The sequence below is a fragment of the Cohnella abietis genome (genome assembly GCF_004295585.1).
Taxonomy (GTDB): Bacteria; Bacillota; Bacilli; order Paenibacillales; family Paenibacillaceae; genus Cohnella; species Cohnella abietis.
Map to the genome: position 1 here is coordinate 3,389,731 of NZ_AP019400.1, position 461,373 is coordinate 3,851,103.

A 461,373-nucleotide genomic window follows, 5' to 3' on the forward strand; every position below is an offset into this window, starting at 1 on the left:
TGACACTGATAATAATTATCATCTAGTATGAAGCTATAGAGAGATCATAACAGGGTGGTGCCTTGGCATGCTTGCTAATGAATATGCTTCACGGACTGATGACCAGCTGCTGAGCCGCAAATGGTTCAAGCTAATGAAAATAGAAAGTGTCCTTTATAGCGGTAATTACTGGTCATTCAAAAGAGAAATTGTGGAGAGAAATCTATTCATTATAGCGACTGGAGAGCGGGACCGTGTTGTTATTGATGGACATCCCGTTATGACTTATCCAGGAATGGTATTGGCTTGCAAGCCAGGGCAACAGGTGGAGATAGGGGTATCATCGGAAGACGGACATATGCTTTATCTTCTTTATTATGAGATGGGTAGTCTGAACGACGATCGGGGAAATGAACAAATTCACAAAGACGGGCTGGATCTGTGGGAAGCAGAATGCCAGCTTCCTTCTGCTGTGAAGATATGTGAGACTATTCTTCGTTACTGGCAAAGTGCGAATCCTGCTGAAGGAATGCACGCTCAAGCAGCTTTTCATGAACTGCTGGCCTTATTAATCGAGGGGCAGGTTACGTTGGAAGCTCTAGCTAGAGTGAAAGCGGAAATCGACCATTATTATAGTGAAGATATATCCATTGACCGTTTGGCCGCATTATCGGGTACAAGCCGGTATCATTTAATGAGAATGTTCAAGGAACGTTATGATAAGAGCATTGTGGAGTACATTAGGGAAGTGCGGCTTCATCATGCAAAACAGCTCATGCTTGAACCAGAGCGTTCGATAGGTCAAATTGCCAGTCAGGTAGGTTTTCAGAGCGAGCATTACTTCCGGACTGTGTTCAAGAAGCAGGTTGGTATCGCCCCTGCGATTTATCTCCGAAATCGAAAACGCAGAATAGCTGCTTACAGCTGGCCGATTCTCGGACAGCTATTGCCCCTGCAAACGATCCCTTATACTGCGCCACTCGATCACTATTGGACAGATGAATATAGCCGGAAATATAGTAGCGATGTTGTAGTTCCACTTGGTCATAATTATGAATTTAACCGCAATGCACTTCTTATGGCTAAGCCAGCCTGTATCATTGGGCTGAACAGCACGATCTCACCAGAGGAAGAAGCCAAGCTTAACCAAATTGCGCCTGTCCTGTTGCTGCCCTGGATGGAAAATGATTGGCGGACCCATCTTCGTCTGGTGGGTGACTTTCTGAATTTGGGGAATGAAGCGGAACAATGGCAGGAGCAATATGACCGGAAAGCGGCAATGATCAGAGAAAGTGTCAGGAGCATTGTTAATGAGGATAAGATACTTGTTCTGAAAATAGCTGGTGGTAGCTTGTTTATTTGGGGACGTGAAGCGATGACCGTTCTATATGATGATTTGCAACTGACACCAGCCTCTCACGTTACGGGAATCAAATGGTATGAATCTATCGACTTAGAGCGATTGAGTGGCTGTGATGCTGATAGAATTGTCGTTAACATTGATGGGGATGCTGAATCGCAGGAGCTATGGCATTCGCTGCAGAGATCGGAGCACTGGAAAGATCTGAAAGCTACACGTAAGGGTACAATACATATTCAGTCTGGGCATCCATCATGGGTGTACCCATGGACGGAGAATACGGCTCTTAATCATGAGCGATTTCTAGATGCTGCGCAACGTATGTTTTTGTGCGCTCAGCGCTAACAATTCCGCACGATTGTGAATATACGCAAGTAAAAGCGTGCGGTATAATCCAATATGAATGATAATGATAATGATTATCAATATCGAATTTGGAGGGAATATGAACATGCATCAAGAAGTATCTATCGTTGAAGGTCCGAGAAAGGCACGTCGCAAACAAGGTTTATTATCAACTACATTATTGTTAACCTTGGTATTTACTCTTATATTGACCGCTTGTGGATCAAATTCCAGCAATAGCAATGCAAGCGAGCAGCCTTCCTCAGCTCAAGCGACTCAAGAGAATAATGCACCAGAGACATCCACACCAGATGTACAAGAAGAACAGACAAGGCAAGTTAAGCATGAGTACGGAGAGTCGACTATACCTGCGCACCCTAAGCGCATTGTATCCATTGGATTGGAAGATATTTTGTTGTCACTTGATGTACCGCTCGTACAAGCTTTCAGCTCGGACGGTTATTATTTGGACAAGCAGCTTAAGGAAAAGGGGATTGCCACCAATAACTCCTTTGACATCAATGTTGAGGCGATTATGTCAGCAGATCCTGATCTAATCATTATCAATAAATATGTGACTGATGAGCAAGGCTACGAGAAGCTAAGCAAGGTTGCGCCTACTATTGGCTACATTCGTGACGACTGGCAGCAGTCGCTAAAAGATATTGGTGTTGCTCTAGGTAAAGAGGAGCAAGCAGGCGCTGTACTTAAGACTTATCAGGACAAATTAAGCCAGGCCAAAGCAAGCATCGTGCAAGCTGTTGGTGAAAATAAGACTGTAGCTTTTATTCGCCCGACAACGAAAAATGTAGAATTGGATTTTCCAGAGTGGTCTTGGACGTCCGTCCTTTATAACGATCTTGGACTAAAACCGGATGCTAAGGTATTGGAGTTTCAGAAAAATACCGAGGACACTTGGGGCGGCACAATGCTTTCTACAGAGGCGCTTCCGCAATTAACGGCTGATTACTTATTTTTAGATTATGGTGCTTCCCTTTCCAATGAAGATGACTTTAAGCAGCAAGTCGCTCAATCAGAGGAAGTGGAAAAGCTGAATGTTTGGAAAGCTATTCCTGCTGTGAAGAATGGGCAAGCTCATAAAGTATCAGCCCGACATTGGGCGTTATCCGGCCCAATCGCCGACAGCCTGAAGGTTGACGATGTGTTGCAGGCACTTCAAATCAAATAGTAAGCAAAAAGGGCGCCCGATTATGGGCGTCCTTCTTGCTTAGTTGAATTGTTAGAAGGAACTGCCCAGTAAGACGTTTGATGGGAGAATATAGGGAGAGTTGACAGATACCCGATAAGTTCCAAAAGGCTGACTTGTTGCGAGTGGATATACAGCGGTAACTGTTTGGTTCCCGCCGACGAACACGGTTTGAGTAGAGACATTGACTTCTCCGGTGCCTGTTAACCGGAAGAGGGATATATATATGCTAGTGCTATATTCACGTGGGTTCGTAAATGTGGCTTTCATTTTGATGTCTCCATACAGGCTTGAGAACGTCCAACTGTCGTTGACAGCTGGTGTGCTTATTACTACCGTCGTTTCGGCGGTTTGTCCAGTACTGTTTCTAGCGACAATTTTTATCCATAGCGCTGTGCTAGGAAGATTAGTCACAGTGTAGTTATTATAAATTGTAGTAGTGACATAGTTTCCGTCCTTATAGATGTCGTAGCTGACCGCATTTGAAGAGGTCCAACTTAAGCTTGTGGAATTGTATTTACTGTTGTAAGTGATGACAGGAGCGGTCGGACAACCTGTGGTCTTAACCGAGATTGTTTCTCCCGAAAACGATCCATTGCCAATAACCTCGAAAACATAAGTTGTACACTTACTGAGACCGCTCACGTAATAGCTTGTTCCAGCAACGTTCGCTTGATAGGAGTCGTCTTTATAAATGTTTGCACTCGTTTCTCCTGATCCAAGCGTCCAGTTCAACATTAAGGAGTTATTGGTGATGCTTGTCGCAGTGATGTTTGTAGCAGCTTGTGCGGAGAAGGCCGGAATCAAAAGTAATACAATCGTTAAACACATAAAGATTTTGAGAACACGGTTTTTCACAATTAACACTTCCTCTCTCAATTTGGAAATACATTACCGCTTCGTGCACATTTTCGACTAAATCTGCGAACGATGCCTGCAAGCCATATTTTGTTTGTGTTTCCCTCCCTTTTTGTTAATGTTTCAAGCGACCAAATAATACCATTTAATGTAAAGGCAAACAATGAATATGAGAGAATGAGATAAGATTAGGACACAAAAGGATAAAAAATAACTGCTTTTAATTCGCTGCGTTTAGAATTTATGTTGATCAATTCCCTCATTATTTTGTCGAAAAGACAATTCAATTTTCTTAGTGCAAGGGCGGCGTTCAAATAAATTGAACTTATTACATACATTTCGTATGATTGTACTTGGAAATATACCAATACTGCTGATAGGTGATGATATTTGTATGAAGCTAGATTCTAATTTTATTTATCTTAAGGATATGTATAGTGACAGCTATTACCCAACGTTCCTAGTCGACAAAGTGAAAAATCAGATTGTTCAGGTTGTTACTTTCTTAGAAAGCGGAACTCACACCAATGATGCAATTCAAGCAAAGCTTGATGAAATGACGATAGCCATTAATGAATTGCAAGAAGAATTTGATCAAAACGACAGCGAAATAGAAACCGTAGCAAGGGAGTCAATAGCTAGTACAGTCGAAGAAATATTGAAATTTTTTGATGTTGACATTGATACTGAAACAGCAATCCAAGAAAGAGATTGGTAGGATGGTTTTGAGGATTCGGAGTAAAATGACCTACTTTCACAGCCCTTTAAGATAGCCATAGAAAGTATGGTTATTGCTCGAACAAACGTGCCTCGGCGCGCAATAGCCATATAATGTATGGTTATTGGTTCAACAAACGTGACTAGGGGCGCATTAGCCATATAATGTATGGTTATTGGCCCAACAAACGTGGCTCGGCGCGCAATAGCCATATAATGTATAGTTATTGCCGGGATTTCTCGCAAGTTTCTTAAGCGAATTAATGACGAAGTGTGTATCGGGGTAACAGGGAGGGATAGTTTGTTGAAGAGAATAAGCGGCTTTCTTATCATCATCTTGATTTTGGGGTTACAAATGGGTTGTGCGGCTGATGAGAAGAGGAATGCGATTCAGTCCGCGACAGTAGCAGTAGATGCAGATGTTAATGCAAACAGGCTGAATATCCCTTTTAAACAATATTTATACTCAAAGTATTCGCCGAATTTCTCTTGGGAGAAGGACGATTCAGATGGCTTACCCAAAGAAGTTACTGACAAATATGAGAATGATAAAACCTTGGCGCCCGGTGGATTCTATATAAAAGAAACTCCTACAGAGTTTTTCATAGCTGTTAGCATCGGAGGAGTGAAGTCTTCAACAGATGGATTTGAGGTTAAATCATTATCATTACCAAGCACATATCAACAAGAAAAAGACCCGATTCTAAAAATTGAGGTAAACCGAGTAAAGAACGAAAGAACTTCAAGCGAAGCTATTCAAGGTGACATATTTGTAAGATCTCTTATTGGGATATCCAAAAATGATTTGCCGACAGGCGTCCATATTAACTCCATCATTATGGGACTAGAAAATTAATGTAGCATATATAAGTATGCGATTTAGTAGGGAGCCACGTGTGAGAGTAACATCTCCATGTGGCTTTTTACTATTTTCCAACATCAACCAATGCGGAAATCTATCTATTTTTAATAAAATACACGTATAGCCCCCGATTAAAATTGTGCTATTAAGGCTAATTATTTGCTCTATAATTGAATTCTTTATCCCTTTATGATGATGAAAGGAAAGACGCACTATTACAGAATAGACCAGGGAGGTCACATGATGATTCAGACAAAGAAATGGTTGGTCTTAGGTGTTTCCATGACGTTGGTTGCAGGTCTTCTCGCGGGTTGCGGTGGCAAATCGACGCCGAACGCCAGTGAAGGCACCGAAACTGCGAGTAACGCTAATCAGCCTCACAAGGGTAAAAAATTAACAGTTTACTTAGGTAATCTACCTCTTGGGAACACACTCAAAACAATGATTCCTGAATTCGAGAAGGAAACAGGGATGAAGGTTGAATTCCAGAGCTTCGCGGAAGATCAGCTTTCACAGAAGCTTTCCATTCAATTGACTACCCAAGCAAGTGTTCCTGATGTATTCATGCTTCGTCCACCTCAAGAAGCGAAGCTATTCGCGAAGAACGGTTGGGTGTACCCGCTTGACGAGTTAGCTCGCCAGGATGCTGATTATGACTTTGGAGATTTCTCTGAATCTGCAACTCAAGCGAATGTAGTTGATGACAAGCTGATCGGGATCCCAGTTCTGCTCGATCAAACAGTCGTTTACTACCGGAAAGACTTGCTGGAGAAAGCTGGAATTGCTGTTCCAAAAACATTGGACGAGCTTGAGGAAGCGATCAAGACGCTTCACGATCCGAAAAAAGAGGTTTATGGGTTCGTAGCTCGTGGTCAACGAAGTGCTTTGGTAACAATGGTAGCGCCATTCCTGTTCTCTGAGGGTGCAGATTTTATGCAAGGTGACAAGGCAACCGTTAATACTCCAGAAGCGATTAAAGGCTTCGGCAGATATGCGAATTGGTTAAAAAATTACGGTCCACCAGGGGTACTCAACATGGCATTCCCGCAAGCATGGGGAATATTCGCACAAGGCAAAGCAGCATTTTTCATCGAGTTTAGCTCAAGCTATACGAACGGAACGGACAAGGAAAAATCAGTCGTTGCTGACGATATCGGGTATGCAGTGTTTCCTACAGGGGCAGCGGGCTCTAAGCCTGTAAGCGCTTCGACTTGGGCACTCAGCATCAATGCCAATGCAGCTGATAAAGACGCAGCTTGGCAATTCATTAAATGGGCGACTAGCAAAAAGATGGTAGGGACATTGCAGAAGGAAGGTAATCCAGGCGTTAGGGATTCAGTATGGAACGATCCTGAATCAACAAGTGCGTTCCCTGCAGAGCTTGTAGAAGTTACATTGGAGAATTCTAAGATCGGTATCGGCCATGACCGTCCGCAAGTCATCAGTGTTGGCGAAGCACGGGAAATCATTGGAGATATCGTCGTTAAGGCGATGCTAGGCGAAGATATTCAAGCAGCAGCTGACAAGGCAAACAAAGACTTCCAAGCACTGATCGACAAGGAAAAATTGAAATAAGCGAACAATCTAGAGGGTTTGAAGAGCCAGAAGAGACTTCCTCTTCTTCTGGCTCTACCCGATTACAGGCAGCATGGGAAAGAGAGGTTTCGCATGGCATTGAAATGGTTAGACAAAAGATTGAAGTGGGTATTTACACTTCCAGCAGTGCTTTTCGTTGCCCTGATGATGGTGTTCCCACTTGGTTACACGATTAGGCTAAGCTTTTTTGAATGGAGCATGTCTGCTATTAATCCTCCTAAATGGGTGGGTCTCGACAACTACAAGGAACTATTATCTGGTGAGCGGTTTTGGCATGACTTTGGTATTACGTTTTATTTCACATTTGCAGCAGTTATTGTACAGATGGTGCTTGGTGTTTTGATAGCGGTTTTGTTGAATAGAAAAGGAAAAGGCAAAAATGTTGCAAAGACGATTTTCCTCATGCCGATGGTTGCAACGCCAATCGCGATGGGCATGGTATGGTTGTTAATCTTTGAACCGAGTATCGGAGTTCTGAACACTATTCTTAAGACGTTCGGATTAAATCCGTTGGAATGGCTCGGCTCTGTCAATCAGGTTATTCCGTCTCTGATTATTATTGACACCTGGCAATGGACGCCGATGATCTGTCTACTACTCCTTGCAGGTTTAACAACCTTGCCTCAGGATCCGTATGAATCAGCAGATGTAGACGGGGCGTCAGCCTGGCAGAAATTCATATACATTACGCTGCCGTTGCTTCGACCGACTATTTTAGTAGCTCTCATGCTGAGAATGATTGACGCACTCAAAACCTTTGATATTATTTTCGCAACAACACAAGGCGGTCCGGGCTCCTCTTCGGAGACATTGAATATTTACGGATATATTCTCGCCTTCCAGAACTTTAAGCTAGGACTGGCTTCCTCGTTGCTTGTCTTGTTCTTCCTACTCGTATTGGGTATGACACTTGGGGTCATCTGGTTACGTAAGCGACTGGAGGTGGCATCGTGAAGCGGCGTGGAATGATAAGTGGATATCTATTCACCATATTGACTGTTTTCGTACTCGTAGTCTTTGCTTTTCCTTTAGTCTGGATGCTTCTAGCTTCCTTTAAAACACAAATTCAAATGCAGTCGACGAGTAACTTTTTCTTCTTCGAGCCAACGATGAAAAATTACGTGCAAGTATTTCAAGAGAACAACTTCATGAAGTATATTTACAACAGCGCAGTTGTTGCACTAGGTGCTACAGCAGGAGGATTGCTTCTAGGACTTCCCGCAGCTTATAGCATCGCACGTTACCGTATGCATGGATTGGCGTTAACCATTCTAATTGCACGGATCGTACCAGGTATTACATTCTTGCTTCCATGGTTCATTCTCTTCAATAATATGAACCTGATTGACTCGTACACCGCCTTGATTTTATCCCATATGTTAGTTAGCTTGCCATTCATCATCTGGGTCATGATCCCGTTCTTCGAGAGCCTTCCCAATGAGATTGAAGAAGCAGCACTCATCGATGGAAGCAGTAAAGCCGGCGTATTTGTAAGAATTGTACTTCCGATATCCGGTCCAGGAATAATTACTTCGTCACTCATGTCTATCATTTTTTCATGGAACAACTTTCTGTTTTCACTCGTGCTTGCAGGAGAGAAGACCAAAACACTTCCGATCGCACTCTTTAACTTCATTTCATATTCCGAAGTGAATTGGGGCGGCCTAATGGCAGCAGCTACTGTCATTACGCTACCTATCATTATTATTGCGCTGTTCTCACAGCGTTACGTCATTAGCGGACTCTCAGCGGGTGCCGTTAAAGGTTAATATTTGTTAATAGGGTTGTCCTCTTTAGAGGGCGCCCTTTTGCGCTACTTGGGAGGAGGAGCAACGGTTGAAGAAAAGCATTTTCCGAAAAATTGTAGTGTTGATTGTGCTGCTGCTCATACCGATTTTAGGCTTGTATGGATATTCCTATCTGACGAGTGTTAATGTTGTCAAAAAAAGTGTGGAAGAGCTCAACTGGAACCGGTTGAACTTCTTTATGAGTCAGCTGGAAGCCTACACGGACCAATTGTCCAAGTCTGCTGTGCTTGTAGGGCGTGACCCAAGTGTTTCTGAGTATATACATGATAGGGATACTGCGACACGATTTGAAGCCTTTAAGAAAAAGGCGAACATTGAGAAAAATTTAGGGCTGCAGATCGCAGTGAGCGGCTGGATATCCCAACAAACACTCTATTTTCCCGAATATGATGAAGTTATTTCAACCGATTATTCGATTCCGTACAATGATATCGATTTGTTGAACGACCAGAAGGCCAAGGTGTGGACTTATCGCGATCATTCGAACGAATCGTACTTCTCAAAATATTATCCCAGCGACACTCCAGGCACTAACTTTCTCATTGAAACAAGGTTGATGATTCTTAACCTCGCCAATATGCTGAATCAGTTCAGCTCTGTTGGACATGGCGATGCCTTTTTCTATAACCGTAATCAAAATCCTATTTTGCATGAGTCAGCTAATATTGTGAACGTGAACGCGCTTCTAGAGTATTTGCGGGGATATAAGCTTAAGGATAGCGGAAGTGAAATTGCTAATGTGGATGGAAGAAAGTATGTCATTAATTATATGGCATCGGACAGCTTGGCAGGCTGGTATTTGGTCGATTATTTCCCTTTGCAGGAAATCGTAAATCCGATTACAGAAAGCCGTAACTTGTTCTATACATCTATTGTTCTACTGCTTGCAATGAGCATGCTAGCTGCATTCCTGCTCTATCGCAACGTACAAATACCGATCAGGCAGCTTGTGAATGGTGTGAAGAAAATCGGTAAAGGCCAATATTCCACAAGGCTGTCTGGGCGTACGGACAATGATTTTCATTACTTGTTCTCGAGCTTTAACCAGATGGCTGAAGATATTCAACAATTAATTGAAACAGGTTACGAGAATAAAATTAGGCTGCGAGAAGCGACACTTAAGCAGCTACAGTCACAGATTAACCCGCATTTCCTCTATAATTGCTTGTTCTATATTAAGAATATGGCTTCTATGGAAAATAAGGAGGCGGTTGTGGCTATGTCGCTTAACCTTGGGGAATATTTTCGCCACTCAACAAGAGTAGCCAATTCGATGACCACGGTCAAAGATGAGCTTAGCATGATTTCTAATTATCTCGTGATCCAAAACTTACGAATCGAGCGTTTTCATTATGAAATTAATATACCAGATGAGATGCTGTCTCTTGAAATTCCTCGTTTAATCGTGCAGCCGGTTGTCGAGAATGGTTTGATTCATGGGATTGAGAAATTTGCTGGGTTTGGCATCTTGTCGATAGAAGGTACATGCATAGGGGATGAATGCCGAATTATTGTGGAGGAAAATGGTCCTGGAATGACTCTCGAAGCGATGGAGAAGCTGCAGCAACAAGTAGGATTAGCAATGGATGACGATATCGGCTGTGGATTATGGAACGTCAATCAACGACTGATCCATCTGTTTAATAGTGATTCTGGCTTGAAATTTAGTCGCTCTGAATTAGGCGGCCTGCGTGTCGAGATTGTATGGAACCGGGGAAACCCGAGGGAAGAGCAAGGGGAGATACACAATGTTTAATGTATTACTCGTAGATGATGAAGCGAACGTGCTGGAAAGTATGGAGAATCTAGTACCATGGGCTGACCATGGTGTCGGTAAGGTTTTTAAGGCGGCTTCGGGTGCAGAAGCGTTAGCGGTTATGGAAGGAAATATTATCGATATTGTCATCTCGGATATTAATATGCCTGAAATGAGCGGACTTGAGTTAGTTAAGCAAATTAAAGACAGGTGGAAAAGGGCACGCTGCATTCTCCTCACTGGTCATGCTGATTTCGAGTATGCGCGGCAGGCTATATCTCATAATATTGCTGGTTATCTGTTAAAGCCGATTAGCGACGATGAAATAGTGGCCTCTCTGCAAATGGTAACGGAGCAGATCAGATTAGAGGTAAACGAAGAAAATACGTACCAACGTGCGGTGCAGGCATTGCGGGAAAACTTGCCGAGGTTAAGAGGGGAGTTGCTCTTTGGGCTGCTGCAAGGCTCTCGAATGTCACCTGAGAAGCTAGTCCGCAGGATGGAGCTATTAGAGCTTGAGATTAAAGAGAAGGATAGCTTCGCACTTATGCTTATTCGTCTTGAGGAGGAATTAACGGATTACGATTATCAGAGCATGTCGCTACTGGAATACGCGATAGGCAACATGGCTGAAGAAATTTTCGGAGATCGTTTTCAATTATGGACAACGAAGGACCTGCACGATTATATGGTGTTCGTTGTGACTGTGAAGGACGGTAAGAAGCTGGATTCCGATGATTCCTTGCTACAGCGGCTTGCTGCCCAGCTTCAGCAGAGCGTCAAGCATTATCTCAAAAGCAAAATATCTGTGTTGAACAGCCGTTGGGGACATTTTCCGTCGGAGTTGGCTCCCCAGTATCAGAAAGCAGTTTGTGCTTTTCGTAGTCAGATTGGTAGTGAGCGTGAGATGTTCACGAGTATGACGGGCGATGATGCCAGTCAGTCGGAGGTAGGCTCACTTCTTAGATTGTATGAGCTTCCCCTGCTTCACCATCTACTCGAAGCCGGGAATTGGCAAGCGGTAGAGAAGAAGCTCGACTCTGTGTTGGAGGAGCTCGATGAGAAGTGGGTTCGTTCGAAGGAGTATATTGTGACGACGTTCTTCAGCTTGTATTCTTCCTTCGGTCAATTCGCTCACAAGAGCAGAATAGAGCTATCTGAGATTATCGGGAGTGACCTTGTAGGAACGGATGATCTCCTGCCTGCAAGGTCTGTTCAGGCGCTACGAAGGTGGGCTCATCAGACACTGGGTAAGATTAGAGAACATTCTGAACTCGTAACTGCTTCGTCCCGCGATACAACGATTAAGCGCATTCAGGATTTCGTCCAGCAGAACTTAAATGGGGACGTGTCCTTGCAGAAAATTGCTGATGATCTAGGCACGCATCCCGTACACGTTTCCAGGGTGTACAAGCTCGAAAAGGGTGAAAACCTCAGCGAATACATTACTCGTCTTAAGATGGAGAAAGCCGCTCACTTACTGATGGCAAGCACCGATAAGATCTACGAGATATCGCTTGAGCTTGGCTATCTGAACCCGAACTATTTTATTAAGGTGTTTAAGAAATATTACGGACTGACTCCACAGGATTACCGACAGCGCCGATAGAAGAGCGATTAAAAATGAGCTATCTAGGCTAATTATTTGCTCTATTTTCTCATTAAATATGAGCTTACGATAGGAGGGTGGTACTGACAGGGAAGGAAAGGGGGGGGATACAGATGACCACCAGGACGAAGGCTGTTCTGAGCTTGGATATAGGATCTTCTTCATGCAAGGCCGCTCTGATTGATGCTCAAGGAAGGTTTTTGGCTGAAAGTAGTGCGGCTTATCGGATTCACAACGTGAAGGAAGGTTGGTTTAATCAAAATCCTGATGAAATTTGGGAGGGGGCAAGTAAGGCGATTCGTGGTTTATTCGTGGGACAAGCAGGTTCCGACAATAAAGGCCAGATAGCTGTTGCTGCTCTATGCCTCAGCTCGCAAATCGGTTCCTATATGCTGGTCGATCGTGATAATAAGCCATTGACGGATTTTCTTTCATGGATGGACACTCGTGCTGTTGTCGAGTCGGAAGAGATGAAGAAAGCTTTTACCGAAGCTGAGCTTCGCTCCCAATTAGGGATGGATATTCCGGTTGGACCCAATTGGGTCATTCCGAAGCTTCGCTGGTTTAATCGGCATCATCCGGATTTGTTGGAACGGGCGAGCTTGGTTGTGCAGCCTAAAGAATGGGTGATCTGGAATCTGACGGGAAGCTGGATGTCAGACCAAACCAGCGCAAAGGGCTGCGTACACCAGCAAAGCTTAAAGCCAGCCAGCAAACTGCTAGAGTGGGCAGGTGCGGGACCGGATATCGTTCCACCGATTGGTTTACCCCACGATATTGCCGGAACACTGATTCCAGCCGTTGCAGACCGACTTGGTCTTCCGAGCGGTATACCGGTTGTGCTTGGATGGAATGACATGAGTGCGGCTTTGCTTGGGTTAGCGGGGTTACCTGATCGTCTTACCGGCTTTGACATTACCGGTACGTCGGAGCATGTGGGTCTGATAGAGCCTGGTTTGTTCTCTCCAGTTCCGAAATATGTGGAGGGAATGAACTGGGTGCCGCTTGGAGAGACACATCGGGTAATCTATGGTGTTACTTCAACAGGGGGACAGGCATTAAAGTGGTTTGTCGAGCAGATTGATCAATATGGAAAGAACGATATAAACAGCTCTGTAGACTACGATACCATTTTGCGTCAGGCAGGGAGCATTAGTGCTGGTTCGGAGGGGCTGTTGTTTCTGCCTTATCTGAGCGGGGAGAGATCGCCTTGGTGGAACCCAGCGGCCAGAGGCGTGTTTTTTGGGCTGAATCCTTCTCATGATCGGTCGCACATGGCGCGGGCTGTCATGGAAGGGGTTGGCTATGCCTTGTGTACGATGATAGATCGTCTGCCCGTGAAACCGGCCAACATGTTAGTCGCTGGTGGATCAAGCCGTAATCGGCTATGGAATCAAATAAAGGCGAATCAGATCGGGGTACCGTTTAGTCGTCTAGAGACAACAGAAGCAGGATGTCTTGGAGCAGCGATTTTAGCTGCATATGCGCTTGGTTGGTATAGCTCTTTACGTGAGACGGGAAACCAGATGATTCGCATAGCGGAAACCTACGAGCCTGACCGCTCAGTTAGCAGCATATATGAGGAAGGATACGGACGATTCGTAGATTTGTACCATGCACTCGTGCCCGTATTCAGCAGGGAATCATCGAATAGAGACATAGGGGGGAGCTCGCAATGAAAGCAATTATATTCGGTGGTGGTAAAATAGCGCGTGGATTTATCGCCCATCTATTGTATTTAAGCAAGGCTGAAATCGTATTTGTCGATGTGAATGAGCAATTGGTTAGCATGTTGAACAATCGAGATCATTATCGTGTGCACATTATGGGAGCCGATCATAAGAGTGCTGATATTAAAGGCTTCTCGGGGTTGTCTCTTTCTGATGCAGAAGGCATCGCCAAGGTGTGGGAAGAGGCAGATGTTGCATTCACATCAGTCGGCGGGAAAAATCTATCTGCTCTTGCCAAGTCAATGGCGGCAGCGTTCGCGCTTCGTTGCCAAAAGCCGTTTACTAAGCCGTTTCAGATTATTACCTGTGAGAATTGGAAACGTCCTGCCGCGGAGCTGAAGCTTGAGGTTCGCAAGCACTTAACCGACGATCAAATCCAATTGTTCGATCAATGGGTTGGAATAGCTGAGGCTGCTGTCATGCGTTCAGCGGTCGAGCCACCACAAGCGCTTATCGATGCAGACCCATTGTGTGTATGCGTTCAAGATCATTGGGAGCTTCCCGTGGACCTGGATGCGGTGGTCGGAGAACCGCCTGAAATTGAACATGTCCGCTATATTAGCCAATTTGGTGGTTTTCTCGAACGGAAAATTTTCACGAACAATACCGGGAACGCAACGATTTCCTATCTTGGCAATCTCAAAAAACACTTGCTTGTATCTGACGCGGCGAACGATGCAGACATTGAGCAGCTTCTTGATGTTGTGTATGGAGAGACTGGAAAGGCATTAAGCGCAGAATACGGAATTCCGCTGCCGGAACAGATCGAATTCGCCCACAAGGCAAAGAAGAAGTATCAGGATGCGAATATCGTTGATTATGTCGAGAGACACGCCCGTGATCCCATTCGTAAGCTAGGACCGGAGGATAGACTTGTCGGGGCTGCTCGTCTAGCCGAACGGCATGGCATTGAACCGATGGGTATTGCTACAGCTATAGCTGCCGCTCTTTATTACGATCAACCATCCGATCCATTTGCCGTGGTTCTTAAGGAACGACGCGAATCCGAAGGTGTTGTTAATGTGATGACCGATATTTGCGGCATAGCTGAGGATGAGCCTCTTGGCAAGCTCGTTCAGAGCAGAATCGTATGGCTGCAAATGAAAGGATGGATTTCAATATGAGTATGAGTGCTACGAATGATAAAAAAGCCGTTATTATCGGGGCGGGTCAAACTGGTAGGGGATTTACAGCACGTATGGTGGCCTCATCGGATTATCGGATTTCGTTTATCGATACGTCTGAGGAATTAGTAAGCCAATTGAACGAGGATGGGGCTTATACGATTCATTATTACAACAAGGGGCTACCCCCGGTAAGAATCGCGAACGTTTCAGCCTACTTGGCGGGAACGGAAGAAGCTGTGGAAGAAGTGGCAACATCTAGACTGACTTTCACTGCCATCGGAGAGTCTAATTTACCAACATTAGTTGAGCTACTCGTTAAGGCCAGCTTGCTTCGCAAAGGGCTTGGGATCCATGGGCCGCTCAATGTTATCACGTGCGAGAACGGGACTGCTCCCGGCAACGTGCTCAGGAAGGCGCTGAAGGCTGCCAATTCTTCGGTGGAGAGCGATATCATTATTGCTGAATCAGCTATTTTTTGCACGACAGTAAATCTGTCAGAAACAAGACTGGATATTCTTTCGGAAAATTACCCGGAGCTGCCATATGACGGAGAAGTGCTTACAGGTGACCTGGGCATTCCATGTCTAGTGCCGACTGAACGCTTTCCGCTTCTATTACAGCGCAAAATATTTACGTATAACTGTATTAGCGCTTGCGTTACTTATCTGGGTGCATTCAAAGCATATGATATCTACGCCGAAGCGGCTAATGACCCAGATGTGAGCTATTTGCTTGATCGACTGGCAGAGCCGTTAAACCAAGCTCTTAGCGTTAAGCTGGGATTTGATCTAGAAGATCAGCACCAGTTCTCGAAGAGAGCAGTTGCCAAATTCAGCGATTACACCATTGTTGATTACGTAGATAAGAATGCAAGAGACGTTGCCCGTAAGCTGGGACCGACCGATCGTTTAATTGCGCCAGCACAGATGATATTGGAGACAGGTGGAGATCCATCCGTACTTGCGCTCGTCATCGCAGCTGCTCTTCATTATGCTAAACGAGAGAGAGAAGCTTCGACGACTGCTTCTACGTCTACAGAAGAATTCGATTTTGCTGCTGTTCTGATGAAATGGAGTGGACTTTCCTCTGAACATCCGCTTATGCCGAGGGTCACACATTATTATGACGAGCTAGAACAGATCGGACGAGGATCAGGAAAAGACTGGACGAAACTAATAGGGGGTATCTAAAATGGAATTTTATCTGGATACAGCGAATATAGAAGAAATTAAAGAAGCTGGAAATCTGGGCTTTCTGGACGGAGTTACAACTAATCCTAGTATATTGGCTAAAGAAGGAGAAAATCCTGAAAGCCGTATTAAGGAAATTGCTAACTATGTACCAGGTAAAATATGGTGTCAGGTTACGGCCGAAACAGCGGATGAGATGTACGAACAAGCTCGTACGATGAATAGTTGGGTGAAGCATGCAGTAATCAAGCTGCCGATGACTCCGAATGGACTTTCTGCGGCGGCAAGGCTTGTTCAGCAAGGCATCGAGGTGAATATGACACTTGTATATTCTTTGCCTCAAGTGCTTCTGGCTGCTAAAGCAGGTGTAACGTATATCAGTCCGTATGTGGGCAGAATCGATGATTTAGGCTGGGACGGGCAACGTTTCATTCAGGAAGCGCTAGACACGCTTCAAAAGCTCGGTTCAACAACTAAAGTCATTGCCGCGAGCATTCGCAGCCCGCAGGTCGTTGTTGATTTAGCGGTCAGCGGCGTTCATGCAGTGACGATGCAATACGGCGTACTTCAAGCGATGTTCCGCTCACCGATGACTGATATCGGACTAGCCAGCTTTCAAGCAGATTGGAACGGCCTTCAAGCGAAATTAAATGGGTAATTACGGTGCTGAGTAAGAGCGTGAAAATAGGCCGCCTCCGGTTTTATGGAGGGGGCCTATTTTAATGGAATGAAGCGGTTTACTTGCGGTGTTTATTCACACTCTAGTGTTGTAATGCCGACCATACCATTTACTTTGAGTGACGTAGTAAGGGAGAGCGGATTTTTGCCTATTTTGTCCCAGTCCATGTAGGTGTAATAATTGTAAGACCGCGTTCAATCAGGCGAAAGTGATAGTGAGAAAAATACATATGAGGGAGTCAAGCGAATCCAGCAGGAAGAAAAGGGTTCTGAGCAGAAAAAGTATAAGAATATCTACTTAGGCGACCATGTTATTCCAATAAAGAATTGAAGAAAAGTGGTGGGTCAAATCCTACATCTATTTAATGTTTACAACATTCCTGTGGAGTGGTTAACAATCTATGTTGGTAGGAAATTAGGTTATTTACAAACAAAGGAAATAAATGAATATTCAATTCAATCCATATTGGACAATCCTAATCTTAACGACAGAATACTGGATCTTTCGTGGGAGACAGACGAATTGGTTTTAGAAGAAATGTTAAGTGAGGTGGTTGGGGGCTGTAATGAAACATCTGAAGAATGGCAATTGGAGTTGAAAAAATTTAGATATATTCAACTCAAAGAACTAGAAAAAAATGCAATCAGTAAAGAGTTGTTAATTCGAAAAATAGCAGAAATTTATGCGGATTTCGGATATCCACAAGAAATGGAAAAGTTCATTTATTATATGCCAGCTACAGATGGCTTTAATCCACAAGCTCATTCGAGCGAGGAAAACTTAGATAGATTGTTAGAGTTTTTTAAAGAGTTTCTTTTAGAAGAGGCTTCTGAGATAACAATTTAATATCATCACTAGACGACAAGCTGACCACATGTGAGAGTAACAACTCCATTTGGTTTTTTGCTGTTCCTAGTGGCTATTCAATCATTCAGATTGATTGATCAAATACTTCCAGTAAGTCGAAACTTAACAAAACCACTTAAAGTTGCAACAAGATTAAGAGAAGAAATAATTGATATAATGCAGTATTAGTCTTGCGTACAATTTCTAATTCAATTATTGCAGGAAGACAAGAGGACTGAGCAGAAGAAGTACATGTAAAGCTACTCACAATGTCAAAGTTGTAAATCTAGGAATGAGTGTGGAAACAGGCAAAAATATTACTTTTATTGTATTAATTTTAACTGTTATATCTTATGCATTTGGTTCTTTCACAGACGAATTAAATCTTATTACATTAGCTAGGATTTTTTTATCGTCAACTTTTATATATATAGCTTTGGATTTTGCGTATCATTTCTTTATTCGTCCTAAGCCTTAAGTTTTTTGGTTTAGAGGCAACAACAAGAACTTATATACAATAAAAAAGCTCGTATGCTTATGATGAAAGCCATTCTAAAAACTTAAGTCGATTTCCAAAGGAATCATTTAAATAGAAGCGCCTTACTCCTTCATCAGCCCTTGCTTTATCATCAATTACTTGAATATTATTGTGATGAATATATGTGACCGGCATTAACGTTACTAGAGGACGAGATAATGTCTGTGTAGTCAATACTACAGTTCCATTAGATATTTCAGGAAGAATTATGGGAATTGGGAATGTTCCGGCAAGGAATTAGGAGGTATTCATTTTGGAGTATTTGAGATGTAAATGGATTCATGATCTTGTGAATGAACCAACGATAATAATATTAGAGATTGATGAAAACCGATTCGAGACCCGAAAAATCGAAATTTTTAGGGACGGAAAATTTGGAATCGCAGCGCCTAATCTGGAGTATATGAATACCCGCTTAGGTGAAGTTCCTTTGCCTGAGATGGAGGAGATTGCGAGGGACGAGCAATTCAAAGTGCAAATTATTTCAAGTCAGGAGTTTAATGAAATATGGAGGGATAAAATACAATTATTTATTAGATTTCTTAAAGATTGAATCGGTAACTACTAGAGTTGTTTCGATTTATAAGGTCTATAGAATTGGGACCATAGAAAGTTTCAGATTAGCGGGAAAATCTTAAAACTTGTTATTGGAGCAGAGGTGCTGAGTTTTATTGAAACATTGCGTAGAGATAGTGCAAAGAAAAAGTGATTTATAAATTAGGCTCTGTTATTTTTTATTGTTGGTTTTCGACCAAATGGAAACCGCCACTAAAAATGGCGGTTAATGTCCCGTTATGTCACTTTGTAACCAGTAAACCCTCCATAACAAATTTAACACGTTCATCTTCAAAAGCGTCATCCGCGACATGGAAAAGTAATATATTAGCTACCTGATATTTGCTATGTGAAACTACATCTGCTGTCGCTGTATTATCTTCGAAATCCTTTAATCCCTTTTTAGCCTCTTTGCTGGAGGTAAAGATATATATGCTAATGGACTGTTTATCATCAAACAGATATCGTTCAGGTGAGACATGATTATAAGTTCTTGAAAACACAGATTCTGGATTAGTTTTTGTTTGCTTTGATAACTGAATCCCATGGCTTTCAAATGAATCTTTAATTTGAGCAGACGTAACAATTATTTCATCATCTGTACATCCTGTAATTATAAAACACATCAAAAAAACTACCATCATCATTTTTCTCACTTACATTTACCCCCTATAACGTTATTAGGTTATGAAAAACCATTTCATTTTTTACTGTTAGTTCATGAAGTAAATGATGTTCGGCGAAGAGTGATGTTTGTCTCATTTACAGTAAACTGGCAAGAGGCGACCAGCATGCTCTTCTTAATCGACGTTGTATTCTCATATTCCTTGCTATCCAAATAACGGAACCAAGCCAGTTAATGTTGCAAATACTTGGTTGCTACACCATTAAAACGGTCAATCCAGCGTTTTAAACGACTATGATAGTTGTTTACATTTTGAATATGGTAAACGCCTTTAACACGCTGTTTGCCATCCGATTTGAAGCGGTAGTGGATTAATCCTTTCGAATTAGCGTAGGAACTAAATGCCCTCCACGAATCAGTACAAAGTACGTTTGACTCAGACAAATGACAGCCGATAGCCTCATCCAATTTAGCTGTCCGAATAAGTCCTCGTCCAAGAACGCCAGAGAAAGTCATCTTCTGACGGTCACGAGCAACCAATACACATATTTGTTCGTTACTGATCCCACGATATTTAGCTTTGCCGCCACGTTTGCGGGACTTGCGTTCAGAGATATTCTTTTTGCCCTTTTCAGAGAACAAGAAATAGGTCTCATCCATTTCGACGATGCCTTGTAAAGTATTAATTGGTATTTGTTTCAGAGCAGAAAGAATCTTATGCCGCCAGTAAAACAGGGTTACATGAGTTACCTCATCATTTAACAGCTCGGCACATTTTCTCAATGAAAAACCTTCAATCATACATTCTATGAATCGAACCCATAGGTGAGGTCTTCTTGTGCGTTGAAGAGGAGTATTGGTGAGGTCGTTAAACGTTTGACGACAGGATTTACAGCGGTAACGTTGCCGCTTAACCTCACCTGCACGAGTTTTGATTACGTATTTTCCAAACCGCACAACCGAGTGGTCATTGCAATGTGGACAAACAAGTCCATCTTAATGCTTTAGTTCCTGGATTTCATCAATTGCTCGATTTGGAGTCGTCAAGTTTTTTGTTCGGACTGTAAAAAGTATATTAGTTAACGCTTACCGTTATCGTCTAAAGCATCAGCGAGCTTCTTCAGTTCCTTTAAATCCATAGGTAAATCATCTCCGAACCATGATATTACGCTTATTATAGAACGATTGTTCCTATATATCAAATATCAACAATAAGATTTAACAGAGCCATAAATTAAGAAAACCACATGCGAGTGTAACAACTCTGAAGTGACCCCAAATGTTGGTATACAGACTATTGTGCGTCATCCACTCAACCAGCCCCACTACTCGCATTAACTATAAAAAATATGTCTATAGCCACCCAGCCAGCCCCAATGCTCGCATTAACTATAAAAACTATGTCTACAGCCACCCAGCTAGCTCCAATACTCTCATTAACTATAAAAACTATGTCTATAGCTACCCAGTCACCTGCATTACTCGTATTAACCATAAAAACTATGTCTACAGCTACTCAACAGATGAGAGGGGCGGGAAATAATCGTCTGTACCGATTAACTCTGTAGAATACCCATTCAAGTTATGTTAATTAGTCGACAGGGTCGCACAACTCCATACCACACTGATGTTAGTAGCACTTTTTGGAGGGAGCTGTACGAAAATATCGAGTAACAGGGTTGTGAAGAGGCACGTTTTGGGGGAGATGTACGGATATATCGAGCAACTGGTTTGTGGAAGGGCACGATTTGAGGGAGCTGTACGAAAAAATCGAGTAACTGGTTTGTGGAAGAGCGAGATTGGAGGGAGATGTACGAAAATATCGAGTAACGTTGCTGCTGCGAGATACAATTAGAGAGGGATGAGCGAAATAAACACAGAGTCTAAAATATAATTCGACACAATTCAGCAGTTTGCGACAATATTTTCATTATTATTGTTGAGAATGAAAGATTAATATGTTAAGCTCCATATACCAACTAATTAAGTCGGTATAGTATGAATTACAATATAATTTAATAACAAGCATGCCGATCATACCAATGAAGGCTCCCTGCGCACAAAGCAACGCGCATACAGGGGGTCTTTTTCGTCTTTTTAAGGGCATGCAAATCCTTCAGGCTGGGTATTAACAGAATTGGCAGGTGAAAGAAATCGAAAAGAAATTATCGGGGGAAGAGATACCTGTTTCTACCCACGCTCCACCACAATCTGTAATTGTGATGCGTGAGGTTGGCAAGAGCTTCGGCGTCGGTCCGGCTGCAGTGGAAAAGGTGGATATGAACATCCGAGAAGGTGAACTGGTATCGTTCGTTGGTCCTTCCGGCTGCGGGAAATCTACCTTGTTCAGGCTCATTGCTGGACTAAGCCAGCAGAGTGAGGGAGCCATTGAAATTATTGGCGAAGATCCGGGTCTGGCTAGAAAGCGCAATGCGATTTCATATGTTTTTCAAGACGCGACGCTGCTGCCTTGGAGCAATGTTTGGGACAATATCACATTGCCGCTCAAACTGAGGCACGTTTCAAAGCAGGTCCAGAAAGTGGAGGCTGAAAGAGTTCTAGAGCTTGTAGGTCTTCAGGATTACGCAAAGGCGCTTCCACGACAGCTGTCGGGTGGCATGAAGATGCGAGTTTCTATCGCGAGGGCGCTTATCTCGCATCCTAAGCTGCTACTGATGGATGAGCCCTTCGGGGCACTTGATGAAATTACGAGGCAATCCCTTCAGAACGAACTGCTAGAAATCTGGCGTAAAAGTCCGGGGATGACCATTCTATTCGTAACGCACAACGTATTCGAAGCTGTTTTCCTGTCGACGAGGATCGCAGTTATGACACCAAGACCGGGTCGAATCTCCCGCTGGGTGGACGTTCCTGTTGATTATCCTCGTGACGAACGCTTTCGTACAACCTCTGATTTCGGCCGATACATTGATAGCGTTAGTAGCGCGTTGCATCATGGGAATCAGGCGAAGGGGGGATTGGGATGACCCGAGTAAAGGCCATCACCTCCCGTTTGAAATCGGGCTTTCTGCCACCAGCCATCACCTTTGTCGTTTTTTTCGGAATATGGCAAATAGGTGTACAGCTAGCGGATATACCGCCATATCTACTGCCTAAGCCTACCGATATACTGAGAGCCGCAACAGACAATTATAGCTTGCTTCTTTCTGCTCTTTGGACGACGGCTGTGGAATCATTGCTTGGTTTTGCTCTAAGTATTGTTATTGGTGTACTAGGCGCGATTCTACTCGCTACCTCTAAGACGATTGAAAAGGGTGTGTACCCTTATGCGATTATTTTACAGACGATACCGATCGTTGCGATTGCTCCAATCATCGTAATCTGGATCGGTGCTGGTACGAATGCAGTTATAGCGATTACGTTTCTAATTGGATTTTTTCCAATGCTGTCCAACACACTGATCGGACTTAATTCAGTTGATCGGAATTTGACGAATCTGTTCCATTTGTATTCCGCCAATCGGTGGCAGACAATGTGGCAGCTGCGCATTCCCGCAGCACTTCCCTATGTCGTCGCCGGGCTTCGAATATCTTGTACACTCTCCGTTATCGGAGCGATCGTTGGAGAATATATAGCCGGAATTGGCGGAGGTAAAGGAGGATTGGGGTTTTCGATTACGAACGCTGCGCTGCGCCTGCAAATTCCTTATTTGTTCGCTTGCGGTCTTGCGGCTTCGTTGCTGGGTATCGTTGTTTTCTTAGGAGTAAACGCCTTATCAAGAAGACTGCTCAGCTCATGGCATGAATCAGAATTATCAACAGAACATTAATAGATAAAATGGAGGAACCACCTATGACAAAAAAAACACTTATCCCATTGCTAGCCATTATACTCATTATTTCCGTTGTTTTGTCCGCTTGCGGTAAGAACAATGCTTCCAATACACCGGCTGTATCTTCGCCTTCCGCTTCTTCTCCGGAGCCATCGGAATCTGCAGCTCCATCGACAAGCGCGGAACCTCCGAAGGAAGAGGTTGAAATTAAGCAAATTCTTGATTGGTTTCCACAGACGACTCATGGCGGTCTCTACGCTGCTTCTGATAAAGGCTTCTATAAGGAAGCTGGTCTTAATGTAACAATAGAGCCAGGTGGACCACAGGTGTCAGCAACTCAGATTGTCGCTTCTGGTAAAGCTCAGTTCGGTATTACAGGCGGTGACGTTCTGCTACAAGCCCGCGAAGAGGGTATACCAATCGTTGCAGTGGCCGCGCTTCTTCAAGATAGCCCCGCTGCGCTTTTCTTCCATAAGGGAGAAAACATTAAGAGCTTCGAGGACCTCAATGGACGTAAGGTAACGGCGCTGCTCTTCGCAGCATACTGGCAATATATTAAGAGTGCCTACAAGCTCGACAAAGTTCAGGAACTGAACTATACCGGTCAATTTGCCAATTTTATCGCAGATAAGAAATCGGTAGTTCAAGGTTATATAACAAGTGACGTGGCCTCGTTCAAAGCGCAAGGCGTAGATGTTGATTATCTGGAAGTGACTAGCTCCGGTTATCGTCCTTACATGAGCGTTATTTTTACAACTGAGAAATATGCCAAGGAGCATCCGGATATTGTTAAGGCGTACGTTGAAGCGACGGTTAAGGGTTGGAATTATTACAAGGACAACGCGCCTGAGATTAATCCGACAATTGTCGCAAACAACACGAGCCAGACGGTTGAAGGTCTGAACGCAGAGGCTGAACTTATGAAAAAGTATGTATACGAGGGCGATGCAGCTCAGCATAGCGTAGGCTACATGTCGGCGGAGCGCTGGAACGATACGGCTAGCAAGCTGTATAAAGTAGGAGTATTGAAAAAAGAAGCAGATGTATCCAAAGTATTCACTTCAGAGTTCCTGCCAAAGCCCTAATTGATGTGAGTGTACGATAGGTAAATCACCGAGAGGAGTTTCACAATGAAGAAGAGACTTAGACTAAACGCGATTGAAATGTTCAACCCAACAGACACACCTGGCTTCTGGGCACATCCTGAGGATGATAGCCACCGCTACAAGGATGCTGATTATTGGGTTGAGTTGGCGCAATTGCTGGAGAAGGGTCGCTTCGACTCCGTTCTGCTTGCCGATGTGCTTGGTCAATACGATGTATATCGTCAAAGTGTGGCACCTAGTCTGGAGCATGCGATTCAAGCTCCAATTAATGATCCGACCTATCTTATTCCAGTGATGTCACAGGCAACGAAGCATCTCGGATTCACAGTGACGGTCTCGACGACCTACGAGCATCCTTATGCGTTAGCTAGACGAATGTCCACCTTGGATCATCTGTCGAAGGGAAGAGTTGGTTGGAATATCGTTACCTCGTTCTTGACAACGGCGGCCCGGAACTTCGGGCTTGAAGAACAGATGAGTAGTGCGGAAAGATATGAGCGCTGCGAGGAATATATGGAAGTCGTCTATAAGCTGTGGGAAAGTAGCTGGGAAGAAGATGCTGTGTTGCGAAATAAGGAGACTAGAGTTTACACAGACCCGACCAAGGTGCATGAAATAAAGCACAAAGGTAAGTATTTTAGTGTTCCAGGCATCCACCTCTGTGAACCTTCCGCGCAGCGGACTCCGGTACTGTTCCAAGCGGGAACTTCAAATGCTGGTAAGACGTTTGCATCTAGGCATGGGGAATGTGTATTCCTGAATAATCCTACGATTGAAGGCACGCGAGAAGCTGTGGAGGATATTCGAGCCAGAGCCCAAGCTGCCGGTCGAGACCCTAACAGCATTTTATTTCTGCCGAAAATTACAGTTGTCGTAGGCAGTACCGAGGAGGAGGCCCAGCGCAAATACGAAGAAGGTCTGCTGTATTCTAGCTCGGAAGGCTTGCTGACAATGCTGGCGGGCTGGTCTGGCATCGATTTCTCCCAATATGGTCCGGAAAAGCTGCTCGAATTCATTAAAGCGGGAGACAGCCGATCGATCGTGGAGTTTCTGCAAAATAATCCGAATCGCGAATGGACGCCGGAGGATCTGGCGGCATTATATCGCTACGGGGCAACTACGTTGTTCGTGGGATCACCGGAGCAAATTGCGGACAAGCTTGAGCATTTCGCCGATGAAACCGGAGTGGATGGGTTCAGTATTTCTTACGTTACGCGTCCGGGAAGCATTCGTGATTTCGTAGAGCTGGTTGTTCCGGAATTGCAGCGGCGCGGCCGCGTACAGACGGAATACGAGGAAGGTACCTTCCGCCGAAAACTGTTCGGAGGAACAGATCGGCTGCCCGATGATCATCCCGGCCATTCTTACTCAGCTGCACAGGCCCAATCTGTATGAAGAAGAGAATTCGATTTAATTATGTGGAGAAGCACAGTCCCATTCTAGATAATCCGGGTCTTTGGAAGTATCCGGGGAGCGAGGCGCACCGCTACAGCTCACTTAGTTATTGGACAGAGCTTGCGGTTAAACTGGAGAAAGCGTGCTTCGATGGACTATTTTTGGGTGATGCGCTTGGCGTATACGATACGTACGGCGGCAGCAAGGATGCAGCCGTACGGGAAGGACTAAGCCTGCCCATTCATGATCCAACCTATCTTATCCCAGCAATAGCAGCGGCCACTAAGCATCTTGGACTTGCTGTAACATGCTCTCTTACCTACGACCATCCTTACGCAATGGCCAGGAGAATGTCCACTCTTGATCATCTGACCGAGGGGAGACTGGGCTGGAATATCGTAACTTCCAATTTGGAAAGTGCTGCCCGTAATTTCGGCTTGGATACGCAGATCGAGCACGATACTCGCTACGATCGCGGGGACGAGTTCATGGAAGTTTGTTATAAGCTTTGGGAGCTGAGCTGGGAGGATGGGGCGGTAGTTCAAGACGCTGACTCAGGCATATTTGCAGATCCAAGCAAGGTTAAGGACATCGGTCATGAAGGACCATTCTTCCGTGTACCAGGTATTCATCTATGCGATCCCTCCCCGCAGAGGACGCCCGTACTTTTCCAAGCGGGCTCTTCCAAAAGAGGCAGGGAATTCGCAGCAAGACATGCGGAATGCAATTTCTTGAATGCCATTACGCCGGAGGAAACAAGGCATTTGATCAGCGATATCAGATCACGTGCCGAGAAGTATGGGAGGAAAGCGGAGGATATTCTTTTCTTTCCGAGAGTCGTTCCGGTTGTCGGTGCTACCGAAGAGGAGGCGCGCGATAAGCTCGACCGATATTTCAGCTTTCTTAGTACGGAGGGAACGCTTGCGCTACTGTCCACCTGGACTGGAACTGACCTGTTCGGCTATACGGCCGACAGGCTTCACGCTTTCGTGGAAAGAAAGTCCGGCGGCAATGCTTATATTTCTGATTATTTGCAGAGAGCGCACCCCGGCAAGCAATGGACGATTGCTGAGCTTGCCCGCTTGTATGCGTTCGGTGGCATGGGCAACGTCATTGTCGGCTCACCAGAGCAAGTTGCTGACCGGCTAGAGTCGTTCATCGACGAAACGGGTGCGGATGGGTTCAACATCGGCTATATTAGCCGCTCGGAAAGCTTGACCGATTTCATCACCTTGGTGCTGCCTATTCTTCAGCAGAGAGGGCGCGCTCAGACCGAATATAGCGAAGGGACCTACCGGGAGCAATTGTTTGATCGTGGGCCTTATTTGCCGGCAAGTCATTCGGGGAAAAAAGTGAAGCTTTAAGCGACTAACAGATTTCCGGTGGGAACTTATCGAGAGTAGCTATTTGGAGTAGGTCCGGGCTTTTATCACAAGATCAACCAGGAGTTAACGTCTAAGGCGATAGGAGGAGCAGCATGAGCGTATACGCAGTTATCGTAAAGTTTACTGATCATTCAGAGGCATCAACATATTTACAAGAGCATATTGCGTACTTGGCCGAATTGCGTGAGAAAGGAATCGTACTTGCTAATGGCCGATTGCTGGAAGGCTGGGGCGGTATTAACCTGTTTCGAGGTAGCTTGGATGAGGTACGTGTACTGGTCGAGCGTGATCCATTCGTACTGCACGGAATTTTTACCTACGAATTATTCGAATGGGATGTCAGGTGGTCGCCAGCTGTTGAAATTCACTAGAGAAGGACAAAATGATGCCTAAAAGAATAAAGTTGAATGCCGTTGAAGTCGCGTGTCCTATGCAGGACAACCCTGGGTTATGGGCTTATCCAGATAACGAAGCTCATCGATACAAGGAGCTAAGCTATTGGACGGAATTGGCTGCGTTGCTGGAGCGTGGGCGCTTCGATGCTGTATTCATTGGAGATATGCTCGGGGTATTCGATGTGTACGAGGGCAAACGCGATATCGCAGTTCGTGATGCGATCTTCTTCCCAAACTTCGATCCGAGCCTGCTAATTCCTGTTATGGCTAACGTAACGAAGCATCTGAACTTTGCCATTACGTATTCAATTACCTATGAGCACCCCTACACTTTAGCGAGGAAAATGACTTCGCTTGACCATCTGACGAATGGTAGAGTCGGATGGAATATCGTTGCTTCCTACTTGGACAGCGCGGCTCGAAATTTTGGGCTGGATGAGCAGCTTGGACATGATGAGCGCTATGACAGGGGAGATGAATTCCTTGAGGTGTGCTACAAGCTATGGGAAGCTAGCTGGGAGGATGATGCGGTTGTTCGGGACAAGGAGCGGTTGATCTATACCGATCCAGACAAGGTCCATGATATCCGGCATGAAGGCAAGTATTTCAGAGTGCCGGGCATCCATCTAAGCGAGCCTTCTCCACAGCGGACTCCTGTTATTTTCCAAGCGGGAACCTCGGAGCGTGGCCGGGCATTCGCCGGAAAACATGCAGAGTGCGTTTTCTTGAACCCACTGTCTCCTGAAGAAACTAAGCAGGTAGTTGATGATACTAGGAGACGCGCAGCGGCGGAGGGAAGAGACCCTGCGGGCATATTATTTTTCCCGAAGCTTACTCCCATCGTCGCAGAGACGGAGGAGGAGGCCTATGCCAAATACCGCAGCTACTTGGCATACACGAGGCCGGAAGGAACACTAGCATTGTTGTCGGCTTGGACAGGAATCGATTTCTCCACATACGATCAGGAAGAACTATTGAAATTTATCGAGAAAAGCAAGGAAGGGCGCACCTATCTAATCGATCAATTCGAGAAGGACAATAATTGGACGACGCAGAAGCTGGCGGAGTTTTTCGCATTCGGCGGGCTGGGTGCATTGACGATTGGAACACCAGCGCAGATTGCGGACAAAATGGAATATTACATCGATGTTGTCGGTGTTGACGGCTTTAATATTGCTTATATTACGAAGCCTGATAGCTTGAAGGATTTCATTGATCTGGTCGTTCCCGAACTGCAGCGGCGTAACCGAGTGCAGCTGGAATACGGGGAGGGCACGTTCCGCGAGACCTTGTTTGGACAGCAGGCTCAGCTGCCTCCGGATCATCCGGGAGCAGGATATCGTATACGAGGAGGACAACCCATTGGCTAAGCGAATCCATATTTCGATCAATATAACCGATCTGCCGAAGGCGCTGGAGTTCTATCGTGCGTTCCTGGGCGCGGAGCCGACTAAAGTGACACAAGACTTCGCTAAGTTCGAGCTCGATGTTCCCAACCTGAACCTGGCGTTAAATGTTATTCCATTCGAAACCGGGAAAGGCGTATTAAATCATCTGGGTTTTCAGGTGAATGATGCGAGCGAGGTTCAGGATTTCGGAGAGCGGCTGGAGAGAGCAGGCATCACCCCCGTCTGGGGCAATAGCGTAGCGAAGCAGCACAAAGTATGGGCTTATGACCCAGATAGTAACGAGTGGGAAGTATTTTTTGAATAAATATGTGTGAGACAAAAGGAACCCCTTTTCTGATTGCTATTCTCAGAGGGGGGGTTCTTTATGTTGGCAAGTGATTAGTTAGTCGGCGTGGTAGCGCAACTTAGTGGTGAAATAATGTGAAAGGTGATAATTAGTCGGGGAGGCAGCGCAACTCCGCGATATACCAATACTAAAGGCATTAATTAGTCGACAAACCAGTGCAATTCCGTTCCGTACTGATGCTAGGGGCACAATTGGAGTGAGATGCTCGAAAATATCGAGTAACGGGTCTACAGAGAGGCACGATCGGAGAGAGATGTTCGAAAATATCGAGTAACGGGTCTATGGGGAGGTACGATTGGGGGGAGCTGTACGAAATTTTCGAGTAACGGGTCTACAGAGAAGCACCATTGGAGCGAGCTGTACGAAATTTTCTAGTAACAGGTCTATGGCGGGGCATGATTAGAGGGAGCTGTACGAAATTTTTGAGTAACGAGTCTCTGTAGGGGGATGTTTTGATCGAGATGTTCGAAATATCGAGTAACGGGTCTATGGAGGGGCACGAATGGAGTGAGATGCTCGAAAATATCGAGTAACGGGTCTACAGAGAGTCACGATTGGAGCGAGATGTACGAAATAATCGAACACTAGAGCTACGCGACCAATAAGAAGCCCCCACCCAAAAGTGGGGGCATCCAGTAACTCACACTATTTTCAAATATGCCATTACCTCGTCTACAATCTGGCTCCTGCCTTGGGGGGTCCAGCTCATAATGAGCCAATTGTTAATGAAATGGGCTTGGTCGTTACGGACGGCGGCGATGTTGCTCCAATGGGGTTGTTCTTGCATTCGTTGCAAGGTTTGCATGACATCCGCAGTATCAGAGTAGAGTCGGATCCACAATTGATCTGCTTCTACATCGGGAAGGTGAGTGGGGTAAAGCTCCATTCTCATCTTATGCTTTGGTACATGCTTACCTGGGAGCAATCCCAGCTCCGTGTATAGCAGCTTGTTCAACGGATGATTATTTACGCCTTGCAGGTAAAAATGATCACCCATAATCTGCATGACCACTACCCGTGGCGGAGCATCCATAGCTTTTATCCGCTGTTTTACCTGTGCTATCCTCTCGTCCAAATCCTCAATAACCTTTTGCGCTTCCTTTTCTCTCCCTACCAATTCAGCTATTTTTCGATGGGGCACGACCCAGTCTAGATCATAGTTTAAGAAAGCCGTAGAGGCAATTCGTTTAAATGGTTCTGAAAAGCTGGCATGAGAATAATCTCCGATAATAAGGTCGGGCTGGGCTGCTTTTAGCTCTTCAAGCTGGCTCATAAGCCGGCGGTTGTAGTCTTCCTGCTCAATTCCGGGATGATGGTAACAGTCGATAACGACAACGGGCTCGATACCCAGTGACTCCAAATTCAAATGAATACCGAAACGTGAAGCGACTGCAATTCGTGAATGATCCCTTTTCATGTAGATAGTTGGCGGCAATCCGGTCATTTTTTTGAACACACGGCTAAAATAATACTCACTCACATATCCCAATCGATAGGCTACTTGCTTACAAGTTATGCCGGTGGATAGAAGTAGCTTTGCCTGTTCCATGCGAATGTGGGTTAAGTAGTCCATTGGCGCAACACCTTTGGCTTTCTTAAAGCTGCGGCAATAAGAGCTTGGCGTTAACTTAGCGATTGCGGCTAAGGAGTCTCGATCCATTTTTTTGCTGAGATTAGCTTGCATGTAATGAATACTTTCCTCAATGCCATTCCATTTGGGTGTGCTGTCTGAGTGAATTTCCGTAGGTATTGCCCTCTGATTATGGATATCTAGGAGTAGCTTCTGAAGTATGAGATTAGAATGAGTTCGATTATTGGGTAAGAGATTCGTTTCATAGAGATTTTTTATTTCAGGGTGAATAGACGTATTGTCTTGCAATTCGATATATCCAGCTAGAAGTAGCCCAGAGTTGGCGGCGGATTGCTCCCCTATCCATTGGTTACCTTGTTTAGATAACGAGATCATTTGAAAGCCGATTATATAGTACTGAATGTGGTGTCCGAACAGCATTCCCTGTAGTGCGGTGCCTTCTGGTAAAAAATAAAGCTGAAGAGACTCGACGGAATATATCGTTTCATCCATCTCAATAGTTCCTTTGCCTGAAGCGACGAATAAGAAATGGCTGACTGCTTCATTCAATCCCATTTTGTTCAAATCTGCACTTTCACGATGCTGGTAGTAGTGGATAGTCGAGAAGAGGTAGAGCTGCTCATTCTGTATATGAAGTGTCACTCTCGGAATATCTCCTTTGTACAAAAGGTATTCAAGCTCATGAATCGTTGCACTATTATATCTCACATTTCGCATGATTTTCCAATGAAAAAATGGGAATTGCGATATAACAGAATGATACAAGAAGACAAACGGTAGGTTAGGTATGGCACAAAAGGACAAATAAACAGGCATACCCGGATATTGTGGAAAATGCTAGATTATCTTAAGCTTACACACATGATAACAATTATCATTATCAACATAACAGAAAGAGGAGCGGTAATCATCATGAACGTTCAGAAAATGCGGCTTAGTTTCATTCTAAGCTTAGTAGTTGCAGTAACTTTAGTTCTATCAGGCTGTGCTGAGAAATCAGCAAATAAAGAAGAGACAGGTAAAGATGGGGAGTACTCGGTCGAGCATGCGATGGGGAAAACAGTCATTCCAGCAACACCGAAGCGTATTGTTGTATTGACCAACGAAGGCACGGAAGCGGTATTATCTCTTGGCATTACGCCAGTTGGAATCGTTAGAGCGTGGGGTCTTGACCCGACCTATCAGCATCTGACAGAGCAATTAAAGGATGTTCAGCTTCTAGGCGACGAGAACCAACCAAACTTGGAGCTGATTGCTTCGTTAAAGCCGGATCTTATATTGGGTAACAAATTCCGTCAGGAAAAAATATATGACCAACTGTCAGACATCGCTCCAACGGTATTCTCAGAACGCTTGAGCGGAGACTGGAAATTGAACTACAAGGTTTATGCGGATGCATTGAACTTGAAAGATAAGGGCGCAAGCAATCTTGCCGCATTTGACAAAAAGACTGCGGATCTGAAAGCCGAGCTTGGCGATAAAGCGAGCTCCAAAGTGTCCATTGTCCGGTTTAACCCAGGTGGCATCGTTCGTATCTACTACAATGATACGTTCTCCGGAACTATTCTGAAGCAGGTTGGCCTGCTGCGTCCTGCTACTCAGGATAAGGCTGAGTTCTCAGAAGATGTAGGCAAGGAGCGTATTCCGGATATGGAAGGTGACGTGTTGTTCTTCTTTACCTACGATGATGATAAGGGCGGAGCAGCGAAGGCAGAAGAGGAATGGCAGAAAGAAGAACTTTGGAAAAATCTTGATGTAGTTAAGAAGGGGAATGTCCATAAAGTATATGATGGCATATGGAATTCTTCCGGAGGCATTATATCGGCCAATCTAGTATTGGATGATTTGAAAAAGTATTTGATCGGTTAAGCTGTACCATTAGAGCAGCCTTATATCACCCAAGCAGTCCGAGTATATTCGGACTGCTTGAAGCATGTTTTGGAAGTGAAGTGGAACAATTCGGTAGGGTAACCACTATGAAATAGGAGCTAAGTCAGGCATGCTACATAACACTACATGGAAATGGATAGGACTCCTTATAGCTACGGTGCTTGCGATCCTATTGTTTGGGGCGAGTGTCGTTTTTGGCTATGCAGATACTTCCTGGCATACGGTTAAGGAAGCTTTTACCGCTTTTAATGGGTCTAATGAACATATTATTATTCGGGATTTGCGTATTCCGCGAGCATGTATCGCTCTATTGGTTGGCGCCGCGCTTGCTGCCTCCGGTGCGCTCATGCAGGCGATAACTCGCAATCCGATGGCCTCTCCGGGCATACTTGGCGTGAATGCAGGCGGCGGATTTTTCGTTGTCGCGGGCATCTCATTATTTTCGGCTGGGTCAGTGATGTCTATGGTTTGGCTTGCATTCGCGGGGGCTGCTTTTGCCGCAGTGTCAATCTACGTTGTTGCGCAGGTAGGAAAGGGCGGTATTACACCGCTGAAATTGACGCTGGCTGGAGCTACGCTTGCGGCGTTGTTTACTTCGTTCACGACAGCTCTATTAATAGGGGATGAGCGAACTCTTGACGTTGTTTTATTTTGGCTGGCAGGCTCGGTACAGGGTAAAAGCTTGGAACAGCTTACGACGGTGTTGCCATTTTTACTCGTGGGATATGTAATGGTTTTATTGATGGGAAGGTCGCTTAATCTATATGCAATGGGGGAACAACTGGCAAAAGGATTGGGGCAACGCGTACAGGGACTCAAAGTGATGTCATTACTAGCAGTCATTGTACTTGCAGGAAGCTCGGTTGCAGTTGCAGGCCCGATCGGCTTTGTAGGGCTTGTCATCCCGCATATCGTAAGAGCTCTCGTTGGCCCCGATCATCGCTGGGTCATTCCATATTGCCTAGTATTAGGGGGGAGCTTGCTCCTTGCAGCGGATCTCGGAGCTAGATTCATAGCCTTTCCGAAAGAAGTGCCGGTTGGAGTGATGACTGCGCTTGTGGGGGCGCCGTTCTTTATCTATCTGGCAAGAAGGGGGATGGGCCCAAAATGAAAGAGACAATAAAGCTTAAAGCCCGTTCATTCCTTCAAGGGGGACAAGGAAAAGGGACTAAAATTACGCTGTTGCTCGTTCTTCTGACGATATGCGGCATTATTAGCATTGGTATCGGTACATTATCCATTTCTCCGCTTCATGTCGTGGAGCTGCTATTTACGGGAGATCGCGATTCGGCAGAAGGGCTCGTTGTCTGGAGCTTTCGTTTGCCTCGCTTTGTCCTTGCGATTATTGCTGGCGCGGCGCTTGCTGTTTCGGGAACTGTATTGCAAGGCGTTGTCCGCAATCCGCTAGCTTCTCCAGATATCGTTGGTGTGACGAGCGGGGCATCCATGGTTGCGGTTTGCTATCTCGCTTTTCTGAATGAGAAGCTTGGTATGGGTTTTATGCCGCTATTTGCTTTTGCAGGGGCTGCTTTGGTTTCATTGTTTATTTACATCTTGTCTTGGAAAAAGGGGATATCGCCATTTCGCATGATTCTAGTAGGGCTTGCCGTTACGTCGCTATTAGAAGCGGGCAAAACGTTGTTTCTCATCTTTAGTCCCATTTTTCTGACGAGTCAGGCACAGATTTGGATAACAGGCTCAATCTATGGGGCCAAATGGGGGAATGTACTTGCTCTATTGCCATGGTTCTGCGTATTGTTTGCTCTTCTACTACTAATGTCGAGAAAGCTGGATATTCAAATACTAGGCGAAGAAACGACGATATCGCTTGGGGGTAGGCTGCAGCTGCAACGAATTGCGCTAATTGGCATTGCCTCAGCATTAGCGGGGTCTGCAATCGCTTTTGTGGGAGGGATTGGCTTCATTGGATTGATGGCCCCTCATATTGCTCGCAGGTTGGTTGGAGGTACACATTTTGTCTTGTTGATCGCATCGGCAATAGTGGGAGCACTGCTGTTAGGAGGGGCGGATTTAATGGGACGTCTCTTGTTCTCGCCCAAGGATGTGGCAGCAGGAGTGTTCACAGCCGTCCTTGGCGCTCCATTTTTTCTATATTTACTTATGACATCAAGAAAGAACGAAGTGTAGGAAGATTGAATTGGAATATTAGTGTATTTAATATAAAATATTGTTAACTGCTAAAGTCTCCTCATTGTGGGAGATTTTTTCTATGGATTTAAGAGATTCAATGACCGTACAGAAGAAAAGAGGGTGACCATCTTGTTTCATCCATGGAGTCTCGTGATACCGCTAATGATACTGTTGCCTAATCTTATTTTCTTCAAATATCCTCCGCAGAATATGCCTAGTGGCAACAATAACAGCTTGATCTTAACTGCTGCAGAGGGCATTGGTAGAATTGGCGTGCTCATAGTTCCTGTATTTTATACCATGCATATTCACGAAACATACGAGATTATCTCATTAATCGTAATGGTGCTATCTCTATTAATGTACTATTTGTTATGGGTAAGATACTTCAGGAATAATAGGGAGTTCAACTGGCTATACTCTCCCATTATGGGCGTTCCAGTGCCGCTAGCTATTTTTCCAATCCTATATTTTCTGTTCTCCTCAGTGGTCATTCACTCCCTCTATCAATTTATCTTCAGCCTAATTTTTGCGGTGGGGCACATTCCGAACAGTATTAGTGATTATGCGCGGAGTAAGCGGAGTGGGTGAGGGGTTAACTTACGATTAGGATTAAAATGGATATAATTTTTAAGAAAGTGTTTTGATATGAACTTGCAAATAAAATTATATTTCTCGATATAGCGCTATTGAAGCGTAGAGTCAGAATATTTGATCGTTTCGATAAGCAACGTTGAACTACCTATTCTGTGAACTGCACCCCGATTGTTAAACACCATCTAACAATCGGAGGTGCAGTTTTTATAGGACTAAATTTAATGCAGATGAAAGATTACAGGCAATTCCAGCGAAGCTCATCTTCATTATCGGGTTTCTGACCGTGCGGGGCTATTAGAGTCTCTTTCGATCAGAAAAGACGGCATGCATTCTTTTCAAGGAGATACTATAACGACCGAATAGTCCACATGGCAAAATAAAGCATAGGTGTACTAACGCTTAGCAAGTCTTTATAGGAAAAAGCTATAGATATTGCCAAGAGCAATACAAGCTTATTTCAAGTAAGAATACCGAAAATTGTTATCTCAAAACATATCTTCAAGTGCCTATCATTATTGGAGTGTTCGATGAGAGTCGTATATTTAGTATAGAAATCGTACGAAGAAGGTGAAGTTATACTGTGGTCTGAGTTAAGAGATCTTCCCGGATTAATTCGTGTTGGTGAAAGAATTATGAAGACAGAAGATAGAAATCGCAGTTATCAAGCCGATTTATGATGCCAAAGCTGCGTGGAAAGAACTTTTTGGTCAAAATGAACGGTTGAAGATCATACTTCAAAAAAACATCAATTTTGAAATTGCGGTTGAAACCTTCAATAGTAGACTTCCCTTTCATGAGTTTCGGTTTGTTGATGGATTATTGTTTAAGTCAATAAATATATCTCGTTGTGGAAATACAATTATTATCAGGGGCGTAGTAATTGATAAAGGTGCAGCAAGGTCTTAGTTTATTATCAATTTAGACAGGCTTCGATTATTTCGTTCTGATTGAGTGTATTGGATAATTGAAGCTTAAATGCTGAATCATACCTTCTTGTAAGGAGCTGTAGCGCGATAATTACAAGCGCTACAACTCCTTTTACATTTGAAGGGAAGTATTGAGTGTTGTTTAATTATTGTTTAGAATTTAAGTCTTTTTTTTTGTTTAGTGTCAAAATGTAAAAAGAAATAATGTTAGAAAGCGGAGTGGTTAGATTGTGTCAGGAATTAAATTCATATTTTTTCTCCGCTACCTCATTTCTCATCCAGTAGCGTTTCTTGACATATAAAAAATAATAATATTTATGTTAAATATATAATGAATGACTGTTGAGTTAATGAAACGTTAGTAGTTCAAATATACTATATTATGAGATTTTTTTGTAATTTAATAGAGGATATAGTCTTATAATGTAGAATTCCTATCTTGGAACAATTTGGACACTGTGAGTCGATCTACCAATAATAATATCGGTTGATGGAGGAAGATTTATGAAATCAAATGCGCCTGGTCAGCTACTAGGGTTTTCTATACAGTTTCCACGTGCACTCTATCATCTACTTAGGAGTGCCCCTAAGGATGTTGTTTGTGTTGAAGTATTTGGGGATGTAGCAACTTTGAAATCGGATGGTGAAATACTTGCGGAAGAAGACAAATCGTCAATAGTAGGAAATCCATTAACCGATAGATCAACAGATTTATGGAAAACATTTTCGAATTGGATAACAGCAATAAATAGTGGGCTTATAGATGTAGAGAGAACTAAATTTCTTTTATATTCAAATAAGTCTGGAAGAGAAGGTATTGTTAATAAATTTAGTTCCGCACAAAATCAATCTGACATTCAGAGCGCCATTGAATACACAAAAAAAATACTAAGTGATTTAAAGCCAGAACAAGAAATATGGAACTATTATGATTTCGTAATAAATAAAAATGGAATTCTGTTAACTAAAATAATACATAGTTTTGAACTGCAAATTGGGAATGGCGCCGGCTATGATGATGTGAGAATTGAGATTCAGCGTAAGCATGTACCTGAAGGGCAAATTGAATTTATTATGGATAGCCTTAATGGTTGGTTACAAAAAGTATTAAATGAAAATATAGCAGCTCGTAGAAGCGCAATTATTAGTTGGGAATTATTTGATAGACAGTTTAAGCTACTATTTGATAGGTCTCGTAGTAGAGAGCTTATTGATTTTACAATGCACTATTCAAAAGAGCATGATAAAGTTCAAAAGCAAGTTAAAACCCGCCCTCTATACTTAAAACAACTTGAAGCGATAGAGCTTACTGAAGAGGAGATACTTGATGCAGTTTCTGATTATTTAAGAGCAGATGTGAATCTCGAGAAATGGATTGAAAATGAAACAATTAATGAAGAAATTGCTTCTGATTTTGAAGAAAGATTAACGAAATATTGGGGAAATCAAAGAAAAAGAATCAAAATTACAGATAAGCAATTAGATGAAACTGAGCAGGGAAAATTACTTTTGATTGAGTGCAATTCAAGACAGGAAACAATTAGAGATATGACTCCACCTGCCTCAACAATTCCTGGTACATATCATGCGTTAGCTGACGAGCTATTACTGGGGTGGCACCCCAATTGGGAAAGATTATATCTCAAAAATAAGGGGGGTTAAAATGGGCAGATTAGTTGAAGAAGTGAAGTTGTGGAATACCCCAATTATTGGATCATATCACATCTGGAAATTTACTCAAGGTTATTGCGATGGTCATCCACATGGGGACGCTCCTATTGGGCTCCTACATTTTGTTGCCATGGCTATATTAACAAGTAAAGATTTATTGAAGCCTATCAGCAATCAAAGAGACGATTTGCAGTCATATGTTCGGAGTTTTGAAAATACAAAGGACTCAGATATTTTGCTTTCTATTCAACAACGAATAAGAGATAAAAGTCAATATACACTTGCTGCAATTGATACTGCTATTTCAAAAGGTTTAGTAATGTGGGATATGGAGAGTGGGAAATTGTATCCCTGCAAATTAATAAAACGAACTGGTCGAGGGAGAGCATTAAAAAATACTATAAAGCGTGAAGGTGAAAAAGCAGAGATACTTGGTAAATGGTTTTCTAAACACGATCTCCTTTCTATTGAATCATATCTCAAGGTGGTATTCTAATGAAATTTCAAATATTAAAATTAATTATTTGGCCCAATTCTTATGAATTTGCACCCCAAATTGTATCGTTTGAGTTGGGGAAAGTGAACGTTATTACAGGAGCATCACGTACTGGGAAATCTGCTATTATTCCTATTATTGATTATTGCCTTGCGTCAAGTGATTGTTTTATTCCAATCGATACAATACGAGATTATGTATCTTGGTATGGTGTTATTATTCAAACAGAAACAGAACAAATATTGATCTCAAGAAAAGTGCCAGCTGGAAACAAAGTGTCAAATGAATTTTATCTTTCTCGTGGTTCAGTTATTAGTATTCCTCCAATAATTGAAGAGCCAAATGAGAAAGTAGATGGTATAAAAAATATTTTGAATGTTATCGCATCAGTACCATATTTTAGTTTGAATGGTGACGAGGATGAGAAAGAAAGTTATAAAGCTCGATTAGGTTTTCGAGATTTAATGGCTTTAGTTTTTCAAAATCAGGATATTGTAGCCAATCAGAATATCTTATTTTATAAGACACATGCACATGAACATAGGGAGAGGCTTCGGAATTGGTTTCCGTTTATATTGGGTGCTGAAGATATCGTAGTATTAACAGCAAGACAACGACTTCAATACGTTGAAAAAAGACTTCAGCAGTTAAAAAAAGAATTTGATAAAGTTAAGAATATATCTGCTTCATGGATGGCTAATATGCTTGGTCATTTGAAAATAGCAAATGAATATGGAATTCTAACAGAAGAAGTCTCAGATGAGACAGATCCAGATGACTTGTTAGCTGCAGCGAAGCAAATATTTGAATATATGCCTGAATCTTCAAAGACTAAACTCGATAATATAGAATCAGCAAACAAAGAAATTGTTGAACTTGAAATTGAAGAGGAACGAATAAGTACTCAAATAGGGTTAATCAAAAAAAGGCTAAATGATGTGAATCGTTTGAAATCAGGATTGATTGACTATGGAAGTTCTCAGCGTAAAAGGGCAGATAGACTCCATATCTCACAATGGTTGGAAAGTATAGCATCAGATTCACTTGCTTGCCCAGCATGTGGAAGTGCTGAACATCCAAATTCAAATTCAGAGTTATCGAAAGTTATTACTGCATTTAAGAAGTATGAGGAACAATCGAGAAGTGTTGCGGAAATTCCTACTTCATTTTCAAGAGAAGAAGAAAGGATCAAAATCGATTTACAGAAACTCTTAGATGAAAAAGAAAAATTACAAAGAAGGTTTGATTTACTAATAGCTCGAGATAAAAATGCACAGAAAGAATTTCAACACAAAAAAAATATGTATTTATTTCTTGGTCATCTAAAAGCATCAATTGAAACATTCGAAAGACTTGTTGATGGGGGAGATCTTCAGGAGGAAATATTCACCCTTGAAACAGAATATTTTGAATTACTAAAAAAGGTAGATCAGGGGAAAGTCCGACAAAGAATTGATAATGCGACCGCAATTATTTCCCAAGGGATTTTAGAGCACTTAAAAACTCTAGATGTTGAAGATAAATATCGTAAAATAGCTCCGAAATTTAGCGTTAAGGATCTAAATATCTCCGTTCTGAGTAATGACGATCATTGGCATTTTCTTGCTGAAGTTGGAAGTGCTTCAAATTGGGTCTCGTTTCATATAGCTTTAATGTGTTCTTTGCAAGAATATTTTTTAGAGCTTGAACCATCTTGTGTTCCAAGCTTCGTAATATTCGATCAGCCCAGTCAAGTCTATTTTCCAAAACTCAAGAAATTTGATCCTAATCTTGAATATGATGCAGAATACGATGATGAAGATGTCAGCGCAGTAAAAAGTATGTTCAAAACCATCGCTAAATCAGTAGTGGCCAAGAAGGGAGCTTGGCAGTGCATCATTCTTGATCATGCAGATAGTGATATATATGGTGACATCGATGGGGTCCATGAAGTGGTTGAATGGAGAAATGGAAAAAAATTAATACCAGAAGAATGGTACATATAAGTTTTAATACTCTCATCGAAAGGCATTGGACAATTGCAATAAAAGAATTACACAAAAAACTTTACATGCTTCAGTAAATACGAGAACTATATTTGACAATCACTATTTACAGCTTATAAAAATAACAAAATAATCTTAAAATCTTGCCTTAATAATAAAAAGATATGAAACTCGATGACAACGCATTACGCTATAAATTAATCGTCGAGAATTGCCTAATCTTTTCGACCTTACTCACATAACCCATTGAACTGGTGCGTGGGAGTAAGGAAGCGTTGATAAAACAAGACGAAAAAACATACTTTTTCTTAGCTATTAAATATAGCACTAGGTATAGCACAGTAGGGAGCAATGAGAATTACATAAACAATTTAACAAATGCTATTACTCTACCACACATTACGATAGAATGGTGAAATTAATCTTTTGTTACAATATAGGGTATTCATACAAGTGAGGCAAACTTTATGTACAATACACTAGAAAACATAAAAAATCTATTAGAAACAAATATGTTCAGTGGAGTCATTGGAACTATTCTTATTACTTTTTTCTCTCCTATTATTATTTCAGTTATTAAACTATCTAAAATTAATCTTCCAAATGAAGAATTACTTTTTTGGAGTAATGCTTCAAAATTCTTTAGAGGGATCTTAATGCTTTTGATGTTGATGTTTATTACCATGACGTTGGTAGTTACATTAGTATTCCTACAACCTGAAAATCAATCTCAGTGGATTATTATTTACTTGGGAGTAATAATGTTTTCTCCTTACTCTTATATCCCCTTGTATTGTATGATTATTTTCGTAATTTTATTTTCATATTTAGTTATATTTTTGAAGAAATTCACTTTGTTTTTATTTAAGTTTATCAAACCATCAATTTTGTCATGGATTGTTCGTACTCATAGAATCGTTCTTTTAATTTATTTAATGTTTTTAACTTTATACTATTTTCTCATCTCGTACGTGTATTTATATAATTTGAGGGTTCCTAGTGTGGATACAACATTTGGAAAAACCTCTTATGAATTTATACCTGAACTATCTTTGGTATTCGTAATCATTGCTGTTCCAGTCATTTCAATTGGATCATTTATCCAGCGTAAAAACATCTATTTAAATATTAAAATGAGAGATGGGATTGAACATTTCAGGAAACATTTAGTGAATCCTAATCTGGGTGGCTACATGCTACTAAGCGATACTAAGAATACAGATGATGAAAACAAAATGATGGTCCCTAGAAATGATATAGTTAATATTTCATATATTTATGTTAATACTTTATTTGAGCAGGAACAGATTACTTTTGAAGAGTTTAATGAGCAATCCACAACATCTTCTAAATTAGTGTTAGAAAGTCATTTCAATGATGATGAAAAAGCCTTAATAAGATCATTAGCTAGGAAAAGTAGAACTGATTATTATAGGGAGTAGTATCCTGTAAAACTTTTTGCTTTTTGTTCCAATAGATTAAATCTTTATGCTTAAATATTACTGAACTGATCTGGATTTATAAAAATGAAATCCCTTCAGGAAAAAGACAAATGTTGCAATATCAATCATTTCTTTATTTAATTACCACGCAAGATGGCTTTCATTGTTTGCTTAAACGATTGGAATTGTGCGTTGAACTGCATAACGAAATGGGAAGGCATAAAGTAAAGAGTTTGCTGTCTTATAGCCAGTATGTAAGAATGAACGATATCTGCGACAATATATTTCTGAGATTTTTTTAATCTTTTGAATGAATTCTAATATTAAGTTAGGCGGAGATAGAGTGCCGAATTATTTAGAGTATCAGAAGTCAATAGCTTCTGAATTTAAGGCATATGAAAAGAGGGTTAGGCACCTCATAGATGATGCTCATTGGGTAGAAGAAGGAAGATATAAAGAAATTATACTTATGAATTATTTGAAGCGTATTTTACCTAAGCACATTTCGGTTGGAACCGGATTTATTCGGAATCAAGATACCATAACTCACCAGATTGATATTATTATTTATGATAATACTTACCCCCTATTATTTTCCGAAGGTGACTTTATTATTGCGGTTCCTGAGAATGTAATTGGGATTATTGAAGTTAAGTCTAATATTGTACCCAGTGATTTATGTGACATTATAAAAAAATCGAATCATAATGCCTCTATTATTTGTGGAAATTCAAACAAGATGTTGTTTAATGGAGTTTTTTCTTACAACAGTATTGAAGAATCTGCCCAATACATTCTAAAATTAAAGACAATTGAATATAAGCAGATATTAGAAAAGCAATTCACTAATCAGATTATCTCTAATAAATTATCTTCATGTGTGAACCATATTGTCTTAGGAACGAAGTATTTCATAAAATTATGGGCAAGTGGAGTAACCCATGAAAAAAAGCATGATGAATGGAAAGGAGCACCTCCGCACTATAGTTTTTATAATATGCAGGAAGGATTAGCTTTTTCTTATTTTCTTTCAAATTTGCAGGAAGTGATAATTAGAAAGTTAACAGGAAAATATGTTGAAGAATTGTCAGGAGCATTAAGTGCTTACTTTTATCCCATTCCAGAGGGGAAAGAGGCGCGTCTAGTTGAACGGATAGAGTTGAGGTGAGAATCTATCGCTTCTCTTTATGAATTTAAAATTGACTTGTATTTGTATACTTCATGAATCTATTCATCCCAATATATCCCAATATATTAAGGTAATATTGTTTTGTTAATTGCAAAAGTGAAACAGGAAAACAACCCTGACTTCTCTTTTTTTCCATAGGTTACAGCTATGGTTATTAACCCACGCATCCCCACTGCTGACGGGATGTTAGAGCGACTCAACTATCAATAAACAACCCTTCCCTATCTAACTGCAATCGACTAGATGTCATTTGTATGATTAATTCCTCCAATGCGGATAAGGTTGCGATTATACACACGACAGTTGTCCAAATGGTGTGGTGGGTGAAGGGAAGCCATAGGGGAGTTATGAATAAGAAGATACCGGTGAGTTTGTTACCGTATGTATGAATGCTTGCGTAGGTTTGGAATTTGTACAGGGCGACTACAATTGATGCTACACGAATGAGTCCGATCATGATGATCCATATGATGATTCCAAGGGTAAGTCTAGAAACGGATACAATGTATATAATGAGATGCCTACCAGTATCATGTCGGCAGCGGAATCCAGCTTTGCTCCAAGGCTGCTTGTCGTACCGGTCTTTCTGGCAATTGGCCCGTCTATGAGGTCGGTGAATCCGCAAAGGATATAGATTGTAAGAAAAGCCGAGCTAAGCGGCGTGAGGAATAACAGCATGAGTGCCAGAACGATTCTGCTAAGCGTTATACAGTTGGGTACAACCTTCAACTCAATCCCACCTTTGTTTACCTTAGTTTATTGTACCAGAGGTTGGGCACATGCTAGCCTACTTTGATGGAATGGTACGTAAATAAATCACAACAGACGCTGCTGCCAATAGTAAAACCTCAAAGGAAAATCCCTTGAGGTTTTTTGACGTTCTTTTCCGGCTAGCCGCTGCATTCTATTGGTTTATTACATTCCCATTTCACTCTAAAGCTCAATATTCCTAATTATTTTCGCCGGATTGCCGCCCACTACAGTATTGGCTGGAACGTTCTTGGTTACGACTGCGCCAGATGCGATTACGACGTTGTCCCCTATAGTTACACCTGGATTAATGACAGCTCGCCCACCAATCCACACGTTATTTCCTATTGTTACTGGCTTGCCATACTCTGGCCCGGCAATCCGCTCGAGAGGTTGAATGGGGTGAGTGGCCGTGTAAATATGCACACCAGGGGCAATGAAACAATTATCTCCTATATGAACTTCACAGACATCCAGAATAGTACAGTCGAAGTTAGCGTAGAAATTTTCTCCGACATGAATGTTATAACCGTAGTCACACCGAATGTTGGGCTCGATAAATAAATTTTCTCCTGTTGAACCAAATAGAGATTTTAAGAGACTTGTGCGATGCTCAATTTCATTTTCAGAAGTTTGATTATAGATTCGTGCTGTTCTTCTTGCAAATTCTCTTTCTTTGGTTAACTGTGGGTCAGAAGACAAATACAATTCCCCATCGAGCATTTTCTCTTTTTCGGTTTTGGCAGTCATAATAAACTTCCCTTCTTATTGGTAATCTAACTATCATCCCGACACGAGGTCGAGTACACTATGCTTGACAGTTGATGTCCTTTTTTATTATATTCCTATTATCAAAACAGTTCTTAAAAGTGTTTTAATAAGTGGGTTGTTACTATGATATACGAGGATGGGCCAGAGAGCAATATGAAGTAAATGGATATGGAGAGGAAGTATTAGAATGAGATTACCTATAAATGAAGAGATTACGTATGCATACCCGGGTATGGTGGCAGTCGTTACATCGCGATACAATGGGAAGCAAAACATTATGGCGTCTGGGTGGCACACATACATTGGATCATCACCGGGCATATATGGGATATCCCTTCGCAAGGAGACGTATTCCTATGAGCTGATAGAACAGAGCGGGGCATTTGGGGTGCATTTTATGCCTGCAAGATGCTCGGAAATGATTCAAGCCGTGGGAACATTTAGTGGACGAGACGTGGACAAGTTCGATAAGTTCAACATCAGTTATGATGATGGGCTCAAAGCAGATATTCCAGTGCTGACGGATGCCTATTTTTCCTATGAATGCAGAACAATGAACATTACAACGTACGGAGATCATGAATGGATCGCTGGTGAAATCGTGCAACGCTATAAGGACAATGATTTTTTCTTGGAAAATGGTTTGCCTGACTTCGCTAAATTAGAAATCCCACTATATTTGGGACGCTCTACCTATAGGACGTTAAATCAGTCTACCGAGGAAAAAATCCACCTTTTACATCTTAATAAATAGGCGCTGACTCATTTCGACATTAGCTATAGAAGAGGTGTATAGAATTAGTCAGATAACGAACAACTCCATTCGAGTTAAAAAAATTAACCAAGAGCTTATTAAGCAAGCCTTAAAGGATATGAAGCAGGGAACGAAATCTATGATAGCAGGCGCAACAGGGTTAAGCGTGGCTACCTGCGGAAATATTCTTAATGAATTCCTCACAACAGGTGAAGTTATTGAGACTGAATTGGAGCAGCCGAATGGAGGGAGACCAGCAAGACGTTTTGTCTACAATTCTAACTTTGCCTATATCGCTTGCATCTATGCTAGCTCTGAAGGCGGTCAACATTCTTTAACGTATACGGTTGCGAATTTACTAGGTGAAGTGGTGGATGATGGATTCCTTGCCGTTGAACTGGCAAACCTTACTGCGATTGAGCATCTAATCGAAATGCTGATTGCCAAGTACCCAGAGATTAATGCCGTTGGTATTGGAATTCCAGGACTTGTCCATCAAGGTGTTATTAACGTTTGTGATATTGATGAGTTAATTAATGTTCCGCTAGAAGCACGGTTGAAAGAGAAATATGAGCTTGAGGTTACAGTAGATAATGATATGAATTTGAGTGTTTATGGTTTCTATAAAAAGCAGAATTATGAAGAAGATAAAACGATTGCCGTGGTTACCTTCCCAAGGAATAACTTTCCTGGGTCGGGTATGATGATTGACGGGCACATTCATAAGGGAGCTACTCAATTTGCCGGGGAAGTTTCCTTCTTGCCCTTCGGTATTTCACGAAAGGAGCAAATTACTCAGCTACATCAGCAAGATACATTTGTGGCATTAGCAGCTAAGACGATTATGTCACTGATTGCTGTTATTAACCCTGAGACAATTGCTCTGACTGGAGAATTGGTGAAAGAAGAGCATATTGAGGGTATATGCAAGCTTTGCGTGGGCGTGATACCTGAAGAGCATATGCCACAAATTATCGTTTTAGATGATCCGCATCATTACTATATGAACGGATTAATTGCTGTCACCCTTGAAAGCTTGAGCTATAACCTGCAGCTTGTTGAGAAGAGGCGTTAAGACATTGGATACTCATTACCCCATAGGAAAAACCTCGTTTTTCTCGTACAGCTTCCGCACTTGCTCTGCCATATACTCTGGGGTATGTGGCATTTTATTGCGAATCCACCATTCCAAAATACCAACGAAAGCCGAGGCCATGAATTGGGCATTCAGTTCATTGTCTATTTCCGGTTGAAGGTCTTGCCTATCGAGCTTCTCTTTAAGGTTTACTGACACGAAGTGCTGTAGACGTTCCCGGAATACGGATGTTCTTTGATTGTTAAGCATGGCCGAGAAGAACAGATAGTTTGTTCCGAAATAATCGAATACCGGCTTCAGATCGCTGACCAGCGGTGTTATTTCCTGATTTAATTCATTTCTGCTGCAAAAAGTGATCAATCTCCTCAAATGCTCCTCAATGCATTTATCCAGCAGGTCGTATTTGTCGATGTAGTGCAGATAGATGGTCCCACGGTTAACGTTGGCTCGATCTGCGATGTCGTTGATCGTAATTTGCTCAAGCTCTTTTTCGGAAAAAAGCTCCAGAAACGCCTTGTTAATGGCTTCCTTTGTTCTAATAATTCTCCGATCAATCTTCGTTTCGATCTCCATTATTCGATTGCCCCCTCCAGTTATTGAACAATTCCATCACATCTGTTGTATATGAAACAAAAGCGCATGTATTAACGATTGAATAGAAATAGCTTCTCTATATAATATTAATCAACGGCCGTTAGATAATCAACACAAATTCAATAACGTACAATTGTTCAATAAACTTAAAGGGGCGATAATAAAATGGAAAACACTAAAAACAAGGTAGTCATCATAACGGGAGCATCTAGCGGAATAGGGGAAGCGACAGCCAAGCTATTGGCAGAAAAGGGAGCAAAGGTTGTTTTAGCAGCTAGAAGAGAAGAGAGACTGCAAGCGATCGTGAAAGAAATTGAACAAGAAGGCGGGCAAGCCGCTTATATCAAAGCCGACGTAGTCTCAGCCGAGGATATGCAGAAGCTAGCACAGTTTGCTTTGAAGCAGTATGGTCGCATTGATGTACTGGTGAACAACGCAGGAGTCATGCCGGTTTCGCGGCTGAATGAACAGAGGGTTGCGGAATGGGATCAGATGATTGATGTGAACATTAAAGGCGTGCTGAACGGCATCGCCGCGGTCCTGCCAACCATGAGAGAGCAGCAATCGGGACATATTATCAACATTTCCTCAGTTGCAGGTTATGAAGTTAATCCGACTTCGGCTGTTTATAGTGGGACCAAGTTTGCCGTAAGAGCGATTTCGGAAGGGCTTCGCAAGGAAGAATCCCCGTCTTCCCATATTCGATCCACCCTTATTGCGCCGGGAATGACGGAGTCTGAGCTGCTCAACACCGTGACTAGCCCCGAGGTTAAGGCAATGGCGAGTCATATTAGCGGTTTGGCTATTTCACCATACAGTATTGCCAGAGCCATCGCTTACGCCATCAATGAACCAGACGATACGGGGGTCAATGAGATTGTGATTAGACCTACTGCACAGCCATAATAATAGATGAACACGCGCTGTACACTTGTTGGACACATCTTAATTATATACTCTGAGTATAACTTACTTGGAGGTAACAACTATGACAAACACTAGCATGAAAAAAACCGCAATGATATTAAGTTTAACAGTAGCACTAGCTTCATTTTCCGGTCAAGCTTGGGCTGAGAAAGGTACAAATACTGCAACGCCTGCTTCCGTGGTGAAGTCAGATAGCAATAATCCTTATTATGTTGCTGGCATAGATAATCCAGTTGAATTTACGACTTATTTTGCTGAATTACAAAAAGCTGTTAAGGATAATAAACCAGAAGAAGTAGCGGATCTGATTTCCTATCCAATGAATTTAAACAAAGATAACAAACAATTTGTTATTACTAACAAGCAGGAATTTATTAAGAAATACGATCGTATCTTTACTTCTCATGTACGTGAAAAGCTGTTAGATCAGAAAGCTGAAAAGGTGTTTGTGAACTGGAAAGGAATTATGGTAGGAGAAGGAGATTTGTGGATCGGCAAAGTGAATGACAAACTTGGGGTAATTGCGGTTAATATCATTAATAATCCGTATGATGCCGCAGGTATTAGTAGTGCAGTGGAATTTGAGCACTTCTTAAGTAAACTCCAGAAAGAGGTTAGCAAAGGCAATAAATCTGAAGTGGCCAACAGCATAACGTACCCATTGAAAGTGAACAACAAGGGAAAAAGCTTAGAAATTAAATCTAAGAAAGATTTCATTGCAAAATACGATAAAATCATGACTGCAAATGTTAAGAAGAAGCTACTAGCTCAAAAAGCAGATAAAGTATTCGTCAATTGGAAAGGTGTAATGATTGGTGACGGAGTGCTATGGATAGGACAGACTAAAGAACACATCGGAGTATTTGCGTTAAATCAGTAATTGATGTTGCCAATAGTACAAATATTAATTGGTTTCAAATATAGCCTTCATTTACCTCGAAAAGCCTTAATACAAGGCATTTCGAGGTTTTTTATATTTTACAAGGTAATAATCGGTGGAGTTAGATGCTTATATCTTGATAAATAGTTAGAAAACAACCATAATATAAACAGACCGCGGTTTGTTTATGGAGGGAATATGAGTAAAACGAACAAGAACTTTGCGAATAGAAGACGAGAAATTGCAGCCATTGCAGAACAATTATTTCTGGAAAAAGGGTATGAGAATACGAATATAACGGACATTCTTGAGGCTACCGGGCTTTCTAAAGGCGGGTTTTATCATTATTTTGGGACGAAGGAAGAGATAATCTTAGAATGCATTCAGAATATTGCTGAGGAATTGTCGACGATAGCTGAGAAGATTCTAGGAGAGCAGCAGCTGGATGCTATAGATAAATGCTTAACTTTTATGAAAATCAGAGATGATAGGCTTCAGGACAAGCAGGAAATCGTTGGCATCATGTGGATGGTAAGCAAGCATGACTTATATCAGAGTAAAATGATTGAACTTCTCATTGAGGCCTTTGCCAAGCCTTACGCCCAATTAATTGAGCAAGGCAACAGGGAAGGTTTGTTCGCGGCGGAGTGTCCACTAGAAACTGCAACCCTAATCATGAGGCTAATTATTACCTCAGCGTTGAAGGGGCCGAACAACAATAGTGATAAGGAGAAAAACGAGGAAAAGGCACTGAACCACTTAATCATTCGCACATTAGGCATTACACAGCTGGATCGTGTAAGGCAAGGAGGACTTCATGTATAACGTAACTTGCTTAATCGTACTTTTATTATCCTGCGTGAATTTGTTCGGGTACTTAAAGAGGACGAAGAGAAAGCTGATGGTAAGTCTAAACGCACTACTCCTACTCTCATCAGTCCTATTGATAATTATCTATGGAATTCGCCTGACGCTAGCCCCTTTATACGCCTTAATCATACTAACCTTATTTCTGTTTGTAATGTCGCTAAGAAATACACAATTAAAGCGTAGAAAAAATAAGCTTTTGGTCATTTTTACAATTGGATTGACCGTAGTGTTGTCATTGGGTACAGGAGCATCCCTTTATGTTTTTCCACAGTTTTCGCTGGTCAATCCATCCGGGTCACATGGAATAGGCGAGCTTTCACTAACTCTGGAAGATACATCACGGGAAGAGGCATATACGATTGCTGCAGGTGATAGTCGTAAAATCATGCTTCAAATCTGGTACCCTACCGTCAAGGATACTTCCAGCAAGAAGGAGCATTATCCTTATGAGGTAGGAGATGCCCTTAATTCTGTGCTGCATTTACCTCAATCGCTCTTTTCTTATTTTAAGGGCATCCCAACCCATATTGTGCATGCAGCACCGCTAGAGCCGACAAACAGTAAATATCCATTGATTCTTTTTTCACCTGGGAATGGCTCTACAAGGTTTCAGAATCTGAGCTTGGTGGAGGAATTGGTTAGTAATGGGTACGTTGTCGTAGGCATGGATCACCCCTATACATCTAGTGACATGACCTATCCGGACGGAACAGTTGCAGTCAGGTCTGAAGGGAAGTTAGAGTCAGTATCGGAGGACGACCTCTATGAGATGGAAATCGATATCCGAGCGAAGGATATGGAGTTTGTTATTGGCCAATTAAGAAGCAAGGCAGACTCCGTGGCGAATATTCAAAACATTTTGCAGGAGATAGATGTAAACAACATCGGTGTAGTTGGGCATTCTTATGGCGGAGCTACGATATCTCAGGTTATGGCGGACGATCAGAATATTAAGGCTGGAATTAGCTATGACGGGGGATTATGGGGGAGTCCGGTTACGAAGGGTATCCGTCAGCCTTTCCTATATATGAGTGCATCGAAGACATTGGATTACTTGAAATCGTCTGATGATAATAATAAAAAGTTTGTAAAAAGTGTTCTGCAAAATCTCGATAAAACGGAGCAGGCTTCGGGAAAAGATTTTTATTTTGCACGGTTTGAGGGCTATAATCATTATAGCTTTACGGATGTCCCGTTCATTGTTCCAGTCTTTTCTAATGGTCATGACACAACTCAAATGACTAACGAAGTAAGTCTTGCATTTTTTGATCAGTTCCTGAAAGGGGAAAAACGGGATTTTAGAAAATTGCTGATACCTGATAATAAGGCAAGCCTAATAAGTGTCAATGATGTTTGGAAATGAAAATACTCTTAAACCTACGAAATTTGTCTGCACATTATACTAAAAAAGTTGACCTCGTCATAAGCGGAGTCAACTTTTTTTCTTCGCTTTTTGCAACCGCGAACTCAATCTGCACCGCTCAACTTTCATCTTAACAGGACAACGATCGATTAAACTTATCCACGACGTGCTGAATGACGGGCTCAATTAATGAATCATCCACGATCTCGAGCTTCTCTGCTTTGAATAGTTGTATCTTTTTGAGGTTGTAGTAATCGTACAGAACCTGCTCGATTGATATTTGATTTTGCAGTAAATACTTCACGTTGATGATTTCTCGAAGTAGCAGATCATCTTGGAGCAGGATCAGCCGCTCATTAATGGGATTAAAGATGCCTTTTTCTTTTCCTTCACGATAGAAAATAAGAGCCTGCTGCTCCCGTCTACTAAGAACGGCTCTCAGTTGATCATACAGCTCCGGGTATATCGCTTGAAGATCCTTGAGGAAAATGTCTGTGATTCTATCGACAAGGGCTACAGTCTGTTCGAATAGCTTTTGGAACCAAATCCCGAATGAACGCTCATCATCCTCCTGGTTGCGGTCCGCGAGCTTTTCAATATAATCAACGAAAATTTGCACGACACCCGCTATAACTTCCTCTTTAGACGAAAAATATTTATACATGGTGGCTCTGCTTACATTCATATGCTTGGCGATGTCGTCCATTCGCAAATGCTGGAATCCATCCTTCATGACGGCATTTATTAGTTTTTTGAGCAATTTAACTTTTGGTTCTACTTGTATACTCATTTTGCTGGAATCAACTCCAATCTCCCGAACCTAGTTCCTTTATTATACAGCATTAAAAGAGAGGAATACACAATAAACAAAATAGACAAAATAAATACTTTTTGTTTACTTTGATTAAAATGAGTGATATTCTAACTCAGCGACGACGATCAATGTTCATTCGCTAGTTCAGTCATAAGAAAGGATGGTTGTTATCCAAAAGTCTAATAATAAACTCATTCTAGCTATCATCATCACTTGCCAGCTTATGGTTGTGCTAGATGCTTCCATAATGATCACGGCGCTTCCCGAGATTGGACGCGGTCTACACCTTGCGACAACGAGCTTAACCTGGGTGCAAAATGCTTATGTTCTGGCGTTCGGAGGTTTTTTGCTGCTTGGTGCGAGGGCGGGGGATCTCGTGGGCCGTAGGCGAGTTTTTATCATTGGAACAGCGATTTTTACAGTAGCCTCTCTGTTGGCTGGGTTTGCGCAATCCGCTGAAATGCTATTCGCTACTCGCGCTCTGCAAGGGATCGGGGCGGCTTTGGCCACACCTTCTGCACTGGCGCTGTTATCTGTCAGCTTCGTGGAGACCAAGGAACGGGTAAAAGCCATTGCTATGTACAGTGCTGTCAACGGGGCTGGCGGAAGTATTGGTCTAGTTGTAGGTGGCATGTTAACAGATTGGATATCATGGCGTGTGGGGATGTTCATTAATGTCCCGATCGGCATTCTGCTGCTCGTGATGGCACCGAGGTTTTTGCCGGAGACGAATAAAAGCACCGGTCGTTTTGATATTATGGGAGCCATCACTTCTGTAGTTGGACTGACGGCTCTGGTATATGGCTTTGTCCGAGCGGCAGATGATGGATGGGGAAATTCTGTAACCATAATCTCGTTGCTTACAGGGGTTGTGTTACTGGCAGCCTTTGCCTTCATTGAATCACGAGTCGAACAGCCGATTACACCGCTTCGTCTATTCTCAAGTCGTGAGCGTTCGGGCGCCTATTTGGGCAGACTTTTGTTTGTAGGCGGCTTGTTCTCGATGTTTTTCTTCCTGTCACAGTTTCTACAGCATGTTCTTGGCTTTACGGCGTTGGAGACGGGACTTGCTTTTCTACCCATGACTATGGTTCAGTTCGGGATGATGTATGCCATGCCATGGCTGGTAGCCCGTTATGGAAATGCTAAAGTACTCGTTAGTGGAATTTTTGTAGTTATCATCGGTATGAGCTTTATTAGTCAGATTTCAACGGACCTGAAGTTCTTCCCAGGTATTCTGATACCGATGGTCATACTGGGGATAGGTGCAGGCACAGTGTTTATTCCATTTACAACCTTTGGTTTGTCTGGTGTTGATCCACGAGATGCAGGTGCAGCGTCGGGTCTAGTCAATGTGTCGCATCAAACGGGCGGATCACTTGGTTTGGCTGTCCTAACTGCAGTGTTCGGATCGTTTATCCCAACAGGGACGACGCCAACAGATTCGCAATTTACAACTGCTGTCTCCACATCCATCATTGGCTCCATTGTGTTTATTACCGTATCCTTTATCGTCGTACTTCTACTGCTCGTTCGGCCAGGTAGCAACAAAGCCGCCAAAGATGAGGGTAGGGATGTGAAAGGAAGCACGAAAGTGCCCGTTACATCTAGTAATGTTGTGGATTGAAAGTATGGCGCAGCAACTGACATTAAGGGTATTGTGAGATAGTGGATATCTAGAGCCGGAGCGAGAATGTGTCATTCTCACCGGCTTTTTTTTATTGTATTAAGTTTCCTACCATGCTTACGAAGAAAACAATAAGCATATACATCTTGACTACATAATACACCACTATCATAATTCAATTGATTACTTGTAAGGAAGAGGTGAGACAATGCCAGATAGTTTAGCAAAAATAAAGCATAGAGATGATTCGATACAAAGCTACATTGATTCTCCTCAGAAGCAGCGTCAGCTCTATCAGAAGACCTTATTTATCGTCGTTATGTCACAGATTTTCGGTGGGGCTGGATTGGCGGCAGGCATTACCGTTGGAGCGCTCCTTGCGCAAGAGATGCTGGGAACGGACAGCTATGCGGGGGTCCCTACTGCGCTTTTCACGCTTGGATCTGCAGCAGCAGCACTTCTTGTAGGGCGACTTTCTCAACGCTTCGGCCGACGAGCTGGACTGTCAGCAGGCTTCCTGGCTGGTGGAATTGGCGCAATCGGGGTTGTTTTTGCGGCAATTGCAGACAATCTTCCACTGCTGTTTGTTTCGCTATTGATCTATGGCGCAGGAACTGCGACCAATTTACAGGCACGATATGCTGGGACTGACTTGGCTCAGTCAACACAACGGGCAAGAGCTATCAGTATTGCTATGGTATCTACTACCTTTGGTGCAGTAGCGGGACCCAATCTTGTTGGAGTAATGGGACGATTCGCTACATCTATAGATGTCCCTGTGTTGGCGGGTCCGTTCATTCTAGCGGCAGCAGCCTACATCCTTGCTGGTCTGGTGCTATTGATCTTCCTCCGTCCGGACCCATTCGTCGTGGCCAAAGCCATTGCTGAAGCACAGAAAGCAGAGGGCGTTACGTCAGATACGAACATCAAAATTCAGGCAGCTGATAACCGGGGTATTATTGTCGGAGCGACGGTTATGATCTTAACCCAAATCGTTATGGTTGCGATCATGACGATGACGCCAGTCCATATGAAGCATCACGGACACGGTATGAGTGATGTTGGACTGGTCATTGGAATTCATGTTGCGGCTATGTTTCTTCCATCGCTAGTGACAGGATTTCTAGTTGATAGATTTGGACGCACGGTTATGTCCTATGCTTCAGGTGTAACTTTGCTTGCAGCAGGTATTCTTGCCGCATTGGTACCGGCCGATTCGATGTTCTTACTCATTATCGCTCTTGCGCTGCTCGGGCTGGGCTGGAATTTTGGTTTGATTAGTGGGACCGCACAGATTATTGATGCAACACCTCCCGCCATTCGTGCCAAAACACAAGGAACAATGGATGTCCTAGTTGCTCTAGCGGGGGCATCAGGCGGAGCACTGTCCGGTATGGTAGTAGCAAATTCAAGCTTTACTATTCTCTCTATTGGGGGCAGCATTCTTTCCCTTTTGCTTATTCCGGTTGTAATCTGGTCACGTAAAGCTCAGAAATAATTTCTGGTCAATCAGAACTGACATGGACGACGGAGCTTCCTTCATATACTTACAATGCTGATCTTACTCATAGTGCAGAGTGTGGTCATGTAAATGGAGGAGGCGGAGGGATAAGGCATCGATAACGAACAGAATTTTCTCTATTCTTTGAACGCGCTTGAAGCGGAGTTACACCGTGCAATGGCAGCAGTCAACAGCGTTCCGGAAGGCTTCGAGCTCCTTAGTGCGAGGTTGGATTGTCTCTGTGAGTTTATTGTTTGTGAGGATAACGAGCAATGTTGGAAGCTTTGTGGACACAGCGATAACATTAAGCAAGCGGCGAATCGGTTAAGGGAAATATCAGCCAAAGCGTTATGTGAGGTTGAAAAAATAAGATCGTATCGTGCGTATAACGAAAAAGGGAGCATGAATCTATACAGCTCGCTTCTATCTGCCGCAGTTAAGGAAGAATGGACGTATGGGCAGATTGACCAGACATCTAAAGTTATTTTTATTGGAGCAGGTGCAACTCCTTTATCCGCTTTTACAATTGCCAAGGAAACTTCTGCACACGTAATATGCATTGATATTGACGATGAAGCCATTCATCATGGCAGGAAGTTAACGCATTTTCTAGACCTGCAAAGGATCGTACATTACTCGGACAGCGACTTGAAGAGCTGCGGGTTTCTAGAGACTGCCACACATGTATTTATTGCTTCTCTTGTGCCCGAGAAGCTTGAGATTCTAGAGGAGCTTAAATCCGCAACCCGTCCCGAATGCAAAATAATCGTTCGTTATGGGAACGGATTGAAGTCGCTATTTAATTATCCCCTGCATGCTGATTTGTTGATAAATTGGCACGTAGATTCGTTAAACCTCCGTACAAGAATTTACGACACTCTCATTCTTAGTAATCCCAAATCAACTGTTAACGCAGCAATGGTTAGAGAAATGAGTGCCATTACTCGCTGATGTCTTACATATCGAGGTCATGATAGTATCCTAAATTTGGATTTTGTTGTAGAATGATGGAGAATTCTATTAAATCCTAGAGATTAGGGTATAGACGGGTGAATAATGAAAAAGCTTATTGTTTTGAGTATCGCATTAGTTGTATTAATAGGAACTTCATCTTCTGCTTACGCGCATTCAGGAAGAACGGATAAGAATGGTGGACATAACTGCTCCGCCAAATCGAAACAAAAGGGTCTGTGCACGGGTTATCATTATCACAATAGGAAATAAAAAATAAGAAGACTTCCGGTCTGATTTGATTCGGGAGTTTTTTTGTACAAATCTAAGTAAATGGAAATATTTAATCAGACAAAAAAGCCCATCTTCTGACATTTTAAGTATAATTTTAATGGTTTTTTAGATTCAGCCCTTCTATGATATCAGAAGGAAGTGCTTAATTTTACCAGTCATTTAATTACAGGGGGTTAATCATGAGATCGGTTAGAACAAAGCTGCTTGGTTCATTTCTTATTGTGTTGGTATTTGTAGTGTTGCTAGGTTATAGCGGCTTGACTCAAATTAAGAAAATGGACGATTTCACTAAGGAGGTCACAAGTGACTGGATGTTCGGCATTGAAACAATTAACCAGGTGAATCTGAACATCGAACAGTTCCTAAGTAATTACTATCAGACTTCTATGACGAAAGATCCCAAACAACTAAAGACATTGGGGGAAGCAAGCACAGCGCTAGTTGCTTCAATTGATCAAGGGATTGTGAAATACAGCGAGTCGGCTTCAAGCGATGAGGATAAGGCAATCTATGCAACGCTTAAGGAAGCTTGGGGTCGATTCCAAGCGGGGGTAGCCGTTACTAATTCTGGAAAAGCGAGTAAGGAAGAATTAACCAAGGCTATGGAGGATATCGGCACATCCTTTACAGATTTAAGGAAAGCGGTAGATTCATTAATTACATATAATCACGACGGCGCAATAAATAGCCAAGCTGAAAGTGATAAAGTCTATTTGGATACGTTGTCCACTTTATTTTATGTTGGAGTAACTATTTTCGTAGTTGTCGGTTTATTGGCATGGCTGTTAATCGTTAATTTAACTAGACCATTGAGAGCGACTACCGCTATTATGAATCGGATATCAGCGGGCGATCTGAGGGTTGAGCCATTGTTAGTAAACCGGAAAGATGAGTTTGGTGTGATGATGGAAGCTGTTAATAAAACATTAGCCAATCTCCAGCTGTCGGTTAAGCAAATGCAAGAGGCGTCAAGCTCAGTCGCTTCATCATCAGCTCAGCTATACGCTAGCTCTGAACAGAATTCAGAAGCCGCAAGACATGTATCTGAATCAATTGGGCAAGTAGCTGTTGGATCAGAGGATCAAGCGAATACGGCTGCGGAATGTGGACGGGTCATTGACGAAATGGCTGAGGGAGTTCAGCGTATAGCGGAGACAACTGGGGACGTGGCTGAATTGTCACAGCAAGCAGCTGTTCGCGCAACTAATGGTTCAGAAAAAATCGTCGAAGTATCAGAAAGCATGCAAAAAATGCACGAGTCTGTCGAGCAAGCCAGTGAAACGATACAAAGACTGGAAGAGCAGTCGACTAAAATTAGCGAAATATCTGCTCTAATCGGTGATATCGCTTATCGTACGAATTTACTCGCATTGAATGCGGCAATTGAAGCTGCTCGCGCCGGTGAGCACGGCAAAGGCTTTGCAGTAGTAGCCGGCGAGGTACGTAAATTGGCATCCCAGAGTGATGAGTCGTCCCAAGGAATTATTGAATTAATTGCGACCATTCAGAAGGACACAATATCCGCTGCAACTACGATGAAGCAGAGCCTTGCAGATGTCCAAGAAGGCGTCATAGCTGTTGAGCATGCCGAACAGGCATTTAAGGAAATTGTTCTTTCGACGGGCGAAGTTTCGCTTAGAATTCAAGAAGCAGCCGCAGCATCTGAGCAGTTGGCAGCAAGCTCCGAGGAAGTTGCTGCATCCATTTCTAACATGGGCCATATCGCAAGACAGACAGCTGGTATGTCACAGCAAGTGGCAGCCTCAACGGAAGAGCAGCTAGCGTCAAGTGAAGAAATGACTAGATCGTCTCAGGTTTTGTCGGGAATATCCAAGGATTTGCAGTCGATCGTTCAGAAGTTTACTATTTAAGGGAAGATAGAAGTGTTAGTCCAAATTGAAAGGTGTGTGGGAGAATGAAATTTAGTCAATTAGGAAGATCAGGTCTGAAGGTTAGTAAGCTTAGCTTAGGGACTATGAATTTCGGTGTAGACACGGAGGAGAAAGAAGCATTCCGTATTATGGATGCTGCACTCGATGCAGGAATTAACTTCTTTGATACTGCTAACATATATGGCTGGGGTCAAAATTCCGGCAAAACGGAAGAGATTATTGGACGTTGGTTCGCGCAGGGCGGTGGACGACGTGAGAAGGTCGTAATAGCGACTAAGTTCTATGGAGAAATGCACGATGAAAACGATGGTCCGAATAACCCAGGTGGCTTATCGGCCTATAAGCTTCGTAGACATCTGGAAGGCTCCTTGAAGCGACTGCAAACCGATCACATTGAGCTTTACCAGATGCATCATGTCGATCGTAATGTGTCATGGGATGAGCTGTGGGAAGCATTTAGTGTTGTTCTTCATCAAGGAAAGATCGGATATGTCGGCTCCAGTAACTTTGCTGGACGCGATTTAGTTAAAGCTCAATACGAGGCAAAGTCGCACCGCATGCTTGGTCTTGTCAGTGAGCAGCACAAATACAGCTTGCTTTGCCGTCTTCCTGAGCTAGAGGTGTTACCAGCAGCGGAGGAGCTTGGCATTGGCGTTATCGCCTGGAGTCCACTTGATGGTGGTCTCTTAAGCGGTAATGCTTTGAAGCCTATCGAAGGCTCGAAGAGAGCTAATAATCCGGAGCGGGTGGAGAAATATCGCACTCAATTGGTTGCCTTTGAAGCGTTGTGTAAAGAGCTCGGTGAGAGTGAAGCGAATGTTGCGCTAGCTTGGACGCTGGTTCAGCCTTCTATGACGGCTCCGATCATTGGACCAAGAACGCTGGATCAATTAACTTCAGCGCTGCGTGTCGTAGATATCGTATTAGACGAATCTACCCTTAAGCGTCTGGACGAGATTTTCCCCGGCCCTGGTGGCTCCGCTCCTAAAGCGTATGCTTGGTAAGGAGATAGGCGGAGAGAGCGGCTAATTCTCAGCAGCGGCGCGGTTTGGTAAGGAGATAGGCGTTTCGGTGTGCTGCAAGCCGTTCTGAGCGGACTAATTGGTGGAAAACCGAGGTTCTGTGTGCTGCAAGCCGCTGAGGGCGTACTAAATGGTGGAAAACTGTGGTTCGGTGTGCTGCAAGCCGCTCTGAGCGGACTAAATGGTGGGAAACCGAGGTTCTGTGTGCTGCAAGCCGCTATGGACGGACTAAATGGTGGAAAATCGGGTGTCGATGTGCTGTAAGCCGCTATGGACGGACTAATTGGTGGAATACCGAGGTTCCGTGTGCTGTAAGCCGCTGTGGACGGACTAAATGGTGGAAAACCGAGGTTCGGTGTGCTGCAAGCCGCTCTGAGCGGACTAATTGCTGGGAAACCGAGGTTCGGTGTGCTGCAAGCCGCTCTGAGCGGACTAAATGGTGGAAACCCGAGGCTCGGAGTGCTGCAAGCCGTTCTGAGCGGACTAAATGGTGAAAAACCGAGGTTCCGTGTGCATTAAGCCGTTGTGAGCGGACTAAATGGTGGGAAACCGAGGTTCGGTGTGCTTTAAGCCGTTGTGGGCGGACTAAATGGTGAAAAACCGAGGTACAGTGTGCTTTAAGCCGTTGTGGGCGGACTAAATGGTGAAAAACCGAGGTACAGTGTGCTTTAAGCCGCTGAGGGCGTACTAAATGGTGGAAAACTGTGGTTCGGTGTGCTGCAAGCCGTTCTGAGCGGACTAAATGGTGGAAAACCGAGTGTCGATGTGCTGCAAGCCGCTCTGAGCGGACTAATTGGTAGAAAACCGAGTTTCTGTGAGCTGTAAGCCGTTACCAGCGGACTAATTGGTGGAAATACGAGGTTCCGTGTGCTGCAAGCCGCTGACAGCGGACTAAATGGTGGGAAACCGGGTTTCCGACTTATTCCCAGCAGCAGCGATGGCGTCGCAGGTGGGCGAGGGTAATCTAAAAAGGCGTTGAAACAGGTATAAGCTACCTGGTTCAACGCCTTTTTGTTTACAGCCCCATGTTACTCTGTTTCTTCCGAAATATCCGCCCAGATCTCATCTTCGACATCTAGCTGGATTTGGGAAGGGTAGACACGTTGATCGTATTCCGTCAACATGTAACGCATAATCGCTTCTTTTAGATTAGCTTCAATCAAGATGCGACTTCTTTCTTGAATCGTGACCTCAGCGCTAAAGCCTTGATCCTCATCATAGAGAAGCTCTACTTCAACTGAAGTAACGGGTACTTCGTAACGTTCAGCCATATTGACACAAACTGCATTTACGATCTCATCCATAGTTATCCGCATAGTCAATTACCAGCGGCGATTATTGTCGTTTGGATTTTGTGGTTGTGTTTGACGACGACGCTTGAATGCATTGAAAACAGCCATAATGACAGCAATCAGAGCGACTATAGCAAGCACATTGATGAGCATACCCATCATGTTACCGAAGAAGCCAGATCCAAACATTCCACCAAACATTAAACCAGCTAAGCCCCCGATCATCATGCCCTTCATGAAGCTACCTCCACCAAAGAAACCTGGTTTTGAAGCAGCGCCTGTTGCAGATGATTTATTTGTTGTTGAGCTTTTGCTAACACCATCTTGTGCTTTAGGTGGTGTTTTGTTGAAGGATTTTTTTCCTGAGCTAAAAGAACGCGGTCTTGCATCTGCGCCATCAGCCGGAACAGTTACAGCAATTGTGAAAACGAACAGACTTAGAACGAGTAGTACTTTTTTCAACATGAAATTGCCTCCTGCTAGTTTAAAATTTATATTTGACTATGTAATACGTACGAAAGCGAAGAGGGTTTCAAAAAATATATGGATGCTCGTTAATAAATATTGAGGTATGCTAAAGAGAATAATTTGGTTGATAAAGAAAGAGGAGCTCCCCCATGATAGCGTTCAATTATCCTAACGAGTATATCCATTATTTGGCTGAATATAACGGTTCGCGTGATTACTTCGAATGCCATGAAATTATGGAGGAATATTGGAAGGAAAACCCGGATTCTGAGTTGAAGACATGCTGGCTTGTGCTTATTCGAATACCGGTGTGCTTGTATCATGCAAGAAGAGGCAATTGGGCAGGGGCAATAAAGCTTATGGGAAAAGCTGTGGTAGAAGCTGAGCCTGATCTATTCGATAAGCTAGGGCTAGACGGTAAGCAGCTAGTAAAAAATCTAAACCAAGTGCTACTTGATTGGAAAAAATCAAATGTAACCTATGAAGACATAGAGTTGACGATTACCGATCCTGAGCTGCTAGAAGCGGCTAAGCGGCGCTGCCAGCAGTTGGGATATACTTGGAGAATAAACGGACTTGAAGCAGGAGATAGCATCATTCATCGGCATTTGACGAGGGATCGGAGCGATGTTGTTCTAGCTAGGGCAGAATCAGCCAAGCGCAAAGCGCTTAGCCGTGAGATTCCAAGTAAACATAACCATCCGTAACGACTTCCAATTCACCGCTATCCGGATGAATAATCAAACCATGCACAGGTGTGCCCGGAGGAAGGAGGGGGTGATTGCGGACAATGTCCACGCTGTTCTCAACACTCTCTCTGACACTGTCAAAGCCCGTTAACCAACGGTTAAGGTTAATGCCCGAATGGCGCAGCGTATGAATAACATGCTGCTGGACACCTCTGGCCTCCATGTGCGCAACTACATTATTAGGATCAATACCGGTCATGCCGCATTCATGATGACCAACGATGTATACTTCATTGGCGTTTAGCTCATATAAGGCAACCAATATGCTCCGCATAATATTGCCGAACGGTGAGGTCAGAATGGCCCCGGCGTTCTTAATAATTTTGGCATCGCCGTTCTTAAGGTTCATAGCCTTAGGTAGAAGCTCGGTTAAGCGGGCATCCATGCAAGTAACGATTACCATACGCTTGTCCGGAAATTTAGTAGTCGTTAAATACTTCTCATATTCTTTGTTTTGTACAAATTCCTTGTTGTAAGCTATGATTTCATCCATTTTATGCAAAGCTAATTCCTCCAACTCAATCTATTTCACGCTTTCAGCGGTACGTCTGTCCTCTAATTTTAATCGATTACTATAAATTTGACCATCGCTAGCCAATGTAAATGCACGTTTGTCCGGTTGATACGTGATACGCATGTAGTCATCGAAGAACACCTCATGCTGCTGCTCATACCATACCTCGAAATGGTTGCTTTCCGCATTCAGCTCTCCGTTCTGTGGGGAATGAATGGCCCATAGCGTCGGCACTCCATTAACAGAGCACCCACAGCCTTCGGAGTCGGATACAAGCTTCCATACTTTAGTGTCTGCACCAAACCGGTTTTGTATTTCTTGAATGGCTTCATCGCTCCACTTAATGTTCATCAACTACCGTCTCCTATCTCGTTGTTTCGCTCTTTATTTTATGTAAGTAAGTTGATTATAAATTTTGCTGGGGGTATGATCAAGGGGACAATATTCAGCTTGGAAAGGTCGTGTCTATATGAGTAGCTTAGATCAGGGTTCATCGTCACCTCTGAAGCGTTTCCAAGAGTTGACGGGTCAAATTAAGCAATACGAAGAAATATTGGGTCTCGTCTATTGGGATATGAGAACGGGCGCACCGCGCAAAGGAATTGCCCAGCGCTCAGAAGCAGTAGGGGCATTGTCCTCGGAAACGTTCAGGCTATCGACTTCTAGCGAGATGGGCGAGCTGTTAGAGAAGCTGAATGAACCGGAGCAGCTTAAGCAGCTCGGTGAAATCGATCGTCGCTTAGTTGAGGAAACAACGAAGGAATACGAGCGCAATCGTAAAGTGCCTCCTGAATTGTATCGGGAATACGTCGTCTTGACCTCTCAAGCAGAATCCGCTTGGGAAGAAGCGAAGGAAAAGAATGATTTTCCGGGGTTTGTCCCTTATTTGGAGAAAATCGTTGCGATCAACCGTCAATTTATTGAGCTGTGGGGAGTGAAGACAACCCCTTACGATACATTGCTTGACATGTACGAGCCTGGTTTGACAACAGTGGAGCTAGATCGCTTATTCGGTGAGCTCAGAGCACGTCTTGTGCCACTAGCCGAGCAGATTGCGAATTCCCAACATAAGCCGGATACCTCCTTCTTGGAAGGTACCTTTGATAAAGAGGCGCAGAAGAAATTCAGCAAATTTATACTTAACGAAATGGGCTACGACTTTGAGGCGGGTAGACTGGATGAGAGTGTGCATCCATTCGCAACGGGATTAAGCCCAGGAGATGTAAGAATTACGACACGGTACCTACCTGACGATATTACGAGCGCTTTATTCGGTACCATTCACGAGGGCGGTCATGCGCTATACGAGCAGAACATTAATCCGGAGCTTGCCGGTACTCTGCTATGCACGGGAACCTCGATGGGTATTCATGAGTCGCAATCCCGTCTATGGGAAAATATGATTGGGCGCAGCTTAGGCTTCTGGCAACGGTATTACCCGGATTTGCAGGCTCATTTTCCAGGGCAGCTGGATGGTGTTACTGTGGAAGCCTTCTATCGGGGAATCAATGTCGTTGAGCCCTCATTAATTCGGATCGAAGCGGATGAATTGACTTACAATCTGCACATTATGATTCGTTATGAAATCGAGAAGATGCTGTTTAATGAAAACTTAGACCCACGGGATCTCCCAGAAGTATGGAATAAAAAATATGCAGAAGCTCTCGGTGTTACCCCGGCGACGGATGCAGAAGGCGTGCTTCAGGACGTTCACTGGTCAGGCGGCGCTTTCGGATATTTCCCATCGTATTCGTTAGGGAATATGTACGGTGCGCAGATGATAGACATAGCGCATAAGGAGCTGCCGAACTTGGATCAGCAAGTGGCTGCTGGAGAATTGCTACCGCTCAAGCAATGGCTGACAGAGCAGGTGTACCAATACGGTAAGCTGCAACAGCCTGCGGAAATCATTGAACGAATTAGCGGCAAACCGCTTCAGTCATCTTATTTGTGTGACTATCTGGAAAACAAATACAAAGATATATATCGATTGGAATAGTTGAGGAGGCGAAGGAGGGGAAACTCTTTTTCGTCTCTTTGCTATGCACATGCTGCCGGAGGGATTAAGGATGGGATTTCGTGTCATTAAGACAGCAATAGCTACACTAGCAGCGATCTATACCGCATATCTCCTTGGAGTGGAAAATCCATTGTCGGCAGGTATACTCGCGATAATGGGAGTGGATACGACCCGCTGGAAGGGAATTAGATCTGTATCTGCGCGTATTATGGCTTCTTTGTTAGGGCTACTGCTGGCATCATTTCTGTTCGAGTTCATTGGCTATTACATCTGGGTGCTTGCCGTGTACATTCTGATTTCTTACCCTTTGCAGGCTCGAACGGGATTGAAGGACGGAATTATTACCGGATCTGTTATCGTGTTTCATTTGTTCGCTAGGGGAGAAGTAACGTTTCACGGAATTCTAACGGAGCTTGAGCTTCTAGTTATCGGCTTGGGCTGGGCTACTGCGGTTAATTTGATCTACACACCTAAGGAAAATACAACACTCATTGCTCTGCGTAATAAGACCGAGCAGGGTTTCTCTGATATTTTTCATAATCTCGCCAAGCATTTGCGCAGTCCTGATTTCGTGTGGGACGGAAAGGAGATTTTGCGCACAGAGTCTGTCATAGACGAAGGGATTATGGTAGCACAGCGAGCACGCGAAAATCGACTCATTCCTCAAGATGAGCCGTGGCAGCTTTATTTTCAAATGCGCAGTCAACAGCATGAATCCATTAAATTAATGGTGGAATCGATTGCCTTCATCTCTAATCATGTGCCTCAAGCGGAGCTGATTGCTGTATTGTTCGACCGTTTAATGGAGGATGTGAAATCCGAATTTTATGAAGGCAATACCGAACAAATGCTGACAGAGCTAGAAAAAAGCTTCCGTGAGATGCCTTTGCCAGTATCAAGAGATGAGTTCGAAACCCGATCCTCGTTGCTCCATGTTTCCCGCGAATTACGTCGTTTCCTGGGTATTGCAAGCCGTGAGAAAAAACGGAAGTCAACTTCTGCTCAAGCGATCATACAATGAAAAGGTAAGTCTATTCAGACAACCGCCCGCATCTAAGCTGCTGGGTAACGGTTGCGGGATGCAACAATACATTTTTGTCACTCTAGACGAATGTCCTGCATAGACTTTAAGTGACTTGATCGTATGGAGGAGGTCTACCGAAATGGCTATTGCGGATAAACGGCTGCAACGAAGGGAAATCATCACGAAAGCGGTTTGCGGCAAAGGCCGTAAGTTCTCGACGATTACCCACACCGTAACGCCGCCGCACCACCCGACCAGTATTCTTGGAGCGTGGATCATCAATCATCAGTATGAAGCGGTGAAATCAGGGGACGGAATCGAAGTAATCGGGTCTTACGATATTAACATCTGGTATTCGTACAACAAAAACTCTCAAACCGATGTCGCGAAGGAAACGGTCTCTTATGTTGAGGTCGTTCCCCTATCGTACGTAGACCCGAAGCATCGCTCTACTACAGAAGAGGTTTCTGCGGATGCAACGCATGAACCTAATTGTGTGGAAGCGACGATTAGTTCCAATGGTTCTTCCGTGCTCATCCGCGTCGAACGGGAATTCGCCGTGGAGATGGTTGCTGAAACAAAGGTGTTTGTCGTAGTGGATCCGAATGGATTCGACGACGAGGGGAAAGACGTCGACTTCGGCCTTGGTGATGAAGAAGATTTTGAAGATCTCGATTCCGATTTACTGGAAGACGAATTGTAATCGGTCGGTCTTAAGCCGGTACTTAAGTCTATGCAGAGACGGAACAAAAGTCGAGGGCGAATGCCCTATCGGTGCAGCAGGATAAGCCTGATTGTAGCAATGGCAAACATAGGGAAGGGTCATTCGGCTTCGGCGTTCATGCGCCGCCTGCGGGACGGCCCTTCCCGTGTTGTGTGGAGGGAAGCTACATGACAGATCAAGTGGGAACGATGTGGACGTACGATGGGGATGGCGCGCGCAATACTTTGGCCGAGAGCTTATCTTTACCGATCATCAGTGATTTGTCGCTGGCACAGCCTAACGATTGTGTCATGCTGCTTGGGAAGCTGAGCAGAAGGGCAGTTGAATATGTGAATGCTATTAAGGGCTCAAAGCACGCGACACCTTTATTGTTGAATAGAGAAGCTACGAAGGTGCTTGCCTTGACCGCTACGGAGACGGAGAGAAGGCTTCGAAGAGAGGGATTACCTGCCAGAATAGGATCGTTAGATGATGGTGGAACCCCTATAACAGCTACGGTATGGGGATTCGATGCGATTGAGATAAGGCGTCTATATCCCGTAAAGCAGAAATTTAATGGCATAAAATATAAAGCGGGATCATTAGAAGATTCTACCTTTACGCAAGAGCATCCGCTCTGGAAGCCTGTAGAAAGAATGTCCGCCCGCGCATTGTTCTTGTTAGGTCTGGACTTTGGTCACGTAGAGCTCCTGTTAAACGACAGAGGGTCCGTTACGATTACTGGGATCTCACCAGTGATGAGTATCACGACTAAGCAAGGTGAACAGCGGCTTGAAAATTTAATTAGCACATTTGCAACTCACTGGTCTCATGAAATGGCAGATGGCGCACAAGCTACTTTGGGGGCAGATCCCGAGTTTATTCTGATGTCACCTGAAGGGCGTATTATTCCAGCATCCCGTTACTTCACTCCAGAAGGGGCAGCAGGATGCGACTCCGTAAGAATCAGAGGAGAGAAGCACTGGCCATTGGTCGAGCTGAGACCGAGACCGTCCATAAATCCCGCCCATGTTATGTCCGACATACGGAAGCTGTTATATGTAGTAGCTGAACGCACAGCAGGTGATAAGCTCTCGTGGAGGGCTGGAGCACTGCCTGTTCCTGGCTTACCGCTAGGCGGTCATGTGCACCTTAGTGGTGTTGCTCTAACGGGAGAGCGGCTGCGTGCGCTAGATAATACTGTCGCTCTCGTGATGCGTCTCCTAGAGCCGCCTATGGCCGCACGGAGACGTCCGCGGTATGGCTCGCTTGGAGACGTCCGTCGTCAGCCTCACGGAGGCTTTGAGTATCGGACTCCCCCCAGCTGGCTCGTATCTCCGCGTCTTGCCCTCGGTGCATTCGCGTTAACTAAGGTTGCGGCTGAGCACGCGAGGGAGCTAGCTGTAGACCGCCCATTCGATGAGGATAGCTATCGAGATGCATTCTACGAAGGCAATCGGGAGCTACTACTAATGGCAATGCATAGAATGGTTCAGACCGTAACAAAGACAGAGGGCTATAGAGTCTATCGCGAGCCTATCGATTTCCTGTTTAACTCAATTGCACGAGCACGAAGCTGGGATGAATCAACGGACATCCGTTCGAAGTGGCGCATTCCGATTAAGTAGATTGTAGCTTGTACGTCTGATTCCATTCCTATATATTTCTCTACTTCTCGCTACGATCATACACTGCGCCATAACGCTCACGAATTAAATCTGCAGTTAATTGTCCAGATAACGTGACCATAGGAACACCACCACCAGGGTGAGTAGATCCACCGACGAAATACAAATTATCGATGATCTCGCTTTGGCTAGGAATTTTGAATCCTCCATTAAGCTTCCGATCCGTTACGACACCGTAAATGGAGCCGCCATTTGAACCATAGAGACGTTCTAGGTCGTCAGGAATAAAGCTATATTCGAATTCAATATGTTTTCTTAAATCCTGAAGTCCCATTCTCTCCAGCTTGTCCAGCACCAGCTCGCGATAGCTTGCTTTGATCGGCTCAAAGCTCTCACCAGGACGGAGCGGGGGAACATGGGTTAAAACAAATAAGTTTTCCTTACCCTCAGGAGCTTGTGTAGGATCTGATTTAGAGGAGACGCCGATATAGACGGTTGGATCGTCTGTCGGAATTTTATCGACGAATATGTCATGAAACTCCTTCTCCGCGTTGCGAGAGAACAGGAAGTTATGATGCTGCAGCTGCTCATATCTTCGATTTACCCCAAGCAATAGCACGAGGCCAGAAACGGTGGGAGCGTATTTCTCCAGCTTGCGAGAAGTATCGGTGGCCTGTGGGAGATGATTCAGGATAGTGTTATAGGTTGGGATCGCCTCTAGATTAGACACAACGAGATCCGTTTCCAGCCTCGTGCCGTCTGACAGCCATACTGCCGTTGCATGGTTTCCCGGAGCTTCAATGCGAACAACCTCTGCGTTCGTTCGAACCTCTACCCCCAGCTCATCCAGTAGCTTGAGCATACCTCGGGCAATATTGTACATCCCACCCTCAACGTAATAAATTCCTAGTCCAAGCTGGACATGTATAAGCTGAGAGAGCGTCGCAGGAGCCGCGTAAGGAGAAGAGCCAATATACATGATGAAAAAATCAAATAGCTGCTGAAGATGCTTGTCTTTAAGGAAACGTTTGGTGCTCTGATGCATGCTCCGTAGAGGGTCCATAGACAGCAATTCCTTGAAGGAGTGAAGACCTCTGAGGTCACTTAGACCCGTTAGGCTTTTGCTATAAAAGCTTTTGAGACTAAGCTCATACTGATGCTGACAATATTGCAAATAGGTCATAAACCCTTCCGCGTCCTCTGGAGAAATCTTGGAAATCTGTTCGAGAAGCGTCGGAAGATCAGCTGCCACATCCATCGTCACTCCGTCCTCGAAGAAGGTACGCCATTGCGGCTCAACACGGATTAACGTCATGTAGTCTTCAAGCTTACGATTTGCACTGGCGAACAATTGCTTAAGAACCCAAGGCATCGTCAGGATGGAAGGTCCTGTATCGAAAGAATATCCCGCTCCGGAACGAATATTGAGCTTGCCGCCAGCTCTTTCATTTTTCTCCAAAACGACAACCTTATGACCATCGGCTGCTAGACGAATGGCAGAGGACAAGCCACCAAGACCGCCTCCAATAACTACCGTAGTTCCTTTCATAATAAGCACCCTCTCCAAATTAACCTATTATTTTGATCCTTCTCATCGACATTCTGAATATAGAGCTGCATGGCTTTGAATAGTATTTGTATGGAGTGAAATACTGATTTTATAGAATTTATTTCCAACATCATTATTGTTGTCCTAAGTTCATCCTTTTCAAACTGTGGAGGAGGGTAAAAATGCAAATGAGACAAGCATTGCCGCTACCCGAGATAGCAGGCATGAATAAGGCACGGGATGCATGGCCCTCTTGGAAAGCTCTCACAGTAAAAGAAAGACTACGTATACTCGCTAAGCTACGAGTCTTGATCATTCGAGATATGGATAAGTGGATCGACGTCTTGCAGACAGAAGCATATAAAACACCAATGGACACGCTGACGACTGAGCTGATGACGGTAGCTGAAGCCATTTCCTATTATGAGAAGCGGGCAGAAGCTCTCTTGAGAACAAAACGGATGCCAACCCCATGGAGATTTTTTGGCTCGAGATCCTATGTTGTCCGAGAGTCTAGGGGAGTTGTCGCTGTTATCGCGCCGTGGAATTTTCCTTTGCAGCTCTCACTTATTCCCGTCATTACGGCTCTAATATCGGGAAATGTCGTGCTGCTGAAGCCATCGGAGAAGCTTCCACTTACCAATCAATTGGTTACCAGTGTTATTCGGGAGGCAGGTTTCCCAGATGGGGTTTGCCAAGTGATAGAGGGGGGTCAAGCAACAGTAGAGAGGCTAATTGATTGCAGGCCAGATCATATTTTCTTTACTGGAGGTGTCGAAGCAGGACGCAATATCCTCAAGCATGCCGCCAAGCATCTGATTCCCTGTGAGCTGGAGCTTAGTGGCAAAGATCCAATGATAGTATGCGCGGACGCACTGATCGAAAGAGCTGCTCGCGCTGCTGTATGGGGAGCTTTCATGCATAACGGCCAAGTATGCGTCAGCGTAGAGAGGGTATATGTTCATGAGCGCGTGTATACCGAATTCGTTAACAGGGTAATTGTGTTGACCAAGGGACTAACACAGAGCTTAACGGAATGGTCTGATTTGAACGGGATGACAACTGAAACGGGCTGGCAACATTGTCAAAGCTTAGTGGACAATGCCCGATCTCAGGGTGCGGATATTGTTGCTGGGGGATTAGCGGAAGGTGCGATCCCGCCCTTGTTTCCACCGACAGTGTTAACGGGTGTAACACCAAACATGCGCCTTATGAAGGAAGAAATATTCGGTCCGTTGTTACCCATTATTAAGGTGAAGGACGAGCAAGAAGCGGTGAGACTCGCCAACGAATCTTCCTATGGTTTAAATGCATATATATTTGCAGAGGACATTGTGAGAGCAAGGAAGCTTGCAAGTCAACTACATACGGGTAACTGCTTTATTAACGATGTCGTTCAGAATATTAGCAACATGCACCTGCCATTCGGCGGGGTAAAGGAAAGCGGTTATGGAAAAATCCGCGGAGTGGAAGGGCTTTACGCCTTTACACATGCAAAGTCGATCATGGTCAACCGTGGCAAGCGCAAAAAACAAATGAACTGGTTCCCCTACGATCCCAAAGCTTTCAAATGGCTTAAGCAAGCGGTTAGGCTACTTTATGGAAGAAGAAGCAGGTGGCTGCGATGATACTGACTTGGTTAATCGTATTAGTTGGCTGGTTATGCGGCTGGCAGCTGCTCCTGGCAAATAAGACACTTAGGTTTACTAGTAAGCAACAGATTCACCAGCCATTCGCAAGACCTTCACTATCTATCATCGTTCCTGCAAGGAATGAAGCCTCTAATATTGGAAATTTAATGCGTTCATTACGGGGGCAGCTTGGACCGAACGATGAAATAATCGTCGTGAATGATGGCTCAGTGGATGACACGGGGATAATTGCTGAGGCGTGGGGAGCGCGAGTGGTCGCTACTAAAAGAATCCCTATAGGCTGGCAAGGAAAGAGCTGGGCATGCTGGAATGGGGTACAGGCCTCGTCAGGCGAAATGCTTTTATTCATAGATGCAGACGCTCAAATGGCTCCTAATGGCATTAATAGCATCGTTTTCGAATATTTAAGTGTACAGGGGTGCGGGAAAGGCATACTCACTATGCAGCCTTACCACCTGATGAAAAATGCCTACGAGAAGCTCTCCCTCTATTTTAACTTAATTGTGCTAGGAGCTATTGCAAGTGCTGGAAGGAAATCGGGCGGATTCGGACCCGTCGCCCTATGCCTGCGGGAGGAATATGACGATGTCGGAGGACATGCTGGAGTAAGTGGTTTCATTCTAGAACACTATGAGCTAGCACGGCGTTACGCTTCTATGGGCTACCCCGTTCGTAATCGGTATGGCGAGGGTGTCGTGACGTTCCGCATGTATCCTAGTGGATTTCTTAGCCTTGTGAGGGGATGGAGCAAAGGCTTTGCAACAGGAGCTGGTACCTCGTCAGTCCGAACGCTTTTAATCATCATTCCTTGGATAGCTGGTTCTCTCACAGCATTTACAAGCCTGATCAACCATCTCGTTAATGGTAGTTGGATAGGTAATCTTGCAGGAACTGCTATCTATATGTCTTATGCCATTCAGCTCTATTTGCTCCAGCAAAGAGCGGGCAACTTTGGATACCGAACTGTGGTTCTGTATCCTCTAGCGCTAATGACATTTCTGTGGGCGTTTATCCAGTCGTTGATTTCAACGTTCTTCGTACGAAGGGTGGAATGGAAGGGACGCACTCTAGCGCTGAAGGAGAAGGGGAAACGGGCATGAATCTGTGGACAACAGTGTGGACGATTACAGCTAATGTGCTGGGCGTTCTGATTATACATTTAGGGATAGCTTATGCGTGCTATAGAATGCCAGACTATTGGTTTGTCAAACGGCACCCGAGCTCTTATCAACAACTGACTGCCAAAGACAGCCTTCGAGAAGAAAGGTTTTACGATAGAGTGTTGAAGATTCGCAAATGGAAGGACCGGCTACCTGAAGGCAGCAAGCTATTCCGCCAAGCATTCGATAAAAGCAAGCTCCAACACAAAACAGCTGTCCATTACCGTCAATTTATATTAGAGACGAGACGCGCGGAATGGACGCATAGCTTATCTATCCTGCCAGCACCGTTGTTTCTAATATGGAATAACGCCATTGGGAGTGGATTAATGATTGCCTACTCTCTGATCGCCAACATTCCGTTCATTCTCATTCAACGTTATAATCGCTTCCGTCTGAACCGCATCCTATCTCATCTTGAGGGGAAAGAGCGAGCTTGATCGACTATAGGTACACAACAGAGCGGTAGCTTACTTAATAGCGCTACAAGATTTACCTGAAGGGAGAGAGAGCGATGAAGAAACGCAAAGTAGCCATTGTAGGCGCCGGACCTGGTGGACTTGCTGCAGCCATGCTATTGTCCGCACAAGACTATACCGTTGAGGTGTTCGAGAAGCAGGCTTCCCTCGGAGGAAGGACATCCCGGGTGGAGCTTGGAGACTACCGCTTCGATAGAGGACCGACCTTCTTCCTGATGCCTTCCTTGCTGGAGGAGTTGTTCAACTCCGTTGGCCGATCCCTTCATGATTACGTTCAATTGATCGAGCTTGATCCTCTATACCGGCTGCAATTTGGCGAAACGCAATTCTCTCCCTCACGAGATAGTAAGCGCACTAAGGAGCAGATTGACCGTTTGTTTCCTGGCGACGGTGATGGTTATTTACGGTTCATGGAAGAAGAGGGGAAGAAATTCGAGAAAGTGTCCCCGCTGCTCCGTCGATCATTCAGCAGCCCAAAGGATTACTTGAAGAAAGATCTATTATCCGCTTTGCCTAGATTGAACGCTGTGGGTAGCGTATATGATCGGCTTTCGCGATATTTTAAGGACGAACGATTGAAGTACGCCTTTTCCTTTCAAGCCAAATATTTAGGGATGTCACCTTGGGATTGCCCCGGTACATTTACGATTCTATCCTACTTAGAGCACAAATACGGCTTATACCATCCCATAGGCGGAGTGAATCGGATTTGTAAGGCGATGGGCAGTGTGATCAGTGAATTTGGCGGTGAAATCCGGTTGTCAGCTGGCGTTAAGAAGGTAATAACAAGCAACGGTCGAGCCATCGGATTAATGCTGGATGATGGGGAGAAGGTCGAAGCGGATCATGTCATTCTGAATGCTGATTTCGCTACAGCCATGAACGAGCTATTCGAGCCGGGAATCCTTCGGAAATATCGTCCCGAAAAGCTTGCACGCAAGAAATATTCCTGTTCGACTTACATGCTATATATGGGCATCAATCGCAAAATCGAGCTGCCTCACCATACAGTGCTGTTCGCTAACGATTACCGCCGCAATGTACAGCAAATGATGTCAGGGGAGCGCGTTTCAGAGGACCCTTCCATTTACATACACAACCCTGGGGTTACTGATTCGACACTTGCTCCAGAAGGCAAGACAGCATTATATGCCTTGATGCCAGTTGCTAACCTCACGGGCAAGACCGATTGGGTTAACGAGGAAAGCAGAATACGCGAAACGATGCTGAAGCGAATGGAGCAGCTTCCAGAGCTAAAGGGAATTAGCGGTCAAATCGAAGTAGAAGCGTCATTAACTCCGCTAGGCTGGCGTGACAATCATGGCGTATATCGAGGAGCAACGTTTAACCTTGCTCATTCTTTGGATCAAATGATGATGCTTCGACCGCATAACCGCTTCGAAGAGGTAGACAATTGCTGGCTCGTTGGTGGAGGAACCCACCCTGGAAGCGGGCTGCCGACAATTTTTGAATCTGCGAGAATCAGTACAAGCTTGCTAATCGAGCAGGATGCTCGGCAGAAGCTCTATGCCGCTTCTATTCCATCTAGCGTTCCTAGTGGAAAGGGGGCTTTCCGATGGAAGTAGCCATTGTCGGTGGAGGTATAGGGGGGATGACTGTTGCTCTCTTGCTGTCCAAGCAGGGTCATTCCGTGACCCTCTACGAGAAGAACAGACAGCTAGGTGGGAGACTCGCCTATCAGCAGATTGGGGTTAGCCGAATTGATCAGGGTCCAACGATTGTCTTACTGCCAGAGATGATCCTTAGCATTCTAGAGGAAGCAGGCGTGGAGCGGTCGCGCATCCCACTCATTCCATGTGATCCGATGCATCGTATTCATTATACAGATGGAACGGTGTTTCACAAATGGAGAGATACAGCGAGGCAAGCTCAAGAGGTGGAAGAGAAATTTCCTCATGAGGGCGATGGATTTAAGCGTTTCATGAGGGAGATGGAAACGGTTTTTGGCAAAGGCAAGGAAGCCTTTCTCGAGCGTCCTTTCTTGCGTAAGCGGGATTTCTGGAATTATCGGAATGTCGCTTTGCTAAACAAGCTTCAAGTATTTCGCAGTGTGAGGGAGGTTGCCGCTAAATACTTCCGTGATGAGAAGCTGAAGGATGCTTACTCCCTGCAAACGTTATACATAGGTGGTGCACCATACCGTTCACCGGGATTATACTCATTACTTCCTTTTGCTGAGCATGCTTACGGTGTTTGGTACTTCAAGGGTGGATACGCGGGTCTTTCCCTATTACTTGAGGATGAGCTTCGCTCGAGGGGGGTAAATATTCAAACCGACACAGAAATAGATGAGCTAATTGTTGAAAAAGGTCGCTGTCATGGTGTCGTGACGAGTAGCGGGCAGGCCCGATTCGATTCGGTTATCTATAATGGTGAATTTCCAGGATTATCAGGGTTGATGCGAGGTAAGGCACGTCCCAGGTTCAAATCGTTCGTTCCTTCCTCAGGCTGCGTACTCGTCTATCTTAGTGTCGCTAAGAGGTGGGAGAACTCAGCTGTTCATCAGTTTTTCCTGCCGGAATCGCTGACGGATCAGCTACGGCATATTTTCGATGAGGGTAAGCTGCCGGACGAGCCTTCTTATTATGTGTTTAATCCCATTGTGATTGATGCTGATGCTGCCCCTTCTGACGAGAGCGTCCTATGTGTGCTTATTCCTGTTCCTTCAATCGGTAAGGTGAACTGGAGCGAGGAGACGCCCGCTTTAGTGGACTATGTACTGGATAATATGCAGCAGCGTGCCTTCCCCGGCTTACGAGAAGCAATGATTCAGATGGTCGTGCGAACACCGGAGGATGCATCTGCTGATGGACTTTACCAGGGAGGCAGCTTTGGTATAGCCCCAATTCTCACGCAATCCGCCGCTTTTCGACCGCAAATCGTGCCATACCCAATACAAGGCTTATACGCGGTAGGCGCCTCTGTCCATCCGGGTGGAGGAATTCCAATCGTCATGCAAGGTGCCAAAATGCTAGCCCAGCATTTATCGAAGGAGTGGGAACATGGAACTGTCAGTCTGCCTCGCTAAATGCGAGAAAATGATCCGCACAGGATCATCTAGCTTTTACCATGCGTTCCGCCTGCTACCTTCCCCGAGGAAAGAAGCGGTCTTCGTTATCTATGCATTCTGTAGACTCATCGATAACTCGGTAGATGAACCAGAGAAATCCCCGTTCACACTGGAGGAGCTAGAAAGCCAGTTTTTACGCTTGGAGACGTCCAATGGGCATTTCATTTGGCCATCGCTCCGATGGTTATTCGCTAATTTTGCTGTTGATCCGGGTTCATTTATCCGTCAGATGATCGGCCAGAGAAGAGATTTAAAGCTGACGCATTACGACACGGTGGCACAGCTAGAGGAATATTGCTACCTCGTTGCAGGCACAGTTGGAGAGATGCTGCTTCCCGTGCTTCATGACCACCCAACAGAGCATGTTATTGAAGCAGGTATTTATTTAGGCAAGGCTATGCAAATCGTTAATATAGTCAGGGACGTGGGAGAGGATCAGCTCCGGGGGAGACGATATTTACCCCGCGAGCTTATGGATCAGCAGGGCTACTCGGCTCAGAAATTTGCAGAGGGACGGGTTGATGACACCTTCATTGGGTTAATTGACAATCTTAGCTCATTGGCTCGATTATGGTTCGATTACGGTTTGCAACGCTTGGATGCCTATCCCGCTTCGAGTGCCTTTTCAGTGGAATTGGCAGCAGGATATTACCGGGCCATATTAGATGAGATTGTAGCTAATCGATATGATGTGTTTTCTAAACGTGCAGTCGTTGGTACTGCCGCTAAGTTAGAGATATTCAATAACCTCAAGCGGAAATATATGCCGAGCATAAAAGAGCTAGCCCGATGAGCATTCGGATGTCCCGTAGTATAAGGCTAGTGTTTTTAGGGTGGTATACGGTCGGACTGGCGCTCATGCTTTCGGTAGGAGTACCCGATAGTCTTGGATTTGCTAACGGAATTTTCTTGCTTCTCTACGCTATTTACGCTGTTGAGCTATATGGTAGAGCGGCTATGGATGAACGAAAGCTATGGGCGCGCGTCATTGCAGTGGGGGTCATTACCTTTTTTGTAGAGTGGATTGGGGTAAGGACTTCGTGGCCTTTTGGAGACTACAGTTATACTCCTTTACTCGGTTGGGCTCTTGATGGAGTGCCGATTGCTATTGCTTGCGCTTGGGTAGGAGTTCTATTAAATGGAATTCTACTGTCGGACGGGCACTCAAGGTGGAAAAGGGCTCTGCATACGGGATTGTGGACGGTTTTGATAGATCTTGTTCTCGATCCCGTAGCCTTTGTCAGAGAAATGTGGATATGGACAGATCACGAGGGTGTGGTAGCTTATTTAGGTGTTCCGATTAACAACTTCATCAGTTGGTTTCTCTTGTCTGCGTTGCTGTCTCTGGTGTTCCCTCTCGTTAAGCATCCTCGGTTAGTGAGAAGAGAAGCGGCAAGGCTAATGCAACTCATCCTTCTGATGTTCGGGGTGTTGGGGATTAAGGATGGCTTGATTATACCATTAGCCATTGCTCTTATCGGAGCTGCAGTAGCGGAAGGAGTGGCAAGAATTGATACAAGCACAAAGAAGCTTACGATTTGAGAAAATATTCGCCCTATATAATGATCGTTACTTGCTCAGGAGAAACTTCCACTCCTTCGGTGTTAGAGGGAATATAGATCCCGTAGCAGAAGGGCGTCCGGTCATCTACTTGATGAATCATAGCTCTTGGTGGGATGGTCTTGTCGTGTTTCACGCTGTCATGAGATTATCGAGTCGAAAGCATTACCTGATGATGGACGAGCTTCAGATGAAGCGCTATCCCTTCTTTCGGAAAATCGGTGCGTTCTCTGTCGACAAAACGGGAGCAAGAAGTGTGATGGAATCCCTTCGTTATGCGGAAGATTTACTGAAGGATGGGAAGCCAGTATGGTTATTTCCTCAAGGTGATATCTATCCCCTTGAACGAAGGCCGCTGAAGTTTTCCGGAGGAGCAGCCTACTTATTAGAGAGGCATCCAGAAGCTGTTATTCAGCCTGTAACAGCTTATTATAGCTTGACGATGCACCAGAAGCCGGATGTTTCTTTGTTTTTTGGTTGTCCTCAGCAAGGGGAGTGCGATGACATTTCCCGTAAGGAGGCAACGTCGGCGTTAGAGCGTATGCTTGAGATGCAGCTAGAGGAGCATAGAAAGCAAGTTATTGCGGGCAATGGCAGAGCCAGTGAGACAGATTTCCGCTCCCTACTGAGGGGCAATCAATCCGTTAGTGATACCTTCTATGGATTCAAGCGGGGGGTGGCCAAATGGAGCTCGTTCTTTGGGCGGTAACCATTACGCTTGCGTTACAGCTGCTTTTTGTTTTGTGGAATTTGCGTCAAATGCCTAAGCTGGGCTTGCGAAGAGGCGACCTCCTGACAAAGGAAACCTCACAGGAAAGTAAACAGGACAATAGCGGTGACAGACCGTTATTATCTGTTCTCATTCCCGCACGTAACGAAGAAGAACAAATCGGACAGTGTGTGTCCTCTGTACTTGCAGATTGCTCGATGCTTTTAGAGGTACTCGTACTCGATGATCAATCAGAGGATGGCACTTATGAAGCCGCTTCCGTCTCCTGTTCGGGAGATAATCGTCTGAGAGTAATCAAGGGAACAGAGAAGCCGAACGGCTGGATGGGAAAGAGCTTCGCCTGCCATCAACTGTCTAAGGAAGCCAATGGTGAATGGTGGCTTTTTCTTGATGCGGATGCCAGATTATCGGATGGCACGCTTTCCAATGCAATGGACATGGCGCTTCAGCAACAGAAGGGTCTTATTACTGGTTTTCCAAGGCAAGTAACGGGATCTTGGATGGAGAAGCTAATAGTCCCGTTAATGAATTTTACAATTGCCTGTCACTTGCCGGTTAAGCTAGTTCGCGATTCTACTGATCCTAAGTTCGTGGCTGCGCATGGTGCGTTTCTGCTTATTCACTCGGACAGCTATAGACAGATCGGCGGGCACGCTGCATTCAAGGAACATCTCGTAGATGATATGCAAATGGCTAAAGCAGTTAAACGAGCGGGATTGCCCGTCACACTTGCGGACATAACAGATTACGTATCGGTACGAATGTATAACGACGCCTCGGAAGTATGGAACGGGTATAAGAAGAATGTTTTCGCTGGAATGGGACGTAATCTGCCCTTGTTAATTGTCCTCTTGTTGTTCTACAGCCTACTCTACATCGTTCCTCCGATAATGCTCATAATGGGAAGTCTTGCCTGTGGGTTGGAAGGCTTACAATCGGCTATCTCATTAGGAATAGTACCTGCTTTTGTTGCTTGGATGCTGGGTGTGGCTATTAAGTATAGGGTAGATAGACAAGGGAAGCAGCCAGCCAAGTTCGCATGGTATTTGCCCGCTGCCATTGTGCTCTTGATTTGTATTGCAATTGCCTCCTGGAGGGCAGCCGCTAACGGACAGGGTTATGTATGGAAGGGGAGGCGCTATTCATGAAAAGAGTTGTCGTCATCGGGGGAGGGCTAGGGGGGCTATCTGCTGCTATTCGATTGGCAACTGCTGGATTTTCCGTTACAGTGCTTGAACAGCAGCCAACGCTTGGCGGCAAGCTACAAAGAATTCAGCTCGGCCATTATACCTTCGATAGAGGACCCAGTACGATTACGATGCCAGAGGCTTTCCGCAGAGTGTTCACCAGTGCAGGGAGGAAGATGGAAGACTACATTCAGCTCTACAAGCTTAACGAGGGAACACGAAACATTTTTTCAGACGGTACCACAGTCGATCTCTCCTCAGATTTGGAGGCCGTGGAAAGCCAAATTAGTGCGTATAGCTTAGAGGATGCTGCTCAATATAAATCGTTTATGAAGGAATCCGAGATTTTGTACCGCTTGGCTGAATGTAATTTTATGACCCAGATACTAGGGTGGAAAGAAAAGCTACAACCTCGTATGGCACTTGCTTTTGCAAGAGTTCGCCCTTTTATGACGATGGATAAATTACTACGTCGTTACTTTCACCATCCGAATACGATAGCCATGTTTGGTAGATATGCCACTTATGTGGGATCCTCGCCCTGGAGCGCGCCCGCGATCTTTGGTATGCTTCCACATATGGAAAATGCCCTAGGCATATATGGAGTTAAGGGTGGCACTTATGCTATAGTGGAAGGCTTCAGTCGCTTGGCTAGAGAGCTAGGCGTGACGATTAAGACGGGAGTTCGCGTCACTCGAATCCTTTCGCGAAATGGCAGGGCGGTAGGTGTGAGCACTGATCAAGGGTATTATGATGCGGATTATATTGTAGCAAACGGTGATGTGCTTAGTGTTTGTGAAGAGCTGCTCGACGACAAGGATCGTGGAGCCATGTCTAGAAAGAAGGTTACGGAATACGAGCCTTCGTTATCAGGATTCGTTCAATTAGTAGGCGTGAAGCAGGAGTACCCACAATTGCTGCATCATAATGTATTTTATCCGAACACCTATTCGGAGGAGTTTCAGGATTTGTTTATACATCGGGTTCCACCCTCTGATCCAGCCATTTATGTATGCCATTCCGGGCATTCAGAGAGAGGGATGGCTCCAGAAGGGGCAAGTAACCTATTCATACTGGTAAACGCGCCATACCTGTCGGATTTAGTTAACTGGGACAATCCGTTCACGAAACAATATGGGGAACGAATATTAGACAAGCTAGCAAGTCTCGGTATTGAAGGATTAAGAGACGCTGAGGTAAGGATGAGCTATACACCGCTTCAGCTTAAGCAGGACACGTCGGCCTATCGCGGAGCGATATACGGAATTTCGTCGAACTCACCCCGACAAACGTTTGCTAGACCGTCCAATAGAGGGCCGATTTCGGGGCTCTGGTTCGTAGGCGGTACAACTCACCCTGGTGGCGGCACGCCGATGGTCGCTATGTCTGGTCAATTGGTAGCGGAGTCGTTGATCAAACATTCAGGAGTATAAAGAAGGAGGTTATCATCATATACGATTCCAAATACTCCTCGGAGTACCCTACAACTATTGAACGTAGGAAAAAGGAGCACATCGAGATTTGCCTACAAGAGGATGTGACAAGCAAAGGTGGAGGAACGGGTTTCCAGCACTATCGCTTTCGTCATCGGGCTTTGCCTGAAATAGATTACGCTGCGATCGATACATCAACTAATTTTGTTGGGCGCGCGATCAAGGTGCCGCTAATGATCAGCTCAATGACAGGCGGTACAGAGGAAGCGGCTCGCATTAATATAAAGCTGGCGGAGGCCGCGGAGAAAAGAGGGTGGGCGATGGGGTTAGGCTCCTTGCGAGCTGCAATTGAACAGCCAGCAACGGCAGCGTCCTATCAAGTGCGCACCTATGCACCGAACGTACCCTTGATAGCCAATATAGGGGCTGTTCAGCTTAACTATGGTTTTGGGATCGAACAGTGCCGTAGAGCAGTGGAGCTTTCCGATGCGGACGCTCTTGTTCTCCACTTGAACGGACTACAAGAGGTGTTCCAGGAGGGCGGGAACAGCAATTTCGGCGGACTATTGCGAAAGATTGAGCAACTATGCAAGGTAGCTGAATTTCCCGTAGGTGTTAAAGAGGTCGGCTGGGGAATCGATGGCGTGACGGCAAGGGCGCTAAAAGAAGCAGGGGTATCTTTTATAGATGTTGCAGGTTCAGGGGGGACTTCTTGGAGTCAAGTTGAGAAGTTTCGTTCTACTAATAATCTGAGTAAAGCTGCCGCTGAGGCATTCGCAGATTGGGGAACGCCGACCGCCCAATGTGTTGTAGAGGTTAGCGAAGCAGCAACTGATACCTATCTCATTGCAAGCGGCGGTTTGGTAAGTGGTGTAGACGCAGCGAAGGCGATAGCGCTCGGTGCGAATATGGCTTCTTTCGGCCGCGCATTACTTGCGCCCGCTGTGCATTCTGAAGCTGAGCTGAACCAATTGCTGGAGCGATTGGAGCTTGAACTGAGAATAGCGATGTTCGGCATTGGTGCTGCTAATTTACAGGAATTACATAGAACAAATCGAATTGTGCAACTGAGGGCAGAATAACGTCGGTATGATGTTGTGATACTCTCAATCTTTTTCCTCAAACTGTCCTGTCCTAATCCATTTTTGCTATAATAAGATATCGAACTAGTAATCATTAATGGCATACGATAGCAGGAGGAAGACCATGGCTGGATATACCCCCATGATGGAGCAATATTTGTCGGTAAAAGCAACGGCCACAGATGCTCTATTATTTTTTCGCTTAGGCGATTTCTATGAAATGTTTTTTGAGGATGCGATAACCGCGTCTCGTGAGCTGGAGATTACTTTGACAGGGCGCGGAGCCGGGCAAGAGGAACGGATACCAATGTGCGGTGTTCCTCATCATGCCGCTGAAGGTTATATTGCTAGATTGATAGATAAGGGCTATAAGGTTGCAGTTTGTGAGCAGGTGGAAGATCCAGCTAGCACGAAAGGTGTCGTAAAGCGTGAAATTGTGCGTATCGTCACTCCGGGTACGGTTATGGATTCCAAAATGCTCGGAGATGCTTCGAACAATTTTATCGTTGGAGCCTCGCAATTAAATGGTCGCTTTAGCATAGCAGCTTGCGATTTGACGACTGGTGAGCTCTACGTCACTTCATTCGCAGACTCAATTGAAGCTATTAAAAGCACTTTAAATGTTTATCGCCCATCCGAAGCGGTTGGTGATGAATCAGCTATTGCTGCTTTAACGGCTGACACGAATTTAACAACACGGAGCTTGCTAACGACTGTTCGTGAAACGGCTGATCTAGAGAAGCTGACAGAGCAATTTCCTGATGAGCAATGGAGCTCCTACGAGCCTGTTCGACAGCAGGCAGTCGCTCATCTGATCTCTTACCTAGATGAGACACAGAAGCGTTCGCTTGCCCATCTTCGATCTGTTAAAGCCTATGATTCGGAATCTTATATGTCCTTAGATGCCTTTACCAGAAGAAATCTTGAGCTAACAGAAACCGTTCGGGACCGTTCCCGCAAGGGTTCTTTATTATCGCTATTAGACCGTACACGTACGGCTATGGGAGCGCGATTGCTTAAGCGCTGGATTGATCAGCCGTTGCTGAACCGGGAAGAAGCAGAGCGCAGATTGGATGCGGTAGAGGCGCTTAATCAGGATTGGATTAAACGCAAGGAGCTTCGCGACGAGCTAGGGGAAGTATATGATCTGGAACGGCTCGCGGGTAGAATTGCTTATGGCACAGCTAATGGTCGTGATCTGAATGCGCTCAAAAATTCCTTGAAACGAATCCCGTCCATTCAAATGCTATGTGAAAGCCTCGAAGCAGAGCCGCTTACTCAGCTTGCTAGCAGGATGGATGCTTGCCAGGATATTGCTGACGCCATTGAACGTGCGATTTCGGATGAGCCGCCTGTCACTCTCAAGGATGGCGGACTGATTCGCCCAGGCTACGATAAGAAGCTCGATGAGCTGCGTGAGGCGAGTCAGAACGGTAAGCAATGGATTGCTGAGCTTGAGCGTCAGGAGCGGGAAGCTACAGGCATTAAGTCGTTGAAAATAGGCTTTAACAAAGTGTTCGGCTATTATCTGGAAGTCACCCGTGCGAATCTCGTCAACCTCCCAGAAGGACGATATGAACGTAAGCAAACACTGGCGAATGCCGAACGATATGTTACACCTGAGCTGAAAGAGAAAGAAGCGCTCATTCTAGAGGCGGAAGACCGCATGTTCGATTTGGAATACGAGCGGTTTATTGCTCTGCGCGATGAAATAGCTGGTCAGATGGCAAGGCTGCAGCGTTTAGCGGAAAGCGTAGCGGCACTAGATGTACTTCAGGCATTCGCTGAAGCGAGTGCGGAACGAAGATATTCTCGTCCAAGCTGGACAGATGGGGAAGGCTATGATCTAACGATCGAGGAAGGTCGCCATCCTGTCGTTGAATCGGTTAACGAGAATGGTGTGTTTATAGCTAATGAGACCTCGCTAACCTCAGCTGATGGTTCCATCCTACTCATTACCGGACCTAACATGGCGGGGAAAAGTACTTATATGAGGCAGGTAGCAATGATCTGTCTGATGGCTCAGATTGGCTGCTTTGTCCCTGCTCGCCGCGCTGTTCTACCGTTTGTCGATCGTATTTTCACTCGTATCGGGGCAGCGGATGACTTGGTCGGAGGCCAAAGCACGTTCATGGTCGAGATGAAGGATATTCAGGTCATGACGGAGCAAGCGACGAAAAGAAGCTTAATTATTATTGATGAATTAGGCCGTGGAACCTCAACAGATGAGGGGATGGCTATAGCGCAATCGGTTATTGAATATGTACATAATCATATCGGCTGTAAAGCGCTTGTCTCGACTCATTTTCACGAATTGGCTCATTTAGAAAGCTCTTTGTCTGGCTTGAAAAATGGCTGTATGGCGGTCAAGGAAAGTGCGGACGGAGTTACCTTCCTTCGCAAGCTAGTGCCGGGAGCCGCAGATTCAAGCTATGGGATATATTGTGCGCAGTTAGCCGGATTGCCAGAAACGATCGTATCACGCGCCTACACGCTGCTTAATGATAATGGGTCCATTAATACTCCGAATATTGTGACTTCACGGGAAGTGGCAACAGCGGTAGAAGCTATCTCTACTCCACCAGTCGCTGCTGCAGCTCCTGCGATCGGCGTTGTTCAATTGTCCATGTTTGCCGACTCTTCGGCACCAGCTAAGTCGCAGAAACCTTCGGCTAACGATAAGCTGCTTGATAAGCTTAGGAAGCTTGACGTCATGAGAATGACTCCTATGCAGGCATTAGAGTGGTTAAACGATGCGAGGAACCAATTAACTGAAAGTGGTGAGCAATAATGAAGCTATTCAGAAGATCGCGAATTTCGCTTGCCCTTTTCCTTTCCTTAGCCATATTCCTTTGTGGAGTTCCTTCCGCTCTTGGAGCGACCGCCAGTCAGCTTCAGGAGGTTCGTGGGCTTCTTGAGAAATATCACATTAGTAAGCCTTCTGAGGAAGACCTCAATTATACGGAAATCAATGCGATGATAGAGTCTCTTCATGATCCCTATACCCAGTATTTCGATGATGCGCAATGGGCGGCATTTAACTCTGCATTAGAGCAAACCTTCGTAGGTGTAGGTATTGTTCTGGCTGAAGATAAGGGTATCGTCTATGTAGAGGATGTCATTGCTGGAGGCCCTGCTGAGGCTTCCGGTGTTCAGGCGGGTGACCTGATTGTAGGCGCAGGTGGTAAGTTATTTAAGAGCACAACGATAGCAGACGTTCAGAAGGAGCTTCGTGGGATAGAAGGCTCTGTCGTAACAATAAGCGTGAATCGGAACGGTAAAGTGTTGAAAATAAAAATAACGCGCAAGCCGATACATCTCCCGGTTGTGACGACACGAATGCTTGACAGCGGTATTGGCTACCTAGCTTTATCAGGCTTTACTTCTGATGCAGGCAGTGAGGTTAAGAGCCAGCTGGCTAAGCTAGAGGAGAAGGGGCTTACTTCATTGGTGCTAGACCTTCGTAACAATGGCGGAGGATATGTGAATGCGGCTCAAGAAATTGCAGGGTTGTTTGTTGAGGAAGGTGTTCTTGCCCATATGCGGGATCGTGATGGGACAGATGAGCCGCTAGAGGTTGAGGGATCGACTAAGCCTTATCCTGTTATTATTCTGGTGAACGGTAATTCGGCTAGCGCTTCTGAGCTGCTGTCTGGAGCCTTGCAGGACTATGGGGTCGCTAAGCTTGTAGGGACTACGACTTATGGTAAAGGTGTCGTACAATCGATTATTCCTGTTAAGAGCGGTGGCAAGCTTAAGGTGACGATTCAAGAATATTTCACGCCTAATGATCGGAAGGTTGATAAAGTTGGGTTATATCCAGATTTGTTCGTAAATGGGGTAGCTGAGCAATTAATTGGCGCTTACCGGTTAGCGGGCGGTGAGAAGATGTCGCTAGTATCGAATAAAGCTAGTCTATCTATTAATGGAGTGAAGATGTCGCAGTCGAAAGCGGTATGGAAGGATAAGAACGTCTGGTACGTCAATATGAAGCTGGCTGCTTCCTTGCTGGAATCCAATTTAAGCTACGATGCGAAGAATCGTTCGATTACGCTCGCGAATGACTCCCAAGCCCAAACTCTTAAGAGCAATGACTCTCATCTGAAAATTATTGATGGAAAGTCGAGTATCGACATTGCTTTACTGAAAAAATGGTACCCAAGCTTGTCCTACTCCGTTGCTGGTGATTCCTTAACTCTAACGGTTAATTAAACAAATTATTATTGGACGTGTATGTCCTAAAGGAGTGAGTCGGTATGGGCATTATCCGTCCCCTCGATGATCATTTGGCGAATCAGATCGCGGCTGGAGAGGTGGTCGAGCGACCGGCTTCTGTGTTAAAGGAATTGATTGAAAATGCGGTCGATGCAGGCGCCTCTCGTATCGATGTATCTGCAGAGGAAGGCGGTCTGAATCTGCTACGTGTGGCGGATGATGGGACAGGCATCCAGCCGGATGATTTACTGCTCGCATTCCAGCGTCACGCGACGAGTAAGATTGCTACAGGCAAGGACCTGTTCCAGATTGCCACTTTAGGCTTTCGTGGCGAAGCATTGCCAAGTATTGCAGCCGTTGCAAAGGTGAAATGTGTTAGTGCAACGGATGATAGCGGCTTGGCTCAGATGATTGAGATTGAAGGCGGCACACTCATCTCCAACAGGGAGACGAATGCACCGAAGGGCACGGAGATGGTCGTTAAGGATATATTCTTTAATACGCCTGCCCGGCTTAAATATATGAAGACGATACAGACTGAATTGGGTCATCTATCCGATGTTATTTATCGCCAAGCGCTTGCCAGACCTGATATTGCTTTTACATTTTCCCATAATGGAAATCTGCTGCTGCGCACACCGGGAAATGGTGATCTCCGTCAGGTAGTCGCAGCGATCTACGGCACATCGTCAGCGAAGGCTATGATTGAGGTAAAGGAAGAGAATCCGGATTACTCGATCTATGGCTTAACCGCGCTTCCTATCGAAACAAGAGCAAATCGCAACGCTGTGACGGTGTTGATCAATGGGCGGTTCGTTCGCAGTCAAGCTGTCGTTCAACCGCTAATGCAGGCGTATCATACGCTCTTACCTTTGCACCGTTACCCATTAGCCGTTATTAATCTGAAAATGCACCCAACACTAGTCGATGTCAACGTGCATCCTGCTAAGCTAGAGGTACGATTCAGCAAGGAGAGCGAGCTGCGCGCTTTTGTCGAGACCGCGATCAAGAATACGGTCAGCAGCGAGGCTTACATTCCTTCCGGGGCTTCGGTTAGAGAGGCTAAGCCGAATGCTTGGGTTCAAGATCAAATACGTTTTCAAGTTCCTCGTAATGAGGCGGTGCAGGAAGAGATTGCGGCCGCCGTTCAATCAGATGAGCCAGCTATTGCTGAGGCAAAGCCGGCTTATGAATTTACGGAAGGGTACCAAGCGAAGCCAGCTATAACAAATGATTGGCCTGCAAAGCAGGAGGAGCGGTCCCGCCCTTCTAATGAGAAGTCATCTTCATATTCGTGGTCGGAGAAGCCTACATCAGACAAGATTCCTGATGATGTTTGGAAAATGGCCTTCGCATCGCCGGAAGTGAAGCCTCAGGTGCCACATTTTCCGGAATTAAGCTGGATTGGTCAACTGCATGGAACTTATATTGTAGCCCAGAACAGCAATGGCTTATATTTAATTGATCAGCACGCAGCGCATGAACGGGTGCATTATGAATATTATTATGACAAATTCGGCCGCCAAGAAGAGGCTAGCCAGGAGCTGCTGCTCCCTGTGACCCTTGAGTTCGCGCCTGATGAAAGCACCGTAATGAGAGGGCGGCTAGCTGCCTTTCAAAGCGCTGGTGTATATATGGAGGACTTCGGTGGCAATACCTTTATCATCCGGGCTGTTCCGCACTGGTTTCCGAGTGGAGACGAGGCGGCGGTCGTTCGTGAGATGGCAGAGTGGGTTATACAGGAGCGCAGTCTAGATCTGCATGTGCTGCGGGAGAAAGCAGCCATTATGTGCTCATGCAAGGCGTCCATTAAAGCTAATCAAGCACTGACTAGAGAAGCGGGAGATAAGCTCTTAGAAAGGCTTGGTGCATGTCGCCAGCCCTACACCTGCCCGCACGGTCGCCCAATCGTAGTCAGCTTCAGTACCTATGAGCTTGAGAAAATGTTTAAGCGGGTGACGTCTTGATCGTAACCACATCTGAGCGTCCGCAAGAGTCTACCGTGGAACGGGCGATTCGTTTGGCAGGCGAGCTGCAGGTGACGTATGTTCCGCGCTCAAACAAAACAATTCGGGCTCTATATACAAAATGGGCTACAGATGAGATCGTTGTCGTCAGCCCAACGGAAGTTAGACTCTTGCAGGAGGGGCAGCATCCATTTTATTATCACCCGAGTATGGCGCTTGTCAGACTTAAACGGCTAAGAGACGGCGGTAACGACACTTTGTTGGCCGTTTCAGGAGCTACCGCAGGTGATAAGGTGCTGGATTGCACGGCTGGCTTATGCTCCGATGCGCTTGTTTTTAGCTACGCAGTTGGGAAGCAAGGTACAGTCGTTGCCTTAGAGGCATCGGATGTTCTTCATATAATTGTCCGTGAGGGGCTGCAAACCTACGAAACGGGATTGCCTGATATCGATGAAGCGATGCGCGCTATACAGGTTGATCAAGGACGATATGAGGATATCCTGAGCAAAATGGACGATAAAAGTGTAGATATCATTTATTTCGATCCAATGTTTGAGAAGCCAGTTACGATGTCGAGCTCGCTTATTCCACTTCGGTCACAAGCGTTCAAGGAGCCGTTAACAGAGGAAGCGGTGAAGGACGCCATTCGCATCGCACGTAAGAAAGTTGTTCTTAAAGATCATCGCGACAGCAGACAATTCGAGCGGCTTGGCTTCAGGCTTGTGCGAGCGTCTGCCTCGTCAGTAGCATACGGGGTGATAGATATTGAATAGTGAAACAGACGATCGTCCTCTGTTGCTCGTCTTGGTAGGTCCAACTGCGGTAGGTAAAACTGCTCTTAGTCTTCAATTAGCTAAAGCCTTAAATGCAGAAATCATTAGTGGGGACTCCATGCAGGTATATCGGAGGATGGACATCGGTACTGCTAAGCTCATGCCTGAAGATCGTGAAGGTATTCCACACCATCTCATTGATATATGTGAGCCGGACCATCCTTTTTCCGTGTCGGAGTTTCAAAGCTTATGCACACAAAAAATTCAAGACATTCATAGCCGTGGACGGTTGCCCTTCATTGTAGGGGGAACAGGGTTATATGTGGAGTCTGTATGCTATGGGTTTCAATTCCAAAATATTGGCGTTAATGAAGCTTACAGAGAACAGATGCGAGCCTTTGCACTCACGAATGGTCCCGAGGCGCTGCATGAACGCTTAGCCGTTATTGATCCGCTTACGGCAGCTAAGCTACATTACAACGATGAAGGCAGAGTCATACGTGCGTTAGAAGTTTTTCATATGACGGGCAAACCGTTGTCCGAGCAGCAGGACCAATCCCGTGGAGATGATAAAAAATCTCCTTATCGTTTATGTATCATCGGATTGACTATGGATAGGGCCGAGCTGTATCATCGAATAGAGCAACGAATCGATGATATGATGGCTGCCGGGTTAGTAGAAGAAGTAAGTGTTTTGCTGAAGGAAGGCATTCCTCGCGAAGCGGTTTCTATGAGAGGTCTTGGCTATAAGGAGATCGTCGCTTATCTAGCTGGAGAGATGGATTATGACGCTGCGGTTGAAATTTTGAAGCGCGATACAAGGCATTTTGCGAAGCGGCAACTTTCATGGTTTCGTCATATGAAAGCATTAGAATGGGTTCATATCGAGAAAGAAGAAAAAATGAGCGAACTTTTTCAAGAGATCTGTGCTATAATAGCAGGAAAGTTTCTGATTGACATTGAATATATTTATTCATAAATATGATGTGGCGATGGGGGTTTACGGCCAATGAACAAGTCCATTAACATCCAGGATACATTTCTTAATCAACTTCGCAAAGACAGCATTCCGGTAACTGTTTATTTGACCAATGGGTTTCAAATTCGCGGTATCGTTCGCGCCTTTGACAACTTCACCATCGTAATTGACAGCGAAGGACGTCAACAAATGGTATACAAACATGCAATTAGCACGTTTATGCCACAGCGTAATGTATCTCTCATGCAACAGGATAGCGGATCTGATAACTGATCCAGAGTTTCCAAGCTACCGGTATTGTGAAACTTTTGCTTAGTAAAAAGCGTCTAACAGAATAGGCCGGCACCTGAGCAACCCTTTACCGGGTTGTTCTTTCTTTATGGAGAGTTGAGCTATAATAGGGTTAAGAAATAATACTTGGGTAAATTAGAGAGTAGAGAGAGTAATGGATAGAAGGGGAGAACAAGATGAACCAGCCTGAAGGTCAGGGAACTATCTCACGAGGCAAGAGCAGCAAGGCTAAAGGGAAAGGAAAGAGCAAGGGACCTCGTAAGGGAAGAAAAAAAGCCGTACTTATTTGGATATTTTTCGTAGTATTATTTGCAATTGTATGTGCGGTAGTAGGTTATTTGCTAGTTATCCTTAACGGTGAACGAATTCTTAGTGCTAATGTAAATAAATTAAACTTAGACAAAGCTTCAGTCATCGTAGATCAGAACGACAAGGAAATAGCCAAGCTGTATGTTTCTGAAGGGAATCGTGAATTTGTTTCCTTTGACAAAATTCCGAAAAAGCTACAGGATGCTTTCGTAGCGACTGAGGACAAACGGTTTTTCGAGCACAATGGTATTGATTTGTTGGGAATTGGTAGAGCTCTCGTGAAGGACGTCATTGCACGGAGCGCCAAGGAGGGTGCGAGCACCATCACCCAGCAGCTCTCTAAAAATCTGTTCCTGAATGCAGATAAGACGATTTTCCGTAAAGGAACAGAAGCATCTATTGCGCTGGCTCTTGAACGGAAGTGGAGCAAGCAACAGATTCTTGAGCTGTATTTGAACCGGATCTATTTTGGTAAAGGACAATATGGCGTAAAGACGGCTGCTAAATATTATTTTAATGTATCTGATTTGGACAAATTGGAATTGTGGCAGATCGCTACATTAGCCGGTATTCCTAAGTCACCAGGTACGTACAATCCGATAAGCAATCCAGAGAGGTCGATGGATCGCAGAGCTGTCGTGCTTAAGCTTATGTACGATCAAGGGCTTATTAGCTTAGAGGAAAAGGAAGCAGCGGCTAAGGTCGTTTATGATATCAAAAAAGCGTCAGGCCAAACAGGTAAATACCTCACTTATGTAGATTATGTGCTAGATGAGGCAATCGAGAAAACCGGACTTAGTGAGGAAGAGCTGCGGAGTGCGGGCTATCGCATTACGACAACGATTAATACGAAGGCTCAAACAGCAATGGAGAATGAATTCGCCAATGCCGAGAGGTTTGAGACAAGTAAGGATGAGAGACTCGTTCAAGGCTCTATGGTCATTATGGACCAGTATGACGGATCTTTAATCGCTATGGTCGGCGGTCGTGATTACCAGATACAAGGGTTAAATCGCGTTACGCAGCAACGTCAGCCTGGCTCATCATTCAAGCCAATCGTAGACTACGGTGCAGCTATTGATACAGGGGATTATTATCCGTGGTCGACGGTACAGGATGTTAAGAAATGTTATGGGAATTATTGTCCTTCGAATTCCAATGGGAACTATTTAGGAACGATACCCATGAAGCAAGCGATTAAAGAATCGCGTAATGCATCTGCAGTATGGCTGCTGAATGAGATTGGAATTAGCAAAGGACTCTCATTCGCGGAGAAGCTAGGAATTAAGCTGGAAAAAGAAGATCGAAACCTTTCGACTGCACTGGGAGGTCTGTATCGTGGCGTAACTCCCGTGCAGATGGTAAGAGCATACGGTGCGTTCGCCAATGGCGGAACTCTTCAAGACCCGCACAGTATCTTAAAGATCGAAGACAGCAGAGGCAAGAAGGTATACGAATACGACGAGTCCAGTGCTACGAGGGTTATGAGTGAGAATACGGCGTATTACGTTACTCAGCTTCTACAGGGCGTCGTACAGAAGGGCGGAACTGGCGTACGTGCTAATTTCGGTGGACGCCCAATCGCAGGGAAGACAGGAACTACGCAGGCTGGTATCCCTAACTTTAAGACAACTGGAAACCGTGATGTTTGGTTCGTTGGCTATACGCCGGAGTGGACGGCTGCAGTATGGTATGGCTATGACAAAACAGACAAGGATCACTATTTGAAGAAAAGCAGTGGTCAGGCTGCAGCCATGTTCTCTGCGGTAATGTCCAAAGCTATGGAAGGCGTGAAACACAAGAGCTTCCCTATTCCTTCGGGCTTGAAGGATGATGAGAAGCTTGCGGGAATTAACGGCTTAATAGCCGCGTATTCCCCAGAGCAGGTGTCCGTCGAGCTTACCTGGTCCCCTGTAGCTAATGAGGGGATGACATACAAAATCTATCGCAAGGTAAACGGTGAAGCAGATTTCAGAAAGATTGCAGAAACCGCTGATCCGTCGTACGACGATTACGCGATATTGCCGGATCAGGTGATAACCTATTACGTAACAGCGTACCAAGCATCCAAGAAAATGGAGAGTGCACCGTCAGAGAAGGTGACTATTACAGTTACGACAGGTCTCGAGGCCACGCCTCCACCTGGAGAAGAAGGTGGGGAGGTTGATCCCCCAGAGGAGTCTGAATCGCCACCAGAGTCACCGCCGATAGAGATTGTAGTTCCTGGGGGAAGTCCAACCCCGAGTCCAACACCGAGCCCTACACCAACCAACAATCCAAGTGAAACGCCAATCGGTGATACACCTGCCAGTCCTCCTGCGGGTTAACGAATTTGATGCTTGATGAGCGTCCCATAAAAGCAGCTGATCTGAAAGACGATCAGCTGCTTTTATTACGTTTGCTGGGGACGCGCTCAACTGGTTCGGAAAGGCAACTTGTGGTAAGCTCTTTATATATTGAGCTGTCTAATCGGCAGCACGGGCATTATCACTAAGGTTGGATAAACGGAAAGGAAAGTAGGCATGAAACGTAAATTTTCCGATCGCGCTAATTGGCGCCGTATATTAAAGAAAAGCTATGCATGTATTCCGATGGATGATGCCCATTTCAGGGGCTTCGTTACTTTGTATCGAATTCACGAGCTACGTGACCCCTTGTGGAAGGAATACAATGGCCGGAGAATGTGTTTAGCTGATAAAGGTTACTTATGGATGCAGCATTTTCCACGGGGAGAGCATTTTGTCGTTACTACGATGTTCGATAACAAAGGTCAAGTCGTGCAGTGGTATATCGATATATGCAAGGTCCAAGGATTAACGGATCAACAGGTTCCGTGGTTTGATGATCTATTTCTCGATATCGTTGTTCTGCCGACGGGTGAAAAGCTGCTGCTGGATGAGGATGAGCTGGAAGAGGCTTTGGATGAAGGGCAAATTACGGCGAAGGATTCTGCGATGGCACAGAAGACGGCGGGAAGACTTATGGAGCTCATTAACCAGAATAAATTTCCGTATTTTGATCTCAGCTTGACTCATAGACGAGTGCTGCTTGATAAGCTGGGATGGGAGAAAGGAACTATTTGATGTACGGGTTTAATAAAGGGAGGGTATCTGCCTCCCCTTCCTTCGCTGTGAGGCCGAGGCGTCCTAGGTGGCTCAGAGCATTATTGTGGTTAGTATTGGTGGGACTGGTTGCGTTCATGACTTGGTGCGGATCACTTTATTACCTGATAACGAGCTACCATGGAACGTCTGAGAACGAGAGTGCTATGAAAGCTGACGTGGGCATTGTTCTAGGTGCCACACTATGGAACAACGCACCAAGTCCTGGCTTACGTGAGAGGTTAGATCAAAGCTTAAAGCTGTACCATGCTGGTGCTTTTAAGCATTTTATCGTAACAGGTGGCTTGGATGACAATGGTGCAACCTTGACTGAAGCAGAAGGAATGCGCAATTATTTGCTCGAGAAAGGCGTTCCTGAACAGGCAATTGAAATGGATACCCTCTCAAGAAGTACATATGAGAATCTGCTTTTCTCACAAGAAATTATGGAGCAGCAGGATTGGAAAACAGCGGTTATTGTTACTCATAGCTATCACGGGTCACGGGCGGAGAACATTGCTAAGAAGCTTGGCTACGATCCTGTTCAGGTTAGCGTGACGGACTCCAAGGTGCTTAAGATGTCCTATCATGTGACACGAGAAATATTAGCTTATACAAAATGGTTAGGTATGAAGCTGTTCCTATGACTAGGGATCGGACGAACGGAATACATTGGTATTGCGGCAAATTCGTCGACACAAGCCATATGGGGTGAAACGTCATGAACGCTAAAGCGAGCACATCGGACGTTAGGGAAGCTTCGGCCGCTCAACAAAGGCCCTCCCGGCAAATTAACGTCATCTTGCGTAATTCGGAGCATGACTCTGTGGCGGGCTCAGCGACTGGAACAGTGGATTCTAATGGGAGCAACAGATTGTTGCCCCAAACCGGGCCATGGGTAGAATGGCAAAAGGAGCTTGACCGGATGGTCGGGCTGGATAATATTAAAGAGCTGGTTTACGAAATATATGCGTTGCTGCAAATTATGCAATACCGCAGTGAAGCGAGTTTGCAGGCTCAAGCCCACGTTTACCATATGATCTTTAAGGGAAATCCGGGCACTGGAAAAACGACGGTAGCTAGGCTGCTTGCAAAGCTATTTCAAAGTATGGGATTACTGGCTAAAGGACATCTTGTCGAGGTTGAACGGGCAGATCTTGTAGGGGAGTATATTGGGCATACAGCGCAGAAGACACGAGAGCTTGTCAAAAAGTCACTCGGCGGTGTGTTGTTTATAGACGAAGCTTATAGCTTGGCGCGTGGCGGGGAGAAGGATTTTGGAAAAGAAGCTATCGATACTTTGGTCAAGGCGATGGAGGACTACAAAAATCAATTTGTGCTCATATTAGCTGGATATACGTTAGAGATCGATGCTTTTATTATGACCAATCCCGGACTTCCTTCGCGATTTCCTATTCAGATGGAGTTTCCCGATTATACGGTTGATCAGCTCGTCCAAATTGCAGAAGGAATGACTAAGGAACGGGATTATACGCTGCTTCCCCAAACCTTGTTCAAGCTCCGTCAGCTTCTTATACAGGAGAAGACAGAATCCATCTACGATTTTAGCAATGCCAGATATGTACGAAACGTATTGGAGCGGGCAATTCGCTATCAGGCCGTTCGTTTGCTTTCCCAGTATCCATCGGTTTCTCCTGGTAGACAGGAGCTCATGGCGCTACGACCGGAAGACGTTCGCAGTCTTTAAGTTTACATAGAGAGAGGGTCATGTTGATGAGACAAAGCACGTATGAAACAGGCACAGCAGATCGCGAGAAAGCGATATTGGTTAGTCTTGTAACGGATAAGGTCAAAAGATCAGGCGCCGATCCTGAGCATTCGCTGGATGAGTTGGCATCGTTAGCGGAAACGGCAGGTGTTGAGGTTGTTGATTCTATTATGCAAAATCTAGAGGTTCCTGATAAGAAATATTTTGTAGGTAAAGGAAAAGCGCAGGAAATTCATGCATTAGCCGAGGAAACAGGAGCAACGACTGCGATATTCGATCAGGAGCTGTCTGGCGCACAAGTCCGCAATCTAGAAGAAACATTGGATATGAAAATCATCGACAGAACGCAGCTGATCCTAGATATATTCGCAGGTCGCGCCAAAACCCGAGAAGGTATTTTGCAGGTCGAGCTGGCGCAGCTTTCTTATTTGCTACCAAGGCTATCTGGACAAGGGAAAAATCTGTCTAGACTAGGCGGCGGTATTGGAACAAGAGGTCCAGGGGAAACGAAGCTGGAGACAGATCGTCGTCACATTCGGGATAGAATTACGGAGCTTAAGCGTCAACTGGATACTGTAACTGCTACTCGCAACCTTCACCGCGAGCGCCGGCGTAAAGCCGGCGTAGTGCAGGTAGCGCTTGTCGGCTACACGAATGCGGGGAAGTCTACTTTACTTAGGCAGCTAACGGAAGCGGATGTGTTGGCAGAAGATAAGCTCTTTGCTACATTGGATCCAACCTCACGCAATCTGATCCTGCCGAGCGGCAAAGAGATTATACTTACGGACACGGTTGGTTTCATCCAGAACCTTCCTCATGATTTGGTTGCTGCATTTCGCGCCACGTTGGAGGAGGCGGGGGAAGCGGATCTGCTGCTGCATGTCGTAGACACCTCATCTCCGATGAGAGAACGGCAAAAAAAGGTCGTTGAAGAGGTACTGCAGGAGCTTGGCGCGGGCGGGACGCCCATACTTGTCGTTTATAATAAAATTGATGTAAGCTCTGAGGAAGCCTTGTCTATGCTTTCCGGAGGGCAGGATACTATTCGTGTGAGCTCCTTTAATGACCAGGATATGCTGCATTTAAGGGAAGCAATCGAGGACAGAATATTGGGCGATGTCGCTCTATTCCGAATTCCGGCGTCTCGTGGAGATTTGGCAGCGCTCGTATACAGGGTCGGAGAAGTCATTGAGCAGGATACGGAGGAGGATTTACTTCTTCTAACAGTGAGAGTAAATCCGACCGATATGGAGAAATCAGGGCGCGCACTAGAGCCCTATCGTGTAGTAGAGCAAGAGGCTTAGTTTATAAGGCGAAAGGAAGTCCATCATGCAGGGCAACATACAGTTAGAGTTTGAAGAGCAATGGGAGCAATGGGCGGACGAAGCGGAGCAGCTGGTTTCACCGCAGTTTAGAATTATGGATAAAATAGTCGAGAAGAACCAATGGAAGGTTATCCAAGCCTTTCAGAAGCATAAGGTGAGTGATTATCATTTTGCCGCTTCTACGGGCTATGGTTACAATGATCGTGGACGTGAAGTGTTGGATTTGGTTTATGCAGATGTGTTCGGTGCTGAAGCCGCAATCGTCAGGCCTCATTTGGTTTCGGGTACACATACGATCTCCGCGGCGCTATTCGGGGTGTTGCGTCCAGGTGACGAGCTGTTGTTCGTAACGGGACGCCCATACGATACTCTCCATAAGGTCATTGGCAAACCAGGGGATGGCTTGGGCTCGTTAGCCGATTGGGGCGTTACGACCAAGATTGTTCCCTTGTTAGCGGATGGAAGTGTCGACTGGGAAGGTGTGTCAGCGGCAGTAACAGAACGAACAAAGGTGTTTGCCATTCAGCGCTCTAGGGGCTATGACTGGAGACCTTCCTTCACTGTTGAGCAAATCGGGGCGATGGTTCCTCGGTTAAAGGCTTTGCGTGAGGATGGAATCATATTCGTAGATAATTGCTACGGTGAGTTCACTGAGGTTCTGGAGCCTACGCAAGTAGGAGTCGATCTCATTGCGGGCTCATTGATAAAAAATCCCGGTGGAGGAATAGCCACTAGTGGTGGTTATATTGCAGGAAAAGAGCGGCTAGTGGAGCTGGCGGCTTATAGAATGACTGCCCCAGGTATTGGTGGTGAGGTCGGTGCCATGTTAGGTACAACCCGTTCCATATACCAAGGATTATTTCTTGCCCCATTATTAGTAGGACAAGCGGTTAAGGGAAGTATATTCGCATCGGCGGTATTCGCAAACCGAGGATTTGAAACACATCCGCGCTGGGATGATCAAAGAACGGATTTGATCCAAGCGATTCGTTTTCCATCAGCCGATCCGCTGATCCATTTCGTTCAATCCGTACAGAAGGCTGCAGCCGTTGACTCACATGTCGTACCTGAGCCTTGGGATATGCCCGGTTATGAGCATCCTGTAATTATGGCGGCGGGGACCTTCATTCAAGGTGGCAGTTTAGAGCTGTCGGCCGATGCGCCAGTGCGTGAGCCTTATATTGCTTACATGCAGGGGGGGCTAACTTACGCTCATGTGAAGTTTGCCGTCAAGCAAGCGCTACAGGAGTTCAAAACGCGTGGGTATCTATAGGCTATGTTGTCTGAAACCTCACACATAAACCTTACATGTCTTGACATGTTTTTGTAGCAAGGTTACAATGAAAGTGATTTCAATCACAACACAGTTAGCTGGAAGGTTGGTATGACATGGGCGACGAGATTCGCAGGAATATGGCGTTGTTTCCGATTGGCATCGTAATGAAGCTGACCGACCTGACCGCCCGCCAGATTCGTTATTATGAACAGCATGAACTCATTCAACCAGCGCGTACAGACGGTAATCAACGCTTGTTTTCATTTAATGATGTTGAACGTTTAATGGAAATTAAAGCTTTGATTGAGAAGGGCGTCAATATTGCCGGGATCAAGCAAGTGATGAATCCGGTAGGGCAAGATGAGAACGACGGAACAATTATTAACGAAATGTCTGAGGTTAAGAGACGTGAGATGACCGACACTCAGCTTCATCGGATGCTTAAACAGGAGCTTATGACGGGTAAACGTCCAGGACAGGTTTCTTTGATTCAAGGTGAGCTTTCTCGGTTCTTCAAGCACAAATAAGATCATAACGAAGCATTCTAGGAGGCTGTCATGACCTACACTCGTGAAGATATTACGCGCATTGCTAAAGAACAGAACGTTAGGTTCATCCGACTGCAATTTACGGATTTGCTTGGTTCGATTAAAAACGTAGAAATCCCGTTCAGCCAATTGCAAAAAGCGCTGGATAACAAAATGATGTTTGATGGATCATCAATTGAGGGTTATGTTCGGATTGAAGAGTCCGATATGTATTTATATCCAGATCTTAGCACTTGGGTCATCTTTCCATGGGTGACTGAAAATAAGGTTGCTCGCCTCATTTGTGATATTTATATGCCGGATGGGACGCCTTTCGCTGGCGATCCACGTGGAATCTTGAAGCGTACTCTTCAAGAGGCTGAAGATATGGGATATTCAACGATGAATGTTGGTCCTGAACCGGAGTTTTTCTTGTTTCAAACCGATGACAAGGGCAATCCGACTATGGAGCTTAACGATCAAGGTGGATATTTCGATCTTGCCCCTACGGATTTAGGTGAGAACTGTCGCCGTGATATCGTGCTTATGCTCGAAGAGATGGGCTTTGAGATCGAAGCCTCTCACCATGAGGTTGCACCGGGACAGCATGAGATAGACTTCAAATACGCTCCGGCAATTAAAGCGGCCGATCAAATTCAGACATTTAAGCTCGTCGTGAAGACGATTGCTCGTCAGCATGGGCTGCATGCAACATTTATGCCTAAGCCTTTGTTCGGGATGAATGGCTCTGGTATGCATTGCCATCAATCATTGTTCCGTGGAAACGAAAATGCATTCTACGATGCTAATGATAAGCTTGGCTTGAGCAATGAAGCTCGCCATTATATGGCTGGAGTACTTAAGCATGCTCGTGGTATTGCTGCAATTACTAATCCTACGGTCAATTCGTACAAACGTCTTGTTCCTGGATATGAAGCGCCTTGTTATGTAGCTTGGTCCGCGAGTAACCGTAGCCCGATGATTCGGATTCCGGCATCCCGTGGCTTGAGTACTCGTATCGAGGTTCGTAATCCAGATCCTGCAGCTAATCCATACTTGGCGCTTGCTGTTATGCTGAAAGCAGGCTTGGATGGTATTGCGAATAAGCTACCAATTCCAGCTCCAGTAGATCGCAATATCTACGTAATGAGCGAGGAAGAGCGTCTAGAAGCTGGAATTCCTAGCTTGCCGATTAACATTAAGGAAGCTCTAACGGAGTTGCTTCGTGATGACATCATCTGCGACGTGCTTGGCGATCATGCACTAAGCCATTTCTACGAGCTTAAGGAAATCGAGTGGGATATGTATCGAACACAAGTCCATCAATGGGAACGTGATCAGTACCTTACGATGTACTAAAAGCTAATAGGGGCTGTTCAAAGGTGAAAACTTTTGAGCAGCCTTGTATATTTTAAATCGATTGTAGTTTTTGCGGGGATGTATCTCCCTACGGGTGCTGTTGAAATCGTGAAATCTGAATGGGTAAACTCTTAAATAGGAGATTTCACGATTTCAAAGGCAAGCGCTTCGCTCCTACAGGAGATACATCCCCTCTTTTTCTCATCGATTAAGGGTAGTGACAATACAAAGAATAATCTATCGTATCCTATCGCCCTCCCACCGAATTTCACAACTTCCGCTAATTCCGCTGCAATCCGCAACCCACTTCAATTCGCATACCGATTACGACCTCGCTTACCTCGCTTACGGCATTTCCAATCCCGCTACAATCCGCATACCGAATAAGATCTCGCTTACGGGATCTCGCAACCCAATACAATTCGTATGCCGATTTCAATCTCGCTTATATCACCTCGCAGTCAACTACAATCCGCTTACCGATTATCATCTCGCCTACGGCATCTCGCAACCAACTACAATCCGGATACCGATTACGACCTATCCTGAGGCATAGCACATGCAAGAGGGATGTGTTTCCTAGCTAACGAATCGTATCGTGCTTATTAGCAATAAATTGCCTACTTATTTTTTCTTACGAACTCCAGTGGCGCTATTGAGTGAAATATAGGAGGAATGGTGCTACTTTACTTGATATAGGATGTGTGGAGTTCGCTAAAATATAAAACCATTAGATTTTGATCAAATAAGAGTTACTGAGTTCGTAAGCCATAAGTCACGCAAGCCAAGCATATGAAAGGCAATCCATTTCTGAATAATCTCCGACATAAACGTTGAAAGCCGTGAAAGGACGGTGTTCAGCTTTATGCTTGTGAAAATACAATGAAGACATTATTAAGGGGGTTAATTGTTTGACAAGGGGTAAGGATAGTAGCTTAAACGGGCAGCTAAATTGCAACATAATTTGATGTGAATTCGTTTTATTTGGTAAAGAACCTATAAAACAAGAGATGAGAAAGAAAAATAGAAATGGTTGTTATGACACATACACTCGTCCAAATAAATTGGATTAATGAAAATAAGGGAGCGATTCATCAATGAGAAAGAGGTTACTGTGTATAATTTTATTATTAGTAGTAACGATATTATCTGGGTGCAGAGCCACCGAAAACCAGGAACTTACCGAAAATGCTGAAATCGCAAAATTATATATTGAAAAGGAAGGTTACATAGTTTTGTCGTATGAAAGTAATGTTTCAACATACGTTCTAACAAAAGATATGGTCAAAACTTTACCTTATTCAATGTACTGGACTCTCCCTGGAAACGACCCTAAACCGGCATATGGCAAAACTGTATCCGTGGAAAAGTTTATCGTAAAAAATCACCCATTGGATAACTACAAAAGTGGTAACGCTAAGTCCAAAGGTAAGACTGAAGTTTATGTACATTTAGCGAATGGTGAAGTCGTTGCTGGAACATCTTTTCCAGTTATGAATGAACAACTATCAGGGGGTTACTGGAATATTAATGGAAAGACAAACTAAATGAAAAAATGACTTTCTAATTAAGCAGAAAAACGAATCCAAGGATTTAGTCCACATACATAAAAAGCGTACGCTTTGCATATGAAGAAGGTTACCTCACAACGAACCCCTAGAGAGGATCGATGTAGACATGAAGAAACCAATTTCGAGATCCAAGCTACGACTTATGTTCGGGAAAACTTATTATACTTGGCGAAGATATGCTAGATGGTTGGTTGATGGTATTCCATTCGCGCGAACGTTCTCACAAGACCCACTTGCACATATTGTATTTCATCATGAAACACCAACGCTTCGGAAGCTAAAGGACGTGGATATGTGGCTCCAATATAACAAAGAAATCAATCTGGCGCTTGCGATTAAGCGTCTAAATGGGCTCCTCCTTGCGCCGGGTGAAACGATGTCATACTGGAAGCTTATCGGCAAAACAACAGCGCGTAAAGGTTATGTCCCGGGCATGTTGTTGTTTTATGGCGGCTTCAAGCCAGGGATAGGCGGAGGTCTTTGCCAGCTTTCGAACCTGATTTATTGGATGACGTTGCACACACCGCTAGCAGTCATGGAACGTCATCGGCATAGTTACGATGCATTTCCGGATACAAACCGAACACAACCTTTTGGTAGTGGGGCGACTTGTGCTTATAATTATTTGGATCTTATGATTTCGAATCCAACTACTACGCTTTATCAGCTTCGTCTTGAGTTGAAAGATCATGTTCTGCGAGGGGAGTGGCGTGCAGTTGAGAAATCATTATATACCTACGAAATCTATGAGAAGAAGCATCGCATCGAGCAGCAGTATTGGGGAGGTTACGTTAGGCGCAACGTACTTCATCGAAGCGTCTTCAACCAGGCGGGCGAGTTGATTGATGATGAATTTATTACCGAGAATAATGCACTCATGATGTATTCACCCTTATTATCTGAAACGGCAAAGGATGGCTAACCTTATATTACGAACGAGAAATGAGCTCATTAAAAATGCAGACGTTCGTTTTTAGGAGTGTTTGAGGTAGCATCGTTAATTAGAAGTTAGGAAGAACGACGAACAGGAACACAATTAGGACAACAATACTGCTAATCCTACTCATGAGTAAGTAGGCATCACTGGGTTCAGAATCTCCTTTAACCATCCAGCCATATCTTAAGTACCAGCCGAATGCAGGAAAGAAAATATTAAGTAGCGCCATGGCTATGAACAGGAAAGCGAAGATAATCATAATAATCAGCTCCTTGTTTAGTTATACGAGGAATGTAGGGAATAGTTTCCAATTAAAAACAGGCAACCCATCCAGACGAATGTCTGAGGGGGTTGCCTGTTTAGTTATAATGGCTTGTTTACAGGAAAGAACGAATGAGGCCGATGACTTTGCCAAGAATGCTGACATTAGGAAGCCGAATAGGTTCCATGCTTGCGTTCTCAGGCTGGAGACGAATATGGTCTCTTTCCTTATAGAAGGTCTTAACAGTTGCTTCGTTATCGTCCGTCATAGCTACTACGATATCGCCGTTGGTTGCAGTAGGCTGCTGACGAACGATTACATAGTCACCATTATGGATACCAGCATCAATCATACTGTCTCCCATAACGGATAGCATGAATACCGGCTGATCGCCTACCATGCTAATGGGAAGGGGGTAATATTCTTCGATGTTTTCCGTAGCTGTAATAGGCAAGCCCGCTGTTACTTTACCCAGTAAGGGGATAGGTCTAACAGAGGACGAGAATCTATAGTCAGAATCATCGTCATCCCCAAGAATCTCGATTGCACGAGGCTTGGTAGGATCCCGGCGGATTAAACCCTTCTTCTCTAGACGGTCTAAATGACCGTGTACGGTTGAGCTGGATGCTAAGCCTACGGCTTCTCCAATTTCACGGACGGAAGGGGGATACCCCTTGTCACGAACTTCGTTCTTGATGAATTCTAGTATAGAATTCTGGCGACTGGACATCTTGGACACGCCAAGCCCTCCCTATGTATCAGTTTTCATTATGACAAATTATAGCACAGAACTCGAGTTCGCACAAACATTCGTTCTACAGAACAAATGTTCCTAAAATAGTTGACTAGCACATATGTTCGTGTTACGATGTTACCAGAACAAATGTTTGGGGTGAACTTAATGGTGCATTTATGGGTAACGTCCAGCTCAGCTCCACTTTCTTCAATACATAATAATGATGCTTCTTTTAAGTCTGGACGGTTTTCTTCGCATAAGGGGACTCTCGTTATGCGTAATTGGAAATGGGCAAGAAGCTTGTTCTTTTTGTTCGCTTTTGTCGTGCTTTTCAGCGGCTTTGCACGTGTACATACTTCTGCCTCTTCTAGTGCAATCGTGCCTGCTACTCAGGAGGAGCTAGTGATTGTCATAGACAGCGGCGATACGCTCTGGGGGTTAGCTAATACCTATAAGAAGAATACATTGGATACCCGGGAAGCGATCCATCAGATATTAAAGCGTAATCGATTAGCCACTTCTGATTTAACGATAGGACAGACAGTCATTATTCCAGCTACAATTGTTTCCTAAACCCCTACAGGGTACGATTATTCCCGACCGGCTATTTCCGGTCTTTTTTTGTTGTCCACCTTTCTTGACAACCTATCTGCGGAAATGGCAAAGTATAGAGATGGCAAGAAAAAGCGGCTACAGTACCCACTGGGTGCTCATGGTGCTTTGAGTAGATGAGTTAGAAAAGAATAATGCATTTTTACTTGCTGTATCGTTAAAGAAAGGGAGTGTAAATGTCATGGAAAAATTGATTAACAGAATTAATGAATTATCCCGTAAAAATAAAACCGAGGGCTTGAACGAGAGTGAGTTAGCTGAACGCGAACAGCTCCGTCGTCAATATATTGATATCTTCAAGCAGAACTTCCGCCAGGAATTGGACCGCATTGAGGTCGTGGAAGACGAGCCAACAATTAAACACTGAGGCCGCTGGGAGAAGGTACAATGAATAATTAACACATGAAGCATCATGATGATAACGTGCTTCTACATCTATGTAGCGAGATACGTTAAAAACAAGGAGGAAGTTTATGTCCCGCTCATGGGAACGAATGGTCGAGAAAAATTCAAAGCAAATTAACAAACGCCGTAAAAAGGATGGCAAGAAAGGAATCAGTCCTAACGCGCCGCAAATAGACCGTTTTAGAGGTCGTAATTATATCGTTCCGATATTATTGCTCATGCTTATTCTGCTTTATATCACTATGGCTCAGCCATGGTCTAGTAACTTTATGCAGGATCAGACGCTATTCTGGGTGACGATAGGCTGTTATATCGTATTGGCCATTTTCTACTATTTACGTCGTCCTTATTTGTCGGTTAGTCGTGATACGCTGGAAACTCGGAAGTTTACCGGCTACAAAACATTGCGACCAACGGAAATACGCAAAATTACGGTTCAACCGGGTTATATTATCGTTGAATCCGTTAAGGGAGCTAACTGGGTATTTTCACGTTTAATGAATCGCTATCCGTTGGGTCTTATGAGTGAAAGATTAAAAGCATATTCAGAGCTGCACCATGTTGAGTGGGAAGTAAAAGCCAAGTGAGGAGAAGGCATAATGTCAGTCAAGGCTGTACTATTTGATTTAGATGATACGTTATTATGGGATGACCGTAGCGTAAGCGAGGCTTTCAAGGACACTTGTCGTTTCGCTGCAGAGGCAACTGGAGTTAATGAAGAGGAGCTTGAGGCTTCTGTTCGTCGCGAAGCAAGAGCGATCTATGAAACATACGAAACCTTCGGCTTTACTCAGATGATTGGTATTAACCCATTTGAGGCTTTGTGGGGAAAATTCGAACGTGGCGAGCACCCGATGTTTCGCAAGCTCCAGCAGCTGGCTCCTGAGTATCGGGTACATGCATGGACCCAAGGGCTTGCCGCACTAGGTGTTAATAATCCCGGCCTAGGACAACAGCTCGCTGACATATTCCCGGCTAAACGTCGTAGCTTGAAGTATGTCTATGAAGAAACGTTTGCCGTATTGGACGAGCTTAAAGAATCTTACAAGCTACTGCTTCTTACGAACGGTTCTCCAGATTTGCAACAAGAGAAGCTTGACGGAATGCCGGATCTCATTCCTTATTTCGATTCTATTGTCATATCTGGTAGCTTCGGTGAGGGCAAGCCTTCTACTAAGCTGTTCGCTCATGCGTTGGAACAAATTGGTGTTACGGCCGACGAGTGTATTATGGTAGGGGACAAGCTCACGACAGACATTCTTGGCGCTAATCGTGCAGGAATAATCTCAGTATGGATTAACCGTCACAATGCTGTTCGCAACGACGATATTATTCCTTCTTACGAGATAACTAGTCTTTCCGAGCTTTCCGACCTCGTTCATAAATTAAATAGCTAAATGATAACTGACATAACAAAAATACAGCCAATATCCATTAGGATGCGGGCTGTATTTTTCTATAAAACGCTCATTAGTATGGCGAATACGGATAGGTGCCTTCGATAATCCCTTTTTCCCAATACGAATTATTGCCTTTGTTATAGCCCTATTTCATTAACCTGTAGACTATGCATCTTTTCGTCTGTTTAGGATTCTGTTAGTATAGAGTTTAATGATTTGACAGACAGGGGAAGAGAACTGACTATGACTTTAACGCATACTAAACCGTCTCTGCAAGAGGCACTAAAGAATAGAATATTAATCCTTGATGGTGCGATGGGCACGATGATTCAACAGGCTGATCTAACTGCGGATGATTTCGGCAGCGATGACATGGACGGCTGTAATGAAATTCTCGTACTGACACGTCCAGATGTCATTCAAAATATACACGAAGCTTATTTAGAAGCAGGCGCGGATATTATTGAAACGAATACCTTCGGAGCAACAGCTGTAGTGCTTTTAGAGTACGACATTCCTGAGAAGGCTAGAGAAATCAATCTGGCTGCTGCTAAGCTGGCCAGAGATGCTTGTGATAAATACTCTACACCTGATAGACCACGATTCGTAGCAGGCGCCTTAGGACCGACTACGAAGACGCTATCTGTTACCGGTGGAGTTACTTTCGATCAACTGATTAAAGATTATGAGGAGCAGGTACTTGCACTCATGGAAGGCGATGTCGACTGCATCCTCATTGAGACATGCCAAGATACGTTAAACGTAAAAGCAGCCAGCATCGGTACACGCCAAGCATTTACGACTATGGGCTACGAGCTTCCTATTATGATCAGCGGTACGATTGAGCCAATGGGTACTACGCTAGCTGGTCAAAGCATCGAATCCTTCTACATTTCATTAGAGCATCTTAAACCAGTATCTATGGGTCTTAACTGCGCAACTGGACCTGAATTCATGCGTGACCATATTCGGACACTGTCTGGATTAGCGAATACTGCAGTTAGCTGTTATCCGAATGCCGGTCTTCCAGATGAGAACGGACATTATCATGAGTCTCCAGAATCGCTTGCAAAGAAGCTTAAGGGCTTTGCAGAGCAAGGATGGCTGAACATCGCTGGAGGATGCTGTGGTACGACACCAGCCCATATTGCGGCGATGGCGGATGCGATGAAAGATATTGCCCCGAGGAAAATGGAGGGTGATCATCCAGCAGCGGTATCCGGTATTGATACGGTTTATATTGAAGAGGATAATCGCCCCATTATGATTGGGGAAAGAACAAATATATCCGGTTCCCGTAAATTCAAGCGTCTTATTCAAGAAGGTAAATTTGATGAAGCCTCCGAAATTGCCCGTTTACAAGTAAAGGGTGGAGCGCACGTCGTTGATATTAATCTTCAGGATACAGATATTGATGAGGAATATGCCGTCAACCAATTTCTACCTATGGTCACGAAAAAAATCAAAGTGCCGATTATGCTCGATTCCACCTACGACCATATTATTGAGCTAGGTCTTAAATATTCTCAGGGTAAAGCGATAATTAACTCCATTAACCTTGAGGATGGAGAAGTGAAGTTCGAGAAAATTCTTCCCCTTATTCATCGATATGGCGCAGCGGTCGTATGTATTCTAATCGATGAGCGCGGACAGGCAGTTACACGAGAAGCTAAGATGGAAGTTGCTACTCGATCCTATGAGCTACTCGTTAATAAGTACGGGATGAATCCTGAGGACATCATTTTTGACCCGAATATGTTCCCTGTTGGTTCTGGTGACCCGCAATATATCGGTTCGGCTGTTGAGACGATTGAAGGCATTCGGATGATTAAGGAAAAATATCCAAAAGCCAAAACGATACTCGGACTTAGTAATATCTCATTCGGCTTGCCAGATGCAGGTCGGGAAGTTCTGAACTCGGTTTATCTGTATCACAGCACGAAGGCTGGTCTAGATTACGCCATTGTGAACACAGAGAAGCTTGAGCGGTACGCTTCTATTCCAGAGGAAGAGCGCCGTCTGGCAGAAGAGTTAATTTACAATACGAACGATGAAACTCTGGCAGCGTTCGTTGCTGCATTCCGGAACAAGAAGGCCCAGAAGAAGGAGAAGATCTCTAATCTCACTCTTGAAGAGCGTCTAGCTGGTTACGTTGTTGAAGGCACGAAGGAAGGCCTAAGCATCGATCTGGACGCAGCGATGGGCAAGTATGCACCGCTTGAAATTATTAACGGTCCACTCATGGCTGGGATGGAAGAGGTCGGCCGTTTGTTCAATAACAATGAGCTGATCGTCGCAGAGGTGCTGCAAAGCGCAGAGGTTATGAAAGCTTCTGTTGCTCAGCTTGAGCCTCACATGGAGAAAAATGAGTCTGCCGTTAAAGGCAAAATCCTTCTAGCTACTGTTAAGGGCGACGTTCATGATATCGGTAAAAATCTGGTGGAGATCATTCTATCGAATAACGGCTACAAAATAATAAATCTAGGCATTAAAGTACCACCAGATCAAATCATCGAAGCTGCTCGTAAAGAAAGTCCTGACGCCATTGGGCTATCTGGCTTGCTCGTTAAATCGGCACAGCAGATGGTTATTACAGCACAAGATTTACGTACAGCGGGCATAGATGCACCGATTCTCGTTGGTGGGGCTGCACTGACACGTAAATTTACGAAAAACAGAATTGCACCTGAGTACGATGGTATCGTGTTGTATGCGAAGGATGCTATGGATGGATTGGATATCGCGAACAAGCTGAGCGATCCAGGTCATCGTGCACGTATTATTGAAGAGCATTGGGCAGCGCAAGCTGCACTGGCGGAGGAAGCGGCTAAACCGAAGCCAGAGCTCCCTGAGCTAACCCGGGCGCGTAAATCAAACATCTCTCAAGATGCGCAATTGTTCACACCACCGGATTACAATCGCCATGTATTGCGGGATTACCCGATGACGCATGTGCTTCCTTACGTCAATCTACAGATGCTGCTTGGACACCATCTTGGTCTTAAAGGCAATGTTGAGGAGCTTATCGCTTCCGGAGACGAGAGGACAATCAATCTTAAAGCAACGGTTGATGATATTATGAGGCAGTCACAGTCTGAAGGCTGGTTGAACCCACAAGCGATGTACAGGTTTTTCCCTGCTCAGTCTGATGGCAATGACATCCTTATCTATGATCCGGATAATCTCTCTCAAGTGTTGAAGCGATTCTCCTTCCCGCGTCAGCAAGTGGAGCCGTTCCTCTGCCTCGCGGATTTCCTTAAGTCTGTTGAGAGCGGCGTAATGGACAGTGTAGGCTTCCTTGTAGTTACTGCTGGTCAAGGTGCTCGAGAGCAGGGCGAGAAGTGGAAGGAAAGTGGAGATTATCTTCGTTCCCATGCTTTGTTAGCGACCGCGTTAGAAGTAGCTGAAGGGCTAGCCGAACGTGTGCATCAAATTATGAGAGATAGCTGGGGCTTCCCAGATCCTGCGGACATGACCATGAAGAGACGGTTTGGCGCACGTTATCAGGGAATACGGGTGTCATTCGGCTACCCTGCATGTCCCGATCTAGAGGATCAAGGACCGTTGTTCGAGCTCATGAAGCCAGAGGATATCGGCATTCATTTGACGGAAGGCTTCATGATGGAGCCAGAGGCATCGGTATCCGCAATGGTGTTCGCTCATCCAGAGGCGCAATACTTTAACGTGGAGAAGGTTTAAAATAGAAAAATTCCCGAATGAACAGACCGTAAAGGTTTGTCCACTCGGGAATTTTTAATTATTCGTTGGAATTTGACTCGGACTCATCTGCTATCTCGTTCTCAAAGCTAGAAATAGCATTGCGCCGACCTTCATTTTTCTTCGCGAGTGTTTGAGCTTCTTGAGGATTAAGCTCTTCGGAATGCTCGTCCAGATAGTGCTCAGATTCCTCAAGATTTTCTATTGTATTTTGTTTAGCATCTTGTAGCTTTGCCGCGTTATCTGAGCGGTCATCCGGGTTTGCCATTTAAGATCTCTCCTTATGTTAAGCTAACGGGTTTTTCCCATCGAATAGTATGTATATTTCAGTGGGCTACTATTCGGAGTGGATCAGGAAATATATTTTCCGTTTTGTTTACTTTCCCGGGAAAGCGCAGGAGGCGACACGAAATGTCGCAATGGGAGTCATCCGTACGAATAGAGGGGCTTCTTCACCGGACAATACCATCAAAATGTCGAACAACTGATTGAAGCTCCCGTTGCCGTGCGAACATGTATTCTGTACAATGTAAGTATTATGAATTTAGGAGAATGGCCATGAATCCGTGGACGGAAAAAACGGAGTCGGTGGAGGAGTGGCTCGGGCTGCTGCGAAGCCGACCTGAGCTGATGGAAAATGTGACGTACTGGCATACGACGCCGGCTCGTCCTGCACGTACAATTGAGCTTCCAGAGAATATACACCCTAAGCTGGCCCATGCACTTAGCCAGAAGGGGATTACCCAACTATATACGCACCAAGCGTCATCTTTTACCGCCGTTGCTGGTGGTAATCATGTAGTAACTGTCACTCCTACGGCATCGGGTAAGACACTTTGCTATAACCTGCCTGTAATTCAGCGGTTATTAGAGGACGATAGCGCCAGGGCGCTCTATTTGTTCCCTACGAAGGCGCTAGCTCAGGATCAGGTAGCTGAGCTGCAGGAGCTTGCCAACTTGATGGAAGTCGATATTAAGACGCACACGTATGATGGGGACACGCCGCCAACGGTAAGGCAGGCTATTCGTAATGCAGGTCATATCGTGGTCACGAACCCGGACATGCTGCATTCGGCGATATTGCCGCATCATACAAAATGGGTTAAGCTGTTTGAAAATATCAAGTATATTATTATTGATGAATTACACGCCTATCGCGGAGTATTCGGAAGCCATGTTGCCAACGTCATTCGTAGGCTGAAGAGGATATGTCGGTTCTACGGTAGTGAGCCGCAGTTTCTATGTGCATCTGCGACAATTCGCAATCCGCAGGAGCATGCGGAACGGCTAATAGGCGAAAACGTTACGCTCGTTGACGACAATGGAGCCCCTTCAGGGGAGAAGCATATGGTTTTCTACAATCCACCTGTTGTTAATAAGCAGCTTGGTATCCGTCGCAGCAGTGTGCTTGAATCCCAGAAGCTTGCTGCTATGCTGCTGAAGAGTGGCATTCAGACGATCGTATTCGCAAGAAGTCGAGTAAGAGTGGAAATACTGCTAACCTATCTGCAAGAAAATATTAAGAATGAGCTTGGAACGAAATCCATCCGCGGATATCGGGGAGGTTATTTACCTAAGCTCCGCCGGGAAATTGAACGAGGCTTGCGCAGTGGTGAAATTCGCGGCGTAGTGAGTACGAACGCTCTTGAATTGGGAATAGATATCGGGCAGCTGCAAGCTTGTGTGTTAAATGGTTATCCAGGAACGATTGCTAGTACTTGGCAGCAATCAGGACGAGCAGGCCGTAGGCAGGGCAGCTCCGTTACCTTCCTTGTAGCTAGCAGTAACCCACTTGATCAGTATTTGATTCAGAATCCAGATTACTTCTTAGGGCGTCCTCCTGAGGAGGCACGAATTCATCCAGATAATTTGCTTATTCTGCTCGATCATTTGAAATGCGCCGCCTATGAGCTTCCTTTCGAAGAGGGAGATACGTTCGGCGGGGAGAAGCTGACCGATCTGCTTGAGTTTCTAGCAGAGGAGAAGGTGCTGCATAGAGTGGGGAGCAGGTGGTACTGGATGGAGCAGGCGTTCCCCGCTCATGGCATTTCCTTGAGATCGGCTGCACAGGAAAACTTCATCATCATCGATCAAACAGCTGGTCATCGCGTTATTGGTGAGGTGGATCGGTTCGGTGCGCCTACGTTAATTCACGAAGAAGCGATATATCTTCATGAAGGGGTACAATATCAAGTAGAGAAGCTGGATTATCCGGAGAAAAAAGCATACGTGCGTGAAGTTAATGTTGATTATTTCACAGATGCGAGCTTGGCGGTTGAGCTTAAGGTACTCCACGTTGATCTGGAATCGAATATCGGACCGCTACAGCGACAATACGGAGAAGTTACGGTTATGGCTAAACCAACTATTTTCAAGAAGATCCGCTTGAGAACCCATGAGAACATAGGCTCCGGTCCCATCCACCTGCCCGAAGAAATTTTACACACTAGTGGTTACTGGTTCTCTTTCTCCGAAGAGGAGTCAGGCAAGAGAAGTGCTAACGATATGCAGATGGCATTGCTTGGATTAGCGAATGTCCTTATACATCTAGCGCCGCTCCACCTAATGTGCGATCCTATGGACATTCGAGTAGTTCCTCAGGTTAAGGCTTTGCACACGAAGAGACCGACGATCTACTTCTATGATCGTTATCCCGGTGGAATAGGACTTAGCCAGCGCTTGTACGAGAAGCATGAGGAGCTGTTGGAGGAAGCGCAACGACTTATCCATGGCTGTGGCTGCTTGAGCGGCTGTCCGGCTTGTGTAGGGCCGATTGAAGAGGTCGGATTGCTTGGTAAGGATTTAGCACTGTCACTACTACAGGGGCTGAGGGCAAGCGAATGAGCGGGCTTAGAGAGAGGTTAGGGCGGCTTCGTACGGAGTCAAAGGAAGCTTCCAAGGAGCAAGCTTCACCAGAATCGGCTGTTCAGGCTGAAGAGGACGGCTTAGCGGATGGATTTCGTCAGATCGGAGTTGAGCTGCAGAGCAACGAACAGGGTCAGTTTCTTCTACGTCGGGTTGTGTACCCTTTGCCGTATTATCATGGGCGCCATGAATTATCCGATCTCATATCTAATGCTCCATATTTGCATGCTGTAGCTGTAAAACAAAATAATGAACAAAGCGAGCCCATTGAAGTCCACAAGCTGCTATTCTTGGATACGGAAACGACGGGTCTCGGTGTGGGAACGGGTAATGTTCCGTTTATGATCGGCTTCGGCTATTATACCGAGCAAGCTTTCGTAGTTGAGCAGACGCTGATTCGCCATCCAGGTGAGGAGAAGGCGATGCTAACGTATTTGCTCGGTCATATGAAGGATAAGAGTCACTTGGTTACCTACAACGGCAGAACCTTTGACTGGCCGGTGCTTGTCAATCGATTCATTCTTAACGGATGGCGAAGAAGCGGACCTGAGCCGGGCCATCTCGATTTTCTTCATCCTTCGCGGGCGCTTTGGCGTAATACGCTTCCCTCGTGTAAGCTCAGCATGGTAGAGGAAGCTCGGCTAGGCATTCACAGAGGTCACGATGTGCCCGGCTCGCTTGCTCCCGCTCTTTATTTTCAATATCTAAGTGATGGAAACCCTACTCACTTGCATGGGGTATATACTCATAATGAGCAGGATGTCCTTACATTAGCTTCCCTAGCCGTTCATTTCGGGTTATTGTTAAGCGGGACGACTAGTGTCGATGAACAATCGGAGCTACCTGAAGGTGAGGAGCTATTTCGAACGGCATGCTGGTTAGAGAAGCATGGGGCGACGACTCCTGCTGAGCATTTGTTTGCTCTTCTGGGCAAGATGGATGAGCTGGGCGATAGCACTGGCTGGAGCTTAGCGTTAGCAGCGAGATACAAGAAGGCTGGTCAGTATGAGCAGGCATTGCCACTGTGGAGAAGAGCAGCTGAGAAAGCGGAAGACTCCTTACTCCCTAAGCTGGATGCGCATGTTGAGCTAGCTATGTATTACGAGCATCGAAATAAACAATTGTTAACGGCCTTAACCTTTGCGGAAAAGGCTTTAGAATTAGGTCACCGTCGAGCTCGCTTAATAAGTGATGCAGCGAAGCGTAAAGAAGAGAAGGAAGCTTTATTGCACCGGGTCGCAAGGCTGAGAGACAAAGTATCGCGCGAAAGGGTGTAAGTCAGCTTGAATTTCATACTTAATCGGCTCAAGGAGCATCCAGTACCACAAGCGTTATTGTTTGATCTTGATGGTACGTTATATCGTGGTAATGAAAGAATACCGGGAGCAGATCAATTAATATCCGGTCTTCTACATAGAGAAATACCTATCCTGTATGTTACGAATAATTCTACACGTGCTCCTATTGAGGTGGCTGAGCATTTAAGGTTGATGGGTATTCCAGCAGAAGAAGATGCAATCGTCACCTCTGCGATGGCAGCAGCCTATTATGTAACGAAGCTATATCCCGGTGCCGATACTTATGTTATAGGAGAGCATGGGTTGCGAGAGGCTCTTACACATGCAGGCCTTTATCTCATTGATGAGAAGCAGACTGATCGGAATGCTACCATCGTGGTTCAGGGGCTCGATCGTCAATTGCATTATAGTCAGCTGACGGCAGCGGTTAAGCATCTGTTGAATGGCGCTGTCTTCATCCAAACTAATCCCGACCGTCTTCTTCCGACAGATGGAGGATTTCTCCCGGGAGCGGGAAGTCTTGGCGCAGTCTTACAAGCGGCGACAGGTGTAGATCCTGTCGTCATTGGAAAGCCTTCTAACATTCTCATGGATTACTCTCTGGAGCTATCCGGAACGTCATCGGAGCAAACGTGGGTAATTGGAGATAATCCCTATACCGATTTGGCAGCGGCCAAGAATGTAGGCTGTCCTTCAATACTTGTCTTGACAGGGCTCTGCACGAAGGAAAACTGGCAGGAGCATTGTGCTGCTGCAGGCGTATCGCCGGATGCTGTATGCGAAGGACCGGAGCAATTAGAGTCTTTACTTAACGATTTATTGATCTAGATCACAATAGTCAAGTATGAGCAGAAGGGAAGAAAGCAAATGCCGGAATTACCGGAAATGGAGCATTATCGTTCGCAGTTATCCCCACTACTATGTGGTCAGAGGATAAGTGGTGTAGCTGTAAATCGTCCTGCAACGATTAATGAGGATGTTGAAGTGTTCAAGGATGCCTTAATTGGTCGTATTATTCTATTCGTTGAGCGGAGAGGGAAGCATCTATTGTTCCATCTTGATGATGGTCATCGTCTACACCTTCATCTTATGCTTGGCGGATGGCTTGCATATGGTGAGCAGGGTCCTAAGAAGGATAGTCATTTTCAAGTTATATTAACTTTCGCAGATGGTAATTCGCTGTACTTTGGCGGCTTGCGTCTTGGATATCTTCACCGTATTACGGCTAAGGTCGCTATCGAGCAGATGAAGGAGCTTGGTCCAGATCCATTCGATTCGCGTCTAACGTTAGAGGCGTTCAGGAAACGAGTAGCAGGGAAAAAAGGTAAATTAAAAACAACACTTGCCGACCAACGCTTTCTTGCCGGAATCGGAAACTGCTACAGCGACGAAATTTGCTTCGATGCGCAAATACATCCTGCTGCCGCAGTAAGCAGCTTAGATGATACATCTGTAGAGCGTATTTACCATTCCATACGTAAAGTGCTTACAGAGGCAACTCAAGCAGGCGGTTACATGGAGCATCCGCTAACTCCGGACGATACAGTAACTGGTGGATTTAATGAGCAATGCAAGGTCTATGACCGTAAAGGCGAGCCATGCTTCGTTTGCGGCACAGAAATCAAGTTTGAAACGTTAACAGGACGTAAAATGTTCTATTGCCCAACTTGTCAGAAGGAAGACTAGATAGATGACAAGGGTCGGCAGCCATGTGAGCACCAGATTCGGATTTCGCAAAGCCGCAGAGCATGCGGTAGCTATAGGTGGCAACGCCTTTCAGTATTTTCCGAAAAACCCCCGCACGCTAGAGCCTAAGAGCTTCAACAAAGATGATGCAGAGAAATGCGCCGTATGGTGCAGAGCCAACGATGTTCTTTCCATCGCGCATGGTCCTTATGTTGTTAACCCTGCTTCAGAAGGGGAGCCAGCTCAGAGGATGGCGTTATGCACGCTTAATGATTTGGCTATTGCTGAAGCCTGTGGCTCCCTTGGAGTTGTTGTCCATTTTGGTAATTATAAGGGTAAAGACCTGTTACAGGGCTATCGAAATATAATACAATGGATAAATAGTGTTACTTCGCTCTGGAACGGGAATGCGCTTATTCTTCTTGAGAATCAGGCGGGGGATCACGGTAATATGGGAATGACACCTGAGGAGCTTATGCAAATCCGGTCCATGCTGCTAGCACCCAAGAAGGTTGGATTTTGTTTGGATACTTGTCATTTGTTCGCAAGCGGGCAGTGGCAGACGGGTAAGTGGCAGGAGTTCGTGGAACGTACTAGACAGCTTGGCTTCTGGGAGCATGTAAAAGCCATTCACTTAAACGATGCTCGTTATCCATCTGGCTCGCGTAAGGATCGCCATGCGGCGATTGCCGAAGGCTGGATTGGCAAGGAAGGCTTCCAAGAGCTATTGTTAACCCCGGAGCTTAGCCAAATTCCTATGATATTGGAAACGCCAGCTGGCGAAGACGGGACTCATCGGGACCAGATCAAGCTGGTTCGTACTCTCGGCAAGGAGGATTAATTATGATAAATGTTTATTTAGATGACATTAGGTCATGTCCGCAGGGATTTGTTGTGGCTCGATCAGCAGAGGCTTGCTCGTTATTGCTGGCAGAAATGGATGTCAATCTACTTTCACTCGATTTCGAGTTAGGCTTGGGTGAGCCTAATGGAATGGCAGTCGTTCGTTCGATGATTGTGAGTGGAAAGTACCCGAAGCAAATATTCGTTCATTCCTCTAGCCACATGGGGAGAGCGCAGATGGTCCATGAATTAAGAGCGGCTAATCCGGTAGGTGTCATCATTCATGATGGACCTATGCCTGCGAGTGTATTAGAGGAAGCCGCTGCTGGGAAAAGCCATAATGCGTGAGTGGAAGCCTACTAATTGGAAAAAAGAGTGGACATTTACTTCTGCTCCATTTGCATTATTCATCCACACACCGTTATGCGGCACCTGCCAGGCTGCGCGTCGTATGTTAAGTGTTGCAACAGAAATCGTTCCAGAGATAAGTATGATGTCAGCGAACATTAATATAATGCCCGATCTGGCACAGCAATTTCAGATTGAAAGCGTGCCTTGTCTTTTAATAAAAAGCAAGGATGGTACATCAAGTAAACAATATCGTTTCCCTTCCGTTACGGAATTGGTGGAGCGTCTAAGGATTGAGAGGGATAGGTAATGATACATTTACAAGGCTTAACATTTCGTCGTGGAGAGCGTGAAATACTCCGTGGTGTTGATCTCAAGATAAATCCGGGAGAGCATTGGACATTACTAGGACGCAATGGCTGTGGAAAGTCCACTATATTGGAAATGATAACGGGTTATTTATTCCCGACATCAGGCACGATCGACGTGTTAGGAAACCGGTACGGTCAAGTGGACGTAAGGGAAATGCGTAAGAGAATCGGGTATATTAGTCCTTCCTTAATCGAAAAAATGACGCTGCGCGACCCTGTATGGGAAATCGTTGCTAGCGGAGCATTTGCTTATTTGCGCTTTTATGAGGAAGTTGAAGACGAGGTACGCGAACGAGCTTACATAGAGCTTGAACGGGTTGGCTTGCGCTCATTGGCTGAGCAGCCCTTCAGCACATTATCACAAGGGGAACGCAAGAAAGTATTGCTAGCCCGGACTATGATGGCATCTCCAGAGCTTATTATTCTAGACGAGCCTTGTGCCGGACTTGATTTATACGAACGTGAGAAGTTTCTTTATGCCCTTAATGAGCTATCTACAAGGAAATTATCTATTCTATACGTAACTCATCACATTGAAGAGATTGTTCCTTTCTTTACGCATGTGGCTCTCATGGCACAAGGTAAGCTCGTTGCTTCCGGTCTTAAGAGAGACGTTCTAACAACTGATAAGCTAGATGAAGCTTATGATTTACCGCTAGATATCAAGTGGAGAGACGACCGCCCGTGGATTGAAGTCGGCAAGGTGAATTTGTAATGATAACTTATGTCAGTACTGCGAATCCAGGATTTGCACCTTATGCGATGGAAGAGCTGAGAAGGCGTATAAAGGGTACGAAGGTATCCGGTTTAGCGCCAGGGGAAACCTTCTCTTTCACGACTGGGGACAATGATCCGGAGCAGGTTCTTAAAGACCTTCGCAGGAATGAACCCATTTTTCTCCGTCACATCTTTCCGATAGAGGCAGAGAAGGATGTTATGAACAGCCCTGATAAGACGGCTGAAGTTTTGAAGGAGTACGCTGCTTCCTTAGGCGAACGAGTGAAAGGGCGTAAAGTAGCTATTCAAGTTCGTAAGGAGCAGAGCAGTCCTTTTCCTTATTCGTCGGCAGAGGGACGGGATATTATTATCCCTGTCATTGAAGAGCTCGGCGGGGAATCCGTCGCGCGTGATGCGGATTGGATCGTATCTATTTATGCCTCGAAAAAAATGATTTATATGGGCTGCTCATTGCCGAGTGACAATTTATCTGACTGGCCAGGAGGAGCAGTCCGCTTCCGGAAGGACGAGGGAGTAATATCCCGTGCAGCGTTTAAGCTGCTTGAGGCCGAGCGGGCGTTTAATTTGCCGTTGGATCAATTCTCTTATGCGCTAGATTTAGGGGCAGCTCCTGGTGGATGGACCTCCGTGCTACTGGAGAGAGGTCTGAAGGTAACGGCAGTGGATCCAGCAGAGATGGATCCCTCGCTAGAATTGCATCCGAGGTTGAGACATATGCGTCGTAATGCCGCTGACATCTCTTTTGCACCAGGATCATTCGATCTGCTTGTGTGCGATATGAGCTGGGATCCGCATCATACTTGTCGCATCGTTTCAGAGCTGGCTCCCGTGTTATCTGCTGGAGGCTCTGGCATTATTACGCTTAAGCTGATGCATCGTAAACCATTCCAGAGTATTCAGGATTTAATGGAGGATTACGGACAGGTTTTTGATATTCGCAAAGTGAAGCAGTTGTTTCATAATCGCGAAGAAGTTACAATGTGGGTGAAACGTAAATAATAATGATAAGACCGTGACGGGAAAGCATCCCGCATCCGGGTGAAGCCTAGCAGTTTAGGCTCTGCTCCGTGATGCGGTTTTTTTGTTTAAAAATCTAAGTGAGGTAGGGGATAAACGTGGAAGTTGATCGTCAGGCTGGCCTGGAGCTGACTCTAAATCAGCTATACGGAGAACGTTACAAAATTATAGCGCAAATCGGTCGGGGAGGAATGGGGCGTGTCTATTTAGCAGAAGACATTCGGCTGGGCGGCAAGGTGCGGGCATTAAAGCTGACGCGCCCATTGCCGGAGGAGCGGCGCTCCTTCCTGCCAGAGGCACAGCTATTAAGCGAGCTGGACCATCCGCATCTTCCAGCGATCGTTGACTATTATCCGCCTAATGAGAATGGAGTAGCTTGTATTGTTATGGATTACATAGCTGGGGATACATTAGCGGAAAGATTGGAGCGCTATGGCTATAGGCTGCCGTTCTCCCTTGTATTCAGAGTATTAATAGACCTGTGTGAGGTGTTGATTTATTTGCATTCACATACTCCGTCTATTGTATTTAGGGACTTAAAGCCCTCTAATGTATTGCTGGATAAGCATAATAAGGCTATTCTCGTCGACTTTGGCATTGCCCGAAGATATCGGGAAGAGAGTCAAAGCGACACGTTACAGCTAGGCACACCTGGCTTTGCGGCACCTGAACAGATACGGGGAGAGCAGTCGGACAATCGAACCGATCTGTATGGTTTAGGTGCGCTTGCTTATCATCTTTTATCAGGCGGACAATTCGCAATCAGGCATCGTGGCAAATTAAAGCAAGCGCTGCAGGGTGATGTTCCTTCCGAATTTAATGTGCTGCTGGAAAGATTGCTTGCTATTGATCCAGCAGATCGGCCACAAACAGCGGGAGAGCTGCGACAGGCATTGAAACGAATCGAGTTAGACTCTGACGGGCGTTTAAGCTCTTACGAATCAGGAGAGCACTCAGACGACATGATACTAATAACTAACGATAGGGAGAGGGAGAAGGGGGTTACTGTCATTGCAGTAGCATCTGCTTATCCCGGTGCTGGCGCTACCTTCGCTTCAGTAGCCTTATCCTCTTCATTGGCTCGACTAGGAATCGTTCATGCTTTAGTCGAATGTCCTGGAGGAGAGCCTGAGCTATTCGCCTTACTGAATGGATCCAGAAATATGCCCAAAGGGGCCGTGTATGCAGAGGCTAACGGTTTGCAAGCTGCCTTCCCAGCTTGGCGGAAGGGGAAGGCTGTCTATTATCCAGCTAAGCCAGAAGGGTATCGAACGACTCTACCCGACGGAGCTTTCTCGAATTGGCTAAGGAGGCTCGGAGCTCCGATTGTCCTATTGGATGTCTCAAGCTCCTGGGAGCAAGCTGATCTGAGGGAGTGGGTTGTACGATCCGTAGATCATATTGCCATGGTAGCAGATTGTTATCCTGTTAAATGGTCTTCGAGGAGACAGCTGGCTTGTATGGAGCTGCAGAAGCTGGCTAAGGAGCGTTTCGTCAAATGTGTGTGGATTGCCAATAGGGATCAAGCTTTCCTGGAACGTAAGCAGTGGCTGTCCCTATTTCCTCTTAAACCGGAGGTTTATTTACCCGACCTTGCAAGCGCAGAAATGATTAATACACTCTGGCGTGGAGAAGGTATGCCAACGGATGCTCAGACGAGTAGAAGTGTAGATTTGGCCTTTCAGAAGTGGATTACTTCGTTTTACGATAGAGGCTAGAAAAGGGTAAATTTCTTACAGCCTACGACTTATTTTTCATGGCTTTGACAGCCGTGTTACAATAGAGAGGGAACAATAATGATTTAATCATTTTTTTATATGTAGCCCTCCTAGCAGTTGGTTATGGCAGGCTACTGCCTAGGTCGGTTCTTAAATACGTGAGGTGAGCGATATGAACACAGAGAATATATTGATTATAGAAGATGAAGATGCAATCGCAAGAATATTGCAGCTTGAATTACAGCATGAAGGTTATGGCGTAGGAAGAGCCGCAGATGGTCGCAAGGGGCTGGAGATGGCCACTTCAGGAGAGTGGGATCTTATTCTGCTTGATGTTATGCTACCTGAATTGAACGGAATTGAAGTGCTCAGACGTCTTCGACAGAACGATGCACTAGTTCCAGTTATTTTGCTGACGGCAAGGGACACGGTGCCAGATAAGGTTAGCGGCTTCGAACACGGAGCTAATGATTACATTACGAAGCCTTTCGCCATGGAAGAATTGCTGGCTAGGGTTAGGAATCTGCTACGAATATTTAAAGCATCCCGTGAAGGTGAAAGCGAGGACGTCATTCGAATTGGTGACTTGTCTATCGAGCTCTTAACGCGGAAAGTATACCGTAAGGACCATTCCATTGATCTGACTCCTAGAGAGTTTGAGCTGTTGCTCTATCTCGCACGTCATAAGAACGGCGAAAAGACCCGAGATGAAATATTGTCTGATGTATGGGGTTATGAATATATTGGCGACACGAATGTTGTTGACGTCTATATCCGTTACTTGCGCCAGAAGATGGACAAGGGGTACCGCCATAAGCTTCTGCACACAGTACGTGGAGTCGGTTATATGCTGAAGGAGCCAGATGCATGACCCTGAGATCTAGATTTACTTTATTTACCGTTTTTTGGCTCATATTTATTTTGATCCTCTACAACATTTTCGTCTATTTCTTTGTCATTCGCGTAACTACACGTGGTGAGCTTCAACTCCTATCCAATAAGACGGATATGGTCATCGAAAATTTGCGAAAGCAAGGGATGAGGGGATTAGAGGATCCAAAGCTCTTAAGGGATTTATACAACTACAACGAAATGATGAGAATAGTGACAAGTGATGTTCGCATCGTCAACCAGATTGGATCAGATGAGGAGCTTCTTGCTATTCCACCACAAATACAAAATTTCTTCCTATCCGAGACAAGGCAAATTAATGGTCAACGGGTATTGTATTTATCTGTGCCTTTTTTTGAGCAGGGGAATCTAATTGGAACAGTGGAAGCCACTCGTCGGTTGACTGTGTTGGATAGCTATTTGCAAATATTAGTCGGAGCCTTAAGTGTAACGAGCATCGGGGCTATTGTGTTCGCGATTTTCGGAACGTATTGGTTTACCTCTCGTCTTACAGGACCGATTGGTCAGATGGTACAGACGATGAGGGAAATCGATCGTAGCGGTAAGCTTTACAGGGTGAAGCTCAACGGCCGAGAGGAATCGGTCGAGCTTCAGCAGATGGTCAGGGCATTTAATCAGATGATTGATCGGCTAGATCGCACAATTGAGCATCAGAAGCATTTCGTCGCTGATGCTTCACATGAACTAAAGACGCCACTAACGGTTATTTCTAGCTATGCGGATATGCTGAAGCGTTGGGGAAGAGACAATCCTGAAATTCGTGATGAAGCCATCGAAGCAATTTCTAAAGAAACCGAGCGATTGCAAAACCTGATACGCTCTATGCTTACGCTAGCGGAAGCGGAGCAAGACGAATGGTTGGATGTTTCCCGATTCGATGTTGCAAGCGTCGTTAGGGAGCTATCTGAGGTGCTTGGGAAAACCTTCAGACGACAAATTCGGGTACATTTTGACGGTCACGCAGTTCAAATGAAAGGCGACAAGGAAAAGATTCGTCAATTGCTGCTTATACTAATTGATAATGCGATTAAATACAGCAAGGAGCCGATTGATGTTCGTATTCGGCTTTCCAAGGGTGGCGTTAAGCTGGAAGTAACCGATTATGGCATTGGGGTTCCTGAAAGTGAAATCCCCTATATGTTCGAGCGCTTTTATCGGGTCGATGAAGCTCGTCACCGTTCAACAGGGGGAAGTGGTCTTGGGCTTTCCATTGCTAAGAAAATCGTTGATATTCATGAAGGAAACGTAGAGGTATTTAGCAAGCCGGGGATTGGTACGACGATATCGATTCAATTGCCTCGCAAGCTTTAATACAATATAAAAAACGGCAATTCGGAATTTCCCGAATTTGCCGTTTTTTTGTTGCAACTTTGAATGTGTTCAGAGCGTTTATAGTAATAAGAAAAGGCTACAGAACGCGACGAGCTGTAACATAATTAGATTTCCAATAAGATGTGTTAATGGATGAGTAAGTGACACCAGGAGAGCCGTAGGTATGCAGCATTTTGTTGTCACCTACATAAACTCCAACATGACCGATTTTGTTACCGGTACGAGCGACTTTAAAGAAGACGAGATCACCCTTTTTTAGATTAGCCTTTGCTACTTTGGTTCCTTTGGTTGCTTGCGTGCTCGATACACGCGGCAATTTCACGCCATATTTGCCAAATATATATTGCGTAAAGCTGGAGCAGTCAAATGCAGAGGTGGAGCCAGAAGGAGCACCGAATCTGTATTTCACACCTATGTATTTTTTGCCTAGTGAAATGATATTATCTGCTTTGCTAGTGCTAGTTGCGGCAGAAGCCTGCTTGGTATGACCCATAGTTATTCCCGTAAATCCAATAACAGCGCATAGGCTGACTCCGACTACTTTTCGTACAAGTGTGTTTTTGAAGCTCATGTTGTTTTACCCTCCATCTTACTTCTTTCTTTTGCCATGCCACATAGTATATCAAACTTAAACATTCCTAATGTTTACCAAGGAGAGTGAGAGGACTGGTAGATTACGTTTTTTTGCGCTTTCTTAGAAAAACATGAGAAATCTCTCATGATCTACCTGTTTCCTTTTCCTAAGCCTTTATTCGCCATAAACAGACTTGCCCCATGCCCTTTACTTCCTATAATATAGGAAGTGAGTCTGGGGTATTTAGTCATGCTTGCAGCTGAGAGCATTTGTTTATTACTGGAGGTGAAATTGTGCATAAGCAGTTAAAAGTGTCGGACGGACATCGAATGCTGCCTCTGACAATAAGAAACTATGATAGGAGGGATTTCGCGAAATTAATTGCTTTGCAGGGGCTGTGCTTTCCTCCGCCATTTCCTTCTGAGCTCTGGTGGAACGAAGCGCAATTAGCTGAGCATACAGCAAGATTTCCCGATGGGGCGCTCTGCGCCGAGGTTGAGGGAGTAATCGTTGGTTCTATGACAGCTCTAAGAACCTCTGTCCAGGATGGAGAAAATCATACTTGGGCATCAGTCACCGATAACGGATATATACGCAATCATGAGCCTCATGGAGAGACTTTATATGTAGTAGATATTTGCATAGCACCAGAGTACCGTAAGCTTGGGATTGGTAAATGGCTAATGCAATCCATGTATGAGACTGTAGTTCATTTGAACTGCTCGAGATTACTTGGAGGAGGTCGTATGCCTGGCTATTATGAATTTGCTGGGACATTAACCCCACACGAATATGTACATCTTGTTTCAATTGGACAAAAATATGACCCTGTCCTCACTTTTCTGTTAAAATGTGGTAGGTTACCAATTGGTATAGCGACCAATTATATAGTGGATGAGCAATCCAATCATTATGCGGCATTAATGGAGTGGCGAAACCCTTTCATGAAGGAGAGAATGGAATGGAATACATCCGTGTAAAATCAATTGAGGATCCTTATTTTGCAGCTATGCATAAACTAATGAGCAGTATCTTTCCGCCAGAGGAAGTGCTGGAGTTTGGCTTGTGGAAGGAGCCAATCGAGGATCCTGACATTCACGTATATGTGGCCATACATAATGGGAATGTCGTAGGTGCAACCGAGTATCGCTATTACCCGAAGCTACGCGTTGCTATGACTGATTTCACAATTATTGGATCTATGGGACTCGGGATCGGTCGATTCCTCTATGTTCAGCGTAAGCTAGATTTGCAGAGGCTTCAGAAGGAAAGTGGTACGGAGTCGATAGGAATGTTTGCCGAAATATATAGGCCTCATGCAGTCTCATCTTTCAAATTCGGCAATGTACTTCCTATGCATCCGGCTGTAAGAAGAGAGGTGCTTTCGCATCTTGGCTATCAGAAGCTCGATTTCACTTATGTGCATCCTTCATGGGATAACGAAGGAAAAGCGGTAACAGAGCTCGATTTAGGTTTTTTCCCTACGGATGAAAATTTGCCTTCGCTTCCTTCTGGTTTAGTTGCACAATTCCTGCGGGAATATTATGCTGCACTTCCTAACAAGCCTAAGGAATGGCAGGAAATGATTGACCATATAGAGAGACAATCCGAAATTTTATTGTTGCCATTGTAAATGACGTAAAGTCATAATAGATAAGATTGTTTATATAGCAGGCAATCGGTACCCGACGCAATCCTTGTCGAGGTACTGTTTGCGTGGGGAACAAGTATGCAGTGTTCGGCGTTGTTAGGCTATCTAGAAATATTCTGCTAAGTAAGGAGTTTAACAATGCGTATCACTTTCCTTGGTAATGGTGACTCGATGGGGACGCCTAGAGTCTACTGCAATTGCTCAGTATGTGAAGAAGCCCGTACTTCAGGGGGCAACATACGTTTACGGTCATCCTTATGGTTAGAGGAAGAGGGGCAACCTCCCCTATTGTTAGACTGTGGTCCAGATTGGCGGGCTCAGATGGAGCTGTTAGGCATCCGCCAGTGCCAATTAGGGTTGATGACACATGCACATTTTGATCATATTGGTGGTTTAACTGAATGGGCAGACGCTTGCAGATGGCGATTAGAAACCGCGGACATTCATGCTCCTCGGGACGTTCTAAATGATATACGTGCTAGGTTTCCTTGGATTGAGCGACAGCTGACGATGATTCCAAATGATGACGGCATGAGCTATGGAAGCTGGCGGATAACCCCATGGAAGGTTAATCACGGTAAAAACGGCTTTTCCTACGCTTATCTATTTGAGAATGAGGTTACCGGTGTGAAGTGGGCTTATTGCTCAGACTCCATTAGTTTAACGGATGGCCAAAAAGCACCTTTAGCCGGATTAGCGCTAATGGTGCTTGGCACGAGCTATGTTGAGGAGCAGTATCCGATGGATACGCGATCTGTATATGATATGAAAGAGGGGCTGCAGCTTGCGGACGAGGTTAAACCAAACTCCGTCATCTTCACCCATCTGTCACACGATGTTGATGTCAATACAGATTACAGCCTGCCAGCTCATGTGAAGCTTGCGTCCACAGGGATGCAAGTCCATATTTAGTCACTGCTACGAATGACCAGCAGCAAGCCTGTTGAGATTGTAATTGTTCCGGTAGGCTCTTCAAGAACGTTACTTATGCCAAGGGACCAGCCGAGCTTCAATGTAGCGTTATGTAAAGGATAGCGAAAACCTTCTAACGTAATTCCAGTCACTTCGGGAGAGAGTGGTAACAATGAAGTGTAAGGATAACGAGGATTTGCTTCTAACCGATGGTATTCCGTGCAAAGACTGATCTCGTTATTGGCATCTATTATTGTAAGATTAGCCTTGTGCTCAAGGGCATGTCTAAGTAAATGAACATTGCCTAGGCTATGGTCGAAGCGTGTCCCAAGAGCTCCCACTAGAATAATGTCTTTAAAGCCTCTCTTTACGGCTTCTCGAAGCGCAAGCTCTGTATCAGTCCAATCTTTATGTATGGGATCACAGCTTAATAGCTCTTCGGCGACATTGGATATACGCTGCATTTGATCTGGAGTAACAGAATCAAAGTCACCGAGCGCGAGCTGAGGTACATAACCATTTTCGATAATAAATTCAGCCCCTCTATCTGCACCGATGAGGTAATCATCCGGAGAAAGCTGATCTAATGCCCATTCTCCCAAAGTTCCACCTGAGAAAATAATCGCGCGTTTGTAATGCTGGTTAGACATAGGTGAAACCTCCTAGTTGATCTAATTATCGATTATACCGGGAAAAAGACCGTTGCGGAACTATTAGGCTTGCCGATACAATGAGTAAAGACTTATGAAATACGACAAATTATGCAGTTGTACAGGGTTTGAACCATTGCCGTGAAGGAGAGCTTAAGTTGGAGTGGGAATTTCATGTCTTTAGTATTATCGGTACGATTGCTTTTGCGGTCAGTGGAGCAATAGTAGCCATGGAAGAGGAATACGATATTTTGGGCGTATTCGTATTGGGGCTTGTTACCGCTTTTGGAGGCGGGGTTATTCGTAATTTGCTTATTGGAGTTCCCGTTACAACATTATGGAGCCAAGGTTTATTTCTCAAAACAGCTGTAATTGCCATTCTTATCGTATTCCTATTGCCGATCAAGTGGATTCATCATTGGAAAAGGAGCGAGGCGTTCTTCGATGCCATTGGACTTGCTGCCTTCGCTATTCAAGGGGCATCCTATGCCATTAAAGCTCAGCTTCCTTTAAGCGCAGTCATGGTTGCGGCCATGCTGACGGGAATCGGAGGCGGGATGATCAGAGACATTATGGCTGGACGAAAGCCGCTTGTGCTCCGAGATGAAATCTATGCGATGTGGGCTATCGGTGCAGGTCTCGCTATAGGGATTGGGAATCTTCAGAAGCCGTGGGAGCTCTTCTCACTATTCTTGTTGGTCGTATTGTTTAGAATGTTATCCGTATATTATAAATGGAAGCTTCCCCGTCGCACGCTACGAGCTGCGGCTGAGCGGAATAATGCAGGAGGTCAGTCATGAGTTATTCTGTTCTATTCGTTTGTTTAGGTAATATTTGCCGTTCGCCGATGGCTGAGGCGGTATTCCGTAATTTAATTAAACAAGAAGGCTTAGATAAAGTCATCACGGTAGACTCAGCGGGCACAGGAGACTGGCATATCGGTCATCCGCCGCATGAGGGCACTCGGGATTTGCTTAATCGATACGGAATTTCATATGAGGGTATGAAGGCAAGACAGTTTCTGAAGGATGATGGCAGCAGCTTCGATCTTATCGTTGCCATGGACACGAAAAATGAGCGGGATATTCGGGAGAAGCTTGGCGTTTCTTCTCATGCGGAAGTCATTAAGTTCTTATCGTTATTACCAGAGAAGGGAATTGAGGATGTTCCCGATCCATACTACACCGGTAATTTCGATGAGGTGTACGAGCTGGTTTTGAACGGTAGCATCAAATTGCTGGAGCGGATAAAGAAGGAGCTCGGGGATGTCAGATAGTCTAGAAGATATTGATGGTAAGCGTCTGTCTGCTTCGCTACCCTTGTCCTTTAAGCAACTAAGATTGGTAAGCCAAGCGGAATTATCCAGCCGATTGGAAGCCATTAAAGTGCTGTCCGAGAATACTACGGAGCTGTATCGCTTAGTAAAGGATACGGCAACCGGTGACCATTATTTGCATTACGCGGTATTCCATATTCATGTTGCTGGTGGCGGAGTTGAAGAGGAGTATCATCATTTACTTCCAATGGAGCACGATGATGTGATCGCTGTGGCACTTGGAGCACCATTATTTGAATATCCGCATCATTGGAAACATGCCTACCTGCGCAATGGTCCTCATGGCGGGTTTGTCTGGTACGATCCGTCTGGTGTTACGAGTGATGAGGCCGAATACGCTGAAGCAGAAGCTTATATTCGTGAGCAGTTGCTTGCCTTTCACAGGCAGACCAATCAGGGGGAGGAGGATGTGAAACGGCTTCTAGAAGCTATCGACAAGCATCTTCCTCCACCAACTGAGCAGCACTGAAGCTTTAACTGATAAGTTACTCAAAAAGCGGCGTTGGTCCTAGGAATGCGGCTAGCGCTTCGGGTAGCTCATTTTGCCAAAATCCCCATTTGTGCTCTCCGTCTTTTTCCACGTAGAAAGATTTAGCCCCTTTGCTATCCAACAGCTGTTTGCAATTCCGATTCAACTCCACGAAGTCGAAGGTGCCGCGGTCCGTCGCAAATTCGTTCTCCTGAAGACCAACTAACATCCATACCTTAAGATACTCTAGAGAAGAAACTTGCTCAATCTGGGCAGTATAGACGTCATAGAACGCACCAGAAAGGGACACGACACGGCTGAATAAAGTCGGATAGGCAACAGCAAGAGATACCGAAACGGCGCCCCCCAATGAATCTCCAATCAATAGTCTCTGATCAGGGACATCACGAACAGGATAATGGGATTCCGTCCAAGGAATAAGTTCTTCTGCAAAAAAACGGGTATATAGAGAATAGCGGTCGCCATCAGGTGTGTATTCCGAAGTGCGGAGCTTCTTATCGACATCTACTCCGACAATAATGAAAGAATCCCAGCCTTGCTCCAGAATGAGCTTCTGGGAGTGAGTGGCAATTCGACCGAAGTTGAAAAAATCTTCACCATCCTGACAGTAAATGACAGGATAACTGATCCATTGCTGAAATCCAGGGGGGAGATACACTCGAATGGATCGGCTTCCTTCAGGGAGAAACTGACTTGGCACTTCATGCTTATGTATCGTTCTTTTGAATATTGGATTGTCACTCATTGGACAAACCTCCTTGGTAGGTATGGGAAATAGCAAGCAGGGGCAAACCAAACAAAGGGTAAAATGAAAAAGTGTATTAATCTGTTACATGATTAAATAAATCCTGTTATACAAACATGAAAAGGACAAAAGCTATATAAACAAAGGTTTTTTTGAGTTTTTCTTTGACCAAATCACTTAAACAGGGATATAATAATTCTATAACAGAAAGCCCTCTTCCACAATTAAAGATGAGGTGAACCTTAATGAGCAAAGTATCCACGGAAGCTCCGGTAGTTAAATCCGGTGCACAATCACACGAAGTAAGGTCAGAAGATGTCACTCCTTTGCAAGTATTGTCTCCGGAAGGCGTTGTCGTCAATCCGGAACGTATGCCGAAGCTGTCTGATGATCAATTGAAAGAAATTATGTATCGCATGGTCTTCACACGTACATGGGATGATCGGGCTATTAATCTCGGTCGTCAAGGACGTCTTGGCTTCTATGCTCCAGTATCTGGACAAGAAGCGACAATGGTTGGAAGCGAGTATGCATTGGTGAAGGAAGATTTCATTTGCCCAGGCTATCGCGATATGCCACAGCTTGTCTGGCATGGACTACCACTTTATCAGGCATTTCTCTATTCCCGCGGTCACCAGCATGGCGGAAGAATTCCAGACGACGTTAATGTTCTGATGCCTCAGATTATTATCGGAGCGCAAATTCTTCATGCTACAGGAATTGCTATGGGCTTTAAGCTTAAGAATGAGAAGCGCGTTGCGATTACTTATACTGGGGATGGCGGTTCTTCCGAAGGCGATTTCTACGAGGGCATGAACTTCGCCGGTGCTTTTAATCTACCTGTTATTTATTTCGTTCAAAACAATGGCTATGCGATTACGACACCATTTGCTAAGCAAACGGCTGCCCAATCCATTGCTCATAAAGCACTAGCTGCGGGTATCCGTGGTCAGCAAATCGATGGTATGGATGTACTTGCTGTTATTTCTGCAGTGCAAGAAGCTGCTGAAATCGGTCGTAATGGCGGTGGAGCAACACTGATCGAAGCGTTGACTTACCGTTTCCGTCCACATTCCATGGCGGATGATACAACGAAATACCGTACAAAAGAAGAAGAGCAAGAATGGAGCTTGAGGGATCCGCTTGTTCGCTTCGGTAAGTTTCTTGAAAGTAAAGGATTATGGTCTGAAGAAGATACAGCACGTGTAAAAGAAGAAGCGAAAAGTGCGGTAAACGAGCATATCAAGAAAGCGGAGCAAACGGAGAAAATGACGGTTGCCGGATTGATCGACTCTATGTTCGAGACAACTCCAGCGCATCTTGAAGAGCAAAAAGCCGATTTCCAATAAATTTTTTGCGGGGAGAGTTTAACAGCATGGCTCAAATGAATATGAAAGAAGCGATTCGCGACGCAATGCGCGTTGAGCTGAAACGCGATCCTAACGTCATTCTATTCGGCGAGGACGTCGGTAAAGTAGGCGGCGTATTCCGTGCAACGGAAGGCTTGCAGGCAGAGTTCGGCGAGACTCGCGTATTCGATACACCTTTGGCTGAATCTGCCATTGGTGGACTAGCTGTCGGACTGGGTATTCAAGGCTTCCGTCCGATTGCCGAAATTCAGTTCGTAGGCTTCATCTATGAAGCATTGGATCAAATGTTTGTTCAAGCGGCTCGTATGCGTTATCGCTCTGGCGGACGCTACCACGCTCCTATTGTTTTCCGTACTCCTTTCGGCGGCGGCGTTAAAGCAGCTGAATTGCATACAGATTCCTTGGAAGGCTTGGCTATCCAAACTCCAGGTATCAAAGTTGTCATTCCATCCAATCCTTATGATGCTAAAGGCTTGATGATCTCGGCTATTCGAGATAATGATCCTGTATTTTTCATGGAGCATTTGAATTTGTACCACGCATTCCGCGATGAAGTTCCGGAGGGCGATTATACAGTTCCAATCGGCAAAGCTAAAGTCGTTCGTGAAGGTAAGGACGTTACCATTATTACTTACGGCTTGATGGTTCACACTTCAGTAAAAGCAGCGGAAGAGCTCGAGAAAAACGGGATTTCTGCTGAAGTTATTGACTTGCGTACGCTGTTGCCGCTGGATATCGATACGATTGTTGCTTCGATCCAGAAAACAAACCGGGCGATTGTTGTTCAAGAAGCGCAGAAGACGTCAGGTGCTGCTGCTGAAGTTATTGCCCAAATTAATGAAAAAGCTATCTTGCACTTGGAAGCTCCCGTGCTTCGCGTTGCAGGTCCAGATACGGTTTATCCGTTTGCATTGGTGGAGGACTCCTGGCTTCCTTCCGTTGCGCGTATCGTGAAATCCGTAAATCAGGTGCTTCAGTTCTAATTAAGGAGGGATCCAGGTGACGAGATTCGAATACCGGTTTCCGGAGCTTGGCGAAGGACTGCATGAAGGCGAAATTGTCAAAATGCATATTGCGCCAGGTCAGACGGTAACAGATGAAGATATAATTATGGAAGTTCAGAACGATAAGGCAATTGTCGAGGTTCCTTGTCCGGTTAATGGTAAAGTCGTTGAAGTGCGGGCCAAAGACGGACAGGTTATGCATATTGGTGAAATCGTAGCAATTATCGAAGCTGAAGGCGAAGTTCCAGAACAAGCGCCTTCTGAGGAAAGCCATGCTCCAGTAGCTAGCGGTAATAGTGCAACAGGCGGCGCGGAAACGCAAGGTCAACCAGCACAACAAACAGCTGCTAGTGCGCCTGCAGAGGCGGCTCCGGCAGCAGTAGAAGCAGCCAAGCCTGCTTCTAACGCATTAGTGCTTGCAACGCCTAGCATTCGCAAGCTTGCTCGTGAGAAGGGCATAACGATCTCCGAAGTGTCCGGTACCGGCAAGAATGGTCGTATTACTCGTGAAGACATCCTTGGATTTACTTCCGGCGGTGCTCCAAAAGCAGCAGAAGCTGCAGTTGAGGCAGCTCCAGCAGCATCAGCTCCAAGCGCGGCTGCGCCGAAAGCTGTCGTTAGTGGACCAGGCGTCGAAGAGAGAGTTCCATTTAAAGGAATTCGTAAAGCGATTGCTAATGCCATGGTTAAATCCGTTTACACGGCACCTCACGTAACCTTGATGGACGAAGTAGACGTTACAGGTCTTGTTGCACTTCGCACAAGAGCTAAGCCTGTAGCGGAGAAAAAAGGCGTTAAGCTTACCTACTTGCCATTTATCGTTAAAGCTCTTGTTGCTGCTTGTCGTGAATTCCCAGCTCTTAATGCGACGATCGATGAAGCGGCTAATGAGATTGTTTACAAGAAATACTACAATATTGGTATTGCCACCGATACAGATAACGGCTTGATCGTTCCGGTCATCTTTGACGCGGATCGGAAGAACGTATGGTCTGTTGCCAACGAAATTCGTGATCTAGCTACTCGTGGTCGTGATGGCAAGCTTACTGGTGCTGAGCTCAAAGGTAGCACGATATCGATTACAAACATCGGCTCTGCTGGTGGTATGTTCTTCACGCCTGTTATTAACTTCCCTGAGGTAGCTATCTTGGGTACGGGCCGCATAGCTGAGAAAGCTGTTGTTAAAAACGGCGAAATCGTTATCGCTCCGGTTATGGCGTTGTCTCTAAGCTTTGATCACCGCATCATTGACGGCGCTACGGCGCAAAATTTCTTAAACTACATCAAACAGCTGCTTAGCGATCCTGAGCTGCTAGTTATGGAGGTGTAATCCATGGTCGTAGGGGACGCTTCTCTAGACATAGATTTGCTTATCGTCGGTGCCGGACCTGGTGGTTACGTAGCTGCAATCCGTGCAGCTCAATTGGGTCAGAAGGTTATTATTGCGGATAAAGCCAAATTTGGCGGCGTTTGTTTGAACGTTGGATGTATTCCATCGAAAGCACTAATCAACGCTGCTCATCACTATGAGTCGATGCAGCATGCTTCTGATTACGGTCTTTCGGCGGAAAATGTAGGCGTTGATTTCGGTAAAGTACAGGAGTACAAATCGTCGGTCGTTAATAAAATGACAGGCGGCGTGGAAATGCTGCTGAAAGCAAATAAGGTTCAAATGTTCAATGGTGAAGTTATGTTCATCAATGAAAATGAAGCTCGTTTGTTCAATGATCAAGAAGCACCACGTTACCGTTTCAAGAACTGTATTATCGCTACCGGATCCCGTCCGATTGAGCTTAAGCCTTTCCCATTCGGCGGACGTATTCTGTCCTCAACCGAAGCATTGTCTCTGCCTGAGCTTCCTAAGAGCCTGATTGTTATCGGTGGCGGGTACATTGGTATTGAGCTTGGTCAAATGTACGCGAAGTTCGGAGTACAAGTAACTGTGCTTGAAGGCGCAGAAACGATTCTTCCAGGCTTCGATAAGGACATGAGCCAGCTTGTAGTTAAGAAGCTTAAGAAATCAAATGTAGAAATCGTCAATGGCGCACTTGCTAAGGGCGCAGAGCAAACCGACAAAGAAGTTACTGTAACGTATGAAGTTGGAGGCGAGCAAAAGTCCGTTTCCGCAGATTACTTGCTCGTTACAGTAGGTCGTCGTCCGAACACGGATGGTGAGCTAGGACTTGATCTTATCGGCGTTAATGTAGGCGAGCGCGGCTTGATCGAAGTTGATGATCAATGTCGTACGAACATTAAGCACATTTATGCTATTGGTGACATTGTTCCAGGCGCGGCTCTTGCTCATAAAGCTTCCTATGAAGCGAAGGTAGCAGCAGAAGCGATTGCTGGATTGCCATCCAAAGTGGATTACAAGTGTATTCCTGCGGTTGCGTTCTCTGATCCAGAATGCGCTAGCGTTGGTTACACGGAAAAAGAAGCGAAGGAAAAGGGTCACAATGCGAAGTCCAGCAAGTTCCCATTCGGCGGTAATGGTCGTGCGGTAACGTTGAACGGCGCAGACGGCTTCCTGAAGCTCATTCATGATGCGGACAATGGTCTTGTACTCGGTGCCCAAATCGCCGGCGTAGAAGCGTCTAACATGATTGCAGAAATCGGCTTAGCTATCGAGATGGGTGCTACAATCGAGGACATTGCGTTGACTATTCACGCACATCCAACATTAGCTGAAATCACGATGGATGCGGCTGAGCTTGCTATGGGTCATCCTATTCATACAATAGCTCCTAAAAAATAAGCTTAGAATTACAATGGATAAACCTTTATGAGGGAATCACGGCTTTCGTGAATACACCTTCATAAAGGTTTATTTAATTGTTAGAACCCATTTGTGGTGAAGGGAGTGCTGAGTACAATATGACGGAAGATGCAAGACCGGTTAGTCGTTCCCGTTCTATTATGACAGAGCTTGTTTTTCCGACGGACACGAATCACCATGGTACAATGTTCGGTGGTACGCTAATGAAATATATTGATAAAATTTCTGCTATAGCAGCCATGCGCCATTCTAATAAGCCTGTTGTGACCGCTTCTACGGACAGTCTAGACTTCCTGTCGCCGATTCGCATGGGAGAAGCCGTTGAGCTTGAAGCGTTCGTTACATCGACGCACCGGAGCTCAATGGAGGTATATGTCGTTGTTAGAGCAGAGAATCTGTTCACGGGTGAAAGAAGAGTGACCTGTACGGCTTTTTCAACCTTCGTAGCAGTTGATGAGAACGGCAAACCGGTTCCAGTGCCAGCAGCGATACCGGAAAATGAAGCGGAACAGAAATTGTTCGACAGTGCTCCGGAACGTTATGATTTACGTAAGAAGCGACGTTCCCAGCGCTATTCATCGACAGAATGACAAATGGGATGATACAATATACAACAAAAAAACTTTCGTCGAGGTGTGTACTCGTTGCGTAATTATTTAGATTTATTACAGGACGTATTGGATAACGGAGCAGTGAAGGAAGACCGAACAGGGACGGGCACGTTATCTGTATTCGGCAGACAGCTGCGATTCGATTTGGCTCAAGGCTTCCCCTTAGTTACAACTAAACGTATACATTTGAAATCAGTTGTCCATGAGCTTCTGTGGTTCCTTAGAGGGGACACGAATATTCAATATTTGAAAGAGCATGGGGTTAAGATATGGGACGAGTGGGCTGACGAAAATGGGGATTTAGGTCCCGTATACGGCTCACAGTGGAGAGCATGGGAGACACCTGACGGTCATACAATCGATCAGATCCAGCAGGTAGTGGACGGAATTAAGCGGAATCCCGATTCTCGCAGACATCTCGTTAGCGCTTGGAATGTCTCAGTCATTGACCAAATGAAGCTGCCGCCTTGTCATTTTGTTTTTCAATTCTATGTCGCTAATGGCAAATTGTCGTGTATGCTTACGATGCGGTCTATAGACACTTTCTTAGGGCTTCCGTTTAATATTGCTTCTTATGCTTTATTAACCCATATGATTGCACAGCAATGCGATCTAGAGGTCGGAGAGTTTGTATGGTCCGGAGGGGACACTCACATTTACAGCAATCATCTGGAGCAGGTGAAGCTGCAATTGACGAGAGAGCCGCTGCCTTTGCCTAAGCTAAATATTGTTCGTAAGCCAGATTCCATATTTGATTATAAGTTCGAGGATTTCGAATTCGAAGGCTACGAGCACCATCCAGCGATTAAAGCGCCGGTTGCCGTGTAAATTACAAGCTGGAAGAGGTTTTCAAAGATGACCATCACTCTTATTGCTGCAGTTGCTTCGAACGGGGTCATAGGAAATAACAATAACCTACCTTGGCGATTGCCTGCGGATATGAAATATTTTAAGAATAACACAATCGGAAAGCCAGTCCTTATGGGCAGGAAAACATTCGAATCCTTGTCTAGCCCGCTGAAGGACCGGATAAACGTCATTCTGTCCAGGACAATGGAGGAAGCGCCGGAGGGCTGTGAGCTAGTCCGATCGATCCCTGAGGCTCTTGAGAGGTACGGAGACGGCGAGCTTATGGTTATAGGTGGCGCTGAAATCTACGAGCAAATGCTTAATGTCGCTAATAAACTGTTACTGACGGAGATTGGGCAAGCGTATGAGGGAGATGCTTATTTCCCTTCCTTCGATTCTGAGATCTGGTCGCTTTCATCACGAATAATGGGTGAACAGGACGAGAAAAACCAAATTCCTTATTCATTTTGTGTATATGAGCGGGCATTGTTGGAATAGTACAAATAATTTAGCTGAAAATCCATTCTGACTGTAGGCTTCTTTTGATAGGATGATCTATTATCAACCACCATTTATTGCAACATCATTGCTGCAATTTAGGTATCAGCGGAAAGTAGTGAATGGGTAAGAGATTTAACGACGCATTCATGAAATACCGACACATGGAGGAAAAGAAGATGTCGACACCTACGGGATTTATGGAATATAAACGTGAGCTGCCAAGCGACCGTGATCCGTTGGAGCGCATCAAGGACTGGAATGAATTCCACCGGATGTTCTCCGAAGAGCAGTTGCGTACACAAGGCTCGCGTTGTATGGATTGCGGTACTCCCTATTGTCATACTGGTATTGAGCTCGGAGGAAGTGTTTCCGGATGCCCAATTAACAATTTAATTCCAGAGTGGAACAGCCTGATTTATCGTGGTCTCTGGAAAGAAGCCTATGAACGGCTTAATAAAACGAATAACTTCCCTGAGTTTACTGGTCGTGTATGCCCAGCGCCGTGTGAAGGCTCCTGTACAGTTGGTCTTATCGGGGATGCAGTAACGATTAAGACGATTGAGCAAGCGATTATCGATAGAGCTTTTGAAGAGGGCTGGGTCATTCCTGAGCCTCCGAAAACTCGCACAGGTAAGAAGGTAGCGGTTGTCGGCTCTGGTCCTGCAGGACTTGCAGCGGCAGCACAGCTGAACAAAGCGGGCCATACGGTTACTGTATACGAAAGAGCGGATCGTGCTGGCGGTCTTCTGACATATGGCATTCCTTCGATGAAGCTTGAGAAGGATATTGTACAGCGTCGAGTGGATTTGCTGGCAGCCGAAGGCGTTCAATTCGTGGTTAACACTGAAATCGGTAAAGATATTTCTTCTGAGCAGCTGCTTGAGCAATTTGATTCCGTCGTTCTATGCGGAGGAGCTACGAAAGCACGCCCGATTGGAAATGTTGAAGGTCACGAGCTTAAAGGCATCTATCAAGCGATGGATTACCTGAACAGCACGATCAAGAGCTATCTGGATAATGGATTGCAAGAAGGTACTTATATCTCTGGCAAAGATAAGCATGTTATCGTAATTGGTGGTGGAGATACGGGAACGGATTGCGTGGCTACAGCGTTACGTCATGGTTGTGCTAGCGTAACTCAATTCGGTACCCATTCCAAAGCACCTCTTGAGCGCGATCAATTAAACAATCCTTGGCCGGAATATCCTAATGTTTATACGTTGGATTACGCGCATGAGGAAGCTAAAGCATTATACGGTGAGGATCCTCGGGCATTTTCTGTATTGACGAAAAAATTCGTTGGTGATGAGAACGGAAATGTGAAGGAGCTTCACACGGTTCAAATCCGTCGCTATGTAGACGAAGAGGGTCGTAAAATCTATGAGGAAATACCGGGCACAGAGAAAATCTGGCCTGCGGATCTCATCCTTGTAGCTGTAGGCTTTGAAGGTCCTGAGCGTACGATTATCGATCAGCTGGGACTTGATACGGATCGCCGTACCAATGTTAAAGCTCCATACGGAAAATATACAACTAACGTGAACAAGGTGTTCGCTGCGGGCGATATGAGACGTGGGCAAAGCTTAATTGTTTGGGCGATTAATGAAGGTCGCGAGGCGGCTCGTGAGGTTGACAGATTCCTAATGGGAAGTACGATGTTGCCATAAGGGACTCAATTTGGTTAAATATGAAGAGGTTGTTCCGAGCGACTGGGAACAGCCTCTTTTTGAACGATCAGAAAGGGGACTGACGTATGATTCGTTATGGAGATGAAGCGTGGGCGGAGCTGAAATTCACAAAATTCGCTTATAAAATAGAAAAACGGGACAATCAGTGGGTAGATGTATATCTTACGGTCGAAACCGCAGAAGCGACTCCGCTCCCGCTAGATATCATTGATTTCAAAATTATGGTGATCTGCACACACGAGGGACATCCGATCCAATTAGTCACTTTAGATGAAGACTGTGATTGCGAGTATCAGCTTACGGAGTGGGAGAAGGACCAGATTAATGCATTTATCAGGTCTGCAGAGATCAACGAAGCGATTAAGACTAAGGCATCGTTAGTCGAATAACAGGGAAGATGGTCGGTATTGTTCGATTGCCGCCTTTAAATGGTGCATTGGACAGGCTTCCCCCAAATCTTTCCTTTATGATAGACTTATAAGGATTAAGTTGGGCTGATGAGGAGGCTAAGAGATGAATAGCGCAGCATTGCTCTCTCCGACGGATATTAACGTTATCCGACGTTACGTACATACGAAGTATGCACCACTTCCAGGAGACCGTCGAGCCGCTATTGTCGCTGACGCCATTCGCCGAACCTTACAGCAACGATTGCCTAACATTCCAAGTGATTTGAAAAATCAGGTGACGGATGAGCTTATTTCCCGTTATTTGGTCGGAGAGCAGAGAGAGGTTAAGCCGGAAGATGTTCTGGATCTATGCGCAGAATTGGAATATGACGAGGCTGACCGCGGTGAAAGGCTTGTAGAGCCGATTCTTAGCTGGGTAAATGACCGGTCGCCTCGCAGGTGGTCATCCGAACAAATAGCCTCTCGTTTAGAGAGGAGACAGCCTCATCATTTAGCTTTAGTGCAAGAGCTTCCTGCGAATGAGGGACAGGCTGCAAAAGCATGGAGAAATCGAGTATGGCTTCAGATTCCCGTTCGAATGTGGCTTATCATGGCTGTTGCCATAATAAGTGGTATTGGAGCAACATATTTACTAGTAGGCAAATCGTCGACTCCTAATGCGATTATTGCTCCTGAGCCAGTGCTGCCTAAATATGAGGAGCCATTGATCATTCCTCCGGATATAGGGATGCCTAATGCATTGAAATATGCCGATTTCGACGTTGCTGCTGTGAAGGCTTACCTGTTAAGTAGGGATTCATTATTAGCGGAAGAGCCTTATTTTGAAGCAATCGTGGATAGTGCCCGCAAGTTTGATGTTCATCCTTTGCTGTTGTTTGCGATTACCGGACAAGAGCAGGGCTTCGTTCCGAAGATGAATAAAAATGCGAAGCTAATCGCCAACAATCCCTTTAATGTCGGGCACAGCTGGCTAGAGTACAATACTACGATTCATAAATCAGCTAATATTGCTGCTAAATTTATATCGGAATTAGGTGTAAAGCGTCCGGAAGGTCATGAGCCGTTCGCTTGGTTTAATAAAACGTATGCTGAGGATCCTCTATGGTCTGACGGGGTAAGGAAAATATTTGCCAAGCTGAGTAGCTTGCCTCCGACTACTCCGTGAGGTTGATAGAGCCGTTGCGTACGGACGACTGCACCTAGAGGTTAATAGAGCCATCGCGTACAGGCACACTTCTCGCGGGGTGCCTGTATGAGGTGTGATGCGCAAGGCACTGCACGAGGTACTGCGTAGGGAGCTGCACGAGGAGCCGTGCAAGGTTGCCGAAAGTAACTTGTAACACTAATACTTCAAGAAAAGCCGAGCCATTCTGCATATACAGCAGTTGGCTCGGCTTTTTGAGTTAGCTTAATGGGGAAGGTTTTTTAATATGATGGCTTCACTCAAAAATTCCATTCAAATACTCTTGAATAGCAGGTGGCACTTGAGGTAATTCTGTTAGCGTCAGGAGCGCTCCACTAGGCTTTGCATCAATCGGTATGACATTGTACGTCCATTCGGCCTCCTGCTTCAAATAAACGGCGTTAATGCCGCATTGCAGTGCAGGGAGGACATCCGTCCTGACGGAATTGCCAATCATCCAAGTGTTTCCTCTATCAAACCCGCCCTCAGAGAGAATTTGCTCTAAGGCATCGGTGTTTTTGTGTTGCTTGACATATATTCGATCTTGGAAGTAGCGTTCAAGCTTCATGTTCTGGATTTTCTTGTGTTGAATGAGAATGTCTCCACCTGTGTAGAGGTGAAGCTCATGTCCTCCGCTGGCTAAGGAATCCAAGGTTTCTTCCATCATTGGATAAGGCTCTACCTCAAGCTCATAAACGCTATTTCCGAGCTTCCACAGCTTGTCTTCCTCTATGGGGGAGCCGGCCCGTCCGGTTAGGTTTTGAAAATGCCGATACGTATCAATGAAGGACTGCGGAAAGTGCTCACTCTTGAAGCCGGAAACTTGAACGCGAGCTATATCGACTTCTGTTTGTTTACTTGAGATAGTGGCACGTGTTATACCGGCTGGAGAATACCAGGTAGTCATTTCATCTGCAAATTGCTCCAATATAAACTGAAAATATTTATTGCAATATATGAGTGTATCATCAAGATCGAACATAATTTTTTGTTTCATATATCTGATTTGCTCCTTACTCTGCTTTAAGTCCGAGCTTAACTAGGCAATCCTAAGATCGGTAATAACCAATATAACAAAGCGCTCTAACTCGTTTCTTTTTCATTATGGCGTGAGAATTAGGGTTTGTAAATGAGAGGAATAAGGAAAACTACAAAGACACCTAATAATTAGATGATAGGATAGGAGGTGATATTAAAATGAAAAACAGAACCGACAAGATTGTTGACGGTGCAGGCCACTCTAAGGCCAAAGAGAGAGAGCAGGATAATCAGATCAGTAGAATGAAGAAATATCCACCGAGCTTAAACGGGATCAATAAAAATTTACCCTGATTAAACCACTCTCTCGCTTGACCAGTAGGGAGATAACGTAAACCTTTTGCTGCTTCAAGCGTATTTTGTTATTTTCTCGGAGAGGTCGCGTTTAATAAGTCTAATGCGTTGACGAACATAGAAGTCGTAGCTGCCCCCGCTTAACTCGCGGGGGTTCATTGTGTTCCCTGTGTCATTATCAATGATGACGAGCTTCCCGTCGGTGAAAAATTTGAAGGTTAAGTCTCGAGACGGTCTGGATCCTCTGGGAGGTTCCAAGTAACGGAGATGTTCACAGTTCACCATCCATCATCCCACCTATTGAGAGATATATAGAACATTTGTTCTTATTTTTATTTTACCAAACATTTGTTCGTATGGCAAGCTATTCCGTAATACCGTACACTATATACATATTGGATTGAAGGGGAAGGGCTTCTATGATCGTAATTTCTGGGTTAACCCGCAAGATTCCCGAAGGGAAAACGATATTAGATCACGTAAATACACGACTAGAGCCCGGCACTTTCATTGCTGTTGTAGGCTCGAGCGGAAGTGGAAAGTCTGCTTTATTGAAGGCATTAGCTTTAAAGGAAGTATGGTCTTCTGGTGAGTATAGAGTTGATGGCAAGGATTTAATGGAAGCTGGATTTTTCGCCAAAATGCGATACCGCAGGCAAATTGCCTACCTCGAGCAGAAACCGTTGTTATTTGAAAAAAAATCTGCGCTTAAAAATGTTCTCATTGGAGCAGCAGAACAGACCCCTATATGGCGCAGGCTAACGGGCATGGTTCGCAGTGATGATCATATGGGTGCAATGGACATGCTTGAGCATGTAGGCTTGATGGAGAGGGCTCAGCAGCCTGTTGAGAAGATGAGTGGGGGCGAACGCCAGAGGATCGCAATCGCTCGTTCATTAGTGCATGGTGCACGGTTGGTGCTTGCCGATGAGCCTGTATCCGGACTTGACCCTCATTCTGCTGAAGAAATGATGAGAACACTCAAGAAGCTATGTCATGAGAAAGAAACAACGATTGTTGCTGCTTTGCATCGTGTGGAGCTTGCAGAGAAATTTGCAGATGAAATATGGGGCATGCAGGATGGTCGGCTTATTGTCAATATTAAAGGAAGAAGACTAACTGCTGCCGAGAAGCTGAGATTAACTTAGCTTTTGGGTAGGGTTAAGGCTTCTGGGACTTGAGTAAAGCCGCCTTAGGCTTTCTTATGGCGCTAACCGAGCTTCCTGGTGAAGATTCAAAGATGTTAAATGAATTTTGTATTGGGGCGTTCAAGGTAGCCATTGTTATTCCATGGCTACCTTGAACGCTATTTCTGTTTCCGAACTTTGTTTCTGTTGCAGCTACTGTTACTGCTGCTAGTGTTCTGTTATTGTGATGCTACTGTGTCGGTTGGTCGGTTGTTCCTTCTGAAGGAGCTTCATTCGCCAACTCGTTCAGCGAAGTGATTTTACCATGAGGCTGCTGGTTCTGCTTTCGACTTTTCCATGTGCTTTCCCTGCGGCGCTTAGACGGGGGCATAACATCCCACCTTTCGATTTTATATGGTTTTACTTGAATTATCGTGGCGTTAGATTAGCGTCCTTATTCACGTATTTCAATATATGAAGCACACGAGCTTGGAGAACGGGCTGATAAACGGCAAACTCCAATTTCTATCACTGTCTGACGATGTTGGCAGGTTGAGGCGCTCTTTGATTTCCGACAATTAGTCCGATGACAGCGGTCTACAGCGAACCGATCCTCGATTTTTCACCAAATAGTCCGTTCACAGCGGTCTACAGCGTACCGCCCCTCGGTTTTCAACCAATTAGTCCGTTGACAGCGGTCTACAGCGCCCCGCCCCTCGGTTTTCAACCAATTAGTCCGTTGATAGCGGTCTACAGTGCACCGATCCTCGGATTTCCACCAATTAGTCCGTTCACAGCGGTCTACAGCGCCCCGCCCCTCGGTTTTCAACCAATTAGTCCGTTGACAGCGGTCTACAGCGAACCGATCCTCGGATTTCCACCAATTAGTCCGTTCACAGCGGTCTACAGCGAACCGATCCTCGATTTTCCACCAAATAGTCCGTTCACAGCGGTCTACAGCGCCCCGCCCCTCGGTTTTCAACCAATAGTCCGTTGACAGCGGTCTACAGCGAACCGCCCCTCGGTTTTCAACCAATTAGTCCGTTTACAGCGGTCTACAGCGAACCGATACTCGATTTTCCACCAATTAGTCCGTTGACAGCGGTCTACAGGGCACCGATCCTCGGATTTCCACCAATTAGTCCTTTGACAGCGGTCTACAGCTTACTGATCCTCGGATTTCCACCAATTAGTCCGTTGACAGCGGTCTACAGCGAACCGATCCTCGGATTTCAACCAATTAGTCCGTTTACAGCGGTCTACAGCGAACCGATCCTCGATTTTCCAGCAAATAGTCCGTTCACAGCGGTCTACAGCGCACCGATCCTCGGATTTCAACCAATTAGTCCGTTTACAGCGGTCTACAGCGAACCGATCCTCGATTTTCCAGCAAATAGTCCGTTGACAGCGGTCTACAGCGAACCGCCCCTCGGTTTTCAACCAATTAGTCCGTTGACAGCGGTCTACAGTGCACCGATCCTCGGATTTCCACCAATTAGTCCGTTCACAGCGGTCTACAGGAGCACCGCTCCTCGTTTTTTCACCAAAAAGTCTGCTGACAGCGGCTTAAAAGAAAGGACGGATTTGTAAGAGAAGAATGAAAATTTTCGAGTACGCGGCTATGAAAGGACGAATTTGCGACAGATGTTCGAAATTTGAGTGACGCTAATGTGGCATAAATTACCTTTTTATTGCAATGAGAACATATGTTTGCTATCATGAAAAAAGGCACTTTAACCACTTGGAGGCCGATGATGATTACTAGAGAACCGTCTTACTATGGAGATGAAACTTGCTCGTCCTATGTTATTGCGGGGGATTTTATTTTTTTGGCGCATCACAGTGAAGGGCATGAGAAAGATGATATTGAACACCAGTTGGTAGCTAGTTTTAATAACCTAAGGGATTCCCTCTATTCTGCTGGAGCCTCGTTGGAGCATCTCGTTCAGATTAATTTGTACCTAAACGACATCAAATATTTTGGAGCGGCAAGGGACATCTTTAATCATTTTTTCCAGAAAGACGGTTTTCCAGCAAGAATGACTACGACCACTGAATTCGTTAATCCAACCTGTTTGTGCATGCTAGACGGAATCGCATATAAGAAATAAGTCTGATTAGATTTACTATAAATTCGTTGAGTCTGGTGCAATGGTTTGTATGAGCAATCATACAATAGGAAGAGGGGGGCGATAACAGGTGAACAGGGCACAGCTTCTGGGATAGGGTAAAAGAAGAGCAATTGCTGGGCTTTTTGCATTTTTTGCCGATTTTTCATATCAACGGAAGGATTCCTATAAATTATCGCGAAATAATTAATGTTTATATATTGCCAATTTTCTGATTTATCCTCCACTTGAGTGCGAAAGGGGATTACAGAACGACATGGTCATGCTGCCTAAGGTCAATGAGTTGGGTTTTTTCGAAATTCGTCTGGAGTCCATCGGAGGGCTAGGTGCCAATCTGGCCGGTAAAATGTTGGCGGAAGCAGGTGTCATGGGAGTAGGGTTAAATGGAGTCAGTTTTAGCTCCTATGGCTCTGAGAAGAAAGGATCGGCTGTTAAAGCGCATATTCGATTTTGCGACATTAATACGCGAATTCGAGATACTTCTCCGGTCGAAAGACCACATGTCATCGGTATTTTCCATGAAAATCTGTCTAAGACGATCAACGTAATTTCGGGTATGTACGAGGACAGCATCGTACTAGTCAACTCCAAGAAATCACCCCAGCAGTTGAAAGATCAGCTTAAGTTGAAAGGCGGCATCATTGCAGTTGTGGATGCTACTGGCATCTCAATGGATGAAAACAATCGGGTAAATATGGCAATGCTTGGCGGGTTGTTTAGGTTATGTGAGTTTCTAGATGCGGAGTTCATGAAGAGTGTAATACGCAAGTCACTTGAGAAAAAGTACCCAGCAGCCGTTCAGCCGGCATTAAATACATTTCAGCGTGGCTATGACGAGGTGCAGTTCCAAGCCTTTCAGTTAGATGAAGGTGACGTCATGCCGGATTTTTTACGAATGGATACGCCAGTGCTTGGTTATGAGACACAGCCATTAGGCGGAATCATTACGAACCCAGGTAATAGTATTCTGAAAGATTTAAGTATTTCGAGGGCAGGGATGATGCCACATTTCGCAGATGACAAATGCATACACTGCGCAGCGTGTGACAATGTGTGTCCTGATTTTTGTTTTGTTTGGGAAGAGCAGGCTGATAAGAAAGGCCGTCCTCAGATGTTTCTACAGGGTATTGATTATCAATATTGCAAAGGCTGTCTGAAATGTGTCCAAGCTTGTCCCACAGATGCGCTCTCAAGCGAGCTTGAGCAGGAGCATTACGCTGAGGAGCATCGTGTACCGCATAAATTTTCTTTAGCTATTTCATAGATAAAACGTCAAGACGTTATTCAGCGAGAAACCGATAGGAAAGGTGGATTCTAACATGTCGATTGATATTCGCAAGGAAATGGGCCTGCCAGGCACCGTGGAGCAACGAATCGTCTATGAATCAGGCAACGAGATGGCTGCTTATGCCGCACACCAGATTAACTATCATGTGATGGGGTATTTTCCTATCTCTCCTTCTACGGAAGTAGCACAGTTTCTCGATCTTATGAAAGCGAACGGGCAGCACGATATTGTTTTAATCCCTGCAGATGGAGAGCATGGCTCTGCGGGTGTTTGTTATGGGGCTTCAACTGCTGGAGGACGCGTGTTTAATGCCACTTCTGCAAACGGTTACTTGTACATGTTGGAACAGATGCCTGTCCAATCAGGAACACGTTTTCCAATGGTCATGAATCTTGTATGTCGGTCCGTATCGGGCCCACTTGATATTCATGGGGATCATTCGGATTTGTACTTTGCCTTAAATACAGGATGGCCTATTGTGCTTTGCCGCGATCCTCAAGCAGTTTATGATATGAACATTATTGCACTGAAGCTGGCAGAAGATCCGGAAGTTCGCTTACCCGTTTTAGTTGCCTCAGACGGCTATTTTACTAGTCATCAGAAAAGGCGAGTCAACACTTTTGCACATCGTGAGGACGTGCAGAAGTTCGTCGGCGAGCATCCTCCTGAAGGATTTAAGCATGTGTTGGATCGCAACAATCCTATTACCGTCGGACCTTATATGAACGAGCCTGATTATATTAATAACTGCTACCAGCAAAGTCAGGCTATGTATCGTGCGGAAGGCGTTTTTGACCGAATTCAAAAGGAATATGCTGAGCTGACGGGTAGAGAATATCCGATTCTTGAGCTCTACAAAATGGAAGACGCTGAGGTAGCTGTATTTTTGCTCAATTCTTCTGCGGAAATTATTAAGGATGTAGTGGATCAGCTTCGTGCCAAGGGAGTTAAGGCGGGATCGATTTCACCGAATATCATTCGTCCGTTCCCTGCGAAGGCGATTACGGAAGCGCTTAGGAATGTGAAGGCAGTGACCGTAGGAGACCGTTCCGACTCGTACGGCGGTCATGGCGGCAATATGGTCATAGAAGTGCGTGCAGCTCTTCAGCAGTTCGGAAACTCTACCACGAAGGTCATCAGCCGGATTTATGGTCTCGGTGGAAAAGATTTTTATGCTGAAGATGGTTTAGCTATGTTTGAATTTGCAATTGATGCGATGGAGAAGGGCTTCGTACAGAAGCCTTATGATTATCATGGCATTACGGCAGGGGATCCCTCCAAAGCACCTCAAAGAGTGCTAGAGCCGATGAAATATGAGGATTTGAAAACAGGCCTCATAACAGTTACCCAGGATGAAGCAACAGGCAAAATCAATGTTCGAGTACCTCCACTTCGTTCGCTAACGAAGAAGCCTAAACGAATTGCACCTGGGCATGGCGCTTGTCCGGGTTGTGGAATATTCTCGGGTCTGGAGCTATTTTTCAAAGGAATTGAAGGAGATATCGTGGCCTTATTCCACACTGGCTGTGCAATGGTCGTCACGACAGGATATCCTTACTCTGCCCACAAGGCAACCTACATTCATAACCTGTTCCAAAATGGTGCAGCGACGATGTCAGGGGTTGTGGAGATGTTTCATGAGCGCAAGCGCCGGGGTGAGTTGGATCAATATGGTTTGAAGGACGATTTCACATTCGTCATGATTACGGGTGACGGTGGGATGGATATTGGGATGGGGCCAGCTATTGGGGCTGCTCTGCGTAATCATCGTATGATCATTCTTGAGTATGACAACGAAGGGTATATGAATACGGGAGCGCAGCTTTCTTATTCCACGCCTATGGGTCATCGGACTTCGACGTCAAACGTGGGCAAGCATCAGGGTGGTAAAGTATTTCATCATAAAGATACGGCACAAATTATGGCGGCGACGAATATACCCTACGTATTCACAGGTAGCGAGGCAAGCCCGGTCGATCTTGTGAAGAAAGGTGCTAAAGCCCAGTGGTATGCGCAAAATGTGGGAATGGTGTACGGTAAAATTCTAATTACCTGTCCGCTGAATTGGCTGTCCGAAGATAAGGATGGAGCCGATATCATCGATCAGGCTGTGAATACGTGCTTCTTTCCGCTATATGAAGTAGAGAAAGGAATCACAACGATTACCTATAACCCCGAGGAGAAAGGGAAGAGGGTGCCAGTTGGCGATTGGCTGAAAATGATGGGAAAGACGAAGCATCTTTCCAAGCCGGAATATGCGGAAACGCTTAGGGAGTTTGAGAACGAGATTGAGCGCCGTTGGAATATGCTTAAAGCTAAGCACGAAAATCCCTATTTATAGGAATGGGGGCGTTGTAACAATGCCTTACGTAATGACACATTCTCCCTCAGGGACTTTGCTCGCTTGCATTCAACGGAATAGCTACAAGCTTGCGTACTATGGTCTCCTAATTTGGGAGCATCCTCCGTCGCTTGTGCAGATGTCCGAGGCTTTGGCTGAGGCAGCTATTGAGCAGGGTGATCCTGCGGGCAGTCTAGAAAGCTGGTCTTCGAGAGAGCTTTCCGAGCATGAAATAAAGATGGCTAATGTGAAGCTGCGCAATGATCCTTCGCGAGTCGTAGCGTTTCGCGATGGCGTGCTGTCTGTTGAGTCATCTGTACAATCGGAATGATATTATTCCCCCCCTGGAATGTTACGCTCCAGGGGGTTTGTCATTTGTGAGGAAACTATTGGCGTGGCGGCGAATTGTCGCAATAGCGAAAGCAGGGCTGGCTGGATTCACTATAAGTTCCGCCGGAGCGCAAAAGGTACCAATAGAGAACGCACGGTTCACTGACGTCCCCGCCGGAGCGTAAAACGTGCCAATAGAGTACGCACGGTTCACTAACGTCCCCTCTAGAACGGAAAACGTGCCAATAGAGAATGCACAGTTCACTAACGTCCCTGCCGGAGCACAAAAGGTATCAATAGAGAACGTACGGTTCACTAACGTCCCCTCCGGAGCGCAAAAGGTACCAATAGAGAACGCAGGGTTCACTAACGTCCCCGCCGGAGCGCAAAAGGTACCAATAGAGAACGCACGGTTCACTAACGTCCCCGCCGGATCGCAAAATGAGCTGATAGAGAACGCAGGGTTCACTAACGTCCCCGCCGGAGCGCAAAAGGTACCAATAGAGAACGCACGGTTCACTAACGTCCCCGCCGGATCGCAAAATGAGCTGATAGAGAACGCAGGGTTCACTAACGTCCCCGCCGGATCGCAAAATGAGCTGATAGAGAACGCAGGGTTCACTAACGTCCCCGCCGGAGCGCAAAATGAGCTGATAGAGAACGCACGGTTCACTAACGTCCCCGCCGGAGCGCAAAAAGTACCGATAGAGAACGCAGGATTCACTAACGGTCCCGCTGGAGCGCAAAAAGTACCGATAGAGAACGCAGGGTTCACTAACGGCTGCGCCGGCGGGCAAAACGAGCTGATAGAGAACGCAGGATTCACTATGGGCACGGTGCGGTAGGTTACCTTAGGTACGCGTTAGTGCGGCGCGGGGTTTGCGCGCTGGAGGAATTGGTAGTGGATCGGGCGTATTGAGGGTTTGAAGTATTTGAAGTATTTGAAGTATTTGAAGTATTTGAAGTATTTGAAGGGTATGGAGGGTATGGAGGGTATGGAGGGTATGGAGGGTATGGAGGGTATGGAGGGTATGGAGGGTATGGAGGGTATGGAGGGTATGGAGGGTATGGAGGGTATGGAGGGTATGGAGGGTATGGAGGGTATGGAGGGTATGGAGGGTATGGAGGGTATGGAGGGTATAGAGGGTATGGAGGGTATGGAGAGTATGGAGGGTATAGAGAGTATAGAGGGTATAGAGAGTATAGAGGGTATAGAGGGTATAGAGGGTATAGAGGGTATAGAGGGTATAGAGGGTATAGAGGGTATAGAGGGTATAGAGGGTATAGAGGGTATAGAGGGTATAGAGGGTATAGAGGGTATAGAGGGTATAGAGGGTATAGAGAGTATAGAGAGTATAGAGAGTATAGAGGGTATTGAGGTATGGAAGGTAAAAGGAGAGTAATGGAGAGTATAGAGAGTATAGAGGGGTATCTAGGGTAGCGTGCGTTCGCTGTTGACCGCCCCGCCGCCCCAACCTACACAGAATCAGTGTAAACGAGCTCTTTAAATAGCTGATAAGGAAGAAAAGATTGTTTGTACAGTGAACTTGCGAAGGTAACAATCAATTGTTGCTCGGGAACAATGAAAATATATTGGCCACCGAAGCCCATGGCGAAGTAGGTTGTGGGAATAACCGGTTTCCCTGACTGATTACTTAGTATCCACCAATGGTAACCGTAGGAGCCGACGTCATCATAGGTGTGGAATCGTGGGGCGACGCTTTTATCAATCCAATCCTCTGGAACGATTGGTACGTCAGCTATGCGACCTTTGCTCAGCATCAGTTGACCGAGCTTCATCAGATCAGCGGCTTTAAGTGATAAGCTAAACCCACCAATGGTAATTCCATTAGCGTCGGCGTGCCACAGATATTCCTGTATCCCCAGCGGCTTAAACAAGAACTGTTCCGCGTATTGAGCTGTTGTCATCCCAGTAACCTTTTGTAAGATGGCGCTAAGCAGTTGAGAGCACCCTGAATTGTAGATCATACGTGTACCGGGCTCGTCCTTCATAGGGCGCGAAAGCACAAAGCTTACCCAATCCGGACTGTCAATCATAGGCCTCGGCATGCCGTCCCATTCTCCCCATTCCGGCCAATCCCAGCCTGTCGTCATCGTCAATAGATGCTCAATAGTGAGATTAGATCCTGCAGCACCAACATCCAGCTGGGGAAAGAAATCAGATAGAGGAGTATGGACTCCCTCAAGCTGCTTGCGATCAATCGCAATTCCGATCAGAAGTGAGAGTATGCTTTTCGTTATGGAGTTAATCTTGTGGAGCTTGTGTGCGGAGTCGGGCTTCCGTTCATGCCTAAAGAGAGACTGATTGCCGATGGAAACCTCGCAATAGTCGATTTTGGTGCTAGTTACCTGCTGGGCGAAATGATCCATGTTAGCAATTAATCTATGGTGAATTGAATTCATATGCTGGGTATGCTCCAAGTCGTATAAGGATGAAATTAAGTATCAGGGAAAAGAGAAGCTTCCTTGCGACCATTCACAGTCAGCAGCTCCGTAACCTTCTGCATTCGCAAGCATTCATGGGGCTTGAGATCACGTTGAAAATAACCGTACATGTACGCTGCTTCTGTAAAAACAAGGCTTGGATAACAGACGACCTGTTGATGAGAGTAAGGATTATCGATTAAAATTTGCCACTCTCCGTCTCTTAGTGATGGCGATATTGCACTTAATGCTTCATTTTTGGCCACGAAAATAATGTTGAACTGTTCCCAAATGGTGTTCCAGGAAGGGCTGAATTGCTCAGGAGTGGGAAAGAGGGCCGACGCTCGGTCAAGCTTTAAGCGGTAAAGCTGCTTATCCTCATCAGAATAGCTTTTTAATCCGCCACGAAAATCTTCAATAAAGGTGTAAAAAGCAAAATAACCTGCCGTTTCCATAGCCAATCTAAATGTTTGCTCTGATTCCTGCTGAGTGAGTTGCATATAATAGTGGAAGGTCAACTCAGACATACCTGACAGCTCCTCAATAGAGATATTATGGAAACAATCTTTGAATATTATACCGTATGGTGTGGCATTGCGCCTGGCTTTTTATGATATAATGGAAAACAATGCGCATGTCGGTGGATCGCTTTATGGGAGGGAAACACAAAAGATGAGTCGGCGTTTTGTCATTGAGGCTGTAATGATTGCCATCTACGGGCAACTGCTTCTGCCGAAACGTCCTGTAGAATACAGGATACCGTATACTTCGGTAATGGAGCTCTATGATATGAAGGATAGTCCTGATCCAGTTATGCCGGAATCAGAAGATGATGCCTATGTTAAAGGGAAAATCGGAGAAATGATTAGTTACTTCGAGGATCCGTTTAATAAGAAGAAAATAGAGCGTGCTCTTATGGCACCTTGGCGTGAAAGCCCGCCACTCCCTATTAACGATAGGGTTACATTCGTAATCGTTAACGCTTCTGAAAATATGCAGTATGGGGAATTGTTTGATCCCATTGAAACAGAAGTCATTCTGATGTCGCTTCGTTTGGAATGTCCGATATTAACCGATCAGATTGAATTTCAGGACAAAGCGGTACAGAATGCCATTCCAGTGCAATTGTTTGATATCGACGACTTTGAATTCGCTGTTGAAGAGGATACCGAATCGACGGGAGAACAGACTGAATAAAGAAGCTGCCGAGAATCTCGGCAGCTTTTGCGTCAATCGGAGGGGATGTTTTTGGTAAAATCATTTGCCCGGTGGATGGCAAAAAGACTGCATAAGCAGCAAAAGATAGAGCAAGCTCTTCGTTGGTATGATAAATGGGGAATCAATCAAATGACCCTAGACGAACAGGTCGAATATGCTGCGCTACTTTACGAAAATGGTAAATCTGAACAGGCAGTAGATGTGCTATCTGCTACTCTTAAGAGAGAAGCACACCCACATGCGTATGAACGACGTGCTCATATTTACAATGAGATGGGACTAGACGAGCAAGCAATCGCTGATTTGAACGAAGCTATAAAGCTGGATTCGAAGCCTTATATTTATTGGTATACAAGGGCGATTTCTCATCACGATCGAGGTGAGTATGACGAGGCAGTTCGAGATTTCAAGGAAGCTTTGAATAGAAGAGAAAATTCTAAAGCATCGACTCATTATGAGCTAGGTAACGTATATGTGAAGCTTGGCAGCTATGCTGAGGCAGAAGCAAGCTATCGACAAGCCATTTCTGAACCATCTAAAGCTATTCCACATTACTACTATCGGCTAGCCCATGTCTTAGAAAAGCTGGATAGAGTGGAAGAGGCCCAAGCTGCATTGGCGGAAGGAATTGCTCTACAGGATAAATGGCACCAGCTTAAAAATCAGGGTGCGGAGCAGCTTAAGGAAAGAACGAATTATTCTCATGCAGCCGTAGCAAGCTTTATTAAGGGCGTGCAAGAGGAGTTTGGCTTCCGGTTATTTGAATCTAGACTATTAGAAGCTAGGGGCGAGCTTAACGCGGCCTTAGCTTCCATAGATATAGCGATTGAGAATTACCCAAGCGCAGCTGAGCTGCAGCTTCGCAAAGGTGGTCTGCTCAGACAGCTCGACCGCTTTGAGGAAGCTGTGGATGTTCTTACACAATTAAAAGACAACAATCCACTCTGGCTTCCAGCCTACATGGAGCTAAGTGCGACATTCCGATCGAAGGGGATGTACTCGGAAGTCATCCAGGTGCTTGAGGCCGCTAAAGAACATTTTCCAGGGCACACTGTTGTTCGTTATTGGTTAGCAGACGCTTACAGGGAAGCGGGCAAAACGGGTGAAGCGCAGACAGAGAGCGATGCATTGACGGCTATGGAGCCAGATGATCCGTTAAATTGGAAGCAAAGGGCAGAATTCGCTATCGATGACGATCGTTATGACGATGCGGATGAAGCGTATACGAAAGCGTTGCAGCTTGAAGAAACAGCTGATTATTACATGCGTAGAAGCTTCTCCCGTTACATGTCCGACCGCTACGAGGAAGCGATGATGGATATTCAGTCAGCCGTAAAGCTGGATGAGAGCATCATGAAGGAAAGCAAGACGGCGTACGCTCTAGGAGAGCTGTATGTGGGTATGGGAAATTGGGAGCTTGCAGATATCGAATATTCACGAGCTTTGGGAATGGAACCGGATAATTCACAGCTTTATGATCGACGGGCGCGTTGCCGGTTTGCGGCCGATCGCTTGGTAGATGCGTTAGAGGATTGTAACAAAGGCTTGCAGCTTAACCCTAGTAATACACGTCTTACTTGGCTGAGGGGACTTATCCACTATAGGCTGGATGATCATGAGGCGGCTCTTACCGACTCACTCGCATATTCTTTGCTATTACCAGATGATTCTCAAGGGCATTTCAATCTGGGGCTCATCTACAATCAATTAGATCGACACGATGATGCTATTGCTTCTTTTACTAAAGTAATTAGTTTGAGTCCTTTTGAAGCGCAGGCTTATTTGGAAAGAGCATCCTTGTGGTATCACCACTCCTTCGATCGCGTGCGTGCATCAGATGATCTTGCGCAATGGCTGTTATATGCAGGCGGGGAAAAGACCGAGGGGGATCGATTCGCTCTGTTAAACGATGTCCGTGGCTTTGATGATGAGATGCGTGAGCGGGCTAAGGAGCAATTCTTGCTTGTTTATGGAAGCAGCCGTTACTTGTCCTAGCGAGTTTCGTGCATGGCGGATTTATCGAAAACAACGACTTTTCAACTATAAATCAAACATAAAGGTGGAAGCTCAAATGAGATATAGAACATTAGGTAAAACAGATTTGCGTGTCTCTGTTGTTGGTATCGGAACCTGGCAGTTCGGCGGGGAATGGGGCAGAACCTATGAGCAGGAAGAGGTCAATGCTATTCTAGGTCGGGGAAAAGAGTTAGGTATTAACCTCATTGATACTGCGGAATGCTACGGCGATCACTTGTCGGAGTCTCTAATAGGTGAATCCATCCGTGGGAGTCGTGAGGATTGGATCGTGGCTACTAAGTTCGGTCATCATTTTCACCGTAATTTCGAACGCACGGATGTATATGAAGCTAAGGATGTTGTTAGTCAGCTAGAGCTTAGCTTGAAGGCTCTAAAGACAGATTATATTGATTTATATCAGTTCCATTCGGGTCCGGATGTCGCCTTTGATAAAGATGAATTGTGGAATATTCTTAATAAGCAAGTAGAGGCTGGGAAAATCCGTCATTTGGGTATATCCATTGGCTCTAACTTGAACATCCACCAAACCTCGCAGGCTTCGAAGGTAAATGCAGGTGCTATTCAAGTCGTGTACAATCGATTGGATCGCAATCCGGAAAAGGAAGTTTTTCCTTCCTGCATAGAACAGAACTTGGGCGTATTGGCACGTGTTCCTCTTGCAAGCGGATTGCTTAGCGGTAAGTATAAGCCAGGAGCAAAGTTTGCTGCTGATGACGTGAGATCAAGAAGAGATGCAGCTGTACTGGATAAACATATGCAAGAGGTGGAAGCCATTAAACGCGATGAAGTTCCTGAAGGAACGGATATGGCAGCTTGGGCGCTCGCTTGGTGCATAAATAATCCTGCTGTGACATCCGTTATTCCAGGCTGTAAGGACCCTGCGCAGGTTGAAGCGAATGCGGCAGCGATTGAGCTTGTAGAAGCCGGTCATCCGCAGGACGTCTAGGTTTTCGATAGGGATATTTCTGGCAAGCTTCTAAGTGAGGAGATTTTCCGCATGAATGAAAAGGTAGTGCCTGTATACGTAATAACTGGATTTCTCGGAAGCGGGAAATCAACGCTATTAAACCGAATTTTAACCGATGCAAAGGCTAAGGGGTTAAAGCCCGCTATAGTTATGAACGAAGTCGGTGACGTAAACGTGGAAGGCCAGCTGATTGAAAAAGATATACCGATGTCCGAAGTACTCGGAGGCTGTATTTGCTGTACGAGCCGGGGCGATCTTGGACTGGAGCTCGTACAGCTGGCGCAGGAGCACGAGCCTGATGTCATCTGGATTGAGTCAACAGGCATAGCACAGCCCTTAGAAATTATGGAGGGTGTCACGGAAGCGTCACTGTATGCCAAGCTTGAGCTTAGGAATGTCATTACTGTTGTAGATGCTCGCCATTTACTGGACAGGCTTCGCATAGGTACGGGCAAGACGTTAAAGTTGATGAAGGAGCAGATCCGCGTAGCGAGCTTCATCATCCTTAATAAAACGGATTTGGTCCAAGAGCAAGATCTCCTTGAGCTACAAGAAGCGATTAAGGATTTGAATGCCTACGCAAGATTAGCCTTAACAACGAATGCCGAGCTTGACCCTGATCTTCTCTATGCTGATATCGAGCACAATAGGAGTTTTGAGCAAGAAGCTAGTGAGCATAAGGATGATGAGCATTGCACGCATGAGAATTGTAGCCATGAGCACGAGCACGAACATCACGACCACAACCATGAGCACGAGCACAGCTATCATAATCACAGCCACGCCCACAAGCATGGCACTCTTCACGATCATGTGAATGTTGTGACCTATTATTTCAAAGGTAAAGTGGACAGTGTAGTGTTCGAAGCTTTTCTGAAGCAGCTGCCCCAAGAAATCTATCGCGCTAAAGGCATCGTAGCTTTTCAAGATACGGCAAGCTTATTTTTATTTCAGTACGCTTACCGGGAAATTGATTTTTTGAGAATTACACCTCAGAAATCAGTAAATAATGTGGCTGTTTTCATTGGTGAAGGCTTTTCCCAAGCTGATTTATTAAATCAGCTCGAGCAATTGGATATAACTAACTAGTATCAATTAAACGATAAAGCACCTAGCGAATGACCAATACAACGGTATTTGCGCAGGTGCTTTTCGTTTTTACTTAGAGCTGCTGGAGGTATTTAATTTCATTTTTCTAGACAGATTGAACATTCCCGATTGAACGATGGCAACCTTCACGTTAACATCACCTATTTGCAGCTGACTTGGCGGAATGCTGCCTGATGCAGTCATATCATTCCAACGGTTGTATTTTTTGCGATATAGAGTGTGTTCAAGTGCTAATAAATCGGTTTGCTTTTGTATCCCGAATTGGAAGGTTTCGCGGATTTCCTCGCTTATTTTTTCGCACGCCATTTTCTCAAGCTGCTGTTCCGTTTTTGGAACTAATAATTCATTTAACGCTGCGACAACTTTAACTTTAATGTTGAAGATAGGTTGACCATTATTGAAGCTGATTTGGATTTTGGGGTGGGGTGCTGTGAATTTAAGTGAGGCAATATTAACACCGTTCTCTCTTAGAACAACTCTGGAAGCCTGTGATTTGCGCTCGAGCCATCTGAGACCAAGCAGCTTTTCATGAGAAGTCCATCCTTTAAGCTCATTGTTATACATGGCAAACACGCCGTCTACCTCTAATTTGGGGTCGGCTTTTTTATTTTCAGCCCATGTATCGTCAGAAATGCTTATAGAGGGGAGAAGCACAGTGTTTCCAGGATCTCTGAAGCCTCTAACAAATTGTGAGAATCGCAAAGGGACGACGATTGGACGCTGTTTATAATTGGTTTCCGGTGAATAGAGAATGGAGTTAAGGGGAGAGAGGGAGAAAAAGGGCGTTGTCGTGTAGATTTTCTGCAAATCCTTCTTAGTGCCGTAAACCCAAGGGGTATAACGAATTTCTGGATTGCGCATTAATGCATCGAATACAGCAAGCAAATCCCCTTTCTTAAGCAGGTTTTCAGTGAACACCATGGAGGAGAGATGGCCCCAGAACACGGTCTGCTGCGTTGTTTGGTAGAGCTCAACAACGGCTTCCGAAATAGATACGCCCTCAGCATGTCCTACCCAAATGTTAGTCGAGGTGCTTGATTTGCTGTTTCCTTCTGATTTGGCCACATTTGAAAAGTCCAACTGTTGAACATACACATGGTATTTATTGTCCCTAAAGTCTATGCCGATTCCTGTGAAATAATTGACATCCTGCAATGATTTAATATCCCAGCAGCCGGACAGCACTAAAGACAATCCTAACAAAACTAAAACAAATAAATAGCGTTTCATTAAGAATTCTCCCTTTGCTTAGTCGAGTCTTGCGGATCGTACATGGCGGGTCTTTTCTTCTGCCATTTCCATGGCGCGGTCAACAGGGATAACAATAATTCCTTATACCGAATTGGGGACAATGGAGATAAATAAGGAACGCCAAAAGACGTCAGTGATGACAGATAAATGACGATGATGAACATGGACAAGAAGAAACCCAGCATGCCGAATAGACAGCTGAATCCAAGAACGAAGAAACGAATAACCGTAACGGAGCCGCTCAATGATTGATTGACAAGCGTAAACGTTGACACAGCAGTAACAGCTGAAACAACTAGCGTCGTCGGGCCCGTTATCCCTGCGGATATTGCCGCTTCTCCCACGATCAACCCCCCAACAACTGCAACCGTTTGCCCTACAGCTTTGGGGAGACGCATTCCAGCCTCACGAAATAGCTCAAACAATCCGACCATAAGGAATAGATCTAAAGGTCCTGACAAAGGCAGACCGAGCCTGGAAACAACGACAGTCGCAAGTAACGGAAAAGGAATTTGATCCAAATTGTAGGCCGATATCGCTACCCAGAACCCTGGAAAGAAAATGGCCACGATTAATCCCAGAATTCTAAGGATTCGCTCGAGAATGACATAATAGAAAGGCTGATGGAGGTCTTCTGGGGATTTAATTAACGTCATTAAGTTAGTAGGTCCAACAAGAACCATAGGCGATCCATCAACAATAACCGCGAAACGTCCTCGAAGTAAGCTCTCGGCAATATAATCAGGGCGCCCCATGTAATCCAACAATGGAAATAGGGCGTAGGAGGAATCAGAAAGCCCTTCCTCTAGCTGCTGGCTTGATAATACGCCATCAACTTCAATTTTTTGAATTCGTTGCTTTACTTCTGCTAGGAGATCCTTATTCGTTATATCTGATATGTAGAGGAGCCCAACATTTGTTCTGCTTCTGGCTCCCAATTGATAGTATTCGATGCCCATAGTCGTTGTCTTTAATCGTTTACGAACGAGAGCGATGTTCATTTCTATCGACTCAGTGAAACCGTCGCGAGGTCCCTTAATAGAGATCTCTGTATTGGATTCACTTGGAGAACGCTGTGGAGGACTTGCCATTTGAATGACATACAAGCTGCGCGTTGACTCGAAATAGAGCACTAAATTGCCCGACATCACTTGCTGAATAAGATTTTGAACGGCCTGAGGCTCTTCAATCTGGTAGAAGTTCTGGTTTTCAAGTGCCGTACCAGGAAGGACTTGATCGCTCGAAGGAGGGAAATTCGTCAGAAGCTTTCTCAATTGCATGTAGAGAAAATCGTTTAATAGCTTGGCGTCAATCATCCCGTCGCAATAGATAAGCAGGGGATTTAGTAAATTAGGTTCATTTACTGAGAAATAGGGGCGAATATTAACGTCGGAAGAGTGTTTAAACAATTCATACAGGGCGGACTGACTCAAATCAGCAAGCTTCATTGTGGATATATCAGTATGCTTCGACTTCTCGGAGGAGTTGGTCTGATCTGCATAAAATGTTGTGCGGAACAATTTATCCAAGTTCATGCTTACGTTTACCTCGTTTCATCACGATCATGAGAAGGAGCAGGAAAGGAAAGAAGTAAAAGAAGGTACAGGCAAAAGGAAAGAAGTAGTACTGTAGAAAATGAAAAAACATGTTATCACTTATCCCTTTTTGCGAAGTCACAATGATGAGAACGCTGCAGGTAAGGAACATCCATATTCCCTTGCTTCGACTACGAGTCATTTTCAGAAGGTCAAAAAGTAAGAAAAGAGAAAGAGATATTCGGGTCAAAGATCCTGCCAGCCATTGATAAATAGACAAAAAATCCAAATGAGAAATGAATTTACCAAGGAGCACCATTCGCCACTGCTCAAACGCGGGATATCTCTGGTCAGCAGCTTCAAAAGGGCCAAAAATAGCAATCGAGGCCATTATTGGACCGAAAATCAATCCGGTAACCGCCAGAGTTAAAAACAAAATCGAAGACAATCGGAATTTCTTACTTAAGTGCTGTTGCATGGCGAGCAGGAGAACAAACTCCACAAATCCACCTAATGCATAGACGGTTCCGTGGAATATTGGCTTATACCCATTTGTGAAAATAGGGGTTAAATAGGAATAGTCCTTAAATTGAAAATTTACGCTCATAACGAAAAATCCGAACAAAATAACAGCGGGAAGCAGTAAACCAGCTGCAATTGTTATCGTTCTAAGACCAGCCATTGCGGCGAAAAAGCTAGTTAAGACGAATAGACTGACTGTGATGGGATAGGGAGTTTTGGGTAAATAGCTTACTTTAGTCCAAGAGGATGTATCTCGAACAGTTACGAATAAAATGAATATTAAAAACACGATAATCGGCACGATGACTAGCCAAGCAATTAGAGGATTATAGTGAGCTTTAAACCAATCGTATAAGGACTTTTGATTCGTAAGTCTCATAACAAAAAACACGATGATCGTCCAAATAATTAACGGAGGGATAGCCATAAAGGCACTAATCCAAGAATCTCTGTGTGCAGCATTGAGGATTAATGGAACGATAATAACATGGTTGGTTATTCCAATAGCTAGAGTAAACAGCATCATCGTTTGAACAACATTTATTTTATGTGTAAGCATCAGTGCATCACCCTCCATTCCTCAATTACTGCCCTTATTATGCTTAGTCGAAAGCGCGATTATGCAAGAATTGGGAGCTGGGTATCCATTGAACTACCTATACAAGTCCGGTAAGCTGAGAGAGTGTCAATTGTAAGCCTCTGTTTAATAGAGCAGGGAGAATATGAGGTGTGAAAATAATGATGATGAAATGTAAAAGAGTTACGACGCATGATGAGTTAATGCAGGCTGCTAAAGTTCGAGAAGAAGTATTTGTTAAAGAGCAAGGGGTGCCAAGTGAGCTGGAAATAGATGAATATGATATCTCACCAGATGCCTGCTATCATTTTATTGTTGTAGAAGAGGGACAGGCTATCGCAGCTGGAAGATTTAAGAGATTTGAGGAAGAAGCGGCTAAGATGCAACGGATAGCTGTCTTAAAGCCTTACCGCGGGATGGGTGTGGGAAAGCTCTTGCTTCAGAAAATGGAAGAAGAGGCTAAAGCGGATGGATTCAAGGCTTCCGTGCTAGATGCACAATGCTCGGCTGAGGTTTTTTATAGTAAATTGGGATATTTGGTAGAATCTGAGGAGCCTTTTTTGGATGCAGATATATGGCATGTGCGCATGCGTAAAAGCTTATAAAGTTGGAAAATTGACACTTTAGGCCTCTTTTTTGACTTAAAGTCTATAAATATAGCAACTTTTGAGGCCAATTTTCGTTATTACATGTGATTAAATAAATAGATATAGTTCACAACTAGATTAGAAGGAGACAGCTATGAAAAAAAGCTTTACGCAATTGTTTATCGCCGTACTGTTATTTTGTTCAATTCCACTTTCAGTAAACGCAGCAGATATTACAGGAGGAATGGAAAAACTCATTCTCACGCAAGGCTCTAAGCAGATGATACATAATGGTAAAAGCATAACCGCTTCGCAACCGCTTACTATTACGAAAGGAGTTACTTATGTTGCAGCTAGATCATTCATGACAGAAATTTATGGCACAGTTGTCTATGAAGCCAAATCTAAGGAATATGTTCTTACTGTAGGTGAAACAGAGCTAAGAATGACAGTTGGTAAAACAACATATTTGTTAAATAAAAATTCTATTATTTATGGATCAAGCGCACCGTATTTGCTCAATGGGACATTAATGGTACCTCTTCGTACAGTGGCTACTAACTTTGAAATAGACCTGTTAGATCTTCCGAAGGAAAAGAAAGTGGAGCTCACTTGGGGGGCAAAGCCGGTAGCTAAGTTTACCGTGTCGAATGCGAATCCTTACGCTGAGCAAACCCAGGTTACTTATAAGGATTTGTCCTATCATCCTGGTGGACTCGGTATTGTAGATGAACGTTGGGAGAACAATTTTGACGTCTTTGATGCAAAGGGAGTTTATACAGTATCTCATTGGGTACAGGATGAAAACGGGACTTGGAGTGATCCGTACACAGTTAAAGTAACAGTTAAAGCACCTAACCAGCCTCCAGTTGCCATGTTTTCGACAGATAAGGCCTCTTATAAAATGGGGGAGCTTATTCAATACACAGATCTAAGCACAGATGATGAGAACCGCATAACTAGCCGTGTATGGGATAACAATAAAAGTGGATTTTTTGTACCCGGACCACAAACAATTACATTGACCGTTACTGACGCGCATGGCGAAGTTGACGAATATAGCTATACAGTTAATATTGAAGATGAGACTCTGTATACACAGGAGCAGTTTAACTTGGTCTACACTCCGCTTGGAGGAAAGTTTGGAATGAGTGGCTCAGGTGTATTAGATTATCGGACATTAAATTATACGATTATTGATGGTCAGACAACTCTATTCAGATCTAATAGTCCTGAAACGATAGAGAATGAAGGAATCTATTACGAGGATACAGTATCAGGGGATGTAAGATTCCTCATCCATAATTACAATACTATGAAAAAGAATGTGAAAATTTCTATCGTAGTAACTAATGAGAATACTGAAGCTGCGAATGTACGCTTAGGGCCTGCGGGCTTAGGCGGACCTCATATCTACGTATCTACAGCAGGACGTGCAGGAGTTGCGAATTTTCTGGAAGCTTTATTGAACCCGAAATACTCCAATGTGGCTATACCAGCCGGCGAGAGTCGCATTATATTCAAGGAATATAGTGATAAAATCCTTAAGCCAGGGGACGTATACTCAATGGTCGGTGATATTCGGATGAATATGCCGCTTAAGGTACAAGTCGTTGTGACAGATGCTACTCGTGATATTATTGGCACTGTTCCTAAGCTTTCCATATTACCGGTTAAGGGACATATGAGAGGGACGTTTGATAATGCTAATCGGAGTATAATCATTAACCAGACTGTTGGTAATGAGCCGGGCAGACTCATTCTTGCTGATAATACTGTTGATACCCGCCTCTCAGGGATAGATAAGACAACGGATACTGAAGTGCTGAACTCGGGTAACTATGGTGTGCTTTACACAATTAGACTCAATTTTGTTAAGCCTCATACTGCGATTGCCATCAACCCACGTGGTGGGCACTATGCCGGAGCATTCACAGTAAATGGTAAGGTCGTATATGCACCTCAATCAGGTATTCTAGCAAATCCGAATGAGGCCGGTATGCTTTATCGTACAGGAGATACAGAGGAATCAGTCACTATCGTATTCACCCCTGCGGGAGGCAGCAACCTTCCGATTAACCTTCTGTTTTTACCAATGCCAGTTCCAGCATCATCCGAACCAGTAGTGGATCCGCAGTCCGGATCGGAAACAGGATCCGGTGCTGAGACGGGAGCAGGTGCTCAGTCTGGGTCAGGGACTGAAACTGGGACATCTGCGGAGTAAGGGTTAGTGAGTAGCAGTAGAGAAGCCGTTTTGGAGCATATTTATATGCCCAAGACGGCTTCTCGTACGTAATGGAAACAAAAAATGATGCGATAGAGCACGGTGGATCCACTATGGGCCTCGCTAACCAGAAAAAAGCTGCAATAGAGAACGCAGCGTCCACTAACGCTCCCGCTAACCCGAAAAAGCTGCAATAGAGAACGCAGCGTCCACTAACGCTCCCACTAACCAGAAAAAAGCTGCAATAGAGAACACAGCGTCCACTAACGCTCCCGCTAACGGTAGCGTCCACTAACGCCCCCGCTAACCCGAAAAAAGCAGCAATAGAGAACGCAGCGTCCACTAACGCTCCCACTAACCCGAAAAATGCCTCAATAGAGAACGCAGCGTCCACTAACGCTCCCGCTAACCCGAAAAATGCCTCAATAGAGAACACAGCGTCCACTAACGCTCCCGCTAACCAGAAAAAAGCTGCAATAGAGAACGCAGCGTCCACTAACGCTCCGGCTAACTCGAAAAATGCCTCAATAGAGAACGCAGCGTCCACTAACGCTCCCTCTGACCCGAAAAAAGCTGCAATAGAGAACGCAGTGTCCACTAACGCCCCGCTAACCCGAAAAAAGCTGCAATAGAGAACGCATGATCCACTAACGACCCCGCTAACCCGAAAAAAGCTGCAATAGAGAACGCAGCGTCCACTAACGCTCCCACTAACCCGAAAAAAGCTGCAATAGAGAACGCAGCGTCCACAAACGCTCCCACTAACCAGAAAAAAGTTGCAATAGAGAACGCAGCGTCCACTAACGCTCCCGCTAACCCGAAAAATGCCTCAATAGAGAACGCAGCGTCCACTAACGCCACCGCCAACCCGAAAAAAGCTGTAATAGAGAACGCAGCGTCCACTAACGCTCCCGCTAACCCGAAAAATGCCTCAATAGAGAACGCAGCGTCCACTAACGCTCCCGCTAACCCGAAAAAAGCTGCAATAGAGAACGCAGCGTCCACTAAAGCCACCGCCAACCAGAAAAAAGCTGCAATAGAGAACGCAGCGTCCACTAACGCTCCCGCTAACCCTAAAAATGCCTCAATAGAGAACGCAGCGTCCACTAACGCTCCCACTAACCCGAAAAAAGCTGCAATAGAGAACGCAGTGTCCACTAACGCCACCGCCAACCAGAAAAAAGCTGCAATAGAGAACGCAGGATCCACTAACTACCCCGCCAACCAGAAAAAAGCTGAAGTAGTGAACCCACGATTCACTATGGGCCTCGCTAACCAGCAAAATGCTGCAATAATCACCCAAGAGAGTTACTGAAGAGAATTACTGAAGAGAATTACTGAAGAGAATTACTGAAGAGAGTCACTGAAGAGAGTCACTGAAGAGAGTTACCGAAGAAAGTTACCCAAGAGAAGTTACCCAAGAGAAGTTACCCAAAAGAAGCGGCAAAGTGTTTGATTTGTACGGAGGTGGCAAAGCGAAATTTAGCAAATTTTGTGGACGTTTTTTCGTGCGGATGATTACAATATCGCTATTCTAGAATAAAACATTTGACGTTGATAATCATTATCAATTAAACTGTATATAGTCAGGAGAAGGAGTTGAATTTACAACATGCAAACATCGACAAACTCAGGAGGGCTAGTGTTTCACTTTTCCTCCGTTAAGAAGCTGTCTTCTGATGAACTTGTCGCGGCTCCTCTTGGACAAGGAATCGTACATAAGAAACAATTAACAGACGAGTGGATAGAAGTAAATGAAGGTCTTCCCGAGCAAACTCACATTAATCGACTACAAGCCTATGAGGATCAATTATATGCATGCTCTAATAAAGGACTTTTTGTACGTGAGGAAGAGAATTGGGAGCAGACCCAGCTATGCGTTGGCTGTTATCAATATAAGCAATTCGGTGAGGTAGCTCTTGCAGGAACATCGTGTGGATTGTGGTACACCGAGGATAGTGAGTGGCACCTCATGATGCGCTCTGACATTATTGTTTACGATTTTTTGTATTTACCTCAATACGTCGTGCTTGGAACAAACGAAGGTCTATCTATTCTGGATCGGATGACTTCATCTTGGATGAATTTCAATTATGGCTCTGCCGTAACAAGTCTAGCTGTGTATCACAGTCGCATAGTCGGTGCTACAGAGCATGGTGATTTGTTAGTAGGCAATCAGCGAGGCGGCTTTGAACGCTATGCAATGGGAAAAACATTTGTGTTCTCGGTCGTTACTCGTGGTCAAGAGGTGTTCGCTTGTACCGACCGAGGCTTATATCGTATTAGTCACATCCGCAATCAGATCGCATTAAAGGCATTAAAGATCGGCTGTCAGGTGACGGACGTGGATTTAGATGACCAATATCTTTATATTGCTACCCTATTTGAGGGAGTACAGCGTTTAGACAGATTATAATGGTAAACTAACGCAAAACAAGCTGCCTTTCCCAAGGTGGCTTTTTGCTTTTAAAGACCCTCCATGAAGCTCAACTAGCGCTAGAGTAATCGACAGCCCGAGTCCAGAGCCCCCGTATTTGCGCGCTCGCGAGCCTTCAATACGGTAAAAACGGTCGAAAAGATGAGGAAGATGCTCGTCTGCAATGCCAGAACCGTTATCTTCTATAGTAAGCTCAGCATTCTGATCAAGCCTGTATACGGAGATGGTTATCATGCCCTCATGAGGATCTGTATGCTGTACGGCATTCTGAAATATGTTTAAGAGCACCTGTTTTATTTTGTCACGGTCAAGCTGCAATGGACCGATTGCATCAAGATGTAATTTTACTGTGCGTTCACCAGCAAGAATTTGCAGCTGCGGCTCCATCTCCCGAACTAACATTGCCAAATCCACAGAGGAAAGCTGCGCTTCTGGAGCACGGTCGAGCTTGGCTAACTGGAGCAAATCATAAACTAGCTTGTTGATTCTTTCCGACTCTCCGTACATGCTTCTAAGTGCCTTGTCCAGCTGAGTGGAATCCGAGGCTGCGCCGCGAAGCAGCACTTCAAGGAAGCCATGAATAGATGTGAGTGGTGTCCGTAGCTCGTGTGATGCATCGGAAACAAATCGGCGCATTTGTTCCTTGGCTTCTTGTTCGGCATGAAATGAGGCTTCCAGCCGTTGGAGCATACGATTGAAGGATTGAGACAATCGATCTATTTCCATCGGCTTTTCATTTTCGGGTAACCGTTTGTTTAATTGCTCTGAATCAATTCGTTCGACAGTAAGAACCATCTGTGATAACGGCGTTAAAGTTCGGCGAATAGCTGAAAGAAACGTAAGGACGCCTCCGACTAGCGCAACAAATGCAATAGCTAGGAACAGCATTAGCTGACGATTAAGCTCGGCCTTTAGCGGTTTGGTGCTAGTGCTCACTTGAACGACACCACGCGCTCCCTGAAAAGCTCTTACTGCCTGAAGAACAACAAGCTGTTCTCCCTCATTATTATTGTTGACGATTTGGTAGACGGGCTTACTTCCTCGAGACTGTTTTTGCGCTCTATGATAGACCTGCTGATCCAGGATGGGAACAGACTCCGCAGAGGAATCGCTCATCGTAGATAACACATTAAACTTGCCATCTCCATTAATTAAAGCTACAGATGAGGCTGGGAAGAAAATGAAACCCCCGGCTGGTCTTCTCCGATCGAGAAAATTGAATCGCTCCCACATGTCACCTGGCACGGACTGAATTTGTTTCTGAATGGTTGCTGCTTTGTTCTGGTAAAGAAACCTTTCCATGAATATGTACTGAAACAAGCCGATAACGATCAGTAAGCCGGCAAGAATGAGCAGTATTCGTGATAATAGCTGATAGCGAAGCGAACGGGGGAAAAGGAGGTTACGAAGGCCTGCAAGTATCTTTTGTTTGTGAATCATATTAAGTCCACCCGATAACCCGCTCCTCGAATCGTTCGAATAACTCGGTGCTCACGATCCTGAAGCTTGTCACGTAGCGATCGGATATATACCTCTACAATATTTTCGTCCCCGCCGAAGTTATAACCCCACACTTGATCTAATATGACACTTTTACTAAGAACCCGCCCATGATTAAAAACCAAATGCTTGAGTAGCTCGGATTCTGTTGGCGACAGCTCCACTATTCGGCCGTGATAACGAAGCTCTTTCCTGAGCGAATCGATGCTGAATGGACCAATGCACACCTCACTGAGAAGATGGGGGAACTGATTACGCATTCTGGCTTGGATTCGGGCGAGAAGCTCACCGAAGCTGAATGGCTTGGACATATAATCATCTGCCCCAAGGGAAAGTCCTTTAACACGGTTCTCGATTTCCTCTCTCGCGGTTAGCATAATGACGGATACAGGTCTCTTACTCTTCAAGGCTTGGCATACCTCATACCCATCCATGCCTGGCATCATTACATCTAGAATAACGACATGCGGTACGAATTGTTCAGCAAGGGCAATCGCTTCGGAACCATCCTGCGCAGTCATAACTTGAAAGCCTTCATTAAGTAAACCGAGTTCTAGAAACTGAACAATATTCGGTTCATCATCGACAACCATTACTTTTATTCCTTTATTCGGCTTGTTTGGCATCTGTGCCATACAATTCCCTCCAACTGCTTACTTAAGCTAACTAGTATATCTTATTATGAGTGATCAAGCTTAAGCTTGGCTGAGAGAAAACTGAAAGAAAGCTGAAGGAGGTGCTCAGAAAACATTCAGCGGGCACTCATATTGAGCTAAGGTTCACCCAACATAATGAGTCACAAGATCATAAAGGGTGAAGGTGAACATTCCAAATGAAAAAAAGAAGCGCATGGATAGCAGCTACATTGATTGTTGTAATTGCAGCAGGTACATGGGGTGGTTTTCAGGTTTACGGGAAAAAGGATACGCCAGTAAGCGCAAGCTTGAATTCGACTCCAGTCCGTAAAGGAAACTTAGAGGTAAAGATAAGTGGTACTGGGAGTATTCAGCCTTCGTCCAGACAAACGATAAAAGCCAGCAACGTTGGGACTGCGCTTAAAGTGAATTACAAGCAAGGGGACACTGTCAAGAAAGGCGACGTACTCATTACATATGTACAGGAAGACATTACAAACCAAGTTAAAAGCAAGGAGCTTGATGTGAAAAAGAAAAAGCTGGACCTTGCTGATTTGCAGAAAAAGTATAAGGAGGAGTCTGATAGTACTTTGCGGGAAGCATTGTCGCTTAATGTTCAGAAGCAGCAGCTAGACATAGAGATGTCCCAACAAGATATTGCTTCCCTTAAATCTAATAAGAAGCTGGATCCCATAGTGGCACCAATTGATGGAGTACTGGCTACTTTTAGTGTACAAGCAGGTGATTCTATCAATCCTAACAGTGATCTCGGTGAGATCGTTAACTTTGCTCAGTTATATATGGTCGTCGGCGTAGACGAGCTGGATATTTCGAAAGTTAAGCTGGACCAGGAAGCGCAAATTTTAGTTGAGGCTTTACCTGCGAATCCATTCACAGGCAAAGTAGTATCCATTGCGGATGAAGGGACTACGAGCAATGGAGTGGCTTCATACAACGTTACAATTGTATTAACGGATGCTAGCAAGTTAAAGGTAGGTATGTCGGCTGAAGCAAGCATTTTGACAGAAAAGAAAACGGATGCTCTATATGTACCTGTTGAAGCTGTACAATCGTTCCAAGGAAAATACTTTGTCATGATTCCTGGTACAGGAACGAGCACAGAAGGTACAGGAACAGAAACGGGCGCAGAAGGATCAGGAGCAGAAGGTCCAGGATTTGGTTCAGGGGCAGGAAGAACTCCAGGAGCAGGGAGCAATGTTGATGCCGAGGATAGAGCCGCTATGCGTGAGAAATTCATGGAAAACTCTAACAGATCCCGTTCTCAAGGTACTGGTACTCGAACAGGTGCTGGAGCTGGCACTAGAACTAGCGCTGGAGCTGGAACAATTGCACAGACAGGCACAGGGAGTGGTACTGCTATAGCGGCTACCAAAAGAGTTGCTGTTGAAGTTGGCATTAACAATGAGGATTATATCGAGATTTTATCAGGTCTTAAAGAAGGCGATTTAGTTGTGCTGCCAACTTTAATTAGTACAAGCACGAACGCGAATAGATCTACAGGCATCATGGGATTGGGCTCAGGAGGTATTCCAGGTGCTGGAGGGATGCAGGGTGGTGGCGGTGGCTTCAACGGCGGCGGAAGACAATTTAGCGGCGGTGCGGCAGGCGGTGCTCGCTAATGATAACGGCAAGCTCACAATCATTAATCCGAATTAATCAATTAAGCAAGCTATATCGCATGGGCGGAGAACTGTTAAAGGCTTTGGATGAAGTATCTTTAACGATTTATAGAGGAGATTTTATTGCCATTACCGGGCCATCGGGGTCGGGGAAATCCACCCTCATGAATGTCATTGGCTGCCTAGATGCACCAACTACAGGTGAATACTGGCTTGATGGGGAAGAAGTCAGTCAGTTAAAGGAAAATAAGCTCGCCGAAATCCGCAATCAGAAAATCGGCTTTATTTTTCAAGGCTTCAATTTGCTATCTCGCCTGACTGCAATAGAGAATGTTGAGCTTCCACTAATCTATCGAGGAGTTCCGGCCAAGCTTCGGAGAGAGCAAGCTATTGCAGCGTTAACAAAAGTAGGACTAGAGGAAAGAATTCATCATCGTCCAGTTGAATTGTCGGGTGGCCAGCAGCAACGTGTCGCTATTGCTAGAGCTTTGGCGGGGAATCCTCCCATTCTGCTCGCAGACGAACCAACAGGAGCGCTGGATACGAAGACCGGGAAAGAAGTGATGGAGTTCATTAAGGAATTGAATTCCTTGGGACATACAATCGTTCTTATTACACATGATCCCGTCGTGTCTCGTCAGGCTAAACGTGTTATTAAAATTATGGACGGTAAATTGAACGAGGAGGGGGGAGGACAGAGTGAACTTTATACAAGCGTTTAAGATGGCCATCAAAAGCATTCTGTCCAACAAGCTCCGTTCAGTTCTAACCATGCTTGGCATTATTATTGGAGTAACAGCGGTCATCGCGTTAGTTGCTCTTGGACAGGGCGCTACCAAGTCGGTAAAGGAGCAGGTTGAAAGCTTAGGAACCAATTTGCTGACAGTCAATATCCTTGGCCGAGGTACGTCGAACACTTTAGAGGGTAAGGAAGCTGTTGCGATGGCAGATAATATTAATGGCATTAAATATATTGCTCCCGCAAGTACGCAAAGCACAACAATCAAGTATGGGAAGAAAACGGTAGACTTTAGCGTGGTGGGTACGAATGCGGACTATGCGCTATTAAAGGATTACAAGCTGTCATCAGGTCGTTTTCTGTCCCAAATAGATTTGGACGTCTACCAGAAAATAGCTGTTATTGGTTCAACCACGGCTACCAATCTATTCGGCTTTAATAGTCCACTTGGAGAATATATTCTGATTCAAGGTACAAGATATAAGGTAGTTGGTGTACTAGCCGAGAAAGGCAGCACGACGAACGGCTCTAACGATGAAGTGGTTATCATTCCTCTGACATCAGCAGAAAGACTTTTTAAGACGAAAGGTGTTCGCACGATATATGTACAGGTGGATACGACTGATCAGATCAGCTCTGTTGTTACCGGCTTAGAAAAAGAGCTCAGCAATCACTTCCGAGGCAATACGGACAGCTACCGAGTATTTAATCAGAGTGATGCTCTATCAACTTTAACCTCTGTTTCGGATACACTGACGCTTGCACTAGCTGGCATTGCTGGTATTTCATTGTTAGTCGGTGGCATTGGAATTATGAACATTATGCTCGTATCGGTTACGGAAAGAACCCGTGAGATCGGCATACGGAAAGCGATCGGAGCAAAGAAGAGAGATATACTTATTCAATTCTTGATCGAATCGATGGTGCTTAGCGGATTGGGAGGCCTTCTCGGTATAGGAATTGGGGTTGGCGCTGCCAAGGGGTTATCCTCATCCTTAAATATGGACATTGTTTTCTCATTGAATATTATTATGATCGCATTCTTCTTCTCTGTAGCTATTGGCGTTCTATTCGGAATGTTCCCGGCGAACAAAGCGGCCAAGCTCAAGCCAATTGATGCCCTTCGCTTCGAATAGAAAATCTAATAGAATGCTTCTATAGCTTGAAGGTTTAATTAAAGAGAGAACCCTGAACCGTGTCGTTTCGGTTTGGGGTTCTCTTTATGTTATAATCTTCGAATAATCTTATAGAAACTCATAGGGAGCCTACTACGCATGAAAATGAATTCACGTACAAGCATTATGATTACTTTCTTCCTAGCCGTGTATACTGGTATTAACTATTACTTGGGCTGGCATATTACGGAATGGTTTGATGGTATAGGGTTCACTTATAGCCCGTGGGCTTTCTGGGTGCCATTCGGAATTATCGCTTTTGGTTATATCGCAGGGCGCGTTCCTCTTCCGCAGGTTCTCAAACCTATTGGTAGACTATTGAAGGTCGTTGGCTCTTATTATATTTTCATCATGGAAGCTGGTTTTCTCCTCTTTCTTATCGGAGATTTGATTCGTTTCATTGTAGCTATATTCGGAGCGAATGTTGGAGACTACGCTTTGTATGCAAATAGCGCTATTCTTGCCATTATCGTCATTCTTCTTGTCGTAGGATCACGGAATGCTTGGAGTCCTGTTATTCGTAAATATGATTTAGAGATTAACAAAGTGGCTGCTGTAGACGGGAAAAAGCAGTGGACGGTAGCTGTCGCATCGGATATCCATCTAGGTAACGTTGTTGGTCGCAAGCATCTAAAACGGTTAATAGACCGTGTTAACGCAATGGACGCGGATTTAGTATTATTGCCGGGAGACGTCATTGACGACTCGATTGAACCTTTCCTACGCAACAAGATGGGGAACCTTCTTAGTCAGCTTAAAGCTAAGGAAGGTGTCTATGCGATACTAGGAAACCATGAATATTATGGTGGTCACGTCGAGCAATATATTGAAGAAATGAACAAAATCGGAATTCGGGTGCTGAGAGACGAAACGGTGGATATTGCGGGTCAGCTCCATCTGGCAGGACGTAAGGATAAGACGGCTGAATCCCTTGATCCATCTAAACGATTGAGCGCAGATGAGCTATTGAGGTCACTGGATAAGAGTAAACCTATTATTCTAATGGATCATCAGCCGACGAAATTCGCCCAAGCTGCCGAGGCTGGTGCGGATATTATGCTTAGCGGTCACACGCACAGAGGACAGTTCTTCCCTAACCACTTGGTTACCAAAAGACTATTCGAGCTTGACTGGGGATATATGCGTAAAGGTGCCATGCACGTAATTGTTTCCTCGGGCTTTGGTAGCTGGGGCCCGGCTATTAGGATCGGCAGCCGTTCTGAGATTATCCAGATTAAAGTAAAGCTTAATTCCTAAGTGAAACAGCTCATCTGAAAATGTTATTCGAAAAAGCCATGTTATTGCTCCTTTATAGGTGCTATAATGTGGCTTTTTTATTTGTTGAACGATGGATTATATGCGGGTATTGGAGGTTTTGTGGTCAAAATTCGAATATAAATCCTCATATTTGTCGTATAAAAGAATTATGACACATATTTATTGTATCATAAATAAATATATGTTATACATTAATTAAGGATTTCAGCTTATTGGAGGGTTATATATGGAGAGAGAGCTATCATTAGAAATCGTACGTGTTACAGAGCTAGCGGCCTTAGCCTCAGCACCATGGATGGGACGAGGGGATAAAATAAATGCAGACGGAGCAGCTACATCAGCGATGAGGGCGATGTTCGATTCCGTCTCTATAAGAGGTACAGTTGTTATCGGCGAAGGGGAAATGGATGAAGCTCCGATGCTCTATATTGGTGAGCAGGTAGGAAGCATGAACGGCCAAGAGGTCGATGTTGCTGTTGATCCGCTTGAGGGAACGGAGATTGTAGCTAAGGGCTTGAACAATGCGATGTCCGTTATAGCTATCGCAAATAAAGGGAATCTACTGCACGCACCTGATATGTATATGGAGAAGCTGGCTGTAGGACCTGAGCTTGTTGGCAAGCTGCGACTGACTGATCCGATGGAGGTCACTTTAGCGAAAGCGGCCGATGCGTTAAATAAGAATGTATCCGAGCTTACCGTTATGATCTTGGATCGAGTAAGACATGAAGCCATTATTAAGACCTTGCGCAAAGTAGGAGTTAGAATAAAGTTCTTGTCTGACGGTGATGTTGCCGGAGCTATGGCGCCAGCTTTCCCGGAGGCAGGCATCGATCTATATGTTGGCTCTGGAGGAGCGCCTGAAGGTGTGCTGGCCGCAGCTGCGTTAAAATGCCTAGGTGGAGAAATTCAAGGTAGGCTGATGCCATCAGATGCGAAGGAATACGCTCGTTGCTTAGATATGGGGATAGAAGATCCTTATAAGGTTCTTTTAATGGAAGATATGGTTGGTACTGAGGATGTTATCTTCGCTGCAACTGGCGTTACACCGGGAGAGTTTCTAGGTGGAGTACGCTATTTGCCGGATGATCGTGCGGAAACTCATTCTATCGTCATGCGGGCCAAAACAAAAACAATTCGGTTTATAAGAGCCTTGCATTACTTGCCTAATAAATCATTCTTAAATAATTAGGAATAAGCTACGATCCCTTCAAACGGATCGTTATTTTTTTTGTTTATGTTTGAATTTAAGGTATTCAAACATAAACGGGTGTGATAATATAAAAACAAACAGGTACAAACACAAATAAACAAATATGCGGAGGTATTACCATGGTACAAAGCTTGTGGGAATCATCAAAGGCATCAGAGCAACAAAGCGGTTTAGATCAACTCGTATATCGTTCCAATATTATTGGTACGGATCGTCGCGTTTGTAACTTTGGAGGCGGCAATACTTCTACTAAGACGATCGTTAAAGATTTCCGTGGTCGTGATACAGAAGTTATGTACGTTAAGGGAAGCGGCTCTGACCTTGCTTCGATGAAGCCTGGCAACTTTACTGGCCTTCGCATGGATGACATTCGTCCTTTATTCGAAAAATCGGAAATGCCCGATGAAGAAATGGTTGCTTACTTAGTGAATTGTATGATTGACTCCAAGCACCCACGTGCTTCCATTGAAACTTTGCTTCATGCATTTTTACCTTTCAAACATGTAGACCACACTCATCCGGACTCTATCATTAGCTTGTGTTGTGCACATAACGGTAAGGAGCTTGCTCAAGAAATTTTCGGAGATCGGTTTGTGTGGGTTCCATATATTCGTCCTGGCTTTACTTTGTCCAAGATGATTGCAGAAGGTGTATTAAACAATCCTAAGGCTGAGCTAGTGCTTATGGAAAAGCACGGACTTGTAACATGGGGAGATACTTCCGAGGCTTGTTACGCTCAAACGATCAAAATCATTACAGAAGCAGAAAGCTTCATAGAAGCGCGGATTAACGAAGCTAAGGTATTCGGCGGCGTGAAGCACCCAACGCTAGAAGCTGATGTTCGTAAGAGCATTGCTTCACAAGTTATGCCTACGATCCGTGGAGCAGTAAGCGATGCGAAGAAAATGATTCTGTCGTTCGACGATGCAGCAGATGTGCTTCAATTCGTTGGCGGTCAAGACTCCGCAACGCTTTCCCAAGTTGGCGCAGCTTGCCCAGATCACCTCGTGCACACGAAGGTTGTTCCATTGTTCATTGATTGGACGCCGAATGCTGATGATGTGGAAGGCTTGAAAGCTAAGCTTAAAGAAGGCGTAGCTGCTTACAAAGAAATGTACAAAGCTTACTTCGAGCGCAACAAAAACGAAGGCGATGTTATGTTCGAAGCAGCTCCGCGCGTTATCCTAATCCCAGGCGTTGGTATGATCAACACAGGCAAGAGCTGGGCTATGTCTCAAGTAAGCGGAGCGTTGTATCACCGTGCTATCGCTGTTATGAGAGGCGCAACTGCGCTTGGCAACTTCGTATCCTTAGTAGAGAACGAATCCTATAACGTTGAATACTGGCCGCTTGAGCTTTACAAGCTGTCCTTGGCTCCTGCAGAAGCTGAATTTTCCCGTAAGGTTGCATTCATTACAGGCGGAGCTGGCGGTATCGGTTCTGAAACAGCACGTAAGCTAGTATCCGAAGGCGCACATGTTGTACTGGCAGACTTGAATTTAGAAGGCGCTCAGAAGGTAGCCGCGGAAATTAATGCTCAGTACGGTGAAAATCGTGCGATTGCTGTTAAAATGGATGTTACGAACGAAGAGGCTGTACAAGCTGCGTACGCTGAAACAGCTGTTATTTACGGCGGAGTAGATATTATCGTTAACAATGCGGGTCTGGCAACTTCGAGTCCTTTTGCCGAAACAACGCTTAAAGAGTGGAATTTGAACATGAACGTATTAGGAACAGGATATTTCCTAGTTGCACGTGAAGCGTTCAAGCTGATGCAAGAGCAAGCAATTGGCGGAAACATGGTATTCATCGGCTCCAAGAACTCTGTCTATGCAGGTAAGTCTGCATCAGCATATAGCTCTGTAAAAGCATTGGAAGCTCATCTTGCACGTTGTATCGCTGCAGAAGGCGGAGAATTCGGCATTCGCGTTAACACGATTCTTCCAGATGCCATTCTACAAGGCTCTGCGATTTGGAATGGTAGCTGGCGTACGGAACGTGCGGCTGCTTACGGCATTGAGCCGGATCAATTGGAAGAGCACTATCGCAAGCGTACAACTCTACTTGTTAACATCTACCCAAGAGACATTGCCGAAGGAATTGCGTTCTTCGCTTCTTCCAAATCGGATAAAACGACTGGCTGTATGTTAACAATCGATGGTGGAGTTCCTGCTGCGTTTACTAGATAATTCGGAGGCTATTATAGATGCATAAGCAACGTGGAGAAAAGCTATGGTATATTCCAGACGGTTATATTCCAGAGCTTAGCTCTGGCAATCTAACAAGTCATGAATCTATCTGCGTAGTAAATACGGCATCTGAGGATGCGCTTCTCAAAATTACGATTTTCTTCGAGGATCGCGAACCGATGGAAGACATTATGGTCGTAGTTTCTGCAAGACGTACGAAGCATATTAGAACAAGCTCATTGCATATAGAAGGGGTGCCGATTCCAGTCGGCGTTCCTTATGCAATAGAGGTATTAAGCGATATTCCGATTATTGTACAATATAGTAGATTAGATTCGACACAGGCTGAGAATGCACTTATGTCTGTTATGGCTTACCCTATTAAATCAGAGCGGTAGAGGAGAATCCACAATGCAACAGAAAGTCATCAGTAATTATGAAGCAGCCAAGGAGCTTTATGCTCAGCATGGTATAGATGTAGAAGAAGTGCTTAGCCGTTTAGAAAAAATCAAAATTTCCATGCACTGCTGGCAAGGTGATGACGTTCGGGGGTTCTTGAACAAGGACCAGGATTTAACGGGAGGGATCTCTGTAACAGGGAACTACCCAGGAGCTGCGACAACACCTGAGCAATTACGCGCGGATCTGGAGAAAGCGTTCTCTTTGATCCCGGGTAAGCACAAAGTAAACCTGCATGCGATTTATGCCGATACGGATGAGAAGGTTGAACTGGATCAAATCGAGCCGAAGCACTTTCAGAAATGGGTAGATTGGTCCAAGGAGCAAGGCTTAGGTCTTGATTTCAACCCGACATGCTTCTCTCATGAGAAGTCCAAGGATGGATTTACGCTCAGTCACTCTGATCCAGAAATCCGTCAATTCTGGATTGATCACTGCAAGGCATCTAGAAAAATCGGAGCTTATTTCGGTGAACAGCTAGGTCAGACCTGCGTGACGAACGTATGGGTTCCCGATGGCTACAAGGATGTTCCAGTGGACCGTTTGGCGCCAAGACAACGCTTGAAGGATGCTTTGGACGAGGTGTTCGCAGAGGAACTGAATCCTGCGCACAACTTAGACGCTATTGAAAGTAAACTGTTTGGACTTGGTTCAGAAGCTTATGTCGTAGGCTCTCATGAATTCTATATGGGCTATGGCATTCAGAATAATAAGCTCATCTGTCTGGATGCGGGTCATTTCCATCCGACAGAAGTTATTTCTAATAAATTGTCTTCGTTATCGCTGTTTACGGACGGGATTTTATTGCATGTTAGCCGTCCAATGAGATGGGATAGCGATCATGTTGTTACGATGGATGATGAGTTGATTGAAATCGGCAGAGAGCTTGTTCGTGGAGATTTGCTCGACAAGACTCATATCGGCCTTGATTTCTTCGATGCAAGCATCAATCGTGTAGCAGCTTGGGTTATCGGCACTCGCAATACAATCAAAGCATTGCTTCGTGGTATGCTTGATCCGATTGAAGCGTTGAAGAAAGCTGAATTGGAAGGCGACTACACGACTCGCCTTGCCTTGACGGAAGAATTTAAGTCCTATCCATTCGGCGCAATATGGGATTTCTATTGTGCGAAATTGGGTGTTCCCGTTCGGGAAGAGTGGCTGGCAGATGTAAAAACCTACGAAAACGAAGTGCTATTGAAGCGCTGAGTATAACTTAAAATAAGGGTGATGCAGATTGTCCAGCATTCTCGCATTTGATCTAGGGGCGAGCAGTGGAAGAGCACTGCTCGGCCGTCTCGTCGATGGTAAGATTGAGGTGGAAGAGCTCCACCGATTCTCGAATGATCCTGTACAGGTAGGAAACCGCCTTTACTGGGACATCTTGAGACTGTATCATGAAATAAAACAAGGCTTACTTAAGGCGAAGCATCAAGGCATTAACCTGCAAAGTATGGCGATTGACTCCTGGGCTGTAGATTTCGGCTTTATTGGTAAGGATGGGGAATTGGTTGGTAACCCTTACCATTACCGCGATCAGCACACGGAAGGCGCGATGGAGAGCTTGTTCGCTCAAGTGCCGCCATCGGTTATTTTTGCACGGACGGGTATACAGTTTCTTCCCTTTAATACGATTTATCAGCTATATGCACTTAAACAAGCGAAATCCCCCTTACTAAAGGATGGAAATCGGCTTCTTATGATCCCTGATCTACTGCGTTATTTTCTGACAGGTGAAATTCATAATGAGTTTTCTAACGCAACTACAACACAATTATATAATCCGATTGAAGGTAAGTGGGATAGCGAGCTGCTTCGCTTACTTGAGCTTCCACAATCTTGGTTCGGAGAAGTGCTGAAGCCAGGCTCAAAGGCTGGCATGCTTCAATCCTCTGTATGCGAGGAGCTTAGTATTCCTTCTATACCTGTCTATGCGGTTGCGGAGCATGATACGGGATCTGCTGTTGCCGCGGTACCAGCCACGGAGAAATCCTTTGCTTATTTAAGCTGTGGTACTTGGTCTCTTATGGGAACTGAAGTGAACAAGCCTGTCATTAATGATTTAGCACAGAAACTGAATTTCACGAATGAGGGCGGAGTTGCTGGCACCTATCGTCTCTTAAAGAACATTATGGGTTTATGGATTTTACAGGAATGCCGCAGAGAGTGGGAAAGAGCAGGGAAATCGTACTCATTCCCCGAATTAGTACAGATGGCTGCGGATGCCAAATCATTCAGCTCCTTCATTGATCCTGATGATTCTTCGTTCCTGGCTCCTGGCGATATGCCGTCTCGAATTGCTAGCTATTGCAAGCAGACGGGGCAACAGGCACCAGAATCTCATGGAGAAATTGTCCGTTGTATTCTGGAAAGCTTGGCGCTTAAATATCGGTATGTACTAGAGCTCACGGAGCGTATTTCAGGTCAAAGCTTCAGTGGACTGCACATGGTCGGTGGCGGTATTCAGAATACATTGTTATGCCAATGGACAGCGAATGCAATTGGGAAACCAGTATGGGCAGGTCCTTCGGAAGGTAGCGCGATTGGGAATTTGGTCGTACAATGGATTGCCCAAGGCGATTTTGCAGATATATGGGAAGCTCGTAAAGCGATTAAAGATTCCTTCCCGATTACAGTCTATGATACAGAAGAGAGTGAAGCGTGGGACGATGCGTATGGTCGTTTCTGTGTGCTAACGGGTCTCACGGAATAAATTTGTTTTGCGAAAAGAGGATAGAGATGCTAGTTGCGGAGCGCTATGAGAAAATCGTAAGCCTGGTCAACGAGAGAGGAAGTATTCGGGTTTCCGAGCTGAGTGAGCTGTGCCAGGTTACTGAGGAGACGATTCGGAGAGATTTGGATCGTCTGGAGCGAGCTGGCCGCTTGCGCCGTTCACATGGCGGCGCGGTGAGTGTTAAGGATTTGCCGCAGCATCCGGAAATTCCGTACGCCGTTCGGGAAATTATGAACGCGGACGAGAAAAAGCGGATAGCGTTGGAAGCGATCAATCTAATACAGCCGAAGGATCGAATTCTTCTGGATGCCAGCTCTACAGCTTGGTATATGGCATCGGATGTACCTGATCTTCCTCTTACTGTGCTTACTAATTCGATCAAGGTTGCAACGGAGCTTAGCATCAAGGAGAGGATAGAGGTCATCTCAACAGGTGGCATACTTGCTCAGAAGTCTCTATCCTTCGTTGGACCTTTGGCTGAACGGTCCTTGGATGCGTACCATGTAGATAAGGTTTTCTTGTCATGCAAAGGCGTCCATCTGGAACGGGGAATAAGCGAGTCCAACGAACTGCAGGCGCGGATTAAGGAACGAATGATTGGGATGGCTGATCAGGTAATATTACTGGCGGATTCCAGTAAATTCGGCGTTCAAGCCTTTACGCATGTAGCGGATTTGTCAGAGGTCGATATTATAATAACAGACAGCCGCATGGCGAAAGATACGATTGCTCAGCTAGAGGATCGTGGAATTAACGTCATAACTGTTTAATGTGATTAACTATATTTTCCTCCGTAATTTCGGCAGAGTATCACCTCCGATTTCACGTTACTGAGTGAACTACACATATCAGTTTTAATAGAGGTATGTGTAGTTTGCTCAGGAGATGGATTTAAGGGATGTATTGGAATAAATTCATATGAAAATGCAGAAATTTTTCAAAGTAAAACCATCGATTTCTCGTTCCTGAGTGAACTACACATATCAGCTTTTGCAGAGGTATGTGTAGTTCGCTCAGGAGATGGATCGAAGGGATGTATCGGATTTAATTTTAAAGTGAAAAAATACCCATTTTTCGTCCAACTTGTCTGATAACCTGATATTATATAGAAAGAAGCAGAAGAGGGGTGCCGCATGAAGGTTTCTTTATTCATTACATGCTTAAGCGATGCCATCTACCCGAGAGTGGGAGAAGCAATGGTGCGTTTATTGGCGAGATACGGTGTTACTGTTGAGTTTCCAACTGTACAAACCTGCTGCGGGCAGCCGGCTTTTAATAGTGGCTACTGGAAGGAAGCGCGGACTACGGCGAAAACTATTATTGAAGCGTTCGAGGATTGCGATTTCGTCATTTCTCCGTCGGGCTCATGCACAGGGATGATTCATCATTATCCAAAGCTGTTTGAAGACGACAAGATCATGTATGAGAAAGCCTTGAAGCTGCAAAGCAAATCCTATGAATTTACACAATTCCTCGTACAGGTGCTGGGCGTAACAGATGTCGGGGCTTCTTTTCCGCATAAAGTAACGTATCATCCCTCATGTCATGGAAGTCGTCTACTAGGCGTAAAGGATGAACCAATGGCGCTTATGAGCCATGTGAAAGGGCTTGAGTTCGTTCCGCTACCATTTGCAGAGGACTGCTGTGGATTTGGAGGAACTTTTGCTGTGAAGATGTCGGATATATCCGCGGCGATGGTGTCCGAGAAGTCCGACCATATTAAGGAAACGGAAGCAGAAGTGCTTGTTGGCTTGGATATGGCATGTCTCATGAACATCGCAGGCAATTTGCGTTACCGCAACGAACCGGTTCGGGTTATGCACCTGGCAGAGCTTCTATATGAAGGAGTGAAGTAAGATGAGCGGACACGGGCATTCGGACGGGGCAACGGTTAAGGAACGGGCGGATATCGCGTTAAACAACGATTTCCTGCGGAAGGCCGTTAAGTTTACAACGGAGAGACTAAAGGGCGGTAAGATAAAAGCAACTGAAGAGCATGGAAACTGGGAAGAGTGGCGGGAAAGAGGCAAACAGATTCGTCTCCACACCATCGCTCATTTGGACTACTATTTGAACCAATTTACAGAAAATGCTCGTGCGAACGGGGTTCATGTTCATTTTGCGGATACGGCGGAGGAAGCAGTTCATATATCTCTTTCTATTGCTGAGCGTAAGCAAGCGAAATCAGTTGTGAAATCGAAGTCCATGGTTACGGAGGAGCTCCATCTCAACCATGCGCTGGAATCAATCGGTGTTGAGCCTATTGAGACTGATTTAGGAGAGTACATTATTCAACTAGCTGGAGAGACGCCATCTCATATTATTATTCCAGCCATTCATAAAAATCGGTATCAGATTGCTGATTTGTTGTCTGAGGATGCGGGAGAGAAGCTTGAGCCAGATACGCAAGTGCTTGCAGGTTATGTACGCAGGAAATTAAGAACCAAATTTCTAGAAGCGGATATTGGGATGACTGGCTGTAATTTTGCCATTGCTGAGACTGGCTCTATGGTGTTGTTCGAGAATGAAGGAAATGCTCGGATGGTATCAACTGTGCCCAAAACGCAAATCACCTTAATGGGCATGGAGAGGATCATCCCTTCCTGGGCGGATCTTGAAGTGATGGCAACGCTGCTGCCTCGATCGGCAACTGGTCAGAAGCTGACGGTGTACATGTCCGGCATTACGGGTCCCCGTCGTTCTGTGGATGCAGATGGACCGGATGAAATGCATATTATTATCGTGGATAACGGCCGTTCGCTGCAGCTTGGCGATCCAGAGTTCCAAGAATTGCTCAATTGCATACGCTGCGGAGCTTGCTTGAATGCTTGTCCGGTCTATCGTCATATTGGCGGTCATGCTTATGGTGGAACATATAGTGGTCCAATCGGAGCTGTACTTACACCATCCTTGCAGAAAAATGTTTCCGAATGGGATGATATAGCGAATGCTTCAAGCCTTTGTGGCGCTTGTTATGAGGCTTGCCCGGTAAAGATTCCTCTTCATGAGATGCTCATCTATTTGCGCAGGCGCAAGGTAGAGCAAGGGCATGGTGATAAAATAGAAGCAGCTGGAATGAAGGGCTTTGCCACGGTAATGGCGAAATCGGGTCGATTTAAGACTGTTTTGAAGCTTGGGAAGCTCGGTCAGAAGCTGGTCGCTAGGAATGGTGAGATTCGAGTAAAAATCGGGCCGCTTAAAGGGTGGAATAGTGTTCGTGTAACTCCAAGCTTGCCTAAAAAATCGTTCCGTGATCAATGGAGTACGATGGATGCTGAAATCAGAAATGGTCTAAAGGAAATGGATCCAGCGATGAAGAGCAGAATGGAAGCGATCGTGAAGGATAGAGCGAATGGAGGGGGGCACGGACATGGCTAATACGCATCAGGAATGGCTCAAGGAGATGGAAGCGGAATCCCGGGCTAAGCAGAAGACTTTTATTAATGGTATTTCCTCGAAGCTCAAGCGGCCTATGGTTACAGAGCCCCCTCGTCATCCTTATCGTGGCGCGCCTGATTTCTGGAATGCTTATGAATGGGGCGAGGCAGAACGGATCGAACGCTTCACCTCGAATTTCCGGAGTGCAGGCGGACATGTGGAGAGACTTGCGAATATGGAGGATGTTCAGCGTTTTATAGCGGACAAAGCTGTTGAGCTGAATGCTAAGTATGTGATTCGGCAAAATCAGCCAGAGCTGGACGCGTTGAACTTAGAAGGTGCACTTCCCGATGCGCAAATCTCGGTATGGAACAGTGATTCAGAGCAGTATTGGAAGGCTCGTGCGGCTGAGGCGGATTTTGGCGTCGTTATAGCGGATTACGCTGCTGCCTATACTGGATCTATTACGGTTCTGTCGTCTAAGGATAAGGGGCGCTCAGTCAGTCTATTGCCTACGGTTCTCATAGCGATTATCCCTCTCGAGCGGTTGAAAACCCGTTTAGGTGAAATCATGGTTCACTTTGACGAAGCTGGTCGCGAGAATCTGCCTGCTGGGATCCATTTTATATCTGGACCAAGTCGTTCGGCGGATATAGAGAATGATTTGACGATTGGTGTACATGGACCAGGTGTCGTATATGCATTGATTGTCGGTTGAAACGGAGGCTTGGAGAAGCAATGGAAATGACCAAGTTAACGAAGCGGAATCATTATGAGGAAATTAAGGATCAGCTCCACCGGATGATCGTGGACGGCAAGCTGAAGGTCGGTGATAAGCTCCCCTCGACTAAGGAGATGTCTGAAAGCTTTGGTGTCGGTCGTTCTACGACTAGGGAAGCTCTAAGCGCACTGAAGGCGATGGGACTTATTGAAATCCGCCAAGGCGGAGGCTGCCGGGTTATTCGTAATACGGCTTCAGAGATCACATTGCCTGAGCTGGATTCTCTGCGGATGAACAGAGAGACGCTATTGGAGCTGCTTGAAGCTAGACAGGCGTTAGAGGTGTCTAATGCAACGGTAGCGGCGAGGAAGAGGACGGATGACGATTTATCCGAATTCAAAGCGTTAATCGAGGCGATGGAGCGATCAGTCGGACACGATATGGAAGGGGAGAGAACAGATCTCCTCTTCCATCTTACATTGGCCAAGGCGACACACAATTCGATTATGGTCCGATTGTTCGAATCGATTGCGAATCAACTCGAAACTGCAATTAAAGAAATACGCAGGGTAGAGCTCTATTCCAATCAGCAGGTTGCACAGCGCCTATATCTAGAGCACTCTGCAATCTATGAAGCAGTGCGCAATCAGGACCCGGAGTTAGCCGGCCAAACCATGAAGCAGCATCTGGAGCATGTAGAGGATATCTTGATGAAATATATTTAGTCATTTGCAATGAAGAGCGGCTCGTTTAACTGAGCCGTTTTTTTGGCGTTATCAGCGTGCCATACCCGCTACATTTAACTAGCTAACCTTGTAACTTTTTGGGGTTTTTTACGTCTATAGCATTGTGATTGGAAAGTGATGTTATTGGATGGGGAACTGACAAGGAGGCAGGGGTGATTTATGAGAAAGCTAGTATTGCTGCTACTTCTCACTATTGTGATGGCAGGATGCGAACAGGAGAAGGATATAATCGAACCTAACATAGAAAATTCCTCAATAGTGGTCAACGAAGTAGAAGCAGGAGTAAAACTGGGCTTACCCAAGCAGGATGACACTCGGAAAGTACGTTGGATATACTTGACTCCGCCGATTTCGTCTACAGAGGTAAATGTTATGTATGCAGATAGGAATCCAGATAAAGTCAGTCAGATTCTGAGTTGGATTGAATTTGCGGAGCCTGTTGACGGAAAAGGAATAATATCCCCGCTGAATGATCGAAGTAAAGTATTGGGAATCGCTTATGAGGATGGCGTGTCTCAAGAAATACGTCCTGCATGGCAATGTCCGAGCACTCATCAAGAGGACAAGGACGGAAATATTATATACACACCGTGCCAGACTGTTCAGGACACAGTATGGATTGCAGAAGGGGATTCGGAAGGCCGAATAGCTAGATCAAAGCTTCTGTTCGACTTCATAGACACGGGATACAAGGAATGGATGCCCGACGTTACACCTTATGACTTGCCAGACACTATTCGATTGAATAAGCGTTTTCAAATCAAAGGTCATGGATCAATGATGGAGAAGGTGTACATTACGTTATCCAAAGAGAACAATGTGGTATGGAAAAGCGATGAGTCAGCAGTCGATCATGGGGAATTTGAAATAACAGGCGTTGTTGATTCAAAGAATTATTCCTCTGGAGAGTATATGCTTAAAATTGTTGGTGTCCCTTTCCCCGAATTTCCCAATACACAAGGAAGTATTTTAACTTTTATTAATGTCACTAAATAACCCAGATAAACAAATCGTAAAAGGGCTGGTTTAAGTCACTTTGACTTATAACTAGCCCTTGGTTCATTTATTCAGCTATGAATTCAACCGTTTAATCCCTATAATAGAATCATTATGGTTATTTAAGAAAGGACTATTCCGATGAACTTTGCTAGCAAGCTGATGCAGAAAGTAAAAGATCGTTTCGTTCAACATAAACTCAAGCATTACATGGACAAGCTTAGCGAAATTAGTCGGGTTAATCTACAATCTTGGGACAACGAGCGGTTACAATCCGAATCGATAAAGCTGAAGAAAAGTATTCAAGATGGAGCATCGTTGGATGAGAAGCTGGTGGAGGCTTATGCATTAGCTGGAGAAGCAGCGAGTCGAGTACTCGGGATGCGCCCTTTCGATGTGCAATATATGGCCGGTGCAGCTATGCACGAAGGAAATTTAGTTGAGATGCAGACAGGCGAAGGAAAGACCCTCGCTGCAGTTATGCCTGCGTATTTGAATGCCCTACAAGGCAATGGGGTTCATATTCTAACCTTTAACGATTACTTGGCCGGTAGAGATGCGGAGTGGATGGGACCTGTCTATCGCTTTCTAGGGCTTTCTGTAGGCTTCGTGAAGGAAGGCATGACTATCCAAGAGAGAAAACAGGCTTACGCTGCGGATATAACCTATGTGACGGCTAAAGAAGCTGGCTTCGACTACTTACGTGATTCCATCACCATGAGTGAGTCCGACATTGTTCATCGCCCGTTTAACTATGCAATTGTCGATGAAGCAGACTCACTATTAATTGATGAAGCTCGTGTTCCTCTTGTTATTGCCGGTGAAGTGGCTTCGACTGGAGAAGATGGAAGCCGCATGGCTAATCTAGCGAGAGAGCTTAAGCTAGGCGAAGATTATGACTTCGATGAGAACAAAAGAAATGTGTTTCTAACAGACAGAGGCTCAGAGAAAGCCGAGCAGATTTTGCGTAGCGGCAATCTATATGAAGCGCATAACAGTCATTTGTTAACGTCATTAAATTGTGCATTGCATGCGGAGTCCCTATTGAAAAGGGATGTCGATTACATGATACGTGACGGTAAGCTCGAGCTCATTGACTTATATACGGGGCGTGTAGCAGAAAACCGCCATTGGCCGGATGGGCTCCAAGCTGCTGTTGAAGCGAAGGAAGGCATGCAGACGAAGTCCTCAGGTAAAATATTAGGAACGATAACGTTACAGCATTTGTTGAGCCTTTATCCGAAAATTAGCGGCATGACAGCAACGGCTCAGGATTCTTCCGAGGAATTTGAAGAAACCTATAGCTTGCAAGTCGTCGAGATACCGCCCAATCGGCCTAGAGTCAGAATTGATCATGACAGCCGTATTTTCACACACAAGGAAGCAAAGCTGAAAGCATTGGTTAAGGAAATCGCCGAAGTACACGCCACGAAACGTCCAATTCTTATCGGTACAAGCAGTGTGGAAGAGTCGGATTTACTTGCTGTTGAGTTAAAGAAGGCGGGTGTTCCGTGTCACGTACTCAATGCCAAGAACGATGAGAAGGAAGCCGAGGTTATCGCCAAGGCCGGAGAATTAGGGGCTGTTACCGTTTCTACAAACATGGCAGGTCGAGGCGTAGATATTCGACTTGGTGGCGGAAACCCAGAGCAGGCTGATGCAGTTGCAAAGCTTGGCGGCTTGTATGTTATTGGAACCCATATGAACGAGAGCGCGAGAATCGACAATCAGCTAAGAGGTCGTGCTGGACGTCAGGGTGATCCTGGTTCATCTCGGTTCTATGTTTGCTTAGAGGATGAGCTTATTAATCGGTTCGGTATTGAGAAGGCTATACCGGCGGCATATCGCACGAAAAAACAGGAAGAGCAGCTAGAAGCATCTATTTTCCACAAAAAGATGGAGCATATCCAACGTGTGGTTATGGGGCAAAACTTCGAGATGCGCAAGGATCTAAACAAGTATTCGGACATGGTAGAGGAACAGCGCCGTATACAGCAGGAGAAGCGGGAAGTTTTGCTGACAAACAGAGATTCATTAAGCAGCACAGAGAGGTACGTAAGGCTCTATCACATGGATCGTAGCTGGTCGGATCATCTCGCTTACGTGTCTTATATTCGAGAAGGCATCCATTTAGAAAGCCTAGCAAACCGTAACCCTGTGGACGAATTCCATAATCGGATCATACATGCGTTCGAGCAATTACCTGATAAAATAGAAGCAGAAACGGCAAAAACATTAAAAAAAATAAGCTCCACTACGCCAAAGGACCAGATCGATTGGGAGAAGGAAGGACTTAAAATCCCTTCTAGAACGTGGACGTATCTTATCCAAGATCAGTTTATGGAGAAGAAAACGAGTATTTTTGGCTTATAAGAAAGAGGTTGTTGGCATGAACGTTAGAAAAATGAGATTGTACGACACGGAAAATATACACTCCGGGGAAGACCGTGATGAATTCGAGAAAGACTATGCGCGGTTAATTCAATCGCCAGCCTTCCGGAGACTACAAGGGAAATCGCAGGTGTTCGGCGCAGGCTCTGGGGACTACTATCGTACGAGATTGACACATTCGTTGGAAGTATCACAAATTGCACGAGAAGTAGCTAGGCGCCTGGGTAAACAATATTCTTTTCTATCTCAGAAGGAGCACCCGGGGTTAATGATCGACCCTGAGGTTGTCGAATGCGCTTCGCTTGCCCATGATTTAGGTCATCCTCCATTTGGGCATAAGGGTGAAGAAGTTCTTAACCGACTGCTTCAGGTGCAGCACGGACTGAAGTATGAAGGTAATGCCCAAAATTTCCGTATCCTTATGTTTCTGGAGAAGCGTGCGGGTAGCGATAGCGGACTGGATCTGACCGCTTCAGTTCTGCTTGCGATAAACAAATATCCTTTTTGTATTGATGAGCCTGGCAAAAGCAAAGGCGTCTACCGCAAGGAATGGGAAGGCATAGACTTCCTGCGTCAAACATGGGGAATGCCAGGAAATTCAGCTACTTTAGAAGCACAGTTAATGGATTTGTGTGATGATATCGCCTACTCCACGCATGATCTTGAGGATGGCATACGTGCTGGTAAAATTCAGATGGACCGCGGGTTTTTTGAGGATGATCGGTTAGTTGCTCATGTGCTGCAAGAAATTACAGAGGATCCTAACTACTCCGAGCTAGATTGGGTCGGTGTTGATAAAGCTGTAATGGTTCAGCAGGTGCTTATTCACTATTTGGAGCAATGGGAAATGATTTACGCGGAATGCGATCGTGAGCCTTCACGTACTAGACGTGAAATGAAGGCAAGGTGGGTTCGTAAGTTCGCCAATGGTGCAGGTATTATTGACGATCCAGAAACCGGCTGGAAGAAGGTTACTTTTGTTGCCGATGGTCAGCAGAATCTGGAGCTGCTAAGAACGATGGAAATTCTGAAGAAGCTCGCTTGGGTTACTTTAATTAAGGATTTCCGCGTACAGCGCCTACACAAACGAAGCGAAGTTATGATTGAACGTTTGTGGGGTAGCTTCGTGAATTATGAGGCTGGCCGACTCATTATCCCTCCGGATTGGCTGGAAAGCTATGAGCAGCAGAAGGATAAGTGGTCGTGGGAGAGGCTGGCTGCCGATTATATTTCAGGTATGACGGATGCCTATGCTGAGAAGGTGTACGCTGAATTCTTTGCAAGTCGATCTGGATCGATCTATGAAAGAGACTAGAAAATATTTCAGATGCATGGAGGGGAGCTTTCTACAATGATAATTGATCTAACTAACAAGACAGCACTGATTACGGGAGCAACAGGACAGCTTGGCCGCGTAATGGCTAGAACACTTGCAAAGTGCGGGGCCAACATCGCCATTCATTACAATAGCAATCAAACACAAGCACTTGAGCTGGAGGCTGAAATTCAAGCTTACGGTAGTCGCACTATCATTGTGAAGGCTGATATTACGTCCTATGATTCGATAATAGCGATGAAGAATAAAATAAATGAGGAGCTTGGCGCTGTTGATATTGTTGTTGCTAATGCGGTTATTCAATATCAATGGACAAGTATTCTAGAGCAAGCTCCAGAGGATTATGAAAGCCAGTTCGATTCTTGTGTCATGCAAAATGTTTATTTAGCTAAAGCCTTCGCGCCAGCTATGATTGACCAGAAGTGGGGGAGATTCATCGGCATTAATACAGAGTGTGTTATGCAGAACTTCCCTACACAATCTGCATACGTAGCGGGTAAGAGAGGTATGGACGGGGTTTATCGGGTATTGGCCAAGGAAATCGGTGAGCATCAAATTACCGTTAATCAAGTCGCCCCGGGATGGACGATCAGTGAGCGTGACCGCACGGAGCATACGGAGGAAAACGCTTCCTATGAGAAGAGCGTTCCACTCAAGAGGAGAGGTACAGACCAAGAGATCGCCAATGCTGTTGCGTTCCTCGCATCAGAATTAGCAAGCTTTATTACAGGAGCATATATCCCGGTCAGCGGTGGTAATGTTATGCCATCCATTTAATGAGAACAATCCACGAGAACAAACTATGATTCCTGGGTTGCCTCAGGAGTCTTTTTTTTACATAATAATACTTTACATAATTAAATATTTGAGGAGTACAACATGACTTTAAAAAGAGTTTTTATCTTACTATCCTTATTGGCTTTAGTCGGTACATTGTTACTTAGTAATCTATATCTCAAGCTACATCCTTCACGTGCGCCAGCTTTAAGTCATGCTTTATTCGGCTATAACGCTGATAATCCCCTCTATTCCTTTAGAGGATTAAAACCGGAAGCAAATAATCCAACTGGGATTTATTATAAGGATCGTGTACTCGTGCTAATGTATCATGACGTCAGTCCGAAGCCGGAGGATGCAGGAACACTTTCGGTTGATCACTTGGATAAACAACTCCAATTAATGAAAGATAACAATTTCAATATCATTACGATGAGTCAGTACAGGGACTTTATTTTACAAGCCTCCCCAGTTCCAGAGAACGCTGTGCTGCTTACTTTTGACGATGGATATGAATCTCTTTATACGCATGCGTATCCGGTGCTGCAGAAGCACAATGCACCCGCTTCCGCGTTCCTAATCGTGAATTTAATAGACAATGAGAAATACAAAGGAGCACCACGGGTTACCTGGGAGCAGGTAGATCTGATGCACAAAAATGGTATTGAATTTTTTAACCATACCTTTGACTCGCATAAATATTTCGCAACTGGCCCATCGGATTCTAAGAAAATGTCCTACTTAGCTCGTCGGATATTTCTGAAGGATAAGGATCGAAGGGAAACAGAGGAAGAGTATAAGCAACGTGTGGGTAACGATCTAGGTCAGGCAAATGATATTTTGGCCGAGAAGCTCGGTGCCCCGAATCATGTGCTTGCCTTTCCGTATGGGGCGTTCTCTGATGAGCTACTGGAAGTGAGCGGCAAGCTGGGCATTGATGTTACATTAACCGTGAGAAGTGGACTGAATAAAACCGGTCAAACGAATGGCTTCCGATTGGATGCTGGCGGGATGGCGAACGATCCGGATTTGCAGCTTTCCCTCATGAAGCAAGCTAAGAAGCTAATCGGTAACAATAAGATGGAAGAGGTTGATCATACTCGCCAATACATGTTCGCGACCTTTTATGCGCTGCTAGTTATTGGAGCTCTTTGGTTGTGGACGGGAGTAAAGTTAATTGTGAAGAGAAGAAATAAAGCAGGTAGAGGTAGCATGTAACACCTAAATTTCAAGTGTGAATTTAAAGGGAGCCCATGGAGGCTCCCTTTTCGTATCTTTAATTGAGCCTATGGCCTGGACGTATGGCAAAGGCTGTAATAAGGGTCGCCACAAGTCCAGTAGCTGCTACGACGAGGAATAGCGTAGACATTGAGCCACGCATAAGCAGAGCGCTAATAGGCGGTCCTACAGCTACGCCGATAAAACGCATACTGCTATACAGGGAGGTAACGGTACCGCGTTGTTTTTTGTCGATGCCTTCTGTAATAAGCGCGTCCATACTTGGCAAGGCTGCACCAATACCGGCCGATGCAACGGACAGCAGCAGGACAATCCACAACGTTTGCTCCCACTTCATTAGTCCTAAAGTAAGCAGAACAGCTGTCGATAGAGCTAAGCCAATGAAGCTAGTCCATTTCATAATTTGCTTATTCTGACCGATCCACTTGCCGCTTAGAAACGAGACGATACAGAGGCAAGCTAAGGGGATGGCCAAGACTAAGCCTTTAACTATAGGTTTAACACCCCGAATTTCTAATGTTTCTGATAAATAAAAGAGGCTTCCGAATATGATGAACATACTGATGCCACCAATGGCGAAAATACCGTAAAGCCATTTACCTTTCATTCGTAACAACGCTACAATGGCTTTCATAAACTTTTTTAGACTTGTCTGCGGAGCTTGCTCTTTATCTTTAGCAGGCGATTTCACTAAGAAAAGCACTAATACAAATGAAATCAGACTAAATATCGGTATCGCGAAAAAGGGAATGTACCACGCCCAAATAGCAAGCGCTGAGCCTAAAATCGGACTGACAACCTTCCCAAACGTATTCGCAGTTTCCACAAGTCCAAGACCGCTGCTGACATCTTTATCTTTTTTGAACAAATCACCGACCAAAGGCAATACGACAGGGAAGCATCCCGCTGACCCAAGTCCTTGGATTAATCGTGCAATTAATATGTACATATAAGCTTTATCTAACAACAGGGCTGCCAATCCCGCTCCAACTCCTGCAAGAGAGACAAGAATGAGACCCGGTAAAATAACCGCTTTTCGGCTAAATTTATCGGATAGATACCCAGCAATTGGGATGAAAAGGATAGCGACTGCTGCATATGCGGTAATGATTAGACTCGCTTGAAAGGATGTAATCCCGAGTGCTTTCTGCATGGCTGGCAGTACCGGAATGAGCATAGAGTTGGCTAATGTCATTGTTAAGGGGATAGATGAGATTGAGATTAAGTCCCACTTTTTATGGGCTTCCATGAGGTCCTCCCTAAGCTGCATAGTCATAACGAGTCTAATTTGTTTGGAGAGGACCATCTCCGGTTGTCCGGTGTGACGGTCAAATCTAAGTTGTAGTATGGTCTGCTAAGGTTGAAATTAAACAATGTAGAGCAGAGACTTACTAAGGTGTAATAACGGTATATAACTGACCTTTATTGGCGAAGGATGCTTTGCCAGTTTCCTCTGATACAACGAGGACAATCGCATCGCTCTGTTCAGATAGACCTACTGCTGCTCTATGTCGTGTTCCTGTAATTCGATCGTTGCCTTGCGTTAGGGTTAGAGGGAGGATATTTTTCGCAGAAACAATCTGATTGGCCCTAATAAGTACCGCTCCATCATGAAGTGGGCTCCCAGGATAGAAGATGGACTCGAGCAGCGAATGAGTAACGGGAGCGCCAATTGGAATTCCAGGTTGGACGAGCTTATCAATGGAATCGGTTCGCTCCACTGCTATTAATGCTCCATGTCTGCGGTCTGACAGACTTTGAATGGTTAGAGATAAATCCATATAACGTTCAATAAAGGGAGCAAGATAACAGTTGAGGTAAAACGTTGCAGCGCTCGATTCAATCTTCAGGAAGCTCTTTTTTATTTTCTCAAAATCGCCAAGCAAGCAACTATTTTCATCACCAATTGTATGCATAAGGTGGCTAAGATCGGAAACGAGCTGTTCAATATCTTCTTTGATTATTTTTTTCATCGGTGAGAAATCACAATTGTGGGTAGTTGTCATCATCGCGGGTCACTCTCCTTACTCCATACTCCACATTAGCATGTTGAAAGGGGGGCAAATGTATGCAAAACAATCCATCTACAATGAATAAAAGGAATTGTGCGGATTTTGGAGAATAAAGGTAGGAAAGAACAGTAAGGGGGATGATTTTTATATGAATGAGCATATAGAGCCTGAACTGAATTGTTACTATCATCCATCCATTAATGCTCATCAAAAATGCGTGCAATGTAATAAGATTTTGTGCGAGCGATGTGTTCATGATGATCATCGAGATTATTGCTGGAGCTGCGGCTTAGCTTATATGAATGGGGATTTGCCAAAGAAACGGAAAGTCTTCAAGATTCCCGCTAGATTGAGCTTTATTAAGAAGAAAAGCTTCTTGCTCTCATGTGCAGCTTTGATATTCATCCTGTGTGCATTCATTTTTATAAGATTATGGCCTGACATTCAATTAAAGCAAGAGATGACGGAAGTACAATTTAATGATATCCACCTCTTCATGAATCGTCAGGAGGTCGGCAAATTATATGGGCTTGGCTCTGACAAAACAGAAGGCTGCTTCGGCTGTGAACTGAATTTTATTTTTCCCAAGCTGAAACTGTCTGGACGCTATTCAGAAACTCTTGGCGGTAATTCTTCGGTTGGTATGATTAATACGAATCCACAAGTAAAAATGCTAACAACAGCCGATTCCTCGAACAACGTATTTGGAATTAGGGTTGGTGATACCTTGGAAAAAGCAGATCGTCTTCTTGAGGACAAGGGGTTCACCAAAGAAGGCCCCAATTACCACTACGTTAAGGGACTTTATTATATTGATCTTTGGTATGATGACGGTAAGAGTACGATTAGTAGCCTCACAATTGGTTATCGAGTAAAAGGTGATGAGAGGATAGTATACTGATGGGGAAGTGGAGTTTTTCAATTGTCCTTTTTGTTATTCTCTCTGGCGACATTTAAGGGGTGGTTTGAATGAAAATTTATCGTTATAAAGCAGAAATTCTCAAGCATGACAGTATGGATGCTGCATATGTTACGTTTCCCTATAGCGTGGAAGAGGAGTTCAGTACGAAGGGACAGGTAAAGGTTAAAGCGATTTTTGATAATACTGTGGAATATAGAGGCTCATTAGCAAATATGGGCATTGGTTATCATTGTTTAGGGATTACGAAGAAGATCAGGGAATTAATAGGGAAACAGCCGGGAGACGAAATTTCAGTAGAAATTCAAGCGGATAATGAACCAAGAATTGTTGATATTCCGAGCGATCTAGAGATACAATTGCAAAGTCATGAACTAACAGAGGTATTCTCGAGATTATCATATACGAAACGTAAAGAGTATGTGGAAGCCGTTACGAGCGCGAAGAAACCAGAAACGAGAAATAATCGGATAACAAAAGTAATTAATGATCTAAAATGAATGAACTCTTAGGAGCTCTTGAGGCTCAAGGAAGCGGGTTTAATGGTGTTCGAGCATAGCTATAGAATTTGTTTTCCGCAGGAGAGAGTGTACATTTCTCGTAATCATCAATGGGCTTTTGCAGCATGGGCTATGGGAAAACAGTCAGGAATGCTGGGGCCTCAAACGACACTATTACACGTAGATGCACACTTGGACGATACATGGGATGGGGTTGTCGTTGACGGCTTACACGAGATGAAGAGGGACGCCGATTTCTTGGAGGTTGCAGGCAGGCTTGAGATAGACAATTTTATATGGGCTGGATTTGCTGCTAGGCTAATTGATCATATTGTGTATGTTTGCCCTAAGGATGTAGATGACTCAGATCCATTTGATCTGTCGGATTGGCATCTAGAGGGGGAGCAATTGAAGCCTATTAAAGAGCTTCTAGCCGATCGAGAATACACAGGTACAAGATTTGATAATGTAGGGCAATTCAACGATAATATTCATAGTGACAGGTCGCTTGAGCAGCTCCTTGTTTTACCGAACACGGTCATTCTGGATCTAGATTTGGATGTGTTTACGGTAAGTCAGGGCAACCCTAGGACACTAAAGCCTGAGGAACAGATTAGAGCTGAGCTGACATTCTTAAAAAACTTGTATCCTTACGAAATGATCACCGTTGCTCTATCTCCTGGCTTCTGTGGTGGAGAAGACAACTGTGAGCGGGTATACCGATTATTTCTTGACGTGTTCGATCTGAAGCTTGAAGATGGCGAGACGTGGTAGATTTTTAGTAGGGAACTACATTATTCGTTAAGCAATTATAGTGGAGGCAGACATCATGCAACAATCCTATCAAATCGTTCATTCCGTTAGAGAAGATTTAGAAGCTATCGTGGGCATATATAATTCGACTGTCAGTTTGAGAAACGTCACAGCAGATATAGTACCAGTAACGACTGAGAGTCGATTAACGTGGTTTAACGAGCATTCCGAGGACCACAGGCCTTTATGGGTTATGAAGGACGGAGAAGAGATCATTGCTTGGTTAAGCTTCTCGGATTTTAATAAAAGAGCTGCCTATAATATTACCGCTGAGATTAGTATTTATATTTCGGATAAGTATCGTTCAAAGGGGATTGGCAGCATTTTCTTAAGGAAGGCAATTGAAGAATGTCCGCGCTTGAATATCCGTAACATCGTTGCTCTCGTTTTTGGTCATAACGAGCCAAGCCTAGCGCTTTTGAGAAAATTTGATTTTGTTCAGTGGGGCTTCCTGCCGGGAGTTACCATTATGGACGGGATAGAACGAGATGTCGTCTACATGGGGCGAAAAGTGTAACGTCAGGGTGAATTAGCCATACATATTATGGTTAATGCCCCGATATACGCAACCGAGGGTGAATTAGCCATACATATTATGGTTAATGTCTCGATAAACGCCGCTCAGAGTGGATTAGCCATACATATTATGGTTAATGACCCTACGAGAACGGCGAAGAGGGCAATAAGCATAAAATCTATAGTTAGTAAAAAAAGCCTTCAAGCCACGGTTCATCAAGTGGAGTTGAAGGCTTTTTTGGAATTTAAGGCTTGCTGCTAAACATAATGTTACTTAAAACACTTTCGTAGTCCAGGACTCGCAGTTCCATACCTCAGTTGCAACCTCGCGGTAGAATTCTGGTTCATGGCTGATGAGTAGAATGCTGCCTTTATAAGCTTGCAAGGCACGCTTCAGCTCGTCTTTAGCATCGACGTCTAGATGGTTGGTCGGCTCATCGAGAACGAGTAAGTTTGTTTCTTTATTAATAAGATTGCATAAGCGGACCTTAGCTTTCTCGCCGCCGCTTAGAACGGAAATTTTACTTTCAATGTGCTTCGTCGTTAAGCCGCATTTGGCAAGCGCTGCACGGACTTCGAATTGGGACATCGAAGGGAAGTTTTTCCACACAGCCTCAATGCACGTTTCATCCACGCCGCCTTTGATTTCCTGCTCGAAGTAGCCGATGAACATATTTTCTCCCTGCTTTACTGAGCCAGAAAGAGCAGGGACCTCACCGAGAAGGCTTCGTAATAGCGTTGTTTTACCAATACCGTTAGCTCCGACAATCGCAATCTTCTGTCCACGTTCCATGAGAAGGTCGATGCTGCGGCATAATGGCTCTTCATAACCAATGACAAGCTCTTTCGCTTCGAAAATAAGTCGACTAGAAGTACGAGCTTCCTTAAACTTAAACTCCGGCTTAGGCTTTTCTTTAGCGAGCTCAATAATATCCATGTTGTCGAGCTTCTTTTGTCTGGACATGGCCATATTACGAGTGGAAACACGTGCCTTGTTGCGGGCAACGAAGTCTTTAAGATCATCGATTTCCTGCTGCTGGCGTTTGAACGCTGACTCTAGCTGCTGCTTCTTAGCCTCATGCTGCATCATAAAGTTATCATAGTCACCAACATAACGATTCAATTCTTGGTTACCCATATGATAGATAAGGTTGATAACACTGTTTAAGAAAGGAATATCATGGGATACGAGTATAAACGCGTTCTCATATTCCTGCAAATACCTTTTCAGCCACTCGATATGCTGCTCGTCCAAGTAGTTGGTCGGCTCATCGAGCAAAAGGATTTCGGGCTTCTCAAGCAAAAGCTTCGCCAACAGCACCTTAGTACGTTGACCACCGCTGAGATCATGCACATCACGGTCTAGGCCAATATCTCCAAGCCCAAGTCCGCGTGCAATTTCCTCGACTTTAGCATCAATAAGATAGAAGTCGTTCGTCGTCAGAATATCCTGAATGGTGCCGACTTCCTCAAGCAATTGCTCCAATTCTTCAGGAGTGGCTGTTCCCATCTTATCGTACATTTCATTCATCTCAGTTTCGAGATCCATGAGATAGCGGAATGCACCACGAAGCGCATCGCGGATAGACATCCCTTTCTGAAGAACAGAGTGCTGGTCCAAATATCCAATGCGGACCTTCTTTGCCCATTCAACTTTGCCAGCATCCGGCTCCAAGCTACCGGTAATAATATTCATGAACGTGGATTTTCCCTCGCCATTGGCGCCAATTAAGCCTACATGCTCGCCTTTGAGCAAACGGAAGGAAACATCATTGAAAATGGCACGGTCACCGAAGCCGTGAGTTAAATTTTTAACCGTAAGAATACTCATTATTAGACACCTTTTTCTTTATTCATCGGATTATAAACACTAATCTCCATTATAATCCGTCAGGGGCACAAAACTCAACGGAAATGAATGAGTATAGCAACCCCAATGAATATGACCTACTTAAGGGTATGGTATCCCCGTTCTCCATAAGGCTGCAGCTTATCAAACCAGCTATCTAACATTTTCTTGAGCTCATCCTTCGGAACGACGAACGGATTATCGCTTTTCTTGAGCACTTCCAGCACCTCGAAGACAAAGGCTTGCTCTCCAAGCTCATTCCAATCCTTTTGTAGCTCCCTGTTGTTATCTGTCCCTAATTTAAGAGTAATTACTCTACCATTGATCGATTTCAGGTTGAAGGTGGAATTGAGAAATATTTTGCCGTTCACGGTATTCCTGATTTGGTATACACCAGCTTCAATAGGGATTTCCTTATATTGTTGAACTAATTTGGCACGGTCTGCTTTTTGAACCATTGTGATCGACTCCTATTCTTTAAGCCAATATTGGCTGCCATCTGACTTACGGTCAAGAAAGCCATACTCGATTAAATACCGTCTTAACGTAACATGGTCATCGAATACAGCAATGAGAATTTGATTAACTTCTTTCTCTGTATATACAGTATCCCTAACAAACCGCTTAGCAATTTCTCTTAGAACAATGAGCTTGTATTTTTCCTTCATCGAGAAGGTAGTAAGTGCACCCTCAGTTCCCTCTGGAAAATACTTCTTCAAAACCTTCTCAACTTCGTCCTGTGTGACATTGTAACGATCATCGATCATTTTTGCTGTTGTATGCACATTAACAATGGTCGGTGCATGTTGGTCCTTTTCCTTCAGTAGCTCCATTAACACTAGAAACACCTTGGACTGGCGTTCCTTCTCCTTTAGGACGAAGCGGTGGTTACGAATGGTAGAGGAGCTGCCAATACCCATTTCCTGCTGAATTTCATTGTCGCTCTTTCCCTGATGGAACAATTGGAGCAGGCTATTTTGATGCTCGGTAAGGCCAGTTAGCTTCTTGTCTAGACCTATCAAATAATCAAAGACAGAATGATGAGAGCCCTCAATATGCTTGCGCATGAACTTCTCCGCATCGTAATAAACGCTACCGACGGGGTAAATGACGCCCATTTCTGTCCTTTTACCACATAAGAGGCATACGAAATACTCAGGTTCTCGAATATATCCTTGCTTGAGCTCCTCTAATGATGAATTCCAGAAGGCTTCCGATACGTCCACTCCATAAACACATCCTTAAATCGTTAGCTATTTTATAGACAATATACAATAACGTTTGTTTATCGTCAAACTGGAAAACCAAAAGCCTAGACCCTGAATTGTTAAGAATGTATAATTGTGGAAGAAGTGTTTTTAAAGGTTTGGTTAAAGAGGGGAAAGGTGGAATATGTTTAATAGAAATATCGGAAGGTTTCATTTTGCTGTTCTATTAATGCTATTAATTGTTTTCGCGAAGCATCATTTGCACTATTCCATTGCGGATACTTTAATGCGAGCCGTAGGCTTGTCCCCATGGTCGAACGCGAAGTATAATACGGGTGTCTACATCCCTAATGTTGTTGGACTTATCGTTATTGGCTTTGTCATCATTCTGACCAGCAACTATTATCGACCATTGAATCCGAAGATTCTAAGAACGTTGATCTTATCTAGCATCGCGTTTGCTATGATTTTCCCGTTTGTAACCGAGCAAACCCTTTTCTTGGTTAAGCACAATTCAAGTGGCATTCATTCGTTCGATTATGATAGGGAAAAGAGCAGGTGCAGCTACTCTTCTAAAGACAACTCGGTTATAGCTAAATGTGACATTGCTTATTTTAATTACGGTAAGGAAAACAACATAACGATAAAGCCATTTTTTAAAAGGCGTAATGATGGTGAGAATTTGATTTCTAGTATGGAATTTGAGGCTAGAAATATTTCTATTTCTCCTCACACCTCAGGTGGAGTTGGAGCTGACTTCATAAGCTTGAAATCTATTCCCGAGGATTATTCGAGTATGTCTGGCTCACCTCAAGAGGTCGGAGTCGAAATTACGATTAACGGAGTTACCAAAATTTATTGATTACTAGTCACTTAACCTAATAGGATGACTTCTAGGAGGAAATTCATTGAGTAAATATTGGAGCGAATTAACCGCATCACTTGTACCGTATGTTCCTGGAGAACAGCCCAAGGATAAGCAATACATAAAGCTGAATACGAACGAGAATCCGTATCCACCATCGCCTAAGGTTATAGCGGCTATACAGGACGCCACAAATGATGACCTGCGGCTGTATCCTGATCCAACATGCGACAAGCTAAGAGAAACTCTTGCTCATTATTATGGATTGTCCAAGGAGCATATTTTTGTAGGAAACGGCTCGGATGAAATCCTTGCGTTTGCTTTTCCTGCCTTTTTCTCGGCTAGCAAGCCTATTCTGTTCCCAGACGTTACCTATACGTTCTACCCGGTCTACGCCAAGCTTTACGGCTTGAATTATGAAATGATCCCGACGGATGATCAGTTTAATATTGAAGCTGGGCATTATTGTAAGCCTAATGGGGGCATTATCATTCCAAACCCCAATGCGCCAACAGCGAAGTTCATCGTTCTAGATTCTCTGGTTCAAATTCTTAATCACAATCAGGATCAAGTGGTCATTGTTGATGAGGCTTATATCGATTTTGGCGGACAATCAGCCGTTTCGTTAATTTCGGAATATCCTAATTTATTAGTTGTTCAGACGTTATCGAAATCGCGATCACTTGCCGGACTGCGCGTAGGAATGGCCATGGGGCATCCCGATCTGATCGATGGATTAAACCGAATCAAAAATTCATTCAACTCCTATACGTTAGATCGATTGGCGATAGCAGGTGCTATAGCAGCTATAGAGGATCAGTCGTATTTCGAAATGACGAATCGTAAGATTATCGAAACAAGAGATCGTACGACAGAGTCATTAAAACAACTTGGTTATCAGGTGATTGAATCTAAGGCCAATTTTCTCTTTGTCTCACATCCACAGCAATCAGCTGAGGTCATCTTTAATGAACTTAAGCTTAGAGGAATATTGGTGCGTTACTTCAATAAACCTAGAATAGATCAATACTTGCGAATCAGCATTGGCACAGATGAGGAAATGGATACATTAGTAGCTGTATTGCGTGAATTACAAAATTGATAAGATTCCACTAAAGGGGATGGCCGTATGTCTAATCCACCTTCAGAGCATTCGCCGAAATGGCCCACAGAAAAAGTTGAGCTTATCCATGCAAACCCACGTTGGTTAGAAATGGGGGAGAGGCTTGTCGCCCAATTGGAAGCGCTCTTGTTTCCCCTAGGCGTTACGAGTATGGAGCATGTGGGAAGTACTTCTATTCCCGGTATTCCGGCAAAGCCCATTATAGACTTAATGGCTCAAATTCCGACATACGATAACTTAGCTGAGCTGGTGAATGTTTTAACTCCTGAAGGGTGGAGCTACGTGCCTCCCGAATTAGATGGACGGCCATATCGCAGATTTTTCGTAAAAAAAGACAATGACCGAAGATTAGCTCAGCTTCAACTATTTTTACAAGGAGATCCCCGCTTCGAAGAGCAATTGGCATTCAGAGATGCATTGCTTGAACGCTCGGATTGGGCAATGGCATATGGAGAGCTTAAGGTCGTGTTAGCTGAGAGGTATCCACGCAATCGAGAGGGCTATACACAAGCCATGTCGGAGTTCATGGAAGCTATACTAAAGCAATGGAAGGGCAAGGGGACCAGAAATTTGTCAGTTGTTGATGAGAGATACCCGATTGGTCGATTTACTTATGAAGGAAAGATATCAGCTGATCAAAGAATGCAATGGATTGCTGATATTTCGCTGCTGCCGACACAGCTTTCAACGGCGTTGGAGGGACTATCGGAGGAGCAGCTAGATACGCCTTATCGCACATATGGCTGGACTGTTCGTCAGGTTGCTCATCATATTGCCGACAGCCATCTCAATAGCTTTACGAGGTTTAAGCTAGCTCTAACGGAAAAGCAGCCGACGATTAAGCCTTATTATGAAGAACAGTGGGCTTTGCTCCCGGATAGTAAGCAAGCGCCAGTTGTGTTATCAATAGCACTAGTTACTGCTTTACATGCACGTTGGGATTATTTGCTTCAAGCAATGAGGGAAGAGGATTTTGCTAGAACGTTCCGTCATCCAGAGTCATTGAAGGTACTTCGCTTAGATGAAGCGCTAGGCATCTATTCTTGGCATGGCCGCCATCACGTTGCCCATATTACATCGCTGCGTGGACGGATGGGCTGGTAAACATAAAATAAGGGCTATCCGTTAGGTCTATCTCACTTAGACCGAATGGGTAGTCCCTTTGTTTATAACAATTTTTGTCTGCTATCTTATAAATTTGTAACCGACACCCCATACTGTTTTAATAAACTGAGGTTCCTTCGGATTTTTCTCCAGCTTGCGTCTTAGGTTAGTGACGTGAACATCAATGGCTCGATCGTTAATAAAGGAGTCAATACCACGAACAGCATTGATTAATTCCTCTCTGCTGAAGACACGGTTAGGATGCTGGTAGAATAGTCTCATGATCTCATATTCGGAGAAGGTTGTCTCTATATGCTCTCCGTCTAGAACGATTGTTCTGCGCTCTAAATCTAGTGTTAGTCCTTGTTGTACTTCCGTAGCAATAGTAGAATCTTCGTTCTTATATACTACTGCCAACGGTTTAGCGCTTGACGTTCGTCGCAATACAGCGTCCATACGCACCTTAAGCTCCTGCATACTGAATGGCTTAACTAGAAAATCATCGGCTCCTGAGCTGATGGCCTGAATACGAACAGTAACAGATGGCTTCATGGAGATGACGATAATAGGAATCGCTGTAAGCTGTCTAAACTCCGCGCATAGCTCGGTTCCGCTAGCATCGGGAAGCATAAGGTCAAGCAATAGAATGTCAGGCTGATAAGAGTCGAGCGCGAACTTACCTTCACGAGCCGATTCTACCCGCTGAACATCAAACTGCTCTTCCGTGAGATAGAGAGTGAGCATTTCTCCGATGATAGGATCATCTTCAATAACAAGTACTCTTGTCAATTCAGTCACACCCTTTAAGAGTTTGTTAAGAATGCTCATACTTTGCTAACATTTGGTTAATAATTCTATTATATATTGTCGAATGGCGTTAGTCTAACCCCTTTTTTGACAGATCAGTAAGAATAGAATTTTTGATGCTTGTCTGAATGGTTACAATAACCTGATTGAGCGACTTATATAGTTTTGCTATGATCTCTGGCACATCTCCATTCTCTAGCAGTATTCTTTCGGCTAATGCAGCGTTTTCTTGTACTTCGGTTGCTCCTAAATGCCCGGCTGCTCCACTTAAGGAATGAACAAATCTTATAGCATTACTTTTATCTGACTCTACTAATAGACGATCTAATATAATTTCCGCATTGGAATATTGCTGGCAGAAGCTATCTAGTAGCTGCATGTATAGCTTGCTCTTGCCATCTAAGCGATGTAAGGCGAGCGATACATTTAGTCCAGGGGTTTCTGGCCAATTCAATGCATAGACCACTGCTGGAGTGAAGGAAGGAGCTAGTTTGTCTGGAAGCCATCCGGCAAGCACTGCAAATAAAACGTCCGGTTGAATAGGCTTAGTAATTATATCATTCATCCCTGCAGCTATACATTTAATATGCTGTTCCTCGGTAACATCAGCAGTTAATGCAATAATAGGGAGCCGCTCAGGAGAGAATGTTTTACGGATTTGAATGCTTGTTTCGATTCCATCCATCATCGGCATGTGCAAATCCATAAGAATTAAATCCACAGTCGTTTGCTCTAGTAGCCGTAGTGCCTCTTGTCCAGAGTCCATAATAACGACCTCAAATCCTTGCTGCTCTAATAGCTGCTTAGCGACGAGTCTATTAATGATTTGATCATCTACAACAAGTATCCGTGACGATAGAGCAGTAGGTTCTTTATCTATTGCCTGAGTAGTAGAGATTCTGTTACTTATAGAGCTAGGAGTCTGCTGGTTCGTCATTTGATTGGCTATGACACTAATAATTTGCTGAACCTGTAGGGAAGAGGCAGGCTTTACAAGCACTCCCGCTGGTTTATGCTCATCATCTAAGTACTGTAAAGCATCACGACCAAGTAGAGTAGTAGAGGAGATGGCTTTAACTCCAAACCTATCTAATTGGCTCTTCCAGCTTATCCACGTTTCCTCTCCATGCATGTCTCCCGCTTCCATATCGATAATAACGAGATCTAACCGCTCCTTATCAAGTAAATTTTTCACTTGGTCCCAGTTGGAGAAGGTAAATACTTTATAGCCGAAGGTGGACAGCAGCTTATACCAATGCTCGGCAACCTGAGTCTGATCCTCAAGCACTGCAATTGTAAAATGATAGCTAGGCTCGTCAATTATAGTCTGTTGGGTCGTTTTTTCAGGTGCTAACGGAAGAGTAAGCCTGAACCTAAAGGTGCTGCCGACCTGATAGGTGCTCTCCACAGAGATATGGCCACCCATCCGTTCGATTAACGTATGAGAGATAACTAGACCAAGACCGGTACCCCCGTATTTTCGGCTTGTTTTCTCATCTGCCTGAACGAATGGAGCAAACAATTGCTTACGCTGCTGCTCAGTCAACCCAATTCCAGTGTCTTTCACCTCGAATTCTAGAAGGGCTTGTTTATTAAACTGCTCTATCAATGAGATTCTAAGTTCTATTAAGCCGAAATTTGTAAATTTAATCGCATTGCTACACAAATTAAGCAGAACCTGCTCCAATCGAGTAGGATCGCCAATTAGGTTAGGAATACGTGAATCAGCATGAATAATAAAGTCGACAGGCTTCGGACCCAGGAGCACAGAGAAGATGCCACTAAGCCGTTGTAAAGATTCCTCTAAGCAAAAAGGAACCTGCTCAAGAAATAACTTATCGGCCTCCAGCTTAGAGAAGTCCAGAATGTCATTAAGGATACGAAGTAAATTTTGTGACGACTCCGATACCTGGCGTAAGTAATCCTCCTGGATTTCCGACAATTCGGACCGCTGCAGAAGATAGGTTAAGCCAATGATTCCGTTTAATGGCGTACGAATCTCATGACTCATCCGAGCAAGGAAAGAGCTCTTCGCTTCATTGGCCTCATCGGCTGCATCCTTCGCTTGGACAAGCTGTCTCTGTGTTTCTTTCTGCTCGGAAATGTCTCTTATTATAGAAGAGAAGAATGTATCTCTACCCTCATCTGTGTGGTGGGCAACCACGGTAATAGATGCGATCTGAACTTGTCCGTTGACGCCAATGATTTCAGTCTCACTTTGCCAGAAGCCGTGCTTTTGCGCCTCAGTGAGCCCATCAGCAAACTTAACAGTAGTAGGAATTGGCATATATTGGCTAAGCTGATTGTTGTATTCATCGAGTGATTCAATACCTAGTAAAGAATGCCCCGCTTGATTGAGATAGAAAATATGACCACGCATATCAAAGGAAGCGATCATATCATGCGCGCTCTCCAGAATTTCTAGAAGTCTAATATTCGTCTCTGTCGCTTGCTTGATATCACTTATATCTCTAGCAATAAGCACATAACCCTTCGTTCTTCCATCTGGATGGCGAATAATACTAGGGTTCACAGTGACAAGCAAACGTGTGTTCTCACGATTAATCCAAGTCCATTCCCAATCGGGCAGGAAGCCCTTGTGTGAGAGTACGAACAGAACAGCTTCATCCGGCGTGACGATTCGACCCAGCTTGTCGGAATAATACTGAGCTCGCTCTTGAAGCTGGTTCTGGTCATGCCAGAGCAAGAGAGATTTTCTTCCGAGCACTTCATTCTCAGTATAACCGAGCATTTCCTCCGCACGTTTGTTATAAGAAGTAATAACGAAGCGGGAGTCCGTTACGATCATTGCATATTGGTTGTGGTGAATGAACGCTTGAAAGGGCTCAAACAATTCCTGTAAATTGTTGATCATGCCATTAATTGAGCTTGCCAGTATCCCCATTTCATCCTTACTTTGGATGTCTAAGGGGGGCGTATAGAAGTTTCCAGCAGCAACATTTTTGGTAACCTGAACGACTTGCTTAAGGCGATTGAGAATGGACTTCTGAGTTAGAAGGTATAGAAATAGGCCTAGAATAACTTCAGTTGACGCAATTAGCCCCATATTAATCCAGAGAGAATGGCGCAGTGGGGCCTCGAATTCCTTTTTTGCCACCGAAAAAACCGCATACCAGTCCTTTCCTGGTATTTTCACATAAAACATCTTTAGCATCCGCCCGAATACCATTGCTTCACCGTAGCCCTCGTCGCTGCTTTTTAACTGTTCAGAAAATTGAAGAAGACCTGGCTCTTCTCTTATGTAATTACGCTTTAAAATTAATGATATATTCTTGTGGTATAAGAGGTTAGTGTCACTATCGATTAGAACTACATCACTATCCTTGTACTCTGTTGATCTAAGCTCTAACTGTGCATTAAATAACAATGTTGAATCTAGAGCGAGTCCAATAACGCTTTCTATCCTATTAGAGCTGTTGTAATAGGGAATCATAAGCCAGATAGTAGGTTCACCTGCTGAATCCAGCATAGGATTAGAATAAGCAGGAATTCCTTTAAGCGCGTTCTGGTAAGCAGGGATATGACCCACTTGAAGCTCTGTTCCATCTGACATGGACATAGACCCAAGGGGGCTTGCTATTCCGATATTTCTCGCTGTCAGATTGGTCAAAGGGACTTGGCGTTTCAAAAATTGGAGCTGCTGTTCCGTTGTTGTCATTGTTGTGGGCATCGATCGGCTAATTAATTCGACTTCCTTCATTTTAAGAGATAGCATCGTGTTGAGATTGGCAATAGTGCTCTTGAGGTTGGACATGCTGTGATTCTCGAGCTGTTGGTTCATCTGCTTGTTGGAGGTTTCGTAATTAATTAGGTTCATGGATATAAAAGATATGGTATTAATCAGCACTAGCACAATAACGATCTTAAAGCGAAGAGATCGGAACATGCAGATCAAAACCCCCGAATATGTTTAGATTATTTATTTCTATTAGCGAAATTCATAGAAAACAAATACATGATATGGAAATAAACTAATACTTTGTCTCTATCATAACGAATATGAGCAGTAATCGACAGACCTAACTTTAGAGGCAGGAGAGGGGATTTTCGGAAAAAAATGTTAGAGCAAAGGACGGAGTGGCAAGTTAAGAGTATAACGGATTCCAAATCTAATCACATAATTGAAGCTTTCGGGGATAGATATGGGTTAACGAGTATGGAGACAGAAGTATTACGGTTGCTCGTACTGTTCGGGTTCGAGGATGAGGAGATTATTACGATAATCCAATGCTCGCCTGACACTCTGGACAATCTTTTGTCGGTTTTGATGCTGAAATCAAGAACACATTCTACCCGAGAGCTACAGGCGCTATTCTTACGTTACGTCATGCAGCAAGAGCTTTCAGCCTAAGCGGCGAAAGCTAAGCCTGTAGCTATAACTATGATTAACATTTGGTTAACATCATTAATTATTGGCACCTGAAATAGGAAGCAGCACTGTAAACACAGCACCAGTTCCAGCACCGGCTTTGTTCCTGGCCGTTACTTCACCACCGTGCATCTCAATGATTTTCTTAACAATTGATAATCCAAGACCACTGCCGCTGTTAAGACGCTCACGGGATTGGTCTTCTTTATAAAATCGTTCAAATAAATGAAGTAACGCTTTGTCTGACACACCGATCCCGCTGTCGGCAATTTCTATTCGAATATGACGCTCCTGCTTGGCGATATGCAAGCTTATGATTCCATTGTCTGGTGTAAACTTAATGCTGTTGTGGAGCAGGTTGACCCATACCTGATTCATCAAGTCTTCATCTGCTAGAACAGAGATTTCAGGCAGATCTACGTCCATTTCGATATTCTTTTCTTGCCATAAGGGCTCGCAAGCGAGAATAATATGGCGAAGCTGACGATCAAGTCGAAAAGGCTTTAATTCAAAGGGGTGATGCTTCGTTTCCAAGGAAGTCAGCTTAAGCAAATTATCGCTCATTCTTGATAGCCTCTTGCTTTCCGTCTCAATGATTTCAAGATAATGCTTACGGGTATGGAGAGGAAGGTCTTCATTCTGCAATGCCCGAGCAAATCCCGTTATAGAGGTTAACGGAGATTGAATTTCATGGGAAACGTTAGAAATGAATTCTTGGCGCATTTTCTCCATCTGACTTAATTCAGATGCCATTTCGTTAAAGCTCAAAACTAAGGGTCCGAATTGCCCCAAAAAGGGTGTATTTGTTTCAAGATTAACATCGAAATTTCCTTTGGCAAGCTGCTTCATAGCATTAATCATTTGCAAGAACCAATCCATCTGGCGACGTACAGGTGCGATGAAAACACGAATTAAATTAATTAAAATAAAGATGAAGGTTAAAGCCAATATTACCGTTAAATATTGCCGTATAATAGTGTGTCCATATTCTGGAAACCATGTCCGGCTAATTAATCCCATAACATAGTAAGCAGATGCCCAGCCTATAGCGATCAAAGCATGAATGGAAAAAATACCAAGGAAAATCCACTTTGTAGATGGTCGAAGCTGCCTGCCGAGCTCTCTCATATGGGTTCTGTGAGCTTTGTTTTCCCGCCATCTATCCCTCAGGTTAAATTTTTTCTTATGTCCATTTTGCTTGATCTTCTCTCGACGTTCCTGCCTGCTACTCATGTCGACACCTCCAGTCGATAGCCAAGCCCGCGAATGGTTGTAATCCGAAAGCCGTATTGACCATCTGGAAACCGTTCGCGAAGCCGCTTAATATGCACATCGACTGTTCGCTCATCACCTTCATAATCAAATCCCCAGATTTGCTCGATTAATTGCTCTCGTGAGAACGTTTTACCTGGATAGCTCGCTAGCTTGAACAATAGCTCGAATTCTTTAAGTGGAAGAGTAAGCGATTGGTCACCGGTCTGAATCGTGAAGATTTTCCTATTCAGCTGGATGCTGCCTACCGTCACATTCTGGGATATCGAAATTCGGTAACGCTTAAGAAGAGCCTTTACTCTCGCTATTAACTCCATGGGCTCGAATGGCTTTACCATGTAGTCGTCTGTGCCAAGCTGAAAGCCTTTAACCTTCTGCATCGTTTCACCCTTAGCGGTGAGCATAAGCAGTGGCATCTCATAGTGCTCACGCAGCTGCCGACACAGCTCCCAGCCATCCATCTGAGGCATCATAATGTCTAGAATGACCATATCTACTGTTATTGTTTCTAATAAAGACAGAGCGTGAGCCCCATTATTTGCTTCAACGACATCGAATCCTTCTTGCAAGAGAAATACCTTTACTAATTCCCGGATAAACGGGTCGTCATCTACAATTAATATTTTAGTCATGAACAGTAACTCCTCTCATATTAAGAATTAAGCTTCTTGATTCTGATAACGAAGCTGTTGTTGTGCAAATTCTCGATATAACTCATGGGAGGCGACCAATTGCTCGTGAGTACCAATACCCGTAATACTTCCTTTATCTAAGAAAACAATCTGATCGGCATCCACGACTGTGGAGAGGCGATGAGCGATAACCAATGTTGTGCGACCCTTCATGAGATTGTTAAGTGCCTCTTGTACGACTCTTTCAGACGTACTATCCAGTGCGGAGGTAGCCTCATCTAACATTAGAATTCGCGGATTGCGAAGTAAAGCACGAGCGATAGCAATCCGTTGCCGCTGCCCGCCAGATAGCTTCATTCCACGTTCACCAACCTCTGTGTTATAACCGTCGGCAAGCTCACTGATGAAACCATCTGCATAAGCCATTTTCGCCACACTGACGAGCTGCTCATCGCTAATATCCTGATCAAGTCCATAAGTCATGTTCTCACGAATCGTACCCGACATAAGAGGGCTTTCCTGTGAGACGTAACCAATCTGGCTCCTCCAGGAGCTTAGGGAGTAGCTAGAAATCTCCTCATTGTTGAAGGTAATGCTGCCCTCTTGCGGCTCATAGTAGCGTTCAATCAGGGAGAACAAGGTCGTCTTACCGCTGCCACTAGGACCTACAAGCGCGGTGACTTTACCGGATGGAACAGTGAAATCGATTGCTTTGAGAATTTCCTCACCGTTATCGTATCGGAAAGTAACGTCATGTAGTTGAACAGCAGAATCGATAGCAGGCACTGTTATTCCTTGCTCTTGAATTTCTTCCGGCTTGCCTAGAATGTCAACCATCCGTTCCGTTGCTCCGATTGCTTTCTGCAGCTGAGTGAAGAAGGAGGTGAGCTGACCGAGAGGCATAATAATCTGGATTAAATAAAGGATAAATGCGACCAATTCACCAGCTGTAATCGAACCATCGGATACACGCAAGCCTCCGTATCCAATAATGACGACCATCAATATCATAATGACAGCACTCATTAAGGGTCCTATGAATGCTTGAATTTTACCTTCACGTACGCCAAGCTTGAATAGCTTCATAATTCCTTTCTTGCCTCGTTCATATTCGATCGGTTCGGCATTAGAGGATTTCACGAGACGGACCTCAGATAGCACTTGAGTGAGCAGGGAGGTGAAGCTTGCTGTTTCGTTCTGCATAGTACGTGAAATTTGATGCATCTTTTTGCCGAGTGGCAATAGGATAACGAGCGTAAGAGGTACCGCTACGAGCAAAACTAAAGTCATCTGCCAATCCAGCGTAAGCAAAATGATAATAGATCCAATGATAGAGATAATACCGGTAACGAAGCCTGACATATGCTCAGAGACGACTTGCTTAACGACGTTGGTGTCGTTGGTAACACGGCTGATCAATCCTCCAGTTTCCTCTTGGTCATAATGGGAGACGGGAAGGAAGAGGAGCTTTCGCCATAACAGCTTACGCAAGCCACTCAAGATCTGTTGACCAAATTTATTCAACATATAAATAGATAAGCCACCTGCAATTGTCTGCGCAATGAACGCACAGACCAGAAGGACGATCTGATAGGTCTCAAGGGAGTCAAGGGTAAAGCCATCAACTAAATTTTTGGTGAACAAGGGTACGAATAGACCAACGACTGTTGTTATAAGACTAAGTCCAAGTGCGATAGAAAGCATAGCGAACGATGGTTTTGCTTTTCTTATGAGAGTCACGAACGTCCGCCAGTTATTGTTGATAGGAGTAGGCGATGACGAATCTGATCCATTAGAACGACGCTGATTGGTTGTGCTCATAGGAAGTCCTCATTTCTTCTGTTGGTCAATGGTTTAGGTTATATCATTCATTATGAACAAACGTACAAGCTAAATCCATATTCCCTTATTGTGGTTTAGACTATTATGCCTTAGGTTTATGAACTGGATATGAACGTCAATCTGGAATAGGCTATAGGCAGATCTCCATGTTACAATAGTTGGACAGAATGTTGAATTGCGGAGGTCATCACACATGCAGGATCAATGGATTAATGAGCGTCTAACTAGCCAAATTTCATTTCTTAGAGAGGTGGATAAGCTAAAGAATGTGTTACGTAAAACCTTCATTATGGATAAGAGTCGATTAGAGAATACGGCTGAGCATAGCTGGCATATATCGCTTATGGCAGTTGTTCTTCAAGAGCATGCCAACGATCCTTCCTTAAATATAAATCAGGTCATCAGAATGCTGCTGCTTCATGATCTTGTAGAGATAGACGCAGGAGATACATTTGCCTATGATACGGAAGGCTATTTGGACAAAGAGGAGCGGGAGAACGCAGCTGCTAGAAGACTTTTTGGTCTGTTGCCTGAAGATCAACGCGGGGAGTGGATGACGCTGTGGCGGGAATTCGAGGATGGTATAACCTACGAAGCTAAGTACGCTGCTGCGTTAGACAGACTTCAACCCGTTATACATAACTATTACACAGGCGGTGTAAGCTGGATAAAGCATGGGATCGTCAAATCTCAGGTGCTGAAAAGGCTTACCCCCGTTCAAGAAGTGTCAGAGACGTTATGGAGGTTTACGTTAGAAATTGTGCAACGATCGATTGATCAAGGCATGCTTCAGGACGATCCGATTGCCAAGGAGGTTAATTAACCTATGCCACGCTTGTACGGAACAAGCATTATGCTTAGGGAATATCAAAGTGATGATCTTCCTTGGATACGCCAATGGGTGAATGATCCGAGTATTGTTTATTTTCTGTCTGATATTTTCTTATATCCCCATACTTCAGAATCAACAGAAGCCTACTTGGATGCAGTAATGGAGGGTAGTGCGGATAGCCGTGGATTTGTCATAGCGGATATAAAAGATGAAGCATACATTGGACAAGTGAATCTGGACGCCATTGATTGGAAAAATCGAGTTGGACGCATTGGTATAGTCATTGGATCTTCGGAATACTTTGGTCGCGGTTATGGAACAGAGGCGATGAGGATGTTAATATCCTTTGCATTCCTTGAATTGAATTTAAACCGACTAGAGCTTGAGGTTTACGATTATAATGAACGGGCGATCAGAAGCTATCTGTCCTGCGGTTTCATACAGGAGGGCAGGCTTAGGGAGCGACAGTATAAGAACGGTCGTTATATAGATGTCATACAGATGGGCTTACTGCGTTCGGATTGGGATAAACAGGGGAATATTGCGAAACAGTAGAAGGTAAAGCAATTTAAGATTCACAAATTAACTACATAGTCATTTAACGAGGAAAGCGTGCTCATATAGGGAGTGCGCTTTTCTTTTTTTATGTTTAAATTGCAAATTTTCCAAATAAATTCATCGTTATTATTCAGATGTTTTCTTTAGTTTATGGGATATTCTGCGTTCGTACCCCAAGATATAATACTTCGTATGAAAGATGGAATGAATGAGTTAAGAGCACAAATAAGCAAAATCCTATTCATCTAAGGAGACAATTTATGAAAATCACGAGACATCCTAACAATCCAATCGTTGTTCCAGGCCTTTTCGAATGGCGTAAGGTGACTGTATTTAACCCGGCTGTCATTATCGACAATGACAAGTTCTATATGATCGAAAGAACTGCAGGATCGCTAACGCCTTGCAAAAACTTCCTTGGTCTCTTGGAAAGCGATGATGGTGTTAACTTCACCCACGTGAAGGATGAGCCTATCGTTACACCTGACATGTTGGGTTTTCCGTACGGTAGCGTACAGGATCCGCGTATTGTTAAGATAGACGACACTTTCTATTTGAACTATGCACTCCGCCCATGTGCGATGAATTATTATCCGACGGGCGCTGGCATTCCAGAACGTTCAATTCCTACGTATCCAGATGGTTGGGGCGAGAAGGAAGAGCACTGGTTAACCCGATCCGGCATTATGACATCTAAGGATTTGATCAACTGGGAGTATCTCTGTGACACGACTCCACTTGAGATTAACGACCGTGATAATATTCTGTTTCCTGAGAAGATCAACGGAAAGTTTGCCCTTCTTCGTCGCCCTGAGGAATATGTCGGTGAAGCGTATGGTACAGAAAAAGCAGCCATGTGGATTAGCTATTCTGACGACCTGATTAACTGGGACGAGCCTAAACTGCTTGCCAAAGCAGAGAACATGAGCTGGGAATCTAAAAAAATCGGTGGCTCAACACCTCCTGTTCGGACAGATAAGGGCTGGTTAGTGCTTTATCATGGCGTTGATAGTGAAACGGTATATCGTGTAGGCGCATTGCTACTGGATCTAGATAATCCTGAGAAGATTATTGCAAGAACGAATAATTTCATTATGGAACCTGAAACCTATTATGAGAAATTCGGTTTTCAAATTCCTAACGTTATATTCCCAACAGGCAATGTCGTTAAAGATGGATTGTTATACATCTACTATGGTGTTACAGATACGGCTATCGCATTAGCCACTGTTCCGTTGGATGATTTGGTCGAGTATATATTGAACGAGCCACAGTAATCTTGGTGCATTGAATAGCGTTATTGGAACACTATTCAATATTACAAGTGATGTAAGCGATTAATTATCTCATAACAATGTGTGATGGATTCGCATTCATATGTTGTCATCTGATATAGAGCAATACACTAGAGAAAAGAGGGCGAAAAATGAAAACACCAAGAAATATGAAGAAGGCCGTGCTTATTGGTTCGATTGCATTGTTAACGCTTGTTACTGCTGCTTGTGGTAATGGAAACAACAGTAGCGATGGAAAGGAAGAAGGGGGCAAAGTAACCTTAAACATTATGCACCCGTGGACTTCCCCGAATGTAGACAATGAAGTGTATAGAGCACGTATCGCCGCATTCGAGAAGCTTCATCCCGAAATTACAATTAAACAGGATGGGGTTGCATCTGCTCAGTACAAAACAAAGCTTCGTACGCTTGCAACAGCTAACAACCTGTCTGATATAAATGTAGTATGGCCGGGTGCTGATCTTAAGCCACTCGTTGATGGCAACTTACTGCTGCCAATCGATTCCGAAATGGCTAATTGGAGCTCCATCTTGCCAGAGGATGCTCTTGCTGGTTTTAACCAAGATGGCAAGCAATACGCTATTCCAACAAAGCAAACGTTCGTAGATATTATTTATTACAACAAAGAAATGCTAGCTAAGGTTGGCTACGATGTATTCCCAGACACTTACGATAAATTCATTGATGCTGTAACTAAGCTTAAAGCATCCGGTGTTACTCCAATTGCTCTAGGTAATAAAGAGCAATGGCCATTGCAATCTTCATACTTGTCCGCATTCCAAGAACGCTTCGTAGGCAGTGATTTCCTTAAGAAGGTTATGAACAAGGAAGCGAAGTTCACGGATCCACAATATGTTAAAGCGATTGGTGCAATAGAGGAATTATCCAATCTTAAAGCATTCAACACAGATGCCAACAACATGGATTCCGTTCAAGCTCAGGATTACTTTATCCAAGGCAAAGCGGCTATGCATATTTCGTCCTCTACAGTTGATTCGAGAATCCGGATTACAAATGCAGAAGGCGATAAGTACGGAATTGCACTATTCCCTAGTGTAACTGGTGGATTAGGTGATGCGAAGAAAAGCTCCGGCGTTGTACAATTTGGAATTGCCCTTTCAAGCGAATTGAAAGGCAAGAAAAAAGATGCTGCTCTTGAGTTCATGAAGTTCTTCGTTAATGAGGATCTGTACAAGGAATTGATCAGCAAAGGTGTTGTCGTTCCTGCTAAAGTAGACATCCCTGCTGACGCTAGTGAATATCTGAAAGAAATGATGGCTCTTACAGGTAATGGTACATCACCAGTATTCGATAGTGTAATCCCGACTCAAGTAACGTCAGTTATGCAGAATGGACTTCAAGCGATTACAGTAGGCAGAATGACTGCTGAGCAATTGGCTAAAGACGTACAAGCTGCTCTAGACAACATGAAATAATTAAGCTGGATGATTAAACTGCTTGTTTGTAAGAAGCCGATAGGACAGGAGAAAACCCGTACGCGGGTTTTCTTCATTCAACGGGCTTTAGAGATCAGGCTTGGAAAAGGAGGAACCTCTTTGCACACGCTCAAAGGAACGAAATATGCGATATTTTTCGGTCTACTGCCTGCATTGATTATTTATTTGGGAATCGCTGTTGTTCCCATTGGAATGTCCGCTTATTATTCATTCTTTAACTGGGATGGTATCCGTCCGCTCAGCTATGTAGGATTGGAGAATTTCACTGAAATATTCAAGGACAGCATCTTCTGGCTATCGGTTAAGAACAATGCTTACATCTTACTCTCAGGCTTGCTTGGTCAGATCCCAGTTGGACTATTGCTGGCTCTGATCCTCAATCGGAAAATGAAGGGTGCCGGATTTTTCCGGACCATTGGCTTTCTACCCGTCGTTATCTCATCTGTCATGGTTTCGTTAATATGGAGCACCGTGTATAACACGGAATACGGGTTGTTAAATAGCATACTCGGTGCCGTTGGACTAGATAGCTGGCAGCAAAACTGGTTGGGCGATACTGCCTGGTCCATGCTATCGATTAGCGTAGCTTATATTTGGCAAAACTGCGGATTCTTTATGGTCATCTTTCTAGCCGCGCTGCAAAATATTCCGAATGAGGTCAACGAGGCTGCCGAGCTTGATGGAGCCAGTGGTTTAAGGAAAGTCATGCGGATTACAATTCCGATGATCCGAGGCACCATTCTTGTAGCGGTCGTATTTAGCATTAGTAACTCGTTCCGTGTATTTGATTTGATTCAAATCATGACTGGCGGAGGACCTGCACACGCAACAGAGGTTATGACTGTGTACATGTATTCGAATGCTTTCGTAAACATGCGCTTTGGTTATGGTAGTGCTGTGTCCGTCTTAATACTTCTATTCAGTCTCATTGTAGTTAGTGTGGTTAATCGTCTAGGCAAAGAGAAGGAAGCTTAAAGAAAGGGGGACTCCTGATGGAAAAGAAATCGGGTTTGTTCCGAACAGCTGTGTATGTGTTTCTAGGCTTGTTCGCTATTATTAATATATTTCCGATCTTTTGGATGATTGTCAATTCATTCAAGACAGAACAAGAATATTCCGGTAACCCATTCTCGTTTCCTAAGTCTTTGCAGTTCTCGAATTACTCTAAAGCTTGGGAAGTCGCGAATATGAATACCTATTTTGTAAATAGTATTATTATTACATTCGCTTCGTTAATCGTAACTGTATTACTTGGAGCTTTAGCTGCTTATTTCCTGTCGCGTTTTCAATTTAAGCTACGGGGCTTTACTTACGGCTTGTTCCTGTTAGGGATGCTTGTACCGATCCATGCGACGCTTATTCCGATTTTCATGATTATGAAGCAGCTTCATTTGCTGGATACTCATTTATCGCTTATCCTGCCCTATACGGCATTCCATTTGTCACTGACTATTTTTATATTGGAAGGATTTATGCGTGGATTCCCTAAGGACTTAGAGGAATCGGGAGTCATGGACGGAGCGGGAGTATTCCGAATTTTCTGGTCCATCATTCTCCCTATAACAAGACCAGCTCTTGCAACTGTTATTATTCTTAACTTCATATATAATTGGAATGAATTTCTGTTCGCGCTCGTACTCATCAGTTCATCTGCCCTCAAGACGTTACCGCTCGGACTCGCAAATTTCGTTGGTATTGAAACAGCCAGCCTTACCCTACAGATGGCGGCACTCACGATTGCACTTGTTCCGATTCTCATCTTCTACCTGCTACTTCAGAAGCAACTCGTAAATGGGATGACTGCTGGTTCGGTTAAGGGATAATTAGCTGATGCCCGTATTGGCCCGACATTAAGGAGATGGGCCATGCGGGTATCTAGATGGAAGCTCAAAAATTTTGGATTAAAGAAAAAAGCACTCGTTATTTTCCTCTTATTCGTTATTTTGCCGACCTTCGGAGTAGGTGTCCTTGTCCAATATCGATTCAATGAAATATTAATGGATCAATTCATCTCGAATACAAAGCGAAATCTGGATACCGTAACTAGTCGGTTGGAAGAACAGATGAAGATGGTAGAAGATATCGCTAATTATATGATACTGAACCCGGATATGCAGGCATTTCTGCGTCCGAATTCCCCTCTAGATTTTGATCAAGCCGAAAAACATAAACGAAATATCGAGGATTTCCTAACCTTCCAGCTCATGAACAAAAACTATATCAAGTCGATTTCCATTAACGGCTTCAATGGTAACAATATCGAAATGGGAGAGCCTATATTAGGTGAGGAACTAAATTGGCAAACTAAGGCTAAGAATCGTAAAGGTAGAATTATTTGGAGTGCAGGTTACCCTTCTTACAGTAGCTGGAGCGGGAACATCAACCTGATCTCACTATTCCGGGTACTCAATTCCTACAATGATATCACAACCCCATTAGGCAATCTTACGATTCGCCTAGGAGAATCTAATATTACAAGCCTGCTGGAAAGCGGGATAGACAAGGAATCCGGTTATTTATATGTCATCGGAGCAGATGGTGAGAAAATATTGCAGTCGAATTCATCTCTGAAGCTAAACTATAAACCCGATGCTACAATGCTTCAATCATTGGAGGCTGCAGGGCAGAAGACGATGAGCCATGTTATTAACAATGAGAAAATGCTCACCTTCTACCGGTCCATGGAAAATACGAATTGGAAAATCATTGCGATGATTCCTGAGAAGGTAGTGAACGAGCAATTCCGCAGTGTGAAGCTTATAATGGGCTTTATTCTCACAGCAATTCTGCTGCTCTGCTTGGTGGCTCTTCTAGGGTTCCAATATACGATTATTCGACCGATACTGCGGCTTAAAATTGAAGCTAACCGTGTTAAGCTTGGCGACTTCAGCGCCCGTGTACCGATAGAATCGAATGATGAAATCTCCGAGCTTAACCGGAAGTTTAATGAGATGGTTATGACCATTCAGGAGCTAATCGAACATAAATTTAAGCTTGAGCTACGGGAACGAGAATCTGAGCTTAAGCTGCTGCAAAATCAGATGGACCCTCATTTTCTGTACAATACGCTGGATATGATTCGTTGGACAGCAAGGCTTGAGAAAGCTAAGCAGTCTAGTCAGCTTATCGAAATGTTTTCTAAGTTTTTCCGTCTAGGCTTAAGCAATGGGACGTACCAGACTACGATCCTTCAGGAATTGGAGTTTGTTCAAGCCTATTTATTCTTGCAGCAGAGACGGTTAGGGAAAGACAAGCTACGCTATACTTTATATACAGAAGCAACCCTCTCAGAAGAAGTCATTCTGAAAGCAATTATTCAACCACTTGTTGAAAATTTTCTGAAGCATGGCTTCGATAGGAAGAAGCCGTTTAATAGCATTACGGTGAGATGTTATCAGGTATCGGACATGATCTGGATTGACGTAATAGACAATGGAAAAGGGCTAAGCACAGCCAAAATTCAATCTCTTCTCGCTATGCGGCAAAGCTCAAGCACTGAATCCGGTGAAGCTCGAGGGGGAGCCTTAAGCAATATTCATGAGCGCTTGTCGATCTTCTTCGGTGAGGAGTACGGCTTGGAAATGTTGGATACTGCAGGAGCGGGAGGATGGATTCGATTGAGGATTCCTTACTCTAATTTCGATAGAGGTGATGATCGTGACTAGAGTGTTTCCGAATTCAGATCGATTGATTAAGCTTCTTATCGTTGATGATGAACCAGTTATTTGTGAGGGACTTCGTTATACGATTGATTGGGAAGAGCTTGGTGTTGAGGTAGCCGGTGTTGCCTATGACGGGGAAGAGGCTTTAAGGTTTATTGAAAATGAAGAGGTTAACATTGTGCTAACCGATATACGCATGGACGGTATGGATGGGCTGAAGCTAACCGAGCATCTGAATATAAGCTTTCCACAAATCAGAGTCATCATTATTAGCGGCTATGAAGATTTTTCCTATGCTAGGCAAGCTATCCGCATGAATGTTAATGACTACTTGCTTAAGCCCGTTGAGATTGATGAATTGATAAAGGCTATTGGCAAAGTTATTGTTGGGATTAAGAAGGAGGAGGCTTCTTCTGATTCTGTCTCAGCGAATGAGGATGAACAATGGCTATCGAATCGAATACGTAATTCGCCTTCATACATTAAAGAAACAGTGCCTGCTCATTTACCCATTTCTCGTTATCGTATGATTGCAACGCAATTGGAGCATTTTTCAGAGTGGCGGTCTACTGTAGCCCCAGAGCAGTACGCGCTTATTCAACAGCAATGGATTAAGAGCATTAACGATTATTTAGAAGCTTATTCTATTCGTAGCATTTCTGTCTTTGATCATGAGAATTTACTGTACACGCTAACTATTACGAACATTGAGCTTGGACATGAAGAGTGGAACGACGCTTTAGAAGGACTCTTGGAGTCGTGGAGGGGCGAAGCTCCCCTGTATTGTGGAGTTTCACGCGTATATGACAGTCTGGCGGACACTTCTATTCATTGTGCAGAAGTGACGGAGCTGCTCCAATACCATGTGCTTGAAGGCAATGTGATTTTGCAAGCGGAAACATTAGAGCAGATGGTGGCGAATAGGACATTGCCAGACATTGACGGAGCGAAGAGTGTTCAGCTATTCGTGCCGGCCATGTTTAAGCAGGATCTAGACGAGGTTAAGACCCTTGTGGCCGATCTATTTCAAACCTTTCGTGAGCATGGCTTTCTATTGGAGGAAGTCGTGAAGCAATATGACGATATCTCTGTCCTTCTCCGCCAACGCTTGCGTCAGAGTGGATTGTCATTGCTTGAGCATAGCCGCAAAGAGCCTATCGATTTAATGGCTAACAATAGCTACGATAGCTTGCAGAGGATTGTAGAGGAAGAGATGGGATATCTACTGCTGCTTATTGATAAGAATGGTATCGATAAATCCTATTGGATCATTGAGAAAGTTAAGAAATACATGGCAGAGCACTATCGTACTGATTTGAAGGCTTTCGAGGTTGCGGCGTGGCTTAAGATTACTCCAAGCTATTTTAGCTTGATTTTCAAACAAGGAACGGGAAAGACCTTCTCAGAATACATGAACGAGCTGCGAATTGACCATGCCAAGCATTTACTAGCTTCAACACACGATAAGGTGTTCGAAATATCCGATCAGGTGGGCTATAAGGAATACAAGTACTTTGTAACCGTGTTCAAAACATATACGGGGATGACACCCAAAGAGTACCGTGTTCTGAATGCGAGCCGTTAAGACCAGTATCTCGTGAATTCCGTAACTTCTCGTAATTCATACTTTAGCCTGTGTTAGTCTAGTAGATCAAATGCTATAATTATCCTATTCTAGTAGAACAGTATAGGAGATTTAGTATGAATAGACTAAGAAAATCAACTGTTGCTACCGTAATAGGATTGACGATATTGGGAGGCACTTCGATAGGATCATTCTCGTCTGCCGCGGCTGTCAAGCCAGAAATCAATATTATACTTGACGATATACCGTTAACACTGGGCACGAAACCTCTTTTGTATAATAATGTGAATTTAGTGCCTTTTCGTGCATTAGCGAACAATTTAGGTATTTCTGTTACTTGGGAAGCCAAAACAAAAACGATTTATGCCGAGAGTCAGGTTGATGGGGCAACGAGAAAAGTAGTTCTGCAAGTGGGGAAGAAGACGGCTACCGTTGATGGCAAGACTGTTGCATTGTTGGCAGCGCCAATGATTGTGGACAATCAAACGCTTATTCCGCTCGGCTTCTTCGGCACACAATTTGGTGCTCAAGTCAGCTGGAACAAAGCTACGAATAGCATCATAATTGTCTCTCCTAAGAAGAAAATGCATCTTCGTGCTTTCTACGCACTTAAATCGTTCGCAAACCGTGATAGAATCGAAGCTATGGATTCCGTTGCATTCGGGTGGACACGTCTTACTGAAGATGGAGAGCTTACGTTGAAGGGCAAAGATTTCTATTGGCCTGAAGCAGCGGGTGAGATTACACCGGAATCATTGGTAACTGACGCTGCCTCCAAGGGAGCTAAGCCTTATTTGATGGTATTCTCCGGAGATGACAAGGGCGAGCTGACTAAGATGCTTAGTGACGAAACGTTGAGGAGCAATGCTATCGACAATATTGTTAGATTGACTAGAGATAATAGCTTTGGCGGTGTTTTGCTAGATTTCGAGGGACTTGGGTGGAAGCTTGATCCTAAGGCTCAGCAAAAGCTGCTTAATGATTTCGTTAGGGCGCTCGATAAGGAGCTGAACGATCTTAATGTAGAGCTATCGCTTGCTGTACCTCCACCGAACAGTGATTATAAGGGCTATGATTACAAGACGTTGGCCTCGATTGCGGATGATCTTGTTGTGATGGCACATGACTACAATCCTAAAGGGACTCTCGATCCTAAACCAGAGCCCAATGCTAAGGTCGAAGAAGCAATTCAATTGCTTCTAAAAGCCGGAGTGGCTAAGGATAAAATTATTCTAGGTATCAGCTTATGGAGTGAGACGACATCGACTGTTGACGATAAGCTTGGACTAGCCAAGAGATACGGATTAAAAGGCGCATCCTTCTGGCGGTTGAGCTTCTATGGACCGGAATTCGCTAATGCTATCGACAAAGTCGTTGAGAGAGTTGGAGAGAGCCAGTAGGAATCGAAGGCATAACATGAATAGGTAGCCTATAAGATAAGTTGTATATTTGCACGATTGTGCATGATACAGCTTATCTTTTTCTTTGTTGCAGAAGGGGAAAATAGGAAATTTGTCGAAGGTTGTAGGGGTGAAAAGCGTAACATATGCGTAAGTGTTTTTAATTAATGTTATTAAATATTTTAAAGGGGACTGGGGATATGGGATTCATTGTATGGCTAATATTGACTTCACTATCGTTATTTATTTTTTACAGCTTGATCAAGTCGGCTATCAACAATTCAAAGCAGACGGAAACATTAAACAATATCAAGGATATTTTGATAGACATCAGAGAAAATCAGAAAAATAGGGTAGTTGTCGAAGAGAGTGCAATTGAGATGGGCGTAGGAAATGAAGAAGAAGCTATAACTGTGGAAGAGTGTCCAGGATGTCAACAAACTGTCGCATCGAATGCAACCAATTGCCCCACTTGTGGGTTGAGGCTGCGGGATTAGGTTCCTGAGTGAACTACACATACTTACACTCTTGTACGAAATATCCGCTTATCTCAAACTATAAGCTCCTACACCGAGCATACAAGCTTATGTCAAACAATTATACTCCGAAACCAAGCGCAGATGCTCGTGTCGCGCCAAGTAGAATGATTTACATTCTTATTGGCTTAATTTTCATTTTGAAAAAGGAAAGAACGATGTTTATGATCGCTGTTGAGGTGTTTTTGGAGCCGCGGTAGTCAGTTTTCCAGCAAGTAGGATGTTTCTGATCGTTATTGTCTCACTAGCAAAGCTGCATATTCATATTAGCGATGTTTTGCATCGTTGTAGTAATCGATTTATTATTATATAATGTCATAATGAAAGTATAAAAATCAGTAACAGGGTGATAACAATGACTGAACCATTAGAAACAGCAGCTAATTATTCTTCAAAAAACTATCGCACTCCTGATGGGGCTCCAGCGGATATTGTAATATTCACGATTACGTCAACAGAGAGGCACACCGCACAGAAATCTTTACCCATACGGGAGCTGCAAGTACTGCTTATCCAGCGCAAATCCTGGCCATTTGAGGGTCAATGGGCGTTGCCAGGTGGGTTCTCAATGGAAACAGAAACATTGCTGGACAGTGCGAAAAGGGAGCTACAGGAAGAGACGGGTGTTAATGATGTCCATATCGAGTATTTTAATGCTTACAGCACACCACAGCGCGACCCTCGCGGCTGGATTATCTCCCATGCCTTTTTCGCGCTTGTGCATGAATCGCTTCTAGCTCAAAGGAGTGCCGCTGATGATGCTGCTGACGTCCGATTATTTTCAGTTAATGAGGCCCTGAGCATGGAGCTCGCTTTTGATCATCAAGCCATTCTTAGCGATGCCCTAAGACAGATTCAACAGAAGATGCTGACAACGTCAATTGCCAAGGAGTTTCTCCCGGAGCATTTTACGATTAGTGAGCTGTATCAGGTTATCCAAACAGTCGTTCCTGAGTTCGAGGAGAGGAATTTCATCCGGAAGATTACTTCGACACAAAGCCGTAAAGGCCTGATTGAGGAGGTAAGAGATCGGAAGGGTGAGCTTCTTATGTCCAATCGATACTCCCAGCGAGCAGCTCAGCTTTACCAATTTACTGATTATGTGCCACAGCTATCAATTTACAGCTAGGGTTTTGTGGGTTGGTGCATTAATATTATGATTTATTTGGAAACATATGTATGATAGAATATCTTCTAACGTGGCCCTAATAAGGAGATTTAATAAATGAGATTCGGTGTGCTGATCCTTTTGGCTTTGATTTTATCGTCATGTGGGAAGAGTGATTTAACGCCATTAAATAGTGTTAATTCGAGTAATAACATTTCAAAACAGCCGATCGAAACAAATACAACAGAAGAAAAAGAACCTATTGTTCAAGGTGAAAATAAACTAGAAATAAACCAAGTAAGCTATACCAAAAATAATGTTAATATTTTTTACCCTGAAATTGTTCAATTTGATGACTCACAAAGGAAAAAGGAATTAAATGATTTATTGAAAAATGAAGCATTGCAAGCAGTAGACTACTTTGGTGGGCGTGAAAAAGGGGCAGAAATAAATATAAATTATGTGGCTAAGTGGACAGGGAGTCAGCTCTTAAGCATTCAATACGTAGGATTAGGCTACGCAAAGGGTGCAGCTTATCCGAATAATATTTTATTTACAACTAATCTTGATGTAGAGAATGGCCGGAAAATTAAACTGAAAGATATGTTCACTATAGATGATAGATTCGTCAATTTGTTGAAAGCAGGAAAATACATTCCGTATGATCCCACTTTGGACGTTGAATCACAAGCTAAGGATGAAATAAGTAAAATTTCAAATACCGATTGGATTGCGTATCTGACTAATGCTGATGAAGTAAGTGACGATAATGAACTGAAAATATTTTCTTATTTTACAAACGATTCACTTGGCATAAGTATTTCTGTTCCACATGTACTTGGTGATCATGTAGAGTTCGAAATTAACTATCAAGATCTTAAAGACAATATTGTTAAGGCAAACGGTGTGTGGAATGTTTTACTACCCAATACCGCAAATTGAAAAAGACTAACTAATTTAGACCACATTCGAGTGCCATCTCTGTGTGGTTTTCTTTTTTATATTAGAGTGCAGCAATTCTAAGTAAGAGGGGGTAGGATATGAGGATTGAAAAAGCGAAGAAAGAGCTTACTGCAATTTAGAAAATGGTATTGAACAATATGATGCTGCTAAAGAAATCGAATCAACATTACAGGACTACGAAACACGACTTCCGACCAATTAGTCTGCTCACATCGACTTGCAGTGCGCCGCAACCCGATTACCAACCATTTAGTCCGCTGACAGCGTCTTGCAGCACGCTGACCCCCGCTTTTCGACCAATTAGTCCGCTGACAGCGTCTTGCAGCATACTGATCCCCGCTTTTCGACCAATTAGACCGCTGTCAGCGGCTTGCAGCCCACCGACTGCCGCTTTTCGACCAATTAGACCGCTGTCAGCGGCTTGCAGCATACTGATCCCCGCATTTTGACCATTTAGTCCGCTCACATCGGCTTGCAGCAAACCGAAACCCGTTTTTCGACCAATTAGTCCGCTCACAGTGGCTTACAGCAAGCCGACCCCCGCTTTTCGTCCAATTAGTCCGCTCACAGCGGCTTGCAGCAAACCGAAGCCCGCTTTCCGACCAATTAGACCGCTGTCAGCGGCTTGCAGCGCGCCGAAGCCCGCTTTCCGACCAATTAGACCGCTGTCAGCGGCTTGCAGCGGGCCGAAGCCCGCTTTCCGACCAATTAGTCCGCTGACAGCGGCTTGAAGCATACTGATCCCCGCTTTTCGACCAATTAGTCCGCTCACAGCGGCTTGCAGCACCGAAACCCACGTTTTCCGACCAATTAGTCCGCTCGCAGCGGCTTGCAGCAAACCGAAACCCGTTTTTCGACCAATTAGTCCGCTCACAGCGGCTTGCAGCACCGAAACCCCCGTGTTTCAACCAATTAGTCCGCTCACAGCGGGTTGCAGCAAGCCGACCGCCGCATTTCGACCAATTAGTCCGCCCACAGCGGCTTACAGCAAGCCGACCACCGCATTTCAACCAATTAGTCCGCTCACAGCGGCTTGCAGCGCGCCGACCCATGGTGTCCATGGTTACGGCTGTTTCTTTTGTTAGTATGTACTCTAAAATCTACTACAAATCACGAGAGCGCTTCTTATTCGCTGCATTTTCCTTTGGACCATTGAGGTTTTCCAGTAGCTCTACAATACGTCCAAGAGTGATGAAGAAGAGGCCTATTAATATTCCTGATGCCCATACTACGCAGGCAGTTTTAAACTTAATTCCTGAAATTGATTTGTCGAATAAACCTAGATAGCTATGGGGACCATTAATGATATCAATACCCAATATTATGCCGCCAACCATGACTAAAAAGCCTACAATAGTGAGCAATCCTACCATATTTCATCCTCAATTCACACGTTGTTTTTACACCATTTTACAATAGGATCATTGAAATGACGATATGCTTACTTGAATTAGTTATCTTGAGAAGAAGTATTTACATATCTATAAATATAGATATAATGTAGCTATGGATAAATTATTGATTATTAAAGCCTTGTCGAATGAGACGCGATTTAAGATTCTTGAGTGGCTGAAGGAGCCAGAAGCTCATTTTGGACCGCAATCCCATCTTGCCAAAGAGTGTGATTTCGAGAATGGCATTTGTGTAGGATCTATTGCTGAAAAGGCGGGGTTGGCACAGTCAGTTATTTCCGGTTACTTGGTCAAGATGCAGAAGTCGGGTTTGCTTCAGTCTAAGAGGGTGGGGCAATGGACGTATTATCGGCGCGATGAGGAAAATATTAGACGGTTTAAAGAGAGTGTTCAGGCGGAGCTTTAGTTGAGATATCCGTTTGAGCAGCTCTTACTGAATATATATATCTATAATTATATATATTAAGATATACAAACGAAATATTGGAGGTTTTACAATGGATCATTCGAATTCAGCAACACATACTCATTCTGTTCAATCCTTATTCCAACCTATAGCTCTAGGAAAGCTGCAGTTGCCAAACCGTATCGTAATGGCGCCTATGACACGTGGCTTCTCGCCAGGGGGCGTGCCTGGTGAGGATGTTGCTGGTTATTATCGTCGTCGTGCAGAGAATGGTGTCGGACTAATCGTGACGGAAGGGACGTTAGTTAATCATCCGGCCGCAACAGATAACCCGAATATTCCTAACTTTCACGGCGAGCAAGCTTTAGCAGGATGGGCGAATGTGGTAAAGGCTGTACACGAGGCGGGGGGACGAATCGTTCCACAGCTATGGCATGTTGGAATGACTCGTAAAAACGGTTCTCAGCCTCATCCGGAAGTACTTTCGGTTGGACCCTCTGGTCTTAGTTTAACCGGTGAACAAGTAAATGAGCCTATGACTCAAGCAGATATTGATTCAATTGTTCAAGCTTTTGCTGATGCAGCCGCCGATGCGAAGAGATTAGGCTTTGACGGAATCGAGCTGCATGGTGCACACGGGTATCTGATTGATCAATTCCTATGGGAGAAGACTAACCAACGCACAGATAGCTATGGTGGGAGTTTAATCGCCCGTACTCGGTTTGCTGTTGAGATCGTTGAAGCATGCAGACGTGCTGTTGGGCCAGAATTTCCGATTATTTTTCGGATATCTCAATGGAAATCGGGTGAATATAATGCGAAGCTAGCTACAACACCCGAGCAGCTATCACAATTGTTAGCTCCATTAGTTGAAGCCGGCGTAGACATTTTCCATTGCTCTACTCGTCGTTTCTGGGAGCCTGAGTTTGAAGGCTCAAGCCTTAACTTTGCAGGTTGGGTTAAAAAGTTGACGGGTAAGCCGACAATTACAGTAGGTTCGGTTGGTCTCGACGATGAGTTTATTAATTCTTTTAAAGGACAGAGCGCAGGAGTATCTAAAATCGATGATCTGCTTGTTCGGTTGGAGGATGAAGAGTTTGATCTCGTTGCGGTAGGTCGTGCCTTGCTTGTCGATCCTGCTTGGTCAGCTAAAATTCACGATGGCCGCACGGAAGAGCTACTTCCCTTTACGGCGGATGCATTAACGAAACTAACCTAATTAACATGTGAAAAAGCATATACGCCAAGCCTAAATCACTTTCACTTAGGAAAATAACTCAAAAAAGCATCCTAGTCGGATTACAAACCGACCAGGATGCTTTTTCATACTATGGGTTAAACATCTCCAATTACGACGTTTGAACCTCGCGAGGAGCGGAGCGAAGATAGGCGAATGCACAGCCGATCGATATGAGAACAATAACTGTCATTCCCCAATAGATATTACTGTATGCGTGCGTCTGCGTTAGATCCTTCTGCCACACGAGTGCGCTGGCCGTCGCGGCAACCCCGAAAGCCCCGCTGAAATATTGCAGCAGCTGGAACAGCCCAAGCCCCGATCCGATTTGCGAAGGCTTTAGAATACGCGACATTTCGTTCGATATGCTGCTGTTTATGACAGTAAAACCAACACTGAGAAGCATAAAGATGAACATGATTGCGATGTAGGATGTCCCTTCAAATAAGGCAAACAGGACCACAGATATTAGGATTAGCAATGGCGCGTAACGAATAATGGAGCTGTTCCCTTGGGAATCGATGATTCGTCCGACTTGGCGAGACACGAACATAGCTAAGAGCGACCCTGGAAAAATAACAAGTCCAGCACCAATAGCTGTTAGCCCGAACTGTTTTACTAAAATTTGTGGTAAGAGAAACAGTGTGGAGAAGCTGCATATATAAGCGGCAATGCCTACTGCCCCTAATGTTAAATAAGAACGATTGCGGAATAGAGAAGGAAGGACAAAAGGCTCCTTAGCCGATCGAATTCGGATGACGAAAAGAATAAGTGCAATCAAACCAGCTATAAGGGCAATTGTAGATTGATTCGTTAAGAAAAGCAGTAATCCGGTTGTTCCGACCCCAACAAGTAAAGCACCTAAAGCATCGAATGTTCCTTTAATAGGCTTTTCCTTCGGTATGAGGCGGACGAACAAAGGCACCAATAGCAAGGTTACTGCTGTGACAACGAATAAATAGTGCCAGCCCAAATATTCCACGATAGCACCGCCAACGACTGGACCAAGTCCGAGACCTAACGATACAGCCGACATAATAGCTGCCATAGCTTTACCTCTTCGTTCTAAGGGAACATAGCGAGATATTAGAACAAGGGACAGAGCAGGTAGTGCGCCTGCTCCTGAAGCCTGGAGAATACGTACGACGAGCAGCATGAGAAAGCTGTTGGCGAAGAAGCCGATAATAGCAGCAATGCTTAAAGACAAAATTCCGATAATGAGCAAGCGACGTAGTGGCACAAAATCCGACAAGCGGCTATAAGTAATAGAAGATATGGCGAATATAATGGAATAACCTGTTACTATCCAAGATGTTGCCGATGGTGTTAGCTCGAAAGCCTTGGATACATCCGGAAGCGCCAAATTAAACATCATCGTATTCATAATGACAAGCACAATGGAAAAACCAAGCAGCAGTGTGACGATTCCTTCACGCATCGCTGGTTGCTTATCATCGAGCTGATTTTCTTTTTGTGGAACTGACATATTTTATCCCTCCATGCATGATGTTAAAGTTTGATTGTTATCGAACAATAGAAATATAACACGTGATATGTTAAAATTCAATCATAAGCTTTAAAATAAAAATGTACTGTCTTTCTAAATGCTAATCGTTCAGTTAAAGGAGGCTTCACCGTGAAAATTCTCCATCACCCAGACCGAGCTGACATTCAATTGTCTTCCGTGTTATATGCCTTAAGTGATCCCGTGCGCCTTTACATTATTTCTGATATCCACAAGCAAGGAGAAAGAACGTGCGGAGACATCGCAGTCCCCGTCGTCAAATCCACGCTTTCACATCATGCTCGGACTTTACGCGAAGCAGGTGTTATTAATGTCCGTGTACAAGGTACCCAGAGACTTCTTTCTTTACGTACAGAAGATTTGAACATAAGATTTCCTGGGTTGCTGTCTTCCATTCTAGAAGCTTACGAATCATCCGAGGATAAGCTGGCCATTTCTCTTCAGGAATAGCATGCGACCTAATATTGCTTTAAACGACAAACAAAGACTACAGAAATAAAAGGAAATTCGAATTCGACATGGAATTATAGTTAGTGGTTAGTAGTCATGTCGAGGAGTAGATGAGCATATGAAAAGAATATTAATGATTAGTGATATACATGGATGTATAGAACCGTTTAATCAATTGTTAGAGGCTATTCAGTTCGATTCCAGCTCAGATCAGCTCATATTGCTTGGGGATTATATCGATAGGGGACCGAAAAGCAAGGATGTTGTCGCTAAGGTTATGGAGCTTGTTCAGCAGCATCATGCCATTGCGCTGAGGGGTAATCATGATCAAAGGTTAGTGGATCTAATCCGAACGAACGACTCAAGCGTGCAATCCCGATTTATGGAGCATGGGGGCATTCAGACCCTTCAAAGCTATTGTGATTTTATAGATAAAACAATGAACTTGGACAAGCTTCAGGAAGCTAGACAATATATTTCAACCCATTACAAGCATCATATTGATTTTCTGAATGGCCTACCGTATTACCACGAGGATGAGGCGCATATCTATGTTCACGCGGGAATAAATCCTCATTATGTGAACTGGAAAGAGCAGCCTAAGCATGATTTTATGTATATTAAAAATGAATTTACGCGCTCAAAGACAGGCTTGAGCAAGAAGGTTATTTTCGGTCATACGAGAGCCATTGAGATCCATGGAAAGCCGGATATCTGGTTTAATGAGGATAAGATTGGAATTGACGGAGGCTGTGCTTACGGGATGCAGCTGAATTGCTTAATTTACAACGAGGGAACCTATTCCAACCAAGAGATACGAAATCATACATCTGCAGTTTAATCTTAATATTGATCATTCCGGTGGGGCCCTTAGGGGTCCCATTTTAGCTTTTTTTCTAATGATAAATGGCTGGGTTGAGAATAATAGCTACGATTACAAAAGACTTAGAGAGGACGAGTAATTGATGCTTTCAGCTCTGTTAATTGGAATGTTGCTCATGGTGACAGGTAGCATTAATGTTGTACCCTCAGCGCAGCCCATTGATATCGTATTTGCCGGAGATACGATGATGGACGGCTCAGTCAAACGTGCCATTGCGCGCAACGGCCCTGATTTTCCTTTTCGTTATGTAAAGAAAGAGGTAACGAGGGCTGATTTGGCTGTGGCCAACCTGGAGACAAGTATAACCCAAGCTAAGCGCAAAGATAGTGTTCAACTCTTTAATTTCAAGTCCAATCCTTCCTCACTTCAAGGAATAAAGCACGCTGGTTTCGATCTCGTGTCAATGGCTAATAATCACGTTCTGGACTATATGCAGGTGGGGTTAATGGATACCTTCAAATCCTTGAACGACAATCACATTCAATATATGGGGGCAGGAAAGAACGAAAGGGAGGCCTATTCGGCGAGAACCTTCCTGATACAAGGGCAGAAGGTCAAGATTGCTGCATTTTCTCGATTTTTGCCTTCAGGTAACTGGTTCGCAAGGGGAGATCATGCCGGAGTTGCTGATGCCTATGATCCAGATAGAATGTATAAGGCCATAACTAGAGAGCGAGAAGGAGCGGATTACTTAATTGTCTATATCCACTGGGGCGTCGAGAAAAATAATCACCCCGAGGCATGGCAAAGAGAAATGGCTCGAAAAATGCTTGATTCAGGAGCCGATGCAATTGTAGGAAGTCATCCGCATGTGCTTCAGGGCTTTGAGATTTACAAGGGGAAGCCGATTGCGTATTCGATAGGTAATTTCTTGTTTCCGGATTATATCCGTAACCGGAAGGCTGACACAGGGCTGCTTCACTTAAAGCTATTCGAAGGCCAAATCGAGATGTCTTTTACCCCCTACACTATTCGTAACAACCAAGTTATTCCCAGGGGCGTGGATTATAAGAGAGCCCAGCTCAAATACTTAGAAAAACTGTCCTATGGGGTGAAAATAAAAGGGGATAAAATAATGAGGTGAGTAAGGAGGGGCTATTCAAGCCCCTCCAATTCATTTAAGGTTTCTATTCCCGGGGTTGAATCATATACTCAGGTCGAACAATTTCATCGAATTGAGCGTCGGTTAGTAAGCCGCTTTGTAAAGCTGCTTCTTTCAGTGTAATCCCTTGCTGGTGAGCGGCTTTAGCGATCGCTGCAGCGTTCTCGTATCCGATGTGAGGATTTAACGCCGTCACAAGCATAAGAGAACGGTTAAGATGGCCCTCAATTACGGTAATATTCGCTTCAATACCAACAGCGCAATTGTCGTTCCAGGAATGAATGGCATCGGACAGCAATGTTGCAGATTGCAGAAAATTGTATATAATAACCGGCTTGAATACATTCAGCTCGAAGTTTCCTTGGCTGGCTGCGATTCCGATTGTTACATCATTGCCCATTATTTGTGCCACAACCATCGTTAAGGCTTCAGATTGAGTAGGGTTAACTTTCCCTGGCATGATGGAGCTTCCCGGCTCATTAGCAGGGATGGTGATTTCGCCGATTCCGCTTCTTGGCCCACTAGCCAGCCATCGTACATCATTCGCTATTTTCATCAGGTCGGCAGCTAATGCCTTGAACGCACCATGAACATAGACAAGCTCATCATGGCTCGTTAGCGCATGAAATTTGTTTGCTGCTGATTCGAATGTTTTACCGCTGAGCTGGCTTATTTTCTCTGCTACCTTAGAGCCGAATAGAGGGTGTGCATTGATTCCTGTCCCGACTGCGGTTCCCCCAATTGCTAATTCCCGCAAGCTAATGGCGCTATTCCGGATCATTTCCTCAGTTTTGCTCAGCATCCTCACCCAACCGCTCATTTCCTGTCCAAGAGTGAGAGGAGTAGCGTCCTGAAGGTGCGTTCGTCCAATCTTAATAATATTTTCGAATTGCTTGCTCTTGAGCTCTAAAGTTCCCTTTAGCTTGAGAATAGCAGGGAGAACATGATTATTTACAGCCAAGAGAGCAGCAATGTGCATCGCCGTCGGAAAAGTGTCATTAGAGCTCTGAGACTGATTGACGTCGTCGTTAGGATGGATCCTTTGCGCGCTTCCTTGATCTGCAAGGAGCTGGTTGGCACGATTGGCTATGACCTCGTTCACATTCATATTCGATTGTGTACCGCTGCCTGTCTGCCATACAGCAAGAGGGAAGTGGCTATCCCATTGCCCAGCGATAATTTCATCAGCGGCGGCAACAATAGCTGCTGCCTTCTCGTCGTTCAGCTTACCAAGCTCCTTATTCACCAATGCTGCGCTTTTTTTCAGCAGAGCGAACACGTGGATGAGCTCCAAAGGCATTTTTTCCGTACCAATGCGAAAATTAACTAAGCTACGCTCTGTCTGAGCGCCCCACAGCTTATCTGCAGGAACTTTAACCTCGCCAAGTGAATCCTTCTCGATTCTGTACTCCATTGGAACACCTCGAATTCTCGTAGTAGTTAATAACTGCTGCAATAATTATTCCCATTATTAATCATATTACAACACGAATACAAATGACGAATTCATTTTGCATTGTAATGACAAGTCTGATTTTTACGGCATGTTGCCGAGCTTCGGGCAGAATAGTTGAATCACTGCAACCTTTCTTGTGGGTCTTAACGTCTCATATCTAAATGGAAAATGAAGGGTGTGGATTTCGATTAAGAAAATTATTGTTTTATTTGCAGTTTTTTGTCTTGTGTTCCTGATTGGTTGCAGTAAAGAAACAACTGAGCAGAAAAATGTTAATCCTATTGAATACATTGAGTCGTTTGATTGGCATATTGAAGAAAAAATTAGCAAAGAAAGGCTAGAGACAAAAAGCTTGGATCCAAGTATCGCAGGTGTTGTTGATTTGAAGCCGTATGTGGATAAAGAAATTTATATTACAACCTACTTGCTGAAAGAAAAACAAAAAACAGGAATGAAAATTTACGCTTCCGTCTATCAAGTTAATGAAGATATTATTGGTGGATACGGACATTTAGAGCTTTGGGTGCCTGGAGTTTTTTCTTTGAAGGATAAAAAAAGGTTAATCAACGAAGGAACAATAAATAAATAGCGTGTTCTGTTATTTACATAATTTATATTATGTAAAATCCATGTTGGAAAAATCTAAATCGGTAAAATCGCAATCATAAAAACGAAAGAGGTGCAATAGCAGCCGCCTAGTTTCGAATAAAGGAAAACCGATCAGTTCTAAAGAATATGTATAGATCACAACCTAAGAGAGGAGCATATTTATGATTAATGAAGAAACCCAAGGAATCATCGAAAATTATGTTGAGGCCTACAATTCATTTGATGTCGAGAGAATGGTAACACTTTTACATAAGGATATGTTGTTTAGAAATATTTCCAATGGCGAAATTAACGCAGAGACCAGCGGAATACAAGAGTTTAAAGAACTGGCAGAAAAGTCGTCAAAGATTTTCTCTAGTCGTCGTCAGACAATTACCAATTACAGTGCTTTTAATGATAGAGTAGAAATACACATTGATTATGAAGCCATACTGGCTGTTGATTTGCCTAACGGATTAAAGATTGGTGATAAGCTTCAATTAACAGGCAAGTCAGTATTTGGAATGAAAGAAGGAAAGATATCATTAATTGAAGATTATAGTTAATGATGATACATCTTTTGATTAACGGGACTCGATAGTGGAGGAGCTTGCAGAGATGCAACTCCTCTTTTTTCATTATAGTAACGGACAGCGGAGGTTAGTTTGGCAACGCGTGGTTAACATCACCTCTTGAGGAAAATGAATGTATTTTTTTTAACCAGAAATAATACTCTAGAGGTGATGATATGCGAATGTTTTTAGTTTTGTTCTGTTTGTTATTCTCCGTAGAAACAAATTCGGCTACTGATTCTACTGCATTTTACAATCGCCATGAAATTGACGGATATGAATTGAAGTTGTTTCGTTTACATAAAGATGAAGTTAAATCGGCTGAGGCTAAGTGGGGAGTTTTTTCTCATAAGGACCTCACACCAGACGAAATTCAAAACCTCATTGAGATTCTAAGCAAGGTTAGTAATAAGGATATAAAATCCCACCTTGGACAGCCTGCTCCAAAAGGGGGATCCCCTCGTATGATAATTTTGTTGAAATCAGGCGAACTAGAATCTTTAAACCTAGATGGTGATTATATTCTATATGGCGATATAATGGCTTATCAGCCAGAGTTCCGTCAGTTTATGCATCAGCTTAGAAAACGCGTATGTAAGGAAGAGGTACAGGGATGAGACAAAAGATAATAATGATTATCTTAGTTATTATTTCACTGGTGCTTATGCCGCAAGTGTCAAGTGCAAAAATAAAAAAACCAGCTTTGGACTCCAGGGAATTACAGCTTCAAGACATGCTGACGCTGTTTTTACTTCCATATATGAACGATAAACTTTCAGAAGTTTACGCTTACGAGTTAAATGCCGCCCCAGAATTATATCCTTATTTCGTGGATGTAACAAAGACAGATCGATTAAATGGATTTCGAGGTTATACGTTATCAATTACCCTTCATGCACACCCTACTGTGGGTCCTCACATTCCTGTTGGCGAAGACCTTTTTACATTTGAAGTTTCCCCATTAGTGAATGTTAAGCTCGTGACTTATGAACATTTAAAAGGTCCAAAAAAATCGGACTTTCCTCCTAATTACCAAGACTTGCTTAAGAAAAATACAGTATTGCATTAACGGGGAACGATAGCTGAGGGGCTTGCTAGTCGGCAGCTCTTTTTTCGTTTGTTTATGTAACGGGAGGATAGTTAGATAGCCGCTTGGGTATAATAACCAAAAAATGATGGAGGCTAATTCCCTTGTCGTGGAAAGGTACAGTAAACAAAATTATATTGATTTGTGCAATAGGGGTAACCAATTTTACAGTAATGGATTGTGCTGAAGCTTACAACGAAGAGTCACCAACTAAGTATAATGCAGATGTTCAAAGTAAGTGCTTGGAAGAGATCCTTATTTTCGAACTTCGTCCTAAGATCGTGAGCGTACTTAGTAAGAAGGTATAATAATAACTTTGCCATCGCCAGCACTCATATATTGCCGATCAGAAGATCGGATTCGTATCCCCAACAAGAGTTCATACTTGAAGGAAGAGTTACAACACAAGATCATACTTCGTCGGACATAGTTTCAAATTACTTTCAAAGTTAATGCAGGCAGATACACAGTGAGTGATTTTCATGTTATCCGTAAAGAAAAAGAATAAGAGCCAAAGTAGTCAAAATTGTATCTAATAGTTTTAACAACTTGAAAGAGCTTTACTACACACGAACTGTAGTAAGGCTCTTATTATTTTAATTCAAAAGAAAACAACTTTATTTTCTCTATACAAATACAGGAAATATCAGTTCATAGACTCTGCCGAAATCGTATCACACCCGTTGAATAACGCAAACTTTTGGAAACAACTGTTCAAGGCTGTTCGCAATTGCGTTGTTTGCTTCACACCGTTCTCGAACCAGATGTTTTTAACAACGAGTGTTCCAGTTTTTCGCTCCACGATTATCTCGGCTCGTCCAATGAAGCTCTCTCCATATAATAGAGGCAGCACATAATAGCCGAATTTTCGTTTGATTGCAGGCGTGTAAATCTCCCAGGTGTAATCGAAGCCAAACAATTCGTTGATAAGTTTTCTGTCCCATATGAAATTATCTAGAGGGGCAATAAGCTCGCAACGCAATTTCGGCTCCTGATTTTGCAGAACGGCTTCAATAAGCAGTAAATCCTCCGCGAGGCAGTACAGCATATCCTTCATTTGTTCCACGGCAACAGCAACAATGCGAGCTTCGTGTAATAGCTGGCGAAAAACCTCGTTGCGCTGTGCTGCTTTCAACCCCCATATATTCAGCCATGCATCTGACGCACGATTCCATAAGAGACCAACAGAGCCGATTCGACGCAGTACCCGCCACTTATGATGCTCAAGCTCATCCTCCAGCGGCTCTGATGCATTCAGCAGATTTGGCTGTATGTACTTCTTGGCTATATCGTAATATTTACGCGTTCCTTTTTTATGATGGATAATCAACTCACCCGTCGAATACATCTGTTCCAGCACCGATCGAGATGAATTGTTTCCACCGCTCCAGTGGATGGCCGATTGCCAAGAGAAATCTCCATCTAATTTTAAGTCATCCGAATTTAGTGCACCGTGACTTTGGATATGAGCTCGTACTTGCGCTGTCAATGCTTCCATTTCGGGATAGCGTTCGGCATGTTGTCTGGCGGCTTGCCTGTATCGCTCAAAATACGGCCAGTCCTCGACAGAGATAATGGCCAGGTTCTTGTCGGGATAATCGACAAGGCTTCTATCCTCATACAGCAACTCGGCGAGCATTCCCTTGGTAAATCCCTTGATTCGCGATTGTAGCACCAATTCGGCGTTTTTTCCGCAAACATCGATGGGATCGTATTGAATACAACCGACCTGTCGCACAAAATCCAATACTCCCTGCTTTCCGGTAAATTGATATTCGCCCAACAGCCCGTGCTTCAATAACAGAAATTGCCGTGCCTGGCGGTTTGTTAATTGAATCATGTTTGCACCTACCTCTAGTTTAGTACAGTGGAGGATGGAGGGGAAAATAAAAACGAAGGCGTGAAGGGGAATTTGTTCACTTACTCGCTGAGGGTGTTTCTTGTACTTTTTATTGGCAGGCTGAGTCCAATGCAATACCGAACTCAACCCAACCAATCAGCCGCATATTAAAAACTCTAACTTTAAGGAGTCACTACCAACATGTCTCTTTTATCATACAAAATATTTGCTCAAAAGAAAAGAAAAAACAAACATATGTTCTTGTTGAAAAATGCGTACAAAAAAACATCTGTATCCGCTAAACTAGAGAATACCATCAAACCTATTCCGGCCATGAAAGCAGAAAATCTGTGGAAGTATACTCAAAGCTAGCAATTACCGATGCTCAAAATGAATATAACGAGGTTATTAGTAAATCCCCAATTTAATTCATACGTTTGCGGGTGATGTCAGCTACGCTGGTATTACCCCGAATAGGGGATATTGTTATATTCATCTTGTTAACATAATTTATGTTATGTATCTTTATTGGTTAAAAAATTTAAAATCGGTAAAATCGCAATCACAAAAACGAAAGAACCACAACAGCATAATTGCGGTTCTTTCGTTTGAAAAGGGAGAAGTTAATTGATTAAGTCAGATCGATAATAACTTTAATAGCTTCTTTCGCTTGTGTTGCGACCTTAAAAGCTTCATCGATTTGATCAAGCTTAAATACATGGGTTACGATTTCATCGATGTTTGTTTTTTGTTCTGTTAGATGCGAGATCACTTGCGTAATATTTTCATGCGTGTAACCGCAAGAGCCTTCCATTCTAAATTCGTTCATCATGATCATCGCTGGGTGAATAGCTACTTCTTGTTTGTATGTGGCAATAATAGAGAGTCTGGACTTCGGTTTGGCCATTGCGATCACACCTTTTAACAGAGCAGGAGCGCCAGCGGCATCGACGTATAAGTCTACATCGGGAACTTGCATACCTAATAGGTTTGTCTGCGAGCCAAATCTGTTGATTAAACCTTGTGCTAAGTCTTCGTTCTTGGAATTAAGTGTCAATGCTCCGAGTGAAGCTGCTTTCTCCAGGCGCCAGTCGTCTATGTCGACTATACAAACTTGCTTGATGCCTTCGGCAATTAAACTAGCAGCCGCAGACATTCCGATGGTCCCACCACCTAGCACGACCACTTTTTCACCTACTTGAGGCTGCAAATGAAAGGCACCATGTGTACCTACACTTAGAGGTTCAACTAACACCGCTGCTTCAGCAGGGATGCTGGGAGCGATTTCATAGATGTTGTAATTTAGTTTAGCATCTTCAACCAACACATATTCAGAGAAGCCCGATGCTGCATTCGCCTTAGCTAAACCTGATCGTTTGGCTGTACAAGGGTTAACGAACACGCGCATCCAGAGTGTTATTTCGGGAGAGACGTCGGGGCCAATTTCTACGACTTCCCCAACCATTTCATGCCCGATTTCATCACCGCTTGCTACGTTAAAGAGTTCACCGCCGAAGTTATAAATACCAATATCCGTTCCGCAAATACCTGCTCGGAGATTTTTAACCAGCACATCAGCTCTTCCAACGACCGGTAGGGGTCTTTCTTCTACACGAATATCTTCTTTTCCATAATAAATTGTAGATTTCATTCTTAATCTCCTTCTTTCTCGGTGGATTTTAAACAACATGGTGTCTATAATAATTGTAGAATTGTGCAGTCAACATTTCAAACATCAATGTTCGTTGAAATGTCTACTACTAGATCATTGAGCCGATAATGTCTATAAAGATGAGGGTGAAAATAAAAAAAGATGGATCCTCGAGTAATACGAACAAGGAAAATGCTTATCGACGCGCTAATCGAGCTAGTGATCGAGAAGGGGTACGAGCCTGTTACTGTGCGTGATATCGTGGTGAGGGCGCACATAAACCGGTCGACCTTTTATTTACATTTTCAAGATAAAAAAGATATCTTAGACGAGATGACGAATGAGGTACTAACCGATTTGAAGCAATCGATGGCCAATCCGCCTGCGTTTAATTTAACCGATGCGATGAAAGATTTTCGAGTCTTGAACAAGCCTATCGAATCTGCGGTGAAGCTTTTTTCACACGTCCAGAATTATTCAGCCTTATATGCCAAAATGCTTCCGGAAGTCCATTTCCGTGATCAAGTTCTTCGTACAATAAAAAATCAACTCCCCAGCACGCCTACTGAGGAGATCGTTATCGATTTTGTAACCAATGGAATCGTTGGTATTATGCTGTATTGGCTAAACAATGGAATGAAGGAAAGCGTGGAGGAGATCAGTTTGGAGCAAACAAAGCTGGCTTTAGCTATTGAATCCTTCAAATAAAAAAACGCAAAAGAGGTTAACCCGTAACAACCGGGTAACCTCTTTTTGCGTTCCAATCAATTCAATTAATATCATTAAATACCCTCAAAACCCTAAAATCATTCAGGAATTAGCTATCTTCTTTCCTGCGGTCAATCGCTTCTGCCATTGTTTTGTCGGTGAGATGAGCATAAATTTGTGTTGTTTCTGGTGAGGCATGTCCCAGCTGCTCCTGGGTTTTGTATAGATCATTACTGAGATAGTAGTCCGTGGCAAACGAATGTCGCAGCTTATGTACAGAAAGATAAGGCTTGCCGAATCGCTTGGCGTATTTCATGACCATTTCTTGTATCGCACGCTTGGTCATTCTCGAGCCTTCTTTTTTACCATTTGCGATGGCTAAGAATAAGGCTTTCTCTTTCTTCGGGGCTTTATAGTGAGTATCCCGCTGTGCTAAGTACTGCTCTAGATCAGGAACGGCATCCTGTCGGAAATAAACGGGAGTCTTGAAAGTATCATCATTCTTACCCTTGCGAAACACATAAAGAAGCCGCTTTTTGAAATCTGTATCGTCGATGTTGAGATTAACAAGCTCAGATACCCGTAAGCCTGAGTTAAGAATCAAGCTAACAATGCAGCTATCGCGAATTTTGTTCAACTCATGTGAATAAATCGCTTGCTTGTTAGCTGCTACATCGTGGGCATAATCTTGTTTAATGTAGTTAATAAACTCGATAATTTCCTGCTCCTGAAGCAGCTTTCCTTCCAGCTTGGCTGCGGTATCCTTAGGCTTCTGCGTTCGTTTGACAGATACCTTGGCCATTACATTCCGCTTTAGAAGAGGGTAGAAGTTCTCATCCTCAGCAATCTGGCTCAAATAATGGAACAACGAACGCAGAGAAGAAAGCTTGCGTGATATCGTCGTACGAGTATTGGCATTGTCCCGCTTCGTGGCCAGAAACATGCGAAAATTATCAACACTATCCATATGTAGCCGCTCTAAATCCTCTAGAGGGACATTACTCATTGTATCCGCAGTCGTGAGGCCCTCAGCCATTAACCACGATAAGAAAGCCTCATAATCTCTTATGTATTCCAATAAAGAGGAGGGAGAGAGATCAGGCAGCTTGTAGTTCATGAATTTCTCGATATACCAGGGCATTCTTGGAATGCGCTTGTCCAGCTCTTCTCGATCTTTCCTCTTCTGCAGGTTCATGGGAAACCCCTCAATAATCATATAGTCTATCTTCCAAGTATACCAAATTTCAGTTAATGAATCTCGTAGAGAGGGGAGAGGGTGCTAGGAACAAAGTTCAGGTATAATATTTCGTTTGGGCTGGACATTTTGTTACAATGAAGCTAGGAATTTATCTATAGACATTCATGAGTCTGACCGAGTCCTTTTAAACTGATTTAATGTATACACCCAAAACAATTCTACATAAATATAATTATGTAAACAAACAACAGGAGACACAAAATGATTAATATCGTTAACAACGGAAAGCTCGAAGAAGTAGAAGCTGAAGCACTCCATTTCCTCGAACTATTTTACAAAGAAACTGGACGATCCCCTGAGGCACTTAATGAGCGGATTTCTGAAGTCCTCACCGCTTTAAGGGAAACCGGGCAATACGAACAAACTTTAGAAGAGCTGACCTACGGAGCGAAAGTCGCTTGGCGAAATAACAGTCGGTGTATCGGAAGATTGTTCTGGGATTCGCTTGAAGTGTTCGATGAGAGGCAGGCTGACTCTGAAGAGGCTATAGTGGCCGCGCTACTACGTCATATTGCCCATGCATCCAATAATGGGCGTATTCGCCCGTTGATTACTGTGTTTGCACCTGAAACCAGTGAGATGAGCATACGAGTTTGGAACCATCAGCTTATTCGCTACGCCGGTTATGAGACTACAGATGGCATCATCGGAGATCCTTCCTCTATCGATTTTACTGCACAGTGTATGCGTCTGGGTTGGAAGGGTCGCGGAACAAGATTCGATGTGCTCCCTCTAGTTGTTCAGATAAATGGCCGGGAGCCTAAGCTATTTACAATTCCATCAGAATTAATTAATGAGATTAACATTACTCATGGAAGCATTGAAGGCTTTGGTGATTTAGGTTTAAAATGGTACTCGGTACCGATATTATCAGATATGATATTGGATATAGGCGGAATTCGCTACACGGCTGCACCGTTTAATGGCTGGTACATGGGAACGGAAATCGGCTCGCGAAACTTAGCAGATACTGATCGCTATAATGCTCTGCCAGCTATCGCAGATCTTCTAGGCTTGGACCGAACGACGAATACGTCCTTATGGAAGGACCGGGCCTTGCTTGAACTAAACACGGCCGTCATTCACTCCTTCAAGCTTGCTGGAGTAAGCATTGTTGATCATCATACTGCGGCAGACCAGTTTATGCGTTTCATGAAGCGTGAGCAGGATAACGACAGAACAGTTAATGCACGTTGGTCATGGTTAATACCACCGATGTCTCCTGCAGCTACTCCCATATGGAATCACAGCACCTTCGAGGAACAGACGGTTAGACCCGATTTTGTCGCCCAGCCGCGTCCTTATTAAGGATTAAACAGGAGGTTATGGTATGGCCATCGTTCAAGTGACAATTGTTCCCCTTGGAACAGGTACTCCTAGTGTAAGTAAATATGTAGCTGAAGTTCATCAGGTTCTTATGCAATCTGCGGAGAACATTAAATATCAGCTTACACCGATGAGCACGATCATTGAAGGAGAATTGCATGATTTGCTTGAAGTCATTAAGAGAATGCATGAGGTTCCCTTCGAGAATGGGGCTCTGAGAGTGTCCACTTCAATTACCATTGATGATCGACGCGATAAGCAAGGCACTATGGAGCAAAAGCTCCAATCGGTAGAAGAGAAGTTGAAATAAGCGCTATAAGCCGGGAAGGAGTAACATATTGCAGCGCATTATGATTTGTGAGGATGATCCAAAGCTATCGGCAATACTCAAGACAAACATTGAAAAGTCCGGCTATGATACAGGTGTGGTGCTTGATTTTGACCGTGTGCTGGAGTTTTTCCAGTCCTATGATCCTCATCTCGTACTAATGGATGTTAATCTGCCTAAATTCGACGGGTTTTACTGGTGTAGACAAATACGTGCGGTGTCCAAGTGTCAGATTCTATTCATATCCGCACGTTCTGGTGAAATGGATCAAGTGATGGCACTGGAATATGGCGCAGATGATTATATAACTAAACCCTTTCATCTCGAAGTCGTGATGGCCAAGATTCGGAGCCAGATCAGACGCGGATACGGTGAATACGCTCAGCCTACGGATGAACGGATTGTGAAGCTTGCTGGATTGGTCGTATATCCGGAAAGGCTAGAGCTTGAATTGAATGGCAGCCGCACGTTGCTAACGAAGAAAGAAGCCGTTTTATTGGAAACACTTATTCAGCAATTTCCTAGAGTCGTCAGTCGTGAGACTTTACTTGATAAGCTATGGGATGATCAAGCATTCGTTGACGAGAACACCTTGAACGTGAATATAACCCGATTGCGTAAGAAGCTACAAGAAATAGGCATAGAAAATGCAGTCGAAACCGCGCGAGGTGCGGGGTACAAACTTCAGATCGTCTGGGACAGTAGGGACTTATAGATGAAGCTTTTTATACGCGAGCATATTCCACTCATCATTTTACATATCGTTCAGATGTTCCTTGTCCTCCTTATTTATTGGCTAGACGGCTATCAGAATATGCTTACGGCTCTTTATTCTGTATTTATTGGTCTTGTATTGCTCACTGGATATTTGATCTACCGATATATAAGTCACAAATCACTATATAGTAAGCTAACCGCCCCTCTAGAAACATTGGATGATTCCATTCAGGGTGGCGGTTCTACTCCGTTGTCATCTGCATTCGACGAGCTCCTTCAAGCCCAATACGGACATTATAGGCAGCTGCTAACGATAAGAGAAAAGACCCGCAATGACCATCTCGCCTTCATGAATCAGTGGGTTCACCAGATGAAGACACCCTTATCTGTCATCCGTCTCATGATGGAGGAGGCTGATGACGAGCGTTCCGCGAGCATTCTTGAGGAAACAGCTCGAATGGAGAAGGGACTAGAAACCGTACTATACGCAGCTCGCTTAGAAACGTTCGAGCGTGATTTTCAGGTCGAGTCTGTCTCGCTTAGAGGCATTGTTGAAAATGTTATTCATGAAAATAAACGCCTCTTTATAGGGAATAAAGTGTATCCAGAGCTGCTGGTAGAGTCAGGATTAACCATCGAGAGCGATGCCAAGTGGCTTTCCTTTATGATTGGACAAGTCGTCACCAACGCAATTAAGTACTCTGCGGATTCCAATCAGAAGATCATCTTTACTTCCTATGTAAGGGGGAAAGAAGCGATTCTGGAAATCCGTGATCATGGTATCGGAATTCCTCTAGCAGATCGGAAACGTGTGTTTCAACCGTTCTATACGGGAGATAATGGTCGCCAATACAGGGAATCGACCGGTATGGGGCTGTATTTTGCTCAAGAAATTAGTAACCGTCTCGGTCATCGAATTGAGCTGGATTCGGAAGTCGGCGTAGGCACCTCTGTAAAAATCATATTTGCATCCTACCTTACAAAGACGTAAGGAAGTTGAAAGATTATTCGATGGGACGGCTTCATCTCTTCCCGTAAACTCAATTACAGAAGCAGAGTTGACTGCACAATATAGAGGAGCGAGTAGAGATGGAGATACTAAGCGTTAACCAATTAAACAAAGTCTATGGTGGGAAGGTCCCTTCCCGGGCGTTAACTGATATTAGCTTATCGATAGAGCAGGGTGAATTCGTTGGCATCATGGGCCCGTCCGGAAGTGGTAAAACGACGTTGCTCAATTTGGTTGCAGCGATTGATACGCCAACGACGGGTGAGATCCTTATTAACGGGAAAAATCCGCACAAGCTAAAGAGGAAAGAGCTTGCTCTGTTTCGTAGGAAGGAGCTTGGCTTTGTTTTCCAAGATTTCAACCTACTTAACACACTGACGGTGGAAGAAAACATCGTGCTCCCGCTAACCCTAGAGGGCGTAAAGGTCAAGGTAATGGAGGAAAAAGTAGCTGCAATTGCCGGAAAGCTTGGAATTACGAGCATACTTAAGAAGCGAACCTTCGAAATCTCCGGGGGCCAGGCGCAGCGTACAGCCATCGCGAGGGCGATGATCCATTCACCGAAGTTTCTGTTTGCGGATGAGCCTACAGGAAACCTGGATTCTAAGTCTGCCAGAGACGTTATGGAAACCTTAAGTGCCATCAACAGTGGTGACGGTACGGCTATGATGCTCGTAACGCATGACGCGGTAGCAGCGAGCTATTGTCACCGTGTAATCTTCATTAAGGATGGCCAATTATATAATGAAATTCATCGTGGGGACAGTCGGCAAGCCTTTTTCCAGAAAATCATAGACGTGCTTTCGTTGTTGGGAGGGAATGCGCATGACCTTTCGTCAATTCGCGTTTAACAACGTATTGCGCAATAAACGTACGTATGCCGCCTATTTTCTTAGTAGCGCATTTTCGGTTATGGTTTTCTTCGTCTATGCTGTGTTTGCGTTCCACCCTGATATTGCAAATGGATCGCTCAACATCAACATCTCAACCGGATTACATTTTGCAGAAGGTTTGATTTACGTTTTTTCCTTTTTCTTTGTTCTGTTTTCTATGAGCGCGTTTCTTAAAACTCGAAAGAAAGAATTCGGCTTAATGGTTATGCTTGGAATGACCAATACTCAGCTGAGAACAATGGTATTTTTTGAAAATGTTCTGATTGGTTTTTTCGCAACCTTATCTGGAATTGGTATGGGATTGATTTTATCGAAAATCATGCTGCTTGTAGCGGAGAACTCCCTGCAGCTGGATGAAGCACTCCCTTTTTACTTGCCTATTAAGGCTATGAGTCTGACTTTAGTTGCTTTTGTTGTCTTGTTTGTGCTGATTTCGTTATTCACCGTTATCATTCTCCGAGCCAATAAACTCATGGACCTTATTAAGGGCAGTACCAAACCGAAAACAGAGCCGAAATCATCGGCTATCTTATCCTGGCTTGCTGTCCTACTTTTGGCTGGAGGCTATACGGTTGCTTTGATGGTAAAGGGAATGCTAGTCATTTATGCGATGATTCCGGTTACTTTGGTTGTCATTGTCGGCACCTATTTCTTATTCACTCAGATGAGCGTATACCTCATTCACAAAAGTAAAAACAATCGCTCCTTCTTCTGGCGCGGCACAAATATGCTCTTTCTGTCTGATCTGGCCTATAGAATGAAGGATAACGCCCGGACGTTCTTCATGGTGGCTATCCTCTCAACCGTGGCTTTCTCGGCAATCGGCTCTCTGGTTGGCTTTAGAACAATGGCGATTGAGATGATGATGAAGGAAAATCCTTTTGCATTCGAATATGTTACTACTGAAAATCGGGCGGATAAGGCTAAGGAGGATGTTGCTTTAATAGAAAGCTCTCTGCAAGCTGCCAAAATTGATTATCAACGACTCCAAGCATCGATGTCAGAGCAGATATCCGATTCGAAAGAAAAAGTAACTGTAGTTAAAGCTTCAGAGTTTAATGCTATTGCGAAGTCAGCAGGCGAAGAGGCTGTAAATGTAACTGGAGATCAAGCAATAGTCATTTATTACACAAACTCACTTATGAATAAAAAAGCTGCTGATCATAAAGATGAGGTAAAGCTTGCGTCTGGCAATAAGATAATCAAACCAATAGGCAGCATGCCATCTGTAACACTGCCTATGTTTATCGAATATTTTGTCATTTCGGACGCCCTATTTAATCAGCTTGACCATAAAAAAGTAGAAACCTTCTACGCCTTCGATGTCGATAAATACAAAAAAACACTAAAGGTTGGAGAAAGCCTTTCGAAGAAGGTAGGAGGGGGCGGCAATCGGTTCGTATCGCTAGCCTACGATGTGCATCAGATGATTCAAGGATTCGGTGTTGTATTGTTTATTGGATTGTTCATAGGCGCTGTATTCTTCGTTGCAGCCGGTAGCTTCCTCTACTTCAGATTGTACGCAGATATGCCCGATGATAAGCTAAAGTTTGCTTCAATTATCAAATTAGGACTAACAGAGGGAGAACTGTCCAAGATTTTGACGAGGCAGCTAATGATTCTGTTCTTCGTCCCTATCGCTGTAGCCACAATACATGGAGCTGTTGCTTTAACCGCAATGCAAAGTATGTTCCAGTATAGCTTGATGAAGGAATCATTCCTTGTACTAGGGGCTTTCGTGTTGATTCAAATTATTTATTTCCTATTAATAAGATCACGTTACATTAAGCAGGTGTTGGCTTAGAGTAAGTTAACAGGAGCTTATCTTACTTGACGATGCGATTTTATAAAAGTTATTATGGATAGATAAAATCTTATTAAAAGGTGGGGGGATTTAGTATGAAGTACTCGAAGGCGACGAACTATGCCCTTCACACTATGCTATTTCTTGTGGCAGCCACTCCCAATAAACCTATTGGTGTGCAGCAGCTGGCGGAGAAGCAAAATGTTTCACCTACCTATCTATCCAAAATATTAACTAAGCTAGTCAAGGCAGGAATGATTGAGTCTGCATCAGGCGCTAATGGCGGTTATCGGTTAAAACGCAATTGGGAAGAAATTTCGTTCCTTGATATTATCCATGCTATTGAAGGAACTGCCTCCTTATTCGATTGTGCCTTGGATCATGGACCGGAATGTATGATTCAGCAGGTGGTATTAGCGGCAGAACAGAAGATGGAAGAGCATTTGAGAAACCAGACTATGTCTGAGCTAGCCAAAACAATTAAGAACTAGTGTGGGAAAATGAAGGGAGAAGCGAATTCTATGAATCAAGAGGTAACTGCACTTATCGAAAGCCTCAATTCACCTTGGAAGATCGAGACATATAATCAGCTTCGTCAGATGGTTTATCAATCATTACCAGATGTAGAAGAGCGCATGCAATACCGTAAGCCGCATTATCTGATTAACGGCCACTACGCTGCTGTAATCTCACCTTCAAAGGATGCAATCACCTTCACAATCTTTAACACAACAAATGTTGAATTACCGATAGATCAATTCGAAGGACCAGTAGAAAGAAAGTCGATCAAAATTCGTGATGGGCATGCGACTGACTATAATTGGTTGGCCAAGTTTCTCGTTCAAGCAGCCAGCTCTCTCTAAAGGTCAACATAAACCAGTATAACGTTATGCATAAAGAACCAGACTAACACTTAATTATCGTGTTGGCTGGTTCTCTTTTTTATTCCTATTCGGCTACCTAATTAAGTTGAAGAAGAAGATTTGTTACGTGCTTTGGAGCTAAGATGATCAATTTGCTCATCTAAGACCGTGCTCGCTTTGCCTAAAAATTGCGTAATAAGTGCAAGCTCTTCATCTGTATAGGAGGAGGCCAGCTGTACCATTGCGTTGTGAAGAGGCATATAGGTATTGCTCACCTCGTCCTTATTTTCATATAGAGGAACAATAATTACTTTTCGGCGATCATTAGGATCATTTTGCCTACGTACATAACCCATCTTTTCCAGCCGGTCGATTAGTGCTGTAACGCTGCCCGTTGTAAGTCCAGTTAGCTTTGAAAGCTCACCAGCGGTAATGGGACCTTTTTCGCGCAAAATATCAACCGATATAAAATCATTATTGTGCAGCCCAAGCGAGGAAGCTACATTTTGCTGGTATAATACCGTTCGGTTTCCTAGTCCACGCATGTGTAGAGTGAAATCTTCCTGTAAATCCGTCGTATGAGCTTTCTGATGGCTTGACAAAAGACAAACCTCCTTTTAATATATAAATGTCTTGATTATCAAGATATTAGACATTCAAGAAACTTGATAAACGTATGAATGTTTAATTCATTTTATCTAAATCAGTACACTTTTGCAAAGAGGATACTGACTGCGGGACTCTAATCAGTGTGTGGAGGGAACAAGAAAGATGGCGAAGGGTAATAAGAGGGGTATTATTATTGGAGGTCTGCTGTTAGCCATACTTATGGCATCGATGGATAACACCATCTTAGCAACAGCAATGGGTACTATTGTCGGGGAGCTAGGCGGATTTGAAAAATTGATGTGGGTGACCTCGGCATATTTGGTATTAGAGATGGCTGGCATGCCGATTTTCGGTAAGCTATCGGATATGTATGGTCGAAAACGTTTCTTTATTTTCGGAATAATTGTATTCATGGTCGGTTCTGCCTTATGTGGTACAGCTAGCTCAATCGAACAGCTGATCATTTATCGTGCCATTCAAGGTATTGGCGGCGGTGCTCTAATGCCGATTGCATTCACGATCATGTTTGATATCGTGCCTGCTGACCAACGAGGCAAGGTGGGTGGGTTATTCGGTGCCGTATTTGGTCTTTCCAGTATATTCGGACCTCTTCTTGGGGGATATATAACGGATTATATCAACTGGTCGTGGGTTTTCTACATTAACTTACCTCTTGGCTTTATTGCTTTCATAATGATCGCTTTCTTTTACAAGGAGTCTGTCGAGCATTCCAAGCAAAAAATCGACTACCTTGGCGCATTTACGCTAGTAGCATCAATCGTATGTCTTATGCTTGCACTGGAGCTTGGCGGTAAGCAATATGCGTGGGATTCTAGTATGATCATAGGCTTGTTCGTCGCTTTTGCGGTGCTTATTGTTGGTTTTGTCTTTGTCGAGCGTCGTGCACAGGAACCCATTATCACCTTTGGGATGTTTAAGAATCGTCTCTATTCAACAAGCAATATTATGGGCATGTTTAGTGCTGCAGCATTTATTACAGCCTCTGTCTACATTCCGATCTTCATTCAAGGTGTACTTGGGGGCTCAGCAACAAATTCAGCACTTGTATTGCTCCCTATGATGCTGGGATCCGTCGTTACTGCTGCAGGGGGAGGAGCCTTCCTTACTAAGTTACGGTATCGCTCAATTATGATTCCGACATTAGCACTCTTTGTCGTCGGCATAGCTTTGTTAACGACATTAACGACCGACTCCTCGCGCTTTATAGTTACGGTATTCATGATACTGGTCGGCCTTGGAATCGGCGCATCATTTTCCGTATTAAGCAACGCAGCTATTCATGGCTTCACTGCTAGGCAACGTGGCTCTGCCAGCTCAACGCTGAACTTCATGCGTTCAATGGGGATGACGCTAGGTATAACCGTATTCGGAATTATTCAAAGCCATGTGTTTATGAATAAACTAGCAACTATATTTGGCAATGGAGCTCAAATACCGGAAGGTGTGGATCTAAGCGATCCACGTAAAATATTAATTCCAGAAACTCGGAGTCAAATTCCTACGCAGGTGCTTGATAAGATTACAGAAGCACTCTCGTCGTCAATTGTTCAAACCTTTGCTTGGGCGATTATTCCATCGGCCATTGCTCTCCTTACAGCATTCGCAATGAGCAAAGAAAAGCTTGATCCTGCTGCCGAGCTAGAGGAATATTCAGCTTCACATTAAGTTAGAGGGACCGTTTCTCTTGAGGGAGAAGCGGTCTTTTTGTATTGGCAGGGCTTTAGTGAGATTCAAATAAGACGTATTGGCAATAATACAATAGGAATCGATTTTTTGATAAAATAGAGGGGGCATGTGGCAGTCAATTCGAAGATTGCATGCTTCATCATTGCCAAAATCATGATTTGAGAAGGGGCTTGATTACGATGTCAAAAGTAACACCATTCTTAATGTTCGAAGGTACCGCGGAAGAAGCCATGAATGAGTACACATCTTTAATTGAAGATTCTAAAATAATCAGCATTACGCGTTATGGAGCAAATGAACCAGGTAACGAAGGGAGTGTTAAGCAAGCTACCTTTTCCTTAAATGGGCAGGAGCTTATGTGTATTGATAGCAATGTTAAGCATGCATTTACGTTTACACCATCGTTTTCCTTATTTATCACATGTGATTCAGAAGAGAAAATTAATCATTATTATGAGCATCTAGTTGCAGGTGGGAGCGTTCTAATGCCTTTAGGTGACTATCCCTTCAGTAAAAAGTTTGGTTGGATTGTCGATAAATTTGGCGTTTCATGGCAGCTTAATCTTCCGAATTAAAGTAAGGGATTTGTTTTGTTCCCAGTCGCAGCTATCGGTTGTTTACTAACATAAAAATTGCTAATATAAGATAGCAGCGTTATGCAGGACATTGCATGGCTTGCGGACCCATTAGCTGTTATTCAAAAACTAGGGAGTGTAAACCATGATCAATAAAATCGGTCAAATTATGCTGTACATAAATGATCAAGACCAAGCAGTACGGTTTTGGACGGAGAAAGTCGGCTTTATTGTCGTCTCCGAAGAGAATAACGGACAAGGGATGCGATGGATTGAAATTGCCCCAGCACAAGGAGCACAAACAACCTTCGTTATTCACAACAAGCAATTCATTGCACAAATGCAGCCTGAGCTTAACCTAAACACACCATCAATTCTCTTTTACAGTGACGATCTTGATGGACTTTATCAGGCTTTCAAAGAGAAGGGCATTACAGTTGGGGATCTAGTGGAGATGCCTACGGGCCGGGTATTCAACTTTGCCGATGATGAGAACAACTACTTTGCCGTTGTGGAAAAAAAGTAAACAAGCTTCATTGGAGCGCAGCGTCATCACTTCACGTGGTGGCGTTTTTGCGTTGTTGGAGTAAATAGATGGACGTTATCAGATTATAGCCGTTTCCTCCTTGAACCTATTAGAATATATATTTAAAGAATGACAATAAATATATGAGGATGATAGAGATGGCTAACGGTTGTAATCAAAACCCTAGCGGCCAATGTTCAACGGCAGAGGGGATAAACACAACGGCGAGTGGAATTGCTGCCCATGCGGAAGGGAGCAGCACTACGTCTAGTGGAAATGCATCTCATTCCGAAGGTTTTCAAACGCTTGCCATTGCAGATACCGCACACGCGGAAGGAAATTCAACAATTGCTAGCGGAAGCGCTGCTCATACGGAAGGATTTCAGACGCAGGCAACTGCAGATACCGCACATGCAGAAGGTTATTCTACTATCGCTAGCGGAGTCGGAGCGCATACGGAAGGTCACTTCTCCGCTGCTTCTGGTGTGGCAGCTCATGCGGAAGGTAGTATGACAAATGCAATGGGATCTTATTCACATGCCGAAGGGATTAGCACGATCGCAAGCGGTAACGTTGGTTCCCATGCTGAAGGCCAGGTCACTACTGCCAGCGGAACAGCATCCCATTCCGAGGGTTTTCAGACAACGGCAAGCGGACCATCTGCGCATGCAGAAGGGGCAAACACAATAGCCGGCGGACCGTTCTCCCATGCCGAGGGAGTTAGTACAATGGCAAGCGGTCCTTACGCTCATTCCGAGGGTGCCAATACTATTGCTAGTGGACAAGCTTCCCATGCGGAAGGCCTTTTTACTCAATCCACTAATTTCGGCTCCCACTCTGAAGGATCGAGCACTTCAGCTCTTGGATTTGCAGCCCATGCGGAGGGTACAGAAACGATAGCAAGTGGTGGATTTTCACATGCAGAAGGGCAGGATACAGACACCCATTTTTTCCAGGCGTCTCATATTATGGGGCGTTTCGGGGACGCAGATGAATCCAATTCCTGGTTTATTGGTAATGGTACTTCAACTATCGCAAGAGGCTTGGGGGCAAAATGGAGCGGTTCGACCTTTGATATGTTTGTCGATGGTGCATACTTGAGCCCAGCTGCCGACTATGCCGAGCTGTTCGAAATAGAAAGCGGAATTCCTATCGACGTAGGCTATTTCGTGACTGTATCGGATGAAGATAGGATTAGAAAAGCTACATCTTACGATACGTTTATTGTGGGAGTTACGAGTGCTACTCCAAGTATTATCGGGAACAGCGCGGGATTACGTTGGCAAGGAAAGTATTTGACCGATGAATGGGGACGTAAACAGTATCAAGAAGTCGTATTTCCAGCTCAAATATCCAAGGATGGAAATATACTGACGGCCGAAAGAAAAGAACTGCAGCCCAAGCTGAATCCTTCATGGGATCCTAATGAGGAATATGTATCTCGATTGAAACGGCCAGAATGGGTCGCTGTCGGATTAATCGGTCAAATTCGGGTCCGAGATGACGCTACATGCACAGTTCATGGATATTGCCGGCCAAATGATGCCGGAGTTGCAACACAAGCCGACCATGGATATTTTGTATTGAAACGTACCGGCCCGAATCAAATATTGATTTTGCTAAATTAACTTCCGGTACTGAAGTGAGATCATTGAGGATTTTTACAAGAGAGCAATAATGAAGTTCTGAAATCAACGGAATACAGGGAAGTAAGTAATACATTAAAGATAAATATTCAAGATAAGTAATCAGTTAATATTGTGAGCAGCCGACTGATGAAGACTGATGAAGTCGGTTCTCGGTTCTTTATTATATAACTATTTCACAAAACCCGTATTTTATACATATGTCTATATTTAAACTTAGAGCCATGTGGATCCCCTAAATCAGCTGGTATATACAGTGACAACTTATAATCCTCTGTTTTATCCGTACAAAAAAACTTTACATTTTGATCATTTGCCCTTTTTCCCGCCAACCTTCAAATACCAATCCCTCAGGCAACTTACCTAAGACTGGCGACAATTTAGGTTCAAACGCATCTTTAACTTGCAGACATTGGTAGTGTTAAAATCCATAAAAGAGTAAAAATCAACTACTTCTGGGTTTAAGATGTTCATACTACGTTTGATTATTGATATGTCTGATGAACCTTCAGTTAAAAGTATGATTCGTTCATTCCTTATATACGAATCGGCCAATTCCACCAATGTTTCTTCACAAATTCTATCGTTCTCAGAACACCAACCACCATCCACTAAAGAAGAAAAATCAATAACACAGTTTTCATCATCGCCATATAACTCCAAAATTGCTCGAAATACATATCGCATGTCAGAACTTATAAAACCAAAGATCGATTCCCCTTCATAATCCGCATTCATCATAAAATACTGCATTGGATAATCAGTTATCACAATATTATCTTTGTAATACAAGTAGTGACTGTAAGGCGAATTGATTATACATTCCAAAGATTTCAACCAATTGTCGAACGTGTAATTATTGATTTCTATTTCAACGAATCCTTCTCCGCTTAAATAACTACAATATTGAACAGATTCATTGTATGAGATAAACTCCTTCTTTGCTTTATCTATTGTAAAACCCAAAATATCTAAACGTAATTTAATATTTTTTACAGTAGTGCAATATTCACATATCAACCTCTCCTCATTATCTTCATCTTGCACGCTCTCTATTTTTTTATCATTTTCACGATATAGTGTAAGCCATATAGGGCTTACATGATTCTTGCTTAAAGAGAAATGAAATCCATTTATACCAATCGATGCGTAGCTACCCACAGAATAATTCTCCCTTTATTGAGTCTTCGTTCTGTCGTTTAACGTCTCCTGTATTCCCTAATCCGAGGAACTTATGCACCCGAATTGGTCTGCTGTTTAACCATATTTTTCATTTTATCTAGCTCCCAGATTCCATGATTTTCGACTTCTCTAAAAATCACTGTATCAAATTCATTCCAAGTTGGATTATTGCTATTTTGGTATCGCAAGATGAACGCTTGTGAAATTGATTCGTCTTCGTTTAAATGCCCTCTTAGCCACAATTCAACTGACAGATAATATCTTTTTTTAAAGACATCTTGATACGATAATTTTGTAAGGAAAGTTGTAAATTCTAAATCATCGATACTATTTTCAAATTTAAACCTGATTACAAACGGGACTGTTATGTCTTCGGGTAAATTAATAATATTCGGACTCACACTAAAAGCGTTACCTCTTTTATTAACAAATGATTCAACTTTTAAGTTAATGGTCGGCCCTTTACCAATATTTTTAAGACCGAAGAATGAAATCCCCCTATATTTTACATGTTCATCTAAGGGATATTCGAAGTCATAAACAAATAATCTATCGTTAGTATCAGTTGAGTTCAAATTAGTCGGTATTATTAATGGCCTATTTGCAGCTCTCCTGGTTTTGATATTCTCTATCCATAAGAAAACTGTCAGTATAGCAACTAATAGCGCTGCCACCTGACCAATAGCATAAAAGATATTTATATACTCATTTATAAAATCAATCATATTTTACCCTCCTACTCGAGAAGTATTAGCTCCTCAATGCCATTTTTTAATTTGAGTTCTTAATTACATAATTCTATTAATATGTATAACTTTCCTGTCTTTCTCTCTGTGAACGACAAAATTAGTCACGCTTATGTACGTGACTAATTCATGATGTAGATATAAGTTGACAGTCTATATAAGAAACCTTGGTATAACGGCAAAAACCTTCATTTAGGACAATATATTTTACATTGTATTTTATACATATGTCGTTCATGCTCCTTTTATAGAAATTAGAAAAGGCCGCCAACCGGCAGCCTCAAGCTTTTTTGATTTGGGTTCTGAATTGTTCGTTGAGTCATTAGCTACAACAGGTTTCTTAAAGTAAACCCCTCTGGATCATTAACCCCTCAGCTTAACTTCAAATTCTGGGCACCTATTCCAACTTTCTTTAATAGATGAATGAGCTGTTCTTTTTCTTCATTCGTTATAAATGATAAGTTTTGCGAAATGGTTATGATGTGTTTGGAATAAATTTCCGTAAATAGGTCTCTTCCTTCCTTAGTCAAAACAATATTGGAAGCCCTTCTGTCATCTGGGTTAAGTTGTCTTGCGAGTAGCCTTTTTTTTTCTAACTTATCGATAACATAGGTTATACTGCCGCTAGGAATAGAGAACTTTTCACTGATTTTTTGTACAGGATGCGGACCTTTACTGTAAAGCAATTCAAGAATCATAAAATTCTCGTGATTGATATTGTAACTCTCTATATCTTTTCTTATATTTTCAAATAGAGACCTGGAAGAATTCATCCATATACGAAACAACCTCAAATCCAATTGACTTTGATCATGCATTACCTGACCTCCTTTATTAAACATAGTAATGACATGAATAGTGGTTGTCTAGTAAAGTATATGATTTATCCAAGTAAAAAGTCAAAGTTGTTTACGATTATTACCACTGCTATGACCAATAAAATAAATGGCATGAGTTGTTTATTAGATGGTTCTTTCATTTTGACATGTGTAAAAATGGCTCCCAACATCGTAACTGCGATTAATAAAGCTCCCCAGGCTGCCAAAGTTTTATTCCAGATTCCTGCAATTACCAGAACGGCCGAAACCAATTCTAATAATCCTGTAAATACTCTAAACCATGAAGGATATCCATAATGCTTAAATTCTTCAACTAATTTCTTAGATCCAAACTTTGCTAATCCGAACAGCAAGAAGCCTAACCCTAGTATGACTTGAAAAATAATTGATAATACATCCATTAATAACGCCTCCTTTTATTCTAATAATAGTTATTCTATATATAGCCTAACACTAGGATATAATAGATGTCAATTATTAACTTCCTTCTATAACCCTTATGCAATAAAGGCTATACTTACCTTTGCTCAATTCGAAACAAATTGTCCCGTGGGCAATAAGCGAAAACACTTTGTATCGCTAGAAAGCGGAATACAAGCAAGGTGGTGTACGGGCGTTTCCAGAGAGTACTAAATTAACGTAATGTTGTGTTTTATTATTGGTATGAAAAAAAGACTGCCAAGACTCCTCTCTTGACAGCTTGAACCAGTTAGAACTTTCTAATCTTTTTTAACCATATAACAGCTTACTTGGAATTAATAATAGAGTTTTTGTTGTTACCAAAAAACATCTGTTCCCATAATCCTTCGTGTACATATACCGTCTTTACTCCATCTTTGTCATGAGTCAAGCGAACTTCACCAAGGATTCGGGTGTACGTTGGATTGGCACCTAATAATTTTGCAATCGTGGCTTTAAGACGCGCGACTTTACCCAGAAGACTAACAGAGACAATATCTCTTTTTCTAATAAACTCAACCGTATAAGTTTCCTTATTGGAAACCGGTTGTTTGTAAATTAAATGATTATCCATAAATTTTTTGGTTGTTGGATGTTCAAATGTGTCTTCCCTCGTAATCTTAGTATGCGACTGATCATCGGTTAAGATTTCACCATCTTTTGCAATCATGAACACAGGCAGACGTTTGTAGTTATAATTTTTCTCTGCAATAATGTCACATGCAATGATATCGTAGCCCTCAACTTTCGCACGTCCCCAATACCAGTGATTCATCAGCTTATTCATGCCAATATTTCCCCAGTTATGGTCATGATAGCCCGTTCCTTTAAGCTTAGTTGTTTGATTCCCAATGGTTAAATTAGCTTCTATAGCAGAAGCAGGCTGAGCGACGAACCAGGCAAAGAAATGCTCATCCTGATTACCGTAGAACCAATGTCCTGTATCTGGACGCCACATCGGTATTTTTGAAGTCATGGTAGCATGATATTTAATATCCCCTTCTTCAAAATGCAGAATATATATTCCATCAATATATTTTAGATAGGATTTGCCTATGCTAACGTCACATATGTCTTTTTGGGCGTTGATCACAGTTCCTCTGGATTCTTGAAAAGACTTTAAAGTCTTTGTACCGTCGGGATGCGTGATATCAATATCTACGGTCGGTTGTGCGGGACCAGGAACGTCAAAGTAATTTTTAGTATAAAAAATTGTAACGATCGTCGTTCCGTCTTCAAATTCAGCATCGGTGTACCACCATTCATAAGTACCTTCACGACCTGTAGTTCTCAATCCATCTTCTCTAGGCTGCGCCTGGTCTAGCACAATATTTAATTTTTTGTAATCGGAATCCGAATTCGCTAGTCTGGCATTTTTAATGGTTTTCCCCATCTGACTAACCTCCATATATTTATATTTACGTCACTTACATCCGTTATAAAATTGACATCTGTAATTGTTATGGATATAGTATATTTACAAAGAGTGACACGTGTCAATGTTATCAGACAAGTATGACAAATTGGAGGAAATGTCTTGTATACTGGAACAAATCCATCAGCAATACGATCACAAAAATGGATTAGAGATTCATTGCTGCAATTGTTAAAGGAAAAGCCATATAAAAAAATATCGATAAAAGAGATTACTGAACGAGGGGATCTTGCCAGGCAAACATTTTATCAATTATTTAATTCCAAAGAAGAAATTTTAGAATATCACCTCGATCATTTATTTCATGAATATCTTATTAAAATTCAAGATTTAGAGGTCGCAACTACAGCCGAGTTAGCCAGATTATATTTTGTTTTTTTTCATAATAACGAAAATTTCATTCATCAACTTATTAAAAATGACTTAGTCAACATCTTGAATCAAAAGTTTTATTCTTATTTAAGTGAAATTCATATTGTACTTAAGCATACCCAAGTCCATTCTGAGTATGCGACAGCTTTCATTTCCTCTGGTTTAGTAGGTATACTCATATTCTGGTTTAAACAAAATAAAACAATGTCCATTGAACAACTGGCATTGTTGGTAAGTGACATTCTTAATGCAAATGATTTTATGGAGAAGAGCAACTCCTAAGTAATTTTGTTTGGATAAAGGCAGAACTTAATAGAAAACAGCAGGATCCTTGTCTACGCTAAGAATCCTGCTGTTTTTAATGATAGCGACCGTCGCTTACTTTCTGATCTAATTGTTTATTTATACTGATATGTCGCTCATATAATTTAGATTTTCGTAATTCTAATCCTCATAAACGGTAAAAAACACATCGTTAAGAATCGTTTTCGCCCTCTTTAAGTTTCGTGAATCCAACTTGCCGAGCATCTCCATGATTTCATTCATCTCCTCGTTTACCACTAAAGAACGAAGAGGTATGTTCGTTTCTATATCTTCGCAGAGCGACTCTTTCTGGCTGGGCACACTTGATTCATCAATTGTGCTCGGATAAACCCATGATGAATGAACAATTTCTCCGAGAGAACTTACAATAAGCCTCAAATCGTCTTCTTTATACTGCTGCAAGAAACCATTCACATTGCTATCAATTTGATTATGTAGAGCTGCATGCAAATGATAAATCTCTCTGCCCAATGAGGTAGTACGAAACAGAATTTCTTTTTTGTTATCTGGCAGATGTTCAATCAGAATGATTTGTCGAGCAATCAGTTTTCTCGTAATTTTGGAGACACTACCTTTGGGAATGCCGAATTGCTTTGAAATAGTATTGCCGTTTACAGGCTCAAGCTTGCCAATTGCATCCAGCACATGAAGACTCAAAACGGTCATTTCTTTCATCAACTCTGCAATAACAGGATTAGGACTATTTTGGATCATCCATTGTTTCTCTTCATCGTCTTCCGTTTGGAATCTACGCTGTATTTCATTCGCTGTTTCCAAAAATTTTTTAATCAAATAATCTTTATTCAGCTTTTCCTTTGAATGACAAATGATTAATTCCCCTCCGATTGTTATTTGATATCAGTATATCAAAGGAAAAGCTGCAACTAAAGTTTCCTTGAAACATTATTGACAAATGAAGAATATTCAATCATTATTATTTCGAGGAAACTTATAATTTCCTTGAAACAATAATAGTGGCGGTTATTATAAAAGTAATCATTATCTTTATGACCATTGGAGGTCAATTTATATGACAAAACAACACGACATTGATGTTCTCATCGTCGGAGCTGGCCCATCCGGTTCTACGTTAGCGGCAGATCTACTAAGGCGTGGCCTTAGAGTTCGGTTGATCGACAAGGCAACACACGCCTTCAAGGGGTCACGCGCCAAGGGCGTCCAGCCACGCACACAGGAGGTCTTTGAAGATCTCGGCGTCCTAGAAGAGGCTCACGCGGAAGGCGGCCCATACCCACTCGCGGGTTTCCATCTCGGACCGATCACTATACCTTGGCGGATGCAGAAGCAGAACAGAGTTACACCCGCCGTACCATATCCGAATATTCTTCTACTAGCTCAGCACCGCACCGACGCCATCTTGCACCGCTTGCTTGGTCGCCTCGGCTTGCATATCGAGTTCAACACCGCTTTAGTGGGTTTCGAACAGGATGCCTACGGGGTAACGGCTACACTCTCTTCGGGGGAAACGGTAACCAGCAGATATCTGGTTGGAGCCGACGGCGGCTCAAGCACAGTCCGCAAAGCCGCTGGTATTCGGTTCGTTGGAGAAACTGATAACTCTGATCGTACGCTTATCATCGACGGCACGATTGACGGACTATCTCGTAACCGGTGGCATATGTGGCCACGCACACACGGCAAGTCGATTGGAGCATGCCCACTGCCCAACTCCAACCAGTTCCAAGTCATGATTCGTCTGAATGTAGACGAATCATCAGACCTTGACGAAGCCGCGATGGCTGCCCAGTTCAAGATGCTCACTAGTTACAACCTCCATGACATTACCTGGACGTCGGTGTTCCGGCCTAATGTCCGGCTCGTCGAGAACTACCGTCTGGGTCGTGTCTTTCTAATCGGCGATGCTGCACACGTTCATACGCCCGCTGGCGCGCAGGGCCTCAACACCGGTGTGCAGGATGCTTACAACCTCGGTTGGAAAATCGGTCAGGTCATTGCTGGCGCACCCGACAGCCTCCTTGACAGCTACCAGGCCGAACGGCAGCCAATCGCTGCACGCGTCCTTGGCAAGTCTAGCGAGCTGTACTCTGGTCTCGACAAGCAACGTCTTTCCAGCCTTAAGCGTGGAGACGAGGAGCGACAACTCGGAATCTCTTACCATGCTGGCCCACTTGCCCACATCGATACCCAGGCCACTAAGACCCTAAAGGTAGGAGACCGAGCGCCAGACGCAGCCTGCACTGGACCCGATGGGGTGCAACGTCTGTTCGACGTGCTCCAAGGGCCACATTTTACCCTGTTAGCCTTCGGTGCCAACTCTTCCTTGGCTCTCTCCGAATTGATCTGGCCGGCTAGTGGGGCCGAATTGCGCCGCTATTCTGTGGAGACGAGCCATCAAGTGGAACACAATTGCCTTAATGACACAACTGGCAAGCTAAGAAGCAACTACGGCATTTTTTGCGACACGTTGGTATTGATTCGACCAGACGGCTACATCGGATGTATTATTACGACCGATTGGTTAACATCCTTCGATAAAATGAAGAGAATGATTACTCCATCTTAATTCCAGCTCGACACACTTCGTCTGATGGTCGAAATAAAGATTCAAAGATTCTAATAGAACAAGTCTCTCTGTCACTATTAGGGATCTTTTCAAGTATGAACTACGTTGCGACGCAATACCGAATATTCTTTTTTGCTATCGTAAATGGTACATCTGATTAGTTTAGATTGAGGGAATGTTTCAGCACGTGATCTCTTTTTCTGACATGTTGTATTGATAGTTAAGAAAGGATTAGATTCCAATATTTGGAATTTATACTACCGTAAGGCTCGATCTAAAAATTAGTTGTTGATATTTAACCAGACAGTTTGTGATGGTTGAATTCGAATAAATACCTACTGTATTTGCGTAAAGTAGCTCCGGCACAGTATCGCGTGGCGCATTAACAAAAGCCCGAACTAGCATACCCGGGCTTTTCATGTTGGAGGCGAAGCGCTGCTGTGCATTCCACAATTCGGCAGGTATTGTGTATGGAATTGTATGAGATAGCCATCTAGGGAAACTGCTCCGAATCTCTGACTCTTACATGATAAGTCTTTATTTTGAGTAACTTAATATAAGTACAACTCCAAAGTTCCTTTGGCCCACATAGGGATCTCTTCTCTGCAAAAGATAATATGTTTACATTTGATCTCCGCCACATTCTCAGGTACACTGATGTTGTCGATAAAGGTGACTTCATCTGTAATCTCCAAGGCTGGCTTCAAATTACTTAAAGATTGACCATATCCCCACCGGATATCTTCTTCCGCAATCCAGTGCCCCCCTGCCCCACTCTTGACGCTACCCGATCAATATGCAACTGCACATCTTGCAAACCAATATAACACATGAATACTTTATAGTCTTGTTCCTTAGCTGCCTTCATATCTTTGGACTTTTTCTGAAAAGTTAACTAATGTACATTACGATTTATAAACAACCACCACCTAACTTTAACATTGGTGAAATAGCAAGCTAGCTGCGCATGGGAATAAGATTTTTTAGAATCTATATACTTCACCAAGAAAATGGTTGGTACATTATCTATGTTGTTAGTTATTCCACAGCTTGTCTCAGCAGCAGGTAATTCCGAAAAAAAATTAACTAAGTTTAATTTATCTTCGATTCAAGAAATTAACCAATATATTTCCACCAATAAAAATGTCAACGTTATGCTTTATGATAAAAATGGAAAAATTCTAAATGAGTTTCATAGCGATTCAAATATTATAAGTTATCATTACGATGCAAATGGCGAAATGGTTGACTCAACTGATTCTTTTAATGGAAAAGAAGTTTATAAAAAGGATCCTCTGACACATCAACTTAAAATTGAAAAATATAAAAATAATAAATTGGTTAGTGACTCAAGCCTTTCAGATAGTAACGGCAATGCATCAAATATTGCAACCACCAATCAAGTCTCCCCTTTATCTACTACAGTATATGAGGACTACATTGTTAATAACTTTTCAATGAATGAACTAATATCCGATAGTGACTTTACGAATTCAACGACAATGAGCCAGGCAAATATACAAACTTTATTTGAATCTTCTACTTTCAACTCTATTTTGAAGAACGATGTCACAATATACACTATGGACAATTCAGGAATACCTGTTTACACAGGAAGGACAATAAAGCCTTCAGCCGCAATTAGTGCTGCCGCTACAGCAAATGGAATTAACCCCAAGGTGATACTTGTCACGTTACAGAAAGAATCATCTTTAGTGAAAGACCTTTCCGGCAATCCTGCTCCCTCTTATTCCGATAAACGCTTTGTTTTTGCCATGGGTTATGGAAAAACAGACGTCGGAATTGATTACTCCAAATCTGGATTTGATGTTCAGATAGCAGGAGGAACTCAAACTCTAAAAAACCGTTATAATCAATCCCCTTCTACAGGTTACCCTAGACTTCTACCGGATACCACTGTAACACCTATTAACTATGGTGAGCCCGCGAAATCCTATGGAGGTGTAACCTATAAGAATTATGTATGGGTTAAAAATCGTGCAACATATTCTCTGTACGTTTACACCCCTCACACTATTGACTTTCATTTGCCAAGTTTAGGTGGAGGTAACTATTTGTTTGTCTCTACTGCCAATGGTTGGTGGGGAAGTACCAATAGGTGGAATTAATAAAAAGATTGTGAATCTAATTTTCTAACTCACTTTTGAATTTTAATCAATTAAGAAAAAGCTCTTCCTCCTAAAAGATGAAGAGCTTTTTTTACACGATAGGAATAAAATATAAGTAATGATTCCAGTACGAATCTCATATTAAAAGAGTGGTTTCCTATGCAAAAATTGTTTAATATCTTATTCATTTTTTTCTATCTTCTGGCTCACAGCGTGTTCATCATCAAAAGACTCCCCTAGCTTGGAAAGGTGGACAAAGCCCGTTGGGGAGTTGACGTCCATGCAGACGGCCCAATATGTAATCGGGACGACCAGAGTGCAACCTGAGCTTACGAATGTTTATAATGAACAAGCAGACTTGACTGTGTGGCAGAAATGGCTTGAGGGAGCGGCAAAACCGCAAGCGTTCCCGGAAGATAAAAACATAAACATAATACAAGTCATTGCTTTTTATTATGAGGTCAAGGGACAGACAATGAGAACCGACAGCTACATGCTAGTTACATTTAAGGATGGCACTCTCTACATGAAGCAAATTCGGCCACCGAATAAAATTCAAGATGTGGATCCTTATAACGAATCTGAGAACGATTTAATTATTCGTCGTGCAGGCATGGATGGTTGGTGTCAAATGGGAGATATACACAAACGATTGTTATGAATGTCAAAGTTAACTAGTAATAGCCCATAGTCACTTTGCAAGTCGTAACCCTTTTTTGTTTAATTCTAACCAAAGAGTTTTTTCCTTCTTAGCGATCCCTTGTGCATCTACTGGAATTTTATTGCTATTATAGTAATCCTTTAGCAATCGATTTTAAACAAGTTGATCTAATCATTTTTCCACTTCCTCTTGACCTGATTTGTTTTAAGCAGGAGCTACTGTTGAAGTTGGGGAACTGCTGATTTCCTTTATTCGACATTTATTCTCATTTTTCGTTTGTACTCGTGTTAATATTTTCAGTACTTATTTGAAGTATGGATGGAACGACATGAAAATTCGTAGAAAAACATTTGTAAAAAGTTTAGCCATTGTTTTAATTGTTTTTTTACTTGGATTTATATTGGTAAATGGTTACTTGAATTATTTTAAATCAGGAATATTTCTTAAGGAAGGATTATCAAGTCAGGACATAAAACTTACCCTCACTGAAGGTGAGCTTCACTTTTATCTTTTTGAAAAGACAATCAACAACAAGCCTGTTATTGGGATAATGGTTTTGGAGCAAAGGAATGGATTCGGATGGAGGAAGTTTAGAGAAATATCCATTTCGAAGATAGAGGGGGACATATCCTTCGTGCATATATTATATCCTACTATAAAAAACGGAAATGCAATTGGAAAAAGCATGTGGGGGGGAGTTTTTCCGGATGCAGTTTCCCGAAATGTACATTTTAAAATTGATGACGACGTGATTATTCCGCATCTTCTATTGTTTAATAAGTCTGGTCCTTCCTATTTTTTTACAGAGTCTGACAATGTAACAAGTAGTAATCTTACAATAAAAAATGAATAAGTCTAGGCGTTGAATAATTCGTAATTTACGAGAAGCCGAGAATTGATTTTCTTTTACTACTTTTACTAACTCCGAATAGATGATCGCTGCAAGTAATCCAATAGCTCACATGTGGTGTCGATGAACTTATCAGATACATATTACTTTTCAACGATATAGGTTCTTACAACATCATCACCATCAAATACATGAACTCTGCCACATTCCACACAATGCCAAACATCATGCTTCGGGGGAGGAATATTTAACGGGTCGATGACATTTAAGTTGATGATTTCATCCCATTCCCTGTCGGAATAAACATGTAACTGTACGTCATTGGGGGCTTCTGAATTGGATAGTGTCACTCCACACTTGCAAAGAAATTTAGCCAATGAAGACAACTCCTCTTTACTTCATCAAAATTTCTACTTTGCCAGGCAGTACCTTGTCTTTTTATGTTCCGGCAGCTCTATTCATAACTTTTGAAAAAGGTTCTGCCCTAAATGATTTGAAGAACGGCTTAGGTAGTCCCATAGTCCAATATCCTAAACCCGACTCCCATGAAGAATGAACGCCATTATTGCTCATAAAGAGTGATTGAAAGACCTAATTCCCCCATAAGTCCTTCATTATATTCAACAATAATATTTCTATTTGGAAAAATTTCTTTTGCTCTTCTCGTCCAGTTATATACCAAGATGTCCCCAAACTGTTTCAAAATTTTTTCATTGTCCATAGACTCGCAGGCTTTTTCCAAGAAAAAGTCGCCAAAACTCCAACTATTTACCCATTGTTCAATGTGTTTTTTATTAGCGTTAAATTGCGATTCCAATCCCAATAACTTATCAATTGCTTTTTCCCCTTGAGCCTCGTAGAGATCGGCAATAAATATATAACCATTAACTTCAATAATATTCGGACATAGAACATATGCAACTGAAATAAAATCTTCAATGTAATTACTATTAGCTGAATGGTTAAATAGTGTAACTCCTCTTTGTTCTTTAAACTCATGAAATATCTGTTCGTTTACGATGCTTTGGTATAAATTTATACCATTCATATTATCACCATCCAAATGTATTTTATATAAATTGTGGAACCGCGCCATCTAACTTATATGGCTGGTAGAGCTCTTTTTCAACTGGATTGACGTTGATATTAAACACCTTAACTCTATCACTACTTAAATCATATATTAATTTCCTTTGTCCATCATACACAAAGACATGTTCGCCATTTGCAGTAGTATAGTAGCTATTTGGTGCTCCTGTTACAGGCAGATCACTCCCCGATGAATTTACCTTTACTACTCCATTGTTTTCTAACCCCTTAAATTGAGTAGCGGTTAATTCAGAAGTTTTGGTAGCCCCCCTAATAAATGCATTACCCGCACCATTTGAACTAAAACTATAGTTATTCTGAGCAGATTGAATATTTGCAGCTGCATTTCTCAGTAAATTATAATCTGCGCCAACCATAAAGGCGCCACCTACCATTGCAGGTACACTTGCAATGCATCCCGCTCCGCGGTGAGACAGACTAGTGCTCCTCCACCGCCAATATACGTTCCACCAGCCATCATTGCTCCCGAAACTGCAGAAACTCCTGCGTGGCCAGAGATGTTTCCTCTGTAATAGTCATTGTTGGAACCGCCAAATATTGTTACACCGGCAACATCTAGCGAGGCTGAATCTAATACCCCGGCCGCAAAGTGTGATAATAGCCGATCACCACGAATGTAATTGGCGCCAAGTTGGTTGGATGCGTTGAATGACCCGATGACTTCCCCGTTGTTGTTGTAGACGTAACGGACAACGGCAGATGTTGTCTTCTTGCTTCTGAGGCCATCGACCTGGTAGGCAAAGGTCGTCGTTGCTCCCCCGCGCGTTACACCGGATTGGCGATCCCACTTGTCGAACGTGTTGTCTCCGTCTGCGAATATAGGGGCCGTGTTGCTAGTCGTCGTCATCGACTGCCGATTGCCGCGGACAACGTACGTGTAATCGATAACCGTACCGTTCGGTCGACTCGTTTTCTTCAGTCGATTCAGCTTGTCGTATTGGTAGCCGGTTCTTCCCGTCGCATCGGTAACTGCAGTGATATTGCCGTTGCTGTCATATTCGTAGTCGAACTGCGATAGCACTAGGCTGTTCTTGTAGTTGTAGACGTGCTCCAGCCGATTGACGCTATCGTAAGCATATTCATTTCATGCATATTTATAAAATATAAAGATATTATGGTTTTAAACCATTGTGTATCTTGATCCTTAAGTAGTTGATGCTTCGTGGAGCCTAGTTCGAGCTAATCCTGCTTACAGATTTTGCTAACAGTATGAACGTGTTAGAATCCTCTCTAAACTTGACACTGCCGCTTGGATTTTCGCATATACTTCTGCATTGCTCTTAATGATAAATCGATTGAGCTTGACCACTGGTAAACTAACATTTACATCTGGAATGCTGCCATCTGCTTTCCTACCTTAAAAGGTATTTAATAACATGATTTTAATATTACTGTTACTTACGAACCACCCTTGGTCTACAACTCTCTGCCCTTCAGTTTAATCCATCACATCGGGAATGGGACAATGTTCTTGACTTCCGACAGATGTCTAAAGACATAAATGTTCCAATACTACTCCCCACCCCAAAACAAAATAAACGAGCCACACAGAATAATTGTGTGGCTCGTTTTTGAGAAGAACCGCAGTCTTTATTCTAACTTGAGCAAGATATTGATCTGCAGCTCTTTTGTCTTGTTCATGGCATGCAGCATTGCTAAACGTAAAGGTAAATGTGAAAATTCTTCTGAAGATTTTTTTGCTATTGCCTTTCGATTAATCTCCAAATTCAATGATTCACCAATATCATCCTCAGTCAAAAAAAGCTCAACCAATTTATGCTTGAGCAGATCAATCCCGACTCGCATCGAAAATCTTTTGCGCCAAATACGCCGGTCTTGTGCGCGTATCCGTAAAGTGGTCCCCATCGCCAACGATTAGGCGGAATAAACCGAGTCTTATTGACATATGGGGATTCCAACCGTAGCCCTCCCCTTGAGGCAAAACATTATCTTGGTAGAAATACACATAACTTTTAGGGATTTGTAACGTATAGAAAGCTTTAAGATCCAGATTCTCGAAAAGTGGTTTAGCCGGTTCCGGAGCTACACTTGTATAAAAGAGTTTAGCATCATCGGTGGTGGCTATATTTACGAACAATGCCCGAAATGTATCAAAAGGAAGCATGATTGTATCATCATTTGACATCTTTCTGAGCTCTTCAAAACTTTGTCTCGTTTGGGGCGGTAATTCGTCAGCAAGCGATTCGCCATCTTTTAATACAAACGCATCCCAGAAAACCAAGCGCTTGATACGATCGGGTACCTGTTCTGCAACTTTTTGAATGACTGTTCCACCAAAGCTGTGCCCAACGAGAATAATGTCGAGCAGGTTCAGCTGTTTTATATAATCAACGACTGATTTCGTAATCATTGCATGCGTGACTTTTTTATTTGAATCAGTTCCATGACCTGCGTATTCTGGGGTGTAGACTATGTTCCCTTGACTACGCAGTACTGCAGCTACACCGTCCCAAAAGTGAGCATCTGCCCAGGAACCATGCACAAGTACGAAGGTTAGCCGCTGAGGTGCCATTAGGCGATAGCTTCCTCCATAATCTTGAGGATAATTCCACCAAACCCATCCCGGTTCGGAATAAGGGTTATAATACTGTCCCTGTGGTACGAACGGATAATTAGGATTTGGGATTTGATAATTCCCAGAAGAATAAGGATGCACGAACAACTTCCTCTCTTAGACGACATGATATAACTTATGCCTAACGCGTTTTAAAGATTCACCTTCCAAAGTGCAAGCTATTCTCCCGAGAAAACAGTTGACGTTCAAATAGCCGATCTTCGCCTCCGAAAATAGTTGGCGAACAGCTTCCGCTCCCGGATGAACGGGCCCGCTACTCTATTTCCTCCAGCATCTACTGTCTCACCTAATGCTAGCTCTGTGTCATTGCACCGGACAAGCCATCTTAAAACTTGCAGACCAATTTTATTGGCACTTCTTTAATTGCTCATCCGGAATATGACGAATAAGCCGTGAAATAAACTCTTCCACGGTTAGTTGTTCTTCTTTATCCCTATCATCCGTTTTATCGTGGTACCGAAATACGACTTGTTCCCAAGATCCAAACGTATGTAAACCGGCAATGACTCCTTGTATCACTTTATGTTTCTTCTCAAAATGCTCCTTCTGCATCTCTCGGTTCTTCAGGAAAACCTCACGCAGTCCTTCTTCGATTGTGAAGATCATAGGGCGGTGATTAACTTGGAACACATTTTATACTTTATATGTTAAAACAAACGCCGCGACGGTTTTGCCTGCGAAAGCAGACATACCGCGACGGCGTTTTCTTTTGATCAGTTCTCTTGTTTCGAGGCAACCGCATCCTGGGCGTTGAGCTGGGCGATCAGTTTGTCGCCTTCGACGTCCAGGTTCGGCAGGATACGGTCCAGCCATTTGGGCAGTGCCCACGCCTTGTCTCCGAAGAGTGCCATGACGGCGGGGACAAGCGCCATCCGCACCAGGAACGCATCGATCAGGATGCCGATGGCCAGTGCAAAGCCGATTTGTTTGATCATAATGTCGTGAGTGAAAATAAACCCTGCAAAAACGGACACCATGATGATGGCGGCAGCCACGACAACACGGCTGGATTGGTCGTAGCCGTGAATCACACTATTCACGCCCCGGTGTCCATGGACGTGCGCCTCGCGCATGGACGAAACGAGGAACACCTGGTAGTCCATAGCCAGACCGTACAGGATCCCGGTTGCCAGGATTGGCATGAAGCTCATGATGGGTCCGCCGGTGTCGAACCCGAACAGATTGCTCAACCAGCCCCATTGAAATACGGCAGTGGAAATGCCATACGTCGCCAGAATGCTGAGCAGGAATCCTACCGTCGCTTTAATCGGCACAAGAATCGAGCGGAAAACGAGCAGCAGAATGATGAGTGATAGGATGACAATGATAACGATATAGATCGGGAACACTTCCGCTAGCTTGGATGACATATCGATGTTGATCGCCGTGAACCCCGTCACTCCAAGTGTTACATCGTAGGTTTTGGCAATTGTCGAATCGGCAGCGCGCAAATCCTGCACGAGATCCCGGGTCGCCGTGTCTGTCGGGCCTGTCTTCGGAATGAGGCTCAGAATGGCTATGTTTCCTTCCTGGTTCAACCCGAGCGGTGAGACGACTGACACATCCTGCACCTTCTGAATATCCTGAACGAGACCACCCAACATTTCCGGCGAAATGGTACCCGTAGGATTCTTCGGTTCCGCGACAATCAGCAACGGCCCGTTGAAGCCTTCCCCAAAGCCCTTGGATATCGCGTCATAGCTTTGGCGTTGAGGCGTATCCAGATTCGCGGTCGATCCGTTAGGCATGCCCATTCGCATTTCGGTGGCCGGAATCGCCGCGAAACCGAGAATGACAATCACGCCCAGGATAACCAGCCAGCGGTATTTGACGACGCCTTTGACATAGCGGTCAGCGACTCCGTGCTTGTCAGCCGACTTGGAACGGATTTTCTCGCGCGCTTTGCTGGAGCAGATGCGTTCCCCCATCAGACCAAGCAGCGCTGGCAGCAGCGTGAGCGCGATGAGCACATTGAGGAACACGGTCACCGAAGCAACGAGTGCCATCAAGCTCAGGAACGAAATTTCGATAATGAGTAAGCCGCATAGAGCGATGATAACCGTCAACCCGGCGAAAAATACCGCGCTTCCGGCGGTGCCGACCGCTCGGGCAGCCGCTTCGCGAGCCGACAGTCCCTGATCCAGAATAAGGCGGCGCTGGCGGTTGACAATAAAGAGCGCATAGTCGATACCAACGGCCAGACCGATCATCAGCGCCAGTACCGGCGTAATTGAGCTCATGGTGACGAAGCTTGAGATTGCGAATGCGCCTCCGACCCCGATCGCCACGCCGAACAACGCGACGACCAGCGGCAGACCGGCCGCAACGATGGAGCCCAACGTAACGACGAGTACAATGGCAGCTATGACTAAGCCGTAGATTTCGTTGGTGCCGACCGGGATGTCGACGACATTTAGAGAATCGCTCGGCAGCACGGCAATGCCGGGATCTTTCTCGACGTCCTTAACCGCTTCGACTACGGAATCCGTGACACCCTTCGGCAAGGAAGTTTGCATGACGGTAAACTGGAATTGAAACAGGGCGACGCTACCGTCGGTGGCGATCAGTACGCCCGGCACCGGCACGTTGTCGATCATCAGCGGCATGTAAGGCGGCATTTCGGCGGGCGCCGATTCCGGTGAGGCTTGCTCGGCTTTCCCGCTTTGAGCGCCTTCAGTTTGTGTCGCCGCTTGTGCGGCCTGGTCGCCATCCGCGGAAACTCCGCCTTGGGCGGCAGCGGCTACCAGCTCGGCGGGATTAATCACATATTCCAGCGCATAGACTTTGTTGATCGCTTCGGTGATTTTCGCCAGACGCTCTGGCGTATCGAGGCGCTCACCTTGCGCAGCGGCGAATACGACGCTCGCTTGGCCGCCAGCCGCTTGCGGCAGCTCCTGCACCAGCTTGTCGAGAACCTTTTGAGATTCGGTGCCCTCCAGCTTCATCTCCGAGCTGATGTTAAGCCCGTTGACGCCAATCATCGCTACGACGATGCCCAGGATCACAATCCAGCTTGAAATGATGGCCCAGGGCTTGTCGTAGGCAGCTTTACCTATTTTGTACAGAAACGTTGACATGGCAGTATGGCACTCCTTTTTTAATCTAATATCAGAAGCCGTTACGCAAATAGTCGAAGATTGTATCCAAATATTCGCCGAAGGTAACTACTTCCGGTGTTTCCTTGGGAGAATCGCCGGGCAGCAGGATCTGGAGACTTCCGTCGATGACGGGGAGGATCGCTCCGTATACTGCGCCAATGAGCAAGTGGCTGTATCCTACCGAAAAACGTCCTTGAAAATGAAAGCTGATCGTCTCGCGGGCCGCCGTTTGCAGCCGACGGAAGGTGCTGAGAATATACGGATCCAACGTGGGATATCGTATGGATAACGACATCAGGTCGCGCATTCTCCGGAACAGATCCGCGGTGAACTGCGCCTTCAGCCAGTGGTGTAGCACATCCAGCGGTGTGGCGCCCTCGGGTAATTCCGTAATCATTTCTTCCGCGCCGGCCATATCGTCGGAAGGGAAGGCAGCCATCGCGACGGCTTCCTCCTTGCACGTAAAGTGATTGGCAAACGTCCTGCGGGAATAACCGGCGCGCTGGGCGATTTCGTCCACGACAAAGCCGTCCAGTCCGCGTTCGAGCGCTAGCTGAAATGCCGCCTCTGACAGGGCGTGGGCTGTCGCCTCCTTTTTGATATAGCGCAGACTGTGCTTCTCCACGGATTTTTACACCTCGCTCTCATTCGTCTGATTGGGATGACAATAACTTAACATATGGTTGCCCAAAGTGCAATTATACTCAAAGTGCATTAATGCCTAAAGTGCAGATTTGTGGAGAAATTGTGACGCAGTTTTGTCCGAAGCGCGGCTTTCCTGTGTAGGTGATTAGATTAAATCGGCGTACGTAGGAGAAACCGATAATATCCTCGATCGGTGCATCCAGACGCGGATAACTTTGTTTTGTTGGTAATGAGATGGTGATTATTCCCCGAACATCCCCTCTCTCCATCTCATTCGTGACGTTTATGCCCTTGTTCCGATATGTACTAGAATTCAGAAACCAATAAGTCAGAGTGAAGATACTGAATCATTTCGAGGGAGCGTAACGATAATTATTCATTTTAGATCGTGTACTTGAACCGTAATACTATCAAAAAATTTATTACCGAAATAAGCATCTAATCTCCAAAAACCAGGTGAAGGTAATGACATTTGTAAAGGAGTGTGTCCGTCAGCTCCATTATTAGGTCCACCTAATTCTAAGGCTTCAATTACAGTGGTTTTTTCTTCTGATTCTTTGCTAATACCCATTAGTTTTAATGAACCTTTAGTTCTTCAGGTTTCCCCCAAAAGTGCCACATATATTTTTGTTTTTTATTCGGGTAAAAACGGTCTACTTCACCATCATCATAATTACAATTTTAGGATAAATCAGCCCAACTAATCCCTTTTCAAGTATTTTCTTAAAATTACCATTTACGGATTCTTACAGTATGCTTTTTATTTTTAAACTAACCCGCCCAGCTCAACGAGGCTACCGATCCATGTCGGCAGCCTCGTTCTGGTTGTTTATTGAGCTATTGTTCCCCTTCAGCTTAATAGCTTGAACAATTTATTGTAAATTAACTCTGATAATGCTCTTTATTATGTTGATATCCATAACTCCCGCAGAATACGGTTCCAATTCTTCAATCTCGATGAAGTCTTGTCCATCAGGGCTCCAATCAAGGATGTATCCAAATATACTGCTCCAGACGTCGTTATAATTCTTACCTTTTTTCTGAAGAAAACTTCAATTTTATTTCTCTCCAAGCTTAACGTCACCTCTTTTAAAAGGATACAGGCAAGTAAACTATTGCACTAAACTGCCTTTTCCCGATGATTATTGTGGTATAGTTCCTCGTTAGCATAGCTCTTGAACATTCTATATTTCACTTTCCTCCAACATGAAATACACCAATTACGGTTTCACCATCAACGTCATACAGCGGAATATCACGACCACCTGGTGATCTACTGTTCTGTATCGCAATGGCTTCCTCGGGTGATTTTGGTTGCTCACCGTCTATGTCTTTTTTCAGCACATATCCTTGTGTGCCATCCAAACCTATAGCATTGATTAATTCAGGTTCCGTTTCTGGAGACGTAGCATTTGCGACAGAACCGTATGTCTGTCCGTTTTTATTTTTAGGATAGTCCATATTCTTAGCGCCAATATGAAAAGAACCAATTATGGTTTTCCCATCAGCATCATACAATTGGACATCACGACCAAGTTCACCGAGATAATCTTTTTTCAGCACATATCCTGCAAGACCATTAACACTTCCTACATGGATTAAGTCAGGTAGCATTTCAACGGGAGTGGCTTCTTCAGCAGAACCGTATGTCTGCCCAATTTCATTTTCGGGATAGTTAGGAGGATTTGTGGGGCTCTGATTAATTGCGCTTTTAGCAAAAGTGCTTTGGAACGCCACTGCACCTGCCACTACACAAACGAAAAAAATCATACCAATCAATATTCTAGTGTTTATAGAATTCATCCTCACATTTGTTCACTCCCTAAAAGTTTCTCACTCTTCACTCTATAGCCGTTATCCTTTTCACTTCTTATACGACACCAAATAATGGAAAGTTGCGCTAAACTGCCAGTTAGCTCAACGAGGCTACCGATCCATGTCGGTAGCCTCGTTCTGGTTGTTTATTGAGCTATAGTTCCCCTTTAGTTGAATAAAACGAGAGTACCACAAGAATGATCAATTAAAATAACTTAGGGTGATTTAACCATTCGTCCCAATCTACGCTACCTTGAACTCTTAGTAAACGATAAAAGAAGCGATATGGGACTCTATACAACTCCAAATCAGGTAGAGATAAATGTTTATGATAAGCATTTTTAAATATATCCGCGGAATGCTTATTCATTAAATATTCCAGACCAATGAAATCTAATTCCCTTGGACCTAATACATACACTTCTGTGTCAACGAGACCTGTGATTACTTCACTATTAGTAATAAATTGTGAAGGGTCCATATCGACTAGAACAAATGACGAGTGAGTTGGAGTAGGTAAAGCCTTAAGCATATCTATCATTTTAGGGAGTAACTTTTGTGCTTGTATGTCATTTTTGTAATAAATTCTAGCCAACTCACTTATGGTAGCAATTAACTCATCATGGAAATTCTTTATAGGTGTTCTGAACCTACCTGAAGCTGTTCCTACATAATCGGATTTATATTTATGTATACTTGCTATTCCCTCGCCTAAACTTTCAATTAATGATTGTGGCTGATCGTCAAAAGAACGACAAACTCCCCCTTCTAGTTTTTCTACAACAACAAATTGTCTTTCGTTCATGCTTCCTTTTCTTATTACTTTAGGAATAGGAATAGTGCTGAACTTTCTCAAGGTGTTATTAATATACTCCATCTCATGGACATTTCTTGGGTCAACCCCGAACAACTTATTACATCCATACCAAAAGTCATTATTAGGTCTCTCTAACATTCTTGTTGTTCGGACAACAACCTCTTCATTCTCTGTTTTTACAAGCCACACATCACTTGCATGATCATCGTATCCAGGGCTTAATTCTGATTGTTGAGTTATTGGGTCCTTAAATAAAAACTGTAAGTTCTCCAAAATAAACTACACCTCAAATGAGATTCTGGTTTTCAAAAATCTTCGTAAATTCTATTCACTCATTGTAGTATTCAAGGAATAACTAAACTATCCTCCCTGTTAGCGCAACGAGACTGCCGATCCTTGCCGACAGCCTCGTTCTAGTTGCTTATTGAGCTATAGTGTCCCGTTAGTTGAATGCTTATTTCGAATTTGGAATTGAATATCTTGATTTGAAACATTAATAAACTTTACCAACAATGCGATTTTGTTTTCAGCATTGATACGTTCCCAGTAAAAGTCTGCTATTTCATTATTTGAATCGAATAGTGGTACTTCGAAAGGATCACCTTCAAATGGCTTTAGTACACCATTCTGCTCAGAGTTATACGTGTGAATGCAGTGACCAATGCCACTCTTAAACTTGCTGTATTGATAACTATTACGTAAGCAAACTGAAGGGTCGTTTTCATGTGTTTTTAAAATCGACAAACTGTACTGTTTAAGGTCTGTGTTAATCACGGCTGAAATTCTCGGTGTAAAGTGTGGAGCGTCAGGTTCAAACTCTCGAAGCATTAACGATTGTTCGAAGGTCCGGTTATGCTGCAACCCATCATAGATAGTATCAGTTTGATCACCATTCGAGACAATGTGCACGTTCTCCCAATGTCGAATAGGATAATAAATAATTAGTGATGGATCTTCCATTTGTGCGGGATCAAGTGCTTTGTTCTTTACGCTCCATCCATCCAGTTCAAAGACGCGGTTGCGGCTGTTCGTGCTTCTCCCCATAATCCAATACACCTGTACATAATGCGACCCGGAAGGAGTCATTCCTACGATAAGCGTTCTTCCGGGATATGGATTTTCAAACAAATCTTGTTGAACTGTTTTCACTGCTCTTGCTCCTCTCGAGTAAACATAAAGAGGTAAGGGGAAATTCCCCTTACCTCTGCCCAGGCGTACGGCTCCAACTTATATGCTTCCTCATGGATCCCCATGCTTCGCCAGTCACATATAAGTTCTAAATTACTTCCTATAATAGCAATTACTGCTAGTAAAATCAATTATGACCATGGCTTAAACAACACCAAAGGCTACAATGCTCTACTGCCCGATAGCTGAACAGTTACTGTAATTACAAAGCTAGTACGTATCGGTTCAATTTACTTAAATCTAGTTACCTTAACAGTATTCATGCCAACAAAACGATAACAAGCAATTCGAAGAGCACTAAAGTAAGAATCGCCGCCTCACTAGGACCAAAGAAGGCACGTTGTCCTGATGGTTGTGAAACCCTTATACAAACGTGTCTACTATCGACATGTACAATTACACCTTCGTAGGTATTACCGTCTAGGGTCTGAACATGTACTCGTTGATTTAAATGCGTGCTGGATATTTGATATACACGATCCCGAATTGACCTTAAAGTAGTAACTACGTTAGGGTCCGCGTGGTACAGAACTCGTTCTTGAGTTGCTGGATATTGATAACTCATCACATAACCTCCGCAGATCTGAAATATCACTCTTTTTCACACTATGCAGTTGCCTAGATTTAGGTTCGTTCTTCGCTTTTTACTTTTACACTGACAAATATCCGCTAATATAAATTTTCCCCATAAAACCCGGCTTGAGCCTTCGGCAGCCTGATGACATGATGCTATATATCCGTTACATCAACTTAAGTATCCCCCCCTCATGATCTGCCATGAAGGGGCTCTTTTAATTCTGTACCAATTCTTTCCTCGATAAAAAAAGCCTGCAGAGCGTAATGAAATGCACCCCTTAGAATTGAGAGCCTCTATCATATAGCCATATACGTTAAAGCGATCGGCGATTCGAAAAGCCTTTGGAAAACATTCGCTGATCCATGTGTGATAAGTCCATCACAACTGTACAAGGTGTCAGCACAGGAATCCGGATGGTGCTCGGCATATGCACGTAAATCCACAAGCTTTCGTCCGGGTAATAGATCGAGCATCATCTCCCCTTTCAGGTCATATCACACTGCGAACACTGCATTCGAACAGCTGGAATCAAAAGATAGACTTTCTTTTAGAAATCCGGAAGATACCTAACGGAATGTGAGTTATTGCTTCCTTTCGAATGACAGATTCAATGCAAGGAATTAAACTGGACAACACTTAAAAAGTACGTGTATTCAAACAAGGAAGCAACAAAAAGCAACTAATTACTCTCAGTTGCTTTTTGTTGCTTTGAGCTATAGGATTGTACCTTTGGTCTACTCTGTAATGCCACCGAACGGCACAATTAGCTTTTTGTACACACAAATATTTGAAGTGATTATTGGCAAGTACCGTTAATAATTTATTTCGATTTGTTCAGTTCTTCATCTATAAAATTTTTTATAGCTCTTTCTTTTGAGAATTTATCGTTATTATATTGTTTAGAGCCATTCTTTGGAACAGATAGGCTTTTCCAGCTACTCTTATTTAACATTTTTGCAGCATAAACAATCTGTCCGACGTGATATGGATAATGTGCTAACTGTCTATTAATGGCCTCAATAATTGTATGTCCTTCATTGCGAATATACACAATTTGTAATAATTGATCAGTTGTAATGGAATCTATTGCATTCAGTAGACATGTCCAGCCTTCGTCCCATTTCTTTAAAAGCTCATCTTTCGTTTCAATATCATTCTCAAATTCCGAATCTCTATCTCTCCAAGACTTTTCTCCGTCACTGATTAAAAAATCTGTCCACCTTGAAAGCATATTTCCCCACAAGTGTTTTACTATAGTTGCGATGCTATTAGAATCGTCATTAAAAGTCTCAAATAACTGTTCTGAATCGACTTGATTAATAGCTGCTTCTCCTAATGTTTTGTAGTAAAGAAATTGTTTTTTTGCACTTTCCAAATACATTTGTTCAGTATTCATGTCTAACCCCCTAATTTTCCAATCACAATCCACTAAATTTTCTTGATCTTATACGATTACTTCTTTATGATCTAGCATAATCTATTTAGCCATTTCTATTAATCCCCTTCTTTTCCAAAATGACATCAATTTTAGATACTTTAATATTCCTAAGTTAATATCCCTTTTATTCATCACTGTATTAAACTCATTTAATACTTGTTTCCCATATTTACACCAAGTCCCTATTGCGCTTGCAAAAAGATTTCGAGGACAGTCCTATGATTTGCTCGTCAGCTACACGACCCTTACGGCAGGTATATGAAATTGAAGCGAAGGCCAGCTTTGAGTACAATTACCCTGTTATTATTCCTATACCTAAAAATTATGAGGAGGATGCAACGATGATTATTGTTACGAACAGATCTAATATAAGGGAACGGCAACGGCGATAAGCTTATCGAGCGTTTCGACAGAATTGGCTAAGTAGAGGGCATGGAAGGTTTTTTAGGCTTAGAGGTTTTGCTCAAGCAAAATACAGCGGAATATGATGAGGTTTCGGTCGTTACTAACTGGAATTCAATGGATGATATCCAAGCGTGGACTAGAAGCTAAGCGTTCCGCGAGTTCCATTCCCATCGCAAGACGCCGGATTATTTCATTTCCAACAAGATCTTGTTCCAAGAGGTCACAATCAAACGCAATCCGCTTCCTCCTGTGCAGGCAGAAGTGATCGCAGAAGCAAAGGATCAATAGTTTCTCCAATGCAAAAACAAGCAGAAGACGGTTGCCCCCATCGTCTGCCTGTTTTGTTACCTCACGCACAGTATCCATTAAAGCCTATTCAGCTTATATTGCAGTCCGCCCAATATGAATACGGTCATATCCTCAATCATATCTTCCATTGGCGGTTGCGTGTTTTCAAACAAGGTAGACCAGTATTTCGTATGCCTATGGAACAATAATGTACCTACGATCGACATTAAAGCCGTATCCAAGGAATGGAACTGGAATATCCCCTGCTCTCTCCCTTGCTCGAGCCAACTCCGCAGTCGCAGCCAGATCGGCATGACATGCTGGCGAATTTTCTGAATGCGTTCAGTATCCATAATGATTTCCTGCTGAATGATCCCAATTAGCTGGTAATCGTTGTAACGAAATTTGGTCACTTCGCTCACTATGAGCCTAACTCCCCCAGCAGGATCCAAAGTCGGATCTATTTTGGACAACTGATCGTTAGGAAAGAAATGATCGAATAATGCTCCAAACATATTTTCTTTCCCGCCAAAATGGTAGGAGACAAGGGCGATGTTAACGCCAGCTTCCTCGCATATCTGCCTAACGGTTGTTTTTTCGAATCCGTACTGGGCGAACAGCTTCTTGGCTGCTAACAAGATTCTTATTTTTATATCCGTGTCTCCTAATGTCATAACGATCCCCCATAGAAGCATATTTCTTATATTTTCATTCATACTAGCATAAACTGCAAGAAACTTGGCTAAATTATCGTCTTTGACCTGCTACGGCAACACTAGGCTGCTGCTGATGCAGTGCCGGCTGTATCTTTCTTAACTGCTACAGCCAATATGCTGATTGCAATGGCAATGACTGCGATAATGACAAGCTTATAGGCATCAGAATTAGCAGCCGGACCTCCGAATAAAATATTCATCGTACCTTCTACCGCATAGGTTGCAGGAAGGGCATCGCCAAGATTGATAAAGAAGTTTGACAGCAGCTCGCGCGGAACGATTGCACCCGAAGTAACCAGCTGCGCAGATAACAAAATAATATTAAACAGCATGCCTGCCATTCCGAACAGGTATAAGAAGAGCTGGGATACAAATATGAAAGTGAGCATGAACAGCAATTGGAATAACCAGATATGAAGGAATCCGCCGGCCATTTGACCGCCAAAAGACGCAAGCAGCGTTGAGCCGACAAGCGAGACGACTACCGCGGCAATTCCATTGAGTACGCTTCTTGCACCGAAACGGCGCCATCTGCTAACCGTACCACTTATAGCCAAGTACGACTGTTCAAAGTTCATCCCCATAATCATCGCACCAACGTATGATGCAAGCACCATCATCATTGGAACCATCTGATTGTTCATGCCTTTAACCACGTTCGTGGAATGGATATCTGACGTCACTCGCTGTGACAAGCTTTGCGCTGCAGCGGCAGCCTGATCGGCAGGAAGGTTCATATTGCCAAGCACGGTTTGGATGCCACCTGCAATTGCCTGCCCGTTCACTTGCGCCGTAATTTGCGCTGCTGCGCCGCTCATGATGCTTTTGATAAGTGCCGGATTGGACTCATTAATAAGATATTGAATAGAAGCGGTCCCGTCTGCAGCTGTTGCTTTCTGAGTAAAATCGGCTGGTACCACGACGACCATTTGAATGTCGCGCCCATCAAGCTGCTGCTTAGCCTCAGCAACGCTGTCAATTTTCCGCATATCGAAAGGTAAGTTTTGTAGCAAGCCAGCCGTAATTTGTTGCCCCATTTGCTGATCCTCGTTGACAACGGCAATTTTCAATTGGTCTATACGATCTGTAACCCCGTTGTAGCCTGTCATCCAAATGACCGAGAAAATAACCTGGAACATTATTGCCGTAATTAAACCAACCCAAGTCGTTGGGCGTTTCATAAAAGCTTGTATTGCGTTTTTCATTTCTAATAACTCCTTTTCTCTAATTAAACAACCGTTTGAAACAATTGTTTAAATAATAGACAGGAATGTATCTTTTGTCAACAAAAAAGGCTCAATATATGAATTAGTGGTTGAACTTTTTAGCACGGCAGGCGGAGTCGATTGCATTCAATTAAAATACCAGCTTTGTAGCATTCTCGATTACGTTTGAAATAGTGTCGGCGCTGGTAAGCCTTGATGCGATTATGTCGTCCTTTGCCTGTCGGATGACAATCGGTTGTTACTCTCGCATGTGGTTCAATTGTTATTAGAGCGTTTTCATGAATTTTTCTACTGGAACGATTTCACCATGGTCATCATCGACATAAATATTTCTTAAATTACCTTTCAACAAAACTTTTCTCAATAATTCTTTTGAAGTAAACGTCAATAATATAAAATTAGGACTGCCGTAAGGTATTTTCTTTAGCTCATTTATATCAAAGTGGGTAGATAATTGTTCACTAAAATCAAAATATAAATGGCCGTCCGGGTACTCAACAACATATCTAGCATTACTTACTGTGTAATTAGCAATACTTCCATGGTGGGGAATATTTTTAATTAAGTCTAATGTGAAACTACTATTTCCAATTAGAACGACTGATTGCATTTAGCAGCACCATCCCTACTATTGTTTTCCGCCAATAAACTTAATCAGTTCATCAAAACTTTGAAGAAATAGAGATTATTGGAAATTTATGTATTTTGAACCGGAAAGAATCTTATAGCGGTTTGTTAGAACAAAAACAAGGAATTTATGTAGCATTAGATGAACTATCTAATAATCTTTTAGGATTTGCAGCTATTAAACCGGATCTCGATATTCCAAAATGCTTGATCTTGGATTCACTTCACGTTTCACCGAATTCGATGCCTTTTATTGCTCCGACGGACAGCATCGTCTTCGCTGCTGTTATTCTTAATCAACTAAGTAGACCATAAAAGCTTTGGCTTTAGCTCCTACAACAACTTCCTCTACTTCCTCCTGCCAAAACGGTAGAATTATATCTGTGAAGTCTGCTACAATTTCTTGCTTTAGTTTAGGAGCATTTTTAAGAAATTCAGAAAAATCGTAAATGATTAGTGCATAACCATCCTTACCCAACCAATCTAAATCCCTTATCCAGTCAAGGTATCTATCCATGCTGTCTATGCAAGCTGTTGGGAATATAAATTTCGATTGTATCTCCGTGACATACTCTTCCCATGTTTGAATATACGCCCCACTAATTTCAGCAATATGGTATTTATTATTCAACAAATCTGATTTTATTGAATAAATATTGGCGATATTGGTTTCTAAAACCTTGTTTTCAATAATTTTATCCATATCTTCACACCCCTTATCTAACTCCAACCTTGGTAACTTTCCATCCTTATTTTGATATCTGCTTCTCGATGCGGTACCTCGTGTTTGACCAGACACACTGTCTTTCCATCTATTCTTATTCTTCCGGCCAAGTCGCAACTCAGCTTACATTCACGATAAAGTCTCTCTTGTCTTGGAAGTCGTGGCTTGTATCGCCATCCGTTAGTTTTTTAAGTCATTTTTACTTTTAATAAATCGCATCCAGTAATGTTAGAGGACTCAATTCTGCTTTTTATTGACTCAGAAACAAATGTCGGATTCCTTTCATTAGTTAATTTATAAAGATGTTTTCCGACAAGTTCACTGTTTTTCAAAGCAAACTTTTTTACTGAAAGTATCTTCTTTTCATCTAAAGAAAAATATGCATGGTCTGAAATGCTTAAATCAAGTGCATCAACGTGTTCAAGGACATTACAAACAAAATACCCACAGAGATTAGTTCGGCACTGGGTGGGGTCTTATTAAGATGTCGTTCAATACAAAAAACCATGGAGTGGTTACACTCGCATGTGATCAAGAAAAAACTCCAACTAAGCCTTGAGAACTAAATAATAACCTTCCTCTTCATTGAAGTCCTTTGTTCTCTTAAATTGACTGACTCTCATCGTCGAGAATCTCCCGTCCTTGCCTTTAACTAAAATTATGTTATAATAAAAGATACCGAACGGTATCTTAATTTGTGCAAAAAGCCGGTACAGAATGAATTAGCGTCGGGCCATCCACCCAGGGGACGTAGGAATTAGTTCATGGTAGAGCTGACTTCTTTTGATTTCATGACAGGCACTGACTGTTCGGAATAAATCAAACTTGTAGGGGGATTTTACAATGACTATAAAAGTTGGCATTAACGGTTTTGGACGGATCGGAAGACTCGCTTTTCGTCGAATTCAAGAGGTTAAGGGAGTTGAGGTTGTGGCAATTAACGACCTTACCAATGCGAAAATGTTAGCACATCTGCTCAAATACGATACTACGCAAGGCACTTTTCGTGGGGACATCGAAGTTCATAACGGAAGCTTCACTGTTAACGACAAAGAAGTTAAGGTGCTGGCTAAGCGTAATCCTGAAGAAATCCCTTGGGAAGAGCTTGGCGTTGAAATCGTACTCGAGTGTACGGGCTTCTTCACCACTAAAGAAAAGGCCGAGCTTCACTTGAAAGGCGGAGCGAAGAAAGTCGTCATTTCCGCCCCTGCTACAGGCGACATGAAAACAATCGTATACAACGTGAATCATGACACCCTGGACGGAACAGAAACCGTTATTTCCGGCGCATCCTGTACAACAAACTGTCTGGCTCCCATGGCTAAAGCTCTGCACGACAAGTTTGGCATTCAATCCGGATTAATGACGACCATTCACGCCTTTACAGGCAACCAGAATACACTTGACGCTCCGGATCCTAAAGGAGACTTTCGAGCAGCACGCGCCGCTTCTGAGAACATTGTTCCCTATTCCACTGGTGCTGCAAAAGCCATTGGCCTCGTTCTTCCCGAACTGAAGGGTAAGCTGGATGGTGCATCTCAACGTGTCCCTGTTGCAACAGGTTCCGTAACGGAGCTCGTAACCGTATTGAACTCCAAAGTAACGATTGAGGAAGTTAACGCTGCTATGAAAGAAGCGTCTGATCCAGAAACTTACGGATACACGGAAGACGAGATCGTATCTTCCGATGTTAAGGGTATGACATTCGGATCCCTTTTTGATGCCACCCAAACAAAAGTGCTAACAGTTGGAGACCAGCAGCTGGTGAAAACCGTAGCTTGGTACGATAACGAAATGTCTTACACAGCCCAATTGGTTCGCACTTTGGAGCACTTCGCTAAAATAGCTAGGTAAATAACTTCCCAGAGCTATTTTATCCATATTGCTATCAAGAATGGTCGGAGAAATAGTCGACAAGCGCGGAAAAAGCAGCATGCTGAATGCGACTCCTATGCTCATACTAATGGCTCCTGTATTGTTAGCAGAAGTGGGGACTGGCCGTTATAGCGGTTTTGGTTTTTCTATACGCGTTACGACTAGCCCCCAATTCCGCTTTGCTCCATCTCGAGCAAACACCATTTCCTTTGTTGATCCGGTTCGACTTGCTTGTACATCTGACTAACGAATCTTTAAGCAAAATTGCTGCAAATAGATCGAGAAGTTTGCTGTATTCATTTGCATGTGCTTGTTATCTCTATCCACCTTGCTGAGCAAAATGCTTCCTTCCAACAAGGAAAATGCAAATGAAGCAAGCGCATCCGAATCCAGATCTTCCTTAAACTCCCCAGCATTAATCCCGTCACGTATAATACTTTTCATCAAATCCAAGACAGTATGCAGTCCCTGACTTGCCCGGTCACGAAGCTCCGAATGAGTATCGTCACTTTCTACAGCTGTATTCTGCATGGGACATCCGCCAATAAATGGTGGATTGTTGACAACATCTTCATAAACACGAAAAAATGCAACTAACCGTCCTGACGCGGACTGCTCTTGATCGATCGCCTCAGAAAATTTTCTAGAGACCAAACTGGCAGCGTAATTGTAAGCTTCAAGAGCAATCTCGTCTTTACTAGTAAAATGTCGATAAATGCCCCCTTTCTTAATTCCGGTGTCGGCAATTATATCGTTTAACGAAGTACCGGCATATCCTCTTTGATTAAAGATTGCTGCCGATTTCATAATGATGTGTTCGCGTGTACGATCTCCTTTTTTCATGAGCACCTCCGAATGAACTTTATTCTAATCTAACATTTTATCAAGTTTTAAGATTGAAACCTTGTCAACCACTTCATGTCACATTAAAGATACTGATTGGTATCTTTATTATATAACAAACCCTTAATCATTACTAACATTTCTAAAATTCACTAACCCCTTCGATTATTCAAGAATCTTGAAAAACTACTTCAGATGCTCTTTATTCGGATAGGCAATTTGATACCAGTATTCAGGGAACCATGGCTTATATGTATTATTGGTTGAATAATGGGTTCATTCGGCACTGGGTAAGGGTTGCAATTAAGAAAAAAGAAAACCACATGGAGTTGTTACACTCGCATTTGGCCGTATGGTAAGTTAATCGCGATTACGTATTTTTATATATATTTTATAGTAACATATGTTTAAAACTACCATGATCATAAATAAAATAAATGAAAAGCCATAGTAAAAAACTGAAAAAATGAACATTCCGATATTAACCCAAAAAAGAACAACTATTATATCATTTGCTTTTCCATCAAGAAGTTTGTATCTAATTCCTCCAATAATATTCATTGCTAACGCAAAAATTAGTAGTTGCATTGTCGTTTTGATATCCAATCTCACCCCCCTATTGTATTGAAAGCAATTCTTTCTTTCTTTCTTTCTTTTTTCAATCTATCTAGTTCTGCAGGGTCAAAATAATTTCTATTTTTCACCTTATTACTGTTGAAATCTTAGTAACCTTCCCTTCCTCAAGAAGTTCCCTAATTCGTTCAGTAGCAAATAAGTATCGTGCAAATAATTGACCTTTTGTCTCTCCAGTCATGTAATCTCCTAATCCAGGTCAGATAAAGTAAAACTCAATAATTTTGTCAATTCCATCATTATATTTAAATGTATCCCAGAAATCTTTAATTGTCATTCCTACACTTATTAATCCTAACAGCCTACCTAAACTTTTAACTGCCTTAAAATTCGGATCCGAAGTTTCTATTTTTTGGGCATCACGAGTTGTTAAATCCAGAGCAAACTGAGTAAAATATTTTGCTGCATCATTTTGAATATTTCGGTTTGGCAAAGCCGCTTGATTAATGAGTTAGAGCCACGTTGTTAATAAAATAGAGCCATGATGTTAATGTGTAGATCCACTTTAGATATAGGTTGTAAAAAATTATTGCGAGTGGTCACTAGACTAACGGAAGGTACAGCTTGATCGAAGCATGACATTGTGAAGCTTTGCGAAGATGTATCCCCGAGTACGATGACGCATAACACCAGCCATTCATAAGTCAGACAAACAAGTTTTTCAACAAAGTACCATGTGCTACATATATTAATCCATGACAATTGACTATATAAATTGAAACGGAGGATGATTAATGAGTAACTCACTTATGCCCCAATATGCTTATTCTGGCGAACCTTATGGGAGGTTACCGACGGTTACGGACGACCGACAGATGATGCCTCATCCCATACTTCTGGAGGCTAGACAAACTGCTCCAAATCAAATATTGCTTATGTACGATCAGCAGACTGATTTAGCATCAGCAACAAATATATCCAATTACTGGATTAGAAGCAATGTGGGGCCCGTTGGAATTGCCAGCGTTGGGATGGGCGAAGCAATTTCGCCAGCTAACCTAATACGTCCTGAATTGGGAATGATTTCGCCTGTCGACAATTCGAAAACGAGATTTGTCATGACTTTTAGAGTAAATGCAATGACGGGTGTCTTATACGTAGTGCTTCCTTGTTTTGTTAACTTGGAGGGAAGATCGGGTTACGGGGGTGCAAACTGGGGGCCCTTCAGCAGAAATGTGTTTATCGGAATGTAAATAAGATATTGAACTATCGTTGACTCCATCACCTTTTGTTGAGTAAATGGAGAACGAGTTAAATTGGTTGACTAAGAGCCATCATAAACATGATGGCTTTCGTCAGTGACACGGTGGCTCTATTATATTAACTCTATCATATCCCTTTATTATAAGAATAATACCGGCTACAGCTAACCATCGATCCGCCGCGCCTAGTTTCTCTCCAGTTATACTTGCTGCGAAGTGAGGACATGGGATAAAACCTTGCTGTACAAAGTCGCTACTTTTTTATGGTTGTAACAGCATCTTCCATGATTTCATAATTAATAGCCCCGCGGAACTTTTCACGAACGATGCCTTGAGCATCGACCAGGTATGTAGTGGGATATGCTATAATCTGATAGTCCTGCATTACATCTCCAACTTGGTCCAATATCACGGGGAACGTAAGCTTCTCACCCTCTACATATGCCTTAATTTTATCCTTAGATTTCTCCGTATAGGTCATGTTCACCCCCAAGATGACAACATTCTCCGCCTTATAGTCATCATAAAACTTTTGCATATGCGGCATTTCAATTCGGCATGGCGGACACCATGTCGCCCAGAAGTTAATCATGACCGTCTTTCCCCGGAAGTCCGAGAGTCGTACGGGATTTCCTTGCAAGTCATGAAGGGAGATCTCGGGAGCAAGCTTTCCTTTATCAATCCCCACCTCTACCCCGGCATCGCTGGCTTCCGTCTGTAAAATCCCCCCTTTCTTGGATGGCGATTCGCTAAAATAATCGTATCCCCCATAAGCGACCAAACCGAGTAAAACGAGAATGACAATTATGTTCCTCTTCAATTTGTACATCTCCCTAACTTAATTTTCTTTTGCGCTGCTTATTAAGTACTGATCTTTCACTAGAGCCCTGATCTTAAAAATTGATATCCCAGAAGCTGTAACGGGAAAGGAAAGCGCTCATTTTTTGCAGCTGTCCTGTAAATAACAATAAACCCATTGCTATAAGCAGCCACCCGTTGATTTTGGAGAGCAGCGGCATCCACCGGTTCATTTTCTTCATCACTTTCATCGAATACGACAGCAGCCAGGAAATCAATAGAAAAGGTACACCAAGCCCGAGTGAATAGACACCCAGCATCCCGATTCCGCTCCACAGCGTCTCCGAAGAGCCTGCCAGCAGCAAGATGGAGGATAATGCCAGACCCACACACGGACTCCATCCTGCACCGAAGGCTACCCCCGTCAATAAGGAACGAATTGCTCCACGACTCCGCTCCCCTTTCGTCTCCCATGCCTTCCCGTTCATCAACAGACGGATATTAAATAAACCAGCCATCTGAAGACCGAATACGATAATCAACAAGCCGCTAATGCGCTGCAACAGTTCTCGCTCCTGGGCGAAGAATCGCCCAACAAAACTGGCAGAGGCCCCCATAGCAATAAAGATCAGGCTGAAGCCAACAATAAAGAACAAGGATTGATAGACCAGCTTCCCTCGATGTACCACAAGCTTGCCGTCTTGAAAAGAGGAGCCTGTCAGATGGGAGACGTAAGCAGGAATAAGCGGAAATACACACGGGGAGAGAAATGACAGCATACCCGCTATGAAGGCAACCAATATTGTAATATTATCCATGAGTTTGTCCCTTCTCCTTCGTGTCGTCCAGCCATAACCATCCCGTAATCAGTAAGGCGGCTATGACGAACAATAGTTGTGGTTTGCTGAATGATAGCAGCCATAATTGCCGGTCCGTTACCCCGAACCCTAAGACGGTCTGACCGATGAGAAACCAGACGCTATAGCCAAGTTCTCTCTTAAAGCCAAGGCGTAGGAATATGAACAACAGGATAAACGTTAAGGCCAGTGCTGCGCTGAGAGCGTGAAACCATACCGGCTTCTCTCCCACCACAAGGTACAACATATGGTAAGCAAACCAGCATCCCAGAACAAACCATATCCCCGACCCGATCCATATGTTCACGGACAATCTTCGTTTCCAAGAGCGATAAGCAATGTAAAGAACTGTGATGAGTCCAGCCGTCCATAATCCGCGCCTACCTCCGTCAAAATAAAGCAAAGACAACGGCTGATTAATAAATTCAACCGGATGATAGAGAATAAAGCTCCCCTTCCATACAGCCAGCCACAGCAAGAAGGCCGTTGAAGCATAGCCCATGACAGTATCGTTTTCCTTCAAATTTTTAAACCGCAGCTTCAGTACCAGCCAGCCTACTGCTCCATAAATCAAGAACAAAACCAGCCGCCCATTCAACACTAATGATCCGATTTCAATACTATGCACCATCCACCCTCCCTTCACGTAAAGTAGAATAACAACCTATTTTAAAGAAATGATAAAGCAGCTAAACGCAATATCAGTAATACTGACCCTTTCTTTTTCTCAAAAAAAGGCTGCAAGCAGCATATGCCGCTTGCAGCCTTTTAAATTGTTTTAATCCGGAGCAACTTGTCTGCTGCGGGGAATCGTAATCCAGAAGGAATGAATGTTATTGCAGGAGTCCACCCCTATGCTCCCTCCAAGTTTCTTCGCAATTTCTTTAACGATAGCCAGACCCAGTCCGCTTCCCTTGATCTGATGAGCACGGTGTCGGGTCGGATCTGTCTGGAAGAAACGTTCAAAAACTTGCTCCTGTACCTCAGGCAGTGGCTCACCAATATTACTGACCGTGATCCGGTAATTACTAGCCTCTGCCTTGCCCGATATCCAGATCGATCTGCCTGTGTTGTAGCTGATTGCATTCTGCAGCAAGTTGGTTAAGACCTGCTTTATTCCATCCTCGTCACTCACGATCATCTCCGGCTCCACCGCAATATCCAGCTCAATCTGTTTCTCGTGCAGCTCCAATTGGAAAAATTGTGCGCTTCGCCCGATCAACTCCTCAATCTGAAAGCGGCTTTCCACCATAGATGCCGCCTGGCGGTCCTCCCAGACGGACAGTTGATGTAATTGTTCAACGAGTCTCGTAATATGCTGCGACTCTTCAAGCAAGGATAAATACAGTTCCTTGTCTCCGGCAATCACCCCATTGCTGAGCGCTTCTAAATAACCGTTCAAATTGCTTAGTGGTGTTCGTAAGTCATGAGAAACATTGCCGAGCATGCGTTTACGGTTATCTTCCGTTTGCTTCAGCTTCAACGTCATCGCGTTAAAATGCTGGGCAAGTTCACCGATTTCATCCTTCGACGAAACATCAACCGGCTCCGGATAAGTTCCGTCCATTAGCTGGCGGGTAGATTGCTTCAGCTTTTTCAAGGGGGCTAATATATGCTTAATAAATACGAAGTGGATCACCGCGGCTACCACAATAGCAAGTAGACTTGCACGAATCAAATAGAACTGCATCGTCCGGTTAAAGAAGAGATTCTTCTCATCACCGACCAATTGATAGTTTGCGACCAGCAGGCATGCAAAATCTTTCACCGAGACGCCCACCAACCAGATCACGATCAGCATCACTAGTGCGTTAACCACGATCAGCTTCCAAGTCACATGCTGCTTCCATAACAAGAACGGTCTAATAAGCGACAAAGCGGTACCCCCTCCCACGTATCGTTTCAAAGAAGCATCCCGTTTCGTAAGAAGTCTCAATCTTCTCCCTAAGCTTGCCCATATGCACATCTATGGTGCGGTCAATAACGTTCTTCTCCAAGTTTGGATACAACTCTTCCAAAATCTGATCTCGCGACAAAATTTGATTAGGATTTCGCATCAGGAAATAGAGCAACTTGAACTCATGCTGTGTCAGCTTTATGAGCTCGCCGTTATATTTGACTTCACCCCGGGAATGCTTAAGGGTTAGACCTTTATAACTGATTTTATTGCACCGGTTCGCGGTCCGCCGAAGCACAGTTTTGACACGGGTCACCACTTCCTGCGGGCTGAAGGGCTTGGTAATGTAATCATCGGCTCCCATTTCAAGTCCTTCAATTCGCTCCCGTTCCGCCACCTTAGCTGTCAGCATAATGAGCGGAATATCACTTTTGAGGTCCATGCGGATCCATCTGCACAGCTCCTCTCCGCTGAATCTGGGCATCATTAAATCCGTAATGACAAAGCAGGGATCATATTTTTGAAAGATGTCCCTGGCATCTTCACCGTTATCGGCTTCAAGAACCTCGTATCCCTCTTTCTCCAAATACAATTTCATAAGCTTTCTTATTTTAAAATCGTCCTCGACGATCAAAATGTGGCAGTCTACCATTGTTTCCCCTCCCTTAATGGAATTTCGATTATATCACGGTAATTTAAAGAAACGTTAAAGACATAAAAACCCAGCAAAGTCTTGGTTATACAAGACATTTGCCGGGTCTCCCATTAAAAGGCCAACATTACATCGATTATTCATTCAATTTTTAAAGCAAGCCATTATGCAATGAACATGCAATCACATATTCGAGATTCTAATAGTTTACCACCATTATATCTTCCGGCTTTGAGTTCTGTTAGAGGACTCGCCTCCCTGTATTCCGTTTTGTTCTTCATCATACTGTAGATGATTTCACGGCCGTTAAATGATGGATTCGTTCGGCACTGGGTAGCCCCACAAAAACAAGAACCTTGAAAGGCATATAGCCCAACAAGGTTTTTTCATTATTTCAATTTTTTATACTCTTGTGCAACACCTAATAGTTTATCACCGAGTACTGAACGAATATCCCAAGAGTCTACTATTTGTCTAGTATAAGTCGGCAAATAGTTATTTGGAGATAATACACTCTTCATTTTAATTAATTCATTTGATATAGACTCAAGTTGTAATACCGAAGGTATCTCATCTCTACCTATAGTTCCTGAATTTCTAGTCTCTATTTCTTGAGTTACATCTGCAAGAACGGTGTCTATTAACCCAATCACATTTTTTTGCTGTTTACCTATGGATTGATTAATTTTGTCCTGTCCATTATCCACCATTGATTTGCTCCTCCTACATATCGTGTTCCAAATTGATATTGTGTCGCAGCCCCTCCGGCTATCATTGGAATTCTGCAATTAACTTACGTATTTGGATATCCATACATCCTGTCTTCCAAACGAACTTTAGCATAAATACAATCGTCTCTAAGCTCACCAAAAGGATTTATGAAGTTCTTTTTTAATATAGCTTCGAGATGGAATCCACATCGTTCAGCAACCATACGGCTTGCAGTATTTTTCGTATCACAGAGTATCTCGATGCGATTAGCATCAAAGTAATTGAATGCATATTCAGTCAATCCATTTACTGCTTCGGTCATATAGCCGTGTCCAGATGCAGAATTCCTTATCCAGTAACCGATTTCGAATTTACGCACATTCCAATCTATTCTGACTAGACCACAGGTTCCAATAAATACTCCAGAGGCTTTTTCCAGCATGTAAAATATGAAACCTTCACGAAGTAAGAAATTCGCACGATTTTTACGAACGTTTGCTTCAGTTTCTTCGATTTCTGGAATGTGGTCAGCCCAATTCAACCACTCATTTAATGTCTTAAATGACTCCCTGATTGCCTCGTTAATTATAACTCCATCACCAAATAAAGGAGCACGTAATAAGAGACGCTCCGTTTCAAACTGCTCTGGGATGTCTAGGAGAATAGGTTTCAAAATATTACCTCCTCGTATCTAAAAATTTAAATCATGGCGCCCTCTTCAAAAAACAAGTGCTGCCCATACTGCTTGATGAAGGTCACGCTTTACCTACTCTTAATTGTAACCTCCACAGCTTTACCTTACTATCTTTCGATACCACGATTTTCTCTACTCAACTCACGTCTTAACCTTGACCTCATCCTCTCTTTTTTCAGCTTCGTAGTCTGGGCGGCCGGTTGTAGATCGTCGCATTCGCCGGAACTCTGTTTAGATTCCATTTAGATCCGTCTGGTAAAATCGGTAATTGTCTGCAAATTGAAAGATTAAGAGGAGGAAATTGAACTTGTATAAACGCCTGTTAAGTCTGTTGCTATTGTCTTGTATACTCGTAACCTCAATTACTCCTGCGATTAACGCTGCTTCACCGACTTCTGTCGAAGCTGCGGCAACAAACCAAACGACTGCGCAGTCTGAGCCTCAAAGCTCGTTTGAAGACGTGACACCCTCGGCCTGGTTCTACGATGCGGTCATGTTTGTCAAGCAGAATGGTCTATTCAGCGGCACAAGCAAAGAACGTTTTTCGCCTGACGCAACCATGAGTCGTGCCATGTTTGTTACTGTACTTGGGCGAATTGCAAAAGTGGATGTGAGTCAATACAAAACTTCCGCATTTACAGATGTGCAGACGGGCGCTTGGTATGCGCCTTATGTGCAATGGGCAACCGAAAGCGGCATTGCAAGCGGGACCGGCAGCAATCGCTTCTCGCCGGACGCCGCTATTTCGAGAGAACAGATGGCAATGCTGATATTCAAATATTTTGAAAGCAATAGTATCCCTTATCAGACAACCAGCCTGACAACCAAGCCTAAAGACGTATCCGATATTTCTCCATGGGCGGTTGATGCTGCGGGTAAGCTTTGGCAGGTCGGCTTGTTTGGCGGGGATGCAAACGGCAATTTCCAACCGCATGCAAAGGCGACTCGCGCTGAAGCGGCCGTGATTTTTATGCGTACGGACAAAGTCGCGAGGTCCAGCGACGGCACAACCTATACGGTTACTTTTAACCCAAACGGCGGCTCGCCGATCGACAGCCTGAGTCTGAAGCGAGGCGAATCGCTTAATCAGCTTCCGCTCGCCTTCAAGCAAGGCTCCATTTTCAATGGCTGGTATAAGGATCGTGCTTTTACGCAACCGGTCATGAATGGTGATTCCGTTAAGAGCGACATGACCTTGTATGCCCATTATATTGCATCGTCCGATGATGCAGTGATCTTCACTCCGAATGCATACGCAATGGACCAGGCGTCGAACTTTCGGATCGCCGTGAAAGATTCTACAGGAAAAATGACGGCGGCAGCCGTTCAAGCCGGCATGACCTTCAAATCTCCGTCCAATCCTGATTTTACAGGAATTGTGGTAACCGGCTCGAAGGGCAGCTTTACTGTAGCTGCAAAAAGCGGTGCATTCGAAGAGGGCAGCACCTATCAAATCACTTTGAAGGATACAAGTCTTGCTTTTACTGGCAAAGACGCAACGACCAGAAATTATATTTTTAGTATTGCCAAAAAAGAGGTCATGCGGCTGCCTCTAAATCCTTACATGATTTATTTGAAGTTTTCCGATATCTCTCAGATGAGCCTGAATGGCGCAGCCGTTGCTTCCCCTTCAATCGCTGTAATGAGCGCGAACGTTGGAGGCGGATCAGGTCCGAACCCGGCCCCTGCTGTGAGCGGAACCTTTCGCTATGACGGAAATACTCGTTTAAAGGTGGGCGATACCGTCTCCGTATATGAAGGGACTCGTCCCGATCTGCGCACTTTGAGTACTTCCGATGATGGCGATATCGCCTATGTAGCGATCACATCGATTAACGGGAATATCTATTCCTACACCAGCGCGGACCCGATGAACGTCCTGCTTAAACCGCACGTGCTGCCGGTCGACCCTGCGTCGGACACCGACGGGGACAGGACGAACCGCTCCATCACGGTCGCTCCATCTTCGATGGATTATTCCGACGCCAAATTTGCGCCTATGGGTCTTAACGCCGCTACCGTTGCCAGAGTCGGGGACTTCCTCGCGCTCGTTAATATGCGTACGGGAGCCTCATCAGGCTACGGAAAAGTGACGTCCGTCTCCAACTTGGGCAATAATTATGTAATTGCATATACCGATGCCACACAAGATGACATCACTCACGCCCTGGATTTCTATAAGCAGGAAGCGATTAACGGAGCCGATCTGTTGTCGGAATCTGATATCGCCTCTTTGGAGGATCAAATCAAACAGCAAGCGCTAGCAAGCGGATTTGCCGATCAAGCTGCAAACTATTTATCAACTGCCGCTTTGCAAACCGACAGCTTCAAAGAGTTGATCGCAGCCAACGCCTCAACGGCCATGCAGAAAGACAAAAAATCGGAAGTCCACATCCTCTCCGCGAAGCCGGGAGAAGAGAATGCGGAAGTCACCCTACACAACTTGAAGGTTTCTGCAGACATAGGCACGAAGTTATCCCATTTTGAGAAAAAGTCCGGTTTGCGTCTGAATCTCGCAGTTTCAAGCGATATTCAAGTTTCGACAGGCGCGGACAATGATATCCTTATCCATATGAGCTCTGCATTTACGGAAGAAATCTCCTTGAGCGTGGGTGTAAACGGCAATACGGTTTGGGGATATATCGATCTGGGACTTTTCGATCTCCCGTATCCCAAGGACTATCAAGCCAGCGCCAACCTGGACGCCTTAACGTTTACGAGCATTGACGCGTCTGCACAGATCGGCACCGTGGCAGCGAATACTCCACGAGATCGCTGGACGAATATCTGGGATACTGCCAAAAATAAAGTAGACATCAAGGCGCAGCTGAAAGCAGTTCTGGAGCAGACTCCTTCCTCTCCGGCCAAGGTAAACGCCAATACGTTGGTGGAAAGCTATCAAGCTATGCTGGAGAACGAGACGGATTGGGTTGATCTCGTAGAAAAAGAAATCTTCGAATACGACCAACGCCTGTTATTGGGTCTTCTTCATATCAACTTTAAAGGGAATTTTGTCATCAGCATGAATCCGAATATTGCATTAGGGATCGGCTTCAGCTATGAATCCGCGAAGAGGTATACCGCCAGCTTTAAACTCAGCGAAGGCTCGCCTTCTTTTGGCACTGTGGATTTGCCGGGCGACGGCACTTATAACTTCTATTTCTATGTGATGGGAACTCTAGGGCTGAAGGCCGGAATTCGTCTCGAGCTGGCGGCTGGTTTGTTTCATATCGATTTGAACAGTATCGGAATCACGGCAGAGGGCGGCGCCTATCTCCAGCTCTACGGGTATTTCTATTACGAAAAGTCATCCTCGGCGCCGACAAAAACGTTAGGCGCGCTGTTACTGGAGATCGGCATGTATGCGGAGGCAGAATGGGGGGCGCAAATCTTCGGCGGGTCATACTCGTATTCCGACCGCTTTTTTAGTGAGTACTGGCCGCTCTATAGAGCCGGTACGCCGAATGGCCATTTCATCGGCTTCGCCTATGAGCAAAAAGATGCACCTTCCTTTTTCGCCATGGAGGCGACAGTTTTCCCATCCATCTTGGACGCCTTGAAACTGAACGATTTGAATCTGGTAACGGGCGAAATCATTACAGGTAAAGATCTTCTACAGAATTACACCCTCAATTTTGATAACAATAAGTTTACTTACGATCCGAAGACCTTCCGTGTAACCGTATCGCCGACAGCCGCGGATGAAATTCTCACCAGCACGATGACCGTAACGTGGAAGGGATCAACGACGGGTTTAAATTCCCTTCCCTTCTCGCGCAATATTAATTTGACCTGGTACAAGCGCGGATACAGCGCTATTACCTTGATTCCTAATGTTCCAATATCAGACGAAATTCAGTTGTACAATTTCGGGCGGGTTGTACTGCAGGTCAACGCATCAACCACAAAAGAAAAAAGATTAACAAACGTGCCCAAAGTAACTGGATTTACATTCAAGGGTTGGTCTTTGGATCCTGAAGGAACGAAACCTTATATCATTCCCGCCCTCATGCCAGCAGGGAATATAACGTTATATGCGCAATGGACACCGCACAAAAATATACCCTACTTGGTCGATTACATTACGGTTGATCCCAATACAGGGAACCGCACCACCAAGAAAAAAAATACCTTTTCCGGAACGGCAGGCGCTTCCGTTTCACCGGTACCGATCCCAATCGAAGGCTATGATACACCGCCAACACGAACCATTACAATATTTGGAACCGGGTTATCGAAACTGAGCTACGAATACCTGCCTACCACGCGCAAGATGACTTTCTATGCCGATCCGGGTGGAACCTCGATCGTGTATTCGGCCAGAAGCTTCTCGAAGTTGCCCGACAGTGCATTGCCGATTTTCACCAAACCCGGCTATACCTTTGCGGGCTGGTCACAGGCCATTCCAAGCACAATGCCGTCAAGCGACACCACTTACACAGCGACCTGGAAGGTACGTACCGATACGCCTTACCTTGTTTCGAACAGGCTGCAAGGTGTCGGAAGCACTTCGCTTTACGTTGAAGCTGACACGGGAAGTTATCAAGGGACAACCGGCGCGTCTGCGGCGCCAGCGATCCAGCCTTATCCCGGCTTTACCTATGACCATAGCACAGCCTATGACAGCAGCGGTAAAGCATTGGCATCGAGTACGATTGCAGCCGATGGAAGCCTCACGATCGTGCGTTATTACACGCGCAACAGCTACAATTTGAAGTTTGATGCAAACGGAGGCACTGGCGGTTCTACGGATCGAGTTCAGTTCGGTGCTGCCATACAGGCGCCAACCGTAACGAGGTCAGGCTGTACTTTAACAGGTTGGTCGCCAGCGCTAGCAATCACAATGCCGGCCCAAGACGTTTCCTATTCCGCACAATGGAATTGCCCGTCACCGCCATCAACGCCTGTACCAGTGCTTAGCGACGCCAAGTCGGTTCTGTCCAATGCGAACGGGAAAGTAACCGGGATTAGCCTTTCGGCTCCGAGCACCCTGACCGTAGGTCAATTGTTGAGCGGGTTAACGGTATCCCCGAACGCTACCGCCCAAGTATTGGATCAAGCCTTGGCGCCAGTAACCGATCAGACGTCCGATATCACTACAAGTATGATCGTACGCGTTACCGCTCAAAATTTGTCTACCGCGGATTATCATATTCTGTACAACGACGTTACAGTGACATCGACATCGCCCAGCTATCACATTGAGCTGGTCGCAAGGACGATTACCGTGCCTCTGTATACTTATGGCATGACTCTGGCTATAACTGCACCGCCAAATGGAAGCTATAAGGTCTATGACCAGAACAACACAGAAATTTCACACGGATATTCTATGAAAAGCGGAGACACGCTAATCGTAACCGCACAGGACGGCACTCAGAAGACGTATACCTTTGTCGTACAGTAAGTTCATAGCCTATCATGGCACGTAACAATAAAATCGCCCGCAGCTGCTCACAGCATGCGGGCGATTTTATTTTCGATTTTGTTTTCCGAACACTATTGGTTCAGAGCATTTTTTTTCATTTCATAGTACCTGGCTTTTTTCTCATCGCCGCGTTCCCTATAAAACAGGATCAAAGTATTTAACGCATTGTCGAAGCTTACCTCGTAGGATTGCTGTATACTTAACGTCCATGAATAAAGCTTATTTTCAAATAACATCCCTCTGTACAGCTCCACCATTTGCTCTAGGATTTCCATTTTACTCTTATCTTCATTATAACTATTACTGAAATGATTGAACTCCAACAAATCCACTTTAATGTCTTGGATGTTGAGCCAAATGTTCCCGAGTCTGCTCTTGATCAAATGTTGGATTCCAAAAGCTTCGAATCGCTTCTTTAAGTTATATTGCGTCGTATATAAGTTTGCATAACCTCTATCCATCTCCAAATCGGGCCACAAGTCATGAATGATTCGTTCTCTGGACACGTACATGCCGTTCATACATAACAAATAGGCAAGAAGCTCTTCCGTTTTTTTGGTTCGCCAATTGTCGTCTATCAATTTCCCGTCGATCAATACGGAAAAATCGCCAAAGCACTTCATCTCAATTTTGTGTCCCACGCTGCTTTTGCTTCTAATCTTCTTTATTTTTTCCAATGTGACATAAAGCTGTTCGTACTTCACCGGCTTAACGAGAAAATCCAACGCTTTTGTTTCAAGAGTGTCCGATACATAGGCATGGTGAGCACTAGTGAAAACAAAATCCATTTCCGGTCTTTTTTTAAACATCCTTCCCAACAAGCTTATGCCATCGATCTCCGGCATTTCGATATCCAGAAAAGCAAGGTCGGGCTGTATGCTGCTCACTTCTTCCAAGGCTGTTGCAGGATCCTCATACATCGCAACGACTTCGACATCCGCAATTTTCTCCAACTTGTTTTTCAAATTTCGCAGCGCATAATATTCGTCGTCTACAATAATAACTTTCATGGTTGCTCCTTAATGGGTACGTCAAAACGAACCGTAGTCCCTTTACCCTTCTCGCTGTCGATTTGAAGCTGCGTTCCATACTCGGCCTTAAGCCGCGCGTTTATACTGGCAAGCCCAATGCCTTTGTTGGGCGAGTATTCAAGCAGATTATATTTGTCCGCGCTTTCAATGCCGACGCCGTCGTCTTCTACCGCTATCAAGTAGCCTTGTTCAAGCTCTTTAACCCTGATCGTGACTGTTCCTGCAATTTTCCTTTTACGTATACCGTGTTTAATCGCATTTTCTACCAAGGGTTGAATAACAAAGCGCGGCACCTTCAACTGAATGCCTGGATCAATTTCATAGTTTACATATATTTTGCCAGGGAACCGGGCTTGCTCAATGCGAACATAAAACTTGACTGCATCCAGCTCCTCATGGATAGAAATATATCTTTCCGAATTGCTGTAATCGAATATATTTCTGAGATAATGGGATAAATCGTTAACCAAGCTTCCCGCTTTTTCTTTATTTTCAGCAATAACCCCTTCTATCACATTCAAGGTATTGTGAACAAAATGCGGATCCATTTGTGCCCTTATGAAAGCAAGCTCAAACTGCCTGGATTGAATTTCGGAATTTTCAAATAGAATTTGATTACGTTGCTTCTCTTCATTTAAATGATTAATGATTTCTGCGAGAGACAGGGCAAAGGCGATAGCGGACACACAAGAAAGAAAAAATAAGTAATAAATCATAATGTAGCTTTGAGGCAGCACTCCGAAAACCATCAAATAATACAGGATTACCGACATAAAACATAAGAGCCATGCCGTTATGAGTTGAGGAGAACGAATCATTTTGTTGCTTATCCCTTTAACCATAATCATAAAGTATAATACGTACACCATAGATGATGCGCCTGCACCAAATGCTCCTACCTTATTATTGATGAAAAAAAACACCAATAAAGTGATGGGGAAGTAAACGATGAGCAGCTTAAAACAAAAATCGATCTTTGGGAATCTTGTTTGGGTCTGAAAAATCGCTCTCATAAAAATGACGATGGCAAGCGACATGAGAATGCCGATGCCCGCGGAGTAATCCGCAATCCAATATGCGTACTTGAAGCCGGTGATGTTTAAGAGTCCCGTCGTTGCTGCGTTCCATAACAAGGTGGCGAAAACAAAAAAGCAGAATTTAATAAAAGTTTTGTTTTTTATGGCTATGCCCATGACCAAATGATAAAAAAACAATGCCGCCAAAACGCCGAGTAAGATGCCCCCTGCCCAGACATTAATCATGCTTGTCTTTCTGAAGTGATCATCATTTACGACTTGAACAATAAAGTTTTGTCCGTATATCGACTTGCTTGTCATGTATATGTACTGGTTATTATCAAAATGAGACGGGATTTTGAATGCGGGGTAGACATAGCCGATCTCATCGGAATCGCTCTTATACGCGAACCCGAAGTGCTTTATTTCGTAATCATTACTTGTCGGGAGGTAAATCGTTGCATCTTCAAAAAGAGGGTTATTTATTGTAAGGTAATTAATTTCATCCGCGTTATACTGGTTTAGTTTTATTTTGAACCATAATCGGTCCGGGGAATAGCCAACCTTGGAATAGTTTCCAGGCAAAGCTACGAATTGATCGCTGACTTTAACATCGGACAAGGTCATGTTTCCTGAATTGTCTTGTAGAATCTCCATACTGATATCATCTTTGGATTTGTTCGCATCCTGAAAGTAAATGACGAATACGAATGCGGTACAAAGCAATATGGCTAAACAAATGGTCATTATTTTCATTGAAAATTTAGTAGATTCCGATCTCATATACATACTCCCTAGTAAACTCGGACGGTGTCGACTCTTGAAGCAATTCTACCATTGTTCCTTCCATCCTTCTAGTCCATTTCCTCCATTGGTTAATTCGAATCGAAATCAATATCGACATATATAATTATTAAAGTGACCATACCTGCTACAATGAAGATGAATGGTAAAAATTGTATTGGAGGGATCATTCTGAGATCGTCTAAAAAGATTTTGGTTATGTGCTCTACGGTTATAATTGTCGTGGCTATCATAATATTGTATCGCTTCCTTACTCACGAGAAACTTTCTGATTACATTGTAGTGAATGATGGTGTTGTGGTCACTAAGCAATTTAGCGTCAAGTCCCAAACTGCACAACAAAACACGTCAGCAAAAGGATCAATTTTTGTATGGGGCGATAAGGCAATGGCCAAGCGCATGCGAATTGTTACGTCGTTTGAAATTGATCCTAAAGATTTCGGCGGAATGACTATTTACATCCCGAAGAAATGGTATATCGCCAATATTCTAAGTAGTTACCCTGAGAATCAAAAAACATCACTACAACCATATGCTTCCGATCGTGATATGAGCAGCCTAGGTGATGATTGGAGAAATCAGGTTGAAGTCGGTGTAACATATGTGGGAAACCCAGCAGGCGGAGGAACTGGAACGGTAATAATTGATCTAGTTCCCGATCGCAAAGCAATATTACCTTCGGAATCTTTCATCATTGGGGTTGCCGTTGGTTCCAGTACAAAAGGCGGTGTAAGGTCGATAGGCGTCGATTCAATCAAAATCCCTATCTCTTTGGATTCAGGGAGCAAGAATTAAAAGGAGAAATTCTAGTATTACCCACTGGAGTGGCTTTTCACCTCCTATTTTTTTAATTGATCAGTTTCTAACTTACTTGTTGTTTTTGTAAATCCATAGGAAAGTATTAAAAAACCTATTAAGAAAAAGAACCAGAAAAAAAAATTATCAAAAAAGCCATCATAGTTAAAGGTTCTTGGCACTGACGCCCCATGCGAAGCAAATCCAGCAGCATGTATTGCACCGGATAGTTTTTCAATAATTCTTTCGGTGGTATAAATCAATCCACTTGTAATCATGAAAATAGTCCCTAAGATCTTATAGATGTTTTTCCCCATAAAAGGCCCACCTTTGTTTTTGATCAATTCTCAACTGGTTTAAGAAATTCGTAATAACATGACAAAGGTTATTCGCCATGGAATTGAACTATCCTGCTCATTCTCTAAAACCAATTTTGCTTCAGGAAGATCTTTGTTGGCCCACATGCGTTTATTGCAATGTCTACTTTCTTGACAGCGCTCCATATATTAGTTCAGATAAAAACATGGACGCGATTCATACGCGTCCACATTCAAGTCTCTACTCAATCATCTTTGCACTCAGCTTTGCATACAATACAAAGGTTTTATGAAGGCTTAAAGTTGGGTGGTCTCTAAATTATTTCTCAGTTATTTACCCAGTTTAAAGAAGTATATTAGTAACTTTCTCATATGATGAACTAATTTAATTGAGCTTATGAAGTGTGCCGTTCTTATGTTCCTTGAGCAGATTTGAGAAAAGCTCGCTAGAGTAATCAATCCTACGCTCAGGGAATTCTCCTGAAAGTACAATCTTCAACATATGAAGCAAACGTTTACCCGTTAGTTCAGTAGGCCCGAGAGACCATTGTCTAATACTGGGGCATAAATATATCAAGCCACAGTAACGAAATGCAGCCCTCAATCTTTCATAAAAATCATCATAACTAAGTGATATATCGTTTGCAATTAATTTGTTGTAATAAACTTTGGCATGCTCAAGGTTAAAATAACTGGCCAGGTCAATATAAAAAGGCGCATAATAGCACCACCCGAAATCAATAAAATATGGTTTTCCATTATAATAATGTATGTGGGAACCATCTACCGACTGCAAATCTCCATGCGTAAGAGTCAGGCTTTCCTTCTCATCGTACAAAGCCTCCATATCACGTGCAAAAGCGTTGGCTTTGTCCCGCAGTGATGGCAGATATGCACCAAACTCCCTGCAAAATTCGGGATTCTGATCCATAAGCGTTTCAAAATGGTCCACAGAAACTTGCGTCACCAAATAATCTTTCCAATAATGACCGTCAGCATGGGGGAGCCAGAGCATCTCCTGACCTCTACACATATTACGTGAATGGATTCTAGCTAATGCCTCCGCAACCCTTGGAGACCAATCTACGCAAGACGGAGGAGATTTAACACTTCCCAAATCTTCTATCGCCATCCATCTAGGCTCATCTGTTTCTATATCGAGTGAAAAAGAGGCGGGCGTGTTTCGATGACCCTGATCAGTTAACGTTTTCATCGCCATACGTTCTTTTAGAGCGGCTTCTTTAAATATCACGCTCTCCTTTTGACCATTTTCGTAAGTAACCTCTATACGACGTACTTCAGCACCCGACCACCCACGTTCAGCATCTGTCATATACCCCTTCTCTAAATGACTTACCTTTCCGCGTTGAAGTAGTTCGGCTAAACCTTGAGCAATTATGATCATATTATGTTCCAAATTAATCTACCTACCAATCTATTTATTTTTGGTTATTTTTTAAAGCAAAGAAAGGGCAGAAAATGAACATATTGTTCATCTTCTGCCCCATAAGGAATTAACTAACGGATAACATGATGTCCCAATTCAAACAATTGCCAAAACAAATGAATCTTTGACAATTGGGGAAAAATGTAAAAAATCCGCGCATGAGAGCACGGTTCCGCAGTCAACTAGAAGTAGTCGATGTCCCATGTTCTTAACTATTGCAGGGTTATTCCATTTATTTCATAAAGAAATAAACCACTTAAATAAGCGGATCCTGAAATTCAAATGGAATAAACCTAATGCAATTAACTAGCTAAGAACAACTGCAGACACTTGATACATCCCCCTAATATTGAAACTAGCTACAGTTTAGATTGAAACTAGGAAATAGTCAATAATGTTATGCATCAGATCCAGAAGCCATTATAGACCCAGGCAGAATGCTTCCGTAAACCGTTTCTTGCTCATAATGTAATCCCCTCCGTTGCCTACTCCAGTATACAAAGAGGTACCCATAGACTGGACCCTTTTTTCTAAGTGTCCAGTCTATGGGTACCAGTGTAGATACATGCCCTAGGTAACCCTTTTTTCGATTTATTTAGTGCGTGGAATTATGGGAGACATGCTGCCCCTTCAACTGATGCTCGCCGCGTGCACGGCTCTATTGCTCCTCATTCGGCCTGCGGCCCATGAAAGGCCACCAGTTGGCTGGCCCGAACGTACGGACCATAACTGGAATAAATAGTGGCAGCATGAGCAAAGCATACATAAACAGTCCACAAAGTACGATAGTCGCAATTTGTAGGAGCGACATTACGCCAGAAGGTAGCATCGCGGCAAACGTACCTCCTAGAATGACCGCTGCAGACATAATGACTGTCCCCATGTTTTTCATTGCTTCAAGAATAGCTTCCTGCGGCGAGAGATGGCGGTACTCCTTGAACCGATCCATCAGGAAGATACTATAATCGATGCCGAGCGCTACCAGCATGACGAAGCCGAAGAACGGAACCGCCCAACTGATGCCCGATTGGCCTAACAACCGAACAAATATGACCTCTGCAATCGCCATCGAAGTATAATAGGTAACCAGCAGTGAAGCTATCATATACAATGGCATGACGATTGAACGGAATAAAATGATCAAAATAATCGATATTCCGATCAACATCAAGATAACCGTACGCGAATAATCTGCTTTCGATATGTTGCTCAAATCGTTGTTCATGCTCGTTATGCCACCAATGGCCACCTGTGACTCGCTATATGCGGAGCCTTGAATTGCACGATTCACAGCCGATTCAAGACCGTCGATTTGCGCCATTGTTTCTTGGGAATACGGGTTGCTATCAAATACGACATCGAATTTAGCCGTTTGACGATCCTCCGACATATACACATTAAGCGCCGTTTGGAATTCCTCATTTGCAATGGCTTCTTCCGGGATGTACCAGCCTGTCATTTGTTTATTCGGCGATCCGGCAAGACCATTTAGGTAACCCCCTGCCAAAGCGAGTCCATCTGTTACCTGAGTCAAGCCAGCTACGCTCTGATCAAGGCCGCTTGTAAGCTCGCCAAGCTGATCGTTAAGTGAAGCAAATCCCCCCCGCAGTTCTTTCTGGCCATCTGTCAGCTCGTTAAATCCTTGTGTTAGGCTTGGTAGCTGAGAGACGATTTGTCCTTGGCCTGTAGCGGCCTGTGCAATCCCTTTTTGCAGCTCGGACAGTGCAGCTGCCAGCTTACCAAGGCCAGCAACCAGTGACGACTGGCCTTCTGCTGCATGTAAGAAGCCTGCATTGGCCTTCGTCATGCCTGAAGAAATTCCGACAAGCTGCGCGTTCAGCTGTTTCAATTGACCGCTAATACCTGAAGCTCCCGCTTGCAGTTGAGCCAGTGTGCTTAGTGCTTGCTTGTAGTTTTCATCATTTTGCAGCTCTGGGTAGCTCTCTTGAAGACCAGTTAGTCCTTGCTTGACGCCTGACAAACCATCCGCAAGCTTCGCTTGCTCCGATGCAATGGCTGTATAAGCACGTGCCAATTGTCCAAGACCTCCGCCCAGCTTTGCATAGCTGGCCTGCAGCTGCTTGCTTGCGCCTGCCAACTGCTCGGCACTGGTCTGCGCTTGCTTCATTCCCTCGCTAAGCTCGCCAGCACCAACCGAGCCGTCCTTCAAGCCTTGCTGGATGCGTTTCAAACCATCACCAAGCTGCACAATACCATCTTTCAGTTTATTTGCACCAACCACGAGCTGCCCGGCACCATCTACGGCCTCATTCAATTTTGGCGCATTTTCATTCAGAGCGCTGCTTGCTTCTGATAGCCCATTCCGAATTTTTTCTATGCCTTCGCCACTTTTGCCAAGACCATCCTCCAAAATCACCACTTGATCGGAGACAAGAAACTGCTCCATAACCTCGCCTGTAGGACGAGTAGCGCTGCGCACTGCTTTTACGCCTTGCGTATTTGCCAACTCTCGGCTTACTTGCTCCAATGTAGCAAGCCCCTCAGGCGTATCCAGCGGCTTGTTGGTTTTGACAATTACGGTTGTCGGAAGTGAATCCCCAGGGCCGAAGCTGTCTGATATGATGTTAAAAGCTTTAACCGAATCGTATTTATCGCCAATCTCATCTAACGAGTTAAAAGAGATCGTACCTTTGTAAGCTGTTAAGAACGGAACAATAATGACGGCTAATATAATGAGCGCCCATAATGGACGTTTCAAGGAAAACTTGCCGACCGTTCCCCATAGCTTGCTTGGCTTATGTTCCAAAGAACCTTTTGCCGGCCAAAACAGCTTTGTTCCGAGCACTGCCATAAAGAACGGTACAATCGTAAACAAAGCGATGAGCAAAATAGCTACGCCGACCGCAACGGCAACAGCCGAGCGATAAAGCATAAAGGTAGAGAAGCCAATAGCCGAAAAACCGACCAATACAGCTAATCCAGAGAACAATACGGTTCTTCCTGCTGTACGGTACGTATTGACGATCGCTTCCGTCTTATCACCGCCACTATGGCTAAGCTCTTCCTTAAAGCGGCTGATGAGCAGAATGCAATAATCGGTTCCTATTCCGAACAATACGGCGACCAAAAAGATCTGCGTAAAATTAGACAACGGGAAATCGAAGTATTCGACCAGAAAAGCAATAATGGACTGCGAAATTAAATACGTAAATCCTACCGCTACAAGCGGCACGAGCGGCGCGAGGGCCGAACGGAATACAACGAACAAAATAACTAGAATAAAACCAAGTGTAATGAATTCTGTCTTCTTAAGCCCATCTTGCGAGCTTTGGAGAACGTCCTCGGAAATCAGCCAGTTACCCGTATAATAATGCTCCACTTTCACATCCGAGATCGCCCCGTATAGGCCGTCGCGAAGCTCGGAGATCTCACGGTCGCCAGTCTCGACATTCACGAGGGCAATGATGGTGTTGCCATCCTTGGATACCATCTGCTCTGCCAGCTCTTTGGTATCAAAATGGGTAATGACTGTCAACACGCCGATCGACTTCCCATCGCTCTTAAGCTTATCGATACCGCCCTTCACCTCTGCAAGGTCTGCAGCTGACAGCCCTCCATCCTTATGGAATACAAGAACGGTTGGCATTCCGCTGCTGGCGCCAGAGCTATCGCTCGCCCCAATGGCCTTCTCTAATTCGCGAGCTACGGTCGAAGAGTACCCATCTGGAACATTAATCTGCCCCTTCGTTCGTACCAGATCCTGCATGCCAGGTGCGGTAGCCATAAGTCCAACCGCTGCAATTAGCCAAACCGCAAGCACTAACCATCTAAACTTCAATACTATTCTCATTTCTAATCAACCTCCAAAAAAAGTTAAAATAAGGATTCATCATTTCCTTTAGTTTTTATAAAAGTAAATGGCTTCTTGCTCTTTTAAAACGCTCGATATACTTGAAAATAAGCGCATGCTTCTTATCCTCCATCCTGTCACATGTCTCCACACCTTCCTCAGTAAGCGCAAGATATATGACACGCCGGTCTTTCTCACCCGGTATTAACTAACGAATCATGGCGTGGGGCTTAAATTTTTTGATGATCAAGCGGAACGACGACGTAGTGGTTGGGATGACTAATAACAAGTGAAAGAAGATTAATTCTCGTTCTGTGTTTTCTTTTTGTTTTTAATCAAAATTGCACTCGCAAATGTACCAATTAATAAGAAGATACCAATCAATAGTGTTACATTTTGCATACCTGCGTTAAAAGCATTAAAAACGATCGTCTTCATTTCATCAAAAGCTGGCACATCTTTAAATACTTCCACTTGCTTGCTATCAAAAAGCTGTGAACCTCCAAAAGCTCCAGCTTTATGGAAAACATCCAACATTTGATTTCTAAACTCGGCAGGAATATTGGCTACCTTCATGATATTAGTGTTCAACGAATCGTTATAACCTTCCGTTAATTTAATTCCTAGCAGTACAACACCAAAGGAGATACCCAATTGTCTAAAGACATTTAAGATACCAGAAGCCATGCCTACATACTCCTTATCAACTGAACTCATAGCAGCAGTTGTAATAGGTGGATTGACTAAAGCATTACTAATACCTAAAAGAATAAAACCAGGCATTAGATAGCTCCATTCAAACGGAGCTTTGATCATATAACGCATAACAAATATTCCGATTGCACCAATAAATAGCGCTCCACTAACTAACCAACGATTACCAATCTTCCCTGAGATAATTCCTGCAATCGGACCAAGAACTATTGTAAAACCACTAATGAGCAACATTTTTGCGCCTGTATCAAATGCTGAATAACCCATGTAATTTTGCATAAGAATCGTTAAATAAGTAAAACCTCCATATAGTCCAGCACCTAATACAAAAGCTGCGATATTAGCTCCATTAAATGTCCAATTTTTAAAAATTGATAATTCAATCATCGGCTGTTCTACTTTTCTTTCGGTAACAATAAAAGCTATTAATAAAATAAGTGATAATCCAAGTAAGCTTAAAATGTGCCAATCAGTCCATGCGTAATCTCCATTCACCGACTTTTGAATGAAGGCCAAAATCATCGTAAAAATCATGGCTGTGCTGAAAATCAGTCCCCAAATATCAATTTTTCCATTTCTGTTTGTTTCACTTTCTTTTATAACAAACATTCCTAATAATATTGCTACAATCGCAACAGGAATGTTAACAAGAAAAATAGATCTCCAACCAAAAGCATCAACTAATGCTCCACCAATCAAAGGACCACCGGCAATAGCAAGCCCCACGGCACTACTCCAAATACCTAGTGCAAGTCCTCTTTGTTTTTCAGGAAATGAAGAAGTAACTATCGTTAATGATAATGACATCATAGCTGCTCCACCAATTCCTTGAAATCCACGGAAGATATTTAACCAAGTATCACTGTTTGCTAATCCACTGGTTAAAGAGCCAATCATAAATATACCCAATCCTAATAAAAAGACTTTTTTACGGCCGATAATGTCTCCTAATTTTGAAACTGGCAACAACATTGCAGCATAAACTAAAGTATAGGCATTCAATACCCATTGTAGATTTGAAAAATTCGATGAAAAAGCTTGTTGTATATCCGGTAATGCAACATTGACAATAGTAATATCTAACATTGCCATAAATACGGTTAAACTAACTGTGACTAAAACCCACCATTTTCTTTTTGATTGTATCAAAATAAAAACCCCTCTCGTGTATACATGCACATAAATGCATGTATATATTAAAATAAAAAGCACTACATTATTTCGAATTCACGATAAATAATGTATATGTGCGTACAAATGCATAAATATATTAAAATAAAAAGCACTGCATTATTTCAAATTCATAAGTGCTTTCATATTGTTAGCTGTTTCTTCAAATTTATTCACAATGAAATTATTATTTGTTTTGTAATAAACTTCTCGGCCTTCTTTTCTCCTTTGAACTATACCGAAACGACTCATGAAATCAAGATGCCGAGAAATAACTGAACGATTCTGTGGAAAATATTCTGCAATACCACCGATTGTCATTTCACCATTTGCTGAAAGAAAAATCAACAACTCACTACGCACTGGATCGAGTACTGCTCGGAAAAACTCAATATCTATATTGTCTTCTATCAGCTTTTTACATTTATTTGGATCAAGATTTAATCCCATAGGCCTACCCCCTAAATTTATTATATGCATTTGTGCACACATGTCAACTTATTTGAAAATGATAATTCAGTAAGTGGAGTTTTTGATATTATATAATTATCCCACCAAACAGGGGGGGTCTGATAAGATGATGTTTGGAATACTCAACTCGGTAGTACAAATAGAAATACCTATAAACATGATTATGCACTATTATGGGACAATAATAAATACCAACGTCATAACTCCAAAGACTATGTACCTGCAACAGGACATTCCAAACCCTTTTTACTTTTGCCAGCTCCCCCTGCATCAAACCGGATGTGAGGTTCTCCCTCACCCCGGCTTTCCGCTGTTCTTCTTTCTTCCGCGTTACATGTGCAACTAGTCCAAATGGGTTTATTTTTTCTTCAATTTCTAACAAACGGGGGTCAGTCCCAATCCTCTTCCCCTTTTCAACATTCACTATATGGATGGTTTCATTTCGTGCTCTAGCAGCAGCGTTGCGGCTCATTTCTAAAACGTCCTGCCAAGTGAATCTTCAGGATCTAATGCTACAGCTTGTTCAAAAGCAGCTATCGCTTCCTTATCATGTTTAAGGTAATACGGAAATGCCAAAGAGGGTCGTCCTCGCCTTGCTCTTGCACAGATAACAATATAGTTTTCTTGGTTATTCAATGCTCTTGCCAAATGGCTTCTAGTATTACCCGCTGGAGTGGCTTTTTACTGATTTCAATCTTCCTATTTTTTTAATTGTTCAGTTTTTAATTTACTTGTTGTTTTCGTAAATCCATAGGAAAGTATTAAAATACCTAATAAGAAAAAGAACCAGATAAAAAAATTATCAAAAAAGCCATCATAGTTAAAGGTTCTTGGCACTGACGCCCCATGCGAAGCAAATCCAGCAGCATGTATTGCACCGGATAGTTTTTCAATAATTCTTTCGGTGGTATAAATCAATCCACTTGTAATCATGAAGATAGTCCCTAAGATCTTATAGATGTTGTTCCCCATAAAAGGCCCCCTTTGTTTTTGATCAATTCTCAACTGGTTTAAGAAATTCGTAATACCATGACAAAGGTTATTCGCGATGGAATTGAACTATCCTGCTCATTCTCTAAAACCAATTGGGTGATATGTCCAGCTTCAATATGGATAACAATTTGGAAACAGAGGAATGATAATCATATATTGAAAGGAGTAATATAAATGATTAGAAAAATATTACTAGTTAGTATTCTAAGCTTAATTCTTGTATCCACTTCCCCAGCTTATGCGAACTCAAAAAACACACAACCTATAACGATTGTGAAAAAAGTATTTGAAGATGTAAATGAACAAAAATGGTGTTCAATTCCGGAACTATGGACTAGCAAACAACGAGAAAGTTACTCTTTATTTTTTTGTAAAAATAGTACATCAGATCGTTCTGACGGACTTTTTAATATCAAAAAAGCTTCAATCATTGACTGGAGAGAACTACCCAGTAAAATTGGTATAAATCACATGTCTAACGGCGTGCGTCAGGCAATTGAAGATGAACACCTTGAAAGTAAATTTTTTTATGTTGCCGTGGATTTGCAAGTAAAAATAGAAAGTAAATATTTCATCAATGGTACTAACTACCCTCTTTTTGCTTTAATAAAAGAAAAAAATAATGATTGGAGAATCATCCAAATGTCAGTTGTACCAACATCTTCAATGATTCAGAACGGATATGGGTTTAACACACAAGATGAAAAAACATTTGACGAGAGAAGATTACAATATACCTAACATCATAGTGACTGAATAAAAGGTGTCGCTTCGTTTCCTAGGGCTGCAGCAGAGTAAAGTTCCTACCACTGCCATAAAACAAGCTCTTCTTACTATTAATCCTTATGTTTTTGACTTCCTACAATGTATCTTCCTAACTAACTACTAATTTATAAACCGGCTCATCGTGAAATGCCTTCTCGACCTCACCTGTTGCTACAAAACCAACCTTTTCATATAAACGAATTGCGGCTACATTGTCATGAATAACTGTTATATAGATTTCATTACATTTGTAATGTTGGATCATTTCGTTAATGACTAACTTAATACATGGAACACCATATCCTTTTCCTTGATATTGGTAACCGAGCATAATGCTAACAAGTTCAAATCTTTGGTTATCAGGGTTTAAACCATGACAAGCAAACCCAATTATAGTTTCACCATCATAGATGGCTCTTGCTTTAAATTTATACGTATAACAGACCCCAAGGAAATATGCATTTGATCCAACCCATCTTTCGAAAATTTGTATTTTTTGTTCCTGATCTTTATCAGATATTAATTTGATGACTTGTTCGAAATTTAAGGGCGATACATCTTCTAAACGAATATTCATTAGACAACTCCTTGTTAGTACTCTTATGTTCTAGGAAGAATCCGGAATCCTACCAAGCCTGCTACTATGCGTCTTTAGCGGTCATCAGATCATTCTCCTGTTCTAAATTTTTATGAACACCTATTATTTTCCCCTCTGAAATAGTAATGGTATGGTCACATAATAATTGAATATCTTCTTTGTTATGAGAAGTCATTACAATTAACTTTTGTTCTGTTCTCAGCTTCTCTAATACTTTTCTTAATGTTCCCACAGAAGTTTCGTCTAGAGCATTAAAAGGTTCATCCAATATGATAATTTGTTGATTTTCCATAATAGCCTGAATAATCCCTAATTTCTGCTTCATTCCTAATGAGTACTTATTGAATTTCTTCTTGGTTTTCCAGTCCAAATCAAATATATTCATAAAATATTGAATATCTTCACTCTTAGTTACATTTCTTATTTTAGCTAGCATTTTCAAATTCTCATAACCTGTCAGATGTCCTATAAAACTTGGTTTTTCAAGTAGTATCCCTAACTTATCAGGAAATGAAATATCCTTCCCCAAAACTCTCCCATCTACTTTGACCTCTCCATTAGTTGGCAGTATCAGGCCAGTAATCATTCTCAAAAACATTGTTTTACCGCTTCCGTTCCTACCAACTACTCCGTAAATATTCCCACTTTCTAGAGAGACATTTATATTTTCAAGAACTTTAATTTTACCGATTGATTTGGTGAAACTAGTTGCTTCAATTTTCATGAGAGGATAACTCCTTCTTAAGGCTTCTTCTTTGAATAAGAGCAACTAGTACTATGGCAAGGACTATACTTACAAGAACATCTAACAATGTAATTATTGGACTACTGGAGCGAGGTAAGATATAAAAAGCCGAATCCTGATAATGATTGGTCATAGCTAATAAAATTGAAATCCCCCCCATTATCATAAAAGCACTTGATTTCGTGAACTTCATTAATAGATATATCTGAGCAAAAACCGCAATTATACAAAACAAGTAGACTCTCGCTATAACCCCTACAGTATTCATATTTATTGTTTGAGCCACCTTGAAATCACTTGAAACAATGTAAAAAAGTAACCCTATCAAATAAAACAATATTACAAATGCCGCAGTGATGATTAAAGCGCCTTTTAAGAAAGCTTTCAACCACTTGGCTTTATTGCCATATCGAACAGATAAATGTTCAGAATTATCGATATAATAAACAATATAGTCAATCAGTGTATATTGTAATAATGTCAACATCATAACGAATAAGCTTTGTAACAGTATTGCATGTAGTGGCTTACCTCCAAAAAGCGTTTGATATATGATTGTAGGATCGGTAATGCCAGTACTATTTAAGTAACGATAACCAACGATAATGCTGCCCAAGAAAGTAAGAAGAAAGAAAGGGTTTATATATCTGAACACGCCAATCATATGAAATCCCTCTTATCACTAATCTTAATGTTTAATAGTGTCGTAATGAAAATTAAACCCAGTAGCCAGTAATAGCTTTCTGCTCCTCTATGGAAGACCCACGAAAATAAAAAGCTTACATCTAGCGAGTAGAAATTCTTTATATAAGGTCGGAGCATCAGGATCTCTAGTGCCATCCATATAAATACAATTAACGTGCAATATCTTCTCACAATCAAGTTGCTAGACCACTTCAAGCATGACATTACGTTGATAAATAGGATAATCCCCAGTAAATATCTAAAGTACCAGTTTGTTAGATGGGGTATAAAATTAATTTCTCTGAGTGATAATGCTCCGCATACAATAAAAAGGAACATAATCGTTACACAGATAAATCCTTGTGTGTAGTATCCGAGTAATTCTCTTCTGAGTATCGTTCTCCTGTTCCCTATTCTGATATACGATAGATTGTTAAAATAGCTGCCCGCAATAGCCAGTCCGATTGTAATGACTGACATAAATTGAAAGACGAAAAACTTATCAAATATCCACTGATCCAACCATTTATTCCCATAGGGAATTCGATACAAAAAGATTACACCGCTAATGGCAATATAAATCGTAAACGCGCAGTTAAATGCAAATCTATGCATAACAATCTCTCGTTTTATAGAAAACTGCACCGATCAACAATAAATCCACCAGCATCCATCCTCCAGTAACGAAGCTGACCGCACTCCAATTTATTCCTTCAATTCCGGATGCTGCTAGCGGTTGAAGGATGATTCGAATGTCATAGATGACTAGACTCGGATAGGCATTAGTGATATAGCTAATTCCATATAGAATGATTACGGGAATTACCATGACGATATATCTGTTCTTCAAATTTAACAGCACGCTCATGCAAAGTGAAAACACAACAAAGATCGAGATGGCTAATGCGTTCAGCAGTGTATACATTTGCACCACATTCATCGGATTCACCAAATAAGCATCATATGCAAAGCTGCCCTCAAGCGGAATATTGAAGCCATATTGCTCTGTCTTATGGACTGTGTCAGGGAATAACGTATAAGTCATTAAAACATTGATCTCCAAAGTAACAAGTACGACAAGGAAGGATAGCAAACCCGTAGATATGAACTTGGAAATAAAGTACGCACCTTTACTTCCTCTCGTAATTTGATACATATACATGGAGGTATTCTTATCGTCGTAATAGATTAACCCGGTGAACAACACAGTAACAATCCAAAATGCGTTACTAAATAAATGATTCCCCCACCCTGCAGAATTCAACAACATCCAAAACTGGAATGGATTATTGCCGATTGTTTGTGTTGAACTAGGGTATTTAGCGAAATATCTAGCTAATGTGATTGGATCAAATACAGCAATAATAAGCAGCACAAGGACTACGATGATTATTTTTTTGTCAGTGATTAGTCTTTTGAAATCAATTTTAAGATAACTTACTAGCAAATCTCCCACTAGATTCCCCCCTCTCCTTTGCGACAAGGATTTTTTGTGAATTGTCCCTTTAGGTAGAAAAAACACAATAAACGGGATACATATATGGTATTATCTTACAACTCTTGTTACGTTTTATGCAACTACTATTAGTTTGCTTAAAGTTGAAGCAAAAGTAGTTGCACAACAAAAAAAGCCTTGATTAACAAGGCCCTAATGCAATCTAATTTAATTAGCCGTACAGATAACGTCTTATTTAAGAACTTAGTGATTTTATTAGCTCGTCCAATACACTAAGCTAGGACTGTACAAGGGCTCAGCTCATATTTACAATCGGTCAGTTTAGAACTTTATTTTCACAAGACAGATGCAAGAAAGGATGTGTTGCACCTTGATATATCCAATCAATCTAGTACAGCTCGTGAAAATAGGTCTTTCATTAATGAGTCATCTTCACATGCTTCCTTAAAGGCGATTGCAAAACTAAGTATGGCTTCTTTATTGTCTGTATAAATGCAGAACGTATCGGCTTCTGGGTCAAATCGTATGATATCAACTAAGTGAGGCATTTTCTCTTCAAGAAACACGGCTGCTAATGAACCCCAATCATAGCCATTGCCCTCAAATCCTTCTTCGGCTCGTGTTTGAAAAACTTCATGCTTATATTTTCCAACACCTAAAATCATTGATATGCTTCCATTATTATGCGCAACTAGCCCAAATGGGTTTATTTTTTCTTCAATTTCTAACAACCGGGGGTCAGTCCCACTCCGCATCCCCTTTTCAACGTTCACGATATGGTTGGTTTCATTGCCTGCTCTAGCAGCGGCGTTGCGGCTCATTTCTAAAAACTTATTGCCATGGGAATCTTCAGGATCTAATACTACAGCTTGTTCAAAAGCAACTATCGCTTCCTTATACTGTTTAAGGTAATAATAAGCGTATCCTATTCTGAAATGCCAAAGAGGGTCGTGCTCGCCTTGCTCTTGCACAGATAAAAAATATTGGATCGCTTCATTATAGTTTTCTTGATTATTCAATGCTCTTCCCAAATGGCACACTAACTCATAATCCCTGTCCGCTTCGGGTATTTCCGTAATTTTGTTGATGATTTTCGCATACTGGCTCTTGTTATGCCAAAGGTTGAGCTGCTTCAATAGACCCTCATCCATCTTTGTAACCTCTCCTCTAACTTTAATAAAAATATGGTTTCCATATATTATAATAACCCATATGATTTATATAAAAAATAAGGGCTATGTAAATGCTAACAAATCGTACTCGGTACCTTATTGCGGCTGAACGCATGGATTGGCGGCTCATAGTGAACGCTCGGTACCTTATTTCGGCTAAAAGTGTGGATTGGCGACCCATAGTGAACGCTCGGTACCTTATTTCGGCTAAAAGTGTGGATTGGCGGCTCATAGTGAACGCTCGGTACCTTATTTCGGAAGAAAGGGGGGATTGGCAACCCATAGTGAACGCTCGGTACCTTATTTAGAAAGAAAGGGGGGATTGGCAACCCATAGTGAACGCTCGGTACCTTATTTAGAAAGAAAGGGGGGATTGGCAACCCATAGTGAACGCTCGGTACCTTATTTCGGAAGAAAGGGGGGATTGGCAACCCATAGTGAACGCTCGGTACCTTATTTCGGAAGCACAAAAATAAAAAGCCGCGATTTGCGCGACCTTTAATGGGACAATGTATTTGACTGGTTTATAGGCTAGCTAACGCCTGATTAAAGTCTTCCATTAAATCATCGATATCCTCGAGCCCAACAGATATCCTAACGGTGTGCTCTAATCGGGTTTCATGCTCGGTGCGAGATTTCTGTTCGGGATTAAGGGCTAGACCCGGGGAATAAATCAGACTTTCGAAGCCTCCCCAACTCACGCCGATTTGAAATAGCTTCAAATTGTTCATTAGCTTTGCTACAGCAGAAGGACCGCCATGCAGCTCAAAGCTGAATAATCCCGTATTCCCGCTAAACTGTTTTGCCGCAAGCTCATGCTGCTCATGCTGCTCCAGCAATGGAAGATTAACTCTGCTGACTTGAGGGTGCTGGCTAAGTATAAGCGCAATTTGCTTCGCGGATTCGGCATGCTGCTTCATACGTAGTCCGAATGTCTTCAGCCCACGAGTAAGCAGCCACGCCTCCAACGGTGCTAATGTAGCCCCAAGCAGAACAATTTCATTGTTCGCGATTGCGTTGATCCGCTCTTGCGAAGCAATGACTACGCCAGCAGTCACATCACTGTGACCTGACAAATATTTGGAAGCGGAATGGATCACGATGTCAATGCCCCATTCAATGGGGCGCATTGTTGCAGGTGTTGCACAAGTGTTATCCATTACCGTTAGTAATCGATGTTCCTTGGCGATTTGGACGACAGCCGGAATATCGAACACATCCATGTAGAAGGTTGATAACCCTTCACAATACAGCATTTTCGTATTCGGCTTAATCGCTGCTTGTACCTTGTCTAATTGTCTGAAATCCACGAAATCAGCAGTAATACCAAACCTAGGCAAGTAGTTCTGTAGCAGCTGATGTGTGCCACCGTATATCGGATAGCTGCACACCACATGGTCGCCTTGACTCAAGCAGTGAAGCAACGTAGAGGAGATCGCCGCCATACCCGAAGTGAATAGCTTAGCCGCCTCTCCCTTTTCCAACGCTGCTAGCTTCTTCTCAGCTATCTGCTGAGTTGGATTAGAAATTCTTGAATAATAATAAGTGTCTTCCTGCCATTGCGCCTTATGGAATGCCTCATACGAATCAAATGTAAATAGTGTATTAATAAATACGGGTGGAACAACCGCTCCTAGAAACGTTTCATCCCCATAGTGGGCAAGAATGGTTTGCATTCCTGCATCCTTGGTTTTCTTCCCTAATTGCTTGCTCATCTTGTCCTCTTCACCCTCTACCTCTATCTATTCAAACTTACCGAGTGTTATCCTTTAACAGCTCCATCTGTCAATCCATTTACAACAAATCGCTGCATAAAGGCAAACATAATCAACGATGGAACGGTTGCTGCTATGCCTCCAGCCGTCATGACACCCCAGTCAATATCATAGTTGTGAATAAACATGTTCAATCCTACTGGAATTGTTTTCAAACTGTCGCTGCTTATTATCATCACTGCTCCCAGCAGATCGTTCCACGCTCCAATAAAAGCAAAGATGAAGGTTGCAATCACACCCGGTACCATTAATGGCAAAATGATTTTGAACAGTGACTGCATTTTGTTGCAGCCGTCGATCAATGCAGCTTCTTCAAGATCCATCGGAATTCGGTCGAAAAAGCTCCGCATTAAGATCAAGCTAAATGGAATAGTCCCAACTGTGTAAAAAAGGATGAGTCCGCCCATTGTGTTGGTTAAGCCAAGCTTGGAATACATAATAATCGTCGGTACTAACACGAGGACACCTGGAATCAATTGTGTTAACAGCAAGCCGTAAATGACAAGTTTATGTCCTCTGAATTTGAATCTCGCCATCGCATAACCGCCAAGAACGGCCAGACTAGTACCAAATAATCCGGTAGCTAATGAAAGAATAATACTGTTCTTAAAAAACACGGCAAAATTAGAGGTTTCAAAAAGGTAGATGTAATTGTCAAATGTAATATGTTTAGGCCAATACTGAATATTTGTTGTAAGGATATCTAATTTGGGTTTTAACGATGTAATGAATAGCCAATAGAATGGCGCTAATACCATCAGCAGATAACCCAACAAAACAACAAAACGGACAATAACAATAGACGTACGTTGTTTTTTGTTCATTATAAGTTACCTGCTTTTTCAAATTTAGTGAGACGAAGGTAAACAAACGTAAATAGGAGTAATAACACCATAAAGAATAGACCAATAGCCGCTGCTTGACCGTAGTCTAGCGATGCAAAAGCTTTCATGAACATGTAGGAAGCTAAGGTGTTGGATGAATTTGCAGGTCCGCCAGTCGTCATAATATAGATCAATTCGGCAGATGAAAACACCCAAATAGTTCTTAGCAGCAATGTAATCAGAATGGTTTGCTTGATATAACTGAAGGTAACATTCCAAAACCTAGAAATCATGCCCGCTCCATCCATTTCCGCCGCCTCGTAAATCTCATGCGGAATAGATTGCATCGCTGCAAGCAGCATGATTGCAAAGAAAGGAATTCCCGTCCAGGCCATGGCAATAATAACCGAGTATAGCGCCATCCTAGGATCGGACAGGAAATAAATTTTTTCGTGAATGATTCCAAGCTTCAGCAGAATATCATTGATAGGTCCGTACTCTGTATTAAATAACCAGCGGAACGTCAAGCCAATGACAAAGGAGGAAACTGCCCATGGCAAGAAAACGACAGCCTGATAAATATTACGCAAAGGAAATGGGCGACTTAAAGCCAAAGCGAGAATTAAACCAAGTACAAATTGCGCCCCTACCGTTACAACTACCCAGATTAGAGTGTTTTTCATGATTAACGGAAAGTTGTTATCCGTAAGAACCGCTTTAAAGTTCTCAATTCCGTTAAAACCAATATCATTAGGAGCGGTCAGCTTATAGCTTTGGAAGGCGTACATGATAGAACTCAATAAGGGATACGCTAGAAAAATAAATAATAGAAAAAAACTAGGAAAGAGCAGTATATACGGTTCATTCTTACGAAGATATTTCAATTGAAGAAACCCCCAGTTACTTCTGAATTTCAAAAACATATCAGGGGTCAGTGAACTAACCCCTGATAGCATAGAAATTATACTAATCGCATCATTAGCCTTTATAATTTGCTGCATGTGGAACTGGAATGTCAGGGTGATCTTTCATAAATTTCTGCTGTGCCTTCGTTAAGAAGTCTCCCAAATGCTTCATTGTATCTTCAGCTGATTGTGTACCCAATAAATATTTTTGTACTTCTGCATCCATTAAGCTTTCTCTGAACTCACCAAGCTCAGGGAATTTGCCATAATCAGCAGGAGGTATCAGCTTCGGATCATTCAACATATCGATAAAACCTTTCATTGGACCTTGGCCTATCTCAGGATCTTTAAGAGAATCTTGCATGATCGGGATCATGGTCATTACTTTACTATATTTATTATTGTTTTCCGGTTTGGATAAAAATTCGATAAATTTCCAAGCTGCTTCTTTATTCTTAGAGTTTTTGGAAATACTGTAGCCCCATGAAGCTCCTGCTCCACCATATGTGTTGCCATCTAATGCAGCAGGATTAGGAATAACCGTCCAAGTACCATCCTTCATGGAGGCTTTTGCCGTAGCTACTACTTCAGTAGTTTGAGCTAGTATTCCAGTTACGCCAGATGTGAAGCCCTGCACCATTTCTTGGTATCCCCAGTTTATGGAGTCCTTTGGAGCCCAGCCTTTTTTATAGATATCGGTGTATCTCTTGAATGCAGTCAATGCTTCGGGTCTTAAAAGAACCGATGTGCCGTCTGCTTCATAGCTTTCACCTTTTGTAACAGAGAAAATGTAAGCTAAGATTTGGTCAAACCCTGCACGAGCTCCACGGTATGAAAAACCATAACGATTTTGGGATGGATCTGTCAATTTCTCAGCGACATTAAACAATTCATCCCATGTTTTAGGTAATTCCAGATTAGCTTCTTTCATCCAGTCCGTTCTTATGAACAATGCACCGCCCATAAAAGCATCCGGGATGAGATAAACATCTTTGAATGGTTCACGCTGCTGTTGCTCGATTGTAACGTTTTTTACGAAGGCTGTAAGATTATCTTTCTTATCCCATTCATCATATTGGGTCGAAATCGGCTCCAGATAGCCTGCTGGAACAAAAGTAGTTAACCAAGCTGGGTAAACGTTGACGACATCGGGCAATGTTTTGCTTTGACCTTGTGTTGTCAGCTTTGCAAACGCCTGATCCCAAGGTACTGTTTCCAAATTAACTTTGATATTCGTATTTTCTTTTTCGAATTCAGCAATGATTTCATTAAAGAATTTCTCTCTCTCGGGCGAGGGAGCAACGTCAGTAAAGCTGATTTCAATCTTCTTACCTGAACCTCCATTGCCGCCGCTGCTGCTGCAAGCAGTTGTAACTAGTAATGCCGTGCTAATAGCTACTAACCCAATCATTCTTAAATTCATCGAAATACCCCTCTCAATGCCATTTTTTATAATGCTATTTCCAATTACAAGGTGCTGCTTCTATGAATAAGAATTCATATTGTTAAAGAATACCCTCACTCTTCGGAGACAATCCAAAATGGCTGGGACCACGCCATCTTGTTGCCACGCCCAAAGCACTCGATACGTACATAGAAGGCTTCACTCAGTTCTTTATTGTGCAATCTGTGATTCTCACGCAATTCCTTCATGGTCAAAGTGGAAGAGCCTCCTTCTACTTTTTTCAAAACAACCCCATTTCGACTAATCCAATGAACTTCATCAGCATCGGATTCTATTGAAATACACTTATTGTTATCCTTTGCTTCAATTTTTGTAATGGAGACTCCCGTTGATGCATAAAAGCGTCCCTCTGAAAGAGCATCGACAATTCCTTTTGGATGAATGGCTTGCGAATCTGGCCACTGCACACAGTTCCAAGCAATAAATTGATCTTCCCGTGCATGCTGGTCATCCGTTGCATGGCCATAAATCCTCCATCCCTTACTCAACAGATAGTCCCAGCGATTAGTCGCTAAAGCCTGTCCAAAAAGTCTTTCGATAACCCCAGTATAGATTTCTATACCTTTAATACCTTCCATCGTATCAAGCATTTGATCTGTACAATAATCATGAACGGGCTTGAAGTTGGGATGATTGAAAATGCAAAGTCCTCCGGCCTGATGCACTCTATCCATAATTTCCTTAGGTGTTAATTCAAGCGCTGGAAGTACTCTGTCAGCTCCAAGATATTGAAGAGTTTGTTCGTCTTTAGCCGCGACCTCTACGGCCGGGATTACACACATCTTCGTATAGGGCTGTAGTTCTTCTAGTCTGAGTAACAAATCATGTTCGGAAAGGGCAAAGTAATCGTATCCAGCTTCCTCATAAGCACGCACAATTGTTAAAGGCTCGTCGGTACCATCCGACCTCGTCGAATGTCCATGATGATTGCCGCGAAGCCATGTGGAGCTGACGTCTGACTCAAAGTAGGGCGATATAAATTTATGTTGTTTTATTTCCATTACTTTTCATTCCTCTCTTAATCAGCAATTAGTTGTTATGAAACGAAGCTCCAAGTCGATGTGCCGGACCGGCGGCTGGATTTGGTCGGCGAAATAAAGTAGTTCCTCGCCCAGCCCTTGTCCGTATTGCGTAAGCAAGTCATCATTCAAGAAATGAGTTTCAATAAATACATCACTGTCTTGTACTGTAATGACCCGGTAAGATGGTTTTATTAGGCAAGCGGCGGTCTGAATATACACCCATGGACTGCTCTGGTGTGTAGAGTGAATATGATTGTGACCGTTGCAATACAACCCGATTCCCTGCTTACTCGCGAGAATGTTTGTTAGCCGGTCATTCCGGATGGAAAGATGCTCCATTTCGGAAAAAGTGGTCGTTCCAAACAACGGGTGATGGGCAAACAATATAACCGGCTTGCTCTCGCTGCTCAATATCAATTCCTGCAGCCAGTCGAGTTGTTCGTCCGAGATCGCTCCAGAAGAGTCATCAGGACACTGTTCCCGCGCCGTATCGATAAACGCCACAATGGCATCCTCCGTCGACACATGATAATACAAGGGACGCTGTATTACCGTAGATATCAGCTCCTTAGGAATCGTCAAAGCATCATGATTTCCTATCGCTTGGTAGAAGTGAATATGTCTCTCATTCGCAATTTGGTAGATCCGGCCGAATTCCGCAGGAGAACCAGAATGCGTTAAGTCACCAACTGATACATGCATATCGGCCGGGACCTGAAATACATGATCGAGATAACGTTTGAGGAAATCTTCCTGATACTCCTTCAACGAAGGATCAGCGAGCGATTGCGAATAATGCAGGTCCCCCATCACTACGATCTTCAACATGGCTATCCCCCCAGTCCTGGCTGTCTTAGATCTGATTGCGCAACTTCCTGAAGAAGCCGTCAATTGTGGAAACCTTATAAGTGGGAACAGGGCTTGCTCGTGGACGACTTCTGTGGTAAGAAATCCAAAGCGTATCGATTCCCGCATTGCTGCCGCCCTTAATATCGGTGTAAATATTGTCGCCAACCATTAGGCAAGCGTCCCGGCTCGTTCCTGAAAGCTCAAGCGCTTTTTGAAACGGATATGGCTCGGGTTTTCCAATGGCAATAACGCTTGGACTGTCCAACATGGAAAGCACCGATGCCAGCAGTGCCCCAGTCTCTGGCACTCGCTCCCCTAACGCACCTGGGTGGTACACATCGGAATTTGTAAGAACTAGTTTTGCCCCCCTCTGCACTTGGTTGACGGTTCTCCTCAATTTCTCGTAATTAAAGTGGACATCCCGGCCTAATACTATGAATTCGGATGTGCTGTGATCGTCCAGGCGGACGACTCGATGTCCAAACCCCTTTAAGCTAGCCTCCAAGGATTCCGATCCGCATACCGATACAGTTACCTTGCCGTACTTCTCTAGCAGATATTTTCCGGTTAAATCGGTAGCTACCATAGCCTGCATTCCCACAACAGGAAATCCCATGTCCGACATATTGGCAAGTACCTCATCCGATGTCTCGGTTGAATTATTGCTCAGAAAAATGATCTTTTTGTTCATATCTGCTAGGTATGAGATAAGTGCGATTGACCCTGGGTAAGGTTCATTTCCCGTGTACAAGCATCCATCCAGGTCAAAAATATATGTTTCATAATGCCCAAGCTCAGATGTCATCCCTATTTTCTCCCGATTCCGATCTATGAAGTATAATTCTTCCAATAATTATTTCCATAGAATTTTATTTCTTATTCACTACAGATAGCCTAGTAGCCTAGTCATGATCCGAAACTTACTGCCTTCCATCGTTCGCTATCGTATTTTAATAAATGAAGATTCGATTCTTGGATCATACCTCCTGACTTCCCGTTCTCATTGGAGAAAATAAATTCTTCGACTAATTAATTTACAAAGAATAATATTCCTTATTGATCAAGCATTTTAATCATAACTATTGAATGTTAACTGAAGATTATTTCGCTGTTTAAATTTTGTTAAACTGAACGTGGTTTACTTGAATGGATTGGAATGTGATAATATAAAATCTTAGATGATGATTAATTAAAATTATGGAGAGCGTTCATGGACATTGCGAAGGATTACCTAGTCATTATTAAAAATTTGTTACCCTCTATGCATCAAGGAGAAAAAAAAATAGCGGAATACATTCTGAGTAACCCCGCTGATGTCATTAATATGACAATTGCTCAACTGGCTATTCTTCTGTCAGTTGCAGATTCAAGTATTGTCCGATTCTGCCGATTAATTGGCTTGAACGGATTTACTGACCTAAAAATTAGTTTAGCTAAGAACATTTCCAAATCATCATACCCCGTACCGGAAGAGATCAGTCTGCATGATGACGATTACTCGATTGCTTTGAAGGTATTCAGTTCAAGCATTCAAACCTTACAGAATACAATAAATACATTGGATAAAGAGGAATTCCATCGGACAGTTCAGCTTTTATTACAGGCTAAGCGAATAGAAATTTACGGCACCGGAACATCCGCCACCCTTGCCCAAGACGCTTATTATCGCTTTATGCGTATCGGTCTTCCAGCTTATGCAGCCACCGATCCTCATATCAGTCGCATATCTGCAAGCATGCTAGATGATGAATGCGTGGCACTTGGTATTTCACATACCGGCCGCACAAAAGATACAATTGAAGCCTTACAAATTGCAAAAGGAAAAGGCGCAAAAATTATTGGCATTACAAGCTTTTATAAAACTCCCCTTCTGGATCTCGCAGATAGCAAATTGGTCATTTCATCTATTGAAGCGGACTTTCTTAAAGAAGCTGTGTCCTCTAGAATTGCACATTTGGGATTAATTGATAGCTTATGTACTTGCCTTATCATACGGAGGTACAAACAGACAGAGCCGCTACTTGACAGTATGACTAATATTCTAAATCAGTTGCGTTATTAGTTTTTTCTGGAGAGCTACGGGAACAAGCGCTGCAAGACCAGCTCCATCGGGCTAGCGCATTGAACATCATTATTAATCAGATTACCTGTTCATCCCCTTGGATGGGAGCATATCAATTTATTGGGTAAATACAAATTCTAATTCAAGAAGATTCTTGTGTTTTGCAGATGACATAAACATTGTCCGATAACTAAAAAAGCCCGCGATTTTAAGCGGACTTGAGATTACTTTATTTCACTTCAACTACAAAAGGACTGATAAAAGTTTTACCGTTTCGTTGAAATTGCCCCCAGATCTTATATACGCCTGTATTGGGGAAAGTCGTCATGAATTTCGCATCCGGGCCTTTCGCTTTTTCCTCCATCGGGTGTACATGCAAATACTGCTCTGTATCTTCGCTTAGGATCACAACGTGCCCAACAGCGCCTAGGTAAGGCTCTAGATCCGTTATCGGATCTTTGGACTTCGCATCTGAAAGTTTGAAGTTCAACTCTATTTCTTTGCCGGCTTCCGGATGATTGTTTTCGAGTGTGATTTCTACCCCGTCCACGATTACGGAATGTTCATCCGATGGTTTAATCGGAACTTGTTCAGCGGCTAGCCCTTCTACCTTGATCCATTCGGACTTCGTTGTTGCGGATCCACCGGTAGGAATATAGTCGGCGAATAACTTATAATCTCCACCGGAAGGGAACGAAGTAGTGATTTCGAAATGCCCATTTCCTTTGTACTCCGGATGGATGTGGTCAAAGTAAGATAAATCTTTGCTAACCGCGATGAGATGGAGCTTCTTCTCGTGATTAATATCGAATTCCTCGATGACCTTCCCGTCCATATCATGAATTTGTACTGTGATCAAAGTATTCTCTCTAGATTTCAGTGTTTCTTCAGACCATTTCCAAACGGCATTCGTCTCCAGCTTTTTCGTCTCGCTGGCATGTTTTTCTCCGTGAGCCTCCCCGTGCTCTCCGGCACTTGATGCACTAGGTGATGCTACTTGTGATTGTCCACCATGTGCACCATGGTTATCTGTTTCTTGTTTATTTTGTTTTCCGCAAGCAGCAACAAGAACTAGTGCCGCTAGCAATCCGATCAAATAAATTCGTTTCATACTTAGCCTCCATGATAGGAATAACTTTATACTTTTGCTCTTTGTAGACGCAGCGCATTCAGCACAACGGAGACGGAGCTTAAAGCCATAGCTGCTCCGGCGAGCCATGGTGCAAGGAATCCAAGCGCTGCGATCGGGATACCGATGACATTATAAGCAAGCGCCCAGAACAAATTTTGCTTAATATTAACCATAGTTTTCTTACTCATGAAGATGGCATCGGGGATGCTATTCAAGTCTCCACGCATTAAGGTTACATCCGCCGCTTCCATCGCAACATCCGTCCCCGTTCCGATCGCCATCCCGATATCCGCAATTGCCAGAGCTGGCGCATCATTAATTCCATCTCCGACCATCGCGACTTTCTTCCCACTTTCTTGCAACCGCTTGACCTCGTTAGCTTTACCATCTGGCAGTACTTCCGCCAATACATGGTCGATTCCAACTTGACTCGCAATGGCTTTCGCCGTACGTTCATTGTCGCCTGTCATCATCACCACTTCTAAACCGAGCTGCTTTAATCTGGCAACTGCCTGCTTCGAAGTATCTTTAATCGTATCCGCTACAGCTACCATACCCGCGTACTTTCCGTTAACCGCAACCAGCATCGCTGTTTTTCCAACCGACTCCAATCGGCTCATTTCCTCGAATGCGGCCTCTGCGTTCACGTTAGCGTTCGCCAATAACTTTCGGGTTCCAATTAGCAATTCGTTTCCTTCAACCGTAGCTTCAATACCAAAGCCGGGTATAGCTTGAAAGGAATCGGTCGATGGGAGAGAAATACCTTGCTCTTGAATGCCCGCCACAATCGCTTCCGCTAGCGGATGCTCCGAATTTTTCTCCGCTGCAGCAATCCAGGACAAGAGATGTTCCCGATTATAGCCTGGCTCAATCCGAACATCCGTCAATTCCGGCTTGCCTTTCGTTACCGTTCCCGTTTTATCCAATACAATGGTGTTAATGCGATGCGTGGATTCTAAATGCTCGCCGCCTTTGAACAAAATACCGAGTTCAGCGGATCGACCGGAACCGGCCATGATCGATGTTGGCGTGGCAAGACCTAGCGCACACGGGCATGCTATAACCAGAACGGCAATTGCCTTCTCCAACGCCTCTGCAAAATTGCCTGCATCGACAGCGAAGTACCAGATCAAGAAAGTGACGACCGCGATCCCTACGACGATCGGGACGAATATTCCCGAAATCACGTCGGCTACCCTTTGGATCGGGGCTTTTGAGCCTTGCGCTTCCTCTACGACTTTGATGATTTGGGACAATGCTGTCTCTTTGCCGACTTTGGTAGCTCTTACTTTAAGCACGCCGTTTTTGTTCAACGTTGCTCCAATGACTTGATCTCCTACCTGCTTATCTACTGGGATGCTTTCACCCGTTAACATCGATTCATCGACTGCTGATAAGCCCTCTAGTACTTCACCATCAACTGGCACTTTCTCTCCAGGTTTAACTAAGAATACATCTCCAGCTACAACGTCTTCTACCGGAATACTGACTTCCTGACCATCCCGTATGACGATAGCCGACTTAGCTTGTAAGCCCATTAACGCCTTGATCGCTTCGGAAGAACGACCTTTCGCCAGTGTCTCGAACAATTTACCCAGCAATATTAACGTGATCAGCACGGCACTCGTCTCATAATACATCTCAACCTGATGATGTGCGGAGGCATTTAATGATTCGATTGTTAAGTAAACACTATAGAAGTAAGCGGCAGATGTGCCCAACGCTACCAATACATCCATATTGGCACTGCCGTTACGCAGCGCCTTGTAGGCTCCGACATAGAATCGGCTGCCAATAATGAACTGTACTGGGGTGGCTAATATCAATTGGAACCATGGATTCATGAAAATCTCCGGCACCCATATCCATGACGTAAAGGAGAAATGTCCAACCATTGCCCAGAGAAGCGGCAAAGAGAGAATAGCCGATACAATCAACCGGATCTGCAGGCTGCTGACTTCTTTTCTCTTATGATCGCTTTCATTCGTCTGCTCGCTCTTCGGTTTAGCTTTATAGCCGATCTGTTCGACTTTCTTGATCATATCTGCAGCACTTGTCATGGATGGAATAAATTCCACATGTGCCGTCTCCAAAGCTAAGTTAACCGTCGCTTTTACGCCACTCATTTTGTTAAGGCCCTTCTCGATGCGCGTAGCACATGCTGCACAGGTCATGCCTACAATATCGAAGTCAATGGACTCCTTTACCGTACCGTATCCTAGGTCTTGAATTTTCTGTTCCAATTGGGACATGTTGACTTGAGAAGGGTCAAAGTTGACGGTTGCTTGCTCCATGGCGAAATTTACGTTCGCTTGTGCAACGCCTTCCAGTTTATTCAGGCCTTTCTCTATACGGTTGGCACATGCTGCGCAAGTCATGCCAGTGATCTGTAGTGTGGCTTGTTGAGTAGGTACTACTTTAGAACTGCTCATGATCATCACCTATTCCTCTGTCGTATTACCATCTTAGCTATGTAACGTTTTTCATTTCACGACATCGTAACCCTGTTCCTCAATCGTTTCGACAATAGCGTCCAATGAGATTTCACTGTCGTCATACACCAATTCAACCAAGCCTGCGGCTAGATCAACAGTCGCCTTTGCACCGACAGTTTGGACTACACCTTCAATAGTACGAACACAACTACCGCATGTCATTCCTTCTACATTTAACAATACGTTTTTCATTTTAATTCCTCCGTCTCATTCATTTCGTTAATTTGTTAACCGTGAAAAGTAGTTCGTTGTTACCAAATACAATACCCCCCTATAGTATATGGGAGACGAAAAATAAATTATTCATTTATGATTTCCTTTAAGTTGACTCGACCGATAAATTTGGTAAACTTTTCTTTTCCCTTGGCATGCGTCCGATAGTAGTCGATCATCTCTATAATGATTGGAATGACCTGTTCCTCCCGGATTCCTGACAAGAATAATTCGGCCAATTTTGGTTTTAATCCTTTAACGTCTCCCCCGACATAGAGATCATATACATCCCTCATTTTGACAACGGAAATGTCCTTGGCTAGCGGTTCGCTTGTTCCAAGGGCGCAACCTGCATATCCGATCTTTATCGGAATCGGTACTTCCATGCCGGAGATGGCTTCATCCAACCGAAGTGCGAACGACAAACCGGCTTCTTCCGCACCTTTGCAGAAATTGCATGCTTGCAGATTTTTTGTGGTAGAACCCGCTGGTAACACTCTTAGACCTGCCTCTGCCAACTCTTCCACCGCTTCTGAAAGCTTAGATTCTTCCAAGAATACGTAAAGCTGTTTGAATGGCGTCATTTCGATTGCACTATCTGGATGAACAATAGAGCCAATGGCAGTTAGTTGCTCCGGTTGAAATGTCGTTCCACCAACTGCCAGTGGCGTTGCTAAGGCTAATTTACGAAGGGTCAAGCTCCATCACATCCTCTGAAATTAATGCGTAACACTCACTTACATAGTATACCCCCCTACCCTATATTACGTCAAGCGAAGATGATACAGAAAAAATAAAAAGCAAATGTACACACGCACATTTGCTCTTGTATTATTTCATTAGTTTATTTATTGTCGTCAGCAATTCATCGATGGCTCCATGTTCGCCTGATTGAATTTTTTGTACGATACAGCTTTTCATATGGTTCTCGAGAAGTAATTTTCCAACGCTGTTGAGAGCCGATTGAACCGAAGCGATTTGATTGAGTACGTCATCGCAGTACGTATCTTTTTCGATTAACCCTTTAATCCCTCGAATTTGTCCTTCAATACGGTTCAGGCGACTGGTCAGGTTTGTCTTGATCTTCTCGGAGTGATGGCTATGTTGATGGTGGTGATGATGTTCATGTCCAGCGGATTCATCCGTTAATTCCTTTTCCATGGCTTATCCCCTCCCCTTATGCCCTATTATACCCCCTAACCCTATCAATGCAAAGTTCTGGTAGAACAGCAAAATCAGCCGTGAATAACACGACTGATTACACTTATATCTATTTCATTTTCATTTCTCTGGCGCTTTCCCTTTACGGATGAAAATCAACGCGATTAGTGCACCGACGATTGCTATGATAGCTGCTCCAACGAATGCGGAGTGAAAACCCGTATTTAATGCTGCGATTTGATCGATCCCTTTATCCAACTCCCCTTTAGTCCAAGAAGAAGATACGGCAACCATGACAGCTAATCCAATGGCTGAACCAATCTGATAGCTCATATTGGATAAGCCCGACGCCAAACCGGATTCTTCCGGCCTTGCCCCCGACAAGGAGGCGATCGTTGCCGGGATATAAGCCATTGACATACCAACTGCCCCGAGTAGAGAAGCCCACAGTACGTTGGTAACGAAGTTTCCTTCTTCTGGCGTATTACCTGCGAACAGCAACAGTGATCCCGCTAATATAAGCATACCGATGACGAGATTTCCTTTGATGCCGAACTTGCCGACAAGCCTTCCCATGACTCCGACCATCAAGATCATGATGAGGATTGTCATCGGCACCAGAGCAACCCCGCCCATGAATGCCGAATAGTTCAGAACCTGTTGAAGATACAGATTCAAGAAAAACCAAAGCGGAATCCAAGCACCAGCAAGAGTTGCCAAAAGGATATTGGCCGCAAGCAGATTCGGAGCTCTAAATATCCGTAGAGGTACGAGTGGTTCCTTTTTCTTCGCTTGCACGATTAGAAACAAAATGAACAGTACAGCGGCAATAGCCAATAAACCAAATGTTTGTGCTCCCCATCCGTTATGCTCCGAAGTGACGATCGCATATACCGCCAGCATCAACGCAGCCGTGACCGTCAGTGAACCTAAGAGATCGATGCTGCCCTTGTTTTTCGTTCCTTTTGGAAGAACATACAGACTGTACAAAATAGCGAACAAACCAACGGGGATGTTGATCAAGAATGTCCAATTCCAACTGAGCCATTCCGTGATGACTCCTCCGAGGAAAACCCCGGCCGTACCACCTGCTGCCGCGGATGCTCCCCAGAAGCCGAAAGCTTTGTTTAACTCCTTAGGGTTAGCGACAAAGAGTTGCATGATGATGGTCAATGCAGCTGGAGCGATTAGAGCAGATCCAAATCCTTGAAGGGCGCGACCGATATTCATCGACTCCTCGGACCAAGCTAATCCGGCTAACAATGATGCGAGCGACAGGATCACGAACCCGAGTATAAACATTTTGCGTTGACCGAATAAATCGGAAAGCCTACCCCCAAGCAACAACAATCCTCCAAAAAAAATGACATAAGCATTAAATACCCATTGCAGGTTGCTTTGCGAGTAACCAAGTGCTTCTTTAATCGCTGGGAGAGCAACCCCGATGATAGATGTGTCCATGATAACCATGAACTGGGCCAAGCATAGTAAGAATAATGCCTTCCATCTTAGCGGATTCGCATTAGTCATAACATTTGAATTTCCTGACATTTCGTATTCCTCCTTGATTTGGTTTACATTCGTATAGTATACCCCCCTACCCTATATTGTCAACAGCTGTTTCAATATAAAAACTGCTTACTTTGGATCAGCGTGGACTGGAAAATGACAAGAACATTGTCCAACAATAAAAAAGCCCGCGGTTTATGCGGACTTCATTCGGATCATGTTCTATAAGTATCGTTAGTTGTTTAATGTCTGATGACAAGAATGTGTTCCGCGTTCGGCGAAATACCAGGTTGCCATGCGTATCCGCTTTCGAAGCTTTAACGAGCGTAAAATTGGCAACTATGCCTTTCTCCAATAAATAAGTACGTCCGTTGAACGTTTTATGCTTCCTCTTCCTATTGTGCCGTATAGCCCCCATCAATCAACAGTGACGCTCCCGTAACTCCCTTTAGTTTATCGCTTGCGATAAACGCAGCATATTCTGCGATTTCGTCTACACCCAGCAGTCGTTTCCGCGGAACAAGCGGGTAAATCACTTCTTCAAGCACATGCTCAAGAGATACGTTTCTGGTTTTGGACAAATCCTCCAATTGCCCCCTTACCAGTGGCGTATCAATATATCCAGGGCATAGTGCATTCACTGTAATGCCATATTCGGCGCCTTCTAAAGCTGCAACTTTAGTCAGACCGATCAACCCATGCTTGGCGCTGTTATATGCTGCTTTGCCGGCAAAACCAATAACTCCGTTAATCGAGGCCATGTTAATAATTCGTCCCCAACGTTGCTGCTTCATGATCGGGAAAGCATGCTTGATACCGATAAAAGCACCGGTCAGCATCACCTTCAACATAAAGTCGAACTTTTCTACCGGAAAATGCTCGATAGGTGTTACATGCTGCAATCCGGCGTTATTAACCAAAATATCAAGACGTCCGTATTTCCGATGCACCATTTCAATGGCTTGGGCATATTGCGATTCCTGCGTGACATCGCATGCAACACCAAGTGCTTGAAAACCTTCTTCTCTAAGTTGGCTGGCAGCTTCCTCCGCTTGTTCACCTTGCACGTCGGCAATAGCGACAAAAGCTCCCTCCTTGGCAAACGTGCGAGCAATTTCTAGCCCGATACCGCTAGCCGCCCCCGTAACGAAAGCGATTTTACGATCCAACAGCTTCATCGGTTACCCGCTCCTTAACGATATGATCTCGGACAGCCTGTCGCGCCATTGGCGGGACACAATTGATCCCGATTGTCGGTAGCCCGCCGTATTCGGCGATTTCGAACGGCCCGCTTAATGCCCAAAGGATACCCGTTCCTTCTTTCATCCCTTTCACCGAGCGTTTTCCTCTTGATTTTACAAATGATGTTTAAATAAGAGAAATACATATATAGAATGGTATTTATTCATCTTTGGAATAAATACTATTCTATATATGTATTCTGCGAGAGGGGTTGCTCCGACAAAGGAACGGAGCCATTTAAGGTTAGGTAAAAGTTATTTTCAGTCTCTAATGGTAGTGCTTTTGACCAATTGCATTGTTCCATTTTTGAAATCAGGTTTGAATACGAGCTTCTTCTGTTCATCGTTTCCAGCAGCTAGTCCTTGCACAACCTCTAATTGATTATTAATTATTATCAACTCACTATTCGGTGCATAACTAAAGGATTCGGATGTTCCATCACCAGTCTTAAACTTAAACGGGATTGCCACTTTATCTTTTATCCCGATCATATAAAAACTTACACCATGACAGTCTGTGTATTGAGGTGCGATAATAACAACCTGAAAGGCGTCAAAGTTAAGCACTGGAAGCTCAATTTGTTTGTTCTCAGGAACGATGAAAGTATTAATTTCAGGTAGCTTAATTAGTCTCTTTTTTCCATCACTGGATTTAAAGAATACATCATAATCTGCTTTGATCGAATAATCTTCTGCCGTACCATAGCAGCTTGGGGCCCCTAAATTTTCTACTGTCTCAGCGGATCTGGGAGTCACTAATACTTCACCGCTTTTCACTGACCCAATTGCTCTTACCTCCAGCTGAGTCGAACTAGATGCGGATGGCGCCGTAGACGGTTCCGAAGCGGATGCTGATGTTGGGGTGGGTAGTGAAGACGCTATGGGTGTTATTGTTGCTGGTGGTGATGACTCAGAAGTCATCAAAGTTGCAGGCGGTGTATTTGAATCGCAACCACTCAGCATTAGCATTACTGACAGGATAAGCATGCAGATTAATTGCCGCATAATCCTAATCTCACTCCGATCGTAATTTTATCAGTTACACATTCTCAGTGGCACGCCCAGTTGATTTTACCGGAAGCGGAAGAATGCCTTCACATTGGTTTATTAATTCTTCTCATAAAATTCGTCATTTCGCTTACTTTATTGAAATCCCATTTAGTATAGAATTCTACTTTGTCACCCGAAAAATATAACTCTACTCTTTCAATTTCATTAATTTGAGGATGGTTAACTATGCCTTCAAAATATGGTGTTCGGCAAATTTTCCTTCTTTTCTGAAATTACTTTTAGCCGTTCATTACTTTACTCTTGGTATCAAAAATGCTTTTTCTGTCTTTTCGAAGCCAATACGTGGGTAATACTCCATTGCAGTCGGTGCAGAGAGCAATAATAAAGAAACCTCTTCTCCTAAGTGTTCCCGTAAGCGATTAACAAGTTCTTTTCCGATACCTGTCTTCTGATATTCCTTACATACTGATAAATCTGATAAATAACAACAATATGAGAAATCAGTAATCGCTCTTGCAATGCCTACTAGCCTAACCCCATCCCAAGCAGAAATGTTAACATCGGCATTATCAATCATTTTTTGAATACGTTCAAGGTCATCCGCAGGACGTTTAATTCCAGAGCTTTTAAAAACCTCCGAAACATCTTTAGAACAAAGCGAAGCATTGATTTTATACTCAATTGCCATATGTACACCTCTCAAGTGAATTCTTTCTTTTAATAATATACATAAAATGGAATGAGTAAAAGGACCAATTCGGGTAATTTTCGTTGGTCCATTTCTTTAATTACTATTTCCCTCTTCTCCTTGTTAGCGTAAGTCACCCCTTTGTTGTATGTTTAATGCATCGGAAAAAAACTGACGAGGAGGATGTTAAGTGAGAATTAAGGAATCCGGCATTATTGTATTTATGGAAAATTATGAGTCATCTTTAGAATTTTATGTGAATCAATTAGGATTTCAGATACGTGAACAAAAGGAAGATCTTTCAATTCTTTATTTTGGAAATAGCTACTTAATGATAGAAAAGAATGGTGTTTCATCTCCCGCACCTAAAAAGAGAGATCAGAACCCAACGGTACTAAGACTAGATCTATTGGATTTTGATGATTCCGTCAAGGCACTTCAAGATCGTGGCGTTTTAGTAGATGTTCATGTATTGGATTGGGGAACGATTGCAGCAATAATTGATCCTGAGGGTAATAGAATTGAATTAAAAAAAAGCTGAATAATTTGATGTTACGCTTAGTAGACCGAGTTGAGGAAGCTTTGGATATGCGATAACTGGGTTCTAAGAGAATTCTTGCACATGATAAAAATGCAGCCACTTCGATACCGAAGATAGCTGCATTTTTTATTAATACTGATCAAACTGATCGATTTCGCAAAACCTCTCGGTTAGTTTGATAGAGCTGCATAATCTTCCTCGCTTAGTTCGAGAGTGGCGGCACGCAGATTGTCTTCCAAATGAGCAGGAGACAGTGTCCCGGGAATTGGTAAAATTATAGGTGAGCGCTGGAGTAGCCACTTTAATGCCACCTGCCGGGTTGGAACATTCAATTTGCTGGCTATATTTGCTACCCGTTGTTCTACCTTGGCAGTATCGCCAAACAAGCCACCTAAAGGAAACCAAGGAATGAAGACAATCTGGTGCTGGGTACAAAAGTCCACAAGCGCTTCATGCTTGCGATTGATCACATTGTATTCGTTCTGGACGCTTACAATCGGTACTACTTGCATGGCCTGTTGAAGCTGCTCAACCGTTACCTCAGACAAGCCGATGTGCTTAATTAACCCTTCATCTTGGAAGCTTTTAAGCGCCTGCATCGTTACTTCCAATGGAATATCGGCATCTACACGATGGAGTTGATAAAGGTCAATTTGGTCTTTTTTGAGGCTCTTCAAACTTTGTTCCAACTCGCGTCGTAATTGTTGAGGGCTAGCGTCCGTCGCACCACCTTTGGTGGCCACAACTAGACCGGTGTCGTATGGCGCAAGTGCGTTGCCAATGCCCTCCTCGCTCTCTCCGTAGTAATGAGCTGTGTCAATAAAGTTAATGCCGAGCTCTAGTGCTCGTTTAAGCAAATTGTGTGCATCCGTTATGTTGGTGATACGGTTAGTCCCTAAGCCGATTCGGTTGACGGTCAGATCACCTAGTGCAATGGTACCCGCCTGCGCCGCAGAAATAGTTTCCGACATCATTCCCACTCCTATATTTGAGTTTATCGATTATTATGATTAAACCACTTCAGGAAATTATCCACCACAGAATCCAAAAATTGAATCGTCGGTTCGTGAGTTAAATTGCCCGCTTCATCGAATTTTTCATGCACGGCCCCTACATAGACTTCATTTCCAGGAAGAAGCGGAGATGAAAGACCAAAGGAGAACAAAATTTCTCGCAAATGCAATTGTGCTTTAACCGTTCCTAAAGTCCCCATAGAGGCCCCGACGATCCATGATGGCTTGCCATTCACCACTCTGTCCACGCGGGATAACCAATCAATGGCATTCCCTAGCACACCTGGAATCGTACCGTTATATTCAGGCGTCACCCACAATACTGCATCAGCATCGGCCACTTGGCTTTTGAATTTCAGGACTTCTTCGGGAGGATTATTCTCAATATCTTGGTCGTAAAATGGCAGTCTAAGACTTAAGATTTCAAGATCAAACTTTTCGCTGTAACGCTTCTTGATAAATTGAGCAAGCTTTAGGTTATAAGAATCTTTACGGATACTTCCTACAATAGCAGCAACTTTCATAATTACCTCCGTTAGTTACGATGATGTATTTTCAACGTGATTCAATGCCGAATTCAAATTGGTTTTCCAATAAAACACATCAGGCTAATCAGTTCAGACCAAACCTTAATTTTTCTTCTCCTCTCTATTTTGACCGCACGTTGGATTGTTCACTTACACAAAATATGAACATCGGTTGAATAATCAACATGTATCTATTAAAATTATAAATGCGCACCGAACAAACTCAATGGTTAATATTCGACTGTATGTTTATTAATCAACAAAGGAATGAAGTTTGTTAATTAAAGGTTTACAATTGGAGTGATTAAACGCATGGCCAAAGTGGATAGAAGAATACCAAAAACTAAGGATGCCATCCATAAAGCCCTTGTTGAATTAATGACTGAAAAGGATTTCGACAACATTACGATCAATGACATTTCAGAAAGAGCCAATATTAACAGAGGAACTCTATATCTTCACTACTCGGATAAATATGATCTACTGAACAAAACCATAGAATATCATTTAGGTAACATGTTGCATCTCTGTGTTGTAGCAAATCCAGAGAACGAGGGATTAGATGTGCTACAATCTCTTCTTCCCGTGTTTCAATACTTTGATGAAAACTTTTTATTTTATTCCTCAATGCTGACCAACAAAGGCGTGACTTGCTTTCATGATCAATTGATGCAAGTAATCATTAATAAATTATACGAGAGAATGGAAAAGGGAGTAATGAACCAAGAATTTGATAGGGAAGTTCTTGTTCAATTTATGGCTTCTGCTTATGTAGGCGCCGTGGAATGGTGGATTAAAAATAATAGACCCAATCCCCCCGAATTTATGGCCCAGCAAGTAAAAAATATTTTTGAAAGCAGCCATCTTTTTAGCCATAACTGAGGTGGCTATAGCATTTGTGCTAAGATTTAAGAGCTCCACTTATTAAATAAGATGGGGCTCTTAATAAATGCAACTATTCGCTATTCTCAAATTAATCAACAAGTTACCACTTCTTCATTCTGAAACGCCCCCCACCCCTTTCTTCCTTCAAATCGAATAAACATCATCCATTAGCCGGAGTCTCGGCGACTAATCCAACGCAATCCAGAGATATATGAAAATGAACATACGAGCGCTAAAAATCTGACATATGCTTCCGCTAAATGCAAGTTTATAGTAGCGATGTACATAATGTATGCGCTCTCATAACCGACTCTCTTTAAGCATAACCGTCTGAGTTTTGCCTTTTTTTATATATAATCCGCAATGCTTAATATAGTCGATAGGATACAAGATAACTTTTCTAGGGGGTGATGTGTATCGTCGATGACAAGACTTAAGTTGCTCGTAACAATTAAGTAGACATGGTTTCAAAAAATCGTGTTACAGAGGAGAGCGTTGCGTGTGGAACTGATTAAAAATCCTAGAAGAGTTGGAATATTTGCGTTTTTTGTTGCACTTGGCTTCATTCTGAGTATGTTGATGGCCAAGCAAGCTTCAGCAGCGGAAGAGGAATTTCAGATCGGCGTATTTTGGGTGCCGCCTGCTGCTTATACCAACGAAACTCATTACGATTACCTCAAGGAAGGACATGTAAACTGGATTGTTAATGTCGCTTCCACGGATTTGGACACGGTAGAAGTCAACAAAAGGATGCTCGAATTAGCGGCTGAAAGAGGCATGAAGGCTGTAGTTGCAGATTCTAGATTCGATAGAGTATATGAAAATAAAGCTACGGATGCTGAAATTGCTGCAATAGTGAACGACTATAAAGGTCTTCCTGGTTTGGGCGGTTATTACGTAATGGACGAACCCGAATTTAAAAATATCTCTTACGCCGGTCATGCTTATCAGCAATTTTTACAAAATGACCCGGATTCAATACCGTATTTAAATTTGTTGCCGTATGTTTGGAATAAGCCGGAATATGAACAGTACGTGGATGACATCATCGCAGCAACACCCGATCTGAAATACTTAACGTTCGATAATTATCCGTTCAGAACCAATGGGACGACCAATTTTGACATCTTAGACGACTATTATACAAACTTAAAAATTATTAGGGACAAGGGTTTGGCGAATAATGTGAAAACAGGCGCCTATATTCAAGCAGCTGGCTATTTTGATATGAGGCGTCCGGTTGGTGACGAATTAAGGTATAACGTATTTACATCACTTGCTTATGGGATGAAAGCTCTTTATTGGTTCCCGTATTGGCATCCGGGCGTACCTTTCCAAGGTGCAATCATTAATACAGATGGAACAAAGACGGATCTGTATGAGCCATTCCAAAACTTGAATGCACAAATTGAAAAGTTGGGCCCCACTTTAATGAAATTGAACTCAATTGACGTGTTTCACTCAGGAGTGATGGCTGCTGGAACGAAAGCTGTTCCTTCCGACTTTTTCTGGAAGCCTGAGAATTCCAGCGATAACGTGATCATCTCCTATTTCACAGATGCAAACGGCAGGAAATATATTATGGCAGTTAATAGAGACTATGCGAATACAACAGCTCTCTCTTTCCATGTCAATTCAAACCCCACAACGATTAAGGAAATTTCCAAAACGACAGGCTTAGAGGTATATACAAATTATAATGCGTCAACAGGCGTGATTTCGGCAGACTTTGCTCCCGGCGAGGGACGGCTTTATGCTTTGCCAACGGAAGGCATGGGTGAGCTATTAACAAATCCGGGCTTTGAAGATGGTTTGACGGGATGGACAATGTACAATCCAAGCACGCTTACACCTGTAACTGAGCCTGTAAACTCAGGTTCTAATGCGCTCAAAATAAGTGCAAGGAGCATGAACTATACGGGTGCGATGCAGGATATCAAATCCATATTGTTGAGTAACGGACAAGGAACCTACGATTTCGGGGTCATGCTGCGTACGGAATCGGAAGAAACGCAAACCTTCTATGCAAATATATTTATTAATGATAGTACAGGTGATCATTATTATAATGGATCATTTGTAAAGGCTGATAACGGAGGATGGGTGCTTTCATCCGGCTCGGCTTACCTTACTTGGACAGGTAAGCTGAATTATGCGCGGATCTACACAGAATCGGAATCGGGAATCGGCAATTATTATGTTGATGATTTCAGTCTGAAGAAACCGGATCAATCGACAAAATTCAAAAGCACTTTAACGGCTAATATGAGCTCTATTACGTCCGGGACGGAATTTAAAGTGAATTTGGGATTGAGCGACAATACCCATCCCGTTTACGCACAGGACATCACTTTGAATTATAATCCCAACGTCATGGAGTTCGTATCTGCTAAGTCCATTATTGAAGGTGTCTCCGTTGTCGAGATTGTTAAGGGACCCGCCGGAAAGCTTCGGTTAATTATTGCCAGCGGAGGTCCGGATTACGCGGTTACAGGTAACACGCCTATCATTGAGCTTACCTTTAAATCCAAAAAGGTTTCGCAGACAACAAGCAGCCTAATCTCGATTTCAAACGCTGTGGTAGGCGACGCTAGAGGAAATGAATATCAAGCAGTTGCTTCTTCCGTTCCCGTTGAAGTCATGAAAGGCGCTGGCCCGGAAGATATAAACGAGGATGGCAAAATATCGATTGGCGATCTTGCCATTGTATCGGCTCATTACGGTAAAAACAGTAATAGTCCCGATTGGCAAATTGCGAAGATAGCTGATGTTAACGGCGACGGTGTTATTGATATCCTTGATCTATCGGCGGTTGCCAAGAAAATCATCAATTAGAATGAACATTGAGGGGGGCTCCCCCCCTCTCTGTATTATGGCAAACATGCTCCTTACAAACTCTCGGATAACGTTTGCTCCAAAACGTGCATCCATAGAAAGGAAGTCATTATGAAACGTAAATTACTCACTCTCCTAATCATATCTTTGCTTGGTTTAACCCTGGCATTTCCCTCGGGCGCGAGTGCGGAGAACGCAATCTCATTCCTGATAACTGCTCAAGGTGTAGCGGACGATAAAGTAATCGTGAACATGACGGTTAATAATGCAAAAGATTTATATGGCTATGAAGCACGATTTACGTTTGACCCTACTCACCTTGAATTGGTAGAGGCTAAGTCCAATCTCAGCGGTTTTTCCATATCCCCGAAGATCGAACAAAACGAAATCGTCATCGCTCATACCAAAATGGGTAATGTTGACGGCGAAAGCGGAAATCTAATCATCGGCACTCTAGCTTTTAAGATAAAGAAACCCGGAACTTCCACCGTGACATGGAAATCGATTAAGGCAGTGGATCATAATTTAGGTCATCAAACTTATTCCTTAGATAAAAGCGTTTCCGCTGGTTCGACGAACGTCGGAACGCCCAATAGTAATCCAGGTATCGGAAATGTCGATAACAACAATCTGTATTCTGTAACCGTGAGCGAGGAAAACTTGAAAAATGCCAAAGACGGTAAAGTCGTCATTGATATCGCGGACGGAACAAGAAACGTTCTATTCCCTGCGAAAGCGGCTCGGATCATCGGTAACAACAAGCTCGAATTGAAGTTTAAGGACTTATCCGTAATCATTCCTGCAGAAGTACTGAAAGAGGTGCAGGATATGGTGTCCTCCGATGAGTTGGAGGATGCGAAAATTTCCTTTAACTGCATTAAAGCTTCTGCGGATGAAAAGAATGGTTTATTGACTAATGCGTCGAACAAGGCGAAGGCAAAAATCACAGCTGGCGGAGACATTATTGAATTTAGCTTATCCGTCCTGACGAAGAAAGGCGAAGAACGAAAGCTGACTAAATTTAATAAGCAAATTATAGTTAAGCTTAAAATTAGCCCTAATGCACAAAAGGAATTGCTTGGCATCTACTTTATCTCCGATGCTGGCGAGCTTGAATACGTAGGTGGCGTGATCGAAGGCGAATATATGACTGCGGAAGTCGGTCATTTCAGTAAATATGCTGTTCTGGAGTATGATAAATCTTTTGCGGATGTTGCCGATTCGCACTGGGCGGCACATGCAATTAAAGTACTAGTTGCAAAGCATGTCGTATATGGAGCAAATCATACCCAATTCCTTCCCAACGCAAATATAACACGCGCTGAATTTGCTGCAATTGTTGTTCGTGCTCTTGGACTAAAAGCAACAGGAAAATCATCATTCACCGATGTGAATGACAAAGCATGGTACGCAACAATAGTGACCTCAGCAGAAGAGACTGGAATCATAAAGGGGCGTAGCAAATCTCTTTTTGCTCCCAACGAAACGATTACCCGTGAAGAAATGGCATCAATCATTGTTCGCGCTTATGAATATAAGACTGGAATCAAAGCAAAGGCAACGGCTGCGCAGAACGAACCTTTTACCGATGCGAAAGAAATCTCTGCGTGGGCTCGAGACGATGTGAACGCTGCGTTCACGCTTGGTATCATTTCAGGGCGCGGAGATGGACGGTTTACACCGAAAGTACTATCAACACGTGCTGATTCCTCACAAATTATCGTTAACCTACTTAAAAATCTATAGTGGATTGCCAAACTCGAAATAAAAAAGAAACCTTCAACTCGATGTTGAGGTTTCTTTTTATTTCAATTTCTGTTGGTCCTTTTGCTAATGCTTGCCTTCTTCCTTGCTTTGACAGGTACGTTTATTCCGATTTCATTGCTTCCGCTTCTTGCTGCAGCTGCTCAATAATGAAGCTGCAATTTATTATCTTTTCCTTTAAATCCTGAACCGTATAGTAATAATGATTGCTTGCTTCAAATCCTATCCGGGAATCCGTAATGACTAGATTATACAACTGTAGGACATTATTTGTTTCCTCACAGACGATCTCGATGAGCTTTCGACAGGTCTTAAGGCGTGTACCCTCTTGTTTCGTTGCAGCATATCGGTTGCGAGCTCTGACGAATTCGATCTGTAAATATGTACTGTGGAAATGAAAATAGGCTGCGGAAGCTGCTGTTATTAAGCTATCAAACTCACGCTCAGCTTCAGGAAGTACAAGCTTGCGCGATTTCTCTAGCAGCTGTAGTCCCTTCTTCCAGCCAAAAGACAGCTTCTTAAACTGCTTGGCGAATACAGACTCCGGGTAAATTCCGCGCCAGCCCTTAAGATCATCATATGGAAATCCGATCATTGTAGCATCGAATCCAGTAGGCTTCATATAAAGAAGATTGGCCGGCCCGTAATTTTGCGGAGCAGTATATAGGACATTGAGATCAAACGGGAATTCTCGAAATGCTCGGCTGAACGCGTTTGTTGCTTTAGCAATCAATTGTCCCGCCTCATTGCCGAATTTCCCTTTCAACAGCGCACCTATTCCTGTATCTCCCTTGTCGGTATCCCAATAATATTCTGCCGCTAACTCCAGATTGATCGAAGGATAACCGCCTAACGTCCAGCTTAGCATCAAAGCGCTAACACCAGAAGCATTGAGACGATTAAGATGCTCTTCGAGCTGCTGAAAAACAGGTAGGAACGGTACTGCCGAGCATTCCCACGTATTGTTGAACTGAACCTTAGCAGCAGTCCGCAGCCCACGGGCGCTCGCCGCCTGCCAGCTATGCAATGACTTCTCCCCCGGTCCCACTATGGACATCGAGTAGTCAATGACCTCTCCCGGTATTCCAGCTATACTCGTTTTAATCGCTTCTTCACTGGTACACATAACGATCGCATTATCTGGGAGCGCAGCAATTGCAGTGATTCTATCCTGCTCCGTCCACCCGCCATGATTGGACCATCCCCATGTCCAGCACAAAATACGTGCATCTGGCTTCGCATGGGAAGCGCCCTCGGCGATGATTCGATTGACCTCACCAACTACCTCACTTACTGCCCGCTGACTACAGCGGGGACAATTCGTCCGACCTCCAGGTGCTCTTGAGTAGCAATTCGTCCAATTCTCCGACATCGTAATAGTAATCAGACCAGCTAAACCAGGTACCTCATGAAATAAATGTGAAATACTGCTATGCAGCAGCTTTTGAACATCCGGATGGGAAGTACACAGCATGCCCTGTCCATCCTCGGTATGACCTTGCCAGTCAGGCTTATCGGCAAAAAAGGAAACAGGCATTGAACGGGGTTCATTACAATACAAGTAAACACCGATACCGTAATGAGCAGCTCGTTCTACCAACTGACGAAGGCCGATTATGCGCTTCTCCGAGCCCACAGATAATTCTGGCGCCACATCCCACGGTACCAAGCTGTACAGAACACTTTGCAACCAAATCCCATTGATACCCGCTTCAGACAATCTTTCAAGGAGATCGTCTGGGAACGGATTCAACTCAGGTGCTAGAAGTGGATCCCCATATAAGGCGCTGTAGGAGTATATGATACGTGTATCAAACTTCGTTGTCCTACGGTACTCTCCTGCGATGATATACGGAACCCTGCGTTTTTGCATTTGCAAAGCAATCCACTGCAGCCCCCGCATGATCCCAGCATCATCAACAGCACTGATCAATATCTCATTCCTATGAGCATCCGCTGTAATCGTATGACTCTCTGCTAATTGAGTCCCGTCCGTCACGATTGCAATACGCATGACAGGACCCTCTATGAAAGCCACCGATGGTTGTGAGCATAGTTGGATGTTCCATTTGATTCCCCAAATCTGTTCATGCTTAGCTACGAATCGTTTGACCGACGTTTCCACAGCTGAATTCTCCTGTGGACAAACGATTGTCCAGAGCGTGTCAAGCCTGAGCTCTTCCGGACCCGCTTCCCTCACAGGCTCTACATTCCTTATACTTTCCACCTTATATTGATCAAGAAAATCAAATGGCTGTTCTATCCGTTTCAGCTTTGATGAAGCTTCCGCCTGCATGTCGAAGTGCTCAGCCAACGTTTCTCTTATTCGCAGAGTTTGTACTCGTTGCTCCAAGCTTAAAGGCTCATATTGGACATGCTCAGTCCAGGGCTTCATACTGCCTAGCTTAATCCAAAGAAAGTCGTCCTCTTTCAACGTGAAAGCTAGACGTTCCTCTGTCCATCCGAGCAGCTTCAGCAACTGCTCGATAGAAAGCAGATTCCAGTTCGCGCGGATAATCGTAATATATCCTCTTTCAAGCCATTTCTGCTCGATATTCACTAGTGATTCTTCAAGCCCAAGATCACGAGCCTCTTCTCGAATTTGCGCTTCCGTTGCACCTAGAACTTCAGCAATTCTAGCGATAGGCACTAAGCTCCAATTGCGCCATATGACAGCCTGCATACGTGTCGGGAAATATGGAAAATTCAATGCTGGCTTGTCTTGGTTAGCTTGCAGTTCGAGTATCATTGTCAACCCTCCATTCTCCCTTCAAACCTTTTTGCAGAGAAAACTTGATCAAATACACCAACAAAATTGTGCACATCAAATACCTGGTGACAGCTGTCCTCTATGTGCCACACACTATTTTTCACGTCCTCCCATACACGCTGAGCTTGGACGACATCTTCTCCATCGAGCAGCTCTAAGCCATGATTCAGCTCCTGCCAAATTCCGGCATGAAGCTTAATATATTTCCATGAACTGGCGTGACATAGGTTATCCTGCTTACTATTCTTTTCGATCACTGTCTCGAATTGATGAATAAGTGAATTAACGTTCGAAAATAACAATTTACTATCGATCTCTTGCCGATCAGATGTCTGATCCAAATTAAGCTCATAATAAAGCTCCGACAGCTTCATCGCATACTCCAAGCATGCCATTCCGTCTCTTCCATAAGCGCTTATAAAATAATCCTCTGCCATATGACTGAAGCTTAGCTCTTTGTTCCATAATGTTCGGGCCATGACCGACATAGGAAGCCCGTTTGGAAAGAAGGATCTCTGGACCTGACAGCTGACAAATCCGTTCAGATCAAGCTGTTCCAAATGAAGGATATCTTCATACAATACTTTTGCAATTTGTAAATAACCGGGATCTTTTTGATGCGCCCACATGAAATGGTAGTCGAAATCAAAGCTGTCGCCTTGAAAATGATTCCCCCAAGCCTTAAGATAGCTTACATTCCCTTCCACGGCTTGCGGTAAATCCAGCTTATTTCTTACAAACGTCGGAACATCTGGAACACTACCAATCGAAGCGAATGATTGCCGATATGTGCGAGTTATCGGAGCGAATTGCAGAACGAAACGGTCTGGATTGACAATCCTTTCATTCTCGGGTGGCCACATAAGCTCATGATAGATGAGAAAGACAATGCGGGTTCCCAGCCCTCGATTCGTCAAGGCCATGTCTAATTCATTCATTAGCTTGATATACAAATCGGAAGGCGTTTCAAGAATACATCGCTCGCATTCGCATTGATTATTGGAGCCGTCCGACAACCAAACGTGCAGTAAATCAACCTCCGGATGCAAGGATGCATAGAGTTCGATTTCCTTGACCATTTTGCTGCGGGCTTCAGGTTTCGAATAACAAAGCTCCGTGTTAATAGGGATTCCTTCCCACAATTCACGTTTACCGTTCACTTGAGCGAAAAACGGAATGATCTCAGGATCAATCTCCTCTTCCCATTTCTCCCAGCTAAGCCCCTGAATACCAAAAGGAGCGCATGTCCACCCATGCCCAACAGCTTGATAGATCATTCCTCTTTTTTGAATCTCATGCTTAGCCGCAGCGACATATGTTCTTGCTGATTCCACATCGAAATCCTCAGTGGGACTCTTATGTGGGTTATTCAAATGACTGTACCAACGTTCAAAGAAGTGATAGGCTTCTCTGAATTGAATAAAATAGCTGTTGAATCCCACCTTTGCCATCCAATCTATCATCTCGGTGATATGTTCAACACCAACTGCGCCTTCTATACATATTCCTCTATATCGATAAGAAGCTCGCTCCTGCACGTTTATGGTGAAGGACCTAAAATCCGTATGCGGCAAATATTCACCATCCACTCCCGGCCTCACCCATCTGCAGCCCAGTTCAAACAAGAAGCGATAGACCGAAAGAAGTACGCTACGTGGATTTACCCCGGTTACCCAACCATTTCCGTGAGAGACATCGATCATTATTTCATCATCGTAAGGATTCTGTTCACTAGAAGTGAATGTAGTAGCAAGAAAATCGTTGGATAATCCAACCCACAGACCATTTTCTCTATTGTCATACTTTTCTACAATTTTGAGAGTTATGATACAGTTTGAAACCACTCCCAAGTAACGGACTAATTCTTCTGCTGCAAAATGAATCGTTTGATTATCATGTTCAACCACATAAACACAATTGTCCTGCTGAAGGTTTAATTCTCTGAACATCTACTCTCCCCCTCACAACATTGCCTCTCCAAGCACAATTTCTTGCCCTTTCTCACACGAAGTAACGATCGCGTCGGCGACTTCAACCCCATGAACGGCATCGGCGAACGAAATAACGGAAGGCTCTTCACCCTGTGCTATACAGCGGCAAATATAGGTCAATTGCTCACGTAAGCTTCCTATTGTTTGCCCATGAAGGTTCACATGAATATTCATATCAGGTGTTAGTCTGCCTCCGCCATCCCATATGTGCAAGCCCGAAAGGCTCGATTCGAAGTGTGCCGTTCCACTTTGACCGATCACTTCGATCGCGTCGGCAATTTCAATGCCTGCCGCGTCAGGCGTCATCCAGTTGCTATGAAGGACGGCAATCGCACCGTTCTCGAATTCTAGATTTGCCCAAAGCACTTCAGGAGAGGAGGAGTCTGATACCGTTCTTCCGTAAGCCTTTACCTTCTTGACCCGACAACCGGCATACCAAATGGCCAAATCAATATCATGTATCATTAGCTCGTAAACCGTATGCACGCGCTTAAAGGTGTCGAATAAAAAGTTCTCCCTGGCCCGTTTCATATACATACTCACCGGAGTACCGACCTTACCTGACTGAATCGCCTCTTTGATCGCCGCATAACGGGGATCGAAGCGGAGTAAATGACCAGGAAGCAGCAGCTTACCGCTGTCTGCGGCGGCAGCCTGCATTTCCCGTGCCTCTTCAGGCCTAGTCGTTACCGGCTTCTCGACAAGGACATGCTTACCCGAGCGAAGCGCTTTCAATGTTGGTTCCAGATGTTGACTTTCGAAGGTAACTACACTGATTAAATCGATATCATCATTTAGAATCAGGTCATCCTCATTGGAATAAAGCTGCTTAATGCGGTATTTCTGCCCGGCTAGCTCCAGCTTCTCTGGCGACTTATCGCAGACAGCCACAACCTCCACTTGCCCGAGCGAGCAAAAGGCTTCGAGATGATTCATCCCCCATCTACCCAAGCCAAGAATACCTACTTTCACTTTGTCCATTATTTGACTCCCTCTCTATAAATTCGGCGGAACCTCTAACCGTTCAAAGCATGCCTGTGCATACTCAACATGCTTCCAAGCATCGCTCAACAGAAACATGCCATGCCCCGGAAAAAGGCAGTCGATATGGAGTTGGTGTAGTTTGGCGACCGTATCCGCATATTCGGAAATGTTACAATCCCAGATGTTCTGGATAACGACCTTTCCTCCAGCAAAAACAGTGTCCCCGCTAAACAACAGCTTTCTCCCATTCCTCTCAAACAGAAGAGCAATATGTCCCCGTGCGTGGCCCGGCGTATCGATTACCTTCAGTACGATATCTCCAATGACAATCTCATCATTCTCTATTACAGCTTGGGCAACAGTGCATGGAGGAAATTGGTAATCCTTCGGATACACATTTGCTTTTACCGCAGCAGTGATGCTTACCTTATCTCTGTCGCCCTGTTCAATCCACGGTTGAATTTCCTTTGAAGTTATAACCGCAATACCATATTGACGTTGAAAATAAGCAGCACCTGCCGCATGATCGCCATGTCCGTGGGTAAGCACCAAATACTTGATTTGTGAGGGAGCGATACCTATGCGTTCTATATTCGCCACGATCCGCTCTGGATTCATTCCGCCACCTGCATCAATCAACGCATACTCCCCATTGCCTCCATCCAGCAAATAGACATTGCAATCCATCGAATCGCTGATTTGTGCGCCAAATTTACCGCTTCCGACCATGAAAATACCCTCGTCGAGCATAATCATGACGGAATGTAGGCAATACACTCAATTTCCACACGCATACCAGTAGGAAATTTGCCAATTTCAATCGTGCTTCGGGCTGGCGGTTCTTCTTGGAAGAATTTACGGTAAGTCCGATTGTATGCCTCAAATTCGTTAAGGTCATCAATAAAGGAAGTCACCTTAACGACATGCTCTAATGAAGTTCCGGCTGCCTGCAAAATTTCACCCATATATTCGAGAACGATGCGTGTCTGCTGTTCCATATCTCCCGGGAACAACACCTCACCCGTCACGGTATCAAATGGACATGTTCCAGCCAGATAGACCATTTCTCCAAGCTTTACGGCTTGAGAATAAGCACCGCTTGGTTTCGGTGCCTTATCTGTATATATCATTACTTTTCTCATCGCTAGCCTCTCTCCTCTTTATTTCCCTTATAGGAACAAGCCAATTGATAATAAAATTCAGCTGCCTGCACAACCTCATCAACTGGAACCCATTCTTCGGCAGAATGCGCCTGCTCGATCGAGCCCGGACCATATACAATAGAAGGAATGCCTTTCCATGCTTGAAGCTTGCTTGCATTGCTTCCATACGTAACGCCACGCAATGATGAATTCATGCCAAGCATTTCGGCAACCTGCTGCGCCGATCGTACAACTGCAGCATCATGTGGTGTGTTTAATGCGGGATCGAGCAGCAGTGGTTCTATGGTTAACCTCATTTCGCTCAGATCTGTCCTTATATCCCTTTCAAATTCAGATAATACTTGCTCCGGCGACTCCCCCGGTACAATACGGCGATCCACACTAATTTCACAGGCTTCCGGAACGATGTTAATCTGACTGCCGCCGCTGATCGTGCTCACAACAATCGTTGGTTTCCCGCACAATTCACTTTTAACCGTCGCCAGCTCCGGCTCCACGCGCTCCCGTATATATCGGACGACGTCCATCATGGCATAGACTGCATTCTCTCCCTTATGCGGAACCGAGCTATGTGCGGACTTACCGTGCGCCTGCACAGTAAATCGAGCACAACCTTTATGCTCCACGACGATGCCAAGCTCTGTCGGCTCACCAACAACAGCCCCCGATAACGGAATATCAAGCGACATGAAATTTATTAGTCCCCGGAAGACGTATTCCTCGTCAACAGAAGCGCAGAAAATAAGATCTGCGTTCAGAAGCTCCGGATGCTGCGCACATCTCTCCATCATGTGAATCATCCCGGCCAATGCACCCTTCGTGTCGCAAGCTCCCCTACCATACAACCGACCTTCACGATAAATAGGTTTAAGTGCATTCTCCATGCTCCCTATTGAAACGGTATCCATGTGAGCCTCGAATAGCAAAGCTGATTCCGGTTTACCTACCCGCAATTCAGCGATAATATTGTCACGTCCATCAACAACAGGCTGCCGGGTAACCTGCAAACCCGCCTTACGCATACGCTCCTCGATATAATCAGCAACGTCTCGCTCTCCTCGCGCATCCTTCTCATAATGCGGGTTTACGCTTTGGATGCGCAGCAGATCTTCAAGAATCGTTACAGATGGATGTGATGCACTTTCGGTATCAACCGCTGATGATAAATCCACCCTTCTCACTCCTAGAGCCAATTAATATTATCGAATGACCAATCCTTAGTCTCAGGTAGCTCCCTGAATTCGTTGAACGAACGAAAAATATGTTGGCGCATCACCTTCTCCGCGTAATCCGGATTGCGGCTTACAAGCGCTTCGATAAGCTCCGCATGCTGCTCGACTTCCTTCTTCTTCGTGGATACCCGTCCAACAATTCGAGCGGCAAGCGCAATATGGAAGGTAATGGAGTCGTAGCTGGCACTTAACCGGGATTGATTGGACAACCGAACGATGCTTTGATGAATATAACTAGACTCCTGTAGCAAGGAATCGACTGCGTCGTCTTCCAGCTTCTTCTTCATCTCCTCGAAGTGCTGCACCAACGCCTCTATTTGTCTATCGGTTGCAAGCTGAACGGCGAGCCGGATCGCTAGCCCTTCCAGCATGGAGCGGAGAGAATACACTTCGTATATATCCTTCATATCAAATGTACGCACCATCGGTCCCTTGTTCGGCACAATCGTAATGATGCCTTCACCGGACAATAAACGGATTGCCTCCCGAACCGGTGTCTGGCTAACGCCAAGCTCCTTTGCGACTTTCGTTTCCACGATGCGGTCGCCTGGATAGAGTCTCCCATCTAGAATTTGCTGCTTAATATACTCTGCCAAATCCGTGCTCAAGCTTTGTTTATCCAAAAAGGTTTGTCTCGTTATCGGTACTTTCATAGGTATACCAGCTTTCCAAAGCGAAATTTATTCTGCGTCAGTATATGACTTCATACAAATTAGCTAACACAGGATGTTCGAGCCATGGCCAGCCTGCCAAATCACCGTTAAGGCTTTAGCAAAATTTTTCCTTTCGTCACCTTGCCGGCAACCAAATCCGCAAATGCCTGCGCCCCCTCGGCAAGCGGTCGAATTTCCGTCCAGCCTTCCTCTGTTATTTTCCCTGCGATCAGCAAATCTACGGCATCCTGAAAATCCTGGCGCGTATAACAGAACGATCCTAATATCTCGATTTCACTACGTATCAATTGATTAATAGGTAATACCGTTTCATCGATCCCAAGGCCAATGTTCATCAACGTTCCGCCTGGATTGAGCAGCTTCATCGCTGTTTCTCTGGTCAATTGGAAGCCAGCAGCATCAATTACCACATCGATCCCTTTGGATCCAAACACTTGCTTCGTCCGCTCTTCAAGATTGTCCTCGCGCGCATTTGCTGTTTCATCAATCCCGACACTTCGGCTCATCTTCAATCTTTCCTCGTTCGTATCGACAATCATGACCTTCGATGCCCCAAGCAGTAATGCTGTTTTGGCGCATAGCAAGCCTATTCCACCAGCACCGAAGACAACAACATGGGCAAATGTATGGCGTTCCATCGCTCTTCGAGTCGCCCGCAGAGAGCATGCAAGGGGTTCGGCAAGAGCAGCGCGATAAAAGCTCATCGATTCGGGAACGACAACTATAGTCTCGACGGGTACAACCGCCCACTCTGCAAAAGCCCCCGGTCGATGAATGCCTATTATTCTTCTGCTCTTGCACAATTGGGGTAAAGCTCTCCGGCAGCTAACGCATTCTCCGCAAGAGAGAAGCGGGTTAACAACCATTTTCTTACCTATTAACGTTTTATTTTTCTCGTCGCCGACCTGCTCTACAATCCCGCTAAACTCATGTCCCATAATCAAAGGAGGGGTGCGAAGACTGTTATGTCCCAAATACCCTTCGATTTCCGAGCCGCAAATTCCGACTGCCTCGATACGTACTAGAGCTTCATTAACTAAGGGAATAGGGCGCTCCCGATCTTCCCAGTCCATTCTTTCCGCAGCATTCCATACTAACGCTTTCATCATCCGAGTACCTCCACACTATTTCTTAGCCGTTTCGCGATTATTTTTGAATAATTCCAGTGCATTAAACAGATTATCTATATCCGCATCATCGTTGAACAAGTGAATGGATATCCGAAACCGCCCATCTCCACCCCACACATAAACCTTGTGCTCGCTTAAATACCGGGCAATGGACTCTCCTTCATCGGCAATGACGCTGATGTTTCCCGCCCTTTGGCCAGGATCTTCTGGCGTCATTACCTCATAACCGTTGTCCAGAAGCCGATCAATAACCTTGCTGCCAAGCGTCAAAATATGCTGCTCAATCCGATCGATGCCCTGCTCCAGGAGGAGCCCGGTTGAGAACCGTGTTGCATAGACCGTAGCATAGCTCGGATAACCAAGCTCGAAGCGACGAGCATCCTCGTGAAAATTGAAAGATTCAAAACGGTCTGAACCAAACATATCGCGAACGCTTCTCCAGCCTACCGAACGAGACTGAAATTCTGCTAATCTTGTTGGGTTAACTCCAAGGATACCCATACCATGGATGGATAGAAGCCATTTATAGGAACTGCATACGACAAAATCCGCTTCATTCATATCAACCGGAACCGCTCCAAGCGACTGTGTCACATCGAGTAATAACAGTGCCTTGGTCTCCTTGAGCTGCGCATATAACGACCGGTAATCCAGTCTAGCTCCGCTCAAATAGCTCACATGACTTGTCATGACCAATCGTGTACGCTCATCCACTTGCTCCATGATGTCATTAACTTCGACTCGCCATTTCCTATGGTTAACGACGCGAACCTCTAGCCCCTTCTGTTTCAACATAACCCAAGGTAGAACGCCCGAAGGAAATTCCAAATCGTTGATCACGATATTATCGCCTTCATCGAAATCCAGCGACTGTGCGATCATAGATATCGCTTCCGATGAATTGGACAACAACGCTATATCGGATGGATTGCCGTTTAGCATCCTCGCTAAATTAACTTTACAGGCTTGCTCGATTTCCGCGTTATGATCACGCCCCAGTGGTCCTTTGCTTCTGTAGTTGAAATAATCTGCTACGGCATCCAGACATCCCTGGTGAGGAGGAACCTCGGCTCCATTGTATAACCAAGTGCATTCTTGCAATCCGACAAAAGATTGTTTATTGATCAATGCATGCATAGGACTTCTCCTAGTCTTTTTTAATCATGATTTAATGTAAGATTTACCCTTTGATTGATCCAACCAATAAGCCTTTGATAAAATATTTTTGCAGGAAAGGATATACACACGCAATCGGTAAAACCGTAATGACTGTAATGGCCATCTTGAAGGTTTGCGGCGTAATCGCACTCAATTGCGTTTGACCCTGCACTTTCAATTGATCCAACGAGTTGATTTGATTCAGCGTGTTATAAAGCACATATTGCAAAGGGTACAAATTGGGAGACATCGTGTTATAAATTTGCGTATCGATGAACGCATTCCACTGATTGACGCAGTCAAACAATACAACCGCTGCAAACACGGGCGTACAAATCGGGAAGATCACTTGAAAAAATAGCCTGAAGTCATTTGCCCCGTCCACTACGGCAGCTTCCTCCAGCTCCTTAGGCAATCCTTCAATATACGTTTTGATTAGTACCATACTGAACACCGAAACTGCGCCCGGAACAATATAAATCAGAAACGTTCCTTTAAGCTCGAGATACCCCATCAGTAAGTACATCGGGATGATCCCGCTGGAGATGTAAAGCGTAAACACGAAATATTTGCGAAAAAATTTCGCGAAAACCAAATCGTTGCGCGTGAGCACATAAGCAGCCATGGAGGTGAAGAACAGCATCACTGCAGGGCCAATCAATGCACGCGCGACCGACACGAAGGCGCCTTTCAGAACTGCGGGATCTCCGAACGCTTTCGCATAAGAATCGAATGTGAATCCTGCTGGAAACAGAACGAGCCCGCCCTTCAGCATATTCGGGCTGCTCAGAGAATAGCTGAGAATATAAACGAACGGAAATACCATGAGCAACAAAATGAACAGCATAAACAAAAAATTGCCGGTATCGAATAGGGTTCCACTTATCGTTCGTTCCTTCATCTTGTTCTCCTATCTAGAATATGGCTTTCCCTGTTGTTTTTTTGGCAGTGGCGTTGACTAATACGATGATAACGAGACTTATAACCGTCTTCATGATGCCAACCGCAGTCGCATAGGGGTAATTAAGCAATTGTAGTCCGTATCTGTAAATGTAAATATCGAGAACCTCCATCTTCTCCCAATTGGTCGTATTGGTGAACAAATAAAATTGCTCGAAGTTGGAATTGAGTATCCATCCGCTGTTCAAGATAAGTAGTACGATTAAGGTAGGAATGAGGTTAGGTATGGTAATATACCACATCCTCTGAAATCGGTTAGCTCCGTCTATTTGGGCGGCCTCGTAAAATTCAGAAGGAATCGAGGCAATTGATGAAATAAAGATGACGCTGTTGTAGCCCAAAAACTTCCACACCCCAATTAGGATAATGAAAGCCCACGCGTACTTAGGATCTCCAAGCACGTTGATGCCTTCTTTAATCCATCCCCACTGCACTAAGGTCTCATTTATAGCCCCTGAAGAGGTAGCAAACAGCGAACTTGAGAGAGAATAGATGATGATCCATGAAATAAAAAAGGGAAAAAAAGTAACGGTTTGAATGAGTCTGCCGAAAAACTTCAATCGGATTTCATTCAATAGGAGCGCGAACACGAACGCCGTTCCTAAATTGGCAATTAAAGCCCCTATATTAATGGAAAGTGTATTACGCAGCAGGTAAACAAAATCCTTCGTTTCCGTGAAGAACGCTACGAATTGCTTCAGTCCTACCCATTCCGAAGAGAACAACGGAACACCGGGCCGATAATTAACGAAGGCAATGATCCAGCCAAAGATAGGCACATACGAGAAAGTAAATACGATTAAGACAGCTGGTAGAAGCATGGCAAACAAATATCGTTGTTTGACGATTTTTGTGATCATAAGTTATCCTTTCCGCTACTCGGAAGAGATGAAGAGAAGCAATGGAGACTAGAAGGATCTTCGATCCCAATCTCTCCATTGTTCTCAACATCCTCAAGCCCTTACCTCACCTTATTTTAGTTGATTCAACTGCTCTTGCTTTTCCTGATAGAGTCGGTTATATTCATTGACTACAAGCTCCGGTTTCAGCTTTTGGTAATCGCTGATGATCGATTGATACAAGGCTTCGAATTCTTGATCATTCTTCGGCTTGATGATCAAGCTAGTTGAATTTTTCACGCGGAAATCGACCATTTTCTGATGCAATGCACCCAGATCCGATGTAGAGTCGATTGAAACCGTTCCGGCTAGGCCGGTGTTGGCCATTTCTCCGGTCTTAAGGTAGTAATCCTTTGAGCTTTCCCAGCCCAATGCTTTATAGGCTTCTCTCATTTCTTTTGTCAGCCCTAATTCGTCTTGGATTTTCGGATCGAAACCCATAGTGTAAGGAACTCCGTCCTGACCGTTCGTCAATACATTACCCAGGAAGTTGAACAATCCGAATCCTACGCTTCTTTGTGCATCCATATCGGTCAACGTCTTCTTGTAGCCTTCGGTCGGTACGCGCTTACCGTCAACAATCGTATATTCTTCTCCCTCGAACCCGGACTGAAGCAAGATTTTACCTTCCTCAGACGATGCCCATTCCAGCAGTTCCTTAATTCTCTCCGGATGCTTGGCGTTTTTGGTAATGGCGAAGATATCAAACGGCCGCGTATCTTCGACGCGAATTTGACGTTTCTCGTTCCTTTCCACCTGCGTCATGCTGCGAACCGGCATGTTGATATATTGCATCTCGGGATGACCTGCATCGATTAATCCCTGATTCGCAGCAGGCAGCCCCCATACAACATACCAAGTGGACAACACTCTGCCGCTATTAAGCTTCTCGACAAATTGATCGTATTTATCCGTGAAAACGTCTTTATCGAGTATTCCTTCCCGATATAGCTTGTTGAAGAAGCCTAAGCTTTCCTTCACATACTCGTTCGTCAGAGTGTCTTCAAATTTTTGATCGATTTGATTCCAGATGACTCCCATATTCCCGGCAGCCGCCGTATACCTTCCACCTTTCTCATACATGATGGTGGAAATCCCTTGCATTCCCCAAGGCTCAGCGAAAGGTACGACCATGCCAAGAGTCTTCTGGCCGTTTGTAGTCGGATTATCCTTCAATGCCTGCTTTAGGAATTTAATGTAATCGTCGGTTGACAACAAATTCGGCCAACCCTGCTGTTTCAGCACGTCGGTCCGTACTCCGATATCAAGAACCTCGATATAATTTTTGAAATCTACCGGTACGCCGCCCTCCCACTTGTATAGCTTTCCGTCCGGAGCGGTCAATTTCCATAATGGAATTTGCACGCTGAACAGTTTGGCAAAGTTCGGTGAATCTTTCACAAAATCATCCAAAGGCAACAAAGCGCCTGCACGTACATATTTATCGAACGTAGCATTGTCCCGAATCGTGATGATTTCCGGATAATCTCCCCCAGCGAGCATCAAGTTCAATTTGTCCGTATAATTGCCCGGTGCCTGAACGAAATCGAATACGATGTTGAATTTCTCATCAATGAATTTTCCGATTTTGGTTTCATCGCTTCTTTTAATCTGATTGTTATCCTGGGTAAGAATTTTAATTACATATTTCTCTTTCGGGGGCTCTGAAGCCTTTCCCGTACTGCTGGAGGTGCTCTGCGGACTAGTGCTTGATTCGCTTGCCGATGGGGTGGAGCTACCAGAGCTGCACGCCGCGATCAACAAAACACTACAAATCATAAACATGAAAACGACATTCCTGCGAGATGCTTTCAATACAATATCCTCCCTTTATTTTCAAGCTATTTGTTAGCGCTTACACTTTATAGAATAGATGATGTACGATTTCTTTCATATGTTCATACGTTAGTGCCGCTATGTCTATATTTTACTGTCTTCCTTACTATTAGCTTCCCGGTACTGTGATGCGGTTAGACCCATGTTTTTTTTGAATGTTTTGGCAAAGTGAAAGTAGTCCAAATAACCCGAGTTTTCCGATATCTCTTGAATGGAAAGACTCGTTTCGTTTAATAATCTACAAGCGTAGGCTATTCTTTTCTTAGTCAAATACTGCAGGAAGGTTTCGGAGGATTCTCTACGAAACAATTGACTCACATAGCTCGGATTCAGGTTCAGCCTTTCGGAAATCACCTGCAGGGAAAGATCTTCTTTGAAATGCTCATCAATATAAGCAGCGATTTTTTCAAAGGTGCTGAGAGGAATGGTTTTGGAGCTTTGCACAACGGATAGGTTGTAGTGGCTCAGTAGCAGTGATTGTATATTGGCAATCATCTCGTTCACATGGCTGAATCTATTCGTTAGCTGCTGATAGGACAATAATTGCTCGTCCTCCAGATAATAAACATGGTATAAAACCATATTATACAGAGAAACTGCGTGTCTTATAGTAAACCATCCCTCGGCAATCAACGATTCGATTTTCCCGGTTAATTCAGGGACAAGTCCCGTATTCCGCGTCTGATTGAGCTTCCATAAAATCTCCTTGACTTCATCCAAATTACCGCCTGTGAAAGTAGCGTTCCAAATCCCCTTATTTCCCGTAATGAAGAAGCGGTGTGCCGTGACGCTGGCATCTCCGATCGAGTTAATCAGGTTCGCGGGATCATACACACAACCGCCAATTCCAATGCCCGCAATCCCGTCGGGAAGCTCTGCGGAAAGCGAAACTGTTAACGCTGCAATAGAGTCCCCTCGAATGATATAGGCTTTCAAACTTCTACCTATTTGTAAGGCAATATATGGAATACCCTCTGGAATTGGCAGGGCAGCGGTGCCGACTACGACGGCAGCAGCCGCACCGATTCTCTCATCCCAATCCAAACCTAATTTGCTCATAGCTTCTAGTAACAACTGGTCCGAATATTCTTCGTTCTCCTGGAGCATATTTAACAATTCCATGTGAAGGATTGCTCTATTCCTCTGCTGCTTCTTGCTAAATTGGTCCAATACCTCCATGATTTCCGCTTCGTCAAATGGCTTTAGACAATAGGATATCGCCCCGTATTGAATCGCCCTTCTAGCATATTCGAATTCCTTATACCCAGACGTCACAATAAAGCTGATATCCCTGTTCAATTCATTGCTTTTCCTTATTAATTCCAACCCATCCATACCTGGCATACGAATGTCGGTAAGTACAAGATCGGGAGAAAGCTCCTTTATTTTCTCATACCCTTCCACTCCATTGAATGCTTCACCTATGATCTCGTAACCGAGAGATTTCCAGTTAACGATCGACTTCAAGCTTTTAACAATCCATTTCTCATCGTCTATTAGCAGTACTTTAAGCATTAGCTTCTTCTCTCCTCTGCGGCAGCAATAGCTCAACCTCTGTACCCTTATCCTCTTCACTCGCAATCCTCAAGCCATAAGGACTGCCATAGGCAGCTCTTATGCGATTGTGAACGTTTACAATTCCGATATGTTTATTATCATCATTGTGGATTCGCTCAAGAAAGTCCTCTCCTGCAGCCAATTCCGCTCGGATAGATTCCAATTTATGACTTGTCATTCCAAGTCCATCATCTTTGACCCGTATGACGATATCACCATCTAGCGTCATACGACCCCCGACCCACAAATTCCCCTTTACCATTCTGTTCTCGAGTCCGTGAGTGATTGCATTTTCCAAAATGGGCTGAAGGATCATCTTGATGACCTTGTAGCTTAATAAAGCCTCAGGAAACTCGATATGAATGTCAAAGCGGTCGTCGAATCTGAAATGCTGCAGCTTTAAATAAGACTTTGAGATATCCAGCTCTTCGCCAAGTTTAACGACATCTTGACCTTTAATACTATAGCGAAGCATCTTGCCTAGTGCTGCGATCATATCTCGCATTTCCATCTCACCCGCTTCGCTGGCCATTCCTCTCAGCGATTCTAGCATATTGTACAGAAAATGAGGATTCACCTGCTGCTTTAAGAAGGCGAGCTCCGCCTGTTTCTTCAGCAATCCCAATTTCATAATTCTCGTTTCAGATGAAATGACTTCACCCGTCAAATGATCAACTTCATCCAACATACCGTTGAACCTCTCGGCCATGACCATAATCTCGTTATATCCAATCAATTCGATTCTCTTCTGACCGTGATAGATGTTCTTGACCTTCTGAACCTGAATAAACCTCATAAAGGACTTGATAGGCTCAAGAATGTTACGGCTGATTAACCAAAACAGCAAATACATGAAAGGGATAAATACAATCATGATCCCCCAATACACGACCTTAATTTTTTCCAATCCCCGGAACAAATTCAGTTTCGAATAGATGTTCACTATTTTCCCTTGAAGAGCCGGCAACTCCGTTGTTTGGATGACATATTCCTGATTATCCTTAATTGAGGTTGTATCCAAAAGTTTCCCGATCATCGACATATCGTTGCTTGAAGAAACCGTTCCATTGCGATCCAACACATAGAAGCTTCCAAAACCATTCTCAAGCATGGTGTTAAATTTCGGAAACAGCGCATTCAAATCCAATATGACGATAAAATAACCTAGCGAATACGATGGGAAAATGTTGTTAATTCGAGAACCGATAATAAAATAGGGATGACTGACACCGTTATCGACCATTTCTTTTAATCCCGCATAATACGGTTTCAATCGTAACTCCGGACTAGTTTTCATTTCCTCGATAGTATCCATTACAGCTTTCCTCATGTTTTTGTCTGACATGAGATTCACGTTATTACCGTTTTCCCCTATGATGGTCATCTCGACTATTCCGGCTTCAAGCTGACTAATGGTAGTGATTTGGGAGTCAACCTTTTTAAATAAGTCAATCTTATCGATCAGATCAGTGGATTTCAAATACTGATGAACATCCATATTGTATGAGGTATTGATGACGAGCCCGTCGATATTCTCGATTTGAGATTGGATATATTGCGTGATTTTATCCAAGAGCTCGATAGAATACTCTTCATTTTTTTCATAAATCATTTTCTTGGATTGAAAATAGGTCAAGAGCATAACCACTACGACAACCGTTACGAAAAGAATAAATATGACTAATAATTGAAGCTTAATAGGCCGTGTCTTCAAATAATCCATCGAATTTTCCTCCCTGATCTCATGGGGGGTTCTAACAAGCAACTCGCCAATTTCTCCCAACATATCATTTCCGTGAAACGGAGGCAATATGTTAATAGGATCAAGCTGCGGTCTCATAGGCACCTAAGCGCACTTGTGAAACAGCTCACTTTAAACTCAGACAAAATGAAAAAGTGCCGGTGTAGGATGGTTATTCCTACAACAAATAACGTAGCCACGCAGGCTACGTTATTTGTGCATTCGATTTCCCTAGGACGACTAAAGAGTCGAGGATGCCTGGCTTACGAAAGAAGACAATTGATCCGCGTCGACCGTCTGGCCTTTCTTCAGCTTGATCGTCTTTCTTTCTGGAGGACCGTCGAACAACTCTTGCGGCAACGTAAGCTCGCTCGCATTAAATATCGTAAAGCTGACCGCGTCTTTCGATGTCGAGATGACGGCGGAGTACTTCCCGTTTTTCAGAAAATGTGGTTTCTTGTACTGAATGCGTTCCTGCACGTCCGGAATCGCACGGTGAACCGCCTCACGAAGACGGGTACTCAACTCTGCTTGCCAAGATTCCGGTAACGCTTCGATAAAATCCGTGACTTCCTGATTCATCCTATTCTCTCCTTTAAGCGACTCATTTTGATCGACATTATTGTAGTTTAACGACCTGTCACGTAATGCCGCATTTGTCTTCTACTTCGCCGTAATAAGCCCCCATAGTTGGAGATCGAACGGAGTTTTTATAATACAGCTGATGTACCACCGTCTATGTTCACTGCAGTTCCTGTCACATAGGAGGCTGCTCCAGATACCAGAAAAGCAATCACTTTCGCTGCCTCTTCCGTCTGACCTATTCGCTTAAGTGGAATACCATGACGCGGGTTGGAAGCGAACTCCTCCCAAGTTTGCTCTGGCGCAGAAGCCTGCCACATCCGCTCAATCTGATCGCTACGAATTAGACCGATGCACACGGCGTTAACACGAATATTGTCACCGGCGAGGTCCTTGCTCATGGCCTTCGTAAGCGCAAGCCCTGCTGCCCGACTGACTGATGTTGGCAAAGACGACGCAGATGGCGCCTTCCCCTGAATAGCCGTCACATTCAGTATAGCGCCGCCACCTCTTTGACGCATAAGTGGAATTGCTGCCTTAGAGCTGTGGACTGGTCCTAACAATTTCAAATCTAGATCTGAAGCCCAGCTTTCTGCAGTAGCCTCTTCAAACGGCTTAGCCGCAGACCTTCCGGCATTGTTGATCAAAATATCCAGTCCACCGAAATGCTGTGCAGTTTGTTCCACCGCACCTCGTGCCTCTGCTTCTACTGAAATATCTGCGGAGATGACTAATGCATCTGCACCCGTAGTTTCCTTAATACGTTTGGCCGCAGCTTGAAGCGCCTCTTCATTGCGAGCAACTATTGCCACCTTTGCGCCTTCCGACGCTAGTATTACCGCTGTCTCTAGTCCGATTCCTTTGCTGCCACCTGTAATTAGCGCAACTTTATCCTTTAATCCTAAATCCATTTATATTTCCTCCCTATCTGTCTCAGCCACTAATCAGTTTCTCATTCTTAACTCCATTATAATAATTTGCAAAGATTTTAACATCAAATCTACTATCATTTGTTTCCAATAATAAATTTATAGTAATTCTAATCATAACATGAAAAGGAAAAACCATCGGTTCCACCAAAATGGTAAGAGTCGAGCCTACCATAAAGAGAGAAACCAATGGCTATCCATTATCGACAGTTAGAATCTAAAGGTCCTTACCTCACTGCTGTTTCTTGGCAAGCGGAAGCTCTATAAGTGCATTCGCAAAAGTATCCAAGGAAACCATTCGACTAGCGTAATCATAATCGTTGAGTGTATCATCAATAGAATAGAAGAGTACATTTCCTTTCTTCACTGCTGGAAGACCATTCCATATCGCTGACTCTGTTAATTGCTTTTTGAGTTCATCCACATTAGGACCAAAATACGTATAAGCGATAATATCAGCCTCACTCAGATATTCCCCGATGACTTCAAGTGATATAGGTGAATAGTAGCCCTCTGATTTAGGGTTTTTACTATTGAAAAACTTATTCTCAACAATCTCAGGCGCTCGCATGCCCAAATCATTGTAAATAATTCCTCTCGTTTTGTCGCCTTGCAGACCAGCTGTACCTTCTTCTACTCCTTGCAAAAACACGATTTTCTTATCATGGAGATTGGAGTCCACTAGACGCTGCTTAGCTGCTTCTGCTTTGATTTTATACTGAGCTATAAATTCCTTAGCTTGTTCGGTCATACCAAAAACTTCACCAAAAAAAGTCATCCGTTCTTCCAATTCAGACATTTCATTATAAAAGATAGTCGGCGCTATTTTGTTCAACTGCTCAATTGATGATGCTGTCCATGTACGAGAACCAATAATGAGATCAGGCTCCAGAGCCAAAATGCTTTCCAAATCATCTCCGGAAACTAGGCTAACGCCATTGAGATTTTGTCCCCATTGCTGCTTCCATTCCTCCGGCCGCTTAGAAGGATCACCGTAAATATCGACACCGACCACCGTTTTTCCAAATGGCAAAATATCCCCAATATTATTTCCTACCAAATATACTATACGCTGCGGATCAGCCGGAACCTCGACATCTCCACTCTCTGTTTTAATAACACGAGTCTGCACTGCCGTCTCTGTCCCCTTTGTTTCTGCACTGGATGCCGCCTGCGTTTGCGACTGCGTAGGGTTTGGAGATCCTGCATGATTCACCGTCGCATTCGACGTGCATGCTGACAACAGCAGCATCAAACTTGTTGCCGCAGCTAGTACAAATTCCTTACTTCTTGTCTGTCCAAACATGAATAACTCCCCGTCTCCTTTTGATATGGCTAGTCGATCTAGTCCTCTATCATTGTAAGGATGTTGAGAATCGTTATCAATATCACAATTCGTAAAGTTATCCATCATTTTTCTTCTGTAATCCCTTGGCGTCATGCGGTAATACTTCTTAAACATACGGTTCAAATTCAATTCATCTACAAAACCACAACCCACGGCAATCTCCTGTATGGTAATGTGGCTTTTCTGCAAATACTTCTTAGCTGCATCCAATCGTTTTTCGTTCAAATATTCTTCTACACTTTTATTTTCGCGTTTCTTGAATAATTTAGTGAGCAAACTTCTGCTAATAGGAAGCAGCTCCGCCATTGAATGAATGGACACCTGCTCGCTATAATGTTCATCGAGATACTGCTTGACCACCCCTACGTAATCAGGCTCAAAGTAACGAATGTTCCCCTTCCTTAGCTCTATGTAAATTTGATGTATCGTCTGATACAGGATTACCTTTGAATAAAATTGATTTACCTTTACATTCGAATTCCAATGCTCATACATCTCTTTAAGCTTTTCCATGAAAAAGATGGGATTCTCCGGTGAGAACCCGTACACTTGTGTAAATGGATTGATCTGTTCTAGTAATCGATGAATGCTCCGCTTATAAAATGGAGTACTCCCCGCTTTATACAAAACCATATAGGTCTCCAGCTCCGTATCCATTGGACAAATCGAAAGTTCGGTCCCCTTCCCCCCATGAAAAATACCAAATCTGCCAGATTGATAAGAAGTACGATTAAGCGTTACGCTTGCTGCACCACCTTGGATATATATAAACATGCTGGTTGGCAGCCTGTTAAGCTGCAACGGCTTGTCAGGCTGAAGCAATTGAAGACGAACATCGACAATGTCGATCGAAAATCGCGCCCATAATTGAATGGCCACTTCGATCATCTCTTGCGATAAATGATTATTAAAATGACTTTCTCTTGGCAAGTACGTTCACTCCTCCTGTAATCATCCTATGTGTAGAATAATTCAATTGATTATGATTATCAATGTTAATGGAGTGAGGTAGTAGCGAGTGCCAGGGTTCTTCTTTTTGCTAATAACGGACCAAATCAGGTATATGAAGTTTGTGCGAAGCGGGCGCTAGAAAGGGTGAGTCAGTGAAAAAACAGGTTAATCATGGTAGCAAATGACCATAATCGACCTGTTTTTTAGGCAAGCATCTACTTTATTTATTCGACCACAGGTATTAAGTAACCGTAGGTTTCCTTATCCATCTGCGCGATTGGGATGAATCGGATAGACGCGCTATTGATACAATAGCGTTTCCCTCCGCGATCTTCAGGTCCGTCGTCGAACATATGTCCGAGATGAATGTCCCCCGTCCGGCTACGCACCTCTGTTCGAACCATTCCGAAGCTTGTATCCTCATGATAGGTAACGACGTCCGGGATGATTGGCTTCGTGAAGCTCGGCCACCCACAACCGGAATCATACTTATCCTTACTTGAAAATAAAGGCTCCCCAGTCGCGATGTCCACATAAATACCGGGTTCATCATTATCCCAATACTCGTTGGTGAAAGCGTGTTCCGTATCATTGTTGACGACTACCTCATACTGGTCTTTCGTCAATCTCTGCTTTAATACATCATCGGTCGGTCTCGGATATTGGGAGGGGTCGATCACAATCTCCTGTTCATCCAGAATGCTTAGATCGATATGGCAATATCCGTTCGGATTTTTCTCCAAATAATCTTGATGATACTCCTCTGCTAGATAATAGTTCTGCAAAGGCAATACTTCGGTGACAATCGGCTTGGCGTACTTTTCTTGCTCCTGAGCAACAGCTTGTTGTATGACCTCTGCATCATCGGCATGTGTATAGTATATCCCCGTTCGATACTGAATGCCTTGGTCATTCCCTTGCTTATTCACGTTAGTGGGATCGATTACCCTGAAGTAATCAGCAAGCAGCTTCTGCAGGGTGACTTGCTTCGGATCGTATTTCACATGAACGGTTTCTGCGAAACCGCGATCTCCCCGGATCACATCTTTATATGTCGGGTTCTCACCCTCTCCGTTCGCATAACCGGAAGTTACGTCATAAACACCGTTAATGCGGGACATATACGCCTCCACGCCCCAGAAGCAGCCGCCAGCCAAGTACAAGTCTCGCAAATCGGATTCGGATATCTGTGCTGCATTGTCGGATCGGGTTGTCGTTGTTCTCATTGAATCCTGCCGAGCATTCTCGTCACTGCTGCGCCCGCAGGCGGACAACAACAAAATTATAGTGGCTATAAATACGCCTAAACTAACTTTTCTCATGAACATCCCGTCCTCCCTCACGTTATTCCCTTGAATGTCTCCGTAATAATGTCGTTGGAGGCATGGCCGGGGGATGATTTGACCAGAATGCCGTCTGAACCGATATAAAAGGAGCTCGGATATCCTCTTAATCCGAATTTCTTCGCCCACACCCCGTCTTCGTCCAATAACACAGTGATATTGTGATACGGTTGTCTAGTGAACCATTCGGTAAAATCCTTCGTGGATTTCTCTCCTTTATAGTTCGGCGTGACGATCGTAATCACATGGAAGCCATTATCTTGACCGGCCAACGTATTTAGGTCCTCAAGCCCCGCTAGACAGATCGAGCACCAGGAAGCCCAATATTTCACATAAACCTTCTGGCCCTTGAAATCTGCAAGACGGACTTCATTGCCGTTCAGGTCGTTTATGGAGACAGGTGGGGCGGTAACTCCCTTGTTCATTATTCTGGATGCCTCCCCCATTGCAGTATCTTGCATTGTTTCCTTAGCGCCACATGCGGACAGAACCGCAAGCAGAACGCCGGCTGTCAGCACATATTTGATCAGCTGCTTTGAGATCTTCATGCTTCATCCCCCCAGTCATTTACTGAAACCACACGATGATCGTGTTAAGCCTATCTGTCATAAGCACAATTCCCATTAAGATGAGAATGCAGCCGGATATAACCTTGATCATTCCCATGAATTTATACAACCGTCTGATCCGTGTGAGGATAAAATCTGAAAATACAGACATCAGCAAAAAGGGAATCGCCAGCCCTAGCGTATAGATGAGCATCAGGAATCCACCGTAAGCTGGGGAGCCTTCACCAGCTGCGATACTGAGAATTGCAGCCAGCACCGGACCGATGCACGGCGTCCATCCAAAGCTAAAAGTCAGCCCGAGCAGAAAAGCGCCGATATATCCCCCATTGTCGATGCGATTGCTGGAAATCTTTCTTTCGCGTTCTAGCAAAGAAAACTTAATCCATCCCGTCTGATATAGACCGAACAGTACGACGACGGCTCCGCAGACAGCGATGAATCGAGAGCTTGTGATTACGGTGCCAATCGTCCCTGAGCCAAAGCCGAGGAGGATGAAAACCGTAGATAACCCTAGAACAAACATCAGTGTTCTTAATATCAGTCCAGGCCGGAGTCGAATGGAACTGGAATCACTCGTCCCCGGGTTAGCGTTGCTCGCACTGTTTCCCGACAAATAAGCAATATATACGGGAAGCAGCGGCAAAATACATGGTGAAAAAAACGATAACAGCCCTGCAGCAAATACCCCAAAAATAAATAAATGATCGCCTGCCAATTCAATCACCCCCTGATGTTATAGCGTCGTATTCCGGGATGAGGAAAAGAACTAATCGGTAGCCGTTTTGCGGCTTGTATAGATCGGCAACGTAAACCAAAAGCAGCTTCCTTCTCCCGTGGAACTGCGCACCCCGATTTCGCCGCCATGGAGCTGGACAATGGATTTAGCGATGGCCAGCCCCAGCCCGGCACCTCCGCTGCTTTTACTTCTAGATTTATCCACCCGATAAAAACGTTCAAATATACGTGAAGTCTCCGCTGCCTCTATTCCTTCGCCTTCATCGGTGACGGAGATTCTCAAGTAGGTATTTTCCTGCTCGTGCGCGGATAGCACGATCTTCCCTCCATTAGGGGAATATTGAATGGCATTTTGCAGCAGATTGGATAGGACCCGCTTTATTTGAGCGGGCATCATATTAGCGGCAGACAGTTTATCCGGCATCTCAATCTCAACCTTAAGCTGCTTCTCCTCTAGATGCAAAGAGAAGCTTTCCAAGGTACTGATCAGGAGCTCATCCGCATGATAAGGCTGCGGGTCGAATATTTCCCCCTGTGCTTCCATACTAGAAAGCACGAACAAGTCATGAATGAGCCCACCAAGCCGCACAGTTTCCAGCCGAATCGTGTGAAGATAGCGCTGAAAGGTTATCTCATCCTTGATTACATCGTCCTCCAACGCTTCTACGAACGATTGAATGGATGCAAGGGGCGTACGCAAATCATGTGAGACATTCGCAATCAATTCCCGCCGCGCCGACTCGGAGCTGTACAAATTGTCAAAGCTTTCCTTCAATTTACGACTCATCTCGTTAAATTGTTGTGCTAGTATCTTATATTCTACCGGACCTATTGATGGGACTTCCGTATGGAAATCTCCTTCGGCAATTCTCTTGGTCTGTTGGGTGATCCGCGCGATCGATTTCTCCAAAGGTCGTGTTAGCAAATGCTGTAGTATGAAAGAGAGCAGTCCTATACCAGCCGTTACGCTAGAAAGCCAGTATAGCTGTTCGATCGAAAGCAGCATTTTGGAGTAGCTAACAAATAAACAGATTAATAAAACGCCGATACCTGTAAGGTTGGCCAGCAATAAATTCGTTCTTAATTTCATTGGTTAGCTTCACCCGCAAACTTATAGCCAATTCCCCAGACCGTCTTGATATATTTAGGTTCCGAGGGATTCGGCTCGATCTTTTCTCTCAATCTGCGTATATGCACGGTCACTGTGGTCGTATCTCCCTCATAGCTAAAATCCCACAGTTTGCTCAAAATTTGATTCCGAGAAAAGACTTGATCTGGATGGCTCGCAAGTAAGTAAAGCATCTCAAATTCCGTCACCGTCAAGTCAATCTCCTTCCCACATACTTCAACTCTGCGTTTTCCTGCGTGAATCGTAATATCCTCATATTTAAGCGTTTGATTGGAAGCAACTGGAGGAGTCTGTATGAGCCGAACCCTGCGCAAAATGGCCCTTATGCGAAGAACGAGCTCTCTCGGACTGAAGGGCTTCGTCAGATAATCATCTGCGCCTAATGTCAGCCCCATTAGTCTATCCTGCTCTTCTCCGCGTGCGGTCAGCATGATAATCGGTATATCCTCTGTTTGACGGATTTCTTTACACACTTGCCAACCGTCTTTGTGGGGCATCATGAGATCGAGCACGATTAAGTCTACCTTATGGCTGGACCACAGCTCCAGCGCTTCCAAGCCATCTCTTGCGGTCATAACTAGATATCCTTCTCGTTCCAGATATCGACGGCATACATCCGTAATATTTGTATCGTCATCAGCAACTAGTACGCGCTCGTTCAATCCGCCCCACTCCTAACGTTCGATAAGATCAATTAACTTGATCATACCATAATCAGATTGCTCAACTCCGCTGTTTGTTCACCCCATTATTGAAGACGGCTTCATATATTTCGTTACCAATGCCGCGACAACGTAAGTATTATTACGATAAAGGATAGGAGCTGCATCCAGCTTAACCAGCTTGCCGTCTACCGTAATATTTTTTGATCCGATCCATAATTTAATGGTTTGTACCCCTTGCTTCATACTATCGTCCGTCATCTTGTCATCCGTCATCTTGCTATCCATCATTTTATCATCCGTCATCTTGTCATCCGTCATCTTGCTATCCATCATTTTATCATCCGTCATCTTCTCATCCATCATCTTGTCATCCTTCATCTTGTCATCCTTCATTTTGCTATCCATCATCTTGTCATTGTAAATCAATGTTACCGATTTTTCCTTGCCGTCCCATTTCACGCTGTAGCCATACATTTCTGCTGCTTGTCTCAGATGAACTAGCTCGTTGCCATCTTTCTTGATTAACTTGGGCGTTGCCGCGCTCGCCAATCCGGCAAAGGCTAGCGATAGTATAAGTGCTGCCAGCAGAATGAATGTCTTGCCCTTTGTTCCTCTAATCATTGATATCACACTCCATTTAAGTTATCTTGCAAAATCAGAATAAAGTAAACTGCTTACAGATCTCTAAGCAAATTATTACGATTCTATTAAGGCGTTAAAAACAACTGTGTTTGTCCAACGCTAGAATTTAAAAATAACGCCTTCATTGCTTCCTTATAGCTCATTACAAAACAACCTGCCGGTGATCCAGCAGGTTGCAGTATATTGCCTGTTAATATCGTCTGAATATTTTCCGTGCCAGTGTCCTGAACAATAAATCATACATACCGAGTTGATTTGGTGGAGCCAATCAATCATTGGAATTCATCGAATTCAATTATGCAGATCTGCGACGCATGTATAACGAAAATATAGCCGGGATGAGAGCAATTGCGACGCCAATTCCAGCAAACCAACCGACTGCTGTAAGAGAAATACCTTCTACAATGACGCCCCCGATTACAGCCCCTACGGCCATGCCCAACTGCACGATCGAACTGTTCAAACTTAGGATGATTCCCGAAGCCTGGGGAGCCATACTAATTAAATAAACTTGTTGAACCGGCCCCATCGACCAAGCGAAAAAGGACCATAACATAAGCAAAGGTAACACGAACATGGACGAATGGGAGAACGCCGTCAGTAACAACAATATTCCGGAGTGAAAGATCAAGCCTCCAATCATCGTACGGGGGATACCCCATTTATCTACCCCGTAGCCACCAACTTGAGATCCTAGGAGACTAGCCAGCCCAAATGCAAACAATCCGATGCTTACCATCCGCTCGCTCATCCCCGTAATGTCTAGAAGAAACGGCGTTATATAGGTGTACAGAATCATATATCCCAATATCCAGAAAAAACCGATGGAAAGCGTGACAGAGATTCGAGGATTTTTTAACAAGGCAAGCTGTTTCCGAATAGGAACGTGAGCCTCTCCCTCCGATTTCGGAATTGTCCGCAATAGAACCAACATCGCGATCAAGCTCAGTACTCCAATCCCTGTGAAAATAATTTTCCAATCATACGAGCTCGCAATGACCCTTCCAAGCGGGACCCCGAGAATAAGTGCGAGGTTAAAGCCCAAGAGAATTGTAGCGATAGTGCTGCCCTGTTTACCAGGAAGTGCTATCTTGGCCGCAACGGTCAGGGCAACTACCATAAATACCCCCGTGCTAATGGCCAAAATAATTCTTGCTCCGATCAGCATGCCGTAGCCCGTTGTTGTGACAGTGATCAAGTTCCCTATGAAAAATAATCCCAAAGCCAATAGCATAAGCTTTCTTCGGTCCATTTTTGCCGTGAGTGCAATAATAATCGGAGTGCCGATGGCATATGCAAGCGAGTAGACCGTAATTAGCTGTCCTGCCGCCACTACAGACACCCCAACATCACTTGCAAGCATATCCAGAATACCGGCAATAACGAATTCCGAAGTTCCTACTAAAAAGCTGATAATGGCTAGAATATAAATTTTCCATGAATTTCTCATCGAGTTCTCCTCTTTCCTTTTCTACAGTTCTAAATCTGTAGAAGTCATTATTAAAAAAATAAGATTAGCCAACCGCCGAAGCCAATTCTCTGTCCAATCAAGCCTCTTTTCTCCAACGTTCATTCGCTGAATTAAGTGTTACGGTTGTTCAGAAGTCTGATGTGCGAGCTCCTTGCGGACAATCGGTGCTACTTTGGTACCGAGAAGCTCAATCGTCCGCAGCAAGTCGCGATGCGGCAACGAACTGAAATCGACGTACATCATGAACCGAGTCAAGCCAAGGTTCTTGTGCAGTAGTACGATCTTCTCTGCCACATATTCGGGGTCTCCGACATAAAGAGCGCCATTAAGGCTGCGGGCTGCATCGTACGAGTCACGTGTATAAGGAGACCAGCCTCGTTCCCGTCCGATCTGGTTCATTTGAGCCGCCATGGTCGGGTAATACCGTTCTGTTGCCTCTTTTGTCGTATCCGAAATAAAGCCATGCGAATGCGTAGCAATTTGCAATTTATTCACATCGTGACCTGCATTCACTGCGGCTTCCTTATAAAGCTCCACTAAGGGCGCGAATCTCTCCGGCATTCCACCCAGGATAGAGAAAACAATCGGAAGTCCCAGTGTGCCGGCCCGAACAGCCGAATCTGGACTGCCCCCCGTGCCGATCCAGATAGGAAGCAGCTCCTGTTGTGAACGAGGATAAATGCCCATGTTGTCAATCGCGGGGCGATGTCCACCGTGCCAGGTCACCTTCTCGGAAGCGCGAATCTTTAACAACAGTTCCAGTTTCTCATCGAACAATTCCTCGTAATCTTTCAGGTCATATCCGAATAGCGGAAAAGATTCGATGAACGAACCCCGTCCAGCCATGATTTCCGCTCGCCCGTTCGATAGACCGTCCAGCGTTGCGAAGTCCTGATATACCCGCACCGGATCATCCGAAGATAGCACTGTCACTGCGCTCGAGAGCCGGATCCGCTTCGTTGTAGCTGCAGCGGTGGCCAGTATGACGGCTGGCGACGAGCTTGTGTAGTCGATTCGATGATGCTCGCCGATAGCATAGACGTCAAGCCCGACTTGATCTGCTAATTGAATCTCCTCTATTGCTTGGCGCAGCCTCTGGGCGTGCGAGACACCACCATTTCCGGGATTTGCATGAAGGAACGTGCTAATTCCAATCTCCATCGTAATCGTTTGACCGCTCATAGTTATTCTCTCCTTTATAATATGGAATAGGCCAAGTCGACTTGTCCGACTAAATTTCAATCATGTATAGCCTTTATCGTTTCTACAGTTCTAAATATATAGAATTAATTGTTAAAAAAATTACGCCAACAAATAGGGCGCAAATTTTTCCGCTATTTCTCGATTGACGTTATAGTGAATAAACGATCCATTCTTGCGAAAACTAATCAAGCCAGAGTCCGTCAATTGCTTGAGATGATGCGATAGCGTCGAGCCTGCAACCGATTCAAGCCTTTCACCGATGGCGGTGAAGCATAAATTACTCTCTTTCGTAAGCAGTAAAGCGATTTTCAGTCGGGTAGGTTCCCCCAAAGCTTTATACAATTTAACCGCTTGCCCCATATCCTCTTGATTTTCTCCCATTATTCTCACCTCCCTGAATCTCTTCCGCAGTTCTACAACTATCGAAATCAATATTATCACCACTACACTTAAATGTAAAGAGGGGCCTTGGTTCATTGAGTTTGGTTCTCTCACTATCCACAGAGATAGGAATTTTGATAAAACCTGCTCCTGTTATTCTCACGCCTTTTCGCGTGCTCCTTTTTTTGCATTCGTGCCAATAATATTAAATAGACTTATATCCACGTTTGAAACGATTTATTGACCATTTTTACATTGTTCATCGTTGCCCAGTTTCTTAAATCCGAGGTACCTCTTTCTTCATCCTTCAAGTACCTAAATACCATATCCATTGGGACGATTCTCTTCTTATAAGGTAATATCCCGATAACAGGTCTAAAGTAGCCCCTGATCATTATGACATTAATATCACTCGAATTAATTATTTTTCCGTTTAATATAATTTGCTCATTGGATAGGCATAACTCAGTTGGTCCTTTGAAAAATGTCCTGTACAATGCAAGTAGCAACACAACTAAGCATAGAAAAATCGCTGTTACCGAAATGTAGAATACACCTGTGTGATCCGATGATTTCCATACAAGAATAAATTGACTCAATATAATAGCAATCATACCTATAATGGTTCCAATCCTTGCAGGACTCTTAATTGGATGCTTTATTTCCCTCAATATTGCTCCCCCCTTTTTCAAATCCCTCACTCCAATATACCACATTTTGGGGTTATTTTACCCGTTAACACAATGAGGCTACCCGAATGTTTCCGCGGTAGCCTCGTGGTATATAGGATATTGAGCTTCATAGTTTTTTAAGGAGTTTTACGTATTCACCATATTCGTCTTCTCCAATAAATAATACGTTAGTAAAACCTTTTTTTGCATATAGATGTCTTGCGCTTAAGTTATCTGTATCGACACCAAGCGAAATTTCCATATATCCGACTTTTTCAGCATATTCAATCAAATAATCAAGGATAATGCTCCCTATACCACGATTGCGATTTTCTTCTTTAACAATCATACGAGATAGATAAATCCGTTTATTTGGGATTGTATAATCTGGATCATTGTTTCTAAAAACCAACGAACCTTCTCCTATAAACTCATCATTTTCCAAATAAATAAAGGTAATCCTGTTTCCGCTTACTAATTCGTCATAAAACATATTTGCCATTTTTGAGTTCTTTTCCATATCCCATATATTACTGCACATAAAATAGTCTTTCAGATTTAGTTGCTTTATTTTATATGAAGTCATAAATTATTCCTTTCCTTTTACCTACATATCAGCCCTTTGAAATTTCAGCATTCCATTCACTTAAATATGGGACATAAGATAGTTGCTTAGGTTTATCACCGAGCATCGCTATAAACTCAAGTTCATTACCGTCAGGATCGTCAAAGTATACAGCGGCAGCTGGCATCCAGGAATGTACAATCGGCTCATCTGTTCCTCGACCAAATACTGGCTTCAAACTGATATTTCTCTCAAATAAATATTGAGGTGAATTGATTAAATCATCAACAGAAACATTGAATGCAAAGTGACGTTTTTGCATCTTTTCCTCTGAGGTTTGCCAAAGTCCAAGCATGTGTTGTTTATCTTCTGTAATCCAGAAAAATGCGACATTATCATAACGTACACCTAATTTCAAACCAAGTGTTTCGTAAAATGAAATGGAATTATCCAAATCACGCACCAGTAAATGTGTTTCAAATAAACCTTTTATCATTTGAACTCACCTCATTATAAGTTGACCATACAATTAGTAAACTAAAATGTTTATAAAGTGTCAATATTAACCTTTTATACCATTTACATGTGGAGCATGAGGTCATACAGACTTGCCCGTTCGTATACAAAAAAAAACACAGGCTATTATCCTGTGCACACAGAGTTACCCATATCCCAATCTTTAGCTGCACTAACTCAAAAACGATAAATCTTTTATAAACCAAGCATCAGTAGCATTATGGTCTGAACCATCTAGTGGTCTTTCAAGTTGTTGGAAACCTGTTTTGATGTAAAGGCGATTTGCTGCTTGAAGTTTACTCGATGTTTCTAAGTAACAGTGTGCATAGTGTTCCTTAGCGAAGTCGAGTGCTACTTTAATAAGTTCCTTCGAGAGGCCCTTACCTTGAGCTTCGGGTGTAATGTATAACTTTTGCAACTCGCAAATTCCCGGTTCCTGCCCAAATGGTGCAATCCCCAAACCACCTACCACTTCGTTTTGTTCATTCACTGCAACCCAATACTTTGAATTTGCTTGTTCCTTGTAATATTGCGCCAGACTACCCAGTTGAGGATCAAAATATGCTGTTCCCGGAATGTTTAGGTTAAATGATTCCAATGAGCTTTTAATAATTCGCTCTATTGTTTGATTGTCCTTTTCTTCAATTTCACGTATTTGCAATTGTTTCATTTCCCCACTATCTATATATAATTTTGTTAATTCTAATATTATTCGCCAAACAATTCAACCTTATCAAGTATCCTGCCGAGGGAGTTTCTTGGTGCTGGAATCAGGGGCTTTCAGTAGAGGGAGATTGCTATTGCGGAATCCGGGGCAAGGGTATGAAAAAAAACACAAATAGGCCGCAGCCAACTAACTTGATCTTCTGCTGAGTAAAAGGGATAGTGGCAAGAGAGGCTGTTACTCAAGGACTCCGGTACAGGCGAGATGGAAACCGCGGGGTGGCGCTCTGCAAGCCGCTCCCAGCGGACTATTTGGTGAAAAACGTCACGATCAGCCCTTGATCGACTGGATAAACTTCTCCAAGGCAGCCGTGTCCGTGATGCGCGTGTTGCATGCATGTCCATCGAGGCAGACGTAATGGCCATACACCTTGTAATAATCAGGCGGCGAGTTCGCCGGCCGCGTCTTGACCGTGAACAATGCAAGATCGTCGTAGCTGTTGCAAATCACGCAGTAGCCCTTCTTGTTCGTGGGAGTGAACCGACCTTCAATGCCAAGAAACTGTCCGTCCCGGGGAAATACCAGGAACATTTTGTTCGTGGCGATATCCGTCCACCCGATGTACGTCAACCGGCGCCGATCCATCGTTTCGACATCCGGCGCGTTCAGCTTCTTCGCCTTCGGGAACAGCTTCTGAAACTGTTTGTTCGTCAATGGAGGGAATTCGGCCCGCCAAGGCTCGAGCGAATCGAGGTAGTTGTGAAACTCTTCGGCGCTGTTCATGTCTGCCATGGACACCAAGTGCCGCTTCCGGTCCTCTTCCAGATCCGGGAATAGTTCGTCGATCTTGAGCGTAGCGCTGTATCTTACTGCCTTCAGTACGTTTCGGTCCGATGCGGTCCGAAGCGCTTGCTGGAGAATTTCGGTTTGATTCTTGATTGCGTTGAATTGATTGTTTTCAATGAACGGCGTATGCATAGATGGCCAGCCCCTTATTTATATGTGTACCGGAGAACGAATACAGAAAAACCAACGGTTAGCTCAGGTCTCGGAATGAGCATCGCCAAAACTATCTTGAGGTCGCTGCTCTATTCGAAATCGAGTGATGATGGGTCCAGTATTCCCCTTCAGATTGTTTTCAAAAGTTACATTTTCCCTGCGGCATCGATTCCTCTTCCGCCTAATCATATTCTAAAGAACGCAATAAGCAATTTATATGAAAACAATAACTTAGAATCGTTTTCGACATAAAAAAACTGATGAAGAAACTTCATCAGTTTTTTTGCTACTTATTTCTCGAATAAACAATTTTCATAATGGGATGGATATCACCAATCTCTGCTACCGAAATTTCCTAGCAACAATGAAATATTCCTGAGAGCTTTTCTTCAAGCAATCCTTTTCGACAATTGAAAAATTCCCTTCCTCAATTGTAGCGATTAAATTGCGTATTTTAAATGATCTTATATTCGGCACTAATCCAACTCTACCTGCTAAGTATAACAAGTTTTTTAGAATTATCTTTTCTCCAACGCATGGTGTTGCTGAAATCAATAATCCTCCTGGTTTCAACAGTTCATTCATTCTTTGTAGAACGATATGTTCATCTTCCAACAAATGCAGTACATGAAAGACCAGGATGACATCAAATGAGTCTTTCTTATACTTTTCATCAAAAATAGTCGAATGAGCATAGTTTATATTTGCAATGTTTCGCTCTTTGGCCTTTTTTTCCGCAATTCCTATCATATTAGAAGATATATCAATGGCATGAATCTCTTTCACACATTCTGCAATTTCATTTGATATCAATCCAGTCCCGCAGCCGTAATCCAAAACAATGTCGCTTATTTTGAGATGTATTTTCGTTCTTTTTATTATATTGCTGTAAGTCTGTTCATCCTTCATCTCTAACTGATCATATTTACTTGCTGTTTTGTCCCAAAAGCTTTCTGATTTATTCATTTCAGTTACACCCTCCTTGCTAGAGCTATCATCCATCTAAAACTCAATAACATCAGTACAGTAGCGGCTATCCAATAAGTTGTAGAGAGACCTAAGGTTCTTTCGAATAGATAGCCAAGGAATGGTCCAAATGAAGCTCCTACATCAGCAACTATTACATAAACAGTTACGATTGCTACTTTAGTCTCATTCGATACGATTGCCGATATGGAAATATCCATTATTGTTATTAATAGTGTCGTTGTCAGGAGTAATGCTAACAAATTAAGTAACCAAAACCCTAATGGGATGTTTGACGGTATGACAAAAACCATAACTGATGCTAGGAACAAGATTACTGACAAGGCAGCTTCTCTTCCCCATTTCCCATCTGTTTTTTTTCCGATCCATGGTGAGAGAAATGCACCTATCACTAATCGGGATGCCTGAATGGTGGCTGCGATCGCTGCCGCCCCAATTAGCATGCCATAAAAGCTGAAATCCATATGCTTGCGGACATCGATTAAATGACTCAATGAGGCTGTTAGTATGCCTTCCAAGCATAACATGACAATGAATACAGTCAAAAGCATCCAAACCAATATAGGCTGATTTGCCAAAGAAGCGACTGTTAATTTAGTTCTCAAGGTAACTTGACGATTTTTAGTGTTCGGGATGTAGATTAGAACGGCCGGCAAAACCATAATAGCCAAGATCCCGAATAAAACTGCTACATTTCTTATTCCGAACCATTCAACAAAAAATCCTCCTGCCAGCATCCCCACTAATGTACCTAGCCGTGAAATTCCATTATAGGTTCCCATTAAGTGCCCACGATTTTCAATCGTTGTTGAATCAAAAATCATGAAATAAGCCCCTAAACGGATGATGGACCAAGCTATTCCCCAAATACATCTTAAGATGAGCCAGTATAGAAAACTATTCGCCCAACCATATAGAAAAGTCGTTGTCCCTGCGATGATGACAGCTATGATCATCCCATCACGAATACTTAGCTTAGTAAATATCCATGAGATTAAAGGATTTAATGGTAATCGGATAAATCGGTTTGCAGACAACAGTATGCCTACCTCTACCAGCGAGGTTAATCCAGCTTCTCGCCAATGGATGGGTAAGGCGATGTATAACATGGAATCCCCGAACAAAGAGATAGCCGTTATTAATGCCATAAAAATTACTGACTTATATCGACTATCTCTTCTCTGCTTTTTATGTGAATTTAAGAGCAACAAGTAGATTTTGGGGTTGTACTTACTGTTGATGGGTGACATCCATCCGTACTACAAGACTCTTCGGATTTCTCACCTGCATTGACTATGGGTGTATTTGCAATGCTACAAACTCCTGTTTCAGGTAAATCAAGCTCTACCTTTAATGCTGCTTCGTAATCACCTACAAGGTAAGCCACTACAGATCTAACTTGTTCATAACCGGTTGCCATAAGGAATGTTGGAGCGCGACCGTAGCTCTTCATCCCAACAATATAAAAGTCCTTTTCGGTATGTCGTAGCTCCCGTTCCCCATGTGGGCGAACCGTGCCACAGCTATGGATATTTGGATCAATGAGCGGGGCTAGCGTCTCGATACTTTCTGTACCCTGATCAATACTTAATCTTAACTCTCGCAGGAATGAAAAATCCGGACGGCTTCCTGTATTAACGATAATTTCATCAATCCCTTGTATATCCTTACTGCCTTCATTGTTTTCCCCACTAATCATTATTTGACCGCCTGAACGGCTTAGCTTTTGAATTCTGAATGGTGTAATCACTTGAATTTTGCCGGAATTAACGAGTTGATGAATACGGCTTCCTAGCTCCCCTCTAGCTTCTAGTTGATCATTCGCTTCCCCACCATATGCATCCTCTACTCTGTTTTTCCGCATGATCCACACAATACTCAACTCTTGATCAGTCTCTTTTAGCTGAGCAAGATCCAACAATGTATTTAACGCAGAGTGACCACCACCGACCACAGCGATGCTTTTGCTACGATATCTTTCCTTATCTTTACCGTGAATATTTGGAATACCATAGTAAATATTTTCATTAAGTGATTGTTCTTCATTCGTCCAAATACCACTTGCATAAAGCGGGTTCGAGTATCCCCAAGTTCCAGAAGCATCGATTACTGCCCTAGCTTCATATCGTTGAGTGCTACTTTGCCCTTCAGTATAAATCACAAAAGCTTTGTTTTCTCGATGCTCTGATTTCATTTTGTCTGTGTCTTTTCGGCTGATCGCTACTACATTTAGTATTTAGAATAAGCTTAGATTTAATCTCAGGAAGCTCAGATAGAGGGAGTAAGTATTTCTCTAACAACTCTTGTCCCGTTGGTAAAGCATCAGGGGAAGGCGCAACCCACCCATGTTTGGATAACAATCTCGCTGCCGCTTTATCTATATTGTATTGCCACGGTGAAAACAAACGAACATGTCCCCAATCCGATATGTTGTGTCCGACATGTGTGCCTGATTCTAATAAAATGAAATCCTCTCCACGTTCAGCCAAATTCGCCGCCGCAGCTAATCCTATTGGTCCTGCCCCAATAATGACGACTGGTTTATTCTTAAAATTGTTATTGGGTTGTTGTTTCATTATGTCTTGCTCAATGGCAGGAGCTGCGCAACAAGAGCTAGGTTGTTTAAGTTCAATGTTTTTCATCGTGATTTTTCCTCCAGTTATATTCTAGATTTTTTTATTAAGAAAGGGGTCTCTCATATTGTAATTGGCCTCTTTTAGGTCATTGAGAAAAATCCGGAGCTTCTCAATATTGTCTAGACCAACAATTTGAATACCGCCTGTTTCATTCGTAACCGAGATGATTTTTCTACCATTTTTATTTAATAACTCAATTTGATCATTCGTTGTTTCCATTATGGTCATTTTCATCTCTCCTTTGCTCTCCAAATGTGCCACAGTCAATCTCAATCATTGATCAACTTTTTTTGATTAATAACTCATGCGAATATCATTTTCGGAAAATGCAGCATAGTTCCGGGGACAGCAAATGATTGACCTCATTATGATTTAGTTCGTAATAGCTCCAAGTCCCTCTTGTCTCGCGGTTAATTAAACCAGCATCCAATAAAATTTTGAGATGATAAGACAGCTTGGATTGAGGCATATCTAATATATCAACAAGATCACAGACGCAAGTGTTTCCTCTTTGAGTCAGCTCATACATGATTTGCAATCGCTTCTGGTCTGCTAACGCTTTGAACTTGCTTTCATACGGTGTAAAATCAACGGACTCTCCTTTTTGAACGACCAAGGGCTGCTCTTTAATCATGATCATTCCTCCTTCGCAACAAGCTACAGTTTGGTTTATTGTAAATATAATATGACCTTTTTCAGTCTTCTCAACACTTTGCAATAAAAGCTGTTTAATCAAATTATTTTGATTTATAAATAATATCATATAGATTTCTTAAGAACAATACATTAATCAATAAAAATTGATTTAATAACTGAAGCAATGAATTCTTATATTTATGATTGAGGATTTAATGGTTCAACCTATAAGCATAAAAGTGGGACACCGTCCTTTCACGGCGTTCTACGTTTGTGTCGGAGATTATTCAGAAATGGATTACGTGACTATGGCTTACGAACTCAATAATTCTTATTTGATCAAAATCTAATGATTTTATATTTTAAACATTCCTGTAGAGACTAATTTTTGGTCTTGGACAAAAAAAGGAGCACCTCTTATGATGGGGGTGTCACGGGTCAATGCCCTAAAACCCATCAGGAGGCGCTTACTATGAAGTTTACCCAAAATGAGAAAACAAATCAACGTATTGAACGAATGACCAGCCAACACGCCGTAGTGCGGATCGACATTGCCAAAGATGTTCATGCAGCGCAAGTAACGGATTACCGTGGACGAGTCCTCTCGAACCGTCACCTGTCCTTTACCAATACGCGTGAAGGATTCGAGAAACTCGGACTTTGGTTGCAGGATATACGTGGCAAATACGGCAAATCGGATGTTATTGTCGGTATGGAACCGACCGGTCATTACTGGTATAACCTCGCCAATTGGCTATTAGAGCAAGGCATTGAAGTGGTTCTGGTAAACCCGGTTACGACGCATCGCAACAAGGAAAATCGGGACAACAGCCCCTCCAAGAACGACCCCAAGGATGCGCTTGTCATCGCAGACGTAGTCAGTCGCGGCTATTACACCAACTATGCACCGCAGTCCCCGTATTTGACCAAATCAAGACCATTACGAGCAATCGCGAGTATTGGGTAAAAATGTCCACGAGCTTAGGAAATCGCATTGTCCGCTGGATCGACCTGTACTTTCCCGAGTTCAGAAGTGTCTTCCCCGTCTGGGACACGGCCCGTTCACTGGCGACGCTCCGAGCCTTTCCACTGCCTGAGGACCTCAAGCAGTTGAATGCAGAGTTGGTCATGGAGGGTTGGCGCGAGCAGGGAATGAGACGTGCAGGTGGTGCTAGCGGGAAGGCAACGGCCACTCAGCTCCTCAGCGCCGCGAATCGCAGCATTGGAAAACCGTGCATGGACGTGGCAGCAGGCCAGGATCTTGCTCGCTTGCTAGCGGCTTACGAGCAAACCCAAGCGGCACTCCAGGAAATGGAGCAGGAGATGGAAATGCTGCTGAACAGCCTTCCGCTGGCTAAGCAGCTCAGCAGCGCAGGTTTGGGAAGGGTCACCATAGCCGTCCTGTTAGGATGCGCTGGAGATCTGAGCCAGTACGCCCATGGCAAACAGTTGCTGCGTCGTGCGGGCCTCAATTTGACGGAGCGAACATCTGGGAAGCACAAGGGGCAGATTAAGCTCTCGAAGCGAGGGGACAGTACGTTGCGTAAGTATTTGTTTTTAGCTGTATTGAATTTGGTGCGGCATCACCCGGATTTCAAATACTGGCATAAGCAAAACCAGCTAAAAGGCATGACGAAGCTGAAGTCTGTATTTAAACTTATCGGAAAGTTGGCGCGTCTGGTCATCGGGATGGTCCAACGCGGAGAAACGTACCAGAGCAAGCTTGACGTTACGGCAGCCTGAGTCACAGCGCATAAACCGATTCGACACGCTTACGAATGTTGACTCGTTCGCGGAATGCCACCACAAAGAAAGCACAGAGAACCGAATGTGGAGTTCGTCAGGGACATAGATCCGTTATCTAAACGCAATCGGTCTCCACGCCTTGGTCAGGTTGAACGAAGGAATGTAAGGGCGCAGACCCGTTGAGACATGGGAGGGTGAACCTCCAAGGGACAAGTGGAGTGTGCAGCAGAAGTCTGTCGCGAAGTGCGTATGAGCGCGACTTCTGTTCCTGCATAGCCAAATGTGTCCATCGACAACGGGTTTCCCCTACTTCCGCTCCATCCACCTGTTCTTGTGAGTTGCAATTCTGCGAATGAGTGAGCATTCGTGAGTAAAACCCTTAAATACGAGGGACGAACTCCAGACATCTTATATCGAATAAAGTAACGCCTTCCCCCCTATATTTTACGCAATAACGCTACTGAAGTTCGTAAGAACAAACAAGTAGTCCATTTATCGGTAATAAGCACGATACTGTGCGTTAGCTAGGACACACATTTCCCTCTTGCGTGTGCGATGCCGCAGGCGAGAACGTAATTGGTAACAAAAGAGAGGAAACCCAATTCCGGTTTCCCCTCCTTCCTTACCTTACCTATTCTATTACGTCTGCATGATCATAAGAAGAACCGTCATCACCACGAGGCTAACCAAGATAGAGAGCGAGCTGGTGAGACTGGATAAAGCGGGGTCTCCCTTGCATTTTTCCGTAAACACCGGAGATAGATTCGAGATCGGCGAGAACGAGACAAGGACAAGTGCCTGCCGAATTTCCTGAGAGAACGGCATCAGGAAATAGAACACCGCCGCAAAAGCTCCCGCGCAGAGAAACCTAACGGATAATGTGAGAGCAACCTGCTTAACATACTTGCGTTCGAATTTAATTTCGAACATCATTCCGATCATTAGCATGGACAGAAAGCCATTAGCAGCACCGATCGTAGAAGAAACCGCAACGACCTCTGACGGTATGCCCACATGTAGCATTGCAAATATGAGCATCAGCATATACGTGACAAACGGTACGGAGGAAAAAAGCTTTCTCACCATTCCTATAACACTGCTTTTTTCCTCTGAGCTTAATACGTTCGAAGTCACCACATACGAACCGCTTGTGCACATGACTGCGTTGCCTGCATCGAACAAGCTTGTTACCACGATACCGGAAGGGCCGAGAAAGCTTTGAACATAAGGCATGGTGAAGGAACCGATGCTGTACCCCGGCCAATTCAGCATATAAAATGCCCTAGTGCTATTATCTTCTCTTCGAGAGGCCCAGTACCCAAGCAGCAGTATAAGCACGTTACATCCTAGTCCCAGCAGCACGATGAATAAAAGTGTAACCTGCATGTCATGAGATGCAAAACTGGTTACTACAGCGGCGGGGAGTGTAACGTTTAGCACGATTTTGGATATGACTTTATAATCCGTCGGTGCGACCAAACCGATTCGCTTTAGCATAAAGCCAAGAATAATGATAAAAATATACGCACTAGCCTTTATCAGAACAGGAATCAAACCTTATCACAGCCTTCGGTGTCATACATAGATGTCAGGCTTATTCCCCTCAAACTAGTCGATAGACTCGCGCTTCATACGGACGCAGCGTAATAGTCGCAATCTCATCATTCGTATCCACCGTGTAGTTGCTAATAAGTAGCTGTTTGCTCGAAAACTGAATATGCCGTGGGAACTCAAACACAGGCAGCTGTTCCGAAAAATTGCAAATGACGACCAACTGCTCCTCTTCAAGCGTTCTGGTAAAAGCATAAATCTGTTCATTTTCTTCCATTAAAATATCATACGTACCGTACACGATAATTCCGTGCTCCTTGCGAAGCTGAATCAATTTTCTATAATAATGATAGATCGAATCCGGGTCTTTCCTATCACGCTCTACGTTGATTTCCTTGTGATTCTCATGAACCCCAATCCAAGGCGTTCCCTCCGTAAATCCGGCATTGCTGCCAGCCGACCATTGTACAGGAGTGCGGCCATTGTCCCGGCTTCGCTGGTAGATGCTCTCCATCATCTCTGGATGACTTAACTGCTCGCCTCCAACAAAATCGCGATAGGCATTAACCGTCTGAATGTCCCTGTAGTCCGATAATTTGTCGAATCGAACATTGGTCATCCCGATTTCTTCTCCCTGATAGATGTAAGGAGTGCCTTGCAGCATGTGCAGGCAGGTGGCCAGCATTTTCGCAGAAATCGTGCGATATTCCGGACTGTCATTACCAAAGCGAGATACCGCTCGCGGCTGATCGTGATTACTCCAATATAGACTGTTCCAGCCGTCCTCCCTAAGTCCGTACTGCCAGCGGCTCATAATCGTTTTCAGCTCCGTCAGCTTCCATGGCCCAGGAGACCATTTGCCAAGCTTCCCATCTCCAAGGAACACATGCTCGAAATGGAACACCATATTTAGTTCGTTCCGATCAGCTCCCGTATACAGCTTAGCCTGCTCCACATTAACGCCTAATGTTTCGCCAACCGTCATAATATCGTATTTGGACAGCACCTCACGGTTCATTTCCTGCAAGTAATCGTGGATTTTGGGACCGTCACAGTAAAGAGGAACGCCATCGCCGTATTTAAAGCCCTCTCTTACTTTCCCGTCTGGAAGCCCTTCTGCTTTGGAAAGCATATTGATAACATCCATACGGAAGCCATCAACGCCCTTATCTAGCCAAAAGGTCATCAGATCATACACTTCCCCACGAAGCGCAGGATTTTCCCAATTTAAATCAGGCTGCTTTTTGGAGTAAATGTGCAAATAATATTCGCCAGAATTCTCGTCATACTCCCACGCCGAGCCACCAAATCGGGAGCCCCAATTGTTCGGCTCGCTGCCGTCTTCCTTACCGGGATGCCACATGTAATAGTCACGATAGGTATTGTCTTTCGATTTCTTGGCCTCAATGAACCAAGGATGCTCGTCCGAAGAGTGGTTTACTACCAGATCCAGCATGATTTTGATGCCTCTTAGGTGCGCTTCGTGAAGCAGCTCGTCAAAGTCCTGCATCGTGCCGAATTCATCCATAATATCTCTATAATCGCTGATATCGTAGCCGTTATCGTCGTTCGGCGATTTATTAATCGGACTCAGCCAGATCACATCAATGCCAAGTTCCCGAAGGTAGTCTAGCTTGAGGATAACACCTTGCAAATCTCCTACACCGTCTCCGTTACTGTCCATGAAGCTTCTTGGATATATCTGATAGACAACCGCTTCTTTCCACCATTTTCGATCCATTTTCAACTGGCTCCTCTCCAAACTGTTTTCTCTATTTTTCTCTCTAGTCCTAGCCTTTCACCGCACCCGCCGTAATGCCTTGAATAATGTATCTTTGCATGAGCAGGAAAAATACAACAATCGGAATCACAGCCAGCGTCATCGCTGCTAGAGCTAAATGCCACTGATTCATATATTCTCCGAAATAAATGTAGGAAGCTAACGGGATCGTCTGAACCGCCTTCGAATTGAGTACGATGTAAGGCAGCAGGAAGTCATTCCAAATCCATAACGAATGCAGGATCGCGATCGTTACCGTAATCGGAGTAAGTAACGGGAGCAGAATTCGGAAATAAACACCGAACACACTGCTGCCGTCCATCGTTGCCGCTTCTTCCAGCTCGACAGGCACGCCCTTAATAAATCCGTGGTACAGAAACAGCGCAAGTGGGATACCGAATCCCCAATACATCGTAATAATGCCGGGCAAGTTGTTGATCATCTTAAAGTCTTTAGCCACCATGAGCAGTGGAATCATCATCGTTTGAAAAGGAATGACCATCGCGGACAAAATACCTAGAAAAATAATGTTGCTCATTTTGCCGGGACGACGAACGAGCTGATAGGCCGCAGCCGAGCTAAATAATAAGATGCCAAGTACGCTGAGAACCGTAATGATAAGCGAGTTCGCGAACACGGTAGGAAACTTCATCTCCTGCCACACCGTCACAAAGTTGCTCAATTGAAACAACTCAGGTAACGAAGAAGCGGAGGTCAAGATTTCATCGTACCGTTTGAACGCATTAATAAACACCAGATAAAGCGGAACAAGAAACAGGAGCCCGAGCGCGATCATGAACAGCTCAAGAAGAAGCTTCCCGCTATTGTAACGGTCCTTCATTACATCTCAACCTCCTTCCGTTTCATAGCGAACACTTGAATGAGCGTAATGGCGCCCAACACGATGAAAAATATAATCGCTTTCGTAGATGCCAGCGTGTAATTGTTATTCGCAAAAGCATCCTGGTAAATATGCAATGCCAATGATTCCGTCGATCCAAAAGGTCCGCCCTTCGTTAGGGCTAGATTAAGATCGAACACCTTAAAGCCGCTCGTAATGGCTAGGAACAAGCAAATCGTAATCGCATTGCGAACAAGCGGTAAAATAATGTGCCACATTCTCTGCCAGCGGTTAACTCCGTCGATCTGCGCGGCCTCCAGTAATTCAGTGGAAATCCCTTGCAACGCGGCAATATAGATAACCATGAAATAACCGGCGGAATACCACACATTAACGAGAATAAGTGCCCAGAATGCATAGCTCGGGTAGCTGAGCCAATTCACTTCGAAAATGTGCCAGCCCGTCCATTCCGCGATTTGTGGGAAAACCTGTGAAATAATAAATTGCCAGATGAAGCCGATGATCAATGTTCCAATGACATGAGGCATGAAATAGACCGTTCTGAGCACGTTTTTCGTTTTCAGCTTCATGTTCAAAACTATAGCTAATGCAAAACCTATAACATTAACCAATAACGTGCTTACGGCTACATATTTTAGCGTGAACCAGAACGACTTCATATACGCCGAATCGTGGAAGATCGTCGTATAGTTGCTCCATCCTACCCACTTAATGTCAGTGCTTATCCCATCCCAATCCTGAAACGAGAAGATGATTGCCCGGACAAAGGGTAGCATGATAATTAAAGCGAACAGTAGAACAGCTGGAGATACAAAGGTAAAATAAATGAGCAGCTTTTTCGTTTTCGTTTGTGTCATGAATTGAAGAGCACCTCTTTTCCTGCTTTAACCTGATGCAGCCACTGCGACATTTCCGGAGCTGTCCCGAATCGGTACAGTGGCTGCTTCCTTCTAGTCGGGCGTTTAGAGAACGCCCGACTTCCTATTACTTCTTCACAGCACCTGACCAGATCTTCTGAATTTCATCCATGGCTTTCTCTTTATTCAATTGCTCGCCGACATAGGCTTGCAACGGCTTAACGAATTGAGTTTGGATTCCCGGAGCTGGCCACAGGAAGAAGGCGAACGGAATGATTTGATCGTTTTTCACGTATTCGTTCATGTCAGCAGCGAGTGGTCCCAATTGATCCGTCGCTTGCATATCAGCAAAGGCAGGAAGGAACTTGAACGAATCAACCAAATACTTCTGACCGTTCTTGTGGACCCAGTCCAGGAATTTCTTCGCTTCATCAACGTTCTTAGATTCCTTGTTAATCGCGTAATAGTTAGGTACACTGATTGGAATTTTCGTATCGCTAGCGTTATCCGTAAGCGGAATAGCGAACATACCCATGTTTACATCCGGGTTCACCTTCAGAATCGGCTGCAAAGCCCAAACCCCTTGCTGGATCATCGCAACTTTGCCCGTTGCGAAGTTCGCGATTTCCGTATCGTAGCTGACGCCAAGCGACTCTACGCCTGATCCATACTGCACAGTCATATCAAGAACATCAAAAAATCCATTCATGAAAGGGTTGTCCTTGATTTTCGCAGTGCCATCATTCAACTGCTTGGCATAACCCGCTGGGTCTGGCGCATAAGCGAATGGCAGGTTTAGCAAATGCTGTCCAAGCGTCCACCATTCCTTGTAAGCCTCTGAGTAAGACTTAATGCCTGCCGTCTTCAGCTTCTCGTTCACTTGCTTTAGCTCTGTTAGCGTTGTTGGAACCTTATCGATTCCGGCTTTAGCGAACAAATCCTTGTTATATACGAAACCGTATCCTTCGATGGAAATCGGAAAGCCATACTTCTTACCGTCGAACGTCATACCTGGAAGTGTTGTTGGCAGCGCCTGGCTCATCCAAGATTCTTCCGTTAGGTCAACCAGTCTGTCACGCCACAGCCCCATGTCGGTGTACCCTTTTACGAAGAAAATGTCCGGCGCTTCTCCTGCTGCGAACAGCGTTTTGAGCCTCGTCTGCACATCCGGTGTAATTTCAGGTTCGATGGTGACGTTCGGATGCTCTGACTGGTAATCGGCCAGCATTTGCTTTGTTTTGTCGGCGATTTCCGGCTTGCCTTGCAGTAGCTTCAACGTAATCTTCTTATCTGTCGATCCCTGACTTGGCGCCGCACCGCTCTCTGAGGGCTTCGAGTTCCCCTGGCCGCATCCAGCTAGCAAGCCCGCGCTTAAAGCGACAACGGTAATGCCTGATAACAACTTCTTCATTTTGACTCCCCCAAAATGTATGGTGTGATGTGCTGTGTACAGGCTTTATTTTATACGCTTACATTTGCGCGTGGCAGGGAATATCCTCGCCTAAATAGGGAATATCTGCGTTTGATGTCGAACCTTGCGAAAACGAAGCGGTGACATTCCTGTTTGCTTCTTGAACACCTTGCTGAAATAATTTTCGTCGACATAGCCTAGTTGGTTGGCAATCTGAGATACCGCTGAATTCGTGTTGGATAGCAAAGCTTTGGCTTTCTCGATCTTCAGCTCGGTCAAATACGAAATGATCGTCGTATTGTACGTTTCCTTAAATCTCTTCGAAATATATTGCGGGCTAAGGTGAAATTTCTCCGACAGGGTAGCAAACGAAATGTCTTCATGAAAATATCGAGTCAAATAATCCCGAATCGTCTCGATTTCCTGACTGCCCTGAGACGCTATATTTGTCGCTTCTAGCACAATCCAGAACTGCTGCAGCAGCATTTTTTCCCATTCCTCTATATCGCTAATCCATAGAGGCAGATGAGGAGCTGGTGAAGTCCCCGATTGTTTGGCTGTTAATCTGCTAAGGATTAGATTGGCCTCCAACGAACAAATCTGTAGCTCCTTTAACGTTAGCTTCCCCTGCTGCCGTAAACCTTCCGCATACTTTCCGACAATGTCCAGAACAAAACGCTTGTTTCCGGTTTCGATCGCTTTTTGCAGCAAAAATTGCTGATTCATAAAGGGGGGAACTTCCTGAGCCCCAGCTGTGGACGCTTTCGATTTGCCTGGCAGCACGTCACAGCCAAGCAGCTCCTGCTTCGCCTCCCCGACAGCCTGACCCAAATCGGCAAGGCTACATGCTCTAGCGCATTGTCCGATTAGCACCTCTAGTCCGAGGGTTTGCTTCCATGCTCGCCTTGCTCTCTCTAGATGCATGGACAGGTTAACACCCTTCCTGCCAGTTGCCCCATCGCCAATGATCATCAACCACTGATAGTCGTCCAGCCTGCATAGATAGCTAGGGGAATCCCCTATCGCATCCCGGGCAATATTGTCTACAGCAAAGAAAAACAACTCCTCATCCATCTCAAATCGGCTACCCACTATGTCCATTCGTTTTCGTGGCAAAATGACGGAAATGCTCAAGATTTGCTCCGGCAATCCGAGCTTATTGAAAATTCGTCTGACCGCATCCGTCAGTGGACTCTCCCCTTTGACAAAGGAGGCCAGCTTTTTCTCGTCCAGAAGGGCATCTGCCTTCCGAATGATATGTCCGCGCTCCGTTTCGGATTGCTTTATGCTCTCTAGCTCATTCCACGCGCTAACAGCCTTCTGGAGTGCTTCTTCAAGCTCTTTCCTGTGAAAAGGCTTTAAAATATAGTCCACTCCATTAGCCTTGATAGCAGCTCTCGTATATTCAAAATCACTGTACCCGCTAATGACGATAACCTGTGTATTGGATTGGATCTCCCTAATTTTTTGCAGTAGCTCAATTCCGTTCATCATCGGCATTTTCATATCGCAAAAAACAACGGCAGGTTTATTAGCCTTAATTAGCTCCAACGCTTCAATGCCGTTCTCCGCCATGAAAATATCTGTAATCCCGAACTTTTCCGTTGAGATCGACAGCTCAATTCCTTCTCTTACATGCTGCTCATCATCCACGATCAATATTTTCATCTGGGGCTGCCTCCTCAAGGGGAATCACTAGTTGAATTTCTGTCTTTTCATAAGCTACACTGCTCAAATTCCATTCGAAAGCTTCCCCATACCGAATCCATAGCCGCTGTAAGACGTTCATCAGACCGATGCCGCCACCTTCCCAATCCTGAACATGGTGAATGGCAAACCTCTTTCTCAAGAGCTCGATCGTATTCTGCTCTACACCCTTGCCGTTGTCTACAATGCGAATCGTGAGTTCTGCATTCAGCGTAATTTCCACATGGATGAACCCCGCTCCCATTCCATTCTCGATGCCATGAATGATGCTGTTCTCAACCAAAGGCTGAAGGATCATCTTGGGAACGGTTACATTTTCCGCTTCAGGCTCGCATGAAATTCTGTAGGAAAGCTTGTTTTTGAAGCGGTTTTCCTGAAGAGATAAATAGTGCTCGATATGCTCAATTTCCTTCTTTAGAGGGACAAATTCGGTTTTCATATCCATGCTGTATCGCAAAATAAATCCGAGCTCAGCTATTCTGTCGTTAATCTCTTCTGCCTGATAACGGAGCGCAAGCGTAGAAATAGACTGCAACGTGTTGTACAGAAAGTGAGGGTTGATCTGCGCTTGTAGCATCTTCAGCCGGGCCGTGGATACCTCAAGCTTCTGCTGGTATTCCTTAAAAATCATTTCTTTCAGATTGTGCACCATCATTTCAAAGCGGTGCTCGAGAATTCCGATTTCGTCCTCTCGGGCATTGAATTTGACACCGTCAAAAATTCCGATTCCAACGCGAGATATATTCTGAACTAGCCGCTTAATCGGGGCAGTGATGGAGTAGGACAGGATAAATGCAAATATAACTATGCAAGCCAAAGCCACCACTTGAATGGCGATCGTCTGATTCAGCGTTTGCTTCGCCACCTTATTGATCGCAACGGACGGAATAAACTTGATGCTCATGAACGGAACATTTAAATAGTGATTACGGACGTAGACATACACGCCTTTCTTGCCGTTCAACTTTCCAAAGCTATAGCCTTTTTCCTTCTGGGGATCAGGAGCGATCTGATCAACCGCATCCAGACTCGTCAATTCCTTGTCAGACGTATATAGCATCTGATTGCTTGGAGAGACTAACAAAAACATCGTTTCGTTCGTAACATCGAAGAGCTGACTGTTCAGCCTCGCAATTTCGTCCAATGAAACATAAATCGATAATAAGCCAATTTTCGTCGAGTTCGGATAATCGATCAGCTGCTTGTGAAAAGCGAGAAACCGCTCGCCGTTCAACCGCTGTACCTCATAATCCGGCACACTGCTCCACTCGCTCTCTCTAGCAGGCGGAAGAACCGTTTGCCAGAAATCGCCACCCATTAAGTTATCGAGTTGATAGTGCTGTCCGGAGCCTCCGGCGTAAAAATTAACCATTTTGATTTCCGGACGTCTGCTATACACGTCATATAGTTTTCTTTGAACGTACATGTTGCGCTCGTAATTGCTCATATTTTTCCACACGTACATGGCCAGATCTTGATCTGCATACCAAGACACCGATAGCTGGTTAAGCTCCTGCAAATACTTTTTTATGTTGTCCATACCGATCGTCATCGTGTTCTGATTCAGTTCAATGGAATGCTCCTGAAGCGTACGATAATTGGATCGATAGGAAATCACGTTCGACAAAACAAACGGAATGGTGGTCATAATAAGCATCCAGACAAGTAATCTGGCAAACAAGCTTCTTTTGTAAATGCGATTCATTTCATCGTCTCTCCCCTTTGCGCTGCCCATGGAGGTAGTCCACCGTTTTCGGCAATACCTAATATATTAGCCGAGTCCCCCCTTGTCCGTCTATTTGATAAATAAGTCAGTAAGGGCATATGCGGATTATTGAATGGTCTATGCGAATGCACTGACAGTATATTTATCTGCACATATACTTACAGAGTGATAAATGATCACAATATCAAAGTGGTGGTGATTTCTGTGAGTGCTTATGGTGGATCTCAAGCTGCTGCATTTGTACTTGTCCTTTTCATACTATTGGTAATCATCCTTGCTGCTGGATCTAAGGGCGGCTACTAAGAAGTATTCCGAACTCCCCTTAAATCTTAACCCCAACATGATCCGCCATGTTGGGGCTCTTTTAATTCTGTACCCAGATTTTAATGAAACATTTATCTTCTTTTTTTGCTCTTCGATGTCGTGACATTTGGAATGATCGGATTGTTTGGAATAGTCAATAACATAAGCCCTATCTAGTTTGACTAGAGTAGATATCGGATAGACACATGCGGATTATTGATTGGTCTATGCGAATGTACTGACAGTATATTTATCCGTACATATACTAACAGTGAAATAAATAGTTCATATTATCAAAGCGGTGGTGATTTCTGTGAGTGCTGCATATGGTGGAATGGAAGCTGCTGCATTTGTACTTGTCCTTTTCATTCTATTGGTAATCATCCTTGCTGCTGGATCTAAGCACTACTAAGAAGTATTGAGAACTCCCCCTTAAATTTCACCCCATCATGTTCCGCCATGATGGGGTGAAATTTTCATTTCCTCCATAGGCATCTGCACAATCATATAGTTATTAACCTACATATTTGTAAACACAACGGATTTGACTTATGAATAGGGGATGTTTATTTTGTACAGACAATTTCAAAAGCATACGTATGGGAACTATACTCATTCAAGAAGCATTTCTTTGCTTGATATGAAGCAAGGAGATGTAAATGGGGACGGAATAATTGATAACGTATTTTTATATGGAAATAAAACCGATGGAATCTTTGCAGATAACATTACACTTATTATCCAAGATGGACTCTCTAATCAAAGTACAACGGTAAATTTTCAAAACAATGCGGGATATGATGCTAGGCTTTTCCTAGGTGATTTTTCTAAGGATAACGTAGAGGACATTTTAGTAAGTATTGATTCTGGAGGAAGCGGCGGATATGGTGTGTTTTATATCTATTCCTTCAAGAATAACATCCTACATGAAATGTTTGATTATGAAAAATATAATAAAGAGTATAAATTCAATGTGAATTATGAAGATTTTTACAAAGTAAGTGTAGGAAATCCTCAACTTGATGTGCTATTTACAATAGACATTAGTCATAAAGGCTATGACTATTTATCACAATATTATTACGATAATGGTAAACTCAAACAACCAATCCAGGGCGAGGTTCTTGCTATAGGTGCATTGTATCCCATTGTTACAAACGTACAAAGTATGGGTTATGATTTTCTTGCTTTTCAACGTATTATTGGTACTACTAACTCCGATACATTAGGGTATGTCGAAAACCTTATGACATGGAATGGCACTCAATTTACATCGTCAAGATTATCAGTATCCATACCTGGTACGAGGTTAATTAGTCTTTTTTAAATCCGTGCTCAAGAGCACGGATTTTTAGATTATTATTTGGTTTACAAGTATAAACCGAGTCCCTTTCAGGACCCCTTAGCTATTTTATAGATCTTCCCTGATATGCATGTTCTGGTCCTTCAATCGAATCAATACCTTGCCATAACGGCCGCTCTGCCTAACAACCACTTTGCCGGACGGATACGTTCGATCCAAATAGTCAGTGACCGTTTGCAGATTTTGGCCATCAGTAGGCAGACCTTGACTACGGAGCCAGTTCATTATTTCTTGCAGTGCCGCTTCTCTGGAGATTTCCATCGTTTTCGTTTCTCGTGTTATGAGCGACTCATAGGAGTAGCCTTTGAGATAAAGCAGATGGAGTAAATAGCTCATTTCCGTAGGTTTCTTCTTAAAGGTCGAACCGGTGATGAGAGGTGCGATTTCATTAAACAGACTATGCTCTGTGGAATCTGCCGGCATACTAATATAACAAAAATCACGCGCACAACCAATAATATTCTCCACATTTTCCCAACTATAAATGACCGGACACATCGAGACAAAGACTAGATAGAAAGCATCCCTCCAGCCTTTAGCCTGCACGTCAATATCCTCAAAAGGCTCGGGTACAATTTCCACCTTGTTTTCAGTAAATTTTGCAGTGTTTTCACCTAGTAGCTCGACCAGCGGAAGAGAAGATTCTACGGCGGTTACATTGGCCCCCCGCTCTGCGAACGGCACTGTAAAAACTCCCGAGGCAGCACCAATATCCAGCACGGAGGTATTTTCGAACCGGACCCCTTGACCTTCGAGCCAGTTAATAATTCGATTGGTTCGTTTCCTCCCCTCTTCACTAAATGATTGCTCGTTAAAAGTCTTTGCTTTATGATCAAAAGCTTTAGCCGGTGCAATTCCGGCCTTGTTCATCTTGTTCAAGATGGCATCGCCATGGTCTTTCCATGCTTTTTCCCAAAAGGCTTCGTTAAAGAAATCGTTCATGATCGTTCCTCACTTTCTATAATTGTGACGTTCTGCGATTTCGCTTTGCGGAGAAACAAACCTAGAATGAGAGCACCGAGAGCGATGACAACGCCGACCCAAAACGCGTTATTTATGCCGTTTGCAAGCGCTTTGACTACTTCACCTTGAGACTGCGGGTCGCTTGATCCACTCAAGTAGTTTTTCTGTCCATTAGACATAATACTGATGTACAAGGCAGTGCCAATCGCACCAGCTACCTGCAACAGCGTGTTCAAGATCGCCGTCCCATGAGGGAACAGATGGCGCGGTAGCTGGTTGAGCCCAGCCGTCTGTGCGGGCATCATGACTAGAGAGACACCGATCATCATCGCGATGTACACGGTAACTAGAAAACCGGTGCTCGAAGCTTCGTCGAATCGGGTTAACAGCCACAACGAGACGACCACAATAACAAGTCCGGGGATGGCAAGAACGCGCAGTCCGAATTTATCGAACAGCTTTCCAGCAACCGGAGCCATGATCCCGTTCACTATCCCTCCGGGAAGCAGAATCAAACCAGATTTGAACGCCGTCAACAGCAGCACCCCCTGCATAAACAACGGAAGCATGATCGCCGTCGAGAAAAACGTCATCATAAGCATGACGAGCAGCACTGCGACAAGCGAAAATGTTGGATACCGGAATGCCCGTAAATCCATGACCGGTACCTTTAACAACAGCTGTCGCCAGACGAATAGTATCAAGGCGGCAACGCTGGCCACAATCGTCCAGATCACCTCCGGCTCTGACCAACCGTGTTCCCCAGCCTTGCTGAACCCATATACGATTCCACCGAAGCCGATCGTAGAGAGCCCGATGGAAAACAGGTCCACTCGCGGCTTCGTGATTTCCGACACATTCCTCAGAACGGCGAACCCAACGATAATCGAGATCAGTGCCAGTGGCAATACAAGATAGAACAGCCAGCGCCACGATAGCCCGTCAACGACCAAACCCGAAATAGTCGGGCCAATTGCCGGCGCGAACATGATGACGAGTCCGAACAACCCCATCGCTCCTCCCCGCTTTTCAGGAGGATACATAACCATAATGGTGTTCATCGTAAGCGGCATTAGCATGCCAGTTCCTATCGCCTGAATAATCCGTCCAACCAGCAATACACCGAATTCCGGGGCAAACGCTGAGGTGACCGTACCGACGAAAAACAAGCTCATCGCCGAAAGAAACATCTGCCGGGTCGTGAACCATTGCTGCAATACGGCTGTCACCGGAACAAGCACACCGACGACGAGCATGTATCCGGTAGCTAGCCACTGAGCTGTCGCCGCGGATACTCCGAACGATTTCATCAGCTCGGGGAGGGCATTTCCCATTAGCGTCTCGTTTAAAGCAGCAACGAACATTCCAACGATAAGGGCAAACATGATCGGACCGCGCTTAAGGTTTTTCAAATCAAGCGAGGTTGACGTCGAATTTATCTCTGAAATATTCAACGTTTCATCCACTCCTGCTCGTCCGTTTTCCTCCAAGCCTCTAAATTCAGTTCATTGTTTATGACTGCGGCTGCCAATGAGCCCATAGAGGCGGCTGCAATAGCCTGATGCATTCGCGATGCCGCATCCCCGGCGCTATAGACGCCAGGAATGCTCGTTTTTCCAAAGCTATCGATCTCAACCGTTCCAAATTCTCCGACGTTGCATCCGATCGCTTGCGGTAAGTCAGACCCTATAGCCAGATCTGGTTTGAAAAAGATCCCTCTACATGGAATCTTCGTACCGTCTTCAAGAACAACTTGCCGTACGATCCCGTCCTTGGAGTCAATGTACTGAATCGGCGAGTCGAAAATAGGCACTTGATGAAGCTGGAGCTCCTCGCGCTGATCTTCCGTCAGCCCATCAGGACCGTTCGTGCAGACGGTCAAGCGATTCGTCCAACCGGATATCACTGGAGCGAAGTGCATAAGCCCTTCTCCTTTGTTAATAATGACAAGTGGCTCATCTCTTAATTCCCAGCCATCGCAATACGGGCATACGAATGCGCTTTTCCCATATACGTCCGTCAGTCCAGGAATGTCCAGTGGCAGATCTCTCATTCCGATGGCAAGTAACAGCTTTTTGCATGTAAAGGTATTTCCAAGCGCAGTCGTAATTTGAAAATGTCCGTCCGTTCCCGCAACCGACACGACTGTATCAGCTACGAAAAACACGGAGGGATAGGCGCTAATCTCTTTCTTCGCAATTTCCCGGAATTCACTGGGGCTTATTCCGTCGCGGGTGAGAAATCCGTGGGTCTTGCGAGTCACCGCGTTGCGAGGACGGCCTTCATCGATCACCACTACATTTTTCCTCGCCCTCCCCAGTATAAGGGCGGCGTTCAACCCAGCGGGGCCTCCACCAATAATCACTACATCGAGATGTTCGTTTATCATTTTCATTACCATCCTTTATAGATATTTAATGTCTCTAATTAGAGCGCAAGAAGCATATCACATCTTGTATACCTCATGTTTGCAACGCTTGAAAGCTTCATTCATTACCATTGGATAAAGTGTTCCCGTAAGTGTTGGTGCATATGCTGCTACGATCCGTCCATCAACTTTTCAACCGTGTAAAGCGTAATCTGTATTTTTGGAGAACTGCATGGTTCCCTCCTTCCTCCCTAATATCACATCTATTAAAGACCTTCAATGTCTATAATAAATGAATTAACTTCAATTTGCAATGCCTTTTTAGTGTGTCATCGGCTGGGCATTGCTCTTTATTTTCGTGATATTTTGCCCATTGAATATTTATCCTTATAACAGAAAAGCCCGCGATTTAAGCGGACTTCATTAGGAAAATGTTTTTAAGTTAAAGCGGATACTAATCCTTCGGCAATCATGTCAAACCTACTTATATCCCGAAAAGTTCTTGCAAGTAATTGTGCACCTTGAAGCGAAGCAAGGAATTGAAGGGCTTGCACAACCGCGGAACCTTCAAAGTTTAGATGCCCTTCACTCCGCCCCTGATCCAAAACGCGTTCTAGCCATTCCAAATTAGTGGTGAAAAGCTGAGCTAGCCCTTCACGTGTCATACCAGATAATGTAGCCAAGTCAGTAGAAAACATGACGCCCAGACAAGTACAATAATCTTGAACAGGGCCACCGTAAAGTAAAGTGAATTTTCGTAGCTTTTCCAAATTATTGTGTGTCTCGGTATCGATTTGAGCAATGGCAGAAATAAAATGTCTATAATACCGTGAAATTAGTGCTTCTCCTAAATCCTCCTTGTTTGGGAAATGGTAATGGATACTGGCAGTGCGTATCCCTACTTTTTCTGCAATATGTGCATAGCTAAATCCGTTAAACCCTACATCCTGGACAATCGACTGAGCAGTATCCAAAATAGCCTCTGCTGTATTTTTAGTTTTATTCATGTAATTACCCTACCTTTTAGTAGATAGCATGTCAACGAAGGATGTTCAGATTTCTTCGCCGAAAAAGCAAACCATACCTGTTATCATGTATAATGCAGAATAGTTATATCAATTATCTTAAATTCAGATATCTAAACCTAAATATACAGGTACTCAGGAGGTCTATTATGGATATTCAATTGCTCAAAGTGTTTTTTACTACGGCGCAAGAAGGTAGCATTTCTAAAGCGGCAAATAAATTAAACTTTGCTCAATCCAACGTCACCCATAAGATTCAACAGCTGGAGACCGATTTGCAGACCCAGCTTTTTTACCGCCACAATCGGGGCATTACTCTCACCCCTTCTGGTCAAATCCTAATTTCCTATGCGGAAAAAATATTGCATGTCATTCAGGAAGCCAGACTGGCCGTCGGAGACTCCTCTGTTCCCGCAGGACCGCTTCATATCGGCTCTCTGGAAACAACCGCCGCCGTTCGGCTGCCTGCATTGCTTACCAAATATCATACTGAATATCCCGCGGTCGACTTTTCTTTAACTACCGGTCCTACCGAGAAGCATATTCATGCCGTTCTTCATTATGAGCAAAACGGAGCATTCGTGTCTGGTCCAGTGGAGCATCCCGATTTGGTTCAGGAAAACGTGATTGATGAGGAGCTGGTACTTGTCACCTCGGTCTCCCACCCGCCCGTTAATTCCATCCATGATGTGCAGATGTCTACGCTTCTCGTATTCCACAATGGTTGTTCCTACCGGGCAAAGTTAAATCAGCTGCTCCATGAAGAAGGCATATTACCCGTAAAGCTAATGGAATTTGGATCGATTGAAACGATTATAGGCTGTGTAGGTGCTGGACTCGGTATTTCTCTATTGCCGCGTTCCATTATAACCGAGCCGGAAAAGCAAGGCCGAATCAGCTGCCATACGATCCCCAACAACCATGCCAAAGTCACAACCGTGTTCATCAGGCGCAAAGACACTTTAATTACGCCCGCATTGTCAGCATTTTTATCGGAGATGCGAGCCCATTTTGCCTAAAGTATAGATTGGCACGTCACATTCTTTTTTATTTGAAGAGAATACTTTGCGCCTGATTAATAGTTTCCTGCACGATACTTTCTGCACTTTGGCCAGAAGTTAGCATCCGCAAGCCTTGTCCTGCCCACAAAGACATGTAATCGGGATTATTTTGCTTGGCTGCAGCATTTCTTATATCCCTCGTCGCGGAATTCTGAGTAGGGAACGGAAGCGGTTCTATCCCGCTTTTATCCCAAGCTTCGATAAACTCATTAGCAACCCCTCTGGCCGGGCGACCCGAAAACACTTTCGTGATCACCGTACTTTCCTCGGTGCTGGCAAGCAGTTTTTGCTGATAGGAGATATGGGCTCCCGATTCTTTCGAAGTCAGGAAGCGGGTCCCCATCTGCACCCCCTGTGCCCCAAGTGCGAGTGCGGCGACAAGCCCACGGCCATCCATAATGCCTCCTGCCGCAATGACCGGAACATTTACGCGGTCAACAATCTGCGGAACTAAGGCCATTGTACCGATATTAGCACCCATGGGTCGATTGGAGATGTCAAATGTCCCACGGTGTCCCCCAGCCTCGCTGCCCTGAGCCACAATTGCGTCACATCCCGCTTGTTCAGCAAGGAGTGCTTCATTGACCGTCGTCACCATTGTGACAATTCGAATGCCGACTGCTTTAGCTTGCTTAATCATATGTGCAGGAAGAACGCCGAAAGCAGTGCTAATAACAGGAACTTTTTCCTCCAGGATAATAGCAAATTGTTGTTCAAAATGATTTGGCGTCCGTATGGCTTCTCCCGACATCTCAGCTAGCCCGAGTTTTTTTCGCATATTATTTAGTTCTCGTTGAACTTCGCCAGTTCTCGTATTATCGTCGGTAGCTTGAATAGAAAATAAATTCACTGCAAAGGAATTATTCGTTTGCTTATAAATGTCACGAATCGCACTGCGGAGTACTTCAGGTTCCATATAGGCGGCTCCTAGCGTGCCAAGCCCGCCCGCATTGGATACAGCTGTAGCTAAGCTAACCGTTCCAGGTCCACCTGCCATGCCTGCCAAGAAGATGGGGTATCGAATATTAAATATGCGACAAAGTTCTGTATCAAGTCTAATGTTCATCTTCCTCTCCTACACATTAAACGTGTTATTTCACTCGAAAAAAGACGCTTTTTTCATGTACACAACTTCGACCTTCTCATATAAGAGTCCGTTTTGTTCCGTTCTATCCTTAAGCTCAAGCCATTCTGGATCCTCCAGAAAAGCTTGAAAGTTTCGTTCACGGGATGCCGCGTCAAGATGCTCAAGCACGTAATACAAACGATTCTTTGATTCGTCCGCGTCTACCCAAAAATTCGTTACCTTCATATCATGTTTAGCAAAAATACTTATCGTACCATCCCGAAACCTATTCAGTATCGTTTGCATGCGACCCGGTTTCACATCGTAAATCCGCAATTCGTACAGCATGAACGCCATCCTCCTTTATATTAATTCAGTATTTGTCCATATTCAAAAGATTATTTGCAGCTTACCACTTTCCTGCATTTTGACCGCCATCGACATGAAGAATCTCTCCAGTCACGAATTGTGCGGATTCCAAATACACAATGGCGTCAACAATATCCCGAACCTCGCCCATTCGACCCACTGGGTGCAGCTGAGCCAAATAATCATGTGTTTCAACTGAATGCATCGGCGTCTTAGTGATTCCTGGCGCGACTGCGTTCACGCGAAGTCCCTTGTCCGCATACTCAATCGCCAGCGATTTCGTTGCTGCGTTCAAGCCTCCTTTGGTCAGTGCTGCAAGTACAGATGGCACGGCTTTAAGGGGCTGCTCTGCGGCTCCACTTGCCGTGATGTTGACAATATGACCGGAACCCACCTTCAGCATCTCGGTCACCGCACGTTGAGTAACTCGGAAAAATCCTGCCACATTGATGGACAGTACCGATTCAAATTCTGCTTCAGTAATGTCCGTGAATGGTTTTGCTATAAAAATGCCGGCATTATTCACCAGTGTGTCGATACGTCCAAAGCGAGAAAGTGCTTCGCCGATTAAGCGTTCAGCTACTTGAGCATCTGAAATGTCGCCCGCAACATATGCGACATGCTCTCCTGTCGGATCGATTTCATTTGCAGCCTCAATTAACGCTTGTTCACGGCGACCATTGATGACTACATTGGCTCCACGTTTCACCAGTTCAATTGCCGCTGCTTTTCCAATTCCACTGCTTCCACCTGTAATCACTACTACTTTATTTTGAATATTCATTTTACCAATCTCCTTCATCTACCTATTAAAAGGTAGTTATATTTGAAAACATTTCAGACCGTCTGATCTGCTCATTCATCATACGACGATTCTGTTATTCTGCATAATACAGAATCACGATGTCTGGCATCTCTATTTTAGATACCTAAACCTATTCCCAAAAATAGAAAAAGCCACGATTTCCGCGACTTGTTAATTAGAAAACGTTTTCCTCTTTGAAAAGCTCAGGTACCAATGCTTCGCTAAGATTGATTACCCTTCCAATTGTTCGCGAAAGCGTGGCTATAGATTCAGTGTCCGTAACCATTGGGATGGTTAATGTTATTAAGTAATAAGCTTTCCGGCGTCTTTCCGGCGTTAAGCTCTTGCTGCCAAAGGATATGCGCAACAGTGACTCCAATCCCGTACTCATCACCTAACCGCCGTATCATTTCTGCGTAGTGATGGATATCTCCACTTTTATAGAGTCCAATTGAAAGATGAGTTCCCACTGCTTTATCCAGCATTTCAAGCATTCTTTGGGTCACAGGATGAGTAATTTCGAACGGCCAATAACTTTGCTGCATGTAATTCTCAAACAATTCTAAATAAGTATTCTTAAACATTTCAATATAACTATCCCCACCTTTAAAATACTTCAAACTTATTTCAACTATTCATCAGTCTGCTCAATTATATTAAATGCGTGCTTTAAGCAAGTTAACTGATTTAATTTTATTCCCATTTTCTCGTAAAACACTTTATAGATTTGCCTTGCCAAATCCGTTTCGTTTTCGCACATTATGCATTTCTCTACAATTTCATTGATCTCAATATCATATTCGTTCTCTGGGGCACCTCCTGCTAAAAGACCAATTGGATCCCAGTCATTAATAACCCGAGTTACAATCTGGTTTGTAGTGTTCACTACTCATCACCTTACATTTCTCTTAATTTACTAATGTACCGGCGCACTCCTTCTGCCGCGATAAGGTACCGGGGGGCCACTAACGTCCGCGAATCCACACTTTCTGCCGCAATAGCGCACCGCGCGTTCACTATCGGGCGCAAATTCACTCCTTCTGCCGCAATAACGCACCTAGCGTTCACTATCGGACACATATCCACACTTTCTGTCGCAATAACGTACCGGGCGTTCACTATCAGACACAAATTCGCACTTTCAGACCCAATAAGGTACCGAGCGTTCACTATCGGGCGCGAACACACACTTGCAGTATGGTCGTGAAACTCAACGGTTTAGCTGATAACTTAGAATAAATAACCACAATTAGTTTATCATATCTTTGTGAATCGAATGAATGATCTTCCACCACTCTCTTGAAACTTCACATCTACCCGTATATAAACTTTACGCTACTAATACAATGCAAATCTGCTGTTGTTGTGCTACTGATTAAATCGGGTGAGGCTACCCATTAGTTGAGTAGCCGACCTCCCTACCACCGTACATACCGTACGGTATCCGGAGGTTCCCTAGTCAACATAGTAGCAAATCAAGAGAAAAGCTGCTCGCAAACTAGAAAACATAAAAAAGGAATGCCGATATTACGGGCATCCCTTCTCTACATCTCCTATGCCCTGCGAGTCGGCGGAATGCTTTGAGGATTATTAAATACGTTTTCGGGATCGTATTTCGCTTTGACTCTCCGCAATCTAGGAAAGTTCGCTCCATAGTATACCGGCCCGGAATTTTTAATCCCTTGGTCTGGAACGTTGATATAGGATCCAACGATATAAGGCTGTAGCTTACGATCCCAAGGCCAAGTGATGCGGTACACGGTCGCGTGCGTCGGAGCACGAATTGTTTTAAATTTGTACTGGGTATACACGCCAAAGTTGCCTCCGCCACCCCCGCGGGAAGCCCAATACAGATCGGAGTTACATTTCTTATTAGCTCGAATCACTCTTCCCTTCGCGTCAACCATCTTGAGTTCAAGAAGATTATCGCTGATGAGACCGATCGTCCGTTGCAGTGGTCCGATTCCCCCGCCGAGCGTAATTCCGCCGATTCCAACGGAAGGGCTGTCGCCGAAGCCTCCAATGAATCCTTGCCGAGCTAGCGTTTTTGCGATTCTTCCCACTCGATTGCCCGTTCCCACGATAACCGTCTTGTTTTTCTTATCCAACTTCAGGGTCTTCAAGTCACTTACATCAATAACAATGCCACCGTTGACTTGAGACAGGTTGACTTCCAAGGAATGCCTTCCGCTTCTCGGGCGAATGGGGACATTGTTCTCGCGGGCCCATTTGATGGCGTTTGCGACGTCATGTGTTTTCTGTGCAAAGACAAACACTTTGGGGAATTTGTTGGTATGGGGATCCCAGTTCTTACGTGCCGTGTCATACCCCGGGTCACCTTTGAAGATAACTCGACCGGTAAGCTCCGTCTTTGATTTCACTAAAGTCCCAACTCCCTTTGGGCTGATGATTACGCTGTAATTCAACATAAGGAACCCTATATCGTATGGTGGACATCCGTCTAGGGAGTGGGCAAAATTAAAAATAGATAAGAATATAAGCTAACGGCAAATTGGCTCAATAATACACCCTTGAAACCAACACGGTAATTGTTTATACTTTCCAAAACAACTCCATAAATTTCGATGACGAAGAAAGTAATTATCTCAATCTCGTCTCTTTTAGAGGCGGGATTTTTTTGTTTTTACATCCTAAAGGAGGTTATCGGAAATCATGAATGTGTCTAATTATTACGAGTCAATTGATGAAGATTCAAGGTTTTCAAGTAATTCAAGAAAGATCGAATTTATGACTACAAATCATGTGCTTAAAAGCATTATGCCTGAAAATGCCTACATCCTTGATGTTGGTGCAGGTGCTGGAGCTTATTCTTTCTATTATGCTGAACGGAATCATAAGGTTGTCGCAATTGATTTAACACCGAAACATATCGAGATAATAATAGAAAAATCTAAAAAAACAGGATTGAGCATTGATGCGCATGTTGATAACGCCATTGATTTAAGTCGGTTTGATTCTGAAACATTCGATTTTGTATTGTGTTTCGGCCCAATGTACCACATTACGGGTGTTGATGACCGAAGCGCTTGTATTAAGGAATGTTTAAGGGTATTAAAGAAAGGCGGACATCTGGCTATTGCCTATATCAATAAATACTCCGTAATACCGATGCTTGTTACAAGGGATCAAAAATTTATTCGCAATAGTGTGATTGAAAAGGTAATTAATGAAGGTGTAATTATTGAGGGGGATGACGATTGCTTTTGGACGGATGCTTATTTTACAAGTCCAGATGAAATCGAAGCTTTATTGCACAAATTTGATGTCATTCCTGTCGATCATGTAGGAACAGATGGGATTAGTCATACCATACAGGATTACGTAGACAGACTCGGAGATGATGAGTTCAACTCGTGGCTCAGCTACCACTTTCAAACATGTAGGGAACGAAGCATATTAGGAATAAGCACTCATGGATTATACATCTGTCAAAAAGGCTAACTGGCTTACGGAGAACGATTGTTAAACATAAGGGATCTACATATTAGTCATGTACAATATGTAGATCCCTTTATGTTACCTGGCTTATTTAAAAGGTCTTAATAAACTGAGAAAATAAAGTTTTATAGCAATCGCTCTTTAGTAGATTGCAAATTCATAGATTATCGGTTGTTGTCCTGTACCAGATGTAAAATAGAGCCGGGCCTTGCTCCCGGTGACGGCCGGAAATGTAAGGGTCTTCGGAGTGTTAGCACTGCCGATCGTTGTTCCCGTATATGCCGTTACCCAGGCCGAGCCGTTCCAATACTCGATTCTATAGCCTGTCGTACGGTTACCGTATTCGGTTAGCACCGCTTTACTGAAGGTAACCGATTGTCCGAAATCAACCGAGAGCCATTGTCCCGAGAACATATTATTACCAGCTTGCCAATTGGTAGCGAGTGACCCGTCAAACGCCTTTTCGGCGGATTGATTGCTATCATTCTGCGATGAGCTGCTATAATTGGCTACTGGCAAATTTAAGGTATGATTTCGATTTAAGAGTTCAAACTCATAGATAATGGGTTGAAAGCCTGTGCCAGCCGTAAAGTATAAGCGAGCTTTACTCGCGGTCACAGCTGGAAAAGTAAGCGTTCGAGGAGAACCATAATTGCCGATAGTCGTTCCCGTATACGCTGTAGCCCATGAAGAACCATTCCAGTATTCAATTCGGAATCCTGTCGTACGATTGCCGTATTCACTGATCACTGCAGTATTAAAGGTTACATTGCTCCCCATATCAACTTGTAACCATTCGTTCGCATAATGCCCTGATGCCGCTTGCCAATTCGAAGCGGTACCGTCAAACGCCTTATCGGCGGTTTGGTTCGCGTCATATTGGGAAGAGCTGCTATAAGTACGATTGCGTGTCAAACTCCCAGTCAGGAGTTTATAGTATTCAATGGACAGCGGACTATTAATCATACCGCTCTTTACAGCAATTGCCTTAATGACGATCGTCTCAGGGTAAGGAGATGTCATGAGCAATGGGCTGGTGTATACGGGACTAGCTAGAGTTGGCGTCGATCCATCGGTCGTGTAATGAATTGTCGCGCCGGTAGTAGCTGAAGTCATTGCTACGCCTTGCATGGAGTCATAGGTACCGCCGCCAATATTCATCACAGGAAGAGCCACCGAATTTGAAACCTTAATAACCGACAACGCCCAATCCTCTAACGTAGGTTGAGGGGGAACGCTCCATTGTCCAGATGAGTTCGGTGAAAACCCTGCATTAATCGTCGTGTATTTACCCGTGCGAGGGTTTAGCCATCTGGCCATATAAGTTGCAGTTCCATCCAAGCCGTTCAGAGTACCTGAATATGCCATTGACGTGGAGGGCAAATACGCAATAGTCGTTGAACGGTCCACGTTCGTTTTTGCAGCAGGCTCTTGTGTTCCCGATGGGGCTCCGCTCCAAGAAATAACTGATGCATTCGGTTCCAGCGACCACCAGCTTACTGTCTGGAAAAAGTCTTTCATGTAGCGCATTTGCTCACCGGCAGGCTTATCGATGGCTTCATACCATGGAGTTGGAAGCCCACCCCACACCTGCCAATTGTCATTGCTATCCCAAGTTGCCTGCCATAATCCTTCAGAACCGTAAGAGAATCCCGCACTACCAGCCATATTCGCATTCCATGCCGTTTCCCTCGTATAAGAAGAAGGAATACCATTAATGTTCTCATAATTGGCTTCGCCTTCGATGACAACCTTGGTCGGAGTCGCATTGTAATGTTCTAGCCAGTAGCTTTTATCTCGCAAAGCACCATGACCGCTTTGCAGGAAATCGAAATGAAAGGCATTGTCATTACGGAATGCAATCGTGTTCGTGTAATCGTTGTGAAGAGTATTAGCGCGTTTATAAGCATCTATCGAGTACGTGTAATCAAGTACATTTTTCCAGCTAGCTGCGCTGCCTTGGCCATACTCCCCGCCACCAGTCCATACCGTTGGATAAGCTCCATACCTAGCAACGATATATCTGGCCATTCTTTTGTAATCCGCTTCGTTACCGCTGTCCAACAGCCTCCCCCAATCGATGCCGAGAGCAACTACCAATCCGTTGTCGATCGCATATTGGATACGAAGATCACAATTTTGCCAGAAGCCCGGATTCAAGTCAGATGCGAAGCCCTTCCAGTTCAATGCTGAACCCGTTGCATTATACACCTTAAACTCCCGGATAGACGGCGTACTCCCTCCGGCTGCACCTGTAATTGAGATTCTTACATATCTAACCGCAGCCGTTACAGAATCAGAGAAAGAATCCCCCGAAACTCCGCTTGTCCGGTCTACTAGAGTTGTATACGTAACATTATCGGAAGAGCCCTCGATTTTGTATTTCCAAGTATCGTTCTCTCCGAACAGGGTATCGATTTTGCTAAGTGCGGTATTCGCTTTTAGATCAATAGAAAACCATTGTGGATACGCGTTCGATGCGGCTTTCCACATCGTCCCTTCTCGATCGTCCAATGCTTTGCTAGGATGAGCCACATAACTATCGTATAGACTGCTGGAGGTAATAAAGCTTGAAGCATTCACATCGTACCGATTATAGTTCCATACATGGCCACCTTCGTTATAGGTTCCGTTCTTATCTACATCGCCCTGCTCGAAAGCGAAAAAGTTCATCTGATAAACCGAATACCCCTGCTTGACCCGTTTATCGACCATCCCCTTATACTGAGATGACCATCGGACATCGTTGGAAGTCCCCCATCTTTCCCGATAAGACAACCCCATCCAGTGCGTATCCGCCAACCAATAGAAGGGCGTTCCATCGCTATAGGTCAAGAATCGATTCGAAGAATCGGCTTTGACGAATCCATGCTTATAGATGTCAAGCGAACCGGAATAAGGTTGAGACGCAACGGTTCCCGTTTGACCTTCCAAGCCCGTATCCGTCGAATCGGAAGCATGTGTCGAATAAGACCAATTACCTGTTACTGTTGGTGCAAAGCGAATCTTCCACGTATTCCCGCCATCCCAGAAACCCGGAATAGTCATGGTTACTCCGCCAGGACCGATGAATGTGGCGCTTAGTTCAACATCCATATAGGGGTTAGTATAGCTTTTCGAACTATGCAAGACGATATCTACAGCTTTCCATAATTCAGTCGTATAGGCGGCAGCATGAGCTTTCGGAACCGATACGGACAATTGGGTAACGACAAGCGAGCTGAATATCAAGACAGAAGCTAACCACAAAGTAACTCGTCTTTTCATTGTTCTTCTCCTCCTCGATTAAGCCTGCAGTTTATAAGTGCCACGCATATTGAAACTGATAAGAGCCTGAATCCAACTCCAACCGTAGGTCCTTATCTTGAGCTATTACCTGCCGTACCCCTTCCGTTTCGGCAAGCCGAATTCCCCCTTCTGTCACTTCTTCCTGATGGCAATTGGGCAAAATGACCGTACCGGTCGTATTGGGAGCCAAAATGATTTGAATATTCATCATTCCATCCTCTATTCTCCATAACGACAGGATTTCCCCATACATGGATTGAAAGGATGCCCACGCATAATTTAAACCTTCACCTGGTCTAGGACGAATGCGTGTATGCTTGAACCCCGACTTTTCCGCGTCCGTATCTATGCCCGATACTACCCTGTAGAACCAGTCTCCGATTGCACCGAAAGCGTAATGATTGAATGAATTCATATCCGCGCTCCAGAACGACCCGTCCGCATTCTGACCGTCCCAATGCTCCCAAATGGTCGTTGCCCCTTGTTCAACTGAATAGAGCCATGAGGGAAAATCTCTGGAAAGCGCCAGCTTGTAAGCCAAGTCGATTCGACCGATGTCCGTTAAAGTCGAACAAAGGTAAGGAGTGCCCAAGAAACCGGTTGTGAGCTTATTATCCGATTGCTCTAGCAGCTCGATTAAGCTTTGTTCGACCCTCGTTCGGACGGTATCTTCAACTAAACCAAAGCTGAGGGCTAGCACGTGCGCTGTCTGGGTCGGAGAAACAAGCCTGCCGTTCTTAGAGACGAACTCAAGGTTGAAATGTTCCACAACTTTCTTGCGTAGCTCCGTGTATTTCGCGACATCCTCTTCATATCCTAGAACCTGTGCGGCTCTAACCAGCAAATCCGTAGAATGGGCATAGAACGCAGTTGCTATGAAATCCTTCGGAGTCGCGCCCGCGTAGCTTCCTGCGGGAGCATCAAGCGCGAGCCAATCGCCGAACTGAAATCCGCTGTTCCACAGAAACTCATGATCTCCCAAGTTCCGAATGAATTCTACCCATAACCTCATGCTGTCATATTGCTCTTCCAACAAACGCTTGTCCCCATAACATAGATACAGCGTCCAAGGACAAATAACGGCGGCATCTCCCCAGCCCGCTGCCGAATGTAAATCCCATCCAGGCAACGTATCGGGTACCGTGTTCGAAACGCCTCCGTTCGGAAGCTGATCCGCTTTCAAATCCCTAAGCCACTTCGTAAAGAACGAGGCGACGTCCATATTAAAAGCTGCTGTCCTAATGAATACTTGCGCATCGCCCGTATAACCAAGCCTTTCATCACGTTGCGGGCAATCCGTAGGCAATTCGAGAAAATTTCCTCTTTGCCCCCAAACGATATTGCTCTGCAGCTTGTTGATCGACTCATCCGAGCATTCGAAAACTCCTGTCTCGTCCAATGCGGAATAAATCACGTGTGCTGTAAAAGCTTCGAGGGACATTTCACCCGGATAACCGGTCACTTTAACGTATCGAAATCCTTGGAACGAAAACCTTGGCTCGTAATACTCGATTACACCTCCTCTGCACACATATCGAGTTGTTTGCTTCGCCGAACGCAAATTATCCGTATAGAGATTACCATCCCGATCCAATACTTCGGAATGTGCCAATTCAATGATCGTGCCTTCCGGTGCCTTCACCGAATAAGAAACCCAGCCAACCATGTTCTGGCCGAAATCGAGAATATCTTCTCCAGCCGGAGTACGAAGCAAAGCGATGGGCTTCAATTCTCTCATCACTCTGGTCGGTACGTTCTCCTGAGGAATCAGCATCTGCATACCATGATCCAAGATAGAAACAGGAAGCCAATTGCTATCCTCATAAGAGGATGAGCTCCATCCATCTTTCTCCAACCGGGCGTCATACGTTTCTCCATCATAGATCGAAGCCATAAGAATGGGTCCGGTGTCAACCCTCCAGCTATCGTCCGTTATGATGACTTCTTGCTTCCCGTCTTCATATATCAGGTGCAGCTCAAGCAGTGCCGCTCTTTGATCGCCATAGAAATTGTTCGGGTGCCCGCCGATTCTCCCCTTATACCAACCATCCGCTAACATAATTCCAATCGCGTTCTTGCCTCTTCGAACGGTATCAGTTACGTCGAAGGTTTGCGTTTGAAGCCGTTTGTGATAGCTGGTCCAACCAGGAGAAAACTTGTTCTCGTTCAGACGTTCTCCGTTCAATTCCAATTCATATATCCCCAAAGCCGTTGCGTAAATGCGCGCGGATAGAAGACTTTCACCAGCTTCGAATGTCTTTCGAAGCATCTGGGAAGCTTCCGGCGAGCGATTGTTCCTTTCAAGGTCGCAGGTTATCCATTGTGCTGTCCATTCGGCGGAATCCATAATACCCGTCTCCCACAGCGCCGCTATCCAATCGCTCTCGCGACCTTGCGAATCCCAAACGCGTACGCGATAGTGATAAACTGTACGGGATTTGAGAGGCTTTCCTTCATATTGGATATGAACAGATTGATCTGATTGGACTTGTCCGCTATCCCACGTCAAAGACTGAAATAGCGGATCACCATCTGATACTTGTATTTGGTAGTTCGATTGTTTAATGCCTCGCCCTGTCCCCGTTAGCTTCCAACTGAACCTCGGGATACGAACGCCTATTCCAACAGGGTTTACCCTGTATTCGCAACGCAAATCACTTAAGCCGAACCGATGCATTTCTCGCTCCTCCCCCTCATTAACGCGCGTTCACCTCAGCCTTTAACCGAACCGATGATGAGCCCCTTCATCATGTACTTCTGCGTAAAGAAAAATAAAATAATCAAAGGCAGCGTCGCCATTACGCATAGCGCAAAAATCGGACCGTAATCGATCGATTGGTTATTCGCTTTGAATTGAACGACCTGCGCCATGAGCGTCATTTTCGCCGGATCCTTTAAGTAGAGCAAGGGCCCGAATAGATCGTTCCATATTCCGTAAATATTAAGCATAATCAGAGTTCCCGTTGCCGGCAGCAATAAGGGGAAAATAATTAACCAGAACGTACGGAATTTGCCATATCCGTCTAGGGAAGCAGATTCTTCTATTTCTCGCGGTACGGACTTCGTAAACCCCGAGTACATAAAAGTAGCCATCGGGATTGCGCCTGCCGTATACAATAGAATCATAAAAGAGCGCGTATCAATAAGATGTAACGCGACGCCCATCTTAAAGATCGGAATCATTCCCGTTTGAAGAGGGATAACCATTCCCGATATGAAGAAGTAGAACAAAAATTGAAAGAACTTGTGCGGCATTCGAGCAATGACATATCCCGCCATGGATGAGACGATAATAATGAGACCGATTGAACCCGCGCTAATGGCAAACGTATTCATAAAGCCCGACCATACGTTTACTTTTTGAAAGGCTTTTTCGTAATGTCCTAAATAAAGAGAATCAGGCCAAGCTAGAGGATTATAGAATTGGCCCGGCTCCTTGAAACTAGCTAGAACAAGGTAGAGAATTGGATATAGAAAAAGCAAAGCAACTAGTAATAATAGGACTTCCGATGCCAAACCAACACGATCTTTCCGCTTTGATAAGAGTGTGTTCATTAAATCTCCACCTCTCTACGACGCGTTATTCTAAGCTGTATGAGCGTGACGATCATAATGAAAATCATAAGGACGATTCCGGCTGCGATTGCGTAACCGTAAGTATTCTCACGGAATGCAGCATTATAAATCGCAAGCGTTAGCGTATAAGAGGATGAACCGGGTCCGCCGCCTGTCATGACATAAGGGATATCAAACAGTTTAAGGCCCCCAACGATAGTCAAGAAAACGACGATCGTAATTGCTGGCATTAACAACGGAAGCGTGACATGAAAAAAACGTCTACGCGCACTTGCCCCGTCAATTTTCGCAGCCTCATACAGCTCTTGAGGAATCGATTGGAGCCCCGCCAAATAAATAACCGCGCTGTAACCAAGCCCCTGCCACTGAGTTAAAGCAATTATCGTCGGAAATACGGTATGCGAGTTACCCAGCCAATCACGGCCCCATTCCGCCAATCCGATCTTATCAAGCAAGCCATTAAGCAATCCGTCGTACTGTAAAATGCTACCCCATACGATCGAAGTAACGACGAGACTAACAACAACCGGCAAATAAAATGCCGTTCGCAAAAATGCCCGGGTGCGGAACGATCGATTCAGCAGGACAGCCAGCAACAACGAAAGCGGGTTCTGTATCGCTAACCCGAAGATCGTAATTAGAAGCGTATTCTTCGCAGCATTAATCATCTTGGAGTCCTCAAGAAGAAACGTGTAATTATCCAATCCGATATATTTAGCCGGACGAATGGAATCCCACTCCGTGAACGAGTAAAAAATGCTTTGAATAAACGGGTAATAAACAAATGCGATAAACAATATCGTTGCTGGAACGATGAAAAAAAATCCGGTCCACCACTCGCGAGTTCGATTATTCAATCTCTTCACCTGCTTAATATTCGACCGGCCGTCTATTCAGCCGGCCGGTCGAATTCGAATATAATAGTTTTACTCCGCTGGAACGATGACCGTCCCTTTATCTTTTTCGAGCTTTTTCTGTGCTTCAGCCAAGTCTTTAGGATTAAACTTAATTCCGGATGCCACTTTCGTGAAAGTCTCCACAAGCGACGTCATCGCGGAAGCAGGTAAGTAAGATTCATATCCCATACCTGCATCCGTTTCTTCAACAACTTTCATTAAATCATTCAATGCAGGGTCCGGGTAATTCAATTGCATTCCTTGGATAGCCGGAACCGTCCCGCCTCCTACGTTAAAGGGCCCATAGACTTCAGGACTGGCAATGATGTTGACCAAATCCTTCGCTTGCTGCAGTAGCTTCGTCTTGGAATTGATGGAAAGAGATTGGTCGATCCCGATTGACAATTTGGCATATCCTTTATCCGTCGTGAACGGAAAGTAACCGAGATCAAATGCAGTATGTCCTTTGGTTTCGAAATTTTCCTTAGCCGTTCCAGGCATCCAAGGACCTTGTACGATCATTGCTGCTTTCCCTGAAGTGAACAACTCCGCGGATTGCGGCCAATCAATACTAAGCGCGGTCTTGTTTAAGTACCCCTTATCTACCATGTCTTGCAAATGAGTCATGACCGCTTGAACTTCAGGTCCTTCTAACGTCTTCTTGCCTTCGTACAAATCTTTGCCGTAGGTTTGACTGCTCTCGTTACCATAGGGCTGCATCCAGAGATTAAAGGTCATTTGAGCTGTCCAAATGTCCTTAAAGCCAGCAGATACTGGAGTAATGCCTGACGCTTTAATCGTGGAGAAAGCCTTCTCTAGCTCCGACCAAGATTTTGGCACTTGGATTCCTAGATCGCCGAAAATTTTCTTGTTATACCAAATTCCGCTAGAGGCAACGCCCATCGGCAAGGAATAGACGATATCTTTGTATAGATATGAGCTCTTCGTCCCCGGATTTAGCTTCTCGGTCCATGGCTCGCCTGTTAAATCCGCCAAATATCCGACTTCGCCGAATTTTGCGGTTTGTCCTTGATGGAAGAAAACATCCGGTGCCGTATCCGACGCTAACTCCGCCTTTAATTTGTCGGAATAAGTGTCACCGAGCGTAATGTCCCATTGGATCGTACCGTTAGGATATTTCGCTTTGTAAGCTTTCTCGATATTCGCTTTGAACTCTTGCATGTACGGGCGATCATCGATAAACCAAGTACCGATACGAATCGTAAAGGCATTGTCATTCGAAGCGCTACCAGCACTCTCGACAGATCCGCTATTGTCTGACGCTTTCGGGCTTTGAGCTTCATTTCCATTTCCGTTTCCTCCGCATGCCGATAACGTCATTGCCATCAATAGCGTTATGGACATAAGTAGAGTCATTCTTTTTCTCACGGTGTACCCTCCCACAAAGTTTCTTTTTATGGAGAAGCGCTCTCTTGTTTAAGTTGAAGCGCTTTCCTAATTACTAGCCTAAACGAACCTGCCGTCAATCGACATGTGTGTATTTTTCAATTCCTGTTCTGCATTTTTCTTTATGCTTTATATTCTCCCGGGCTTTTGCCCGTTAATTTCTTGAATAATTGACTAAAATGAGCAGGGTCCTTAAATCCTACCGCATAGGCAACCTCGTAGTGCTTAAGACTTGTCGTCGAGAGCTTGATCTTTGCCATTTCAACGCGATACGCCCATAACAAGTCTCTGAAATTTTGACCGGTTTCCTTCTTGATAAGCCTGCTTAAGTACGAGTAATTAATAAACAGCTCTTCAGCCAATATTTGCAAAGTAATGTCATCCATGTACCGATGCTCAATAAATTTCGTGACATGATCGATTAAATTTACGGACGTTTTATGCTTGACAGACCCAATAACCGCTACGGTTTGTTCCAGAAATTGTTCCATGTACTGCATCAAATCGGAGAGAATTGTAAAGGACAAAACGCTTTTGCGAACGGCCAGCGTCTCTTCCGGGCTAGGCTGTAAGCCGAACGCAAGCAAAGTTTTACCTGCCACGGTGACCATTTCCATGCATTCCTCTTGTATCCGTTTTTTGTTCAGACCCTCCAGCAGAAAGGTTCTATTCATGTTTTTCAGATAGTCTGGGATAAGCTCGGCTTCCCCTTTGCGCAGAACCTCCACTAATTCCATATGGTTAATTTCCTTTTGCGCCTGCTTTTGTTCCTGTAGAGATTTCATGGCTGGAAAAGCAATAATCGATTTACGGCCAATCAGCATCCGATAATCCAAGCAGCTCTTTGCTTCTTCAAGCCCTCTTCTTAGCTCCAGGATGGAGTTCAAGCGATCGCTTACTCCTATAGAAACGCTAAAGCCTAATGATCCATTGCTTGTCTCTAGTATCCGACGGGCAACATCCATAGCTTCATGTGCCGTTTCGTCGTTAGGATGCGAAAAAGGGATAAATAGGATCAAATAAACTCCGCTCTGTGATAAAGCCGACCAATAAGGAAAAGGACAGAAGGACATAACCTCGAATATTTTTTCCCGCAGCGTGAGCTTGGAGAAGGGTTTCCCCGTATAATCCAGAAAATCCACATTGTCGATTTCAATAGACAGGAACACTGCCGATTTCATTAGTAGTTCCGGCTGACCAAGAGCTTCAGACTTGGATTGCTCCGACAAATCTGAGCTTAGAAGCGTCTGAATCCATTCCTCCTGTCGGATCAACTCCGCGTTCTGACGATCCAGCCTATGCTCTTTAATCCACTTGACACTGTCCAGAAGCTCGCTTTCGTGAAAGGGCTTGGTGATAAAATCCGATACTCCAAGCTTTACTGCCTGCTTGGCATAGTTAAATTCGCTATAGGCCGTTAGGAATATCACTTTAATGTCTGGAAATATCTCCAGAACGCGCCTCGACAGCTCTATTCCGTCCATGACCGGCATACGAATATCGGATATCAGGATGTCGGGGATTCGTTCCCTCATCTCTATTAAGGCTTCATAGGCTTCCAATCCATCAGCGGCCTGTCCTATGATTTTACAGCCCAACTGCTCCCATTCTGGAAGGGAAACGATATAGTCCCGAACTGCTTTTTCGTCATCTACCACGAATATATTCATATGCTGTCGTCTTCCTTTTCTAGAGATTTCTCTTCAAAATCATTCAATAAAATCGGCAAATGAAGCCGAATGATCATCCCCTGAGCACCTTGCAGCTTCTCAAGTCCATAACGATCCCCATAATGGAGTTTAATCCTCGATTCGATACTATTTAATCCAGACCCCATCCCTTTCGTACTAACCGAACCCGCCCCGTCCGACCGGCCATTATCCTCAACCTCAATAACGAGATTAAACTTACTTTCGTACGCACGAATATCGATTCGCCCTTTCTGGCGAATATGATCGATGCCATGGATAAAGGCATTTTCTATAATGGGCTGAAGGATAAGCTTAGGAACGCTTACCTGCTTCAAGTGATCCGGAATGTCCAGATTGTATTCAAAACGATCCTCGAATCGGTATTGATGGATTTGCAAGTAAATCTGAGCGAATTTGACTTCTACTTCCAGAGATACGAAAGCTTCTCCCGGTGCGATCGAAAAACGAAATATGCTGGAAAGGTTCTTGACGAGATTGGGAATTAAATCGATTTTCTCCTTTGATTTGGCCAGTATGCTTATATACTCAAGCGTGTTATGTAAAAAATGCGGATTAAAGTAAGTCCGAATTGCCGTTAGCTGAGCTTCCTTCTGAATCAGCTCGGCCTTATACACTTTCTGAATCAAGTCCCTCGTCTCCATGATCATTTGATTGAAACTATTACAAAGCAGCGCAATCTCATCATGTGATCCGAAGTTTTCGATCAGCTGATAATTTTCTTTTTCCGCCTTGCGCATTAAACGACTTAAGGTCGTTAACGGACTTGTGATTCTCCGGAGCACGTAATAAGTGATGACCATGACAGCAATCCATGAAACCAACGTAATCACGACAGAAAATACAGCTAACTTACGAATACCCTCACTAGCTTCCGAAATGGGAATACGGCTAACATATTTGAAGTCAGTCCCTTTGGACTTTCTTTCCGTAGTAATCGTCGTGCTCTTCTCTGCCATTGAAAGAAGCTGCCCAATTGCTTCAGAATTATCTGAGGACATGACTATGTTGTTAGCGTTCGTAATAAAAAAGGAACCTTCCGGATAAGTACCGAATAACGCCCTTACCTTATCCGCATCTAATAGAATAACCAATAGTCCGAGATGCGTCCCCGTTACGGTATCTATAAGCTGCATATTGCAAACCATCCGTTGGTGATCAACAAAGAAAGCCCATTCGGGAACTCCTTGCTTTTCGAATGGCATAATAGTAAGCGCTTCATAGTATTGAACATCTTGATTGGACCCTGCGGAATAATGTTTACCTTCTCCATCATAGAGATGGATTGAATTCGCAAAATCCCCAATACTGCGCTTCATATCTTCCAATTCGATCTGCAGCATTTGTTCGACGCCCTCTTCCAGCGAAGACTGTTCAGAAGGCATTAACGGATATTTATCCGGAGAAGCAGCATTGCGCAACAGCGTGTATACCAAGCGGTTATCACCGATGCCGGAAGCCTGCCTCGCAAATGCCTTTAACACACCATCGATCTTATCGGAAGTTTCGGAAAACGTTTGTTTAAAAGATTGGTCCTCGTTATTCTCAAGAATGCGTTTAGAGTTAAAATGAAAGGTAGCGCTTACAACAATTAAAGGCGCTAGTGTCAGTAGAGAATAGATAATGATCATTTTGTAATGCAATCTCGATCGAATCAAATGAAGTAGTTTCATATCCTATTCCCCCTAATAGCTTTGAGGACTATAGTAATACCAAACCGTAGAAAATTGCAAAGTAAATTATAAATCAGCAGCGAAATCATATCGCTCCGAATTGAGCCTTTCGTTGAAGCCTGGCGAGATTGGACACAAAATAAGCCCGCGATTTACGCGGACTTATTTCGGTTGTTCTTTTCTTCCTACACCGGTTTATACTCCACACTCCTATAACTTAACGAACATTTGTTCACGATATTTTTAATATCGGATAAAAAGGCAACCAGCCTTAAGCTTGCGTTGCTGGAATCTAGGCTTATTGAGTCATGCCATTCTCCCGAATTCTAATTAGTTTCCCATCCAAAAACCGTAATTCACGAGGAAAACAACTTGAGTTACTTAACAAATGGTACTACTGTTTACTGGCTCCTTATTATCGTTGTCAACATGATTGATAATTTTTTCTATTTCATTAACCAGTTCCGAGATAAGTGTCCTTTTCAAGACATCTAAATCACCGTGAATTCCTATCAGTAATCTTTTTAGCTCTTCTTTAAAGATTGTCATGTAAGGAATTTCTACAAAGTAATAATCTGAAGCATTGGAAATTCTTAAATACATTTCATTAAGAACTGTTATAAATAGCTTTATACTTTTATTTTTCATTTTTATTAGCTGCTCCTGAAAATTTTCATTAATCAAGTTCATAAATAAATTTTTCGAGCTACTAAACGAATTGATATGTTTGATAAGTTCGATATTTTCAAAATCAACCAGTGCTTGAATAAACTCATTCACCTTATTTCTAGTCATGAAAACTTCGTGTTGCTTAACAAGCCCTCGAATAATTTCTATAAGTTCTAGACTTTTCTCATCTGTTATATTTGAAAAATATCTGTTAACTATATGTTCGCTATCGAGAGTAATTGTGTCAATTTTACTTTCTATTGATAGCAAGAGCCCTTCTCTAATAACTTCAAATAAATCCTCTTCTAAATCATAATTTACATTTGTTATTACTTCTTTTAAGACCATATACATATAAGGATGTTGTAATGGATTATAGTAACCTTCTTTCAATGAAGATATCACTCTATTTACACCATTATTTACCTCTTCTACTTCGAAGTTATAATAATTTTCGACAATTCTAAAATGTATATCCGGCTCATTTTCTTTTCGATATTTTTGTCCAATTTCATCAAAAAGTTTAGAACTATTAAGGTCTCCTGTAATAATAAATTGAGCTATTGATTGAAAATATGAAAAAAAATCTTTAATTGCGATTTTACTACTTAGAAATCTACTTTCTGTTTGCTTACTTTTGAAAAACAGATTATATCGATTAAGATTATCTTCTGCTTCTTTGATTGACTTTATTGTACCAATTTTATATTCAATTCCGATAACAAGAATACATGCGAATAAACTCATCCTTACATCATTTGTTAATTCCTCATTTTCAATAGTTTCAAAAATCTCTGCCATTATTCCAAATACAAACTTAATTGTCCGTAAGTTGATGTTTTCAATAGTTGCGAAGATTGCTGTCATAGATTCTTTGTTTTCTTCAAAAAATGGATACAATAACGGGTAATTCGTTTTGATCAGTTCATATATTACTGCCAAGTTTTCAACTTGAAATTTAATTGTTCTCCCAATAACCTTTTCCTTTAACTTAGTAAACGCTTCGTGATCCCTAATTTCTTCTGAATTAGAAATGAAAAGAGTTTTCACATGATTGTGCTCAATAAAATTAGAGTTTATATAGCCAAGGATATTTTCAATCGATATGGCTGGATCTGTTCTCTCCAAATCATCAATACATAAGAATATATTACCGGACTCTCTCTTATTTATTAGGTCTTGTATTTTGCTATCAACATTAGTAACATCAATTTCCGATGGGCTACCAATAGGGATAAAGTTTTTGAATAAATTTATTGCGCCCCTCACAAAAATGTAGCCTTTGGCAGCGGATGGGGAAAGTATCTGAAGGAAGACATTTTCCCCGATTTCATTTGTATCTTTTATTCCATTTAATGAGATATAGACTAACTGATAACTTGGGTAATTCTCTTCGAGAAAAACACGAATTTCATTTTTCACAAAATAAGTTTTACCACTTCCCCATGAACCATCTAAATGTAACGCATATTCCGTTTTTGGGCTATCCATATAACGTCTAAACATCTCAATAAATAATTTCATATCTGTCCTCTTTTCAATCATATTTTTATAAGTATGAATATTCTTGTAGAGATTTCTTATATCGTTGGTGTATTCGTTATGTCCATTCCCTTACATGACCCCAATCATAGGAAATATATGTATCTGTCTAAAATAAGTCGAACAGCCTCGGTCAAATCAATGGCTTGACCCTCATCGCGAATTTTATGTATTCGATGCCTCCGATTTCTGATAAACTAAAGCAGTTTGATCTAAGATCTTGGTTTTAATATGTAATGCCTTGAATAAGCTCATTAATACAGACATCGGATAAGCCTTTTATGGAGTTCACTTGATTAATTCCAACCTACAGGGCACTTAATTGGTATTATAACCAATCGCTTCTAAATGTGCTCCTGATTTATTTGCTCTTAGTTCTCGCCAAAAGAGCTGTATTTTCAAGTTTTTTTAGTATAAAATATGGAATTATAGATTATATTTGCATAAAGTTTCAAACCAATTTATTCCGTTATTCAACGACTATCCGCAAACACCTCCATTGTTCAATCACCATCAAATTGCATTCCGATCGGTAATCAGTATATATTCTTAATACTCGACAATTTTCTAACTAAATTGCCTTGTGTTACAAACATGCGTTTCAATTTCTAAAGTATATTTTATCACTTTACCGCGTTGGCCTTTAAACAGCAGCTATCGAATCTACTACTGTGCTTAATACCTCCATTCTGCTGAGATGGCGGATATCAGTGATGTGGTTGCGGTGATTTTGTGTAAAAGGCCCGTACCAATAAGGTGCGGGCCTTTGTATTATTCCGTGCTGTATTTATAATAAGATATCTTCCAAGACTATATTCCATACTTCATGAGGATGTGCAAGAGATGGAAATGTGTCCATTCGATCGACTACTTCATGAAACAGATCTAGTACGGATAGCCCGCATCGGAAATAATGTTGTCCATTTCGTAAGTCTACCTTAAGTTTTTGATCGATGATTTCCCTAGGCGAAAATTGCCTTCCGTGAACACTCCGTAAAGTATTAATACTTCTGAACCTAATTTCGTCCGCCTGCAAATACCAACCGATAAGTGCTTTATGCCATTCAGTGATAATACTTGCATCTTTTTTTGAAATGAGAACCTGTATTCCAGATACTAAACCATGCATTATTTCTGAAGTTACGGATGAAAAATGATTAAAAGCCGCATCAAAATCAAATGTCTCTGTTGCTGAATTACGATTATGATGGTAGAGACTCCAATCGAAAGAACCGAATCCGTCTCTTAATTTGGCTATGGCAATAGTTTCCGGCGGTTTATTATGACAGTAAATACCGCGCAGTTCGGTCAAAGCCTTAGAGTAATTGCCGATATTTCTGAAATCGTTTCTAGATATCGCACCGTTATCAAGCATAATGGACAACAAGCTCCGAGTCTGGTTATCATACGCCTTATATTGATATTTATTATGTACCCTGAATATGTAGGGCATACAGTCGTAAAACAGTCCGTACATATTCGTAACAGCTGACCACAAACGTAGCTCTGAATTTGCCAGACTATGAACAGGCTTGGGATGATAAGCCTCAGCCAACAAGAGTGTTGGATGGAGCTCGCGACATGTTTGGTTTACCAGATTGACACTAATGTTCGTAAAGAGATCTACTGTCAGCATATTCACCCCTCCTTATAATAAGCACGCTTGAAGCCCGCTGAAGGAGGTCGCAATATTGAGTCCAGTTAATAACTCCCGTTCTGTAAGATCGCCTTCTCGGCGACCAATTAATTCAGCGCGAAAATACACCGGTTCAATAAAGCCGGCATGCTTTAAGTTGACCCAGCCTCGATTATGCCTGCGGTCGTATCTGCCGTCGATCCTACCTGTGAACGGTATTGGATGTCCTTCCTTACCACACAAAATATGCAAGCGACGTTTTTCATAGGATGTCCCCCTCCTCAATTCCTCAAAAAGTGCGTCACACTCTTGACCTCTGTGATCTTCAAGCTGTGCGCAGCAAAGTGCAAGCAAGTATACGATATGGGGGGGACGAATGACGCTGAGCTCAAGGTACCGCATGCAGAGATCATACATTTGTTCCCACATGGTGTTATTCATATGAGTCCGTACGTTTTCTTCGTCCAATGGAATAATTGGGCTACTGTTGGCATATAGCCATTTGGCATTGATAAGTATATGCAAGCAAGCAGCTTTTTCTAATACGATCGGATAATAATCCGCATGCTCCATAAGGTCAATAATTTCTTTGCATTTGCTTTTGGAATTTTTATCCAATGACTCTTTGAAATTGAGACTGTTTTCCCCACTTCCGATAAGCCCGCGTGCGCGGAAATAGATGCCATGAGATCTTCCTTCTTGAACGCTCTGTTTAAAGCGATCCTCATTCATATTCAAACTATCGGCCAACGCATCGAGCTCTCCCAGAATATTTTCGTCGCGTTTATCACCATAAGACATCAAATCGATATAATGATAGAAGCCTTCCAGCAGTTCCATTTTCTCGTCGGCATCACTAAGACTCTTCACATAATGCACACCCGCCCAAAGATAGGCAGCATAAGCATAGTTATCTTCCGGGTAGTAATGGATAACTTTCTCCATTTTTTCTTTTACACTCTTGAACAATTCTTCTTTCGAGAGCGTCTCATCAGATCTATATAAGCGGATACTTAGGTGAGCCCATTCTACATGGAGATTTGACAAGAAACGGTTCATCTTTTCACTTTGATGGCGCTTGATTTCCGTTTTTGCAGTCTCGTGGATCTGTGATAATAGTGTGATCCGATCATCTTCCGATTTCTCCCATCTTCGATCACTACATATTTCTCGTGTCAACATGATTTCGGTTAGAAGTAACGGTGTGTTCTTGTCCTCTTTCTCCCGGTAAATGCGCAGTTCTTTAACAAGAACCATGAATTGAGAGAAGTACTTATCCTGCTTCCAGACGGAACGTTCGGATTCTCTATTATTTGGGCCTATTAATCGAATGAGATTCTGGATGAGCCTTTGTTCGCGTATTGATCCCGGAGATAAATGTTTAATTATGCTAATAATTAAATCGATTGTATTCCACTCGTCATATTCGTTTAATAGCATTTTTGCTTCGAGTTCACTGCGAATGCGTAGTACGCTGCCGTCAACGCTGTCAAACTCGCGAATCAAAGCATTTCCCAATATAATGTTCATGACTTTTGACGTCTCCATGCCGAATTCGCCAAGAAAACGTATGGCCATAGGAAGCGGCATATCTTCTTTGTAATTCGTACACACGGCAATACAACACATCAGTCTCTTGAAAGTGCGCTCGATGTCTTTAGTAGCATCCAAATTAATGTCATTTGCCGATTCGGGCAGTGAAAGCATCAATGTTTTTCCTAGTCTATCCATGATTGATACTAATTTTTGACGCATTACCGTATTAAGTTGTTCTTCCGCTAGATCTTTGGATATATTTGCCAGTTGGTTACTTACGTCCTCGATATGTCCTTCATTCTCTCTTCGCAACCTTGCGTGCAAGCTTTTATGCAGGTCCTGAAATAGATAGAGAGAACCGATAAAGCTGGTAGCAGCAGAGTAATATTTCATCATATTCTTGGCGTCTTTCTGACGAAACCCCGCTTTTTCAACCAACAAATTATGAACCTTTTCATTCTCGTTTTCACGCAATAAGATGTCAATATCGATACAAGTATACTGCTCTCTCTTATCATTATCTGCAGATCGTTGATAAGCAGTACATACGATTTGTACTCGACGTCCTCTACTGCGCAAGAGATTTAGTAAGTCTCGAGCTTTATTTAGTTCTGAACGGACCCGACATGATGTGTCCCATATGATCAGTGTCGGGTTGGGGTTGAATACCTTAGTATCCATTTGTTTTAATAATGCATCCAATTGTTCAAAAGTCTCAGAACGTTTTTTAACCGTTATGCCTTCACTCGTTTTCTCGCTCTCTTCCGTAAAAAGCACATCAGAATTGGAAATATATATGACTGAGTAATTTCCATCCTTAAAAATACGATAAGCGAGTGCGCCTAAAGCATTTGATTTGCCTGAACAAGCTTGTCCGCAAAGCATAATTGGCTTCTCGCTGCGCTTTTTGTCTCCTGCACTTTTCAATGCTAATACGGCTTTATCATACAGTGCATCTTCGAAATACCGTTTTAAGTGAAACGAATTGTTCTCGCGATATCCATACCACTTAGGCATCCCAATGGTGCTTGTCTGTAGGAATGCCTGGAAGTATTGAGCCGTTTGTTCAGGCGGAAACAAATCCGTTTGCTCTACCGTTTGAATTCCGAGCAGTTGCGCAAAGGGCTCGGTATTAAGTAGGAGCTGATTATCTAATTCGGTGTCCATATGCACCGTTGCACCTTTGGAGTAAAAGGCGAAACGTCCTGTTTCTTCCTCGAAATCTATGATTTCAGAGAAATCCTCATCATACTCTAATTCTTGCAGAATATCTTCAACAGATTCTGGGACTAGAACAGCGGCACCGTTTTGTTCCAGACGGGCAATATAAGGATTTCCCACTGGTTCAAATATGCCGAAAAAATAAATGAATTTTTTGCGTTTAATCTTGGCCAACTGCATATAAAGCTGCTGAATGAACATCTTATCCGTAATTGGGTCAAGCCCGTTGATAATGATTCGACCATACGTTTCAAGCAAATCTGGGAGTGTCTCTAATAAGGCCTGTGCGATCTCTTCCTGCTCTAAATCATCTTTTGAAGTATCGTCTAGACCATTGATACGTACAAGGGAAAGTTCCCGATGATTATATTGAATGAGCTTTGCGTCCTGGCTCGCGATTACGTCGGACACGCGTCGTTTTACTTTTGCTTGAAACAGTCTGGTTAAATCGCTGTCTTGGATCGTTGTATATGCACAAGCCCAGCGTTGAGCAATAAAATGTTCTGCGCCATCCGTTCGAAACTTATCCCCCAAAAACAAAATCGTGGGCTCGAGCTTAATATGACTGATAATATCGGCGAGAATTGCTTTACTATTCGCCATAATTCGCCTCCTCGATAGGTGAATCCTTATATTTTAATCTTATGTAGTATTATTTATTTATTCTACACGACAATGATTTACCCTTCTCGATTAAAAAAGTTTTCACAATCCGCCTCCTTTGCTGTATGTAGTCGGGAACTTCCAGATGAGCACCACATCTTCTACAATCGTCCATGTATTTCTCTTATTATCGTGGCAAGTAAATGTTCATAAAAATCACAAATACCGAGCAATAATCTGAACCAGCTTTGCTGGAAGCTGATTTAGATTGGTAATATCCAAAAATCTCTCATTTCCATAGATTTGACTAATTACATCCTTGTCTTGGCCAATTGCCGCCGCTAGAAATGTAATTCCTTTCCGTTCATACTCGGCAATTGTCTGTTGCATGTCTTCTATCGCATAACTTCCCGTATAGTCATCCATGGCTTTGGGTTGTCCGTCACTTATGCTAATCAACAGCTTTGTCTGTTGTGGCGTTACAGCTAATCGTTCCCCCATAATTCTAAGAGCCATTCCATCACGATTATTACTCCTCGCCCGAATCGCCATAAGCCTGAATCGATCATTGGGATCAGCTTTGTCAAAGTCCGTATACGCAAAGATAGACATTTGTTCCATCTTGGAAGCATCCGCAGTATCGCCGTAAATTAATGTTGGAATATTGCAAATTTGACAAAATTCATATACCGCGATCACAGCACGCTTTGCCGCCTCCAATCTCCCAAAAGCAGCCATCGACGCTGATTCGTCAACCCTAAGGCCGACCACAAGGGACGGTGATTCTGTAGGAGGTCGTTTCTTGGCAAAATATCTATAATCCCGATAAGCCACATTTTCTGCTTGAAATTTGGTGCCATAATATTGATTCCTTGCAAAATCAGCAGAAATCTCATGCTCCAACAGCGGAAGCGTTTTTCTAGCGATTTCCCACACGACAGGCATAAGCTCTTTACTTAGGTCGACATATTCCTGCTTACTTTCCAAAACGTACTCCGGGCGGTGAACAATGAGCTTTACACCTTTATGAATGGATTCGGACACGACCTTCCGAACATCTCGATTCAGCTTTTTGCGAAGATCACGTTCCTTTTGTAGCGCATCCTCCGACATTGGAGCAGGATTTGCTTGAAGATATTGAGGAGAGCCATCTTCCCCAGTATCTGAGCTTTCCATATGGGTACAATCATCAGTAACACGGGAAGAGCTTTCGTCACTATCAGCTGACTTTTTTAATAAGATACCCTCTACCTTTACATTGTTATCATTGTCAGAATCGGTGTCTTCTAAATCTCCCCATGTCCTGATCTCTATGGCATCGTTATAATTTCGTTTTTTTTTACTTCATTTTTCACTTCATTTTTCGCATCAATCGAGGCTTTCTCTAAACTGGCTAACAAGCCATTGCTTTTAAGTGCAGCTTCAAGTATTTTGATTTCTTCGGAATCGGTTGTGATCTTGTAGATAACTTTATGGTAAAGGGACTCGGTTGCTGAAGCACCTCCCGCAACCGCATCTACCCAATAGAAATAGGAACGCATTCCTGCGACGCCTTTAATCGCATTCGATTTAGCTGTTTTGTCTAGAATGATGATAGTATCTGCAAAAACGTTCAAAACCTGCTGAGTCGTATAACCGATTTTCGCTATTGCACGTTCGATCATAACTTCTTTAGTTGGCAGGTCCATTTTCTCTGCATGCTGAACTCTGTCACGTAGCGCTTCGTTTAGCGGTCTTGACCCTACATAACTGCGGTTAGCTGTAATGACCACTACAAAATCCGGGTGTCTGCGTATGATTCCTGTCGGGAGATTGATGCTGCCATCTAGTTCCAAGGCGGAATTTAATGCCATTAATACTGCGGCATCTCGAATAACGTTTGGTTCCTGAATTTCTAGAAGATACCCATTTTGATATGCTCTGACGATTTCCGAAGGGTAAAATCGATACTCAACCTCTTCACCCTCAGTGTTTTCCACTAAGTCCAACCGTTCTGATCGTTCAGATGAAATAACTGGCAAAATAGCCCCCATAATATCTGATTTATCCATGTCGGCAAAACAAGTCACTTTCGTATATGGCAATCCAAAATTAGCTGATAATGCTTTAGCTAGCTGTGTTTTACCTGAACCGGCGTCACCCTCTAATAGGATATTGGCGATTTTCATTTCTCCGCGATTCCAGTTGCGTTTTATTTCTTTACTTATACGTCGTTCTTCTTCGCTGATCTTATGAGATAACGGCTTTTTCCAAACCAGGTCTTTTTCTACATCACTCAGTTGTCTTGCAGGCGATAACAAATCTTCTCCATGCTCCGTCATGATGCAGAACCTCCTTCCGCTTTGCTCCTTTTCTCAACGACAAGAGGGATTAGCAAAAGCGCACCAATAATAATCAAGCCTCCACTCGCTGCATACACCACCGTCAAGGGAAGGCTATCCTTCAAATAGCCGGAAATGAACATACCCGTGACCATCATCCCCATAAACACAGGCATGATCGCCCCAGATACCCGACCAATAAATGCCCCTTCTGTATTCCGTACAATAAGCGTCTGGATTCCACCTTGAATACAAGGGTAAAATAATCCGCTAATAATTAAAAGACTAATTGTCAGCCAAATCATCGTAGACGCGCCTATCCCTATCGTACAGACTGCGGTAACAATCAAGCCTAACATGAGCAATCGCTGTGGCTTTACTTTTTTGGCTATCCCCATTATGGCAATTCCACCAATCAACATGGCTGCCCCATTGGTCATAACCAACCACTGCAGAAATTGTTTGTCCTGTCCCAATTTCTCGATGACAAGAAATATTTGAAGCGGCTGAGTGAGACCGGACGCCAATCCTACAGCCGAGAAAGTTAAGCTAAGTGTTTTTAAGGATTGATTTGAACCGATATAGCTCAGTCCAGCCTTCAACTCCTTCATAAAGCTGCCTGCTCCGTTAGATTTCACTTGCTCCGCATCACGGGGTAGCGACGATAATACGAGTGAAGATCCTAGGAACAGAACCGCAGTCAGGACTAGAGATACCTCAATTCCAAACTGTAAGAAAATAAACGTACCGATAACCGGACCCAAAACCATAAAGACTGCAACAATCGTTTGGGACATCGCCATCACACCCTGCAGCTGCTCGACTGGAACATGCTGCTTGTACAGCTTCATGGCTGAAGGCTGAGAAAACTGAGACAGGCTTGCAGAGATAAAAGATCCAATGAGAAGTGCAATCCATCCTCCGTTCATAATGGCCAGCAGCACAGCCACAACGGACAAGGAAGACAGCAGATCGCTCCATACCATTGTCCGCTTCGGACGCCATCGGTCGGCAAAGGTCCCGCCAATAAGAGCGAATAAGAAGATCGGAGCGAACTCCGCAACAGAGATAAGTGATACATAAACCGGATTATTATTCGTCAAATCGGTAACATAAAGAAGTACGGCATAATTCCGGATCCAAATTCCTAACTGCAGCAAAACCCGGGAAAAGATAATAGTTCGAACATAACGATTGCTAAACATTTTAATACCTCACTTTTTATTTACTAATTTACTAACTTACTAAATTACTAGTTAAATTTATATCGGATTTAATCGTTTGTCAATCCGTTATCTGCCTTGGCATACCAAAAACACCTCCTATGTAGAGGAGGTGTTTTTGGTTAAATAGGTATTTTTTATATAAAATGGAGATTAATCAGTCTATTTCCTTTAAAAAAAGTAACGTAAAACCATGATCGAAACCATCCCTGCAACTACCGTTCCGAGCAAGCTTTTCGTCTTCATAGCTATGAGAACCGTAGGGATTGCAGCCAGTAGCTCAATATAATTTAGCAGAGAGAAATGCTCATCCTGCACGAATAGCTCCTGTCCGATCAATGCCGCCATGACAGATATGGGAACATAGTTCAACCAGCGAATTCCCCACTCCGGGAGCTCCATCCGACTTAATACGATAAGAGGTAATACCCGAGGCAAAAATGTCACCAAAGCTGAGCCGATAATAATCAAAAAGACATCCCATCTTACTTCCATTTCTCTATCACCATTCCAATCGTAGAAGCGACTACGGTAGCTACAATAACCCCCACATTCCCTGGGTAAACAAAAGCTACACCCACGGCAATGACCACCGCACAAATAGCCACAATGACATCGAGCTTCACTTTTTTACGACTAACAATCGCCAAGATCAGCAAACCGATGAACATAGCAGGCAGAGCGAAATCCAGTCCGAACTTTTCCGGGTCTGAAATCCATTGTCCAAAATAGGCACCTGCAACATTCGCGAAAATCCAGTTGAGATACGCTGTCAGATTTAAGCCGTGCATCCATTTTTCATTGAGCTGATTTCTTCGCGCTACTTTATTAATGGCAACGCCAAAGGTTTCATCCGTCAATAGAGAGCCAACCAGCATATTTTTAAACGGAGTAAGATGCCGAAAATAGGGCGACAGCGCCGCACTGAGCAGAATATGCCGCAAATTAACAAAGAATATCGTAATCATAATCGGAGTTGCCGCACTCCCTGCGGCAATCATTCCTGCTGCAATAAACTGTGCAGAGCCTGCATATAGTATTGCACTCAGAAGTATGATCTCCAAGATGCTCAGACCCGCGGTTTTTTCCAAAACACCCGCTGCAAATCCAATACTCAAATACCCCAGCAAGGTTGGAATACAATCCTTCACTCCCTGGATAAAACTATCTTCATTTCTTGGAGTCGCAGGTGATTTTACTTGAAGCTCTTCTTGACTCAACTTCTCCCTCTTCTCCTATTTTCTATTTAGACATTAGATAGTTAACGCTATAAATTCACTTCTACATGAATCGTTTTCCTGTTACCACATGTTAGAGATCCGATTTGTTTGTCCAAAGAGCTTCTACTTTTTCTGGTCCAAGCACCTTGGTTACCTCAGCAAACATGATATCATTCCACCGAGGGTCTTACCAGACTGTAACTCTTCTTTCCAAGCTGTTTTTACGAGCCCCTCTGCTCCCCGGACTTACTGAGTGAACTACACATACCTGTCTGCCAACCCATATGTGTAGTTCACTCAGCAAGTTAAATTAGCGGTCCGGTCCACGTAAATCAGTCTCGCAGTCCCCACGGTGGCAGCTTATATATCAACTTAAAAGAATCCCCCCTCTGAAAATAGCGATCAGAGAGGGGATTCTTTTAGGTTCTAAAATATATGCAAGAAAGAGACCGGTAAATTATTTTTGACTTTCGCGAATAGCTTGATCGATATCATAGATAATATCGTCAATACCTTCTGTACCTACTGATAAACGAATCAATTCCGGGCTAACACCTGTCGAGAGCAGCTCGTCATCAACAAGCTGGCTATGCGTGGTGCTTGCAGGATGAATAATGAGCGACTTGGAATCTCCGACATTAGCAAGATGCGAGAACAGCTTTACACTGTTAATGACTTTACGCCCTGCATCAGCGCCACCCTTCACACCGAAGGTCACAATCGCACCCTGTCCTTTCGGCAAATATTTCTGAGCAAGCTCATAGGACGGATGACTTGGTAGACCAGGATAGCTAACCCACTCAACCCCATCATGCTGCTCTAGATACTTGGCAACCTGTAGCGCATTGGTGCTATGTCGCTCCAACCGTAGATGAAGGGTTTCCAGTCCTTGTAGGAACTGAAAGGAATTAAAAGGTGAGATTGCAGCACCAATGTCGCGCAGCAATTGAACCCGAGCCTTGATAATATAAGCAAGCGGACCAACCGCATCCGTGTAGACGACTCCGTGATAGCTCGGATCTGGCTCTGTCAGTCCAGGGAACTTGTCATTAGCTTTCCAGTCGAAGTTACCACTGTCAACAATGACACCTCCGATGGAGGTTCCATGTCCACCAATAAATTTGGTTGCAGAATGTACGACAATATCCGCTCCATGTTCAATTGGTCTACTTAAGTATGGGCTCGGCAATGTGTTGTCGACAATAAGCGGTATGCCGTTCTCATGGGCAATTTTCGCGACTGCGGCAATATCAAGTACATCTCCCTTAGGGTTACCGATCGTCTCTGCATATATTGCTTTGGTTTTCTCGTTAATCGCTTTACGGAAGTTCTCCGGATCCTGCGGATCTACGAACCTCACTTGAATGCCAAGCCTTGGCAACGTTGTCGAAAATAAATTATAAGTGCCGCCATAAAGACTCGTTGCTGAAATAATTTCATCACCGACACCAGCAATATTAAGAATCGAGTAAGTAATTGCCGATTGCCCGGAAGCCGTAGCCAATGCGGCTGGTGCTCCTTCTAATGCTGCAATTCTCTTCTCGAATACATCGGTTGTCGGGTTCATCAGCCTTGTATAGATATTTCCGAATTGCTTGAGTGCAAACAAATCAGCTGCATGCTCTGTATCTTTGAAGACGTAGGAAGTCGTTTGGTAAAGCGGTACTGCTCTTGATCCCGTTGTTGGATCTACTTCTTGACCTGCATGTACGGCTAACGTATCCAAGCTGAGCTTTCTTTCTTCTGCCATTGTTATTTCTCTCCCTTAAATTGAATTATTATCTCACTATAATCTGCTAGCTGTTATAAACTTAATTTAATTTCATACTATACCAACCCGTTTAGTTGGTATAATGAGCTTAACATATTAATCATTCATTCTCAAGAATAAATTTCAAATATTTTCACAAAAGATAAATAGGCTTTATGCTCTGTTGTTGAAACAACAAAACCACTTGTTCAAAAGATTGAATAAGTGGTTTTTAGGCGGTAAATATGATTCATTCTCGTCGCAACTATTTGTCATACAACGATCGGCACAAAGCTTCCTGATACTTGTTCGGCAAGACATTCGGGCTGAATCTCCAATTGCAGACCTATTCTGCCAGCGCTGACAAGCATCGTTGGCAAATCTTTGGCGCTCCTATCGATGAACGTTGGATATAGCTTCTTCATTCCTAAAGGCGAACAACCTTCACGGATATATCCGGTCTTTTGTTGCAGCTCCTTAACAGGCAGCATTTCGATCTTCTTCACTCCCGCCGCTTTGGCCGCAAGCTTCAGATCTAGCTCTTCCGCTACAGGGATAATAAATACAAACAAACTCGCCCCTTGATGAGCGACGAGCGTCTTAAACACGATTTCCGCAGGTTTGCCGATTTTCTTCGCTACAGCAACGCCGTCAATCTCACCGTCGTCATGAGCATAGATCATGACGCTATACGGAATCTTCGACTTGTCCAGCATCCGCATCGCATTCGTTTTCGTTTCAGCCATTCTTGCTGCTCCATTCTGTGGTGATTGTCGTTGAGCGGGTTAGGTTGAACGCTTAAACAGCTCCCAGATGCCCATTACTTTCGTGATGGCGCGATCTATCGTTGCAAAAGGGACTCCATCCCGGGCTTGTGTAGATATGCCATGCATGAAGGTGTCAAAGACGGTAGTCAGCATTGAGACATCCAAGGACGAAGGAATTTCACCTACATCGACGGCACGCTGGATGCAAGCATGCAAATTACTACGAGTCTGCTTTCTTTTTTCAGCGACAATTTCACGAATATGATTGTTTTTAGAAGAACATGTGCTAGCTGACAATACAATCAAACAACCATTAGGTATAGAATGCGGCTATCGCCGGCGGCGGGATATTCGGAGGAGTCCTTCTGAATAAATGGGGAAGTACTACCTTTCCATGGGCTCTCCTCGTGCTCTTGATTCTTGCCCTGTTTGTTGCTTGGCGAGCTAAAAAGCATGGATTTCGTCAATTCGAGAGCTGATAAGTTGTCCGGAGGAGCTGCACTAAGACAAGCTCCTCCCACTTTACTCCTTATCCACTTTATTCAATTCCGCAATCGTAAATAGGTGTTTTTCTAGATTGAAATAATAGTTACCGCTTATAGAATTAAACTCGAAAACACAATAGTCAGGGTCATCTACGCCAAGTGGATAATACTTTTCGTCTCCTTCTGTCCAAATCATTGCTCTGCTTTCACTATCCCGGCATACCTTCATTTCCCCAATCAGCATCAGTCCATTGTTTTTGCCCGCAAAATAGAGACATGCCTTTGAATTCGCCAAAAACTGTCTCGTACGAATAGAGGAAGTATTTGTTGAAAACCAAAATTTCGTTAACCCCTCATGTACCTTTTTGAACATCTGCTTTGTATTCGGATAGCCATTTTCATCAGTAGAGCTGACGATAATCGTTCCAGCCTCTTCAACCAGGGACATGATTTGCTTCAAGGAAACGGGATTCATTATATTACTCCTCGCAATGTTTTAGATTATTAAGCACTTTAGCAAGCATGTTGTCGAACTGCTCAATTTCCTTATCCGAAAATCCCTGATAAAATATTTCATTCATCTGTTCTGTCACTTTATCGTAGTTATCACTAAGCGCTCTAGCTTGTGGTGTAAGTGTAATTAGTGTTTGTCTTCGATCTTTTGGATGTTGATTGCGTTGAATATGACCTTGCTCACCCATTCGATCAAGCATGCTAGTGAGTGTCGTTTTTGCAAGTGATGTCTTCTCACCAAGCTCTGTAATGGTTAAATTGTCTTTCTGCCAGAGAACAAATAAGATTCGTCCTTGCGCGCCATTAAACTCCTCGATAGCATTTTCTTTAAGTAATTTTTCAAAAATTCTACTGCTAAGCTGTTTAATTTGGGAAATATAAAACCCCCCACTTGTTTCTCTAGTCATAAGCACCATCCTTATCATACTATATAGGATAGTACCATATAGAACTAAAAACAAGAGGATATACAAAAAAGGAGCAGCAAGTACTTTCTCCTGCTGCCCCACTTATGCTAGTTTCAATCGCTCCGAAATCTAAAATTATAGCTCAAATACCCTCCCGAACTTTACTCCTCTGCAGGGAACATCCCCGTGGAGATGGCGATTCGATTCCATGCATTGATCGTATTGATTGCCATAATGATTGTTACATATTCTGCTTCATCCACATGTGCCCGAACTCTCTCATACAAATCCTGCGGTACGCCTATCTCTGAAATGCGAGTTACAGCTTCTGTAAGCTCGAGCACCGCTTTTTCTTTATCGGAATAGAAAGGTGCTTCCCGCCACGCGCTAAGTAAATAAATACGCTGCTCCGTCTCGCCCATTTTCCGCAAATCCCTTGTATGCTTGTCTATACAAAAAGCACAGCCGTTAATTTGCGATGCTCTGATCTTAATAAATTCATAAAGCTTTGAATCCAAACCACTTGTTACAATGAACCCTTCCAGCTTCATCATCGCTTGCAAAGCAGCTGGATTTGCAGTCGCATGATTTAATCTAACCTTCATAGTAATCTCCTCCGTGAACAATAATTTTATAATGTTTTACAAAACACAATGTCGACAACATTTATCGCCGATTAACCTTGTCCACAATATAATGCTTTTATTGAAGGATGTCAACTGCAAATCATAACGCTCATTTAGATGAAAATACCCAAATCCCCTTATTTGACAAGGGTTTTAAATCCACCTAAGATGATTAATAACAACTTTTTTATTTAGAGAGCTGGTGATTGCATGCAGTATAGTATTGGCGTTGAATATGGACTGCATTGCTTAGTATATTTAATTGATCTTCCCCCTGATGCTACCATTGGAATTAAAGAGCTCTCCGCTTTTCAAGGTGTTTCGGAGACTTATCTTTCGAAGATTTTTAGCAAATTAACAAAAGCGGGTATCGTAAGCTCCGTCCCCGGTGCCAAAGGAGGCTATAGATTAGCCAAGTCTCCTGAAGAAGTTTCTTTTTGGGATGTAGTAGAAGCTGTTGAAGGTGCTACCCCTATTTTTCAATGTAAAAATATCAAAAATAATAGCTACCTCTGCCAAGATGAAGACTATGCTGCATGCACACGAGCTTCTCCCTGTGTAATTAACTTAACTATGCTTGAAGCTGAAGATAGTATGCGCAACGTTCTGCGTAAAAAGTCACTTTCTTGGTTAAATGAGGAGCTTGATCGCGTGCTAACCCCTCAATCACGCAAAGATACGCGTGAATATTTTGCCAGTAGCAATAATGGTTAATGCGAGCGTATGAATATAAAAAATGGTCGATCAGGAACAAGTTCCTGATCGACCATTTTCACGTTATTGCTTTACCACCAATCTGCTATTGCAACTAATTTCCATAATCCATCCTCTAAGCGGAATAGGAATAATTGTTTATCCTCTTCCATCTCTTCCTTATGGTCATAGATCTTTGTTTTAAACTCCACAACAACAGGCTTAACATCCTCCGGCGGTGTTGGGTCAGGTTTTACGGTGAAGTCTAATCTATCGAAGCTTATAAAATACTTTGAAAGCTTACTTGTTATCTTCTCGTTATCTTTTGGCATCAGAGCATTTAATGCATCATAATCCTTCTCGTAAAGTGCTTTCATATAAAGATTCAAAGCCTTTACGATCCCCAATTCATCGCCTTCATATTTACTCTCATCGATATACTTAGGCTGTAGTGCTTTCGCAGCTTCCCCTGGGTCCGTTTCTTCTAGGTATACATCTGATACCTTATTTCCCATCGAGCACCCAACTAGAATCAGGGCAATGCAAAAGATGTAAACCTTCTTAAACACTTGCATCCCCCTTAATATTGATAATGAAATCAGCTTATCAATAAGACGATATCTAGAGGCAGGAAGTTGCTTTTATTTCCATTTATTACGTCAAGTATTTTCCTGTGATCGACTTCTCCGCTTGGATGATATGCGTAGGTGCACCCTCGAACACCACCTGGCCGCCCTTGCTGCCTCCATCCGGTCCCATATCGATAATCCAATCCGCCTGGCTGATCACCTCGAGATTGTGCTCGATGACGATCACCGTATTCCCGGCATCCACGAGTCGGTTCATGATCTCCACAAGGTGACCAATATCCGACATATGCAAACCTGTCGTCGGCTCGTCCATGACGTAGATGCTGCCCTTCTTATGCAATTCGCTTGCCAACTTTATGCGCTGGCATTCGCCGCCCGACAGTGTACTCATCGGCTGGCCAAGCGTAATATAGTTTAGCCCCACGTCGCTCATCGATTGAAGCTTGCGTACGACCTCTTTGAGCTTGAAAAACTCCAATGCCTGCTCCACGGTCATCTCCAACACATCCGCGATGGATTTGCCGTTCAGCTTGTAGGCTAACACTTCTTCCTTGAACCGTCTGCCTCCGCATACTTCGCATGGTAGCTCTACACTGTCTAGGAAAGAAAGGTCAATAGAGATGACGCCTTGGCCTTGGCAGTTCTCGCAAGCCCCCTTCGAGTTGAAACTAAACAAGCCTTGGTTGACCTTGTTCGCGGAAGCGAACGCCTTGCGCACATCGTCCATAATGCCTGTGTAGGTCGCGGGATTAGAGCGCGTGGACACACCTATAGCCGATTGGTCGATGACGATCGCATCCGAATGCTGTCCGAGGAATACGTCGTTAATGAGCGTACTCTTGCCCGAGCCAGCGACGCCCGTCACGACTGTTAGCACGCCGGTTGGAATATCTACGCTAACGTTCCGCAAGTTATTAAGCGAGGCATCCTGTATGGAGAGCTTGCCTGACGGGTTCCTGAAATCGCGTTTTATCTGTAGCAGCCGCTTCATATGGTTGCCTGTCAGCGTACCCGACTCCAACAAGCCTTCGTAGCTTCCTTCGTATACAATTGTACCGCCGTGACTACCGGCGTGAGGCCCAACGTCGACGATATGATCCGCCAACTTAATAACATCGGGATCATGCTCAACGACGATCACGGTATTGCCCTTATCGCGCAGCTTCCGAAGCAGTTCATTCAACCGATGAACATCACGGGGATGCAAGCCGACACTCGGCTCATCAAAAATGTACGTAACATCCACCAGACTGCCGCTCAGGTGCTTCACCATTTTGACGCGCTGTGATTCACCGCCGGATAACGTATCCGTCTCACGGTCCAGCGTTAAGTATTCCAGCCCGATATCTACCAAATGCTGCAGCCGTTCCGTCAGCGATTTGACGACCGGAGCGGCGAAGGGATCGTCGATCTCTCGTACGACCCGGATGAGCTGGCCTACCTCCATGGAAGAGAGCTCAGCGATGTTGCGTCCGTTGATCTTGCAGCCTAGCGCGACCTGACTGAGTCTCGCGCCGTGGCAGCTGGAGCAAGGGCCCTCGGTCATGAACGGCGCAACGGTTTGTTGCGTACGGTCGGACTTCGCCTTCACGTCCTGCTTGATGTACTTGTTCGTGAATTTCTCGATGATACCTTCCACCGTAATATTCATGGTCTTCCCGGCGAAATCCATTTCCACTTTCCTCGCCTTGGCGTACAGCAGCTGCTCGAGCTCTTCGTTCGAATAATCACTCAGCTTCTTATCGAGATCAAAGGAACCCGACTGTACAACCATATTCCACTCCCAGCCGTTCGGCGCATAACCGGGCAGCAAGATAGCCCCTTCGTTTAGTGACTTCGACATGTCAATCGCTTTGCCCATATCGACACCCAACCTGCGGCCGAGTCCGTTGCACTCGGGACACATACCTTGTGGATCATTGAACGAGAATAGGTTCACTGAGCCGACATGGGGTTGACCTACTCTGGAAAAAAGAAGCCGGAGAATAGGAGAAATATCGGTAATCGTACCCATCGTGGAATGGGAACCGCCGCCCAGTCGTTTCTGATCCACGATGACGGCCATGCTCAAGTTCTCAATCGCATCCGCAGCCGGTTGCGGAACGCGAGGTAAGAAATTGCGCACAAACATGCTGAAATTTTCATTCAGCAATCGAGTGGATTCTGCGGCTATCGTATCGAAGACGATCGATGACTTGCCGGAACCGGATACCCCGGTGAAGATCGTGATCTTCCGCTTAGGAATGCGCAAAGATACGTTTTTGAGATTATTTTCCCTCGCTCCCGAGATGACGATATATTCCTGATTTGATTCACTCATGCTTAGCACCCATCCAATCGTGTTAATTTCAACATATACTAGGTTTATTCATATGAATTAGTGCAAGCTTGGCCCATAACGACAAGAACTTTCAAAGAAGTAGACATAAACCGGCTGCAAACGATATGCAGCCGGTTTATGTGCGCTCGGGTTTATCAGGACTATCATAACCAATAAACAAGCACTGGGGAAGATGATATTATAGTTCGAATGCCATTATTGTTCCAAAACCTTCTCAAACCCGCCGAACCAATTACCCCAGCCATATCTAGCGCCTTCGAGTCCTTGAGGATTGGAGAATCCTGTTTGATCGAGATGAAGATTAACCTTTCCATCCCCTAAATCCTGTAGTGTCCAAGTGACCGTGTGCTTCTCGTTTCCGGTAGCCCAAGAATAGGACAACCGGTTTGGTGCTTCCACAATAAGCACTTCGCCGTCAACGATTCCATCCCAATATTCGGACGCCTGATGGCGAAACTGAAAACGATGTCCCACGACGGGTTTAAAATCATTTTCCGTAATCCATTTTGCTAACTTGCCTGAATCGGTTAAAGCAGACCAAGCCTTCTCGATCGATGTCGTATACTGAAAATCCATTGATAATGCTAAACTCATTGTTCTTCCTCCTCGAATAGTTGGTTCAAACGCAACATATTTGTACTCCAGTATTTGCTGTAGAAAGCTACCCAATCTTGAATTTCTCTTAGTGGAGCGGCATTTAGCCTAAATCGCGTTTCTCTGCCGACTTTTCGGTCAAGCACCATTCCGGCCTCTTTAAGAATTGTCAAATGCTTTGATACCGCTGTACGGCCCATTTGGAACTGTGCCGTTAACTCGTGAAGCGGTATCTCGTCTGCCTCTGCTAACAGACGAATCAGTTGGCGCCTCGTTGGATCTGCAATCGCGTCAAACGCATCCCGCAGCTGGTTGTTTTCGTTCACAACACCCTCTCCTAAAATATTATTACCAAGGGACAGCCGTTAATTTCACCAGTTCCTGAAAGTATACGGCTCTCCATACGTAGCCTAAGAGGCGAGAACTTCTAATCAGACACCATTTAGTGTCCCTTTTATAATAGGTCACCATTTGGTGTCATGTCAACAACATTTTCAAACTCTAAATGAAAACTGTCAGTCAGCTATTATACCCATAATATGAAAAACCCGCGTTGTACGCGGGTTGGAATTTTGTACATTAAACTCAAGCGATGCAGGTTATTCAGGATTTAGGGGCGTCTGGCGCGCAATATCCATCCGTGCATGATGCATCATTATCCCCGTCATTCACTTGTATAAATGTAGGGTGCTTCTCACTCCAAGCTTTGTTCAACGTTTCTAGAAACACCTCTGGTGATTGTGCGCCAGAAACGGCATACTTGCGATCAATGACGTAGAAGGGAACACCTTTAATACCGAGTGCACTTCCCTCCTGCTCTTCTCCGCGAACCGAATCTTTGAATGAGGTAGATTCCAGCACTTCTGCGACCTTTACAGCATCGAGCCCAACTTCGGCAGCCAGCACGGCCAAGCGATCACGATGGCCTATATTTTCTCCTTCCGTGAAATAAGCCTTGAACAAACGTTCAGACAGCTCCTTGTTCTTGCCCTGTTCAGCAGCAAAATGGACAACTCTGTGCGCATCGAAAGTATTAGTTAAAACAGTCTTTTCAAAATGAAACGTTAGGCCAACAGCTGACGCTTGCTGCGTGAGATTAAGAGCTGACGCTTGCGCCTGCTCCATGCTCATTCCATATTTGGATGCCAGCACGCTGGCAGTGCTTATGCCTGAATGCGGATCTGCACCGGGATCAAGCTCGAAGCTGCGGTATACAGTCTCAATTTGCTCTTTATGAGCAAATCGCTCAAGTGCGATCTCAAACTTTCTTTTTCCTATATAACAGAATGGACATACATAATCTGACCAAATTTCCACCTTCATAATTTTCGCCTCCAGTAAATTAATTCATGTAGTTATACTGCATTATTAATTCAAGAATTACAACCTTATACCCTTTATTATCCTCCATTACAGCTCATTATTAACGTAAAAAAAGCTGATCGGCAATTAACGCCAATCAACTTTCTCCATTCCCAAGGTGAATTACAGAGACTTCATTAACTCGAATGTCTGCTTAGGAGATCAGCCTTTAACACTTCCTGCGGTTAAACCTTCAATAATTTGTTTTTGTAGAACTCCATAAATAATCATGACAGGAACGATACTGTATACAATCCCAGCTGACATTTGAGCATAATTCGTATTATAAGTATCGCGGAAACCGACCATTCCGACAGGCAATGTTCTTAATTCATCAGTGGAAATGAAGTAATTAGCCATCAGAAATTCATTCCAATTACCGATGAAGTTTACGATAAACACGGTAACCAATGCTGGAACAGTAATGGGTAAAATAATTCGCCAGAATATTCCCTTTGCACTCAAGCCATCCATAACAGAGGCTTCTTCAAGCTCACTCGGAATTGAGCGCATGAACGCCGATAAAATAATAACCGTAAACGGAATGGCTCCGGCGGTATAGGGAATGATTAGCGCAAGATGGGTGCCAAGAATATTCGCGTCTTTCAACAAAATGTAAACAGGCAACAGCAAGGCATTACCCGGAATAAGCATGCCGATCAGTATAAACTGATACAATCCCTTACTGATTTTCAAATAACGCATCCTTGTAATAGCGAATGCTGCCAGCGATGAAATAAGGATGGTCGCGATGGAGCAAAGGGTTGCAATATACAAGCTATTAATAAAGTACGTGCTAATTTTCGCATTTACCCATGCCTCGTGATAATTCTCAAAATGAAACGAAGACGGAAGTCCAAATGGATTACTCGCAATCTCCTGATTATCCGACTTTACTGACGAGAAGAGCACGAACAGGAATGGGTAAAGAATCGCGATCAAGTAGGCAAGTAAAATAATATGACTGACACTTTTTTTCATCGATCTTATCATCATTAGTATTCGACCCTTTCGTTTCTTCTAGCAATCAATAACTGATAAATTGCCGTAATAATAAGAGTGAAAATGAAAATCAGCACAGCGATTGAGTTGCCGTATCCATATTTCGCGTTCGTAATTCCGTATTTGAGCATGTAGGTGGCCATAACATCCGTTGCGCCCCCTGGACCGCCTTTGGTCATGACGATAACAATGTCTGCTGCTTTCATCGCTCCTGCGATGGAGAGCATAATAACAACGGAAATAATAGGCATGATAAGAGGCATCGTAATACTGATCGCTCGTTGGAAACCGTTAGCCCCATCGATTACAGCGGCTTCATCGATTTCCTTCGGAATCGATAGGATTGCGGCAAGAACCATGACAATGTAAAATCCCGTCCACTGCCAGGCATTCGTAATCAAAATGGACACCATGGCCCAATTCGTATCGGATAACCACATTACCGGATTAATACCTATTTTCGTTAGAATTACATTAAACAAGCCGATATCAGGCTCGTAGATGAAGCTCCACAATATACCGACGACTGCAGTTGACATAACTGCGGGGATAAATACGGCTGTTTTGTATAATCCCTTAAGTTTTTTGACATTGCTGATCAATAAAGAGAAAAACACGATGATCGGTACTTGAACGAAAACCGAGAACAAAATGAAATAACTATTGTTTTTAACGGAATTCCAAAAGTTTTCATCCGAAAATGCTTTATCAAAGTTTTTCAAGCCATTAAATTTTGGCGTTCCAATGCCGTTCCATTTCGTAAAGCCTTTGGCGAAAGCATCGATCATCGGATAAATGAAAAATAAGATATAGAGCACGAGGATGGGCAACATAAAAAACACATATGTCATAGGGTTTCGCAATGCTTTATTCATCGTTACCTCCGTGAAGTCTGACTTGTACTCATCTGAACATTCTTATTAAAAAGTACCACCCACTCTTAGGCGGGTGGTACTTCTCAACTCCACTACTCATCTAACATTGCGTTATTTACTCATCGTTATCGTTTGCTTCTGCTTGAACTTTCTGAACGGCATCAAGCATTTTCTTAGCCGTCGTTTTCCCGCCGATTAATTTTTGAATGCCGTCGCTAATCGCCGTGTTCACATCTGGTTGAACCAGAGCATCGAACGCCGGGAATGCACCGCTTGCTTTGTTACCTACAGCAATTATTTCTTTTACTAGGTCAGAAACTTTAGCCTTTGCAAGCTTCGCGCTATCTACTTTCATAGAAGGCAATACGCCATCAGCTTCAAGTCCACGAATTTGCATTTCATCGTTATACAGGTTCTTAATGAAGGATTTAACGGCTGCTAATTGTTTTGGATCCTTTTTAACTTTTGCTGAGAAACCATAACCGTTAGAGAAGCCGCCGTTTACTGCTGTTTGGCTGCCTTTTCCATTGGTTGCTTTAGGCATTGGGAAATATCCAACTTTATTAGTCAATTTACCAGCTTGTTTAGTATCTCCGAATACACTTGAAGCCCAAGATCCATCGTACATCATAACTGCTTCGCCACGAATGAGTTGGTTGCGTTGTTCAGCGTACTCTAGACCAAGCTCACCTTTTTTGAAGTAGCCTTTCTTAACCCAATCTTGGTACTTGTCGAAAGCTGCGACCATTTCAGCGCTATTCCACTTGGTTTTGCCGGTTGCGAATCCGTAAGTAATATCTGGACCTGCATAACGGGACCACAATGTATTTGCTGTCATCAACGGTACCCATGCTTGCTTGGAGCCTTGTGCAAAAGGTGTTTGACCTTTCTTCTTAATGGTAGCGGCCAATTTCTCAAGCTCGTCTATCGTTTTTGGAATTTGCAGCTTGTTTGCTTCAAAGTAAGGCTTGCTGTAGAAATAACCTTCTTGGAAACCGCCGATTGGAAGACCGTATACTTTACCATCAACCGTAAATTCGCCCAAAGAAATAAATTTACTAGTTAAGCCAAGCTCTTTAATGATCGGTGTCAGATCCAGAAGCTTATCTTCAGAAGCATACAGCTTCGTATCGGCTCCACCGAATAGATCGAAAATTGCCGGAGCAGAATCTGTTGCCATTTCCGAACGTAATTTCTCTTTCCGGTTTACGTCGGAATCAACGCCGTCTAGCTTAAAGTCGACTCCTGAAACCTCTTTTTTGACTCTCTTCAATACATCATTAAGTATGTTGAGACGTTGTTGCTTCGACTCACCCAATTGCGTGTGTCTAACAACCAAGGTAACGCTTTTCTCTGCTGCGCCTACTGAACTAAGTGCTGTGGTCGCCAGAAGTACCATGCTAAGCGGAATAAGCAGATGACTTTTCTTCATAAATAGTGGACCTCCTAGAGTGGTTGAGTCTTAACAACTTGATTATATAATGATAGTAAATAATGGTAAGATCACTTTTCGATCATAAAGGGATAATTTTATCTTATGAGTAAAATTGCTACGACTCTATCTTGGTAATTCACTTAAATTCAGCGTTATTTCGACAAACATGACCTTAGTCGACAATACAAAAAAACCTCCGAGTATCCAGCCAGCGTGACAAATAATAAACAGTCTAAAGCCATATTTCGAATAACTGTTTATGATATCCCATATAATCGGCATGACGCCAAATTCAATCTTCGTCTAATGTTAGGGTGACGATCTTATAAATAGAAAGGAGCACAGGCATGTCGGAATCCATAGATCCGCAAATCGCTTCTACCTTTTATCAATATGGGAAAGCGTCATATCTGGATGTCGGGGGACAATTCTATTATCCAGAGGAAATATCCATCGGAAGCGATGTGTCGATTCATGGATATTATTGGCTCAATATTATTGCGCCAGGAGTTGGATCAAAGCCGAAGATTATTATTGGCGATGGCTGTACATGCGATGAGGGGCTAATTATATCTGCTTTAAATCGGATTGAGCTCAAACGTGATGTCATAATCGAATCCCGAGTATTTATTTCAGATACGGATCATGAGTATCGTCAAGTCGGAAAACCCATAACAGCCCAATCAATCATTGAAACCTCAGGTGTAGTATGTATTGAGGAAGGGGTCCGTATTGGTGCTAACTCTGTTATTGTCGGTCATATCCGCATAGGTCGAGGCAGTATCGTACTGCCCGGTAGCGTTGTCGAACAAGATGTGCCCGAGCAATGTATCGTGGGTGGCGCGCCCGCTCAAATCGTTCAAATATACGAGCCGGTCTTGGACAAATGGGTCGATGTGGGCAAAAAAACTAATTACCCTACTCCTCTATTCACCCTAAAACAGCCCCCTCCCCTACTCTCGATCTGCATTCCGACTTACAATCGCTCGGCCAATTTAGACCGCTGCCTGCATTCGATATTAACCCAAATAAAGACTGGTACACCGGTGGAGGTGCTTGTTTCAGACAACGCCTCGACAGACGATACACCTGAGGTTGTAAGACGCTATGCAGCTCGGTATCCCTTCGTAAAATATTCACGCAATAGCGAGAATATAGGGGCTGACCGCAATATTTATCACGTCATGCGACTAGCACAAGGAACGTTCATTAAGATGCAAGGTGATGACGATTATTGTGTGGAAGGCACGCTGATGCCGCTTATCGATGTAGTGAGAAACCATTCTGATTGTGGGATTATTCATATTCACACCCATAACAATGACCGTCGGGTGTATACGGCCGAAGGTGCGCAAGCGTTTCTCTCCTCCACTGCTATTATGTCGACATTCATTTCAGGCATGATTTTGCGCAAAGAGGATCTGGAGCAAGTCGAGCAGCCCGACCTATTCCTTGATTCCTCCTTTAACCAAATGTATCTTCAATACGCCATATTGACGAAAAACCCTAAATTTTGTGTCGTAAACTGGAGCATGTTTCATTTTGAAGGAAATCAACCGAGTGGTTACAATTTTGGTGAGGTCGTCATTCGCAGCTACCAGTCGATTTTAAGCCACTTTATTGGCAAAGGTCTGACGGAAGACAATGTACGTGAGGAAAAAATGAGGGCTCTATACAGCTATATCCTACCTTGGTTTAGAGGCATTATCGCTAATCGTTACCGTACGGATATTAGTCGGTTCGAGGATATTTTCAGCGAGCATTATCGTGATGAACCTTATTATGAGCAAGCTTTAAGCGAGATTCGCACTCTAACAGCTTCTTCACAATCATAGAATTTTTAATAAAATCAGAAAAAGGAAGCTCGGGTGATTCGTCCACCTGAACTTCCTTCTTTACATTGAAACCTTTAATTGAAGTCTATCATCTACTTGTCTTTTTCGCTTCTTCCATATACATTCTAAAGTTCTCAGCGATTTCTTTGTATTTGGTATGGTGCAAGTAATGATCTCCTTCTAATGTCATCACTTTACCAAATACAGAATCTTTGATTTGCTCTTCATGCAACGGTATCCAACCTTTAACACCTGTATTGTTCTCTTGTATAAAGAACATAAGAGGAAGATTATTGGGGAAGGATAAGCTTCTTGCTGCCACAAAATTAGGATAAATGTTTTTCATTTCATTCAAGGTCGTAGGACTATACGAGTTTTTGAGAGTTAGCATTCTCATTTGTTTTTTTGTTGCATCATCAAATGCTAGTCCATCATAGGGGTCTGCACTCATTTTCACCATTAATCTGCCTAAACCTGAATTTTTGAGTAGCTTAAAGGCTCCTAGTGGAAACTCAACATCCATACCGCCTTGCGTTGGAACACTGCTATCGATCCCGACAAATGCACTCACTTCATTTTCATATTTATTCACATAATCTATTCCATATATGCCTGCAATAGAGTGACCCATTAGAATGTAGCGGTCAATATTAAGACTCTGTAGTGCTTCATGGACTTCACTTACAATATTAGCAGTGTTTCTTTCCTTGTCGGTTGCATCACTTAATCCGTAACCAAAAGGCTCAACCGCGACTACTTTGTAAAATGGGGATAGCTCATCTATTAGCAGCTTAAAATCAAGCGCTGGCGCTGATGTTCCAAAGCCTGGAAGCAGTACGATTGTTTCTTCTCCCTCTCCTTGAATCAACACATTCATCTTTTTCCCATCTACAGGTACAAGCTGACCATAGGATTGAATTTTTCCTAGCTCTGATTTGCTGCTAACTTTATTAACGATATAAACAACCCCAAGAAAAACCACTATCAATATAATTAATGCTATTAATGCTTTGAGTAAAAATGAAAGTATTTTTTTCCACAATGGTTTTGGTTCTTTACCTGGTGTCGTCGTGCTCTTCTTCCATTTCATTATCTCTCTAAGTTTCATTATATCTTCTCCTGTCCTCATCGGTTTATTGGGCTACCTTAATGTGCCGCTAAGGAAAGCTTACACGACGAAGATGTACTCCTCATGACGCCAATATGAACTGAATATGAACAGGAGAAAAAATGCTACAAAATGCTACGGCAACAATCCAATTATTCTGTCGGCATTGTTAATGGCAAGATGACAATGAAAGTTGTTCCTCGACCCGGCTCGCTTTCCACACGAATGTCACCTTGATGAAGTGATACGATCTGTTTGACGATAGCTAGTCCCATACCGCTACCTTCGTATTTACGACTGTGAGAGCGGTCGGCCTTAAAAAACCGATCAAATATACGCTTCTGATCCTCTAGAGAAATCCCAATGCCTGCGTCGGATATGCGGACTGTCACATTTTTCATATCTTGTTTGATGCTGACGTTAATAATGCCACCATCCTTGGAAAATTTAATGCTATTACCGATTATATTGGTCCATACCTGATTCAGCTGATCATGATCAGCCGTTAGCGTAACTGCCTTCAAACTCAGCTCAAAATGAATGTTCCGAGCCGACCATTGCGGCTGGATAGCGACGATTACTCGCCTTATCTGTTCATCTAGTCTAAGCGTGACCAGCCGCAGCTGCTGTGACTGTGATTCAAGCAAGCTTAGCTTTAGCAGACTATCGCTCATCTTGGACATTCGCCCTGCTTCAGTAATGATAATATCGAGATAACGATTTCGCTCATTAACTGCGATGCCTTCTTGCTTGAGCGCCATTGCATAACCGGATATCGAGGTGAGCGGCGATTGAACCTCGTGCGAGACGTTCGTTACGAAATCCCTTCGCATCTGCTCTAGCTGCTGCAGATCGTGCATCATTTCTTCGAAGCTGCGAGCCAAAGTACCTAGCTCACCCGTTTGCTTAATATTCAGCTTCACGTTGAAATCTCCGGCTGCTATACGCCTAGTCGCTTTTGTCAGCTTTTTAATTGGTCTTACTAGAAAAATGGAGGCAACGAGAACAAATAGGCTTCCTGTTACTAAGGAATAGACCAAAAAGGTTAATATCCAATATTTCACAAAAGAAGTGGACGGTGGAGCGAGCGGCTCCACAAACATCGCTTTCGTTCCCTTTTCAGTTTCCAACGGCAGCCCTAAAAGGATAGTAGCAATATTCTTAGAATTGACTTGAACAAGCTGTCCATCTAGCACTTTCTTGACTTGTTCCATCGTCACAGTAGCAGTACGGTGTCCGTTTAGTTTTCCGTAAGACTGGAACTGACCTGTCTCATCGTAAATTCGAATGTGATAGGAATTGAGCTGCTTTACCCCACTTAGGAACGAGTCCGCTTCATCTATCGGTAATTTCTCGTAAATTTGCACGATATCCTGGCCAAAGTCAAGTAAGAGAACTTGTAGGTTTTCGTTAAATTTCTCTTTATACATCCAATTTGTTACGAAAAAAGCAATGACAGTACCTCCGATAACGGAGACAAGAAAGGTCATAACTACGCGTGTATATAAAGATTTAATCATTCGTGTACCTCAAGCCGGTAGCCAAGCCCACGCACTGTTTCGATTCGAAAATCCGGTGTAGTCGCGAACCGTTCGCGCAGGCGCTTAATATGTACATCTATCGTTCGATCATCACCAGCGTAATCGATTCCCCAAATCTGATCGATCAGCTGCTCACGCGTATAAATTTGTCCGGGTGTTCCAGCGAGCTTGTACAGCAATTCAAACTCCTTGAGCGGCAGCGTGAACGACTCCAACCCTCTAACCACCTTGTATATCTGACGATCAAGAGTGACATTTCCTAACCGAATCATCTGCGTGGAGCCTATCTTATATCGCTTCAGTAAAGCCCTAACGCGAACCGTCAGTTCCAACGGATCGAATGGTTTCGTCAAATAATCATCCGCTCCAAGCTGGAAGCCTTTCACTTTCTCCCAAGTTTCGCCTCTCGCAGTCAGCATAAGTAACGGAAGATCAGGATCACTTCTCCGGAGCTCCTTACATAACGTCCAACCATCCATAATCGGCATCATAATATCAAGCACGACTAGATCGACCTGCGTCGAGGCATAGACGGCCAGTGCTTCTTTGCCATCCGCGGCTTCTACTGTTTCGAATCCGTCATTGCGCAAAAACAAACAGACGAGTTCACGAATGTTCACATCGTCGTCTGCAACCAGTATTGTAGGCATTTTGTATCCTCTTCCCCTGTTGTCATCCTATATAGTATTAACCATTATACTATAAATTCATTTGGAACTTAGAATGACATGGACAACAGAAAGCTATTTGCTGGGAATGAGATATTATGTATAATCTTAATATGCATTGGATGAATTAATGAGATTAATTAATGGGCTTAATTATGAGGGAGCTATACTAATGACACAAAAATCAACATTTTTAGGGAAAGCACTAGTAAGCACAATTTGTTTGCTTTTCATCATCTCAATAGGACTAAATATATATCAATACAATACAATTAACTCTGAAAGAAATGATAATACGAATAAAGCGAGAAATTTCATAAGTGATCAAGCAGCAACGTTTGCAAATGTATTTTCTGCGGCTGGTAGTACAAATATTCTAGAATACATTAAAAAACCCGATCATTTAAGTCAAATGATTGAAAGTATTCAAATTGCCGACTCCTATTATCTGGCAGCATCGAAGCTTGTATCCGATCAACTCAGTGGTAAAGGCATTATAGAGTCGCGGAATCTTATATCAAATGGTTATCTTTCCGAGCTCCGTGCATATCGAACATTTCTCGAAAGTAATAGCAATGGAGCTTATGAAAATATCGACCAGATTGCGATTGCTATCAATGATCTACAAACGATCTCAAATTGGTTAATCGAAAAAAATAAAAATAATGACTCTGACGTTTATACAGACAATGATTTCTACAAGGAAGTCTATGTAAATCTTAAAAGTGATATTAAAAATCATTATTTTACCGGTTTTTCTTCTTAACATCCTTCCATTTACCGTTCACATGTCGTCGATGAGCCCATTTATCCGATCCTATGGCTGACGAATCGAGTAACTCTTATTTGCTCAAAATGAAATGGTTTTACTTTGTAACGAACTCAGGAATTCCCTATCGACGATTTTTTGCGGTTGGCGGGGGCGTTAGTGTACGTTGCGTTCTCTATCGGCGATTTTTTGTGGTTGGCGGGGCGTTAGTGTACGCTGCGTTCCCTATCGGCGATTTTTTGCGGTTGGCGGGCGCGTTAGTGTACGCTGCGTTCCTTATCGACGCTGTTTTGCTGTTGGCGGGGGCGTTAGTGTACGCTTCGTTCTCTATCGACGCTGTTTTGCAGTTGGCGGGGGCGTTAGTGTACGCTGCGTTCCCTATCAACGCTGTTTTGCGGTTGGCGGGGGCGTTAGTGTACTGCGTTCCCTATCGGCGATTTTTTGCGGTTGGCGGGGGTGTTAGTGTACGCTGCGTTCGTTAGCTAAACACACATTGCGTCTCAATAGAATGCAAAGAGGAGCCGAGCGCATTTCACATGCGCTTCGGCTCCTCTTTAATAGGAATAGTGCTTATTTTTCGCCCAACAATAGCTCCATGATGTACATCTCAAGAGCTTCATAGTTCCGGGATTCCTGATAGCTAGCCACTAAGCCCCTATCCAAACGACGAACCTTGGCCTCTAGCAATTTAACCATTTTCAAGCTATTTTCCAAATGAGCATAAGATAGCTCACCGTATTGTGTTCTCATCGCCTTAACGTCAAGACCGACATATTCGCCATTGCTGCCGTATCCGCTATCCATAAGCACTTTAACTTGGTTAAAGGCCGAACGCAGATTTTCGGCACCGAACGATTTATCTTGATCGTAGCGAAGACCGTTTTGGTCGTTCAGATGGACACCCCATAATTTGTTGTGCGCCAAGCAGAATGCCATTTCCAGAGCAGGGTCAAGACCAGCAAGCACAGCATGCGCGGATTCAAGTAAAGCACCGACGCGGCTAGGATCAGCCGTTCCAGCAGCAAATCCGAGTACATGTCCGACCGTTGGAACGAAGCTGCGGTCGATTGGTTCATTCGGCTTTGGCTCGATCAGAATGCGAATGCCTGGATCGTAGGCAAGCATCGTATTTACTGCTTCGCGCAAGCGCTGCAGGCTGAGGACAGGATCCTTACTCTCCGCGCACAATGTACCTTCTCTCGCTAACCACAGCACTAGACGATCTGAACCAAGCTCTCTTGCGATATCGATGGACCGCAATGATCTCCATAACGCAAACTCTCTGTCCTCTGCCGAATTGGAAGTGTAGCCGCCGTCAATCGTTCTTCCGTCCATCCACAAGCGTGGAGCGACAAACTCAGCTTCCAAGCCTTGCGAGTCTAAATGCTGCTTCAGTTCCTTCGCACGCGACTTGATTTGGCTTTCTGACAAGTCGTTCATATCCGGTACTGCGTCGTCATCGTGAAACTGAATACCCGTAAACCCGATTTCCTTGAATTTAGTCAGCTTCTGCTCGAAAGAAATAGAAGATCTTACTTCAGGACCGAATGCGTCCGCTCCTTCATGTACGTTCCAAGGACCTACCGAATATTTAAAATTTGCCATATTTATCTTCCTCCGTTATCTGTTTTCGTTTATTAAAGCGGATTGCATCGCCGCGAACTTACTAGGTGTAATTCCGACCGTTGCTTTGAATGACCGACTGAACAAATGAATGCTGGAAAATCCAACCACATCTGCAATCTCGGTTAACGTAAGCTTGCCTTCGATGATTCTTTTTTTCGCTTGCTCTATCCGTATATGCGTCACGTACTTCTGAACCGATATGCCAAGCTGCTTCTTGAACAAATGAGACAAATGGTTCGTGGACACCTCAGCATACTCGCTGATTGACGTGTTGTTAAGCTGAGCGTCGGAATAGCTTTCATGAATAAAGTTAATGGCTTTTTCGATAAATGCCCATCCCTTTGTCATTTTGCCTTCGTCGTCCTTGCGATCCGTTTGGTTTTTCAAGAAAATGTGCAGTAATTCCAGGCAAATCGCTTTCATCATCAGGGAGCCTCCGGGCCGTTTATCCAAAAACTCCTTGTGCAGCAGCAAAAACCGTTTTTTCAAATCAATCCGGTCCGCTATTTGCAGATGGGAGATTGGGACAATCGAAGCCAGCTGCATTTCCCTCTCGACGACCTTTTTCCTCATCCGTTTCGACGCGTGCGTATTTATGATTAAGCTTCGTTCTTCATCATAAAAAAGATCAAAGTGAAATATAAATTGAATCAATGGTACTGTCGAGGTCGATTTAATGATATGGGACATCAAAGGATGCATAAGCAAAATATCGCCCTCTCGAGCCTCATACTTTACGCCGCCTAGGAAAAATTCCGCTTCCCCTTGCTCGATATACGTAAAGACGTGATCGTGATCCATCCACTCCCCAGTCAACGAGCTAGACTTCATAATTCTAGCGGCCCTGACGAAAGGGGATATGCTGTTCATCCATGATTGATCCATCGCATTAACCTCCTGACTGACATTGATGCTTTATCTTGAAGCTTTATCTAATATTTAATGGAAACCTTCGCCCCGGTAGTCGCCGATTGCTCAATTGCATCCAGAACAACCTGGTTTCGATACCCGTCTTCGAAGGTAGGGGAAGGGCTGCTGCCTTTTCCGGAAATTCCCCGCATAAATTCATGCATCAAATTGATAAACGTATGCTCGTATCCAATAGGGTGCCCCGCAGGCCAATAAGCTCCCGCATAAGGGTGTGCAACCTCCGTGCAGTTAATCGACCGAAAGCCCTGCATGCCGATAGGGTCATCCTCTAAATATAACTCAAGTGTGTTCATCTGATCCATAGTCCAACGGACCGAACCTTTGGAACCGTTGATTTCGATGCGATTTCCGTTGCGATTTCCTTTGGCGAAACGAGTCGCTTCGAACACACCGACCGCTCCGTTTTCGAATCTCGCAAGTGCAGCAGCTGCATCGTCCACATCTACTTCTGCTCTATCGTCACCGCTTGCCTCTGCTCCCAATCCACCAGACATTTCGCCAACAGGTCTCGTCTTAATGAATGTTTCCATGAGGCCTGACACTTCGGTAATTTCCCCGACCAAAAACCTAGACAAATCGATGGAATGTGCCATCAGATCGCCCAACGTTCCCGATCCGGTCACTTCCTTCCTCATGCGCCACACGAGCGGGAACTCGGGGTCCATAATCCAGTCCTGCAAGTATTGGGCGCGAAAATGATAAATATCTCCCAATACACCCTCTTGAATGAGCTTCTTCGCGAATTGCACGGCAGGCGAGAAACGATAGTTGTGGCAGATCATATGGACGACGCCCGATTGCTCTGCGGCTTTCCACATTTCCTTAGCTTGCAAGGCACTCATTGCGAGAGGCTTCTCGCAGAGAACGTGCTTGCCTGCTTTTACCGCCGCAATGGCGATCTCCGCATGCGAGCTGTTCGGGGTGCCGATATCGATAACGTCGATATCATCCCTCTCCAGCAGGCGGCGCCAATCCGTCTCGTAGCTCAGCCAGCCTAGCTTCTCAGCTGCGAGCCGAACGGCGTTCTCATCTCTTCCGACAAGCGTTTGCAGCACGGGCTCAATTTCCGTATCGAAGAAAAAGGGCAAATCTCTATAAGCATGGCTATGTGCTTTACCCATAAATTTATAGCCGATCATGCCTATGCGCACCTTTTTTTTAGTCATCATGACGGGCTCACACTCCTCTGATCGGAATGTTCAGCTGCTGTTCGACAAAATCGCGACAAATTTCCAGGCTCTGCAGCGGGGTACTCGTCGACTTATCAATCTCGACAGTCATCCAGCCCTTATAGCCAATTTCGTTCAAAGCTTCTATAATCGGCGGGAAATCAATAGAACCAAGCCCAAGCTCGCAGAATACTGGGAGCGCCTCATTGCCTAACAGCATCGGGAAGTCTTCTTTCGTCGCCTCTTTGGACGTCAAATCCTTCAAATGCACATAAGCGACCCGATCGCGGTATTTCCGAATGATCGCCGCTGGGTCCATACCTGCACCAGTCAAGTGAGCCGAATCCGGTGCGAAGAACACCACTTCAGGATCACACAGGCTCATAAGCTCGTCGAGCTCATTCTCGTCCTGTACCTCCGTCCACAAATGCGGATGCAGACATGCTTTGACTCCAAGCTCGAACGTTCTTTTAGCTGCCTCATTAATCGTAACCGCAGCATGCTTCAGTTCCTCCAGAGTTGTAGGCTTCTGGCGGGGGCCGCCGGGACCAAATACCAAATGCTCAGCTCCGGCTTTGGCGATGACGCGCGCTAGACGAACGTTGTAATCGATGATTTCCTGACGAGCCTCAGGATTCGAGAATCTCCGATTCATCCCTCCAGATGCTCCGCCGTAAAGGGCCGTCATCGCAAGTCCGTGCTTCGCCAAAAGCTCGTTGAATTCCTCCATTCGATCCTCGTAGGATAGAACGAACGATGCCCATGGCTCAATCGCTCGGTAGCCTAGCTTAGAAGCTTCTTCAAGCGCCTTGAAATGATCTTCTCCCCACGTAATGGCATGTACCGCAACGTTTCCTTTGAAATTAGACATGATTAAGCCTCCCCTTAATATCGTAAAGATTTTTCCTACCTCAGTATAAAATCAGGCACATCAACTGGTCTTTATCGCCAACACTTGTTTTTTGTCCAAAACAACGAACCTTGTTAGCCTTTTACCGCTCCGGCGGTCATGCCGGTCATAATCTTGTTACTGAAAAATAAATACAAGACGATTATCGGTAGAGAGGTCATTACTAGACCGGCGATTTTCCCGGTATAATCCGTCGTGTACTGGCCGCTGAAGAAGGTTAGCCATATCGGAAGCGTGAACAGCTCGGAAGACTTATTCAGCACTAGAGCGAATGAGAATTCGTTCCATGTGCCGAGAGTGCTTAGAATGGCAACTGTCGACATGATCGGCATGCAGATCGGAAGAATGACTCTGAACATCGTGTAATCGAACGAGCTTCCGTCCATATAAGCCGCCTCTTCGATTTCCTTGGATATTCCTTTAATAAAGCTATCAAATAGAAAGATCGCCACAGGCAAATGAAACGCGATGTACGGTAGAATCAGAGTGAAGCGGCTATCTAGCATCCCCATCCACTTGAACTGCACGAACAACGGCACAAGCAATGCGTGAATCGGAATCATCATGCCCGCCAAGAACAGCAGCATCATGATCTTCTTGCCTTTGAATTCGATTCTGGAAAAAAAATAGCCGATGACAAAAGAGAAAACAATGATCAACGGCACCGCAATGACTGTGTTGAGCAAGCTGCTGAATATCGCGGAACCAATATTTCCGATATTGAAAGCGTTCGAATAATTGTCCAGCGTAGGGCTTGAAGGAAGTGACATCGTGTTTAAGTTGAATTCCTTATTTGTTTTCAAAGAGGTGTAAAGCATCCAAACAATTGGAAACAGGGCTGATAAGGTAAATAGCAAAACAGTCACATTTGTTCCCACATAACCCAGCTTTACCGCAAAAGACGATTTTTTTCTCATTTTTCTTCCCCACCGCCTATCCATCTGGACATCACCAGAAGAATAATCGCGCACAAGATAAGCATGCCGATGGATATCGTGCTTCCATAGCTCAATCGGCTCATCGTGAAGGCGTTATTGTACGCGTATTGCGCCATCACCATCGAACTACGACCTGGTCCTCCACCCGTCATAACGTAAATGTGATCAAACACTTTTAACGTTCCGGTAATACAGAGAATCAGGGCAACGCTCATTACATTTTTCAACAAAGGTAAGATGACGTACACCGTTTTTCTGTACCACGTAGCTCCATCAATTTCACTCGCTTCCAGCACTTCCTTCGATATGTTCTGCATCCCTGCCAGAAAAATAATGAAGTACAAGCCGATATATTGCCAAACAAGCGGAACCGATACCGAATAAAGCACATAGCTAGGATTATCAAGCCATAACACGGGGTCCATGTTAAAGAGTTTTAGCACCCAGTTGAGTACTCCCATGCGATAGTTGTAGATTAGCGACCACAAGTATCCAGTTACGATAGGAGCCAGAACGACGGGCAAAAAAATCGCGATCCGATGCAGCCCCTCCAGCTTCAGAAGCTTTGTCATAAAAAAGGAGGCGATCAGAAAAGCTATCCCTACCTGTCCTGCAACGCAGATAACAGCGATGATGATGTTGTTTTTAAGCGAAAACCAGAAGTCGTTGTCCTTCACGAGCGCGACATAATTTTGCAGCCCGACGAATTTAGCGTTACCTTCACTGTGCACGCTGTAGTACATCGAGATCAACAACGGCAGCAAAACAGTGAACGCGTAAATGATAAAAATAGGAACTAAATAACGAAATGCCGGTCCGGCTTGCAGTTTGAAAAGTCGGCTACTGCGCATACAATCCACTCTTTTCCTGAAAGATAAGTGAGGCTTGGGGGAGCATCGCTCCCCCTGCCTCTCTTGTGATTAGTTTCCCGGCAGCCGTTGTTACTTCTGAGTATCCCTTACGCTCTGTATTTTCTTAGCCAGATCCTCAGGGGTAGTTCCTCCGATTAGCAGATCCTGAAGTCCCTTGTAAATCACTTCGACCAAAGCCGGACTAAGTTGGATATCATAGATCGGCGAGAACTTCTTGTCGCTCACCAGCTTAAAATACTCGACCGACAACGGAGAAAGCTTAGATTCGTCATACTCCGCTACCTTTACTGGTGGCTGTCCGTTAAGTTCGATTTTCTTCCTTCCGAACTCCTGACCGACTACTTTTTTGATCAGCGCGATCGCCGCTTCTTTCTTCGCTCCTTCAAGCTTAGAATTATAGGCTATCGACCAACCAGCACCACCTGCAACAGTGTTAGGATCGCCCTTCCCTCCTGGAACAGGTGGAAGAACAGCCAGTCCAGTCACCTCTTGAACTTCCTTAGGAGCTTCGCGAGTAAAACCGTTCATCGCCCAAGCGCCGTCTATAAGCATGGCTGCTTGCTTATTGAAATACAAAGTGTTTGCCTGCATACCGTCAATGCTGTTAATGTCCGGGTTGAACGTGCCTATCTTCGCCAAATTTTGTAGCGCTTTCAAAGCATTTACAAAATCGGGATCCGTAAACTTCGCTGTACCCGCCTTCATTTCCTTGAACCATTCCGTACCCGTGTAACGGTCGGCCAAAGTACCGAATAATACCGAACCTACCGGTACATTCGACTTGTTGCCCATGGCAATCGGGATAACACCACTATCCTTGAGCTTGCCAATCGCTGCCGTAAATTCATCCCAAGTTGTCGGGAAAGATGTGATACCCGCTTTCTCGAACAACTCTTTATTGTAGTAAATGACATGAGCAGAGAACATCGCCGTCGGTATGCCGTAGATTTTGCCGTCAGTCGTAAACTCGTCGAAGCTGTTCGGCAAAAAGCTGTCTCTCCATTCCGGATCCTGATCCAATGCTTCGTTTAGTGTTCCAACATATCCCTTCGGAATATAGTCGAGCAGCATGGAGCCGTTCGCTACGAACATGTCAGGCAGATCTCCTGAAGCCCCTAACGTCGTCATTTTAATCCGGTAAGGATCGTGCGGAATTCCGTCTTCGACAAGATTGACCTCAGGGTGCTCCGCTCGGAACTCCTTCAAGGCTTCTTGGAATAAAGCGCCGTTCGCGTCGATATCGAAATGTCCGATTGTCAGCTTGATTTTACCAGCAGAAGCTTCTTCGCCCCCATTGCCATCTGAAGACTTTTTGCCACATCCGATTAACCCGATAGAAGCGATAAGTAAAACGACCACAAGCATATGCAATTTTCTATTTTTAATATACATATGAACCCCTCCGATGATTATAAATTAGCGAATGCCTTATCGAACCCTGCCTTGGATCTTACCAGTAGCTCTTCTACGCTTGCAGAAGTAGAAGGTGTCAACACTTCTTGCGCGACGACTCCGGCATAGCCTGCAATCTGCAATCCTTTCAGAAATCCATGCAAATCGATAACGCCTTCGCCTGGATACAACCGATCGCCATCCAACAGCTTCTCAATCGGGCCGTCCTTAGCATCATTGATATGAACGTGTACAATATGCTCCGGCTTTAATTTCAAGAGATCGTCTACTGCTAGTCCGTTTGTATGCCAATGATAAGAATCCACTAGCAAGCCCACATTCCGCGCCCCAATCGTCTCGATCCAATCCAGCGTGTCTTCCATTTTCCATAGAAATGGATTAGCCCAGTGCGTCCGCAAATGCCAGCTGCCTACGAATTCTAGTCCGAGACGTATGCCATATGCTCCCAGAATATCGGCACAAAGCCTTAATCTGCGTGTCGCCACAGCCATGAATGGAGCTGCTTCCTCATCTGTAGACGGAAGAATATACGTACAGCACTTGTAGCATCCTAAGGACGCAGCAGCTTCGGCTGATTCCACCAACGCTTTCAAGCCTTCGCGAAATCGCTCCTCGCTCGATCGCCAATCGACTTCCAAATCAAATGAACCGATAATGACGTTGTTGCTTTTCAGCAGCTGCGTCGCTTTTTCCTGTCCATATTGTCGGATAAAATCAACCGGATCAAGATCTACTGATTTAAAGCCATATTGTGCCGCGCCTGAAATCAATTGCTCGTATGACTCGATCGTTCCCAGTCCAGCCCGTGTTAATCCTCTTATCACTTGTTATACCTCCTAGGACCAATCGAACAATACGCCGTTGTAGTCGTCTTTGTTGTTTCTCAAGCCTTCGTAAGCTTCTTTCGCCTGCTCTGGCTTGATCACGTGGCTGAGTAATGGCTCGATTTGCAAGCGATTTTGCTTCACTAGCTCAAATACGATTTTGGAGTTTCGGACTAATGAATGCTTGACGAACGCGTTTGGCTCTGTCGGATACCGCCATTCATGGCCCCCCTTAAACGTAATACAGCCCCGGTTGTAAAGATGGCAATAATTTAGAACATCCGTCACATCTGTGTTGAACTCTCCTCGAGGGCTGCCTAGGAAAACGATCTCCCCCAAGCTACCAATCCATCCAAGGCTCTCAACGCCAACCTGTGGTACGCCCGTCGCCTCAATCTGCGTCGACACGCCCTGTCCTCCTGTTAATGCAAGAATTTGCTCCTTTATCCCTCCATTCCCGCCGTTAAGCGCGTAATCTACGCCGCATTGGTTAGCGGTTTCAATCCGTTTGGACGATAGATCGACGCCGATGACGAAAGCTCCTTGAAGACGAGCCAGCTGAGCGGCTAAGTTTCCAACCAAGCCAAGGCCTGTTACGCTGACGTAATCTCCGACTTCAATATTGGAAACGCGTACGGATGTAAACGCAACTGTTGCCATCCGAGTAAACGGCACCCATCTTAAATCCAGATCGGCCGGGGGCTTGATTAACAACTGGCTTGTGGATACAACTTGATATTCAGAATGGCTTCCGTAATGAAACACGTTATCACCAATCTTAAAGTCCGTAACACCCTGCCCGACTTCAACGACCTGACTTACACTAGCATAGCCTGGACAAACCGGCAATTGTGCCCACGATTCCTTACCGGACAACATCGCCAGCTCCGTTCCCGGGCTAATAAGCGAATATATCAGCTTCACGAGTACTTCATTATCAGCCAGTGCTGCAGGAATGAACTCTTCTTCTACGGTTTCAACCTGTTGCGGACTGACGAACATAATCTTGCGGTTTTTCAATCGAATCAACTCCTTTGTTATCGCTTACATGATTAATTTAATGCTTTTCTGATTTTAAGTCTTTGATCACAAAACCGATTTTTTGTCTAAAACAACGATCTGTGCATACGCTATCAATCCTTTTTCTTCCAATGTGAACGACAAAAAACCGTCAAGCCGCGCCGCTGCGCTGATTGACGGTTTTTTTGATCCTTAATGCTATTTGATTAACATATCGCTCAAATTTGTTTTAGTTTTGGTTATTGTGGGTTACTTCTCATTAATCGGAAAACTTCTAATAAGATTACATTTAAGCTAATCCATAGGCCAGCCAACACATAACCGACAATGACATCACTAGGATATTCATTTCCTGAATAGACCGCGCTAATCCCTATAATTAGACATAAACAGGAAACCGCTAACACAACTATTATGCGTCTTAATACCTTTCCATGGTGGCGAAAGAGCAAAAAGGCTGTAAATCCATATACGGTCAACGCTATGAATGCATGTTCGCTTGGGAAAGTAAATGGATTGCCGCTAGGGCCGATGCGATGGAATATACCCCGCAGTCCTTCCGCCAGTCCTTCCCCTCCCACAACAACTAGGGCAAAAAATGCAATTGTCAGAAGTCGATCCTTCCCCTTAAACCAGATCCATAAGCTTGCGAGAAGTATGACAGGCAGCAAAATCCGATAGGAGCTAAAGAATGCCCACCGATTCATGGAATCCGTCCAACTATGATCAAATACCTGCTCGACGATATAAATAGTAATCTCATCGAATTTAACAAATTCATGCTCTAAGAAATTTTCGATGAGCCCGATCATTAATGAAAAGAGAGCAATGAATAACGCACCTGCAGTGAGCAGGATAACCTTTACTTTGCGAGCGGAATGGTAATGCTGCATTCCCTTTTCCAACCAAATATCTATACGCTCGTGTATACGCTGCTTGTTCTTCTTATAGAGAATAAATAGAACATAGCCGGTCACCAATATCAACCCAATGACGAGTATGTAGACATTAACGGTGTGATGATATTTCTCCCATTTGGGACCGAGTAGCTTGCCAAGCGAAATGAAGACAGATACCCATAAAAAGGCGCCCGAGTAAGCATACAAAGCATATTTACGAAAAGGAAGCCGTGTCGTACCTGAGAAATAGCCTGTAATATGGCGAACTCCGGGAATGTAATAACCGATGATCAACATTTTATTGCCATAACGGCCGAACCATTTCGACACCTTTTCGAATTTATCCGGACCGAAATGGAAACGGGAGCCGTACTTTTCGAAAAAAGGATTTCCCAAACGATACCCAATCCAGTAAGTAACCGTCATCCCGAGTGTTGTGCCTGTCCCTGCGATAAGGATGCTCAGCAACCAATCCAGTTTTCCTTGATTGACGATGAGCCCTGCATAAGTCATGATTAGTTCTCCTGGTAGCGGAAGGGCAAGCATTTCAAGAAAAAGAGAAAAAAAGAGGACGCTATATCCGTATTGCTCCAGTAAGTGATTTAACATGTCGCTGAGAAAGCTCATGCTCTCCCTCCGTTCCTCTTCCGATACAAAAGCCCCTCCCTTTGCTTATCGCATTGAACACCCATTAGCATTACCACAATTTAAGCGGCATCACGTAGGAATATATGGCCTGGCAACGTTACGCCAATGATAAATAGCTGCGATTCTGGCCATCCAAGGCTGGCCTAAAGTGCTTGCGGCAATGGAGTAGAGCTCTTGCTCCGTAATATGTATACCTTCATTATCTAGGTGCGCGCGCATCAGAAGTACAATGTCTCGTTCTTTCATGGCTGACAATTGCATCGTAGTCATTTCGTTATCATTGAAATGAAAGGCATGCTCTCTTGAAGTAAAAATCCATCGTACATCCGGCATTTCCGATGCTCGGAACATCTTAATAAGGAGCGCTACAGCATCCCTATCCATTGGGTTTATTTCGTCGATACCATCGACAGCAATGATGACGAAACGGTTGTGCTCACGTATTACCTTTTGAAGCTCACGAATCCACGCTTCACCATCAAAAATAACTTTATCCGCCGCTTCATGCAGATCAGATAACTCAAGGCCAAGATCCGTCTCCAATGATTTACTAGCATCATGGAATACGGAAGCAGCATGAGAATAGTCGAGATCGCGTCCCCTAATCATTACTGTCAGCCAGTTATCCTGCTCTTTTGCTTTTTTACATGCGAATTGAATTAACGCTGTTTTCCCCACTCCTGGATTACCATTTATAAGTATGCCCTTATATAGGGAATTACTGAGAAACGCATGTATTTCAATTAATTCGTTGGCACGACCAACAAACAAAGGTGAATAGCCAATTGCTTTATGTTTTGCTAACCAATTAGCGAATTGTTCAGGTTCAAGTATGCGTGAGACTTCCTCCACCATCGTCTCTGTGAGCTTAATAGCAGATCTCGCATCAATCCCATTTTTCTGTAGATTATGGATGAGATCACTATAATAATTAGCCACATATTGCTTTATATCGTTCGTAAGCTCTGGTTCTGACTGTTCCATTTGTTCTAATATGAATGCTCTCATGACTCTGTCGATGGTATAAGTGCCAGTAGTCTCTATCTCTTGAACGATCGAATAGCGACATAGACTGGAAAAATGTGCAATCGGAAAGCCTTGATTGAATTTTATCATTAGTTCCTTAAAGAGACCATAGTCCCAGTTATGCGTGATCGAAAGAATATTGATGGCTCTCTTTTCCTCGTCGCTTAAGTACAAATAAAAACGTCTAATTGCATCTTCTCCCACGTTGAGCTGTGATACTCGTTCCCTTAGGGATTCGATATTTTCCTCTGTGTGCTGTTCGTATTCTGAAGCATATCTATCAAGAAGGTACGGAATTCCTGCACTAGTACTAATAATGGTATCCGTTATGATTTCATCATCAATCTCACAATTATATAGAAATTTTTGTGAATGGGCATGTTTAAAGGGAACAAGAGGCACCTCATGAACGACTTGAGACCATTCGTGATTTATTTTGTTCCATTCCAATGGATCTCTACCACAAATGACGAAAAGTGCTTCGGGTAAGTGAATGATAAGCTCACGGATCCATTCGTCTTTGTTCGACATTGACCCTTGTGTTCTGTTTACGGTCCACAGAGCTTCGTGTGAATCTATAAACACTGTCAAAGGAGCTCTTTTATTTAGGGATAAATATCTTTTGATATCCATGGCTAGAAATTGCGACAAATAGGGAATCATTTCTCTGGGATTAAGCTTAGAATACTGTTCAAGGTATTCCAGTTGTTTAGCTGTAGCCCAATTCATCAGCTTTTTACCGCTTTTATAAATGAGAGCTATCCACGCTAAGAACTTATCGCTATCCGGAACAAGTTTCGAGTAATCTAGAATATTAGCTAGAGCCGACCCTTCTTCAAAAAAGTTGAGATCTTCTTTGCGCAAAGGAATATCCGGATTATACTTCCGCTCATAAACGGTTCTTGCAATATCGTAATAAGCCATATCGATGCGATATGAGCGAGACAAATGCCATCGAAGCTTATCCATAGCTTTTATCGGATCCCACGCATTCGAATCTTCAAAATCCAGATAAGCAAACATGGAGTTAGGGTAGCTTGTCTGCTGGAGATGCTGTAAGTGTCGAGAAAGATATGTTTTCCCTATACCGCCCATCCCATGATAATTCAAAACCGTAATTTCGTTCTTTTCACTTTTCTGTTCGAGAAAATGGATGAATACGTGCAATGCATTTTCTCGATTTACAAACAATCGTGGTTTCCTTAGAACTTCCAGCGAATGCCTCGACTTCAAACCCACTTAGTTTCACCCCAGTAAATCTCAGATTTGCTGTAGATACAAATTCGATCAATTATGAAAAAAGTCCTTCTTTTGACTAGTTCGTCAGTTGCTCCAGCCTATCAAATACAATGTGAGACTCCAGCTTGGTATCGAAAATATGACAGAAAAAACCGTCAGTTCTTCCTGACGGTTTTTTGTAGCTTACGATTTCATACTTCTCCAACGCTTACGCGTCTTTACCAAACGTCGCACCACCGTCTATATACAGCGGAGAACCCATCATAAATCTAGACTCATCAGAAGCGAGGTAAAGCGCAGCGTAAGCAACATCGATCGGAAGGCCGAGCTCGCCGCTTAATTGCCGCTTCTTAATACCTTCCAAAGCCTTCTCGGCATCGTCGTAAGCGGTTTTCAAATAGTTTTCCACGAACGGGGTCAGAATCGTACCTGGGAGGATCGCGTTTACCCGGATTCCATAGGAGGCATAATCAACCTGCATCGACTTGGTCAAAGCAAGCACCGCGCCCTTCGTCGCTGCGTATGCCGTTCTCCTCGCTAATCCAATCTCCGCGACACAGGAGGACATGTTAATAATGGAGCCCCTCTTCTTCTCCATCATATGGGGGACGACATATTTGCTCGGGAGGAAAACCCCGTTCACATTGACTTTCATTACCCGTTCCCAAGTGTCGAGCTCAAGCTCATGAACCGCCCCGACACCGCTAATGCCCGCGTTATTAAATAGCACATCGATACGACCGTACTTCTCAATGATCCGATCTACCATCGCTTTCACCGACTCGGGGCTTGTCACGTCTGCTTGGACGAATAGAGCTTCCCCGTTTGCCCGAACAATTTCCTCCGCTGTCGATTGTCCACTCTCTTCCGACAGATCGTTCACGATTACCGTAGCTCCCTCGGACGCGAACAGCAACGCGGTCGTTTTACCGATTCCCGATCCTGCACCCGTGATCAAAACGATTTTATCTTTCAATCTCATGACTGCACAACTCCTAAGTATGTATATGATAGTATTGCCAATTGCCAAACCAATTGTCGTAGCTTCTGGGTTGTTGTGGGTATTTCTGGGTTGTTTTAGGTTGTTTTAAATAGTTCTAGGTAGTTCTGGATGGTTCTGAGCGAGACCTTGCCATACTTATCTAAATCTAGCTCCTTAGTTTATTATAGTAAACTAAGATTTATATTATAAACTAACAACCTTATTATAACTTCATTGTAGGCTAGAGACAAGAATTAAAGTGGACTAACTGGTCGAAAAACGGGGGGTCGATGTGTTGTAAGTCCATATGGACGGACTAATTCGTCGGATAGCGTGGTTCGGCGTGCACCAAGACGCTGTCGGCGGACTAATTGGCGGGATATCGAGTCTCGATGTGCTGTAACCCGTTGTCAGCGGACTAATTGGTGGAAAAGCGAGGTTCAGTGGGCTGCAAGCCGCTCTCAGCGGACTAATTGGTCGAAAAGCGTGGTTCTGTGTGCTGCAATACGCTGTGGACGGACTAATTGGTGGAAAAACGGGGATTCGGGGGCCGCAAGACGCTGTGGGCGGACTAATTGGTCGGATAGCGAGGTTCCGCGCGCTGCAAGCCGCTCTCAGCGGACTAATTGGTGGAAAAACGAGGTTCAGGGGGCTGCAAGCCGTTGTCAGCGGACTAATTGGTCGGATAGCGAGGTTCCGGGCGCTGCAAGCCGCTCTCAACGGACTAGTTGGTCGAAAAGCTTGGTTCCGGGCGCTGCAAGCCGCTCTCAGCGGACTAATTGGTTGGATAGCGAGGTTCAGTGTGCTCCAAGCCGCTCTCAGCGGACTAATTAGTCGGATAGCGAGGTTCGGCCGGCTGCAAGCCGTTGTCAGCGGACTAATTCGTCGGATAGCGAGGTTTCGGACGCTGCAAGCCGCTCTCAGCGGACTAATTCGTCGGAAACCGAGGTTCGGCCGGCTGCAAGCCGCTCTCAGCGGACTAATTGGTCAGAAAGCGAGGTTCGGCGTGCTACAAGCCGCTCTCAACGGACTAATTGGTCGATAAACGCGGGCGCCCCCACGCACAACAAAAGGAATGCCGCGGTGGCATCCCTTTAATGTTAACGTCATTAATCAATCGCTATTGGTGTGTTAGGATCATTGCCCCACTCGGCCCATGATCCTTCGTAAGGTCGAACATTCTGATAACCAAGTAATCTGAGGACAAAATATTGGTGCGCTCCGCGTACGTTAGTTTGGCAGTAAGGAACGATCGTTTTCTCCTTCTGCACACCAGCGCTTTCGAAGAGTTGTTTTAACGCCAGATAACTTTTGAATTTCGGCTGATCTGGAATTGTTTTATCGATAGTATCAGTCCACTCCAGATGAATCGCGCCCGGGATATAGCCACCCCGCTCGTTGTTTCTCAGTTCTGTCCCACGGAATTCCTCTATCGTACGAGCATCAAGATGAACTACCTGCTCCCCGTTTAACTCCTGCACCAGTTGGCCTTGGGTTGTAATTAACTCCGGATTGATAGTCGCTTCAAAATTCCCTTGCCGAGCCTCGACCGTATCTTTAGAAATAGTTT

At 43.9% G+C, this 461,373-nt stretch carries 429 protein-coding genes, 8 pseudogenes and 1 riboswitch (1 of these 438 only partly in view); of the genes and pseudogenes, 220 read left to right on the top strand and 217 right to left on the bottom strand.

The window, feature by feature from the left end:
* Positions 1-67 precede the first annotated feature (67 nt).
* Together KCTCHS21_RS14555 and KCTCHS21_RS14560 are read left to right on the top strand one after the other, a co-directional pair.
* A complete protein-coding gene (locus KCTCHS21_RS14555) occupies positions 68-1,684 on the top strand; it encodes an AraC family transcriptional regulator (protein WP_130609467.1) in 1,617 nt (538 codons plus the stop codon).
* A gap of 106 nt (positions 1,685-1,790) precedes the next feature.
* On the top strand, positions 1,791-2,873 hold the full coding sequence (locus KCTCHS21_RS14560; RefSeq protein ID WP_130616522.1) for an ABC transporter substrate-binding protein: 1,083 nt from the start codon (positions 1,791-1,793) through the stop codon (positions 2,871-2,873).
* A gap of 51 nt (positions 2,874-2,924) precedes the next feature.
* Here the strand turns inward: KCTCHS21_RS14560 and KCTCHS21_RS14565 are convergent, their stop codons facing one another.
* Positions 2,925-3,749: a hypothetical protein gene (locus KCTCHS21_RS14565; protein ID WP_130609470.1), complete on the bottom strand. Its 825-nt coding sequence runs from the start codon at positions 3,747-3,749 to the stop codon at positions 2,925-2,927.
* Positions 3,750-4,143: 394 nt separating this feature from the next.
* Between KCTCHS21_RS14565 and KCTCHS21_RS14570 the strand changes: the two genes are divergently transcribed.
* The 13 genes from KCTCHS21_RS14570 to KCTCHS21_RS14635 all read left to right on the top strand — a co-directional run bounded on the left by KCTCHS21_RS14570 (position 4,144) and on the right by KCTCHS21_RS14635 (position 18,760).
* Positions 4,144-4,467, top strand: coding sequence for a DUF5713 family protein (locus tag KCTCHS21_RS14570; RefSeq protein WP_130609473.1), 324 nt, complete (start codon positions 4,144-4,146; stop codon positions 4,465-4,467).
* Positions 4,468-4,770: 303 nt separating this feature from the next.
* Positions 4,771-5,322, top strand: a complete 552-nt coding sequence (locus KCTCHS21_RS14575) for a hypothetical protein (protein WP_130609476.1) — start codon at positions 4,771-4,773, stop codon at positions 5,320-5,322.
* Between the two features lie 246 nt (positions 5,323-5,568).
* Complete coding sequence (locus KCTCHS21_RS14580) at positions 5,569-6,903, top strand: ABC transporter substrate-binding protein (RefSeq protein WP_232058196.1); 1,335 nt, start codon at positions 5,569-5,571, stop codon at positions 6,901-6,903.
* Between the two features lie 93 nt (positions 6,904-6,996).
* The gene (locus tag KCTCHS21_RS14585; protein ID WP_130609479.1) at positions 6,997-7,878 is read left to right on the top strand and encodes a carbohydrate ABC transporter permease; all 882 of its coding nucleotides are present in this window, start codon (positions 6,997-6,999) and stop codon (positions 7,876-7,878) included.
* Positions 7,875-8,693 (top strand): carbohydrate ABC transporter permease, encoded by an 819-nt coding sequence (locus tag KCTCHS21_RS14590; RefSeq protein WP_408621788.1) that lies wholly within the window; start codon positions 7,875-7,877, stop codon positions 8,691-8,693. Before KCTCHS21_RS14585 ends, KCTCHS21_RS14590 begins: the two co-directional genes overlap by 4 nt.
* Before the next feature lie 67 nt (positions 8,694-8,760).
* Positions 8,761-10,488 carry a sensor histidine kinase gene (locus KCTCHS21_RS14595; protein WP_130609482.1) on the top strand — a complete coding sequence of 576 codons (1,728 nt, stop codon included), beginning with the start codon at positions 8,761-8,763 and terminating at the stop codon, positions 10,486-10,488.
* Complete coding sequence (locus KCTCHS21_RS14600; RefSeq protein WP_130609485.1) at positions 10,481-12,097, top strand: response regulator transcription factor; 1,617 nt, start codon at positions 10,481-10,483, stop codon at positions 12,095-12,097. The genes KCTCHS21_RS14595 and KCTCHS21_RS14600 overlap by 8 nt, the downstream gene beginning before the upstream one ends.
* 113 nt (positions 12,098-12,210) lie before the next feature.
* A complete protein-coding gene (locus KCTCHS21_RS14605) occupies positions 12,211-13,776 on the top strand; it encodes a xylulokinase (protein WP_130609488.1) in 1,566 nt (521 codons plus the stop codon).
* A complete protein-coding gene (locus KCTCHS21_RS14610; protein WP_130609490.1) occupies positions 13,773-14,951 on the top strand; it encodes a mannitol dehydrogenase family protein in 1,179 nt (392 codons plus the stop codon). Before KCTCHS21_RS14605 ends, KCTCHS21_RS14610 begins: the two co-directional genes overlap by 4 nt.
* Complete coding sequence (locus KCTCHS21_RS14615; protein WP_130609493.1) at positions 14,918-16,144, top strand: mannitol dehydrogenase family protein; 1,227 nt, start codon at positions 14,918-14,920, stop codon at positions 16,142-16,144. Before KCTCHS21_RS14610 ends, KCTCHS21_RS14615 begins: the two co-directional genes overlap by 34 nt.
* Position 16,145: 1 nt before the next feature.
* Positions 16,146-16,802 (top strand): transaldolase family protein, encoded by a 657-nt coding sequence (locus tag KCTCHS21_RS14620; protein WP_130609496.1) that lies wholly within the window; start codon positions 16,146-16,148, stop codon positions 16,800-16,802.
* 360 nt (positions 16,803-17,162) lie between these two features.
* Positions 17,163-17,669: a DUF2247 family protein gene (locus KCTCHS21_RS14625; protein WP_157994050.1), complete on the top strand. Its 507-nt coding sequence runs from the start codon at positions 17,163-17,165 to the stop codon at positions 17,667-17,669.
* Positions 17,670-18,460: 791 nt separating this feature from the next.
* On the top strand, positions 18,461-18,760 hold the full coding sequence (locus tag KCTCHS21_RS14635) for a DUF6881 domain-containing protein (protein WP_130609503.1): 300 nt from the start codon (positions 18,461-18,463) through the stop codon (positions 18,758-18,760).
* A gap of 244 nt (positions 18,761-19,004) precedes the next feature.
* On the opposite strand, the gene KCTCHS21_RS14640 is transcribed toward KCTCHS21_RS14635, so the two are convergent.
* Both KCTCHS21_RS14640 and KCTCHS21_RS14645 read right to left on the bottom strand, forming a co-directional pair.
* On the bottom strand, positions 19,005-19,418 hold the full coding sequence (locus KCTCHS21_RS14640) for a hypothetical protein (RefSeq protein WP_130609506.1): 414 nt from the start codon (positions 19,416-19,418) through the stop codon (positions 19,005-19,007).
* A gap of 62 nt (positions 19,419-19,480) precedes the next feature.
* Positions 19,481-20,410: pseudogene (locus KCTCHS21_RS14645) on the bottom strand (IS1595 family transposase); the annotation flags it as partial.
* Positions 20,411-21,531: 1,121 nt separating this feature from the next.
* Between KCTCHS21_RS14645 and KCTCHS21_RS14650 the strand changes: the two are divergent.
* The 8 genes from KCTCHS21_RS14650 to KCTCHS21_RS14685 all read left to right on the top strand — a co-directional run bounded on the left by KCTCHS21_RS14650 (position 21,532) and on the right by KCTCHS21_RS14685 (position 29,174).
* Positions 21,532-22,374 (top strand): ABC transporter ATP-binding protein, encoded by an 843-nt coding sequence (locus tag KCTCHS21_RS14650; RefSeq protein WP_331872271.1) that lies wholly within the window; start codon positions 21,532-21,534, stop codon positions 22,372-22,374.
* Positions 22,371-23,177: an ABC transporter permease gene (locus KCTCHS21_RS14655; protein ID WP_130609509.1), complete on the top strand. Its 807-nt coding sequence runs from the start codon at positions 22,371-22,373 to the stop codon at positions 23,175-23,177. The genes KCTCHS21_RS14650 and KCTCHS21_RS14655 overlap by 4 nt, the downstream gene beginning before the upstream one ends.
* A gap of 23 nt (positions 23,178-23,200) precedes the next feature.
* Positions 23,201-24,265: an ABC transporter substrate-binding protein gene (locus KCTCHS21_RS14660; RefSeq protein ID WP_232058197.1), complete on the top strand. Its 1,065-nt coding sequence runs from the start codon at positions 23,201-23,203 to the stop codon at positions 24,263-24,265.
* A gap of 45 nt (positions 24,266-24,310) precedes the next feature.
* Positions 24,311-25,681, top strand: coding sequence for an LLM class flavin-dependent oxidoreductase (locus tag KCTCHS21_RS14665; RefSeq protein ID WP_130609515.1), 1,371 nt, complete (start codon positions 24,311-24,313; stop codon positions 25,679-25,681).
* Complete coding sequence (locus KCTCHS21_RS14670) at positions 25,678-27,045, top strand: LLM class flavin-dependent oxidoreductase (protein WP_130609518.1); 1,368 nt, start codon at positions 25,678-25,680, stop codon at positions 27,043-27,045. The genes KCTCHS21_RS14665 and KCTCHS21_RS14670 overlap by 4 nt, the downstream gene beginning before the upstream one ends.
* Before the next feature lie 113 nt (positions 27,046-27,158).
* A complete protein-coding gene (locus tag KCTCHS21_RS14675; protein WP_130609521.1) occupies positions 27,159-27,437 on the top strand; it encodes a YciI family protein in 279 nt (92 codons plus the stop codon).
* A gap of 11 nt (positions 27,438-27,448) precedes the next feature.
* Positions 27,449-28,831, top strand: a complete 1,383-nt coding sequence (locus KCTCHS21_RS14680; protein WP_331872272.1) for an LLM class flavin-dependent oxidoreductase — start codon at positions 27,449-27,451, stop codon at positions 28,829-28,831.
* Entirely contained in the window at positions 28,824-29,174 is a 351-nt protein-coding gene (locus KCTCHS21_RS14685) for a VOC family protein (RefSeq protein ID WP_157994051.1), read from the top strand. The genes KCTCHS21_RS14680 and KCTCHS21_RS14685 overlap by 8 nt, the downstream gene beginning before the upstream one ends.
* Before the next feature lie 682 nt (positions 29,175-29,856).
* Here the strand turns inward: KCTCHS21_RS14685 and KCTCHS21_RS14690 are convergent.
* Entirely contained in the window at positions 29,857-31,449 is a 1,593-nt protein-coding gene (locus KCTCHS21_RS14690; RefSeq protein WP_162309332.1) for a helix-turn-helix domain-containing protein, read from the bottom strand.
* Between the two features lie 270 nt (positions 31,450-31,719).
* Here KCTCHS21_RS14690 and KCTCHS21_RS14695 point away from each other — a divergent pair, with 270 nt between their 5' ends.
* The 9 genes from KCTCHS21_RS14695 to KCTCHS21_RS14735 all read left to right on the top strand — a co-directional run bounded on the left by KCTCHS21_RS14695 (position 31,720) and on the right by KCTCHS21_RS14735 (position 43,133).
* Positions 31,720-32,676: an ABC transporter substrate-binding protein gene (locus KCTCHS21_RS14695; protein ID WP_179952677.1), complete on the top strand. Its 957-nt coding sequence runs from the start codon at positions 31,720-31,722 to the stop codon at positions 32,674-32,676.
* Between the two features lie 130 nt (positions 32,677-32,806).
* Positions 32,807-33,808 carry a FecCD family ABC transporter permease gene (locus KCTCHS21_RS14700; RefSeq protein WP_130609529.1) on the top strand — a complete coding sequence of 334 codons (1,002 nt, stop codon included), beginning with the start codon at positions 32,807-32,809 and terminating at the stop codon, positions 33,806-33,808.
* Positions 33,805-34,845 carry a FecCD family ABC transporter permease gene (locus KCTCHS21_RS14705; RefSeq protein ID WP_130609532.1) on the top strand — a complete coding sequence of 347 codons (1,041 nt, stop codon included), beginning with the start codon at positions 33,805-33,807 and terminating at the stop codon, positions 34,843-34,845. Before KCTCHS21_RS14700 ends, KCTCHS21_RS14705 begins: the two co-directional genes overlap by 4 nt.
* Before the next feature lie 132 nt (positions 34,846-34,977).
* Positions 34,978-35,439, top strand: a complete 462-nt coding sequence (locus tag KCTCHS21_RS14710) for a hypothetical protein (RefSeq protein WP_130609535.1) — start codon at positions 34,978-34,980, stop codon at positions 35,437-35,439.
* A 1,436-nt stretch (positions 35,440-36,875) separates the two neighbouring features.
* Positions 36,876-38,033 (top strand): ABC-three component system protein, encoded by a 1,158-nt coding sequence (locus KCTCHS21_RS14715; RefSeq protein ID WP_130609538.1) that lies wholly within the window; start codon positions 36,876-36,878, stop codon positions 38,031-38,033.
* 1 nt (position 38,034) lies between these two features.
* A complete protein-coding gene (locus tag KCTCHS21_RS14720) occupies positions 38,035-38,538 on the top strand; it encodes a three component ABC system middle component (protein WP_130609541.1) in 504 nt (167 codons plus the stop codon).
* The gene (locus tag KCTCHS21_RS14725; protein ID WP_130609544.1) at positions 38,538-40,523 is read left to right on the top strand and encodes a DUF3732 domain-containing protein; all 1,986 of its coding nucleotides are present in this window, start codon (positions 38,538-38,540) and stop codon (positions 40,521-40,523) included. The genes KCTCHS21_RS14720 and KCTCHS21_RS14725 overlap by 1 nt, the downstream gene beginning before the upstream one ends.
* A 467-nt stretch (positions 40,524-40,990) precedes the next feature.
* Positions 40,991-41,965 (top strand): hypothetical protein, encoded by a 975-nt coding sequence (locus KCTCHS21_RS14730; protein ID WP_130609547.1) that lies wholly within the window; start codon positions 40,991-40,993, stop codon positions 41,963-41,965.
* Between the two features lie 310 nt (positions 41,966-42,275).
* Complete coding sequence (locus KCTCHS21_RS14735) at positions 42,276-43,133, top strand: DUF6602 domain-containing protein (RefSeq protein ID WP_130609550.1); 858 nt, start codon at positions 42,276-42,278, stop codon at positions 43,131-43,133.
* Positions 43,134-43,607: 474 nt separating this feature from the next.
* Here the strand turns inward: KCTCHS21_RS14735 and KCTCHS21_RS31555 are convergent, their stop codons facing one another.
* Both KCTCHS21_RS31555 and KCTCHS21_RS14745 read right to left on the bottom strand, forming a co-directional pair.
* Positions 43,608-43,883 (bottom strand): CDP-alcohol phosphatidyltransferase family protein, encoded by a 276-nt coding sequence (locus KCTCHS21_RS31555; protein WP_197726527.1) that lies wholly within the window; start codon positions 43,881-43,883, stop codon positions 43,608-43,610.
* Positions 43,884-44,087: 204 nt separating this feature from the next.
* Entirely contained in the window at positions 44,088-44,654 is a 567-nt protein-coding gene (locus tag KCTCHS21_RS14745; RefSeq protein WP_130609554.1) for a sugar O-acetyltransferase, read from the bottom strand.
* 208 nt (positions 44,655-44,862) lie between these two features.
* Here KCTCHS21_RS14745 and KCTCHS21_RS14750 point away from each other — a divergent pair, with 208 nt between their 5' ends.
* A complete protein-coding gene (locus KCTCHS21_RS14750; RefSeq protein WP_130609557.1) occupies positions 44,863-45,429 on the top strand; it encodes a flavin reductase family protein in 567 nt (188 codons plus the stop codon).
* Between the two features lie 34 nt (positions 45,430-45,463).
* Complete coding sequence (locus KCTCHS21_RS14755; RefSeq protein ID WP_232058198.1) at positions 45,464-46,504, top strand: ROK family protein; 1,041 nt, start codon at positions 45,464-45,466, stop codon at positions 46,502-46,504.
* A 15-nt stretch (positions 46,505-46,519) separates the two neighbouring features.
* On the opposite strand, the gene KCTCHS21_RS14760 is transcribed toward KCTCHS21_RS14755, so the two are convergent.
* Entirely contained in the window at positions 46,520-47,098 is a 579-nt protein-coding gene (locus KCTCHS21_RS14760) for a TetR/AcrR family transcriptional regulator (RefSeq protein WP_130609561.1), read from the bottom strand.
* A 186-nt stretch (positions 47,099-47,284) separates the two neighbouring features.
* Here KCTCHS21_RS14760 and KCTCHS21_RS14765 point away from each other — a divergent pair, with 186 nt between their 5' ends.
* From KCTCHS21_RS14765 to KCTCHS21_RS14780, 4 genes are all read left to right on the top strand, one after another.
* On the top strand, positions 47,285-48,025 hold the full coding sequence (locus KCTCHS21_RS14765; RefSeq protein ID WP_130609564.1) for an SDR family oxidoreductase: 741 nt from the start codon (positions 47,285-47,287) through the stop codon (positions 48,023-48,025).
* An 82-nt stretch (positions 48,026-48,107) separates the two neighbouring features.
* Positions 48,108-48,926: a hypothetical protein gene (locus KCTCHS21_RS14770; RefSeq protein WP_130609567.1), complete on the top strand. Its 819-nt coding sequence runs from the start codon at positions 48,108-48,110 to the stop codon at positions 48,924-48,926.
* Between the two features lie 198 nt (positions 48,927-49,124).
* Positions 49,125-49,751: a TetR/AcrR family transcriptional regulator gene (locus KCTCHS21_RS14775; RefSeq protein ID WP_130609570.1), complete on the top strand. Its 627-nt coding sequence runs from the start codon at positions 49,125-49,127 to the stop codon at positions 49,749-49,751.
* Positions 49,744-51,159, top strand: coding sequence for an alpha/beta hydrolase family protein (locus KCTCHS21_RS14780; protein ID WP_130609573.1), 1,416 nt, complete (start codon positions 49,744-49,746; stop codon positions 51,157-51,159). The genes KCTCHS21_RS14775 and KCTCHS21_RS14780 overlap by 8 nt, the downstream gene beginning before the upstream one ends.
* 130 nt (positions 51,160-51,289) lie before the next feature.
* Here KCTCHS21_RS14780 and KCTCHS21_RS14785 read toward each other — a convergent pair whose 3' ends face one another.
* Entirely contained in the window at positions 51,290-51,949 is a 660-nt protein-coding gene (locus tag KCTCHS21_RS14785; protein ID WP_130609576.1) for a TetR/AcrR family transcriptional regulator, read from the bottom strand.
* Between the two features lie 184 nt (positions 51,950-52,133).
* Here KCTCHS21_RS14785 and KCTCHS21_RS14790 point away from each other — a divergent pair, with 184 nt between their 5' ends.
* The 8 genes from KCTCHS21_RS14790 (at position 52,134) to KCTCHS21_RS14825 (ending at position 59,779) form a co-directional block, all read left to right on the top strand.
* Entirely contained in the window at positions 52,134-53,600 is a 1,467-nt protein-coding gene (locus KCTCHS21_RS14790; RefSeq protein WP_130609578.1) for an MFS transporter, read from the top strand.
* 208 nt (positions 53,601-53,808) lie between these two features.
* The gene (locus KCTCHS21_RS14795; RefSeq protein ID WP_130609581.1) at positions 53,809-55,098 is read left to right on the top strand and encodes an MFS transporter; all 1,290 of its coding nucleotides are present in this window, start codon (positions 53,809-53,811) and stop codon (positions 55,096-55,098) included.
* Positions 55,099-55,278: 180 nt separating this feature from the next.
* Positions 55,279-56,052: a nicotianamine synthase family protein gene (locus tag KCTCHS21_RS14800; protein ID WP_130609584.1), complete on the top strand. Its 774-nt coding sequence runs from the start codon at positions 55,279-55,281 to the stop codon at positions 56,050-56,052.
* Between the two features lie 105 nt (positions 56,053-56,157).
* Positions 56,158-56,325 (top strand): YHYH domain-containing protein, encoded by a 168-nt coding sequence (locus tag KCTCHS21_RS14805; RefSeq protein WP_130609587.1) that lies wholly within the window; start codon positions 56,158-56,160, stop codon positions 56,323-56,325.
* A gap of 200 nt (positions 56,326-56,525) precedes the next feature.
* Positions 56,526-58,217 carry a methyl-accepting chemotaxis protein gene (locus KCTCHS21_RS14810; protein WP_130609590.1) on the top strand — a complete coding sequence of 564 codons (1,692 nt, stop codon included), beginning with the start codon at positions 56,526-56,528 and terminating at the stop codon, positions 58,215-58,217.
* 44 nt (positions 58,218-58,261) lie between these two features.
* The gene (locus KCTCHS21_RS14815; RefSeq protein WP_130609594.1) at positions 58,262-59,242 is read left to right on the top strand and encodes an aldo/keto reductase; all 981 of its coding nucleotides are present in this window, start codon (positions 58,262-58,264) and stop codon (positions 59,240-59,242) included.
* Between the two features lie 69 nt (positions 59,243-59,311).
* Positions 59,312-59,524: a hypothetical protein gene (locus tag KCTCHS21_RS14820; RefSeq protein ID WP_130609597.1), complete on the top strand. Its 213-nt coding sequence runs from the start codon at positions 59,312-59,314 to the stop codon at positions 59,522-59,524.
* Between the two features lie 57 nt (positions 59,525-59,581).
* The gene (locus KCTCHS21_RS14825) at positions 59,582-59,779 is read left to right on the top strand and encodes a hypothetical protein (RefSeq protein WP_130609600.1); all 198 of its coding nucleotides are present in this window, start codon (positions 59,582-59,584) and stop codon (positions 59,777-59,779) included.
* Positions 59,780-60,288: 509 nt separating this feature from the next.
* On the opposite strand, the gene KCTCHS21_RS14830 is transcribed toward KCTCHS21_RS14825, so the two are convergent.
* Together KCTCHS21_RS14830 and KCTCHS21_RS14835 are read right to left on the bottom strand one after the other, a co-directional pair.
* On the bottom strand, positions 60,289-60,576 hold the full coding sequence (locus tag KCTCHS21_RS14830; RefSeq protein ID WP_130609603.1) for a DUF2653 family protein: 288 nt from the start codon (positions 60,574-60,576) through the stop codon (positions 60,289-60,291).
* A gap of 6 nt (positions 60,577-60,582) precedes the next feature.
* Positions 60,583-61,017 carry a hypothetical protein gene (locus tag KCTCHS21_RS14835; RefSeq protein WP_232058199.1) on the bottom strand — a complete coding sequence of 145 codons (435 nt, stop codon included), beginning with the start codon at positions 61,015-61,017 and terminating at the stop codon, positions 60,583-60,585.
* 152 nt (positions 61,018-61,169) lie between these two features.
* Here KCTCHS21_RS14835 and KCTCHS21_RS14840 point away from each other — a divergent pair, with 152 nt between their 5' ends.
* Positions 61,170-61,727: a DUF309 domain-containing protein gene (locus KCTCHS21_RS14840; protein WP_130609606.1), complete on the top strand. Its 558-nt coding sequence runs from the start codon at positions 61,170-61,172 to the stop codon at positions 61,725-61,727.
* Here the strand turns inward: KCTCHS21_RS14840 and KCTCHS21_RS14845 are convergent.
* Both KCTCHS21_RS14845 and KCTCHS21_RS14850 read right to left on the bottom strand, forming a co-directional pair.
* Positions 61,690-62,271, bottom strand: a complete 582-nt coding sequence (locus KCTCHS21_RS14845; RefSeq protein ID WP_130609610.1) for a beta-class carbonic anhydrase — start codon at positions 62,269-62,271, stop codon at positions 61,690-61,692. The genes KCTCHS21_RS14840 and KCTCHS21_RS14845 overlap by 38 nt on opposite strands.
* A 21-nt stretch (positions 62,272-62,292) precedes the next feature.
* A complete protein-coding gene (locus KCTCHS21_RS14850; RefSeq protein WP_130609613.1) occupies positions 62,293-62,634 on the bottom strand; it encodes an iron-sulfur cluster biosynthesis family protein in 342 nt (113 codons plus the stop codon).
* 118 nt (positions 62,635-62,752) lie between these two features.
* On the opposite strand from KCTCHS21_RS14850, the gene KCTCHS21_RS14855 reads away from it, so the two are divergent.
* From KCTCHS21_RS14855 to KCTCHS21_RS14870, 4 genes are all read left to right on the top strand, one after another.
* Entirely contained in the window at positions 62,753-64,282 is a 1,530-nt protein-coding gene (locus KCTCHS21_RS14855) for a carboxypeptidase M32 (protein WP_130609616.1), read from the top strand.
* A 70-nt stretch (positions 64,283-64,352) separates the two neighbouring features.
* Positions 64,353-65,324: an aromatic acid exporter family protein gene (locus tag KCTCHS21_RS14860; protein WP_130616530.1), complete on the top strand. Its 972-nt coding sequence runs from the start codon at positions 64,353-64,355 to the stop codon at positions 65,322-65,324.
* A gap of 142 nt (positions 65,325-65,466) precedes the next feature.
* The gene (locus tag KCTCHS21_RS14865) at positions 65,467-66,030 is read left to right on the top strand and encodes an outer spore coat protein CotE (protein WP_130609619.1); all 564 of its coding nucleotides are present in this window, start codon (positions 65,467-65,469) and stop codon (positions 66,028-66,030) included.
* A gap of 188 nt (positions 66,031-66,218) precedes the next feature.
* Entirely contained in the window at positions 66,219-67,658 is a 1,440-nt protein-coding gene (locus tag KCTCHS21_RS14870; protein ID WP_130609622.1) for a putative amidoligase domain-containing protein, read from the top strand.
* Between the two features lie 40 nt (positions 67,659-67,698).
* Here the strand turns inward: KCTCHS21_RS14870 and KCTCHS21_RS14875 are convergent, their stop codons facing one another.
* Positions 67,699-69,207 (bottom strand): phytoene desaturase family protein, encoded by a 1,509-nt coding sequence (locus KCTCHS21_RS14875; RefSeq protein ID WP_130609625.1) that lies wholly within the window; start codon positions 69,205-69,207, stop codon positions 67,699-67,701.
* Positions 69,208-69,389: 182 nt separating this feature from the next.
* On the opposite strand from KCTCHS21_RS14875, the gene KCTCHS21_RS14880 reads away from it, so the two are divergent.
* The 27 genes from KCTCHS21_RS14880 (at position 69,390) to KCTCHS21_RS15010 (ending at position 101,925) form a co-directional block, all read left to right on the top strand.
* The gene (locus KCTCHS21_RS14880; RefSeq protein WP_130609628.1) at positions 69,390-70,835 is read left to right on the top strand and encodes an aldehyde dehydrogenase family protein; all 1,446 of its coding nucleotides are present in this window, start codon (positions 69,390-69,392) and stop codon (positions 70,833-70,835) included.
* Positions 70,832-71,959: a glycosyltransferase family 2 protein gene (locus KCTCHS21_RS14885; RefSeq protein ID WP_145988949.1), complete on the top strand. Its 1,128-nt coding sequence runs from the start codon at positions 70,832-70,834 to the stop codon at positions 71,957-71,959. The genes KCTCHS21_RS14880 and KCTCHS21_RS14885 overlap by 4 nt, the downstream gene beginning before the upstream one ends.
* A complete protein-coding gene (locus KCTCHS21_RS14890) occupies positions 71,956-72,459 on the top strand; it encodes a glycosyl-4,4'-diaponeurosporenoate acyltransferase CrtO family protein (protein ID WP_130609635.1) in 504 nt (167 codons plus the stop codon). Before KCTCHS21_RS14885 ends, KCTCHS21_RS14890 begins: the two co-directional genes overlap by 4 nt.
* A gap of 74 nt (positions 72,460-72,533) precedes the next feature.
* Positions 72,534-74,084 carry a phytoene desaturase family protein gene (locus tag KCTCHS21_RS14895; RefSeq protein WP_130609638.1) on the top strand — a complete coding sequence of 517 codons (1,551 nt, stop codon included), beginning with the start codon at positions 72,534-72,536 and terminating at the stop codon, positions 74,082-74,084.
* Positions 74,075-75,547, top strand: coding sequence for a phytoene desaturase family protein (locus KCTCHS21_RS14900; RefSeq protein ID WP_130609641.1), 1,473 nt, complete (start codon positions 74,075-74,077; stop codon positions 75,545-75,547). The genes KCTCHS21_RS14895 and KCTCHS21_RS14900 overlap by 10 nt, the downstream gene beginning before the upstream one ends.
* Positions 75,522-76,382, top strand: coding sequence for a phytoene/squalene synthase family protein (locus KCTCHS21_RS14905; RefSeq protein WP_130609644.1), 861 nt, complete (start codon positions 75,522-75,524; stop codon positions 76,380-76,382). The genes KCTCHS21_RS14900 and KCTCHS21_RS14905 overlap by 26 nt, the downstream gene beginning before the upstream one ends.
* Entirely contained in the window at positions 76,379-77,131 is a 753-nt protein-coding gene (locus KCTCHS21_RS14910; protein WP_130609647.1) for a carotenoid biosynthesis protein, read from the top strand. Before KCTCHS21_RS14905 ends, KCTCHS21_RS14910 begins: the two co-directional genes overlap by 4 nt.
* Entirely contained in the window at positions 77,100-77,858 is a 759-nt protein-coding gene (locus tag KCTCHS21_RS14915; protein ID WP_130609650.1) for a lysophospholipid acyltransferase family protein, read from the top strand. The genes KCTCHS21_RS14910 and KCTCHS21_RS14915 overlap by 32 nt, the downstream gene beginning before the upstream one ends.
* A complete protein-coding gene (locus KCTCHS21_RS14920; RefSeq protein ID WP_130609653.1) occupies positions 77,834-79,027 on the top strand; it encodes a glycosyltransferase family 2 protein in 1,194 nt (397 codons plus the stop codon). The genes KCTCHS21_RS14915 and KCTCHS21_RS14920 overlap by 25 nt, the downstream gene beginning before the upstream one ends.
* Positions 79,024-80,499: a phytoene desaturase family protein gene (locus KCTCHS21_RS14925; protein ID WP_130609656.1), complete on the top strand. Its 1,476-nt coding sequence runs from the start codon at positions 79,024-79,026 to the stop codon at positions 80,497-80,499. Before KCTCHS21_RS14920 ends, KCTCHS21_RS14925 begins: the two co-directional genes overlap by 4 nt.
* A gap of 56 nt (positions 80,500-80,555) precedes the next feature.
* Complete coding sequence (fni, locus tag KCTCHS21_RS14930; protein WP_331872354.1) at positions 80,556-81,581, top strand: type 2 isopentenyl-diphosphate Delta-isomerase; 1,026 nt, start codon at positions 80,556-80,558, stop codon at positions 81,579-81,581.
* A 124-nt stretch (positions 81,582-81,705) separates the two neighbouring features.
* On the top strand, positions 81,706-84,372 hold the full coding sequence (mutS, locus tag KCTCHS21_RS14935) for a DNA mismatch repair protein MutS (RefSeq protein ID WP_130609662.1): 2,667 nt from the start codon (positions 81,706-81,708) through the stop codon (positions 84,370-84,372).
* On the top strand, positions 84,372-85,793 hold the full coding sequence (locus KCTCHS21_RS14940; RefSeq protein ID WP_130609665.1) for a S41 family peptidase: 1,422 nt from the start codon (positions 84,372-84,374) through the stop codon (positions 85,791-85,793). Before mutS ends, KCTCHS21_RS14940 begins: the two co-directional genes overlap by 1 nt.
* A gap of 44 nt (positions 85,794-85,837) precedes the next feature.
* Entirely contained in the window at positions 85,838-87,763 is a 1,926-nt protein-coding gene (gene mutL / locus KCTCHS21_RS14945) for a DNA mismatch repair endonuclease MutL (RefSeq protein WP_130609668.1), read from the top strand.
* Positions 87,760-88,536, top strand: a complete 777-nt coding sequence (locus tag KCTCHS21_RS14950) for a class I SAM-dependent methyltransferase (RefSeq protein ID WP_130609671.1) — start codon at positions 87,760-87,762, stop codon at positions 88,534-88,536. The genes mutL and KCTCHS21_RS14950 overlap by 4 nt, the downstream gene beginning before the upstream one ends.
* Positions 88,526-89,515, top strand: a complete 990-nt coding sequence (miaA, locus tag KCTCHS21_RS14955; RefSeq protein WP_130609673.1) for a tRNA (adenosine(37)-N6)-dimethylallyltransferase MiaA — start codon at positions 88,526-88,528, stop codon at positions 89,513-89,515. Before KCTCHS21_RS14950 ends, miaA begins: the two co-directional genes overlap by 11 nt.
* A gap of 30 nt (positions 89,516-89,545) precedes the next feature.
* Positions 89,546-89,788: an RNA chaperone Hfq gene (hfq, locus tag KCTCHS21_RS14960; RefSeq protein ID WP_120974560.1), complete on the top strand. Its 243-nt coding sequence runs from the start codon at positions 89,546-89,548 to the stop codon at positions 89,786-89,788.
* Between the two features lie 194 nt (positions 89,789-89,982).
* Positions 89,983-92,442, top strand: coding sequence for a transglycosylase domain-containing protein (locus tag KCTCHS21_RS14965; RefSeq protein ID WP_130609675.1), 2,460 nt, complete (start codon positions 89,983-89,985; stop codon positions 92,440-92,442).
* A 195-nt stretch (positions 92,443-92,637) separates the two neighbouring features.
* Positions 92,638-93,198, top strand: a complete 561-nt coding sequence (locus KCTCHS21_RS14970) for a ribonuclease FAU-1 family protein (protein WP_130609677.1) — start codon at positions 92,638-92,640, stop codon at positions 93,196-93,198.
* 83 nt (positions 93,199-93,281) lie between these two features.
* Complete coding sequence (locus KCTCHS21_RS14975; RefSeq protein WP_232058200.1) at positions 93,282-93,863, top strand: YdcF family protein; 582 nt, start codon at positions 93,282-93,284, stop codon at positions 93,861-93,863.
* 74 nt (positions 93,864-93,937) lie between these two features.
* Positions 93,938-94,924: an AAA family ATPase gene (locus KCTCHS21_RS14980; RefSeq protein ID WP_130609679.1), complete on the top strand. Its 987-nt coding sequence runs from the start codon at positions 93,938-93,940 to the stop codon at positions 94,922-94,924.
* A 26-nt stretch (positions 94,925-94,950) separates the two neighbouring features.
* Positions 94,951-96,249 (top strand): GTPase HflX, encoded by a 1,299-nt coding sequence (gene hflX / locus KCTCHS21_RS14985; protein ID WP_130609681.1) that lies wholly within the window; start codon positions 94,951-94,953, stop codon positions 96,247-96,249.
* Positions 96,250-96,274: 25 nt separating this feature from the next.
* Positions 96,275-97,543 carry a methionine gamma-lyase family protein gene (locus KCTCHS21_RS14990; RefSeq protein WP_130609683.1) on the top strand — a complete coding sequence of 423 codons (1,269 nt, stop codon included), beginning with the start codon at positions 96,275-96,277 and terminating at the stop codon, positions 97,541-97,543.
* 116 nt (positions 97,544-97,659) lie between these two features.
* Positions 97,660-98,073: a MerR family transcriptional regulator gene (locus KCTCHS21_RS14995; protein WP_130609685.1), complete on the top strand. Its 414-nt coding sequence runs from the start codon at positions 97,660-97,662 to the stop codon at positions 98,071-98,073.
* A 30-nt stretch (positions 98,074-98,103) separates the two neighbouring features.
* Complete coding sequence (gene glnA, locus KCTCHS21_RS15000) at positions 98,104-99,432, top strand: type I glutamate--ammonia ligase (RefSeq protein ID WP_130609687.1); 1,329 nt, start codon at positions 98,104-98,106, stop codon at positions 99,430-99,432.
* A gap of 1,097 nt (positions 99,433-100,529) precedes the next feature.
* Positions 100,530-100,979, top strand: a complete 450-nt coding sequence (locus KCTCHS21_RS15005) for a hypothetical protein (RefSeq protein WP_130609689.1) — start codon at positions 100,530-100,532, stop codon at positions 100,977-100,979.
* 118 nt (positions 100,980-101,097) lie between these two features.
* The gene (locus tag KCTCHS21_RS15010; protein WP_130609692.1) at positions 101,098-101,925 is read left to right on the top strand and encodes a VanW family protein; all 828 of its coding nucleotides are present in this window, start codon (positions 101,098-101,100) and stop codon (positions 101,923-101,925) included.
* A 79-nt stretch (positions 101,926-102,004) separates the two neighbouring features.
* Here KCTCHS21_RS15010 and KCTCHS21_RS15015 read toward each other — a convergent pair whose 3' ends face one another.
* A complete protein-coding gene (locus KCTCHS21_RS15015) occupies positions 102,005-102,199 on the bottom strand; it encodes a DUF6199 family natural product biosynthesis protein (protein ID WP_130609694.1) in 195 nt (64 codons plus the stop codon).
* Positions 102,200-102,317: 118 nt separating this feature from the next.
* Positions 102,318-102,941 carry a transcriptional repressor LexA gene (gene lexA / locus KCTCHS21_RS15020; RefSeq protein WP_130609697.1) on the bottom strand — a complete coding sequence of 208 codons (624 nt, stop codon included), beginning with the start codon at positions 102,939-102,941 and terminating at the stop codon, positions 102,318-102,320.
* Between the two features lie 270 nt (positions 102,942-103,211).
* Here lexA and KCTCHS21_RS15025 point away from each other — a divergent pair, with 270 nt between their 5' ends.
* From KCTCHS21_RS15025 to metH, 5 genes are all read left to right on the top strand, one after another.
* The gene (locus tag KCTCHS21_RS15025) at positions 103,212-103,511 is read left to right on the top strand and encodes a LysM peptidoglycan-binding domain-containing protein (protein WP_157994052.1); all 300 of its coding nucleotides are present in this window, start codon (positions 103,212-103,214) and stop codon (positions 103,509-103,511) included.
* Between the two features lie 220 nt (positions 103,512-103,731).
* Positions 103,732-103,917, top strand: coding sequence for a DUF896 domain-containing protein (locus KCTCHS21_RS15030; RefSeq protein WP_130609703.1), 186 nt, complete (start codon positions 103,732-103,734; stop codon positions 103,915-103,917).
* 106 nt (positions 103,918-104,023) lie between these two features.
* Complete coding sequence (locus KCTCHS21_RS15035) at positions 104,024-104,542, top strand: hypothetical protein (RefSeq protein WP_130609706.1); 519 nt, start codon at positions 104,024-104,026, stop codon at positions 104,540-104,542.
* Between the two features lie 12 nt (positions 104,543-104,554).
* The gene (locus KCTCHS21_RS15040; RefSeq protein WP_130609709.1) at positions 104,555-105,352 is read left to right on the top strand and encodes an HAD family hydrolase; all 798 of its coding nucleotides are present in this window, start codon (positions 104,555-104,557) and stop codon (positions 105,350-105,352) included.
* Positions 105,353-105,598: 246 nt separating this feature from the next.
* On the top strand, positions 105,599-109,054 hold the full coding sequence (gene metH / locus KCTCHS21_RS15045) for a methionine synthase (RefSeq protein ID WP_130609712.1): 3,456 nt from the start codon (positions 105,599-105,601) through the stop codon (positions 109,052-109,054).
* Positions 109,055-109,112: 58 nt separating this feature from the next.
* On the opposite strand, the gene tlp is transcribed toward metH, so the two are convergent.
* Positions 109,113-109,340 carry a small acid-soluble spore protein Tlp gene (gene tlp, locus KCTCHS21_RS15050; RefSeq protein ID WP_130609715.1) on the bottom strand — a complete coding sequence of 76 codons (228 nt, stop codon included), beginning with the start codon at positions 109,338-109,340 and terminating at the stop codon, positions 109,113-109,115.
* A gap of 49 nt (positions 109,341-109,389) precedes the next feature.
* Here tlp and KCTCHS21_RS31145 point away from each other — a divergent pair, with 49 nt between their 5' ends.
* The 13 genes from KCTCHS21_RS31145 (at position 109,390) to KCTCHS21_RS15110 (ending at position 122,179) form a co-directional block, all read left to right on the top strand.
* The gene (locus KCTCHS21_RS31145; RefSeq protein ID WP_162309333.1) at positions 109,390-109,560 is read left to right on the top strand and encodes a hypothetical protein; all 171 of its coding nucleotides are present in this window, start codon (positions 109,390-109,392) and stop codon (positions 109,558-109,560) included.
* Between the two features lie 70 nt (positions 109,561-109,630).
* The gene (locus KCTCHS21_RS15055) at positions 109,631-111,916 is read left to right on the top strand and encodes a DEAD/DEAH box helicase (protein ID WP_130609718.1); all 2,286 of its coding nucleotides are present in this window, start codon (positions 109,631-109,633) and stop codon (positions 111,914-111,916) included.
* Positions 111,913-113,214, top strand: a complete 1,302-nt coding sequence (locus tag KCTCHS21_RS15060; protein WP_130609722.1) for a ribonuclease H-like domain-containing protein — start codon at positions 111,913-111,915, stop codon at positions 113,212-113,214. Before KCTCHS21_RS15055 ends, KCTCHS21_RS15060 begins: the two co-directional genes overlap by 4 nt.
* Positions 113,215-113,220: 6 nt before the next feature.
* The gene (locus KCTCHS21_RS15065; protein ID WP_232058201.1) at positions 113,221-114,063 is read left to right on the top strand and encodes an HAD-IIA family hydrolase; all 843 of its coding nucleotides are present in this window, start codon (positions 113,221-113,223) and stop codon (positions 114,061-114,063) included.
* A 39-nt stretch (positions 114,064-114,102) separates the two neighbouring features.
* Entirely contained in the window at positions 114,103-114,921 is an 819-nt protein-coding gene (mutM, locus tag KCTCHS21_RS15070; protein ID WP_130609725.1) for a bifunctional DNA-formamidopyrimidine glycosylase/DNA-(apurinic or apyrimidinic site) lyase, read from the top strand.
* Positions 114,922-114,925: 4 nt separating this feature from the next.
* Complete coding sequence (locus tag KCTCHS21_RS15075) at positions 114,926-115,762, top strand: deoxyribonuclease IV (RefSeq protein ID WP_130609728.1); 837 nt, start codon at positions 114,926-114,928, stop codon at positions 115,760-115,762.
* A gap of 2 nt (positions 115,763-115,764) precedes the next feature.
* Positions 115,765-116,112 (top strand): cyclic-phosphate processing receiver domain-containing protein, encoded by a 348-nt coding sequence (locus KCTCHS21_RS15080; protein WP_130609731.1) that lies wholly within the window; start codon positions 115,765-115,767, stop codon positions 116,110-116,112.
* On the top strand, positions 116,105-116,422 hold the full coding sequence (locus KCTCHS21_RS15085) for a thioredoxin family protein (protein WP_130609734.1): 318 nt from the start codon (positions 116,105-116,107) through the stop codon (positions 116,420-116,422). Before KCTCHS21_RS15080 ends, KCTCHS21_RS15085 begins: the two co-directional genes overlap by 8 nt.
* Entirely contained in the window at positions 116,422-117,198 is a 777-nt protein-coding gene (locus KCTCHS21_RS15090) for an ABC transporter ATP-binding protein (RefSeq protein WP_130609737.1), read from the top strand. The genes KCTCHS21_RS15085 and KCTCHS21_RS15090 overlap by 1 nt, the downstream gene beginning before the upstream one ends.
* Positions 117,198-118,220 carry a 23S rRNA (cytidine(2498)-2'-O)-methyltransferase RlmM gene (locus KCTCHS21_RS15095; protein ID WP_130609740.1) on the top strand — a complete coding sequence of 341 codons (1,023 nt, stop codon included), beginning with the start codon at positions 117,198-117,200 and terminating at the stop codon, positions 118,218-118,220. The genes KCTCHS21_RS15090 and KCTCHS21_RS15095 overlap by 1 nt, the downstream gene beginning before the upstream one ends.
* Before the next feature lie 116 nt (positions 118,221-118,336).
* Positions 118,337-119,956 carry a serine/threonine protein kinase gene (locus KCTCHS21_RS15100; protein WP_130609743.1) on the top strand — a complete coding sequence of 540 codons (1,620 nt, stop codon included), beginning with the start codon at positions 118,337-118,339 and terminating at the stop codon, positions 119,954-119,956.
* 172 nt (positions 119,957-120,128) lie between these two features.
* On the top strand, positions 120,129-120,827 hold the full coding sequence (locus tag KCTCHS21_RS15105) for a response regulator transcription factor (protein WP_130609746.1): 699 nt from the start codon (positions 120,129-120,131) through the stop codon (positions 120,825-120,827).
* A complete protein-coding gene (locus KCTCHS21_RS15110) occupies positions 120,824-122,179 on the top strand; it encodes a sensor histidine kinase (RefSeq protein ID WP_130609749.1) in 1,356 nt (451 codons plus the stop codon). The genes KCTCHS21_RS15105 and KCTCHS21_RS15110 overlap by 4 nt, the downstream gene beginning before the upstream one ends.
* Before the next feature lie 97 nt (positions 122,180-122,276).
* On the opposite strand, the gene KCTCHS21_RS15115 is transcribed toward KCTCHS21_RS15110, so the two are convergent.
* Positions 122,277-122,771 (bottom strand): C40 family peptidase, encoded by a 495-nt coding sequence (locus KCTCHS21_RS15115; RefSeq protein WP_130609752.1) that lies wholly within the window; start codon positions 122,769-122,771, stop codon positions 122,277-122,279.
* Positions 122,772-123,064: 293 nt separating this feature from the next.
* On the opposite strand from KCTCHS21_RS15115, the gene KCTCHS21_RS15120 reads away from it, so the two are divergent.
* The 3 genes from KCTCHS21_RS15120 (at position 123,065) to KCTCHS21_RS15130 (ending at position 125,337) form a co-directional block, all read left to right on the top strand.
* Positions 123,065-123,754: a GNAT family N-acetyltransferase gene (locus KCTCHS21_RS15120; RefSeq protein ID WP_408621806.1), complete on the top strand. Its 690-nt coding sequence runs from the start codon at positions 123,065-123,067 to the stop codon at positions 123,752-123,754.
* Complete coding sequence (locus tag KCTCHS21_RS15125) at positions 123,736-124,407, top strand: GNAT family N-acetyltransferase (RefSeq protein ID WP_130609755.1); 672 nt, start codon at positions 123,736-123,738, stop codon at positions 124,405-124,407. Before KCTCHS21_RS15120 ends, KCTCHS21_RS15125 begins: the two co-directional genes overlap by 19 nt.
* A 156-nt stretch (positions 124,408-124,563) precedes the next feature.
* Positions 124,564-125,337 carry an MBL fold metallo-hydrolase gene (locus tag KCTCHS21_RS15130; RefSeq protein ID WP_130609758.1) on the top strand — a complete coding sequence of 258 codons (774 nt, stop codon included), beginning with the start codon at positions 124,564-124,566 and terminating at the stop codon, positions 125,335-125,337.
* Here KCTCHS21_RS15130 and KCTCHS21_RS15135 read toward each other — a convergent pair.
* Positions 125,334-125,987: a thiamine diphosphokinase gene (locus KCTCHS21_RS15135; protein WP_130609761.1), complete on the bottom strand. Its 654-nt coding sequence runs from the start codon at positions 125,985-125,987 to the stop codon at positions 125,334-125,336. The two genes, KCTCHS21_RS15130 and KCTCHS21_RS15135, sit on opposite strands and share 4 nt — an antisense overlap.
* Positions 125,988-126,145: 158 nt before the next feature.
* Between KCTCHS21_RS15135 and KCTCHS21_RS15140 the strand changes: the two genes are divergently transcribed.
* From KCTCHS21_RS15140 to KCTCHS21_RS15150, 3 genes are read left to right on the top strand one after another with little or no spacing between them, the layout of a single operon-like run.
* Complete coding sequence (locus tag KCTCHS21_RS15140; RefSeq protein ID WP_130609764.1) at positions 126,146-126,787, top strand: trimeric intracellular cation channel family protein; 642 nt, start codon at positions 126,146-126,148, stop codon at positions 126,785-126,787.
* Positions 126,784-127,263 (top strand): low molecular weight protein-tyrosine-phosphatase, encoded by a 480-nt coding sequence (locus tag KCTCHS21_RS15145; protein ID WP_130609767.1) that lies wholly within the window; start codon positions 126,784-126,786, stop codon positions 127,261-127,263. The genes KCTCHS21_RS15140 and KCTCHS21_RS15145 overlap by 4 nt, the downstream gene beginning before the upstream one ends.
* The gene (locus KCTCHS21_RS15150) at positions 127,253-127,792 is read left to right on the top strand and encodes a hypothetical protein (RefSeq protein WP_130609770.1); all 540 of its coding nucleotides are present in this window, start codon (positions 127,253-127,255) and stop codon (positions 127,790-127,792) included. The genes KCTCHS21_RS15145 and KCTCHS21_RS15150 overlap by 11 nt, the downstream gene beginning before the upstream one ends.
* A gap of 16 nt (positions 127,793-127,808) precedes the next feature.
* On the opposite strand, the gene KCTCHS21_RS15155 is transcribed toward KCTCHS21_RS15150, so the two are convergent.
* Positions 127,809-128,558, bottom strand: coding sequence for an alpha/beta hydrolase (locus tag KCTCHS21_RS15155; RefSeq protein WP_130609773.1), 750 nt, complete (start codon positions 128,556-128,558; stop codon positions 127,809-127,811).
* A gap of 245 nt (positions 128,559-128,803) precedes the next feature.
* On the opposite strand from KCTCHS21_RS15155, the gene pdhA reads away from it, so the two are divergent.
* The 10 genes from pdhA (at position 128,804) to KCTCHS21_RS15205 (ending at position 138,932) form a co-directional block, all read left to right on the top strand.
* Complete coding sequence (pdhA, locus tag KCTCHS21_RS15160; protein ID WP_130609776.1) at positions 128,804-129,907, top strand: pyruvate dehydrogenase (acetyl-transferring) E1 component subunit alpha; 1,104 nt, start codon at positions 128,804-128,806, stop codon at positions 129,905-129,907.
* A gap of 26 nt (positions 129,908-129,933) precedes the next feature.
* Positions 129,934-130,911, top strand: coding sequence for an alpha-ketoacid dehydrogenase subunit beta (locus KCTCHS21_RS15165; protein WP_130609779.1), 978 nt, complete (start codon positions 129,934-129,936; stop codon positions 130,909-130,911).
* Positions 130,912-130,927: 16 nt separating this feature from the next.
* A complete protein-coding gene (locus KCTCHS21_RS15170; RefSeq protein WP_130609782.1) occupies positions 130,928-132,262 on the top strand; it encodes a dihydrolipoamide acetyltransferase family protein in 1,335 nt (444 codons plus the stop codon).
* Between the two features lie 3 nt (positions 132,263-132,265).
* Positions 132,266-133,687 carry a dihydrolipoyl dehydrogenase gene (gene lpdA, locus KCTCHS21_RS15175; RefSeq protein ID WP_130609786.1) on the top strand — a complete coding sequence of 474 codons (1,422 nt, stop codon included), beginning with the start codon at positions 132,266-132,268 and terminating at the stop codon, positions 133,685-133,687.
* 119 nt (positions 133,688-133,806) lie between these two features.
* A complete protein-coding gene (locus KCTCHS21_RS15180) occupies positions 133,807-134,298 on the top strand; it encodes an acyl-CoA thioesterase (protein ID WP_130609789.1) in 492 nt (163 codons plus the stop codon).
* 54 nt (positions 134,299-134,352) lie between these two features.
* Positions 134,353-135,147, top strand: a complete 795-nt coding sequence (gene thyA, locus KCTCHS21_RS15185; RefSeq protein WP_130609792.1) for a thymidylate synthase — start codon at positions 134,353-134,355, stop codon at positions 135,145-135,147.
* A gap of 27 nt (positions 135,148-135,174) precedes the next feature.
* Positions 135,175-135,666: a dihydrofolate reductase gene (locus tag KCTCHS21_RS15190; protein ID WP_130609795.1), complete on the top strand. Its 492-nt coding sequence runs from the start codon at positions 135,175-135,177 to the stop codon at positions 135,664-135,666.
* A 179-nt stretch (positions 135,667-135,845) separates the two neighbouring features.
* A complete protein-coding gene (locus KCTCHS21_RS15195; protein ID WP_130609799.1) occupies positions 135,846-137,336 on the top strand; it encodes a glutamate synthase subunit beta in 1,491 nt (496 codons plus the stop codon).
* Positions 137,337-137,422: 86 nt separating this feature from the next.
* The gene (locus tag KCTCHS21_RS15200; protein ID WP_130609802.1) at positions 137,423-137,746 is read left to right on the top strand and encodes a hypothetical protein; all 324 of its coding nucleotides are present in this window, start codon (positions 137,423-137,425) and stop codon (positions 137,744-137,746) included.
* Positions 137,747-137,870: 124 nt separating this feature from the next.
* A complete protein-coding gene (locus KCTCHS21_RS15205; RefSeq protein WP_130609805.1) occupies positions 137,871-138,932 on the top strand; it encodes a hypothetical protein in 1,062 nt (353 codons plus the stop codon).
* 274 nt (positions 138,933-139,206) lie between these two features.
* Here the strand turns inward: KCTCHS21_RS15205 and KCTCHS21_RS15210 are convergent, their stop codons facing one another.
* Complete coding sequence (locus KCTCHS21_RS15210) at positions 139,207-139,947, bottom strand: HAD family hydrolase (RefSeq protein WP_130609808.1); 741 nt, start codon at positions 139,945-139,947, stop codon at positions 139,207-139,209.
* A gap of 200 nt (positions 139,948-140,147) precedes the next feature.
* On the opposite strand from KCTCHS21_RS15210, the gene KCTCHS21_RS31940 reads away from it, so the two are divergent.
* Entirely contained in the window at positions 140,148-140,282 is a 135-nt protein-coding gene (locus tag KCTCHS21_RS31940; RefSeq protein WP_269472712.1) for a hypothetical protein, read from the top strand.
* A 419-nt stretch (positions 140,283-140,701) separates the two neighbouring features.
* On the top strand, positions 140,702-141,430 hold the full coding sequence (locus KCTCHS21_RS15220; protein WP_130609814.1) for a phosphonate ABC transporter ATP-binding protein: 729 nt from the start codon (positions 140,702-140,704) through the stop codon (positions 141,428-141,430).
* A 229-nt stretch (positions 141,431-141,659) separates the two neighbouring features.
* Here KCTCHS21_RS15220 and KCTCHS21_RS31385 read toward each other — a convergent pair whose 3' ends face one another.
* Positions 141,660-141,800, bottom strand: a complete 141-nt coding sequence (locus KCTCHS21_RS31385) for a DUF6254 family protein (protein ID WP_170211430.1) — start codon at positions 141,798-141,800, stop codon at positions 141,660-141,662.
* 755 nt (positions 141,801-142,555) lie between these two features.
* Here KCTCHS21_RS31385 and KCTCHS21_RS31150 point away from each other — a divergent pair.
* From KCTCHS21_RS31150 to KCTCHS21_RS15255, 7 genes are all read left to right on the top strand, one after another.
* Positions 142,556-142,999: a hypothetical protein gene (locus KCTCHS21_RS31150; RefSeq protein ID WP_130609818.1), complete on the top strand. Its 444-nt coding sequence runs from the start codon at positions 142,556-142,558 to the stop codon at positions 142,997-142,999.
* Positions 143,000-143,160: 161 nt separating this feature from the next.
* Entirely contained in the window at positions 143,161-143,520 is a 360-nt protein-coding gene (locus KCTCHS21_RS15230; RefSeq protein ID WP_197726468.1) for a RidA family protein, read from the top strand.
* Positions 143,521-143,794: 274 nt separating this feature from the next.
* On the top strand, positions 143,795-144,802 hold the full coding sequence (locus KCTCHS21_RS15235) for a 2-oxoacid:acceptor oxidoreductase family protein (RefSeq protein WP_130609821.1): 1,008 nt from the start codon (positions 143,795-143,797) through the stop codon (positions 144,800-144,802).
* A 55-nt stretch (positions 144,803-144,857) separates the two neighbouring features.
* Complete coding sequence (locus KCTCHS21_RS15240; RefSeq protein ID WP_130609824.1) at positions 144,858-147,167, top strand: thiamine pyrophosphate-dependent enzyme; 2,310 nt, start codon at positions 144,858-144,860, stop codon at positions 147,165-147,167.
* Positions 147,168-147,186: 19 nt separating this feature from the next.
* Complete coding sequence (locus KCTCHS21_RS15245; RefSeq protein WP_130609827.1) at positions 147,187-147,498, top strand: hypothetical protein; 312 nt, start codon at positions 147,187-147,189, stop codon at positions 147,496-147,498.
* A gap of 187 nt (positions 147,499-147,685) precedes the next feature.
* A complete protein-coding gene (locus KCTCHS21_RS15250) occupies positions 147,686-148,342 on the top strand; it encodes a hypothetical protein (RefSeq protein ID WP_130609830.1) in 657 nt (218 codons plus the stop codon).
* A 78-nt stretch (positions 148,343-148,420) separates the two neighbouring features.
* A complete protein-coding gene (locus KCTCHS21_RS15255; RefSeq protein ID WP_130609833.1) occupies positions 148,421-148,900 on the top strand; it encodes a hypothetical protein in 480 nt (159 codons plus the stop codon).
* Between the two features lie 73 nt (positions 148,901-148,973).
* Here KCTCHS21_RS15255 and KCTCHS21_RS15260 read toward each other — a convergent pair whose 3' ends face one another.
* A complete protein-coding gene (locus KCTCHS21_RS15260; protein ID WP_130609837.1) occupies positions 148,974-149,921 on the bottom strand; it encodes a serine hydrolase domain-containing protein in 948 nt (315 codons plus the stop codon).
* Positions 149,922-149,956: 35 nt separating this feature from the next.
* Positions 149,957-150,469: a hypothetical protein gene (locus tag KCTCHS21_RS15265; protein WP_130609840.1), complete on the bottom strand. Its 513-nt coding sequence runs from the start codon at positions 150,467-150,469 to the stop codon at positions 149,957-149,959.
* Positions 150,470-150,614: 145 nt separating this feature from the next.
* Here KCTCHS21_RS15265 and KCTCHS21_RS15270 point away from each other — a divergent pair, with 145 nt between their 5' ends.
* The 4 genes from KCTCHS21_RS15270 to KCTCHS21_RS15285 all read left to right on the top strand — a co-directional run bounded on the left by KCTCHS21_RS15270 (position 150,615) and on the right by KCTCHS21_RS15285 (position 155,253).
* Positions 150,615-151,139 carry an ADP-heptose synthase gene (locus KCTCHS21_RS15270; protein ID WP_130609843.1) on the top strand — a complete coding sequence of 175 codons (525 nt, stop codon included), beginning with the start codon at positions 150,615-150,617 and terminating at the stop codon, positions 151,137-151,139.
* Between the two features lie 75 nt (positions 151,140-151,214).
* The gene (locus tag KCTCHS21_RS15275; protein ID WP_162309334.1) at positions 151,215-153,155 is read left to right on the top strand and encodes a tetratricopeptide repeat protein; all 1,941 of its coding nucleotides are present in this window, start codon (positions 151,215-151,217) and stop codon (positions 153,153-153,155) included.
* Positions 153,156-153,231: 76 nt separating this feature from the next.
* Positions 153,232-154,143, top strand: a complete 912-nt coding sequence (locus KCTCHS21_RS15280) for an aldo/keto reductase (RefSeq protein WP_130609849.1) — start codon at positions 153,232-153,234, stop codon at positions 154,141-154,143.
* A gap of 51 nt (positions 154,144-154,194) precedes the next feature.
* Positions 154,195-155,253 carry a CobW family GTP-binding protein gene (locus tag KCTCHS21_RS15285; protein ID WP_130609852.1) on the top strand — a complete coding sequence of 353 codons (1,059 nt, stop codon included), beginning with the start codon at positions 154,195-154,197 and terminating at the stop codon, positions 155,251-155,253.
* Positions 155,254-155,322: 69 nt separating this feature from the next.
* On the opposite strand, the gene KCTCHS21_RS15290 is transcribed toward KCTCHS21_RS15285, so the two are convergent.
* From KCTCHS21_RS15290 to KCTCHS21_RS15300, 3 genes are read right to left on the bottom strand one after another with little or no spacing between them, the layout of a single operon-like run.
* A complete protein-coding gene (locus tag KCTCHS21_RS15290) occupies positions 155,323-156,504 on the bottom strand; it encodes a Ger(x)C family spore germination protein (RefSeq protein WP_130609855.1) in 1,182 nt (393 codons plus the stop codon).
* A complete protein-coding gene (locus KCTCHS21_RS15295; RefSeq protein WP_232057847.1) occupies positions 156,504-158,060 on the bottom strand; it encodes a spore germination protein in 1,557 nt (518 codons plus the stop codon). The genes KCTCHS21_RS15290 and KCTCHS21_RS15295 overlap by 1 nt, the downstream gene beginning before the upstream one ends.
* Positions 158,047-159,141, bottom strand: a complete 1,095-nt coding sequence (locus KCTCHS21_RS15300; RefSeq protein WP_157994053.1) for an endospore germination permease — start codon at positions 159,139-159,141, stop codon at positions 158,047-158,049. The genes KCTCHS21_RS15295 and KCTCHS21_RS15300 overlap by 14 nt, the downstream gene beginning before the upstream one ends.
* A 179-nt stretch (positions 159,142-159,320) precedes the next feature.
* On the opposite strand from KCTCHS21_RS15300, the gene KCTCHS21_RS15305 reads away from it, so the two are divergent.
* Both KCTCHS21_RS15305 and KCTCHS21_RS15310 read left to right on the top strand, forming a co-directional pair.
* The gene (locus tag KCTCHS21_RS15305; RefSeq protein ID WP_130609861.1) at positions 159,321-159,764 is read left to right on the top strand and encodes a GNAT family N-acetyltransferase; all 444 of its coding nucleotides are present in this window, start codon (positions 159,321-159,323) and stop codon (positions 159,762-159,764) included.
* A gap of 136 nt (positions 159,765-159,900) precedes the next feature.
* Positions 159,901-161,970: a stalk domain-containing protein gene (locus tag KCTCHS21_RS15310; RefSeq protein ID WP_130609863.1), complete on the top strand. Its 2,070-nt coding sequence runs from the start codon at positions 159,901-159,903 to the stop codon at positions 161,968-161,970.
* Positions 161,971-162,567: 597 nt separating this feature from the next.
* Here KCTCHS21_RS15310 and KCTCHS21_RS15315 read toward each other — a convergent pair.
* Entirely contained in the window at positions 162,568-163,179 is a 612-nt protein-coding gene (locus KCTCHS21_RS15315; protein WP_130609866.1) for a hypothetical protein, read from the bottom strand.
* 403 nt (positions 163,180-163,582) lie between these two features.
* Between KCTCHS21_RS15315 and KCTCHS21_RS15320 the strand changes: the two genes are divergently transcribed.
* Positions 163,583-164,386 carry a hypothetical protein gene (locus tag KCTCHS21_RS15320; RefSeq protein WP_130609869.1) on the top strand — a complete coding sequence of 268 codons (804 nt, stop codon included), beginning with the start codon at positions 163,583-163,585 and terminating at the stop codon, positions 164,384-164,386.
* Here KCTCHS21_RS15320 and KCTCHS21_RS15325 read toward each other — a convergent pair.
* Complete coding sequence (locus tag KCTCHS21_RS15325) at positions 164,381-165,847, bottom strand: sensor histidine kinase (RefSeq protein WP_130609872.1); 1,467 nt, start codon at positions 165,845-165,847, stop codon at positions 164,381-164,383. The genes KCTCHS21_RS15320 and KCTCHS21_RS15325 overlap by 6 nt on opposite strands.
* Positions 165,844-166,542: a response regulator transcription factor gene (locus KCTCHS21_RS15330; protein WP_130609875.1), complete on the bottom strand. Its 699-nt coding sequence runs from the start codon at positions 166,540-166,542 to the stop codon at positions 165,844-165,846. The genes KCTCHS21_RS15325 and KCTCHS21_RS15330 overlap by 4 nt, the downstream gene beginning before the upstream one ends.
* Before the next feature lie 197 nt (positions 166,543-166,739).
* On the opposite strand from KCTCHS21_RS15330, the gene KCTCHS21_RS15335 reads away from it, so the two are divergent.
* From KCTCHS21_RS15335 to KCTCHS21_RS15425, 19 genes are all read left to right on the top strand, one after another.
* Entirely contained in the window at positions 166,740-168,182 is a 1,443-nt protein-coding gene (locus KCTCHS21_RS15335; RefSeq protein ID WP_130609878.1) for an efflux RND transporter periplasmic adaptor subunit, read from the top strand.
* Positions 168,182-168,904: an ABC transporter ATP-binding protein gene (locus tag KCTCHS21_RS15340; RefSeq protein WP_130609881.1), complete on the top strand. Its 723-nt coding sequence runs from the start codon at positions 168,182-168,184 to the stop codon at positions 168,902-168,904. The genes KCTCHS21_RS15335 and KCTCHS21_RS15340 overlap by 1 nt, the downstream gene beginning before the upstream one ends.
* Positions 168,882-170,057, top strand: coding sequence for an ABC transporter permease (locus tag KCTCHS21_RS15345; protein ID WP_130609884.1), 1,176 nt, complete (start codon positions 168,882-168,884; stop codon positions 170,055-170,057). Before KCTCHS21_RS15340 ends, KCTCHS21_RS15345 begins: the two co-directional genes overlap by 23 nt.
* A 138-nt stretch (positions 170,058-170,195) precedes the next feature.
* A complete protein-coding gene (locus KCTCHS21_RS15350; protein ID WP_232057848.1) occupies positions 170,196-171,353 on the top strand; it encodes a metallophosphoesterase in 1,158 nt (385 codons plus the stop codon).
* 247 nt (positions 171,354-171,600) lie between these two features.
* Positions 171,601-172,566 (top strand): class II fructose-bisphosphatase, encoded by a 966-nt coding sequence (glpX, locus tag KCTCHS21_RS15355; RefSeq protein WP_130609887.1) that lies wholly within the window; start codon positions 171,601-171,603, stop codon positions 172,564-172,566.
* Positions 172,567-172,706: 140 nt separating this feature from the next.
* Positions 172,707-174,776 carry a bifunctional aldolase/short-chain dehydrogenase gene (locus tag KCTCHS21_RS15360; RefSeq protein WP_130609890.1) on the top strand — a complete coding sequence of 690 codons (2,070 nt, stop codon included), beginning with the start codon at positions 172,707-172,709 and terminating at the stop codon, positions 174,774-174,776.
* Positions 174,777-174,793: 17 nt separating this feature from the next.
* Positions 174,794-175,174, top strand: coding sequence for a sensory rhodopsin transducer (locus KCTCHS21_RS15365; RefSeq protein WP_130609893.1), 381 nt, complete (start codon positions 174,794-174,796; stop codon positions 175,172-175,174).
* A gap of 13 nt (positions 175,175-175,187) precedes the next feature.
* The gene (gene rhaA, locus KCTCHS21_RS15370; protein WP_130609896.1) at positions 175,188-176,444 is read left to right on the top strand and encodes an L-rhamnose isomerase; all 1,257 of its coding nucleotides are present in this window, start codon (positions 175,188-175,190) and stop codon (positions 176,442-176,444) included.
* A gap of 28 nt (positions 176,445-176,472) precedes the next feature.
* Positions 176,473-177,948, top strand: a complete 1,476-nt coding sequence (locus KCTCHS21_RS15375) for a rhamnulokinase (protein WP_130609899.1) — start codon at positions 176,473-176,475, stop codon at positions 177,946-177,948.
* Positions 177,949-177,974: 26 nt separating this feature from the next.
* On the top strand, positions 177,975-178,739 hold the full coding sequence (locus KCTCHS21_RS15380) for a DeoR/GlpR family DNA-binding transcription regulator (RefSeq protein ID WP_130609902.1): 765 nt from the start codon (positions 177,975-177,977) through the stop codon (positions 178,737-178,739).
* 363 nt (positions 178,740-179,102) lie between these two features.
* On the top strand, positions 179,103-179,825 hold the full coding sequence (locus tag KCTCHS21_RS15385) for a (Fe-S)-binding protein (protein ID WP_130609905.1): 723 nt from the start codon (positions 179,103-179,105) through the stop codon (positions 179,823-179,825).
* 1 nt (position 179,826) lies between these two features.
* On the top strand, positions 179,827-181,347 hold the full coding sequence (locus KCTCHS21_RS15390) for a LutB/LldF family L-lactate oxidation iron-sulfur protein (protein WP_130609908.1): 1,521 nt from the start codon (positions 179,827-179,829) through the stop codon (positions 181,345-181,347).
* Complete coding sequence (locus tag KCTCHS21_RS15395; RefSeq protein WP_130609911.1) at positions 181,340-182,065, top strand: LutC/YkgG family protein; 726 nt, start codon at positions 181,340-181,342, stop codon at positions 182,063-182,065. The genes KCTCHS21_RS15390 and KCTCHS21_RS15395 overlap by 8 nt, the downstream gene beginning before the upstream one ends.
* A 20-nt stretch (positions 182,066-182,085) precedes the next feature.
* Positions 182,086-182,793 (top strand): FadR/GntR family transcriptional regulator, encoded by a 708-nt coding sequence (locus KCTCHS21_RS15400; protein ID WP_130609914.1) that lies wholly within the window; start codon positions 182,086-182,088, stop codon positions 182,791-182,793.
* A gap of 180 nt (positions 182,794-182,973) precedes the next feature.
* Complete coding sequence (locus KCTCHS21_RS15405) at positions 182,974-183,810, top strand: hypothetical protein (protein WP_130609917.1); 837 nt, start codon at positions 182,974-182,976, stop codon at positions 183,808-183,810.
* A 141-nt stretch (positions 183,811-183,951) separates the two neighbouring features.
* On the top strand, positions 183,952-186,183 hold the full coding sequence (locus tag KCTCHS21_RS15410; RefSeq protein ID WP_130609920.1) for a preprotein translocase subunit SecA: 2,232 nt from the start codon (positions 183,952-183,954) through the stop codon (positions 186,181-186,183).
* A gap of 16 nt (positions 186,184-186,199) precedes the next feature.
* Positions 186,200-187,516, top strand: a complete 1,317-nt coding sequence (locus KCTCHS21_RS15415) for a deoxyguanosinetriphosphate triphosphohydrolase family protein (RefSeq protein ID WP_130609923.1) — start codon at positions 186,200-186,202, stop codon at positions 187,514-187,516.
* Between the two features lie 36 nt (positions 187,517-187,552).
* A complete protein-coding gene (locus tag KCTCHS21_RS15420) occupies positions 187,553-188,314 on the top strand; it encodes an SDR family NAD(P)-dependent oxidoreductase (protein WP_130609926.1) in 762 nt (253 codons plus the stop codon).
* Positions 188,315-188,416: 102 nt separating this feature from the next.
* A complete protein-coding gene (locus KCTCHS21_RS15425) occupies positions 188,417-189,532 on the top strand; it encodes a polysaccharide deacetylase family protein (RefSeq protein WP_130609929.1) in 1,116 nt (371 codons plus the stop codon).
* Positions 189,533-189,590: 58 nt separating this feature from the next.
* On the opposite strand, the gene KCTCHS21_RS15430 is transcribed toward KCTCHS21_RS15425, so the two are convergent.
* Complete coding sequence (locus KCTCHS21_RS15430; protein ID WP_130609932.1) at positions 189,591-190,802, bottom strand: MFS transporter; 1,212 nt, start codon at positions 190,800-190,802, stop codon at positions 189,591-189,593.
* Between the two features lie 142 nt (positions 190,803-190,944).
* The gene (gene cdaS / locus KCTCHS21_RS15435; protein WP_408621706.1) at positions 190,945-191,562 is read right to left on the bottom strand and encodes a sporulation-specific diadenylate cyclase CdaS; all 618 of its coding nucleotides are present in this window, start codon (positions 191,560-191,562) and stop codon (positions 190,945-190,947) included.
* Positions 191,563-191,713: 151 nt separating this feature from the next.
* Between cdaS and KCTCHS21_RS15440 the strand changes: the two genes are divergently transcribed.
* From KCTCHS21_RS15440 to KCTCHS21_RS15455, 4 genes are all read left to right on the top strand, one after another.
* Positions 191,714-192,466, top strand: coding sequence for a B-box zinc finger protein (locus tag KCTCHS21_RS15440; RefSeq protein WP_130609935.1), 753 nt, complete (start codon positions 191,714-191,716; stop codon positions 192,464-192,466).
* A gap of 68 nt (positions 192,467-192,534) precedes the next feature.
* Positions 192,535-192,984 (top strand): DUF1905 domain-containing protein, encoded by a 450-nt coding sequence (locus tag KCTCHS21_RS15445; protein ID WP_130609938.1) that lies wholly within the window; start codon positions 192,535-192,537, stop codon positions 192,982-192,984.
* A gap of 18 nt (positions 192,985-193,002) precedes the next feature.
* Positions 193,003-193,758, top strand: a complete 756-nt coding sequence (locus tag KCTCHS21_RS15450) for a peptide arginase family protein (RefSeq protein ID WP_130609942.1) — start codon at positions 193,003-193,005, stop codon at positions 193,756-193,758.
* A 55-nt stretch (positions 193,759-193,813) separates the two neighbouring features.
* Positions 193,814-194,314, top strand: coding sequence for a GNAT family N-acetyltransferase (locus KCTCHS21_RS15455; protein ID WP_130609945.1), 501 nt, complete (start codon positions 193,814-193,816; stop codon positions 194,312-194,314).
* Positions 194,315-194,587: 273 nt separating this feature from the next.
* Here the strand turns inward: KCTCHS21_RS15455 and KCTCHS21_RS15460 are convergent, their stop codons facing one another.
* The 3 genes from KCTCHS21_RS15460 to KCTCHS21_RS15470 all read right to left on the bottom strand — a co-directional run bounded on the left by KCTCHS21_RS15460 (position 194,588) and on the right by KCTCHS21_RS15470 (position 197,388).
* Entirely contained in the window at positions 194,588-196,144 is a 1,557-nt protein-coding gene (locus tag KCTCHS21_RS15460; RefSeq protein ID WP_130609948.1) for an ABC-F family ATP-binding cassette domain-containing protein, read from the bottom strand.
* 116 nt (positions 196,145-196,260) lie between these two features.
* Positions 196,261-196,620, bottom strand: coding sequence for a GIY-YIG nuclease family protein (locus KCTCHS21_RS15465; RefSeq protein ID WP_130609951.1), 360 nt, complete (start codon positions 196,618-196,620; stop codon positions 196,261-196,263).
* Between the two features lie 12 nt (positions 196,621-196,632).
* Positions 196,633-197,388 carry a DUF2087 domain-containing protein gene (locus KCTCHS21_RS15470; RefSeq protein WP_130609954.1) on the bottom strand — a complete coding sequence of 252 codons (756 nt, stop codon included), beginning with the start codon at positions 197,386-197,388 and terminating at the stop codon, positions 196,633-196,635.
* Positions 197,389-197,554: 166 nt separating this feature from the next.
* Here KCTCHS21_RS15470 and KCTCHS21_RS15475 point away from each other — a divergent pair, with 166 nt between their 5' ends.
* From KCTCHS21_RS15475 to KCTCHS21_RS31565, 4 genes and pseudogenes are all read left to right on the top strand, one after another.
* Positions 197,555-198,232 carry a hypothetical protein gene (locus tag KCTCHS21_RS15475; protein WP_130609957.1) on the top strand — a complete coding sequence of 226 codons (678 nt, stop codon included), beginning with the start codon at positions 197,555-197,557 and terminating at the stop codon, positions 198,230-198,232.
* A 46-nt stretch (positions 198,233-198,278) separates the two neighbouring features.
* On the top strand, positions 198,279-199,337 hold the full coding sequence (hisC, locus tag KCTCHS21_RS15480; protein ID WP_130609960.1) for a histidinol-phosphate transaminase: 1,059 nt from the start codon (positions 198,279-198,281) through the stop codon (positions 199,335-199,337).
* A gap of 27 nt (positions 199,338-199,364) precedes the next feature.
* Positions 199,365-199,889, top strand: a pseudogene (locus KCTCHS21_RS31560) (GrpB family protein); the annotation flags it as partial.
* Positions 199,884-200,462, top strand: coding sequence for a YfiT family bacillithiol transferase (locus tag KCTCHS21_RS31565; RefSeq protein ID WP_170211459.1), 579 nt, complete (start codon positions 199,884-199,886; stop codon positions 200,460-200,462). The pseudogene KCTCHS21_RS31560 and the gene KCTCHS21_RS31565, both read left to right, overlap by 6 nt.
* A gap of 81 nt (positions 200,463-200,543) precedes the next feature.
* On the opposite strand, the gene KCTCHS21_RS15490 is transcribed toward KCTCHS21_RS31565, so the two are convergent.
* Both KCTCHS21_RS15490 and KCTCHS21_RS15495 read right to left on the bottom strand, forming a co-directional pair.
* Entirely contained in the window at positions 200,544-201,260 is a 717-nt protein-coding gene (locus tag KCTCHS21_RS15490; protein WP_331872358.1) for a response regulator transcription factor, read from the bottom strand.
* Between the two features lie 79 nt (positions 201,261-201,339).
* Positions 201,340-205,176, bottom strand: a complete 3,837-nt coding sequence (locus KCTCHS21_RS15495) for a response regulator (protein WP_130609969.1) — start codon at positions 205,174-205,176, stop codon at positions 201,340-201,342.
* A gap of 171 nt (positions 205,177-205,347) precedes the next feature.
* Between KCTCHS21_RS15495 and KCTCHS21_RS15500 the strand changes: the two genes are divergently transcribed.
* A complete protein-coding gene (locus KCTCHS21_RS15500) occupies positions 205,348-205,641 on the top strand; it encodes a helix-turn-helix transcriptional regulator (RefSeq protein ID WP_130609972.1) in 294 nt (97 codons plus the stop codon).
* 54 nt (positions 205,642-205,695) lie between these two features.
* Here the strand turns inward: KCTCHS21_RS15500 and KCTCHS21_RS15505 are convergent, their stop codons facing one another.
* From KCTCHS21_RS15505 to KCTCHS21_RS15515, 3 genes are read right to left on the bottom strand one after another with little or no spacing between them, the layout of a single operon-like run.
* Positions 205,696-206,892: a sensor histidine kinase gene (locus KCTCHS21_RS15505; protein WP_232057849.1), complete on the bottom strand. Its 1,197-nt coding sequence runs from the start codon at positions 206,890-206,892 to the stop codon at positions 205,696-205,698.
* Positions 206,889-207,563 (bottom strand): response regulator transcription factor, encoded by a 675-nt coding sequence (locus KCTCHS21_RS15510; RefSeq protein WP_130609975.1) that lies wholly within the window; start codon positions 207,561-207,563, stop codon positions 206,889-206,891. Before KCTCHS21_RS15510 ends, KCTCHS21_RS15505 begins: the two co-directional genes overlap by 4 nt.
* A 27-nt stretch (positions 207,564-207,590) precedes the next feature.
* Complete coding sequence (locus KCTCHS21_RS15515) at positions 207,591-209,384, bottom strand: ABC transporter ATP-binding protein (RefSeq protein WP_130609978.1); 1,794 nt, start codon at positions 209,382-209,384, stop codon at positions 207,591-207,593.
* Positions 209,385-209,598: 214 nt separating this feature from the next.
* On the opposite strand from KCTCHS21_RS15515, the gene KCTCHS21_RS15520 reads away from it, so the two are divergent.
* The 12 genes from KCTCHS21_RS15520 (at position 209,599) to KCTCHS21_RS15575 (ending at position 222,780) form a co-directional block, all read left to right on the top strand.
* On the top strand, positions 209,599-210,228 hold the full coding sequence (locus KCTCHS21_RS15520) for an HD domain-containing protein (protein WP_130609981.1): 630 nt from the start codon (positions 209,599-209,601) through the stop codon (positions 210,226-210,228).
* A gap of 3 nt (positions 210,229-210,231) precedes the next feature.
* Positions 210,232-210,792, top strand: coding sequence for a GNAT family N-acetyltransferase (locus KCTCHS21_RS15525; protein WP_130609984.1), 561 nt, complete (start codon positions 210,232-210,234; stop codon positions 210,790-210,792).
* 263 nt (positions 210,793-211,055) lie between these two features.
* Complete coding sequence (locus KCTCHS21_RS15530; RefSeq protein WP_130609987.1) at positions 211,056-212,072, top strand: glycoside hydrolase family 130 protein; 1,017 nt, start codon at positions 211,056-211,058, stop codon at positions 212,070-212,072.
* Between the two features lie 149 nt (positions 212,073-212,221).
* Positions 212,222-213,526, top strand: a complete 1,305-nt coding sequence (locus KCTCHS21_RS15535; RefSeq protein WP_130609989.1) for an ABC transporter substrate-binding protein — start codon at positions 212,222-212,224, stop codon at positions 213,524-213,526.
* Positions 213,527-213,646: 120 nt separating this feature from the next.
* Positions 213,647-214,522, top strand: coding sequence for a carbohydrate ABC transporter permease (locus KCTCHS21_RS15540; protein ID WP_130609992.1), 876 nt, complete (start codon positions 213,647-213,649; stop codon positions 214,520-214,522).
* 17 nt (positions 214,523-214,539) lie between these two features.
* Positions 214,540-215,370 carry a carbohydrate ABC transporter permease gene (locus KCTCHS21_RS15545; protein WP_130609995.1) on the top strand — a complete coding sequence of 277 codons (831 nt, stop codon included), beginning with the start codon at positions 214,540-214,542 and terminating at the stop codon, positions 215,368-215,370.
* Positions 215,371-215,412: 42 nt separating this feature from the next.
* Positions 215,413-217,212, top strand: a complete 1,800-nt coding sequence (locus tag KCTCHS21_RS15550) for a sensor histidine kinase (RefSeq protein WP_130609998.1) — start codon at positions 215,413-215,415, stop codon at positions 217,210-217,212.
* Complete coding sequence (locus KCTCHS21_RS15555) at positions 217,205-218,794, top strand: response regulator transcription factor (protein WP_232057850.1); 1,590 nt, start codon at positions 217,205-217,207, stop codon at positions 218,792-218,794. The genes KCTCHS21_RS15550 and KCTCHS21_RS15555 overlap by 8 nt, the downstream gene beginning before the upstream one ends.
* 116 nt (positions 218,795-218,910) lie before the next feature.
* A complete protein-coding gene (locus tag KCTCHS21_RS15560) occupies positions 218,911-220,194 on the top strand; it encodes a stalk domain-containing protein (protein ID WP_130610001.1) in 1,284 nt (427 codons plus the stop codon).
* Positions 220,195-220,394: 200 nt separating this feature from the next.
* A complete protein-coding gene (locus tag KCTCHS21_RS15565) occupies positions 220,395-220,691 on the top strand; it encodes a zinc ribbon domain-containing protein (protein WP_130610004.1) in 297 nt (98 codons plus the stop codon).
* A 394-nt stretch (positions 220,692-221,085) separates the two neighbouring features.
* Entirely contained in the window at positions 221,086-221,859 is a 774-nt protein-coding gene (locus tag KCTCHS21_RS15570; protein WP_130610007.1) for an NUDIX domain-containing protein, read from the top strand.
* Positions 221,860-221,955: 96 nt separating this feature from the next.
* Positions 221,956-222,780: a hypothetical protein gene (locus KCTCHS21_RS15575; RefSeq protein WP_130610010.1), complete on the top strand. Its 825-nt coding sequence runs from the start codon at positions 221,956-221,958 to the stop codon at positions 222,778-222,780.
* A 259-nt stretch (positions 222,781-223,039) separates the two neighbouring features.
* Here KCTCHS21_RS15575 and KCTCHS21_RS15580 read toward each other — a convergent pair whose 3' ends face one another.
* The 3 genes from KCTCHS21_RS15580 to KCTCHS21_RS15590 all read right to left on the bottom strand — a co-directional run bounded on the left by KCTCHS21_RS15580 (position 223,040) and on the right by KCTCHS21_RS15590 (position 224,174).
* Positions 223,040-223,318 (bottom strand): hypothetical protein, encoded by a 279-nt coding sequence (locus tag KCTCHS21_RS15580; protein WP_130610013.1) that lies wholly within the window; start codon positions 223,316-223,318, stop codon positions 223,040-223,042.
* A 6-nt stretch (positions 223,319-223,324) separates the two neighbouring features.
* Entirely contained in the window at positions 223,325-223,675 is a 351-nt protein-coding gene (locus tag KCTCHS21_RS15585; protein WP_130610016.1) for a hypothetical protein, read from the bottom strand.
* Positions 223,676-223,904: 229 nt separating this feature from the next.
* Positions 223,905-224,174 (bottom strand): hypothetical protein, encoded by a 270-nt coding sequence (locus KCTCHS21_RS15590; protein WP_130610019.1) that lies wholly within the window; start codon positions 224,172-224,174, stop codon positions 223,905-223,907.
* A gap of 133 nt (positions 224,175-224,307) precedes the next feature.
* Here KCTCHS21_RS15590 and KCTCHS21_RS15595 point away from each other — a divergent pair, with 133 nt between their 5' ends.
* Complete coding sequence (locus tag KCTCHS21_RS15595; RefSeq protein WP_130610022.1) at positions 224,308-224,619, top strand: ArsR/SmtB family transcription factor; 312 nt, start codon at positions 224,308-224,310, stop codon at positions 224,617-224,619.
* Positions 224,620-224,710: 91 nt separating this feature from the next.
* The gene (locus KCTCHS21_RS15600; RefSeq protein WP_130610025.1) at positions 224,711-225,838 is read left to right on the top strand and encodes an NADH:flavin oxidoreductase; all 1,128 of its coding nucleotides are present in this window, start codon (positions 224,711-224,713) and stop codon (positions 225,836-225,838) included.
* Between the two features lie 130 nt (positions 225,839-225,968).
* Here KCTCHS21_RS15600 and KCTCHS21_RS15605 read toward each other — a convergent pair whose 3' ends face one another.
* Positions 225,969-227,342 carry an MFS transporter gene (locus KCTCHS21_RS15605; RefSeq protein WP_130610028.1) on the bottom strand — a complete coding sequence of 458 codons (1,374 nt, stop codon included), beginning with the start codon at positions 227,340-227,342 and terminating at the stop codon, positions 225,969-225,971.
* 150 nt (positions 227,343-227,492) lie between these two features.
* On the opposite strand from KCTCHS21_RS15605, the gene KCTCHS21_RS15610 reads away from it, so the two are divergent.
* The 3 genes from KCTCHS21_RS15610 (at position 227,493) to KCTCHS21_RS15620 (ending at position 229,798) form a co-directional block, all read left to right on the top strand.
* Positions 227,493-227,831, top strand: a complete 339-nt coding sequence (locus tag KCTCHS21_RS15610; protein WP_130610031.1) for an ArsR/SmtB family transcription factor — start codon at positions 227,493-227,495, stop codon at positions 227,829-227,831.
* Positions 227,832-227,949: 118 nt separating this feature from the next.
* Positions 227,950-228,672, top strand: a complete 723-nt coding sequence (locus KCTCHS21_RS15615; protein ID WP_130610034.1) for a metallophosphoesterase family protein — start codon at positions 227,950-227,952, stop codon at positions 228,670-228,672.
* Between the two features lie 124 nt (positions 228,673-228,796).
* Positions 228,797-229,798, top strand: coding sequence for a CapA family protein (locus KCTCHS21_RS15620; RefSeq protein ID WP_232058247.1), 1,002 nt, complete (start codon positions 228,797-228,799; stop codon positions 229,796-229,798).
* 43 nt (positions 229,799-229,841) lie between these two features.
* Here KCTCHS21_RS15620 and fumC read toward each other — a convergent pair whose 3' ends face one another.
* Positions 229,842-231,230 (bottom strand): class II fumarate hydratase, encoded by a 1,389-nt coding sequence (gene fumC, locus KCTCHS21_RS15625; RefSeq protein ID WP_130610037.1) that lies wholly within the window; start codon positions 231,228-231,230, stop codon positions 229,842-229,844.
* 217 nt (positions 231,231-231,447) lie between these two features.
* Here fumC and KCTCHS21_RS15630 point away from each other — a divergent pair, with 217 nt between their 5' ends.
* From KCTCHS21_RS15630 to KCTCHS21_RS15650, 5 genes are all read left to right on the top strand, one after another.
* Positions 231,448-231,861 (top strand): DUF4830 domain-containing protein, encoded by a 414-nt coding sequence (locus KCTCHS21_RS15630; protein WP_130610040.1) that lies wholly within the window; start codon positions 231,448-231,450, stop codon positions 231,859-231,861.
* A 181-nt stretch (positions 231,862-232,042) separates the two neighbouring features.
* A complete protein-coding gene (locus KCTCHS21_RS15635; protein WP_130610043.1) occupies positions 232,043-232,426 on the top strand; it encodes a nuclear transport factor 2 family protein in 384 nt (127 codons plus the stop codon).
* 188 nt (positions 232,427-232,614) lie between these two features.
* Positions 232,615-233,049, top strand: coding sequence for a hypothetical protein (locus KCTCHS21_RS15640; RefSeq protein ID WP_130610046.1), 435 nt, complete (start codon positions 232,615-232,617; stop codon positions 233,047-233,049).
* Entirely contained in the window at positions 233,046-233,501 is a 456-nt protein-coding gene (locus tag KCTCHS21_RS15645) for a DUF3888 domain-containing protein (protein WP_130610049.1), read from the top strand. Before KCTCHS21_RS15640 ends, KCTCHS21_RS15645 begins: the two co-directional genes overlap by 4 nt.
* Positions 233,502-233,623: 122 nt before the next feature.
* On the top strand, positions 233,624-233,827 hold the full coding sequence (locus tag KCTCHS21_RS15650; RefSeq protein WP_130610052.1) for a hypothetical protein: 204 nt from the start codon (positions 233,624-233,626) through the stop codon (positions 233,825-233,827).
* Between the two features lie 338 nt (positions 233,828-234,165).
* Here KCTCHS21_RS15650 and KCTCHS21_RS15655 read toward each other — a convergent pair whose 3' ends face one another.
* Both KCTCHS21_RS15655 and KCTCHS21_RS15665 read right to left on the bottom strand, forming a co-directional pair.
* Positions 234,166-235,359 (bottom strand): winged helix-turn-helix domain-containing protein, encoded by a 1,194-nt coding sequence (locus tag KCTCHS21_RS15655; protein ID WP_130610055.1) that lies wholly within the window; start codon positions 235,357-235,359, stop codon positions 234,166-234,168.
* Between the two features lie 631 nt (positions 235,360-235,990).
* Positions 235,991-237,010 (bottom strand): zinc-dependent alcohol dehydrogenase, encoded by a 1,020-nt coding sequence (locus KCTCHS21_RS15665; protein ID WP_130610058.1) that lies wholly within the window; start codon positions 237,008-237,010, stop codon positions 235,991-235,993.
* A gap of 192 nt (positions 237,011-237,202) precedes the next feature.
* Here KCTCHS21_RS15665 and KCTCHS21_RS15670 point away from each other — a divergent pair, with 192 nt between their 5' ends.
* Positions 237,203-237,718 carry a TetR/AcrR family transcriptional regulator gene (locus tag KCTCHS21_RS15670; protein ID WP_162309335.1) on the top strand — a complete coding sequence of 172 codons (516 nt, stop codon included), beginning with the start codon at positions 237,203-237,205 and terminating at the stop codon, positions 237,716-237,718.
* A gap of 109 nt (positions 237,719-237,827) precedes the next feature.
* Here KCTCHS21_RS15670 and xerS read toward each other — a convergent pair whose 3' ends face one another.
* Positions 237,828-238,913 (bottom strand): tyrosine recombinase XerS, encoded by a 1,086-nt coding sequence (gene xerS, locus KCTCHS21_RS15675; protein WP_130610064.1) that lies wholly within the window; start codon positions 238,911-238,913, stop codon positions 237,828-237,830.
* Between the two features lie 264 nt (positions 238,914-239,177).
* Between xerS and KCTCHS21_RS15680 the strand changes: the two genes are divergently transcribed.
* The 8 genes from KCTCHS21_RS15680 to KCTCHS21_RS15715 all read left to right on the top strand — a co-directional run bounded on the left by KCTCHS21_RS15680 (position 239,178) and on the right by KCTCHS21_RS15715 (position 245,916).
* On the top strand, positions 239,178-240,284 hold the full coding sequence (locus tag KCTCHS21_RS15680; protein ID WP_130610067.1) for a nitric oxide synthase oxygenase: 1,107 nt from the start codon (positions 239,178-239,180) through the stop codon (positions 240,282-240,284).
* A 22-nt stretch (positions 240,285-240,306) separates the two neighbouring features.
* Entirely contained in the window at positions 240,307-240,612 is a 306-nt protein-coding gene (locus KCTCHS21_RS15685; RefSeq protein WP_130610069.1) for an MTH1187 family thiamine-binding protein, read from the top strand.
* A 28-nt stretch (positions 240,613-240,640) separates the two neighbouring features.
* Entirely contained in the window at positions 240,641-241,345 is a 705-nt protein-coding gene (locus KCTCHS21_RS15690; RefSeq protein WP_130610072.1) for a response regulator transcription factor, read from the top strand.
* Complete coding sequence (locus KCTCHS21_RS15695) at positions 241,346-242,338, top strand: sensor histidine kinase (RefSeq protein ID WP_130610075.1); 993 nt, start codon at positions 241,346-241,348, stop codon at positions 242,336-242,338.
* A gap of 98 nt (positions 242,339-242,436) precedes the next feature.
* Positions 242,437-243,207: an ABC transporter ATP-binding protein gene (locus tag KCTCHS21_RS15700; protein ID WP_130610078.1), complete on the top strand. Its 771-nt coding sequence runs from the start codon at positions 242,437-242,439 to the stop codon at positions 243,205-243,207.
* Positions 243,182-245,053 carry an FtsX-like permease family protein gene (locus KCTCHS21_RS15705; protein WP_130610081.1) on the top strand — a complete coding sequence of 624 codons (1,872 nt, stop codon included), beginning with the start codon at positions 243,182-243,184 and terminating at the stop codon, positions 245,051-245,053. The genes KCTCHS21_RS15700 and KCTCHS21_RS15705 overlap by 26 nt, the downstream gene beginning before the upstream one ends.
* A 95-nt stretch (positions 245,054-245,148) precedes the next feature.
* Positions 245,149-245,544 (top strand): Rrf2 family transcriptional regulator, encoded by a 396-nt coding sequence (locus KCTCHS21_RS15710; protein WP_130610084.1) that lies wholly within the window; start codon positions 245,149-245,151, stop codon positions 245,542-245,544.
* Positions 245,545-245,574: 30 nt separating this feature from the next.
* Positions 245,575-245,916 carry a DUF1801 domain-containing protein gene (locus KCTCHS21_RS15715; protein WP_130610087.1) on the top strand — a complete coding sequence of 114 codons (342 nt, stop codon included), beginning with the start codon at positions 245,575-245,577 and terminating at the stop codon, positions 245,914-245,916.
* A gap of 101 nt (positions 245,917-246,017) precedes the next feature.
* Here KCTCHS21_RS15715 and KCTCHS21_RS15720 read toward each other — a convergent pair whose 3' ends face one another.
* Positions 246,018-246,461 carry a MarR family winged helix-turn-helix transcriptional regulator gene (locus KCTCHS21_RS15720; protein WP_197726543.1) on the bottom strand — a complete coding sequence of 148 codons (444 nt, stop codon included), beginning with the start codon at positions 246,459-246,461 and terminating at the stop codon, positions 246,018-246,020.
* Between the two features lie 226 nt (positions 246,462-246,687).
* Between KCTCHS21_RS15720 and KCTCHS21_RS15725 the strand changes: the two genes are divergently transcribed.
* The 4 genes from KCTCHS21_RS15725 (at position 246,688) to KCTCHS21_RS15740 (ending at position 250,961) form a co-directional block, all read left to right on the top strand.
* Positions 246,688-248,211, top strand: a complete 1,524-nt coding sequence (locus KCTCHS21_RS15725; protein WP_130610093.1) for an MDR family MFS transporter — start codon at positions 246,688-246,690, stop codon at positions 248,209-248,211.
* Positions 248,212-248,411: 200 nt separating this feature from the next.
* Positions 248,412-248,807, top strand: coding sequence for a VOC family protein (locus KCTCHS21_RS15730; protein ID WP_130610096.1), 396 nt, complete (start codon positions 248,412-248,414; stop codon positions 248,805-248,807).
* 145 nt (positions 248,808-248,952) lie between these two features.
* Complete coding sequence (locus tag KCTCHS21_RS15735) at positions 248,953-249,333, top strand: VOC family protein (RefSeq protein WP_130610099.1); 381 nt, start codon at positions 248,953-248,955, stop codon at positions 249,331-249,333.
* 158 nt (positions 249,334-249,491) lie between these two features.
* Entirely contained in the window at positions 249,492-250,961 is a 1,470-nt protein-coding gene (locus KCTCHS21_RS15740; protein WP_157994054.1) for a peptidase G2 autoproteolytic cleavage domain-containing protein, read from the top strand.
* Between the two features lie 381 nt (positions 250,962-251,342).
* On the opposite strand, the gene KCTCHS21_RS15745 is transcribed toward KCTCHS21_RS15740, so the two are convergent.
* The 5 genes from KCTCHS21_RS15745 to KCTCHS21_RS15765 form a co-directional block, all read right to left on the bottom strand.
* Positions 251,343-252,140, bottom strand: coding sequence for a HEPN/Toprim-associated domain-containing protein (locus tag KCTCHS21_RS15745; protein ID WP_130610105.1), 798 nt, complete (start codon positions 252,138-252,140; stop codon positions 251,343-251,345).
* 71 nt (positions 252,141-252,211) lie between these two features.
* Complete coding sequence (locus KCTCHS21_RS15750; RefSeq protein ID WP_130610108.1) at positions 252,212-252,886, bottom strand: hypothetical protein; 675 nt, start codon at positions 252,884-252,886, stop codon at positions 252,212-252,214.
* Positions 252,887-253,278: 392 nt separating this feature from the next.
* Entirely contained in the window at positions 253,279-253,725 is a 447-nt protein-coding gene (locus KCTCHS21_RS15755) for a MarR family winged helix-turn-helix transcriptional regulator (protein WP_130610111.1), read from the bottom strand.
* Positions 253,726-253,790: 65 nt separating this feature from the next.
* Complete coding sequence (locus KCTCHS21_RS15760; protein ID WP_130610114.1) at positions 253,791-254,147, bottom strand: DoxX family protein; 357 nt, start codon at positions 254,145-254,147, stop codon at positions 253,791-253,793.
* Positions 254,148-254,491: 344 nt separating this feature from the next.
* Positions 254,492-255,598 carry a lipocalin-like domain-containing protein gene (locus KCTCHS21_RS15765; protein WP_130610117.1) on the bottom strand — a complete coding sequence of 369 codons (1,107 nt, stop codon included), beginning with the start codon at positions 255,596-255,598 and terminating at the stop codon, positions 254,492-254,494.
* 144 nt (positions 255,599-255,742) lie between these two features.
* Here KCTCHS21_RS15765 and KCTCHS21_RS15770 point away from each other — a divergent pair, with 144 nt between their 5' ends.
* Entirely contained in the window at positions 255,743-256,294 is a 552-nt protein-coding gene (locus KCTCHS21_RS15770) for a TetR/AcrR family transcriptional regulator (protein WP_157994055.1), read from the top strand.
* 162 nt (positions 256,295-256,456) lie between these two features.
* Here KCTCHS21_RS15770 and KCTCHS21_RS15775 read toward each other — a convergent pair whose 3' ends face one another.
* Entirely contained in the window at positions 256,457-257,128 is a 672-nt protein-coding gene (locus KCTCHS21_RS15775; RefSeq protein ID WP_232057851.1) for a helix-turn-helix domain-containing protein, read from the bottom strand.
* A gap of 238 nt (positions 257,129-257,366) precedes the next feature.
* On the opposite strand from KCTCHS21_RS15775, the gene KCTCHS21_RS15780 reads away from it, so the two are divergent.
* From KCTCHS21_RS15780 to KCTCHS21_RS15795, 4 genes are all read left to right on the top strand, one after another.
* On the top strand, positions 257,367-258,881 hold the full coding sequence (locus KCTCHS21_RS15780; protein ID WP_130610125.1) for an FAD-dependent monooxygenase: 1,515 nt from the start codon (positions 257,367-257,369) through the stop codon (positions 258,879-258,881).
* A 1,010-nt stretch (positions 258,882-259,891) separates the two neighbouring features.
* Positions 259,892-261,010 carry a hypothetical protein gene (locus KCTCHS21_RS15785; protein ID WP_232057852.1) on the top strand — a complete coding sequence of 373 codons (1,119 nt, stop codon included), beginning with the start codon at positions 259,892-259,894 and terminating at the stop codon, positions 261,008-261,010.
* Positions 261,011-261,290: 280 nt separating this feature from the next.
* Positions 261,291-261,671, top strand: coding sequence for a hypothetical protein (locus tag KCTCHS21_RS15790; RefSeq protein WP_130610128.1), 381 nt, complete (start codon positions 261,291-261,293; stop codon positions 261,669-261,671).
* Between the two features lie 328 nt (positions 261,672-261,999).
* Positions 262,000-262,524: a hypothetical protein gene (locus KCTCHS21_RS15795; RefSeq protein ID WP_130610131.1), complete on the top strand. Its 525-nt coding sequence runs from the start codon at positions 262,000-262,002 to the stop codon at positions 262,522-262,524.
* 140 nt (positions 262,525-262,664) lie between these two features.
* Here KCTCHS21_RS15795 and KCTCHS21_RS15800 read toward each other — a convergent pair whose 3' ends face one another.
* The 15 genes and pseudogenes from KCTCHS21_RS15800 to KCTCHS21_RS15860 form a co-directional block, all read right to left on the bottom strand.
* The gene (locus KCTCHS21_RS15800; RefSeq protein ID WP_130610134.1) at positions 262,665-262,898 is read right to left on the bottom strand and encodes a DUF8617 domain-containing protein; all 234 of its coding nucleotides are present in this window, start codon (positions 262,896-262,898) and stop codon (positions 262,665-262,667) included.
* Positions 262,899-263,083: 185 nt separating this feature from the next.
* A complete protein-coding gene (locus tag KCTCHS21_RS15805) occupies positions 263,084-263,584 on the bottom strand; it encodes a hypothetical protein (RefSeq protein ID WP_197726469.1) in 501 nt (166 codons plus the stop codon).
* A 7-nt stretch (positions 263,585-263,591) separates the two neighbouring features.
* On the bottom strand, positions 263,592-263,987 hold the full coding sequence (locus KCTCHS21_RS15810) for a hypothetical protein (protein WP_130610140.1): 396 nt from the start codon (positions 263,985-263,987) through the stop codon (positions 263,592-263,594).
* An 11-nt stretch (positions 263,988-263,998) separates the two neighbouring features.
* Positions 263,999-264,652, bottom strand: a complete 654-nt coding sequence (locus tag KCTCHS21_RS15815) for an RHS repeat domain-containing protein (RefSeq protein ID WP_157994056.1) — start codon at positions 264,650-264,652, stop codon at positions 263,999-264,001.
* Positions 264,653-265,221: 569 nt separating this feature from the next.
* Positions 265,222-265,389 carry a hypothetical protein gene (locus KCTCHS21_RS30715; protein WP_162309336.1) on the bottom strand — a complete coding sequence of 56 codons (168 nt, stop codon included), beginning with the start codon at positions 265,387-265,389 and terminating at the stop codon, positions 265,222-265,224.
* 31 nt (positions 265,390-265,420) lie between these two features.
* A complete protein-coding gene (locus tag KCTCHS21_RS15820) occupies positions 265,421-266,308 on the bottom strand; it encodes an alpha/beta fold hydrolase (protein WP_130610146.1) in 888 nt (295 codons plus the stop codon).
* Positions 266,309-266,584: 276 nt separating this feature from the next.
* A pseudogene (locus KCTCHS21_RS15825) lies at positions 266,585-266,860 on the bottom strand (transposase); the annotation flags it as partial.
* An 80-nt stretch (positions 266,861-266,940) separates the two neighbouring features.
* Positions 266,941-269,304, bottom strand: coding sequence for an MMPL family transporter (locus tag KCTCHS21_RS15830; RefSeq protein WP_130610152.1), 2,364 nt, complete (start codon positions 269,302-269,304; stop codon positions 266,941-266,943).
* Positions 269,305-269,335: 31 nt separating this feature from the next.
* The gene (locus tag KCTCHS21_RS15835) at positions 269,336-269,950 is read right to left on the bottom strand and encodes a TetR/AcrR family transcriptional regulator (RefSeq protein ID WP_130610155.1); all 615 of its coding nucleotides are present in this window, start codon (positions 269,948-269,950) and stop codon (positions 269,336-269,338) included.
* Between the two features lie 396 nt (positions 269,951-270,346).
* On the bottom strand, positions 270,347-270,541 hold the full coding sequence (locus tag KCTCHS21_RS15840; protein WP_130610158.1) for a hypothetical protein: 195 nt from the start codon (positions 270,539-270,541) through the stop codon (positions 270,347-270,349).
* A gap of 620 nt (positions 270,542-271,161) precedes the next feature.
* Complete coding sequence (locus KCTCHS21_RS15845; RefSeq protein WP_130610160.1) at positions 271,162-271,773, bottom strand: hypothetical protein; 612 nt, start codon at positions 271,771-271,773, stop codon at positions 271,162-271,164.
* A 217-nt stretch (positions 271,774-271,990) separates the two neighbouring features.
* Positions 271,991-272,875 carry a phosphotransferase gene (locus KCTCHS21_RS15850; RefSeq protein WP_130610163.1) on the bottom strand — a complete coding sequence of 295 codons (885 nt, stop codon included), beginning with the start codon at positions 272,873-272,875 and terminating at the stop codon, positions 271,991-271,993.
* A gap of 156 nt (positions 272,876-273,031) precedes the next feature.
* On the bottom strand, positions 273,032-273,751 hold the full coding sequence (locus KCTCHS21_RS15855) for an IMP cyclohydrolase (RefSeq protein ID WP_232057853.1): 720 nt from the start codon (positions 273,749-273,751) through the stop codon (positions 273,032-273,034).
* A gap of 50 nt (positions 273,752-273,801) precedes the next feature.
* Positions 273,802-273,879, bottom strand: a riboswitch (ZMP/ZTP riboswitch).
* A gap of 773 nt (positions 273,880-274,652) precedes the next feature.
* Positions 274,653-274,861 (bottom strand): annotated as a pseudogene (locus KCTCHS21_RS31155) (transposase); the annotation flags it as partial.
* Between the two features lie 326 nt (positions 274,862-275,187).
* Positions 275,188-275,763 carry a DUF1572 family protein gene (locus tag KCTCHS21_RS15860; protein WP_130610166.1) on the bottom strand — a complete coding sequence of 192 codons (576 nt, stop codon included), beginning with the start codon at positions 275,761-275,763 and terminating at the stop codon, positions 275,188-275,190.
* A gap of 383 nt (positions 275,764-276,146) precedes the next feature.
* Here KCTCHS21_RS15860 and isdG point away from each other — a divergent pair.
* Positions 276,147-276,498 (top strand): annotated as a pseudogene (gene isdG / locus KCTCHS21_RS15865) (heme oxygenase).
* Positions 276,499-276,575: 77 nt separating this feature from the next.
* Here isdG and KCTCHS21_RS15870 read toward each other — a convergent pair.
* From KCTCHS21_RS15870 to KCTCHS21_RS15880, 3 genes are all read right to left on the bottom strand, one after another.
* Positions 276,576-277,214, bottom strand: a complete 639-nt coding sequence (locus tag KCTCHS21_RS15870) for a TetR/AcrR family transcriptional regulator (RefSeq protein ID WP_130610169.1) — start codon at positions 277,212-277,214, stop codon at positions 276,576-276,578.
* Between the two features lie 59 nt (positions 277,215-277,273).
* Complete coding sequence (locus KCTCHS21_RS15875; RefSeq protein ID WP_130610172.1) at positions 277,274-278,419, bottom strand: YhgE/Pip domain-containing protein; 1,146 nt, start codon at positions 278,417-278,419, stop codon at positions 277,274-277,276.
* 286 nt (positions 278,420-278,705) lie between these two features.
* Positions 278,706-279,050 carry a hypothetical protein gene (locus KCTCHS21_RS15880; RefSeq protein WP_130610175.1) on the bottom strand — a complete coding sequence of 115 codons (345 nt, stop codon included), beginning with the start codon at positions 279,048-279,050 and terminating at the stop codon, positions 278,706-278,708.
* A 95-nt stretch (positions 279,051-279,145) separates the two neighbouring features.
* Here KCTCHS21_RS15880 and KCTCHS21_RS31160 point away from each other — a divergent pair, with 95 nt between their 5' ends.
* On the top strand, positions 279,146-279,382 hold the full coding sequence (locus KCTCHS21_RS31160) for a hypothetical protein (RefSeq protein ID WP_130610178.1): 237 nt from the start codon (positions 279,146-279,148) through the stop codon (positions 279,380-279,382).
* On the opposite strand, the gene KCTCHS21_RS15890 is transcribed toward KCTCHS21_RS31160, so the two are convergent.
* Positions 279,360-279,770, bottom strand: a complete 411-nt coding sequence (locus KCTCHS21_RS15890; RefSeq protein ID WP_130610181.1) for a barstar family protein — start codon at positions 279,768-279,770, stop codon at positions 279,360-279,362. The genes KCTCHS21_RS31160 and KCTCHS21_RS15890 overlap by 23 nt on opposite strands.
* Before the next feature lie 209 nt (positions 279,771-279,979).
* Positions 279,980-280,222: pseudogene (locus KCTCHS21_RS32110) on the bottom strand (imm11 family protein); the annotation flags it as partial.
* Positions 280,223-280,634: 412 nt separating this feature from the next.
* On the opposite strand from KCTCHS21_RS32110, the gene gap reads away from it, so the two are divergent.
* Positions 280,635-281,645: a type I glyceraldehyde-3-phosphate dehydrogenase gene (gap, locus tag KCTCHS21_RS15895; RefSeq protein WP_130610184.1), complete on the top strand. Its 1,011-nt coding sequence runs from the start codon at positions 280,635-280,637 to the stop codon at positions 281,643-281,645.
* 40 nt (positions 281,646-281,685) lie between these two features.
* Positions 281,686-281,913, top strand: a complete 228-nt coding sequence (locus KCTCHS21_RS31165; protein WP_130610187.1) for a hypothetical protein — start codon at positions 281,686-281,688, stop codon at positions 281,911-281,913.
* Here the strand turns inward: KCTCHS21_RS31165 and KCTCHS21_RS15905 are convergent.
* The 3 genes from KCTCHS21_RS15905 to KCTCHS21_RS15915 form a co-directional block, all read right to left on the bottom strand.
* Positions 281,910-282,509 (bottom strand): TetR/AcrR family transcriptional regulator, encoded by a 600-nt coding sequence (locus KCTCHS21_RS15905; protein ID WP_130610190.1) that lies wholly within the window; start codon positions 282,507-282,509, stop codon positions 281,910-281,912. The two genes, KCTCHS21_RS31165 and KCTCHS21_RS15905, sit on opposite strands and share 4 nt — an antisense overlap.
* Before the next feature lie 360 nt (positions 282,510-282,869).
* Positions 282,870-283,115 (bottom strand): hypothetical protein, encoded by a 246-nt coding sequence (locus KCTCHS21_RS15910; RefSeq protein WP_130610193.1) that lies wholly within the window; start codon positions 283,113-283,115, stop codon positions 282,870-282,872.
* Between the two features lie 226 nt (positions 283,116-283,341).
* Positions 283,342-283,575, bottom strand: coding sequence for a hypothetical protein (locus KCTCHS21_RS15915; protein ID WP_130610196.1), 234 nt, complete (start codon positions 283,573-283,575; stop codon positions 283,342-283,344).
* Between the two features lie 316 nt (positions 283,576-283,891).
* On the opposite strand from KCTCHS21_RS15915, the gene KCTCHS21_RS15920 reads away from it, so the two are divergent.
* The gene (locus KCTCHS21_RS15920) at positions 283,892-284,335 is read left to right on the top strand and encodes a hypothetical protein (RefSeq protein ID WP_130616543.1); all 444 of its coding nucleotides are present in this window, start codon (positions 283,892-283,894) and stop codon (positions 284,333-284,335) included.
* A 262-nt stretch (positions 284,336-284,597) separates the two neighbouring features.
* On the opposite strand, the gene KCTCHS21_RS15925 is transcribed toward KCTCHS21_RS15920, so the two are convergent.
* From KCTCHS21_RS15925 to KCTCHS21_RS15955, 7 genes are all read right to left on the bottom strand, one after another.
* Complete coding sequence (locus KCTCHS21_RS15925) at positions 284,598-285,164, bottom strand: TlpA disulfide reductase family protein (protein ID WP_130610199.1); 567 nt, start codon at positions 285,162-285,164, stop codon at positions 284,598-284,600.
* A 73-nt stretch (positions 285,165-285,237) separates the two neighbouring features.
* Positions 285,238-285,960, bottom strand: coding sequence for a cytochrome c biogenesis CcdA family protein (locus tag KCTCHS21_RS15930; protein WP_130610202.1), 723 nt, complete (start codon positions 285,958-285,960; stop codon positions 285,238-285,240).
* Complete coding sequence (locus KCTCHS21_RS15935) at positions 285,953-286,630, bottom strand: hypothetical protein (protein ID WP_130610205.1); 678 nt, start codon at positions 286,628-286,630, stop codon at positions 285,953-285,955. Before KCTCHS21_RS15935 ends, KCTCHS21_RS15930 begins: the two co-directional genes overlap by 8 nt.
* 147 nt (positions 286,631-286,777) lie before the next feature.
* Complete coding sequence (locus KCTCHS21_RS15940; protein WP_162309338.1) at positions 286,778-287,875, bottom strand: sensor histidine kinase; 1,098 nt, start codon at positions 287,873-287,875, stop codon at positions 286,778-286,780.
* The gene (locus KCTCHS21_RS15945; protein ID WP_130610211.1) at positions 287,862-288,548 is read right to left on the bottom strand and encodes a response regulator transcription factor; all 687 of its coding nucleotides are present in this window, start codon (positions 288,546-288,548) and stop codon (positions 287,862-287,864) included. Before KCTCHS21_RS15945 ends, KCTCHS21_RS15940 begins: the two co-directional genes overlap by 14 nt.
* Before the next feature lie 389 nt (positions 288,549-288,937).
* Positions 288,938-289,258, bottom strand: a complete 321-nt coding sequence (locus tag KCTCHS21_RS15950) for a hypothetical protein (protein WP_130610214.1) — start codon at positions 289,256-289,258, stop codon at positions 288,938-288,940.
* An 83-nt stretch (positions 289,259-289,341) separates the two neighbouring features.
* Entirely contained in the window at positions 289,342-289,932 is a 591-nt protein-coding gene (locus KCTCHS21_RS15955; RefSeq protein ID WP_130610217.1) for a GNAT family N-acetyltransferase, read from the bottom strand.
* A gap of 328 nt (positions 289,933-290,260) precedes the next feature.
* Between KCTCHS21_RS15955 and KCTCHS21_RS15960 the strand changes: the two genes are divergently transcribed.
* The gene (locus KCTCHS21_RS15960; protein WP_130610220.1) at positions 290,261-295,360 is read left to right on the top strand and encodes an S-layer homology domain-containing protein; all 5,100 of its coding nucleotides are present in this window, start codon (positions 290,261-290,263) and stop codon (positions 295,358-295,360) included.
* Between the two features lie 92 nt (positions 295,361-295,452).
* Here KCTCHS21_RS15960 and KCTCHS21_RS15965 read toward each other — a convergent pair whose 3' ends face one another.
* The gene (locus KCTCHS21_RS15965; RefSeq protein WP_130610223.1) at positions 295,453-296,391 is read right to left on the bottom strand and encodes a response regulator; all 939 of its coding nucleotides are present in this window, start codon (positions 296,389-296,391) and stop codon (positions 295,453-295,455) included.
* On the bottom strand, positions 296,388-298,211 hold the full coding sequence (locus KCTCHS21_RS15970; protein ID WP_162309339.1) for a histidine kinase: 1,824 nt from the start codon (positions 298,209-298,211) through the stop codon (positions 296,388-296,390). Before KCTCHS21_RS15970 ends, KCTCHS21_RS15965 begins: the two co-directional genes overlap by 4 nt.
* A gap of 159 nt (positions 298,212-298,370) precedes the next feature.
* On the opposite strand from KCTCHS21_RS15970, the gene KCTCHS21_RS15975 reads away from it, so the two are divergent.
* Entirely contained in the window at positions 298,371-299,027 is a 657-nt protein-coding gene (locus tag KCTCHS21_RS15975) for a hypothetical protein (protein WP_162309340.1), read from the top strand.
* Between the two features lie 44 nt (positions 299,028-299,071).
* On the opposite strand, the gene KCTCHS21_RS15980 is transcribed toward KCTCHS21_RS15975, so the two are convergent.
* From KCTCHS21_RS15980 to KCTCHS21_RS16010, 7 genes are all read right to left on the bottom strand, one after another.
* Positions 299,072-299,344: a hypothetical protein gene (locus KCTCHS21_RS15980; RefSeq protein ID WP_130610231.1), complete on the bottom strand. Its 273-nt coding sequence runs from the start codon at positions 299,342-299,344 to the stop codon at positions 299,072-299,074.
* A 385-nt stretch (positions 299,345-299,729) separates the two neighbouring features.
* Positions 299,730-300,749 (bottom strand): aminoglycoside phosphotransferase family protein, encoded by a 1,020-nt coding sequence (locus tag KCTCHS21_RS15985; protein WP_130610234.1) that lies wholly within the window; start codon positions 300,747-300,749, stop codon positions 299,730-299,732.
* Between the two features lie 700 nt (positions 300,750-301,449).
* The gene (locus KCTCHS21_RS15990; protein WP_130610237.1) at positions 301,450-304,602 is read right to left on the bottom strand and encodes an MMPL family transporter; all 3,153 of its coding nucleotides are present in this window, start codon (positions 304,600-304,602) and stop codon (positions 301,450-301,452) included.
* Between the two features lie 300 nt (positions 304,603-304,902).
* Entirely contained in the window at positions 304,903-306,465 is a 1,563-nt protein-coding gene (locus tag KCTCHS21_RS15995; RefSeq protein ID WP_130610240.1) for an MFS transporter, read from the bottom strand.
* Positions 306,466-306,606: 141 nt separating this feature from the next.
* Entirely contained in the window at positions 306,607-306,936 is a 330-nt protein-coding gene (locus KCTCHS21_RS16000) for an ArsR/SmtB family transcription factor (protein ID WP_130610243.1), read from the bottom strand.
* An 88-nt stretch (positions 306,937-307,024) separates the two neighbouring features.
* Positions 307,025-307,429 carry a hypothetical protein gene (locus tag KCTCHS21_RS31715; RefSeq protein ID WP_232057854.1) on the bottom strand — a complete coding sequence of 135 codons (405 nt, stop codon included), beginning with the start codon at positions 307,427-307,429 and terminating at the stop codon, positions 307,025-307,027.
* Between the two features lie 227 nt (positions 307,430-307,656).
* A complete protein-coding gene (locus KCTCHS21_RS16010; RefSeq protein WP_130610246.1) occupies positions 307,657-307,929 on the bottom strand; it encodes a hypothetical protein in 273 nt (90 codons plus the stop codon).
* Positions 307,930-308,124: 195 nt separating this feature from the next.
* On the opposite strand from KCTCHS21_RS16010, the gene KCTCHS21_RS16015 reads away from it, so the two are divergent.
* Positions 308,125-308,691: a hypothetical protein gene (locus KCTCHS21_RS16015; RefSeq protein WP_130610249.1), complete on the top strand. Its 567-nt coding sequence runs from the start codon at positions 308,125-308,127 to the stop codon at positions 308,689-308,691.
* 133 nt (positions 308,692-308,824) lie between these two features.
* On the opposite strand, the gene KCTCHS21_RS16020 is transcribed toward KCTCHS21_RS16015, so the two are convergent.
* The 13 genes from KCTCHS21_RS16020 to KCTCHS21_RS16080 form a co-directional block, all read right to left on the bottom strand.
* Positions 308,825-309,292, bottom strand: a complete 468-nt coding sequence (locus tag KCTCHS21_RS16020; protein ID WP_130610252.1) for a GNAT family N-acetyltransferase — start codon at positions 309,290-309,292, stop codon at positions 308,825-308,827.
* A gap of 64 nt (positions 309,293-309,356) precedes the next feature.
* Positions 309,357-310,037 carry an ABC transporter ATP-binding protein gene (locus KCTCHS21_RS16025; RefSeq protein ID WP_130610255.1) on the bottom strand — a complete coding sequence of 227 codons (681 nt, stop codon included), beginning with the start codon at positions 310,035-310,037 and terminating at the stop codon, positions 309,357-309,359.
* A complete protein-coding gene (locus KCTCHS21_RS16030; RefSeq protein ID WP_130610258.1) occupies positions 310,027-310,722 on the bottom strand; it encodes a hypothetical protein in 696 nt (231 codons plus the stop codon). The genes KCTCHS21_RS16025 and KCTCHS21_RS16030 overlap by 11 nt, the downstream gene beginning before the upstream one ends.
* Complete coding sequence (locus KCTCHS21_RS16035) at positions 310,719-311,357, bottom strand: hypothetical protein (RefSeq protein WP_130610261.1); 639 nt, start codon at positions 311,355-311,357, stop codon at positions 310,719-310,721. Before KCTCHS21_RS16035 ends, KCTCHS21_RS16030 begins: the two co-directional genes overlap by 4 nt.
* Positions 311,350-312,198, bottom strand: a complete 849-nt coding sequence (locus tag KCTCHS21_RS16040) for a hypothetical protein (protein WP_130610264.1) — start codon at positions 312,196-312,198, stop codon at positions 311,350-311,352. The genes KCTCHS21_RS16035 and KCTCHS21_RS16040 overlap by 8 nt, the downstream gene beginning before the upstream one ends.
* 383 nt (positions 312,199-312,581) lie before the next feature.
* On the bottom strand, positions 312,582-313,349 hold the full coding sequence (locus tag KCTCHS21_RS16045; RefSeq protein ID WP_130610267.1) for an Imm51 family immunity protein: 768 nt from the start codon (positions 313,347-313,349) through the stop codon (positions 312,582-312,584).
* 545 nt (positions 313,350-313,894) lie between these two features.
* Complete coding sequence (locus KCTCHS21_RS16050) at positions 313,895-315,085, bottom strand: trans-sulfuration enzyme family protein (protein WP_130610270.1); 1,191 nt, start codon at positions 315,083-315,085, stop codon at positions 313,895-313,897.
* Between the two features lie 47 nt (positions 315,086-315,132).
* Positions 315,133-315,969 carry a carbohydrate ABC transporter permease gene (locus KCTCHS21_RS16055; RefSeq protein WP_130610273.1) on the bottom strand — a complete coding sequence of 279 codons (837 nt, stop codon included), beginning with the start codon at positions 315,967-315,969 and terminating at the stop codon, positions 315,133-315,135.
* A complete protein-coding gene (locus KCTCHS21_RS16060; protein WP_197726470.1) occupies positions 315,969-316,769 on the bottom strand; it encodes a carbohydrate ABC transporter permease in 801 nt (266 codons plus the stop codon). The genes KCTCHS21_RS16055 and KCTCHS21_RS16060 overlap by 1 nt, the downstream gene beginning before the upstream one ends.
* Positions 316,770-316,947: 178 nt before the next feature.
* Complete coding sequence (locus KCTCHS21_RS16065; protein ID WP_130610279.1) at positions 316,948-318,297, bottom strand: ABC transporter substrate-binding protein; 1,350 nt, start codon at positions 318,295-318,297, stop codon at positions 316,948-316,950.
* Between the two features lie 95 nt (positions 318,298-318,392).
* Positions 318,393-319,340, bottom strand: coding sequence for a CehA/McbA family metallohydrolase (locus tag KCTCHS21_RS16070; protein ID WP_130610282.1), 948 nt, complete (start codon positions 319,338-319,340; stop codon positions 318,393-318,395).
* Positions 319,341-319,361: 21 nt separating this feature from the next.
* Positions 319,362-320,189 (bottom strand): metallophosphoesterase family protein, encoded by an 828-nt coding sequence (locus KCTCHS21_RS16075; protein WP_157994058.1) that lies wholly within the window; start codon positions 320,187-320,189, stop codon positions 319,362-319,364.
* Positions 320,190-320,214: 25 nt separating this feature from the next.
* The gene (locus KCTCHS21_RS16080; protein WP_130610287.1) at positions 320,215-321,015 is read right to left on the bottom strand and encodes an HAD-IIA family hydrolase; all 801 of its coding nucleotides are present in this window, start codon (positions 321,013-321,015) and stop codon (positions 320,215-320,217) included.
* 405 nt (positions 321,016-321,420) lie between these two features.
* On the opposite strand from KCTCHS21_RS16080, the gene KCTCHS21_RS16085 reads away from it, so the two are divergent.
* A complete protein-coding gene (locus KCTCHS21_RS16085) occupies positions 321,421-322,272 on the top strand; it encodes a MurR/RpiR family transcriptional regulator (RefSeq protein WP_130610290.1) in 852 nt (283 codons plus the stop codon).
* Positions 322,273-322,501: 229 nt separating this feature from the next.
* Here the strand turns inward: KCTCHS21_RS16085 and KCTCHS21_RS16090 are convergent, their stop codons facing one another.
* The 11 genes and pseudogenes from KCTCHS21_RS16090 to KCTCHS21_RS16135 all read right to left on the bottom strand — a co-directional run bounded on the left by KCTCHS21_RS16090 (position 322,502) and on the right by KCTCHS21_RS16135 (position 331,722).
* A complete protein-coding gene (locus KCTCHS21_RS16090; RefSeq protein WP_130610293.1) occupies positions 322,502-323,383 on the bottom strand; it encodes a DUF8832 domain-containing protein in 882 nt (293 codons plus the stop codon).
* Positions 323,384-323,409: 26 nt separating this feature from the next.
* Complete coding sequence (locus KCTCHS21_RS16095) at positions 323,410-325,836, bottom strand: heavy metal translocating P-type ATPase (RefSeq protein ID WP_130610296.1); 2,427 nt, start codon at positions 325,834-325,836, stop codon at positions 323,410-323,412.
* A 51-nt stretch (positions 325,837-325,887) separates the two neighbouring features.
* Positions 325,888-326,091, bottom strand: a complete 204-nt coding sequence (locus KCTCHS21_RS16100; RefSeq protein ID WP_130610299.1) for a cation transporter — start codon at positions 326,089-326,091, stop codon at positions 325,888-325,890.
* A 107-nt stretch (positions 326,092-326,198) separates the two neighbouring features.
* Entirely contained in the window at positions 326,199-326,810 is a 612-nt protein-coding gene (locus KCTCHS21_RS16105; protein ID WP_232057855.1) for a nitrite/sulfite reductase domain-containing protein, read from the bottom strand.
* A 133-nt stretch (positions 326,811-326,943) separates the two neighbouring features.
* On the bottom strand, positions 326,944-327,273 hold the full coding sequence (locus KCTCHS21_RS16110) for a metal-sensitive transcriptional regulator (protein WP_130610302.1): 330 nt from the start codon (positions 327,271-327,273) through the stop codon (positions 326,944-326,946).
* A gap of 120 nt (positions 327,274-327,393) precedes the next feature.
* Positions 327,394-328,824: an MFS transporter gene (locus KCTCHS21_RS16115; protein WP_197726471.1), complete on the bottom strand. Its 1,431-nt coding sequence runs from the start codon at positions 328,822-328,824 to the stop codon at positions 327,394-327,396.
* A gap of 217 nt (positions 328,825-329,041) precedes the next feature.
* Positions 329,042-329,173 (bottom strand): annotated as a pseudogene (locus KCTCHS21_RS32115) (CoA-transferase); the annotation flags it as partial.
* A 4-nt stretch (positions 329,174-329,177) separates the two neighbouring features.
* Positions 329,178-329,960 carry a 3-hydroxybutyrate dehydrogenase gene (locus tag KCTCHS21_RS16125; protein ID WP_130610307.1) on the bottom strand — a complete coding sequence of 261 codons (783 nt, stop codon included), beginning with the start codon at positions 329,958-329,960 and terminating at the stop codon, positions 329,178-329,180.
* Positions 329,941-330,117: a hypothetical protein gene (locus KCTCHS21_RS30910; protein WP_157994059.1), complete on the bottom strand. Its 177-nt coding sequence runs from the start codon at positions 330,115-330,117 to the stop codon at positions 329,941-329,943. The genes KCTCHS21_RS16125 and KCTCHS21_RS30910 overlap by 20 nt, the downstream gene beginning before the upstream one ends.
* A 167-nt stretch (positions 330,118-330,284) precedes the next feature.
* Positions 330,285-330,800, bottom strand: coding sequence for a hypothetical protein (locus tag KCTCHS21_RS16130; RefSeq protein ID WP_130610310.1), 516 nt, complete (start codon positions 330,798-330,800; stop codon positions 330,285-330,287).
* A gap of 523 nt (positions 330,801-331,323) precedes the next feature.
* Entirely contained in the window at positions 331,324-331,722 is a 399-nt protein-coding gene (locus tag KCTCHS21_RS16135; RefSeq protein WP_130610313.1) for a GNAT family N-acetyltransferase, read from the bottom strand.
* Positions 331,723-331,912: 190 nt separating this feature from the next.
* Here KCTCHS21_RS16135 and KCTCHS21_RS16140 point away from each other — a divergent pair, with 190 nt between their 5' ends.
* Positions 331,913-332,263, top strand: a complete 351-nt coding sequence (locus tag KCTCHS21_RS16140; RefSeq protein ID WP_130610315.1) for a VOC family protein — start codon at positions 331,913-331,915, stop codon at positions 332,261-332,263.
* Positions 332,264-332,433: 170 nt separating this feature from the next.
* On the opposite strand, the gene KCTCHS21_RS16145 is transcribed toward KCTCHS21_RS16140, so the two are convergent.
* Together KCTCHS21_RS16145 and KCTCHS21_RS16150 are read right to left on the bottom strand one after the other, a co-directional pair.
* Positions 332,434-333,237 (bottom strand): aldo/keto reductase, encoded by an 804-nt coding sequence (locus tag KCTCHS21_RS16145; RefSeq protein ID WP_197726472.1) that lies wholly within the window; start codon positions 333,235-333,237, stop codon positions 332,434-332,436.
* 20 nt (positions 333,238-333,257) lie between these two features.
* Positions 333,258-333,800 (bottom strand): NADPH-dependent FMN reductase, encoded by a 543-nt coding sequence (locus tag KCTCHS21_RS16150; protein ID WP_130610318.1) that lies wholly within the window; start codon positions 333,798-333,800, stop codon positions 333,258-333,260.
* A gap of 315 nt (positions 333,801-334,115) precedes the next feature.
* On the opposite strand from KCTCHS21_RS16150, the gene KCTCHS21_RS16155 reads away from it, so the two are divergent.
* From KCTCHS21_RS16155 to KCTCHS21_RS16165, 3 genes are all read left to right on the top strand, one after another.
* Complete coding sequence (locus KCTCHS21_RS16155; RefSeq protein WP_130610321.1) at positions 334,116-334,685, top strand: TetR/AcrR family transcriptional regulator; 570 nt, start codon at positions 334,116-334,118, stop codon at positions 334,683-334,685.
* Between the two features lie 504 nt (positions 334,686-335,189).
* Positions 335,190-337,523: a carbohydrate binding domain-containing protein gene (locus tag KCTCHS21_RS16160; protein WP_130610324.1), complete on the top strand. Its 2,334-nt coding sequence runs from the start codon at positions 335,190-335,192 to the stop codon at positions 337,521-337,523.
* Between the two features lie 111 nt (positions 337,524-337,634).
* The gene (locus tag KCTCHS21_RS16165) at positions 337,635-339,269 is read left to right on the top strand and encodes an S-layer homology domain-containing protein (protein ID WP_130610327.1); all 1,635 of its coding nucleotides are present in this window, start codon (positions 337,635-337,637) and stop codon (positions 339,267-339,269) included.
* A 121-nt stretch (positions 339,270-339,390) separates the two neighbouring features.
* Here KCTCHS21_RS16165 and KCTCHS21_RS16170 read toward each other — a convergent pair whose 3' ends face one another.
* The 36 genes and pseudogenes from KCTCHS21_RS16170 to KCTCHS21_RS16350 form a co-directional block, all read right to left on the bottom strand.
* Positions 339,391-342,036 (bottom strand): hypothetical protein, encoded by a 2,646-nt coding sequence (locus KCTCHS21_RS16170; RefSeq protein WP_130610330.1) that lies wholly within the window; start codon positions 342,034-342,036, stop codon positions 339,391-339,393.
* Positions 342,037-342,038: 2 nt separating this feature from the next.
* On the bottom strand, positions 342,039-344,006 hold the full coding sequence (locus KCTCHS21_RS16175; protein WP_130610333.1) for a glycoside hydrolase family 20 protein: 1,968 nt from the start codon (positions 344,004-344,006) through the stop codon (positions 342,039-342,041).
* 12 nt (positions 344,007-344,018) lie between these two features.
* Positions 344,019-345,029: a Gfo/Idh/MocA family protein gene (locus KCTCHS21_RS16180; protein ID WP_130610337.1), complete on the bottom strand. Its 1,011-nt coding sequence runs from the start codon at positions 345,027-345,029 to the stop codon at positions 344,019-344,021.
* Between the two features lie 15 nt (positions 345,030-345,044).
* Positions 345,045-345,788, bottom strand: coding sequence for an MBL fold metallo-hydrolase (locus KCTCHS21_RS16185; RefSeq protein WP_130610340.1), 744 nt, complete (start codon positions 345,786-345,788; stop codon positions 345,045-345,047).
* Positions 345,785-346,174 (bottom strand): RidA family protein, encoded by a 390-nt coding sequence (locus KCTCHS21_RS16190; protein WP_130610343.1) that lies wholly within the window; start codon positions 346,172-346,174, stop codon positions 345,785-345,787. The genes KCTCHS21_RS16185 and KCTCHS21_RS16190 overlap by 4 nt, the downstream gene beginning before the upstream one ends.
* A gap of 2 nt (positions 346,175-346,176) precedes the next feature.
* Positions 346,177-347,367 (bottom strand): M20 family metallopeptidase, encoded by a 1,191-nt coding sequence (locus tag KCTCHS21_RS16195; protein ID WP_130610346.1) that lies wholly within the window; start codon positions 347,365-347,367, stop codon positions 346,177-346,179.
* An 11-nt stretch (positions 347,368-347,378) separates the two neighbouring features.
* The gene (locus KCTCHS21_RS16200; protein WP_130610349.1) at positions 347,379-348,080 is read right to left on the bottom strand and encodes a GntR family transcriptional regulator; all 702 of its coding nucleotides are present in this window, start codon (positions 348,078-348,080) and stop codon (positions 347,379-347,381) included.
* 107 nt (positions 348,081-348,187) lie between these two features.
* Positions 348,188-349,210, bottom strand: a complete 1,023-nt coding sequence (locus KCTCHS21_RS16205; RefSeq protein WP_232057856.1) for a zinc-binding dehydrogenase — start codon at positions 349,208-349,210, stop codon at positions 348,188-348,190.
* A 15-nt stretch (positions 349,211-349,225) separates the two neighbouring features.
* Positions 349,226-350,368 (bottom strand): aminotransferase class V-fold PLP-dependent enzyme, encoded by a 1,143-nt coding sequence (locus KCTCHS21_RS16210; RefSeq protein WP_130610352.1) that lies wholly within the window; start codon positions 350,366-350,368, stop codon positions 349,226-349,228.
* Between the two features lie 43 nt (positions 350,369-350,411).
* Positions 350,412-351,290 (bottom strand): carbohydrate ABC transporter permease, encoded by an 879-nt coding sequence (locus tag KCTCHS21_RS16215; protein ID WP_130610355.1) that lies wholly within the window; start codon positions 351,288-351,290, stop codon positions 350,412-350,414.
* 13 nt (positions 351,291-351,303) lie between these two features.
* Complete coding sequence (locus KCTCHS21_RS16220) at positions 351,304-352,209, bottom strand: ABC transporter permease (RefSeq protein WP_130610358.1); 906 nt, start codon at positions 352,207-352,209, stop codon at positions 351,304-351,306.
* A 111-nt stretch (positions 352,210-352,320) separates the two neighbouring features.
* On the bottom strand, positions 352,321-354,063 hold the full coding sequence (locus KCTCHS21_RS16225; RefSeq protein ID WP_130610361.1) for an extracellular solute-binding protein: 1,743 nt from the start codon (positions 354,061-354,063) through the stop codon (positions 352,321-352,323).
* A 105-nt stretch (positions 354,064-354,168) separates the two neighbouring features.
* Positions 354,169-355,599 (bottom strand): response regulator transcription factor, encoded by a 1,431-nt coding sequence (locus tag KCTCHS21_RS16230; RefSeq protein WP_130610364.1) that lies wholly within the window; start codon positions 355,597-355,599, stop codon positions 354,169-354,171.
* On the bottom strand, positions 355,592-357,364 hold the full coding sequence (locus KCTCHS21_RS16235) for a sensor histidine kinase (RefSeq protein ID WP_162309341.1): 1,773 nt from the start codon (positions 357,362-357,364) through the stop codon (positions 355,592-355,594). The genes KCTCHS21_RS16230 and KCTCHS21_RS16235 overlap by 8 nt, the downstream gene beginning before the upstream one ends.
* Before the next feature lie 258 nt (positions 357,365-357,622).
* On the bottom strand, positions 357,623-357,964 hold the full coding sequence (locus tag KCTCHS21_RS16240) for a DUF1801 domain-containing protein (protein WP_130610370.1): 342 nt from the start codon (positions 357,962-357,964) through the stop codon (positions 357,623-357,625).
* Between the two features lie 128 nt (positions 357,965-358,092).
* Positions 358,093-358,875, bottom strand: coding sequence for an SDR family NAD(P)-dependent oxidoreductase (locus KCTCHS21_RS16245; RefSeq protein ID WP_130610372.1), 783 nt, complete (start codon positions 358,873-358,875; stop codon positions 358,093-358,095).
* Positions 358,876-359,125: 250 nt separating this feature from the next.
* Positions 359,126-361,171, bottom strand: a complete 2,046-nt coding sequence (locus tag KCTCHS21_RS16250) for an ABC transporter substrate-binding protein (protein ID WP_130610375.1) — start codon at positions 361,169-361,171, stop codon at positions 359,126-359,128.
* Positions 361,172-361,416: 245 nt separating this feature from the next.
* Positions 361,417-362,514 (bottom strand): peptide-methionine (R)-S-oxide reductase MsrB, encoded by a 1,098-nt coding sequence (gene msrB / locus KCTCHS21_RS16255; RefSeq protein WP_130610378.1) that lies wholly within the window; start codon positions 362,512-362,514, stop codon positions 361,417-361,419.
* Positions 362,515-362,531: 17 nt separating this feature from the next.
* Positions 362,532-363,083, bottom strand: a complete 552-nt coding sequence (locus KCTCHS21_RS16260; protein ID WP_130610381.1) for a redoxin family protein — start codon at positions 363,081-363,083, stop codon at positions 362,532-362,534.
* Between the two features lie 19 nt (positions 363,084-363,102).
* On the bottom strand, positions 363,103-363,828 hold the full coding sequence (locus KCTCHS21_RS16265; RefSeq protein ID WP_408621709.1) for a cytochrome c biogenesis CcdA family protein: 726 nt from the start codon (positions 363,826-363,828) through the stop codon (positions 363,103-363,105).
* 42 nt (positions 363,829-363,870) lie between these two features.
* On the bottom strand, positions 363,871-364,929 hold the full coding sequence (locus KCTCHS21_RS16270; RefSeq protein ID WP_130610387.1) for a sensor histidine kinase: 1,059 nt from the start codon (positions 364,927-364,929) through the stop codon (positions 363,871-363,873).
* Positions 364,926-365,630, bottom strand: coding sequence for a response regulator transcription factor (locus tag KCTCHS21_RS16275; RefSeq protein ID WP_130610391.1), 705 nt, complete (start codon positions 365,628-365,630; stop codon positions 364,926-364,928). Before KCTCHS21_RS16275 ends, KCTCHS21_RS16270 begins: the two co-directional genes overlap by 4 nt.
* 78 nt (positions 365,631-365,708) lie before the next feature.
* Positions 365,709-366,254: a stalk domain-containing protein gene (locus tag KCTCHS21_RS16280; RefSeq protein ID WP_130610394.1), complete on the bottom strand. Its 546-nt coding sequence runs from the start codon at positions 366,252-366,254 to the stop codon at positions 365,709-365,711.
* Between the two features lie 316 nt (positions 366,255-366,570).
* On the bottom strand, positions 366,571-367,725 hold the full coding sequence (locus tag KCTCHS21_RS16285; protein ID WP_130610397.1) for an MFS transporter: 1,155 nt from the start codon (positions 367,723-367,725) through the stop codon (positions 366,571-366,573).
* 138 nt (positions 367,726-367,863) lie between these two features.
* The gene (locus tag KCTCHS21_RS16290; protein WP_130610400.1) at positions 367,864-368,928 is read right to left on the bottom strand and encodes an LLM class flavin-dependent oxidoreductase; all 1,065 of its coding nucleotides are present in this window, start codon (positions 368,926-368,928) and stop codon (positions 367,864-367,866) included.
* Between the two features lie 120 nt (positions 368,929-369,048).
* A complete protein-coding gene (locus tag KCTCHS21_RS16295; protein WP_130610403.1) occupies positions 369,049-369,330 on the bottom strand; it encodes an ArsR/SmtB family transcription factor in 282 nt (93 codons plus the stop codon).
* A gap of 215 nt (positions 369,331-369,545) precedes the next feature.
* Positions 369,546-370,001 (bottom strand): hypothetical protein, encoded by a 456-nt coding sequence (locus KCTCHS21_RS16300; protein ID WP_130610406.1) that lies wholly within the window; start codon positions 369,999-370,001, stop codon positions 369,546-369,548.
* A 127-nt stretch (positions 370,002-370,128) separates the two neighbouring features.
* Positions 370,129-370,587: a GNAT family N-acetyltransferase gene (locus KCTCHS21_RS16305; RefSeq protein WP_130610409.1), complete on the bottom strand. Its 459-nt coding sequence runs from the start codon at positions 370,585-370,587 to the stop codon at positions 370,129-370,131.
* Positions 370,588-370,615: 28 nt separating this feature from the next.
* Positions 370,616-371,062 carry a VOC family protein gene (locus KCTCHS21_RS16310; RefSeq protein WP_130610412.1) on the bottom strand — a complete coding sequence of 149 codons (447 nt, stop codon included), beginning with the start codon at positions 371,060-371,062 and terminating at the stop codon, positions 370,616-370,618.
* A 192-nt stretch (positions 371,063-371,254) separates the two neighbouring features.
* Complete coding sequence (locus tag KCTCHS21_RS16315) at positions 371,255-371,743, bottom strand: GNAT family N-acetyltransferase (protein WP_130616548.1); 489 nt, start codon at positions 371,741-371,743, stop codon at positions 371,255-371,257.
* Between the two features lie 333 nt (positions 371,744-372,076).
* Positions 372,077-372,724, bottom strand: coding sequence for a FusB/FusC family EF-G-binding protein (locus tag KCTCHS21_RS16320; RefSeq protein WP_130610415.1), 648 nt, complete (start codon positions 372,722-372,724; stop codon positions 372,077-372,079).
* 363 nt (positions 372,725-373,087) lie between these two features.
* Positions 373,088-373,711, bottom strand: a complete 624-nt coding sequence (locus KCTCHS21_RS16330) for a class I SAM-dependent methyltransferase (RefSeq protein WP_157994061.1) — start codon at positions 373,709-373,711, stop codon at positions 373,088-373,090.
* A 5-nt stretch (positions 373,712-373,716) separates the two neighbouring features.
* A complete protein-coding gene (locus tag KCTCHS21_RS16335; protein WP_157994062.1) occupies positions 373,717-374,880 on the bottom strand; it encodes an MFS transporter in 1,164 nt (387 codons plus the stop codon).
* Positions 374,881-374,930: 50 nt separating this feature from the next.
* Positions 374,931-376,374, bottom strand: a pseudogene (locus KCTCHS21_RS16340) (NAD(P)-binding domain-containing protein).
* Between the two features lie 24 nt (positions 376,375-376,398).
* Positions 376,399-376,596, bottom strand: coding sequence for a hypothetical protein (locus KCTCHS21_RS16345; protein WP_130610427.1), 198 nt, complete (start codon positions 376,594-376,596; stop codon positions 376,399-376,401).
* A gap of 85 nt (positions 376,597-376,681) precedes the next feature.
* Positions 376,682-377,002, bottom strand: a complete 321-nt coding sequence (locus tag KCTCHS21_RS16350; protein ID WP_130610430.1) for an ArsR/SmtB family transcription factor — start codon at positions 377,000-377,002, stop codon at positions 376,682-376,684.
* Between the two features lie 519 nt (positions 377,003-377,521).
* Here KCTCHS21_RS16350 and KCTCHS21_RS31720 point away from each other — a divergent pair.
* Together KCTCHS21_RS31720 and KCTCHS21_RS31725 are read left to right on the top strand one after the other, a co-directional pair.
* Positions 377,522-377,971, top strand: a complete 450-nt coding sequence (locus KCTCHS21_RS31720) for an IS110 family transposase (protein WP_232057857.1) — start codon at positions 377,522-377,524, stop codon at positions 377,969-377,971.
* Between the two features lie 143 nt (positions 377,972-378,114).
* Positions 378,115-378,747: a transposase gene (locus KCTCHS21_RS31725; protein ID WP_232057858.1), complete on the top strand. Its 633-nt coding sequence runs from the start codon at positions 378,115-378,117 to the stop codon at positions 378,745-378,747.
* A gap of 642 nt (positions 378,748-379,389) precedes the next feature.
* Here the strand turns inward: KCTCHS21_RS31725 and KCTCHS21_RS16360 are convergent.
* The 7 genes from KCTCHS21_RS16360 to KCTCHS21_RS16390 form a co-directional block, all read right to left on the bottom strand.
* The gene (locus tag KCTCHS21_RS16360) at positions 379,390-380,247 is read right to left on the bottom strand and encodes an AEC family transporter (RefSeq protein ID WP_197726473.1); all 858 of its coding nucleotides are present in this window, start codon (positions 380,245-380,247) and stop codon (positions 379,390-379,392) included.
* Positions 380,248-380,353: 106 nt separating this feature from the next.
* Positions 380,354-382,042, bottom strand: coding sequence for a glycoside hydrolase family 13 protein (locus tag KCTCHS21_RS16365; RefSeq protein ID WP_130610436.1), 1,689 nt, complete (start codon positions 382,040-382,042; stop codon positions 380,354-380,356).
* Between the two features lie 49 nt (positions 382,043-382,091).
* Complete coding sequence (locus tag KCTCHS21_RS16370; RefSeq protein WP_130610439.1) at positions 382,092-382,922, bottom strand: carbohydrate ABC transporter permease; 831 nt, start codon at positions 382,920-382,922, stop codon at positions 382,092-382,094.
* Positions 382,922-383,800 carry a carbohydrate ABC transporter permease gene (locus KCTCHS21_RS16375; protein ID WP_130610442.1) on the bottom strand — a complete coding sequence of 293 codons (879 nt, stop codon included), beginning with the start codon at positions 383,798-383,800 and terminating at the stop codon, positions 382,922-382,924. Before KCTCHS21_RS16375 ends, KCTCHS21_RS16370 begins: the two co-directional genes overlap by 1 nt.
* Positions 383,801-383,927: 127 nt before the next feature.
* Entirely contained in the window at positions 383,928-385,211 is a 1,284-nt protein-coding gene (locus KCTCHS21_RS16380) for an ABC transporter substrate-binding protein (RefSeq protein WP_130610445.1), read from the bottom strand.
* A 90-nt stretch (positions 385,212-385,301) separates the two neighbouring features.
* Entirely contained in the window at positions 385,302-386,879 is a 1,578-nt protein-coding gene (locus KCTCHS21_RS16385) for a response regulator transcription factor (protein WP_130610448.1), read from the bottom strand.
* Positions 386,857-388,623 carry a sensor histidine kinase gene (locus KCTCHS21_RS16390; protein ID WP_157994063.1) on the bottom strand — a complete coding sequence of 589 codons (1,767 nt, stop codon included), beginning with the start codon at positions 388,621-388,623 and terminating at the stop codon, positions 386,857-386,859. Before KCTCHS21_RS16390 ends, KCTCHS21_RS16385 begins: the two co-directional genes overlap by 23 nt.
* Before the next feature lie 637 nt (positions 388,624-389,260).
* On the opposite strand from KCTCHS21_RS16390, the gene KCTCHS21_RS16400 reads away from it, so the two are divergent.
* Positions 389,261-389,359: a sporulation protein YjcZ gene (locus tag KCTCHS21_RS16400; RefSeq protein ID WP_232057859.1), complete on the top strand. Its 99-nt coding sequence runs from the start codon at positions 389,261-389,263 to the stop codon at positions 389,357-389,359.
* Positions 389,360-389,587: 228 nt separating this feature from the next.
* Positions 389,588-390,274, top strand: coding sequence for a YybI family spore inner coat protein (locus tag KCTCHS21_RS16405; protein WP_232057860.1), 687 nt, complete (start codon positions 389,588-389,590; stop codon positions 390,272-390,274).
* 84 nt (positions 390,275-390,358) lie between these two features.
* Here the strand turns inward: KCTCHS21_RS16405 and KCTCHS21_RS16410 are convergent, their stop codons facing one another.
* The 4 genes from KCTCHS21_RS16410 to KCTCHS21_RS16425 all read right to left on the bottom strand — a co-directional run bounded on the left by KCTCHS21_RS16410 (position 390,359) and on the right by KCTCHS21_RS16425 (position 394,648).
* Complete coding sequence (locus KCTCHS21_RS16410) at positions 390,359-391,252, bottom strand: class I SAM-dependent methyltransferase (RefSeq protein ID WP_130610457.1); 894 nt, start codon at positions 391,250-391,252, stop codon at positions 390,359-390,361.
* Positions 391,249-392,658 (bottom strand): MDR family MFS transporter, encoded by a 1,410-nt coding sequence (locus KCTCHS21_RS16415; protein ID WP_179952695.1) that lies wholly within the window; start codon positions 392,656-392,658, stop codon positions 391,249-391,251. The genes KCTCHS21_RS16410 and KCTCHS21_RS16415 overlap by 4 nt, the downstream gene beginning before the upstream one ends.
* A 65-nt stretch (positions 392,659-392,723) precedes the next feature.
* Entirely contained in the window at positions 392,724-393,662 is a 939-nt protein-coding gene (locus tag KCTCHS21_RS16420) for an NAD(P)/FAD-dependent oxidoreductase (protein ID WP_130610463.1), read from the bottom strand.
* 416 nt (positions 393,663-394,078) lie between these two features.
* Positions 394,079-394,648, bottom strand: a complete 570-nt coding sequence (locus tag KCTCHS21_RS16425; protein WP_130610466.1) for a TetR/AcrR family transcriptional regulator — start codon at positions 394,646-394,648, stop codon at positions 394,079-394,081.
* Between the two features lie 167 nt (positions 394,649-394,815).
* Here KCTCHS21_RS16425 and KCTCHS21_RS16430 point away from each other — a divergent pair, with 167 nt between their 5' ends.
* Positions 394,816-395,685, top strand: coding sequence for a LysR family transcriptional regulator (locus tag KCTCHS21_RS16430; RefSeq protein WP_130610469.1), 870 nt, complete (start codon positions 394,816-394,818; stop codon positions 395,683-395,685).
* A gap of 28 nt (positions 395,686-395,713) precedes the next feature.
* Here the strand turns inward: KCTCHS21_RS16430 and KCTCHS21_RS16435 are convergent, their stop codons facing one another.
* The 6 genes from KCTCHS21_RS16435 to KCTCHS21_RS16460 all read right to left on the bottom strand — a co-directional run bounded on the left by KCTCHS21_RS16435 (position 395,714) and on the right by KCTCHS21_RS16460 (position 400,348).
* Complete coding sequence (locus KCTCHS21_RS16435) at positions 395,714-396,793, bottom strand: NAD(P)H-dependent flavin oxidoreductase (protein WP_130610472.1); 1,080 nt, start codon at positions 396,791-396,793, stop codon at positions 395,714-395,716.
* 30 nt (positions 396,794-396,823) lie between these two features.
* Complete coding sequence (locus tag KCTCHS21_RS16440) at positions 396,824-397,141, bottom strand: NIPSNAP family protein (RefSeq protein WP_130610476.1); 318 nt, start codon at positions 397,139-397,141, stop codon at positions 396,824-396,826.
* A gap of 61 nt (positions 397,142-397,202) precedes the next feature.
* A complete protein-coding gene (locus KCTCHS21_RS16445; protein ID WP_130610479.1) occupies positions 397,203-397,946 on the bottom strand; it encodes an SDR family NAD(P)-dependent oxidoreductase in 744 nt (247 codons plus the stop codon).
* Positions 397,947-398,236: 290 nt separating this feature from the next.
* Entirely contained in the window at positions 398,237-398,551 is a 315-nt protein-coding gene (locus KCTCHS21_RS16450; protein WP_130610482.1) for a hypothetical protein, read from the bottom strand.
* A 47-nt stretch (positions 398,552-398,598) separates the two neighbouring features.
* Positions 398,599-398,853 (bottom strand): DUF1871 family protein, encoded by a 255-nt coding sequence (locus tag KCTCHS21_RS16455; protein ID WP_130610485.1) that lies wholly within the window; start codon positions 398,851-398,853, stop codon positions 398,599-398,601.
* Between the two features lie 667 nt (positions 398,854-399,520).
* Entirely contained in the window at positions 399,521-400,348 is an 828-nt protein-coding gene (locus tag KCTCHS21_RS16460; RefSeq protein ID WP_130610488.1) for an FAD-binding oxidoreductase, read from the bottom strand.
* A 292-nt stretch (positions 400,349-400,640) separates the two neighbouring features.
* Here KCTCHS21_RS16460 and KCTCHS21_RS16465 point away from each other — a divergent pair, with 292 nt between their 5' ends.
* Complete coding sequence (locus tag KCTCHS21_RS16465; RefSeq protein WP_197726474.1) at positions 400,641-401,429, top strand: class I SAM-dependent methyltransferase; 789 nt, start codon at positions 400,641-400,643, stop codon at positions 401,427-401,429.
* A gap of 138 nt (positions 401,430-401,567) precedes the next feature.
* Here KCTCHS21_RS16465 and KCTCHS21_RS16470 read toward each other — a convergent pair whose 3' ends face one another.
* The 21 genes from KCTCHS21_RS16470 to KCTCHS21_RS16575 all read right to left on the bottom strand — a co-directional run bounded on the left by KCTCHS21_RS16470 (position 401,568) and on the right by KCTCHS21_RS16575 (position 430,473).
* Positions 401,568-404,693 (bottom strand): apiosidase-like domain-containing protein, encoded by a 3,126-nt coding sequence (locus KCTCHS21_RS16470; protein WP_130610494.1) that lies wholly within the window; start codon positions 404,691-404,693, stop codon positions 401,568-401,570.
* Positions 404,694-404,724: 31 nt separating this feature from the next.
* Complete coding sequence (locus tag KCTCHS21_RS16475) at positions 404,725-407,391, bottom strand: alpha-L-rhamnosidase (protein ID WP_130610497.1); 2,667 nt, start codon at positions 407,389-407,391, stop codon at positions 404,725-404,727.
* A 35-nt stretch (positions 407,392-407,426) separates the two neighbouring features.
* Positions 407,427-408,269, bottom strand: coding sequence for a carbohydrate ABC transporter permease (locus KCTCHS21_RS16480; RefSeq protein WP_130610500.1), 843 nt, complete (start codon positions 408,267-408,269; stop codon positions 407,427-407,429).
* On the bottom strand, positions 408,269-409,147 hold the full coding sequence (locus KCTCHS21_RS16485; RefSeq protein WP_130610503.1) for a carbohydrate ABC transporter permease: 879 nt from the start codon (positions 409,145-409,147) through the stop codon (positions 408,269-408,271). Before KCTCHS21_RS16485 ends, KCTCHS21_RS16480 begins: the two co-directional genes overlap by 1 nt.
* Positions 409,148-409,216: 69 nt before the next feature.
* Positions 409,217-410,575, bottom strand: coding sequence for an ABC transporter substrate-binding protein (locus tag KCTCHS21_RS16490; RefSeq protein WP_130610506.1), 1,359 nt, complete (start codon positions 410,573-410,575; stop codon positions 409,217-409,219).
* Positions 410,576-410,715: 140 nt separating this feature from the next.
* The gene (locus KCTCHS21_RS16495; protein ID WP_130610509.1) at positions 410,716-412,263 is read right to left on the bottom strand and encodes a response regulator; all 1,548 of its coding nucleotides are present in this window, start codon (positions 412,261-412,263) and stop codon (positions 410,716-410,718) included.
* Positions 412,260-413,975, bottom strand: coding sequence for a sensor histidine kinase (locus tag KCTCHS21_RS16500; RefSeq protein WP_130610512.1), 1,716 nt, complete (start codon positions 413,973-413,975; stop codon positions 412,260-412,262). The genes KCTCHS21_RS16495 and KCTCHS21_RS16500 overlap by 4 nt, the downstream gene beginning before the upstream one ends.
* A 381-nt stretch (positions 413,976-414,356) precedes the next feature.
* Positions 414,357-416,168, bottom strand: a complete 1,812-nt coding sequence (locus KCTCHS21_RS16505; RefSeq protein WP_157994064.1) for a P-loop NTPase fold protein — start codon at positions 416,166-416,168, stop codon at positions 414,357-414,359.
* 805 nt (positions 416,169-416,973) lie between these two features.
* Entirely contained in the window at positions 416,974-417,822 is an 849-nt protein-coding gene (locus tag KCTCHS21_RS16510; RefSeq protein ID WP_130610518.1) for a hypothetical protein, read from the bottom strand.
* 12 nt (positions 417,823-417,834) lie between these two features.
* Positions 417,835-421,182: a hypothetical protein gene (locus tag KCTCHS21_RS16515; protein ID WP_130610521.1), complete on the bottom strand. Its 3,348-nt coding sequence runs from the start codon at positions 421,180-421,182 to the stop codon at positions 417,835-417,837.
* A 216-nt stretch (positions 421,183-421,398) separates the two neighbouring features.
* Positions 421,399-422,358 carry a vWA domain-containing protein gene (locus tag KCTCHS21_RS16520; protein WP_130610524.1) on the bottom strand — a complete coding sequence of 320 codons (960 nt, stop codon included), beginning with the start codon at positions 422,356-422,358 and terminating at the stop codon, positions 421,399-421,401.
* Positions 422,359-422,492: 134 nt separating this feature from the next.
* Positions 422,493-423,503, bottom strand: coding sequence for an AAA family ATPase (locus KCTCHS21_RS16525; RefSeq protein ID WP_130610527.1), 1,011 nt, complete (start codon positions 423,501-423,503; stop codon positions 422,493-422,495).
* Positions 423,500-424,708 carry an MFS transporter gene (locus KCTCHS21_RS16530; RefSeq protein WP_130610530.1) on the bottom strand — a complete coding sequence of 403 codons (1,209 nt, stop codon included), beginning with the start codon at positions 424,706-424,708 and terminating at the stop codon, positions 423,500-423,502. The genes KCTCHS21_RS16525 and KCTCHS21_RS16530 overlap by 4 nt, the downstream gene beginning before the upstream one ends.
* 189 nt (positions 424,709-424,897) lie before the next feature.
* Positions 424,898-425,221, bottom strand: a complete 324-nt coding sequence (locus KCTCHS21_RS16535) for an AzlD domain-containing protein (RefSeq protein WP_130610533.1) — start codon at positions 425,219-425,221, stop codon at positions 424,898-424,900.
* Complete coding sequence (locus tag KCTCHS21_RS16540) at positions 425,212-425,946, bottom strand: AzlC family ABC transporter permease (protein WP_130610536.1); 735 nt, start codon at positions 425,944-425,946, stop codon at positions 425,212-425,214. Before KCTCHS21_RS16540 ends, KCTCHS21_RS16535 begins: the two co-directional genes overlap by 10 nt.
* A 457-nt stretch (positions 425,947-426,403) precedes the next feature.
* Positions 426,404-427,696: a homocysteine synthase gene (locus KCTCHS21_RS16550; RefSeq protein WP_130610538.1), complete on the bottom strand. Its 1,293-nt coding sequence runs from the start codon at positions 427,694-427,696 to the stop codon at positions 426,404-426,406.
* Positions 427,697-427,968: 272 nt separating this feature from the next.
* Positions 427,969-428,442, bottom strand: a complete 474-nt coding sequence (gene ybaK / locus KCTCHS21_RS16555; protein ID WP_130610541.1) for a Cys-tRNA(Pro) deacylase — start codon at positions 428,440-428,442, stop codon at positions 427,969-427,971.
* Between the two features lie 39 nt (positions 428,443-428,481).
* Positions 428,482-428,784: a TetR family transcriptional regulator C-terminal domain-containing protein gene (locus tag KCTCHS21_RS16560; RefSeq protein ID WP_408621808.1), complete on the bottom strand. Its 303-nt coding sequence runs from the start codon at positions 428,782-428,784 to the stop codon at positions 428,482-428,484.
* 201 nt (positions 428,785-428,985) lie between these two features.
* Entirely contained in the window at positions 428,986-429,423 is a 438-nt protein-coding gene (locus KCTCHS21_RS16565) for a pyridoxamine 5'-phosphate oxidase family protein (protein WP_130610547.1), read from the bottom strand.
* 4 nt (positions 429,424-429,427) lie between these two features.
* Positions 429,428-429,868, bottom strand: coding sequence for a MarR family transcriptional regulator (locus KCTCHS21_RS16570; protein WP_130610552.1), 441 nt, complete (start codon positions 429,866-429,868; stop codon positions 429,428-429,430).
* Positions 429,869-430,029: 161 nt separating this feature from the next.
* Positions 430,030-430,473, bottom strand: a complete 444-nt coding sequence (locus KCTCHS21_RS16575; protein WP_130610555.1) for a carboxymuconolactone decarboxylase family protein — start codon at positions 430,471-430,473, stop codon at positions 430,030-430,032.
* Positions 430,474-430,704: 231 nt separating this feature from the next.
* On the opposite strand from KCTCHS21_RS16575, the gene KCTCHS21_RS16580 reads away from it, so the two are divergent.
* Positions 430,705-431,208, top strand: a complete 504-nt coding sequence (locus tag KCTCHS21_RS16580; RefSeq protein WP_130610559.1) for an RrF2 family transcriptional regulator — start codon at positions 430,705-430,707, stop codon at positions 431,206-431,208.
* Positions 431,209-431,279: 71 nt separating this feature from the next.
* On the opposite strand, the gene KCTCHS21_RS16585 is transcribed toward KCTCHS21_RS16580, so the two are convergent.
* The 8 genes from KCTCHS21_RS16585 to KCTCHS21_RS16620 form a co-directional block, all read right to left on the bottom strand.
* Complete coding sequence (locus KCTCHS21_RS16585; protein WP_130610562.1) at positions 431,280-431,756, bottom strand: hypothetical protein; 477 nt, start codon at positions 431,754-431,756, stop codon at positions 431,280-431,282.
* 85 nt (positions 431,757-431,841) lie between these two features.
* Positions 431,842-434,097 (bottom strand): ATP-binding cassette domain-containing protein, encoded by a 2,256-nt coding sequence (locus KCTCHS21_RS16590; RefSeq protein WP_130610565.1) that lies wholly within the window; start codon positions 434,095-434,097, stop codon positions 431,842-431,844.
* A 216-nt stretch (positions 434,098-434,313) separates the two neighbouring features.
* Positions 434,314-434,712 carry an SRPBCC family protein gene (locus KCTCHS21_RS16595; protein WP_130610568.1) on the bottom strand — a complete coding sequence of 133 codons (399 nt, stop codon included), beginning with the start codon at positions 434,710-434,712 and terminating at the stop codon, positions 434,314-434,316.
* On the bottom strand, positions 434,709-435,038 hold the full coding sequence (locus KCTCHS21_RS16600; RefSeq protein WP_130610572.1) for an ArsR/SmtB family transcription factor: 330 nt from the start codon (positions 435,036-435,038) through the stop codon (positions 434,709-434,711). Before KCTCHS21_RS16600 ends, KCTCHS21_RS16595 begins: the two co-directional genes overlap by 4 nt.
* Before the next feature lie 277 nt (positions 435,039-435,315).
* Complete coding sequence (locus KCTCHS21_RS16605) at positions 435,316-436,035, bottom strand: DsbA family oxidoreductase (RefSeq protein WP_130610575.1); 720 nt, start codon at positions 436,033-436,035, stop codon at positions 435,316-435,318.
* A gap of 201 nt (positions 436,036-436,236) precedes the next feature.
* Entirely contained in the window at positions 436,237-437,067 is an 831-nt protein-coding gene (locus KCTCHS21_RS16610) for a carbohydrate ABC transporter permease (protein ID WP_179952697.1), read from the bottom strand.
* Between the two features lie 2 nt (positions 437,068-437,069).
* Entirely contained in the window at positions 437,070-437,951 is an 882-nt protein-coding gene (locus KCTCHS21_RS16615; RefSeq protein WP_130610578.1) for a carbohydrate ABC transporter permease, read from the bottom strand.
* 115 nt (positions 437,952-438,066) lie between these two features.
* Positions 438,067-439,383 (bottom strand): ABC transporter substrate-binding protein, encoded by a 1,317-nt coding sequence (locus tag KCTCHS21_RS16620; RefSeq protein ID WP_130610580.1) that lies wholly within the window; start codon positions 439,381-439,383, stop codon positions 438,067-438,069.
* A gap of 350 nt (positions 439,384-439,733) precedes the next feature.
* Between KCTCHS21_RS16620 and KCTCHS21_RS16625 the strand changes: the two genes are divergently transcribed.
* A complete protein-coding gene (locus tag KCTCHS21_RS16625) occupies positions 439,734-441,221 on the top strand; it encodes a glycosyltransferase (RefSeq protein ID WP_130610583.1) in 1,488 nt (495 codons plus the stop codon).
* 88 nt (positions 441,222-441,309) lie between these two features.
* On the opposite strand, the gene KCTCHS21_RS16630 is transcribed toward KCTCHS21_RS16625, so the two are convergent.
* The 3 genes from KCTCHS21_RS16630 to KCTCHS21_RS16640 form a co-directional block, all read right to left on the bottom strand.
* Complete coding sequence (locus tag KCTCHS21_RS16630) at positions 441,310-442,311, bottom strand: alpha/beta fold hydrolase (RefSeq protein WP_232058248.1); 1,002 nt, start codon at positions 442,309-442,311, stop codon at positions 441,310-441,312.
* 170 nt (positions 442,312-442,481) lie between these two features.
* Positions 442,482-443,849, bottom strand: coding sequence for a sensor histidine kinase (locus KCTCHS21_RS16635; protein ID WP_130610589.1), 1,368 nt, complete (start codon positions 443,847-443,849; stop codon positions 442,482-442,484).
* A complete protein-coding gene (locus KCTCHS21_RS16640; RefSeq protein ID WP_130610592.1) occupies positions 443,846-444,520 on the bottom strand; it encodes a response regulator transcription factor in 675 nt (224 codons plus the stop codon). Before KCTCHS21_RS16640 ends, KCTCHS21_RS16635 begins: the two co-directional genes overlap by 4 nt.
* Before the next feature lie 136 nt (positions 444,521-444,656).
* Between KCTCHS21_RS16640 and KCTCHS21_RS16645 the strand changes: the two genes are divergently transcribed.
* Together KCTCHS21_RS16645 and KCTCHS21_RS16650 are read left to right on the top strand one after the other, a co-directional pair.
* Positions 444,657-445,304, top strand: coding sequence for a hypothetical protein (locus KCTCHS21_RS16645; protein ID WP_162309342.1), 648 nt, complete (start codon positions 444,657-444,659; stop codon positions 445,302-445,304).
* 53 nt (positions 445,305-445,357) lie between these two features.
* Complete coding sequence (locus KCTCHS21_RS16650) at positions 445,358-445,789, top strand: hypothetical protein (RefSeq protein WP_130610598.1); 432 nt, start codon at positions 445,358-445,360, stop codon at positions 445,787-445,789.
* Between the two features lie 88 nt (positions 445,790-445,877).
* Here KCTCHS21_RS16650 and KCTCHS21_RS16655 read toward each other — a convergent pair whose 3' ends face one another.
* From KCTCHS21_RS16655 to KCTCHS21_RS16710, 12 genes are all read right to left on the bottom strand, one after another.
* Entirely contained in the window at positions 445,878-446,912 is a 1,035-nt protein-coding gene (locus KCTCHS21_RS16655) for a TIM barrel protein (RefSeq protein WP_130610601.1), read from the bottom strand.
* 15 nt (positions 446,913-446,927) lie between these two features.
* Complete coding sequence (locus tag KCTCHS21_RS16660; protein ID WP_130610604.1) at positions 446,928-447,818, bottom strand: helix-turn-helix transcriptional regulator; 891 nt, start codon at positions 447,816-447,818, stop codon at positions 446,928-446,930.
* Between the two features lie 47 nt (positions 447,819-447,865).
* Positions 447,866-449,029: a Gfo/Idh/MocA family protein gene (locus KCTCHS21_RS16665; protein ID WP_130616552.1), complete on the bottom strand. Its 1,164-nt coding sequence runs from the start codon at positions 449,027-449,029 to the stop codon at positions 447,866-447,868.
* Positions 449,030-449,039: 10 nt separating this feature from the next.
* Positions 449,040-449,903 carry a sugar phosphate isomerase/epimerase family protein gene (locus KCTCHS21_RS16670; RefSeq protein WP_130610608.1) on the bottom strand — a complete coding sequence of 288 codons (864 nt, stop codon included), beginning with the start codon at positions 449,901-449,903 and terminating at the stop codon, positions 449,040-449,042.
* 113 nt (positions 449,904-450,016) lie between these two features.
* Positions 450,017-450,859, bottom strand: a complete 843-nt coding sequence (locus KCTCHS21_RS16675) for a carbohydrate ABC transporter permease (protein ID WP_130610611.1) — start codon at positions 450,857-450,859, stop codon at positions 450,017-450,019.
* On the bottom strand, positions 450,856-451,731 hold the full coding sequence (locus KCTCHS21_RS16680; protein WP_130610614.1) for a carbohydrate ABC transporter permease: 876 nt from the start codon (positions 451,729-451,731) through the stop codon (positions 450,856-450,858). Before KCTCHS21_RS16680 ends, KCTCHS21_RS16675 begins: the two co-directional genes overlap by 4 nt.
* Before the next feature lie 90 nt (positions 451,732-451,821).
* Positions 451,822-453,144: an ABC transporter substrate-binding protein gene (locus KCTCHS21_RS16685; protein WP_130610617.1), complete on the bottom strand. Its 1,323-nt coding sequence runs from the start codon at positions 453,142-453,144 to the stop codon at positions 451,822-451,824.
* Positions 453,145-453,161: 17 nt separating this feature from the next.
* A complete protein-coding gene (locus tag KCTCHS21_RS16690; RefSeq protein WP_130610620.1) occupies positions 453,162-453,989 on the bottom strand; it encodes a sugar phosphate isomerase/epimerase family protein in 828 nt (275 codons plus the stop codon).
* Between the two features lie 12 nt (positions 453,990-454,001).
* Complete coding sequence (locus KCTCHS21_RS16695; RefSeq protein ID WP_130610623.1) at positions 454,002-455,009, bottom strand: zinc-dependent alcohol dehydrogenase; 1,008 nt, start codon at positions 455,007-455,009, stop codon at positions 454,002-454,004.
* A 239-nt stretch (positions 455,010-455,248) separates the two neighbouring features.
* Positions 455,249-456,535: a VTT domain-containing protein gene (locus KCTCHS21_RS16700; protein WP_130610626.1), complete on the bottom strand. Its 1,287-nt coding sequence runs from the start codon at positions 456,533-456,535 to the stop codon at positions 455,249-455,251.
* Between the two features lie 90 nt (positions 456,536-456,625).
* Complete coding sequence (locus tag KCTCHS21_RS16705; protein ID WP_130610629.1) at positions 456,626-458,773, bottom strand: ATP-binding protein; 2,148 nt, start codon at positions 458,771-458,773, stop codon at positions 456,626-456,628.
* A 256-nt stretch (positions 458,774-459,029) separates the two neighbouring features.
* Positions 459,030-459,803 carry an SDR family NAD(P)-dependent oxidoreductase gene (locus KCTCHS21_RS16710; protein WP_130610632.1) on the bottom strand — a complete coding sequence of 258 codons (774 nt, stop codon included), beginning with the start codon at positions 459,801-459,803 and terminating at the stop codon, positions 459,030-459,032.
* Positions 459,804-460,314: 511 nt separating this feature from the next.
* Here KCTCHS21_RS16710 and KCTCHS21_RS16715 point away from each other — a divergent pair.
* On the top strand, positions 460,315-460,848 hold the full coding sequence (locus tag KCTCHS21_RS16715) for a hypothetical protein (protein ID WP_162309343.1): 534 nt from the start codon (positions 460,315-460,317) through the stop codon (positions 460,846-460,848).
* A 64-nt stretch (positions 460,849-460,912) separates the two neighbouring features.
* Here KCTCHS21_RS16715 and KCTCHS21_RS16720 read toward each other — a convergent pair whose 3' ends face one another.
* On the bottom strand, positions 460,913-461,373 hold the 3' portion of the coding sequence (locus KCTCHS21_RS16720; protein ID WP_130610637.1) for a sulfurtransferase. The gene runs 373 nt beyond the window's last position; 461 of the gene's 834 nt are visible here — the last part of the coding sequence; its start codon lies off the right edge, out of view — the gene reads right to left on this strand; the stop codon is at positions 460,913-460,915.

What these genes read in the sequence shown, in the direction of transcription:
- KCTCHS21_RS15720 (WP_197726543.1), bottom strand. Translation starts at nt 246,461, where the DNA reads ATGCGTGGACTAGGAAACCGAACGGTATTATACCAGCAAAATGTAGCT.
- KCTCHS21_RS14990 (WP_130609683.1), top strand. Translation starts at nt 96,275, where the DNA reads ATGCAGGGCAACATACAGTTAGAGTTTGAAGAGCAATGGGAGCAATGG.
- KCTCHS21_RS15735 (WP_130610099.1), top strand. Translation starts at nt 248,953, where the DNA reads ATGATCAATAAAATCGGTCAAATTATGCTGTACATAAATGATCAAGAC.
- KCTCHS21_RS15750 (WP_130610108.1), bottom strand. Translation starts at nt 252,886, where the DNA reads ATGATTGATTTTATAAATGAGTATATAAATATCTTTTATGCTATTGGT.
- KCTCHS21_RS16535 (WP_130610533.1), bottom strand. Translation starts at nt 425,221, where the DNA reads ATGGAAGTAAGATGGGATGTCTTTTTGATTATTATCGGCTCAGCTTTG.
- KCTCHS21_RS16370 (WP_130610439.1), bottom strand. Translation starts at nt 382,922, where the DNA reads ATGAAGGACCGTTACAATAGCGGGAAGCTTCTTCTTGAGCTGTTCATG.
- KCTCHS21_RS14555 (WP_130609467.1), top strand. Translation starts at nt 68, where the DNA reads ATGCTTGCTAATGAATATGCTTCACGGACTGATGACCAGCTGCTGAGC.
- KCTCHS21_RS15040 (WP_130609709.1), top strand. Translation starts at nt 104,555, where the DNA reads ATGTCAGTCAAGGCTGTACTATTTGATTTAGATGATACGTTATTATGG.
- hfq (WP_120974560.1), top strand. Translation starts at nt 89,546, where the DNA reads ATGAACAAGTCCATTAACATCCAGGATACATTTCTTAATCAACTTCGC.
- KCTCHS21_RS16505 (WP_157994064.1), bottom strand. Translation starts at nt 416,168, where the DNA reads ATGAAATTATTTATTGAGATGTTTAGACGTTATATGGATAGCCCAAAA.
- KCTCHS21_RS15465 (WP_130609951.1), bottom strand. Translation starts at nt 196,620, where the DNA reads ATGGTTCAAAAAGCAGACCGTGCCAAATTAGTTCAACAATATAAGGAA.
- KCTCHS21_RS14995 (WP_130609685.1), top strand. Translation starts at nt 97,660, where the DNA reads ATGGGCGACGAGATTCGCAGGAATATGGCGTTGTTTCCGATTGGCATC.
- KCTCHS21_RS16260 (WP_130610381.1), bottom strand. Translation starts at nt 363,083, where the DNA reads ATGAAGATCTCAAAGCAGCTGATCAAATATGTGCTGACAGCCGGCGTT.
- KCTCHS21_RS16200 (WP_130610349.1), bottom strand. Translation starts at nt 348,080, where the DNA reads ATGAAAGTACCGATAACGAGACAAACCTTTTTGGATAAACAAAGCTTG.
- KCTCHS21_RS15515 (WP_130609978.1), bottom strand. Translation starts at nt 209,384, where the DNA reads ATGAGCACAACCAATCAGCGTCGTTCTAATGGATCAGATTCGTCATCG.
- KCTCHS21_RS15920 (WP_130616543.1), top strand. Translation starts at nt 283,892, where the DNA reads ATGCCCCAATATGCTTATTCTGGCGAACCTTATGGGAGGTTACCGACG.
- KCTCHS21_RS15030 (WP_130609703.1), top strand. Translation starts at nt 103,732, where the DNA reads ATGGAAAAATTGATTAACAGAATTAATGAATTATCCCGTAAAAATAAA.
- KCTCHS21_RS14800 (WP_130609584.1), top strand. Translation starts at nt 55,279, where the DNA reads ATGGCAGCAGTCAACAGCGTTCCGGAAGGCTTCGAGCTCCTTAGTGCG.
- KCTCHS21_RS16410 (WP_130610457.1), bottom strand. Translation starts at nt 391,252, where the DNA reads ATGAACGATTTCTTTAACGAAGCCTTTTGGGAAAAAGCATGGAAAGAC.
- KCTCHS21_RS16165 (WP_130610327.1), top strand. Translation starts at nt 337,635, where the DNA reads ATGAAACGTAAATTACTCACTCTCCTAATCATATCTTTGCTTGGTTTA.
- KCTCHS21_RS15525 (WP_130609984.1), top strand. Translation starts at nt 210,232, where the DNA reads ATGCCACGCTTGTACGGAACAAGCATTATGCTTAGGGAATATCAAAGT.
- KCTCHS21_RS15640 (WP_130610046.1), top strand. Translation starts at nt 232,615, where the DNA reads ATGTTTTTAGTTTTGTTCTGTTTGTTATTCTCCGTAGAAACAAATTCG.
- KCTCHS21_RS16710 (WP_130610632.1), bottom strand. Translation starts at nt 459,803, where the DNA reads ATGAGATTGAAAGATAAAATCGTTTTGATCACGGGTGCAGGATCGGGA.
- KCTCHS21_RS15620 (WP_232058247.1), top strand. Translation starts at nt 228,797, where the DNA reads ATGCTTTCAGCTCTGTTAATTGGAATGTTGCTCATGGTGACAGGTAGC.
- glnA (WP_130609687.1), top strand. Translation starts at nt 98,104, where the DNA reads ATGACCTACACTCGTGAAGATATTACGCGCATTGCTAAAGAACAGAAC.
- KCTCHS21_RS15290 (WP_130609855.1), bottom strand. Translation starts at nt 156,504, where the DNA reads ATGAAACGCTATTTATTTGTTTTAGTTTTGTTAGGATTGTCTTTAGTG.
- KCTCHS21_RS15710 (WP_130610084.1), top strand. Translation starts at nt 245,149, where the DNA reads ATGAAGTACTCGAAGGCGACGAACTATGCCCTTCACACTATGCTATTT.
- KCTCHS21_RS15905 (WP_130610190.1), bottom strand. Translation starts at nt 282,509, where the DNA reads ATGAAAAAAGGAGATCGTACACGCGAACACATCATTATGAAATCGGCA.
- KCTCHS21_RS16635 (WP_130610589.1), bottom strand. Translation starts at nt 443,849, where the DNA reads ATGATTAAATCTTTATATACACGCGTAGTTATGACCTTTCTTGTCTCC.
- KCTCHS21_RS15005 (WP_130609689.1), top strand. Translation starts at nt 100,530, where the DNA reads ATGAGAAAGAGGTTACTGTGTATAATTTTATTATTAGTAGTAACGATA.
- KCTCHS21_RS15695 (WP_130610075.1), top strand. Translation starts at nt 241,346, where the DNA reads ATGAAGCTTTTTATACGCGAGCATATTCCACTCATCATTTTACATATC.
- KCTCHS21_RS14665 (WP_130609515.1), top strand. Translation starts at nt 24,311, where the DNA reads ATGAAGAAGAGACTTAGACTAAACGCGATTGAAATGTTCAACCCAACA.
- KCTCHS21_RS16590 (WP_130610565.1), bottom strand. Translation starts at nt 434,097, where the DNA reads ATGAGTGAATCAAATCAGGAATATATCGTCATCTCGGGAGCGAGGGAA.
- KCTCHS21_RS15780 (WP_130610125.1), top strand. Translation starts at nt 257,367, where the DNA reads ATGACAAAACAACACGACATTGATGTTCTCATCGTCGGAGCTGGCCCA.
- KCTCHS21_RS15565 (WP_130610004.1), top strand. Translation starts at nt 220,395, where the DNA reads ATGGGATTCATTGTATGGCTAATATTGACTTCACTATCGTTATTTATT.
- KCTCHS21_RS15295 (WP_232057847.1), bottom strand. Translation starts at nt 158,060, where the DNA reads ATGAACTTGGATAAATTGTTCCGCACAACATTTTATGCAGATCAGACC.
- KCTCHS21_RS15890 (WP_130610181.1), bottom strand. Translation starts at nt 279,770, where the DNA reads ATGGATAAAATTATTGAAAACAAGGTTTTAGAAACCAATATCGCCAAT.
- KCTCHS21_RS15545 (WP_130609995.1), top strand. Translation starts at nt 214,540, where the DNA reads ATGGAAAAGAAATCGGGTTTGTTCCGAACAGCTGTGTATGTGTTTCTA.
- KCTCHS21_RS16620 (WP_130610580.1), bottom strand. Translation starts at nt 439,383, where the DNA reads ATGAAGAAAAGTCATCTGCTTATTCCGCTTAGCATGGTACTTCTGGCG.
- KCTCHS21_RS15445 (WP_130609938.1), top strand. Translation starts at nt 192,535, where the DNA reads ATGAAAATTTATCGTTATAAAGCAGAAATTCTCAAGCATGACAGTATG.
- KCTCHS21_RS15200 (WP_130609802.1), top strand. Translation starts at nt 137,423, where the DNA reads ATGATTCGTTATGGAGATGAAGCGTGGGCGGAGCTGAAATTCACAAAA.
- KCTCHS21_RS16050 (WP_130610270.1), bottom strand. Translation starts at nt 315,085, where the DNA reads ATGAGCAAGCAATTAGGGAAGAAAACCAAGGATGCAGGAATGCAAACC.
- KCTCHS21_RS15235 (WP_130609821.1), top strand. Translation starts at nt 143,795, where the DNA reads ATGGTCATGCTGCCTAAGGTCAATGAGTTGGGTTTTTTCGAAATTCGT.
- KCTCHS21_RS16150 (WP_130610318.1), bottom strand. Translation starts at nt 333,800, where the DNA reads ATGAAAGTTGCTGCTATTGTAGGAAGTATCCGTAAAGATTCTTATAAC.
- KCTCHS21_RS15245 (WP_130609827.1), top strand. Translation starts at nt 147,187, where the DNA reads ATGCCTTACGTAATGACACATTCTCCCTCAGGGACTTTGCTCGCTTGC.
- KCTCHS21_RS15180 (WP_130609789.1), top strand. Translation starts at nt 133,807, where the DNA reads ATGACGGAAGATGCAAGACCGGTTAGTCGTTCCCGTTCTATTATGACA.
- KCTCHS21_RS15305 (WP_130609861.1), top strand. Translation starts at nt 159,321, where the DNA reads ATGATGATGAAATGTAAAAGAGTTACGACGCATGATGAGTTAATGCAG.
- KCTCHS21_RS16495 (WP_130610509.1), bottom strand. Translation starts at nt 412,263, where the DNA reads ATGAATATATTCGTGGTAGATGACGAAAAAGCAGTTCGGGACTATATC.
- KCTCHS21_RS15430 (WP_130609932.1), bottom strand. Translation starts at nt 190,802, where the DNA reads ATGGAAGCCCATAAAAAGTGGGACTTAATCTCAATCTCATCTATCCCC.
- KCTCHS21_RS15080 (WP_130609731.1), top strand. Translation starts at nt 115,765, where the DNA reads ATGATAAATGTTTATTTAGATGACATTAGGTCATGTCCGCAGGGATTT.
- KCTCHS21_RS16330 (WP_157994061.1), bottom strand. Translation starts at nt 373,711, where the DNA reads ATGAATAAATCAGAAAGCTTTTGGGACAAAACAGCAAGTAAATATGAT.
- KCTCHS21_RS15025 (WP_157994052.1), top strand. Translation starts at nt 103,212, where the DNA reads ATGCGTAATTGGAAATGGGCAAGAAGCTTGTTCTTTTTGTTCGCTTTT.
- gap (WP_130610184.1), top strand. Translation starts at nt 280,635, where the DNA reads ATGACTATAAAAGTTGGCATTAACGGTTTTGGACGGATCGGAAGACTC.
- KCTCHS21_RS14890 (WP_130609635.1), top strand. Translation starts at nt 71,956, where the DNA reads ATGAATCTGTGGACAACAGTGTGGACGATTACAGCTAATGTGCTGGGC.
- KCTCHS21_RS15975 (WP_162309340.1), top strand. Translation starts at nt 298,371, where the DNA reads ATGAATGGTAAAAATTGTATTGGAGGGATCATTCTGAGATCGTCTAAA.
- KCTCHS21_RS16135 (WP_130610313.1), bottom strand. Translation starts at nt 331,722, where the DNA reads ATGGCAATTGAGTATAAAATCAATGCTTCGCTTTGTTCTAAAGATGTT.
- KCTCHS21_RS16430 (WP_130610469.1), top strand. Translation starts at nt 394,816, where the DNA reads ATGGATATTCAATTGCTCAAAGTGTTTTTTACTACGGCGCAAGAAGGT.
- hflX (WP_130609681.1), top strand. Translation starts at nt 94,951, where the DNA reads ATGAGACAAAGCACGTATGAAACAGGCACAGCAGATCGCGAGAAAGCG.
- KCTCHS21_RS15145 (WP_130609767.1), top strand. Translation starts at nt 126,784, where the DNA reads ATGAGTTATTCTGTTCTATTCGTTTGTTTAGGTAATATTTGCCGTTCG.
- KCTCHS21_RS16575 (WP_130610555.1), bottom strand. Translation starts at nt 430,473, where the DNA reads ATGAAGGTTAGATTAAATCATGCGACTGCAAATCCAGCTGCTTTGCAA.
- KCTCHS21_RS16435 (WP_130610472.1), bottom strand. Translation starts at nt 396,793, where the DNA reads ATGAACATTAGACTTGATACAGAACTTTGTCGCATATTTAATATTCGA.
- KCTCHS21_RS15365 (WP_130609893.1), top strand. Translation starts at nt 174,794, where the DNA reads ATGCATAAGCAACGTGGAGAAAAGCTATGGTATATTCCAGACGGTTAT.
- KCTCHS21_RS16350 (WP_130610430.1), bottom strand. Translation starts at nt 377,002, where the DNA reads ATGATTAAAGAGCAGCCCTTGGTCGTTCAAAAAGGAGAGTCCGTTGAT.
- KCTCHS21_RS15385 (WP_130609905.1), top strand. Translation starts at nt 179,103, where the DNA reads ATGAAGGTTTCTTTATTCATTACATGCTTAAGCGATGCCATCTACCCG.
- KCTCHS21_RS16385 (WP_130610448.1), bottom strand. Translation starts at nt 386,879, where the DNA reads ATGAAAATATTGATCGTGGATGATGAGCAGCATGTAAGAGAAGGAATT.
- KCTCHS21_RS14560 (WP_130616522.1), top strand. Translation starts at nt 1,791, where the DNA reads ATGCATCAAGAAGTATCTATCGTTGAAGGTCCGAGAAAGGCACGTCGC.
- KCTCHS21_RS14920 (WP_130609653.1), top strand. Translation starts at nt 77,834, where the DNA reads ATGGAGCTCGTTCTTTGGGCGGTAACCATTACGCTTGCGTTACAGCTG.
- KCTCHS21_RS16480 (WP_130610500.1), bottom strand. Translation starts at nt 408,269, where the DNA reads ATGAACACACTCTTATCAAAGCGGAAAGATCGTGTTGGTTTGGCATCG.
- KCTCHS21_RS14585 (WP_130609479.1), top strand. Translation starts at nt 6,997, where the DNA reads ATGGCATTGAAATGGTTAGACAAAAGATTGAAGTGGGTATTTACACTT.
- KCTCHS21_RS16155 (WP_130610321.1), top strand. Translation starts at nt 334,116, where the DNA reads ATGGCCAAAGTGGATAGAAGAATACCAAAAACTAAGGATGCCATCCAT.
- pdhA (WP_130609776.1), top strand. Translation starts at nt 128,804, where the DNA reads ATGAGCAAAGTATCCACGGAAGCTCCGGTAGTTAAATCCGGTGCACAA.
- KCTCHS21_RS15590 (WP_130610019.1), bottom strand. Translation starts at nt 224,174, where the DNA reads ATGGTAGGATTGCTCACTATTGTAGGCTTTTTAGTCATGGTTGGCGGC.
- KCTCHS21_RS15410 (WP_130609920.1), top strand. Translation starts at nt 183,952, where the DNA reads ATGAACTTTGCTAGCAAGCTGATGCAGAAAGTAAAAGATCGTTTCGTT.
- KCTCHS21_RS15505 (WP_232057849.1), bottom strand. Translation starts at nt 206,892, where the DNA reads ATGAGTAGCAGGCAGGAACGTCGAGAGAAGATCAAGCAAAATGGACAT.
- KCTCHS21_RS15755 (WP_130610111.1), bottom strand. Translation starts at nt 253,725, where the DNA reads ATGCATGATCAAAGTCAATTGGATTTGAGGTTGTTTCGTATATGGATG.
- KCTCHS21_RS14660 (WP_232058197.1), top strand. Translation starts at nt 23,201, where the DNA reads ATGACAAAAAAAACACTTATCCCATTGCTAGCCATTATACTCATTATT.
- KCTCHS21_RS14775 (WP_130609570.1), top strand. Translation starts at nt 49,125, where the DNA reads ATGAGTAAAACGAACAAGAACTTTGCGAATAGAAGACGAGAAATTGCA.
- KCTCHS21_RS16595 (WP_130610568.1), bottom strand. Translation starts at nt 434,712, where the DNA reads ATGAGTTTAGCATTATCAATGGATTTTCAGTATACGACATCGATCGAG.
- KCTCHS21_RS16095 (WP_130610296.1), bottom strand. Translation starts at nt 325,836, where the DNA reads ATGAGCAGTTCTAAAGTAGTACCTACTCAACAAGCCACACTACAGATC.
- KCTCHS21_RS16405 (WP_232057860.1), top strand. Translation starts at nt 389,588, where the DNA reads ATGAAGCAAGGAGATGTAAATGGGGACGGAATAATTGATAACGTATTT.
- KCTCHS21_RS16220 (WP_130610358.1), bottom strand. Translation starts at nt 352,209, where the DNA reads ATGATCACAAAAATCGTCAAACAACGATATTTGTTTGCCATGCTTCTA.
- KCTCHS21_RS15155 (WP_130609773.1), bottom strand. Translation starts at nt 128,558, where the DNA reads ATGAGTGACAATCCAATATTCAAAAGAACGATACATAAGCATGAAGTG.
- KCTCHS21_RS15715 (WP_130610087.1), top strand. Translation starts at nt 245,575, where the DNA reads ATGAATCAAGAGGTAACTGCACTTATCGAAAGCCTCAATTCACCTTGG.
- KCTCHS21_RS16415 (WP_179952695.1), bottom strand. Translation starts at nt 392,658, where the DNA reads ATGTTTGCCCTTATCGTTGGAATGTTCGTTGCTGCTTTAAACGAGACG.
- KCTCHS21_RS16085 (WP_130610290.1), top strand. Translation starts at nt 321,421, where the DNA reads ATGGACATTGCGAAGGATTACCTAGTCATTATTAAAAATTTGTTACCC.
- glpX (WP_130609887.1), top strand. Translation starts at nt 171,601, where the DNA reads ATGGAGAGAGAGCTATCATTAGAAATCGTACGTGTTACAGAGCTAGCG.
- KCTCHS21_RS15340 (WP_130609881.1), top strand. Translation starts at nt 168,182, where the DNA reads ATGATAACGGCAAGCTCACAATCATTAATCCGAATTAATCAATTAAGC.
- KCTCHS21_RS15665 (WP_130610058.1), bottom strand. Translation starts at nt 237,010, where the DNA reads ATGAAATCTACAATTTATTATGGAAAAGAAGATATTCGTGTAGAAGAA.
- KCTCHS21_RS15840 (WP_130610158.1), bottom strand. Translation starts at nt 270,541, where the DNA reads ATGGGTATTAGCAAAGAATCAGAAGAAAAAACCACTGTAATTGAAGCC.
- ybaK (WP_130610541.1), bottom strand. Translation starts at nt 428,442, where the DNA reads ATGGCTGAAACGAAAACGAATGCGATGCGGATGCTGGACAAGTCGAAG.
- KCTCHS21_RS15115 (WP_130609752.1), bottom strand. Translation starts at nt 122,771, where the DNA reads ATGAGCTTCAAAAACACACTTGTACGAAAAGTAGTCGGAGTCAGCCTA.
- KCTCHS21_RS16680 (WP_130610614.1), bottom strand. Translation starts at nt 451,731, where the DNA reads ATGCGCAGTAGCCGACTTTTCAAACTGCAAGCCGGACCGGCATTTCGT.
- KCTCHS21_RS16650 (WP_130610598.1), top strand. Translation starts at nt 445,358, where the DNA reads ATGGCTGACGAATCGAGTAACTCTTATTTGCTCAAAATGAAATGGTTT.
- KCTCHS21_RS15310 (WP_130609863.1), top strand. Translation starts at nt 159,901, where the DNA reads ATGAAAAAAAGCTTTACGCAATTGTTTATCGCCGTACTGTTATTTTGT.
- KCTCHS21_RS14795 (WP_130609581.1), top strand. Translation starts at nt 53,809, where the DNA reads ATGCCAGATAGTTTAGCAAAAATAAAGCATAGAGATGATTCGATACAA.
- KCTCHS21_RS14865 (WP_130609619.1), top strand. Translation starts at nt 65,467, where the DNA reads ATGGCTATTGCGGATAAACGGCTGCAACGAAGGGAAATCATCACGAAA.
- lpdA (WP_130609786.1), top strand. Translation starts at nt 132,266, where the DNA reads ATGGTCGTAGGGGACGCTTCTCTAGACATAGATTTGCTTATCGTCGGT.
- KCTCHS21_RS16295 (WP_130610403.1), bottom strand. Translation starts at nt 369,330, where the DNA reads ATGGGAGAAAATCAAGAGGATATGGGGCAAGCGGTTAAATTGTATAAA.
- KCTCHS21_RS16670 (WP_130610608.1), bottom strand. Translation starts at nt 449,903, where the DNA reads ATGTCTAATTTCAAAGGAAACGTTGCGGTACATGCCATTACGTGGGGA.
- KCTCHS21_RS15495 (WP_130609969.1), bottom strand. Translation starts at nt 205,176, where the DNA reads ATGTTCCGATCTCTTCGCTTTAAGATCGTTATTGTGCTAGTGCTGATT.
- KCTCHS21_RS15550 (WP_130609998.1), top strand. Translation starts at nt 215,413, where the DNA reads ATGCGGGTATCTAGATGGAAGCTCAAAAATTTTGGATTAAAGAAAAAA.
- KCTCHS21_RS15680 (WP_130610067.1), top strand. Translation starts at nt 239,178, where the DNA reads ATGATTAATATCGTTAACAACGGAAAGCTCGAAGAAGTAGAAGCTGAA.
- KCTCHS21_RS14905 (WP_130609644.1), top strand. Translation starts at nt 75,522, where the DNA reads ATGGAACTGTCAGTCTGCCTCGCTAAATGCGAGAAAATGATCCGCACA.
- KCTCHS21_RS16230 (WP_130610364.1), bottom strand. Translation starts at nt 355,599, where the DNA reads ATGCTTAAAGTACTGCTAATAGACGATGAGAAATGGATTGTTAAAAGC.
- KCTCHS21_RS14725 (WP_130609544.1), top strand. Translation starts at nt 38,538, where the DNA reads ATGAAATTTCAAATATTAAAATTAATTATTTGGCCCAATTCTTATGAA.
- KCTCHS21_RS15460 (WP_130609948.1), bottom strand. Translation starts at nt 196,144, where the DNA reads ATGAGTATTCTTACGGTTAAAAATTTAACTCACGGCTTCGGTGACCGT.
- KCTCHS21_RS16310 (WP_130610412.1), bottom strand. Translation starts at nt 371,062, where the DNA reads ATGATAAAAGGTTTATTTGAAACACATTTACTGGTGCGTGATTTGGAT.
- KCTCHS21_RS14970 (WP_130609677.1), top strand. Translation starts at nt 92,638, where the DNA reads ATGAAACGTAAATTTTCCGATCGCGCTAATTGGCGCCGTATATTAAAG.
- KCTCHS21_RS14875 (WP_130609625.1), bottom strand. Translation starts at nt 69,207, where the DNA reads ATGAAAGGAACTACGGTAGTTATTGGAGGCGGTCTTGGTGGCTTGTCC.
- KCTCHS21_RS15475 (WP_130609957.1), top strand. Translation starts at nt 197,555, where the DNA reads ATGTTTAATAGAAATATCGGAAGGTTTCATTTTGCTGTTCTATTAATG.
- KCTCHS21_RS14605 (WP_130609488.1), top strand. Translation starts at nt 12,211, where the DNA reads ATGACCACCAGGACGAAGGCTGTTCTGAGCTTGGATATAGGATCTTCT.
- KCTCHS21_RS31385 (WP_170211430.1), bottom strand. Translation starts at nt 141,800, where the DNA reads ATGCCCCCGTCTAAGCGCCGCAGGGAAAGCACATGGAAAAGTCGAAAG.
- KCTCHS21_RS15150 (WP_130609770.1), top strand. Translation starts at nt 127,253, where the DNA reads ATGTCAGATAGTCTAGAAGATATTGATGGTAAGCGTCTGTCTGCTTCG.
- KCTCHS21_RS14830 (WP_130609603.1), bottom strand. Translation starts at nt 60,576, where the DNA reads ATGCGGATAACTATGGATGAGATCGTAAATGCAGTTTGTGTCAATATG.
- KCTCHS21_RS15135 (WP_130609761.1), bottom strand. Translation starts at nt 125,987, where the DNA reads ATGTCTAACCAGCATTACAAACGCGCGATTATTTTCTCAGGTGGAACT.
- KCTCHS21_RS15930 (WP_130610202.1), bottom strand. Translation starts at nt 285,960, where the DNA reads ATGGATAATATTACAATATTGGTTGCCTTCATAGCGGGTATGCTGTCA.
- KCTCHS21_RS15600 (WP_130610025.1), top strand. Translation starts at nt 224,711, where the DNA reads ATGGATCATTCGAATTCAGCAACACATACTCATTCTGTTCAATCCTTA.
- KCTCHS21_RS16045 (WP_130610267.1), bottom strand. Translation starts at nt 313,349, where the DNA reads ATGGATGAGGGTCTATTGAAGCAGCTCAACCTTTGGCATAACAAGAGC.
- KCTCHS21_RS15230 (WP_197726468.1), top strand. Translation starts at nt 143,161, where the DNA reads ATGATGATTACTAGAGAACCGTCTTACTATGGAGATGAAACTTGCTCG.
- KCTCHS21_RS15270 (WP_130609843.1), top strand. Translation starts at nt 150,615, where the DNA reads ATGAGTCGGCGTTTTGTCATTGAGGCTGTAATGATTGCCATCTACGGG.
- fumC (WP_130610037.1), bottom strand. Translation starts at nt 231,230, where the DNA reads ATGGAGTACAGAATCGAGAAGGATTCACTTGGCGAGGTTAAAGTTCCT.
- KCTCHS21_RS14810 (WP_130609590.1), top strand. Translation starts at nt 56,526, where the DNA reads ATGAGATCGGTTAGAACAAAGCTGCTTGGTTCATTTCTTATTGTGTTG.
- KCTCHS21_RS14880 (WP_130609628.1), top strand. Translation starts at nt 69,390, where the DNA reads ATGCAAATGAGACAAGCATTGCCGCTACCCGAGATAGCAGGCATGAAT.
- KCTCHS21_RS16515 (WP_130610521.1), bottom strand. Translation starts at nt 421,182, where the DNA reads ATGGCGAATAGTAAAGCAATTCTCGCCGATATTATCAGTCATATTAAG.
- KCTCHS21_RS15595 (WP_130610022.1), top strand. Translation starts at nt 224,308, where the DNA reads ATGGATAAATTATTGATTATTAAAGCCTTGTCGAATGAGACGCGATTT.
- KCTCHS21_RS15240 (WP_130609824.1), top strand. Translation starts at nt 144,858, where the DNA reads ATGTCGATTGATATTCGCAAGGAAATGGGCCTGCCAGGCACCGTGGAG.
- KCTCHS21_RS15560 (WP_130610001.1), top strand. Translation starts at nt 218,911, where the DNA reads ATGAATAGACTAAGAAAATCAACTGTTGCTACCGTAATAGGATTGACG.
- KCTCHS21_RS16335 (WP_157994062.1), bottom strand. Translation starts at nt 374,880, where the DNA reads ATGGCATTAATAACGGCTATCTCTTTGTTCGGGGATTCCATGTTATAC.
- KCTCHS21_RS16010 (WP_130610246.1), bottom strand. Translation starts at nt 307,929, where the DNA reads ATGGGGAACAACATCTATAAGATCTTAGGGACTATCTTCATGATTACA.
- KCTCHS21_RS14780 (WP_130609573.1), top strand. Translation starts at nt 49,744, where the DNA reads ATGTATAACGTAACTTGCTTAATCGTACTTTTATTATCCTGCGTGAAT.
- KCTCHS21_RS15165 (WP_130609779.1), top strand. Translation starts at nt 129,934, where the DNA reads ATGGCTCAAATGAATATGAAAGAAGCGATTCGCGACGCAATGCGCGTT.
- KCTCHS21_RS16475 (WP_130610497.1), bottom strand. Translation starts at nt 407,391, where the DNA reads ATGCATCGGTTCGGCTTAAGTGATTTGCGTTGCGAATACAGGGTAAAC.
- KCTCHS21_RS16625 (WP_130610583.1), top strand. Translation starts at nt 439,734, where the DNA reads ATGTCGGAATCCATAGATCCGCAAATCGCTTCTACCTTTTATCAATAT.
- KCTCHS21_RS15320 (WP_130609869.1), top strand. Translation starts at nt 163,583, where the DNA reads ATGCAAACATCGACAAACTCAGGAGGGCTAGTGTTTCACTTTTCCTCC.
- KCTCHS21_RS16640 (WP_130610592.1), bottom strand. Translation starts at nt 444,520, where the DNA reads ATGCCTACAATACTGGTTGCAGACGACGATGTGAACATTCGTGAACTC.
- KCTCHS21_RS15935 (WP_130610205.1), bottom strand. Translation starts at nt 286,630, where the DNA reads ATGGTGCATAGTATTGAAATCGGATCATTAGTGTTGAATGGGCGGCTG.
- KCTCHS21_RS16145 (WP_197726472.1), bottom strand. Translation starts at nt 333,237, where the DNA reads ATGATGTCGGAAACTATTTCTGCGGCGCAGGCGGGTACCATTGCACTA.
- KCTCHS21_RS15795 (WP_130610131.1), top strand. Translation starts at nt 262,000, where the DNA reads ATGAAAATTCGTAGAAAAACATTTGTAAAAAGTTTAGCCATTGTTTTA.
- KCTCHS21_RS31165 (WP_130610187.1), top strand. Translation starts at nt 281,686, where the DNA reads ATGGTCGGAGAAATAGTCGACAAGCGCGGAAAAAGCAGCATGCTGAAT.
- KCTCHS21_RS15220 (WP_130609814.1), top strand. Translation starts at nt 140,702, where the DNA reads ATGATCGTAATTTCTGGGTTAACCCGCAAGATTCCCGAAGGGAAAACG.
- KCTCHS21_RS15055 (WP_130609718.1), top strand. Translation starts at nt 109,631, where the DNA reads ATGAATCCGTGGACGGAAAAAACGGAGTCGGTGGAGGAGTGGCTCGGG.
- KCTCHS21_RS16660 (WP_130610604.1), bottom strand. Translation starts at nt 447,818, where the DNA reads ATGGATCAATCATGGATGAACAGCATATCCCCTTTCGTCAGGGCCGCT.
- KCTCHS21_RS16205 (WP_232057856.1), bottom strand. Translation starts at nt 349,210, where the DNA reads ATGATGAAAGCGTTAGTATGGAATGCTGCGGAAAGAATGGACTGGGAA.
- KCTCHS21_RS14805 (WP_130609587.1), top strand. Translation starts at nt 56,158, where the DNA reads ATGAAAAAGCTTATTGTTTTGAGTATCGCATTAGTTGTATTAATAGGA.
- mutM (WP_130609725.1), top strand. Translation starts at nt 114,103, where the DNA reads ATGCCGGAATTACCGGAAATGGAGCATTATCGTTCGCAGTTATCCCCA.
- KCTCHS21_RS15570 (WP_130610007.1), top strand. Translation starts at nt 221,086, where the DNA reads ATGACTGAACCATTAGAAACAGCAGCTAATTATTCTTCAAAAAACTAT.
- KCTCHS21_RS15325 (WP_130609872.1), bottom strand. Translation starts at nt 165,847, where the DNA reads ATGATTCACAAACAAAAGATACTTGCAGGCCTTCGTAACCTCCTTTTC.
- KCTCHS21_RS15765 (WP_130610117.1), bottom strand. Translation starts at nt 255,598, where the DNA reads ATGGGGAAAACCATTAAAAATGCCAGACTAGCGAATTCGGATTCCGAT.
- KCTCHS21_RS15440 (WP_130609935.1), top strand. Translation starts at nt 191,714, where the DNA reads ATGAATGAGCATATAGAGCCTGAACTGAATTGTTACTATCATCCATCC.
- KCTCHS21_RS15785 (WP_232057852.1), top strand. Translation starts at nt 259,892, where the DNA reads ATGGTTGGTACATTATCTATGTTGTTAGTTATTCCACAGCTTGTCTCA.
- KCTCHS21_RS15090 (WP_130609737.1), top strand. Translation starts at nt 116,422, where the DNA reads ATGATACATTTACAAGGCTTAACATTTCGTCGTGGAGAGCGTGAAATA.
- KCTCHS21_RS15425 (WP_130609929.1), top strand. Translation starts at nt 188,417, where the DNA reads ATGACTTTAAAAAGAGTTTTTATCTTACTATCCTTATTGGCTTTAGTC.
- KCTCHS21_RS14670 (WP_130609518.1), top strand. Translation starts at nt 25,678, where the DNA reads ATGAAGAAGAGAATTCGATTTAATTATGTGGAGAAGCACAGTCCCATT.
- KCTCHS21_RS14895 (WP_130609638.1), top strand. Translation starts at nt 72,534, where the DNA reads ATGAAGAAACGCAAAGTAGCCATTGTAGGCGCCGGACCTGGTGGACTT.
- KCTCHS21_RS16210 (WP_130610352.1), bottom strand. Translation starts at nt 350,368, where the DNA reads ATGCATGCATTGATCAATAAACAATCTTTTGTCGGATTGCAAGAATGC.
- KCTCHS21_RS15350 (WP_232057848.1), top strand. Translation starts at nt 170,196, where the DNA reads ATGAAAATGAATTCACGTACAAGCATTATGATTACTTTCTTCCTAGCC.
- KCTCHS21_RS15095 (WP_130609740.1), top strand. Translation starts at nt 117,198, where the DNA reads ATGATAACTTATGTCAGTACTGCGAATCCAGGATTTGCACCTTATGCG.
- KCTCHS21_RS14675 (WP_130609521.1), top strand. Translation starts at nt 27,159, where the DNA reads ATGAGCGTATACGCAGTTATCGTAAAGTTTACTGATCATTCAGAGGCA.
- KCTCHS21_RS16425 (WP_130610466.1), bottom strand. Translation starts at nt 394,648, where the DNA reads ATGAATAAAACTAAAAATACAGCAGAGGCTATTTTGGATACTGCTCAG.
- KCTCHS21_RS16520 (WP_130610524.1), bottom strand. Translation starts at nt 422,358, where the DNA reads ATGGAAAGCTCAGATACTGGGGAAGATGGCTCTCCTCAATATCTTCAA.
- KCTCHS21_RS15810 (WP_130610140.1), bottom strand. Translation starts at nt 263,987, where the DNA reads ATGGTTGGCGCAGATTATAATTTACTGAGAAATGCAGCTGCAAATATT.
- KCTCHS21_RS16465 (WP_197726474.1), top strand. Translation starts at nt 400,641, where the DNA reads ATGAATGTGTCTAATTATTACGAGTCAATTGATGAAGATTCAAGGTTT.
- KCTCHS21_RS14870 (WP_130609622.1), top strand. Translation starts at nt 66,219, where the DNA reads ATGACAGATCAAGTGGGAACGATGTGGACGTACGATGGGGATGGCGCG.
- KCTCHS21_RS14885 (WP_145988949.1), top strand. Translation starts at nt 70,832, where the DNA reads ATGATACTGACTTGGTTAATCGTATTAGTTGGCTGGTTATGCGGCTGG.
- KCTCHS21_RS15130 (WP_130609758.1), top strand. Translation starts at nt 124,564, where the DNA reads ATGCGTATCACTTTCCTTGGTAATGGTGACTCGATGGGGACGCCTAGA.
- KCTCHS21_RS14705 (WP_130609532.1), top strand. Translation starts at nt 33,805, where the DNA reads ATGAAAGAGACAATAAAGCTTAAAGCCCGTTCATTCCTTCAAGGGGGA.
- KCTCHS21_RS16450 (WP_130610482.1), bottom strand. Translation starts at nt 398,551, where the DNA reads ATGTTTAAGAATACTTATTTAGAATTGTTTGAGAATTACATGCAGCAA.
- KCTCHS21_RS16530 (WP_130610530.1), bottom strand. Translation starts at nt 424,708, where the DNA reads ATGTTTAGCAATCGTTATGTTCGAACTATTATCTTTTCCCGGGTTTTG.
- KCTCHS21_RS14750 (WP_130609557.1), top strand. Translation starts at nt 44,863, where the DNA reads ATGAGATTACCTATAAATGAAGAGATTACGTATGCATACCCGGGTATG.
- KCTCHS21_RS14680 (WP_331872272.1), top strand. Translation starts at nt 27,449, where the DNA reads ATGATGCCTAAAAGAATAAAGTTGAATGCCGTTGAAGTCGCGTGTCCT.
- KCTCHS21_RS14570 (WP_130609473.1), top strand. Translation starts at nt 4,144, where the DNA reads ATGAAGCTAGATTCTAATTTTATTTATCTTAAGGATATGTATAGTGAC.
- KCTCHS21_RS14840 (WP_130609606.1), top strand. Translation starts at nt 61,170, where the DNA reads ATGATAGCGTTCAATTATCCTAACGAGTATATCCATTATTTGGCTGAA.
- KCTCHS21_RS15615 (WP_130610034.1), top strand. Translation starts at nt 227,950, where the DNA reads ATGAAAAGAATATTAATGATTAGTGATATACATGGATGTATAGAACCG.
- KCTCHS21_RS15860 (WP_130610166.1), bottom strand. Translation starts at nt 275,763, where the DNA reads ATGAATACTGAACAAATGTATTTGGAAAGTGCAAAAAAACAATTTCTT.
- KCTCHS21_RS15015 (WP_130609694.1), bottom strand. Translation starts at nt 102,199, where the DNA reads ATGATTATCTTCGCTTTCCTGTTCATAGCCATGGCGCTACTTAATATT.
- KCTCHS21_RS15845 (WP_130610160.1), bottom strand. Translation starts at nt 271,773, where the DNA reads ATGAATTCTATAAACACTAGAATATTGATTGGTATGATTTTTTTCGTT.
- KCTCHS21_RS14835 (WP_232058199.1), bottom strand. Translation starts at nt 61,017, where the DNA reads ATGTTGAAAAAAGTACTACTCGTTCTAAGTCTGTTCGTTTTCACAATT.
- mutL (WP_130609668.1), top strand. Translation starts at nt 85,838, where the DNA reads ATGGGCATTATCCGTCCCCTCGATGATCATTTGGCGAATCAGATCGCG.
- KCTCHS21_RS15455 (WP_130609945.1), top strand. Translation starts at nt 193,814, where the DNA reads ATGCAACAATCCTATCAAATCGTTCATTCCGTTAGAGAAGATTTAGAA.
- KCTCHS21_RS15760 (WP_130610114.1), bottom strand. Translation starts at nt 254,147, where the DNA reads ATGGATGTATTATCAATTATTTTTCAAGTCATACTAGGGTTAGGCTTC.
- KCTCHS21_RS15985 (WP_130610234.1), bottom strand. Translation starts at nt 300,749, where the DNA reads ATGATCATAATTGCTCAAGGTTTAGCCGAACTACTTCAACGCGGAAAG.
- KCTCHS21_RS16570 (WP_130610552.1), bottom strand. Translation starts at nt 429,868, where the DNA reads ATGACTAGAGAAACAAGTGGGGGGTTTTATATTTCCCAAATTAAACAG.
- KCTCHS21_RS16440 (WP_130610476.1), bottom strand. Translation starts at nt 397,141, where the DNA reads ATGCTGTACGAATTGCGGATTTACGATGTGAAACCGGGTCGCATGCAA.
- KCTCHS21_RS15335 (WP_130609878.1), top strand. Translation starts at nt 166,740, where the DNA reads ATGAAAAAAAGAAGCGCATGGATAGCAGCTACATTGATTGTTGTAATT.
- KCTCHS21_RS16345 (WP_130610427.1), bottom strand. Translation starts at nt 376,596, where the DNA reads ATGACCATAATGGAAACAACGAATGATCAAATTGAGTTATTAAATAAA.
- KCTCHS21_RS16550 (WP_130610538.1), bottom strand. Translation starts at nt 427,696, where the DNA reads ATGGCAGAAGAAAGAAAGCTCAGCTTGGATACGTTAGCCGTACATGCA.
- KCTCHS21_RS14610 (WP_130609490.1), top strand. Translation starts at nt 13,773, where the DNA reads ATGAAAGCAATTATATTCGGTGGTGGTAAAATAGCGCGTGGATTTATC.
- KCTCHS21_RS16510 (WP_130610518.1), bottom strand. Translation starts at nt 417,822, where the DNA reads ATGCTGACAGTAGATCTCTTTACGAACATTAGTGTCAATCTGGTAAAC.
- KCTCHS21_RS16380 (WP_130610445.1), bottom strand. Translation starts at nt 385,211, where the DNA reads ATGAAGAAGTTGTTATCAGGCATTACCGTTGTCGCTTTAAGCGCGGGC.
- msrB (WP_130610378.1), bottom strand. Translation starts at nt 362,514, where the DNA reads ATGAGAAAAGTTAGTTTAGGCGTATTTATAGCCACTATAATTTTGTTG.
- KCTCHS21_RS16655 (WP_130610601.1), bottom strand. Translation starts at nt 446,912, where the DNA reads ATGGCAAATTTTAAATATTCGGTAGGTCCTTGGAACGTACATGAAGGA.
- KCTCHS21_RS15400 (WP_130609914.1), top strand. Translation starts at nt 182,086, where the DNA reads ATGGAAATGACCAAGTTAACGAAGCGGAATCATTATGAGGAAATTAAG.
- KCTCHS21_RS16320 (WP_130610415.1), bottom strand. Translation starts at nt 372,724, where the DNA reads ATGCATACGCCGTTCATTGAAAACAATCAATTCAACGCAATCAAGAAT.
- KCTCHS21_RS15395 (WP_130609911.1), top strand. Translation starts at nt 181,340, where the DNA reads ATGGCTAATACGCATCAGGAATGGCTCAAGGAGATGGAAGCGGAATCC.
- KCTCHS21_RS14785 (WP_130609576.1), bottom strand. Translation starts at nt 51,949, where the DNA reads ATGAGTATACAAGTAGAACCAAAAGTTAAATTGCTCAAAAAACTAATA.
- KCTCHS21_RS14940 (WP_130609665.1), top strand. Translation starts at nt 84,372, where the DNA reads ATGAAGCTATTCAGAAGATCGCGAATTTCGCTTGCCCTTTTCCTTTCC.
- KCTCHS21_RS15190 (WP_130609795.1), top strand. Translation starts at nt 135,175, where the DNA reads ATGACCATCACTCTTATTGCTGCAGTTGCTTCGAACGGGGTCATAGGA.
- KCTCHS21_RS14615 (WP_130609493.1), top strand. Translation starts at nt 14,918, where the DNA reads ATGGCTGCAAATGAAAGGATGGATTTCAATATGAGTATGAGTGCTACG.
- KCTCHS21_RS16525 (WP_130610527.1), bottom strand. Translation starts at nt 423,503, where the DNA reads ATGACGGAGCATGGAGAAGATTTGTTATCGCCTGCAAGACAACTGAGT.
- KCTCHS21_RS15870 (WP_130610169.1), bottom strand. Translation starts at nt 277,214, where the DNA reads ATGAATGAAAATATAAGAAATATGCTTCTATGGGGGATCGTTATGACA.
- KCTCHS21_RS16015 (WP_130610249.1), top strand. Translation starts at nt 308,125, where the DNA reads ATGATTAGAAAAATATTACTAGTTAGTATTCTAAGCTTAATTCTTGTA.
- KCTCHS21_RS16305 (WP_130610409.1), bottom strand. Translation starts at nt 370,587, where the DNA reads ATGACTTCATATAAAATAAAGCAACTAAATCTGAAAGACTATTTTATG.
- KCTCHS21_RS14735 (WP_130609550.1), top strand. Translation starts at nt 42,276, where the DNA reads ATGAATTCTAATATTAAGTTAGGCGGAGATAGAGTGCCGAATTATTTA.
- KCTCHS21_RS16070 (WP_130610282.1), bottom strand. Translation starts at nt 319,340, where the DNA reads ATGGAAATAAAACAACATAAATTTATATCGCCCTACTTTGAGTCAGAC.
- KCTCHS21_RS15210 (WP_130609808.1), bottom strand. Translation starts at nt 139,947, where the DNA reads ATGAAACAAAAAATTATGTTCGATCTTGATGATACACTCATATATTGC.
- KCTCHS21_RS15500 (WP_130609972.1), top strand. Translation starts at nt 205,348, where the DNA reads ATGTTAGAGCAAAGGACGGAGTGGCAAGTTAAGAGTATAACGGATTCC.
- rhaA (WP_130609896.1), top strand. Translation starts at nt 175,188, where the DNA reads ATGCAACAGAAAGTCATCAGTAATTATGAAGCAGCCAAGGAGCTTTAT.
- KCTCHS21_RS16115 (WP_197726471.1), bottom strand. Translation starts at nt 328,824, where the DNA reads ATGTCAGGAAATTCAAATGTTATGACTAATGCGAATCCGCTAAGATGG.
- KCTCHS21_RS15510 (WP_130609975.1), bottom strand. Translation starts at nt 207,563, where the DNA reads ATGACTAAAATATTAATTGTAGATGACGACCCGTTTATCCGGGAATTA.
- KCTCHS21_RS16030 (WP_130610258.1), bottom strand. Translation starts at nt 310,722, where the DNA reads ATGATTGGCGTGTTCAGATATATAAACCCTTTCTTTCTTCTTACTTTC.
- KCTCHS21_RS14815 (WP_130609594.1), top strand. Translation starts at nt 58,262, where the DNA reads ATGAAATTTAGTCAATTAGGAAGATCAGGTCTGAAGGTTAGTAAGCTT.
- mutS (WP_130609662.1), top strand. Translation starts at nt 81,706, where the DNA reads ATGGCTGGATATACCCCCATGATGGAGCAATATTTGTCGGTAAAAGCA.
- KCTCHS21_RS15415 (WP_130609923.1), top strand. Translation starts at nt 186,200, where the DNA reads ATGAACGTTAGAAAAATGAGATTGTACGACACGGAAAATATACACTCC.
- KCTCHS21_RS15725 (WP_130610093.1), top strand. Translation starts at nt 246,688, where the DNA reads ATGGCGAAGGGTAATAAGAGGGGTATTATTATTGGAGGTCTGCTGTTA.
- KCTCHS21_RS16500 (WP_130610512.1), bottom strand. Translation starts at nt 413,975, where the DNA reads ATGAAACTACTTCATTTGATTCGATCGAGATTGCATTACAAAATGATC.
- KCTCHS21_RS16610 (WP_179952697.1), bottom strand. Translation starts at nt 437,067, where the DNA reads ATGATAAGATCGATGAAAAAAAGTGTCAGTCATATTATTTTACTTGCC.
- KCTCHS21_RS14900 (WP_130609641.1), top strand. Translation starts at nt 74,075, where the DNA reads ATGGAAGTAGCCATTGTCGGTGGAGGTATAGGGGGGATGACTGTTGCT.
- KCTCHS21_RS15730 (WP_130610096.1), top strand. Translation starts at nt 248,412, where the DNA reads ATGTCAAAAGTAACACCATTCTTAATGTTCGAAGGTACCGCGGAAGAA.
- KCTCHS21_RS15965 (WP_130610223.1), bottom strand. Translation starts at nt 296,391, where the DNA reads ATGAAAGTTATTATTGTAGACGACGAATATTATGCGCTGCGAAATTTG.
- KCTCHS21_RS16240 (WP_130610370.1), bottom strand. Translation starts at nt 357,964, where the DNA reads ATGAATCAGGAAGTCACGGATTTTATCGAAGCGTTACCGGAATCTTGG.
- KCTCHS21_RS15420 (WP_130609926.1), top strand. Translation starts at nt 187,553, where the DNA reads ATGATAATTGATCTAACTAACAAGACAGCACTGATTACGGGAGCAACA.
- KCTCHS21_RS14655 (WP_130609509.1), top strand. Translation starts at nt 22,371, where the DNA reads ATGACCCGAGTAAAGGCCATCACCTCCCGTTTGAAATCGGGCTTTCTG.
- KCTCHS21_RS14855 (WP_130609616.1), top strand. Translation starts at nt 62,753, where the DNA reads ATGAGTAGCTTAGATCAGGGTTCATCGTCACCTCTGAAGCGTTTCCAA.
- KCTCHS21_RS16090 (WP_130610293.1), bottom strand. Translation starts at nt 323,383, where the DNA reads ATGAAACGAATTTATTTGATCGGATTGCTAGCGGCACTAGTTCTTGTT.
- KCTCHS21_RS16235 (WP_162309341.1), bottom strand. Translation starts at nt 357,364, where the DNA reads ATGGATTATTTGAAGACACGGCCTATTAAGCTTCAATTATTAGTCATA.
- KCTCHS21_RS15670 (WP_162309335.1), top strand. Translation starts at nt 237,203, where the DNA reads ATGCTTATCGACGCGCTAATCGAGCTAGTGATCGAGAAGGGGTACGAG.
- KCTCHS21_RS15360 (WP_130609890.1), top strand. Translation starts at nt 172,707, where the DNA reads ATGGTACAAAGCTTGTGGGAATCATCAAAGGCATCAGAGCAACAAAGC.
- KCTCHS21_RS16375 (WP_130610442.1), bottom strand. Translation starts at nt 383,800, where the DNA reads ATGACACAAACGAAAACGAAAAAGCTGCTCATTTATTTTACCTTTGTA.
- KCTCHS21_RS16065 (WP_130610279.1), bottom strand. Translation starts at nt 318,297, where the DNA reads ATGAATTTAAGAATGATTGGGTTAGTAGCTATTAGCACGGCATTACTA.
- KCTCHS21_RS15605 (WP_130610028.1), bottom strand. Translation starts at nt 227,342, where the DNA reads ATGTCAGTTCCACAAAAAGAAAATCAGCTCGATGATAAGCAACCAGCG.
- KCTCHS21_RS14745 (WP_130609554.1), bottom strand. Translation starts at nt 44,654, where the DNA reads ATGACTGCCAAAACCGAAAAAGAGAAAATGCTCGATGGGGAATTGTAT.
- KCTCHS21_RS16110 (WP_130610302.1), bottom strand. Translation starts at nt 327,273, where the DNA reads ATGGAAAAGGAATTAACGGATGAATCCGCTGGACATGAACATCATCAC.
- tlp (WP_130609715.1), bottom strand. Translation starts at nt 109,340, where the DNA reads ATGGCAAACCCGGATGACCGCTCAGATAACGCGGCAAAGCTACAAGAT.
- KCTCHS21_RS15195 (WP_130609799.1), top strand. Translation starts at nt 135,846, where the DNA reads ATGTCGACACCTACGGGATTTATGGAATATAAACGTGAGCTGCCAAGC.
- KCTCHS21_RS15265 (WP_130609840.1), bottom strand. Translation starts at nt 150,469, where the DNA reads ATGTCTGAGTTGACCTTCCACTATTATATGCAACTCACTCAGCAGGAA.
- KCTCHS21_RS16615 (WP_130610578.1), bottom strand. Translation starts at nt 437,951, where the DNA reads ATGAATAAAGCATTGCGAAACCCTATGACATATGTGTTTTTTATGTTG.
- KCTCHS21_RS15740 (WP_157994054.1), top strand. Translation starts at nt 249,492, where the DNA reads ATGGCTAACGGTTGTAATCAAAACCCTAGCGGCCAATGTTCAACGGCA.
- KCTCHS21_RS16035 (WP_130610261.1), bottom strand. Translation starts at nt 311,357, where the DNA reads ATGCATAGATTTGCATTTAACTGCGCGTTTACGATTTATATTGCCATT.
- KCTCHS21_RS31145 (WP_162309333.1), top strand. Translation starts at nt 109,390, where the DNA reads ATGTATATTTCAGTGGGCTACTATTCGGAGTGGATCAGGAAATATATT.
- KCTCHS21_RS15705 (WP_130610081.1), top strand. Translation starts at nt 243,182, where the DNA reads ATGACCTTTCGTCAATTCGCGTTTAACAACGTATTGCGCAATAAACGT.
- KCTCHS21_RS16270 (WP_130610387.1), bottom strand. Translation starts at nt 364,929, where the DNA reads ATGAAATTAAGAACGAATTTATTGCTGGCCAACCTTACAGGTATCGGC.
- KCTCHS21_RS15105 (WP_130609746.1), top strand. Translation starts at nt 120,129, where the DNA reads ATGAACACAGAGAATATATTGATTATAGAAGATGAAGATGCAATCGCA.
- KCTCHS21_RS16190 (WP_130610343.1), bottom strand. Translation starts at nt 346,174, where the DNA reads ATGAGAAAAGTAATGATATATACAGATAAGGCACCGAAACCAAGCGGT.
- KCTCHS21_RS15390 (WP_130609908.1), top strand. Translation starts at nt 179,827, where the DNA reads ATGAGCGGACACGGGCATTCGGACGGGGCAACGGTTAAGGAACGGGCG.
- KCTCHS21_RS16175 (WP_130610333.1), bottom strand. Translation starts at nt 344,006, where the DNA reads ATGTTCAGAGAATTAAACCTTCAGCAGGACAATTGTGTTTATGTGGTT.
- KCTCHS21_RS16390 (WP_157994063.1), bottom strand. Translation starts at nt 388,623, where the DNA reads ATGAATCGCATTTACAAAAGAAGCTTGTTTGCCAGATTACTTGTCTGG.
- KCTCHS21_RS31565 (WP_170211459.1), top strand. Translation starts at nt 199,884, where the DNA reads ATGGAAGCTATACTAAAGCAATGGAAGGGCAAGGGGACCAGAAATTTG.
- KCTCHS21_RS15535 (WP_130609989.1), top strand. Translation starts at nt 212,222, where the DNA reads ATGAAAACACCAAGAAATATGAAGAAGGCCGTGCTTATTGGTTCGATT.
- KCTCHS21_RS15685 (WP_130610069.1), top strand. Translation starts at nt 240,307, where the DNA reads ATGGCCATCGTTCAAGTGACAATTGTTCCCCTTGGAACAGGTACTCCT.
- KCTCHS21_RS16285 (WP_130610397.1), bottom strand. Translation starts at nt 367,725, where the DNA reads ATGAGAAATTCATGGAAAATTTATATTCTAGCCATTATCAGCTTTTTA.
- KCTCHS21_RS16125 (WP_130610307.1), bottom strand. Translation starts at nt 329,960, where the DNA reads ATGAAGCTGTTGGATCGTAAAATCGCTTTCGTTACGGGGGCGGCTAGC.
- KCTCHS21_RS15205 (WP_130609805.1), top strand. Translation starts at nt 137,871, where the DNA reads ATGAATAGCGCAGCATTGCTCTCTCCGACGGATATTAACGTTATCCGA.
- KCTCHS21_RS16700 (WP_130610626.1), bottom strand. Translation starts at nt 456,535, where the DNA reads ATGAGCTTTCTCAGCGACATGTTAAATCACTTACTGGAGCAATACGGA.
- KCTCHS21_RS15520 (WP_130609981.1), top strand. Translation starts at nt 209,599, where the DNA reads ATGCAGGATCAATGGATTAATGAGCGTCTAACTAGCCAAATTTCATTT.
- KCTCHS21_RS15700 (WP_130610078.1), top strand. Translation starts at nt 242,437, where the DNA reads ATGGAGATACTAAGCGTTAACCAATTAAACAAAGTCTATGGTGGGAAG.
- KCTCHS21_RS15275 (WP_162309334.1), top strand. Translation starts at nt 151,215, where the DNA reads ATGGCAAAAAGACTGCATAAGCAGCAAAAGATAGAGCAAGCTCTTCGT.
- KCTCHS21_RS31940 (WP_269472712.1), top strand. Translation starts at nt 140,148, where the DNA reads ATGAAAAACAGAACCGACAAGATTGTTGACGGTGCAGGCCACTCTAAG.
- KCTCHS21_RS15330 (WP_130609875.1), bottom strand. Translation starts at nt 166,542, where the DNA reads ATGGCACAGATGCCAAACAAGCCGAATAAAGGAATAAAAGTAATGGTT.
- KCTCHS21_RS15635 (WP_130610043.1), top strand. Translation starts at nt 232,043, where the DNA reads ATGATTAATGAAGAAACCCAAGGAATCATCGAAAATTATGTTGAGGCC.
- KCTCHS21_RS15945 (WP_130610211.1), bottom strand. Translation starts at nt 288,548, where the DNA reads ATGGTAGACTGCCACATTTTGATCGTCGAGGACGATTTTAAAATAAGA.
- KCTCHS21_RS14580 (WP_232058196.1), top strand. Translation starts at nt 5,569, where the DNA reads ATGATGATTCAGACAAAGAAATGGTTGGTCTTAGGTGTTTCCATGACG.
- KCTCHS21_RS16280 (WP_130610394.1), bottom strand. Translation starts at nt 366,254, where the DNA reads ATGATTAGAGGAACAAAGGGCAAGACATTCATTCTGCTGGCAGCACTT.
- KCTCHS21_RS16665 (WP_130616552.1), bottom strand. Translation starts at nt 449,029, where the DNA reads ATGACTAAAAAAAAGGTGCGCATAGGCATGATCGGCTATAAATTTATG.
- KCTCHS21_RS16180 (WP_130610337.1), bottom strand. Translation starts at nt 345,029, where the DNA reads ATGGACAAAGTGAAAGTAGGTATTCTTGGCTTGGGTAGATGGGGGATG.
- KCTCHS21_RS16185 (WP_130610340.1), bottom strand. Translation starts at nt 345,788, where the DNA reads ATGATTATGCTCGACGAGGGTATTTTCATGGTCGGAAGCGGTAAATTT.
- KCTCHS21_RS14700 (WP_130609529.1), top strand. Translation starts at nt 32,807, where the DNA reads ATGCTACATAACACTACATGGAAATGGATAGGACTCCTTATAGCTACG.
- KCTCHS21_RS15405 (WP_130609917.1), top strand. Translation starts at nt 182,974, where the DNA reads ATGAGAAAGCTAGTATTGCTGCTACTTCTCACTATTGTGATGGCAGGA.
- KCTCHS21_RS15575 (WP_130610010.1), top strand. Translation starts at nt 221,956, where the DNA reads ATGAGATTCGGTGTGCTGATCCTTTTGGCTTTGATTTTATCGTCATGT.
- KCTCHS21_RS15655 (WP_130610055.1), bottom strand. Translation starts at nt 235,359, where the DNA reads ATGATTCAATTAACAAACCGCCAGGCACGGCAATTTCTGTTATTGAAG.
- KCTCHS21_RS16215 (WP_130610355.1), bottom strand. Translation starts at nt 351,290, where the DNA reads ATGAAGGAACGAACGATAAGTGGAACCCTATTCGATACCGGCAATTTT.
- KCTCHS21_RS16685 (WP_130610617.1), bottom strand. Translation starts at nt 453,144, where the DNA reads ATGTATATTAAAAATAGAAAATTGCATATGCTTGTGGTCGTTTTACTT.
- KCTCHS21_RS16100 (WP_130610299.1), bottom strand. Translation starts at nt 326,091, where the DNA reads ATGAAAAACGTATTGTTAAATGTAGAAGGAATGACATGCGGTAGTTGT.
- KCTCHS21_RS14965 (WP_130609675.1), top strand. Translation starts at nt 89,983, where the DNA reads ATGAACCAGCCTGAAGGTCAGGGAACTATCTCACGAGGCAAGAGCAGC.
- KCTCHS21_RS16170 (WP_130610330.1), bottom strand. Translation starts at nt 342,036, where the DNA reads ATGATACTCGAACTGCAAGCTAACCAAGACAAGCCAGCATTGAATTTT.
- KCTCHS21_RS14980 (WP_130609679.1), top strand. Translation starts at nt 93,938, where the DNA reads ATGAACGCTAAAGCGAGCACATCGGACGTTAGGGAAGCTTCGGCCGCT.
- KCTCHS21_RS15830 (WP_130610152.1), bottom strand. Translation starts at nt 269,304, where the DNA reads ATGTCAACGTTTCTGTACAAAATAGGTAAAGCTGCCTACGACAAGCCC.
- KCTCHS21_RS16445 (WP_130610479.1), bottom strand. Translation starts at nt 397,946, where the DNA reads ATGAATATTCAAAATAAAGTAGTAGTGATTACAGGTGGAAGCAGTGGA.
- KCTCHS21_RS15260 (WP_130609837.1), bottom strand. Translation starts at nt 149,921, where the DNA reads ATGAATTCAATTCACCATAGATTAATTGCTAACATGGATCATTTCGCC.
- KCTCHS21_RS15285 (WP_130609852.1), top strand. Translation starts at nt 154,195, where the DNA reads ATGAATGAAAAGGTAGTGCCTGTATACGTAATAACTGGATTTCTCGGA.
- cdaS (WP_408621706.1), bottom strand. Translation starts at nt 191,562, where the DNA reads ATGATGACAACTACCCACAATTGTGATTTCTCACCGATGAAAAAAATA.
- KCTCHS21_RS15380 (WP_130609902.1), top strand. Translation starts at nt 177,975, where the DNA reads ATGCTAGTTGCGGAGCGCTATGAGAAAATCGTAAGCCTGGTCAACGAG.
- KCTCHS21_RS15060 (WP_130609722.1), top strand. Translation starts at nt 111,913, where the DNA reads ATGAGCGGGCTTAGAGAGAGGTTAGGGCGGCTTCGTACGGAGTCAAAG.
- metH (WP_130609712.1), top strand. Translation starts at nt 105,599, where the DNA reads ATGACTTTAACGCATACTAAACCGTCTCTGCAAGAGGCACTAAAGAAT.
- KCTCHS21_RS14925 (WP_130609656.1), top strand. Translation starts at nt 79,024, where the DNA reads ATGAAAAGAGTTGTCGTCATCGGGGGAGGGCTAGGGGGGCTATCTGCT.
- KCTCHS21_RS15530 (WP_130609987.1), top strand. Translation starts at nt 211,056, where the DNA reads ATGAAAATCACGAGACATCCTAACAATCCAATCGTTGTTCCAGGCCTT.
- KCTCHS21_RS15990 (WP_130610237.1), bottom strand. Translation starts at nt 304,602, where the DNA reads ATGAGAATAGTATTGAAGTTTAGATGGTTAGTGCTTGCGGTTTGGCTA.
- KCTCHS21_RS16055 (WP_130610273.1), bottom strand. Translation starts at nt 315,969, where the DNA reads ATGAACAAAAAACAACGTACGTCTATTGTTATTGTCCGTTTTGTTGTT.
- KCTCHS21_RS15645 (WP_130610049.1), top strand. Translation starts at nt 233,046, where the DNA reads ATGAGACAAAAGATAATAATGATTATCTTAGTTATTATTTCACTGGTG.
- KCTCHS21_RS15790 (WP_130610128.1), top strand. Translation starts at nt 261,291, where the DNA reads ATGCAGACGGCCCAATATGTAATCGGGACGACCAGAGTGCAACCTGAG.
- KCTCHS21_RS16470 (WP_130610494.1), bottom strand. Translation starts at nt 404,693, where the DNA reads ATGAAAAGACGAGTTACTTTGTGGTTAGCTTCTGTCTTGATATTCAGC.
- KCTCHS21_RS14620 (WP_130609496.1), top strand. Translation starts at nt 16,146, where the DNA reads ATGGAATTTTATCTGGATACAGCGAATATAGAAGAAATTAAAGAAGCT.
- KCTCHS21_RS16605 (WP_130610575.1), bottom strand. Translation starts at nt 436,035, where the DNA reads ATGAAGGTGGAAATTTGGTCAGATTATGTATGTCCATTCTGTTATATA.
- KCTCHS21_RS16075 (WP_157994058.1), bottom strand. Translation starts at nt 320,189, where the DNA reads ATGTTGAAGATCGTAGTGATGGGGGACCTGCATTATTCGCAATCGCTC.
- KCTCHS21_RS15125 (WP_130609755.1), top strand. Translation starts at nt 123,736, where the DNA reads ATGGAATACATCCGTGTAAAATCAATTGAGGATCCTTATTTTGCAGCT.
- KCTCHS21_RS16675 (WP_130610611.1), bottom strand. Translation starts at nt 450,859, where the DNA reads ATGAGAAAAAAATCGTCTTTTGCGGTAAAGCTGGGTTATGTGGGAACA.
- KCTCHS21_RS15970 (WP_162309339.1), bottom strand. Translation starts at nt 298,211, where the DNA reads ATGAGATCGGAATCTACTAAATTTTCAATGAAAATAATGACCATTTGT.
- KCTCHS21_RS16290 (WP_130610400.1), bottom strand. Translation starts at nt 368,928, where the DNA reads ATGAGCGGTCAAACGATTACGATGGAGATTGGAATTAGCACGTTCCTT.
- xerS (WP_130610064.1), bottom strand. Translation starts at nt 238,913, where the DNA reads ATGAACCTGCAGAAGAGGAAAGATCGAGAAGAGCTGGACAAGCGCATT.
- KCTCHS21_RS16245 (WP_130610372.1), bottom strand. Translation starts at nt 358,875, where the DNA reads ATGGATTTAGGATTAAAGGATAAAGTTGCGCTAATTACAGGTGGCAGC.
- KCTCHS21_RS15085 (WP_130609734.1), top strand. Translation starts at nt 116,105, where the DNA reads ATGCGTGAGTGGAAGCCTACTAATTGGAAAAAAGAGTGGACATTTACT.
- KCTCHS21_RS16565 (WP_130610547.1), bottom strand. Translation starts at nt 429,423, where the DNA reads ATGAATCCCGTTTCCTTGAAGCAAATCATGTCCCTGGTTGAAGAGGCT.
- KCTCHS21_RS16365 (WP_130610436.1), bottom strand. Translation starts at nt 382,042, where the DNA reads ATGGATCGAAAATGGTGGAAAGAAGCGGTTGTCTATCAGATATATCCA.
- KCTCHS21_RS16630 (WP_232058248.1), bottom strand. Translation starts at nt 442,311, where the DNA reads ATGAAATGGAAGAAGAGCACGACGACACCAGGTAAAGAACCAAAACCA.
- KCTCHS21_RS14720 (WP_130609541.1), top strand. Translation starts at nt 38,035, where the DNA reads ATGGGCAGATTAGTTGAAGAAGTGAAGTTGTGGAATACCCCAATTATT.
- KCTCHS21_RS14765 (WP_130609564.1), top strand. Translation starts at nt 47,285, where the DNA reads ATGGAAAACACTAAAAACAAGGTAGTCATCATAACGGGAGCATCTAGC.
- KCTCHS21_RS15110 (WP_130609749.1), top strand. Translation starts at nt 120,824, where the DNA reads ATGACCCTGAGATCTAGATTTACTTTATTTACCGTTTTTTGGCTCATA.
- KCTCHS21_RS14850 (WP_130609613.1), bottom strand. Translation starts at nt 62,634, where the DNA reads ATGAACATTAAGTGGAGCGATGAAGCCATTCAAGAAATACAAAACCGG.
- KCTCHS21_RS31720 (WP_232057857.1), top strand. Translation starts at nt 377,522, where the DNA reads ATGACCAGCCAACACGCCGTAGTGCGGATCGACATTGCCAAAGATGTT.
- KCTCHS21_RS16420 (WP_130610463.1), bottom strand. Translation starts at nt 393,662, where the DNA reads ATGATAAACGAACATCTCGATGTAGTGATTATTGGTGGAGGCCCCGCT.
- KCTCHS21_RS14730 (WP_130609547.1), top strand. Translation starts at nt 40,991, where the DNA reads ATGTACAATACACTAGAAAACATAAAAAATCTATTAGAAACAAATATG.
- KCTCHS21_RS31715 (WP_232057854.1), bottom strand. Translation starts at nt 307,429, where the DNA reads ATGAGCCGCAACGCTGCTGCTAGAGCACGAAATGAAACCATCCATATA.
- KCTCHS21_RS14715 (WP_130609538.1), top strand. Translation starts at nt 36,876, where the DNA reads ATGAAATCAAATGCGCCTGGTCAGCTACTAGGGTTTTCTATACAGTTT.
- KCTCHS21_RS16580 (WP_130610559.1), top strand. Translation starts at nt 430,705, where the DNA reads ATGCAGTATAGTATTGGCGTTGAATATGGACTGCATTGCTTAGTATAT.
- KCTCHS21_RS15880 (WP_130610175.1), bottom strand. Translation starts at nt 279,050, where the DNA reads ATGCAATCAGTCGTTCTAATTGGAAATAGTAGTTTCACATTAGACTTA.
- KCTCHS21_RS14760 (WP_130609561.1), bottom strand. Translation starts at nt 47,098, where the DNA reads ATGGAGATCGAAACGAAGATTGATCGGAGAATTATTAGAACAAAGGAA.
- KCTCHS21_RS16000 (WP_130610243.1), bottom strand. Translation starts at nt 306,936, where the DNA reads ATGGGATTAAATCTTGATCCAAATAAATGTAAAAAGCTGATAGAAGAC.
- KCTCHS21_RS15300 (WP_157994053.1), bottom strand. Translation starts at nt 159,141, where the DNA reads ATGCTTACACATAAAATAAATGTTGTTCAAACGATGATGCTGTTTACT.
- KCTCHS21_RS15980 (WP_130610231.1), bottom strand. Translation starts at nt 299,344, where the DNA reads ATGGGGAAAAACATCTATAAGATCTTAGGGACTATTTTCATGATTACA.
- KCTCHS21_RS16360 (WP_197726473.1), bottom strand. Translation starts at nt 380,247, where the DNA reads ATGCTAAAGCGAATCGGTTTGGTCGCACCGACGGATTATAAAGTCATA.
- KCTCHS21_RS16020 (WP_130610252.1), bottom strand. Translation starts at nt 309,292, where the DNA reads ATGAATATTCGTTTAGAAGATGTATCGCCCTTAAATTTCGAACAAGTC.
- KCTCHS21_RS14770 (WP_130609567.1), top strand. Translation starts at nt 48,108, where the DNA reads ATGACAAACACTAGCATGAAAAAAACCGCAATGATATTAAGTTTAACA.
- KCTCHS21_RS14600 (WP_130609485.1), top strand. Translation starts at nt 10,481, where the DNA reads ATGTTTAATGTATTACTCGTAGATGATGAAGCGAACGTGCTGGAAAGT.
- KCTCHS21_RS15075 (WP_130609728.1), top strand. Translation starts at nt 114,926, where the DNA reads ATGACAAGGGTCGGCAGCCATGTGAGCACCAGATTCGGATTTCGCAAA.
- KCTCHS21_RS14790 (WP_130609578.1), top strand. Translation starts at nt 52,134, where the DNA reads ATGGTTGTTATCCAAAAGTCTAATAATAAACTCATTCTAGCTATCATC.
- KCTCHS21_RS14695 (WP_179952677.1), top strand. Translation starts at nt 31,720, where the DNA reads ATGAACGTTCAGAAAATGCGGCTTAGTTTCATTCTAAGCTTAGTAGTT.
- KCTCHS21_RS15035 (WP_130609706.1), top strand. Translation starts at nt 104,024, where the DNA reads ATGTCCCGCTCATGGGAACGAATGGTCGAGAAAAATTCAAAGCAAATT.
- KCTCHS21_RS16080 (WP_130610287.1), bottom strand. Translation starts at nt 321,015, where the DNA reads ATGACATCTGAGCTTGGGCATTATGAAACATATATTTTTGACCTGGAT.
- KCTCHS21_RS15875 (WP_130610172.1), bottom strand. Translation starts at nt 278,419, where the DNA reads ATGAAAAACGCAATACAAGCTTTTATGAAACGCCCAACGACTTGGGTT.
- KCTCHS21_RS15950 (WP_130610214.1), bottom strand. Translation starts at nt 289,258, where the DNA reads ATGGTGGATAATGGACAGGACAAAATTAATCAATCCATAGGTAAACAG.
- KCTCHS21_RS16025 (WP_130610255.1), bottom strand. Translation starts at nt 310,037, where the DNA reads ATGAAAATTGAAGCAACTAGTTTCACCAAATCAATCGGTAAAATTAAA.
- KCTCHS21_RS14910 (WP_130609647.1), top strand. Translation starts at nt 76,379, where the DNA reads ATGAGCATTCGGATGTCCCGTAGTATAAGGCTAGTGTTTTTAGGGTGG.
- KCTCHS21_RS15280 (WP_130609849.1), top strand. Translation starts at nt 153,232, where the DNA reads ATGAGATATAGAACATTAGGTAAAACAGATTTGCGTGTCTCTGTTGTT.
- KCTCHS21_RS14860 (WP_130616530.1), top strand. Translation starts at nt 64,353, where the DNA reads ATGGGATTTCGTGTCATTAAGACAGCAATAGCTACACTAGCAGCGATC.